The following is a 379,185-nucleotide window of genomic DNA, read 5'->3' on the forward strand; positions in this document are numbered from 1 at the left end:
GGGGAGGCGCGACGCCGCTTCGCCGGGTGGCGCGTCCCCGCGTCCGGGCTCGTCGTGCAGGCACTCATCCCGACCATCATCGAACAGCGAGTGACGGGCAAAGAGGCATTCGCGGCATACCGAACTCTGGTGCGCCGCAACGGAACTCCCGCACCCGGCATCGGCGCGGACCTGCATCTCGTGGTTCCGCCGGCGCCGAAGGCGTGGGCCCTCATCCCGTCATGGGAGTGGCTTCGCGCCGGCGTCGACGGTGCCCGCTCCCGTCCCGCGGTCATGGCGGCCGGCCGAGCCGGCCGACTCGAACAGATCGTGGGTATGCCGTCCCTCGAGGCCCGTCGTCGTCTCGAGTCCGTGCCCGGCGTGGGGCGGTGGACCGCGAACGAGGTGGCGCATCGGGCGCTGGGGGACGCGGACGCGGTGAGCTTCGGGGACTACCACGTGGCCAAGAACATCGGTTGGGCGCTGACCGGGTCGCCGGTCGATGACGACGGGCTCGCGGAGTTGCTCGAGCCGTATGCCGGGCACCGCTACCGCGTCCAGCGCCTCCTCGAACTGGCTGGCGCCATGCGGCCACGACGCGGCCCCAGGTTCACCCTGCCCACGCATCTTCCCGGTCGCTGACGCTCGACTTCGTGCCCGAGACGGACATCCTCGCCGGGGCTCGGCTGTCCGTCTCGGGCACGAAGTCGTCAGCGGGCGGCGGCAGTCACGTCGGCCAGCACGTCGGCGAGCTCGCGCGCACCCGGTGCATCCTGCTCGACGAGGGCCGAGACGCGATCCCGCAGGCTCTCGAGGGTGGTCGACCCAACGCCACGTGGCTCGGTCGCAGTCGCCTCGCTGCCACCCTTGACGAGTTGCGCGAGGTCGGCGACCGCTGCGGCGACTCCGAACGTGCCCGGCGGCAGTTCAGCCTCGCCCAGTTTCAAGGGCAGGGAGTCCTCGCGCTGCTCGTCACCATCGACGGAGTGCCAGCGCACCCGGACCGTGCCCAGGGCGTCACCGACGTCGGCCTGTGCCGTGGGACGCACCTCATAGAGCGCGGTGACCTTGTGCCCCGCGCCGATCTCACCAGCGTCGACAGCCTCGTTGTCGAAGTCCTCGTCGTCCAGGGCGCGGTTCTCGTAGCCGAGGAGTCGGTACGCCGAGACGGTCCTGGGGTCGAACTCGACCTGGATCCTGGCATCCTTCGCGACCGGCGTCAGGGTGGCACGGAGGTCCTCGACGAAGAGCTTCTTGGCTTCCTCGAACGTGTCGACGTACTCGTAGAAGCCGTCGCCCCGATCGGCGAGCTGCTCCATCAGGTGGTCGTTGTAGTTGCCCATCCCATAACCGACGGTGACGAGGTGGATGCCGCGCCGGCCGTTGTCGCGGATCGCAGTCGCGAGGGTCCCGCCGTCGGTGACTCCCACGTTGGCCACCCCGTCGGAGGCCAGCAGCACGACGTTCGTGGCGCCCTCCTTGTAGGCCTCACGAGCCTGGTCGTAGCCGAGCAGGAGCCCGGCCTCGAGGTTCGTGCTGCCGCCGGCCCGGAGTCGTTCGATGGCACCGAGGATCGCGTCGGCATTGCGCACGGGTGTGGGTTCGAGCAGGGGGGTGGCGCTGGTCTGGTAGGTGACGATCGCGATCGTGTCGCTCGGGCGAAGGTGCTGGACGAGCAGCGCCAGTGAGGACTTGACGAGGCCGAGGCGTTCCCGGATGTCCATCGAGCCGGAGGTGTCCACAACCATCGTCAGGGCCACTGGTCGCCACTCGTCCTCGGCGACGTCCCGGCCCTGGAGGCCGATCCGGACCAGCCGGGTGCCGTCGTTGGCCGAGGGCGCCTGCCCCTGGTCGGACCTCAGCTCCAGGTCGTCCTCGCGCGGCGACGGAAACCCGCTGTCGAACGAGTTCACCCACTCCTCGGTGCGCACGGACTCCGGTGGTGGAAGGTGCCCGTCATGGAGGAGCGTGCGGGCGACTCGGAACGAGCCGCCGTCGACGTCGACGGCGAACGTCGATCGCGGCTTCTCGCGCGGGTCGACGAACCCGCTCGTGCCGGCGTCGACGAAGGTGTTGTCCTCAAGGGGTCCAGGTACGTTCGGGGCGGCCGGGAAAGGCTGTGCCGCACCGGAATTCGCTTGCGCTCCGACGGCGGATGAGGACGAGGTCCCGCTGGCTGTGTCGTTCTCCTGCGTGCTGGGGTAGTTCTCGAAGTACTCGCGGGCCGCGGTGGTGTCGCTCTCGCTCGGGGCACTGCATCCCGTGGCGAGGACGACGACTGCGGCGATCAGTGCTGCAGGTAGGGAGTTCATGCGGCTTGGACTGCGGGGAGTCGATGGGGGTTCCGACCGTGACCGAAGCGCAACACTCAGGCGATGAGGCGCGGCTCCTCAGGTCGCCCGGGTCCGTGACGACAGCGACTCCATCGATGACAACAGGGCAGCGAGCGGGGCCGGTGTCGCAGACTCGTCGAGCGCCGCGGCCAGGGCTCCTGCAAGGAGCTCCTTGCGTCCGGACGTCGTGCCGACGAACCGACGCAGCTGGTCGAGCACCGGTCGCCCCTGCCATGCCAGCTGCCTGGTGAACGCCGCGAACGTCGCATCGAGGTCGAGATCAGCCAGCACCGCGAGAGTTCCCTCGACGCCGAGGGCTCGCATGAGCTCGTCCTCGAGATCGCGACGGCACACCTGGAAACCGAAGTCCGGCAGCGTCGACACCGACGGTGCCACGGCCCTCACCGGGCCGGCTGGCGCTCGAACAACATTTCCGTATGCCGTGAGCGCCCGAACGAAGTACGGCGCCTCCTTCTCGTCGCAGAGGCCGATGACCCTCGGCCGAGGGTCCATCTCGGCAGCGGCCGCGAGGTGTCGGCGGATGTTGGTCGCGCCACCCATGTCCACGAGGATGGATGGCTCCGCGTCGGGTTCCACCCCGCTCCGGGCACGCAGCGCGCGGACCGCAGCAACGTCGCTGGCGCCCTCGAGGAGGACCCAGGTCACGGGGGAGTCGACGCCATCAGCCATTGGTACGAGCCTCGCTCATCCACCGTGATGTCGCCACGCATTTGCGTCGACGACTTCCTCTGCAGGTGGTCAGGGCATCGGGGAGAGGGTGGCGGTGACGGAGTGCTCGGCCGTCGGCTCACCCGTCACGGTGACGTGCAGGTCCTCACTCGCGGCGGCGATCTCGAGTCGTTGGGACAGGCGCCCGAGCGCGTAGTCGTCGGCCGCGCCCAGCGTCACAGTCGCCGCGATCTCTTCGTCGACCTCGAGGTCGACACTCGCGTCCTCGTCGGCGAACAGCGTCAGCGACACCACTCGCGCAACGCGATCGCTGAAGGGCTCGTCGCCGACCGAGCGAATCCCCACCGTGACCGAATCGGCCGTCCCGGGGGCCACTCCCAGGACCTGGCGCAGGGCCTCGACATGGCCCAGGGCGAACCAGTCGCCTGACCCAGTGCGCACGAGTTGCCCTGCACCAGAGGCGAATTCGTCCCCAGCAAAGGAGACAGAAGGCGTCAGGAACCAGGACTTGGGCAACCCACGCACCACCGCTGCGGCCACACCATCTGCCTTGCCCTTGACCAGGTCGGCCGCAGCCGCGATCTCGTCCGCCACGGCGCGAGCCGTCACCGACATCAACCGCCCGTCGGCGTCGACCTCACCCCGGTGGTCGAGCAGCACCTCCAGCCCGGCAGCACCCAACGCGAAGTCGGTGAGCCCCGCCCGCCACGGCCGACCCGCCGTGTCGCTGAGGACGACTGCGAGAGGTGCGCTGGGCGGCATACCCGACAAGGAAAGCAAGCCAGAGCGCAAGGTGCGGGCACACGCGTCGGGATCGCGCGGCAAGAGCAACAGCTGCTCCGACGGACCGGTGTTGGACGCGTCGATCCCCGCCGCAGCCATGACCGGCCCAGCCTTGGCCTCGACAACCCGCGTCACCCGACCATCGACGGCACGCTCAGCCACCACGCGCACCGACTCGCCCAGCACCAGCTCGGACTTGTCCGAGCCAACAGCGCTGAGCCCCAACGCTTTTGAGACGATCTTGCTCGCCACGACGACCACGTCGCCGGCTTCCAGGCCGACATCACCGAGCGCCGCCAGCAGCAGCGCAGCCACGTCGTCACCACGGCGGACCTCGGGTACGCCGAGGACGGGGATGATCGCCAGCGGCCGCGTCATCGAGTCACCGCGTCACGTGCGGACGCGCTCGGCGAGCGCGAGCAGAGCCTCAGCCATGTGTGCCGTCGCGGGGACGTCGGTCATGAGCAGCGGTCCGTCGTGCACCGCGGTCTCGACTCCGCGCACCTTCACCGACGCGTCAGCCGGGTCGACGAGCCAGCCGTCGAGGAAGTCGGCATAGAGGCCCGCCACCGCAGCCGACGTCGAGTCGACTCCGATCGCCGACAGGCAGGCGTCGGCGTGACCGCGCACCGGCCGACCGGAGATCAGCGGGGACACCCCCACCACGGGAGCGCGAGAGCCGCGCAGTGCGTCGCGCACGCCCGGCACGCCCAGGATGATCCCGATCGAGACCACGGGGTTCGACGGGGGCAGCACGATGACATCAGCGTCCCGCAGCGCATCCAGCACGCCCGGCGCGGCAGCCGCCCGATCCAGGCCAGCGACGACAAAACGCGACGCCGGCACCTCGGCCCGCAGGCGCACCCACCACTCCTGGAAGTGCACGGCCCGCTGCGTCTCACCCTCGTCGATCACCACGTGCGTCTCGACGGGCGTGTCCGTCATGGGCAGCAGCCGGATCCGAGCCTCCGGCAGTCCCCAGCGCTCCGCGAGCCGACCCGTCACCCTCGACGCGGTCTGCCCCTGGGCCAGCCACTGCGAACGCACGATGTGGGTGCCGAGATCAAGATCACCGAGAGTGAACCACTGAGGCACCGCACCGTAGGCCGCCAACTCGCCCTGGACGCGCGTCGATTCCTCGGCGCGGCCCCACCCCTGCTCCTCGTTGACGCCGCCCCCGAGGGTGTAGAGCAGGGTGTCGATGTCGGGGCAGACGCGCAGTCCGAAGAGGCTGATGTCGTCGCCGGTGTTGGCGATGACGGTGAGCTCGGATTCCGGTGCCACGACGTCGAGATGGGCTCTCAGACCCCTGAGGAACCGGGCTCCACCGACGCCGCCCGCGAGCGCTGTGATTCGCATGGGGGCCAGTCTGGACCACCCGCGCGTCACGCCGACACGCCGGTCTCGTCAAGAAAGTTGGCCCGATATCAGAACTCGGCTTGACGGATGGGGATGACACGCGTGTAATTTCATCATTGTGTTCCAGCAAAAGCGTTCTCCCGGCTCGGGGGAAGGGGTCGGAACACAGTGTTGGGTCGCGAGAGGGTCGAGGAGGCAGCGATGCACGAGTTGACGTTGATCGACGCCATGGTTGAAGAGGAGACGCAACTCTCCTGGCAGGAGCGGAGTCTGTGCGCACAGACGGACCCCGAGGCATTCTTCCCCGAGAAGGGCGGATCCACCCGCGAGGCCAAGAAGGTCTGCGTCGGGTGTGACGTCCGGTCGGAGTGCCTCGAGTACGCCCTGGCCAACGACGAGCGCTTCGGCATCTGGGGTGGACTGTCCGAGCGTGAGCGCCGCAAGCTGAAGAAGCGCGCAGTCTGATCGGGCGCGCGCCCACCCGATGACGCTGACGACTTCCACCGTGCTGCCACCTGCCACCGCCTCGACTGCCGGGCCGGTGGTTCAGGCGGTCGTCCTGACGTCCGGCCGCTCGGGCGCCGACTCGGGCCTGCGAGCCCTCCTCGACGCGATCGCTGCGTCCGCGATCAGCCCTGAGCATGTTGTCGTGCTCGACACCACCGCCGCCACTGCGGGTTCCGGAGCCGCTGACGTGGTCGCCTCCGCACAGTCGCCCACCTTCTCGGTGACGCACGAACGCCTCGATCCGGGTATGCCGGATCGCGCGGCGGTTGCGCTGTGGCTCGCCTCCGCGGACCTCCCCGACGACGAACTCCTGTGGCTGCTCCCGGTCGGATCCATCCCCGAGCCGCAGACCCTCGGCCGGCTGCTCGCGGCCCACCGGCGCAGCCCGTCGGTCGGGCTCGTGGGCCCCAAGCACGTCGATGCGACGAACCCGCGCACACTGCGCTCGGTCGGCATCAACACCACCCGCACCGGTCGCATCGTCGAGGACCCGCCGCTGGGCGAACCCGATCAGGGTCAGTACGACCTGCGACGCGACGTCCTCGCGATCCCGCTCGCCGGGATGCTCGCCTCGGCCACCCTGTTGCGCGAGCTCGAGGGGTGGGAGCCCTCCTTCGGTGACCTCGGCGGCGACCTCGACCTTGGCTGGCGCGCCCAGCTGGCGGGTCAGCGCGTTGTCGTGGCGCCCGATGCCCGGATGCGGTCGGTCGCGTCGGTGGGCCTCGCCACCGCCACGACCGGAGCCCGTCGCCGCGCTGCGCGGCGCGTGGCGCTCACCCGGGCGTCCTGGTGGTTGGCCCCCTTCCTCGCGCTGTGGATCCTGGCCACCTCTCTTGCCGCTGCCGCGGGCCTGCTCCTCCTCAAGCGCCCGCGCCCAGCCGCTGAGGCCTTTGCTGACCTCGGCTCGCTCGACCCGATCCGCGGCATCCGCAGCCGGGTGCGCACCCGGGGGCGCCGCGTCGTGCGACACCGCGACATCGCCACCTTGTTCGTGCCCGGGTCGGCCATCGTGCGGACCGGGCTCGACCGGGCCCACGAGGCGCTCGTCGCCCCGGCCACCCTTGCCGATGAGGACACGACCGAGGCGGAGGACCGTGGCCTCATCTCCCGGGGCGCACTGCATCCCGGGGTGCTCGCCGTGCTGGCCGCGATCGCCGTCGTGGCGGGCGCCGGTCGCGAGATCGGTGGGGGATTCCTGAGCCGCTTCGGCTCGGGTGTCACCGGTGGCGAGCTCATCACGACGAGGGCGACCTCGAGCAGCCTCTGGCACGCAGCGTTCGACGGGTGGCACGGGACGGGTCTCGGCGGCGATGGGCCTGCGAGCCCGTCCCTCGCGGTGCTGGCGATTCCCACGTGGATCGTCGAGCACCTGCCCGGCAGTGGCGATCTCACCTCCCCGGCCGGCGCCGTCGTCGGGGCCCTGCTCGTCCTGGCCCTGCCGCTGGCCGCCCTCTCTGCCTATGTCTCCGCCAAGGTGCTCGGCGCCTCGCGAGGCGTGCGCGCCGTCGCGGCGGTGGCGTGGGCCACGACTGGTGCTGCCGGTGCGGCAGTGGCCCAGGGGCGACTCGGTGCCCTCGTCGCGCTCATCCTCCTGCCTGCTGTCCTCGCCGGAGTCGTCCTCCTGACCCGCCCCAGTGGCACGGCCACGGGTGCGTTCGCCACCGCGCTGGGCGCGGCCGTGCTCGGCGCGTTCGCCCCACCGCTTCTCGTGCTCGTCGTGCTGGTGTGCCACGGCGTCGCGCTCTTCGGGCGCCCCGGCGCGCGCCGTCTTGCCCTTGTCCCAGCCTTCCTCGGACCGCTCCTGCTGGGTCCCTGGCTGGCCGACGTCGCCCACGACTGGACCCTTGCCGCCACCGGACCCGGACTGAGCCAGTGGGGAGGCACGAGCGTCGACCCCCTCGCCCTGGCCCTCCTGCACCCCGGGGGAGCAGGCAGTGTCCCGTGGTGGGTCGGTGCCGTCGTCGTCGCCCTTGGCCTCGCCGGACTGCTCGCACCGACCTCGATCCGATCGGCGTCCACCGGCGCCGCAGCGATCGGGCTGGTCTCCCTCGGAGCGGTCCTCGCCGCACCCCACCTCGACCTCACCGCGGACTCGGCCTCCGCCACGGGCCAGATGGGCCCGGTCACCCCGTGGGCCGGCACGTTCATCCTCCCGCTGACCCTGGCCCTGCTCACGTCCGCAGTCATCGGTGTCGGCACGCTCCGCGACCGCCACCGCGTCAGCGGGGTCGCTGTCCTGGCGCTCAGCCTCGCCGCGCTGGTCGGGGCCGGCGCCCTCGGCTGGTTCGGCTTCGGCGCCACGTTGCGCACCTGGACCGACCCTCGCCCGGCGGTCGCCGTCGAGCAGGCCGCCGGAGAACTGGCCAACCGCACGGTCTTCGTGACCCCGGGACCCAGCGGTGCGGCATACCGGATCGTCGGTCGTGAGACCGGTTCTCTCGCGCGCTCGCTGCCCCAGAGCGTGGCCAACGACGCCGTGATCTCCCGTGACGTCAGCCAGCTCCTCGATGGCACCCGCAACGACTCGGGTCCGAGGCTGGCGCAGCAGGCCATCGGCTTCGTCGCCGTCGCGCAGACCGCTGGTGAGGACGTGGCCCGCCGCCTCGACTCGGCCCAGGGACTGTCTCGCCTCGCGAGTCGCGATGGATACGACATCTGGCGGATCGCCGCCCTCGGCAACGCCGCCAACCGTCCCGTCTCGCCCACCCGGCTTGCTGTCGTCAGCGACGGTGACCCCTCGCTCGTCGCGACGACGGGTGAGCACGGCGCCACCGACACGACCGTGACCGCCCGACGCGGTGACGTGCTCACCGTTGCCGAACCTCCGGCCTGGGCCGCGCACGCCACGGTCGAGATCGACGGTCGCGCGCTGGTCGCCACCTCCGACGCCGACCGGCCGACCTATGCCCTGCCCGCCGGCACGCACTCCCTGACCATCGACGTGACGACCGAATACCCGTGGTGGCGGGCACTGCAGGGCCTCGCGCTCGCGATCGTCGGCTTCCTCGCCGTCCCCTTCGGGACTCGCGCATCGAGGAGACGCCCATGAACCGTTCACGCCTCGTCGGCCCCGGACGTCTGGCCCTCACCGCGCTGGTCGCTGCCGGCCTCGTGACGGGCGCGGCGCTCTCACCGGCCGCCGACCAGATCGGCTCCGAGGGCCCCGCCGCCCGACCCACCACCGCAGCGAGCTTCGAACCCGTGGTCTCGGCGAACCTGTCCTGCCCGGGCCCCGAGTTCAGCGGCATCACGGGCGTCGAGGACATCGATGTGCCGGCCAGCCTCGCTGTCGCCACCGCCCCCGACTCCGTCCTGGGGTCGTCGGTCAAGGTCACGGGCGAAGGCAGGGTCACCGTCCGCTCGGGCACGGACACTGGTGACCCTGTCACCGAGCGCGGCACGACGACCACCGTTCGCGACCTCCGCAGCGGTCGGGCGAACGATGTGGTGGCCGTGGGCGCCATGGCTCCGGGCCTGGCTGCGACCCAGGAATGGCTCGTCGCACGTTCGGAGATCCGCGGCCTCGCCACCGTGTCCTGCGCGAGCCCCGGCTCCGACCTCTGGCTCCTCGCCGGTGGCGGCGCGGCGGGACGCCAGGAGCGGCTCATCCTCACCAACTCCGGCGCCAACGAGGTCACGGTCGACCTCGAGGTGCTCGGCCGCAAGGGCGTCGTGGCCTCGCCGACCGGCAGCACCGTGGTCCCGGCGCGCGGTCGCGTGGCCCTCCTCGTCGACGCGATCACCGGGGCCGAGGAGTCCCCAGCGGTTCGCGTGCGAGCCACGGGTGGTTCCGTGCGCGCCGTGATGAGCGACATCTGGCTCGACGGCTCCGTCCCTGCAGGCGCCGAGACGACGGTTCCGACGGCCGCGCCGTCCACTCGACAGGTCATCCCGGCCGCCATCGTCGGTGTCGGCGGTGCGATCAGAATCGCCGTGCCGGGCCTTCAGCAGGCGGTCGTGAGCGCGCGCATCCTGGGCGAGGACGGTCCCGTGCCCCTGGCCAAGGGTGTGACACGCGTTCCGGGTCGGTCCACCGGCGAGTTGTCCCTCACTGGTCTCAAACAGGGCAAGTATGCCGTCGAGCTGACGTCCGATGTCCCCATCGCCGCTGCGCTGTGGTCGAGTTGGCGCTTGGGCAAGACGCCGGGCGACTTCATCTGGGCACCCTCCACGGAGAGCTCGACGGGGCTGCTCGCAGCCGCGTTCCCGGGTTCAGAGGACGCGCGCGAGCGCAACCTCAGCCTTGCCTCGAGCGCGGGCCCGGCCACGGCCTCGGTGACGTGGCGCGCCGGCGGGAAGTGGACCACGAAGTCCGTCGGACTCGGTCAGGACGCCTCGGTCACCCTCAACCTCGGTGCTGCCGAGTCGGTGTGGGTGCAGAGAATCTCGGGCAGGGGAGAGATCCGGGCCGCAGTGGGCACCGTGGCAGGCAAGGGTGGTGGCGAGCGGCTCGTCTCCGTGTCACCTCTCGTCGAGACTGCCGTCACGTCGACGGTGAGCAGCGCGCACCCGATCTCCTGAGGTCGTCGCGGCCCGAGTTGGGCCGCAGGCTCAGAGTTGGATCTCGGACGGCGGCACGTTGAGCAGCGCGGCGACCTGCTCGGCCACGACCTCCCGCACGATGGCAGCGACCTCGCCGACGTCGCGCGCACGGGTCTCGACGGGGCGGCGATAGACGACGATCCGGTGCCCCACGGTGCCGCCCACGGGGAGGAGTCGTCCGACTGCAGCGGCCTGCTCCTCCCACGGCGCCGGGTCGGTCGGCGGGACCTCTTCGACGGCGAACTCCACGTCCGCGTAGCGCGTTCCCAGATAGGCCCGGGCGCGCTCGGCGACATCGATCACGACGTCATCGAAGGTCTCGCGTCGGGTGCGCATCGCCGGCACCGGCGGCCAGGCCAACGGGCCGCGAACACCACGCCCACGTCGGTCGCGTCGGGGCGCCTGAGCACTGTTCCGGGGGTCGGTGGGGGCCACAGATGGAGACTACGGCGCGCCGACTCAGCGCTGTCGGACCGGTGACCTAGAGTCGTGGCGTGAATGCGTCCCGGAGGTGCTCCAAGACTGCGTGCTCCCAGCTCGCGGTGGCCACCCTGACCTACGCGTATGCCGATCGTGCCGTCGTTCTCGGTCCGCTCGCCACCTATGCCGAGCCGCACTCCTACGACCTGTGTGCCGAGCATGCGACGCGCCTGACGGTGCCGCAGGGCTGGGAGGTCGTCCGCCTCGAGTCCGACGGCTACGAGCCCGCACCGGAGGTCGACGACCTCCTCGCGGTGGTGGACGCGGTGCGTGAGCGCCCGGCGCCGCAGCCCACCGTCGCGAGGGCCGTGGTCAGCGCGATGCCCGCACCCGTCCCTGGCGAACACCGCCGCGGCCACCTCCGCATGCTCCCCGGCAACGGCGAAGGCTGACGCCTCTTCTTCCGCACCTACTTCACCGTAGGTGGGGTAATCACGCGCACCACGGTGCAGTAGCTGCTGGGGTGGGTGGTGCGTAGTGCGCCCTCGTCGTCAGGCCGCGTCGGCCGGCTCAGCCCGCACAGCGGGGCGGGGTCGTTGCAGCGCGGCGGCATACGTCGCCTCGATCCTTGCGAGGACGGTAGCGGGGTCGCGCCGCACCCCGGTCGGCGTGACTGCGAGGACCGCGACTCCCGCCGCAACGAGCTCACCATCACGGTCGACCGTCACCACGAACTCCTCGCCATCCGCGTGGTACTGCTTCGAGTGGACCATCACGGCCATGGCGGCATCGTCGAGCCACAGGTCCGGTGTGATGAGTCTCCGCCCGGCTTCATCCACGAGGGTCGGGTTCGTCATCGGCTCCGGGAGCAACGCGGACGACCCCATGAGGTCAAGGACGTCAGCCTCCGGGACCGACCAGACGCCAAGGGCCGCAGTGTCGAGCGCTGGAAGCACCTTGGCCGCATCGCGCGAGCGCAAGCGGTAGCACCACTCCGCCAGGTCGTCGACCGTGGTCATGTTTCGTTGAACTGCCTCGACGAGCAACGCCGTGCGATTGCGCAGGCTCCGCTCGTCCACCGCCGCGTCGACGCAGGCCCGTGCCAGGGATGACACACGCAATCCTCCGCGCACGACCTGACCAGCGTCTTCGAGGAGGCTGCGCCGGATCGTGGCGTATCCGCGCTGGCGACTGGCCTGGGAGCCCGGCACAACGACGTCGACCCGGCCCCGTGGATTGGCGTTCATGAGGCCGTGCACGGCTGCGGCCGTCATCCCGGCCAATGCGGACGAGGGCCCGGCGTAAAGGAGGGCACCCATACGCCGTTGCTGCTCGCTCGGGTGTCCTGGCGCGAGCAGGTAGGTGTTGGGCAGGATGACGCGCCAGTGCCGTCCGGCATTCCAGCGAATCGCGTCCTTCGAAAGGCCGCGCTGGAGCGACTGTTGGCGAGTGACGACATTGAACTGGGCCGCGGCGAGGGCCCTCAGGGCGTCGGGAAGCTCCTTCATGGCCCAAGCATCTGGCGGGAAGACGCACGAACGCATCCAGCATCGAGACTTCTGTGGACAACGACGACTCACGGGTCCACCTGTGGATGACGCGGCGAGCGTTCTCCCCGACGCTGGCGCACGCGCTACCCCAGCACCCACTGCACCGTGGTGCGCGTGATTACCCCTCTTACGGTGCGGTAGGTGCGGTTTCAGCTGACGTAGGCCGCCAGGTGCTTGCCGGTGAGGGTCGTTCCCTTGGCCTTGGCGCCCTTTGACGAGGATGACTGCGACACCAAGTCGCCGGGGGTGCCTTCGAAGACGACCGTCCCGCCGTCGTGTCCGGCGCCCGGGCCGAGGTCGATGATCCAGTCGGCGTGGGCCATCACGGCCTGGTGGTGCTCGATGACGATGACGGATCGGCCAGAGTCCACGAGCCGGTCGAGCAGTCCCAACAGGTTCTCGACGTCGGCGAGGTGCAGACCCGTGGTCGGCTCGTCGAGGACATAGACGTCGCCCTTCTCGGCCATCTGGCTGGCGAGCTTGATGCGTTGGCGCTCGCCGCCGGAGAGGGTTGTGAGCGGCTGGCCCAGCGTGAGATAGCCCAGGCCCACGTCGACGAGCCGGTCCAGGATCTTGTGCGCGGCGGGGATGCTCGCCTCGCCGTCACCGAAGAAGGTCTCGGCCTCGTCCATCGACATGCTGAGCACCTCCGAGATGTTCTTGCCGCCGAGGGTGTATTCGAGGACGGACGCCTGGAAGCGCCGGCCTTCGCACTCTTCGCAGGGTGACTCGACGGTCGCCATGACACCGAGCTCGGTGAAGATGACGCCAGCGCCGTTGCACGTCTGGCAGGCGCCCTCGGAGTTGGAGCTGAAGAGTGCGGGCTTGACCCCGTTGGCCTTGGCGAACGCCTTGCGGATCGGCTCGAGCAGTCCGGTGTAGGTCGCGGGGTTGCTGCGTCGCGAGCCCTTGATGGCGGCCTGGTCGATGACGACCACACCCTCGCGTCCGTCGACCGAACCGTGGATGAGGGAGCTCTTGCCGGATCCGGCGACACCGGTGACGGCCACCAGCACCCCGAGCGGGACGTCGACGTCCACGTTCTTGAGGTTGTGGGTCGAGGCGCCGCGGATCTCAAGGGTGCCCTTCGACGTGCGCACCTCGTCCTTGAGCTGGGCGCGATCGTCGAGGTGGCGCCCCGTGATGGTGTCGCTCTTGCGGAGGTCCTCGATGGAACCCTCGAAGACGATCTCGCCGCCATACGATCCCGCCTTGGGGCCGAGGTCGACGACGTGGTCGGCGATGGCGATGGTCTCGGGCTTGTGCTCGACGACGAGGACGGTGTTGCCCTTGTCGCGCAGTCGGAGGAGCAGGTCGTTCATCTGCGCGATGTCGTGCGGGTGCAGCCCGATCGTCGGCTCGTCGAAGACATAGGTGACGTCGGTGAGGGAGGACCCGAGGTGGCGGATCATCTTGGTGCGCTGGGCCTCACCACCGGAGAGCGTGCCCGCGGGTCGATCCAACGACAGGTAGCCCAACCCGATCTCGGTGAATGAGTCGAGCAGGTGCTGCAGTCCCGCGAGCAGCGGTGTGACAGAAGGCTCCTTGAGTTCACGCACCCACAGGGCCAGGTCGCTGATCTGCATCTCGGCCAGATCCGCAATCGACTTGCCGCCGATCTTGGACTTGAGCACCTCTGGCGTCAGCCGCGTGCCGCCACACTCGGGGCACCGCTGGAAGGTCACGGCCCGCTCGACGAAGCGGCGCACGTGCGGCTGCATGGCCTCGGGGTCCTTGGACAGCATCGACTTCTGGATCTTGGGGATGATCCCCTCGAAGGTCAGGTTGATGCCCTCGACCTTGATCTTGGTGGGAGGCGCATAGAGCATCGTCTCGAGCTGCTTTGTGGTGAATTTCGCGATGGGCTTGTCCATCGGCAGGCCCATGCCCTCGAAGAGCCGGCCGTACCACCCGTCCATCGAGTAGCCCGGCACCGTGAGCGCACCCTCGTTGAGCGTCTTGGTCTCGTCGTAGAGCGCGGTCCTGTCGATGTCGCTGACGTTGCCCATGCCCTCGCAGCGCGGGCACATGCCGCCGAGGTAGACGGCGTCCTTGACGACGGCCTTCTCGGTGCGGCCGTCCTTGTCGGTCGACATGACCCCGCTCGCCTTCCGCGTGGGCACGTTGAAGCTGTATGCCGTGGGCGGGCCGACGTAGGGCTTGCCGAGGCGGCTGAAGAGGATGCGCAGCATCGCGTTGGCATCGGTCGCGGTCCCCACCGTCGAGCGAGGGTTGGCACCCATGCGCTCCTGGTCGACGATGATCGCCGTCGTCAGGCCCTCGAGGTAGTCGACCTCGGGTCGGGCCAGCGAGGGCATGAAGCCCTGGACGAACGCGCTGTAGGTCTCGTTGATCATCCGCTGCGACTCGGCGGCGATGGTGCCGAAGACGAGCGAGCTCTTGCCCGACCCCGACACTCCCGTGAAGACAGTCAGTCGGCGCTTGGGGATCTCCAGGCTCACGTCCTTGAGATTGTTCTCGCGGGCGCCCTGGACGCGGATGAGGTCGTGGTTGTCGGCAACGTGGGGTTCGGCGGTCACGAATCCCAACCTAGTGCGCTAGTAAGGTCGCTGCGTGCCTCCCCACAACCTCTCTGACTTCGTCAAGGCCTATGACGTCCGGGGCCTCGTGCCAGAGCAGCTCGACGTCGATGTGGCGTGGGCCCTCGGCGCAGCCTTTGCCGAGGTGATCATCAGCCGCGAGAACGGAACTGGCTGCGTCATCGCCCACGACATGCGCGCCACCTCACCCGAGCTCTCCCAGGCCTTCGGTGTCGGTGTGGCGAGCCGCGGGATCGACGTCACCCACGTCGGGTTGGCCAGCACCGACGGTCTCTACTTCGCGAGCGGCCACCTCGACGTCGCCGGCGCGATGTTCACCGCGAGCCACAACCCTGCGGCATACAACGGCATCAAGCTCTGCCGTCCGGGCGCCCGCCCGGTCGGCCAGGACTCGGGCCTCGCCGACGTCCGCGACCTCGCCCAGGAGCTCCTCGACGGCACCGCCGAGCTGCGCCATGAGGACGAGGGCAAGACCGACGAGTGCGAACTCCTCGCCGACTACGCCGCGTTCCTGCGCGGTCTCGTCGACCTGTCCCGCATCCGCCCGCTCAAGGTCGTCGTCGACGCAGGCAACGGCATGGGCGGGCACACCGTCCCTGCGGTCCTGGAAGAAAAGGCGGGTATGCCGTCCCTTCCCCTCGACGTCGTACCGCTCTACTTCGAGCTGGACGGCACCTTCCCCAACCACGAGGCCAACCCGCTCGAGCCCGCGAACCTCGTCGACCTCCAGGCAGCCGTGGTCGAGCACGGTGCCGACCTCGGCCTGGCCTTCGACGGCGACGCCGACCGCTGCTTCGTCATCGACGAGCGGGGCGAGGCCGTCAGCCCAAGCGCCATCACGGCGCTCATCGCCACCCGCGAGGTCGCCCGCGAGGTCGCGGCAGGCACCGCCGCCAGCGACGTCTCGATCGTTCACAACGTCATCACCTCCGCCCAGGTGCCCGAGGTCATCGCCGCCCTTGGCGCCAAGGCCGTGCGCACCCGCGTCGGGCACTCGTTCATCAAGGGCGAGATGGCCCGGGCCAACGCGGTCTTCGGCGGCGAGCACAGCGCCCACTACTACTTCCGTGACTTCTGGTTCGCCGACACCGGAATGCTCGCCGCGATGCACGTCCTCGCCGCCCTCGGTGAGCAGAGCGAGCCTCTCAGCGCAGTCATGGCTGACTACACGGCATACAGCGCATCTGGTGAGATCAACTCGACCGTCGACGACCAGGGCGCCAAGACGGCCCTCGTGCGTGAGTGGGCCGACAACAAGGGCGTCGAGGTCGACGAGCTCGACGGGCTCACCCTGACCCACGGCGGCGGTGACGGCGACCCGATGTGGTGGCTCAACCTGCGTGCCTCCAACACCGAACCCCTGCTCCGACTCAACGTCGAGGCAGCCGATGCGGACACGATGGCCGCGATACGCGACGATGTCCTGAGGCTTGTACGACGCACTGCGAGAGGAATCAGCTGATGTCAACGATGGAGCCCTGGCTGCGCGAGATCCTGCGCTGCCCCCACTGCCGCGCCGAACTGCGTGACGAGACCGGAGAGGCCGGCCCCGAGCTGGTCTGCACGTCCGACACCTGCGGCCTCATCTATCGGATCGACGACGGCGTCCCGGTGCTGCTCGTCGACGAGGCGCGCAAGCCGGCCTGACGGCCGACCGGCTGCGTCGCACCGACATGCCGCACCTTGATGAGGCGTTCCTCGACTCGGCAGAGTCCCTCGAGGCTCTCGACAGTCGTGGCTCACTGCGCGCGCTCGCAACCGCTGGCGCCCAAGTGCGCCGCGCCATCGTTGCAGCACGCGAAGCCGGCATCGACCGGGTCGCCGGCGGTGACCGTCCTCGGTCCGTCCTCGTCGCCTCGCTCGGCGGCTCGTCGGTCGTCTGTGACGTCCTCGACGTGCTTGCTGAGCCGGGTTCGCCGGTCCCGCTGACGACGCGTCGCGAGGCACCGCTGCCCGGGTGGATCGGTCCGCTCGACCTCGTCATCGCGGTATCGCTCTCGGGTCGCGCCCAGGGTCCACTGGCCCTCGCCGCCGAGGCTGCCCGCCGAGGCGCCTCGCTGCTCACGGTCGGTGCCGCCGACTCGCCGCTCGCCGACATCTGCGCTCGCGGGCGTGGGGTCCACGTGGATGTCGCCTCCCCGGCGCCGACCTCTCGAGCTGCCTTGTGGTCGATGCTCACGCCGGTCCTTTTGGCTGCGGACGGGTTGGGACTCGTCGACTGCTCTGAGGCAGTGCTCGAGCGCGTTGCCGACCTGCTCGACGAGCGGGCCGAGGAGTGCCGCCCGTCGTCGGAGTCGTTCGTCAACCCCGCCAAGATCCTCGCCGTTGGCCTCGCCGAGACCGTGCCTGTCGTCCTCGGAGACGGAGCGCTCACGGGAGTGGCTGCCGGTCGCGCTGCGGCCATGCTCGCCCGCACGGCGCGTATGCCGGCCACTCACGGCTCGCTTCCCGATGCAGCTTCGCAGGTGGTCGCCTGCTTCGATGGTCCCTTCAGCGGCATCGGGGCAAATGGAAACGGCAGCGGAGGGGCGCCCGATGGTGGGCGTGACCTCTTCGCCGACCCGTTCCTCGACGGACCGCCCACGCCTCAGCTCGGGCTGCTCATGCTGCGGGATCATCCGCAGGTGGCTGCTCAGCCCGGCTCGCCCGAGCACCTGGCCGGACTTGAGGCGGGGCGCCTTGCCGAAGCGGTCGCCGAGTCGGCGCGTGATGCGGGTGTGCGGGTCTGGGAGGTCGAGGCCCTCGGCGGTCACCCGATCGAGCGGCTCGCGTCGCTCATCGCGATCACCGACTACGCCGCGACCTATCTCGCGCTCGGCCTCGGACTCGACCCGGCCGTGTCCCGCCACGTCACCGATCTGCGCGACCGCACCTCCTGACCTAGCACCTACTGCACCGTAAGCGGGGTGATCACGCCCCTTACGGTGCAGTAGGTGCTGGGTCAGGGCCGCAGCATGACCGCGAGGCGCTCGTCGCGCCGACGGCGCCACCGCCAGCACCGACAGGCTCACCAGCAACCATCCCAATCTGAACACGTTCAAGTTGTGCGCTAGCCTGCCTTCATGGATGTTGAACGTGTTCAAGTCAAGGCGTTGAGTCCGGCCATGCGACCCTCCCGAGGGGAGGCGACGCGCGACGCGATCGCCGTCGCCGCTCAGGAGCTGTTCCTTGAACGGGGATACGACCGCACCACGATGCGGGCCGTCGCAGAACGCGCCGGGGTGAGCGTGGGCAACGCGTACTACTGGTTCGCCTCGAAGGAACACCTCGTGCAGGCGTTCTACGACCAGATCCAGGTCGACCACGCGGCAGCAAGCGCGACCGCGCTGTCAAGACGCCGCACCTTCGCGAGCCGCCACGAAGCGGTGCTGCTCGCGTGGGTGGACGTGGCCGAGCCGTTCCACGAGTTCGCGGGGGCGTTCTTCAAGGCAGCCGCCGAGCCCACGAGTCCGTTGTCGCCCTTCAGTGCCGAGTCGCGCCCCGCACGGGAGACCGCGATCGCCCTGCAGGCGCGAGTCGTCGAGGAGTCCAGCGCCACCGTGCCCCGGGCCTTGCGTGATGACCTGCCCGAGCTGTTGTGGCTGCTGCAGATGGGGGTCGTGCTCTTCTGGGTCCACGACCAGAGCGAGCAGCAACGACGCACCCGCACGCTGATCCGCAGGGTGGTGCCCCTCGTCGACCGAGCCCTGCGGATGAGTCGCCTGCCAGGGATGGGTGCCCTTGTGGGCGACCTCACCAACATCATCAAGGCGGTCCGAGCATGAGGAGAGCCATGTCCTGGAGCCAGAGCAACCGGGCCGTCCTGGCACTCACGCCTGATGCGGTCTTCGCGACGCTGTCCACCGTGGAGCTCTGGTCGCAGTGGTGTCCCGGCGTCTCCGCAGCATCCTTCGACGGACCACTGCGGGTCGGCCAGTCGGGGTCGATGGCGCTCGGCCTGCCCGTCGTCGGGCCCATCCACCGAGTGACCGCTCCTCCCTTGGTGGTCCGTGAGTTCGAACCCGGATCCAGGATCCTGCTGGAGCAGGCCCAACCGGGCGGAGCCCTCACGATCGAGTGGACGGTGACGCCAGACCCGCGATCTCCCGCGTTGACCCTGCTCACCCAACGCCTCGCCGGGTGGGGACCCTTGTCCTTCGGCATGGGTCCGGTCGCGCGCCGCGCGCTCGGGTCTGACTTCGCGATGCAGGCGCTCCGGTTGTGGCGTCTTGCTGGTGGCGTCGTCGACCCTGAGGCGCTCCGCGTCGTTGTCGCTGGAGGATCCGGCACGCTCGGTCGCCGACTCGTGGCCGATCTCGCGTGCCGGGGGCATGACGTCGTCGTCCTCACCCGAAGCAGTCAGCCGGATCTGCCTGTGCGACAGGCGATCTGGGACGGCTCAACCGTGGGGGACTGGGCTGCAGAGCTCGAGCCATCCTCGCGCACCGCGGTGGTCAACCTCGCCGGCCGCCTCGTCGACCTTCGCCCCACTCCCGCCAACATCGCCTCATTGCGCGACAGCAGGGTGGACTCCACTCGAGCACTCGTCGGCGCAAGCGCGAGCCTCACGGCCCCGTTGGCCGCGTGGGTGCAGGCGAGCACCACGGCGATCTACAGCGACGCGGGCGAGGCCGAGATCGACGAGTCCAGCCCTGTACCCGTGGGGCTGCCCCAGATGACCGGCGTTGCTCAGCCGTGGGAGGACTCGGTGCAGGGCGCCGTCGCAGAGCACCTGCACGTCCTGCGGACCTCGCTCGTCCTGGATCGCGGAGCCCCTGTCGTGGCGCGTCTTGTCGGCCTCACCCGGGCCGGCTGGGCGGCTCGATTGGCACCGGACGCCAGTGGATCAGCTGGATCCACATCGACGACTGGCTCACCATCGTGCGCGCCGCCTTGGGCGTCGAGCCCGGCGTGCAGCTGCCCGGGGGAGTCGTCATCGCGTCCGCGCCCTTCCCCGTGCGCAACTCCGAGCTCATGGCGCAGCTCCGTCGGCAACTGCATCGGCCCTGGTCGCCACCGACGCCCGTCCCGCTGATGAAGTTGGGTGCGGTCATGCTGCGGACCGATGCTGCACTGGGACTGACCGGCCGTCGTGCCACCTCGTCCGTCCTGCCCGTGAGCGGCTTCGAGTTCGCCTACCCGCACCTCGAGGATGCCCTCGAGGACGTGCTCGGCGCCGATCAGGCCAAGTAGCCACCGGCCACCCCACCGGCTGAGCACTCAGCCTGCTGAGGGCTGCGACTTCGTGCCCCGCACGAACACGGAGACGCGGCCTTCGGCCGATCACCGTGTCCATGCAGGGCACGAAGTCGGGTTGCGGGTCAGTGCTGGGCGAGGTCGATGACTTCGGCCGTCGGCAGGGCCGCCAGGGCAGCACCGTCGACGAGGATCTTGCTGCGTCGAAGCCCGCTGCCGATGACGACCGCACCGGCGGCCACGACGGCGGCATCGACGAGGACCGGCCACTCCGCAGGCAGTCCGATCGGCGTGATGCCACCGAACTCCATGCCCGTGAGCGACACCGCGTCGTCGTGCGGGGCGAACGAGATCTTGCGAACGCCGAGGTGCTTGCGCACGACGCCGTTGATGTCGGCGCGGTCGGTCGCGAGGATCATCACGGCGGCGTAGGTCGTCGCCCCGGCGCGCTTCCCGGCAACGATGACGCAGTTCGCACTGGCGGCCAAAGCGACGTCGTATGCCGCGCAGAAGGCTTCCGTGTCGGCGAGCGTGGCGTCGATGGGCGCCACCTCCGCTGCCGCGATTCCGTTGTCCCTGACCGGATCTGGCGCCACGGCCGCAGCCGCGGCCGCCGCCACGGCCAGAGCCGCGGCCACCGAAGGCGCGACCAGCTCAGGGTGCAAAGCGGCAGGTGACCAGTCGAGCGTTCCGCGAGCGGACGGCATACGCGTCAGTGCTTTTCGTCGGCGACTGCAGGCTCAGTGGCCTCGTGCTTGCCGTGGCCGCCCTTGCGGGGGATGACGTGCATGATCGCGACGACGACCGCTCCGACGACGAGACCGAGGATGGCCGAACCGACGGTGTTGGTGACCCAGCCGAGGATGCCACCCAGCGGACCGGTGGCATCGTGGACCCACTCCTCGGCGTGGTGCACCCACGAGTACGGCTGGTGGAGGATCGACCAGCCGTACTCCTTGGAGAGGTCATCGAGACCCACGAGCAGGATGTGACCGCCGACCCAGGTCATGGCAGCGATACCGACGACGGACAGGGTCGACAGCAGCTTGGGCATGGCCGCAACGAGGCCGCGGCCGATCGGGGCGCGGACGCCCGACTGCTCGGACAGGTGCAGGCCGACGTCGTCCATCTTGACGATGGCCGCGACTACGCCGTAGACGAGGGTCGTGATGAGCACCGCCACGACGGCGAGGATCGCGAGCCGCGAGACAAACCCTTCGTCAGCGACCTCGTTGAGCGAGATGACCATGATCTCGGCGGAGAGGATGAAGTCGGTGCGGATCGCGCCGCTCGTGATCTCGTCCTCGTCGGCGACCTTGCCCTCCTCGTGTGCCTGGTCGGCGGCGTCCTCGGAGTGACCGCTGACGCGTTCCCAGATCTTCTCGGCACCCTCGAAGCAGAGGTAGGTGCCGCCGATCATGAGCAACGGCGTGAGTGCCTGGGGGAGGAACTGGCTGAGCAGCAGCGCCGCCGGCAGGATGAAGAAGAACTTGTTGCGCAGGGAGCCGATCGCGATCTTCTTGATGATCGGCAGCTCGCGCTTGGGGGAGAGGCCCTCGACATAGCGGGGGGTCACCGCCGTGTCGTCGACGATGACGCCCGTGGCCTTGACGCTGGCGCGCCCGGCTGCGGCGGCGACGTCGTCGGCCGAGGCGGCAGCGGCCTTGGCGAGCACGGCGATGTCATCGAGCAGGGCAAAGAGGCCGCCGGCCATCAGTTCACCTGCAGGTCAGTGAGGTTCTCAGGGTGCTCCACACGCTCAGCCTACCCAGCGCGGGACGGGGTCACTCCTCCTCGTCGCCGGGGGAGCCCTGGTCCTCGTCCTCGGCTTCGTCGTCCTCTTCGTCATCCTCGGATGCAAGGGTGAGGTCGTTCTCATCGTCGTCCTCGCTCTCGGTGAGAGCGGGCCGGGAGACGTCGGCGTCGGTGTCGACCGCGTAGTCGTCGCGGACCGCGTCCCACTTCTCGATGCTCTCCTCGTCGAGGTCGAGACGAACCTCCTCGCGGATCTCACCCTGCCCTTGCGTGCCTGAACCCTCGGGTATGCCGTCCGCTCCCGTGTTCTTTGTCGTGTCACTCATCGTGTGCTCCGTTCGTTGGGTCAAGCCTGGTACAAACGAACCTAGCGTTGCGGCGCCAGCAGGACCCAGTCGCGGTGAGTTTGCACTTGGCGCCAGCCGAGGTCATTCTGCAAGTCGAATGCAATCGCACTGTCCTTGTTCACGATGGCGATCGAACACTGGGACTCCGTTACCACGTCCCTCCACCGGGGACCGGCCTGCTGCCAGTTCACAATCTTCTTGACGTACTCGACCTCGTACAGCTCCGTGCGTCCATCGATGATGGGCTTCACATGTGAATGCCCCCAGAGAAGCCACCCGCCAAGAACGTAGTCATTGCAGACCACCGTGCCGGGGGCCAGATCGTTCAACTTTGCCGAAAAGGCTGTGGGAACGAACTCGGGCTCACGCGCCACACTTGGTGATTGGAATGCGGCGCAGATGACGGCCACTGAGGCCAGCAGCGCGGCGATCGCGCCCTCGCGAACGGTCCGTCTTTCACGAGGCAGCGGGAAGTCGGCGATCGCTCGAGCTGCCAGCGGCACGGCCATGGCTGCGCCAATGGCGACGCTGCGCGAATAGGCCATTGTCACGCCGCAAGCGACCAGGACGAGCATGATTTCAATGCCGCCTGCTGACGATGTGCTCCGTGCCCACGTGATGATCGGCACAGCGAGCAATACGAGTGCGCAGATCGTGGTCACGTCGAAGATGGAAGGTGGCACCCACTCGCTCACAAACTCGGTGTAGCCGCGAACGGTGAGCGGGGACAGCACGGTGTTGATGCCTGTTGGGGTCAGAGCCGCTGCCAAAAGGCTTGCTGTTGGCACCAAGGCTGCTCGTGGGGCCAAAGGGCGAAGGTCTCTCTCAAGCAGCATCCCGACCACTCCCGCGGCCCCGATGGCGACACCAATGAACCACATCCCATGACTGCACGCCCAAACCCACGACAGCGGAATCAACCACCATCGAACGCGGCGATCTGCAGCAGTTCTCAACCACGCGGAGGTCGTCACGGCCGCAAAGGCAAAGGTGACCAGATGTGGTCTGGGGGTGAGGCTGGGGAACATTGCCAGGAAGGCGAGCGCAACCACCAGCGACGACATCAGCAAAGAGGTGAACTGTCGGGCCAGCGTGAGGAGTAAGCCCAAGAGGGTCGCCGCAGCTGCGACCATCAATACCGTGACAGCAGGAAGACCTCCCCAGCCAGCGACCTGGGCCATCAGGAGTTCTGGAAGCCACTCATGAAGTGTCCACGTGCGAGTCGCAAAGGAGTTCCACGGATCTGGTCCTGAGAATTGCCACGTTGTCGGGAGTTCCTGACCGATGCGCAGATGCCAGAAGGTATCGGGGTCTTTCACCGGCCCGAAGGTGAGGTAGGCGAGAAAGGCGACCACGGCGCCAGGAGCAACCTGCCGGATCACGAGAGGGATGCTCCACGTGCGCTTCGTGCCAATTGTTTCGTCTGACGCGGGCAACGCCTGACCCTTGGCGTGGGAGGTTCTCGGCAAGGAGCGCGTCACGGATGGAGCCTAGCGACCCACCTTCGAAGGTATGAGCGGTCCAGCGCAGGCGAGTTGCCTTTCACAAGTGGCAGCGACTCTTGGGCGCAGTGCTTGATGCACGTCCATGTCTACCGCGTGAGTCGGTAGAGTGGAGGCCGCCGGCGCGGGTGATACCCCGCTCTTACGAGATCGCCCAGATGGGCTGCGCCGGGTCGCCACCCCACTCAACGGAAGAGATTTCGCATGTCCTTTGACTACAAGGTTGCCGACCTGGGCCTCGCCGAGGCCGGCCGTCACCAGATCCGTCTTGCCGAGCACGAGATGCCGGGCCTCATGAGCCTGCGGGAGGAGTTCGGTTCCTCCAAGCCGCTCACGGGCGCCCGCATCGCCGGCTCGCTCCACATGACCGTGCAGACCGCGGTCCTCATCGAGACGCTCACCGCACTCGGTGCCGAGGTCCGCTGGGCTTCCTGCAACATCTACTCCACGCAGGACGAGGCCGCCGCGGCCGTCGTCGTCGGGCCCCAGGGCACCGTCGAGGACCCGCAGGGTGTGCCGGTCTACGCGTGGAAGGGCGAGACCCTCCCGGAGTACTGGGACTGCACCGAGCAGATCCTCACCTGGCCCGGTGGTGAGGGCGCCAACATGATCCTCGACGACGGTGGCGACGCCACGATGCTCGTCCACAAGGGTCGCGAGTGGGAGGCCGCCGGTCAGGTGCCCCCCACCGACGAGAAGGACTCCGAGGAGGTCGGCGTCTTCAAGGAGCTCGTCCGTCGCACCCTCGCCGAGGACCCCCAGAAGTGGACCAAGGTCTCGACCGAGATCAAGGGTGTCACCGAGGAGACCACGACCGGCGTGCTGCGCCTCTACGAGCTTGCTCGCGACGGCAACCTCCTCTTCCCGGCGATCAACGTCAACGACTCGGTCACCAAGTCCAAGTTCGACAACAAGTACGGCTGCCGCCACTCCGTGATCGACGGTCTCAACCGCGCCACCGACGTCCTCATCGCCGGCAAGGTCGCGGTCATCTGTGGCTACGGCGACGTGGGCAAGGGCTGCGCGGAGGCTCTTCGTGGCCAGGGCGCTCGCGTCATCGTCACCGAGATCGACCCGATCTGCGCGCTGCAGGCTGCGATGGAGGGCTACCAGGTCGCCAAGCTCGAGAGCGTCATCGACATCGCCGACATCTTCGTCACGACGACCGGCAACTTCAACATCATCACCGCCGAGCACATGCAGCAGATGAAGAACAAGGCGATCGTCGCCAACATCGGCCACTTCGACAACGAGATCGACATCGCCGGTCTGGCCAAGGTCCCCGGCATCGTCAAGACCGAGATCAAGCCCCAGGTCCACGAGTGGACGTTCTCCGGCGGCAGCAGCATCATCGTGCTGTCCGAGGGTCGCCTGTTCAACCTCGGCAACGCCACGGGTCACCCGTCCTTCGTCATGTCGAACTCGTTCGCGAACCAGACGATCGCCCAGATCGAGCTGTTCACCAAGACGACCGACTACGACAAGCAGGTCTACGTCCTCCCCAAGCACCTCGACGAGAAGGTCGCGCGCCTCCACCTCGCCGCCATCGGGGTCGAGCTCACCGAGCTCACCAAGGAGCAGGCCGAGTACATCGGCGTCGACGTGGCCGGTCCCTACAAGTCGGACCACTACCGCTACTGAGTTCTCTCACAACGCCATCCGGTATGCCGTCCGCTCACCTCGAGCGGGCGGCGTTCCGCATTCTTGGCTCAGGTTTGTCGGGCCGGCGTCGGGGGCGTCGGCCATGATGGGGACCATGGCGTCGAAGCTCGACAGGAGCGCAGTTCTCATCCTGCTCATCCCAACGGTGCTCGTGATGATCGGCGTGGTGTTCGCCTTCAGGAGCCGAGACGGCCGAGTCATCGCCGCCATGCTCACCATCGCGGGGGCGCTCCTCATGGGCTTCGTGCAAGCACGCCGCGCTCGCCGCGATGCAACGCGCGGAAGGTGAGTGCGGCGCTATTGACCGCGCCATTCCTTGTGGAAGGCGACGTAGGCGCGATCGGTGCCAGGACCCCAGTTGCCGTCCTGGCTCACCATGAGGATCCGTTGGAAATCGTCGACGGCGATCCTTACGGCTGCACGGGTCCCGGGCCCGAAGCTGCCATCGACTGGGACGTCGACGATCGCCTGCACGATCCGGATCTGCGCGACGCTGTGTTGCACTGACGCAGCGGCCACTGCCCGGAAGGCCGAGCTGCGCACGTCGGTGTCGGGTCCCCAGTGGCCGTCGTCGTCGATCTCCAGAAGGCGCTGCATGACCTTGACATCGTCGCGCTTCCAACGGGTCGTGGCCGGTGCGGGTGGTGCCATGGCGGTGTTGTCCTGCGCGGCGTAGTTGGGGCGGAAGAAACCCCGGACGAACTTGCCCGTGCGCTTCTTGCGATAGACCCCGTCGCCATTGTTCTGCGAGCCGGCGTTGGTGGGGGAGGTGTTGCCCTCGATCGTCTGGACGATGAGATCCGTCGACCCCAGCGCGCCAGCCCGGATGACCTTCTCGACGACACCGATGTGGGACTTCTTGGTCTTGCCCATGATGACCCAGTCGCCGACCTTGGGCGAGGTGTGCCACTGGCCTGCCTCCAGAGCGTCGGCCGCGATCTGGGGGACGTAGAAGGGTCCCCAGCCGAAGTCGTCCGTCATGTTCTTGCCGCCGACGATGGCCCCGGACTGGAGGAAGGCGGCGCACCACGCGTTACCGTTCCACTCGCGCTTGGTGTTCAGCCAGTAGGGGACCTTGTTGGAACCGCGGGGGTTCTCGGTCGTGCCGATCTGGGATGCGGCCCAGAAGAGGAACTCCTGCTTGGTGAGGTGCCTGAGGACCTCTGCGACGGCAGCCATCAGTACTCCTCGTAGATCGAGTCGTCGGGCAAGGGGGTTTGGTCCGGGAGCTCTTCGCCCTCCGGGAAGTCGTCGGAGTCCGTGAAGTCCTCGTCGACGGGTGGTGGTCCGATCTGCTCCTCGATGGGCGGGATCGGTTCGTCGACGGGCGGGATGGCCGGCTCTGTCATGACTGCCTCCTGTGGTCTGGAGTCTCAGGCGTCTGGGGTTTTCGATCGAGTGCGGCACAGGAGGCGTCAAGGTCCGGCCTGTCGGACAAAGGAGGGCCGGGCGGGGCTCACCCGCAGGCAAACCGTAGGCCGACCTCCGTCAAGCGCGCCGCCCGCCGTTTCACTCAGTGGCACACTCGAGACACGTACCGATGGTGATGCCGGAGGGCATCGAAATGCCCGGGAGTCTGAATGGACGACCACACAATGATGGGGCGCGCACTGGCCATCCTCGAGGCCGTCGCGTCGGATGGACCGTGTGTCCCACTGGCCGATCTCACACGCTCGGTCGGGCTCCCCAAATCGACCGTCCTTCGCGTCGCTCGGGACCTCGCACGACGTGGCTTGCTCGACGACGCCCTCGGGTCGTACTCGTTGGGTGGGAAGTTGGACCACCTCACTGAGCTCGCTCACCTTGCCGAGGAGCGACACAGGGTGTTCGAATCCCTTGAGGAGCTGCGCCAACTCATCGGTGGGATCGTCTGGTTCGCGCCCCTCGGTGAGCTGGGGCAACCGGCGGTCCTTGCGGCGGACCCGTATGACCTCCGACTCGCCCAGGCTGAGGGGTGGCCCAGTCACGAGCTGATGCTCACTCGTTCACCCGCCGGACTCCTCACCCTCGCGCACCGGCCGACCGCTTATCAGGGGGTGCTGGAGTCCTACGCGCGACGTGGTGCCGATCCTGCTGAGAGGGTCCACCTGGCACGCGCGGTCGAGCAAACCCGCCAGGTGGGCGTGGCGGTCGAGTCGGGTCAGGTCAGGGCTGGCTGGCGGTGCGTCGCCGCGGCCAACCTTGACGGCCCCTCGCCGCACGTTGTCGGGGTAGTCCTGCGGCAGAACCGAATTCCCACCACGGCAGTGGTCAGACCCATCCGCGAGCTGGCCGCCTCATTGACTGTGTGACATCAGCGAAGCGACCGCTGCGAGAGCGCGGAGGGTCAGCCGTATGACCGCCATTGAGTCTTTCAAATGCATCCGGTATGCCGCCCGCTCCCTCGGACCCGCTGTATCGCCACGGCGGGGCCGTCCGCCCATCCCGTCGTCCTCACCGTGGCGCTGACGGCCGTCAAGGTGCTTGTCCTCCAGGTACCGGCCGCCGGGTGAACCGGTTCGCCTCGGGAGCACTCAGCGAAGCACGGACAGCACGGACGAGTAGTCGTCGGTCCACGTGGTGGAGTCCGTCGTCAGAGGGCCCCAGGCCGTGCTGCGACGCATCTCCGCGACCCGACCGTCGCGCGGGGACAGGGCCACCCACTCACCGACGGTCGAGCGCACACCCTCGGCCTTGGTGCCAAAGGCGGCGTCCCACCCGAGGTCGTCGGCCGCGCCCCTCAGGACCGGTTGGAGGTCGAAGACCCGGTTGCTGATGTGCACCATGAGGAGCCCGTCCGGACGGAGCTTGGACGCGTACGACCGCATCGCGTCCACGGTCAGCAGGTGCACCGGGATGGAGTCCGAGCTGAACGCGTCGAGGATGATCAGGTCCTTCGACGCGTCGGGCATCGCCTCCAGGGCCAGCCGCCCGTCGCCGACCTGCACGTCTACGTCGGCCTTGGCGTCCGCGAGGTAGGTGAACAGGCGTGGGTCACGGGCGATGTCGACCACGGCGGGGTCGATCTCGACGAAGGTGAACCGTTGGCCTGGCTTCCCGTAGGCGGCGATGGTTCCCACTCCCAAGCCGACGACCGCCACGTCGTTGAGTGCTGGCTGCGCGAAGACGCTCCCGAGAGATCCGGATTTGGCGTAGTACGTGGTGGGCTCATAGCGGCGGTCATCCTGCCACTGCAGCCCGTGGAGGGTGGTCCCATGCATCAGCTGGTGTTGCCCGTCCGTGGAGACGACGCGGTAGCTGCCGTAGAAGGTGCGGCGCTGGTCGATCGTGCCCTGACCCTGGAGGACCGCGAACGCGAGCAGGATGACGAGCACGGGCACCGCAGCGAGACCTCGCCGCGCGCTGAGCCACCACGCACCACCGGCGACGACCACCACGGTCGCGAGGGCCGCTCCCGTTCCGGCAAAGGTGGCGGCCGTCAGGGCAGATGCGAAGACGAAGATCGTGCCGCACATGCAGACGATCGCGAAGGCGGCCCAGTTGCGGTCGGCATACCGGCCGATGCGCGAGGGCGCACCCGCACGGCGCAGCAGGAGGACGGGGACCAGGGCGAGCAGGATCCAGTACTCCCACACGCGGTCGAAGACCAAGGGTGCGATGACACCGTTGAGGAGGCCGCCAAGGGCACCACCAGTCGCAACGACGAGGTAGAACGCGGTCAGGTGCTCGACGTCGGGCCGGTCGGCGGCGAGCTGCGCGTGCGCGGCATACGACACGAGAGTCAGCATCGCCATGAGCACGGGGACGATCAGCCAGAGCGGCAGGCCGCCCGCCTCCTGGGGGATGAGGGCGAGGGCGACCACCGCGGCCACGACGGCCAGCCGACGCGAAAGGCGCGGTGCGGTTCGACCGATCCGAGCGAAGGCGACGATGAAGGTCGCGAGATACAGCGCCAGCGGGATGACCCAGAGCAGCGGGATCGCGGCCACGTCCGTGCTGATATGGGAGGTCACGGCGAGCATGAGCGCTGACGGCAGGAAGCTGATGACCAGCCAGGTCAGCAAGTCCCGACGGGTGATCCCAACCTGTCCTCTCTCGGTAGCGGACGGTTCTGACGTCACTGAGGTTGCAGGATCGGGGTCCGACTCGGCTACGCGTGGACTCTCTCCCAGGGCGGCCCGCGCCTTCGACCGCGTGACGATGCCGCACGTCGCCGTGAGCAGGGCGAAGAGGGCGAATCCGACCGACCATGCGACCCGTTGCTGGTCGACTGTCAGCAGGGGCTCGATGACGAAGGGGTAGGCCAGGAGACCCACGAAGCTGCCGACGTTGCTGGCGGCGAAGAGGAAGTACGGGTCCTCGGCTCGCGGGCCGCCCGACCAGGAGTACCACCGCTGGAGGAGCGGCCCCGAGGTGGAGATGACGACGAAGGGGAGGCCGATCATCAGCGTCAGGGTCCGAAGGAGCCAGAGGACCGGTGAGGTCTCTACGCCCGGCACGGCTTCGAGCGGCAGTGCCACAGGGAGCGCGACCACTGGCGCCAGTAGGGCGAGCAGGTGGACGGGTGGCTGCCACCGCGGGCCGAACCGACGCGTCGTGACGTGGGAGTACAGGTAGCCGAGAAGCAGGAGCACCTGGAAGAACAGGCTGCTCGTGCTCCACACCGTGGCCGAGCCGCCGTAGGCGGGAAGCAGGATGCGAGCGATGAGTGGCTGGACGACGAAGAGGAGCGACGCGCCCACGAAGGCGGTGACGGTGAAGAGGGCCACGATGCCGGGCGCGCGGACAGAGGCCGGTGCTGGGTCCACGGGTGAGCCCTCGCGCTCGCGCGCGGACGGGCCTTCTCGAGGCGGGTCGAGCACGGGCACGCTCGGTGGGACGGTGTTGTCGGTCATGGGGCTCCCTTGTCCGGGAAGAGAGTAAGTGGGTGAGGCATCAAGGCGTCGACCAGCGCCTGAACTCGGCGCCGCCTCTGGTCGGGTAGGGCGAGGCCGATCGGATGTCGCTGCTGTGCCTCAGGCAGGGACCCACAGGCTGAGCTCACGAGTCGTCCTCACCTTCTCCCACACTGCACCGGCTGCTCCGTCCGTGGTGACCGACGGGGCCGAAGATGGGACGAGCGCACAGGTTGCTCCCACGGGCAGGACGACCGCGTCAGGGTCCAGCAGGCGTCGCCGGGTGTTGGCGTAGGCATCAGACCCGTGCACCTCGGTGCGCATGTCGATCCACACCAGGACGTCCGGCCGCAGCAGGAGCATGGCGCCCGCGGTGTCGGGGTCGGTGAAGAGCCGGCAACCCCGGGGGAGTGACCCGGCGATCTCCGCCTCAGGCTGAGGCCTGCCGGGATCGGCCGCCTGCCACACGACGAGAGGCGCAAGGACGACGAGGACTCCCGTGAGGATCGGGCGCCAGTACGCTGCCGTGAGCCGGGTGCGGATGGTCGTGCCGGTCCGCGCGCTCGATCGCCAACGGATGGTGGCGCGCGAGAGCTCGGCAGCGAGGACGGGCAGCAGGGTGAGCGTGGCGACCCCGAGGAACCGGATCGCGACGACCCCGGCGAGCGCCGCCGCGAGACTGATGGCGACGAGGGTGACCTCCAGCGCCCAGCGACCGCGCTCTGGCGACCCGGGAGTGCCGCTGCGATGTCGGAGGAGCCTCACTGCGCTGACTGCGCCGAGAGCCAGGACGAGAACGGCGACCCAGAGCCATCGGAGCCGAAGGCTGGCCGTGAATGGGGAGAGCCACTCGACGATCTGGCCCTCCGACGCGGAACTCACGTCGAGGAGGAGCTGCCACACCGACAACCCGTAGGGGCCGAGAGTGCTGCCCACGGCCAGCGCCATGCCGGCCGCTGCGGCGAGGCCGACCCGCCATCGCTCGACGCCGGCCAAGAGGGCGAGGAGAGGGAGCGCGGCGGCGACCACGAGCGAGGTCACCGACCATGACACGTGGAGCCAGGCCCCGAGCCAGCCGAGGGCGGCGGACACCAAGGCGACGCCGACAAACGTCCACCAGGCCCGGGGAAGGGGCCGCGTGACGAGGGCGTGGCCGAGGGCCAGGGAGACGAGGAGCAGGGCCTGGACGACGATCGTCGCCCGGGGCGAGACCATGGGCAGCGCGAGGGCGGCCACGAGGATCGTCGCGGCCAGGGTGGGCAAGGGTCGGGCACCGAGCTGCCGGGCGACGGCCACGGCGATGCCGAAGTAGGCCAGCATGCCTGCGGCACCGACGAGTGCGATGCCCGCGACACCGAGCCAGTCGTGACCGAGGCCGAGTGCGCTGTTCCAGAGCGGGGACGTCGGGCGGAAGAGTCCTTCAGGCTTCGCCCAGCTCCACGAGTCGGGCCTGGACAACGGGGTCCCGGACCATCGCTCGATCCCGTCCTTGGCCTGCCAGTACGGGTCGCGCTCGGTCATCCGCGTCGAGCGGAGCACCACGAGCGCGAGGATCCAGCCAAGGAGAATGGTCCAGTCCCAGCGACCCCTCACGAGAATCCGCGGGTACGTGCGGCGTAGGCCGCGTAACCCTCGACCTGCTCGTGAAGGAGCGCTTCCTCCCACCGGGCCCGAAGGATTTGCAGGACGGCGAGCACGATGACGATGGCCCAGGCCCACCCGCCACCGTGGACCATGGCCAGACCGACCGCGCTGATGTACTCGAAGACGTAGAGGGGGTGGCGGAAGACGCGGTATGGGCCGCTGGAGGCGAGATCGCGGGACTGGGGCACCACGCTGATATTGGTGCGCAGGTGCAGCAGCGCCCAGATCGACAGTGCCACCCCGACGGCGATGAGCGCGGAGCCGACGCCCACCTCGACCTCTCCCGCGTCTCCCGCACCGACGAGCGGCACAAAGTAGCCCGAGAAGGTGGCGAGCCCCGCCACGAGCCACCGGTCGGGACGGCGGTCGGTGCGCGTGGCCACCCCCCGGCCGAGGTACATCACGGTGAGGACGGTGTAGAACGCCAGGGCGGCGATCGTGCTCACGACCTGCAGGACCGATCGGTCCGTGTCCGCGTCGAGCAGGGCGCCCGTGTTGAGGATGATGAGCGCGACGCAGAGGGGCACGAGGATGAGGCGACCCAGGTCGATGCCGCGGAAACTGTCCATGGCGCGAGTATGACCTCGACGGGGGCGGCAGTGGGGAGGTTGGCGGAAAAGGGCTATATGCCATGGCTACCCTCACGGCTGAGCTAATCACCTCTAACCCCTGATAACTATTGACCGACGATCGCCAGTGCTGTAGGACTGCTCCTGCGTGCCGGTCAGTTTCGTGCTCAGAATCCGCTGCTCACGCTTTCCCTACCACATCTGACGGCCCAATGTCGGGATTAGTCGGAGTCATCTGACCATTTCTTCTAGTCATCTGTGCCCAGTAGTTTTTGACTAGCTCGGGCCATGTCCGAAAACTTCATTTTCGGAGGAAGATCAGCGCCGGGTCGGCGTCGTCGGCCTGCTACACGACCACCCAAAAGGGGTATGCAAATGTCCAAGGCTCTCGTCAAGTTCCACCAGCGCCTGGTCGCCGAGAAGGGCGCCACCATGGTGGAGTACGGCCTCATGGTCGCGCTCGTCGCCGTCGTCGTCGCCGTCGCCGCGACCGTGCTCGGCACCAACATCAGCACGATGTTCAACGGCCTCAAGTTCCCCTGATCCGCCCACTGCCACGCAGCTCGAAGAAGGGACGCCCGATGTCTGAGCAGATCCTGCGACTGCGCAAGCGGCTCGCCTCCGATGTTGGCGCGACGATGGTCGAGTACGGCCTCATGGTCGCGCTCGTCGCCGTCGTGGTGGGCGTCGCGGCCGCCGTGCTCGGCACCAACATCAGCACGATGTTCAACACCATCGCCACCTCCATCTGAGGGGTCTGGGCTGCAGGTCGGCGGCCCCACGGGCCGCCGACCTCGCAGTGTCACAACAGTGAGACCTGCACGTTTCGTCTTTTCATGTCATCAGAGGGGGTTTGGCCCATGCGTGGTCCCCGCGAGCGAGGCGCAGCGATGGTCGAATTCGCCCTCCTGCTGCCACTCCTCCTCCTGGTGCTCTTCGGCCTCATCGACATGGGCCGCATGTTCCTCGTCCAGGCCATGGTCACGAATGGGGCTCGTGAAGGCGCTCGGATGGCCGCGCTTGGTTACTCAGCCAGTGAAATCACGGCGCGCGCCGAGGCCTCCATGCCCAACCTCAACGGGGTGTCCGGTGGCACGCACACCGTCGTTCCCACGACGGCCTGTCCGTCCGTGCTGACAGCCACCTCAGAGAGGAGCGTGACCGTCACGGTCAGCGGCTTCAACTGGGTGGCGCTGGGTGCCATCAGCGGACTGTTCCCGGGCGGCGGCATCACGCCCCCCCAACCCACAGCCACGTCATCGATGAGGTGCTCTGGATGACCAATAGGAGCTCCTACCCTCGAACCCCACGTCACGAGCAGGGAGCGGTTGGGGTCCTCGTCGCGATGCTCTTCGGGACCTTCGTCGTCACCGGCCTGCTGGCGTGGTCGGTCGACGCCGGACAGATCATCCTTGAGCGACGCCAGACGCAGAACGCTGCCGATGCCGCGGCCATCGCCTTGGCACAAAGCTGTGCCAAGGCCAACTGCAACTTCGACGCTGACAACCTGCCTGCCCTGGCCACCGCGAACACGATCAACAGTGGTGCACGCACCCACACGATCGAACGACAGTGCAAGTCGACGTCCTCGATCCCCGGCTCTCTGCCGGTGTGCACCTCGACGTCGAGCGTTGATCAGCTCCGCGAGTGCCCACCTCTTCCCCCCGGGCTGGCGGCGGGACTGCCCTACGTGGAGGTGAGAGTCCGGGCCAATGAGACGTCACCCGGGCTCATCCCCAACCCCTTCACGCGCGCAAACGACACCGGTCCGGATGACAGCAACGTGGTCTCGTGCGCACGAGCCGCCTGGGGGAGGCCGACCACGGCGACCTTCACCTCGCCGATCACGATCTCGACCTGCGAGTGGCAGACGTACACCAGCGGTGGCACCACGTACGTCGTGCAGCCTCCCGTGTCCCCGTGGCCCGGCTACGGGGGCGCCGGCCAGCCGGCATACCCCTTGCCCGCGACCACCCCCAACACTTCCGGTCGCGAGGTCATCATCGACCTGCATGATCCTTCCAAGCCGGGCTGCTCGTACAACGGCAAGGACACGGCCGGGGGGTTCGGATATCTCGACACCAGCGGCCCGTGCAGTACGACGCTCAGCACGACCAACGGTGTGAACATCTGGGCCAACATCGACACCGGTAGCTCGACGAGCGGCACTTGCCAGTCCGCTTTGGCGAACATCTGGACCAACGGACCCGTCATTGATCTTCCGGTGTTCGACTGCATGGTGAAGTCCACGACCGGGACTCCGGTGGGCGCTCCGCCGGCGGACTGCGACCCGGGCGATGCCGGCGGAGCCAACACCTATTACCACGTGGCCGGAGTCGCGAAGTTCTACCTCAGCGGCTACCGCATCGGTGGAGGGGAGACCAGGCCCAGCCGGGTGTCAGGGTCCGTTCCGTGCGGCAATCCTCGTCGTTGCATCTCGGGCTGGTTCGTCCAAGGCGTGCTCAACACTCCCACAGCCACGATCGTTCCCCCGACCTCGACCAACGGTTTCGGTCTGACGGCTGTCGTTCCGGCCGGCTGATCACACCCCTCGAAAGGCATTCACTCCATGGGTCGTCGTGTCCTCGCCCTTGCCGCCGCCGTCGTGCTCGCCCTCGCCGGCGCAGTGCTCGTGCTGCTCTACGCCCAGGGGGCCGACGAACGCGCGCTCGAGGGTCAGCAGCCGCAGGCGGTCTACGTCTCGGAGAAGGTCGTCCCCGCCGGCACGACGCTCAAGGACGCCGAGCGCAGCGGTCTCATCACCCGCACCCAGGTGGCAGGCAAGGCCAAGCCCGCGGGGGCGCTCGCCGGAATCAACTCCGACAACAGCTCGTTCGTCGCCCGCGCGGACTTGCCCCCCGGACAGGTCGTGCTCAGTGCGGCCTTCGGCCTGGAACGGCTGGGGCAGAGGGCGATCGGCGTGAGCTCGGGCATGGTCGCGGTCTCGGTGACCCTCGAGGACCCAAACCGCGTGGGTGCATTCGTCACCCCCGGCAGCAAGGTCACGATCTACGACACCTACGACCTCAAGAGGCTCGGAACCGACGAGGCGACCGCCCAGTACAACGAGCTGAGCGTCAAGGGCACGAGCATCCTCCTCACCAAGGTCTCGGTCATCGGCATCGGCACGACCAGCCTGTCCGCCCCCGTGGCGACCGAGCAGGCCGAAAAGGACCAGGAGGCTGCGCCCACGACCTCGACCCCGGTGCAGAGCTACCTCGTCACCGTCGAGCTGACACCCGCGGACTCGGTCAAACTCGTCCATGCGATCCAGCACAGCGCGAACCTCCAGAACAACCCGGCCAAGCACCTCTATTTCGCGCTCGAGGGTCCGGACACGACGGTGCCGCCGAACCTGGCGACCGACGACTTCAGCTACCACGGGATATCGAAATGACGATTCTCTGGGACAACGAGCCGGGGGCACAGGACCGCTACCACTTCGCTCTCGGCGAGGTCCTCCTCCTCGGCTCGGCGCCATTGGTCCACCGGGCGCTCGACGACGACCCGCACGCGGACCTCGTCGTCATCGGCGCCCAGGTCAACATCGACGAGGCGTCGTTGCTCGTGGAGTCGGTGCGTGCCGAGCGGCCAGCGGTGGGCTTCATCCTGCTGCGCCACCGGCTCGACGTCACGACGATGGGCCAGGCCCTGCGCAGCGGCTTCCGCGAGGTGATCGCCTCCGACGACGCACCGGCGCTGTCGGACGCGGTCCGGCGCAGCCGCGACCTCACGGCCAAGCTCGCCGGACACCACGGGGGCACCGCGGTCCCGCAGGGGCGGGTCGTCACCGTCTTCTCGGCCAAGGGCGGTGTCGGCAAGACCACGCTGTCGACCAACCTGGCGACCCACTTGGCCCTCTGCGGCCTACGGACCCTGTTGGTCGACCTCGACCTGTCCTTCGGTGACGTCGCGATCAGCATGCAGCTGATCCCAACGAGTTCGGTGCACGACGCCGTCGCGATGCACAGCCATCTCGACGCCGAGGGTCTCGCGCAGCTCGTGACGCACCACCAAGCGAGCGGTCTCGACGTCGTTGCCGCCCCCACGGACCCCTCACTCGCGGACCGGATCAGCGCGCCGGTCGTCACCGAGCTCCTCAGGGTGGCGGCAGCGGCCTATGACTATGTCATCGTCGACACCCCTCCGTCGTTCACCGAGCACGTGCTCGCCGCCTGCGACGTGAGCAGCCTGCTCGTCCTCATCGCCACCCTCGACATCCCCGCAGTGAAGAACCTCAAACTCGCCCTCGAGACCCTCGACGCGCTCGGCAGCCCTCGCGACTCACGCGTCATCGTCCTCAACCGCGCGGACGTCAAGGTCGGGCTGCGACCCGAGGACGTCGTCCAAGCGATCGGTGCGCCCATCGCCGTGAGCGTCCCGGCGAGCATCTCCGTCCCCGCATCCGTCAACCGGGGCGTGCCGCTCGTCCTCGAGTCGCCACGCGACCCCGTGAGCGTCGCGCTCCGGGAGATCGCCGACGTCCACATCCGAGGCCGCTTCGGCGGCCCGGTAGAAGAACCCCACCGCCGCAGCCTCTTCAGCAGGAGAAGTCGATGAGCCTTGCCGACCGTCTCGACACCGTCCGCCGCGCGCACGAGCCGATCGTGCCCTCACGGGGAGGGGACCAGGCCGAGACCCGTCGGGTCGACCCCTTCACGGAGGTCAAGGAGCGTGTGCACCAGGGCCTCATCGACTCGCTCGGACCGCGGCTCTACGACCCGCACCTCAAGGAGAGCGAGCTCGCCAGCCAGGTGCGGCAGACCCTCCAGGAGGTCATTGACGCCGAGCAGAAGCCGCTGTCCCTCTCGGACCGCACCCGGATCGCGCAGGAGGTCTCGGACGAGATCCTCGGGCACGGTCCCCTCGAGCCGCTACTGCGTGACCCCGAGGTCACCGAGATCATGGTCAACGGCGCGAACAGCATCTTCATCGAGCGCGCGGGCAAGATCTACCCCGCCGCTGCCCGGTTCACCGACGAGACGCACCTCCGCCGGATCATCGACCGGATCGTGGGGCGCATCGGCCGACGCGTCGACGAGGCCAGCCCGCTCGTGGACGCCCGACTGCCCGACGGGTCCCGCGTCAACGTCGTGGTCGCACCGATCGCCCTCGACGGCGCCATCCTCACCATCCGCAAGTTCGCCGCCGACCCGTTCACCGACAAGGACCTCGTGTCCTTCGGCACGTTCACGCCCCCGGTCCGTGACTTCCTGTGGGCATGCGTCCGAGGGCGTCGCAACATCATCATCTCGGGCGGCACGGGCTCCGGGAAGACGACGACCCTCAACGTCATGTCGTCGTTCCTGCCCGAGGACGAGCGCATCATCACCATTGAGGACGCGGCCGAACTCCAGCTGCACCAACAGCACGTCCTGCGCATGGAGTCGCGTCCGGCCAACATCGAGGGCTCGGGCACAGTGACCATCCGCGACCTCGTGCGCAACTCCCTGCGTATGCGGCCCGACCGCATCGTTGTCGGTGAGGTGCGAGATGGAGCAGCGCTCGACATGCTCCAGGCCATGAACACCGGCCACGACGGCTCGATCACGACCGTGCACGCCAACACCTCTCGCGACTCGCTGTCGCGTCTGGAGACGATGGTGCTCATGTCCGGAGTCGACCTGCCGATGCGCGCGATCCGCGAGCAGGTCGCCGGCGCCATCGACCTCATCATCCAGCAGGCCCGCCTCAAGGACGGCACCCGGCGGATCGTGCAGATCACCGAGGTCGTGGGCATGGAGGGCGACATCATCACCCTCCAGGATCTTTTCGCGTTCGACTACGCCGCGGGCCGCGACGAGAACGGCCGCTTTCTGGGCGAGCTGCGCAGCACCGGGATCCGCCCGAAGTTCACCACCGACCTCCACGACCTCGGGGTCGAGTTGCCCATCCAACTCTTCGCCCCGCCGATGCGATGAGCCCGCGCACGCTCCTGCGACCGCTGCTGTTGGCCACGCTGACAGCGATGGCGGTTCTGGGAGTGCCGACCTCGGCGACCGCGGCCGACCCCATCCCGGGCTCCATCGGCGGTATCAAGGTGACGACGGACCGGCTCACGGGGGTGCTCACCCTCCGCCCAGGCGAGGAGATCGTGTCGATCGACCCGGGCATGATCGCCACGCTCGACGGCCGACCGTCGTCGGTGACATCGAAGCCCGCCACACGCGCCCAGCGCACCACGGTGCTCCTCATCGACACGAGTGGCTCCATGGGTCGTTCCGGCATGGCGACCGTGCGAACCGCAGTCAAGGGCTTCCTTGCCTCGGCGCCGAAGGACGTGAGAATCGGCGTCGTCTCGTTCGGCAACACGGCCGGGCCTGAGATCGCGCCGACCACCAACCGCGCGACCGTCCAGGGTGTCGTCGACGACCTCCGTGCCGACGGCAACACGGCATTGTTCAGCGGGGTCGCGGAGGCCGTGAGGATGCTCGGCTCCACCGGAGACCGCAGCATCGTTCTGCTCAGCGACGGCAAGAACACCGTGGGTGACCGCGCCCCGGGCCTGGCGGCTGCGGTCAAGGCGCTCACCGCTGCCCAGACTCGTGTCGAGGTCGTCCGGTTCACCACTGGGGAGAACGACGCCGAGGCGCTCGCCGCGTTCGCGAAGGCCGGCGGTGGCTCCGTGGTGCAGGCCACCGATGCCGCAGCGGTGCGCAACGCGTTCCTGGCGGCAGCCAAGGTCCTCGAGTCGCAGGTCCAGTTCGACATCGTGCGTCCAGCAGGACTCACCGGCTCCGTGCCCGTCACGGTGCAAGGGACCGCCACGGGCCGCCCCTTCTCCATCAAGACCACGGTCGAGTTCGGCGAGGCTGGCGCACCCGCACCGTCACCCAGCAAGTCGGTCGTACTGGTCCCGGAGGCCGGGGTCGGGCCGGCCACGCTCACGCGCGTCGACACCGGGATGAGCAGGTCCCTCATAGTGGCGCTCATCGCCCTCTTCGTTGGCGCCCTCACGCTTGTCATCGCGGTCCTCGACCCCTTCCGGTCCAAGCGGCACGACCGCGTCGCACAGGTCGAGCACTACACGCTCGGTGAAGCGTCCCGGCTTCCGCGCACGGCGGAGACCCACGCCTCCGTGGTGGCGCAGTCCGCTGTGCGGGTGGGGGAGCGGGTCATGGCAGGTCGCGACACCACGAGCCGCACGATGGCGCTCATCCAGCGTGCCGATCTCCCGCTGAGGGCAGGGGAATGGTTCGTCCTGCGCGTGGTGGCCATCGTCGTGGGGGGAACGCTGATCCCGGTCGTGCTCGCCATGCCGTGGTGGTTCACCGTTCCCATTGGCATCGTCCTGGGCTACTTCCTGCCCGCAGCGGTGCTGCGGATGCTCGCCAGCCGCCGCGCCAAGAAGTTCGAGCAGATGCTCCCCGACATCCTCATGCTCGTGGCCACGACACTGGCCAGCGGGTTCAGCCTCACCCAGGCGCTCGACGCGGTCGCCCGCGATTCCGCCCAGCCTGCAGGCAAGGAGTTCTCGCGGACGCTCGCCGAGACCCGCATCGGCGCCGACGTCTCGGACGCCCTGGACAACATGTCGGTCCGGATGGACAGCGAGGCCATGCGTTGGACGACGATGGCCATCCGGATCCAGCGCGACGTCGGTGGCAACCTCGCGGACACGCTGCGCACCACCGCACACACCCTGCGCGAGCGGGAGTCGCTCAAGCGTCAGGTCAACTCGCTGTCGGCCGAGGGTCGCCTGTCGGCCTACATCCTTCTCGGGCTCCCCATCCTGCTCTTCGTCTACATGGCGTGGAGCAACCCGGCATACACGTCCCTGCTCTGGACCCGCACCGTGGGCATCCTCATGCTGCTGGGAAGCGGCGTCAGCATGGTCATCGGCACACTGTGGATGCGCAAAGTCATCCAGATCGAGGTCTGAACAATGCTCATCGTCGCAGCCGTCCTCGTTGCGGTCGCCCTGTGCGTCGCCGTTGTGCTCATCAGCACCATCGGAGTCGGCACGACCGGTGTCGCCCGGTCGCTCGAGTTGGTCAACTACCGTCCGGACAGCAGTACCGTCGCCAAGTCCGAGCTTGCGGCAAAGGACCGTCTCGTCGTGCCGTTCGAACAGGGCCTCAAAGGAGTCGCGAAGCGCCTCTCTCCTGCGGGGACCGCTGACCGGCTCGCCGCAAGCCTCAACCGGGCGGGCAACCCGCCCGCCTGGCCTGTCGAGCGGATCTTCGGCGCCAAGGGCATCGGGCTCGTCGCCGGGGTGCTCTTGGGCCTCTTCTTCGGAGGTCTCGGCTTCAGGGGCCTTCTGTACGGAGTGGCCGGTGGTGCCGCCCTCTTCTACCTCCCCGACCTCCTCGTCTACAACGCGGGAGTCCGGCGCCAGGAGCAGCTCCGCAGGGGCTTCGCCGACGCGCTCGACATGCTCACGGTGTGCGTCGAGTCCGGGCAGGGCTTCGACGCGGCGCTGGGGCAGGTCGCCCGCAACGTGACCGGGCCGATTGCTGGCGAGTTCGCGCGAGTTCTGTCCGAGTTCCAGATCGGCATGACCCGGGGGCAGGCCTTCCAGGGGATGGCCGAGCGCAACACCTCGCCCGAGGTCAAGAACTTCGTGTCCGCCCTGGTGCAGGCCGATCGGTTGGGTGTACCCATCGCGGGCGTTCTGCGCGAGCAGACCAAGGAGATGCGCCTCATTCGGCGGCAGCTCGCCGAGGAGAAGGCCCAGAAGGTGACCGTCAAGGTGGTCTTCCCGGTGCTCCTCTGCATCTTCCCGGTGATTTTCGTCGTCATCCTCGGGCCTGCTGCGATCAACATCTACGACCTGTTCAGCAAACAATGAGATCGACAAGAGCGGGACGAGCTATTGCCCATCGCAGCAAGGGCTCGGGCAACTGACCTGACCACGACGACAAAGGCTGGGTATGCCGGGAACGTGAGTTCCCGGCATACCCAGCCTTTGTCGTTGGGCTGGGTCGTGGTCAGTAACCCAGGCCGTGGCCGAAGGGGAACAGCTCGCCGGAGCCGTCCGCCTTCGGGATCGAGACGGGCAGCTTGCCGACCGGGTTCACCTCGCCGAACATCACGCGCACCAGTGACTCGACCTGGTGGGCGGTGTAGCCGAAGGTGTCCACGACAGTCGCCGCCTCGGGGAACGATGCGACGTCGTACGGGTTGCGCATCGCCGCAACCACGACAGGCTTTCCGGTGGCGAGCAGTGCCTTCACCAGCTTGGTCTGAGCCACCGCGGCCGGAGTCGGCAGTCCGGTGGCCGCGTTGACGGCGTAGGCGTTGTTGGTCGAGACCACCACGAGGTCGGCGGACTGCGCCGCCGCGACAGCGTTGGAGATCGCGGTCGCTGACGGTGTGGTCCCGGACTCGCGGACCTGGGTCGTGGCGCCGCGTGCTGTGAGTGCGGTCGCCATCGTCTGGGTCGTGCCGACACCCCAACCGGCGACGAGGACCTTGCGCGGGCCGGCGTCCAGTGGCAGCAGGTCGGCGTCGTTCTTGACGAGGGTCGTCGTGCGGTTGGTGATTGCCTGCGCGTCGGCCAGGTGCTGCGGGGCGCCCATGATCTGGGGCGCCGCGGCCACGTCGACCATCGGGTCCTGGAAGATGCCGCGCTGGTACTTGTGGAGCAGCACGCGATAGACGGACTCGTCGATGCGCTGCTTGCTGATCACACCGGTGTTCACGGCATTGAGCACCGCGCTCATGGCCGTGTCCATCTGCACGGGCACGAGCAGCTGGTCAGCGCCGGCGAGCAACGCCTGGACCGGGGCCACGTCGGGCGGGTACGTCGCCGCGGCGCCTGCCATGTCGAGCGCGTCCGTGACGATGAGCCCCTTGTAGCCGAGCTCGTTGCGCAGCAGTCCGGTGAGGACCTTGTGCGACATCGTGGCCGGGACACCCGGGTCGATCGCGGGCATGACGACGTGGGCGGTCATGATCGTCTCGACCCCGGCGTCCGCTGCCGCCTTGAAGGGCGGCAGGTCGATCTCGTGGATCTGCTGCAGCGTGTGGGTCACCTCGGGCAGTCCGAAGTGGCTGTCCACGCCGGTGTCGCCGTGGCCCGGGAAGTGCTTGGCAACGGAGGAAACGCCCCCCGCGCGGAAGCCCTTCACCTGAGCCACCGCGAGGTCGGAGACCAGCTTGGCGTCGCCGCCGATGGAGCGGATCCCGATGACAGGGTTGTTCGGGTTGATGTTGACGTCGGAGACCGGCGCATAGTCCTGGGTCACGCCGACGGCGGCGAGCTCGGTGCCGATGACCTCCGCCGAACGCTGGGCGTCCGCAGCGGAGCGGCCGGCGCCGAGCGCCATGTTGCCGGGCATCTGTGTCGCCGGCGCACCGAAGCGGGCGACGAGGGCGCCGCCCTCCTGGTCGACCGAGATCTGCAGCGGGATCTTGGTCGGCTGCGCGAGTGCTGCAGCCTGCAGGCCGTTGGACAAGGTGGCGACCTGGGCGGGGTCTCCGATGTTGTCGTCGTTGTTGCGGGTCGTGTAGTAGATGACGCCGCCCGGCTGATACTTCGCGATCGCCTGGGCGGGGGTGTCGACGCCGAAGAGCCGCTGGTTGGTGGCCTTGGCCGTGGCACTCACTGTGTTGGCGTCGCGACCGGCCACCTCGATGACGAAGAGCTGGCCGACCTTCTGCTCCAGCGTCATGTGGTTCATCTGGCTGATGATCTTGCCGCGGTAGGGCGCGTCGCCGGAGTGGCCCGGATCCCCGCTCGCAGATGGACCGAACGCCGCAGCCATCGCCACGGCAAGGCCGATGGCAGGCACTTGGACCAAGGTCCGGTTGCGACGGGTGGTGGATGCTGGCCGATCAAACATGTGGCACCTCCGGGCTCACGTACCCCCAGGGAGGGGAACGAAAACGACACTAGGCCCGACGGTGCGTGTTGGGAAGCCCCGGCCGTGGCCATCTTTGTGGAGGAAATATGCGGACGGGCGTCGGCACTAGTCTCGGTGGATGAAGATCCAGGAGCTCGACTACGGCGATACACCTTGGGGTGTCATCAGCCTTCGCCGGCGCTGGGACCGCATCACCGAGCGAGACGTGCACGAGGTCAAGTTGGGGGACGACTTCCTCATGTCCAGCCAATTCACTACTGGTGAGCGGGAATTGGCGAGGATCGGTCTTGCGGCCGTGGCCGCGGCGTCCGGCACGTCGCTCACGGTCCTGGTCGGCGGGCTCGGGCTGGGTTACACCGCGCTGACCGCTCTCGAGGACGACCGTGTCTCCGAGCTGACCGTGATCGAAGCCCTGCCGATGGTCATCTCCTGGCACGTGCGCGATCTGTTGCCCGACACCGAGGGGATGGCTGCCGATCCACGGGTACGCCTCGTGCCCGACGACTTCTTCGACGTGGTGCGGGCCGGCCGGGCCGACCGCACCTACGACGCCGTGCTCGTCGACATCGACCACGCACCCGACTGGCTGCTGCGCGACGACCACGGTGACCTCTACACGGTCGAGGGGTTCGCTCGGGTGGGCGCGATGCTCACCGACGACGGGGTCTTCGCGCTGTGGTCCGACGAACCGCCCGAGCCCGAGGTCGTCCGGCGCATGGGCGAGGCCTTCGAGCACGCCGACGCCCACGTGGTCCCGTTCCCCAACCCGATCACCGGCGGCGAGTCCACCAACACCGTCTATCTGGCCGTTCGACCGCGTCGCTGAGAACCGTTGACACCAGACCCCGACAGGACGACGTTGGGATCATCCGTCAACGCACTCCAAGGAGAGGAACGCGTGATGGCAGCATCCATCTTCGCCCGCATCGGCTCGATCAAGGGTGAGTCGCAGGACGCCAGGCACAAGAACGAGATCGACGTCCTGTCGTGGACCTGGGGCGTGTCCCAGACCGCCACCCCGGGCCGAGGAGGGGGTGGGGGAGCAGGCGCAGGCGCGGGCAAAGCGACATTCCACGACTTCACCTTCACCCATCGCGTTGACATGGCGTCGCCGCTTCTGATGAAGGCGTGTGCCACGGGTGAGCACCTCAGGGACGCGACGATCACGGTCCGCAAGGCGGGTGGCATTCAGCAGGTGTACCTCATCGTCACCATGACCGACCTCCTCGTCACGGACGTCTCCATGAGCGTCATTGGCGAAGGGGACGTCACGACGGAGAGTGTCGTGCTCACGTTCGCCAAAGTCGACCTCGAATACAAGCCGCAGAAGCCTGACGGCTCGCTGGACACCGGGGTCCATTTCACCTACGACCTCAAGGCGCGCAAGCAAGTCTAGTTTTCGCTGGGAGGAGATCCGCCGGATGGGCGGGGCCTTCGACCACGCCGACACCCACGTGGTCACCTTCCGCAACCCCGATCACCGGTGGAGAGTCGACCAACACCCTGCACTTGGCGGTCGGTCCTCGCCGTTGAACGCACCTGCGCCCAGCTGCGGCTTCGGCTCGGCTTCGGCTTCGGACTTGTTGCGGCTTGGCGCAAGAAATCGAAACGGCGACAAACTCTGACGGGTTCGCCCAACGCCTTGCCGCGACAATATTGCGCGTACCGTACCCTTCAAAGGTACGATTAGCGTATTTATGCGAGAGGAGGAGTTATGACCCGACAAACTGGCCTGCCAGCGGAGCTGGCTCAGGCGCCGCTCCGCACTGTGCGCGCGCGTGACGTCACTGTGTACAAGCATGTGCGTCCGCAGCTGGCTCGCCTCACTCAGGCGGGGCTACTCCACCGGCTCGCCAACGGCTACTTCACGGTCGTGCCGCAGGATCGCGTGGGAGCCGAGTGGATGCCAACGCTGGAGGCCGCCGCGGCTGGGGTCGCGGCCGCAGACTTTGGCGCACGTGGTTTCGCCCTCATGGGGATCAGCGCCGCGCGAGTGCACCATGCGCTTCCCCGCGCGGTCGGAGTTGCCCTCGTGGCCGCGCCGCGCCGCCGCGGACCTGTCCACATGACCGACCGGAATGCCGTCGTGCGATTCCTGATCCGAGACGTGGCTGCCATGGAGGTCGAGCTCACGGAAACGGAGATGGGTCGCTGTTTGATCACCACCCCGGAGCAGACTCTTCTTGACTTGGCGCATCGCCCGGACCGGGACGCGCTCGACGAGGATGTCGAGGCCGCAATGCGGGCGCTTGCGGCACGATGCGACGCCGCGTTGCTTGCCGAGATCGCCGCGAACCAACGTTTGGGACGCGCACTTGATCGGGTTCGCCGAGCGGGGCTGGCGACGTGACGGGCGCCGACGCCACGGGATTGTCGTTCGATGACCTCCGCCGAGAGACCGAGCGCTTCGGCGTCGCCGAGGAGCAAGTCCGTCGCGACCACGTCATCTCCCACATCCTTGCGACCATCTCCGAAATCTGCGCCGATGGGGTGATCTTCTTTGGCGGTACCGCGCTCAGCAGAACCCATCTTGCGCACGCCCGATTGTCAGAAGACATAGACCTGATCGCGACGAGCACGCGCGCCGATCTCCTGCAGATGCTCGTCCGAGCTCTCGACAGGGCCTTGATGCGCACGCACGGCCGCCCCGTCTGGAGCCCCGGATTCACCGACCGCGACACCGACGCCGCAGTGGTCTCCACGGCTGGGGTTCAAGTGAAGCTGCAGGTCCTGCGTGGAGAGCACTACTCGGCCTGGCCGGTGGAGCGTGTTGCCGTCGAGCAGCGGTACTCCGACGCCTCGCCTGCCGCGCTCACCGTGCCGACGTTGGCGTCCTTCGCGGGCTGGAAGACGGCGGCCTGGAACGACCGCGCGGCGCCGCGCGACCTGTATGACCTGTGGGCTCTGGACGAGATCGGTGCGCTGACCGCCGAGGCCGCCGAACTGTTCGCTCGGTTCGGCACGACCGGGCATGAGCCACGCCCATTCATGTTTGGTTCTGCCCCTTCAGAGCCGAGTTGGCTCGCCTCTTTGGGCGGGCAGACAAGGTTGACCGTCACCGCGGAACAAGCCCTGGACGCAGTGCGTCGCGGATGGTCGCGTGCAGTGGGCGAGAACTGGGACCAGTTGTGATGTCCAGGGGCTGGGCTGTCCGTCGCCAAACGGGACCACAACGAAAGGCTGGCTATGCCGGGAGGTGAGCTCCCGGCATACCCGGCCCTGTCGTTTCGGTCAGGGGACCGAAAGGTCACAGACCCTTGTAGCGCTCCCACCACGTGAACGGCATGCGGTAGGACGTCGGGGTGTTGTCGGCCGCGTGGCTGGCGAGCCCGTTCTTGCCGATGTAGTAGTCACAGACCTGGTCGCGGGCGATGTGGCCGCCGTCCTTCTGCCAGATGTCCGGGTCAGCGATCGCGACGGCGTGGATGTGATAGCTGAAGCCCTGCGAGGGGGTGCGCAGCCAGGCCGCGAAACCGACAGTGCGCAGCGCCTTGACCTGCTGCCAGCGCTGGGTCTCGGACAGGCCCGACACGGAGATGTCGACGACCCCGCCACCGTCGTGGGTGCCCGCCGAGGCGCCGACGCCACCGGGGTTGTAGCTGCCCTGGGAGAGGCTGAAGTTCCAGCGGGGGAGGAGGTTGTCGGCCGCCTGGAGCATGTTCTTGGTGCGGGTGTTGACGCGCTTGCCGCCGTAGGAGTCGGTGGTGCTGCCGGCCGTGACCTTGTGCGTCACGGTGAAGCGGTTGACACCGAGCTTGGTCAGCGACGTGGGGCCCGGGAGGCCGTTGGCGTCGATGCCGCTGTAGCCGAGCCTGCGCTGCCACGTCGTGTAGGAGCTCGTCGTGCCGTTGCCGTACCAACCGTCGGCCGTCGTCGCGATGCCCTTGGCCTTGAGCGCGGACTGGACGCGGATCGTCGACGTGTTGTCCGACAGGCCGGAGCGCTGGCCGCAGCGGGGCTCGACCTGGGCGGCCGCGAGGACACGGGCCATGTCGACGGTCGGCAGCGCAGCGGCTGTGGTGCCGACCGTGCTGACGGTGGGCGTCGCGGCGGTCGACGGGGCGGCAGCTGCAACGCCGAACGCGAAGGCGCTCACGGCGGCGACGGCGAGTGGTGCCGCCAGGGCGGGTCGGCGGCTGATCTTTCGGTGCTTCATGGTTTCCCCTCCATGGATGTGGGGCTGCCCGATGTCTCGAGCCTCACGCCGGGTGGCGTGCCCAGGGCCGAAACTAGGTCCGCCTCGCGGTCCCTGACCATGGGGAGGACTCCCCGCGGACTCTCCGCGGATCCCCGCAGACTCCCCGCGCAGGCCAGGGTGAACGGCCCACGCACCTCGCTGTGGGATCATGAGGAATCGGCGCGGGGACAGCGCCGCATCACTTGTGCCACATGAAGGAGTGACCGTGAAGGGTCGCGTGCTCGTCGTCGACGACGATCTCGCTCTCGCGGAGATGCTGGGCATCGTGCTGCGCAACGAGGGCCTCGAAGTTGACCACGTCGCCGACGGCTCGGGAGCGCTCGCCGCGTTCCGCGAGACCCGCCCCGATGTCGTCCTCCTCGATGTCATGCTTCCGGGGGTTGACGGACTTGAGGTATGCCGTCGCATCCGTGCCGAGTCCGGTGTCCCGATCGTGATGCTCACCGCCCGTACCGACACGATCGACGTCGTCGTGGGTCTCGAGTCCGGCGCAGATGACTACGTCGTCAAGCCGTTCAAGCCGCAGGAGCTCATCGCGCGCGTGCGCGCCCGACTGCGCCGCGGCGACGACGTCGAGCCCGAACGTCTCACCATCGGCGACCTCGTCATCGACGTCGCTGGCCACTCGGTCAAGCGCGAGGGCGAGTCCCTCAGCCTGACGCCGCTCGAGTTCGATCTGTTGGTGGCGCTGGCCCGCAAGCCGTGGCAGGTCTTCACCCGTGAGGTGCTGCTGGAGCAGGTGTGGGGCTACCGCCATGCCGGTGACACGCGCCTCGTCAACGTGCACGTGCAGCGCCTGCGCTCCAAGATCGAGAAGGACCCGGAGCGGCCCGAGATCGTCGTCACGGTGCGTGGCGTGGGCTACCGGGCGGGGCCGGCCTGACCATGGCCGCAACGCCGACCAAGACGTCGGTCGCGTCAGGGGCCACCTCGTCGCCCACGTTGGCTCGGCAGGTTCAGCACGTCGGTGGACAGGCCATGGGCGGTCTGCGCCAGGTGGGTCGGGTCGTGGTCGCGACCACCAGGGCGCTCACGCGCACCTGGCGGCGGTCGCTGCAGTTCCGGGTCGTCACCACCACGGTCATCCTCGGCCTCGTCGTCGTCTCCCTGCTCGGGTCCTACCTCTACAACGAGATCGCGACCGGCCTGGAGAACGACAAGATCCAGACGAGCGAGTACGAAGCCCGAGGTCTCACCGCCACGGCCCAGAAACAGTGGGAGAACACCACGGTGACGACGGCCCAGGATCTCAACCAGGCGGCCCAGGACATCATGGGCTCGAAGCTGACGCCTCCCGGTCCCGAACCGTCGCGCTACGTCGTCATGCTCCGAGGGGTCAAGAACACCGAACCCACCCAGCTCAACGCGCTCGAGTCCAACAAGGTCGGCCTGTCCTCCGTCACCCAGGACATCCGCCAGAAGGTTGCCGCCGACCCGACCCACCAGCAGAAGATGGTGAGCGACGTCATCATCAACGGGAAACAGGTGCCCGCCGTCTTCATCGGGACCGGTGTGGACGTGCCCATCGCTGGCCGCTACGACCTCTACTACATCTATCCGATGACGCAGGAACTCCGGACGATGAGCCTGATCTCCACCGCGTTCGGCATCGCCGGGTTGATCCTCACCTTCCTCGTCGGTGCGGTCGCCTGGGTGGTGACCAAGCAGGTCGTCTCGCCCGTGCGGCGCGCCGCCGAAGTGGCCGAGCGTCTCGCGTCGGGCAAGCTCAACGAACGCATGGCGTCGCGCGGCGAGGACGACCTTGCCCTGCTGGGCACGTCGTTCAACGCGATGGCCGACAGCCTGCAGGCGCAGATCCGCCAGCTCGAAGGGCTGAGCCGCGTGCAACAACGCTTCGTCTCCGACGTCTCGCACGAACTGCGGACCCCGCTGACCACCATCCGAATGGCTGGCGACCTCCTCTATGACTCGCGCACCGACTTCGACCCCATGGTCGGGCGCTCCGCCGAACTCCTCCAGGGCGAGCTCGACCGCTTCGAGCTGCTGCTGTCAGACCTGCTCGAGATCAGCCGGTTCGACGCCGGCGCCGCGGCCCTCGACCTTGCTCCGGCGGACTTGCGCGGCACCGTGGCGGGAGTGGTCGCGGCCGCCCAGCCCCTCGCCGACCGGCGCGGCTCGACGATCGAGATCGTCGCCTCGGGACCGGTGCGGGCCGAGGTGGACGAGCGCCGCGTCGAGCGCATCCTGCGCAACCTCGTCGTCAACGCCATCGAGCACGGCGACGGCAAACCCATCACCGTGCACCTGCGCGATGGAGACGGTGCCGTGGCCGTCGTCGTCGAGGACCACGGCGTCGGGCTCCGCCCCGGTGAGGCCTCGATGGTCTTCACCCGGTTCTGGCGGGCAGACCCTGCCCGGGCGCGCACCACCGGCGGCACGGGTCTTGGCCTTGCCATCGCCCTCGAGGACGCTCGTCTGCACAGCGGCTGGCTCCAGGCGTGGGGCGAACCAGGAGTGGGGGCCCGGTTCCGGCTCACCCTCCCGCAAAGGTCCGGTGTGTCCCTGACGTCGTCACCGCTGGCGCTGTCGCCCGGGGAGCGGTCGTGAGCTCCCTTGCGCGACAGGCCTCTTCGGGACAGGCACCTTCGCGACAGACACCTTCGCAACAGGCCGCTCCAGGTCGCCGGCGTCGCGCACGCGTCGCCCTCGTCATCCTGCTCACAGTCGTGACCACGGTCCTCGCGGGCTGCAGCAGCCTTGGCAGGGCGCGGGAAGCCGAGCCCGGCCTGGAGGTGCGCGGAGGTGACTCCGAGCCGGTGCGCGCGATCTACCCGCCGCCCGTCGATGGGGCGACCCAGCAGCAGATCGTCGCCGGTTTCGTCCGAGCCGGTGCCGCGAGCGACGGCAACTACGAGACCGCACGCAGCTTCCTCACCCCCGAGGCTGCCAAGTCGTGGGTCGCCGAGGGCGAGATCGTCCTCTACTCGACGACCACACCCCTCGTCGTCACACCACAGGCGCCCAACGCCGCCGTGCTCGTGGGCGCGGTCGAGGGAACGATCGGCACCGACGGTCGCTACATCAACGCGGCGCCGACCGCGAGACGGCGCGTCATCTTCGAGTTCGCCCGCATCAAGGGCGAGTGGCGCATCAGCAACCTCCCCAAGGAGTTCGGTCGCTGGATCACCACCTCCGACCTCGGCCGTCTGCTCAAGCCCTACACGCTCCACTACCTGGCCACCGACCGTCGAACCCTTGTCCCCGACCGACGGTGGTTTCCTCGAGACCACCTGGCCACCCGACTGGCACGCGCCCAGCTCGCCGACCCACCGGCATACCTCGGCAACGCCGTCCGCAACGACATCCCGCGCGGCTCGCGCCTCACGGCCGACTCCGTGTCCGTCAATGACGGCATCGCGCGCGTCGAGATCATCGGGCGCGTCCCCACCGCCAGGGTGCAGCGCGAGAACGTCTGGGCCCAACTGGTGTCCACGCTGTTGCAGGACCCCAGCATCCAGGGCGTGACCATCAGGGTTCAGGACGTCACCCTTGAACTGCCCGACGTCGACCTCCCCGTGCGCACGATCGAGCAGGTGGGCTTCCCTGTGACGCCGACGCAGGTTCCGGGACGTCCCGTCGTGCGCCGTGGCGCCTCCCTCTACTTCCTGCCCAACTCGAGCGCCGTCGATCGCGACCCGACCAAGTCCGGGCACCCCGACATCCAGCCCACCTTCCATTCGCTCGCCCTGTCGGGCGACGGCTCCGAACTGACGGCGGTGGACCCCGACGGCTCCGGGATCTCGCGCTTCCACGACAAGACGCAGTACGAGATGCCGTTCTTCGGCACCGCGGTGGGCCACCCGACCTACGACACTCGCGGCTACATCTGGGTCGGCGGCATCGGCCTCGATGAAGAATCCGACCTCAGACTGTGGACCTTCAACACGGCCGGCGACCCGGCCACCCAGCGCCAGCCGACAGCCAAGCCGGTCAACGCCGCGTGGCTCACCAAGCGTCGGGTCATCGAGGCCAAGCCGTCGCCGCAGGGGGACCGAGTCCTCGTGCTCCACACGGCCGCGAACGGGACCGATGCCCGGATCGACGTCGCCGGGGTCATCCGCACGCCCGCCGGGGAACCGCAAGGGCTGTCCGCCCCCTTGCGCCTCGGCAGCAACCTCGTCGAGCCTGCGGGACTGGTGTGGCTCTCCGACGTCACCGTTGCCACGCTCGCTCGCCGAGGGGGAGCCAGGGAGCAGCGACGCCCCTACGTCATCTCGATCGACGGTCAGGAGCAGTCGCTCACGGAGGTGCCCAAGGGTGTAGCGATCACCTCCACGGGAGGAGAGCGCGACATCGTCGTGACCACCACCGACGGCACCGTCCTCGGCCGGGCCGGGCAGCAGTGGCTCTCGCTCGGCCGCGGCACCGACGTCGCCATCGCCGCGCGCTGACCCGTCCACAGGCATGACGTCGGGGACGCTCTGTCCACAGATCGCCGGTTGACGCTGGCGCCCGGTCGTGGCAACGCGACAGTCTCGGAGGATGCTCTCGGACCTCGTCGACCTCGTGCTGCCGGCGTCGTGCGCGCTCTGCCACCTGCCCCTTGGCCCCCTGTGCCCGAAGTGTCGCCGTGCCGTCGACGACTGCCTCCATCCCTCGCCTCGCCTCGCGCTCCCCTCACCCCTCCCACCGGGTATGCCGTCGTGCTGGGTTTCCGGGGAAGCGAGCGGAGCGCTGCGCGCGGTCGTCACGGCATACAAGGATGAAAACCGGCGGGACCTGCGCCGAACGCTCGGGGCACGGCTGGCGCCTGCCTTGCGAGCAGCACTGGGAGACAATGTTTCTGCGCGCCAGGCACTGCGAGGTCGTGGGTTGGTCGTGGTGCCGGTGCCGGGCTCGCCGCGCGCCCGCCGACGACGGGGAGACGTGCCGCTCCTGCCGCTCGTGACATCGGCCGTGGTCGGGCTCGGCGGGCGTGTCGTCGTCGCCAATGTGCTGTCGGCAACGCGCGTGACGCGTGACCAGTCCGCCCTCGACGCGGGGGAGCGGGCGAGCAATCTGGCGGGTGCGATGACGGTGCGAGCACGCCATCGGCTGGTCCTGGAGGGTGCGGTCTGCGTCGTTGTCGATGACCTCGTGACGACGGGAGCGACCCTCGCGGAGGCGGCGCGGGCCCTGCGCGACGCGGGCGCCGGTGAGGTGCTCGCCGCAGCGATCGGGGCCACGCGCAAGCGTGTGGAGCCTGTCAGGACATTCCCATGAGCCTCCCCTTGAAAGGGGGTGCGGACAGGTCTAACGTCGGTGCATGAGACGCATCCTCCCTCGGAGGTGGTGCCGCCGCCCTGAGCCCTCGACAGGCCCCTACTGGTAGAGCTCGCCACGTCAATCCTCAGGAGGACTAGTGGACATCGTCGTCACCGGACGCCATACGACCGTCTCGGACCGATTCAGGGAGCACATCGCGGAGAAGTTGGACAAGGTCCAGCAGTTGGCTCCGCGCACGCGCCGGATCGAAGTCGTCATCAGCCACGAAGCGAACCGCCGCCAGGCCAAGGCCTGTGACCGCGTGGAGATCACCTGTCACATCAAGGGTCCGGTCGTGCGCGCCGAGGCATGCCAGGAGGACAAGTACGCCGCCCTCGACGTCGCCCTCGAGAAACTTCTCGAGCGCCTGCGTCGCAAGCACGACCGGACGGTGCGCCGTGGACGCCACGCCGCCGAGTCGGTTGCCAGCGCGACGGCCTTCGTCCCCGCCGAGACCGGTCCCGACGAAGCAGCAGAGTCCGATGACGTTGGCCCGTTTGGCGATTCGCCGATCGAGGTCCGCGAGAAGGTCCACATGTCCGCGCCGATGAGCCTCGAGCAGGCGCTGCGCGAGATGGAGCTCGTGGGTCACGACTTCTACCTCTTCCACGACACCGAGACCGACAGGGCGAGCGTCGTCTATCGCCGCCGGGGCTGGTCCTACGGCGTCCTTCACCTCGACCTCAATGGGCAGGTGCCCGACAGTTCGGCCGAGGCCGACGCGGCGGGCTACGACGAGCTCGAGGACCCGGGCCCTCCCGTCCAGGGCTCTGTCTCGGAGCGCGCAGAGGCATCGTGATCACCTGCCCCGACGTCACCTCCGTCGCTTCGGCACACGAGGTTTTTCGTTAGGCGCACGGGGACGGACTCGCCGTGGGACTATGACCTAGTGAGTCCGTCCCTTTCCGAACAGGGTTCTCGGGCCTCCGCCTTGGGGGAGGCACGGGAACGAATCCGCATCGTCATCGCTGATGACCATGACCTCTACCGTCGAGGTATGCAGGCCGTCATCGGTCTCGAACCCGACCTCGAAATCGTCGCCGAAGCCTCATCCGGCGGCGAGGCCGTCGAGAAGTGCTTCGAGTTCGATCCCGACGTCGTCCTTCTCGACGTCCGCATGCCCGGCAACAGTGGCATCGAGGCCTGCACGGCGATCAAGGAAAAAGCGCCACGCACCAAGATCCTCATCCTGACCGCGTCCGATGACGAGTCCGATCTCTTCGCTGCCATCAAGGCTGGCGCGAGCGGTTATCTCCTCAAGGACCTGCCGACGGAGCAGATCGCCGAGTCGGTGCGCATGGCGCACAGTGGACAGTCGATGATCCCGCCGCACATGGCCAGCCAGCTCATCGCCGAGTTCTCCCGACTGAGCAACGAGCCGCCCAAGGAGGCGACGGCTGGTCCGCGGCTCACCGAGCGCGAACTCGAGGTGCTCGGTCTCGTGGCACGCGGCAAGGCCAACAAGGAGATCGCGACTCAGCTGTTCATCAGCGAGAACACGGTCAAGAACCACGTGCGCAACATCCTTGAGAAGCTCCAGCTCCACTCGCGGGTCGAGGCGGCGCTCTATGCCATGCGGCGCAACCTGATCGAGCCCGAAGCCTGATCCTCTCCCGGGGTGTGTCGGTGGGTGCCGCCATGATGGGGCCCATGCGACTCAGCACCGTGGTGGCCCGTCGGATCGCGCTTGCGGCACAGGGCTTCGGTGTCTTCAAGCCTGAGCCGTGGAGCGCGACCTCCCGGCACGTCCAGCGGGTCATCGACACGGTGGGCATCGTGCAGATCGACAGCGTCAACGTCGTCTCGCGCAGCCACTACCTGCCGTTCTACTCGCGTCTCGGGCCGCATGACAGCACGCTCGTTGACCGGGCGCGCGATCGGGCGCCGCGGCGCCTGGTTGAGTACTGGGCGCACGAGGCCTCGCTCATCCCGCCGTCGACCTGGCCGCTGCTCGACTTCCGGATGCGTCGTGCCCATGACGAGTCCTGGGGCGGCATGCAGAGCGTCAAGCGCGAACACCCCGAACTCGTCGACGCCGTCCTGGTCGAGATCGCTGCCCGCGGGCCGCTGACCAGTCGTCAGCTCGAGGCTGCGCTGGCCCACGACCTGCCGCGGGACCGCGAGCAGTGGGGCTGGAACTGGTCGTTGGTGAAGTCCGCGCTCGAGCACCTTTTCTGGGCCGGCGAGGTCAGCTCCGCCGGGCGCAACAGCCAGTTCGAACGCCGGTATGCCGTGCCCGCACGCGTGTTCCCCCCGCACCTTCGCGGGGTTGCCGAGTCTCCCGGGGCGCGTCCCTCGGATGAGGAGGCCTTCGTCGAGCTCATCCGCATTGCGGCCCGGGCGCATGGCGTCGGCACCGAGCAGTGCCTGCGCGACTACTTCCGGCTCAAGCCGCACCAGGCCGCACCGGCCATTGCCTCGCTCGTGGAGGCGGGCGAGCTGGAACCGGTGACGATCGAGGGATGGAAGCGGCCGGCATACCTGCATCCGAGCGCACGACGACCACGACGCATCTCGGCGCGCGCGCTGTTGTCTCCGTTCGATTCGCTTGTCTGGCAACGCGAGCGGACCTCGGCGCTGTTCGGGTTCGACTACCGGCTCGAGATCTATGTTCCCGAGGAGAAGCGGGTCCACGGCTACTACGTGCTGCCGTTCCTCCTGGGTGAGGATCTCGTCGCGCGCGTCGACCTCAAGGCAGACCGGGCCGGTGGGCGGTTGCTCGCGCGTCGGGTGACGTGGGAGCCGGGGCGCGGCGGAGTCGACGAGACGCGCGAGCTCCACGAGGAACTCGAGTCCATGGCCAACTGGCTCGGCCTGCGTGAGGTCGAGGTCACCGCGTGAGCTGGGTGCCGCGGCTCGCGACCTGGCGTATGCCGTCCGGTCCCGCCGGTGCCATCACGGACGTTCCGGGTGTGCGCGTGGGACACGCGACGGTCGTGGATGCGACCCGCGGTGTGGCGACCGGAGTGACCGTCGTCGTGCCGGCGGACGTCGAGGCCCGGCCACTGCCTGCCGCGGCTCACGTCATCAACGGCTACGGCAAGTCCACGGGGCTGATGCAGGTGGGTGAACTCGGCACTCTCGAGTCCGTCATTGCGGTCTCGAGTGTGTTCGCTGCGCCCTGCGTCCAGGCGGCCATGTTGCGGCGGCGCCTTGACCTGGAACCTGATGTGGGAGCTGCTTCCGGAGGGCGATCGGTGAACCTCGTTGTCCTCGAATGCAACGACGCCTTCGTCAACGATCCGCGTGAACACACTTGCGGTGAGGGCGAATTCGCTGCAGCGCTCGCTGTGGCCCACGACGGGCCGGTGGCTGAGGGGACGGTTGGCGCCGGGACGGGCATGAGGACGTTCGGGCTGGCCGGCGGATTCGGCACGGCGTCGCGCGTGCTCGAGACGGGGGAGGGCACGCACGTCCTTGGCGTCGCACTCGTGAGCAACTTCGGAGTGTGGGGCGACCTCACCGTGGGTGGGCAGCTGGTTCAGTCGGCCGTCGAGGTCCCGGCTGCGTCCTCGGCCGACGATGAGCCGGCGGGGTCGGTCGTCATCGTCGTTGCGACCGACGCGCCCTTCGACAGCGCGACCCTGCGCAGAGTCGCCGTGCGAGCCCAGAACGGGCTGGCCCGCACCGGCTGCGTGACGACTCACGGCAGCGGGGAACTCGTGCTCGCGTTCAGCACCACGACTGGGCCCGTGGAGGAGCCTGGCGCCGAATTGCTCAACGGTGCCTTCCGGGCCGTCGCCGAAGCCGTCGAGGAAGCCGTCCTCAGTGGACTCGCCCACGCCGAGCCGGTCACCGGCCGCGAAGCCCGCCTCCTCCCCACCCTGCGCGACCTTCCACTAAGGCCCTGCTGACTTTTCGACTTCGTGCCCCACACGGACAACTCGCTGGCGCTCGTTGTCCGTGTGGGGCACGAAGTCGGGTTTGGTCTTGTCCGGGCGGGGCACGAAGTCGCTAGTTGTTGAGGAGTTCCCAGTGGTCGGCCGGGCCTACTGAACCGTCCGGCGCCTGGGCGGCGGCCTCGTGGCCCCACTTGGTGAAACCGGCCGACTCGAGGACCGCGTTGCTGGCTGCGTTGTCGGCAGCGGTCTCGGCGACAAGGCGTCGCAGCCCCACTCCGCCCTCGTCCTTGCTGGCGAAGGCGTGCTGGACCGCGAGACGGGCAGCGGTCTTGGCCGCGCCCCGCCCTCGAGCGCTCGGATAGAGGTAGTAGCCGAGCTCGGCCGTGTCACTGTCGAGGATCGCTCCGCTGTGGACGAACACGAGTGCCTCGCCGAGTGCCGCGTCGGTCTCTGCGTCGGCGATGCACCAGTTGAAGCTCAGCCCGCGGGCCATGACGAGGCGTCGGCGGACGAACCAGTCGTCCCACGTCTCGGCGGTCGGGATGGCCCCGGCCGGGACCCAGTGCGAGGGGTGGTTGGGGGCCTCGGCGTACTTGCCGTCGCTGTCGCGCCACGGGCGCAGCCGGATCCCATCGGCTTCGAGGACCGGGGGAGTGATCCACGCGGCGCGTGGCTCCATCGCGTCGTCGCGCCCCAGGCTGCCGAACCAGGAGTCGACGAGCCCGCCCTCGCCATGGGCGACATGCTCGGGGAGGGTCGTGAGGAACTCGAAGCCGGCGGCGCGTGCCGGGCCCCACGAGGCGAAGTTGCCACGCTCGGCGTACCAGTCGATGCGCTTGCCGCCGCCGTCGAACCAGTACTGGCAGACGAGCTTGAGCGCCCGAGCCATGAGTCCGCGTCCACGGCCCTCGGGGTGCAGCCCGTAGCCGATCTCGGCACGGCCCGCCGCCCGCGGTCGCAAGTCGATCGATCCGAGGAACAAACCGTTGCCGTCCCCCGCAGTGCTCTCTTCGATGGCCCAGACCTGGTCGCCGCCCTCGTCCCAGCCCTTCGCGATGTCTCCGATCCACTCACGACCCATGTCAGCCGTGTAGCCGCGCGGGACCTGGGTCCACCGCACGCTCTCGGGGTCGGTGCACTGCTCGACGATGCGGTCGACGTCGTGCTCGCTGTGGGCGCGAAGGCGCACCACACCATCGGTGAGGATCGGGACGGAGTCTGGGAACGGCATACCCGAATGTCATCACGGAAGGCCGCGAGCCCGGAACCGAATTACCCGACCCCCTCGTTGGAGACCGATGAGCGCCCTATCAGGTGCTGCCCGGCCGCACGGCTCGACTACCCTTGGCAGGTCTCGTGGAGTGCCAGAGGGACAGCCGAGTGACACATTTCATGAACGAGGAGTCCTACCCGTGGTGAAGATCGTCGAGAAGCTGCTGCGCGCCGGTGAAGGCCGGATCGTCAAGAAGCTCGAGAACGTCGCCGGCCAGATCAACGCGATCGAAGAGGACTTCGTCGCGATGAGCGACGACGAGCTGCGCGGCATGACCGACGAGTTCCGTTCTCGCCTGGCCGACGGCGAGACCCTCGACGACATCCTTCCCGAGGCGTTCGCCGCGGTCCGTGAAGCGGGCAAGCGCACCCTCGGCAAGCGGCACTTCGACGTGCAGCTCATGGGTGGCGCCGCCCTGCACATGGGCAACGTCGCCGAGATGAAGACCGGTGAGGGCAAGACCCTCGTCGCGACCCTGCCCTCCTACCTCAACGCCATCGAGGGCAAGGGCGTGCACGTCATCACGGTCAACGACTACCTGGCCGAGTACCAGGCCGAGCTCATGGGCCGCGTCCACCGCGCCCTCGGCCTGGAGACCGGCTGCATCCTGGCCAACATGACGCCCGACCAGCGCCGCGCCGAGTACGCCAAGGACATCACCTACGGCACCAACAACGAGTTCGGCTTCGACTACCTGCGCGACAACATGGCGTGGTCGACCGACGAGCTCGTCCAGCGCGGCCACAACTTCGCGATCGTCGACGAGGTCGACTCGATCCTCATCGACGAGGCCCGCACGCCGCTCATCATCTCCGGTCCGGCCGACCAGCCGACGAAGTGGTACGGCGAGTTCGCCAAGGCCGTCCAGCACCTCGAGCGCGGCGAAGGTGCCGACCAGATGCGTGGCACTCCGAGCCGTGGCGACTACGAGGTCGACGAGAAGAAGAAGACCGTCGGTGTGCTCGAGCCCGGCATCGAGAAGATCGAGGACTACCTCGGCATCGAGAACCTCTACGAGTCCTCGAACACCCCGCTCATCGGCTACCTCAACAACGCGATCAAGGCCAAGGAGCTCTTCACCCGCGACAAGGACTACGTCGTCATGGACGGCGAGGTCCTGATCGTCGACGAGCACACCGGTCGCATCCTCAAGGGCCGCCGCTACAACGAGGGCATGCACCAGGCCATCGAGGCCAAGGAGGGCGTGACGATCCAGAACGAGAACCAGACTCTCGCCACGATCACGCTCCAGAACTACTTCCGCATGTACGACAAGCTCTCGGGCATGACGGGTACGGCCATGACCGAGGCCGCCGAGCTCAACTCGATCTACAAGCTCGGTGTCGTCCCGATCCGCACCAACCGCCCCATGGTCCGAAAGGACCAGGCCGACCTCGTCTACCGCACCGAAGAGGCGAAGTATGCCGCGGTCGTCGACGACATCGCCGAGCGCCACGAACAGGGCCAGCCCGTCCTCGTCGGCACCGTGAGCGTCGAGAAGAGCGAACTCCTCTCGGAGCAGCTGCGTCGCCGCGGCATCAAGCACGAGGTACTCAACGCCAAGCACCACGAGCGCGAGGCCGCGATCGTCGCCGACGCCGGGCGCAAGGGCGCCGTCACCGTCGCCACCAACATGGCCGGTCGAGGCACCGACATCATGCTCGGTGGCAACCCCGAGTTCATGGCGGTCGCTGCCCTCAAGGACAAGGGCCTCGACCCCGTCGAGACCCCGGACGAGTACGAAGCTGCCTGGGACGCCGCCCTCGAAGCCGCCGAGGCGAAGGTCAAGGCCGAGCACGAGGAGGTCGCCGGGACTGGTGGCCTCTACGTCCTGGGCACCGAGCGCCACGAGTCGCGCCGCATCGACAACCAGCTGCGTGGTCGTTCCGGCCGTCAGGGTGACCCGGGCGAGTCCCGCTTCTACCTGTCCCTCCAGGACCACCTCATGCGGCTGTTCAACTCCGGCATGGTCGAGCGGGTCATGAGCACCGCCGGCATGGAGGACGACACCCCCATCGAGTCCAAGATGGTGTCGCGCTCCATCGCATCGGCCCAGAGCCAGGTCGAGGCGCAGAACTTCGAGATCCGCAAGAACGTCCTCAAGTACGACGACGTCCTCAACCGCCAGCGCACCGTCATCTACGACGAGCGTCGCCGCGTCCTCGAGGGCGAGGACCTGCACGAGCAGATGCGCTACTTCGTCAACGACGTCGTCGGTGGCTACGTCGACTCCGAGACCGCTGCGGGCTTCGCCGAGGACTGGGACCTCGACCGGCTGTGGACCGCCACCAAGGCGCTCTACCCGATCTCCCTCACCCAGGAGCAGGTCGTCGAGGCTGCCGGAGGCCGCTCGGGTCTGCGCAACGAGTCCCTCAAGGAAGAACTGCTGTCCGACGCCCACCACGCCTACGACCAGCGCGAGGAGCTCCTCGGCAGCGAGGTCATGCGTGAGGTCGAGCGTCGGGTCATGCTCTCGGTCCTGGACCGCAAGTGGCGCGAGCACCTCTACGAGATGGACTACCTCCAGGAGGGCATCGGCCTTCGGGCGATGGCGCAGCGCGACCCGCTCGTCGAGTACCAGCGCGAGGGCTTCCAGCTCTGGGAGGCCATGAACGAGTCGGTCAAGGAAGAGGCCGTCGGGCTGCTCTTCCATGTCGACGTCCAGGTGGACCAGCCGGCCCCCGAGGTCGCTGCGGCACCGCAGCACGTGTCCGACATGTTCGGTGGACTCGCTGGCTCCGACGGAACCCAGGAACCGGACCACCAGCCACACGTCGAGGTCGCCGGCATCGGTGTCGAGCGTCCCCGCCAGCCCGCGCAGTTGCACTACACGGCACCGTCCGAGACCGGTGAGGTCGAGGAGCGCGACGTCGCGTCACGCGCGGGCAGCAACGGCAACTCGGGTCATGGCAGCAGTGATGGTGCCCTGACCGCGGACCAGCTGGCGAACACGCCCAAGAACGCGTCGTGCCCCTGTGGCTCCGGCAAGAAGTTCAAGATGTGCCACGGAAAGACCGCCTGACCAGCCTTCACCCCATTCTCGACTTCGTGCCCGAAACGGACACGCTGACGGAGGCCTTCGGCCGACGGAGCGTGTCCGTTTCGGGCACGAAGTCGACTGGCTGGTGCGGGTGGTGCTTGCTCAGCCGATCTGGAGGGCTTCGACGCGCCAACGCCCGTCCTGACCTGCGAGGCGCAGCGCCATCGCGCGCACCCGCACGCCCTCGCTGACGACGACGCTGCACTCGGCGACACCATCGGCGGGCTCGCACACGTGCACCGAGCGCACCACCGCGCGCTGGGTGACGGCACGTGACCTGGCTGCGCGTCGCCGAGCGGCGAGGGCACCGCGACGGGCGATCACGGCATACACCTGTGGTGTCGTCCATCGGACGACCTGCGGCGCGGGTCGCAGACCCGACATGACCTCGACGATGGCCTGAGCGATCTGACCCGCCCACGGCTCGGGATCGGGGAGATCGGACCGGGACGTGCTCTGCGGCCCGAAGATCTGCTCGTCGCTCGCGTGGGCGAGGTCCACGGCCAAGGAATCCTGGATGTATGCCGGGTGGCCGAGTTCGTCGCCCGACCTCCGCAGTGCTTCGGCCAAGGGGATGGCCGGCGGGCGCGTCGTCACGGGCGAGTGGACCTTGACGGACCGCAGGTGGGAGGTGGTCGTGGGGCTCATCGGTGCACACTCTCTGTCTGGTCGGCGCCGGGGACGCGCAGGATCTGGCCGGGGAGGATGAGGTCGGGGTCCTCGCCGATGAGGCCACGGTTGAGGTCGAACCAGCGCGGCCACTCGCGAGCGATCTCGGCGTCGGACGCCTGCGGTCCGAGGTGGCGCGCCGCGATCGACCAGAGCGTGTCGCCACGGTGGACGACGACCTCGCGGTCGGTGCTCGGGGCCAGGCGGCTGCCCAGGAGACCCGGGTCGGCCTGTGGGCGCACGCGCGGGGCGGTGGGCGTGAAGCCGGGCGCCGCGGGCTCCGGTGTGAATTCGGGGGTGGCGGGGACGGTGGGCGTGGGGGAGAAGCCGGGACTGAGCGGGGCAGGCGCGAATCCCGGGTCGGGTACGGACACGTCGGCGGCCGACGGGGAGGGCACGAAGCCCGGGTCGGCCACGGAAGCGGCCGTGGTCGAGGGCCGCGGGTTGGCGACGGCCTGGGACGGTCCGCCAGCGACACCAACCCCCACTCCGAGGATGAAAGCCGCAACCCGTCGGGCGAGGGCGGGCGTCAGGCGATCGGCCCACACCTGGGCGGCACGTCCGACGCGACCGGGCACGTGGGCGAGGACCTCGAGGACCGTCCCGAGGACGAGCCAGGCGGCGATGGACAGGGCGAGGGTGGCGGCCGTCAGGGCGAGCAGCTCGTCCGCCGACGCGGGTCCGGGTGCGGTGACGTTGGCCCGGGCCGTGACCCAGGCCATGGCGAGGATCCACGCGGCGGTCGAGCCGACCACGAGGGAGGCCGCGGCGACAGCGATGACGCGCACCACGACATGCGTGGATGGGCCACTTTCATGTCGTTTGGTGTCGTTTGGTGCTGTTTGCATAGGAATGACGATATTTCATGTCGCTTGTGGATGCAACAGGAAGTCGGTGCAGCAGGGACATACGCTCCGACCATGCGGTGGGACCAGCTCTTTGACGACCTCGAGGCACAGCTCGGCGCCGAGGAACGACGCGATCGGGACTCCGAGGTCGCGGATCGGACCCGCCGCGAGCGAGCCACCGTCGAGTTGGGCTCGCGACTGGCGGCAGCAGTTGGCTCGGTGCTCCGGCTGCGTCTGATGTCAGGGGCGCAGGTGAGCGGGGAACTGCTCGATCTCGGCGAGGACTGGCTGCTCGTGCAGCTCGAGAACGCACGGCAGGCGGTCATCCCCCTGCGCGCCGTCGCAGGAGTGGCTGGCCTTCCGGTGCGCGCCTCGTCGGCCCGCACCGCCCGGCGGTTTGCGTTGGGCTATGCCCTGCGGGGGCTCTCGCGCGATCGCGCGGCTGTGGCCCTGACGGACACGAGCGGGCAGGTGCTCACTGGCACGATCGACGTCGTCGGGGCCGACTCACTCGACCTCGCCGAGCACGCGATCGGCGACAGCCGCCGACCCGAGAACCTGCGTGGCCGTCAGACCGTGCCGTTCTGGGCGGTCGTCCTCGTCGAGGCTCGCTGACCCGCGCGGGCCGAGAACTGCGACGTGAGGATTCGGGCGGGAGGACTCAGGCCTCGCCCTGGGTGCGGACGAAGTCGGCCGTCTGGGAGTACATCCGCTGGATGTAGTCCTCGAGCGCTGTCGTCTCGACGCGCCACTGTCCGCGGCCGCCGACCTTGATGGCGGGAAGCTCTCCGGAACGCACGAGCGCGTAGGCCTGCGCCGAGGAGATGTCGAGAATCTCGGACACCTCGGTGAGCGGGATGAACCGCTTGGCCACGGGCTGGCTCCTCTCGTCGTCTGCGACGCACAGTCTGCCACGACAGGCCGGTCGCCCCGCCGGACTTGTCCACAGCGGCGCCGACTGCGCGAAGTTGTCCACAGGGAGCCGGTCTCCCCGCGCGCAACCGGTCGTTGTGGGTGACAATTTCTCCGGGGGACGGGTGCGGCGATCCCTCGACCATGTCCGGCCGCCGAGTACTCACGACACGGAGCACACCCGATGAGTGACCTGCCCCATCCCACTGCCCAACGGCTGCGCAAGCCGTCGTGGCGCGACAGCCGTCTCCTCATCGGGTTGCTGCTCGTCCTCGCCTCCACGGCCATCGGCGCCTACGCCATGAGTCGCGCCGACGACCGTGTTCCGATGTATGCCGCGAAGGCCGGCCTGATGGCCGGCCAGCCGCTCACCTCGGAGGACGTCATCCGGGTCGACGCGCAGCTCGGTGACGCCGGAAGCGACTACCTCAGCGCCGAGGGAGGACTCCCTGCGCAGTTCTTCGTCCTGCGAGAGGTCCGCGCCGGCGAGCTCATCCCGCTGAGTGCCGTCGGGCCGCGCGACAAGGCCACTGCCCAGCCCGTCACCCTGCAGGTCGATGCGACCTCGGCGTCGACGCTGCAGGCCGGGTCGGTCGTCGACGTCTATGTCAATCGACCGGCGGCTCCGGCCAAGGGTTCGGTGGGGTCAGCGGACTTCGCGGGCCCCAACCTCGCCCTCGAAGGCGTCACCGTCGTGGGCCTGTCGCAGGACGACAACGTCATGGGCGGTTCAGGGGACACCCGACCCGTCCAGGTGATGGTGCCCAAGGACAAGGTGCAGACCCTGGTGGGTGACGTCGACCTCGGCGCCAAGATCACCCTCGTGGCGGTGCCGGGCGCGGTGGCGCCCAAGTCGTCATGACGACCGCTGTCATCACGGGGGTCACGCACCACCACGAACAGGAACTCGTCACCGCCGTCGAGGCCGCAGTCGGAGTGAGTGTCGTGCGCCGGTGCGCCGACGTTCCCGAGCTCCTGTCGACCGGTGCCTCGGGCATCGGGGACGTCGCCATCGTGTCCGCTGACTTCCGCGGGCTCGACCGTGATGCGCTGCGCCATCTCGCCGGTCACGGCGTCCGTGTCGCGGCCTTCGTCGCCGCCGGTGACGAGGCCGGCGAGGCCCGACTGCGACAGCTGGGCGTCAACACCCTCATTCGGCCTGGCGCCGATCCGGACGAACTCGCCCGCATCGTCGTCGAGCTGAGCGAGGGTGCCGGCCGTCCGGCCGCTTCGGCTCCCACCTCCCACGGCGCGTCCACGGTCACTGACGCCAAACTCGCACGGTGGCTGGAGGATCCGTCCGCCCCGGCCCCCACGGCCCCGGCGATTTCGACCACGTTCACCGATGGCGACCGAGCCTCGACGTCCGGCGGCGAGGCCGCGTGGAGCGTGGACCCAGCTGACGGCAGCGCAGTCAACTTGGCCGATGGCGCAGGCTCTGGCGGGTTGGGCCGTGCGCGCATCACCGCGGTGTGGGGACCTGCAGGCGCCCCCGGACGCACGACGATCGCCGTCACTCTCGCGGCCGATCTCGCAGCCCGCGGCCTGCGGACCCTGCTCGTCGACCTCGACACCTGGGGCGCCAGCGTCGCGCAGGCCCTGGCTCTCATCGACGAGGCTCCGGGGGTGGCAGCGGCGGCTCGCGCGTCCGAGCAGGGGACGCTCGACAAGGCCTCGCTGTCCCGCGTGGCACCCGAGGTGAGTTCAGGGCTCCGGGTGCTCACCGGCATACCCAAGCCCGAGAGGTGGCCCGAGTTGCGCGCCGCGGCAGTCGAGGACGTCCTCGAGAAGTCGCGCGGCCTCGTCGACCACGTCGTCGTCGACTGCGGGTTCTCCATCGAGGACGACGAGGAGCTGAGCTACGACACGGCAGCGCCGCGACGCAACGCAACGACGCTCACCGCCCTCGAGGTCAGCGACAGCCTCATCGTCGTCGGAGGTGCCGACCCCATCGGCCTTCAGCGCCTCGTGCGCGCCGTCCAGGACGTCGGGGTCGTGCCCTCGCCCGAGCCGATCATCGTCGTCAACAAGGTCCGCGCGTCGGCCACCGGCACCAGGCCCGAGAAGGCGATCGCCGACGTCCTCGGCCGGTTCGCCGGGCTCGAGTCGCCGATCTTCGTGCCGTGGGCGCCCGACGAGTGCGACGCCGCGCTGCTCGCCGGACGCAGCCTCGTCGAGTCCGCACCAGCCGCACCCGTGACCCGGGCCGTCGCCCGGATCGCCGACGCCGTGCGCCCCGATGCCGTCGCCGTGGGAGAGACGAGGGTCGGTCGGGCCCGATCCCGGTCCCGGTTCGGACGAGGATCACGTCGATCGGGATGACGGTCCGACATGGTGGGACGGTTCGATCTGCGAGCATGGGGGCCGTGTCCGACCGCCTGAGCACTCTCGACAGCAGCTTCCTCGCCCTCGAGGAGCCGACCACGCCGATGCACACCGGTTCGGTCATGGTCTTCGACGCGCCGACCGAGGGCTTCGACTACGACCGGCTCGTCGGCATCATCGAGCGCCGCATCGCCTACATCCCGCGCTACCGGCAGCGGGTTCGGTTCGTGCCAGGACGCATCGCCAACCCAGTGTGGATCGACGACGAGCGCTTCGACGTGACCTATCACGTGCGCCGTTCTGCCCTCCCCAGCCCGGGTGGAGACGAGCAGCTCGAGGAGCTCATCGCCCGCATCCAACCGCGCCCGCTCGACCGCAGCCGCCCCCTGTGGGAGGTCTACCTCGTCGAGGGTCTGGCGCAGGACCGTTTCGCGATCATCACCAAGACCCACCAGGCCCTGGTCGACGGTGTCCACGCCGTCGACATCGCCCACCTCATCCTCGAGGACTCCCAGTCGCCGAGCGCCGAGAGCGTCGCCGACACCTGGCGTCCCAGCCGCGAGCCGACCCACACCGAGCTCGTCGTGAGTGCCCTGGCCGACTCCGTGCGCACCCCCAGCCAGGTCGTCGAGACGGTGCAGTCCGGCATCACCGACGTCAAGGCCACGGCTGGCCGCCTGCTCGGAGCGGCCGGTGAGCTGGCCTCGACCCTGGCGCGCGCCTCGACGAGCCCGGCGCCCACGTCACCCCTCAACGCCAAGGTCGGCAGGGCCCGCCGCTACGTCATGGTCGGCACCGATCTCGAGGACTACAAGAAGATCCGGACCCGCCTCACCAAGGGCGCGTTCGCCGACGACGTCTCCATCAACGACGTCATCCTGGCCACTGTCACCGGCGCCTTCCGGACGTGGCTCATGGCGCGCGGTGAGGGCGTTCACGGCGGGACGACCGTGCGCGCGATGGTGCCGGTGAGTGTCCAGAGTGACGACGCCGAGCTGTCGGCCGGTCGTCAGCTCACGGCCTGCTTCGTGGACCTGCCGGTGGGGGAGCCGGGTGCCTCGATGCGACTGCACCAGATCGCCTTCGCCATGCGCCAGCAGATGGAAGCCGGTCGCGCCGTCGGGGCCGAAACCCTCTCCGGGCTCGGTGGCTTCGCGCCGCCGACGATGCACACCCTCGCCGCACGCCTGGGCGGTGCCGTGTCGCGTCGTCTCTACAACGTCGCCGTCACCAACGTCCCCGGCCCGCAGCGCCCACTCTTCGTCGCCGGCGCCCAGATGGCCTCGACCTATCCGGTCATGCCGCTCAGCCAGTCCAAGGCACTGTCGATCGGCCTCACGTCCTATGACGGTGGTGTCTACTACGGGCTCTATGCCGACCGCGACGCGCTGCCCGATGTCGACGTCCTCGGTCAGTCGATCGTCGACGCCCTCCAGGAGCTGCTCGAGGCCCCGCGCTCCCGAGCCCGTTGAAAGGACTTTCCGTGCCGCTCGTTCGCGTCTACCTCCCGCTCGACCCCGCCGCGCTCGCGACCCTGCGCGAGGTCGGTGAGGTCGGACCCGCCCCCGTCGCCGGGCACTCCGCGCTCCCGGCCAGCACCCGTCCCGGCATCGGCAACGACGACGAGGAACGCGAGTATGCCGCGTGGTCGGCCGCCGCTGCCGACGCCGCCGGCCGTGCCACGACCGGTGGCCGGCGGGTCATAGCGTCGGCCGATGTCGACGCGGCCGTGGTGCAACGCACGGCCGATGACGGGAGCGCCGTGGAGCTCGACTCGGTCGTTGCCCTGCCGCGGATCGCGTCCTTCCACATCGACGAGGAACCGGGCGGCGAGATCTCGGATCTGCTCTGGTACGACGTCACCGAACTCGACGACGTCGTCGCCCTCCTCGGCGACTAGCCGCTCCAGGACCTCGGCTTCCTCACAACGTCTGCGGATGTGGTGGCTAGAGCGACCCCATCCGCAGACGCAAGCGGGTAGTGCGACCATGGGATGCCCCCCATCACCCCATGGAATCGAGGAAGCCACCGATGGACTCTGTGACCCAGGTCCCCGCCCCGATCAACGAACCGGTTCGCGACTACGCGCCCGGCAGCCCCGAGCGTGCCGCGCTCGAGATCGCGCTCGCCGAGGTCGGCAGCACCACGTGGGACCTCCCGCACACCATCGGCGGCAAGCGCGTCGAGGGCAACGGCAAGAAGATCAACGTGGTCCAGCCCCACGCCCACAAAAAGGTCCTCGGCACGATCCGCGACGCCACGAAGGCCGACGCGCGCGCAGCCGTCGACGCAGCCCAGGCCGCAGCCCCCGAGTGGCGCGACATGTCCTTCGACGACCGCGCCTCGATCCTGCTCAAGGCCGCTGACCTCCTCGCCGGTCCCTGGCGCGCCAAGGTCAACGCCGCGACAATGCTGGGACAGAGCAAGACGGCATACCAGGCAGAGATCGACGCCTCGTGCGAGCTCATCGACTTCTGGCGCTACAACGTCCACTTCGCTCGGCAGATCCTCGAGGAGCAGCCGCCGGCCAACGCGCCCGGCATCTGGAACCGCACTGACTACCGGTCGCTCGAGGGCTTCGTCTACGCGATCACGCCGTTCAACTTCACCGCCATCGCTGGCAACCTCCCGACGGCACCGGCGCTCATGGGCAACACGGTCGTGTGGAAGGCGTCGCACACGCAGGCGCTCGCGGCCCAGTTCGTCCTCGAGATCCTCGAGGAGGCCGGGATGCCCCCGGGCGTCATCAACCTCGTGACCGGTCACGGCACGGAGGTCTCGGACGTCGTCCTCAAGGATCCGGAGTTCGCCGGCCTGCACTTCACCGGCTCGACCCGCGTCTTCCAGCAGCTGTGGCAGGAGATCGGTTCCAACCTCACGACCTACCGCCACTACCCGCGGATCGTCGGTGAGACCGGTGGCAAGGACTTCATCCTCGCCCACCCGAGCGCCGACCCCGATGTCGTGCGCACCGCCATGATCCGCGGCGCCTTCGAGTACCAGGGCCAGAAGTGCTCCGCCGCGTCACGGGCGTTCATCCCGCGCAGCGTCTGGAAGGTCATCAAAAAGGATCTGGTCGAGCTCACCGAGAGCCTCACCGTCGGCGACGTCACCGACCTGTCCAACTTCATGGGCGCCGTCATCGACGACCGCGCGTTCGCCAAGCACAAGGCAGCGATCGACCGGGCCAGGGCGACGAGCGGCATCGACATCGTCGCGGGCGGGACCTACGACGACTCCGAGGGCTATTTCGTGCGCCCGACGATCATGGTCGGCGAGGACCCGCACGACGAGATCTTCACGACCGAGTACTTCGGCCCGCTGCTGTCCGTCCACGTCTACCCGGACCGGCAGTTCGACAAGGTCATGGACATCATCGACTCGGCCTCTGCCTACGCCCTGACCGGCTCGATCATCGCCCAGGACCGCGCCGCCGTCGCCAAGGCGTCGCACCGACTGCGCTTCGCAGCTGGCAACTTCTACGTCAACGACAAGCCCACGGGCGCTGTCGTCGGCCAGCAGCCGTTCGGTGGCGGGCGCGCGTCCGGCACCAACGACAAGGCCGGCTCGGCGCAGAACCTCCTGCGCTGGACGAGCCCGCGCTCCATCAAGGAGACGTTCGTGCCGCCGAAGAACCACACCTACCCGCACATGGGCTGACGCACCACCTGCGACTTCGTGCCCCAGACGGACACGGTGACGGAGGCCTTCGGCCGACGGAACGTGTCTTTTTGGGGCACGAAGTCGAGTCAGCTGACGCGGTCGCGGAGCAGGTCCGTCTCGGTCCTGGCCGCGAACATCAGCGGGTCCGAGGCGGCCTTCTCGAGCCTGCCGCCGATGAGGGGGACGCTCACCCTGACCTCCCCATCAATCTCCTGAACGCTGCCAGAACCGTTGGGGGACAGGCGAACCTTCCCCTTGAGCGTCATCGGAGCGCCCTTGATCTGCACCTGCAGGTCGCCCGTCCGCGAACCGTCGGCGGCAGGGGGTCCCCACACCTGGACCTCGGCGATCGTCAGAGTCGGGCCGACAAAGGTCTTGGCGATGTCGGGCAGGTCATCGGTCGGGAGCACGCGTTCGCTGACAAACCTCGTCTGGTCGCCCCTCGTGGACACCGTGGAGGACCAGTCGCCGGTCGTGGTCGCCTCACACTTCGCGTTCTGGAATTCCTGGGTGCTCATGACTGCCCAGACCTCGTCAGCGGTGGCGGGGTACTCGGCTCGATGGATGAACTTCACTGCAACTCCTCACGTGGCGGGAACTGATCCTCTCACTGGGGGAACTCACCCGAGGCGCAGGTTGCTCGCCATCTCGCAGAGTTCGCGTGTCGACGCGAGGACCTGCGCCAGGAGCCGATCCCGACGACGCCGGTGCTGGGCGGTGAGTCCGTCGAGCTCGGTCTGCAACGTGCTCACGAGCGCCGCGGTGTCGCGGGTTGCCTCGAGGTCGGCCTCCCCGGTGACGCCCCACGCCAGCTCGACCTGACCGTCCTTGATGACGAGCCCGGCCGTGTCTGCGGCGTCGACCAGCCGACGAGCGCGAGCCTGAAGCTCACTCAGCTCCGCGGCATACGTCTGAAGTGCAGCGCCGACCACGTCGGCCTGCCGTCCGCCCTCGGTGAGGGCCGCCATCGAACGCTGCCCCTCCTTCCGTAGGCGCACGGACGTCGACGTGCCCCATGCGTCCTTGAGAGCGGAGTATGCCGTCCTGCCGCCTTCGCTGGCGCCGGCCAGTTCGCGTGCTGCCCGGCGGGCGGCCGTGCCGGCCGCCGCGAGGGAGCCCGGGTCGCCGGGAAGGTGGCTCCTCATGGGTGCTCCACCGGCAGGATGGCGTCGCCCTGCTCGACCGAGGTCAGGTCCTCGAAGGTGTCGCTTTCGCCGAGCCGGGTCGAGACCCGCGACAGCGTCGAGAGGTGCTGACCGGTGACCTCGTCGACCGCGCGCAGGAGGTCGACAACCTGGTCGACCCACGCGTCGACGGCGCGTTGCGGGTCGGGCTCACCCATGACGACGAGGCAGGCCAGGAGGTCATCCTCGACGCTCCCCAGGGTCCCGGACAGGCCCTCGAGAACCGCCCTCACCTCGGTGAGTGCAGGGGTGTCGACGGGCCTGGTCACCTCGTCACTCTAGTGCTCAGGAGTCACGCGCCCGGCCCCTCATCCACAGCCACCCGAGGGTGAGTAGTCTCGTTGTCGGACACAGCGACGTGTCCCGCCGAGGCCTTCGGCGACGCCGCAACTCAAAGGATCCGCAGCGCACCATGACGGAGTCATCGGTCCAGCCCCGATCGACCACGCTCGACACCATCATCACGGCGTTTGCCGACCTCGACGACCGCCCGGACGGGCCTGTCGTCGTGAGTCGCTACTTCCGTCACGTGCCCGATGAGGAGCTCCGCTCTCGACCAGCGCACACCCTCGCGGGCGCCGTGAAGTCGCACCTCGAGATCGCCGAGACCCGCGCGCCGGGGACCGGGGTCGTGCGCGTGTTCAACCCGACGACCGGGAGTGACGGATGGTCGAGCGCTCGCACGGTGATCCAGGTCGTCACCGACGACATGCCGTTCCTCGTCGACTCCGTCACCTCCGCGCTGGTCCAGCGCGACATCGACATCCACCTGGTCGTCCACCCGCAGCTGCGCGTGCGACGTGACGACACCGGGCAGCTCATCGAGACGTGCGACGAGGACTGCGCCACGGCTTCTGACGGCGGCACCGGTGTCCTCTCCGAGTCGTGGATCCTGCTCACCATCGACCGCGAGAGTGACGAGGCCGGGCGCGAAGAGCTCCAGGCCATCCTGGAGAACGTCCTTGGTGACGTTCGAGAGGCGGTCGAGGACTGGCCCAAGATGCGCACCAAGTGCCTCGTCCTCGCTGCCGAGCTCGAGGGCGCCCCACCGGCAGGGGTGGACCGCGACGAGGTCGGGCAGGCCGTGGCCTTCCTCCGGTGGATGGCCGACAACCACTTCACCTTCCTCGGCTACCGCGAGTACTCCCTCGAAGCGACCGAAGACGGTGATGTCATCCGTCCGATGGGCGGCACCGGACTCGGCATGCTCCAGCAGGACCGCCCGGCCGACAAGCCGCTCGTGCCCCTCTCCCCGCAGTCGAGCAAGAAGGCCCGCGAGCGCGGCGTCCTCGTCCTCACCAAGGCGAACTCGCGATCGACGGTGCACCGACCGGCATACCTCGACTATGTCGGTGTCCGGACGTACTCCCCGGACGGGCAGACCCTGGGTGAGAAGCGTTTCCTCGGCCTCTACGCGTCGACGGCCTACACCGAGTCGGTGCTGCGACTGCCCGTGGTCGCCGAGAAGGTTGCCGCAGTGCTGGAGCGTTCCGGCCTCGCCGCCGACTCGCACACCGGCAAGGATCTCGTCGAGGTGCTCGAGACCTATCCGCGCGACGAGCTCATCCAGGCCAGCCCTGAGCAGCTGTTCGAGACCGCGATGGCGGTCACCCAGCTCCAGGAGCGTCGCCGGACCAAGCTCTTCCTGCGAGAGGACGACTTCGGCCGCTTCGTCTCCTGTCAGGTCTACATTCCACGCGACCGTTACAACACCGGCGTGCGCACGCGCATGGCCGCGATCCTCAAGGATGCCTTCCACGGCGAGAGCGTCGAGTTCACGGCCCGCGTGAGCGAACGCGCTCTGTCCAGACTGCAATTCGTCGTTCGGGTCCCTGCCGGCCAGCGCATCCAGCCATTGGACGAGTCCCAGCGGGCCGAACTCGAACGCAGCCTCGTCGAGGTCAGCCGCAACTGGTCCGACCGCCTCGGCGACGGGCTGCGTGGCCGGCTCGGCGAGGTCGAGGGTGACCGACTGCTCGACAAGTTCGGGCGAGGCTTCCCCACCGGCTACGAAGAGACGTTCTCCGTCGTCCAGGGTGTTGCCGACCTGCACCACCTCGACCGACTCGGCGACGGCCAGCGCACCAGCGTCGCCCTCTACCGCCCGAGCGACTCGGTCGAGAACCTCCGCCGGTTCAAGCTGTTCCGCATCGACCCGTTGTCCCTCACCGACATCCTCCCGATCTTCACGGACATGGGTGTCGAGGTCGTCGACGAGCAGCCCTACGAGGTCACGCGATCCGACGGCTCACCCCTTCACGTCTACGACTTCGGCCTGCGCGTCAACGACCCGCAGATCTGGGCGGGCGTGACGCACGAGGACCTCCGCGACCTCTTCGAGGGCGCTGTCCTCGCCGTCTGGGACCGACGCGCCGAATCCGACGGGTTCAACCAACTCGTCCTGGCCGCTCGCCTCTCGTGGCGTCAGGTCGTCATCCTGCGCACCGTCGCGAAGTATCTCCGACAGACGCAGGCGACCTTCAGCCAGTCCTACTTCGAGGACGCACTCGTCTCCAACCCGACCATCGCCACCGACCTCGTCGCCTACTTCGAGACGCGGTTCGACCCCGACCTCTTCGAGGGTGCTGCCACGGAGGCACGAGAAGCCGCCGCGAAGGAGATCGCTGACCGCATCACCGGCGCGCTCGACGACGTGAGCTCGCTCGACGAGGACCGCATCATCCGTTCCTTCCTCGCAGTGATGCAGGCGACCCTGCGCACCAACTTCTTTCAGTCAGTCGCGTCCACCGCGGCCTCCGCGGCCTCCGCCCCTGCTGGCGAGGAGGCAGACGAGCCGGGGACCAAGCCCTACGTCTCCCTCAAGCTCAACCCCAAGGCGATACCCGACCTCCCGGCTCCGCGGCCGGCATACGAGATCTGGGTCTACAGTCCCCAGGTCGAAGGTGTGCACCTGCGGTTCGGTTCGGTCGCGCGCGGTGGTCTGCGTTGGAGTGACCGGCGCGAGGACTTCCGCACCGAGATCCTCGGTCTGGTCAAGGCGCAGATGGTCAAGAACGCCGTCATCGTGCCCACCGGCTCCAAGGGTGGGTTCTATGCCAAGGACCTCCCGGACCCCGCCGTGTCGCGCGAGAAGTGGCTCGAGGAAGGGCAATCGGCCTACCGCACGTTCATCTCGGGTCTGCTCGACCTGACCGACAACCGGGTCGGCACCGAGATCAAGGCGCCGGAGCGGGTCGTCAGGCACGACGGCGACGATTCCTATCTCGTCGTGGCGGCTGACAAGGGGACGGCGACGTTCTCGGACATCGCCAACGGAGTCGCCCAGTCCTACGGCTTCTGGCTCGACGACGCCTTTGCGTCCGGTGGCTCGGCCGGCTACGACCACAAGGCCATGGGCATCACTGCCCGCGGCGCGTGGGAGTCGGTCAAGCGGCACTTCCGCGAGATGGGCATCGACAGCCAGTCCGAGGACTTCACCGTCGTCGGTGTCGGCGACATGAGCGGTGACGTCTTCGGCAACGGAATGCTGCTGTCCGAGCACATCCGCCTCGTGGCCGCGTTTGACCACCGCCACGTCTTCATCGACCCCGAACCCGTTGCGGCACAGTCGTTCCAGGAGCGTGCGCGACTCTTCGCGCTGCCCCGCTCCTCGTGGGACGACTACGACCGGTCGCTCATCTCGCAGGGCGGTGGCGTCTTCCCCCGAACGCTGAAGTCCATCGCGGTCACGCCGCAGACGCGCGAGGCCCTGGGACTGCCCGACGACACGACGACGATGACTCCGACGGAGCTCATCCACGCGATCGTCCTGGCGCCGGCGGACCTGTTCTGGAACGGCGGAATCGGCACCTACGTCAAGGCGTCCACCGAGAGCCACCTCGAGATCGGCGACCGCGCCAACGACGCCATCCGCGTCAACGGCAACGAGCTCCGGGTCAAGGTCGTCGGCGAGGGCGGCAACCTCGGACTCTCCCAGCTCGGTCGGATCGAGGCGGCCCTCTCGGGGGTGCGCGTCAACACCGACGCCATCGACAACAGTGCTGGCGTCGACACGTCCGACCACGAGGTCAACATCAAGATCCTCCTCGGTGACGTCGTCCGACGTGGTGACCTCACCACCGAGGAGCGCAACACCCTCCTCGCGTCGATGACCGACGACGTGGCCGATCACGTGCTGCGCGACAACTACGAGCAGAACGTCCTCCTCGGCAACGCCCGGGCGCAGGAGGTCTCCATGGTGACCGTGCACCAGCGGCTCATGGGCTGGCTCGAGGAGCGCGGCGAGCTCGACCGCGCCCTGGAGTTCCTGCCGACCGACGCCGAGATCGAGAAGCGTGCCTCCGAAGGCCTTGGCCTGAAGTCTCCGGAGTTCGCGGTGCTCGTGGCCTACGCCAAGCTCGCGCTCAAGAAGGACATTCTCGACAGCGACCTGCCCGACGACCCGTACTTCGAGGCGACCCTCGCCGACTATTTCCCGGCCGCACTGCGGGAGACGTATGCCGCAGAGCTGGGTGAGCACCCCCTGCGCCGAGAGATCGTGACGAACTCCGTCGTGAACTCGATGGTCAACCGGGGCGGGATCACCTTCGCGTTCCGCGCGACCGAGGAGGTTGCGGGCAGGCCGGAGCAGGTGGCCCGGGCCTTCATCGTCTGCCGAGAGGTCTTCGACCTGCGCGGGCATGTCGAAGCCGTCGAGGCGCTCGACAACGTCCTGCCGACGTCGGTGCAGACAGAGCTCTACCTCGAGTTCCGCCGGCTGCTCGACCGTGCCGTCCGCTGGTTGTTGGTCGCGCGCCCGAACCGCCTCGACATCACCACCGAGGTCGAGCGGTTCGCCCCCGTCGTCGCCGCGCTCTCGCCCCGGATCCCCGAGCTGCTGCAGGGGACCGAGCGTGAACGCGTCGTCGCCCAGACGGCGCACTGGGAGGCCGCAGGAGTGCCGGCCGAACTCGCGAAGCGAGCGGCGTCACTCCTCGACTCCTACTCGCTGCTCGACGTCGTCGACATCGCCGCCGATCTCGACCGCACGGCGAGCGATGTCGCGGAGGTCTACTTCCGGATGTCGGAGCGGTTCGGCATCGACGGCATGCTCACCAGGGTGGCCGGCCTGCCCCGCGACGACCGCTGGGATGCCCTCGCCCGTGGGGCCCTGCGCGATGACCTCTATGGCGTCCTCGAGGCCTTCACCCGCAACGCCTTCGAGTTCGAGGAGGACCTCGACGGCGACGGCATCGTCACTGCGGAGGAACGCATCGAGTCGTGGAGCCAGGCCAACGCGGATGGTGTGGCGAGAGCGGCAAGCCAGCTCACCGGCATACGTTCGCTCGAAAAGCCCAACATCGCGGCACTGTCGGTTGCGTTGCGGGCGCTGCGATCCATGGTCCGCTCCGGGAAGTGAGCGGATCACGATCTAGGCTCGGCCCGTGAGCACCCTTGCCGAATCCCTGCGCGCGTCGACCACGTTGGAGGACGCCGACATCGAGTGGGTGCATCTCGTCGTCGGTGACTGGCAGCTCATCGCGGACCTGTCGTTCGCCGATCTCGTCCTGTGGGTTCCGTCGGGTCTCGACGGGTGGCGGGCCGTGGCCCACGTGCGACCCAACACGGGCCCGATGGTCTTCTACGACGACGTCGTCGGCCGGACCTCCGGGCGCTGGCGCGACCCGATTCTCGACGAGGCCTATCGACACCGTCGGATCGTCGCCGCGCGAGAGCCCGAGCGACAGGGGGAGATGGCGGTGCGTGAGCAGGCCATCCCGGTTGTCAAGGAGGGGCGCGCGCTGGCGGTCATCACCCGCCACGCCAACGTCGTCACCGGCCGCACACCGAGTCGCCTCGAGCTGACCTATCGACACCTCGCCGAGGCCCTCACCCGGATGATCTCGGCGGGGGAGTTCCCGAGCACCGCCGCTCCCACGGGGGCTCGACGGGGCGCACCGCGGGTCGGTGACGGTGTCGTCCACCTCGACGTCGACGGGGCGGTGCTCTATGCCAGTCCCAACGCGATCAGCGCCATCCACCGGCTCGGTCACCGCGGCGACGTCATCGGCGAGGTGCTCTCCACTGTCGTCGCCGAACTGTTGCAGTCGTCCGGTTCGGCGGTCGACGAGTCGCTCGCCGTGGTCATCACCGGGCGCGCGCCCTGGTGGACCGAGATCTCGACCACGTCGGCGAGCGTCACCCTGCGGGCCATCCCCCTCACCGCGGCCGGAACTCGAGACGGCGCGCTGCTGCTCCTGCGTGACGTCTCGGAGCTGCGCCGCCGCGAACAGGAGCTCATCACCAAGGACGCGACGATCCGCGAGATCCATCACCGGGTCAAGAACAACCTCCAGACGGTGGCGGCGCTGCTGCGCCTCCAGTCTCGGCGCGTGCCCGACCAGGGTGCCCGCAACGCGCTCGACGAGGCCGTGCGACGGGTCGGAACGATCGCCCTCGTCCACGAGACCCTGAGTCAGGGGATCGACGAGACCGTCGACTTCGACGAGATCGCTGTCCGCGGGCTGCGGGCCGTCGTCGACATCGCGGTCACGGAGCACCGTGTCGACTCCACGGTGATCGGGTCGTTCGGCCGCATGCGCGCCGAGGACGCGACATCACTCGCGATGATCATGTCCGAGCTCGTCCAGAACGCCGTCGAGCACGGCCTCGCCTCGAGGGGCGGGTCGATCTCGATCGAGGTGGAGCGCGTCGAAGTCGAGCAGGGCGTCGACGGACTCACCGTGACGATCACCGACGACGGCACCGGTCTGCCGGCCGGGTTCCGACCTGTGCTCGCCGGGCTCGGCACGCGCATCGTCACGTCGTTGGTCCAGGACCTTCAGGGCAGGATCCGCTGGGAGCCGGCGTCGCCGCAGGGGACTCGGGTCGAGTTCACGGCCCGGCTGCGTCCGCTGACGCGCCACTAGACCACCACCCTGCGGCGTATGCCGCCTGCTCACCGCCCGCTGTCGCTGGCGTCCTCCCGCTGTCGCTGGTGACATCCCGCTGTCGCTGGAGTCCTCCTGGATCAGGGGGCTGTGGCATCTGTTGCTGTGCCTGTTCGGGCTGGTTGGCGACTGGAAAATGCGTTGTCGGCGGTCGTTGTTGGCGTGGGTTGAGTCGGGGTTGCACCTTGGGCCGATGAAGGGTGCCATCGCGCGAATTCGGTTGTGGGAGTGGGGAATTCAGCCCAGAGCGTAGCCGAAAATGCTTGACAATCGAACGTGAGTTCTAGGAGAATGGGGGCATGAACGAAGCACCCGCAACCGACGTCGCGCGACTGCGCGCAGCGTTGGAGGGTGCCCGCGACGCGTTGGCATCGGATGCTTCCGGGGTGGGTCCGTTGGGGGACGTGTTGGCCCGGTTGAGCGGACCGGAGTTGGCCGAGTTCATGCGCCTGGCTGATGACGTCAAGGCCCGTGCGGGGGCCGCGCAGGTGCGCGTCACCGCGGAAGCAGGCGCACCGGGGTGAGTTCACGTCCGCGCGTCGCGGGGTGGGGTCGGTGCACTCCTGGGTGCGTGAGCATGCGCCGTCCCTGCAGCAGGACGGTGCCGGTCAGGTCGCGCAGCTCGCCCGGGACGTGGCGTGTTCGGTGCCGGGCGGGTTGTGGTCCACCGCCGGCCCGGGGGCGGGGGCGTACGCCGACCCGGACAAGCCGCAGGGGGTGGTGTGGGCGCGAGTCCTCACCGGTGAAGTGGCGCCCGCACTGGCTCTGACAGCACTCAAGGAGATGGCCAAGCTCGAGGACCAGCTGCGCCCGGAGGCCGTCCCCACCGTGGCGGGCGCAATCCTGGACCACGGGGTGAAGTGGGGCTGCGCGGACGCCCGACGGTTGCGCCCACACCTGTTGGCGATGTTCGGGGTCGAAGGCGAGCTCGACGATGCGCAGGAGAAGCTGCGCAAGGCCGCGTACCTGAGTTCACCGCGGGTCAACGACGCCGACATCACGGAGTACCGGTTGGGGTTGACCCCCGCGCAGGCCGCGACCTTGGAAGCCGCGATCGGGCCGCTGTCGAAGCCCGCCCCGAACGACGTCACCGGGGAGAAAGGCACCCGCCCGGCCGAGCAGCGTCGCGCCGAAGCACTGACTGCCGTGTGCGGGCGGGTCGCCGGAGAAGACGCGGCCGCGAAGTCGTCACCGGGTGGGGCGTCCACCACGTTGCACGTGGCGATGACCCTCGCGGACCTGATCGACAAGCTCCACCAGAACAGCGACCACCCCGACCACACCGACACCGACACCGACACTTCCACTGTGAGCACGGGGGCGGGCTGCGGGCGGGTCATGGCCTCTCGAGCGCAGGCCACGATCCTTGGGCCGGCGGTCGTGCGCCAGCTCGCCTGTGACGCGGACGTCCTCCGATCGTTCTGGGCTCCGACGGCGAAATCCTTGATGTGGGTCGTGCGGTCCGGTTGTTCACCCGGGGGCAACGCCGCGCCCTGTGGCACCGCGACAGCACCTGCACCTACCCGGGCTGTGACATGCCCGCCGGGTGGGTCCAAGCCCACCACCTCACCCACTGGGTCGACGCAGGACCCTCGGACCTGGCCAACGCGGCCCTGCTGTGCCAACGCCACCACACCCAGGTCCATGACCAGCGCCTGATCGCGACAGTTCACCCACCCGACGAGACCGGGTCCTGCGTGACGTGGGACCTGACGCCGGGCTCGTACGACCGGGAACTCACCGCACGACTGAACCGCATCCGGTGCGAACAGGCGAAGCAGCGTGCCACCGCACAGCAGCGAGCAGCCGAACGCGCCCGCCTCGACACCGGACCACCCGACCCCTGGATCGACGAACCACCCGACGACGTCGTCCAGGCCTGGGTCGACGAGTGGATGGCCGAAGCAGAAGCCCTCGACTACGAATCCGCGCTGCGCGAGGCAGAGCTCGACGACGCCCTTGCCACCCTGCTCGACGAAGAACGCACCAACGCGGCCTTCGACACCTCAGCCTTCGACAACGCAGCCTTCGACAACGCAGAACTCAGCACCACCAACTGAGCCATACCGGGCTGAGCCATTCCGGGCTGGGCAGACGAGGGTTGTGCAGACCAGGGCTGAGCGGGCGCGGAGGCGAGCCGAGACGAGAAGGTGAGCCGGCGGCATGCCGGCGCCGTAGGACGACCCGTGGTGTGGGTATGGAGAGACAAGAACGGCCTCGCCGCAATGGCGAGGCCGTCGAGTGTCGTGCTGTGAGTCAGCCTGCGCGGCGAGCGCGGGCGTTGCGGCGCTTGAGTGCGCGTCGCTCGTCCTCGGAGAGTCCGCCCCAGACGCCAGCGTCCTGTCCGGACTCCAACGCCCACTTGAGGCAGGTGTCAACGACTTCACAGCGGCGGCAGACAGCCTTGGCCTCCTCGATCTGCAGAATCGCCGGGCCGGTGTTCCCAATGGGGAAGAACAGCTCGGGATCTTCATCGAGGCAGGCAGCGCGGTCGCGCCAATCCATGGGTGGTGCTCCTGTTCCGTGGAGTTCATGTGGTGCTGGCCGCTTGCAGGGGTGCACAAGGACCAACCGAAGGGTTGCGTCCTTGCAAACCAAACGGACGTAGACACACAGACGTCCGAACCTTCAGTCTAGACCCCGCGTCCCAATTCTGCACCGGTTCTGAAGGATGAGATTTTCATTCACGAGGCGACCAAGATTTCGAGCCTAGACCCTGAGCGGCCCTACGTCTTCCACGCGCAACGACCCAGCCACCGATTGTGTTCCGTGATGGGTCCTCAGACCACGAGACGGGCAACTGCCAGCACCTGACCGATCTGCACCTCGCTGTGCTCGCGCCCGCTCACCAGAAGTGCTCGCCCGGGTAGCGCGGCGAGGCCTCGTGGAGCCCTGATCGCGAACGCCTCACCATCGCTGGGCACGCGTGGCCCGAGCAGGATCCCCGACTGCTCGCGTGCGACCGTGTGGACGATCCCGCGGAAGGCCAAGGACACGGCGCTGAGGGTCGAGGCGGCCACGACCAGGCCGGCATCGCGGTCGACGAGGGCGAGAATTTCCTGCAGGACGGGCTCGACCGGCGTGCCATCGAGGCGTTCGGCATCGTCGATGAGCACGACGAGATCTGGGTACTGATTCTTGGCATTGATCAGTCCTTGGGCATCCCAGGGGTCGACGACGATCGCTCCGACGGTGCGCCCGACGTCCCCACCGCGCCCTTCGACGACGGCAACCGGATGGCCACCTGCCACTGCAGAGCGCCCGATGCAAGCGAGAGTTTTCGACCGTCCCGATCGTGCGTGTCCCGCGACGAGAATTCGGCGGCCGTGTCGCTCAGGGTCCAGGGTCGCAGTGGAGCCCGTCTCCGCCGAGAGACCAATCGGCAACACCCCAGTGGGAGACGCATCGCCGTTGGCGCCAAGCCGTGCCAGGAGGAGTCCGTGGTCCACGACGTCCGGCAGTTGGGGTAGGGCGAAAGGTGTCGGTGCCCCGACCGGCCGCGCTGCCGCCTCGACCAGCGGATCGCGCAGGGCGAACTGGACCTCCGTCCGGTCACGCAGCCGCAGGCCTCGGCCAGGAGTTCGACTCGAGGGAAGGTCGCTGCGGGACAGACCCGCATAGGTCGCGTCGGAAGGGTCGGCCAGGGGCAGCACGAATGTCTCGGAGATGACCGCGCTCAGCCGACTCGACAGGGCGGACCGGTCTCCGGTGACCACGGCGCGCAGACCACCGTCGCCACCACGCATCAGGTCGAGCAGCTCGTCGCGCAGTCCGCCGATGGCGAGTTCGGCGTCCGAGTCGAGCCTTTCCCAGCCATCGACGAGCAGCAGAACGGGTGGAAGGGCCTGGGCCCCCGTCGCGGGACCTCGATCCGTCCGCGACCGCAGGTACCCGAGGAGCCGGCGAACTCGAGACACGTCGTCGGCACGCACCACAGCTCCGACATGGGGGAGGCCTGCGAGGTCCGCGAGCTCACCGCTGGTGTCGATGACGAAGGCGTGGATGGGACTGTTCTCGAGCGCCACATGCGACGCCAGAAGCGTCCGCAGGGTGGTGGTGCGGCCCGATCGAGGGCCTCCGACCACGAGCCAGTGGCCATGGTCATCCGCGTGCTCGAAGACGTCCTGGCGCTGCCGGACCGGGGAGTCCAGCAGGCCGACGGCCCGCACAGTCAGGTCCGCTCGCTCGAGCACCTCCGGGAGGGGAGGCAGCCAGGGGCGGTGAGGCGCCCGGACCCCGACCAGAGCAGCGGCCTCTTGCGCCGTCGCCGCCAGTGCACCGAGACCAGTCACGTTCTGGGCGCTGTCTTCACCAGCGGTGACCGTCGCACGAGGTTCGCCATCGGGCCGACCCATCGAGTCGAGAACTGTCACCGTCGTCATGGCGGTGGCCGTGCCGGAGCCGACGCGTGCTCCTTGGAACTCCAGGAGGTCACCGTCCCCGCCTCGGCCGAAACCGCGACCCGGCAGGGCCGTGGAGATGTGGGCGGCATCGGGTGACCCGATGACATCGGTCGAGTCGGCAACGTCACGCATCCGCATGGCAATGCGCAGGTTGACGTTGGCCTGGATGTCAGCGGTGATGGCGCCCGCCGGTCGCTGCGTGGCGAGCACGAGGTGCACGCCGAGCGAGCGGCCCACGGCGGCAAGGGAAACCACGCCGTCAACGAAGTCGGGCAACTCGTCCGCGAGCAGGCGGAACTCATCGATGACGATGACGAGCCGGGGGAGGCCCCCGACCCGACGGCGGTGGTCGGCGAAGTCACGCGCGCCGGACGCTGCGAGCAGACCCTCACGGCGGGTGATCTCGGCACCCAGGCTGATGAGGGCACGACGCGCGAGACCCTCGTCGAGGTTGGTCACGAGTCCCACGGTGTGCGGCAGGTCGGCGCACTCGCCGAAGGCCGAGCCGCCCTTGTAGTCCACCAGGACAAAGGTCATGTCCTCCGGTGAGCACTCCAGGGCCAGGGAGGTGACGAGCGTGCGAAGGAGTTCGGACTTGCCCGATCCGGTCGTCCCCCCGACGAGCAGGTGAGGTCCGTCCGTGGCGAGGTCAATCGTCCACACGTCCCCGGCAAGTCGTCCGACACGTGCGAGCGGCGCACCGTCACCCCCACGCCAGTGCTCGGAGAGCGCGGCCGACGTCAAGGACCGGGAGCCATCGAGCCACGGCAGGATGTCGAGCAGATCCACCGAGCCCGGGACGACGTCGGCCTGCCCACCGGCATCCACGAACGCGGCGAGTGATCGGCCGATGCGTTCACCCCACCACCACCCGACCTCGTCCGGGATGAACGCGGCGACGGGTTCGGCGCCGTCGATGTCGAGTCGCGCCACCCGATCGCCCGCACGGCCGCCCCCCTGTGCCCCGACCCCGACCACGGCATGGCACGACGAGGGGAGGGCGGACGCACTCCGCGCGCCGACGAGGCACCACACGCCCAGGTCACGGCCGCGCTCGATGAGGTCGACCAGCTCCCCGATGCCGAGGTCGCTCTCGGACTCGGGCAGGACCAAGAGGACCCGTGGATCACGCGCGCCACCGCCGCGCTCCCGTTCCGCTTCTCGCGAGACGACGATCTGCCTCAGGGCGTCCAGGCAGTTCGCCAGATCCCCATAGGTCGCGGTGTGCGGTGGCCAGCGTGCCCAGGAGAGCGGGGACGCCCCACCGTCGCTGTCGTGGCAGGCAGAGTCGCGGCCGGACTCATCCAATGTGCAGCCGTGGCCGACCGCGCGGACGAGCACCTGCACGTCGCGAGGTGAGTGGAGGGTGACGATCTGCCCGACAACATGTCGGATGATCGCCTCGACCTCTGACGGGGTGCCGGCGATCCCCAGCCCACCGACGTCGTCGAACCCGACCTCGACCGGCAGATCAGGCATCGATGGGTGAACCGCGTCGTGGCTGCCCGGCGGCACCCACGCTGTCCTCGTGGCGAGTTCGCCGACGCCAAGGCGGACCCTCCCGAGATCAGGCGCGCCCCGGCGGCGCTCCCACAAACGGGTGCCCGGCCCGCTCGCGATGTCGAGGACGGTCGCGGGATCCGGCAGGTCGCGCCACCGCTGCTCACGCTCCAGCCGGCGCAACGCGTCGAACTCGCCCTGTCGATCAGCCAACTCCACCTCGTGCGCAGCGAGGTCGCGCGCGTACTCGCGTCGTCCACCCCACCGGTCACTGAGCACGTTGCCGACGAGCATGAGTGGTGAGAGCAACGCGAAGGCCAGCATCTGCGGGCCGAAGAAGACCGCGAGGAGCCCGGCAAACGGCACGGGGAGGGCAGCGGCGATCCAGGGGATGCGCCCACGCCGGGGTGGGACCGGCGGAGTGGGTGCCGTGATCGTCAACGACAGCTCGGGCGGGCGTGTCCGCGGTGACCGGTTGACCACGACCCGTCCCTCACCGCGGGGCAAAGTCGACGCCGTCGTGCCAACGGCCCGCACGAGCCGCAGCAAGGAGTCGCCGATGGCGATGACCTCCGAGCCGTCGACATCGGTGCTCGCCCCGTCTGCGATGAGCTCCGAACCACAGCGAGTCCCATTGGTCGATGACAGGTCGGTGACGCGAAATCCACTGTCGGACAGGCTGATTCGTGCATGCCTGCGGCTCAGCCGCTCGTCGGACAGGCTCAACCCCATGCCCGCCGACCGCCCCACAACAACCCCGTCAGCCGTCAGCGGGACACGACGACCCGCATCCGGCCCGGAGACCACGACGACGTCCATGGGCGCGGACACCGAATCCAACGGGCGTCGAGGTTCGTCGAGGACGAGCGTTGCCCCGTGCACCAGTGGAGGCACCCCCAACTGAGACTCTGGACCGACCGTTTCACCGCGACAGGAGATCCGCGCGGGAGCGCTGCCCAGGACGTCCCAGATGAGGGGCAGGACGTCCTCGAGGGTCGCGCCGTCCGGCGCGGTGAGGCGGACGTCGAGCGCACTCGCGCGACGACTGGGCCACCGCAGGGTGACGTCGAAACTGATCGAGGACGGCATACGAGCACGCTAGAGAAATCCCGAAGATCGGCCGCAGAGTTGTCCACAGGGTTGCAGCAACGACCCCAGAGGTGACGGGACTCAGGTCGGGTCGGTCACGGCATACGCACGCATGCTGAGCGGCGCGAGGGTCACCTCGGCGCCGGCCTCGGATCGCTCACCGTCCACCGGTCGCTCCCAAGTGCTGTCCCAGAGGAGCCGGTATGCCGCGAGGCCCGGTGCCGTGGGCAGCGTCACCTGTTGCTCGTCCTGGCCGCCGTGGAGCACGACGAGGACCGACTCATGGCCGAGCCAGGCGCCATTGACGAGCATCTGCAGGGTCCGGTTCTGCGGGGAGGTCCAGTCGTCCATCGAGGATCCGTCGGCGCCGTACCACGCGAGGTCGATGGACCCGTCCTCATGGACCTCACGGCCGAGCGCCCACGTCCGTTGACGCAGTGCCGGGTGCTCGCGGCGGATCGCGAGAAGGTGGCGGGTCGTCGCGAGGAGGTCGTCCTGCCACGGTGCGAGGTCCCAGTCGAACCACGTCGTCGCGTTGTCCTGGTTGTAGGGGTTGTTGTTGCCGTTCTGGCTGCGTCCGAACTCATCGCCGGCGTTGATCATCGGGATGCCCGAGGACAGGAGCAGCGTGCCCAGCAGGTTGCGCATGGACCGACGACGTTGCGCGAGAACGTGTTCGTCGTCGGTCGGCCCCTCGACCCCGTGGTTCCAGGAGTGGTTGCCGTTGGAGCCGTCGTTGTTGTCCTCGCCGTTGTCCTCGTTGTGTTTTTCGTCGTATGCCGTGAGGTCGGCAAGGGTGAATCCGTCGTGTGCCGAGACGAAGTTCACCGACGCCGTCGGACCGCGATCGCGCGCGCCGAACAGGTCGCGAGAGCCAGCCAGTCGCGTCGCCAGGTCCTGCACGCCGTGCGGTACGTGGCCGGGGACGGAGGGTCGGTGGTCGGCGAGCCAGAAGTCACGCACGGAGTCGCGGAAACGGTCGTTCCATTCCGAGAACGGTGGCGGGAACTGGCCGGTGCGCCACCCGTGCATCCCGACGTCCCACGGCTCGACGATGAGCTTGGTGGCCGACAGGACCGGGTCCGTGCGGAGCCCGACGAGGAAGGGGTGGTCGGGGTCGAACTCGTCGGTGCGCCCACGCCCCAGCGCCACCGCGAGGTCGAAACGGAAACCGTCGACGTGACACTCCTGCACCCAGTAGCGCAGCGAGTCCAGCGCCAGGCGGCACATCACCGGGTGCCGCAGGTCGAGCGTGTTGCCCGTCCCGGTGACGTCGATGTCGCGGCCGCGTTCGTCGAGTCGGTAGTAGGCGCGGTTGTCGAGGCCGCGGAACGACAGGGTCGCGCCCCTGCCGTCCTGCTCCGCCGTGTGGTTGTAGACGACGTCGAGGAGCACCTCGAGTCCGGCGGCGTGGAGGAGCTTGACCATGCCCTTGAACTCGTCGAGAGCGCCCTGCGGGTCTTTCGACGCGGCGTACGCGGCATGGGGAGCAAAGAACCCCAACGTGTTGTAGCCCCAATGGTTGGCCAGGCCCTTCTGGACGAGGGCCGGCTCGGATGCGAACGAGTGCACGGGCAGCAGCTCGACAGCGGTGACGCCGAGCTCGGACAGGTGGGCGATCGTCGCGGGGTGCGCCATGCCGGCATACGTGCCGCGCAGGTCCTCCGGGACGCCCGGCAGCTCCATCGTGAGGTTGCGGACGTGGGTCTCGTAGACCACCGTCTCGCTGCGGGTCACAGCCGGCGGTGAGTCGTCACCCCAGTCGAAGGTTTCGTCGATGACGACCGAGCGCGGCATGTCCGCAGCGGAGTCCGTGTCCGACGGTGCGAAGCCGTCGCCGTTCCACGTGGAGTCGTCGACGACGTGTCCATAGACGCTCGGCCCCCAGCGGACCTCGCCCTCGATGGCGCGGGCGTAGGGGTCCATGAGCAGCTGATGGGGGTTGTGCCGCAGGCCCTGCTCGGGATCCCAGTCGCCGCCGACACGGAAGCCGTAGCGCTGACCCACGCCCACGTCCGGGATGAAGCCGAACCACCAGCCGAAGGCGTGGTCCACGAGGGGTACCCGACGCTCGGTGGCGCCCTGGGCGTCGCCGGCGTCGAAGAGGCACAGGTCCACGGATTCGGCATGCCCCGCGTAGACACTCACCTCGATGCCCCCGTCGACCAGAGTGACGCCCGGAGCGGGCGGCAGGTCGCGGGGGACACGGAACGAGGAGGCTGTGGCGGCGGACGTCAGGGGCGTCATGGCGGCAGCCTATTGACGCGCTGGCGCCAGGGCTGCGCTGCCCACTTCCGCGCGCGTCGCACACGACGCATGACAAGGTGGACTCATGAGTGATCCGACTTCTCTCCCCAACTTCCCGCCGCCCGCCAACGAGCACCCGTTGCGCGGCCGAGTCCTCGACGTGCTGGTCGATGCAGGGGCCCAGCCCAACATCGACACCGACGGCGATGTCGCCTTCCAGGCCAACGACCAGACGGTTTTCGTCCGCGTCACCGAGGGCGATCTGCCCGTCATGCGCATCTTCGGCCAGTGGACCCTGCCCGACGAGGTTGCCGCCGACCAGGACAAGGTCGCGGCCACCTGCAACGAGGTCAACCTGTCGCTGAACTGCGTCAAGACCGGCGTCGCCAACAACACCCTCGTCGTGACCAGTGAGCACCTCGTGACGGAGGGCGCGGATGTCGCGACCCTCGTCCAGGTGAGCACGTCGATCATCCTGTCCGGCGTCCAGCTCTGGCACGAGCGTGCACTTGGCCTCGAGCCGGGATCGACCCAGGGCGTCGAGCAGCAGGAGGTTCCCGGCGACGCACCCGACGCTTCCGGACCACCCGACACCAACGGCTCCGTCCCCGGCCAGGCCAACTGATGTCGGGGGCGTCCGAGTTCGTCCGCCTCGAGGTTGAGGACGGCATCGGCATCATCCGGCTCGACCGGCCGCCGATGAACGCGCTCGACGCCGACGTGCAGCGCGGCATCATCGCCGCGTCGCAGGAGGCGAGCGAGCGCAAGGACGTCTCGGCGGTCATCGTCTACGGCGGCGAGAAGGTCTTCGCGGCCGGCGTCGACATCAAACAGATGGCGGACTGGTCCTACACGGACATGGTCGACAACTCGCACCTCTTCCAGGACTTCACGCGCGCCCTTGCCCGCATCCCCAAGCCGACGGTCGCAGCCATCACCGGCTACGCCCTCGGCGGCGGGTGCGAGGTCACCCTCGCGTGTGACTTCCGGATCGCGGCCAGGGGCGCCAAGCTCGGACAGCCCGAGGTGCTGCTGGGGCTCATCCCCGGAGCCGGCGGCAGCCAGCGGCTGGCCCGCCTCGTCGGTCCGGCCAAGGCCAAGGACCTCATCTTCACGGGCCGGTTCATCGACGCCGACGAGGCGCTCGCCATCGGCCTCGTCGACCAGGTCGTTGAACCGGGCGAGCGGGGCAGTGAAGCCGTCCTGGCTGCCGCGAAAGAGATGATGAAGAAGTATGCCGGTGGGCCGGCATACGCTCTCCGCGCAGCGAAGGAGGCCATCGACTCCGGCCTCGAGACCGATCTGCAGAGTGGCCTCGAGATCGAACGCCTGCTGTTTGCAGGGCTTTTCGCCACGAAGGACCGTGCTGCTGGCATGGCCTCATTCATCGAGAGCGGTCCCGGCAAGGCCACCTTCGAAGGCGCCTGACACACCACCGCGACTTCGTGCCCCATACGGACCCTTCCAGCGCAGGTGCGCCTTCGACGGAACGGTCCGTATGGGGCACGAAGTCGGTTCAGGGGTCAGTCGTGATCAAGCAGTCAGGATCTCGTCGACGAAGGTCTTCAGGCCGCCAGCGCTGGAATAGAGGTGTGAGCGGATCCCGAGGATCTCGGCGGTCGCGACGTTCTCGGACGACCGGTCCACGAAAGCGATCTCGCTGAACATCAGGCCGTGCTGCAGCGCCGTCGCGCTGAACACGTCCGGGTCCGGCTTGGTCAGCCCAAGCTCGGAGCTGCTCATGACGCCGTCGACCTCATCGGCCAGCGCGAGCCGCCGCAAGTCATCGCCGAGCCGGCTCGTGGCGTTGGTGATGAGCACGACGCGCAGCCGCGAGCGGGCCTGCCGCACGATGTCGAGCACCTCAAGGTCGACCGTGCCCGCGGGCACCATCCAGTCGTGGACCGCGGCATGGGCGGCGTCCCCGTGCTCGGCGGCGATCGCCTCGGCCACCGAATCGCGCCACACCTGGTCGTCAACCGCGCCGGTCAGAGCCGGCTCGAGTCGGTGGGGGGCGAATGCGGCAACGGACAGGGTCCCTGCAGGCAGGCCGTGGGCCTGTTCAACGGCTCCGGTCAGGTCCGGGTCCCAGATGCGGAGGACTCCGTCGAGGTCGAGCAACAGCACCTTGAACACTGGCTCGCCTCCTCGTCCTGCGCGTCTCTCACGTCGTCCATCTCGTCGTCCGTCGATCGTCCCGCAATCGCCGCCCGGTGTGGGCGAGGAGGCCTCGTCAAACATTTCTGTGCCCACCATCACGCCCGGAGAATTCTCCGGAGGGCGAGCACCCGGCATACGCTCGGGGGTGAACCTGAAACCCCACCCAGAGATGAGGACGAGGCACGCATGAACATCGTCGTCTGCGTCAAGTACGTGCCTGACGCACAGTCCGACCGCACCTTCAACGAGGCCGACAGCACCACGGACCGCGAGGGCGTCGACGGTCTCCTGTCGGAGATCGACGAGTACGCCGTCGAGGAGGCGCTCAAGCTTGCCGAGGCCGGCGAGGGCGAGGTCACCGTCGTCACTGTCGGTCCCGCGCGGGCCATCGATGCGGTCAAGAAGGCTCTGCAGATGGGCGCCGACAAGGCCGTCCACGTGAGCGACGAGGCCATCCACGGCTCCGACGCCGCAGCCACGTCCCTCATCCTCGCCGAGGCCATCACAAAGGCTTCCGGCGGCAACAACCCCGATCTCGTGCTCATGGGCATGTCCTCGACGGACGGTGTCATGGGTGTCGTGCCGGCGATGGTTGCCGAGCGCCTCGGCCTCCCGGCCGTCACCTACGCCTCCGACCTGACCCTCGACGGTCAGTCGGTCACGATCCGCCGTGACGGTGACGCCGCGTCCGAGTCGATCACGTCGACGCTGCCCGCCCTCGTGTCGGTCACCGACCAGATCAACGAGCCGCGCTACCCCTCCTTCAAGGGGATCATGGCCGCCAAGAAGAAGCCGGTCGACACCTGGTCCCTCGCGGACCTGGGCGTCGACGCAGGCTTGGTCGGCCTGGACGCCGCCTGGACCAAGGTGACGTCGTTCGCCAAGCGTCCGCCGCGTGAGCAGGGCCAGATCGTCACCGACGAGGGTGACGGTGGCACCAAGCTCGCCGAGTTCCTGTCCGCCCAGAAGTTCCTCTGAGGAGAATCCACCCATGGCTGAAGTTCTCGTCCTCGTCGACCACGCCGGCGGCAAGATCCGCAAGGCGACCGCCGAGCTGCTGACCATCGCCCGCCGTCTCGGTGAGCCTTCTGCGGTCTACATCGGCCCCGGTGCCGAGACCGCTCAGGTCACCCTCGCCAAGTACGGCGCCGCCAAGGTCTACGTCTACGACGCCCCCGACGCACTCGAGTACCTCGTGGCCCCCCAGGCCGAGATCCTCGCGTCGGTCGTCGAGAAGACCTCTCCGCTGGCCGTGCTCATCCCGAGCAACTCGGCCGGCAAGGAGATCGCGGCCCGTCTCGCGATCCGCACCGAGTCCGGTGTCATCACCGACGCCGTCGACGTCACCGCCGGTGGCGAGGGCGTCGAGACGACCCAGTCGGTCTTCGCCGGTTCCTACACGGTCAAGTCGACGGTCACCCAGGGCACCGCCATCGTCGCGGTCAAGCCCAACTCGGTCGCCATCGAGCCGGCCCCGGCCGCAGGCACTCTGGAGAAGATCGAGATCACCCTCTCGGACGCCGCCAAGGCCGCGAAGATCACCGAGTCCAAGCCCAAGGAGGCGACGGGTCGCCCGGAGCTCACCGAGGCCAAGATCGTCGTCTCCGGCGGTCGCGGAACCGGTGGCGACTTCGGCCCGGTCGAGCAGTTCGCCGACTCGCTCGGTGCGGCCGTCGGTGCCTCGCGCGCCGCTGTCGACGCCGGCTGGTACCCGCACAGCAACCAGGTCGGTCAGACCGGCAAGCAGGTCTCGCCGCAGCTCTACGTGGCGGCGGGCATCTCCGGTGCGATCCAGCACCGCGCCGGCATGCAGACGTCCAAGACGATCATCGCGATCAACAAGGACGACGAGGCCCCCATTTTCGAGCTCGTCGACTTCGGCGTCGTCGGTGACCTGTTCACCGTCCTGCCGCAGGCGACCGAGGCCGTCAAGAAGGCCAAGGCCTGACCACGCCCCCACTGGCAACACCGCACTCACCCCGCGAACGTAGAATTCGCGGGGTGAGCGCGTATCTGGACCATGCAGCAACGACCCCCCTGCGGGCGTCTGCTCGTGCTGCATGGGTCGAGCAGTCGCAGCGCGGTGGCAACCCGTCGTCGCTGCACACCTCCGGTCGCGCTGCGCGCGCCGTCGTCGAGGAGTCGCGCGAGGAGATCGCCGGTGCGCTCGGCGCGAGGCCGTCCGAGGTCGTCTTCACGTCCGGCGGCACCGAGGCCGACAACCTCGCAATCAAGGGCACGTATGCCGCTCGGCTGGCTTCCGTGGGTGCCCGCCGGCTCGTCGTGGGCGGGACAGAACACCATGCGGTGCTCGACCCGGTCGAGCATCTTGTGCAGAGCCAGGGAGCGGACGTCACCTGGCTCGAGCCGGATCGCTGCGGCCACATCTCGGTCGATGACCTGAAGTCAGCGCTGGTAGCCACTCTCGCTCCCGCAGTCGGAGCGACCGATGCGCTCGACGTGGCGATCATCAGCGTCATGTGGGCCAACAACGAGGTCGGGACGGTGCAGCCCGTGGCCGACCTGGCCGCGGTGGCGCGCGAGGCCGGGGTGCCGTTCCACACCGATGCCGTCCAGGCCGTCGGACAGCTCCCCGTCGACTTCGCAGCGAGCGGCGCGGACCTCATGACCGTCTCCGCGCACAAGGTGGGTGGACCCGTCGGAGTCGGCGCCCTGCTCGCCCGACGCGACGCCCGCCTCGTCCCGCTCGCCCACGGAGGCGGCCAGGAGCGGCAGGTGCGTTCGGGCACTCTCGACGCGGCCGGCATACGCGCGTTCGCCGTTGCCCTGACCGAAGCGGTCGCCGAGCGTGACGTCGAGGCCAAGCGCCTCACGGCGTTGCGTGATCACCTCATTGGCCGCGCCCTGGCGCTGGACCTCGGGATCAGCGTGAGTGGCTGCTGGACGGCGGGGGAGGCGACCGACCGGCTTCCGGGCAACGCCCACCTGCTCGTCCCCGGGTGCGAGGGTGACTCGCTGCTCTACCTCCTCGACGCCGCAGGCGTGGAGTGCTCGACCGGTTCAGCCTGCCAGGCGGGCGTGCCGCAGCCGAGCCACGTGCTGCTCGCCATGGGCTATCCCGAGGCCGAGGCTCGCGGGGCCTTGCGCCTCTCGCTCGGGCACACCTCCACCGATGCGGACGTCGACGCCTTCATCGCGGCCCTGCCCCGGGTCGTCGAGCGCGCCCGCCGCGCGAGTGGGGCCGCCTGATGCGCGTCGTCGCCGCGATGAGCGGGGGAGTGGACTCGGCCGTGGCCGCCGCCCGGATGCTCGATGCCGGACACGAGGTCGTCGGGGTGCACCTCGCCCTGTCGCGTTCGGCCGCCACCCTGCGTGAGTCTGCTCGTGGGTGCTGCACCATCGAGGACGCCGGTGACGCTCGACGGGTTGCTGACCGGTTGGGGATCCCGTTCTACGTGTGGGACATGGCGCAGCGGTTCCAGCGCGATGTCATGGACGACTTCGTCGCGGAGTACCAGGCGGGGCGAACGCCCAACCCCTGCCTGCGCTGCAACGAGTCCATCAAGTTCGCGGCGCTGCTCGATCGGGCCGTCGCGTTGGGGTTCGACGCCGTGGCGACCGGGCACTACGCGCAGATCGTCGAGCGCGTGGATGCCAAGGGTGTGACGCACCGTGAGCTGCACCGGGCAGTCGACCCGAACAAGGACCAGTCCTACGTGTTGGGTGTGCTCGATGACGAGCAGCTGGCGCGCGCGTTCTTCCCGCTCGGCGACACGGCCAAACCGCAGATCCGCGAGGAGGCCGCTGCGCGCGGGTTCTCCGTCGCCAAGAAGCCGGACTCCTATGACATCTGTTTCATCGCCGATGGCGACACCCGCGGCTGGCTGACCAAGCAGCTCGGCGAGCAGCCGGGCGAGATCGTCGATGCCGAGAGTGGGGACGTCGTCGGTGCGCACCAGGGTGCTTATGGGTTCACCGTCGGTCAGCGACGTGGGCTGGGGCTGGATCGGTCCTTGCTCGACGCCGAACCGCGCTACGTCGTGGGTGTGGACGCTCCGTCCAAGCGGGTGCTCATCGGCACCCAGGACCTGTTGGGCGTCGACCTCATCGTGGCCGACCACGCGCGCTGGTGCGGTGATGCGCCCCTCGGCGAGGTTCGGGTGGGTGCACAGGTGCGGGCACACGGCGAAGAGGTCCCTGCGTTGGCGTGGGTCGATGAGTCTGACCCGGAACTCGTGCACGTCCGGCTCGACGAGCGCATCCGCGGTGTCGCGCCGGGGCAGTCGGTCGTCCTCTACGACGGCACGCGCGTCGTGGGTTCGGCGACCATCGCCTCCACCGCGCGGGCGAGCGTCCCTACCAGCTGAGCGCCCCCACCGCTCCCGTTGCGTCTGCGGATGTGGTGGTTCTAGCGACCAGATACGCAGACGTTGCGGCAGGAGCAAAACGTTGCGTCTGCGAATGTGGTGGTTCTAACGACCAGATACGCAGACGCAATGGGAGAGGTCGCTCAGGTGAGGCCGCGGGCGAGGGCGCGGACCGCAGCGTCCGCGTGCGACTCGGACAGACCGGCATACCCGATCACGAGTCCGCGACGCACCGATTCGACGCAGTAGGCCGACAGCGGGTTGACCGACACCCCGTGGGGCAGCAAGGACATCGACACCTCGTGGTCGTCGACGTCATCGGGCAGGAGCAGCACCACGTGCAGTCCGGCATCGACGCCACTGAGTCGGTGGTCGGGCAGGTGACGAGCCAGTGCTGCGACGAGCCGAGCCCGCCGCGCGGCATACGTCCGCGCCGCACGCGCGTGGTGCGCTGCGAGTGAACCGTTTGCGATGAACTCGGCCACCGCCTCGCCTGTCATCTCGTTGACGATGAGGCTGCGGCGTTCGAGCTCGACCCGGATCGCTTCGCGAAGGTGCTTCGGCGGTGCCAGCCACGAGACGCGCAGGGTGGGGACGAGGATCTTCGACGCAGTGCCGATGTAGAGGACGTGGTCATCGGCACCCTCCAGAGAGCGCAGCGCAGGCAGCGGCGAGACGTCGTAGCGGAACTCGCCGTCGTAGTCGTCCTCGATGACGAGACCGTTCGCGGCTCGCGCCCACTCGAGCAGGGCCGTGCGCCGGGCGACGGGCATGCGGGCGCCCAAGGGGTACTGGTGCGACGGGGTCACGTAGACCGCAGCATCATTGCGGCGCAACATCGACGGGTCGAGCCCATCTTCGTCGACCGGCAGAGGAGAGATGCGAGATCCGTTGTCGGAGAACGCTGTCCACGCCTCGACGTAGCCCGGATCCTCCACCGCGACGGTGCGTCCCACGAGCCCGAGCGCCGCCGGCAACGCCTGCAGGGTCGCGCTCACACCCGGGGTGATGAGGAGGTCGTCGGGCTCGAGGGCGATGCCCCGGCTGCGACGGATGTGGTCGGCGAGCACCTGCCGCAGCCTCACGTGCTGGGGTCCGTGGCTCATGTCGGTGGTGGGGACCTGGGAGGCCGCATGCCGCCATGCTCGCCGCCAGGCCGTCTGGTCGAGGAAGCCGATGTCCGGCCGCCCGGGGCGCAGATCGAACCGGGTCTGGGATCGAGCCGGCCGAGGGGGAGTGCTGGGGAACGGCTCCATGGGGTCCACCGATGACAGGGCCCCGGCGCGGGCCGCGCGGTCTGCACCGGGGGCGATCGCCGCACCCGAACCCGGCCGGGTCTCGATGAAGCCAGCTGCCGCCAACTCGTCGTATGCCGCGACGACCGGTCCGCGCGACACCTTGAGCTCCGAGGCGAGGACGCGGGTCGACGGGAGCGGGTCGCCCGGCCGAAGCCGGCCCTCGCGCAGCTCGCCGACGACGGCGTCGGCGATTCGGTGCCGCAGCGGTCGATCCGAGGCGTCGAGCGTGAGCGGCAGGCTGATGGTGCGAGGGACGCGAGGCACAAGGGGATAATACTGGTCCTTGCATTGTGCCGATAGTGGTTCTGGATCGTGGTCCACTTCGCAGCGCAGAATGGGTCCATGCCAGTCATTTCCCTGAACCGCCTCCGTGAACGCGGCAGCACCGAACGACTCGCGCTCGACGCGATCCTCGACGATGTCCTCGCTGGGACGTTGAGCACCGTCGTCGGCGGTGCGCCGTGGGTGGTGCCGATGCTCTTCGCCCGACAGGGGGACCGCATCATCCTGCACGGTTCCACGGGGGCCGGGGCTCTGCGCCACGTGGCAGCAGGAGCGCCGGCCGCACTGGCGGTCATCGCCGTCGACGCGCTGATCGTCGGCCACACCACGTTCGACTCGTCGGCCAACTACCGTTCGGCAGTGGTCTACGGAAACCTCACCCCGCTCGGCGATGAGGATCGGACCACCGCCCTCGACGCGGTGTCGGAGCGACTCATCCCTGGGAGGACCAGTGAGGTGCGGCCGATGACCAAGCAGGAGATCGCCAAGACGCTGGTCATGTCGATGCCGATCTCCGAGGGTCGTTTCATGACCAAGGTCCGGACCGGGACGGCCGGATCGCCCGACGAGGAGACGGGTGCCTGGCACGGCCACGTCGAGCTGCGCACGGTGGCTCTGGAGCCCGTGACGGCACCCACGTCCACGACCTCCGAGGTCCCGCAGTCGGTGCGCAACTTCGCGGGTGCGAGGGTTCTCGTGTGACCCACGTTTCCGGAGTTGGCTCCTGGCCCGGCGAGTCGTCGCGCGAGGCCATCGTCACGGTCCGCGACCTGCTCATCGGGGCGGGCGGTGTGCCCGACGACCACAGCCTGCCGTACCTGCCCGAACTGCCCGCTCGCGGACCCGGAGCCGACATCATCGGACGGTCCGCGGCGCTGCTCGCCGACCTGTCCGTCGACCTGCAACCCTCCGGCTGGCGCTTCACCGACCGACCGGGGCGCGACCTGCTGCGCGCCCGGGCGATGTGGCGCCAGGACCTCGACGAGCTCGCTGAGGCCTACGACGGGTATGCCGGACCGCTCAAGATCCAGGTTGCCGGCCCGTGGACGCTCGGGGCGTCCATCGAGCTCAACCGCGGTGAGCGCTCGATCACCGACGAGGGCGCCCGGCGCGACCTCGTGGCCTCACTGGCCGAGGGCGTCCGCCAGCACGTCGCCGACGTGCAGCGGCTCGTGCCCGGAGCGGTCATCACGGTCCAGCTCGACGAGCCCTCCGTCCTGTCGGTCCTGCGCGGTGAGCTGCCGACAGCGTCCGGCTACGGACGCGTCCGCGCGGTCGACCGCGCAGAGGTGGCACGCGGCATACAGGACGTTCGCAACGCACACGACGGCGACGTCGTCCTGCACTCGTGCCACCCCGGAGCCCCCGTGGAGCTGCTGGCCTCCACGGGAGTCACGGCCCTCTCCCTCGATCTGAGCGACTCCTCGCCTCAGCGGTGGGAGGCCATCGCGGCGGCCGTCGAGTCCGGCACCCGACTCTGGGCCGGGGTCGTGCCGACGAACGCTGTCACCTCGTCGGCCGAGGCAGTCAGGACCGCCACGGCCCTGGTCGTTGACGGCTTCCATCGCGTCGGACTGCCGATGTCCTCGCTCGCCGACACCACCATCACGCCCACCTGCGGACTTCCCTCCCTCACGCCGCGGGGGGCTGTGGACGTTCAACGGGTGGCGATCACTGTCGCCGGTGAGCTGACCGAGAAGGAGCACGACTGATGTCACCCGCACCCAGGGTCCCGTGGCAGGCCAAGTTCATGGCGCTCGTCTTCATCTGGGGCTCGAGCTTCCTGCTCATGAAGGTCGGCCTCGAGTCACTCTCGGCCGTGCAGATCGCGGCGCTGCGGCTCGTCACCGGGGCCGCCACGATCCTCGCGCTGCTGTGGATGCGCGGTGGGTCCCTGCCGCATGAACGCTGGGTCTGGAAGCACCTTGTCGTCACCGGATTGCTGCTCGGCACACTGCCGTTCACGCTCTTCGCCCTCTCCGAAACGCGGGTGAGCTCGGCCCTCGCGGGCATCGGCAACGCGACCACCCCCATCGCCACCGTTCTGGCGACGATGGCGTTCCTGCCCGGCGCGCGCGCGACCCGGCCGAAGGTCATCGCCGTCGTCATCGGCTTCATCGGGGTCGTGACGATCATGCAGCCGTGGGCCTCGGGTCGACCCGACCTCGTCGGCTTCGGCATGGCCCTGGCCGGTGGTGTCTGCTACGGCATCGGGTGGACCTACAACCGACGCTTCCTCGCTCGTGCCGACCTCGGGGGCCTGAGTCAGCCCGCCGCAACCCTGCTCATGGGCTGCGTACTCATGGTGCCCGTGATCCTCGTGTGGGGTGCCCTCCAGTCCGGCGGCATGTCCTCGATCTGGTCCTACGACCAAGATCGCCTCGGCACCTCGCAGATCGAGGCGGGCAGCGCCGGTGGGGGCTGGATGTGGTTGCCGTTGCTCTGCATCCTGGCGCTCGGCATCGTCGGGACTGGCGCGGCATACATCCTGCAGTTCGACGTCGTCCGCGGCGCCGGACCGGTGATCGGTTCGACGATCACGTACCTCATCCCGATCGTCTCGGTCCTGCTCGGAGTTCTTGTCCTGGGCGAGTCGCTCGGGCTGTTCGAAGTCATCGGCTTCGTCATCGTCCTGGCTGCTGCAGCCGTCATCAACGCACCAGCGCGCAGACCGGCCGCCACCCTCGCCATCCCCGAGGTGTCACCCGCAGCCCCGCAGCCCTGAGGCGCGGCAGGTGACACCGGCGGGGCGCCGCGTCACTGCGCCGTGGGTGCCTTGACCTCGCGGCGCAGGATCTTGCCGGTCGGGCCCTTGGGCAGCTCGTCGAGGAGCCACACGCTGCGGGGGTACTTGTAGGCAGCGATGCGTTCCTTGGTGAACGCGATGAGGTCGTCGGTCGTCGCCGTGGAGCCCTCGCGCAGCACCACCCCTGCCCCGACCTGCTCGCCGAGCAGCTCGTCAGGAACCGCCACGACCGCGACCTCGAGGACGTCGGGGTGCTGGTAGATGACCTCCTCGACCTCGCGCGGATAGACGTTCATCCCGCCGCGCAGGATCATGTCCTTCTTGCGGTCCACGATGGTGAAGTAGCCCTCGTCGTCCTGCGTGGCCATGTCACCGGTGCGGAACCATCCGTCGGGGATCGCCTCGGCCGTCGCCTCGGGGTTGGCCCAGTAGCCCTTCATGACGTTGTCGCCGCGGATGGCGATCTCGCCGACATCACCGTTGTCGACGTCGGCGCCGTCGATGTCGATGACGCGCATCTCGCAGCCCGGAATGGCCAAGCCGATCGTGCCGGGCTTGCGCTCGCGCCCGGGAAGGTTGAACGACGCAACCGGGGAGGTCTCGGACAGGCCGTAACCCTCGAGGATGACGCAGCCGAACTTCTCCTCGAAGGCCTTCATGACCTCGAGCGGCATCGCTGAGCCACCCGAGGCGCAGACGCGCAGCGACGAGGCATCGAGGCTGTTGCCGTCCGGGTGGTTGAGGATCGCGGCATACATCGTCGGCACGCCCTGCATCACGGTGACCTTCTCGTCGCCGATGACCTTGATCGCCGCCGCCGGGTCGAACCGAGGGATGAGGGCGAGCGAGGCGCCCACCCGCACGGCCGCGTTGAGGCCGACGACGAGCCCGAAGACGTGGAAGAGGGGCAGACAGCCCATGATCACGTCGTCCTCGGTCAGCTCCTGGATGACCTCGGCGCACCGCATCGCGTTGAGGCTCACGTTGTCGTGGGTGAGTTCGGCGCCCTTGGGGCGACCGGTGGTGCCCGACGTGTAGAGGATGATCGCCGTGTCGTCGCCCTCTCGCTCAGTGGGTTCAGCAATGGGCTCGCCACCCTCAAGGGCGCCTTCGTCCGGACCGAGGGGACCGCACTGCACGATCTTCGTGCCGGAGTTCGTCGCCCCCTTGGTGGCCTCGTCGACGAAGTCCGGCCACACGAAGGCAATCTTGGCCCCCGAGTTGGTGAAGAAGAAGTCGATCTCGCCGGACTTGAGCAGTGGGTTCATCGGGACGACGACACCGCCAGCGAGCAGCGTGGCAAAGAAGGCGACAGGAAAGGCCGGGACATTCGGCAGGATGAGCGCGACCCGGTCACCGGGCTCGATTCCGTTGGCGCGCAACGTTCCTGCGAGCCTGGCCGCCATCTGGTGCAGCTGCTGGTAGCTGATGTCCTGCCCGTTGATCTTCAGGGCGGGCCGGTCGGGCATCGAACTCGCTGTGCGGACGAGTGACGATGCGAGGTTGGAGTCTGTGCTGCCCATGATGTGTGGCTCCTTTGCCGGGACGTGTTGCTCGCCATTGTGGTCCGCGCAGCGATCTCGTGGGGTGAAGACGAGTGTCAGGAGTCATGGCGGACGTCACCTTCGAGGCACTCACCCCGGGCTCCTCGTTGCGGTCCACCATGAAATTCCGGAAGTTGTCCAATGTTTGTCCAAGGTAGCCCTCTACGATGAGATCGTGACTCCCACCGTCTCTGCGCCGACACTCGGGATGCTCGATGCCGTGCGGACCGCACCCTCGCTCCTCGGGGCGATCGAGCTCATCGACCAGCTGGTGGACTCGGTGCGTCATGACGGCGAGGAGTCGATGTCGACCCTGTCCGACGCCATCCAGGACGACACTGACCAGGTCACGGCCATCGCCGCGGTGCACGCGGCCGCAGCCGGCGGACCGGCCATGGCACGCGCACTCGTGGTGCCCTTGCTGACGACATCCGTGCCGTTTCTGCGGGAGCACTCCACGTGGGCACTGCGCTCGTGCTCCCCGCTCCCGGATGCGGTCGCTCCACTGGGCGCGACGATGGAGGCGGGCGGTTTTGTCGGCATGCTCGCCGAGGCGACCCTCGAGGCATGGGGGATCGTCGAGCTCGACGACGAGCTGTTCGCGGACCCTCCTCGCGCGCGTCCCGCCGACCTCGGCCAGTCCGGCCTCACGATCGCGCAGCTGTTCCTCCACGCCGACATCGACGGCAGCCTGATGCACGCTGGCAAGGGAGACACTGGCGGGATCGCCACCCTGCTCGTCCACCTGGGTGACTCACTGGTCACCGACCCGAGGGTCTCGCGGGTGCTGACGCTCTCGCGCAGCCACCACGAGGAGGATCGAGCCCCCGACGACGCCCGGGCCCCCGGTCACCACTACCTCGGAGTGCCCCTGCCCGGACCGGTCCGGGCCACCCCCGACACCTGGCCGCTGCGGATCGCTGCCCGACGCGGACTGCGCCGAGCACTCAGCGCCGCCGCCCCCGTCGACGTCCTGCACCTGCGCATGGCCGACGTCGGGTCGTGGGCCGCAGCCGAGGTCGCGGACCAGCTGGGCATCCCCACCGTGCTCACCCTCGCCCCTGACCCACACGCCCTGATTGCGGCGCGGGAGGCGTCCGGCGCTCTCACCCGTGCCACGTTCGGTGAGGCGGACCACCTTGAACACCTCGTCTTCCGCATCCGACTCCTGCGCGACCTCGCCTCCCGTGCCGCGCACCTGGTCGTCTTCCCGCGGCCACAGCTGGGCCGCGACCTCCGCGACCTCCTGCACCTTGACCCCGATGCCCAAGACCGACCCCCCACGGTTGTCCCCGAGGGCATCGACCTCGCCCCGCTCGACCGCGCCGCCCGGGAGGTGCGGGACGCCGATGACGGCCTCGACGTGCCCGCAGCCGCCGCAAGCGCCCTCGCCGGGCTCGACGCTCTGCTCTCGGCACTGCCCCCGGAACGGCGGGGGCTCCCGCTGGCGATCACCGTCGGACGCCTGCACCGGGTGAAGGGCATGGCGACGCTCGTGGACGCGTGGGCGAACGACCCCACCTGTGCCGAACGCTGCAACCTGCTCGTCGTCGGAGGTGACCTCGGGCACCCTTCGGACGACGAGGCCGAGCAGCTCGCCCGCATCGACGCGTCGGTCTCGCGCAAGGACTCCGCAGGCCGCGGACTGCTGCTCGCGGGTCACCGGCCGAACGGGGTTGTCGCCACGTGGCTGGCGGCCGTCCGGATGGGGAGGCCCGGGCTGAGCGGCCCGGGCGGGGTGTACGTCTCCGCAAGCCTGAAGGAGGAGTTCGGCATCGCCATCCTCGAGGCGATGGCGTCCGGGCTCATCGTGGTCACCCCCCGAGAGGGCGGCCCGGCGACGTACGTCGAGCACGGCGTGACGGGTCTGCTCGTCGACACCACGGCGCCGGACGCCCTGGCAGGAGCCGTGGTGTCGGCGCTGGACCTGGCTGCTGCCCCAGACGCGGCCGCGCGAGCCGAATACGCCCGGACCGTCGTGACCGACAACTTCAGCATCGGCACGATGGCCTCATCTCTCGCCACCATCTACTCGGAGGTCTCACGTGACGCTGCTCGTCATCAGCCCTGACTACGCCTCCCATCTGCTCCCGCTCGTCACGCTCGGAAAGGCCTGGGCCGACGCCGGCGAGCGCGTCGTCGTCGCGACCGGTCCCGCGACGGACGCCATCGTGACGAGGTTCGGCTTCGAGCGCGAAGACCTGCAGCTGGGGCGTGGTTCCAACCCCGGCGTGATCCGTGCCGAGGACCAGCCCCGGGGTGAGGACGAGGCCCTGCGCGGGTTCTTCGCCGCCACGAGGCTCGGGGCCGTGCCGACCCTGATGTTCCAGGCGGCCGCCCGTGGCGACGACCTGCTCTGGGAACCGTTGCGGGTCGCGCGCGAGGTGCAACGCGTCGTCCGGCAGGTGCGGCCCGACCACGTCATCGTCGACCACCTCGCCTTCAGTGCCCGGCTGGCACTGTCGGGGACGGGAGTGCGTCACGCCGATGTCGTCCTGGGACACCCATCGGCGCTGACCGTGGGGCAGGAGGTGTACGGCCTCCCGCCCGCTTGGCCACGCACCCTGCTGCCCGAGCCGAAGGCCCTCGCCGACCTGCGCCGTCGATGCGAGGGCGTGCGTGACGCCTTCACCGAGCAGTGGAACGAGTCGCTGGCCACACTCGACCCGGGGGCGCACGCCAGTGACGACGCCTTCGCCGAGACCGGAGACGTCCTGCTGCTCAACTACCCCGGCGAGCTCCACCCACCCGAGCGGACCGCGCTCCTTCGCCGGCACGCCTTCCTCGGTTCCGCGGTTCGCACCGAGCCGCCGGACCCAGAGGTGGACGCCTGGCTGGGTGCGGAGGAGGGGCCGATCGTCTACGTGAGCTTCGGCAGCTTCCTCTCGGTGCGCTCCGACGTGCTGGCCCGCGTTGCCGAGGCCCTGCGCACCCTGCGCAGCCTGGAGGTCCGCGTCGCACTGGCCGTCGGGTCCACGTCGCCCGACGCGCTGGGCCCGATACCGCCGTCCTGGCTGGTTCGTGCCGAGCTGCCGCAGGTCACCCTGCTGGGTCGCGCCGTTCTCGCGGTCTCGCACGGGGGCAACAACAGCGTGACCGAGGCGTTGGCTGCTGGTGTCCCGCTGCTGCTCCTGCCGTTCTCGACCGACCAGTTCGCCGGCGCCGCATCACTCGAGACGGCCGGACTGGGCGAGGTGCTCGATCCCAACTCGGCCACCCCGGAGGAGCTGCGTGCCGCCGCGGTGCGTCTGCTTTCCCTGGACCCCGCCGTAGCGGGGCGTCTCGCCCGGCTCTCGCAGGACCTCACCCGGAGCCCGGGTGCCCAGAGGGCTCGCGCTGCGGTGCTTGCCACCGACTCATAAACTGTCCCGGGTGACCACCGACGAGTACCTCACCCTGTGCGACCGGTCTCTCGACGGGTATGCCGCGTGCGTGCGTGAGCTGGGCGATGCTCACGTCAACAGTTCGCTCACCGGGGTGGAGGGCTCGAACTCCGCTTTCGCTCTCGTGGCCCACGTCGTCGGTGTCATGGGTCGGTGGGGGCGCACCGTGAACCGCGGGATCGTCGTCCCACGCGATCGCGACGCGGAGTTCACGGCGACCGGGACGGTCGAGGAGGCTCTCGAACTCCTCGAGCTGGGGCGCGCGCGGCTGCACGAGGACGCCCACGCAGCAGACCTTGGGGCAGCGCCGGTGAACCCGCCCACCGGACGGGACCGCGGGTCCCACGCTCTGCGTGGGCCGGCATACCCGACGCAGGGAGCCGTCCTCCTGCACGTCCACGAAGAACTGGCCCAGCACCTCGGCCACCTCGAGGTCACCCGAGACGTCCTTTTGGCGTGACGCTCGCCCTTACTCGTCGCGCATGTCCCGGATGGGGTTGCGTCGGATGTTGCGCATCAGTGGCGGAGTGATGGCGACGAGGGACATCGCGAGGATCCCGCCGAGGATCGCCCAGAACAGCCACGACGGCGTGCCGAAGAAGTGGAACGTCGCATCGCCGTTGAACACCCCGTAGGCCAACTGGGCCGCATCCGTCGCGCGCCGCGAGAACAGCGTCTCGATGACGAGGACGATCACGCCCGCCAGCACCGCCGCGAACAGAGCGATGCGCAGGGCCACCCACAGGGAGTAGAGCAGGTAGATCTTGATGATGTCTCCGCGTTTGGCCCCGATGGCCCGGAAGACCGCAGTCTCGCGTCGGGAGTCGGCGATGACGCGGCCCATCATGGCCCAGATGATGATCGTGGCCACGCCGAAGAGCGCTCCCAGGATGCCGATGAGGAACGGACGCGCTTCCCGGCCGATGTCATCGACGACGAGGTAGCTCGTGCCGTAGGTGCCGACGGAGAAGGGCATCCCGCACTCCGAGTAGTAGTCGCCGCCTCCAAGGAAGCCGCCACCCTCGCCGCACGAGTAGTTGGCGATGAACTTCTTGGCCTGGTCGACGGTGGGGAAGGACGAGATGTAGGCCGCCTCGGGACCCATCGGCCCGAACATCATGATCGATTCTGGGGTCGCGGCAGGCTTGTGACTGAGCACCTGCGAGTGACGCAGAGCCGTCGGCAGCTTCTCCAGAAGTCCTGACGGGATGATCGATCCGTAGCCGTAGGTCGTCCCGACGATCGAGGAGACGAGCGACTCGAGGCCGCCGCTGCCCGACTGTCCCGTGGGGAGCACGCCGACGATCTGGAAGGTGAGCAGCTCGGCCTTCGGGACCTCCTGCGGGGTCGTCTGCGCGGCCACCGTCGACGACGCCATCGCGTCGAACGCCCGCTGGTTCTCGGCCCTCTCCTTCTCTCGCGCGGTCCGGGTGTCGGAGGCAACGGTGACGGGGCCGCAGGCCGTGGTCGGCAGCTCGAGGACGAGCTTGGGCTTGTCGAATCCGCGGGTGTTCTTGTTGGCGGCGATCTCCGCCGCCGTACTCCGTGCCTCTTCGACCCGATCGCGCTCGGCCTGGTTGCGGTAGCAGGCGGTGAAGGTCACACCGTTGGCCTTGGCGCGCACGTTGCGATACCAGGCGACCTGTCCCGAACTGTCCTTCGGCCGTTTGGTCACGCTGAGGCTCTTGCCGAGGGTGGCGACGACGTCGTCGATGGGGACGAGGATCGGGATGCCCTTCGGTGTCGCGCGGGCCGCGTTGGGCTCGGCGATGAAGGCCGCAACGAGGTCATCGTCCATGATCGTGAAGTTCGATGAGGCGATGCTGGAATCGCCCGCCGGACCCTGGGAGCCGTCCTTCGAACCCAGATCCGCCTGCGCGGCACCGGTGAGGTCCTCGCGTCCGTCCTTGAGATAGGTCAGGCCGAGAGCCTGCAGGCTCTGGGGCTGATAGGTGTCGGTGGCACCCGCCGCCCGCGAGTCCGCGGCGTACTTCTCGGGTGTGCTCTTCGAGTTCCGCTGGATCTTCTCAATGGCTGCGGCTTCGCGGCGCTTCCACGCCACCGACTCCGTGTTCACGATCCTGCGTTGGTCTGCGGGGATGCTCGGGTCGCCGTAGGGGTCGTCGACGATCGGCTGCACCTCGGACTTGGGGTCGTAGTCGGGGATGTCGTACCTCTTGGCTGCCGCCTTGCGTTCCGCGATGTATGCCGCGTGCAGCGTTTCGATCTCCTTGTGGACTCCGGGGTCGGTCGGGTTCGGGTAGATCTGCTCGGAGGGCAGCACCGGGGTGCCCTGCACGAGGTAGCGCCCGCCGAGGTTCTGCTCGGCAAAGCGGTCCACGCTGCCGGCCGTGCCGTCGAAGAGCAGCACCCCGCCACCGATGAGCCCGAAGAGCAGGCCGGACACGATGGTGGTGATGAGGAGCCGGATGCGCTTGGAGCGCACCTTGGTGCGGGCGAGCGTGGCGGCGTCGCGCAGGCCGATCATGCGACCACGCCGCTCGGCACGATGAGACCGTCACTGAGGCGGATGGTCCGATCGGCCCGCTGCGCCAGTTCGTCGTCGTGCGTGACGATGACGATGGTCGTCCCGAACTCGTCGCGGATCCGCTCGAACAACTCGATGATCGACGCGCCCGCGGCACTGTCGAGGTTGCCCGTGGGCTCGTCCGCCAGGAGCACTGCCGGCTGGTTGAGCAGGGCGCGTGCGATGGCTGCGCGCTGCATCTGCCCGCCGGACATCTCGCGAGGCAAGTGGCGGGAGCGATCCGACAGGCCGACCTCATCGATGAGCCTGAGGGCCTGAGCCTTGCGCTGCTTGCGTGGGGTCCGCGCGAACATGCCCGGGACCTCGGTGTTCGTGACCAGACGCAGGAAGGGCTGGAGGTAGAAGAACTGGAAGACGAAGCCGATCGTGCGATTGCGGAAGCGGGACAGTTTCGCGTCGCCGAGGCGCCCGATGTCGACACCGTCGATGAGAACCGTTCCGCCGCTCGCCTTGTCGAGGCCACCGATGATCTGCAGCAGGGTGCTCTTGCCGCTGCCACTCGCCCCGGTCAGGGCGACGAACTCTCCGCGGTCGATCTCGAGTGAGACGCCACCAAGGGCAGCGACCCTCTGCCGCCCCATCCTGTAGGTCTTGCGCAGGTCCGTCACCGCGATGATGTGATCGCCGGAGCGCTCGCGACGTGGTCTGCGCGGAGCCGGACTCGCTGTGGGCGTACCGCCGTGGTGGGCACGCAGCGCCGCGATGGCGGCGTCGACATCGCCGCCGAAGGACGCGAGGAAATCGGCGACTGGTCCCGCTCCGTCGCGGTGCAGCACGCCTGTGTCATCCGTCATCTGGGCCCCCTGGCTTGTGTGATCGGTGAGCGAACTCTGGCACAACGGTGCGGCTCGCCTCCGGCAGGGTGCTGCGACACGCAGGCGGCATCGCGGCACCAGGGACCCTGCGGACTGCGCGCCACCGCGCGTCACCTCCTGATGTCCGTGCCGTGCGGCAGGATGAGCGGGTGAGTGAGAACGACGTGGTGATCGAGGTTCCCGACGAGGTCCGGCACGAGTGGACCGATCTTGCCGAGCAGGCGACGACGCACCAGTTCGCCTATCACGTCAAGGATTCGCCGACCGTCAGCGACGGTGAGTACGACAAGATCATGAAGCGGCTCAACGCGCTCGAGGAGGAGTACGCCTCGCTGCGCACCCCCGAGAGCCCGACGCAGTCCGTGGGTGGCGCGGTCTTCTCCACCGACTTCGAGTCGGTCGACCACCTCGAGCGGATGCTCAGCCTCGACAACGCGTTCTCTCCCGAGGAGATGGTGGAGTGGAACGCGCGCGTGACGCGAGACGCGGGCTCGACCTTCCACTACCTGTGCGAGCTGAAGATCGATGGGCTCGCCATCAACCTCCTCTACGAAAAGGGGCGCCTCACCAGGGCGCTCACCCGTGGGGACGGCCGCACGGGCGAGGACGTGACCCTCAACGTCAGGACGATTGACGGCATACCCACTGAGTTCACGGGGACCACAGAGCACCCGGTGCCCGATCTCGTCGAGGTGCGCGGGGAGGTCTACTTCCCGATCGAGGCCTTCGGCGAGCTCAACGCGCAGCTCGTGGAGGTGGGCAAACCGCCCTACGCCAACCCGCGCAACACGGCGGCAGGATCGCTGCGGCAGAAGGACCCTCGCGTCACCGCTGGTCGACAGCTGCGGATGCTCGTCCACGGCATCGGCAGGCGCGAGGGCTTCGCCCTCACCCGACAGAGCGAGGCGTATGCCGCGCTGCAGGCCTGGGGTATGCCGATCTCGACCCATTTCCGGGTCGTCGACACCATCGAGGCGGTCAACGAGTTCATCGTCTCGACGGGGGAGCACCGCCACGACGTCGAGCACGAGATCGATGGCGTCGTCGTCAAGGTCGACGAGATCGTGGTGCAGCGCCAGCTCGGGGCGACCTCGCGCGCACCGCGCTGGGCGATCGCCTACAAGTACCCGCCGGAGGAGGTCAACACCGTCCTCCTCGACATCCAGGTCAACGTCGGGCGCACCGGTCGAGTCACCCCGTTCGGCGTGATGAAGCCCGTCGTCGTCGCCGGGTCGACCGTCGAACGAGCCACGCTGCACAACGCCACCGAGGTCACCCGCAAGGGCGTCCTCATCGGCGACACGATCGTCCTGCGCAAGGCCGGTGACGTCATCCCCGAGATCCTCGGGCCGGTCGTCGACCTGCGCGACGGCACCGAGCGGGCGTTCGTCATGCCGACCGAGTGCCCGGCGTGCGGGACGATGTTGGCGCCGGCCAAGGAGGGCGACAAGGACATCCGCTGCCCCAACTCGCGTTCGTGCGCGTCGCAGCTGCGCGAGCGGTTGTCGGGCCTTGCGGGTCGTGGGGCGTTCGACATCGAGGCGCTCGGCTGGGAGGGATCCGTCGCTCTCCTGGAGTCGGGGGTGCTGACCGACGAGTCGACGCTGTTCGGGCTGACCGACGCCGACATCGCCCGAGTGCCTCTCTACACGCGCGCCGCGAAGAAGACCGACCCGGAGGACGCAGTCATCAACGGTCGCGTGCTCTCGGCGATTGGGGCCAAGCTCGTCGCCAACCTCGAGTCGGCAAAGAGCCAGCCGCTGTGGCGCGTGCTCGTCGGTCTCTCGATCCGCCATGTCGGCCCGACCGCGGCTCGCGCGCTGGCGCAGCACTTCGGCTCGATGGACGGAATCCGCGCCGCCAGCGTTGAGGAACTGTCCGGCGTCGAGGGCGTGGGCGGCATCATCGCCGAGTCGGTGCGCGACTGGTTCGACCGCGACGGCAACGAGTGGCACGTCGCGATCGTCGACCAGTGGGCCGCCGACGGGGTGCGCATGGAGGACGAACGCGACGCCTCGATCGAGCAGACCCTGGAGGGACTCACCGTCGTCGTCACCGGCTCGATGGAGGGCTTCACCCGCGACGAGGCCAAGGAGGCGATCCTGTCCCGCGGTGGCAAGGCGTCGGGGTCGGTCTCCAAGAAGACCGACTACGTCGTCGTCGGCCCCGGCGCGGGCTCCAAGGAGGCCAAGGCGCGTGAGCTCGGACTGACCATCCTCGACGAGGCCGGCTTCGTCACCCTGCTCGAATCCGGTTCTGCCGAGGCCGCGTCGGAGCCAGCCGCGCCATGAGAGTGGCGGTCAGGCAGCGATCGGTTGAACCCACCGGGCGAGACCGGTGAGTTCCGAGCCCGCGTCCGACAGGGACTGGCGCGGCAACGTCTGGATCACGGGGGTTCTGCCGATCGTGATCTGGCTCGTGGTTCTCTGGCTGGTCGGCACGTCCCGCGTCGCGAACCTCAAGGTGTTCGTCGTTCTGTTCATCGGGTTTGTGGCGGGGATGTTCCTGGTCCCCTTCTCGTACCACCTGATGCGGGCGGCGCGGGCCAGGAATCCTTGGCTGCCGTTCGAGCAGCAACCGTGGGGCCGCTACACCTTCATGGCCAACCACCGATGGCAGTCGCTTTTTCGAGCTCCACCGGAGGAACGTCGAACGACCGGTGGGCTGGTGGTCCGCTATGCCACTTGGGGTGGCGTCATGGCGTCCGCGACCTATGCGTTGGCTGGAGCACTCCGCCTCTGAGCCCATGAGGCAGCTGGAGAGCACTTCGGGTCAGCGTCCGATGCTCACGCGGGTGACGGGCACGATCACCCGCGGTCTCGATCCTCCGGCCGCTCGTCGGTGAGGACGGTCGCGCGCGTGAATCGGGAGGCCGTGGAATTCTCGACGGTCCGCGCCTGCGGCGAATCCGCACCAAAGGTCTCGATGGCTGAGCCACGCAGTTGACGCGCCAGGTCCTGCTGTGCCTCCAGAACGGCGTCCAGCACCTGTCCGGCCACAGCGTCGCCGCCGCCTGCACACGCGGCATCCGAGACAGCGACGCTCACGACGCCACCACTCGCACTGACCTCGACGTCCACACCGTCCTTGCTGGCCCGTCCACGCAGGTCGTTGACGCTCGCACGCCACGCCATGGCTGCCTGCGCCTGCTTGACGAGGCGGTCCAGCTCGAGGCCACCGGGGGTCTCTCCGTCAAAGATCGAGGGATCCATCACCAAGTCCCCCCATCGTTGTCCGGTCGGTCCTTCTCATTGCTCGGGAGTGACCGACCATCCGTGGCCAAGGGCTCCACCTCGATGAGGGGAGTCGCGGCCTCGACCTCGCCGCGGAACGCCTCGGATGTCGCTGAGCCCGGGCCCCACGCACGTTCGGACGAGGCCAGCGCCTGCTGACGGACGGACTCCTGCGCCGCACGCACGGCCAGCTGGATGGCCGCGGTGGTCGCTCGGCCGCCTCGAGTGGTCACGGTGTCCTTCACGGACAGACCCGTGAGGAGACCCTGGATGTCCACCATGGCTCGAACGTCACCATGTTCGGCGACTCCGACTCCCTGGATGGTGGCGACCTCAGTGCTCCACGCACGTGCATGCTCGGCCTGCGGCTCGGCCGCGGCGGTCTGGGCGGCGATGGCCGCCAGCGCTTCCTCCGGTCCCGAGTAACCCCTCTGATTGCTCATGTCTCGACCCTAGCCGCACTGCCGCGGTGCCCCTTCGCAGCGGGTCCGATCGCCGCCTGAAGGTCCTTCACACCGACAGGCCCGGGCGCCACACCAGACAGCAATGGGGGAGACTCACGGCATGAACCAGCTGAACCCCGATGGTCCTGTGATCGTGTCGTCGAGCATTGCGTTGGTGCTCTTCGGCGGTGTCTGGCTGCTGTTTGCCGTGCCCTTCGGGCGTGGCCTCGTCGAGGGTCTGCGCGCAGGCGACTGGTGGCAGCCCTTTGCACGAAACGCTCAGGGTCGCCACGGGGTCTTGGCACGATCGCGGTTCCTTGCCTCGTTCAGAGCACCCGAGCCGGAGCGACGCACGCAGGCAGGGCTCATCGGGCGGTGGGCCGTCTGGGCCTTCGTCGTCGTGGTGCTCGGCGGGTACGCGCTCCAGTTCGTGGTGCGGTTGATCGAGATCGCCGCCAGCTGACCCAACTCCTCCGGACTACTCGTCCGGCTTGCCGTTGCCGTCGATCCCGGACTTGACGCCGTCGGTGCCGTTTGTCCCCGCGGTCAGCGGATCGCGCACCCCGCCGCGCACGCCATCCACCAGCACGCTGGGGAGGGTCGGATCCGGCGTGGCGTGTCGCCCCGGTGAGGGGTTGTAGTCGCCCGGTGGTTTCCAGGTCCATGGCGGAATCGCCGGGGCCGGGCCAGGTGGTGCCGCGTGGCGGGGGACGGGGCGGTGAAGGTTGGGGTTGGTCTTGATCTTGTCGAGGAGCTTGAGGACGTTCTGACCCCAGGTGCCGAGCGCCTTGAGGAGCCCGTCGAGCTTGCTCCCGGAGCGCACCAGGCCCGTGACGAACGCGGAGCACTTGGCCGTCAGCGCGGCGACTCGTGTCCCGATCTGACCGCAGATCCACGGAATGAGCGTGCCGAAGGACAGCACCGCCTCAGCGATCCAACTGATGGCTGCTCCGACGAGCTGAGCCAGGACATCACGCAGGAAGCCGTGCACGAATCCCACGATCCCGGCCGCGACCGAGATGGCCTCCTGCATGCCCTTGGTGGCCCCGACGAGTTCCGTGATGGCCGCCGTGTGCGTCTCCTGCCAACCGACGTAGGCCTCGACGGCGGGTCCGGACTGAGGCTTGATCAGGTTGCCCGCAGAGGTGTCCCAGTCGGTGGCCGCGGGCCCGAGGTCGGCGCTGATGAGCCCCCACGTCTGCGCCTGAGCGACCGCCCCACCCGGATTGCCCGCGACCTCCTCGAACCATCCCTTGATGGGGTTGAGGTGGTCGATGACCCAACCGATGCCAGCCGCGAGCGCCGAACCCAGGGGGTCAGCCGCCGTGGCCGCAGCGTCGAGGACCAGGGCCACGCCGCTGAGCGCGGCATCGACCCAGTCTCCGTCGCACAGAGCCGCGATGGTTTGCGAGCCGCTGTCGATGATCCCGGCGCCCGAGGTCCAACCCGAGCCCTCCTGGATGCCGAAGCTCGTGCCATCGGGCGAGCTGGCGTTGTCGGTGACGACGTAGGGGTTGTTGCTCATGGGTAGGTCTTCCTCAGCTGCCATTCAGCATCTTGGTCGTCGGTGTCGTACTGGTCGGCCATGACCCGCAGGCCGTTGACGGCCTCGGTCGCGTTGGTGGCCACGGAGTCGAGCGCCGCCTCGACGTCCCCTCCGGCCGCGTTCATCACACCCGGCAGCCAAGCGAGCAACAAGCCGTAGCTGTCCCCGCTGACGGAGCTCGCATCCTTCATCTTCCCGAGCGTGCCCGCGACGGTCGAAACCGCGGTCGCATGTCGCCGAATGTCGGCCGGAGTGACGGCAAACGTCATGGTGAGTGAACCCCTTCGCACATGGTGTCGATCGGATGCGCCTCTGCTGCGAGACCCCCTGGTGTGACGATACTGGTCTGCGTGACCAGTCCTCAATGGGGAGAGCTCCCCGACCCCGTCGTCGTGCGTGCGCCCTCCTGGGCCCGCTTCGTGAGCATCCCCCTGATGGCCGTCCTGTGGGTCGGCCTGCTCTTCGGCCTCTACGGGCTGGTGACGCAGGGTGCGGGGGACGATGTCCCGTGGCTTGCCGCTGCGGCTGCGTGGATCCTCGCGATCTTCTTCGTCCTGGTCCTTCCCGCGGCGGCCTATGCGCTCCTGGCCTACCGACTCGTCCTCGGACCGGAGCGCATTGAGCGACGCCCGGGTAGGACGAGCGTGGAGGTGAGCGAGCTGCGCGAACTCCGGGCCCTGCCGGCGTCGACCATCAACCGCGCGAACCGGGGTGCTCGGGTCCAGATGATCACCTCGAACGGCGGTGTCGTCGCCCAGATCGAGGAGTCCTCGCGGGAATGGTCCGAGGGCCTCGACATGGCCAGGTACTGGGCGCTCACGAACCCGGATCTCGTCAGGGACGACTACACGAGGGAACGCTTGGTGCCGGGTGAACACTGAGCGCTGGCGATCACTGGCTCTCCTCCCTCCCCGGGAGTGATGCGCGGGTGGGCTGGTCCTGACCGGCCCATAGACTGGGCCCATGGCTGAACTCACCCGCGACGACGTGGCCCACCTCGCCGGTCTCGCTCGCATTGACCTCTCCGATGCCGAGCTCGACAAGATGGTCGGGGAGCTCGGCGTCATCCTCGAGTCCGTGGCAACCGTGCAGCAGTCGCCCATCGAGGGCGTCGAGCCGATGAGCCACCCGATGCCCATCGTCAACGTCACCCGCCCCGATGTCGTCCGCCGCAGCCTCACCGCTGAAGAGGCCCTGTCGGGTGCCCCCGAGGCCGACCAGCAGCGCTTCTCCGTGCCGCGCATCCTCGACGAAGACTGAAGACGCGCGTATGCCGGGTGCTGAGCACCCGGCATACGCCACCGTTGTTTTCCCGCACCTCGCACACCCAGACCGCAAGGACCGACGTGACCACCGACCTGACCCGCGCCAGCGCCTCCGAGCTCGCCGACCTCCTCACCAGGGGTGCGACGAGCTCGGTCGAGGTGACCGAGGCGCTCCTGGCCCGCACGGACGCCGTCGACGGCGACGTCCACGCCTACCTCCACGTCGCTCGTGACAGTGCGCTCGCGACCGCTCGCGACATCGACGAGCGCCGCGGCCGCGGCGAGCAGCTGCACCAGCTCGCCGGTGTGCCGATCGCTGTCAAGGACGTCATGGCGACCAAGGGCCTGCCGACGACGTGCGGCAGCAAGATCCTCGAGGGGTGGATCCCGCCCTACGACGCGACGGTCGTCACCCGACTGCGCGAGGCGGGCATGCCGATCCTCGGCAAGACCAACATGGACGAGTTCGCGATGGGTTCCTCGACGGAGCACTCGGCCTACGGCCCGACGCGCAACCCGTGGGACCTCGACCGTATCCCCGGCGGTTCCGGTGGTGGCTCGAGCGCGGTCGTGGCGTCGTTCCAGGCACCGCTCGCGATCGGCACCGACACCGGTGGCTCGATCCGCCAGCCAGCCGCTGTCACCGGGACCGTCGGAACGAAGCCGACCTATGGCGGGGTGTCGCGCTACGGCCTCGTCGCCCTCGCCTCCTCGCTCGACCAGGCCGGTCCCTGCACCCGCAACGTCCTCGACGCGGCCCTGCTGCACGAGGTCATGGGCGGCCACGACCCGATGGACTCGACCTCGATCAACGCTCCCGTCCCGCCCGTCGTCGAGGCTGCTCGTCGCGCCGACGTCAAGGGGATGAAGATCGGCATCGTCAAGGAGCTCACCGGCGAGGGCTTCCAGACCGGTGTCCAGGCGCGCTTCGACGAGTCGGTCCAGCACCTGGTCGACGCCGGCGCCGAGGTCGTCGAGGTCTCGTGCCCGAGCTTCACCGCTGCGCTTGCGGCCTACTACCTGATCCTCCCGAGCGAGGCGTCGTCCAACCTCGCGAAGTTCGACGCCATGCGCTTCGGTCTGCGGGTCCTGCCCGAGGGCATCGACGCCCCGAGCGCCGAGCAGGTCATGGCGGCCACGCGTGACGCGGGCTTCGGCGACGAGGTCAAGCGCCGCATCATCCTGGGCACCTACGCCCTGTCGTCGGGCTACTACGACGCCTACTACGGCTCGGCGCAGAAGGTCCGTCGCCTCATCGCCGACGACTTCACCCGCGCCTTCGAGTCGGCTGACGTGTTGGTGAGCCCGACCGCACCGACGACGGCGTTCAAGTTCGGCGACAAGCTGGACGACCCGATGGCCATGTACCTCAACGACATCGCCACGATCCCCGCCAACCTGGCGGGCGTGCCCGGCATGTCGCTTCCCAGTGGCCTCGCCGACGAGGACGGTCTGCCCGCCGGCTTCCAGATCCTCGCGCCAGCCGCTGCCGACGAGCGCCTGTATGCCGTGGGGGCTGCTCTCGAGCAGCGTCTCCTCGCGTCGTGGGGCGGTCAGTTGCTCGCCAAGGCTCCCGATCTCTCGACCACCGGTTCGACCACGAAGGGTGCGTGACTGCCGTGAGCGCGATAGACACTGAAGCCACGATCTCCTACGACGAGGTCCTTGCCGCCTTCGACCCGGTCATGGGTCTAGAGGTCCACGTCGAGCTCGGCACGGCGACCAAGATGTTCTGTGGCTGTGCGACCGAGTTCGGTGCCGAGCCCAACACGCAGGTCTGCCCGGTCTGCCTCGGACTGCCCGGCGCGCTGCCGGTCGTCAACGAGAAGGCTGTCGAGTCGGCGATTCGCATCGGGCTCGCTCTCAACTGCGAGATCGCGGAATGGTGCCGCTTCGCCCGCAAGAACTACTTCTACCCGGACATGCCCAAGAACTTCCAGACGTCGCAGTACGACGAGCCGATCGCGTTCGAGGGCTACCTCGACGTCGACCTCGATGACGGCTCGACCTACCGCGTGGAGATCGAGCGCGCGCACATGGAGGAGGACACGGGCAAGTCGCTGCACGTCGGTGGCTCGACCGGTCGCATCCACGGTGCGACGCACTCCCTCGTGGACTACAACCGCGCCGGCATCCCGCTCATCGAGATCGTCACCAAGCCGCTGCGCGGTGCGGGGGAGCGGGCCGGCGAGATCGCCCGGGCCTACGTCGCGACCCTGCGTGACCTGCTCAAGGCCCTCGATGTGTCCGACGTGAAGATGGAGCAGGGCTCCATGCGCTGCGACGTCAACCTCTCCCTCATGCCCAAGGGCGAGACCACGCTGGGCACCCGCACCGAGACCAAGAACGTCAACTCGCTGCGGTCCGTCGAGCGCGCGGTCCGCTACGAGATGTGCCGCCACGGCGCGATCCTGCAGCAGGGCGGTTCGATCCTGCAGGAGACCCGCCACTGGCACGAGGACACGGGTGTCACGACGTCCGGTCGCGTGAAGTCCGACGCCGACGACTACCGCTACTTCCCCGAGCCCGACCTCGTGCCGGTCGCTCCGTCGCGTGAGAGTGTCGAGGCACTGCGCTCCACCCTGCCGGAGCCGCCGGCCGAGCGTCGCAAGCGCCTCCAGTCCGACTGGGGATTCAGCGACCTCGAGATGCGCGACGTCCTCAACGCCGGACTCATCGACCTCATCGGAGAGACCGTCGCGGCCGGCGCGACCCCAACTGGTGCGCGCAAATGGTGGTCCGGCGAGATCGCTCGTCGCGCCAACACCGAGGCCGGTGCCGACGTTGCCTCGTATGCCGTGGAGCGGGGCATCACCCCCTCTCATGTCGTCGAGCTCGAAGGTCTGGTGACCGCAGGCAGGCTCAACGACTCGATGGCTCGTCAGGTCTGGGAGGGCGTGCTCGACGGTGAGGGCACCCCCACCGCGGTGGCCGACGCACGTGGGCTCGAACTCGTCCAGGACGACGGCGCGCTCGAAGCGGCTGTCGACACGGTCATTGCCGCCAACCCCGATGTGGCGCAGAAGGTCCGCGACGGCAAGGTCCAGGCCGCGGGCGCCCTCATCGGTCAGGTCATGAAGGAGATGAAGGGCCAGGCCGACGCCGGCAAGGCCCGCGAGATCATCCTCGCCAAGCTGACCAGCTGACCAGCTGACCAGCTGACTCGACTGGTTCTCGCGGGCAGGGGAGTCCTGCCCATGGCCCGGAGCCCCTGTCGGTGTCAAGGATGAGTGGGTGGGGCGCGCGTCCCACACTCACCAACGGAGGGGATCCAGCATGTCCAAGCACAGGAAGAAGTCGACCCGCACGGGAGGCCGAGGGGCACTCACCGGCGTCGTGGCACTCGGCGTCATCGCCGCCGGACTTCCCGCAGCGATGCAGGCGACCGCCGCGCCCCTTGAGGACGGGGCAGCAGCGGCTGCGGGCAACACGATCAAGGTCGTTCAGCACAACACCGACCAGATCGAGGCGCGGTGGACCCGCGTGCTCGGCAAGGGAGACTCCAACGACCTCCTCCTGGCTGAAGAGGTCTGCCAGAAGTGGGTCGAGGACGCCAGGGCCAACCCGGCATACGCCGGCTGGAAGTTCTCCTTCCACAGGCAGAAGCGCACCACGACGGACAACGCCCTCAACGTGTGTCCGGCGTCGGCCGACGGCTCGACGTGGAAGGGCCCGGTGGCTGTCTACACGGGAACCGGCGCGTCAACCACGCAGGACAAGTTGCTCGACAAGAGCGATGGTCAGAGGTTTGGCATGGCCTGCGTCACCTTCACGCACGCCGGGCGCAAGGTGCATGGCTGCGCGACCCACTTGCAGGTCTACCACGACAAGGATCTCGCGGATCGAACCCGGCAGACGGCCGCCATCAAGCGGATCACCACGCCGTGGATTCAGGAGAAGGGCCACTCCGTCATCGTGGGCGGAGACTTCAACATGACGCCCTCGAGGAGTCCGATGTCGAACGTCTACCAGACGCGGGGATCTGGCCGGTTCATCGAGGCGAACCAGCTCAGGACGGGCAGTGATGCGCGGGCGGGAGAACCCACGGTCTTCGACGAGGATGGGACCGGTCAGCGCAAGATCGACTACGTGTTCTTCTCGTCCAACCGCACCCCGTTGGGTTCCGGAGGCACGCTGACGGTGACCCCGATCAACGAGGCCCACGGCATCCTGGCCGCCACGGCGCACATCCGCTGAAGCAGGCCGGACAGCGAAGGACACGCCGCCCCGGTCGAACCGGTGCGGCGTGTCCTGTGTTCGCGGGCGATGGCGCCGTCAGCGGCGGCCGCCGCCGAGGAGTCCACCGAGGACGTCAAGGATGCCGCCACCGGTCGACTCCTGCGGTGCCGGCGCCTGCTGCGTCGTCGTCGTGCCGCCACCGAGGGCCCCACCGAGCACGTCCTGGAGCATCGACTCGAGTGAGCCGGGCCCACCCTGAGCGCTCGAGTCGGCCGGAGCCGTCTGCTGCGTCGCGGTGCCGCCACCGCCACCACCCTTGAGGACCTTGTTGGCGAGGTAGGACAGCACGATCGGGGCGAGGATCGGGATGAGCTTCTTGATGAGGCCGCTGCTCGCGCCGGTGCCACCGAGGGCGGAGTAGACCTGCTCCTCGTTGGATCCGAAGATGTGTGACGCGATCTGCTGACCGTCGGCCTCGTTGACCTGGCCGGGGTCGACGACGTCGGTGTGCTGGCCGAGCGCCTCGAGGAGCGAGCTCGCGCCGCCACCCTGCGCGTTGGCCTGGAGTCCGCCGAAAAGGGCGGGAAGTGCAGCCTGCGCGGCCTGCTGGACTTCCTGGGGGTCGGCGCCGACCTGCTGGGCCAGCTGGTCGATCGGCAGGTTCGAAAGGATGTCGTCAACTGCGGCCATCGTGGTGCCACCTCTCCTCGGTCTGGCGGGCTTCGGCGCCCCCTCTGGCTTCAACGTACCCACCGCGTGCGCCCGAAGGGGGTTTTGTTGCAGACGGGTCCCCGCATCAGCCGATCGGGACCCGGATGATGCGGTCGTCGCCAGCTCGTGGCTGGCCGCGGAAGGTGTTGTTGCTCAGCACCCAGAGCGTTCCATCGGAAGCCGCGACCGCGTCACGAATCCGCCCATACCTGTTCTCCAGCAACCGTATTGGGTCACCCCGCCGTTCGCCGCCCGCGACGTTGACCTTCCACAACGACGCTCCTCGCAGGGCCGCCATGTAGACCGCGCCGTCGGCTCCGACCGCGATGCCGCTCGGAGACGCGTCCGACGTCGCCCACTGTGCAATGGGCACCACGAATCCACCGTCGTCCCGATCGATGCCCTCGGCCTCGGGCCACCCGTAGTTCTTGCCACCCTCGATGACGTTGAGCTCGTCCCACGTGTTCTGACCGAACTCGCTGGCAAACATCGTCCCGTCCTTGCCCCACGCCAGTCCCTGGACGTTGCGGTGCCCCATGCTCCACACGGGACTGCCGCCGAACGGGTTGCCGGGGGCGGCCTTGCCATCAGCCGTGATTCGAAGGATCTTGCCGCCGAGACTGTCGCGCTCCTGGGCTCGATTCGGTTGCCCTGCGTCGCCCGTCCCGACATAGAGGAAGCCGTCGGGTCCCCACTTGATGCGCCCTCCGTTGTGGTTGCCAGCCTTGGGTATGCCGGTGAGCACCGGTGTCATGGAACCGAATCCGCCTGCCCCCAGGGTCGTCCGCACGATGCGGTTGTCGTTCTCGGCGGTGAAGTAGAAGTGGACCGCCTGGTCGGTGGCGAAGGTGGGGGAGACCGCGACTCCGAGGAGGCCGCCCTCTCCGTCGGCGTTCACGCCGTCGATGGTTCCGAGGCTGGACTTCTGACCGGTCGGGGTGACGCGCAGGACCTCTCCCTTGTCCCGAAGTGTCACGAGCGCGTCACCATTGGGCAGGAAGTCCATGGCCCATGGCACCTCGAGCCCCGTGGCCACGTCCGACGGCGCACCGGCTGGGATCGCGCCGCTCGACGACGGTGTGGGAGTCGCGGACCCGCCTGCACTCGCGGACCCTGGGGTGGAGGTGGAGGCGGTTGGCGTGGGTGTTGGGTCTCCCGCACTGCCGCTGCAACCCGCGAGGCCGAGTGCAACGACGGACGCGAGGACGAGAGGTCGGTGGGAAAGGCGAGAGGACGGCATACCCCATCGTCGCCGCAAACCCTGTCGAAAACCACGGCGGAGGGCCACACTCACAAGTATGTCCCTCACGTCGAAACTCTCCCGGGCTGCCACCGGCCTGCACGCCGCCCTCTACCGCCGGATCGACTCGCCCAGGGTTCGCCGCATCGCGGGGCTGCCCGTCCTGCTGCTCACGGTGAGGGGTCGACGCAGTGGCAAGGAGATCATGACGCCGGTCTGCTACATCGAGATCGACGGTGGCTATGCCGTGGCCGGAAGCGCGAATGGCGCGGACGGTGACCCGCAGTGGTTCCGCAACCTGCGGGCCGCGACCGAGGCCAGTGTCGAGGTGGGCGCAGCGACCCACCGTGTTCGTGTTCGGGTGCTTCCTGCAGCCGAGCGCGACGCGATCTGGGCCCGATTCCTCACCGAGGGAACGACCTTCGCGGGGTACGAGGCCAAGACCGAGCGCACGATCCCGGTCGCAGAACTCATCCGGATCTGAGTTCGCCTAGGGTCTCGACCATGGTTGTCGTCTCCTTCCCTGACCCGCTCCTGCGTGACGCTGTTGGCGAGATCCCGGGCGTGCAGGCGGTCGTGTGGGACCCCACTGCCGGTCGTGCCACGGACGCGCGGATCGAGGTCGTCGTCGCGCCCTATCTCGGTGCGGCCAAGGCACTCGGTGCGGTGGCCGACCTGCCTTCGTGCCGGCTCGTGCAGTTGCAGTCGGCCGGCTTCGACGGGGTCTTCGAGGCCGTCCCGGAGCCGATCGCGATCGCCAACGCCGCCGGGGTCTATGACGCTCCCACTGCAGAGCTGGCGCTCGGTCTCACCCTCGCGTCACTGCGCGGCATCCCCGAGGCGGTGCGATCGGGTGACCGGGCTCGATGGGCCCCGCTGGGTCAGCGCACCTCACTCGCCGATCGACGCGTGCTCATCGTCGGCTACGGCTCCGTAGGCACGGCGATCGCGCGTCGTTTCAACGCTTTTGACGTCTCGATCACGGCCGTGGCCTCCCGGGCGCGCGCTGGTGACGACCTTGTCGACACGGTCCACGGCATCGACGAGCTCCCGGCGCTGCTGCCCGCACATGACGTCGTGGTCGTGATCGTCCCGCTCAACGACTCCACCCACCAACTCGTCGACGACGGGTTCCTCGCGGCCATGCCCGACGGTGCTCTGCTCGTCAACGTGGCGCGTGGCCCCGTCGCGGACACGGATGCCCTCGTGCGTCACGCGGGACGGCTGCGCATCGCGCTCGACGTCACGGATCCGGAGCCGCTGCCCGACGGTCACCCGCTGTGGACTGCCCCCGATGTTCTCATCACGCCCCATGCCGGAGGCAACACCACCGCCCTCCTGCCGCGGATGGCCGAGCTCCTTCGCGAGCAGCTGACCCGGGTCGCTGCGGGCGACGCGCCACACCACCTGGTCAGGCAGATTGTCAAGACCTGACAACCCCGCCGGAGAGGGGCAAGATCGGAGCATGACCACCGCTGCTGAGGACCGGACGCTCGTGCTCGTGCGCCATGCCAAGGCCGTGCAGGGTGGCTACGACGCGGACCACGAACGCGAGCTCACGCCCCGCGGACACCGTGACGCCGCCGAGGCCGGGAGGTGGCTCCACGAGCATGGCATCGGGGTGGACGAGGTCCTGTGCTCCAGCGCAACTCGGACCCAGCAGACCTGCGAAGGCATCTGGAGCGCCGGGTGCTCGGAAGCCGACGTCCACCACGATCACCGCATCTACAACGCGTCAGCGGATCGACTGCTCGAGGTGATTCGTGAGGCCGACTCCGACGCCAACGTCGTCATGATGGTCGGCCACGCACCCGGCATACCCGTCCTGGCTTCTCTTCTGGCAGACGGGGAGGGCAGCGACCGCGCCCACGAGCTCATGAGCCAGGGCTTCCCCACTGCGGGGGTGGCGGTGCTGCGGTTCTCGGGTCATTGGAGCGACCTTGTCGCTGGCCTGGCGCACCTCGACCGGTTCCACGTTGCCCGCGCCAAGGACCGCGCGCACGCCGAGAACTGAGGATCTCGCTCGCGGAGCGAGATCGGCATCCCACCCCGTGGACACGGGTTCTAGAGTTGCCCCATGAGCACGCCCGAGATCGACATCAAGCCCCGTAGCCGTGACGTCACCGACGGTCTCGAGAAGACCGCGGCCCGAGGAATGCTTCGTGCAGTAGGCATGGGTGACGACGACTGGGTCAAGCCGCAGATCGGTGTCGCAAGCTCCTGGAACGAGATCACCCCCTGCAACCTGTCCCTCGACCGCTTGGCCAAGGCGGTCAAGGACGGCGTCCACGCGGCCGGTGGCTACCCGCTCGAGTTCGGCACCATCTCCGTGTCCGACGGCATCTCCATGGGTCACGAGGGCATGCACTTCTCGCTCGTCTCGCGCGAGATCATCGCCGACTCGGTCGAGACCGTCATGAGCGCCGAGCGCCTCGACGGGTCCGTCCTGCTTGCGGGCTGCGACAAGTCCCTCCCGGGCATGCTCATGGCCGCCGCTCGCCTCGACCTCGCCTCGGTCTTCCTGTATGCCGGGTCGATCCTTCCCGGGGTCGCGAAGCTCTCGGACGGGACCGAGAAGGAGGTCACGATCATCGACGCCTTCGAGGCCGTCGGTGCGTGCAACGCGGGCAAGATGTCCCTCGAGGACGTCGACGCCATCGAGCGCGCGATCTGTCCGGGCGAAGGTGCCTGTGGCGGTTTCTACACCGCCAACACCATGGCTGCTGTCGCCGAGTCGATCGGCATGTCCATCCCCGGCTCTGCCGCCCCGCCGGCCACCGACCGACGCCGCGACGTGCACGCCCGCCGCTCCGGCGAGGCCGTCGTCGAGCTCCTGCGTCGTGGCATCACCGCCCGCCAGATCATGACCAAGCCCGCGTTCGAGAACGCCATCGCCGTCGTCATGGCCTTCGGTGGCTCGACCAATGCCGTCCTGCACCTCCTCGCCATGGCGCACGAGGCCGAGGTCGACCTCACCATCGGCGACTTCCAGCGCATCGGCAAAAAGGTCCCGCACCTCGCCGACGTCAAGCCGTTCGGTGCCTTCGTCATGAAGGACATCGACCACATCGGTGGCATCCCCGTCGTCATGAAGTCGCTCCTCGAAGCGGACCTGCTCGACGGCGACTGCCTCACCGTGACCGGCAAGACGGTCTCGGAGAACCTCGACGAGATCAAGCCGCCGCACATCGACGGCCGCGTCATCCGCGAGTTCACCAACCCGATCCACAAGACCGGTGGCCTCACCATCCTCACCGGCTCGCTCGCGCCCGATGGTGCGGTCGTGAAGTCGGCCGGTTTCGACACCGAGGTCTTCGAGGGCACGGCGCGGGTCTTCAACGGCGAGCGTGCCGCCATGGACGCCGTCGAGCAGGGTTCGCTCAAGCCCCAGGACGTCGTCGTCATTCGCTACGAAGGACCCAAGGGTGGCCCGGGCATGCGCGAGATGCTCGCCGTCACCGGCGCCATCAAGGGTGCAGGCCTTGGCAAGGACGTCCTCCTCCTCACCGACGGTCGTTTCTCGGGAGGCACCACCGGCCTCTGCGTCGGACACGTCGCCCCCGAGGCCGTCGACGAGGGCCCGATTGCCTTCGTTCGTGACGGTGACGGCATCCGCCTCGACGTCGCGAACGGCACCCTCGACCTCCTCGTCGACGACGCCGAGCTCGACCGCCGTCGCGCCGAGGGCGTCACCCACCCGGAGCCCAAGTACACCCGCGGTGTCCTCGCCAAGTACCGCAAGCTCGTCGGCTCGGCCAGCAAGGGCGCCGTCTGCGACTGACCACAGCGCGACCGGGCGCAGCCCGCGAACGCGAGCACGCGGCATACCGAATGCTTCTCGGTATGCCGCGTGCTCGCGTTCTGCGTGCCTGGCTCAGCGAACGACCGGGAGGCCGTTCACCCAGTCGAGCTTGGCCGTCCTGAGGATGCGCTTGCCCGGCGTGCTCGGGGTGGGCTTGCTGTTCTGCCAGACGTGGTACGCGATCCAGGTGGATCCGTCAGCTGCCGTCTCGACCTCGGCGCCACCGGGGCCGTAGCCGTAGCCCTGCCCGGTCTTCATGAGGTTCTTGCGGAAGGTGAAGGTGCCGTGGATCGTGTCTGCCGAGTAGACAGCCGTGTAGTAGGCGTTGGTGTCGTAGCGGTTGCGTGAGACGAACAGCCACACCTTGCCGCCGTGGCGCACCAGGCTCGGAGCCTCATAGACGTAGTCGGACGTCCGGTGCAGCAGGTTGTCCGCAGCCTGGCCGCTCGTGAAACCGACCGTTCCGGTGGTCCCGTTGAAGGTCAGCATTCGGGCGATGATGTCGTAGTCGCCGCGGGGGAACCCGAGACGGTGCACTCCACTGCGCCACGTGAGATAGGTGTTGTTCTCGCTCGTGACGTAGGTCGTCGCGTCGATCGCCTCACGACCACCGCCACCACCACAGGTGAGGAGCCGCGGGCCGGAGTAGCCGCCCACGATCGTCCTCGAGGAGGCGTAGTAGACGCAGGGGGCTGCGCCGTTGTGGCTGGCGCTGAAGAAGGCGAAGAAGTAGCTGCCGCGCTGCACGAGGTGCGGCGCCCAGAACTTCGAGTAGCCGGCGCGAGCCGCGTTGATGTTGCCGATCTTGGTGTACCCCCCGGTGGGCGCAGCACGGCGGAAGACCGGCATGGTCCCCGTCTCGCCACTCCCCGTGGCCGCGAGGTAGTAGTTGGCGCCGATCCGGGTGAAGCCCGGGTCAGCAGCCCCCAACGGACTTGCAAGGGTCGATGCACTCGCGGACCCTGCCGACACGGCGAGCAGGCCCACCACTGCGACCGCGCTCACCACCAGTTGTCGAATTCTCATGGTCGTGTCCCTCCTGTCTCGGGCTCCCGCCCTCGAGGTGCCACCCCTCCGGAAGGCACCGTCGGCCGGAAGCCGACGAGTTGAAAGGTAGGGACGTGCGGGCGTTTTGCCCATGGGGAGCACTCCCCGAGGTGGTCGGGGTCAGGTGTCGAACAAGGTCGGTGGATCGGGCTCACGCGCGCCCTCGATCACGAGCATCCTCAACTTCGTCTGTGCCCCACCGGGTGCCGAGAAACCGCCCGGCTTGCCACCCGCGGCAAGAACCCGATGACAGGGCACGACGATCGGGAAAGGGTTGCGGCCCAGCGCCTGTCCCACGGCCTGCGCCGCGCCAGGCTCGCCCAGGCGGCGCGCGACCTCGCCATAGGTGAGGGTCGTGCCCGGCTCGATCGCCCTTGCGATCTCATAGACGCGGCGGTGGAAGTCCGAGACACCGCTCCAGTCGAGGTGCAGGTCGGCAAGGTCGTCCTGAGCGCCGTCCATGAGGGCAGACATCCGGGCGACCGCCTCGGCCACGGCCGTCGGTGGCGCCTGCTCGTGGGCGGTTGGCCGGTCGCGCGACATCTGTGCCCGGACCGCGTCATCGCTCTCGCCGGGCAGCAGGACCCGCACGATGCCGCTGTCGCTGTCGCTGTCGCGCCAGGCCACCGCACACGTACCGATCGCGGTCGGGAACAGCGCATATCCCTCGGACATGTCGCCATGATCGCCCCGACCACCGACAGACCGACTCACGGCAGAGCGCTGCCAGCCGCCGAGCGTTCACCGGGACGTCGCCGAACCCGCCGGTGGTGGTCACTCTGCCTCGCTTGGGTGGAGGTGCGATCCCCCCGCGAGAGGACTTCTGATGGGCCACACGCACGATCACGGACACGGCGACACACACAGGCACTCCCACGAGGGCGCGATCGGGCCTGCCGTCGACCTCTCCATCGAGGACGTGGACCTTCCACAGGGGGACCTCGGTCGCCGGAACTTCCTGCGCGCGGCTGGCGTGCTGGGTGCCGGCGCCGCGACGGCCAGCCTCGTCACCTCGACCGGTGTCGCGGCCGCAGCAGACGGGCCCGACACGGCTCCCCAGAACTCGCGCAAGCCGCGCGCCTGGCTCGCGGGTGACCACCACATCCACACGCAGTACTCCTCGGACGGGCTCTACACCGTTGAGGACCAGGTCAAGCACGCCGACGCCTTCGGTCTCGACTGGGTCGTCATCACCGACCACGGCGGCGCCACGCATTCCAAGATCGGCGTCGACAAGGTCAACCCCGACATTCGTCGCTCCCGCGACCTCCACCCCGAGATGCTCGTCTTCCAAGGGCTCGAGTGGAACATCCCGGCCGCCGAGCACGGCACGGTCTTCGTCCACCCCGGAGCCAACGAGGTGGCGGTCCTGAAGGCCTTCGAGACGGCATACGACGGGTCGGCGTCGAACACGAGCGGCAACACTCCCGAAAACGAGCTCCATGCAGTCAAGGGGCTGCAGTTCCTCAAGTCCGCCGTGTCCGATCGCAAGGTTCAGGACGCGCTCATGCTCGCCAACCACCCGGCGCGCAACGGGATCGACAGCCCCCACGAGGTGCGGGCGTGGCGTGACGCGGCTGACGGCATCGCCGTGGGCTGGGAGGGTGCGCCCGGTCACCAGGCGGCGGGCCTCAAGGCCACGACCCCCGGCCCCGGCAACGCCCGCGGCTACTACGGCAACGCGCCCAGTGCGGGCCGGTCGTTCATGCCCTATCCGCTCGAGTCGTACCGGACGTGGGGCGGGTTTGACTTCTACTCTGCGACTGTCGGCGGCCTGTGGGACTCCCTGCTCGCCGAGGGCAAGCCATGGTGGATCACGGCGAACTCCGACAGCCACAGCAACTACCTCGACACGGCGGTGCGCGGGGCCGGCAGTGCCTTCGACGCCAACGGTCGCTACAACGACCCGGACTACTCCGGTGCCCCGAACTTCTCCGCGGGCGACTACTTCCCCGGCTTCTACAGCCGGACGCACGTCGGTGCGACCCACGACTCGTATGCCGGTCTCATGGCCGGGCTGCGCGCGGGCAACGTCTGGGTCGACCATGGTCGACTCATCGAGGAGGTCGACGTGGCCGTGCGCGTCGGCGGGCGCGAGGTCGGTCTCGGTGGTGCCGTGACCGGGCGTCGGGGCGCGTCGGCCGAACTGCGCATCCGCATCACGCCGGCGCAGCGCTCCAACTGGGCGCAGTTCCTGCCGCGCCTGCGCAAGCTCGACCTCATCAAGGGTCGGGTCACGGGACCTGCCGAGGACCGAGACGTCTTCCACACCCCCCACACATCGGTGGTGAGGACGTGGGAGGTCAAGGACGGCGAGACCGTCGAACTCGTCGTGCCCCTGGGCGCGATCGACGAGACCGGCTTCTACATCCGACTGCGTGGGTCGGACGGCAAGCGCACCCAGGCGGGCTACTACGGCGCGGCCGTCGACCCGGCTGGTCCTGCCATGGATGTTGTCGGCGACGCCGATCCGTGGAAGGACCTGTGGTTCTACACCAACCCGATCTTCGTCCTGCCCCGGGCGTGACGGCGCCCCACCTCGTCGGAGTCGACGTCGGTATCGGGGACGAGCTCGACCTCGAGCCCGTCATCGACGTCGTCGCACATCGCCTCGAGGGCTTGGGTGTTGGGGGCGACATGCGCATCACGACGCACGCCGTCGTCACGACGACCGGGGCGCGTGGAGCCATTGCCATCTCCCTCCCGCAGGCCGTGACTTCGGCGGTCGAGCTGGACGAGCTCGTCGCGGTCCTGTCCACACCGTTCGGGTCCGGAGCCCACGTCCATGCGGCGCGAGGTCCCGGGGTGTGGTCCGAGCGAGGCGGCGCGGCTGGCCCGGCAGACCTCATCGAGGGGGCCCGGGCTGCCTGCCGCGCTCTGCGCGAGGGACGCCAGGGGAGATCTGTCAGGTATGCCGGCGGCGCGGGTCTCGTCGGTGACGTCACGATCGCGCAGCTCTCGCTCGTCGCGCCCGTCGTCGTCATCGGGGGAGTCGAGGAGCCGTGCCCCTCGGCGATCGTGTCGACGAGCGACTTCGTGCGCCCGCGTCTGATGATGGGGGACTGGGTCATTCACGTGCAGTCCGCCGCCGACGGAAGGTTCGTCCCGTTCGAAACACCCACGCCCAAGCGTTGCTGCCAGGACAAGTGAGTCCCAGCAGCCGCCGACTTCGTGTCCCAAAAGGGGGAAGTCGAGCGCGGGAGCATCCGGATGGTGGGATGTGTCGTCTCACACGTTGACACAGCTTGAGACGCGCGGGAGAGTCGTCCTGTGACTCGCTTCCTCGTACTTCTCTCGGCGCCCGGCCCCTCCTGACAGGTCCGGCCAGGCGCCTCCCTCCATCGTCCCCCAGCACGTGGGACGGGAGGGTTTTTTTGTGTCACGCACAGCACGACCAGCACGACCAGCAGCACGGCAGAGCAGCAACACGACCCCGACTCAAAGATGGTGACGACGTGAGCGAGACCCAGGCAGCGCCCACCCCGGCGCGGCTCGCCAAACAGGCCCGAGCCAAGGCGCCCCTCGAGGTGACCGGAGCCCAGAGCCTCGTACTCTCCCTCGAGTCCCTCGATGTCGACACCGTCTTCGGCATCCCCGGCGGCGCGATCCTGCCGGCCTACGACCCGCTCCTCGACTCGGTCAAGGTGCGTCACATCCTCGTCCGCCACGAGCAGGGCGCCGGTCACGCGGCGGAGGGCTACGCCTCGGCCACCGGCAAGGTCGGCGTCTGCATGGCCACGTCCGGTCCGGGCGCGACCAACCTCGTCACGGCTCTGGCCGATGCGCACATGGACTCGGTCCCGATCGTGGCCATCACCGGTCAGGTCGCGAGTGCGTCCATCGGCACGGATGCGTTCCAGGAAGCCGATATTCGCGGCATCACCATGCCGATCACGAAGCACAACTACCTCGTCACCAACGCGGCCGACATCCCGCGCGTCCTCGCTGAGGCCTTCCACATCGCCCTGACGGGTCGCCCCGGTCCGGTGCTCGTCGACATCAGCAAGGACGCGCTCCAGGCCAGGACGACCTTCGCGTGGCCGCCGCGGTTCGACCTGCCCGGCTACCACCCGGTGACGCGCCCGCACGCCAAGCAGATCCGTGAGGCGTCCAGGCTCATCGCCGCGGCGCAGCGTCCCGTCCTCTACGTCGGTGGCGGCGTCATCCGCGCCGACGCGTGCGAGCAGCTGCGTCAGTTCGTCGAGCTCACCAGGATCCCCGTCGTCACGACGCTCATGGCTCGCGGCGCGTTTCCGGACAGTCACGAGCTCCACCTCGGTATGCCGGGCATGCATGGTTCCGTGGCCGCCGTGACCGCCCTGCAGAAGTCCGACCTGCTCATCACCCTGGGTGCTCGTTTCGACGACCGGGTCACCGGCCAGTTGTCGTCGTTCGCCCCTGAGGCCAAGGTGATTCACGCCGACATCGACCCGGCGGAGATCTCCAAGAACCGTCAGGCCGACGTTCCGATCGTCGGCTCGTGCATGGACGTCCTCGTCGACCTCATCGCCTCGGTCGACGCCGACATCGATGCCGGTCGCGGCGGCGACTACGCCGCGTGGCGTGAACGGACCCAGGGGTGGAAGCGCGACTTCCCGCTGGGCTACGCGGAGTCCGAGGCCGGGACGCTCGCCCCGCAGTACGTCATCGAGCGCCTCAGCGCGATCGCCGGACCGGAGTCCATCTATGTCGCCGGCGTCGGCCAGCACCAGATGTGGGCCGCCCAGTTCGTGCAGTACGAACGTCCGCGTGCGTGGCTCAACTCCGGGGGTCTCGGAACCATGGGGTATGCCGTGCCGGCCGCCATGGGTGCCCAGGTCGGCGAACCCGAGCGCACCGTGTGGGCCATCGATGGTGACGGCTGTTTCCAGATGACCAACCAGGAGCTCGCGACCTGCGTCATCAACAACATTCCGATCAAGGTGGCTGTCATCAACAACAGCAGCCTGGGCATGGTGCGCCAGTGGCAGTCGCTCTTCTACGACAAGCGCTACTCGAACACCGACCTGCACACGTCTGCCGACGGCCAGCGGATCCCCGACTTCGTCAAGCTCGCCGACGCCTACGGCTGCGTGGGACTGCGGTGCGAGCGCCCCGAGGACGTCGACGAGACCATTCGTCAGGCCATGGCGATCAACGACCGCCCCGTGGTCGTCGACTTCGTCGTCCACCGCGACGCGATGGTGTGGCCGATGGTCGCCGCCGGCGTGAGCAACGACATGATCCAGGTGGCCAAGGACACTGCGCCGCAATGGGATCGCGAGGAGTCGGAGGCTGTCTCACAGCCGCTCGACGCCGACCACAGCGGTGACGATGGCGCCCTGACCGAAGGTGAGGACAAGTGATGTCGCAGCACACCCTGTCGGTGCTCGTCGAGAACAAGCCCGGCGTCCTGGCCCGCATCGCCGGCCTCTTCGCCCGACGCGGCTTCAACATCCACTCCCTGGCTGTGGGCGAGACCGAGCACAACGACATCTCGCGCATCACCGTCGTCGTTGACGTCGACGAGCTCCCGCTCGAGCAGGTGACCAAGCAGCTCAACAAGCTCGTCGAGGTGCTCAAGGTCGTCGAGCTCGACGCCAACTCCGCAGTCCAGCGGCAGGTGATGCTCATCAAGGTCCGAGCCGACGCGGCGACGCGCAGCCAGGTCCTCGAGCTCGTCCACCTGTTCCGCGCCAAGGTCGTCGACGTTGCCACCGAGTCCGTGACGATCGAGGCGACCGGCCACGGTGAGAAGCTCACCGCCCTGCTGGGCGTCCTCGAGCCCTATGGCGTGCGCGAGCTCGTCCAGTCCGGCATCGTCGCCATCGGACGCGGCCCCCGTTCCATCACCGACCGCGCCCTGCGCGGAGCCTGAACCAAGACACGTTGCACCCGGCATACCCACAAGGAGAAGTGCGAAATCATGGCTGAAATGTTCTACGACGACGACGCCGACCTGTCGATCATCCAGGGGCGCAAGGTCGCTGTCATCGGCTACGGCAGCCAGGGCCACGCCCACGCGCTGAGCCTGCGCGACAGCGGAGTTGACGTGCGCGTCGGCCTCGCCGAGGGCTCCAAGAGCCGCGCCAAGGCCGAGGCCGAGGGCCTGCCCGTCTCGAGCGTGGCAGACGCTGTGAAGGACGCCGACCTCGTCGTCATCCTCACGCCCGACCAGGTGCAGCGCACGGTCTACGCCAACGAGATCAAGCCCAACCTCAAGGACGGCGCCGCCCTCCTCTTCGGTCACGGCTTCAACATCCGCTTCGACTACATCCAGCCCGAGCCCGGCTCCGACGTCATCATGGTCGCGCCCAAGGGCCCCGGTCACCTCGTGCGTCGTGAGTACGTCGACGGTCGCGGTGTCCCCGTGCTCCTCGCCGTCGAGCAGGATGCGTCCGGCACCGCCTGGGACCTTGCGAAGTCCTACGCCAAGGCCATCGGTGGACTGCGCGCCGGCGGCATCGGGACGACCTTCACGGAGGAGTGCGAGACCGACCTCTTCGGTGAGCAGGCCGTCCTGTGTGGTGGCGCGTCGCAGCTCGTGATGTACGGCTTCGAGACCCTCACCGAGGCCGGTTACCAGCCCGAGATCGCCTACTTCGAGGTCCTCCACGAGCTCAAGCTCATCGTCGACCTCATGGTCGAGGGCGGCATCGCCAAGCAGCGCTGGTCGGTCTCCGACACGGCTGAGTACGGCGACTACGTCTCGGGTCCGCGCGTCATCGACCCGTCGGTCAAGGAGAACATGCAGGCCGTCCTCGCCGACATCAAGAACGGTGCGTTCGCCAAGCGCTTCATCGAGGACCAGGACAACGGTGGCCCCGAGTTCAAGGCCCTGCGCGAGAAGGGTGCCCAGCACCCGATCGAGACCACGGGCAAGGAGCTGCGCAAGCTCATGTCCTGGGTGAAGTCCGACACCGACAGCGACTACGTCGAGGGTTCAGCAGCCCGCTGACCCGCAATAAGTTTTGCTCCCCATGAGGGAATGTGAAGGGTCCGGAGGGGTATTCGCCCTCCGGACCCTTCACATTCCCTCCGGTCGCTCGCCAGCGACCGTCCGCAGCGAGACGGCGCACGCTCCCTAGAGTGTGCGCGTGAGTGATCTCGTCGACGGCTGGCCCGTGTGGGCGGTGTTCGGCGCGTTCTTCGTCATCGCGATGCTGCGCTCCAACGGGACCTATTGGGCCGGGCGCGGGCTGCGGGCCGGGGGAGCGCGCACCGGCCTGGCACGGCACCTCGACCGCCCCGCGGTGATCCGCACGGAGGCGTTCGTCGATCGGTGGGGCGCCCCGCTCGTGGCCCTGAGCTTCCTCACCGTGGGCGTGCAGACCCTCATCAACGCGGCCGCCGGAGCCCTGCGCATGCCTTTGTCACGCTACGTTCCCGCCACGATCGTGGGCTCGATCCTGTGGGCCACGCTCTACACCTCTGTCGGGGTCGCGCTGTGGGAGGCGATCACCGGGGGAGCGTGGTGGTGGCTGCTCGTCATCGTGGTTGCCGGGGGAGTCGTCGTGGGCATCACGATGTGGTTCGGCAGGGCTTCCCGCACCTGACGCGTCACGTGGGGGAGTGGAACCGTCGCGGCATCGGTGTCGGCTGTTCGTCGAGCCAGTCCTCGAACGGCCGACCACCCGTCTCGGCCTCCGGACCGGGCAGGATCCCGCCGTCGGAGAATCCGCGCATCACCGGCAGGAGCGGCGGGATGCGCACGACCCGTGGGGGCTTGCGTCCGTCGTGCGCCGCCAGGGTCGCGGCCATCTGATCGGCCGTGTATGCCGTGGGGCCGGCGATGTCGACCGCGCGGCGGTAGCCGCTCGGCGCAGGTCCCGTGGCATAGTCCGCGAGCCGGCGCGCCACCCAGTCGATGTCGACCGGCTGGATCCGCATGCTGCCGATGGAGAAGGTCAGTGGACCGACGCGCCCGGCCGTGGCGAAGAAGGCGGCCAGCGAGTGGAACTGCGTGGCCCGCAGCACCGTCGCCGGGATGCCGGCCTCCTCCAGCTCGCGCTCGGAGTCGACCTTGGCGCGGTAGTAGGCATAGGGACCCGGTCCGACCCGACGATCGAGATGGATACGACCTGCGCGGGCGATCCGATGCGTCGCAGGGACTCACCGATACGACGGGCACCCGCGACATCCACGGTCTGCGGCTTGGTCTGGGAACTGGCGGAGTGGATGACGGCATCGGCACCGTCGAGCACCGCGTCCAGTCCATCGCCCGTGGCGAGGTCGACGCCCGAGCGCCGACTCGCGGCCACCACCTCGTGCCCGCGAGCCCTCAGTTCGTGGACGACGCGACCTCCGAGGTCGCCGGAACCACCCGTCACGATGATGCGCATGCACCCATCCTGCCCGCCTCTGTGTGGTTTCACATACCGGGCGGGACCATCCACATACTGAACGCCGTCCTAGACTCGGGCTTGCGCACAGCGTCGTGCGGACCCCCATCCCGTGAACCCCTAAGGACTGCACGTGAGCAAGCCGATCGTCCTGATCGCCGAGGAACTCAGCCCCGCCACCATCGACGCCCTCGGGCCGGACTTCGAGATCCGTCAGATCGACGGATCCGACCGCTCCCAGCTCCTCCCGGCCCTGGCCGACGTCGACGCCGTGCTCATCCGCTCGGCGACCAAGATGGACTCCGAGGCCATCGCGGCCGCGAAGAACCTCAAGGTCATCGCTCGCGCCGGAGTGGGACTCGACAACGTCGACGTCCCCGCCGCGACGCAGGCTGGCGTGATGGTTGTCAACGCCCCGACGTCCAACATCACCAGTGCCGCCGAACTCGCCGTCGGTCTGCTGCTCTCGACCGCGCGCAACATCGCGCCCGCCAACCACGCCCTCAAGAACGGCGCCTGGAAGCGCAGCAAGTACGGCGGTGTCGAGCTGCTCGACAAGAAGGTCGGCGTCGTCGGCTTCGGTCGCATCGGTCAGCTCGTCGCCGAGCGCCTCAAGGGCTTCGGCATGGAGATCCTCGCCTACGACCCCTACGTCTCCGCGGCCAAGGTCGGCCAGCTGGGCGCCCGCCTCGTCTCCCTCGACGAGCTCCTCGCCGAGTCCGACTTCATCACCGTGCACCTGCCCAAGTCGCCCGAGACCCTCGGACTGCTCGGCAAGGACGCCTTCAGCAAGGTCAAGCCTTCGGTGCGCATCATCAACGCCGCTCGCGGTGGCATCGTCGACGAGCAGGCACTCGCCGACGCCCTGCGCGACGGACTCGTGGCCGGTGCTGGCATCGACGTCTTCGCGACCGAGCCGACCACCGAGAGCCCGCTCTTCGAGTTCGAGTCCGTCGTCGTGACGCCCCACCTCGGCGCCTCCACCGATGAGGCCCAGGAGAAGGCCGGCGTCGCCGTCGCCAAGTCCGTGCGCCTCGCCCTCGGCGGCGACCTCGTCCCCGACGCGGTCAACGTCGCCGGTGGCATCGTCGCCGAAGAGGTCCGCCCCGGCATCGACCTCGTCGAGAAGCTCGGCCGCATCTTCACCGGTGTTGCCGGCTCCGTTCCGGTCCAGCTCGACGTCGACGTGCGCGGTGAGATCACCGAGCACGACGTCTCCGTCTGGGAGCTCGCAGCCCTCAAGGGCGTCTTCACCGACGTCACCGAGGACGCCGTCACCTACGTCAACGCGCCGCTGCTCGCCAAGGAGCGTGGCTGCGAGGTGCGTCTGCTCACGGATGCCGTCTCCGAGGAGTTCCGAAACGTCACGATCCTGCGTGGCACGCTCGCGGACGGCACGATGGTCTCTGTCGCTGGCACCCTCACCGGACCCAAGATGGTCCAGAAGCTCACCGGCATCAACGGCTTCGACCTCGAGGTGCCGATCAGCGACCACATGGCGTTCTTCTCCTACAAGGACCGCCCCGGTGTCGTCGGTGTGATCGGCCGCCTCCTCGGCGACGCCGACGTCAACATCGGCGGAATGCAGGTCGCCCGCGACGATGCTGCCGGCGCGGCACTCGTGGCCCTCACTGTCGACAACAAGATCCCCACCGAGGTCGTCAGCGCCATTGCTTCCGAGCTCTCGGCGGACGTGCACGTCGTCGACCTGGTGGAGTGATCAGGACCTGAGTTCCCTTGTGGCACAGCGCCGCTGACACACATTGCGTATGCCGTGTGGTCGCCTCCCAGGGTGACCACACGGCATACGTGCGTCTGGCCGATGTCAGAGATGTCCGGTGGGTGTGCTTATCGTGGCCCCTCAATGACCACGTTTACCCAGGAGGGTTTGTGAACCGTACGGAGCTCAAGAACAAGGTTGTCGACACGGCAGAGGTCAGCGGCGCTGACGCTGACCGCGCCATCGACGCCGTCCTCGGCGCCATCACCGACGCGCTCGTCGCCGGTGAGAAGGTGTCGCTGCCGGGCTTCGGCATCTTCGAGACGCGCGAGCGCGCTGCCCGCACCGGTCGCAACCCGCAGACCGGCGAGGCCCTCGAGATCAAGGCCAGCACCGCTGCCGCGTTCAAGCCGGCCGCCGAGCTGAAGCGCAAGCTCGCCAAGAGCTGACCAACGCCCATCACGTATGCCGTGTGCCCACCTTGGTGGGCACACGGCATACGTGCGTTTCGGGGGAGCAGGCTCGGCGACGCAGGGCGCCACGCTGAGACGGCGTCTCAGTGCGTGAGCAGCCTCTTCCCGATAGTTGGACGTCCTCATAACCTCGAAACATGCAACGGCAGGTAGGTCTTCTCATCGCCAGCCGCGGCGAGGTTCGGTAGTCAGCTCCCTCGTCGCGGAGACCCCGTGACGCCCGCTGACCGGTTCGCCCACACCACGGGCTCGAGCCGACCGACACAACTCCCACCCTGAACCTTGAAGGACTGAATCACATGAGCGAAGAAGCCAAGGCAGCACAGCAGGCACTGCAGGAGTCGTTGGACCTGCGCGACCAGGACCACACAGACGCCTGACCAAGCAACCCCGACTTCGTGCCCCGTACGGACACAGCAGAGAGGCCTTCGGCCGACAGGCTGCGTCCGTACGGGGCACAAAGTCGTTCTGGGCCGTCCGGATGGTGGGCCAGCGATCCCGCATTCCGAGATCAATTCCTAAGGTGTAGGCATGACGCAGAGCAGCGAAGCGGCAGGGGACACCGCCACTCAGGACACGGCGACACGGGACATCGACCTCGCGGTCATTGCTGGCGACGGCATCGGACCCGAGGTCGTCGCCGAGGGCCTGAAGGTCCTCGAGGCCGTGACCGCAGGCAGCGGCACCAAGGTGACCAGCACGGCATACGACCTCGGCGCGCAGCGCTGGAATGCCACCGGCGAGACGCTCCCGGACAGTGTCCTCGACGAGCTCCGCGGCCACGATGTCATCCTGCTCGGCGCCATTGGTGACCCGAGCGTCCCGAGCGGCGTCCTCGAGCGCGGCATCCTGCTGCCGCTGAGGTTCGCCCTCGACCACTTCGTCAACCTCCGCCCGGCCAAGCTCTTCCCGGGCGTCGAGAGCCCCCTCGCCGTGGACCGCGTCGCCCCCAACGGCATCGACTTCGTCGTCGTGCGCGAGGGCACCGAAGGGCCGTATGTCGGCAACGGCGGTGCCCTGCGCACCGGCACGCCCCACGAGATCGCGACCGAGGTCAGCGTCAACACCCGCTTCGGCGTCGAGCGCGTCGTGCGCGAGGCCTTCACCCGCGCCCAGGCGCGACCGCGCAAGCACCTCACGCTCGTCCACAAGCACAACGTCCTCACGCATGCCGGCCACCTGTGGCGACGCACGGTGGACGAGGTCGGCGCGGAGTTCCCCGACGTCGAGATCGCCTACCAGCATGTCGACGCGGCGACGATCTTCCTCGTGAGCGACCCGGGTCGTTTCGATGTCATCGTCACCGACAACCTCTTCGGCGACATCATCACCGACATTGCCGCGGCCATCGCCGGAGGCATCGGTCTGGCCGCAAGCGGAAACATCAACCCGACCGGGTCGGCGCCAAGCATGTTCGAGCCGGTCCACGGGTCCGCACCGGACATCGCCGGGCAGGGCAAAGCCGACCCGACCGCAACGATTCTCTCGGTGGCCATGCTCCTGGAGCATCTGGGTCGCACGGACGAAGCGGGTCGGGTCGAGGCCGCCGTCGCGGCAGATCTTGCTGCGCGCGGTCGCGAGGTACGCACGACGAGCGCCATCGGTGACGCCGTCACCGCGCGCCTGTCATAGGCTCAGCAGCGAAGAGCAGCGAGCCCCGCACCGAAGCACACCCTTGCGTGGAAGGACCCCCTGAGATGACCGACCTCTCGTTCAGCGTCGAGCGACGTCCGGACCCCGCGAGCGACGAGCGTCGCGCGCAGATCCACGCCAAGCCCGGCTTCGGCGTCCACTTCACCGACCACATGGCCACGGCCACGTGGACCCAGGACGGCGGCTGGCACGACGGTCGGGTCGTGCCCTACGGACCGATCCAGCTCATGCCGAGTGCGGCGGTGCTGCACTATGCGCAGGAGATCTTCGAGGGCATGAAGGCCTACCGCCACGAGGACGGCTCGGTGTGGACCTTCCGTCCCGAGGCCAACGCGGCGCGCATGGCGCGCAGTGCTCGTCGCCTCGCCCTCCCCGAGATCTCCGAGGCCGACTTCATCGGCTCCCTCAAGGCGCTCCTCGCGGTCGACGAGGCCTGGGTTCCGCCGGCCGATGGCAGCGAGGCCAGCCTCTACCTGCGCCCGTTCATGTATGCGTCCGAGGCGTTCCTCGGCGTCCGCCCGGCCAACGAGGTCACCTACACGGTCATCGCGTCCCCGGCCGGTCCCTACTTCCCGGGTGGCCTCAAGCCGGTGACCCTGTGGATCTCGCAGGACTACGCCCGCGCCGGTGCTGGTGGCACGGGCAACGCGAAGTGCGGTGGCAACTACGCTTCGTCCCTCGCCGGCCAGCTCGAGGGCATCGAGAACGGTTGCGACCAGGCGGTGTTCCTCGACTCGGGGACGCAGCAGAACATCGAAGAGCTCGGTGGGATGAATCTCTTCATCCTCACCAAGGACGGTGAGCTCATCACGCCCGAGCTCACCGGCTCGATCCTCGAGGGCATCACCCGCAGCTCCATCCTCGAGCTCGCCAAGGACCTCGACCTCACGCCTGTCGAGCGCACCGTGCCGATCCAGGAGTGGAAGGACGGCGTGGCTTCCGGCGACATCGTCGAGATCTTCGCCTGCGGCACCGCTGCGGTCATCACGCCCGTCGGCGAGCTCCGCTGGGAGGGCGGGTCGGCCCCGGCCGTCGGTGGCCCCGAGGGCGGTGAGGTGACGCGCACGATCCGCTCGCGCCTCCTCGACATCCAGTACGGCCGCGCCGAGGACACCCGAGGCTGGCTCACCCGGCTCGCCTGAGGCCACCTGCAAGATTTCCCAAAAGGTCCATGGACAAACCATTGACGGCGTATGCCGGATGGGTGTTTCCTGTCCTTCATTGAAGTTTCGGGACCAAAGGGTTCTGAAACAGACCTTTGATGGAGTGTCAGATGGCATCTCAGGCAGACAGCGTGACCGGCTCGGCAGGCCAACCCGGTGAACACCATGACGACGAGGCCATGCTGGCCGAGCTCGGCTACAAGCAAGAGCTCCACCGTGGGATGAGCGGCTTCAGCAACTTCGCCGTGTCCTTCTCGATCATCTCCATCCTCTCCGGCTGCGTCACGACCTTCTACCTCGCGATGGACGCCGGGGGCCCGTCGGCGATCAACCTCGGCTGGCCGCTCGTGGGTGTCATGGTCCTCTGCGTCGCCCTCGCCATGGCCGAGGTCTGCTCGGTCTACCCGACAGCCGGGGGCCTCTACTACTGGGCCGGGAAGCTCGCTCGCCGCAACAAGCGGGTCTGGGCCTGGTATGTCGGCTGGTTCAACTTTCTCGGCGAGGTCGCCGTCACCGCCGCCATCGACTACGGCGCCGCCATCACGTGGATGGCCCTGCTGAACCTCGTCTTCGGGCTGGAGGTGACCCTCGTGTCGACCTTTGTCGCCTTCGTCATCATCATCGCGCTCCACGGGTTGCTCAACACCTTCGGCGTCAACCTCGTCAAGCTGCTGTCCGACGTCAGCGCCTGGTGGCACCTCGCCGGTGTCGCCGTCATCGTGGCTGTGCTGTGGCTGGTCCCCGACCGGCACCAGACGATGGACTTCACCTTCACCGGTTTCGTCAACGAGACCGGCTGGAGCAGCGGCATCTACGTCTTCCTCATCGGTCTGCTGCTGGCGCAGTACACCTTCACCGGCTACGACGCCTCGGCCCACATCGCCGAGGAGACCAAGAGCGCGTCGACCGAGGCACCCAAGGGCATCGTGAGGTCGGTCTGGGTCTCGCTCCTCGCGGGGTGGATCCTGCTCATCTCGATCACGGCGGCGATCCAGGACTACGCGGCGACCCGGGCGTCCGACACGGGACTGCCCGTCGCCCAGGTCTTCATCGACGCAGCCGGTCGCAATCTCGGTATCACCCTGCTCTTCATCTGCGCCATCGCGCAGTTCTTCTGCGGCATGGCCTCGGTGACGGCGAACTCGCGCATGACGTACGCCTTCTCGCGCGACAACGCCCTCCCAGGGTCGCGACTGTGGGCAAAGGTGAACCCCCGCACCGGCACGCCGACAAACTCGATCTGGCTCTGTGTCGGCCTGGCCATCCTTGTCACCCTGCCCGCGATCCAGAACCTCACAGCCTTCTTCGCAGTCACATCCATCGCGGTCATCGGCCTCTACATCGCTTACGTCGTCCCGGTCTACCTGCGTCGAACCAACCCGGAGTTCCGGCCGGGGCGCTGGAACCTTGGCAGGTGGTCGGCCCCTCTCGGATGGATCGCGATCGTCTGGGTGGCCTTCATCGTGGTCCTCTTCATGCTGCCGGCCTACGCGCCCGGAACCTTCGGTGACGCCTCCTTCAACTATGCGCCGCTCGCAGTGCTCTTCGTCCTCATCTTCTCGACGGTGTCGTGGTTCGTCCGGGGCCGCCAGCACTTCATGGTGGACGTGCCGCAGGGGCACGACACGGTCGAGCCAGCCGAGATCTTCCGATGAGGTATGCCGTGCGGCGGGCCAGGTGACCGCACACGTTCCCGACGTCGGGCGCCTCTCCGAAGCTGTCCTCCGTCCGGCGACCGCCAACGTCTTCGAGACGACGGTCGAGCAGCTGGCGACGGCGATCCGGTTGGGGGTGTTCGTCGACGGTGAGCAGCTCCCTCCGGAACGCGACCTCGCCGAGCGGCTCGGGGTCGCGCGCAACACCTTGCGTGACGCCATTGCAGCGCTGCGGGAGAGTGGCCTGGTCGCCACGCGACGGGGGCGTGGCGGTGGCACGGTCGTCACCTATGTCACGCCCGAGCCCGGTTCGGGGCCGGTGCCGGTGCGGCGAGGTGCGGCGCTCGCCGACGCGCTCGACTTCCGACGGATCGTCGAGCCCGGTGGTGCCTGGCTGGCGGCGCGGCAGAACCTCGCCGGCGACCAGCGTTCGTGGCTCGTCGACTCGGCTGCGGCCGTCTGGGCCGCCCCGGACTCGGGGGCCCACCGGATCGCCGACAGCCGCTTCCACCTCGCGGTCGCCACGCTCTCGGCCTCGCCGATGCTCATCGAGTCCGTGACCCGGGCGCAGGCGGCCCTGGGCGAGATGCTCGGCGCAATCCCCGTGCTGCCACGCAACATCACGCACTCGTGCGAGCAGCACGACGCCGTCGTCGCCGCCATCCTGGGTGGCGACGCCGACACAGCTCGTGCTGCCATGGAGGAGCACTGCGACGCCACCTCCGCCCTGCTCAGAGGACTCATCGGATGACGAAGGAGATCAAGGCATGAGCGGTTCCATCCACACCGGCGGCCCCAAACAGCTGACCCTCGACGACCTGCGCAGCGGCGCCGAGACCGGCGAGTTCGACACAGTCATCGTCGCCTTCACCGACATGCAGGGCCGGCTGACCGGCAAACGGTTGCACGCGGCATACTTCCTCGATCATGTCCTCGACGGGGGAGCGGAGGGGTGCAACTACCTCCTCGCGGTCGACGTCGACATGAACACCGTCGACGGCTACGCGATGTCCTCGTGGGAGAAGGGCTACGGCGACTTCGAGTTCGTCCTCGACCTCGACACCCTGCGGCGCACCCCGGGGCAGCCCCACTCCGTGACGATCCAGTGCGACCTCTCCTGGCTCGACGGCTCCGGGGCGGTGCGGCAGTCGCCCCGTGGAATCCTCAAGACACAGGTCGAGCGGGCCGCCGAGAAGGGTTGGATGGCCATCGCCGGAACCGAGCTCGAGTTCATCGTCTTCGAGGACACCTTCGACTCCGCCTGGGACCGGCGCTACGTCGGCCTCACCGCAGCCAACCGCTACAACGTCGACTACTCGATCACCGGCGGGACCGTCGTCGAACCGCTCTTGCGCGAGATCCGCAACGAGATGTATGCCGCGGGCGTCACTGTCGAGGGGGCCAAGGGTGAGTGCAACTACGGTCAGCACGAGATCGGCTTCCTCTACGACGAGGTCGTCCGCACGTGCGACAACCACGTCATCTACAAGACGGCGGCCAAGGAGCTCGCGGCCAAGCACGGCATGTCGCTGACCTTCATGGCGAAGTACGACGAGCGCGAGGGCAACTCGTGCCACATCCATCTGTCGCTGCGCGGACTCGACGGCAAGGCCGTCTTCGCGGACAAGGACCGTGAGGGTGGGCAGGGCATCCTGCACGACCAGTTCCTCGCCGGAGTCCTCGCGACGATGAGTGACTTCACCTACTTCTATGCGCCGAACATCAACTCCTACAAGCGTTTTGCGCCAGGGTCGTTCGCGCCGACGGCCATCGCCTGGGGTCGTGACAACCGGACCTGCGCACTTCGCGTGGTCGGACACGGCGCCGGGTTGCGGATGGAGAACCGTGTGCCCGGGGGTGACGTCAACCCCTACCTCGCGGTCGCCGCCATGCTCGCCGGTGGCCTCTACGGCATCGAGCACGAGCTCGAGCTGGAGCCGGCCTTCGAGGGCAACGCCTACAACTCCGACGTTCCGACTGTGCCGGCGACGCTGCGCGAGGCGCGTGACTTGCTCGCCGCATCGTCCATCGCGCGTGAGGTCTTCGGCGACGACGTCGTCGACCACTACGTCAACGCTGCGGACGTCGAGCTCAAGGCGTTCGACGCCGCAGTGACCGACTGGGAACGCATCCGAGGCTTCGAGAGACTGTGAGTGCAGGCATGAGCACGACGCATGACGTGATCAACCCGGCGACCGAAAAGTCGGTGCGCACCATCGACCTCGTCGGGGTCGAGGAGACCGACGAGGCCGTGGCTCGCGCCGTCGAGGTCGGACCGACCTGGCGCGCCATGGCGCCCGCCGACCGGGGCCGGCTGCTGCGCCGCTTCAGTGAGGTCGTCGACGACCACCTCGACGAGCTGGCCGCCCTCGAGGTCGAGAACGCCGGCCACACCATCGGCAACGCGCGCTGGGAGGCGGGCAACGTCCGCGATGTCCTTGCCTACTACTCCGCAGCCCCGGAGCGCCTCTTCGGGCAACAGATTCCCGTCGCTGGCGGGATCGACCTGACCTTCAAGGAGCCCCTCGGGGTCGTGTCGATCATCGTGCCGTGGAACTTCCCCATGCCCATCGCGGGCTGGGGCTTCGGGCCCGCTCTCGCTGCCGGCAACACGGTCGTCCTCAAGCCGGCCGAGCTCACCCCGCTGACCGCAATGCGTCTCGGCGAGCTCGCCCTCGAGTCAGGTGTACCCGAAGGCGTCTTCACCGTGCTGCCCGGCAAGGGCTCGGTCGTGGGGGAGCGGTTCGTCACCCACCCCGACGTCCGCAAGGTCTGCTTCACGGGATCGACGGCGGTCGGGCAGGGCATCATGCGCAAGGCCGCCGACCAGCTCAAGCGGGTCACGCTCGAGCTCGGTGGCAAGTCGGCCAACATCGTCTTCGACGACGCGGACCTCGACATCGCAGCCGCCGCCGCACCGATGTCCTTCCTCGACAACGCTGGACAGGACTGCTGCGCGAGGACGCGAATCCTCGTGCAGCGCAGCGTCTTTGACGCGTTCATGGAGCGGTTCGAGGCAGGCATGCGCGCCGTGCGCGTCGGCGACCCGAACGACGAAGCAACTCAGATGGGCCCGCTCATCAGCGCGGGTCAGCGCGACACCGTGCGCGGGTTCATCGAGGACTCCGACGAGACCGTCGACGTCGCCTTCCGCGGCACCGCACCCGAGGGTGTCGGCTACTGGTACCCACCGACGGTCGTCCTCCCGGGCAGCACGAACGACCGGGTCTGGCGCGACGAGATCTTCGGCCCTGTGGTGGCCGTTCTGCCGTTCGACGACGAAGCCGACGCGATCCGCCTCGCCAACGACACGGCATACGGGCTGTCGGGTTCCATCTGGACGCGCGACGTGGGTCGAGCGATCCGCGTCTCACGCGCCGTCGAGGCAGGCAACCTCTCGGTCAACAGCCACAGCAGCGTGCGCTACTCGACGCCGTTCGGCGGCTACAAGGCCAGTGGCATCGGGCGCGAGCTCGGCCCCGACGCGCTCGACGCGTTCACCGAGGTCAAGAACATCTTCATTTCCACTTAAGAACTAGACCGCTCCATCACTGAAAGGACCCAGCACATCATGGGAGATCGGCTCGCAGGCAAGGTCGCAGTCGTCACGGGGGGATGTTCGGGCATCGGCCTGGCGACGGTGCGTCGCTTCGCCGAAGAGGGCGCCAAGGTCGTCATAGGAGACCTCGACGACATCAACGGCGAGCGCATCGCGGGGGAGGTGGGCGGCACCTACGTCCACTGCGACGTCACCGACAAGGACCAGGTCGACGCGCTCTTCGCCACGGCCAAGAACACCTGGGGCAGCGTCGACATCGCCTTCAACAACGCTGGCATCAGTCCGCCAGAGGACGATTCGATCCTCAACACCGACCTCGACGCCTGGCGCAAGGTGCAGGAGGTCAACCTGACCTCGGTCTATCTGTGCTGCAAGGCGGCGCTGCCCTACATGATCGAGCAAGGGAAGGGCTCGATCATCAACACGGCGTCCTTCGTCGCGGTCATGGGCGCGGCGACGTCGCAGATCTCCTACAGCGCGTCCAAGGGTGGCGTCCTGTCGATGTCGCGCGAGCTCGGCGTCGAGTTCGCCCGCCAGGGAGTGCGCGTCAACGCCCTGTGCCCGGGCCCGGTCAACACCCCGTTGCTGCGCGAACTCTTCGCCAAGGACGAAGAGCGGGCCGCCCGCCGTCTCGTTCACGTCCCCATGGGTCGCTTCGGTGAGCCGGAGGAGATGGCCAACGCGGTCCTCTTCCTCGCCTCCGATGAGTCGAGCTTCATCACGGCCAACACGTTCCTCGTCGACGGCGGCATCTCCGGTGCCTATGTCACGCCCCTCTGAGGCGTCGTGGGAGAGCGGCCGGTCATCGGCATCACGAGCTATGTCGAGCAGGTAACCCGAGGTGATTGGGCGGGGCAGGACAGCACCGTCCTGCCCCACGCCTACGTCGAGCACGTCGAGCGAGCGGGCGCCATTGCGGTGGTCCTCCCGCCGCGCCTGGATGCCGACGACGCCCTCGTGGCAGGCCTGCTCGCGCGTCTCGACGGTGTCATCATCGCCGGCGGTGCCGACGTCGAACCCAGCAGGTATGCCGCCGTGCCCGACTCCCGCGTCCAGTCACCTCGGCCGGACCGGGACACCTTCGAGCTCGCGGTGGCCCGGGTCACCGCGCAGACTCGGCAGCCGTTGCTCGGCATCTGTCGCGGCATGCAGGTCATGGCCGTCGCGGCCGGCGGAACCCTCGAGCAGCACGTCCCGGACCGCGTCGGCCACGACGCGCACAGCCCGACACCGGGTGTCCATGCCTCGCACCACGTGGCGCCGGTCGATGGCACGAGGCTTGCCTCGATCCTCGGCACGGCGGTCCTCGATGTCCCGACCTACCACCACCAGGCGGTGCGCACCCACCCCGGCTATGCGGCTGCCGCGTGGCACGAGGACGGGACGCTGGAAGCAATGGAGGACACGGCATACCCATTCCGTCTTGCCGTCCAGTGGCACCCGGAGGCGGGGACGGACACCCGGCTCTTCGACGCTTTGGTGCAGGCGTGCAGCGTCATCCAGCAGCGTGGGTGACACTGGACGGGTGAGAATCCCAGGACTGGCGATCGCTGCAGGTGGTGTCGGACTCGCTGCGTGGCTCGTGCGCGCAGGACGTCCGATTCCCGAGGCCATGGGCGGACGGGCCACCGGCGCCCGCGCTGCCCGGATGGCGGAGTCGCCCGAGTGGTCCAACGGCAAGTTCCACAACCAGCAGCTGCGATTCGAGCCGTCCTCGCGCTCCATCGCTGGCAGCGTCAAGGAACTCATCGCCGGCCGTCAGGAGCGACACCCGGTCGGAGACGTGCCGCTCGTGCGCGAACCTCTGGGACCCCTCGCGGAGGGCACCCATGTCACGTGGCTGGGGCACTCGACCGCGCTCGTCCAGGTCGACGGCACCGTCGTGCTGCTCGACCCCGTGTGGAGCGATCGCTGCTCGCCGTCGCAGCAGGTCGGGCCGCGCCGGCTCCACGAGGTGCCGGTCGCGCTCAAGGACCTGCCGCCGGTGGATGCCGTCGTCATCTCGCACGACCACTACGACCATCTCGACATGGAGTCGATCAAGGAGCTCGCGGCCCTGCGTCCCGAGACCCGCTTCGTCGTCCCGCTCGGCGTCGGCGCCCACCTCGAGAAGTGGGGCGTCCCCCTCGACCGCATCGACGAGCTGGACTGGCACGAGGACACCAAGGTCGAGGGTGTGCGACTCGTCGCCACCCCGGCGCAGCACTTCTCCGGTCGCGGGCTGTCGCGCGACGGCACCCTCTGGGCCTCGTGGGTCATTGAGGGGGAGTCGCACAAGGTCTTCTACTCGGGTGACACGGGCTACTTCGTCGGGTTCGCCCAGATCGGGGAGCGCTATGGCCCCTTCGACGTGTCGCTCGTGCAGGTCGGTGCCTATGACGATGGATGGCCCACGATCCACATGACACCCGAGCACGGTGTCGAGGCCCACCTCGATGTGAAGGCCGGTGTCATGGTGCCGGTGCACTGGGGCACGTTCAATCTCGCGTTCCACCCGTGGAGCGAGCCGATCGAGCGCGTCCTCGTCGAGGCGCAGCGTCGTGGAGCGAAGGTCGTCGTGCCGCGCCCCGGTGAGCGCATCGACGTGGCGGACCTGCCTGAGGCCTTGAGTTTCTGGTGGCGTTCGATCACCTGAGTCAGCTCGTCGTGAAACCCGGTCGCTCGCGGAGCGCAGCACTGGTTGACTCGCCGGGTGACTGACGCCCCGGGTTTCTATGAGCACCTGACCTTCAACGCCCCCCTGTCCGACGCGCGGGCCGACGCCCTCGCAGGGCGATTGGCAGCGGCCGAACCCTCCACCGTCCTCGACGTCGGGTGCGGCTGGGGTGAGCTGTTGATCCGAGTGGCCGCTCGCGCAGCCGGAGCGACTGCTCTCGGCGTCGACACCGAGGAGCGCCACCTGGCCCGAGGACGCGCGCGGGCTCGCGAGCTCGACGTGTCGACGCGGGTGACGTTCGAGAACCTTCCCGGTGACCAGCTGACCGAACCTGCGGACATCGTCATCTGCATCGGCTCCTCGCACGCCTTCGGTGACACGCCGGCCGAGGCGCTTGCTGCCCTCAAGCCGCTCGTGCGACCCGGCGGTCGACTGGTCCTGGGTGAGGGGACGTGGGAGGTGCGAGGACCGGCCCAACCCGATCTCGTGTGGGATGACGTGGTGGCTCTGCCCTCAGTGGGCGCGCTCACTGACCTGGCCGTCGAGGCGGGATTTCGGCCGCTGTGGATCGAGACCGCCAACGAGGACGAGCTGTTTGCCTTCGAGTCCGGCTACCTCGCCGATCTCGAGGAGTGGCTGCTCCACCACGACGACGCCGAGGTGCGCGCCCGTGCGGACGAGCACCGGAAGCGTTGGCTGCACGGCTATCGCAACGCGTTCGGTTTCGCCTACCTCACGCTCGGCGTGCCCACGTACGTCTGAGTGCTGAATCGCTCAGGACTCGGCGGGCCGACCGGTGTCGCGCACGAGATAGACCCAAGGAAAAGCCCGGCAGCCCAAGACCCACCCGTCCTTCTCGTGACGCGCGAGCGACCCGGTCCAGACGACACGCTTGTGCTCCCACTGCGTGGGGGTGCGGACCACGAGGTGGCGCAGTATCCCGGCCCGGACCGTGTGCCAGCCCAGTCGACCGGCGATCTCCAGTTCGGCCATCTCGTCGAATGCCGTGACCGGCCCCAGCCATCGCTGCTCCGGGGTGAGCGTGTCGTCGCTGCGGTCGCCGAACCGTTGCTGGACCGCCTGGCGGGTCATGCCGAGCTCGGCTCCGATCGCGGCCCAACTGTGGCCGGAGGCGCGAGCCGCACCGACCGACTGGTGCAGCAGGTGGCGCACCGAGCCCTCGGCGTCGGCGACGCGTCGGACCAGTCCCAGAGGGTCGTCCTCAGGGGCGCCGTCGAGGATCGCGGAGCCGATCGCGTCGACCAGTTGGGTATGCCCCTCGCTCTCCTCCGTCGTCTGCCTCGCCTTGGTCGTCTCGCTCACCGGGGCCTCGCGGCCGGGATCAGCGTTCGTCACGACTGGGCAGCCAGGCGTCGCCCGACCCCTCGTCGGTGGGTTTGCGGAACGTCCCGGATCCCAGGAGGTAGGCGCCGAGAACCATGAACGCGACGCAGGCGCCGGTGAACAGACCCCTGTCGAAACCGTCACGGCCTCGCGACAACGTCAGCGAGACGAATCCCAGGAGGACGAGCAGCATGCCGGTCGAGAGCGAAGTGCGCTTCTTCGGACGGAGAGTGAGTCGAGTTGCCATGCGTCAACGGTAGGTTGACATCGGCGATCATGTCAACCGTGAGTTGACGCCGCCGGCGCAGGCGCGCGATCCGACCGCCGGTTGCTCCTTGTCCACAGCCCCGACGCCGGGATCCTCGTCGTCCACAGATGGTGGCTGGGGGGACAGAGCGGTCGGGGTTCGGTGCCATGCTGGGCGCTCACACCACGACGGGGGAGGCCCGATGAGTCAGGACAGCCGGGCACGGCAGCAGCGCAGTGACTGGGGGGACGGGAGCGCCAGGTCGACCGAGGCACTCATCGCGCTCGCTCTCTCTGCGCTCGCATCACGGCGTGGCCGGGCCTTCGACGATGCGGCAGTCTCGCTGGCGCAGCGGTGCAGTGATGCGCACGGACGTCGGTCAGTGGTGTCCACGCTCGTCGAGAACGTTGCGGCTGCGACGACCCAGGCGTGGGAGCGCGGGTGGCAGCCGGCCGATGTGCATCGGGTCGCCGCTCGCACCGTGGGCGGCGAGGAACAGTCGCTCGTCGTCGACGCCATGAGTGAAGAGCTCGGACGCTATGCCGCCTCGACGGTGGACCATCGATGGCTGGCCCAGGTCGACGAGCTCGACGGGGGAGTCTGGTGGGCGCGATCGCAGACCTGGCTCGACGCTCGCCGCGACCGTGGCGTCGACTGGCTGACCCTGCTCTCCCAGACCTTGACGGTCCTCCATCTGCTGTGGACCCTGCCGACCATCGAGCGGCTCTCCCCACTCCCCGGGTCCGTCCGACCTCCCGAGCCGGGAGCGTCCAGCGAATCGGACGCATCGCACGCGGCTGCGCCACCGGCCGACGCTCGGATCCTCGCCCGGGTCCGGATGCTGCTTGCCAAGGCCGAGTCGACGACGTTCGAGGCCGAGGCCGAGACCTTCACCGCGGGCGCCCAGGCACTCATGGCCCGACACAGCATCGACGCGGCTCTGCTCGCCGCCGATGAGAGTCGCGAAGGTCGGAGCAACGACGGGCCGCACGGTCGGCGCATCGGCATCGACACCCCCTATGACGGGCCCAAGGCCGTGCTGCTCGACGCGGTGGCGACCGCCAACCGGTGTCGGATGGTGTGGAGCCGCGAGCTCGGGTTCGGGACGGTCATGGGTTTCGAGGCCGATCTCGACAGCGTCGAGCTGCTCTTCACCTCGCTCCTCGTGCAGGCCAACGCGAGGTTGATGGCAGAGGGCAAACGCGCCGACCACCGTGGCCGGAGCCGCACCCGTTCCTTCCGCCAGTCCTTCCTCACCGCCTACGCCCATCGGATCGGTGAGCGGCTGCGCGAGGTGATGGATGCCGAGGTCGAGTCGGCCAGGGCCACCGCCAGCTCGCGGGGACAGGAGCTCGTGCCGCTCCTCGCCGCCCGCGCGGAGGAAGTCGACGAGGTCGTGGGCGAGTGGTTCCCGGTCGTCAAGAAGAGTTCGGTCGGATCCGTCCGCGACGCGGAGGGGTGGAACGTGGGCCGGGCGGCCGCCGACCAGGCGTCGCTCGACGGAACCGCGTCCCGAGGACGAGTGGGCAAGGGCCGACGCTGAGGGTGCTGGGCTCGGCGGGTCAGCGAGTGAGCAGGTCAGCGGGTCTGGCCCGCGCGCACCATGTCGACGGCCTTGGCCACGCGATCAATCCGGGTCCGTTCGCGCTTGGCCTCGGTGATCCAGCGGACGAACTCCTTGCGGTGCGAGTAGGCCATGGCGGTGAAGGCCTTCTCGACGGGCGGGTCCGCCGCCAACGCCGCGGCCAGGTCGTCGGGGACCTCGACGGTGCGCGGCGTGAGATCGGCGGCGATGTCGAAGGTCACCTCATCACCGAGTTCCACACCCGCCTCGGCGCGTGCCGCCTTGCTGAAACCGACGAGGTTCTCGTCGCCCATACGGGCCAGGCGCAACGGGATGGCCTTGCCCTTGATGGTCACGATGACGGGGAAGACCTTGGCGCCATCGCCCATCGCAGCAACCTGCTCGTCGGTGAAGGCGAACCCTCCGGCCGGGCCACGCGGCTCGAGGATGGCGGTCAGGTGCAACGTCTCTCCCATGGAAGGTGAGCGTAGCGACGCAGGCGAGCGGGCGGCATACTCGCGAAGAATTCGTGATTGACCGCGATGTGGACAGGCCTTCCCGGATGCTGGCCGGCCATGTCAGTCTCTCCCCGTGACTCTCATGTCCGTGGCCACCGCCACCGTCATTATCGACTAGCGCGACGAACTTCACCGTTCGTCGCGCAGACCTCCCACACCTGGGGGGTCTTTTTGTTTGGTCGACGACGGTGAGCCTGAGTCGGCCGGGCAGAAGGCTCGGCCGCCACACCCACGGCCGCTCGAGCAGCAGCGCACGTCGACAGCGACACTTGAGACACACGTTTTGGCGAAGCCCATGCACGAGACCAGATCGAGGCGACACGAATGAGCGACTTGCACGTCTACGACACCACCTTGCGTGATGGTGCCCAGCAGGAGGGCCTCAACCTCTCCGTGGCGGACAAGCTCGCGATTGCGTCGCACCTCGACGACCTCGGAGTCGGCTTCATCGAAGGTGGCTGGCCCGGTGCGAACCCCAAGGACACGGAGTTCTTCGCCCGGGCCGCCACCGAACTCACGCTCAAGAACGCCACGCTCGCGGCGTTCGGGGCGACTCGCCGAGTCGGGGGCAAGGCCGCGACGGACCCACTCGTGCGCGCGCTCATCGACAGCCAGGCGCCCGTCGTCACCCTTGTCGCGAAGTCACACATCGGCCACGTCGAACGCGCGCTGCGCACCACGGGCGCCGAGAACCTCGAGATGATCCGCGACACGGTGTCGTTCCTGCGTGGGGAGGGGCGGCGCGTCTTCCTGGACGCGGAGCACTTCTTCGACGGGTATGCCGTGGACCGCGCCTACGCGATCGAGGCGCTGCAGGCGGCCCTCGAGTCGGGTGCGGAGGTGGCGGCCCTGTGCGACACCAACGGCGGCATGCTCCCTGGGCAGGTCTGGGACGTCGTCAAGGACGTCGTCGCTGCTCTCGGGCTCGACCCGACGACTGGGGCTGCGCGCCTGGGGATCCACTGCCACAACGACACCGGCTGCGCCGTCGCGAACTCGATGGCGGCCGTCGACGCCGGGGTCACCCACGTGCAGGGCACGATCAACGGCTACGGCGAACGGACCGGCAACGCCAACCTCGTCACGGTCGTGGCCAACCTCCAGCTCAAGGAGGGGCTCGAGGTCATGGACCCGCACCTGCTCCAGGAGTCGACGCGGATCAGCCATGCCATCAGTGAGATCACCAACGTGCCGGCCTACTCGCGTCAGCCCTACACGGGGGCGAGTGCGTTCGCGCACAAGGCTGGCCTGCACGCGAGCGCGATCAAGGTTGACCCGGATCTCTATCAGCACCTCGACCCCAAGGCCGTCGGCAACGACATGCGCATGCTCATCTCCGACATGGCCGGGCGCGCGTCGATCGAGCTCAAGTCGCGGGAGCTCGGCCTCGAGCTCGACCCCACGGACACGCAGGACAGCGCGCTCGTGGCCAAGGTGCTCGCCCGGGTCAAGGACCTCGAGCTGCGTGGCTACACGTTCGATGCCGCCGACGCGAGCTTCGAGCTCCTGCTGCGACGAGAGATCGCCGGGGCGCTTCCGGCCTTCTTCGAGATCGAGTCGTGGCGGGTCATCACCGACTCGCAGGCGGAGGGCAACGCGCTCTCGGAGGCGACGGTCAAGCTCACCGCCGGCGGCAAACGTGTCCTGCGCACCGGTGAGGGCAACGGTCCGGTCAACGCACTCGACCACGCGTTGCGGCTCGCACTCGCCACGGCATACCCGGAGGTGGAGCATCTCGAGCTCATCGACTACCGGGTGCGCATCCTCGACGCCGCCCACGGCACCGACGCCGTGACGCGCGTCCTCATCGAGACCAGTGACGGTGAGACCACCTGGGAGACGATCGGGGTTGCACCCAACATCCTCGAGGCGAGCTGGATGGCGCTCGTCGAGAGCGTCACCTATGGGCTGCTCCGGGCGGGGGTCCCGGCCCGCTGACGACTGGGTGGATCGCTTGGTGGCGACCGGGCGGGGACGGTCCCGACTCTCCGGGTGCGGTCTCCGGAGCAGCGGCCTAGGCTCGGTGGGGGCCATTCGGTCCCTGCGCATCTCGGGGAGGGTTCAGATCGATGACATCGTCACGCACACACCGCACATACCGCACAGGCCTTCGGGCAGCGTTGGCCGTCGCCATCACGGCGGTGGCCGTCGGGGTCACTGGCGCCACAGTCGCGCATGCTGCGGAGCCGATACCGCCGGGAACGTTCACCTTGGAGCGATCGAGCTCGGATGGCGCCGTCGTCGACGCCCTTGATGCCGCGCTCACGACCGTCACCATCGATGGCGTCGCCGCCGATGCCAACCGAGAGGGGCGGACGGGAGAGGACTGCAAGTCGGTCCTGCCCGAGGTCACGACGAAATACTGCTGGCAGAGCGACGACAACAACACGAACCAGTGGTGGGCACAGGGAGTGACGAGCACCTACGACGCCTACGGCAGCACGGGTGTCACCCCGGATGGGCGCAAGCTCCTCGTGGCGTCCTGGTACGACAAGGACCAAGACACAGAAGAGCCCGACGACGGCATCAACAAGGGAGCCCGGATCTCGGTCCTCGACCGGGCGAACGCCAAGTACCGTCACGTTCTCCTCGCGGTGCCTGACGGCACAGCCACCTCGCCGACGTTCCGCATCGCCAACACCCACGCAGGTGGCCTCGCCTGGTATGGCCGCTATCTCTACGTAGCCGACACCGACGGGATCCGGGTCTTCGACATGGGACGGATCTGGCGGGCCAACACGAACATCGAGGAGTCCATCGGCAAGACGGCTGCCGGCTACGGCGCCTATGGTTACAAGTACGTCGTGCCGCAGGTCCACCGCTACGCCGGCCAGGACACGTTCCGGTACTCGTCGGTGGCGGTGGACCGCACCACGTCGCCGGACACCCTCGTCGCGACGGAGTACCGCACGCCGGGTGACACCTCGCAGGCTTCGCCTCGCACCATCCGCTACGACCTCAACGAGACCACGAAGCTCGTCGCCGAGGACTCCTCCGGGGTGGCGGGCGCCGACGGTGCCTGGACGATTGGTGTCGACAGCCTGCAAGGTGGCGTCTTCGTCAACGGCAGGCTCTACCTGAGCCAGAGCGACGGCGAAAGCCGGATATTCGATGGCGACCGGGGCGACGTCTACCGCTACACACCGTCGTCGGGTTCGCTCGTGAGGTGGGGCAACCACCTGCCGGTCGGGACCGAGGACTTCAGCTACTGGAGCGGCCTCGACGAGCTGTGGACCACGGCCGAGTACCCCGGGTTGCGCGGCCTTTACGCCTTGGACTACGGCTACTACAGCCGCTGAGCGTCAGCGTCCGCCCGTGCCACGATGGTGGCATGGGCGGACCCGGCAGTGACCTCGTGGTGCGGCCGGGACCGGGTATGCCGGGTGGTCTCGTCATCGACGCCGCCGACCTCGTGGAGCGGTTCAGTCGGTCGTCGGGCCCGGGCGGGCAGGGGGTCAACACCACGGACAGCCGGGTGGAGCTCCTCTTCGACCCGGCCGCCTCGACGTCGCTGACGCCGACCCAGATCGAGCGCGTCCTGGAGGTCCTCGCATCGAGCCTCGTGCAGGGGAAGCTCGTGATCGCCGCGTCCGAGTACCGCTCCCAGCTGCGCAACCGCACCGCAGCCCGGGAGCGCCTCGGGAACCTGTTGCGTGACGCCCTGGCGCCAGCGCCGCCGTCCCGTCGGCCCACTCGACCGACCCGCGGCTCGCAACGTCGACGCCTCGACGCCAAGAAGCGGCGCGGCAACGTGAAGTCCGGTCGGGGTCGCGTTCCGCCCGAGTGACCTCACGATCGTGCTGTCGGCACTGTGGTGCAGGCTGCTGACATGAGCCATGACGCGACGGAGCCCTCGGCGGGCGCCCTCCTGGTCACCTTTGCCGCCTGCATCGACGCGGCGGACTGGGAGGGCCTCGCGACCCTTCTCGCTGAGGACTTCGAGTGCCGCTATGCCACCACGGGCGAGGTCTTCGACAAGGACGCCTTCATCGCGGTCAACCGCGACTATCCCGGACGCTGGCGCTTCGAACGCGAGGACATCGTGGACGCAGGGGAGCGCGGCGTCCTTCGAGCCCGGGTCAGCGACGCCACGGGCCAGTCCGACGAGACCCACTTCGTGGCGACGTTCGCGACGGCCCGCGCTGGCCTGCTGGTCGAGATCGTCGAGGTGTGGGCCGAGGTCACGCCCGTCCCGCTCGATCGCCGACCCTCCTAGGCCAGAGGAGCGGGGAGGCTCTCCACCACGTCGAGGAGGCGTTGGCGCAGGTCGTTGGAGCGCTCCGCAAACGCGCGCTGACGCTCCAGGTATGCCGCCTTGCCGGCTGCCGTCTCGATCCTCACCGGCTCGACGTCGTAGTCCGAAAGGTCGTAGGGCGACGCCTGCATGTCGAGCAGGCGGATCTCCTTCGCGAGATCGAAGCAATCCATCGTCAGGTCACTGGGGACGATCGGCGTCAGCTTGGTCGCCCACTTGTAGACGTCCATGCCCGCGTGCAGACAGCCAGGCTGTTCCAACTCCACCTGCGACTCACGCGTTGGTTGGATCGCGTTGCGCGACAACGCTTCTGGCGTGAAGAAGCGGAACGCATCGAAATGGCTGCAGGTGATCTGGTGCCGCTCGACCACCTCGTCCGTCTCGATCTGGCTCAGCCGTAGTGGTACCTGCTCGTGGCGCACGTCCCCCTCATGAGCGCGGTAGACCATGGCCCACTCGTGGAGCCCGAAACACCCGAGCCGGGCAGGTCGCGCCGCTGTGGCTGCCAGCAGGCGGCCGATGAACTCCACAGCCCGACCGCGCGCAGCGACGAAGGCGTCGACATCGACTTCAACCGCGTCACCGACCACGCCGTAGTGTTTCCACGATGCTCGATCCAGCACCGACGCTCCCTCGAGGCGCACGCCCGCCCCGGGGTGCCAGCGCCGCAGTTGTGACGGCTTCGTGGAGTAGTAGCTGAACAGGAAGTCCTCGATCGGATGAGGCACACCCTGGCCCCGCCGCGAACGGTGGTCTGCCGTGGCCGCATCGACCCGTTCCTGGTGCGCTGCCTCCAGTGCAGACCATGCCTCGAGACCCATGAGCGTGGGCATCTTTGAGGGGCGGATGGCAGCGTTCATGACCTGACCAGCGTAGGTGAGCGACTTCGCTCGACCTCCCGCCGAGTGTCGGATCCCTGTGCAACGATCCGATGAGCCCGCAGAGCCGTGGGCCGTGACTGACCTGGAGCTGATCTCGTGCGTCGAATTCTCACCCTTGTGATTGCGTCGTTCATCGCCCTCGTGGCCCCGTCCGCGGCCTACGCGGGTCCGAGTCAGGGGGCTGAAAGGGCGACGAGTTGGTACCTCGCCCTCGGTGACTCTCTCGCTGCGGGATATCAACCGGGCGTGGGCGATGACCGGGCCGGTGGCTACGTCGGGGGAGTGCTGGATGCCTTGCAGGACACCGCACCCAAGGCAAGGCTCCGCAACATCTCCTGCTCCGGCGCGACGACCACGTCCCTCATGGGCACCGACCGCTGCACCTACGACGCGGGCAGCCAGCTCGCTGAGGGTGTCGAGTTCCTCAAGGCCCACAAGGGCAAGGTCGACCTCGTGACGATCGACATCGGCGCCAACGACGTGACCCCCTGCGCCCGCCCCACCGTCGACGTGAACTGCGCCCTCGCTGCCCTCGGCACGGTCGAGCGCAACCTCACCGCAACCCTCGGTCAGCTGCGGGCAGCCACTGGCCCGGACACCCAGATCGTCGTCCTCAACTACTACAACCCGTTCCTCGCCGCGTGGCTCACCGGGCCGACGGGCCAGCAGGTGGCCGGCCTCTCGAGCTTCCTGCAGACCCTCCTCAACGGAGCAGTCGCCCGCTCGGCCGCCACCGTCGGAGCAGACGTCGCCGACGTGGCCACGGCGTTCAAGTCCGCTGACACGACACCTGTTGCGACGGCATACGGGACCATCCCGACAAACGTCGCGACGATCTGCGCGTGGACCTGGATGTGCACGAAGAGCGACATCCACGCCAACGACGCCGGGTATGCCGTCCTCGCCGACACCGTTGCGGGTCGCCTCGGGTGACGTTCCCGGGACAGTCATGACTGAATCGATCTTTGAGGCCGCAGGCGGCGCGGAGGGAATGCTGCGCCTCGCCGACGCGTGGCACCAGAGGGTTCTCGCGGATCCCGTTGTCTCGCATGCTTTCTCTCATGGTTTCAGGGAGGACCACGTCGAGCGCCTCGCCGCCTACCTGGGCGAGGCGTTGGGCGGGCCACCGACCTTCACCGATTCAATGAGCACCGAGTCCGACGTGGTGCGCCTGCACTCGGGGGAGGGCCTCCACGAGGAGATGGACCAGCTGGCCCTCGTGGCGTGGGACCGGGCGCTCGCAGACTGCGGACTCCACCATGACCCGGCACTCGCTGCAACGTTGCACGACTACTTCGCGGACGGCATACGCCGGATGAGCGAGCACCCTCACGGACCGGACACCGTTGCGGAAGGCATGCCCCTGGAGGTGTGGACCTGGGACTCGTCGTGCCTCGACGAGCGCGGGTCCTAGAGTGAGCGCGTGCGCATCGCGAGATTTACGACAGGTGAAGACCCCGTCTATGGCTTGGTCGACGGAGCAGGCGAGAAGATCGCCGAGATCACCGGGGACCCGCTCTACACGAAGATCGAGCTGACGGGCGCGACCCACCTCGTCGCGGATGTGCGGCTCCTCGCGCCGGTCATCCCGCGCAGCAAGGTCATCGGCATCGGCAGGAACTACGCCGACCACGCCAAGGAGATGGGTGGCGAGGCGCCGTCCACGCCCCTCATGTTCCTCATCCCCAACACCGCCGTCGTCGGTCCGGGAGACCCCGTCGTCATCCCCGGCTTCACCCAGGAGGTGAGCTACGAGGGGGAGCTGGCCGTCATCATCGGCCGCCTTGCCAAGGACGTGCCGGTGGACCAGGCGCTCTCGGTCGTCTTCGGCTACACCGTTGCCAACGACGTCACCGCACGTGACCTCCAGCGTGGCGACGGGCAGTGGGCGCGAGCCAAGGGCCTCGACACGTTCTGCCCGCTCGGGCCGTGGATCGAGACCAGCCTCGACCCGTCGGCCTGCCGGATCCGGACGACTCTCGACGGTGACGTCGTCCAGGACGGCCCGACCTCCGACATGGTCCACGGTGTGGCGCAGCTCATCGCGCACGCCTCGCAGGCGTTCACCCTGCTGCCGGGCGACGTCATCCTCACGGGCACCCCGGCCGGCGTGGGTCAGGTCGTGGCGGGGCAGCGCGTCGACATCGAGATCGACCAGATCGGCACCTTGAGCAACCCCTTCGTCGACGCTGAGTAGCGCGCCCCCGGGCCAACGGACATGCAGTGTTCTTTTCCTGCGGCCGATGCCACGTTCAGCGGCGCATTCAGACCGAGTGAAGCGGGCTCATTGCATGTCCGTTGGCACCGCCGAGAACAAAGTTGAGAGAACTTTGTCGGAGGTGTCGTATCCACGAAGTCCCGTTCGTGGAGAGGATGAACGACATCGCAGGACGCCACTGACGGCGGCCGGTCGCTCACCAGAGGAGAACCACCATGACGCAATACATGCTTTCCGTTGTTGGCAATGTCGACGACGCGGTGCCTGCGGATGACGTGATGCAGGAGATGTTCGCGACGGTGGGGCGCTTCAACGACAAGGTGCAGGAGGCCGGGAAGTGGGTCTTCGCCGGCGGACTTGAGCCGATCACGACGGCAACGACGGTGGACGCCACGGGCGACACTCCCACTGTCACCGACGGACCCTTCTCGGAGTCCAAGGAGTTCCTCGGGGGCTTCTGGATCATCGACGTCGCGGACCTCGACGAGGCCCTCCAATGGGCCAAGGAGGGTTCCGCTGCCTGTGGTGCTGCGGTCGAGGTCCGTCCGTTCGACTCGGCTTCCCAGTGATCGCTTCCAGGTGAGCACTCCCGACCCCGCTGCCGCCCTCGGTGCGAACGCCGTCGCTGACGTCGTACGCGCCGAGTACGGCCGCGTGGTTGCCGGGCTCATTCGTCGCTACGGCGACATCGGGCTCGCCGAGGACGCCCTCGGAGAAGCCATCGTCATCGCGCTCGAGCGGTGGCCCCGGGACGGCGTCCCACCCAATCCCGCCGGGTGGCTCACGACGACGGCGAGCCGCAAGGCGCTGGACCACCTGCGCCGCGAGAAGGTCCGCGACGAGAAGTATGCGGAGGCCGCCATGATCACCGACGACATGCTCCCGGAGCCGACCGGTCCGATCTCCGACGACCGGCTCCGCCTCATCTTCACCTGCTGCCACCCTGCGCTCGCCGAGCCCTCCCGCGTGGCCCTGACGCTCCGCCTTCTGGGGGGTCTCACGGTCGCTGAGATCGCCAACGCCTTCCTCGTCCCCGAGACGACGATGGCGCAGCGCATCACCCGGGCCAAGACCAAGATCGCCAGGGCCGGCATTCCCTACCGCATCCCCGAGCACCACGACCTCGCCGAGCGCCTCGACGGGGTCCTCGCTGTCCTCTACCTCGTCTACAACGAGGGCTACCTCAGCTCGACGGCCGACAACGCCGACCGTCAGGACCTCGCCGACGAGGCGATCCGACTCACCCGGGCGGTGCGGTCGATCGCCGACGGCATCGGGTCACCACCTGAGGTCGACGGTCTGCTCGCCCTCATGCTGCTCAGCCAGGCCCGCCGTCCCGCGCGCATTGCCCCCGACGGACGCCTCGTCACCCTCGACGACCAGGACCGCACCCTCTGGGACACCGATCTCATCGACGAGGGACATGCTCTCGTCCGAGAATGCCTGCGCCGCAACGCTCCTGGCGCCTATCAGATCCAGGCCGCGATCCAAGCAGTGCACACGGACGCGCTCGACCCCTCACTCACGGACTGGAGTCAGGTGGCCGCGCTGTACGACCAGCTCATGCACGTCCGCCCTTCCCCGATCGTCGCGCTCAACCGAGCCGTCGCCGTGGCTGAGCTCGACGGGCCACAGGTGGCTCTGGCGATCGTCGACGGACTGGAGCTCACGGCATACGCACCATGGCACGCAACCAGAGCGGATCTGTTGCGCCGTCTGGGACAAACGGACGACGCAACCCGCGCGTATGCCGCCGCGATCGCGACCACAGAGAATCCGGCAGAGCGTGCGTGGCTGGCTTCGCGACGCGAGACCCTGCCCGAGCCGTAGGTCTCGCGCGCTACTTCTCGACGGTCCCTTTCTCCACGCGGAAGCCGAGCTTGATGCCGACCTGCCAGTCGGAGATCTGACCGCCGTCGCCGAGGTGGCCGCGGATCTCGGTCACCTCGAACCAGTCGAGGTTGCGGACACTGGAACTGGCGGAGGTGATCGCGTTCTGCACCGCGGCCTCGACACTCTCGGGTGAGCTGCCGACGAGCTCTGAGATGGCGTACACATGATTGGCCATGAGGTTCCTCCGGACGTCGTGCCGGACGCCGGTCGCCCGGTCCTGCCCTCAACGTAGACCCTAGAATCGGGGGATCATGAGCGAAAAGCCCACCCCCGCAGCCAGCAGCCCTCGACTTCGCGTCGCCCCGTCACCCACGGGAGACCCGCACGTCGGCACGGCCTACATGTCCTTGTTCAACCTCGCGTTCGCGCGACAGCAGGGTGGGCGCTTCCTCCTGCGCATCGAGGACACCGACCGTGCGCGCTTCCAGGCGGACAGTGAGCAACAGGTCTACGACACCCTCCACTGGCTCGGACTGACCTGGGACGAGGGCCCCGACGTCGGAGGGCCGTTCGCGCCCTACCGCCAGAGTGAGCGGCTCGACACCTACAAGCCCTACGTCGAGCAGCTGCTCGCCGACGGCCACGCCTACCACTGCTACTGCTCGGGGGAGCGGCTCACGCAGATGCGCGAGGTGCAGCAGAAGACCAAGCAGCCGACCGGCTACGACCGCCTCTGCTACGGCAAGACGCGCGAGGAGCGGGCCGAACTGCCCGGCTTCAGCGAGAAGGACCCGGTCGTCCGGATGCTCATCCCGGAGGACCCGCCGCTCACCTTCGACGACCTCATCCGTGGCACCGTCTCGGCTCCGCGCCCCGATGACCAGGTGATCCTCAAGGCCGACGGCTTTCCGACCTATCACCTCGCCGTCGTCGTCGACGACCACGAGATGGGCATCACCCACGTCGTGCGTGGTGAGGAGTGGATCAGCTCGACGCCCAAGCACGTCCTGCTCTACCAGTGGCTCGGACTGGAGCCGCCGAAGTTCGCGCACATGCCTTTGCTGCGCAACACCGACAAGTCCAAGATCTCCAAGCGCAAGAACCCGGCAGCGCGGCTCACGTGGTTCCGCGAGGAGGGCTACCTGCCCGAGGCGCTCGTGAACTTCCTGGCGCTGCTGGCCTATCCGCCGATCCTCGAGGAGGACGGGACCGAGCGCGAGGTCTTCACGTTCCGCGAGTTCAGCGACGGCTTCGACTGGAAGAAGGTCAACCCGGTCGGTCCGATCTTCGACCTCAAGAAGCTCGACTGGCTCAACGGTGTCTACATCCGCGAGCTCGGGCTGGGGGACTTCACGTCGCGCCTGCTGCCGTTCCTCGAGCGCGACGAGGTCATCTCGAGCAACCCGTCGCTCGGTGAGCTGGGTCGCCTCAAGGCGGTGGCCGAGCTCATCCAGACGCGCATCGCCCACCTCTCCGAGGCCTCGGTCCTCGTGCGCCCGTTCTTCGTCGCCGACGATGCCCTCGAGATCGCTGAAGACGCCCGTGGCCAGCTCAAGGACGACGCGGGCCAGGTGCTCGACGCAGCGCTGGCCGCCCTGGGTGACATCGACGACCACGGCGCCGGGGTCCTCGGGACCGACAGCGGGTGGAACGCAGCGGCCATCGAGGCAACGCTGCGAGACGCGATCGTCGAGGGCCTCGGGATCAAGCCGAAGTTCGCCTTCGGGCCGCTGCGCACCGCCGTCTCGGGTGCCCGGATCAGCCCGCCGCTGTTCGAGTCCATGGAGATCCTCGGCAAGACCTCGACGCTCACCCGCCTGCAGGCCCTGCGCGACTCCCTGTGACGGAGCCGGACTGGTCGCAGGTCGCCGGTGTCCTGTTCGACGCCGATGACACGCTCTACGACACCCGCTCGGCGATGCACATCGCGGGTGCCGTGGCTGCGGGTCAGCTCTGGCCGAAGGCGGATCCCGAGCGCATTGCCGTTGCCGGCGTGCGTTTTCGTGACGACCCCGAAGGTTGGTTCGCGGCCTATACCCGCGGTGAGCTGGAGTTCGACGAGATGCGTGAGCGTCGGGTGGCCGAGATCGGCCGCTGGCTCGAGGGGGGCGAAGAGGTCTCTCCCGAAGCGTTCTTCTCCCTCTACGAACCGGCTTTCCACGAGGCCCTGGACGGCTTTGCCGACGTCCGTCCGACCGTGGCGACGTTGCGTGACGCGGGCCTTGCCGTTGGCGTGCTGACGAACTCGTCGGGCGACTACACGACCACCAAGCTGAGCGCTGCCGGTCTCGACGGGGTCTTCGACGTCATCTGCAGCCGCGACACCCTCGGCTTCGGCAAGCCAGACCCCAGAGCCTTCCACGAGGCCTGCCGTCGGCTCGGGACGGATCCGGCGGCAACTCTCTATGTCGGCGACGAGCTCCACACGGACCCGCTGGGCGCGGCAGGTGCCGGTATGCCGGCCGCTTGGCTCGTGCGCGACGGTCACGTCGCGAAGGAGGGCCGGTCCGCCGTGGCGGCACACGGCATACCCATCATTCGCGGCCTCGCAGAGGTCGCGGATCGGCTCTCTCAGGCCGACGTCGTCCCCGTGCGTGCGACCGATTTGGGAGTGGGGGGAGCCGCCCGGTAGTATCACTCCTCGGTTCACCGGCGCATGAGGTCTTCGGGCCAAGGCGGCAGTGATACCCCCTTGGGGTATGGTGTAATTGGCAACACTACGGTTTCTGGTACCGTCATTCTAGGTTCGAGTCCTGGTACCCCAGCCAGTCAATGTCCTTGTGGCATAGGCTAATTCGAAGGAATTTCCGTTCTGCGGTATTCTTTCACCCGCTGTCCGGAGCTTGCTCTGACAGCAACAGCTAGGGCCCCGTTGTGTAGCGGCCTAGCACGGCGCCCTCTCACGGCGTTAGCGCGGGTTCGAATCCCGTCGGGGCTACAACACGAAGTCCCCGTCACCTTCAGGTGGCGGGGACTTTCGCGTTGCTGGGCGGCACGAAGCCGGGTGAAGGGCTCGCGCTCAGGCGGAGTGCTGCTCCTCCGCAGTCTTCGCGTGGCGGGCGAGCACCTCGGTGAGCTTGTTGGCGCCGGCGATCACGGTCGCTGCGTGGAGTCGTCCGGGCTGACGCGAGAGGCGCTCGATCGGTCCGGAGATCGACACGGCGGCGATGACGCGACCGGAGGGGGAGCGGACCGGTGCCGAGACCGATGCGACTCCGGCCTCGCGCTCGCCGACGCTCTGGGCCCAGCCGCGTCGCCGCACTCCGGAGAGGGTCGTCGCGTTGAAGGCTGCACCCTGCAGCCCGCGGTGGAGCCGGTCAGGCTCCTCCCAGGCGAGCAGGATCTGTGCGGCCGAGCCGGCGAGCATGGTCAGGCTGGCGCCGATCGGGATCGAGTCGCGCAGCCCGACGGGGCGCTCGGCGGCCGAGACACAGATGCGGTGCTCGCCCTGGCGGCGGAAGAGCTGCGCGCTCTCGTTGGTGTGGTCCCGCAGTGCGCCGAGCACCGGTCCGGCGGCCGCCAGGAGGCGGTCCTCCCCGGCGGCAGCGGCGAGTTCGCCGAGGCGCGGGCCGAGCACGAAGCGTCCCTGCATGTCACGACCGACGAGGCGGTGGTGCTCAAGGGCCACCGCGAGACGGTGCGCCGTCGGGCGTGCGAGCCCGGTGGCAGTGACGAGCTGGGCGAGGGTCGAGGGGCCTGCTTCGAGTGCGCTCAAGACGATGGCTGCCTTGTCGAGAACGCCCACCCCACTGGTGTTGTCCATGACTTGATACTGCCGTCCCAAGCCGTGAGACGCAAGTCCCGGGTTCGAGACCGCGTGACAATCTCGATGAGAGCGATGGTGCCGACCCTGTGCGAGGCGGCGCCCCGAAACTGTTTTCGTGGAGGTGTTGGCCGTGGGCAAGACCCTGGCAGAGAAGGTGTGGGAGTCGCACGTCGTGCGTCGTGGCGAAGGCGAGCCGGATCTCCTCTACATCGATCTCCACCTGCTTCATGAGGTGACGAGCCCGCAGGCCTTTGACGGGTTGCGTCTGACCGAGCGATCTGTCCGCCGACCCGATCTCACTCTGGCGACCGAGGACCACAACGTCCCGACCACGCCGGGCCCGATCACCGACCCGATCAGCCTCACCCAGGTGCAGACGCTTCGCACCAACTGCGACGAGTTCGGCATCAAGCTCTATCCGATGGGTGATGCCGAGCAAGGCATCGTGCACGTCGTCGGCCCGCAGTTGGGGCTCACGCAGCCGGGCATGACCGTCGTCTGCGGTGACAGCCACACGTCGACCCACGGCGCCTTCGGTGCCCTCGCGTTCGGGATCGGCACCTCCGAGGTCGAGCACGTCCTCGCGACCCAGACCCTGCCACTCAAGCCTTTCCGCACCATGGCCATCACCGTCGAAGGTGACCTGCAGCCCGGCGTCTCGTCCAAGGACATCGTCCTCGCTGTCATCGCCAAGATCGGCACAGGCGGTGGCCAGGGCCACGTCCTCGAGTTCCGTGGCAGCGCCATCCGCGCCCTGTCCATGGAGGCGCGAATGACGGTGTGCAACATGTCGATCGAGGCCGGTGCCCGCGCCGGAATGATCGCGCCCGACGAGACCACGTTCGACTACCTCAAGGGCCGTGACCACGCACCCCAGGGTGCCGACTGGGACGCTGCGGTCGCCAACTGGCGCGAGCTGCGCACCGACGACGACGCCGAGTTCGACAACGAGGTCATCCTCGACGCGGCCACCCTCACACCGTTCGTCACGTGGGGCACCAACCCTGGACAGGGAGCGCCTCTCGGCGAGAGCGTCCCGGACCCGTCGATGATGGAGGACACCGAGCGTCAGTCTGCCGAGCGTGCGCTCGAATACATGGGCCTCGTGGCCGGCACTCCTTTGCGGAACATCCCGATCGACACCGTCTTCGTCGGCTCGTGCACCAATGGCCGGATCGAGGACCTGCGTGCTGTCGCGTCGGTCGTGCAGGGCCGCAAGGTCGCCGACGGAACGCGCATGCTCGTCGTCCCCGGCTCGGCGCGCGTGCGCCTCCAGGCCGAGGCTGAGGGGCTCGATGCGATCTTCACCGAGGCTGGTGCCGAGTGGCGCCTGCCCGGCTGCTCGATGTGTCTGGCCATGAACCCCGACAAGCTCGCTCCGGGGGAGCGCAGCGCGTCGACGTCCAACCGCAACTTCGAGGGGCGTCAGGGCAAGGGTGGTCGCACCCACCTGGTCAGCCCCCAGGTCGCCGCCGCCACGGCGGTGCGCGGAACCCTCTCCAGCCCGTCCGACCTCGAGCCGCTCGCGGCTCCCGCCGCCGACCTCGCCACGCAGGAGGCCTGACATGGACGCCTTCACGACCCACACGGGCACCGGAGTCCCGCTGCGCCGCAGCAACGTCGACACCGACCAGATCATCCCGGCCGAGTACCTCAAGCGCGTGACGAAGTCCGGCTTCGAGGACGGCCTCTTCGCCGCGTGGCGCAAGGACGAGACCTTCGTCCTCAACGACCCGACGTATGCCGCGGGCTCGGTTCTCGTCGCGGGTCCCGATTTCGGGACGGGAAGTTCTCGAGAGCACGCGGTCTGGGCTCTCATGAACTACGGCTTCCGGGTGGTCATCTCGTCGCGCTTTGCCGACATCTTCCGTGGCAACAGTGGCAAGTCCGGGCTGCTCACTGCACAGTGCAGCCAGGACGACGTCGAGCTGCTCTGGAAGCTCCTCGAGAACGAGCCCGGGACCCCTGTCGTCGTCGACCTCGTCTCACGCACGATCACTGCGGGTGAGCTCGTCGCGGCCTTCGAGGTCGACGAATACACCCGGTGGCGACTGCTCGAGGGCCTCGACGACATCTCCCTCACGCTGCGCCATGAAGGTGACGTCACGGCATACGAGAGAACTCGTCCGGCATGGAAACCCGTCACGATCTGAGGCATTGAGCGCGCGACACGCCGTGTGGGAGTGGGCAGTTCGCGCCGACCTCCGACGCGGGGATGTTGGGGCTGATGTGACTCATGTGACTAGCCACTCGTAGTGATGCACGTGCTCTGACCTGACCACGAATGCCCGGGAGGCGGTCAAAAGCGTTGTGCTGCAACGCAATTGGCCTCGATTCGACATCTGCGGGTTGGATTCGTCGAGCGCGCTGTGGTCAAGCAAGGGAACCAGGGATGCGCCCGAATGTCCTTGTGGGACAACGGAAACCGTTCCAGAGGTGATGGACTCCGCTCTGCGTCGGGCCTAACGTCGTGACTGAACAGGCGATCGCCTGGTCACACACATCGTCGGTTAGCCCCGGCGGCACACTCGATGGAGAGACAGTGAACAAGGGAGAACTCGTCCGGGAGCTCGAGAAGCGTCTCGGCAGCCGCAAGGCAGCGACGGAGGCCCTCGATGCGGTCCTCGACACGATCGTCCGTGAGGTCACCAAGGGTGGCAAGGTCGGCATCACCGGCTTCGGTACCTTCGACCGCGTCGAGCGCGCCGCGCGCACCGGCCGCAATCCGCACTCCGGTGCCAGCGTCCGCATTCCGAAGTCCAAGGCTCCGCGCTTCCGCGCTGGCGCCGCATTCAAGACCTACGTGAAGAAGCCGTCCGCGCTGCCCAAGGCTGCCCCGGCTGCCCAGCGTGCGAGTGCAGGTACGGCTTCTGTCGTCGCCAAGGCGGCACCGGCCAAGAAGGCGGCCACCAAGGCGGCACCGGCCAAGAAGGCGGCCACCAAGGCAGCTCCGGCCAAGAAGGCCGCACCTGTCAAGGCTGCTGCCAAGAAGACGGCCACCAAGGCCGCCCCCGCCAAGGCTGCTGCCAAGAAGGCCGCACCTGTCAAGGCTGCTGCCAAGAAGACGGCCACCAAGGCCGCCCCCGCCAAGGCTGCTGCCAAGAAGGTCGTGGCCAAGGCTGCGCCCGCCAAGAAGGCGGCTCCGGTCAAGGCCGCTGCCAAGAAGTCTGTCGCGAAGGCAGCTCCCGCCAAGAAGGCGCCCGCCAAGAAGGCCCCGGCCAAGAAGGCATCAGCCAAGAAGAAGTGAATCCCTGCCGCGATCTCGCGGCATGCACGTCCGACAGGGTCGGCGCCTCGGTGCCGGCCCTGTCGTCGTGCCAGATCCAAGGGCGAACCCGAGTCAGGATGGTGCCGAGCCCCAGGCCGGGTCGTCACCGAACGGGTTGTCACAGAACAGGACTGACCAGTGCAGGCACCCGATGACGTCGTCGACGAGCTCATCGGTCTGCATGACCACGAGCCATCCCTGCGAGTCGTCCAGGGTGGGCGCGTCGCCCACGACCCCTCGTCGCTGTTGGTAGGTGGTGTCCGTGGGGGCGCAGTAGCGGCTGCCTTCGGCGGCCGGGCCGACGTAGAGGAAGAGGAGTTGGCTGTCGGCAAAGACGTCCTGCTTCCCGAGCGCCTCTGACACCTCGTACTTGTGGCAGGCACCGTTCACCGAGGATTCCGGTCCCGCCTGCACCTGCGCTCCAAGCAGGGCCCGGGCCTGCGACTCGCTGGACACCTTCCAGGCGCGCACGGACTCGAGGATGCAGACCTCTCGATAGTCCTGGACGATCCATCCGGCGTCGTTTGTGGAGAAGCCGCACTGTTGGGCCACCCACGCGTGGGTCGGCTCGGACTCCACCCGACTGGCGACTGCGTCTGCGCGTTGCTGCGACTGCGTGAGCTCTGCCGCGATGCGCTGGCTGATCTGGTCGCCGAGCGCGTTGCGTTTGCCGTGGGCGGACACCACTCCGGCGATGTTGATCACGAGATAGAGCACAACCACGAGGGCCACGAGGGCTGCCATCGCCTTGAGGGCGATGCCGAGGGCGCGCTGGAGAGTGGGCATGGCAGCCAACGTAGAGAGGATCGCCCGTCGCGCGCCTGAGTACGGCTACGCGACTGCGGCCTCAGCGAATGACTTCGCCCTCACCGATGCCGACGATCCACAGTCGGGTCACGGCCGTCCCGTCGAGTTCGATGCTGACGCGTTGACCCACGCGCACGTGACGCAGGGCACTGTCCGCGAAGACCGTGCTGGGCCAGCCGACCACCTGCCCGTCATCGAGCAGGGCAGAGCCGGAGCCGTCCTCGGCGAAGGTGTGAATGCTCGCTTGCACCCTCTGACGCTATCGCCCGAGGGCGTGGCGTGTGCGCGGGCCCAGCGTCAGATGGGTGGCGGCATGGTGCAGCGAGGCCTCGTCGTCGACGTCGTGGCGAAGTCCTGGGAGATCGAGGTCCAGCCGGGCGTGCCCCAGGGCGTGGTGCAGGGTCGCGCTTCCCGGGCCGAACGCGAGCGCGGGCACGTCGGAACCGGTCGTTCCCACGAGGGCGGTCCCGAGCCCGTCGGCGTCCGGCACGAAGAACGTCTGGTGGTCGGCACCCGCCTTCAGGCCTGAGCGGAGCTCGTCCGGGGTGAGGGCAGGGTGATCGCCGAGAAGGATGGCCACGGCAGTCGCGCCACCGGCCTGTGCCCACCGCACACCGGACAGGCAGGCTTCGTTGAGGCCGTTTCCGGGATCCGCGACCACGGTGAAGCCAGCTGCGCGTGCGTGTGCGCTCTCGTCCGCGTCCAGGGTCACGACGACGACGCGGGAGGGCGTCACCACGTCGGAGACGACGTCGAGGGTGTCGTGGATGATCGCCGCCACGAGGACCTCGTCGTCGAGTGAGCGGCGCAACCGGGACTTGGCGGCTCGGCCACCCTTGACGGGGACCACGACGTGCCAGTCGGTCTCGCGGGGCGACTCCATGCCTTGATCCTCCAACGCGGCCCGAACCTGCTCGACATCGCCCCCGACGCGGACAAGGATGTCCGCAACCGCACGCGAGCACCGTGGAGGCGGTGACCGAGACGGAAGGCCTGCATGAGGTTCGGACCACGCCAGTCCCCACCGGCATACCGGTTCGCGGCCTCCGTCCTACGGCCCTTGCTCATGTCGCTCACGCGACGGGAATGGTCGGGAGCGCACAACCTGCCGCGGGATCGAGGATGGGTCGCGGTGTCGAACCACGTCTCGCACGTCGACCCGTTCATCTTCGCCCACTTCCTCAACGACGCCGGGGTCGTGCCGCACTTCCTGGGCAAGGTCGAGGTCTTCCGGATTCCCGTCATCGGCGCGATCCTGCGACGTGCCAAACAGATTCCCGTCTATCGCGAGACGGGCAAGGCGTCGGACGCCTACCGGGCCGCCGTCGACGCCATCGGTGAGGGCAAGTGCGTCGCCATCTATCCCGAGGGCACCGTCACGCGCGAGCCGAACCTCTGGCCGATGCGGGGCAAGACGGGGGCGGCGAGGATCGCACTCGAGACCCGCTGCCCGATCATCCCGATCGCCCAGTGGAGAGCGCAGGAGATCCTCGCTCCCTACGGCCGCCGACCGAGCGTCCTGCCACGGCACACGATGAAGGTGCGGGCGGGCGCGCCTGTCGCCCTCTCCGACCTCTACGAGCTGCCCGTGACCGCCGAGGTGCTTGCCGACGCCACGGAGCGAATCATGGTGGCCCTGACCCGCGAGCTCGAGGAACTCCGAGGAGAGCAGGCGCCGCCGGGTCGCTTCGATCCCCGCGAGCAGGGCATCACCGTCATCGGACGGCCCCGCGCCGCCAAGCCAACGGAACGTTCGGGCCCACCGGAGCGTGAACTGCCACCACAATGGGCCGACGACCACCCTGACGATGTGGAGGACGACGCGTGACGAAAGCAGCCGTGTTTGGCACCGGTAGCTGGGGGACGGCCTTTGCGGCCGTCCTCGCCGATGCGGGCACCGACGTGATGATGTGGGGCCGACGGAGCGAGGTGGTCGACGCCATCAACGCCGGCTGCAACGACGAGTACCTCCCCGAACTGCCCCTGCCGCAGCGGATCTCGGCTTCGATCGACCCCGAGGAAACCGCGTCCGGAGCCGACATCGTCGTCCTGGCCGTCCCGTCCCAGACCTTGCGCGCCAACCTGGGCTCCTGGGGCTCTGCCCTGCCCAGCACTGCTGCCGTGGTCTCGCTGATGAAGGGTGTGGAACTCGGCACGACCCAGCGGATGAGCGAGGTCATCGCCGACGCTGGCGGGGTCGACATCGGTCGCATCGTCGTCGTCTCAGGCCCCAACCTCGCGCGTGAGATCGCCGTGAAGCAGCCCGCTGCCAGCGTGGTCGCGGCGGCCGACGAGCAGGTGGCGCAGCAGGTCGCGGACGCGTGCGCAGCGGCATACTTCCGCCCCTACACCGGCACGGACGTCGTCGGGACCGAGATCGCCGGGGCGACCAAGAACGTCATCGCGCTCGCCGTGGGCATGGCCGAGGGTCTCGGGATGGGAGACAACTCCAAGTCGTCGATCATCACGCGCGGACTCGCTGAGACGACACGACTCGGGATGGCACTGGGCGGTGACTCGCGCACGTTCGCCGGGCTCGCCGGTGTGGGCGACCTCATCGCGACGTGCATGTCGCCGTTGTCTCGCAACCACAGCTTCGGGGTGCGCCTCGGTCAGGGCATGACGGTCGACGAGGTCGTCGCCGTGACCAACCAGACCGCCGAGGGCGTGAAGTCGTGCACCTCGATCCTCGACCTCGCCCGTCATCACGGTGTCGACGTGCCGATCATCGAACAGGTCAACGCGATGATCACGGAGGGCAAGTCGGCGCAGGAAGTCGTCGAGGCACTGCTCTCGCGTCCTCGCAAGGCCGAAACCGGCTAGATCGCGCCCAGCGCTGCGTCGAGGTCCCGCCAGAGGTCCTCGACGTCCTCGATGCCGACCGAGAGCCGCAGCAGGTTCTCGGGCACGACCTCGGGCTCACCGGGCTGACGTCGGCGTCGCTCGAGCTGGCTCTCGACGCCTCCGAGGCTCGTCGAGTGCACCCACAACTGTGTGGCCGCGGCCACGCGTTCGGCGGCGTCCGCATCACCGGCGACGTCGATGGAAACCATTGCCCCGAAGCCGGGGTAGCGCACGCGCTCCACCCCGGCGTGCCCCGCAAGGCGCGACGCGAGCACGGCTGCGTTGGCGCTGGCCCGTTCGAGCCGAACCGACAGGGTGCGCAGCCCGCGCAGGGCCAGCCACGTCTCCATCGGTCCGGCAATGGCCCCCTGGAGCTGCCGGTGCCGGCGGAGGCGTTCGTGGAGCGCGCGGCCCTCGTCGGTCGTGGCCGTCACCGTTGCGCCGAGCAGGAGGTCACTGTGGCCGGACAGGTACTTCGTCGCCGAATGCACGACGACATCGGCGCCCAGGGCGAGCGGCTGCTGCAGCAGGGGAGTCGCGAACGTGTTGTCGACGACGACGAGGACGTCGCGGTCCCGGGCAGCGTGGGCGAGTGCCTCCACCTCGGCGACGTCGAGCAACGGGTTGGTGGGAGACTCGATCCAGAGCATGGCGGCGCCGTCGAGCGCCGACACCACGGCCGCTGTGTCGGTGATGTCGACGGCGGTGACCTCCAGCTCTCCGGCCTCTGCCCGGTCGGCCAGCGTCACAAGAGTCCCGTTGTAGGCCGCAGTCGGGACGACGACGCGACCGCCGTGCGGGACGAGGGAGAGTGCAGCGGCCACAGCGGCCATCCCTGACGCGAAGACGAGTGACTCGCCTCCCTCGAGCGACCCGAGGGCCTCCTCGAAGGCCGTCCACGTCGGATTGCCGGCGCGGGCATAGTTGACCGGCCCGTCCGCGTGGTACGTCGACGTGAAGGTCAGCGGGGCCCCGACCTGCTCACCTGGGTGGCGCGCAACGCGCCCCAGGGAGACAACACGGGTGGCAGGGCTCAACTCTTCGGAATCCACGCCAATGAGCGTATGCCGTGTGCCCACCGCTGCGGGATAGGGTCCAGAGCGATGAACTCCGATCCCACGCCGACAGCTGCCCCCACCGACGCGCCGCGCCGCCTGCGCGTCGCTCTCGTCTTCGGGGGCCGCTCCTCCGAGCACGCCGTGTCCTGCGCCACGGCCGCGAGCGTGATGTCGGCGCTCGACCCCGAACGCTACGACGTCATCCCCATCGGCATCGCCAAGGACGGCAGCTGGGTGCTCGCACCCAACGACCCGGAGCCGTTGCGCCTCGCGCCCGGTCACATCCCCGAGGTCGACGCGTCCGGCCCGAGCGTGCTCGTCCCCACGAGTGCGACCGCCCGCCACCTGATCGTCCACGAGCCGGGCGCGGCACCGCGCGAGCTCAATGAGGTCGATGTCGTCTTCCCACTGCTCCATGGCCCCTTCGGTGAGGACGGAACCATTCAGGGGATGCTCGACCTCGCCGACGTCCGCTACGTCGGCTCCGGCGTCACCGCTTCCGCGGTGATGATGGACAAGCACATGATGAAGGTCGTCTTTGCGGCCGCGGGACTGCCGGTTGGTCCCTACACGGTCATCACCGATCGGGAGTGGCTGCGCGACCCCGAAGCCGCACTGGACGCCGTCGGAGCCCTGGACTTTCCCGTCTTCGTCAAACCCGCGCGCGCGGGCTCAAGCATGGGCATCAGCAAGGTCGACTCTCCCGACGGCCTGCGCGCCGCCGTCGAAGCCGCCCGCGAGCACGACCCCAAGGTCGTCATCGAGCAGGGCGTCGTCGGTCGCGAGATCGAGTGCGGTGTCCTCGACGGCCACGGCACCGACGAGCCGCGCACGAGTTCGTTGGGGGAGTGCATCGTCGTCAAGGGTCACGCCTTCTACGACTTCGAAGCGAAGTACCTCGCCGACGACGACATTCGGCTCGAGTCACCGGCCGACGTCGCGCCGGACATCGCCGAGCAGATTGCTCGGATGGCCGTCACCGCCTTCACCGCGGCAGGGTGCGAGGGCCTCGCGCGTTGCGACTTCTTCCTCACCGAGACCGGCGACGTCCTCATCAACGAGATCAACACGATGCCCGGCTTCACACCGAGTTCGATGTACCCGCGGATGTGGGCGGCAGCCGGGCTGTCCTATCCCGAGCTCATCGACGAGCTCATCGGCCTCGCGATGGAGCGCCGCGTCGGCCTGCGCTGAAACCGCTGCTGCGTCTTCGTGCCCCGCACGGACACTCGTCGCTGCGCTCCTCCTGTCCGTGCGGGGCACGAAGACGGGAAAGTGGCTGGCTAGCTGCAGGTGAGGGAGTTCTTCGGGAGTTTTTCGGCGGCCCTGGTGAAGGCTGGGAGCAACAGGGGTTCGGGTGCGTAGTCGCTCGGCACGAGAACCTCGAGCGCAGGGTCGCGCCCGAATGTCGTGAAGCGGGTCCCGTCGCTGAGCTTCTCGGCGACCCATCCCATGCCGTCGACCTCGATGCAGTCGTCGGTTGTCGGGGCCAGAGCGGGGACTCCGCACCTGGCGATGATCGCCGGATCCCCGTATGCCGCACCGGCGCTCGCGTCCGAGACCTCCCGTCGCGCGTTGTCGCCGACCTTCGCCGGCCACGCGGAGGTGACCTCACGGCATACGCCGCTGGTGGCCTTGGACGTCGGCTCGATCTCGACGGACGACGAACAGCCGGACAGCATGACGACGGCGGTGGCGCCGAGCGCCACCGCCGTCATCGAACGCTTCCGTGATGTCACGGTCAGACGTGAACCACCGTGCAGGTGAGGGTGCGGGTGATGCCCTCGACCTCTTGGATCTTGGCGATGACGAGCTTGCCGAGTTCGTCGACCGTCTCGGCCTCGACGCGCGCGATGCAGTCATAGGGACCGGTGACATCCTCGGCGAGGGCCACTCCCGGGATCGCTGCGATCGCGGTCGCCACGGCTGCTGCGCGACCAACTTCGGTCTGAATCAGGATGTAGGCCTGGACCACTGGGTGTCACCTCACTGTCAGGGAGAGGCTCTGTACGCCGCTCCGCCTGAGTCTTTCTGAGTCTGGGTCGACCGTCGCCGAGGCGATGGTGTCTGCACGGTACCGTGCCGATGGTCCGCAAGTCTCGGGTGGTTCAGGAGGTGGCCGTGTGGTCGCGCACACGACGATCGGTTCGGTGAGCGAGTCCGATCTCCTCGCCCGCATCATCCCGATGTTCGGGGAGAGCCCGTTTGCCGGCTCCGGGGTGCTCGTGGCGCCCGGTGACGACGCCGCCGTGATCACGGCGCGCGAGTCCGTCGTCGTCACCACCGACTCGATGGTGCGGGGCCGGGACTGGCGCGACGACTGGTCCAGCGGCCACGACGTCGGCCTCAAGGTCGTCGCCCAGAACGTTGCCGATGTCGCCGCGATGGGCGCGGTCGCAACCGGTCTGCTCGTGTCCGTCGCCGCCGATCCCGAGACCGAGCTCGACTGGGTCATCGACCTCACCCGCGGGATCGCCGACGCAGCCGAGGACGCCGGCTGTCCTGTCGTGGGTGGAGACCTGTCCTCGGCGCCGGCCGGGGTCATCATGGTGGCCGTCACCGCGTTCGGCGACCTCCAGGGGCGTATGCCGGTCCTGCGCTCCGGTGCCCGGCCCGGAGACGTCGTGGCGGTCGCGGGTTCGCTCGGCTGGTCCGGAGCAGGGCTGGCTCTGTACGAAGCGGGGACTACGGACCCCATCGCGCCGAACGCAGGCGCGGGTCACCTCACGGCCATGGAGCGGGCGACGTCGGTGCTGATGTGGTTCCACCGCTCGCCTCGGCCCCCCTGGGAGTCCGGGCCCGTGGCTGCCGATGCCGGTGCGACGTCGATGATCGACCTCTCCGACGGGCTCGTGCGTGACGGGGGACGGATCGCCGTCGCCAGCGGTGTGGAGCTCGCGCTCGACGAGGCCCAGCTGCGGGAGCACTTCCTCGCCGGACCCATCGAGTTGGCCGTCGGGACGGACGTCGGCTGGCGTCAGGTGCTGTCCGGGGGAGAGGAGCACTCGCTGCTCGCGACCTTCCCCGCAGATGCGGTGCCGGACGACCCGCACGCGCCCTGGACCGTCATCGGGCAGGTCGTGGAGGCGGGACCTCAGGGGCCTCGGCTCACCGTCGGTGGGGCTGTGCCGAGCGTGACTGGTTGGGACCACTTCGCCGGCTGACCGGCATACCCACGGTCTTTTCTTCCCGTCTTCGTGCCCCGTACGGACCTCGTCGCTTCGCTCCTCATGTCCGTACGGGGCACGAAGACGGGGTTGGGCATGCGAAAAGGGGCGGTGTCCGCGCTCGGACACCGCCCCTTTCGGGTTACAGCTGAGGGGTCAGCGCTTGACCTTGCCGGCCTTGAGGCAGGAGGTGCAGACGTTGAGGCGCTTCGGGGTCACACCCTTGTCACCGACAAGAGCCTTCACGCGCTGGATGTTGGGGTTCCAGCGACGCTTGGTGCGGCGGTGCGAGTGCGAAATGCTGTGGCCGAAGCCGGGTCCCTTGCCGCAGACATCGCAGTTGGCAGCCACGGTGGATCTCCTTGAGTCAGTGTCATACGAGACGGCTGGAATGCCAGCCGTCTCAGGTCAGTGGATTCCGGTGCCCGCCCCTGATGGGGCTCACGCGGAACCGTCAAAGAGTATCCGAGTTCGGGTGTGGCTCCAAAACGAGTCCGAGGGGCCCGATAGCCTGCCATCGTGCCAGCCGTTCTCGATGCCGATGGAGCCCGCCTCTGGGCGGCTCTCACCCGCGCCGCCTTCGCGCTGCGCCGCACCGAGATGGATGCGCTCAACGTCTTCCCGGTGCCTGATGGCGACACGGGCACCAACCTCTATCTCACGATGGACACCGCCATCGACGAGCTCAACCGCCTCCACGGCGCGCAGGGCACGATCGGTACGGCGACCCTGGTCGACGAGGCCCGCGACCTCGCGCGCGCCATGCTCATGTCGGCGCGGGGCAACTCCGGGGTCATCGTCAGCCAGCTCGTGGCCGGCATCAGCCAGGTCATCGTCGAGGAGGATCTCGTCGAGGTCGACGGGGCCGCTCTGGCCCGAGCCGTCACACGGGGCGCCGAGCTCGCCCGCGCCAGCGTCGCCCATCCACAGGAGGGCACGATCCTCAGCGTCGCGGACGCGATCGCCGAGGCTGCTCGCGAGAGTGCCGAAGCCGGTGGAGATGCTGCCGAGGTCGCTGGAGCTGCCGTCGCCGCGGCCGAGACCGCCCTGGCCCGCACTCCCGAACAGCTGCCAGCGCTCGCCCAGGCCGGGGTCGTCGATGCGGGGGGCGCCGGCTGCCTGTTGATGATCGAGGCCCTGCACCGCGCACTGACCGGCGACTGGACCAGCGAGTCGGGCACCCTGAACCACGCGTCGCAGGACCTGGTGCCGCGGGCGTCCTGGCATGCCGAGCCGTCCGCCGACGGCACCCAGCCCACGGTCAGCGGAGGCGTGCCTCGTTCGCTCGACGCCCACGACCCGCTCGACGCCCCGGCGGCGGGGCTCGGCGGGCCGGCCTTCGAGGTCATGTTCCTGCTCGACGACAGTGATGTCGGCCGGGTCGCGATGATGCGGACCGCCCTCGACGGCCTCGGCGACTCGCTGCTCGTCGTCGGGGGACCGGACCTCTGGAACGTCCACGTCCACGTCGATGACGTCGGTGCCGCCGTCGAGGCCGGCATCCTGGCCGGTCGTCCGCACCGCATCAAGGTGACGCACTTCGCCACGCAGATCTCCGCCCGGGAGCCCCAGCAGTTCGCGGTCGTGGCCTGCGCAGCAGGTCCGGGCATGGCCTCGATCCTCACGGAGGCCGGGGCGACCGTGGTGTCGAGCGCGCCCGGAGCGAGGGCGTCGGCCGGGCAGCTCCTCGACGCCATCCGGCGCACGGGTGCGGCCTCGGTCGTGGTGCTGCCCAACGACAAGGACACGCTCATGGCCGCCGAGGTGGCCTGCCGTGCCGCGACCGACGATGGCATCGTCACCGCGATCATCCCGGCGCGCACCGCTGTCCAGGGCCTCGCGGCACTGGCCGTCGTCGACTTCGACAAGGGACTGCGCGAGAACGCCATCGGCATGACCGGGGCTGCGGTGGCGACGCGTCACGGCGCCGTGTCGATCGCGTCGCGGGAGGTGCTCACCTGGGCCGGATCGGTGTCCGTCGGCGACATCCTCGGCATCGTGAGCGGCGACGTGGCCCTCATCGGCGACGACCTCACCGCCACGGCGGTCGAGGTCCTCGACCGACTCCTGTCGGGAGGCGGTGAACTCGTCACCCTGGTCTCGGGCGCCGATGCCGACCCGGCCTTCATCGATGCCGTCGAGGAGAGCCTGGGCAGGAACCACGCCGAGGTCGAGGTCGTCCGCATCGACGGCGGCCAGCAGGTCTACCCGCTTCTCGTGGGGGTGGAGTAGCCCGGTGTACGACGAGTCGACTCCGCTCACCAAGGTTCTGGACAAGCGCGAGGCGAAGAAGTTCAAGGACTCTCGCGGGATCGAGACCGTCGGCGACCTCCTGGCCTACTGGCCACGGCGCTACCAGTCGCCCGCGAGCAACCTTGCGGCCGCCCGCATCGGCTCCTACATCGTCGCCGTCGCAGAGGTGAAGTCGGCGACCACGCGCTCGATGAAGAACCGTCGTGGACGCATGCTCCAGGCCGTCATCACCGACGGCTCCAAGGACCTCGAGATCACCTTCTTCTCCTCCCACGGGCACGAGGGAAAACTCGTCCCCGGCGCGCGAGCGTTGTTCGCTGGCAAGGTGTCCTCGTTCAACAATCGACTCCAGCTCGCCCACCCGGGGTATTCACTGCTCAGCGACTTCGACCGGGGCGAGCGACGCAACCTCATCCCGATCTACAAGGCCGTCGGCAACCTCCACACCTGGACGGTGACCGAGTGCGTCCGGATGGTCCTCGACCTCCTGGACGAGATGCCCGAGGCGATCCCCGAGGAAGTCCTCGACCGTCGGGATCTCGTGGACCGGATGGCCGCACTGCGGGGGATCCACACACCGGACTCGCACGCCGAGGTCGACGCGGCGACGAAGCGCATGTCCTACGAGGAGGCCCTGATCCTCCAAGTCGCCCTGGCGCAGCGTCGGGCGCGTCAGGCGCAGGAGTCGACGCTGGCGCGGGTGCCCCGCCCCGGTGGTCTGCTCGACGCATTCGACCAGCGGCTGCCCTTCACCCTGACGGCCGGCCAGGTCGACATCGGCGAGACGCTCGCGGCCGAGATGGCCCGCGACGTTCCCATGCACCGACTCCTCCAGGGTGAGGTCGGCTCGGGCAAGACCGTCATCGCTGTGCGCGCGATGTTGGCGGCGGTCGACGCCGGAGGACAGGCCGCCCTCCTCGCCCCCACCGAGGTTCTCGCGTCGCAACACCACCGCTCGATCACGACGATGCTCGGCGACCTCGCCGAGGGCGGCATGCTCGGCGGCAGTGACATCGGCACCAGGGTCACCCTCCTCACCGGCAGCATGTCGACCCAGTCCCGCCGCAAGGCGATGCTCGACATCGCCAGTGGTGACGCCGGGATCGTCATCGGCACCCACGCCCTCATCCAGGAGCACGTGAGCTTCCAGGATCTCGCTCTGGTCGTCGTCGACGAGCAGCACCGCTTCGGAGTCGAGCAGCGAGATGCGTTGCGGGGCAAGGCTGCCCAGCCCCCGCACGTCCTCGTCATGACCGCCACACCGATCCCGCGCACGGTCGCGATGACCGTCTTCGGTGACATGGAGACCTCGACCCTGAGTGAGCTGCCGGCGGGACGCGCGCCGATCACCACTCACGTCGTCCCCGAGGCCAAGCCCGGATGGCTCCAGCGCACGTGGGTGCGCATCGCCGAGGAGGTGGCCCTGGGACGGCAGGCCTACGTCGTGTGTCCGCGGATCGGCGACGACGACGAACCGGACGAGGACACCGAGATCTTCGCGCCCGACGCGGCTCCCGATCCCGACTCCGACGGCGATGGGGACGAGGAGGGCACAGAGGGCGATGCTCCGCCGCCTCGTCCGCTCGCCTCGGTCCACCGCGTCCACGCCGACCTCGTGGCCAACCCGGCGCTCGAGGGCCTGCGCATCGAGATCCTCCATGGCCGCCTGCCCGCCGACGAGAAGGACGCGATCATGCGTGACTTCGCGTCGGGCGACATCGACGTCCTCGTCTCCACGACCGTCATCGAGGTCGGTGTCGACGTCCCCAACGCCAGCGTCATGGTCGTCATGGACGCCGATCGCTTCGGCGTCTCCCAGCTGCACCAGCTCCGAGGTCGCGTCGGCCGTGGTGGGCTGCCGGGCCTCTGCCTGCTCGTGCACTCCGGTGACGCCGACGCCCCGCACGAGCGCCTCGACGCCGTCGCCGGCACGACCGACGGGTTCGAGCTGGCCCGCATCGACCTGCGGCAACGACGGGAGGGTGACATCCTCGGGTCCTCCCAGCACGGCAAACGCACCCAGCTGCAGTTCCTCCATGTCCTCGAGGACGAAGACCTCATCGAGGCAGCGCGCGAGGATGCGTTTGCCATCGTCGCCGACCACCCGGACCTGGTGGCGCATCCCCGACTCGCCGAGCTGGTCCACGCGCGCGTGGACGCCGAGCAAGCGGCATACCTGGAACGAGGCTGAGGTGACCCGAATCATCGCCGGCACCGCCGGCGGACGTGAGCTGAAGACCCCTCCCGGTCGCGGGACGCGCCCGACGAGCGACCGCGTGCGCGAGGCACTCTTCTCCGCCCTCCAGGCTCGTGACGCGCTCACCGGTGCGCGGGTCATCGACCTGTATGCCGGGTCGGGCGCCCTTGGGCTGGAATCCGCCAGTCGTGGTGCCGCCGAGGTGACCCTCGTCGAGTCCGACCGGACTGCCGCGGCCGTGATCCGCGACAACGCCGGACGGCTCGGGCTCAAGGCGACGGTGCTCCCCGTGACGGTGGCGTCGGCGCTCACGGGCACCGCCCGCGAGCTCGACCTCGTCTTCCTCGACCCGCCCTACGACCTCACGGAGGAGGCGCTCGCGGCTGACCTCGAGGCGTTGGCCTCGCGCGGCTGGCTGGCAGAGGGCGCCCTCGTCGTCATCGAGCGTTCGAAGCGCTCCGCCGAACCGACGTGGCCAAAGGGGCTGGAGCCGGAGCGGGTCAAGAAGTACGGCGAAACCGTCATCTGGTATGCCAGTCACTGACCGACAGGGCATCGCGCTCGTCCCGTCACAGGCCACCTGACCTGCAAGGATGGGGTCATGAGCGACTACGAGATTCCCCGTCCGACCAGTGGTGATGTCCTCGAGCTCATCCTCGACGACCACCGCCTCTTCGAAGACCTGCTTCGTCAGGCCCGACGCAACGACGTCGACCGCGAGGCAGCGCGCAAGGCACTGACCGAGCTGCTCGTCGCCCACGCGGAGGCCGAGGAGGAGAAGGTCTACCCGACGCTGCGCAAGAAGCGCGCGATCGGAGTGCACGAGGAGGAGCACGGCGAGGAGGAGCACGCCGAGATCACCGAGGCGATCGTCGGCTTCCTCGAGGCCAAGGGCACCGACACCGAGAAGTACGACGCTGCCCTCGAGGAGCTGGCCACGGCGGTCAACCACCACACCAACGAGGAGGAGCAGACGATCCTCAACCCCGCCCGCGACGACGTGGCCCTCGCGACCCGCGAGGAGCTCGGCGTTGCGTGGGCCACCCGACGCAACGAGCTCCTCGAGCAGGGGTGCGCGAGCCTCGACCAGGTCAAGGCGCTGCTTCACCGGGCCGAGGACGAAGGCGTCCTCGCCGCCCCCGCAGCCCGCGACGAGGCCGACGAGATCAAGGAGAAGGCCAAGGAAGAGGCCAAGAAGGTCGAGGAGGCCTCCAAGGAGAAGGAGAAGAGCGACGACTGAGGTCGGCCTCCGACAGAACGTAGGGTGGCGCGAGTGAGCGACGAGCAGATCAGGCGAGCAGTCTGTCCCGGGTCCTACGACCCGATCACCCTCGGCCACGTGGACGTGCTCGTGCGCGCCGCCGCCCTCTATGACGAGGTCGTCGTCGCGGTGCTGCACAACCCGGCCAAGAGCGGCACCTTCACGGTGGACGAGCGCATCGGTTTCATCGAGCGCTCCCTTCCCGATGCGGTCGCCGCCCGCGTGCGGGTCGAGGCGTTCGCGGGTCGACTCCTTGTCGACGTATGCCGTGACGTGGGTGCCGATGTCGTCGTCAAGGGCCTGCGTGGTGGCACCGACTTCGCCTACGAGCTGCCCATGGCCCTCATGAACCGCCACCTCACCGGTGTCGAGACCGTGTTCCTGCCCGGCGCCCCGGAGTTCGAGCACGTGTCGAGCTCGCTGGTCAAGGAGGTCGCGAAATTCGGTGGCGACGTCGCTGGGCTCGTCCCGGACGAGGTCCTCGCAGCCCTGACAGAGCGTCTGGTACGGAACTGAAACCCGTCTTCGTGCCCCGCACGGACACGGGCGAGCGCAGCGAGGCGTGTCTGTGCGGGGCACGAAGACGGAAGGTTCGCACGCGGCATACGCCGGGTTCAGAATGGGCGCATTTGGGGAGGTGGCACCACCTCCGGTACCTTTGATCTTCGGTCTGCGTCAGCCGTGACGACGGACCGAACCACTCGACCAAGGCATAAGGCAATGACTCGTCTCGATCCTCGGTCTCCTCTGGTGCTCGACACCAAGGAGGTCGGCCGGCGACCCGGCTCGATGGCGGAGCTCTCTCGCGAGGTCGGGGCACCAGTTGAGTTCGGCACGGAGGTTCTGCGCGTTGCTGAGGGGGAACCCTTGGCGGTCAACGTGCGGCTCGAGTCCGTTGTCGAAGGCGTGCTGGTCACTGGTTCGGTGCGAGGCACGGCGACCGGCGCCTGCGTGCGGTGCCTGGATCCCATCAGCCACAATGTGGCTGGGAACTTCCAGGAATTGTTCGCCTACGCCGATCGCAACGCTCACCACCAAGAGGTGGGCGACGAAGAAGCAGCCGAGGAGTACCTCGTCGAGGACGGTCTGATCGACCTCGAAGCGGTGCTCCGGGACTCGGTGGTGCCTGCACTGCCGTTCCAGCCCGTGTGTCGCCCGGATTGCCCGGGGTTGTGTTCCGAATGTGGAATGCACCTTGCGGAGGATCCGGACCACGCACATGACGTGATCGACCCCAGGTGGGCGGCTCTCACGGACCTTGCGTCCGAGTCGTCCACGACACAGACTTCAGATAGGACCTGACGTGGCTGTTCCGAAGCGGAAGACTTCGCGTTCCAACACGCGCCACCGCCGTGCCAACTGGAAGGCCACGCCGGTCACCCTGACCTCGTGCCCCCAGTGCAAGGCCCCGACGCAGCCGCACGTTGCGTGCCCGTCGTGCGGGACCTACAACGGCCGCCACTACGGCGTGGCCGAGCGCACCGAGCACCAGAGCTGACCCCACTCCTCATGGGGAGGGGCTCGCACGGCCCGGTGGCCAAGACGCCACAGCGCCCTGTCGTTGAGCTTCACCAGCACCTCAAAGAGGTGACCGGTGAAGACATCGACGTGGCGCTGCTCGGGCGTGCCCTGACGCACCGCTCGTACGCGTACGAGGCCGGCGGGATTCCCCACAACGAGCGCCTGGAGTTCCTTGGCGACTCGGTGCTCGGGCTCGTCGTCACCGACTCGCTCTACGTGACCCACCCCGACCTCACGGAGGGGCAGCTCGCCAAGCTGCGGGCCGCCGTGGTCAACATGCGTGCCCTCGCGGCCGTCGGGCGCACACTCGGGCTGGGGGACTACCTCCACCTCGGCCGCGGTGAGGAGTCCACCGGTGGGCGCGACAAGGACTCGATCCTGGCCGACACGGTTGAGGCCGTGATCGGTGCGACCTACTGCAGTGCTGGACTCGTGGCTGCGGGCGCCCTCGTGCACCACCTCCTGGACCCACTGATGGCGAGCTCAGCCACCTTGGGTGCGGGGCTCGACTGGAAGACGAGCCTGCAGGAGATCTGCGCCCTGCACGCCGCCGGCCCGGTCGAGTACGTCCTTGAGGAGGACGGCCCCGAGCACGCCAAGATGTTCAGTGCCCGTGTCCTCGTCGGCGGCGTGGAGCACGGCTCCGGCGTCGGCCGCACCAAGAAGGATGCCGAGCAGCAGGCCGCCGCCCAGGCATGGCAGACCCTGCGTGACCGGCACGGCGATGGGCTGTCGACTGCGCCCCTGCCCGACCTGTCCTGAGCCCCTCAACAACTGAGCGATTGAGCGACTGACGCGTGCCAGAGCTTCCCGAGGTCGAAGTCGTCCGTCGCGGGCTCGCCGACCACGTCGTCGGGCGCCGCATCGTTGCTGCCTCATTCACCGGTGTGAGAGTGGCCCGGCGCCATGTCCCGGGACCCGTCGACCTCGCGGAGCGGATCGTCGGGCTCAAGGTCTCGCAGGCCCGCCGACGCGGCAAGTACCTCTGGCTCGTTCTCAGCCATGATCGGGAGCCGGTCCACGGTCTCATCGCGCACCTCGGGATGAGTGGTCAGCTGCTCGTCGAGGCTGCCGACGCCCCGGACGAGAAGCACCTGCATGCGCGGTTCACCTTCGCTGACGGCGATCCCGAGTTGCGGTTTGTCGACCAGCGGACCTTTGGCGGCTTCGCCCTCGATGACCTCGCTGACGATGGCGTGCCGCACCAGATCCGGCACATCGCGCCCGACCCCTTCGAGCCGGTCTACGACCAGGCGGCAGTGGTTCGCCGGATCAAGGCCAGCGACAGCGCGATCAAGCGGATGATCCTGCATCAGGGAGTGGTCTCGGGCATCGGCAACATCTATGCCGACGAGGCTCTGTGGCGCGCGCAGGTCCACGGTGAGCGGCCCTCCAGCAGCCTCACCAAGCCGGTGATCGCACGGGTCCTCGACCACGCCCGCGAGGTCATGGCGGCCGCGCTCATCCAGGGCGGCACGAGTTTCGACGCGCTCTATGTCAACGTCAACGGGGCCTCGGGCTACTTCGACCGTTCGCTGCATGCCTACGGCCAGGAGGGTGAGCCCTGTGCTCGCTGCGGCACCCCCATCCGGCGCGAACACTTCATGAACCGATCGTCCTTCTCGTGCCCGACCTGCCAACCTCGACCCCGGACGCGTCGCAGCGCCTGACGACCCTCAACGCTGTCAGAAGGGGATGGGTTGGGGTGGTCGGGGTGGCCGGGGTGGGAAGTCGACGCGGTAGCGGTTCCAGCTGGGGTTGAAGTCGAGGTCGATGCGTGGTGGTGGGCCGCCGATGGTGTTGCCGTTGATGTCGAACGCGATCGGGTAGGCGCGGGGTTGGGCGTTGTCGGGTCCGCCGAGGAGTTCGATGAGTTCTTCTTCGAAGGTGGTGGGGATGTCGGTGGGGTCGTTTGCGATGCGGCCAGCCGTGGTGGGGTCGCGGTGGGTGGCTCCGGCGGTGATGAGGTGCAGGTGGTCCACGGGCCACGTGGTGCGTTGCAGCCCGGTGGGGTCACACCAGGTGACGGTGCCGTTGGGGTGGAGCTTGATGGTCCAGCCGTCGCGTTGCTTGATCCGGTGGTGGCGCCGACACAACGCCATGAGGTTGGTCGGGGACGTGGGACCCGAGGGCCAGGGGCGAACATGATCCAGGTCGCACTGGCGTGCGGGCACAGGGCACCCGGGGAAGCGACAGGATCCGTCGCGCAACCGGATGAGTCTGGCCATACCGTCCGGGACCCGGTAGGACTGGCTGAAGTCGACGAGGTCCTGACCGGAGCGTTCGGCTTTGCGGTGAGCACGTCGGGCGCGAGCCTGACCACGAGCCAAGGCGGCGGGTACGTCACCGTGCAGGAGGGCACCAGTGTCGCGGTCGCAGGTCAGGTCACGGTCGGAGGTACCAGCAGCGTCGAGCCATTCGCGCCGCACGAACGTCGTGCCACCCAGGCCCAACCCACCGACCTCGACGAGATCCTCCGTCGCACAGGTCGCCGCAGCGTCAGCGGCAGTGGCAGTGGTGGTGTCGTCGGCGGCTGGTGTGTCGTGGGCGGCGCGGGTGGTGTGGACGACGACTGTGACATCACTGTGTTCGAGGATCAGTTCCATCATCGCGTCAGCCCGAGCCAACTCCAGGCTGTCGGCCTTCTTCTCCCGCACGAGTTGGCGGGCGCGTTCGGTGACAGCGGCCCACGCTCCCCGCGCGTCTTCGACACGGAAGTCACCGCGCCAGTGATCGGTGCCGTTGACGCCGGTGCGACGCGTCAATCCGCGCCGGGCGCGCTCGTCCTCGACGTGCGCGGTGACCGCGTCCGGGTCCACCAGCGCTGCGGTGCGGGCCAGGAGTTGACGCAACGGTCCGACGGTCAGCTGCCCCCACACGTCCTTGACCCGGTCCACCACCTCCGCGGCGGACTGCGCCGAGAGGAACTCCGTCTCCTCGGTCACGACTCGCGCACGGTACTCATCCAGGTCACCACTGGCCATGGCATCGACCACGGCCGGGGTGCGGGTCATCTGCCGGATCGCGTCCAGGATCCGGTTCGTCGCCACGAACACCGAACACCCCAACCTGGGTGCCGCCAGCTCGGGCCCGTCCAGGCGTTGGTAGCCCAACCCGTGGTGCACCTCGGCAGGCATGCCGTCCTCCTGCCGGTGCGCATCGCGCGCGGACAGGTGCGCCAACGCGACCGCCTGCCGGGCCGACGCCGCGTCCTTCTCGCGCTGCGCAAGCTCGATGACGTCCAGGAGTTCCTCGGAACTCAACTGGTCAGCGCAAGCACGCAACGCGGCATACCGGCCCTCAAGGGCGGCGGTCGCGGCGGTGCTTTCCATGACCCCAGAATACTCGAACGTGAGTTCTAGAGTCAAGCATTTCGGGCTACGCTCTGGGCTGAATTGCGAACTGGCACAACCCAATTCACCAAAGTGGCATGACAAGTCGGGTCCTCGTCAACCACGCTACAACCGGCCTCTGACAGTCCTCGGGCCACCCTCCCGTTGAGCAGGTCAGGCTGGCTTGTGGTTGTCGGCGGCCCAGGCCTTCGCGATCAGTTCTCGCAGTACGGTGGCGTCGACGTCGCTGAGCTCCTTGACGTAGAGGCAGCCCTTGCCGGTCGTGCTTCCAGAGCAGGTCGGTGTTGGAGCCGTAGTAGGTCAGGCCGCAGAGCGTCAGCGCGGCTTTGCGTGGCGCGAGCCCGAGCGCGAACCATTCGCGCTGCTTGCCAGCGGTCGGAGGCGTCGGCGTCGGCGTCGGCGTCGGCCGGGCCCGGCTGGGTCAGGCGATCTCCGTGCTCGGCGGGCGTGGCGCCGTCACGGGATCGGGAGTTCCTTGAGAGTGACGGGCTTGCCGGTATGCCGTGTGCTCAGGTCCGCGAACGCCTGACGGATCGTCTTGGCGTAGAGGTGTGCGCCCACGCGGGAGGGGTGCATCCCGTCGGACTGGAGCTGACCGGTCGTGCCCTTGAGGGCGGAGTCCCAGTCGGCCAGCGCGACGTTGTCACGGCCCGCGACGAGCTCCTTGAGAGCGTTGTTGTCGGAGGCGATGCGGTTGATGCGACCGTGAAGGGTGACGAGGACGACCATGCGGTCGGGGCCGAGCGCGTCGAGGGTTTGGCGAGCCCGGTCGAGGTCGGTGCCGGCGTTGGTCCCGAGTGCTAGGACGACGGCGCGACGGTTCGCGGTGCCGCGGGCACTGGCGAGCTTGAGGCCCTCGGCCCACTGACGGTTGGAGCGGGCGTCAATGCGAATGCCGGGGAAGTAGTAGCGCAGGGCGTGGACGCTGCCCACCATCATCGAGTCGCCGTATCCGTCGATCTCGTTGCCGGTCGGCATCGCCCACGACTGCGCGATGGGTGCGGCGGGCTTGGCCGATGAGGCCGGGGCGGGAGCCGAGGACCCTGACGCAGGAGAGGTCGACGGGGTGGGCTTCGAGGTGGGGAGGGGTGCGGAAACCGTTGCGGCAGCGGCGTTTGCGTCGAGGAGCTGCTCCACTCGGGTCCGCGTGGGAGCCGTCACCAGGACCACGGTCAGCACGATGGCGAGGACGGCCACCCCGGCCCACACCGCCCGGGCGGTGCGGGTGCCGGCGTAGCGGATCGAGTGGAGGAGGTGAGCGGCAGCACCACGGAAGCCGCGCTGACGCACCGGCGTCTCGATGAGGCGGTAGGACAGGTCGGCGATCGCCGCGGTGACGACGATGCACCAGAGCCGCGACCAGAGGTAGTCATCGGCGCCGCGGGAGGCCCACGGGAGGTCGGCCTCGACGATGAGGATCACCGGCCAGTGCCAGAGGTAGAGACCGTAGGACCGCTCGCCGATCCACCGCAGGACGGGCAGGTCGAGGACTGAACGCAGAGGGGTGGGACGCTCCACGACGCCCAGGACAAGGACGGTGGTCGCGAGCGACGCCGCGAGGATGCCGCCGCGGAAGGTCAGGGGGGTCGACTCGTCGAGCAGGGCCACGAGCGCGACGAGCACCAGACCGGCGACGGCCACGGCGGGGACGCGAATGCGTTGCCACGTGGAGGTCGAGGTCCAGGCGCGGTGAGGTGCCGCCCAGGCGAAGGCGAGGGCAGCGCCGAGCATGAGGCCCGTCAGGTGGGTGTCGGTGCCGTAATAGACCCGGGTCGCGCCCATCGCCGGGTCGTAGCTGCTCGCCATCAGGACGGCCGAACCCAGGGCGAGTGCGACGGCGACGCCTGCGCGAACCCGTGAGGACGGCGCGAGCCGGAGCAACACGAGGGCGACCACGGGCCACACGAGGTAGAACTGCTCCTCGACCGCGAGGGACCAGAGGTTCATGAGCAGCTGCGGTGCGGTGCTGTGGAAGTAGTCGGAGCCGGCGGCGATCTCGAGCCAGTTGCTCGTGAAGGTGAGGGCGCCCACGGCCTGGCGTCGGATGCCCACGAGGAGGTCGGTCTCGACGAGCCGGGCCAGGAGGATCGTGCTCGGGACGAGGACCAGCAGAGCGGGCAGGAGGCGCCGGGCGCGACGCGTCCAGAAGCCGCGGAGGTCGACCCGCCCGTCGCGTTCGTGCTCGCGCACGAGGAGCGTGGTGATGAGGAATCCGGAGATGACGAAGAAGACGTCGACGCCGAGGAACCCACCGGGCAGCCAGCGCGGGTCGAGGTGGAACGCGAGGACGGCGAGGATCGCCATGGCGCGCAGCCCATCGAGCCCGGGCAGGCGGCCTGCCGGGCGCATCGGTGCGCTGCGGGACGAAGTCGACGTGCTCGTCGCCCCGGGTCCCGCGTGCGAGCTCTCCACGCTCATGTCCTCAGGCTAAGGAGGGGCACTGACAGGGTCAGGGAGGCGCGCTGGGGAGTGGCGGACCTAGCATCGCGCCATGGAAACCAGCCAGGACCCCGGCGGCGACGGGCTGCAGTCCGTCCGCGTGACCGTCAACGTGCGGGGGAGGGTGCAGGGCGTGGGCTTCCGGTGGTGGACTCGGGCCCGGGCGCTGGAGCTGGGCCTGGTCGGGCACGCCCGCAACACCTCTGACGGTCGGGTCGAGGTCGTGGCGCAGGGGCCGCGCGGTGCGATCGCGCGCTTCCTCGACGTCCTCGCCGAGCAGCCCTCGACGAAGCACCGCCCTGGCCAGGTCCTCTCGGTCTCGACTCCCCTCGAGAGCGCACCGCGACCCGACGCCACTGGCTTCCTGGAGCGCTGATCCTGAGGTTCGTCCGCGACCACACTCACAGGGTTGCCGGCCGGGACGTTGTTCAGGATGTGACTGTCACTCAGCTGCCCACCACCCCTGTCCTTCATGAAGGCATCGATCCCGCAATCCTGTATTTCGGGACTCCCGTCGTTCTCGTCAGTACGACGAACAGCGATGGGACCTCCAACCTCGCTCCGGTCTCCTCAGTGTTCTGGCTGGGGCGAACGGCGGTGTTGGGCTTCGGGCTGGCCTCTCACACGGTCGCCAACCTTCGCCGCGAACGGGAATGCGTCCTCAACCTCCCTAGCGCTTCCCTCGTGGGCGCGGTCGACCGACTGGCACTCACCACCGGGGCGCCGGTCGTCAACCAGGCCAAAGCGGGGCGCGGCTACGTCCATGTCAAGGACAAGTTCGCCCACGCCGGTCTCGCGCCCCGTCCGAGCGAGACGGTGGCACCTCCGGGCGTGATGGAGTGCCCGGTCGTCCTCGAGAGCACGCTTCTGGCGATCCACACGACGGATTTCCATCTTGTACAGGTCGAGGTGGGGCGGACGTTCATCCATCCGGGCCTGCGACTCGAAGGGCATGACAACCGGATCGACCCGGAGCGTTGGCGCCCGCTCATCATGAGCTTCCAGAGGTTCTTCGGTCTCGGCGACGAGGTGCACCCGTCGAGACTCGCCTCGATCGACGAGGAGATGTACCGCTGAGTGGAGTGGACGGCATACCGGGTCGTGGGACGCACGGACCACGCGAGGGGATCGTTTCTACGATGGACGGATGAGTGACGTCCCTCCGGAGCTGGCCCGCCTGCGTTCGAGCATCGACAACATCGACGCGGCTCTCGTGCACCTGCTCGCAGAGCGCTTCAAGTGCACCCAGCAGGTTGGCGAGCTCAAGGCGGACGAGGGTATGCCGCCCGCGGATCCCGCGCGCGAGGAGCGTCAGATCTTGCGGTTGCGCGGCTTGGCGGACGAGAGTGGCCTCGACCCAGAGTTCGCCGAGAAGTTCATCAACTTCGTCATCGCCGAGGTCATCCACCACCACGAGTCGATCGCCAAGGGCTGACCCCAGAAGTCACTTGCGTCACACGCGTCACAGGCGACGCAGGCAACACAGAGGTGCTGCTGGTTCCACGGTGGCGCTGCGACCCGCCGGTACAGTGAGCGGTCAACCAGCAGCCCCCGAGGAACCGAGAGTCATCGCGTGTACGTCAAGAGCCTGACCCTCAAGGGGTTCAAGTCCTTCGCCTCGGCCACGACCATGCGCCTCGAGCCCGGCATCACCTGCATCGTCGGCCCCAACGGCTCCGGGAAGTCCAACGTCGTCGACGCCCTCGCCTGGGTCATGGGTGAGCAGGGTGCCAAGACGTTGCGCGGCGGCAAGATGGAGGACGTCATCTTCGCCGGCACCGCCGGGCGCCCGCCCCTGGGTCGCGCCGAGGTCAGCCTGACGATCGACAACACCGACGGCGCGCTCCCGATCGACTACGCCGAGGTGACCATCACCCGGACGATGTTCCGCAATGGTGGCTCCGAATACGCCATCAATGGCACCCCCAGCCGGTTGCTCGATATTCAGGAACTGTTGTCCGACAGCGGAATTGGCCGCGAGATGCACGTCATCGTCGGCCAGGGGCAGCTCGACGCCGTCCTGCGCGCGACCCCCGAGGAGCGCCGCGGCTTCATCGAGGAGGCGGCCGGTGTCCTCAAGCACCGCAAGCGCAAGGAACGCGCCCTCCGCAAGCTCGATGCGATGGAGGCAAACCTCACGCGCGTCCACGACCTCACCGGTGAGATCCGCCGCCAGCTCGGCCCGCTCGGACGCCAGGCCGAGGCCGCCCGCAAGGCCGCCGTCATCCAGGCCGAAGCCCGTGACGCACGCCAGCGACTGCTCGCCGACGACCTCGTCCAGCTCACGTCGACCCTCGAGCAGGAGGTCGCCGACGAGACCGCCCTCATCGAGCGCCGCACCACCGTCGAGAACGCCCTCGAGTCCTACCGCTCGCGGATCACCGAGATCGAGCGTCAGGCCTCCGATGCCGCCCCCGAGCTCGGGCGCTCACAGGACCGTTTCGTCAAGCTCCAGTCGTTGCGTGACCGCCTCGAGTCCACGGCGTCCGTCGCACGCGAGCGCGTCCGGCTCCTCAGCCAGGACGACGTCGACGAGACGACGACCGGCCGCGACCCCGAGGAGCTGCGAGCCCAGGCGGCGCAGGCCCGCGAGGCCGAGCAGAAACTTCTTGCCGAGGTCGCGACGGCCGCCGAGCAGCTCGCCGCGTCCGTCACCGCCCGTGAAGATGCAGAGAAGGCGTATGCCGCGGAGCAGGATCGCTTGTCCCGTCTCGCCCGCGCCGCGGCCGACCGGCGCGAGGGCCTGGCCAAGCTCGCCGGACAGGTGGGCGCACGCCGCAGCCGCATCGAGGCGGGAGAGGCCGAGATCGGTCGCCTGCGTGGAGTGATCGAGGCCTCGCAGGCCCGAGCCACCGAGGCCGAGCAGTCGTTCGCGCGCCTCGAAGGCACCGTCGCCAACGACGAAGAGGGTGAAGAGGGCCTCGACAGTGCCTACGAGACCGCCGCCGAGGAACTCGCCGAGATCGAGGGACGCATCGTCGCCCTCGAGAACTCCGAGCGCGAGGCCGAGCGTGATCGTTCGTCCGCCGCCGCGCGCGTCGAGGCTCTTGGCCTCAGCCTGCGCCGCAAGGACGGCGCCGCAGCCCTGCTCGCCGCCTCGGACGCCGACCACGGCATCGTCGGCACCGTCGCCTCCCTGCTCCAGGTCACCGGCGGCCACGAGGGCGCGGTTGCTGCGGCCCTCGGCTGGGCCTCCGAAGCCCTCGCGGTCGGTTCTGCCAAGCAGGCGGCCAGCGCCGTCGACCGCCTCCGCCAGGAGGACCAGGGTCAGGCCACGCTTCTCGTCGGCGACACCGCGAAGTCGTCGAACCCCAGCACCTGGCCCGATCTCGACGGCTCCGGCGTGTGGGCTCGTGATGTGGTCTCCGCTCCGGCCGATGTGCTGCCGGCCGTCGAACAGCTCCTCGACCGCGTCGCTCTCGTCTCCACCGTCGAGCACGCCCTCGCCCTCGTTGCGCGCGGCGACGGGATCACTGCCGTCACCGACGACGGCGACGTCTTCGCACCGGGTTGGGTCCGCGGTGGATCCAGCGCAGGCGAATCCCTCCTCGAGATCCAGTCGGCCCTCGAGGAGGCACAGGCAGCCGTTGCCGCCGCCACGACCAAGAGCGAGCAGACCCGGTTCGGTCTCGCCACCGAGCGTGAGAAGGCCGCAGCAGTCACCGAGCGGGTCGAAGCCGCCCTCGAAGCGCTCCACGACAGCGACGCCCGCATGGCCGCGGTCGCCGAACAGCTCGGTGGGCTGCAGTCCACGATCCGCACGAGCCGCGCCGAGGTCGAGCGCACCGAGCGGACCGTCGCCGACGCCGAGGCCGCGCTCGAGAACGATCGGCTCGAATTCACTGCCCTGACGGGCCGATTGGACGAGGCGAGCGCCGAGCCGACCGAGTCCGAAGAGCCCTCGACCGACGAGCGCGACGACCTCGAGCTGGCCGCCAGCCGGGCCCGCACCGCCGAGACCGAGCTGCGCCTCACCCTGCGCACCCGTGAGGAGCGCGCCCGCTCCCTCAAGGGTCGGGCCGACTCGCTCGAAGGCGCCGCTCGCAACGAGATCCAGGCCCGCGAGAAGCTGCGCCAGCGCCAGGAACGACGCCGTCGGGAGGTGACGATCGCCGACGCAGTGAGCCGCGCGGCGGCATACGCCACCGATCGCATGGCGAGCGCGCTGGAACGCGCCGCGCGACTGCGCGAGGACGCCGAACGGCAGCGCACCGAACGCGACACGGCGGTCCACGCGCTGCGCGCCGAGATGGGCACCCACCAGGACGAGCTGCGAGAGCTCACCGACTCGGCCCACCGCGACGAGGTGGCCCGGGCCCGACAGCTGGCCCGCATCGAGCAGCTGCAGGCCAAGGCCGTGGAGGAGCTCGGCGTCGACCCCGACGTCCTCATGGAGGACTTCGGGCCGCACCAGCTCATCCCGTTCATCGCCGGCCCCGACCATGAGGGCGACCTGCCCATGCCGTCGGCGTTCGTGCGTGACGAGCAGGAGAAGCGCCTGCGCCGGGCCGAGCGGGGACTGTCTGCCCTGGGTCGGGTCAACCCGCTCGCGCTCGAGGAGTTCGCGGCGCTCGAGGAGCGCCACAAGTTCCTGACCGAGCAGCTCGAGGACCTCAAGAACTCCAAGCGCGACCTCCTCGACATCGTCAAGTCCGTCGACGAGCGCGTCGAGCAGGTCTTCACCGAGGCCTTCCACGACACGGCCGCGCAGTTCGAGCAGGTCTTCCAGCGGCTGTTCCCCGGCGGTGCCGGTCAGCTCATCCTCACCGACCCGAGCAACATGCTCACCACGGGCATCGAGGTCGAGGCCCGCCCGCCCGGCAAGAAGGTCAAGCGCCTCTCACTGCTCTCCGGTGGCGAGCGCTCCCTCGTGGCCGTGGCCATCCTCGTGTCGATCTTCAAGGCGCGGCCCAGCCCGTTCTACATCATGGATGAGGTGGAGGCGGCCCTCGACGACACCAACCTCGGCCGGCTCATCACGCTCTTCGAAGAGCTGCGGGACAGCAGCCAGCTCATCGTCATCACCCACCAGAAGAAGACGATGGAGATCGCCGACGCGCTCTACGGCGTGAGCATGCGCGGCGACGGCATCACCACGGTCGTGTCGCAGCGCATCCGCGACGTCGCCGCCTCTGCCTGAAACCCCAGTCGGGAAAGAATCAGTTGTTGACGCGACCGAAGGTCTCGAGCGGCCAGATCCGGAACACGACGGGCCCCACGACGCGGTTGAGCGGCACGAAGCGCGCACACCCCTGCGCCACGGTGCCGCCTCGGCAGTTGACGACCGAGTCGGCCGACTGCGAACGGTGATCGCCGAGCACGAGGAGCCGATCGGTGGGGACCCGGATCTCCGGGAAGCACCGTGAGGACCGGGGCGTCGTGTCGCACGTGAGCTCCGTGGCGCGGAACGTGTGGTCCTGATAGACGTAGGGCTCCACGAGCGGCTCGCCGTTGACGACGACCCGCCCGTCCTCGTCGCAGCACATCACCTGGTCGTCGGGGAGGCCGATGACCCTCTTGACCGTGTATGCCGTGTTCGACGGGCCGATCCCGGTGAGGTCACCGACCTTGCGGGCCGCCTTGACGAACGGATTGGGGGACTCGGGGAGCTCCGCGTCCTGCCACGTCGCGCCGTGTGAGAAGACGACGATGTCGCCGCGATCCACGGTGGAGTTCGTGCGATTGACGATGATGCGGTCACCGATGCGCAGGGTCTGCTCCATCGACTGCGACGGCACGCCGAACGGTTTGGCGACGAACGTCTGGATGAGCGCGACCGCGAGGACGGCAATCAGGATCTCGAACCCCACCGGTAGCCTTCGGCGGGTCCGTCGAGGGGCCCCTGCCGAAGTCGTCGCCGTCACGCGGCAGAGCCTACGCGGCGCCTTGCCGTGTAGGCGCGTCAACTCACTGCGGGGTGTCGTTTTGCAGGTTGGGGCCCTGCTGGGAGACCCTTGGCACATGGTTGCGCTCATCATCGGCATGCTCGTCTGCGTCGGACTCGCCCTGGCTGTGGTCGCGCTCGTCGCGGTGCCTGCTCGGCGCGATGGTCGTGACCTCCTCACGCCCAAGGGTGAAGAGGTCGTGACCGCGCTCAAGGAGCGTCAGCAGTCGGCCCGCCAGCGCCTGGAGCGCGGCGACCCCGATGACGACGAGGCGGCGACCGACACAGACATGTCGCCGACCGCTCCCGTCGACCCCGCCCGCTCCTGATGCGCTCCGGGATCGACCACTCCGCCAGCGACCCCGAAATCCGTCCCCAGGACGACCTCTTCGGGCACGTCAACGGCGGCTGGGTCGCTCGCACCGAGATCCCCGCTGATCGCGGTCGCTACGGCTCCTTCGACATGCTGCGCGAGAGCGCTGAGCAGCAGGTCCGCGACATCATCACCGCCGTCGCCGAGGGCGAGCCGGAGGCCGGCACGGTCGCACGCAAGGTTGGCGATCTCTACAGCTCCTTCATGGACCAGGCGCGCATCGAGCAGCTCGGCGTCGAGCCCCTCGCGCCCTTCCTGACCGCCATCGACAAGGTCACGAGCACGCGTGACGTCCTCGCCCTCCTCGGCCGCTTCCTGCGGGCCGGGGTCGACGGACTCGTCCACCCCATCGTCAACACCGACGACCGCGACTCGACTCGCTACGTCGTCTACCTCGAGCAGGCCGGCATCGGTCTGCCCGACGAGGCCTACTACCGCGAGCCGCGGCACGAGGTGATCCGGTCCGCGTATCCGCCGCACGTCGCACGCATGCTGACTCTTTCCGGCGTGTATGCCGGTGACTCGGCGACCGCTGCCGCCGACCGTGTCATGGCTCTCGAGACCCGTCTCGCGGCTTCGCACTGGGACACCGTCGCCAACCGTGACGCGGTCAAGACCTACACGCTCGTCGACCGGGCCGGGCTCGACGAGCTGACGCCCGGCGTCGACTGGGACGCCTTCCTCGAGGGCGCGCAGGCGCCCGAGGGAGCGTTCGACCAGGTCATCGCCCGCCAACCCGACTTCCTGCAGGCGATCAGCGCGGCCCTGGCCGAGGTTGACCTCGCGGACTGGCAGGACTGGCTGCGCTGGCGCGTCGTCCACGCGCTCGCGCCCTATCTCGCAGACGCGATCGTCGCCGAGAACTTCGACTTCTTCGGCCGCACGCTCTCGGGCGTCCCGGAGATCCGGGAGCGGTGGAAGCGCGGAGTGGGACTGGTCGAGGAAGCCCTCGGCGAGGCCGTCGGTCAGCTCTATGTCGACCAGCACTTCCCGCCGCGGGCCAAGGACCGCATGGTCGAGCTCGTCGCCAACCTCGTCGAGGCGTTCCGACGCAACTTCGACACCCTCGAGTGGATGGGCACCGACACCCGGCGCGAGGCCCTGGCCAAGCTCGAGGCCTTCACTCCCAAGATCGGCTACCCCGACCAGTGGCGCGACTACTCCGCGCTCGCCGTCGACGCCGAGGACCTCATCGGCAACGTCGCGCGGGCCTCGGCCTTCGAGGTCGACCGCAACCTCGCGAAGCTCGGCCGCCCCGTCGACCGCGACGAGTGGTTCATGACGCCGCAGACGGTCAACGCCTACTACAACCCCGGCCTCAACGAGATCGTCTTCCCGGCCGCCATCCTGCAGCCGCCGTTCTTCGACGTCGATGCCGAGGACGCCGTCAACTACGGCGGTATCGGTGCCGTCATCGGGCACGAGCTCGGGCACGGCTTCGACGACCAGGGCTCGCAGTTCGATGGCCTGGGCAACCTGCGCAACTGGTGGACCGAGGCCGACCGCGAGAACTTCGACGGTCGCGCCCAGCAGCTCATCGCCCAGTTCAACGACCTGGAGTCGCGCGACGCACCCGGCCACAAGGTCAACGGCGCGCTCACGGTCGGCGAGAACATCGGTGACCTCGGCGGGCTCACGATCGGGCACGCGGCATACCGGATCTCCACGGAGGGCGCCGAAGCGCCCGTCCTCGACGAGCTCACGGGTGACCAGCGATTCTTCGTCGGCTGGGCCCGTGTGTGGTGCGGTCTGGCCCGCGAGGCCGAGGCCGTGCGCCTGCTCGCCATCGACCCGCACGCGCCGATGGACCTGCGCGCCAACGCCGTACGCAACCTCAGTGAGTTCCACGAGGCGTTCGACGTCACCGAGGGTGACGCCATGTGGGTGCCCGAGAAGGACCGCGTTCGGATCTTCTGACGGCGCTGTCCTGGTGTGATGCGAGGATGGCGCGGTGAGCGCCATCGACACCCTCTGGGAATTCATTGCCGTCGGCTTCGGCCTGCTCGTCGTCCTCGGCGGGCTTGCTGCGACCCTCCTTCGAGGGCGAGGTGGAGCCACCAAGGAGCTGCCGCGTGAGCGGCCAGCCGATGCGCCGACGACGCCATCCGGGACGGGCTCCGACGGTGGTGACGATCTGCCGGCTGGTGGGTCGTCCGTCGACACCCTTCCGGCGCCGGGCGACGACACGGCAGTCGACGACACGGCAGTCGACGAGACCCTCCCGACGACCACCACCACCGATCTCGAGCGGCCGGAGTCCCCGCAGACCCGGCTCCAGCGCCTGCGCGCCCGCCTCGCCCGTTCCAACACCGCCCTGGGCAAGGGCCTGCTCGCCCTGCTCTCGCGCGGCGACCTCGACGAGCAGGCCTGGGAGGACGTCGAGGACACCCTCCTCACGGCCGACCTCGGCGTCGAGGCAACCACCGAGCTCGTCGACGCCCTGCGCACCAAGGTCAAGGTCCATGGCACTGCCGACGAAGCGACCGTGCGTGGCTGGCTGCGTGAGGAGCTCATCGCCCTCGTCGACCCGTCCATGGACCGCTCGATCACGTCGTCCCGAGTGGACGGACGGCCAGCCGTGATTGTCGTCGTCGGGGTCAACGGCACCGGCAAGACCACCACCGTCGGCAAGCTCGCCCGCGTTCTCGTCGCCGAGGACAAGGACGTCGTCCTCGGAGCGGCCGACACCTTCCGTGCCGCTGCCGCCGACCAGCTCCAGACCTGGGGTGAGCGTGTGGGCGTGCCCACGATCCGCTCCGACCGTGACGGTGCCGACCCCGCGGCCGTCGCCTTCGACGCCGTCAGGGGCGCTGCGGAGCTGGAGGCCGACGTCGTCATCATCGACACCGCCGGTCGGCTCCACAACAAGGTCGGCCTCATGGACGAGCTCGGCAAGGTCAAGCGCGTCATCGAGAAGCAGAGCCCCATCGACGAGGTCCTCCTCGTCCTCGACGCCACGACTGGGCAGAACGGCCTGCGTCAGGCCGAGGTCTTCAGCGAGGTCGTCGGCATCACCGGCATCGTGCTCACCAAGCTCGACGGCACCGCCAAGGGTGGCATCGTCATCGCCGTGCAGCGCAAGCTCGGCGTCCCCGTGAAGCTCATCGGGCTGGGCGAAGGTCCCGACGACCTCGCGCCCTTCGACCCCGAGGGCTTCGTCGATGCCATCATCGACTGATGAGCACTCCCATCAATCCAGCCCGGCTGGGGCCGGTCCTCGATCGCGACGCCGCGGTGGCTGCGTTCCTCGCGTGCGCCTCGGTGTCGCTGGAGCTCGCGTCCCGTGACCAGGTCGCGGCAGCGTGGGGCGACGACAGCTCCTGCGAGGGCATGTCCGTCGGCGGACTGACCCATCACCTCCTCCAGCAGCTCGTGAACTGCGGCAAGGGGCTGAGCGGACCGGCGCCGGCAGATGCCGCCGTCATCGGCTTGCTCGACCACTACGCGCAGGCACCCTGGGTCGCCGCCTCGCGTGAAGGTGAGATCGAGCCCGACCAGAACGCCAAGGACAACGGTGCGGCGCAGGCAGGGCCCGATGCCGTCCTCGACCTCGCTCGCCGCGCCCTCGCCGACCTCCCCTCGCTCTTCGCACAGCCGCGTGAGCCCGACGTCATCCACATCCCGTGGCAGGGCTGGTCCCTCGCCACGCCGGACTACCTCACCACCCGGATGATGGAACTCGTCGTCCACGGCGACGACCTGGCGTCGAGCGTCGACCTGCCCACCCCCGAGCACGAGCCCACCGTCGTGGCTGCAGTCCTCGGCCTGCTGGCCGAGGTGTCGCTGGCCCGGCACGGGCAGGTCGCCCTGGTTCGGGCGCTGAGCCGTCCCCAGCGACTGACCGGGAGCATCTCCGCCTTCTGAGTGTTCGTTTCTCCGGGTCGGCGCGGGCCGCGTAACCTCGGGCCCATGAACGTGGGGGAGAGTGCGGGGTTTGCGACTGCTGAGCCGTTGCGGCTGGGCCGTGTCGCGAAGGCGTGGCGGGCCGTCCTGACGGTCGTGCTCGTCGCTCTCTTCTGCGCCGGTTCTCTCGTGGGCAACGACCACTGGTGGCCGTTCAGCCCGTGGCGGATGTTCTCGACCTCGCAGGCCGCGACCGGATCGGTGTGGTCGACCGGCATCGAGGTCCGCACGGCCGACGCCCCCGCCGAGTGGATCCCCGCGCCCCTCAGCCCGGCCAATGTCGGGGTCAACCGGGCCGAGATCGAGGGCCGGATCCCTCAGATCAAGGCCGACCCCGCTCGCCTCGGCACCCTGGCCGAGAGCCACGCCAGGCTGCGACCGCACTCGGCGCCCTGGTTGGGACTGCGCGTCGTCGTGCACAAGATCGTCGTGGTCGATCGCAAGCCCACGGGCGAGGTCGAGACCGACGTCCTCGCCGAATGGTCGGCGTCATGAGGCGCCTGTCCGGGTGGCTGTTCGCCCCGATGCCGGTGGCCCGCGTCGCGGTGCTGCGCTGGCTCGTCTTCGCCTTCGTCATCATCGACGTCCTGCTGCTCCACACGTCCGGCTGGTACCACGGTTACGCCGACCCGGTCTGGTACGAACCGTTGGTCATGGGCAAGGTGCTCCACCTGCCCGCGGCCTCGGTGCTGCTCGTGCAGGGCCTCAAATGGGGCTGCGTCCTGGCGGCCCTCGCGGCCATGACCGGACGGGCGCCACGGCTGCTCGGCTGGACCGTCGCCGTGGGCTGGATCTGGTACCAGTACGTCGCCTTCAGCTACGGCAAGGTCGACCACGACCGGGCGGACTTCGTCGTCGCACTGGCCCTGCTGCCGACCGTGGGTCTCGCGCACCTGTCGGACCGTCGCCGGTCCGAGGCCGCCGGCTTCGCCCTGCGCGCCGTGCAGATGGCGGCCGTCGCGACCTACTTCCTCTCGGCCTGGGCCAAGCTCCGCTTCGGCGGAGTCGAGTGGGTCAACTCGGCCACCATGGTGCGCGCCGTGGTCCGCCGCGGAACCCCATGGGCCGAATGGCTGCTCGAGGTCCCGTGGACCCTGCACGCGGCCCAGTGGGGCCTGATGATCGCCGAGATCACGGCTCCGGTGATCTTCCTGCTGTCCGAGAGGTGGCGCCGCCGTGCCGTCGCGGGGTGGTTCGTCTTCCATGCCATGACGTATGCCGCGATCACGATCGCGTTCTGGCCGCACCTCGTGATGATGCTCGCGTTCCTCCCGCTGGAGGAGTACGCGGATCGGCTGCGGGTGCGCTGGGGGAGGAGTCGACCCGGCCGGTGGTGGGTCGAGCGAAGAGTCAGCTCGGGCGCTGGGCAGCGGGAAGCGAGCACGCCGGTGTCCCACCGGGCAGCCGGTGCCGGTTGAGCGCGACCCAGCGGTAGACCACACCGGCGAAGGCGTTGATGCCCGGGACGAGGATGACGGCACCGAGCGGCTTGAACGGCAGCCGGCCAGCGAGGAGCACGCGAGCGACAGCGTCCTGGGCCGAGCTGATTGTTCCCTTGGCCGAGACCCATTGCAGGGCCTCGTCGCACTGCTCGGCAGAGAGGCCCAGCCCGTCGAGGTCGGCGTCCTGGTAGGCGCTCACCGCGAAGTCGCCAGAACTCTTGCGCACCCCCGTGGTGACGAACCGGGACAACTTCGTGCAGACGCCGCAGTCGCCGTCATAGATGAGTACCGAGGTGGCCATGTCTCCAGTGTCGCACCGGTGAGATGGCCCTCGAAACGGGGGCGCGGGTCCCACGCTCTGGGTGGGCCGGCATACCCATTTGGTCGTGAAACACAGTTCTTACGCGAACCGGGAACGTGCAACATGGCTGTAACACAAGGCGGCGCGACGTGAAACGGGCCGATCGCAGACTGCTTCCCCATGAGCCCAACACTCCTCCCTCTCGCGGACACTCCCGCGATCGACGCATCGGCGACAGCCTTCGTCCTCCTCTGCTCCTCCCTGGTGCTGCTGATGACGCCGGGCCTCGCCCTCTTCTACGGCGGCATGACGCGCGCCAAATCCGTCCTCAACATGATGATGATGTCGTTCGGCGCCATGGGCGTCGTCGGTGTCATCTACGTGTTGTGGGGCTACTCCATGTCCTTCGGTGGCGCCAACATCGGCGGGATCATCGGCAACCCGTTCGAGAACTTCGGCCTCAAGGGCGTCGTGGGTGACGCCACCGGCGCCACGCTGGACGCCAACGGCACGGCCGTCATCGACGTCTTCGGTTCCGGTGCCTGGATCCCCGAGGTCCTCTTCGTCGGGTTCCAGCTGACCTTCGCGATCATCACCGTGGCGCTCATCAGCGGTGCCATCGCTGACCGCGTGAAGTTCTCGACCTGGCTGGTCTTCAGCGCCTTCTGGGTCACCCTGGCCTACTTCCCGATCGCGCACATGGTGTGGGGCGGCGGACTGCTCAGCGGGTCCGCTGACGGCATCTCGGCCATGATCTTCGGTGCGACCGACGGTGCGGCGAACATCCTGCCCATCGACTTCGCGGGTGGAACCGTGGTCCACATCAATGCCGGTATGGCGGGCCTCGTCCTCGCCCTCATCGTCGGCAAGCGCCTCGGCTTCGGCAAGACCGCCATGCGTCCGCACAACGTGCCGCTCGTCATGCTCGGTGCCGGCCTGCTGTGGTTCGGTTGGTTCGGCTTCAACGCCGGCTCCGAGCTCGCCGCCGACGGTGTCGCCAGCCTTGTCTGGGTCAACACCACCGTCGCGACCTGTGCCGCGATCCTCGGCTGGCTCGTCGTCGAGAAGCTGCGTGACGGTCACGCGACCTCGGTCGGTGCCGCCTCCGGTGTCGTCGCGGGTCTCGTCGCCATCACCCCCGCCTGTGGCGCCCTCTCGCCGTTGGGCTCGATCGTCCTCGGCGCCGTCGCCGGTGTCCTCGCGGCCCTCGCGGTCGGCCTGAAGTTCCGCTTCGGCTACGACGACTCGCTGGACGTTGTCGGCGTCCACCTGGTCGCCGGCATCTGGGGCACTGTCGGTGCCGGACTCCTCGCGACCTCCGGTGGACTGTTCTACGGTGACGGCCCGAAGCAGCTCGTCGTGCAGATCGTCATCGCGCTCGCCTCGATCGTCGTCTCCGGGATCGTCACGGCCATCATCGGTCTGGCCCTCAAGGCCACGATGGGCTGGCGCATCACCGACGACGACGAGGTCGCGGGCATCGACCAGGGCGAGCACGCCGAGTCCGGCTACGACCTGGTGTCCCGTGGTGGACGCTTGGGTACGACGTCGTCCGGCGCGCTGTCCCACGACGCTCGTCACCACGACGAACTCACCTCCGAAGGAGTCAAGGCATGAAGCTCATCACCGCCATCATCAAGCCCCACCAGCTCGACGCGGTGAAGGAAGCCCTCGAGGCCTACGGCATCTCCGGCATGACGGTCAGCGAGGCGTCCGGCTACGGCCGGCAGCGCGGACACAGCGAGGTCTACCGCGGCGCCGAGTACAACGTCGACTTCGTGCCGAAGATCCGCGTCGAGGTCCTCGTGGACGACATGGACTCCTCCAGCGTCGCCGACGTCATCCTCAAGGCGGCCCAGACGGGTCGCATCGGCGACGGGAAGATCTGGACCGTGCCCGTCGAGGACGTCGTCCGCGTCCGCACCGGCGAACGCGGCCCCGAAGCGATCTGAGGCTGAACCCGCGCAGCTACTGCACCGGAAGTGGGGCATTCACCCCGCTTACGGTGCAGTAGGTCCGGGGAAAGCCGGGACAGCGCATCGACCCAACGGCAGATCCAGGGGAGTGAACGCATGACTGACGTCACGGACGTTGCGGCTCGACGGCTCGACCTCGCGGGAACTCGGGCCTTCGAGACTGCTGGTTCCGGCGTGCAGCGCCGGCTCCGGCTCGCGGAGTTCAATCGCGAGTGGTTGGACGGCGTCTGGCAGGAGGCCACGAAGGGGCAGCGGATCGAGGGAGTCGCCCTCGCCGCGGTCGGCAGCGTCGGGCGCGGAGACGCCGGTCCGCTCTCGGACTACGACCTGGTCCTCCTGCACTACGGCAGGAACCTCTCGACCGACGAGATCACCCGCCTGGCCGACCGCATCTGGTACCCGATCTGGGACGCCGGGGTGCGGCTCGACCACAGCGTGCGGACGGTGAGCCAGTGCCGGACCGTCGCGGCCGAGGACCTGACCGCGGCGGTGGGCCTGCTCGACATCTCGGCTGTCGCAGGGGACGCCGAGGTCGTCGCGGCAGCGCGCGCCACGGTGAGCCACGACTGGCGGGCCAACGCTCGCAAGCGGCTGCCACAGCTCACCGAGGCCATGGCCGTGCGCCACCACCGCCACGGAGATCTCGCGCAGTCGATCGAACCCGAGCTCAAGGAGGCGCACGGCGGACTGCGCGACATGACCGTCCTTGCCGCCCTTGCCGAGGCCTGGCTCGCCGACCGACCGCGAGGTGAGGTGGACACGGCATACGGGCTCCTCCTCGACGTGCGCGATGCCGTGCACGTCACCACCGGTCGCGGGCGTGACCGCCTCGGACGCGAGGACCACGACGCCGTCGCCGCCCTGCTCGGCTACGACGACCCCGACGACCTGCTCGCCGACGTGTCGAACGCTGGCCGAGCCATCGCCTACGCCCTCGACGGGACCGTGCGCCGAGCCAGCCAGTCGCAACGCGCCCGCGTCCTGCGAGTCGGCCCGCGTCGTCCCCAGATGACGCCACTGGGCTACGGGCTGTTCGAGAGCGACGGCGAGGTGGTCCTCGGGACGGGTCGGCTCATCGACAGCGACCCGCACCTGCCACTGCGCGCCGCGGTGCTCGCCGCCCGGGCCAACCTGCCCATTGCGCCGACGACCCTCGAGAACCTCGCCAGCAAGTGCGCCGACCTGCCGACGCCGTGGTCGCCCCTGGCCCGGGGACTCTTCAGCGACCTCCTGGCGGCGGGCCCGGGTCTCGTCACCGTCTGGGAAGGACTCGACCAGCAGGGCATCATCGAGCGCTGGTTGCCCGAGTGGGCCTCGGTCCGTTCGCGCCCCCAGCGCAACGCCGTCCACCGTCACACGGTCGATCGCCATCTCATCGAGACCGTCGTTCACGCGACCGGGCTGCTGCGCGGCGTCAGCCGCGCCGACCTCCTTCTGCTCGCGGCCCTGCTCCACGACATCGGCAAGATCCCGGGCGCTCGCGACCACTCCGTGACGGGCGCGCCCATCGCCGAGGCGGTCATGCGACGGCTCGGGCACCCCGAGGACGATGTCGCTGTCGTCGCCTCGCTCGTGCGGGAGCACCTCACCCTCATCGAGCTCGCGACCCGCCGCGACCACTCGGACCCGCGCACCATCGACGCCGCGCTGGTCGCAGTTGACGGAGAGGCCGACAAGTTCGAGCTGCTCCTGGCCCTCACAGAGGCCGATGCGGTCGCTGCTGGCCCCAAGGCCTGGACCGACTGGCGGGCCGCGCTCCTGGGCCAGTTCGCCACGGCCGTGCGGGCGCGTCTCAGCCCCCCGACGCCTGCGGTCGGGCACGCCGAGCCGTCCCTCGTGCCCGACGACCTCATCAGCACCCTCGCCACGGGGGAGCCGTATGTCGAGGTCGTGTCAAATGGCGGCTCCTACCGGATCGACATCGCCGACCGTGACCGTCTGGGGCTCTTCGCCGACACGGCCGGGCTGCTCGCCGCCGAGGGTCTCGTGGTCCGCACCGCCGTGCTGCGGACCGTCGACGGGATCGCCGTCAACGAGTGGCACGTCGAGAGCCCCGGCGACACCGAGCCGGAGAAGGCCCGACTCGTGCGTGGGCTCATGCGGCTCGCCACCGGCGATCGTGGGCCGCTCAGCCTGCTCGACCGGCGCCGCCAGTTCGCCACACGACCAAGCGGGACGTCGACGATCGGGACGCCGGGGCAACCGCGTGCCCTCGTCGTGCCGGGTGCGAGCACCGACGCCACGGTCATCGAGGTTCGCGCCCACGATCGACCCGGGCTGCTCCACGAGCTGGGCATGTCGTTCGCCAAGGCGGGGGTGTCGGTCCGGTCGGCGCACATCGCGACGTATGCCGGCCAGACCCTGGACACGTTCTATGTCTCGGACTTCTCCGGCCGTCCACTCGAGCCGGCGAAGGTCGCGCAGGTCGTCGCCGCCGTCATCGACACCTGCGACGGCACCGCCTGACCGCACCGCTAGGTTGCCGCCATGGCACCTGACGTCGAGATCGAGGTGACGGCCGACCTGGTTCGGGCCCTGCTCGCGGATCAGGCGCCTCATTTCACCCAGTTCGCGATCACACCGGTCGCGAGCGGCTGGGACAACGCGGTCTTCCGACTGGGCGATGCGTATGCCGTCCGCCTACCGGTGCGGGCCGCTGCGGCTCAGCTCGTGGTCCACGAGCAGTTGTGGCTGCCCGTGGTGGCCGCTCGCCTTGACCTCCCAGTGCCTGTGCCGGTGGTCAATGGCGTTGCGGGACAGGGTTATCCGTGGTCGTGGAGCGTAGTGCGGTGGCTCGAAGGGGAGACTGTCGCCACCGTGCCCGTTGCTGGACGGCACGACATTGCGGGCGATCTCGGCGCCGTCCTTGCCGAACTGCACCGCGAGGCACCGGCCGACGCACCGCCCAACGACTTTCGCGGCATACCCCTTGCGCAGCGCGAAGCGCTGGACCGCGGGCGGCTTGAGATGCTGGCCACGAGCGAGCCCGACACTGCCGCCGTGCTGAGGACGTCGCTTGAGGAGGGGCTGTCGGCGCCGCGCTGGAACGGACCGGACCTGTGGGTCCACGGCGACCCGCACCCACTCAACCTGCTCACCGACGGGCGGCGCCTGACCGGCCTCATCGACTTCGGTGACATCGGTGCGGGCGATCCGGCGAGTGATCTTGCGACGGCGTGGCTGTCGTTCGACAGCGACGGACGGCGACGGTTCCTGGAGGCGTATGCCGGGTCCGGTCACCTCGACGACGCGCTCTGGACGCGCGGCAGGGGGTGGGCGGCCGCCCTCTCACTGGCGTTTCTCACCGTCGGAGGACCTGACGGAGCACTCCACGACGTCGCCAGACATGCAGTGCGTCAGCTGGCCTGACCGACTCCGGTTAACCTTGGGCGGTGTTCACGAGCCTCTCCGACCGCCTGACAGCGACCTTCAAGAACCTCCGCACCAAGGGGCGACTTTCCGAGTCCGACGTCAACAAGACCGTCCGCGACATCCGGATGGCGCTGCTCGATGCCGACGTCGCCCTGCCGGTCGTCAAGGAGTTCACGTCGGCCGTCCGTGAGCGGGCGCTCGGCGCCGAGGTGTCGCAGTCGCTCAACCCGGCCCAGCAGATCGTCAAGATCGTCAACGAGGAGCTCGTCGACATCCTCGGCGGGCAGACGCGCACGATCCGCTTCGCCAAGACCGGCCCGACCGTCATCATGCTCGCGGGCCTCCAGGGTGCCGGCAAGACGACCCTCGCCGGCAAGCTCGCCCGTTGGCTCAAGGACCAGGGCCACACCCCGATCCTCGTCGCCGCCGACCTCCAGCGACCCAACGCCGTGACCCAGCTCCAGGTCGTCGGTGAGCGTGCTGGCGTGCCGGTCTTCGCTCCCGAGCAGGGCAACGTCGGCGGCCACGACGCCGTCGGAGGTACGGGCGAAGGCACCCGCAGCTTCGGTGACCCGGTCACGGTGTCTCGCGACGGCATACGCGAAGCCGTGAACAAGCACCACGACGTCGTCATCGTTGACACCGCAGGACGCCTCGCGGTCGACGCCGACCTCATGAAGCAGGCCGGAGACATCCGCGCCGCCATCAACCCCCACGAAGTCCTCTTCGTCATCGACGCGATGATCGGTCAGGCGGCGGTCGAGACCGCCGAGGCATTCCTCGAGGGTGTCGACTTCACCGGTGTCGTCCTGTCCAAGCTCGACGGTGACGCCCGCGGTGGTGCGGCGCTGTCCGTCGCCAAGGTCACCGGCCGGCCGATCATGTTTGCCTCGACGGGTGAGCAGGTGAAGGACTTCGAGGTCTTTCACCCCGACCGCATGGCCTCGCGCATCCTCGACATGGGTGACGTCCTCACCCTCATCGAGCAGGCCGAGAAGGCGTTCGACCGTGGTCAGGCCGCCGAGATGGAGCGCAAGTTCCTCGCGGCCGAGGACTTCACGTTCGACGACTTCCTCCAGCAGATGTCGGCGATCAAGAAGATGGGCTCGCTCAAGTCGATGCTCAAGATGATGCCGGGCATGGGGCAGATGTCGGCCCAGCTCGACAACCTCGACGAGCGCGAGTTCGACCGGGTCGAGGCCATGGTCCGCTCCATGACGCCGTTCGAGCGCAACCACCCCAAGCAGATCAACGGCTCGCGTCGCGCCCGCATCGCCGGCGGTTCGGGCGTCACCGTCTCCGAGGTCAACCAGCTGCTCGAGCGCTTCGGTGAGGCGCAGAAGATGATGAAGCAGCTCGCCCGCGGTGGTGGCATCCCGGGGATGCCGGGCATGGGCGGCGGTGGGGGCGGCAAGAAGGCACGTCAACAGCAGCAACAGATCCGCGGCAAGAAGTCCAAGTCCGGCAACCCCGCCAAGCGGGCGGCCGACGCGCAGGCCGACGCCCAGCGCGCTGTGGCCAAGCCGGCCGGAGGCGCGTTCGGTGGTGGCGCTGGTGCGGGTGCCGGTGGCATCGACCCGGCCGCCATGGACCCGTCGCAGCTCCCGAAGGGCTTCGAGAAGTTCCTGGGCAAGTGAGCGCCGCGGCCGCGGACACCGGGCCGCTGCACACGCTGTCGGTCGGCACTGCCGGTCCTCGCGTCGCCTTCCTCCACGGCCTGTTCGGTCAGGGGCGCAACTGGTCCTCGATCGCCAAGGCCCTCGCAGGGCCCGCTGGCGACCTCGCCCGGTGCACGCTCGTCGACCTTCCCGATCATGGTCGCAGTCCGTGGACGGAGTCGTTTTCTTTTGAGGGGTATGCCGCGTCCGTCGCCTCCACGTTGCACGCCATCGACCCGGGGCCGTGGATCGTCGTCGGCCACTCGCTCGGCGGCAAGACCGCGATGGTGCTCGCCCTGACCGAGCCGTCGCTCGTGGCCCGGCTCGTCGTCGTCGACATCGCTCCCAAGGGGTATGGGGACCTCGAACGCTTCAGCGGCTACATCGCGGAGATGCAGGCATTGCCCCTGGGGGAGTTGTCGGACCGGGCTCAGGCCGAGGCCCGTTTTGCTGAGCCGGACCCGGGAATCAAGGCGTTCCTGCTCCAGAATCTGCGGCGCGAAGGCGCGTCGTGGCGCTGGCAGGCGAATGTCAAGCTCTTCGCTGCCGACGCCGCGCGGGGGAGTGGATCGGTCATTGCCGACTGGCCGCTGGCGGTGGGCTCCGTCGAGCCGTATGGCGGACCCGTCCTGTGGATCGCCGGCTCCGAGTCGAGCTACATCAGGGACGAGGACGGCGAGACGATGCGGGCTTTCTTCCCGCGCGTGCGTCAAGTGACCGTCAAGGGAGCGTCGCACTGGGTGCACACGGACGCGCCTGCCGTGGTCATCGAGGCCCTGCGCCGCGTCATCGTTGCGCCTTCCTGAGTTCGCACCCACTCGTGCACCTTGTGCAAAACCGGTCCATGTCGACGTGTTCGGGCGGACACTGGCGAGATGGCGGAAACGGACTCGGGGGCACGGACCGGGATGGGCGCACTGTTCAACGCAGTCGCCGACGAATACGACCAGAGCGGTGTGGACTTCTTCACGCCCATTGCTCAGGGGCTGGTCGACGAGCTCGCGCCAGCCCCCGGAGAGCGGGCTGTCGACCTGGGCTGTGGTCGCGGCGCGGCGACGGTCCTGCTCGCCAGGGGTGTGGGTGCGACCGGAACCGTCGTGGGGCTGGATCTGAGCGAAGGAATGCTCGCCCATGCAAGGACGGCAATGACCCAGGAGGGTCTGGCCGTCGATCTGCGAGTCGGGGACGCCTCGGAGCCCGAACTCCCCGAGGGTGAATTGGACATCGTGGCCTCCTCCCTCGTCCTCTTCTTCCTGCCGAATCCCACTGCGGCACTTGCCCGCTGGGTCCAACTGCTCGCGCCAGGTGGCCGGATTGGTCTGGCGACCTTCGGTGGCCAGGATCCGGTCTGGTCATCCGTCGACCGGGAGTTCGGTCCGTGGCTGCCGCCTGCGATGCGCGACCCCCGGGTGATGGGGCCGCAGAGTCCGTTCGGTTCCGATGAGGGCATGGAGCAGCTCATGGCAGGTGCGGGCGCGACCGATGTTGGGACAACCACCCTCCGGCTGCCCGTGACCTTCGGTTCCCTGGAGCGGTGGGAGGCGTTCTCGCGGGGTACTGGCCAGCGGGCCATGTGGGCCAGCCTGCCGTCCCATGAGGTGGAGGGCGTGCGGACCCGCGCCGCGGCACACTTCGAGGGCGCCCGCAACGCGAACGGTGAGATCGAGGTGTGGCAGGACATCCGCTACACGGTGGGAAGAGCCGCCGTTTAGGGTCGAGGCCATGACGGCACCGGTGCTGCACCTTGTGGGCGAAGTTCTCGTTGGACACCAGGACGTGAGGCCCGAGGCCTGGGTGGTTGGTGGCCGCCTCACCTTTGAACGGCCGACGAGCGCCGGGTCCGACGTCGAGACGATGCGGGGCTGGTTCGTGCCCGGCATGGTCGACGCGCACTGCCACGTGGGTCTCGACCGGCACGGTGGTGTGGACGACGCGACGGCGGAGGTGCAGGCCACGACCAACCGCGACAAGGGCACGCTCCTCATCCGTGATGCCGGGTCACCGGTCGACACCCGCTGGATCGACGAGCGCGACGATCTGCCCAAGGTCATCCGTGCGGGTCGCCACATCGCGCGGACCAAGCGTTACATCCGCAACTACGCGCACGAGGTCGAGCCCGAGCAGCTCGTCGAACGAGTCCGTATCGAGGCCCGAGTCGGCGACGGCTGGGTCAAGCTCGTCGGCGACTGGATCGACCGGGACACCGGTGACCTCGAACCGTGCTGGCCCCGTGACGTCCTGATCGAGGCGATCGCCGCCGCCCACGCGGAGGGCGCGCGCACGACAGCCCACTGCTTCGGCCCCGAGTCCCTGCGCGACTTCGCGGCGGCCGACACCGACTGCATCGAGCACGCCACCGGGCTCGAGCCCGACACCATCGATTCCTTTGCAGCACAGGGGATTGCGATCGTTCCCACCCTCGTCAACATCGCCACGTTCCCGGCGATTGCCGAACCCGCCCAGGAGAAGTTTCCCGACTACCACCGGCGCATGCTCGACCTGCACGCACGACGTTACGAGACGTTCGGCGCGGCGCGAGAGGCCGGCATACCCATCTATCTCGGAACCGACGCGGGAGGTTCGATCTCCCACGGACTCGCGGCGCTGGAAGCCGTGGAACTGAGCCGGATCGGCTTCACCAACACCGAGGTCCTGGGCGCGGCCACGTGGGGTGCCCGCGAATGGCTCGGCCGACCCGGTCTCGAGGAGGGCGCGGACGCGGATTTCCTGGCGCTCGACCGCGACCCACGGGTGGACATCGCGGCGCTGGGGGAGCCGAGCGCGATCGTCCTGCGAGGCGTGACGTACTGAGCCGCATCCACGATGCGAGACATAATGCGATGTTATTTGACGGATAACGTCTGACTATCAAAACTCCTAGGTGTCCGGTAGGAATTGCGGCCACCCTGGGTCCGCTCTGCCAGACCTTGAATGAAGGAGTTCTGTCATGAGTCGTCATCCCCGTCTCGCCCTGGCCGCCGTCGCGACCGCTGGTGCGCTGGTGATGTCGGCCTGTGCCGGCGGAGGCGCGAGCGACACGGCTGGTGCGGCCAAGGCCGAGGGAGCAGCGCCCGCCTCGACGAGCACGCTCAACCTCTTTGCGTATGCCGTGCCCAAGGTCGGGTTCGACAAGCTCATCCCGGCGTTCAACGCCACCGATGACGGCAAGGGCGTGACGTTCCAGCAGTCCTACGGCGCGTCGGGTGACCAGTCGCGCAAGGTCGCCGCCGGAGCGGCAGCCGACTTCGTCAACTTCTCGGTCGAGCCCGACATCACCCGTCTCGTGGACGCAGGACTGGTCGCCGCGGACTGGAACGCCGGTGAGCACAAGGGCATCCCGTTCGGCTCGGTCGTGACGATCGTGACCCGCAAGGGCAACCCCAAGGGCATCGAGGACTGGGACGACCTGCTCGAGCCGGGCGTCGAGGTCGTCACGCCCAACCCGTTCAGCTCGGGTTCGGCGAAGTGGAACCTCCTCGCTCCGTATGCCGCGAAGAGCGACGGTGGCAAGAACCCCGCCGCCGGTCTGGCCTACATCGAGAAGCTCGTGACCGGCCACGTCAAGGTCCAGCCGAAGTCGGGTCGCGAGGCCACCGAGACCTTCCTCCAGGGCACGGGCGACGTGCTCCTGTCCTATGAGAACGAGGCGCTCTTCGCCGAGCGCAAGGGCGACCCGGTCGAGCACGTCACGCCGCCCACGACGTTCAAGATCGAGAACCCCGTCGCGGTCCTGACCAAGGGCGAGAACGTCGAGAAGGCCACGAAGTTCCGTGACTACCTCTTCACGCCCGCAGCCCAGAAGCTGTGGGCGGAGGCCGGGTTCCGTCCGGTCGACACCGCCGTCGCGGCGGAGTTCACCAAGGACTTCCCGGCGCCGACGAAGCTGTGGACGATCGACGACCTCGGTGGTTGGAAGACCGTCGACGGCACGCTCTTCAAGAAGGACACCGGCTCCATTGCCGTCATCTACGACAAGGCGACGTCCTGACATGACGGCAACCGTGACCGGCGGCAGGGACGACACCGACGTGTCGGCTCTGCCGCCGAGCGCGCAGCCACCGGAGTCAGAACCGGGTGCTGCCGAGAGTGAACCGTCCCGCCCCGTGGGGCGCTCGCGGTTCGGTGTGGTCGGGCGCCCGCTCGGCGTCGGCGTCGTGGGCCTGTGGCTCAGCGTCATGGTGCTGCTGCCGCTGGCCGCGCTCACGGTCACCTCCTTCGAGGAGGGCTGGGGCGGCTTCTGGGAGGCCGTCACCGCACCCGTTGCCCTCGCGTCCCTGCGCGTGACCATCGTCGCGGCCCTCGTGGTGGCCCTGATCAACGCCGTCATGGGCACGCTCATCGCCTGGGTCCTCGTGCGCGACGACTTCCCGGGCAAGCGCATCGTCAACGCGCTCATCGACCTGCCGTTCGCGTTGCCGACGATCGTCGCGAGCATCGTGCTGCTCTCGCTCTATGGGCCCAACAGCCCCGTCGGGATCCACCTCAACGCCACCCAGCCGGGGTTGGTTGTGGCGCTCGCGTTCGTGACGCTCCCGTTTGTCGTGCGGTCCGTGCAGCCGGTGCTCATCGAGGCCGACCGCGAGGTCGAGGAGGCGTCCGCGTCCCTCGGGGCCTCGAACTGGGTCACCTTCCGCCGCGTCGTCCTGCCGACCCTGCTGCCCGCGATCATCAGCGGCACGGGTCTGGCGTTCGCGCGCGCCATCGGTGAGTACGGCTCCGTCGTCCTCATCGGGGGCAACATCCCGCGTGAGACCCAGGTGGCCTCGCAATACATCCAGCAGCAGATCGAGATCGACCGGCCGGTCAACGCGGCAGCGGTCTCGGTGGCGTTGTTGGCGATCGCGTTCCTCACGCTGGCGGTGCTGCGCTGGTTCGCCGGGCGTTCGCTGCGCCGTGAGGAGGGTGCGTCATGAGCACCGCAACCCGCACCGGACCGTCGGCCCGGACGCCAGCGCGCCTGGCTCTGCGCACCGTCGCCCTGGGCTACCTCACCCTCCTCGTGGCGGTCCCGATCGTCCTCATCCTCTGGCGCACCTTCCAACCCGGCATCGGTGAGTTCATCGACTCGATCCGGACGCCTGCGGCCATCTCGGCCCTCAACCTCTCGGTGCTCATCGTCGCCATCGTCGTGCCGCTCAACGTGATCTTCGGTGTCAGCACCGCGCTCGCCCTCGTGCGGGGACGCTTCCCCGGCAAGGGTCTGCTGCAGGCGGTCGTCGACCTGCCGTTCGCGGTCTCACCGATCGTGGTTGGTGTCGCCCTCATCCTGCTGTGGGGTTCCGGCGGCTGGTTCGGTGGCGTCGAGAGCCTCGGCTTCCAGGTGATCTTCGGCCTGCCCGGCATGGTCATCGCGACCCTGTTCGTGACCCTGCCGTTCGTCGTGCGCGAAGTCGAACCAGTGCTGCACGAGATCGGCACGGAGCAGGAGCAGGCGGCCTCGACCCTGGGTGCCAGCTCGTGGCAGACGTTCTGGCGCATCACCCTGCCGGCGATCCGGTGGGGCCTCACCTACGGCGTGGTGCTGACGATTGCCCGCGCCCTCGGCGAGTTCGGCGCCGTCATCATGGTCAGCTCCGGCTTCCCCGGCGTCTCGCAGACCCTCACCCTGCTCGTGCACTCCCGATACATCGACGACCACAACACCTACGGCGCGTATGCCGCCGCCACCCTTCTCATGGGCCTTGCCGTTGCGACGTTGCTCGGTATGACCCTGCTCGACCGCAAGAGGAGCACACGATGATCAGCGTGACCGGCGCCCGCAAGAACTATGGCGACTTCACCGCCCTCGACGACGTCTCGCTCGAGATCCCCTCCGGCAGCCTCACGGCCCTCCTGGGCCCGAGTGGCTCCGGCAAGTCCACCCTGCTGCGTGCGATCGCCGGACTGGAGAGTCTCGACGGCGGACGGATCGTCATCAACGGAACGGACGTCACCGGCATACCCCCTCAGAAGCGCGGCATCGGGTTCGTCTTCCAGCACTACGCCGCGTTCAAGCACATGACGGTGCGCGACAACGTCGCCTTCGGGCTGACGATTCGCAAGCGCCCCAAGGCCGAGATCAAGCGCAAGGTGGATGACCTGCTCGAGATCGTCGGGCTGGACGGGTTCCAGCACCGCTACCCGGCCCAGCTCTCGGGCGGTCAGCGTCAGCGCATGGCCCTGGCCCGTGCCCTCGCCGTCGACCCCGAGGTGCTGCTCCTCGACGAGCCGTTCGGTGCGCTCGACGCCAAGGTGCGCGCCGACCTGCGCCAGTGGCTGCGGCGCCTGCACGACGAGGTCCACGTGACGACGGTCCTCGTCACCCATGACCAGGAGGAGGCGCTCGACGTCGCCGACCGCATCGCCGTCCTCAACAAGGGGCAGATCGAGCAGGTCGGTGACCCCGTCTCGCTCTACGACCGCCCGGCCAACGACTTCGTCATGTCCTTCCTCGGGTCCGTGGCTCGCCTCGGTGGGCAGCTCGTGCGCCCCCACGACATCGCGCTGCACCGCAGTCGTGAGCGGGCGCAGCAGCTCGACGCCCGGGTGGGTGGATCGCCCGGCGTCATCGAAGCAGTCGTCGAGCGCGTGGTCCGGCTCGGCTTCGAGGTTCGCGTGGACCTGCGCGCCACCAGCGGCGAGCGGTTCGCGGCCCAGCTCACGCGGGCCGAGGCCGACGCTCTCGGGCTCGCTGCCGGGGACACCGTCTTCGCCCACACCGTGCAGGTCGTCAACCCCGCAGAAGCCGAGCCCGCCCTCGCCATCTGAGGCTGCGATTCGGGGTCGGGGCGCGCGTGGGGGCAGAATGCGGGCGTGGACATCTCGGCGCGCACGGACTACGCAGTGCGCGCCATGCTCATCCTCGCCGAGGCCCAGCTTGCGTCTTCGGGGCCGGTGAGCGTCGAGACGCTGGCGCAACGGCAGAGCCTGCCGCGCAAGTTCCTCGAGGAGATCGTGGCCGACCTGCGCACGGCCGGGCTCGTCACGAGCACCCGCGGCGCCCGCGGCGGCTACTCGCTCGCCCACCCTGCGACCGAGACGGTGCTCGGTGACGTGTTCCGCGCCGTCGACGGACCTCTTGCGGAGGTGAGGGGACTGCGGCCCCACGAGACGGCCTACGAGGGTGTCGCCACCCATCTGCCAACGGTCTGGGTCGCGGTCCGGGCCGCCCTGCGAGCCGTCCTCGACACGACCTCGCTCGCCGACGTCCTCACCGGCGATTTGCCCGACACCGTCCGCGAACTCACCGCGGACCCCGACGCCTGGACCAATCGCGCATGACTGACCGTCCCGCCAAGAACGACCCGACAGACCCGAGCCTGCGCGTTCACGACCTCGGTCCGGGCGTCGACCCCGACGACCTCGCCACGCTGCTCCGGGTCCTCGACGAGCTGCCGCGCCTCGACGGAGACCACCCCGACATCCAGGTGGTCAAGCGCGCGACCGGCCGCATGTACAAGCAGGTCCGCAAGGCTCGTCGCCGGGAGGCCAAGCAACCCCAGATCGACCACGACGAGGCGATCCTGGCGCAGACGGCGACCGGTTCGCCGATGCGCATCGATGACGAGACCAAGGGCGTCCTGCTCGAGGTTCCGGCCGTCGGGACGACCGTGGGCGAGCTCATCGAGCCCCGCGGCTGCTACATCTGCAAGGACGACTACACGCTCGTCGACGCGTTCTATCACTGGCTCTGCCCGCCCTGCGCCGCGAAGAGCCACCTCAAACGAGTGCAGCGCGCCGACCTCACCGGCAAGCGTGCCCTCCTCACAGGGGGCCGCGCCAAGATCGGTATGTACATCGCGCTCATGCTCCTGCGCGACGGTGCCCACCTCACGATCACGACGCGCTTCCCCCACGATGCCGCGAGAAGGTTTGCGGCACAGAAGGATTCGCACGAGTGGATCGACCGGCTCAAGGTCGTCGGCATCGACCTGCGTGACCCGACCCAGGTCGTCGCACTCGCCGATGAGGTCGCTGCAGCGGGTTCGCTCGACATCCTCATCAACAACGCCGCGCAGACCGTCCGGCGTTCGCCCGGGTCCTACTCACACCTCGTTGACGGTGAGCAGGTGCCGCTCGAGAGCAACGTGCGCTATCCCGAGCTCGTGACCTTCGACCGGATCAGCGAGGCCCACCCGGCCAACCTGCTCGGCACCCTCACCGGGCAGAAGGTCGCCCACCACGAGGGGGAGTCCGAGGAGGACGCCGCCCGCTCGCTCGCGCAGCGCACGGCCGCCTCGATGACCGAGATGGCCCTGACCGCAGGCCATGCGAGCCTCGAGGCCCACCTCGCCGGGACAGCCGTCGACGCGGGTGGTCTCCTGCCCGACACCCAACGCAACAACAGCTGGACCCAGGTCGTCGACGAGGTCGACCCGCTCGAGCTCCTCGAGGTCCAGCTCTGCAACTCCACGGCCCCCTTCATCCTCATCTCGCGGCTGCGCCCGTCGATGCGCGCGGCGGTGCAGGCAGGCGCCCGGCGCGCCTACGTCGTCAACGTGTCGGCGATGGAGGGCCAGTTCTCCCGCAAGTACAAGGGGCCGGGCCACCCGCACACCAACATGGCCAAGGCCGCGCTCAACATGCTGACCCGCACGAGCTCGGGGGAGATGTTCCAGACCGACCGCATCCTCATGACCGCCGTCGACACCGGCTGGATCACTGATGAGCGGCCGCACCACGAGAAGCTGCGCATCGCAGCCGAGGGTTGGCACGCGCCGCTCGACCTCGTCGACGGGGCGGCCCGTGTCTATGACCCGATCGTGCGCGGTGAGGCCGGCGAGGACGTCTTCGGTTGCTTCGTCAAGGACTTCGAACCCAGTCCCTGGTGAGGGAACGGGGTATGCCGCGGGGACGACTTCGCTGAATGGGTCCGCGCCGACCACTGCGCAGTCGCCCCGGGCGTGGACGCGCTTGCGGTCACGCGACCCGGTTGACGAGTCTGCGCGCCGCCGCGTAGCTCACGAAGGTCAGCAGGGCCACCGCGAACGCGGCCGCGAACCACGGAGTCGCCTTGACCCACTCGATGGCATTCGGGTCGATCGGGACGCCGTTCGAAGTGCACGTCGTCGGCCCATCCGACGAGCCTGAGCAGGAGAGCTCGGAGGGCCCACTCGTGGCGAGAACCCAGCCGAGCCAGATCAGCCCCACCGCGAGAGCGAGCCCCAGACCGGCGACGGCGGGCCAGCTGTCCGGGGCGCGGGTGGTCAGCACGACCGAGAGGACGAGCAACGCGATCGCGACCGGGAGCACGTAGATCCCGATCGAGAACATCCCCATCACGGTCAGGACCCCCGCGAGACCCGTGAGCGTCCACAGGGCGAACAGCCCCATGGGGGCAAAGGTCGGACGCGCAAGGACGGTCACCCCAACCACGATAGGACCGGAACGCGCCCACGGACAGGCGCGGACGGCATACCCGAAGGAGGTGGGTATGCCGTGTGCCCACGGCGCGCGGTTCGGACCACGGCGCGTGGTCTGGCAGAATGGGCGGCTGTACACCTTCTGGCCGCACCGATGTCGGCCGGATGCCTACCCCGGGCATCGGTACCCCGCGTGAAATCTCACCGCGGTCTCGCCGTGCCCACAACAGGAAACGGAGTCACTCACGTGGCCGTCAAGATTCGTCTCAAGCGGATGGGCAAGATCCGCACCGCCATCTACCGCGTCGTCGTCATGGACTCGCGCACCAAGCGCGATGGCCGGGCCATCGAGGAGATCGGCAAGTACGACCCCAACCAGGAGCCGTCGCTCATCGAGATCGACATGGAGCGCGCGAACCACTGGCGTTCGCTCGGCGCCCAGCCGACCGAGGCTGTCGCCGCTCTGCTGAAGATCATGGACGAGGGCACCCTCAAGGTGGCCGAGCCCAAGCCGAAGAAGAAGGACCTCTACGAGGCCGCTCTCGCCGCCGCTGGCAAGTCCGAGGGCGACGACGCCTCGGGCGCCACCACCGCCAAGAAGAAGGCCGCGGCCAAGAAGGCCGACGCACCCAAGGCTGAGGAGAAGGCTGACGAGGCACCCAAGGCTGACGAGGCACCCAAGGCTGACGAGAAGGTCGAGGAGGCCCCCAAGGCCGACGAGGCAGCTGCCGAGGCTGCTGACTCGCCCAAGGCTGGGTCCTGACAATGCTCGAGGAGGCGCTGGAGCACCTCGTCACCGGGATCGTCGACCACAAGGACGACGTCGCGGTGCAGCGCAAGGAGCTCCGTCGCGGCGAGATCATCGAGGTCCGGGTTCACCCGGATGACCTTGGTCGCGTCATCGGCCGCTCCGGCCGCACCGCCAGCGCGCTGCGCACGGTGTTGACCGCGCTCGCCGGTGGTCGCCCCGTCCGGATCGACATCGTCGACACCGACCGGGTGCGCTGAAACCCTGAACAACCCGAACGCGCCGTGTCCCCCAAGGGGCGCGGCGCGTTCGTGCTGTGCACCGCCTGAGAGGATCTGACCCATGGCCAGCAGCACCGACCCCCTTCTCATCGCCCGCATCGGCAAGCCCCATGGGCTGCGTGGTGAGGTGACCGTCCAGACGCACACCGATGATCCGGAGACCCGCTACGTGCCGGGCGCTGTGTTCGACACAGAGGCGAAGCCGGGCACGGGCGTGCCGCGCTCCTTGACGCTGACCACGGCGCGCCTGCACCGCCAGATCTGGTTGCTCGGTTTCGCCGAGATCCCTGACCGCACCGGGGCCGAGTCCCTGCGCGGAACGCAGCTGTTCCTCGATCTCGACACGGTCGAGCAACCCGAGAACGACGAGGACGACGGCTGGTACGAACACGACCTCGTGGGACTGACGGTCCACGACCCCGCGGGTGCGGTCCTCGGCGAGGTGACTGGGCTCGTCATCGGCGCGGTCCAGGACCTGCTCGAGGTGCGCCTCACCAATCGTCGTGAGGTGCTGGTGCCGTTCGTCGAGGCCATCGTCACCGAGGTCGACATCGAGGCCGGGCACGTCGTGGTCGATGCGCCGGCGGGCCTCTTCGACCTCGACGAGAGCTGAGGAGTGGGCACCGCCATGCGCTTGGACGTCGTCTCGATCTTCCCGGAGTACCTCGCGCCGCTCGACCTGTCGCTCATCGGCAAGGCCAGGCGTGACGGGCTGATCGACCTGCAGGTGCACGACCTTCGGGACTTCGCTCACGACAAGCACCGGACGGTTGACGACTCGCCCTACGGCGGGGGAGCGGGCATGGTCATGAAGCCTGGTCCGTGGAGCGAGGCGCTGGAACACGTTCTGGCACAGGGGAATACGCGTCCCGACGACGAAGAGCGCAGGGTCCCGACCCTCATCATCCCCGGACCGGGTGGTGAGCCCTTCACGCAGCAGATCGCCCGCGAGCTGGCCGAGGAGCCGTGGCTGGCGTTCGCCTGTGGTCGCTACGAAGGCATCGACGAGCGGGTCTATGAGTGGGCTGGGGAGCGGATGCCCGTACGCGTGCTCTCACTCGGCGACTACGTGCTCAACGGCGGTGAGGTCGCAGTCCTTGCCATGGTCGAAGCCGTCGCCCGCCTGCTGCCCGGTGTCATCGGCAACGCCGAATCACTCGTCGAGGAGTCGCACGAGGACGGCCTGCTCGAGTACCCCGTCTACACCAAGCCCGCCGAATGGGACGGGCGCGCCGTGCCCGACGTGCTCCTCGGCGGCAACCACAAGGCCATCGCGGCCTGGCGCCACGAGCAGCGGGTCCAACGGACCGCCGAACGCCGCCCCGACCTGTTGCCTCCGACGGCCGCAGCGTCCGCCCTGAGCGAGCTGGAAGAACGCATCGCCACTCCCGCCGACGCCCCCGACCTCCAGGTCCTCACCCGCGCCTGCTGGGCGCCGGAGTTCGCCCGCTACGGCATGTTCAGCGCAGGCGAGGAAGACCTCGAAACGGTGCGGGACGGCATACAGGAATGGGACACACGGGTCTGGCGCAAGGACGGACAGCTGCTCGCATCCGTCCGGGTGCGGCCGCACCCGACGCAGGACAGGACGTGGCAGATCGGCCGGCTCATGGTCGCGCCCTACCTCCAGGGTCGAGGTCTGGGCCGAGAACTTCTCGGGTATGCCGAGTCGCTGGCTTCGCAGGACGTCCACACCTTCTGGCTCAACACCGGTGCCAAGAGCACCGAGAACCTGCGGATGTACAAGAAGGCTGGCTACAAGGTGCGTCCCGGCGAGGGCGAGTTCCCCGGAACCGTTGACCTGACCAAGCGCCACGTGAGCACTAACCTGCCGGAGTGACTTCTCAGCCGCCGCCCGCGACCCAGCCGTACTTCGTCGATCTCCGACTCGAGCACGAACGGGTCCAGAAACAGTTCCGCCTGGGAAGAATCGCGGCACTGTCGATCCTGGGGGTATTCGGTTTGCTCATGGGTGCCGCGGTCGCACTGGCCAATCCGAGTGTCGGAGGGGTCGCGGCCGGAGTCCTCATCCTCCTCGGTGTCGGGGCGCTCTTCCTGGGCCTCATCGCCCTGTCCGCCGCCAAGGAGCGGCGTCAGGCCGGTCCGGCCAGCAACGGCCCGTCGAGCTTTGGGCAGGTCGTCACGAGTGCTCCGGGTCCACAGGTCTGGGAGGCGGTGAACTCCGCGCTGCGGGCGCAGAAGTTCATGGCGCCCGGTCGGCCCATCGACCCGCAGACGGTGGTCTCCAACCGGTCGCTCACCATGGCGAGCTGGGCCGAGACCCTGACCATCCGGATCGTGGCCACCGCGGATGGTCGCGGGCTCGTGACGGCGTGGTCGCGGCCGGCATACCCGTTGCAGTGGCTCGACTACGGACGCAACCGCGGGTACGCGAACGCCGTCCTCAACGCCATTCCGGACGCGACCCCGATCGCCTGACGTTTGGCCAGAAACGCCCTGGTTCGCTGGTGCGTGGCTAGATTCAGGTCATGACGACCCATGCCGTGCGCCCGGCGGGCCCTTGGCTGGCTGATCTTCATCGTGCGAGGGCAGAAGCGGCGCTCACGATGGCGAAGCATCGACGCTGGAACCGGTGGGGGTGGGCGACCGTCTCCCTCCTCCAGGGCCTCAACTGGTTCTTGATCAACCACGGCGGCTGGTCCGGTGTGCTGTGGGGTTCCGTCGCCCTCGTGAGCTTTGTGCTGCTCGGATTCGCGGTCGAGGCACTGGATGCCCATCTCGACCGACGCTCGGTTGGACCGGCAGGTCCTGGACCCTCCAGTCTCGGGCAGGTGGCCACCCGGGTGAATGGTCACGACATCTGGGTCGCGGTGAATGCGGCCCTGGCGGCGCAAGGATCGTCGATTCCTCTGCTGGTCGATCCGAACACCGTGGAGGGCTGCGTCACCGGGCGAGGGGGACTCCGTCGATTCGTCACCGTGAGGGTGGAGAGAGCGGGAGAGTCCGTCGCCTTGGTGACGGTGTGGTCGCGCCCTGATCCCGCCTTCGGGGCAGGGTGGGGTCTGAACGACAGAGGGCGCAGCCGTTCGACCGCGAACGCCGTGCTTCGGGCGATTCCCGGAGGCACTGCAGTCGGCTGATCGCCGAATGCAGTTCCGCCATTTGCCGGACCGGCAGCGGCCTGCGGTTCTAGACTGCTCGTCGCCACATGACGCCTTTGTGGTGGTCGAAGGTCGGGTGAAGGCGCGCTCGCGCGAGGGCTCAGGTCTCGTCGCGCGGCGCCTGCATGGCCCCGTCAGCGCGGCCTCGTGCCCGCTCTTCCCGCCCTTCGCACTTCTCGCCCACTCGTCGGCCTTCGGTCAGGTCCGGGTGACTCCACTGCCGTGGCCGTCCGCGCCCGCAGGCAGCGTTCCCGTGCCCTTCTCGGCGATGCGTCACGAGCCATCGCTCACCAACTGCGTGCACACATTCCATTCCAATCAAGGGGATCTCCATGTCCATCACTCGCACACCGCTCGGGCGCGTAGCGCTCGCCGCCGGTGTCATCGCCCTCGCCACGACAGGAGCCGCTCCCACGTTCGCGGCGCCCGTGGCCCAATCGGCGTCTGCCGCACCGTCCACGGCGGCCGGCAAGACCGCGTCCAAGGTGCCGTCCATTGTCAGCCAGCGGATCGCCAAGGTCACGGCAGCAGCAGGGAATCGGCACGCCCTCGACGCCAAGGCGCAACGCTCCCTGAGCGACTCCACCCTCAGGGTCGATGGCCAGGCGCGGCTCGACCTCGAGCTCCACGCCCTCACGACCCTCAAGGGCCGTGAGCGCGCCGACCTCAACAAGCTCGGCGCATCGGTCCTGGGCGGCTCCGACCAGTGGGTCAAGCCCTCCAAGGTCAAGGCCCTGCCCAACGCCGGGATCCTGCGTGCGCTCGTCCCCTACGACAAGGTCGAGACTGTCGCGGCGCTCCCTTGGGTGGCCGCGGTCCGACCGACCGAGATCTCGCCGCCGGATGCCGGTTCGTTCCTCAGCGAGGGAGTCCCACTCCACCGGGCTGACGACACCCAGGCGATCGGGGTCGACGGCTCGGGCGTCGACGTGGGTGTGATCTCGGACGGGGTCACCAGCATTGCTGCGGCGCAGGCGCTCGGCGATCTGCCGGCAGGTGTCAACGTCCTCAATGCCGGTGGTGGCGACGAGGGCACGTCGATGCTCGAGATCGTCCACGACATGGCCCCTGGTGCTGGTCTGCTCTTCCACGGCACAGGTGGCGGTGTGGGCGCGCACGTAACGGCCCAGAACGCCCTGGCCGCAGCTGGCGTCGAGATCATCACGGAGGACATCCCCTTCGACTCGGAGCCTGCCTTCCAGAAGGGTTTGGCGGCCACGAACGGCGAGACGCTCGCGGCCTCGGGTGTGTGGATGACGTCGTCTTCCGGCAACCTCAACGGCAGTCACGCACCGCGCGTGGCGGCGACCAGCTCGGGGACCTTCCCTGACGGTGCTGCGGCCGCACCTGCTGGATGTCCCGGCATCAATGCGAACGCTGTCGCCCTCAACGGGGCGGACACGACGTTCGACGTCAGTGTCGCCGCGGGCGCCTCGATCGGCGCGAACCTCCAGTGGAGTGAACCGCGCGCGATCTTCCCCACGGCCGGTGCTGGTGGTTTCACCAACCTCGACCTCTACATCCTCGATGCGGCCGGCGCCAACTGCGTCGCGTCCAGCACGGGGGCGCAGGGCGGTGGCAGTGGTGACACGATCGAGCAGGCCTCCTGGACCAACGGTGGTGCAGCCGCGGTCACGGTCAAGCTCGTCGTGAACCGCACCGGCGCGACCGGCGCCAAGGCTGTGCCGACCCTCGACCTCCGCTGGCGCGGCAACGTCAACGCCGTGGACGCCCTCGGCAGTGCGGGTTCGCTCAACCCGGACAGCAACTACACCGACTTCGCGACGTCCGCGGGAGCCGTCAACGCCGGGACCAGCCAGGACCCCACGACCGTCGGCCTCGAGAACTTCAGTGGACAGGGTCCGGTGACCCTCCTCGGGACGACGGTGTGCTCGACGAGCTATCCGTGCCCGGCCTCGGCGCCAGCCGGACAGAACCAGAGTGTCGCCGGTGCGGCGGGCCGCACAGCCATCGCACCGACCTACACAGCGGCTGACGGTGTCTCGGTCAGTGGCGTGGGCGACTTCGGTTCCGGGACCTGTCCCGCTGTCGCGCAGGGCGACTGCCGATTCTTCGGGACGTCGGCGGCGACACCGTCGTCGGCCGGAGTGGCAGCACTCGTGCTTGACGCGTCGGGAGGACCCGGCTCGATCACGACCAGCGCCCTGACCTCGGTCCTCAACGCCAACGCCACGGACCGTGGCCCCGCAGGGGCGGACAACGCCTGGGGAGCTGGAGTGCTCGACGCCTTCTCCTCGGCGACCAACCGTGCCGACCTGCGGGTGGCCAAGAACTGCCTGCCGAACGGTGATGCCGCAGCGGGCACCCCCTACCCGTGCATCATGACGGTGACGAACGACGGTCCGGCGATTGCTCGGGCGGTCACACTCAGTGACCAGGTCCTCGGCAGCGGCAGCTTCACCCTCGCGACCACCTCGCCGGGATGCACGGCCCCAGCCGGTGTCCAGACCGGATCCGCCACGGCGACCTGTGCCCTCGGCGACCTCGCCTCGGGTGCCTCCGTCGCGGTGGTCATCAGCGAAGCATCGGATGAGCCGCAGGATCTCGCGGACACCGCAACGGTGAGCAGCGGGACGATCGACCCGAACCTTGGCAACAACGTCGCCTCCGACACGCTCCACTTCGTCGGTTCGGCCGACGTCAGCATCACCAAGAGCGCGCCGCCGACGGCGACGAGCGGAGGGCAGATCACCTGGACGAGCACGGTGAACAATGCCGGTCCGTCGACGGCGACCAACGTGGTCGTGCGCGACGTCCTGCCGGCGGCGGTCAGCGTCAGCTCCGTGACCGGCTCGGGTGGTGCCTCGTGTACCGCTGGTGTGCCGGGCTCGTCGACCCAGCCGGCAACGTGCTCCTTCGGGAACCTCGCGTCCGGTGTGTCACGGACGATGACGGTCGTCGCGACCATCGACCCCGGCTTCAGTGGGTTGATGCACAACGACGCCGTCGTCACGTCGTCCACGCCCGACCCCGACACGTCGGACAACACTGCGACGGTCTCCACGTCGGTCTCGGCCGCAGCGGACCTGTCGGTCACCAAGGTCGACACTCCTGACCCGATCCTGGCCGGTCGCACCGTGACCTGGACCGTCGACGTGCGCAACAACGGCCCGTCGACCGCCACCCAGGTCAAACTCGTCGACGCGCTCCCGGACGAGGTCACCTTCGTCTCGGCATCGGCGACGGCAGGCACGGCCACGTGTTCCTACGTCGCGGTTCCCGTCGACCCACCAGCTCACCGGGTCGACTGCAACCTCGGCACGATCGCGCCGACGGCCGGACCCACCACCGTGGTCATCCGCGGCCTGGTCAAGTCGGGAACGCCCGGCGGGACCATCGCCAACACGGCGACGGTGTCTTCCGCGACGAGTGATCCCGTCCCCGGGAACAACTCGGCCACCGCCCAGACGACGGTGAACCGTGCCGCCGACCTGGGCCTGGCGTTCGTCGCCGACAAGGACGTCTACAAGCCGTCGTCGACGATCGTCTACACGGCGACGGTGACCAACATCGGTCCCTCCGACGCCCAGAACCCGGTCGTCACCGTGGCGCTGCCGCCGATCAAGGCGGCGGTGTACGTCTTCGACACGGCGGCCTGCACGAAGTCCGGGCAGACGTTGACCTGCACGCGACCCACCTCGCTGGTCGCGGGTGGGACGTGGTCGTTCAACGTCCACCTGCTCGTCAAGGGCAGCAAGGGAGTCGTCGACACGACGGCCACCGTTGCCTCCGCGACGAGCGATCCCGCGGCGGGCAACAACTCGGTGTCCCGGTCCGTGAAGATCGGCAGGTGATCACCTCCTCGGAGCTCGCCTGATCTGGCCCTGAGGAAGGAGTGGCCCGCACCTCCGGGTGCGGGCCACTGCTGCCCACGCACAGGCGCGAGCCCTCGACCGGCGAGAACGTTGCGTGACGACTAGCCTCTTCGAATGACCTCTTCATCGACGGCCCAGAAGCCGTTCCGACTCGGCAAGCGGGCGGCTCTCTCGCTGGTCCTCGTCCTCGCGCTCGCCGGTGCGTGCGTGCCCCTGTTCCTCCAGCCCGGGCCGGACGGACTCATTGGCGGCGCGGCCGTCTTCCTCGTTCTGCTGGTCCTCGGCTCCTACCTGGTGCTCTCGCGCCACAAATTGCGAGCTGCGGGAACGGGCTGACGACAAGGTCCCACGGAATGCGGTCCCTTGCTCGCGAGGTGTGGGACCTTCCTTGATGCAGGGCACTCGTGCGGCTCAGGGGCGGAGGCGGGCGCGCAGGTCCTCGGGCAGGAGTCGCGCCGAGGAGATGAGCCGGCCGGCCACCACCGTGGTCGTCGTCTGGGCCGCCATGATCCCGAGCAGGACGAGCACCTGCGCGGAAGCAGCCTGCGCGGGCGTGCCGCCACCGAGCAGCACGCCGATGAAGGCACCGGGCAACGTCACGACACCAGCGGTCTTCACCTGGTCGAGGCCCGGGATGAGCGCCTCGGGCAGTCGCCGATGGACGATCTCGTCGATGGACTGCGCGCGGGTCATCCCGATCGAGAGCCCGGCGTCGTACTGCCCTGTCTCCTCGCGCAGCGCCGCGAACGAGCGTCGGCCCACGAGGGTGTGCCCGTTCATCGTGTTGCCGAGGATGATCCCGACGACGGGGATGAGGGCGATGCCCTCGAGCGGCACGGTCCGGGTCAGCAAGATGATCGCGACGACCGGCAGGAGTCCGCAGAGCATGGCGACCGTCGTCCACGGCCAGGCGGGCACCGCCTCAACCCGTCGAGTCGTCGTGAACACCGCGACGCCAAACATCGCGCACAGCAACAGCACCGACAGCAGCAGGTTCTGCGCCACTGCCGTGATGACCAGTGCCGCCACACCGAGCTGGACCACGGCGCGTCCGGCCGCAACGAGAGTGGCAGCGGGCTGCGGAAGCTGCCCCACGGCATACATGGCAAGCGTCAGCACGAGAAGCGCGACGCACGCCAGGGCGACCGGCCAACCGGGATCGATGCTCACGTGCCTCACCGTAGGCCGCGCGTCGACCGCGCGGCTGTCGGCGCGCCTTGGCATGCTTGGGCCATGACAGGGGAGTGGTGGCCGGCGATCCTCGCCTTCGTCGGCGCAGCGGTCGGCTCCGGTGCGAGCTTCTATGCCGCGCGCCGCGACACGCAGGCGCAGACCGCGGCTGCTGCCGACGACCTGGTCCAACGTGAGCGCGCGAGCGCCCGTGAGGAGTGGGGGCGTCGTTTCACCGCGGCGCTCGCCGACATCACCGCCGAGGACTCGTTCCGCCGGCGCGAGCTCGGCCGCATCGTCCTCGTCGAGTTGGCATCCAGTGACCTCGCCGCCCCCGAGGAACGTGAGCTCGCCGAGTCGGTGCTCACGGCCGACGCACGACTCGACGTCGAGGGGGACGAGGTCGCGCTCGGGCGCCCCGGAATGATCGTGGACGAGGTGGACGTTGTGGAGGATGATGGAGACGAAGCGCCCGAGAGGAGCCGGTCATGAGCAAGCGCATCGTCAAGGTCACGCGTGACCAGGTGCAGTCAGCCAAGGCGCTCATCCGTTTGCGTGGCGGCGAGGACAAGGTGGATCCCGACATCGTTCTCATTGCGAATGCCCGTCGGCTCACCCGCGACGAACCGACCGGGGCTGCGGCGAGCTGATCGCTCGATTTCTCGGTATGCCGTGTGCTCTGGCAAACTTGCTCCTTGCGTCCGTCGACAAACGCCCCTGCCACAGGGGGAGTGCCGATTCACCTCGCGTGATTCATGAGGCACGAGGCACGACGCCGCACCACCATTCATTGCACCATCACATGTGGGTGACCTGTGGCACCGCACGAGAAAGCGAAACCAGCCATGCAGCTTTTCGACGAGATCGACAAGGCGTCCCTGCGCGACGACATCCCGGCCTTCCGCGCCGGCGACACCGTCAACGTGCACGTCAAGGTCATTGAAGGCACGCGCTCGCGTGTCCAGGTCTTCAAGGGCATCGTCATCCGTCGCCACGGTGGCGGCCTCGGCGAGACCTTCACGGTCCGCAAGGTCTCCTTCGGCGTCGGTGTCGAGCGCACCTTCCCGCTCCACACGCCGGTCATCGACCACATCGAGCTGGTCACCCGCGGTGACGTCCGTCGCGCGAAGCTCTACTACCTCCGCGACCTGCGCGGCAAGGCTGCCAAGATCAAGGAGAAGCGCGAGACCCCGGCGAGCTGACGCTCTGCCGGAACGACGCCCGCTGAATCATTCAGGTCCGGCGGATAGCATCTTCTCGATGACTTCCGCGGCCACCCCAGACACCGACCCGGTTCCCGCCACCACGGCGGGGGCCGGGTCGAGTCATGCCCACCGGGTGCCGGTGCTGCTCGCAGCCGGTGTCCTCGCCGTGATGCTCGTTCGGGCCTTTCTCATGCAGCCGTATGCCGTGGCGAGCGACTCGATGTCGCCCACCCTCGACCAGGGCCAGCGGGTTCTCGTCGCGAAGGTCGGCTCGCCGTCCGTGGGTGACGTCGTCGTCGCGGACGTCACCCAGGCGTGGCCCGGTCCGGATCGCTCGACCCACATCGATGACGGGTTGCTCGGTCGGGCGCTCGGATCGGCCTCGGGTGCGCTGGGCATCGACCTCGGTGAGCGCTCGGTCCTCGGCCGCGTCGTCGCGACCGGCGGAGACGAGGTGGTCTGCTGCACTGAGGGACACCTCACCGTGGACGGCCGTCCGGTCGGCCCACGGCTCGCCGAGAACGCCGCTCCGTTCCGGATCACGGTCCCGCAGGGTCGATACTTCCTTCTCAGTGACACGGCAGCCGATGCCATGGACTCGCGCACGCACGTCGGTGCCGGCTCCGACACCACGGACGGGACCATTGCCGCGGACGCCGTCATCGGTACCGTCGTCACGCGCATCTGGCCGCTGAGCCAGTTGGGCTCACCATCCACACCGACCACCACACAGCCCTGAGAGCGCGGACACCAGTGATGACGAGCAACGAGGCCCGGTTCGAGTCGGGCCAGTTCGAACCTGACGCGCCTCAGGGGACCCCGGCCGATCCGGCCGCTCAGCCGAGGGAGCCCGGCGATCCGCGCGACCCGGATCGCGATGGGCCCAACCGCGCCCGCTCCGCAGCGGGTGCTGCCGGTGCTGCGATCCGCGAGTTCGTCGTCGTCGTGGCCATGGCGCTGGCCCTGTCGTTCGTCGTCAAGACCTGGCTCATCCAGGCCTTCTACATCCCCTCCGGGTCGATGGAGGACACGCTGATCCTCAACGACCGCGTCGTCGTCAACAAGCTCGTGCCCGGCGTCGTCGACCTTCAGCGCGGCGACATCGTCGTCTTCGAGGACCCGGGGGAGTGGCTCTCGTCGGTCCCCGACGTGAGCCACGGCCCGGTGCGCGACGGTGTCGAGCAGGTGCTGTCCTTCGTCGGCCTGTTGCCCAACACCTCCGACAACCACCTCATCAAGCGGGTCATCGGCCTGCCCGGCGACAAGATCGTCTGTTGTGACGCCCAGGGACACCTCACGGTCAACGGTGCCCCGATCACCGAGCCCTACATCAAGCCCGGCGACGTCCCGAGCTCGATCACCTTCAGCATCACCGTGCCCGCAGGCAAGGTGTGGGTCATGGGTGACCACCGCAGCGACTCCGAGGACTCCCGCTTCCACGACCCCGACGGCACCGGCGCGCAGGGCTCCGTGCCCATCGACCACATCACCGGTCGCGCCGTCGCCATCGTCTGGCCCTTCGACCGGGGCGGCTGGCTGAGCCGGCCCGAAACGACCTTCGACAAGGTGCCCGCACCGGCCGTGGTGTCGAAGCAGCCTGCGCCGTCCACCGGCCCCTGACCCGTCGCTGACCCCACCTCAGCCGCCCCTTCGAAAGAGACCGCACCACCCGTCATGCCCCCAGCAAGCCGTTCCCGCAAACCGAGTCTGCGCGTCGAGCGCGGCCTCCAACGCGACGGCTACCGGCTGCTCGCGGGCATGGACGAGGTCGGTCGGGGGGCGCTCGCGGGGCCGGTGTCGGTCGGTGTCGTCGTCATCGACGAGACCTGTCGCTCGGCGCCGCAGGGCGTGCGCGACTCCAAGCTGCTCCAGCCGAGCGCACGTGAGGTCATGGTGCCGCGGATCCGGCGGTGGGCGTTCGCGTATGCCGTGGGCCACGCGTCGCCGGCCGAGATCGACGAGGTCGGGATCATCGCGGCACTGCGCCTCGCCGGGCGCCGCGCCCTCGCCTCACTCGACGTCGTGCCCGACCTCGTCATCCTCGATGGCAACCACGACTGGCTCACCGCTCCGGACGAAGTGGGGCTCCTCGCCTTCACCGCCGACGACGTCCACACGCCACCGGTCACGACGATGATCAAGGCGGACATGAAGTGCTCGTCGGTGGCTTCGGCCAGCGTGCTCGCCAAGGTCGAGCGCGACCGCATGATGGTCGACCTCGCACCGGACCATGCGGCATACCGGTGGGAACTCAACAAGGGATACGCGGCGCCGGAGCACATGGACGCGCTCCGAGAGCACGGCCCGACGGAGCTTCACCGACGCTCGTGGAGACTGCCGGGGACGATGGACGATGATGGAGTCCTCGCCGAGCCGGATGCCGTCACGGTGATCGCACCACCCCTGGTGTCGGCGACCGCCGGCCCACACGAAGACGGAGCTGGGACGTATGAGCGCTGAGGACCTCGAGAAGTACGAGAGCGAGATGGAGCTGTCGCTCTATCGCGAGTACCGCGACGTCGTCGGCCTCTTCTCACACGTGGTCGAGACCGAGCGACGTTTCTACCTGTGCAACTCCGTCGACGTGAAGGTTCGCAGCGACGGTGGCGAAGTCTTCTTCGACGTGACCATGCAGGATGCCTGGGTCTGGGACATCTACCGACCCGCTCGCTTCGCCAAGCAGGTGCGTGTCGTGACGTTCAAGGACGTCAACGTCGAGGAGCTCGCGAAGTCCGAGCTCGAGCTCCCCAAGGGCGATTTCTGAGCCACTGAGCACGCCCGCTCATCCACAGGCGGTCGATCCCCGCCTCGTCGTCCACAGATCGCCCTGAGGCCATGGCGCCGAGCCTGCCGTCACACGGACGCTGCTCGGCATGGACGGACACGTGGACCTGGGCAAGTACGGCGAGGATCTCGCTGCGCGCTATCTGCGCGAGCGCGGCATGCAGATCCTCGAGCGCAACTGGCGGTGTGCCGAGGGTGAGATCGACCTCGTGGCGCTCGATGGTGACTGCCTCGTCGTCTGCGAGGTGAAGACCCGGCGCGGCACGGGAGCGGGCGACCCGCTCGAGGCCGTGACCTGGGAGAAGGCGCGTCGGCTGCGGCGTCTCGCTGCGGCATACCTGCGTTCTCGGCCCGGCGCCGTGCCGCAGGTGCGCATCGACGTCATCGGCATCCTCGCCGAGCGCGGACGACGACCGGTCGTGCGGCACGTCGTGGCGGTGGGTGCATGAGCGCCAAGCTGGGTCGGACCCTCTGCGTGGCTCTCAGCGGGCTCGACGGTCGCCTGGTCGATGTCGAGGCGCACATCTCGTCGCAGCTCCCGAACTTCAGCGTCACCGGGCTGCCCGACAAGGCCTGTGGGCAGGCGCCTGACCGGGTGCGTTCGGCGGCGGCCACGAGCGGCTTCCCGTTGCCACCGCAGCGCATCACCGTCAACCTCTCACCGGCCTCGATTCCCAAGCAGGGCACCGGTTTTGATGTCGCGATCGCCCTGGCCGTGCTGGCCGCCGCGGGTGTGGTGGATGCGCGGCGCATCTCCCGGGTGGTCCACCTCGGAGAGCTTGGCCTCGATGGTCGCGTGCGTGGTGTCCGCGGAATCCTGCCGGCTGTGCTCGCCGCCGCGCGCGCCGGAGTCACGCAGGTCGTCGTGCCTCCCGAGAACGTCGCCGAGGCGCAGCTCGTCGACGGGGTCACCGTGCACTGCGCGCCCACCTTGGCCACGTTGGTTCATTGGTATGCCGTGCGCGGCGGTGTCGATCCGCTCCCGGTTGCCGGGCCGGTCGAGGAAGAGGTCGAGGACGTGCGCCATCACGGCGACCTCGCAGATGTCCTTGGTCAGCCCGAGGCCCGCTTGGCTGTGGAGCTCGCCGCTGTCGGCGACCACCACCTCCTGATGAACGGTCCGCCCGGGGTGGGCAAGACGATGCTCGCCGAGCGGCTCGTCACAATCTTGCCGCCGCTGTCGCGGGAGCAGGCGCTGCAGACCCACGCGATCCGCTCGCTCACGGGCGACGAGATCCGGGCCAGCGAACTGGACCTCACGCCTCCCTTCGTGGCGCCGCACCACAGCGCCTCCATGGCCTCGATCACCGGCGGCGGCTCGGGTGTTGTGCTGCCCGGTGCGATCTCGCGGGCGCACTGCGGTGTCCTGTTCCTGGACGAGGCGGGGGAGTTCAAGACCTCGGTGCTGCAACAGCTTCGGCAGCCTCTGGAGTCGGGCGAGGTGACGATTGCCCGGGCCAAGCAGCTGGTGAGCTATCCGGCCCGGTTCCAGCTCGTCCTGGCGACGAACCCCTGCCCGTGCGGGCGCGCATGGGGCAAGGCGTCGACTGCGCGTGCAGCTCCCTCGAGCTGCGCAGCTATCAGGCCAAGCTCTCGGGGCCGCTCATCGACCGCGTCGACATCCAGGTCGTCGTGCCGCCGGTGTCCCGAGCCGCGTTCGGCGACGAGGAGGGCGAGTCCAGCGCCGTCGTCCTCGAGCGTGTCCTGCGGGCCAGAGGAGCCCAGCAGGAACGCTGGGCCCGCCTTGGCTGGGCCACCAATGCCCGCGTGCCCGGGCACGTCCTGCGACGTCAACCGTGGCGACTGCCGGGTCGGGCCACAGCACCGATCGACCGCGCACTCGACCTGGGTCAGCTCACCCTTCGCGGCTACGACCGCACGGTGCGCCTTGCCTGGTCCGTGGCCGACCTGTTCGGGCGGACCTCACCGACGGTGGAGGACGTCGGTCTGGCCTTCACCCTGCGCAGCCCCGGAAGGGTGGCGGCATGAGTGGGGCCAGTCCGGCAGGCAATCCCGGCGGCGTTCCGGGTGGTGCTGCTTTGGTCAGCGAGCGATGGGCCCGGATGGCCTGGAGCCGCATCGCCGAGCCCGAGACGGTCTCGGTGCACAACTGGATCACCGAGCACGGCGCCGTGGAGTCGATGCAGCGACTGCTCTCCGGATCGCTGGTGCGGGATGGCCGCTATGACCAGCGCATCGCTGCTCTGGACGTCGATCAGGCGCGACGCGCCCTCGACCGACTGCAGGTGAGGGTCCTCATACCGGGTGATGAGGAATGGCCGCTCGGCCTCGATCAACTCGACTCACCACCGATCTGCATCTACGCACGGGGGAGCTGCGAACTGTCCGTCGCCGAGGGCAGCGTGGCCATCGTCGGGTCCCGGGCAGCAACGCACTACGGACTCAATGTCGCCGCAGACCTCGGCGAGGGCCTGACGCAGCGTGGAGTGACGGTGGTGTCCGGAGCCGCGTTCGGGATCGACGCGGCCGCTCACCGAGGCGCGCTGGCTGGTGGAGGGCCGACGATCGCCGTGTTGGCGCGTGGGTTGGACCGGGCGTATCCGCAGGCCCACGAGGGCCTGCTGCGCGAGATCGCCGAGAGCGGGGTCGTGGTCAGCGAGCTCCCGTTGGGCTGGGCGCCCTATCGTGCGCGGTTCATCGCCCGGAACCGGATCATCGCGGCCATGAGTGTCGGCACGGTGGTCGTCGAGGCCGGGCTGCGCTCGGGCTCGCTCAACACCGCGAAGCACGCCCGATCCCTCGTGCGTCACGTTGCCGCCGTCCCGGGGCCCGTGACGTCCGTCCAGTCGGCCGGGTGTCACAAGCTCCTGCGTGAGACCGAAGCGACCCTCGTGACGGATGCCGCGGAGGTGCTCGACGTCATGGGGCGGCTCAGCCTTGATGCCGTTGGCCTCGCCCGGGCGCCGGTGACGCCCGAGTCCGAGCTGGACCCGGTGGCCCTCAGTGTCTGGTCGGCGGTGCCGGTCCGGACCCCGGCGGACCTGGCCAAGCTGCAGCGGCTCACCGCTCTCGACACGCCGACCCTGCTCAGCGCCCTCGGCCGGCTCACCCTGCTAGGGCTGGTCGTGCGGGTCGGGGAGCGGTGGCGCAAGGTCCCGGTGTCACGCGGGTAGGCAGACCCGCCGCCGAGGTGGTTGATCGTTCAGCGTCGTGATGAGAGCGTGCAGGGTGTGAGTGCCTCTCGGCCAGCAGTGATCGACGCCTTCGAGCGTCATCTGCGGCTGGAGCGGAGCAGGTCGCCGCACACCATCCGCGCCTATCTCGCGGATCTGCGGGACTTCCTCGCCCACGTGGACGGTGACCCCATCTCAGGTGACCCGGGGAGCGCCTCGGTCGCGGACGTCAGCGGGGGTGGCGCGTCGTCCGCTCCGCAGACGCCATTGCAGGACATTCGCTTGGCCGACCTGCGGGCCTGGTTGGGGGTTCTGGCGGCGTCGGGTGCGGCGCGATCGAGTGTGGCCCGGCGTTCGGCCTCCCTGCGGACGTTCTTCGGTTGGGCGACGCGTCAGGGCCACGTGACGGTCGATCCGTCGCTGCGACTTGTCGCACCCAAGCGACACCGCACCCTCCCGCCCGTGCTCGCCAAGGATGACGCGGCCGGCCTGCTCGATGTCGCCGCTGTGGCGGCCGATGACGACGATCCGGTCCACCTCCGCAATCGAGCGGTCCTCGAACTGCTCTATGCAACCGGGGTCCGGGTCGGCGAGCTGACCGGCCTCGACATCGACGATGTCGACTTCCACTCGAACGTCGTGCGCGTCATCGGCAAGGGGGATAAGGAGCGGCGCGTGCCCTTCGGCGGCCCGGCCCGAACGGCGCTCGGTGAGTGGCTCGAACGGGGTCGACCGCGTCTCGTCGTGGAGGGAAGTGGCGCAGGTCTCTTCCTCGGACAGCGGGGACGGCGCATCGACCCCCGACAGGTGCGTACCCTCGTCCACGACATGTTGACCCACGTGCCCGATGCGCCAGATCTTGGTCCCCACGGACTTCGCCACAGTGCAGCGACGCACCTCCTCGAGGGAGGCGCAGACCTGCGCATGGTCCAGGAGCTTCTTGGACACGCGTCACTCGCCACGACCCAGATCTATACGCACGTATCCATCGAACGACTTGCTGCCTCCTACGCCCAGGCCCATCCCCGTGCCTGACGACCTCGGACTCCCCGACTGGGTGAGCGAGCCCCGCTCGTCCCTCACCGACGAGGACGCGAGCCCGCCCGCGCGCCGGGCCGACCGTCGGCGTACCGAGCGTGACCAGCACCGGGGTCACGAGCGCGCCCCCCGCCACGAAGCCTCTCAGGAGCGCTCGCGCCGCGAACGGCGGGATCACCGTCGCGCGGACCCACCCCGAGGTCGCGGTGAGCGGCGAGTGGACCCCGAGCTCGAGACCCCCGCGCTGGTTGTCATCGAGGACTCCGCCTGGCTGACTCGTGCAGAACGCCGACGACGTCTGGAGGCTGAGAACGCGCGGCGCCAATCAACCGCCCGCGGCGGCGTCGGCCCGGTCGAGATGGTTCCCCCCACTCAGGAGGCCGAGCTCGAGACCAGGTCACGACGACGCGCGCCGAGCCCTCCCACCCGGACGAGCCCCGCGACGTTTGCGCGTCGCCGGGCCCTCGCTGCTCTGGTCCTCACGACGGCCCTCGCGGTTTTCCTGTGGTCCTTGTGGCCGAGCACCACCTCGCCGCAGCGTCAGGCGGGAGATCTCTCCGCGGCCGCCCTTCAACAACAGTCCGATCCGACGCCGGCCGCCGAGGAGTTGGAGTCGGCCCCGGCCACCACCCCTGACCGTGGCGCGAAGCCCGTGCCCGAATCGGGAACGGGCAAACTCGACTCGGTGGCGCTGCCAACGATCGCTGCACCGCAGATCAACCCCATGCGCACCGTGCGGGTCGGGCTCGAGGTGGAGCGTGGTGCCGGCGTCAACGCAGCCGAGGCGGCGGCGATCATCTCCACGACGCTGGGCGACAGGCGTGGCTGGCAGACCCGTGACCAAGTGCGCTTCCGGGCCGTCTCACCAGCCGCTCTCGAGGCCGGCGACGTCGACATCACGATCGTGCTGGCCAGCCCCGACCTCACCGACAAGCTCTGTGCGCCCCTCAAGACCCGAGGAGAGGTGTCCTGCTTCAACATGAAGAAGGTGGTGCTCAACGCCCGCCGCTGGACCGAAGCAGTGCCCGGCTACGGCACGAACCTCGTGGCGTACCGGCAGTACATGGTCAACCACGAGACCGGCCACGGGCTCTACCACGGCCACGTCGAGTGCCCCCGCAAGGGCGCCCTGGCTCCGGTCATGCTCCAGCAGAGCAAGGGCCTGGACGGGTGCCTTCAGAACCCGTGGCCCACCGCGGGCTGAGTGGGATCACGCAGGGGCAGCAGGATCACCGGTCCTCCGCCGAGCAGGGGTCGTGGGTCGAGATAGGCCGAGCCCACGAGCGCACCAAGGTGCAGGCACGCGCCGCCGCAGTGCGACCGCCCCACAACGGTGCCGATGACCTGGCCTTCGGGCACGTGCGCGCCCACGGCGACGGCGCCCCGAACAGGTTCGTAGGTGCTGCGCAGCCCTGACTCATGCGTGACGCTGATCGTGCCGCGACCAGCGATGACGCCGACGTGCGTCACGACTCCGGCATCGACCGCACGGACGTCCTGTCCCTGCACCGCGGTCAGGTCGATGCCGCGATGGCCCCGTCCGTAGGTCGACGCCGGAGCAACGAAGGGCGCCAGCACTGCGGGCCGAGGGGTGAGCGGCCAGGACCATGTCCGCCGGAGGTCGCCCGGGTCCACCAACCCCGCGGGAGCACGCGCCGAGGTCACGGCAGTCGGTGCAGCCCGTGGCGCCATCGATGGGCCGAGGCTCGCACCGGGCACGAGGCTGCCCGCAACACTCAGGACGAGGAGCAGGCGGCGGAGGGCTGAGGTGGTCGACATTCCTCGACCCTGCGACGTCAACCGGAGACGCCGCCATCCCCAAGCCGACGTTCTGTGGACAGCGGATGCCAGTGCGGTCGCCTGTGGACAGTCAGGCTCGCAGGGCCGACAAGCGTTGCGCTGCCTCGCGCAGGACGTCGTCCCGCTTGCAGAAGGCGAACCTCACGAGCGTGCGCGCTGCCTCGACGTCGTCGTGGAAGACCGACACCGGGACACCGGCGACACCGGCGCGCACCGGCAGCTCCCGGCAGAACGTCAGCGCGTCGGTTGCCCCCAGCGGTGCCGCGTCGGCGATGACGAAGTACGTCCCGCCCGGGACGGACACGTCGAGGCCGATGCCACGCAGTGCCGAGACCAACAGATCACGCTTGGCCTCCATGGAACGCGAGAGACCGGCATACACCTCGTCTGCCAGACCCAGGCCGAGCGCAACCGCAGGCTGGAACGGTCCCGACCCCACATAGGTGAGGAACTGCTTGACCGTCCGCACCGCCGCGATGGCCTCCGCCGGGCCACTCACCCAGCCGACTTTCCAGCCCGTGACCGAGAAGGTCTTGCCTGCCGACGAGATGGTGAGCGTGCGGTCGGCCATCCCCGGCAACGTCGCCACAGGGACATGCTCCAGCCCGTCGAAGACGAGGTGCTCGTAGACCTCGTCGGTGACGACCCAGGCATCGAACTCGCGAGCGAGCGCGCAGATCAGCTCGAGCTCGGCGCGGGTGAAGACCTTGCCCGTCGGGTTGTGTGGGGTGTTGAGGAGGACCAATCGGGTGCGCGACGAGAAGGCAGCCCGCAGAGACTGCTCGTCGACGGCGAAGTCGGGGAAGCGCAACACGGACGTCCGCCGCACGGCTCCCGCCAAGGCGATCGACGCGGCATACGAGTCATAGAAAGGTTCAAAGGTGACGACCTCGTCGCCCTGCTCGCAGAGCGCAAGGATGGTCGCGGCGATGGCTTCGGTGGCCCCGACGGTGACGAGGACCTCGGAGCGCGCGTCGACGTCCAGACCGTAGAAACGCTTCTGGTGAGCGGCGATTGCGTCCAGGAGCTCAGGCACGCCAGGGCCCGGTGGGTATTGGTTGCGCCCACGGTCGATGGCCGCCTTCGCCGCGTCGAGGATCTCCTGCGGCCCGTCCGTGTCGGGGAAACCCTGGCCGAGGTTGAGGGCGCCGTGCTCGTTGGCCAGCCCTGTCATCTCCGCGAAGATCGTCGACCCGAAGCCCTGCATCCGGTGCACGAGAGGGGAATCCATGTTCGCAGGCTACGCGTCAGTGGCCACGCCTAGGCTCGGCATCATGTCCGACGGTTCCGAGCTCCTCGACGCGATCCGCGGCGCCCTGCGTTCTGGCGCCAACGCGGATCGGGCGGTCGGGCAGCAGCGCTACATGAAGAGCGAGATGCCGTTCCTCGGCCTCACCTCCCCGCAGCGCCATGGGTTGCTGCGGCCCCTGCTCGCCGATCCCGCCTTGCGGATCGAGACCCGCTCGGATTGGGAAAGTGCGATCCGTGAGCTCTGGGACGGGGCAGAGTTCCGTGAGGACAGGTATGCCGCCCTCGCCCTGATCCGCCACCGCACCTACCGCTCGTGGCGGGACCCGGACGTCATGCCGCTCGTCCGGCACATCATCGTGAGGGGCGCGTGGTGGGACTACGTCGACGAGGTCGGAAACGTCGTCGGTGACGTGCTGCTGCTCGACCCCGAGGGCGAGGGGCTGCGGATGCGTGCGTGGGCCGAGGACGAGGACATGTGGCTGCGTCGATCAGCGATCATCAGCCAGCTCCGTCACAAGGACCGCACCGACACCACGCTCCTCGAGGACGTCATCGAGCCGAACCTCGACGATCGGGAGTTCTTCGTCCGCAAGGCGATCGGGTGGGCGCTGCGGCAGTACGCCAGGACCGACCCGGCGTGGGTGAGGGCTTTCGTCGACGCCCACGGGCAGCGGCTCTCGGGTCTCAGCCGACGTGAGGCGCTCAAGCACCTCTGAGCCCGACGAGGGTCGTTGACGGTCGGGCGCTCACAGGAGGACTGTGGAGTCACACGTCGGGGAAAGGGGCGGGTGATGGGAACGTGGGACGAGAGGCCACTGCAGAATTGTGGCGCTCGCACGAGGACGTTCGGCCTGTTCGCCTGCGCGATGGTCGCCACGCTCGCAGTGTCTGGCGCCGAGGCCGCAACGAACTCCGAGGAAACAACGAGTCAGTCTGCCGCGGTTTCGCTCGCGCAACTGGAGGGCATCCCCGCCGAGGAGCTGGCGGACCTGCGGCAATTCGCCGCAGACTCAGGCACACCGCTCGATGAGGTGCTGAAGAAATATGGGGGGCAGGGCGAGTTTGTGAGGGGGGTTACCGACTTCGCCACTCGGTTCCCCGATGCCTTTGCCGGATCGGCCATCGGTGATGGCGGCGTTCACTCGTTGTTCCTCACCCAGCGGGCCGATGCGCAGGCGCGCGACGCGGCCGCCACGGTGGCAGATGCCACAGGCGCCAGAGTGGTCGCGGATCGAGTGCTGAGCCACGAAGAGTCCGTCCAGGTGATGGAGCACATCGGTTCCGTGCTCCGAGCGCGCCTGGGCACCAAGTTCCTCGGATCCGCCTACCGCGAGAGCACCGGACGCATCGAAGTGTCCGTGGCCAACGGCGCAGCCGATGAGGCTCGCGGTGGCATCGACGAGCTGCGACTGTCTCCGGAGGTGCGAGGCCTTGTCGTCCTGTTCGCGCAGGCCCAGGGGCGCTGACCGGCAGCGCGAGGCGCTCAAGCACCTCTGAGTGCGGTGGCGGCGATGCCGACGAGTTCGCGGGCAGGGCCTGCGGGTGGGTTGCGGCCACCGACCCAGACCGCGCGGAAGACCCGGTCCAGTTCGAGCGATGGCGTCGGTACGACCGCGAGGTGGCCGGACGCGAGTTCGCGCGCCATCGCCCGACGGCTGAGAAAGGCAGGCGAGCCACCGGCGAGCACTGCCTCGCGCACCGCCGTCGCGGTCGTGTGCTCCACGACCGAGTCCGCCATCGTCAGGCCGTGAGCGGCCAGGGCGTGCTCGATGACGTCGCGCGTGCCCGACCCTCGCTCGCGGCTCGTGAGTGGCAACAACGACACGTCGGCCGGTGTGAGCGGGGTGCGCCTTCGGGACAGCCGCGAGCCCGCCGCGGTGACGAGGACGAGCTCGTCCCGGGCGAGGTCGACGCGGCGCAGGCCAGCCGGTGGCTCGACCCCCTCGACGAAACCGAGGTGCGCGGCTCCGGAACGCACCGCTTCGATGACATGACCACTGTTGTCGGCCGTGAGGCTCACGGTCGTGGCCTGTTCGCCAGCCGCGAGCTGGCGCTCCCGCAGCAGGACGAGCCAGCGGGGGAGGAGGTTCTCGGCGATCGTCATGCTCGACCAGACGGTGAGGTCACGCCCGCGATCACCGCGCAGGCCGTCGATCGCCCCGTCGATCTCGTCGGTGAGGTCGAGCAGGCGGACGGCCCACTGAGCGACGACCTCACCGGCCGGGGTGAGCCGGGACCCGCGCGAGCCTCGGTGCACCAGGGTCAGGCCCATCTGCCCCTCGATGCCGCGCAGTCGTTCCGACGCCGCCTGCTGGCTGATGTCCGCGTCGCGAGCCGCGCCGGCGATGCTGCCGTGGCGGGCGATGCCCACGATGAGGCGCAGGCCGGTGACGTCAGGGACTCGGGAAGACACAAGCCATACCGTATGCCAGACACAAGGTCATCTTGTGGATGGACAGGGTTGCGGCTTCTGGTGGGCCCCAGGCCAGGCCCCCAGAGTGGAAGCCATGACGACCACCCTGACCCGGCTCCCCTCTCACACGGAGGGCGCCACCGGGACTGGATTCCTGTCCGCTCTCGGCAACCAGTCGCCCTTCGCTTTCATCGGCCCGAACTGGTTCGCCGCCGTCATGGGTACGGGCATCGTGGCGAACGCCGCCGCGACCCTGCCCGTGCCCGTCCCGGGGCTGCTCGGCGTCGCGCGCATCGTGTGGGCTCTCGACGTCCTCCTGCTCGCCCTGGTGCTCGCCGCCACCGCAGTCCACTGGGTACAGCATCGCGACACCGCCCGCAGCCACCTGGACAACCCGGTGATGTCCCACTTCTACGGAGCCCCGGCGATGGCGCTCATGACAGTGGGGTCAGGGGCTCTTCTCGTCGGTGAGCCCGTCGTCGGCCGCTCGGCCGCCATCGCCATGGCCTCGGTGCTGTGGCTGAGCGGGACGCTCCTCGGCCTCTGGACCGCCGTCGCCGTCCCCGTCAGGGCGTTCACCACGCACGAGGTGGCGCCCGACTCGGCCTTCGGCGGCTGGCTCATGCCCGTCGTTCCGCCCATGGTCAGCGCTGCGACCGGACCACTGCTGCTGCCGCACCTGCCGGCCGGTCAATGGCAGCTCGCGATGCAGCTCGCCTGCACGATGATGTTCGGCCTCACCCTCGTGGCGAGCCTCATCGTCATCACCCTCATCTGGGGGAAGCTCGTCCACCACAAGATCGGCGCCGCAGCAGCTGTCCCGACGCTCTGGATCGTCCTCGGCCCACTCGGCCAGTCCGTCACCGCCGCCCACACGCTGGGCGTCGCGGCGGCGACCGTTCTGCCCGAGCCGTACGGATCCGCCTTCAACGCCATGGGACTCGTCTTCGGACTGCCGATGTGGGGCTTCGCCATGATGTGGCTCGCCATTGCCGCGACAGTGACGATCCGCACGGCGCGTTGCGGTCTGCCGTTCTCCCTGACCTGGTGGTCGTTCACCTTCCCGGTCGGCACGGTCGTGACGGGGACGTCGGGACTCGCTGCCGCGACCGGCGCGACCTTCCTCGTGGTCACCGCTCTTGCCCTGTATGCCGGCCTCGTCCTTGCGTGGGCCACCGTCGCCTTCCGCACGGCTCGAGGCGCATGGACCGGTCGGCTCCTCCGCCTCCCCGCCTGAGCCGGCCCGTCGCCGCGCTCTGTGAGGATGGCCGACATGGTCCTTCGCGCACCCCGATCCCTCGTCGCCGGCGACCGGGTCGCCGTCATCGCGCCTTCGAGCGCCGTGGCCGGTGACGTGAACCGACCGCGTGTGGAAGCGGGCATTGCGCGCCTGCGTGGCTGGGGCCTCGAGGTCGTCGAGAGTGCGCACCTCTGGGACACGGACCCAGGCAACGAACTGGCCGGACGCGACATCGACCGTGCCGCGGACCTCGCGGCAGCCTGGATGGACCCATCTATCGCGGCGATCATCTGCGCGCGTGGTGGATACGGCCTGCAGCGGCTGCTCGCGGTCCTGCCGCGCGAGACCTTGGCGACAGGGAAGGGCAAGTGGCTCGTGGGCTTCTCGGACGTCACCCCGTTGCTGCACCGGATCGCCGTCGAAGCCGGACTCCAGAGCATCCACGGACCCATGGTCGCGGGACTGTCCGACGGCGAGGAACCCGGGATCGAGTCGCTGCGCGCCCTGCTGTTCGGGGAGGCGGACGATGCTCCGCTTCTCACGGGATTGACGCCCTGGCATGACGGTGAGGTGACCGGTCCGCTCGTGGGAGGCAATGTCGCGCTCCTCGCCGCATCGGTCGGCACGGGTGACCTGGTCCCCGCTCGCGGTGGGATCGCCTTCTTCGAGGACGTCGGGCAGCACGGCTTCGTCCTCGACCGCAGCCTCACCCAGCTCCTGCGCGCGGGGTGGTTCGACGGCGTGCGTGGGGTACTCGTCGGCGACTTCACCATGGACGCGACCCCCGCCGAGATCGAGTTGGTCCTGCGTGACCGCCTGCTTCCGCTGGGCGTTCCAGTGTGGGCGGGAGGGACGTTTGGACACGCGCTCCTCAACTGCGCCTTGCCCCACGGCGCCGACGTCAAGCTCGGTGGTGGGGAGCTCCGACTCAGCTGAGATCGCTGCTGCGCTTACGACGGCTGAAGTCGACCCCCGAGTCGAGGAGGGCCCGGCGCGCTCGCGCGACTCGCAGGGCGAACAGCACCGCCACCCCCACGACGCCGGCATCGTCCAGTAGACCCACCGGCCCGAGCAGTGCTTCGGGGATGACGTCGACGGGGACGACCAGGTAGAAGCCTGCCGTGGCCAGGGCCACCAGCCCACGCGGCGGAATCCGGTAGCGCCACATCAGCAGTCCGACCCCCAGCAGGAACAGGCCGAGAAGCACGGCGATCGCGATGAGAACCGCCCGGATGACGTCGTCCATGCCCTGAGTGTCCCGTGTCGAGGCTCAGATGGCGTCTGGGTCGTCGTCGCCAGCGTGGGCGATGGAGTCGAGCTGGCGCCAGACCAGCGCGAGGATCACAGCGGTGCCGACGAACGCGAACCAGAACGGCGCCGTGAGCCCCCACTGCTCGGCGATCGGCCCGCCGATGGCCTGCCCGATGACGAGCCCGAGGAACAGTCCGGTCATGTAGACGCTGCCGACCCGACCTTGGTATGCCGTGGGGACGGATCGCTGTCGGATCGTGTTGCTCACCGTCCCCCAGGTGAAGGCGTAGGCGCCGAAGATCGTCATGATGCCGATCGCGACCCAACCGTTGGTCGTCAACGCCAGGGCGAGGTGGGTGACGACCTCGGCGAGGAGGCAGACCTTCATGAGCGTCGCCAGCGAGAACCGCCGCGAGAGCCGGTCGAAGTTCGTCGTCGCCAGGACTCCACCGACGGCGCTCGCGGTCGTGAGCAGGCCGAAGCCGATGGCGCCCATGTGCAGGTGGTCGAGTGAATAGAGCACGAGGATCGACCAGGCCGCACCCCACGTGATGTTGAAGGTGAGGATGACGAGGGCAAGCGTGCGCATCGCCGCGTTGTGGCGGACCCAGCGCAGGCCATCGACGATGTCGGCCCGAATGTGGGTGTCGACGGTTCCGCGCACTCCACCTCGGGGGAGCTCCATGCGGTCGACGAGCCCAATGGCGAGGACGACGAGCAGGACCTGGGTGACGAACGGCCACACCATGCCTGCCGCGAAGAGGAAGGCACCCACCGGCGGACCGACGAGCTGGTTGGCGGTGAGGAACCCTGCCTGCAGCCGCACCTGACCGGTCCGCAGATCGTCGCGCTCCACGACCATCGGCAGCAATGTGCCTGTCGTCGAGTCGGCGAAGACCTCGCACACCCCGTAGACGAACATCGTCGCCAGGACGACGCCGATCGAGATGTGGTCCGTGGCGATGAAGGTGCACAGGGCGATGACGACGAGCACGCGCAGGCAGTTCGCCGTGATGATGATGCGTTTGCGATCGAGCCGGTCGGCGACGGCCCCGGCCCAGAGTCCCAACAGCAGCCAGGGCAGGCGTTGGAGCAGCGCGGCCATGGCCACGAGGGTCGGGTTGCGGGTCTGTGACGCCACCAGCAGAGGGCCGGCCGCCAAGGCGATCCCATCCCCGATATTGCTCGACCACGACGCCGACATGAGCCACCGGAACGGCGTCCCGAGACGCGACGGCGCGAGTGCTTCCCCCAGACGTGACACGAGAGGTGACGCTACGCGGGAGGCGAGCGGGCGGCATACCTCTTTCCTCCGCAGGAGCGGATTTCTCGGCACGGCCGTTCACGCGTACGATTGAGGGCGGTCTTCGTGTGCCTGCATGCGTGCATGCCCACGGTGACCTAATTCGCGCGTCTCTCGCCGCTGACTGGACCACCACGAAGCGGGGCGCACCACGACAGTCCATGGGCCTGCTCCACCGGAGCACACGGCATACGGCGTGGTGCGTTTCAGACGCCAGGCAGGCAGTGCACGACCCGTGCGCAGCCGACGTAACTGAAACACCAGCACAAGGAGAACACCGGCATGGCCGTTGTCACCATGCGCCAGCTCCTCGAGAGCGGCGTCCACTTCGGGCACCAGACCCGTCGTTGGAACCCGAAGATGAAGCGCTTCATCATGACCGAGCGCAACGGGATCTACATCATCGACCTGCAGCAGTCGGTGACCTACATCAACAACGCGTACGAGTTCGTGCGCGAGACCGTTGCCCACGGCGGAAGCATCCTCTTCGTCGGTACCAAGAAGCAGGCCCAGGAGCCCATCGCCGAGCAGGCGACGCGCGTCGGCATGCCCTACGTGAACCACCGTTGGCTCGGTGGCATGCTCACCAACTTCCAGACGATCTCCAAGCGTCTGACCCGCCTCGTCGAGCTCGACGAGATCGACTTCGACGACGTTGCCGGCTCCGGCCGCACCAAGAAGGAGCTCCTGCTCCTCAAGCGTGAGCGCGACAAGCTCGACAAGAGCCTCGGTGGCATCCGCGGCATGTCCAAGGTCCCGTCCGCAGTGTGGGTCGTGGACACCAAGAAGGAGCACCTCGCGGTCAACGAGGCGCGCAAGCTCGGGCTCCCCGTCATCGCGATCCTCGACACCAACTGCGACCCCGACGAGGTCGACTACAAGATCCCCGGCAACGACGACGCGATCCGCTCCGTCACCCTGCTGACGCGAGTCATCGCCGACGCCGTGGCCGAGGGCCTCATCGCGCGTTCGGGTGGCAACAACGCCGCTGCTGACGCCGAGGGCACAGCCGACGAGCCCCTGCCCGAGTGGGAGCGCGAGCTCCTCGGTGGCGACGCTGACGCTGCTGCCGAGACCGCCGAGGCCGTTGCCCCGGAGGCTGGCGCCACTGCTGCAGCCGACGCTGTCGAGGCCGCTCCGGCCGAGGCTGAGGTTGCTGTCGAGGCCCCCGCCGAGGCTGCCCCGGTCGAGGCCGAGGTTGCTGTCGAGGCTCCCGTCGAGGCTGAGGCCGCTCCGGCCGAGAAGGCCTGACCCAACCTCTGTTCCACCACTTCTCTGTTCGACTTTCAACGCAAAGGAAGCGCACACACACATGGCGAACTACACCGCCGCTGACATCAAGGCGCTCCGTGCCTCCACGGGTGCCGGCATGCTCGACGTCAAGAAGGCACTCGATGAGGCCGACGGCGACCAGGCCAAGGCCACCGAGATCCTGCGGGTCAAGGGCCAGAAGGGCGTGACCAAGCGCGAGGGTCGTTCCACCTCCAACGGTCTCGTCATCGCCAAGGCCGAGGGTGGCGTCGGCACGCTCGTCGAGGTCCTCTGCGAGACCGACTTCGTCGCCAAGGGTGAGAACTTCATCGCCCTCGCCGACCAGGTCTTCACGCAGGCCGTCGACACCAAGTCGGCTTCGGCCGACGAGCTCCTCGCGAGCACCCTGCCCGACGGACAGTCGGTCAAGGATCTCCTCGACGGCGCCAACGCGACGATCGGCGAGAAGATCGAGGTCAAGCGCGTTGCCCGCATCGAGGCTCCGGTTGTGGCGGCCTACCTCCACAAGACGAGCCCCGACCTGCCCGCGCAGATCGGCGTCCTCGTGGCGACCGATGGTGGCGACGAGCAGGTTGCTCGTGACGTCGCGATGCACGTCGCCGCGTTCAGCCCGACGGTCCTCACGCGTGACGAGGTCGACCCCGAAACGGTCGAGAACGAGCGTCGCGTCGCCGAGGCCACGGCCAAGGAGGAGGGCAAGCCCGAGGCTGCTCTCACCAAGATCGTCGAGGGTCGCGTCAACGGCTACTTCAAGGAGAACGTCCTGCTCGAGCAGCCGTTCGCCAAGGAGCCCAAGAAGACCGTTGCCAAGGTCCTCGAGGAGGCCGGCGCCACGGCGACGTCCTTCGCACGCTTCCGCGTCGGTGGCTGACCTTTCGGTCTGAACCACACGCATTGCGTATGCCGTCCGCTCACTGAGCGGGCGGCATACGTGCGTCTGGGGCACTTCGCGGGAGCTACCGCACCGTAGGTGGGATGATCACGCCGCCTACGGTGCGGTAGCTCGAGTGTTCAGCCCGGGGCATCGCGGGTGCGGGTGAGCCAGGGGTGGAAGAGCTTGGTCACCCTCGGCAGGATCACGTACGTCATGAGGGGTGTGGCGACGAGTGTCGTGAGCAGCACGCGGAACACCGGCAGCCAGTCCCTGGTGAAGCCGGCCGAGGCATAGGTCAGGGCGAGGCTCGTCGGAAAGAAGGCCAGCCAGATGATGCACATCTGCTTCCAGCGTGGCGGGGCCGGGGGAGCGACGGCAGGCTCGGCATCCGTGCGCATGTCGTCGACGGCGCGCTCCTCGGGGTCGTCGAACCAGCCCTCGATGCCGGTGCGGTGCTCGATGCGGGTGTCCTGCACGAGGTTGGTGCCGGCGGCGAGCCAGCGCGTGCGTTCGGATGACTCCTCCCAGAATCTGAGGGAGTCACGGCTGTCGAAGCGATAGAGCATGTGCCAGTCGTGCGAGCCGGTCGAGGGGCGCACCCACCCGGACCCGAGGAAGCCGGGGAAGTGGTTGGCCATCTGGGTGCCCGCGTCAGCCCAGGCGCGCATGAGGAGTTCGTCCTCGGGGCTCACCCGGCGGGTGATCGCCACGGTGACGGGGCCGGAGGTGTTCGGGGCCGGTGCGGCGGTGTCGGTCACGGGTGACAGTGTGCCAACCCCGGGGGCCTTCGACACCGCCGCTGTGTGCGAGGATTCGGGGCACCGCCAGAAGACACTGCCGAGGAGGCACGGTGACCACTGACGTCCAGACTGGGCTCGCTCCCACCACCACTGGTGAGCGCGCTCGACGGGTGCTTCTCAAGCTCAGCGGAGAGGTGTTCGGCGGGGGCAGCATCGGCGTCGACCCCGAGGTCGTGCGCGGCATCGCCAAGCAGATCGCCGCAGCCATCAACGGCGGCACTCAGGTCGCCATCGTCGTCGGTGGTGGCAACTTCTTCCGCGGAGCCGAGCTCCAGCAGAAGGGCATGGATCGCTCGCGCGCCGACTACATCGGCATGCTCGGCACCGTGATGAACTGCCTCGCGCTGCAGGACTTCCTGGAAAAGGAAGGCATCGACACTCGCGTGCAGACCGCCATCACGATGGGTCAGGTCGCCGAGCCCTACATCCCGCGTCGCGCGATCCGTCACCTCGAGAAGGGGCGTGCGGTGATCTTTGGTGCAGGAGCCGGTATGCCGTACTTCTCCACCGACACCGTGAGCGCCCAGCGCGCCCTGGAGTGCCACTGCGACATGGTGCTCATGTCCAAGAGCGGCGTGGACGGGGTCTACGACTCGGACCCGCGGACCAACCCGGATGCACGCAAGCTCGACACCCTGACCTACCGGGAGGCGCTGCAGAAGGGCCTCCAGGTTGTCGACGCAGCCGCGTTCAGCCTCTGCATGGAGAACGACCTGCCGATGATGGTCTTCGGCATGGAGGGCGAGGGCAACATCACCCGCGCCATCCAGGGCGAGCGCATCGGAACCCTCGTCACCGCCTGAGCACCTGAGCTGACGAGTCGCTGACGCGCTCACTCGATTGTTTGACAGACTGGACCCTGCCGCCTGACTTCAGCGGCGCGGCATACCGAAGGAGACTTGACCCGCATGATCGACGACACCCTGCTCGAGGCCGAGGAAAAGATGGAGAAGGCCGTCGAGGTGGCCAAGGAGAACTTCGCCGGCATCCGCACCGGTCGGGCCCACCCCAGCATGTTCAACAAGGTGATCGTCGACTACTACGGTGCGCCAACCCCGCTGCAGCAGCTTGCGTCGTTCCAGACGCCCGAAGCGCGCACGATCCTCATCTCCCCGTTCGACAAGGGGTCGATGGCGGGCATCGAGAAGGCCCTGCGTGACGCCGACCTCGGGGTGAACCCGTCCAACGACGGCAACATCATCCGGTGCATCCTGCCGCAGCTCACCGAGGAGCGCCGCAAGGAGTACATCAAGATGGCGCGCACCCAGGCCGAGGACGCGAAGGTCGCGATCCGTAACATCCGCCGCACCGCCAAGGAGTCCATCGAGAAGTTCGTCAAGGACGGCGACGTCGGCGAGGACGAGGGCTCACGCGCCGAGAAGGACCTCGAGTCCACGACGAAGAAGTACGTCGACACCATCGACGAGGTGCTCAAGGGCAAGGAGACCGAGCTGCTCGAGGTCTGACCTCGAGCGGACGGCTCAGCGATGAGCGACTCACCCACGACTGACGGCTCAGCGGCCCCCGAGTCCCCGCAGGTCGCGCAGTCTGCGCAGTCCATGCAGTCTGCGCAGGCGACCAGATCGGCCCCGAAGACCCCGAAGGCCGGTCGCAACCTGCCTGCCGCCATTGGCGTCGGTGTCGGGCTGGCAGTCGTCGTGCTCGCCTCGCTGCTCGTCCGGCGCGAGGCCTTCCTCGTCGTCCTCGTGATCGCGATGGCGATCGGCGCGTGGGAGATGCGTCGGGCCGTGCGCCAGGCCGGCATCGAGGTGCCACTGGTGCCGGTGGTCATCGGCTCCGCGTCGATGGTGCTCTCCGCCTTCTTCCGTGGCCCCGAGGCGCTCTTCCTCACCCTTGGCCTCACCTGCGTCGGGATCCTGGTCTGGAGGGTCGCCGACGGCCTCGACGGTGCCATCCGGGACATCGGTGGGGCCCTGTTCGTGGCGCTCTACCCGTGCTTCCTCGGCGGGTTCGCGGCTCTGCTGCTCTCGGCCGACGACGGCCATCTGCGGATCATCTACTTCGTCCTTGTCACGGTTGCCTCGGACATCGGTGGTTATGCGTTCGGTGTCGTCCTCGGCAAGCACCCCATGGCGCCGTCGCTGTCGCCCAAGAAGTCCTGGGAGGGCTTCGCCGGGTCGGCCTTCACCTGCGCCGTCGTGGGCGCCGTGGGCATCGCCACCCTGCTCGACGGACCCTGGTGGAAGGGCGCCGTCATCGGTGGCGTGGTCGCTGCGACCGCGACCGTCGGTGACCTCATCGAGTCGAGCATCAAGCGCGACCTCGGCGTCAAGGACATGGGCACGCTGCTCCCGGGCCACGGCGGCCTCATGGACCGGCTCGACTCGCTCGTGGTCTGCATCCCCGTCGTCTGGGCGCTGCTCCTCTGGGCTACTCCCTGAGCTCTGGCATTTCCGCGCTACCGAGTCGGGCGACGTAGTGCCACACCCGTTTGAGTGACTGCTCGTCGTAGCGGCCGGTGCGTGACGCGTCGCCGATGATCGCCGGGTCGAGCAGACCATCGCTGGCGATCTCCTCGCCGAGCGACACGAACTCGGGGCCTCGGTAGTCCGGATGGCGACGCATCCCGTCGAGGGGCAGTCGGAAGCCGCTGTGCCACTCGACTGAGCAGCCCAACCGGTCGGCCGTCTCCTCGATCGAGGTGCCCCGATAGCAGGGGTCCAGGACCAACGCCTCCACATCGCGATCGAGGAGGAGCTCGCCGTGCACGTGAGCCTCGACGTAGTCATCGAGCACTTCGTCCCTGCTGGAATCGTCGGCCTCGGCCATCGCCACCAACGTCGACACCCGTGACTCGACACCGAAGTGCTCCGGCTCCTCGTAGCTGTCGGGGTAGCAGAACGTCGTGCGGCCCAGGGATTCCGCAGAGAGGCGGAAATGGGCCGAACCGAAGCGGGGCGAGCCACCGATCGCACGACCACGGAAGTTGAGCGAGCCGTACTTGGGCCGGTGGGCCGCATCGGCGTCGTCGTACGCGCCCGCGAAAATGCGGCTCTCCCACCGCCACCGGTCGCCGCCGGGGTGTGCCGTCAGACCACCGTTGCTGGTGCCGGTCTCGAACTGGGAACGGTAGCGCCCGTCCCGCGCCATCATCTCGAGGATCGGCATGCCGCCGGGTCCACCCACGAGCCGGTCGGGGTGGAAGTTCAGGGTCACGCGATGGGACGGCTCGACTGGACCACCGGTCGCGAGGGACGTGACGTGCTCGAGCGCGCGAGTGTGGGGCGGCACCATGGCGCCCACCTTCTCAAACCTGCTCCTGAGCGTGCGAGTTGGGCTCCCAACAGTGGGACACTTGATCTGATGACTTCCCTTCCTGAACCCACCGTCGGCCCTCCGGTGCCGGGGCAGTTGACCTTCAACGCGCCCCGCCGCGGCAAGCCGCCGCGCCACCTCGCGGACCTCTCTCCGGCTGAGCGCAAGGCCGCCGTCGAGGAGTTGGGCCACAAGGGTTTCCGGGCCAAGCAGTTGTCCACTCACTACTTCGAGCGGCTCGTCGAGTCGCCCGAGGAGATGACCGACCTGCCCAAGGCTGTGCGCGACCAGCTCGTCGCCGACCTCCTCCCAACACTGCTCACGCCGGTGCGGACCCTCGAGGCCGACCGCGGCGCGACGCTCAAGTCGGTGTGGCGGCTCCACGACGGCGCCCTCGTCGAGTCGGTGCTCATGCGCTACCCCAAGCGCGTCACGATCTGCATCTCCAGCCAGGCGGGCTGCGGCATGAACTGCCCGTTCTGCGCCACCGGCCAGGCCGGGCTCACCCGCAACATGTCGGCCGCCGAGATCGTTGAGCAAGTCGTCGACGCCAACCGCAAGCTCCGCCACGGCGCCCTCCCCGCGATCGGCGCGACCCACCCGGCCGAGGCCGGCCTGGGCGACGAGGCCGATGAGGACACAGCTGAGGGGTCGACAGGCTCCGCAGGACCGGAGCGCGTGAGCAACGTCGTCTTCATGGGCATGGGCGAGGCCCTGGCCAACTACAAGGCAGCGATCGGCGCGATCCGTCGCCTCACCGACCCGACCCCCGACGGCCTCGGCATGTCGGCTCGTGGCATCACGATGTCAACCGTGGGTCTCGTGCCGGCCATCGACAAGCTTGCTGCCGAAGGCATCCCGGTGACTCTCGCGCTGTCCCTTCACGCCCCCGACGACGAGTTGCGCGACGAACTCGTCCCGATCAACACCCGGTGGAAGGTCGACGAAGCGATCGACGCGGCATACCGCTATTTCGAGGCAACCGGCCGACGCGTGTCCATCGAGTACGCCCTGATCAAGGACATCAACGACCAGGCGTGGCGCGCCGACCTCCTCGGCAAGAAACTCACAGCGCGCGGCAAGGGCTGGGTGCACGTCAACCCGATCCCGCTCAACCCGACGCCCGGTTCCAAGTGGACGGCGTCGCGACGTGGGGTCGAGCAGCAGTTCGTCGAGCGCCTGCGCGCCTACGGCATCCCCACCACGGTCCGCGACACCCGCGGCTCCGACATCGATGGCGCCTGCGGCCAGCTCGCTGCCGCGACTCCCTGACGCTCGTCATGTTCCACGGCGGCGAGTATGCCGCCCGCTCAGCCTGCGCTTTTGGAAAAGCGCCGCGCCGAGTGCCTGTCATCTGGTGAGGCCCTGACCAGTTGACCTTTGTCGGCTCGGCCAAACTGGCTCTCCGAAGTCAACCGGTCAGCACGGTTTTCGTGTCTGACAGCGGCCTGTGTGGCGGGTGAAGGTCCAGTATCTGGGTGGGTGGTCGGGTCGCGGAAGCCGAAAGCGATGCGTCCGACGTGTTTGGCGAGGCGGGTGGAGCTCTCGGCGCGGGCGTCGCTGTATCCGATGGTGAGGGCTGCTTCGACCGCGAGCCGTCAGGCTTCGACGTCTCCGTGCAGGTCATCGATGGCGAGATGTGCGGCCGCCCCACCACAGTTGCCGGCATCCATAAGCGCTCCGACAAGGAGAGGCGACCGGGCCCTGAGCGGAGTCCTCCGAGCTACAAGGGGACCAAGGGGCCTTGGATGGGGCACCGCGACCGGCGAAGGTCACGCCATTCGAGGAGGTCGTGATGTCGCGTACCCGGCTGCGTCTCCGTCGCTCTTCAGCAGATCAGATTTCGGATCCGGCGCTCGAGACACTTGGAACATTCGAGGGGGCGATCACACCCGGCTGTTGATCTGGTTCAAGTCATGAGAGTCGAGTTGCTGGACAGACACCCTGCCCTCCCGCATGCACGAGTTTGTGTCGGTGTCGTCCGCGGAGGTGCGATGGCCAAGGCCACCTGTGTGGCCGAACTCGTGACAACCGACCTTGCGCCACCAGTAGTCGTCCGCAGGCAGCGTGCGCTCGTTGAACGACACGGTCCACAGGTCGCATCGCAGGAGATTGTTCGTGCGCTGTGAGCACTGCGCGTATCCCCACCAGGTAGCGTCGTAGAAGTTGTCGGCGACATAGATGTCACCAGAGCCGAAGGCGGTATTGATGTCACTTCGGTTGAGTTGGGCCATGCCCTGGTTCCGGGCAACGACGCCGCGTGGCGTCAAACTGGGTGACGTGACGTACTGGGCAGTGTTGTCGGGCGGAAGTAAGTCTCCGTGGTCCGTCGGCAGCGAGGCCAGTGCGCCCAGTAGGACGATCGCGGTGAATTTTGTCCCTGGCATGTTTCCTCTTGGTCGGCAGGATGTCGCTATTGGGGGTCGCCCATGGGGTGGGCCGTTAGTTCCCCTCGCCGAACGCGGTCACCGGCCTGCGTGACGGCCTTCTCCAGCCCCGTCGCACTCAGGCCCGACGTGCTCTCGGTGAGACTGTTCTTGGGCCCAGAAACGCGAGCCACCGCGCCACCGGAGTCGCTGTCGATTCGGCCTTGCGAACCGACGAAGATGAATGCTCCGGGTTGCGATGCGCTCGACCGCAAGAAAAAATACGCGGACTGCTGCAGCGCTGTCCAAGGGCGACCCTGGATGGATATCGCCTCGTCCCCAGCCCACGCCTCTTCAAGCATGATGACCTGCTTCCCCGTCCACCCCGTCGACGAATAGACCACCTTCTCGACGTTCGCCGTCACCTCTCGAAACCGAAGGTCGTCGCCCGGTGAGACTTCATCGCCCTGACGTGCCGAAACTGGAGTTGCCAGCACTACTAGGTGGGACGCGGCCGTCAGTGTGTCGAGCGTGTTGTAGAGGGGGCCGTCCACCTCAAGGGTTCGGACATCGTCTGGCGGGGCTTCGGCGGACGGAACGTCCGAGCACCCAGCAACCCCAAGAAGTGCGAGCAGGGCGATGACCACACTCACCGATGACGACCTCAACAGCATGGCCCCTCCCAACCCATGGCACCCTTAAGCCCAAGGTAGGGGACTGGGTAGCCTCGTGCAAGACCCTTAACGAATCACGAACACTGCGGGCGGAACGCGCACTCGGCCTGCCACGGAAGCCACAAACTCTCGACGCTCTCATGGTGCTGCAGAAGCTGACGGCGTCGCGCCGCGGGGTTGAGCAGCAGTTCGTCGAGCGGCTGCGCGCCCACGGCATCCCACGACCGTGCGCGACACCCGTGGTTCCGACATCGACGGCGCCTGCGGTCAGCTCGCTGCCGCGACTCCCTGCATCGTCTCACCACGCCGACGGTGGCGTATGCCGCCTGCGCCCCCTGCTCGTCATGTCCCGTCCCGGGACCCGGGACCCGGGTCCCGGGTCCCGGGTCCGCGGTTCCTTGGGCGAGTGTGTCCAGCGGGGCTACTGTGGGGTAATGCGCCTGCGCCTGCGAACTGCTGCGGTCGGCATCGTCGCCGCCCTGACCCTGTCTGCTTGTGGCAGCACGCTGCCCGACAACCTTCGCGGTGAGGACTCGCACAGCACCACCCACGCGGCGTCCCCGGCAGCGGCGAAGGCCAAGAGCAAGCCGGAGCCCGCGGATGTCGCTTTGCGTCCGGGCGAGACGTTCGAAGAGCTGTCCATGGCGGCGAAGTACACCCCCAAGGCCCCGTTCGGCACGGGCACCGACGACTACCGCTGCTTCCTCGTGGACCCGAAGTTCGCGCAGGACATGATCGTCAGCGGCGTCAAGATCGAGCCCGACAACCCGGCGGCCGTGCACCACGTCATCCTCTACAAGGTCGACCCGGCCAACGTCGCCGCGGCCAAGGCCAGGGACGCGAGGGACGCCGAGCAGGGCTGGACCTGCTTCGGTGGATCGGGTGTCGACAGCGGTCCCGCCGCGCAGCTCAACAACGCCGAATGGGTCGGCGCGTGGGCTCCCGGTGGTGGCGAGCGGGTCATGGCCGACGACATCGGCATCCCGCTGGCCAAGGGCTCGCGCATCGTCATCCAGATGCACTACAACCTCCTCGCCGGTGGTGGCGCCGACCAGAGCAAGGCTCGGTTGCGTCTCACGCCCGCCAGCGCCGGCAAGAAGACCCCCCTCGAGACGATGCTCCTCCCGGCCCCGGTCGAACTCCCGTGCCGCAAGGGCACCCCCGGCGAACTCTGTGCCCGCACGCCCGCCGTCGCCGACATCCGCAAGCGCTTCGGCGAGGAGGTCGCGACCGCAGACCTGCTGCACCTGCTCTGCGGTGAACTCAAGCCCGGGCCAACGCAGTCGTGCACCCGCCCGGTCACCGAGGCCGGCTTCATCCGCGCCGTCTCGGGTCACATGCACCTGCTCGGCAAGTCGATCACCGTCGACGTCAACAAGGGCACGCCTCAGGCCAAACGGGTTCTCGACCTCCCGGTGTGGAACTTCGACGACCAGGGTGCGATCCCGCTCACGACGCCGTACGCGGTCAAGAAGGGTGACAAGGTCACCGTGACCTGCACCCACGACCAGGCGCTGCGCGACGTCCTCCCGGCCTACAAGGGGACCAAGGAGCGCTACGTCGCGTGGGGCGAGGGCACGACCGACGAGATGTGCCTCGGTATCGTCCTGTTCACGCGCGCGAGCTGAGCACCAGCTCGGCGGCTTCGTCGATGGTGTCGACGAGGTGCACGACCCGACCCATGCCGCGCTCGCGCCCGAGTGCCTCGATGGCGTTCCACACCGGCACTTCGCGTGACCAGTGGTCGACACCGACGAGGACCAGCGGCGCGAGAGTGCGCGCGGCGTCGGCGTAGTACAGCGGCGTGATCGACTGGAAGATCTCCTGCACCGTGCCCGCGGCACCATGGAGAACGACGAGGCCAGCGGTCGAACGCGCAAGAAGCCCGTCCTCACGGATGGCGTTGCTGAAGTACTTCGCGATGCCGTTGCAGAAGACGTTGGGCGGTTCGTGCCCGTAGAACCACGTGGGGATGCCGATCGAGCGAACTGCCGTGTCCGGCAGGGGGATTCGCACGATGTCGTCGTAGACGTCCAGAGCCAGCCTGGCCCAGTTCGCGATCGAGGGACGGAACGTGGGTATGCCGGCCAGTCGCCCGAGTGCCTCGCTCACCACAGCATCCGACGGGCACAGCGCGCCGAGGTTGGCCGCCTCCATGGCGCCGGGCCCACCGCCGGTGGCGACGACCAGACCCGCGGAGGCGAGCTGATGTCCAAGACGTGCGGCACCGGCATACGCCTCGCTGTCGCGCATCAGCGCGTGTCCGCCCATGACGCCGACGACGGGTGCGTCGCCGACGAACTCGGTGAGGGCGTCACTCACGGAGTCGTCGTGGATGGCGCGCAGGAGGGTGACGAAGACGTCACGATGGAGGTCGGCTTCGTGTGACCAGGAATGGGCGCGCGCATCGGGGGTCTGCTCGTAGCCGTACTTCGTCAGGCCCGCATAGAGCTCGTGGGGTTGGTAGAGGCTCGAGCGGTAGGGGTTGACGGGGGCGTGCGGGTCCGTGGGGAAGACGAGCGCTCCGTGGAGTCGCAGGTGCTCGTCGAGCTCGGGGGAGAGGCGGCCGCCGAGGACGACGACGCCGTCGAGGTCGGTCCGGGCGAGGAGCCGGTCCTCGTGGCGGGTGAGATCGAGGTCCTGCAGCCGCAGACCCGACAGCGGAGCTCCACTCGCGACGGCGACATCGAGGTCGCGCAGGCTCTCGATCTCGTCCATGACGGCATCCTGCCATGGCCTCTTGACCGGTACAGAGATCGCCACTACTGTAGCGGTACAGAATCCATGAAGGAGCACCCGATGGACCTCTTGCCATTCGCCTCGATCACGGCCGACAGGGCCATGCGGCGCCACTTCGACACAGCGCGCGTCGACTCCATGTCGGAGCCACGCGAGCCCGCTGTCGCGACAGCCGTCCCGACCTATCGCGGAGCCACGGCCCTGCGGGCGCGCTTTGCCGGCCTGCTCTACCGCGGCGCGCGCGCCGTGGAGCCGTGCGGCTACCGGCAGTCGGCGACACGCTGACCCGCCGCGTGCCCGCGACTCAGGGGGACGCGCTAGCGTCGCCCGTGCGAGCCGACCGGCTCGACGAGAGCGAGGCGGGCGTGGGCAGGGTGACGCTCCAGACCGTCGCCGACAAGGTCGGCGTGAGTCGGATGACGGTGTCCAACGCGTTCTCGCGCCCGGACCAGCTCTCCGCCGCCCTGCGCGACAAGGTCCTCAAGGCGGCCGACGACCTCGGCTACACCGGGCCCGATCCGGCGGCTCGCGCTCTGGCTCGCGGCTCGACCGGGTCCATCGGGGTGTTGTTGTCCAACAGCCCAGCGGACGCGTTCACGGACGAGATCGCGGCAACCTTCTTCAGCTCGATCGCTGCGACCCTGTCGCCCCAGGGCATCGCCCTCACCCTGCTGTCGAGCGAGCCGTCCGGTGACGTCATGCCCGCTCGGGACGTGGCCATGGACGGCGTCATCGTCTACAACTGTGACCCCCAGACCGGGGCTCGCGAACAGGTCGAACGCCGCCAGCTGCCGCTGGTCCTCGTCGACCAGCCCAACGCCAAGGGCTTCTCCAGCGTCAACGTCGAGGACCGCGCTGGCGCCCGGGCAGCGGCCCAACACCTCGTCGACCTGGGCCACACCAGGATCGCCCTCATCGTGAAGGCCGGGGACCCGCCCTTCGGGATCGTTCCGGCGGCCATGGCCCAGGGGCAGGGCTACGCCTCCATCGAACGCCTCGCCGGCTGGACCGACGTGCTCACCGCTGCCGGCATCGAGCCGGTCGTCCTGCTGCTGCCCCTCGACTCGCGTGACGGCGGTCGCGGTGCCCTGGACGAGATCCTTGCTGCCCAGCCCGGCACCACAGCCATCCTGGCCTTCTCCGACGCCATCGCCGCGGGTGTCCTGCTCGACGCCCAGGACTCAGGGATCGCGGTCCCCGATCAGCTGTCCATCGTCGGCTTCGACGACAACCCGCTCGCAACCCGCCTGCGCCCCCAGCTCACGACGGTCCGGCAGGACGTCACCGAGAAGGGCCGACTCGCCGCCTCCATGCTCATCGACGCGATGCAGGATCGTCGGGCCGGTCGCACGACGAAGCGCCGGGCCGTGACTCTTCCGACCGAGCTCGTCGTCCGCGGCTCGACCGGAGCCCCCGCCCACTCCTGACGACTGCGTTTCCGCGTGACCTCTTGCTCGACAACCCGTTCGCAACCTGCCGTCGGGCTGTCTGCATTGCGCTCGGTGGATAGGGTCGGGGTATGCCTGCCGTGACCCAGAAGTCCGTGCTCTCCTCCGCCCCGACCCAGCTGTTCATCGCGGGGGAGTGGCGTGACTCGCTCAGTGCCACGACATTCCCGGTCCAGGATCCGGCGACCGGGTCCGTGTTGGTCGAGGTCGCCAACGGGACGGTGCCCGATGGGGCTGCTGCGCTCGACGCAGCCGTTGCCGCACAGGCGGATTGGGCTGCGACGGCACCTCGGGTGCGCGCCGAGATCCTGCGTCGCGCCTTCGACCTGTTGACTGCGCGCGTCGAAGAGTTCGCCATGTTGATGACGTTGGAGATGGGCAAGCCACTGGCCGAGGCCCGCGGTGAGGTCGCCTACGGCGCCGAGTTCTTCCGGTGGTTCAGCGAGGAGGCCGTGCGGATCCATGGGCGGTATGCCGTCAATCCCGCTGGCGGGTCACGTCTCCTGACGCTCCAGCGGCCGGTGGGTCCGACCTTCATGATCACGCCGTGGAACTTCCCTCTGGCGATGGGGACCCGCAAGATCGGGCCGGCCATCGCGGCGGGATGCACGATGGTCGTCAAGCCGGCCCACGAGACGCCGCTGTCGATGCTCGCGCTCGCTGCGCTGCTCGAGGAGGCTGGACTACCGGCCGGTGTGCTCAACGTGGTGACGACGGCGGACACGGCAGTGGTGTCGGAGCCGATCATCCGCGACCCGCGACTGCGCAAGCTGACTTTCACCGGGTCCACGGCCGTCGGACGGCGTCTGGTGGAACAGTCGGCGGAGCAGCTGCTTCGGGTGTCGATGGAGCTGGGTGGCAACGCTCCCTTCCTCGTCTTCGAGGATGCGGATGTCGATGCAGCCGTGGATGGGGCGATGCTTGCCAAGATGCGCAACATCGGCGAGGCGTGCACCTCGGCCAACCGGTTCCTCGTGCACGAATCCGTGGCTGACGAGTTCTCTGCCGCCCTGGCTCGTCGAATGGGCGGGCTCACCGTCGGCAAGGGCACGAAGTCCGGTGTCGACGTCGGCCCGCTCATCACCGACAAGGCCCGGGAGGGTGTCCACGAACTGGTTCGCGACGCCGTTGACCGTGGCGCCACGGTGCTGACCGGTGGCGAGAAGATTGCGGGCCGCGGCCACTTCTATGCGCCGACCGTGCTGACGGGAGTGCCCGCTGGGGCGCGAGTCCTCACCGAGGAGATCTTCGGGCCGGTCGCACCTATTACGACCTTCGCCGACGAGGCGGAGGCGATCCGGGCGGCGAACTCCACCGAGTACGGCCTCGTGGCCTATGCCTACACGCGCGACCACGGCCGGGTGCTGCGCATCAGCGAGGCGCTGGAGTTCGGGATGGTCGGCATCAACACCGGCATCGTCTCCAACGCCGCGGCCCCGTTCGGTGGCGTCAAGCACTCCGGCTTCGGTCGAGAGGGTGGCTTCGAGGGCATCCACGAGTACCTCGAAACCACCTACGTCTCCCTCAACCCCTGACCCCCACCACGTTCGACTTCGTGCCCCGCACGGACATGCCCGATCGGCCGAAGGCCTCCTGCGCATGTCCGTGCGGGGCACGAAGTCGGGTTGCTCAGGCGTCGATGCGGAGGGCTTCGACGGGGGCCACGGCGACGGCTCGGCGGGCCGGACCCTGGGAGGCCACGAGGACGAGCGCAGCGCCCGCGGCGGCGATGACGAGAAGGACAGTGAGCGGCATACCCCACACGAAACCCTCGGTCGGTCCTCCGATGAGGGCCTGAGCGCCTGCGGACCCGTAGACGAGGCCCAACACGATCCCGAAGAGTACGGCCGATGCTGACAGCGCGACGGACTCCTTCGTGATCATCGTGCGCACCTGGCGGCGAGTGAAGCCGAGCGAGCGGAGAAGCCCGATCTCGCGGTGACGCTGGATGACGGTGAGCGACATCGTGCTGACGAACCCGACGGCCGCGATGATCGCCGAGATGACGATGATGCAGATGAGGATCGTCGACGTCACGGCAAGGGCCTGATCGGCCTGAGCCGCCTGAGCGGGATCCATCTCCCACGACGTCACCGACGACCGCAACGCCGACATCCCGGACGCGAACGTCGTGACGAGCGTGACGCCGATGACGAGCCCCATCGTGGACCGCGTGGTACGCAGCGGATCGAGCAGCGCGTTGCGTCGGGCGACGACGCTGGCTGGGTCGTTGCCGAGCAGCCGGCTGAAGGTGGCGACGACGCGCGGGATGACGAAGCGGGCACCTATGAGCAGGCCCGTGCCTGACCCAGCGGCCCCGAAGAAGGCGAGGACGAATCCGACCCCGGGCTCGGACTCACCGAGCAGGGCACCAAGGGTCAGGACGAGCAGCCCGCCGACGATTCCCAAGGTGGCCAGAATGACTCGGATGACCGAGGACTTGCGTGGAGCGGGGGAGTACGCCGCGGCTCCCGCCAGAGCGGCTGCCGGCGTCACCTGCAGGACCCGCCGAGAACCCAGCCAGCCGGCGACCGTGGCCGAGATCGTGATGGCCCCGAACGCTGCGAGCAGCTGCGGATCAACCCATCGGTATGCCGCTTCCGGCAGCGTCTCGCGTGCCACCAGGATCGCTCGGGCCAGGTGGGTCAGGAGGGTTCCGCCGACGACACCTGTCAGGGCGCCGACAGCTCCCACCGTGGCCGTGCCGCGCATGACCGACGTGCGCAGCTGTCGCCCGCGTGCACCGAGGAGGCGGAGCAGGGCGATGTGGCGCAGCCGACCGGAGATCACCGTGTCGACGGCGTTCACGATGACGACCGCGCCGACATAGAGGGCGATCAGGATGAAGACTCCCGCGACGATGCCGAGCATCAGCGACATCGCGCCGCCCGACTCGGTGCTCAGCGTCGTGAGGATCGACGACGTCATGATGAGGATCGCGGCATACGCTCCGCACAACCCGGCCACGAGACCTACGGTCCCGAGCTCGCGAAGGCTGCCAAGCGTGAGGTTGCGTCTCATGCGGCACCGACCTCGAAGCCGATGAGCAGGTCCGAGATCTGCTGCGGGGTGAGGGCGCCGTGGTCGCCGACGAGTCGGCCGTCGGCAATGACGAGGATGCGGTCGGCGTAGGAGGCAGCGACCGGGTCGTGGCTCACCATGGCGATGGTCTGGCCGTACTCGCGAGCAGCGGTGCGCAGCAACGTGAGCACCTCGCGCGAGCTTCGGGAGTCGAGGTTGCCCGTCGGCTCGTCGGCAAAGATGACCGAGGGGCGCGAGGCAAGGGCGCGGGCGATGGCGACGCGCTGCTGCTGGCCACCGGAGAGCTCGCTCGGCCGGTGGGTGATGCGGTCGGCGAGACCGAGCGTGCCAACGAGGTGGTCGATCCACGCCTGCTGATCGGCGTCGATGCGACGACCGGCGAGCTCGAAGGGCAGGAGAATGTTCTCGTGGGCCGACAGCGTCGGGACGAGGTTGAATGCCTGGAAGATGAAGCCGACCTCGCTACGACGCAGTGTGGTTCGGGCATCGTCGCCGAGGTGGGTCAGGGCGGAGCCCGCGAGCATGACCTCCCCGCTCGTGGCGTCGTCGAGACCGGCCGCGACGTTCATGAAGGTCGACTTCCCCGAGCCCGACGGTCCCATGATCGCGGTGAACCCACCGCGGTGGATGTCGACGGTGACCTCGTCGAGGGCGGCCACCCTGCCGGTGCCCTCGCCATAGATCTTGGAGACCCGACGAAGTGAGACGACGGGCTGAGCAGTGCTGTGCTGCAACGATTCTGAGTTCATGCCTGCAACGCTAGGGACGCTGGGACCGCAGCACATCCGGCCATGGGACCAACCGGCATACATCGTGGGGTGTATGCCGTTGGGCAGAACGTAGGCTCGACGTATGAGCCAGACACCGGACACCAACCCGATCGACGCCCTCTCCGACGCGGCTCGTGCTGCCGGCAGCGACGTCGATGCCCAGACGACCCTGTGGCAGGCGATGTTCGAGCTGGAGCAGTGGTATTTCGTCGCTCGCGGCACCATGCCGGACGTGGCGCCGCTCGTCGGGGTGGTCGACGGTGTGCCGTCACTCCTCGCGTTCACCACGGGTGCTCGGGCGCGGGAGTTCGCGCTCGCCAGCGGGTTCAGCGAGGAGGAGGCGAGCCAGGTGCTCGGCGTCCCGACGACCGGCGTGCTCGACCTGTGCGACCAGTTCACGACGCAGGGGGTCGAGCGGCTCGTCATCGACCAGGGCGTGCTCGGCTTCTTTGCGCCGCTGGGGCAGCTGCGCCCGATCCACGGCTTCATCAACCGCCCGCGACGGATGCCTCGCAGCTAGAGCAGGCCGTGTTCGTAGGCATAGACGACGAGCTGGACCCGGTCGCGCAGGGCGAGCTTGCCCAGGATGCGTGAGACGTGGGTCTTGACGGTCGCCTCGGAGAGGAACTCGGCGGCCGCGATCTCGGCGTTCGACAGGCCCTGGGCGGCGCGCAGCAGGATCTCGCGTTCGCGTGGGGTGAGCCGCTTGTAGTCGGCACCCGGTGTGGCCGTGGCCCGCTCCCGGAAGCGTTCGAAGACGGCCCGGGTCGCGCCGGCTGCAACCACCTGCGTCCCGTCGGCGACGGCCCGGATCGCGGCCAACAGGAACTCGGGACGCGCCTCCTTGAGGATGAAGCCGGACGCACCAGCCTCGATGGCGTCGGCGGCGAGCTCGTCGAGGTCGAAGGTCGTGAGGACGAGTACGCGCGGGCCGTCCTCGCCGAAGCGCGCAACGATCCGGCGGGTCGCCTCGACACCGTCGACACGCGGCATACGCACGTCCATGAGGACCACGTCGGGACGAGAGGTCTCGATGAGCGCGACCGCTTCGCCGCCGTCGCCCGCCTCACCGACGACGGTCAGGTCGTCCTGGCTGCCGACGACCATCGCGATCCCGGCCCGGAAGAGGGCCTGATCGTCGATGAGGGCGACGCGGATCGTCATGAGGGGCTGCCCGGGACGTGCGCAGAGACGATCCACTGGTCGCCCTCGCGTCCGGCGCAGAACGTTCCGCCCGCCACCGTGGTCCGCTCGGCCATGCCGATGAGACCGTGCCCGCCCGATGGCTCGCCGGTCGCCGACCCGTTCACCTGGTTGGTCACGTTGAGACGGTAGCCGTCGGTCCAGTCGACGGCGACGCGAACCGGAGCCGAGAGGTCGCCGTGCTTGAGGGCGTTGGTGAGGGACTCGCCGAGGAGCCGATGTGCGGTGAGAGCGATGAGGGGCGACTCGTCCCGCGCGCCGGTCTCGATGACCTCGAGGTCCATCCCGGAGGCACGCATCCGATCGATCAGCTCGGCCTGCTGCGCGTAGCCAGGAGTGCTCGGCTGGAGCGCCGGATCGCGCAGCTGCGCGACGATGGTGCGCAGGTCGGTGATCGCGGTGCGAGCCGTCTCGCCGATGACCTCGAGAGCGCGTTCGGCGCCAGCAGGGTTGTCCTGCAACGCATATCGCGCGCCATCGCTCTGCGCGGCGACGACAGCCCAGGAGTGCGCGACGACGTCGTGCATGTCGGCGGCGATCCGGCGGCGCTCCTGCTCGATGTCATAGAGCTCGGTCACACGCCGCCGCTCGACCACCTCGAGCTGGGCGTCGACACGCGCTTGCACGGTTTGACGGCGCTGCCAGCGCAGGTAGCCCGCGACCCATCCGCCGAACACGAAGACCGCTGCGATCGAGCCGAGACCGATGGCCGTGGCCCACCCCGTGAACCCACCCACATCGCCTGCGCCGCGCAGGAGCCCGTAGGTCGCCGCGCCCGCCACGGCGACCCCCGCCGCGGCCAGTCCGAACCGGCGAACCCGCGCGTCGCGGTGCGACCCGAGAGCGAAGAAGGACACGGCGTATGCCGCGTTGGCCAGGTAGGCGATGTCCGAACCGAGCACCTGCGAGACGGCGCCGGCGAAGGCGAAGAGCGACATGACCTGCCACGACACCCGCCGCACGCCCAACGCAAAGGCCAAGAGCACGGTGGCGACCGCGGCGCCGACGCCGAGGCTCACGTGGATCGCCAGCATCACGAGCCCGAAGAGGACGGCACCGATGATGTCCAGGGTCAGCTGCCGACGCGTCGCTCGCTGGTCACCCCACACATCGGTCATGGCGCAAGGTTAGGTCGCGCGCAAGGCGCACGTCGTCCGTCAGGCGACGGACCGGCATACCTCTGAAGTTGTATGGCCCTGGGCCAGGGCGCGCCTACGCGTAGGCGTTGTAGACCTGCTGGGCGTAGCGCACGCGGGTGGAGTGGGCGCAGGTGCCGCACCGCTCGTACTTGGACTCGAATGCAGTGACGGCGGCGTCGATGGTCGTGGCCGCCCTCAACTGTGCCTTGCCGAAGCCGGAGAAGGTATTCAGCTCGTAGGTGATGAACTTCAGCTGCAGGTTCAGGGACCACACCGACTGGCCCTGCGTGCCGGCGTACCAGACAGCGTTGTCGTTGGCGTCGCGGTCCCAGCGCCCGCCGACACTCCACTGGGCGATGCCGCGACCGGCGCCGCCGGGCTGTGCGGCCCGCGGGTCGATGCTGCTGCCGGACTCCTGCATCAGGTTGCCGACGATGCCGGCGGACTGCACCTTGGTGTAGCCCGCGCCGACGAAGTAGTTGAACGCCGCCTGCTGGTTGTTGAGCGAGAAGCTGTGCGAAGCGTTGTTGTTCTTCAGGGCGGTGATCAGGTTGGCCCTGGCCCCTGCGGCGATGGTCTGCGAGGTGCCCTGGTAGTCGCTGTTGTAGTAGACGGTGACGGGCTTGGTGCTGCGGTTGTACACGGACGCGGCGTTGTTCTTGACGCAGATTCCCTGCCCGGCGCCGGGACCCCGAAACTCGTAGCAGGCCGGCTGCGTTGCGCCGTAGTCGCCGATCGATCCGGTGAAGTCGGAGACGGAGCCAGCCTGATTGCTGTTGTAGTAGTAGCAGAACTCGCCGTCGTTGCAGACGCCATCGCGGTCAGCGGCCTGGGCGCTCGACGGGAGGGCGATTCCCGCCAGGATCATGACGAACGTGGCAAGAGGGGTGAGTAGGAACGCGGTACGACGCGCGGAACGACGGGTGGTCATCGATTCTCTCCTTGGGCTGCATGCGGACGGGAAGTCTGGTCGCGGAGTGGGGTCAGGGCTGGTTGCGGAGGTACTGCTCCCAGGTGACCTTGGTGACCTGGGGCCCGTCGTCGGGGGCGTTGCCCGACAGTCCGTTGCGGCCTTCGTAATACGCGCCGATCTGCTTCTGCGCGGACAGCGAGAGGTCGGTGTCGTTGGTGGCGACGGCGTGGATGTGCCAGGGCCAGTCGTCCTGGCTCGGGTTGCGCAGCCAGGCTGCGAAGCCAACGCGACGCAGCGCCGTCACAGCTGCGGTGCGCTGCGTGGGGGTCAGCGCCTCGGCGTCGAGGTCGACTGTTCCTCCGCCGTCGTGAGTCCCGGCAGAGGTCGGGTCGACGTCGGGCGAGTAGGACCCCTGCTCGACGACGAACGCCTTGCCGGCCAGGAGCCGTGCCTCAGCCAGCATCGCAACCGTGCGCGTGTTGAAGGGAAAGCCCTGGAACGTCGTCCGGCCACCGGGCGTGACCGGCCGAGTGATCGAGAACCGCTGCGCGCCAAGGGAAGTCAGCGATGCCTTGCCTGGTAGGCCGGTGGCACCCAGTCCGGTGTAGCCCAGCGAACGCTGCCACGCGGCGTAGGCCGTGCGGGTCACGCTTCCGAAGTGACCGCCGACGTACTGACTGTCCAGGAGGCCGCGGGCGACGAGCGCCTGCTCGACCAGGGTCACGCTCGGTCCGGCGCCCGGCGTGATGCCTGTGCCGGCCTTGACCGGGTCCCACTGAGCAGCCAGCAGGACCTTCTCCATGTCGACCGCGGGGAGCGCCGCCATGGCGGGCCGAGCGCCGATGGTCGCGAGCACTGCGGCACCTGAGCCGGCGAGGAACACCCTCCGACCGAGTGCGACTCGTGCGCTGTCAGACCTCTTCATGTCCCCCATGCGGTCATCCTGCCCCGCGGACTGCGATACCGCCTGTTGAGGAATCTGGGAGGGGCGCAGCGCCCGCAGTGCGCACGTTGGGCGATGCAGAACCGGGATCGCCGGAATCCGTATGGTCCACTTCCCCTGTGGAACGTGTGAGGTGGGGGACTGCATCGGTGGTGCTGCTCGTGGCGGCGCTGATGCTCGGCGGATGCTCCGAGGTCAACAAGGGCTCGGCCAAGGGTGCCGACTTCGAGCGAGCGCTCAGGGCACGGGTGGGTCCGTCGATCGAGAGCGTCTCCATCGCGGCCGAGAACGTCCTGCCCTTTGCGGGGACCTTCCACGCCAAGGTCACCCTGTCGCCCAAGACGTCGACAGCCGACCTCGCGACCGCAGAAGCCGCCGTTGCCGAACTCGTCGGCACGGCCACGGCAGAGGTGTGGGCCAACGGGATTGAGATCTGCTCGGCCTCGGACGCGAAGCGCACCCCACACCTCGCGTTGCGCGGGCAGCTGCTGGCGTCGTCGACGTCCCTCCTTGGTGCGCTCGCCTGCGAGGACGGGTATGCCGGTGAGCTCGTTGATCTCACTGCGGACATTCCTGCGGTCCAGTCGGCGGTGGCCAAGGACGACTCCCTCAGGGACCTGCGGGTCGAGGGTCACGTCACGTACCCCTTCGGTGACGTCGACGGCCTGTGGCGAGAGCTGGCACCCCACGTGGCGCAGGCCGTGGGTGCGGTGGACGAGTTGGACCTCAACACGTTCGAACTCACGGGTTCCGGGCTCACCATCGACGTCCAACCGGGGGTGGACGGAGCCAAGGTGCGTGCGGCCGTGGCGGCTGTCGCCCCCGAGGTCGTGCTCACGTTGACGGAGGGCGCAGGAAACGGCGGTGACGATCTGCTTGCCGGCGCCGCGGCACTGCGAACTCGGCTGGGGGCACTGCCCGGCGTCTACTCGGTGCGCTTTGCCTCGCCGCGACAGCTCGTTGTCTGTGTCGACCACGCCACAGACGTCTCACCCACGGTCGCCGCCGGACTGCCGCTGGTGGTCGCGGCAGGGCCTCTCAATCTTCACGTCACCACCCAGGGGTCGGACAATCCGAGCTGGACGGTCGACTCCGGGGCGGACTTCGAGGTCAGCGCGGGCCAAGCCGTGGAGCACCTGGACAACTACTCGGCCCTGCTGGCCAGCGGCGAGCTGAGCGCGATCGGTTGGCGTGAGGGCGAAGGTCGTGATGGTGCACCGATGGTGACGATCTCGGCACCACCGGGTGGAGACCTGCGCACGGTGCTGCCCTTGGTCAAGGAGAACGTACCCGTCGGGACCACGCTCAACCTGCATCTGGGCGATGAGGACTACTCCTTCGACGTCGCACGCCGTCTTGAGTCCGGGGGCAAGGGGTCGCGCGCCCTGCCGGAGAACTTCGTCGAGACCTGGAACGCCCTGCCCTGACAAACCTTGCGCACCGGGCACAATGGCGCACGTGTCGAAACCCCTGACCGGAGCGCGCTCTTCCCTCAGCTGGCTGGCCCCGCTGCTCGTCATCGCGCTCGTCGCGGGGGTCTGGTGGCTGGCATCTCGCGATGACTCGACGGCCTCCACGGGCTCCCCGGGCGCGCAGGCCTCGGCGACCTCCGGACCCAGCGGGACGGCATACCCGACGAACACTCCCGACTCGGGCTTGGACAAGATCGCCGAGTCGGAGCTGCCCACGCAGGCCAAGGAGACCCTTGTGCTGATCCGCGCGGGCGGACCGTACAAGTACGACCAGGACGACAAGACCTTCCAGAACCGTGAGGGGATCCTGCCCAGCAAGACGAAGGACTACTACCGCGAATACACCGTGGAGACACCCGGATCCGGCGATCGCGGTGCCCGGCGAATCATCGGTGGCGCCGATGGTGACAGGTACTGGACCGACGACCACTACGACAGCTTCCGGCAGATCCAGGAGGGGCAGTGATGCGCGTTCTCAATGACAAGGTCGACCTCGAGGGGCTCATCGCCGATGCCGTCGAGGAAGGGCGGCAAGTGCAGGTCGTGCGTGGCGGCGCGACCAAGGCGGCGACGCTTGAGGCGTTCTCGCAGGAGCTGAACTTCCCCGAGTGGTTCGGCATGAACCTCGACGCGCTCGCCGACTGCCTCGACACACTGGCCAGGGAGAGCGAGGGGGAGTGGGAGATCGTCTGGGACGACGCGGCCGCTCTGCGGCGCTCGGACCCCCACGCCGCTACGGGGATCGAGTCCGTGCTGGCCGAGCTTGACGAGACGCACAAGAGCGTCCACGTCACGATCATCGACCGCTGAGTCAGAGCACGTTCGCGACGACGGTTGGGTCAATGTTTGGCCCGGGAAAGGTAAAGACTCGGCAAAATTGGTCGTTGGGGCATCCGTGGGTCTGTCATGGTTCTCGCTGATCGGCACACAGCCGGCCAGTGTCGCGGTCCTGAGTGGGCCGCCAGTGTGATGGGGCGTAGGGAAGTGAAGGCTTTTGGCTGGCGCGCGTGCGTGTCCATAACTGGCGCGGTTGCCGTCTTTGGATTAGCCGCTCCGACGGCCCCCGCAGAATCGCGCACGGCAGCTCGTGTTGGATCGTCCACGGCTGTGAGTTCTGAGTTCTCGTTGGTCGAGGCCAAGCTGGCTGCTGCGCGTCAGGAGTCGCGGGTTGAGGTCGAGTCGATGCGTTCGGAGACCGAGAATAAAGGCGTTCCTTGTGAATTGTGGTGAGTGGGAGTGATTCTTACCTATTCAGACCTTGCAACGGACGACGTTCGGGGCCAAACTGTAGCTGATTACCTGGTAGGCGTTGATGCGTTCCTTCGCCTTGTTGACGATGGTGTGCTTCTCTTCGAGGAGCCGTCATTCCCTATTTGCGAATTGGCCCGGTCGTTGCATCGCTGGTTGCAGGGCGAGGAGGGGCGTGATTTCGTGTTCGACTCGATGTCTTTCGAGGAAAAAGGCGTGGTGAGCGTCCTGCAAAGTGAGGGCGGGTGGATATTCACGTCTTCGTTCGCTCCGGAGATCCACAGCTCCGTACTTGATCGTTCCGAAATGGTCGGCGTCGTCAATCTATTCATGGCCAAGTTGCGACTCGATTTGCGAAGCTGTGACATCAATCTCGAATGGCTATTGAACTCCTAATGGCTGAGCGACTTGCTCGACGTGTTCAGTCCAGTCGCTAAGAAACTGGACATGTCCGGGATTGATTTACCCGCGTACGCGACATTAGGGATTGCTGCACCGTGGAACGAAAGCAGGGGCGAGCGAGTAGGCTTTGCGGCTCGAACATTGCGCTAATGGGCTCCGCACCGCGGCCTGAGACGCATTCGATTGCTGCGCATTCGCCCAGTGTGGGACGGTGAAGGGCATGACGAACCCACCTGATCTGAGTCCTGCAGCCCAGCGGCTCCGCGACGTCGTGCGCCACGTCGATGATGCGCAGCTCGACCACCCGACTCCGTGCGAGGGGCGGACGGTCTCCCAGTTGCTGGCCCACATCAGCGGGCTCACCATGGCGTTTCGCGCGGCTGCCGACAAGGAGCTCGGCCCGCTCACGGACACCAACCCCGACGAGAACGGGTGGCCCGAGGCCTCGTCACACTGGCGCGACGAGATCCTCGAACGGACCAGCCGCCTCGCTGACGCGTGGCAGCAGCCCGAGGCCTGGACCGGGATGACGCGGGCCGGCGGCGTCGACCTCCCGGCCGAGGTGATGGGCCTCGTGGCCCTCGGCGAGATCACCTTCCACGCTTGGGACCTCGCGGCCGCGACCGGGCAGAGCCTCGACGTCGACGACGCCACGGTCGAGGCGCTCAAGGGCTACGCCGAGGGGTTCGACCCGGCAGGCACGCCGGGCATGTTCCTCGCCGCAGTGGATCCCTCGCACACCCCGACGGACTTCGAACGCGTCATCGCCCGCACCGGCCGCGACCCACGGTGGCAGGCGCGGAAGAAGGGCTGAGCGCCGCTGGCAGGATGTGGGGCGTGACGACACCGAGCGAGACCAACGTCCAGCTGTCCGAGATCATGCGCGCCTACGACGCCAACCTCCTCGGCACCGTCCACGGCGGCAACCTCATGAAGGCCGTCGACAGCACCGCCGGTGTCGTCGCCAACCGCTATGCCGGAGGGCCCGCGGTCACGGCGGCGCTCGACGAGATGAGCTTCCTGACGCCCGTCCGGGTCGGGGACGTCCTCCACACGAGCGCCCAGCTCAACTGGGCCGGCCGCTCGTCCATGGAGGTCGGCGTCCGCGTCGAGGTCGACCGCTGGGATGCCGTCACCGAGCGGGTCCACGTCGCCAGCGCCTACCTCGTGTTCGTCGCCGTGGATGCCGACGGCAAGCCCAAGTCCGTCCCGGCCCTGGACCTCCAGACCACCGAGGAGCGCCGCCGCTTCCGGGAGGCCGAGATCCGCCGCGAACACCGCCTCGCCATGCGCGCCGCCATCGCCGCCTCGCGTGAGAACGGAGACAACGCGTGACCCAGCGCTCCGTCTCCCTCCTCGGCTCGACCGGCTCGATCGGCACGCAGGCCCTCGACGTCATCGGCCGCAACCCCGACCGCTTCACCCTCATCGCGATCAGCGCAGGCAGCAACATCGACCTCATCGCCCGTCAGGCGGTCGACTTCGACGTACCCCTCGTCGCCGTCGCGTCCGGCGCGCCTGACGACGTTCGCTCCGCGATCGGTGCGTATGCCGCAGAGCTGGGCAAGACGGCATACTCACCGGAGATTGTGGTCGGGGACAAAGCAGCGATGACGGCTGCCGCGGTCGGCGCCGATGTCGTCCTCAATGGCATCACCGGGTCGATCGGCCTGCGCCCCACCCTCGCCGCCCTCAAGGCAGGCTCGACCCTGGCGCTCGCCAACAAGGAGTCGCTCATCATCGGCGGCGACCTCGTGCGGCGCGCAGCCAAGCCCGACCAGATCGTCCCCGTCGACTCCGAGCACAGCGCCATCGCCCAGTCGCTGCGCGGCGGTCGCGCCGAAGAGGTGCGCCGTCTCGTCGTCACCGCGAGCGGCGGTCCCTTCCGGGGCAAGACGCGCGCCAAGCTCAAGGACGTCACTCCCGAGCAAGCCCTGGCCCACCCGAACTTCTCGATGGGCCGGGTCATCACGACGAACTCCGCGACCCTCGTCAACAAGGGTCTCGAGGTCATCGAGGCGCACCTGCTCTTCGACATCCCCTACGACCGGATCGACGTCGTCGTGCACCCGCAGCAGCAGATCCACTCCATGGTCGAGTTCCGCGACGGGTCGACGATCGCCCAGCTCGGGCCGCCCCGGATGCTCGTGCCGATCGCGCTCGGGCTGTCCTGGCCGGAGCGGCTCGACGACATCGACGAACCCTGCGACTGGACCAAAGCGCAGTCGTGGGAGTTCGCGCCCCTGGACGATGAGGCCTTCCCGGCCGTGCGGCTCGCCCGACGTGTCGGCGAGGCGGGCGGGACCTTCCCCGCCGTCTACAACGCCGCAAACGAGGTCGCCGTCGACGCCTTCCACGAGGGGCGGATCGGCTTCGTCGACATCGTGGACTGCGTGGAGCGGGTCGTGGATGAGCACGCGGGAGCGCATACTGGGAGTGAATTCGACGCGTCGACCGTTGAAGGAGTGCTCCACGCCGACGCGTGGGCCCGGGGGCAGGCTCGTTCCGAACTTGGCCTCTGATCAGACCGGAAGGCGCTGAGGTTCCACACATGACCGTTCTCGCGTACATCGTGGGCGTGCTCGTCCTCGCCTTCGGCGTGGCTGCGTCCATCGCGCTGCACGAGGTGGGTCACCTCGTGCCGGCCAAGCGGTTCGGCGTGCGTGTCACCCAATACATGGTCGGCTTCGGCCCGACCGTGTGGTCACGCAAGCGCGGGGAGACCGAGTACGGCATCAAGGCGATCCCGCTCGGCGGCTACATCCGGATGATCGGCATGTTCCCGCCCCGCGCCGGCGAGGACCCCACCAAGGTCCGGGTCTCGTCCACCGGCCGCTTCAGCCAGCTCGCCGACGAGGCCCGCAAGGCCTCGCTCGAGGAGATGCGCCCCGGCGATGAGAACCGCGTCTTCTACAAGCTGCCGGTGCTGCGCAAGGTCATCATCATGCTCGGCGGCCCGTTCATGAACTTCGTCATCGGGACCGTGCTCCTCACCGTCCTCGTCACCGCCCACGGGATGCTCGCGTTGCAGGACGGCGCCCGCGTCGCCAGCGTCGCCCAGTGCGTCAAGACGGTCGACGAGGCCAAGACCAACCCAAGCTGTGCGGGCGCGCCCGCCACCCCGGCCAACGCCGCCGGCGTCCTCCCCGGTGACGAGATCACGTCGATCAACGGTGTGGCCGTCAAGTCGTCGGCCGACGTCGGTCGCCTCGTGCGTCCCCGGGTCGACCAGCCCACCTCGATCGTCGTCCTGCGCGACGGCACCGAGAAGACCCTCACTGTCACCCCGATCCTCAACACCCTGCCCGCCTATGACGACGCGGGTCAGCCGATCCTTGATGCCGACGGCACGCAGAAGGTCGTCGAGACCGGCTACCTCGGGATCTCCTCGGCGGGTGTCCTCGACTACGAGACGCAGCCGATCACCGCCGTACCCGGCATCATCGGCGACAACCTCTGGCGCACTGCCGGGGCCATCGTCAAGATTCCGCAGAAGATGGTCGGCGTCTGGAACGCCGCCTTCTCCGGTCAGGAGCGCGACGTCGAGAGCCCCATGTCGGTGGTCGGCGTCGGTCGCGTCGCGGGCGATGTCTCGGCCGGCAAGCTCGACGAGTTCGTGGGGGAGTCGTGGAGCGACAAGGCGTGGTTCCTCGTCATGCTCATCGCCTCGCTGAACTTCATGCTCTTCATCTTCAACCTGATCCCGCTGCTGCCGCTCGACGGCGGTCACGTCGCGGGCGCCCTGTGGGAGGGCGTCAAGAAGAGCTGGGCGAAGGCACGCGGCAACCCCGACCCCGGTCACGTCGACGTCGCCAAGGCACTACCCGTTGCGTATGCCGTGTCGCTGGGTCTGTTGGTCATGTCGGCCCTGCTGATCTATGCCGACCTGGTCAACCCGATCAACCTCGGCGGCTGAGGGTGCGCGGACAGGCGAGCGGACGGCATACCGGATAATGGGTGACATGACTGTTGGTCTCGGTATGCCGTCCCTGCCCGCCCCCGTGCTGGCGCCGCGTCGCAAGACCCGCAAGATCAAGGTCGGCAAGGTCGAGGTCGGCGGCGACGCACCCATCTCGGTGCAGTCGATGACGACCACCCCGACGACCGACATCAACGCGACCCTGCAGCAGATCGCCGAGCTCACGGCCTCCGGCTGCGACATCGTGCGGGTGGCCTGCCCGACCCAGGATGACGCCGAGGCCCTGCCAGCCATCGCGCGCAAGTCGCAGATCCCCGTCATCGCGGACATCCACTTCCAGCCGAAGTACGTCTACGCCGCGATCGACGCCGGCTGCGCGGCCGTGCGTGTCAACCCGGGCAACATCCGCCAGTTCGACGACCAGGTCAAGCAGATCGCGGCCGCGGCCAAGGATGCGGGCGTCTCCATCCGCATCGGTGTCAACGCCGGTTCACTCGACCCGCGTCTGCTGAAGAAGTACGGCAAGGCCACGGCCGAGGCGCTCGTCGAGTCGGCGGTCTGGGAGGCGTCGCTCTTCGAGGAGCACGACTTCCACGACTTCAAGATCTCGGTGAAGCACAACGACCCGGTCGTCATGGTCAAGGCCTACGAGCTGCTGTCCGAGCGCGGCGACTGGCCCCTGCACCTCGGTGTCACCGAGGCCGGTCCGGCGTTCCAGGGCACCATCAAGTCGGCCACGGCCTTTGGCGCGCTGCTCTCCAAGGGCATCGGTGACACGATCCGGGTCTCCCTGTCGGCCCCTCCCGTCGAGGAGGTCAAGGTCGGCAACCAGATCCTGCAGTCGCTCAACCTCAAGCCGCGCAAGCTCGAGATCGTGTCGTGCCCGTCGTGTGGCCGCGCCCAGGTCGACGTCTACACGTTGGCCGAGCAGGTCACTGCCGGGCTCGAGGGCATGACCGTGCCGCTGCGTGTCGCCGTCATGGGCTGCGTCGTCAACGGTCCCGGTGAAGCCCGTGAGGCCGACCTCGGGGTCGCGTCCGGCAACGGCAAGGGCCAGATCTTCGTCAAGGGCGAGGTCATCAAGACCGTCCCCGAGTCGATGATCGTCGAGACCCTCATCGAAGAGGCCATGCGCATCGCCGAGGAAATGGGCGAGCCCATGGACGAGGCCTCCGCAGGTGCGCCGAGCGTCACCGTCAGCTGAGTGGGTTTGGCGAGCGGACGGCATACGCCTCGTTCGTGAATTGATGCACGACCGCACGTGAGACGGCGTCTCGCCGCTTAGGCTGAACCCGTGCTTCGCACCCGCACCCCGGTGAGGTCGCTCACCAGATCCGACGTCGACGACGCCCTCGAGCTCTGCTCGCGCAATGTCCCGGCGCACGTCTTCGTGGCCGCGCGCATCCTCGAGTCGGTGCCGACGGGGACGCTGTCGGCGGCGATGGGGGTGCGCGAGGACGGGCGGCTGACCTCTGTGTGCTGGGCGAGCGCGAACGTCGTGCCTGTCGAGACATCGGCGGAGGCGCGAATCCTGTATGCCGAGCGCATCCGTCGTTGGCGGGGTCGCGTTGCGTCGTTGCTCGGTCCGCGCGACGAGGTCGTCGACCTGTGGAACGCGGTGGAGCCGCACTGGGGCGCGCCCCGGGCCGTGCGAGCCCACCAACCGTTGCTCGCGACGTCGACGCCACCGTCGGCGCTGGGAATCGAGTTGGATCCGCGCGTGCGGGTGGCTCGGGCCGATGAGGTCGACCTGATCCTGCCTGCCGCGGTCCACATGTTCACGGCCGAGATCGGGTATGCGCCCTTCACGGGCAACTCGCGTGGCTATCGCGGGTCGCTTGCGGCGCTGGTCGCGCAGGGGCACACGTATGTGGTCGTCGAGAACGGCGAGGTGATCTTCAAGACCGACATCGGGTCCTTGGCGCTCGGGTGCGCGCAGTTGCAAGGGGTGTGGCTGGCGCCGCGGCTGCGCGGTCAGGGCCTGGCCGGACCGATGCTGGCGTCGGTGATGGAGCAGGTCATGGCCGGGCCCGCGCCGATGGTGTCGCTCTATGTCAACGACTTCAACGCGGCTGCGCTCGCGACCTATGAGCGGCTGGGCTTCTCGCCCGTGGGCGACTTCACCACCGTCCTGCTCTGAGTTGGGGCCTGGGCGGCCACCAGGAAAACTCGGTCGCGTTTGTCGAATCACCCGCTCTTGGCTCGTCATCCCAGTTACCAGGGCACGACCGGTGCACGACCCGTGTGCACCACGACGAAAGGCCACACCATGCAGTTCCTCATGCTCGTCTGCCGCGACCGCGCGGACTCGCCACAGCCGCCCTCGCAGGCCGACCGCGACGGAGCACCCGACGTCGAGCAGTGGTGGCAGGGCGCCAACGACGCCGGGAAGTACATCATGGGCGAGCGGCTGCGGCCCGTGGAGGAGGCGCGCAGCGTGCGGGTGCGCGGCGGTGAAGTGCTTGCCACGCAGGGGCCGTTCACCGAGACGAGCGAGCTCATCGCCGGGTTCGACGTGCTCGAGTGCGACTCGATGGAGGAGGCCGTGCAGATCGCCTCCGGCCACTCGATGGCACACGGTGGTGTCATCGAGGTGCGCCAGATGTGGCCTTTCGAAGGCTGACGCTTTGACTCGCTGGCGGGTTCGAGGAGGAGATCGTGGAGGGGATCGTGGAGGATGAGGGGGAACGTTGCGGACCGCTCGCGAGTTCACCTGAGCAGATCACCCCACCATCGAGGAGGACCACATGGCACGTGGCGCCATCAAGCTCGCTGCCTTGGCTGGACTGGCCAAGCAGGCCCGCGACTACGCCCAGAAGCACCCCGACTCCGTGTCATCGAAGATCGGCAAGGTCGAGGCCGCCGTGAGTCGGCGGGTCGGCCCCAAGTACGCCGCGCACGTCGGCAAGGGTGGCAAGGCCGTGCGCTCCGGGCTCGGCATTACTCCCACCCCGCCCGCTCCTGCCGTGACCCCGCCGCCCACGACCCCGCAGGGCTAAGAGGGCGCCGCAGCAAGGTCATGCCAAACGGGGCAGATGCGCCACGTTTGGCATGACATAGAGGTCGACGGCGCGTCTGATCTGGTGCATGAAGGCGTCCGGTTCGAGCCTCAGGCCCAGCACAGGGAGTCTGAGGACGCGAGAACCTTCGAGGACGACCTCGTTGGCTCTCAGCGCATCATCGACGGGGTTGAGCCCGAGCATGTGGTGGCCACCGTCGATCTCCACGACGAGTCCGTCCCACTCGGCGTCGAGGTAGATCCGCCCGGAAGGCAGAACACGCACGGACTGCCGCCGCGGCAGTGGAATGGCGTAGCGCCGACACCAGGCCGTGAAGTCGAGCTCTCCGAGGGAGTGCGCACCATCGCACACATCGTGGATGACGGAACCGATGAGGTCGCGCCGGGGACTGCGAGTGACCCCGCGCCAGGCCTCAAGCACCGAGCTCGGGCGCACCAGCCTCTGTTGGACCGGCATGCAGATGAGGAGCGCTGCCTGACGGTCGGACCGAGCCCACTGTGCCGCGTGGATCAGGGCAACCTGGGGGCGGACCCTGGGGATCCCGGCCTGGACGACGGGCGGAGGGTGGCGGCGAACGTGAGGGCGCACTCCCTCGACGTCATGTCGCGTGGACTCCCTCGGGATGGACACGTCGATGCGATCGAGGGTGAACCCGGTCATGCCCTGCGCGACCAGGGCCGATGCCCCGTCGAGCACGGCACCTGACCCTGTCTCCCACACGGCCTCCCACCACTTGGCCTCAGGGCTCTCGGGTACCGAGAGGATCCTCACCGTGTGCTTCCCAATGGCCACCCACCGCCTGGAGCGCGTCTCCGTCCGCACCTCCTGTCGGCCGATGCCCACCTCGCGAAGCATTGCCCGGTGAACCACCCCACCTTGGGCACTCGCCAGCTGCTGCGCCAGTGCGGTGCGTTGCTGCGGTGAGAGGGACGCCATCCCCTGAGGCTCGACAACGCAGAGATCGAGGGCAAGGTGGCCCTGACGATCTGTGGATGAATGCTCGCGCGTGGGTAGCCCTGTGGACAACGAAGGTCATGCCAAACGGGGCAGATCTGACGCGTTTGGCATGACCTTGTTGGCGCTGGCGGAGGGTCAGCAGCCGCCGCAGTTGTAGTAGAGGATGTCCCAGTGGTTGCTCTCGCGGGCGTAGATGTTGCCGGCGCCTGACTTGTACATCGTCGCGCCGTCGCCGCGGACCCCGGCGTAGGCGAACGTGCCCGTGATGTAGTTGCTGATGCAGGTGTAGGGCGTGATGTCGACCTTGTAGCCGTTCCAGTGGCTGTAGGTCCCCGACGCGTGACCGACCTCGGTCCCACCCGTGATGTTGATGGTGCACCCACTGGACTGCTTCAGCGTCACGATGCCGCTGATGGTGCTCGAGTTGATCTGGTCGAAGGACGTGCAGGTCGACACGTTGCGGTTGCTGCAGCCTCCGCTCGATGACCACATGATGCCCGCGGCCGAGAGCTGGGCCGTGGCCTGGGCGTGGGTGAGCTTGGTGACTGCCGAGGCGGATGGTGCGGCGCTGAGGACGGCCGCGACGGACACGGCGGCGACCGCGACCGTGCGGGCGCCGCGAGTGGCGAGCATGTTCATGATGAAAACCTCCTGCATCGATGAATGAAGCCAACGTCTCGACGCTATGAGGGCTCAGGCCAAGGCCCGGTCAACAACGGCTCTGGACTTGGTCAAGGCCCATCGCTCCCACCGGCTCTGACACGATGACGGGTATGCCGCACACGACCCCGCCGCTCGACAAGGCCACCATCGGTCTCGCCACCGCCTTCCTGGCTTCAGGTGCCACCCATCTGGTGCGGCCGCGGACGTTCGAAGGGATGGTGCCCAAGGCGCTGCCGCGTCGTCGTGAGCTCGTCTACGTAAGTGGCGTCGCCGAGATCGTGTGCGCCCTCGGACTGCTCCACCCGCGCACTCGCAAGGTTGCCGGCCTGGCCAGTGCCGCCCTGCTCGTCGGGGTGTTTCCGGCCAATGTGCAGATGAGCGCTGACCAGGCAAAGCGGGCCCAGCGCAAGGGCGACACCGGCTCCAAGGCGTTCTTCGCGGGGACAGTGGCGCGTCTGCCGTTGCAGTGGCCGCTCATCCGCACCGCCCTGCGCGCCAGCGGTCGGCTCCGCTGACCAGAAGGCGACGCGAGCCGGCAGCGTTCGGCGAGCGGACGGCATACCCGCCGAATTGCCGGACCCAACCAGCGTCAGTAGAGGCCGGTCGAGTAGGTCTCGCCGTAGTACTTCTCCAGCTCCACCACACTGTCCAGCGGACGCTCGGTGAGGTGAGCAATGTTGGCCCGTGACGGCACTGCCCCCGGCTGCCACGTGTCGGGGTGCCACAGCTTGCTGCGCATGAACGCCTTGGCGCAGTGCCCGAAGATCTCGTCGATCTCGACGACCAGCGCAAGCACGGGCCGGTGCCCCTTGACGACCATCTCGTCGAACCACGGCGCGTCCGCCACGAAGGTGCGCGCGGCCGTTGATCCGCAAGGTGTCGCCGCGACCGGGGATGACGAAGAGCAGCCCGACGTGCGGGTTCACGAGCACGTTGCGGTAGCCGTCGGCGCGACGGTTGCCCTTGCGCTCCGGGATGGCGATGGTCGTGTCGTCGATGACGTGGACGAACCCGGCCGGGTCGCCCTTGGGCGAGGCGTCGCACGAACCGTCCGGCGCCGACGTCGACACGACGCAGAACGGCGATGCGGCCAGCCACTGCCGGTCGATCTCCAACAGCGAGGTCCGCACCTTGTCGCGGGCAGCGTCGGTGGGCTCGCCGAGCAGGTTGGTGAGTTCGGCGTCCGACGAGATGCGATGGTCGGTCCTGTGGTCGGTGCGTTCGTCGATGCTCATGGTGTCCACTCCAGGTCGGCTTCGGTCAGGGCGTCGTCGAGCATCCGGAGAGCCTTGGGCCCCATGCCGTGCAGCTCCCCGACATCAGCCCGCCGCCACTCGCTCAACTCTTCGAGGGTCGTGATCGACGCACCGGTCAGCGCCCGCGATGCCGGATTGCTCGTGTGCGGGATCGCTGTACCCATGGTGGCGAGGGTATCGGCCATGCGCTTCCGGTAGGCCGCCTCCAACGCCTCGAGGTCCGCGCGGTAGTCCGCGATCCGACAGCCCAAACCGTTGCGCTTGACGAGGATTCCTTCGTCGGCCCAGTGCGGGCGGGCCTGCGCGAGCAGGGGCGCTGGCAGGTCGCCCGCCGCGTTGGTGATCCGCCACCACGTCAGCCCCTCGCTGTGGTGGCGCATGAACGACCCCACCTGGCGCGGCCCGATCCCCACCATCTTGCCCAGGTCGCCATAGCTGACCACCCGACCCCGTGGCACCAGCTCCACGAGGGTGAGCACCCGCTCGATGGTCAGTTCGCTCGCCACGACGCCCAGCCTAGGGTGGAGTCATGACGCAGACTGCCGCGCCGACGCTGGGGAAGCACCCCGACTTCCTGCGCTACTGGGCCTCGCGTGCGGTCACGATGATCGGGTCATCGGTCACGGCTGTGGCTCTCCCGGTCCTCATCTACCAGCTCACCGGATCGCCGGCCCTGACCTCGGCCCTCATGGCGACGAGCACCCTGTCGATGGCGTTCTTCGGACTCGTGGGTGGCGTGCTCGGCGATCGCTTCGACCGCCGCCGCATCATGATCGGCGCCGACCTCATGTGCGCCTTCGCCATCGGTTCACTGGTCGTGGCTCACCTTGCCGGTGTCCTCACCCTTCCTCACGTGTATGCCGCCGCCTTCGCCTCTGCGTCTGCGGCCGTCCTCTTCGACGGGTCCAGTGCCGGTGCCTTGCCTTCGCTCGTCGGTCGGGAACGCCTGCCGGACGCCAACGCGCGGATCTGGGGAACGCAGGGCGTCCTCGACGTCGCCACTCCGGCCGTCGTGGGCCTGGCGCTCGCGATCTGGTCGCCCGCGACGTTGCTGGTTGTCGACGTTCTCTCGTTCCTGGGGAGCGTGCTGCTGGTGCGGGCGATCCGTACCGCCATGAACGGTCAGCGCGACCGGTCCGCCCCAGTCACCGCTCGTGTCCTGTGGGCCGACCTCGTCGAGGGGGTCTCCTTCCTGCGTCGCCACCCGACCCTGTGGCCGCTCGCGATGGTCGCTGTCTTCGGCGCCGGGTCGGCCGCCGCGCTCCTCGGTCTGGTCGTGCCCTGGGCCGACCGGGTGCTCGGGGTCGGCACGAGCGGGTGGCGGTTCGGGCTCCTCTTCGGCAGTTGGGCGGCCGGGGCGTTCGTGGCCTCTTTCCTCATGCCGCGACTCAGCCGACGGTTCGGCGCCATTCGCCTGGGGCAGTTCCTCTTCCCGGCCATGACCGTGCTCCTGGTCGTGCTGAGCCGGTTGGACCGCTACGGCTTCGCGCTCGGCGTCTATCTTGTCTACGCGGTGCTGCACGTCCTCGTCATCTCGGCCACCGTCACCTATCGGATGCAGGTCATCCCCGAACGCCTGCTGTCCCGGGTCAGCACCGCATCACGCACGATCTCGTGGGGCGGGGGAGCGACCATCGGTGTGCTCGTGTCGGGGCAGGTGGCCTCACACCTCGGGGTTCCTGATGCCCTCGTCGTCGTGGCCCTGGCCAACGGCTGCGCGGCCGCCCTCATGTGGGTTCCCGCCCTGCGCCGCGCGGCCCCCACGGCGAGGTACGCCGAGGCCGACTGAAGCCGAGTTCCAGCGGGGTTGTGCCCCGGGACGCAGCGGAGGACAGTGGGCAGTGACGACGCGCCGGACAGGCCTTCGTCGCCAGGCCCGTCCACTGCGCCGCCCCGGAAAGTCACTCCACCGAGGAGGTCAGAATGACGACAGCCCGAGACATCATGCACGCAGGCACGCAGTGCATCACCGAGGACCAGACACTCAACGAAGCGGCCATGATGATGCGCGACATGGGAGTCGGTTCCCTGCCGATCTGCGGCAAGGACCAGAAGCTCCACGGCATCATCACCGACCGCGACATCGTCATCAAGTGTGTCGCCGAGGGCAAGGACCCGACCACGTGCACCGCAGGTGAGCTCGCCCAAGGGAGAGTCACCTGGGTCGACGCCGACACCGACATGATGACGGTCGTGGACACGATGGGCCAGCAGCAGATCAAGCGCATGCCCGTCATGTCCGACCACAAGCTCGTCGGCATGATCAGCGAGTCCGACCTCGCGAAGCACCTGGACGAGAAGCAGCTCAGCACCTTCGTCGAGGAGGTGTTCGCCAGGTCGTGACCAGCGAGTGGTCACACAGCGGGTTCGGAAGGCGCGGATGGTTCCGCGCCTTCTGGACGGGCACCCACGGCGAGCTACGCGGAATCCGAGTGAACGGCATACCCAACCGTCGTTATCCTTGGCGAGTTCCCACCCCCTGAACTTATGGAGTCTCCCCGTGGCCATGCGCATGTCGTCGCTGTTCCTGCGAACCCTGCGCGAGGACCCGGCCGACGCCGAGCTGCCGGGCCACCGTCTCCTCGTGCGCGCCGGGTATGTCCGTCGCGCCGCCCCCGGCATCTACACGTGGCTGCCGCTCGGGCTTCGGGTCCTGCGCAAGGTCGAGGCGATCGTGCGCGAGGAGATGGACGCCATCGGGGCGCAGGAGCTGACCTTCCCGGCGCTGCTGCCGCGCGAGCCCTACGAGGCGACGAACCGCTGGACGGAGTACGGCGACAACATCTTCCGGCTCAAGGACCGCAAGGGCGTCGACTACCTGCTCGGGCCGACGCACGAGGAGATGTTCACCCTCGCCGTCAAGGACATGTACAGCTCCTACAAGGACCTGCCGCTCAGCCTCTACCAGATCCAGAACAAGTACCGCGACGAGGCGCGTCCGCGTGCAGGGCTCCTGCGCGGGCGCGAGTTCGTCATGAAGGACTCCTACTCCTTCGACGTGAGCGACGCTGGACTGGAGGCGTCCTACCAGGCGCACCGCGCGGCCTACATCAAGATCTTCGACCGGCTCGGGTTCGAGTACGTCATTGTCAAGGCGCAGTCCGGTGCCATGGGCGGCTCGGCGAGCGAGGAGTTCCTCGCCGTGAGCGCGATCGGCGAGGACACGTTCGTGCGCAACGACGCCGGCACGTATGCCGCGAATGTCGAGGCCGTCGTCGTGCCCAATGCAGACGCAGTGGCGCCCGACGTTGTGGCTTCGACGTCAGCCGCGCACGTCGAGGACACCCCCGACACCCCGACGATCGAGACGCTCGTGGCCTCGCTCAACGCGAACCACCCGCGCCAGGACGGCCGCGCGTGGACGCCCGCCGACACCCTCAAGAACGTCCTCGTCGTGCTCGTCCACCCGGACGGCAGCCGGGAGCCGCTCGCCATCGGCGTGCCCGGTGACCGCGAGGTCGACCCCAAGCGGCTCGAGGCCCAGGTCTCGCCCGCAGAGGTGGAAGCCTTTGACGAGAAGGACTTTGCCGCCCACCCCGAGCTGGCCAAGGGATACATCGGGCCGGGGGTGCTCGGTGAGGAGCGCGCGTCGGGCATCCGCTACGTCCTCGACCCGTCGATCGCGCAGGGGTCCGCGTGGGTCACCGGCGCCGACGAGCACGGCAAGCACGTCCTCGACCTCGTCCACGGCCGTGACTTCACCGCAGACGGCACGATCCAGGCCGCCGAGGTGCGCGAGGGCGACCCGAGCCCCGACGGGCAGGGCGTCCTGCACACCGCCCGAGGCATCGAGATGGGCCACATCTTCCAGCTCGGCCGCAAGTTCGCCGAAGCGCTCGACCTCAAGGTGCTCGACGAGAACGGCAAGCTCGTCACCGTGACGATGGGGTCCTATGGGGTAGGTGTGTCCCGTGCAGTGGCCGCCATCGCCGAGGACACCCTCGACGAGATCGGGTTGTGCTGGCCGCGCGCCGTCACGCCCGCCGACGTCCACGTCGTCGCCACGGGCAAGAACCGGGACCGCGACGCTGACGTCTTCGCCAAGGCCGACGAGATCACTGCTTCGCTCGAGGCACAGGGACTTTCGGTGCTCTATGACGACCGCGAGAAGGTCAGCCCCGGGGTGAAGTTCAAGGACTCCGAGCTCATTGGCATCCCCACGATCGTCGTCGTCGGCAAGTCCCTCGAGAACGGTGTCATCGAGATCAAGGACCGTCGCTCAGGCGAGCGTCGCGAGGTCGCTGTCGACTCCGTCATCGACGAGGTGCTGGCCGAGGTGCGCGGGGACCAGGCGTGAACCGCCCGCTCGAGGCTGTCATCTTCGACTGGGGCGGCACGCTCACCCCGTGGCACGACGTCGACCTGCCCGAGCAGTGGCGCGTCTTTGCCCGTGAGGTGCACGGCATCCCCGTGGACTCTCCAGAGGTGAGCGAGGCCGACCTCGAGCAGGCCCAGGAGCTCGCCGACAAGATCCTCGCGGCCGAGGACAAAGCCTGGAAGCGCGGGCGTGAGGACCACTCGAGCGCCAGTCTCGAGCAGATCCTCGACGCTGCCGGCGTCGATGCCGAGCACGACCGACACCATCTGGCCCTCGCGGCATACCAAGGGTTCTGGGAGCCGCACACGCTCACCGACCCGCAGGTCCGGCCGCTCTGGGAGGGCCTGCACGAACGCGGGCTGCGCGTTGGCGTGCTCTCCAACACGATCTGGTCGCGGGAGTACCACCGCGAGATCTTCGAGCGCGATGGCGTCCTCGACCTCATCGACGCCGATGTCTACTCGTCCGAGCTCGACCATGTGAAGCCGCATCCGGAGGCGTTCCGGGCGGCCTGCGCGGCTGTGGGTGTCGAGCCCGAAGCCGCGGCCTATGTCGGAGACCGCATCTTTGAGGACGTCCACGGACCCCAGCGGATCGGTATGCGCGCCATCTGGATCCCGCACAGCGACATCCCTGCCGCTCAGCGCGTGGACGTCACCGCGGTGCCCGATGCCCGCGCCCACGAACTGCTCGACATCCTCGACATCGTCGACGGCTGGCGCGGGTGAACGATCCGGAACTGACGACCCTGGCCCTCATGGGCCTCGCGGGGTTCGTCGCCGGATGGATTGACGCGGTGGTGGGTGGGGGTGGCCTCATCCAGATCCCTGCCCTGCTCCTGGGCTTCCCGGGGGCCACGCCCGCGCAGGTGCTCGCCACCAACAAGATCGGCTCGATCGCGGGCACAGTGGCGAGCGCGACGACGTACTGGCGGCGGGTGAAACCTGACCTACGGACCGCCATCCCGATGGCCGTCATCGCCTACTTCGGGGCCATCGGCGGAGCGCTCATCGGCCTGCACATCCCCAAGTCGGCGTTCAACCCGATCATCCTCGTGATGCTGGTCGCGGTGGGCGCCTACACCCTCTTCAAGCCAACCCTCGGCACACAGACGGCGCTGCGGTGGGACGGCACTCGGCACACGCTGACGGCGATGCTCGTGGGGTTCACCATCGGCATGTATGACGGCGCGCTCGGACCGGGCACGGGCTCGTTCCTCGTGTTCGCGCTCGTCGGCCTCATGGGCTACGCGTTCCTCGAGGCGAGCGCCAAGGCCAAGATCGCGAACTTCGCCACCAACCTGGGAGCCTTGACGGTCTTCGTGCCGGGCGGTCACGTCATGTGGAAGGTGGGTGCGGTCATGGCCATGGCCAACCTCCTGGGCGGCTATGTTGGCGCTCGTACTGCAGTCGCTCGGGGAAGTGGATTCGTCCGCGTCATCTTCGTCCTCGTGGTCGCTGCCTTCACGATCCGCATTGGAGGGCAGGTACTCGGTGTCTGGTGAACAGCGTTGCGTCGAGGACCTTTTGGGCCGTCTGGAGGCCCTTGTGGCCAGCGTGGCACCGCGCCGCGCGGTCCTGGGGATTGCGGGCCCCCCGGGATCCGGCAAAACGACCTTGGTGACGCGGTTGCTCACTGCTGTGGCGGCATACCCGGCGTTGGCCGGTCGTGTCGCGCACGTGCCGATGGACGGTTTCCACCTCACCAACCTCGAGCTGGACTCCTTGGGTCGCCGAGACCGCAAGGGAGCGCCGGACACCTTCAATGCGATGGCGTATGCCGGTGTGCTGGCTTCCGTGCGCTCGTTGCCTCGCGCTGTGGTCACGGCACCGAGCTTCGACCACGTGGTGGGGGAGCCGGTTGCTGACTCTGTCGTGGTGCCGGTCGCGGCGGATCTCGTGGTGACAGAGGGGAACTACCTGGTGCTGGGGTCGGGTGACTGGGTGGGCCTGCCCGCGATGCTCGACGAGGTGTGGTGGTGCGCACTCGACGGTGACGTGCGGGTGGAGCGGCTCGTCACGCGCCACGTCGAGACCGGCCGCGAGGTGGCCGATGCCACCGAGTGGGTGTTGCGTTCCGACGAGGACAACGCGCAGGCGGTCGAGGGCGGAGCCGAGCGGGCGGACGTCGTGCTGCTCGATGGCGTGGTTGTGAGCGAGAGCGACCGATGACACGAGTGCTCCTGCTCGGTGGGACGGCGGAGGCGCGGGCACTGGCTGCGGCGCTGGCCGAGGCTGGTGTCGACGTGGTGTCGTCGCTGGCGGGTCGGGTGTCGAAACCGCGGATGCCCGTCGGTGCCGTGCGCGTCGGTGGGTTCGGTGGCGTGGATGGTCTTGCGGCTGCGCTGGTCGAGGGCGGCTACACGCACCTCGTGGACGCAACGCATCCCTTTGCCGTCCGGATGACGGCGAACGCCGGTGCTGCCTCGGCGGTTGCGCGCGTGCCATGCCTGCGTCTGGCGCGGCCCGGGTGGAGTGAGCAGCCCGACGCGGGTGCGTGGCATTGGGTCGATGACTACGACGCTGGGCGTGCTCTGGCCGAGCAACTCGGGGCGGAGCGGCCGTTCATCACGACCGGTCGCCAGACGCTGGAGCACTACGCGTCGTGGACCGATCGGGACGTCCTGCTGCGCGTGGTCGAGCCGCTGGATGAGGACCCGCCGGAGCGCTGGACCGTGCTGCTGGACCGTGGCCCGTTCGATGTGGCTGACGAGCGGGCACTCATGAGCCAGCACCAGGTCGATGCGCTGCTCACCAAGGATTCCGGTGGCACCTACACGGCGGGCAAGCTCGCCGCTGCGGCCGAGCTCGGCGTGACTGTCATCATCGTCCGGCGGCCGCAGGTGCCCGCTGGAGTCACCGCGGTCAGCTCCATCGACGAAGTCCTCACCTGGCTCACCTGACGACTTCGTGCCCCGCACGGACACGATCGTCGGCCGAAGGCCTCTGTCTTGTGTCCGTGCGGGGCACGAAGTCGGTTCAGCGCCGGTGGGCGATGCCTCGCGCGCTGACCACCGCCACGAGCGCCGCGGTCGAGAGTCGGCGCAGGTGTTCGGTGGCGCGGGGGATGTCGGCGACGGTGACTGCAGGTCCATCGCCCAGGTGGCCGCGGTTCTCGTCGACGCCGTCGTAGTGGTTCGTGCCCCCGAGCCGGACACCCAGGGCCGTCGCCCATGAGGCCTCGACCGGACCGGCGTTGGGGCTGGGGTGGGCGGGGGCGTCACGGCGTACGACCCGGATGACCTCTGCGGCACGACCAGGACCCACGAGGGCGGCGTTCATGGCGACGGTGGCGCGGGCGGGAAGCCAGTTGGCCACGTCATCGAGGCGGGCTGCGGCCCAACCGAACTCGCGATAGCGCTCGTTGCGGTGACCCCACATTGCGTCGAGCGTGTTGATCGCGCGATAGCCGAGGAGGCCCGGCACTCCCGCGACGGCGCCCCAGAACAGCGGAGCCACGACGGCATCGGCGGAGTTCTCGGCGATGCTCTCGACGCAGGCTCGGGCGATGCCGACACCGTCGAGGCCGCTCGGATCACGGCCCACGAGGTTGCGGATGCGGGTGCGGGCTCCGGCGAGGTCGTCGGCGGCGAGCAGGGTGGTGATCGCCTCGCCCTCGCGATCCAGGGACCTGACACCGAGAACGGCCCACGTGGCGATCGTCGCGACGGCGACGCGCGCGACAGGCGGGAGCCTTCGCTCGAGCAGTCCGAGGCCGACCGTCGTCGTGACGAGGGCGCCCACGGCCAGGGCGCCCCTCGAGCGGCTCGGCGCGTGCAGCGTCCTCTCAACGCGGGCTGCGACCTGCCCGAAACCGGCGACGGGGTGGAATCGGCGCGGATCACCCAGCGCGCGATCGGCCAGGAATCCGAGGACGAGACCCACGGTCACCGGGTCCGGGTGCCGCTTCACGGCTTGCGGAGGGGGAGGAGGTGGCCAGCGGCCACAAGGAAAACCCGCTCACTGGCCCGGGCGATGTCCTGGTTGAGCCGTCCGAGCTCGTCCGCGAAGATCCGGCCGGACCGGTGCTCGGACACGACGCCCCAACCGACTTCGTTCGTCACAGCGACGACGTCATGTGGGCACCGTGACCACGCCAGGACGACGGAGGCGGTTCGCTCGTGGAGCGCGTCCTGCCACTCCTCACGCGGTGCCTCCCAGGCCTCGAGTTCGTCCAGGACTGCCGTGAGCCAGGTGCCGAGGCAGTCCACGAGGGCCGGACCGGTCAGTGCATCGAGCGCAGTGGCGAGGTCCCGAGTCTCCACGGTGTGCCACGAGGGCGGGCGACGGCTGCGGTGCGTGGCGATGCGATCGGCCCAGTCCGCATCGTCGGCGCAGGGGCCGGTGGCGACGTAGGTGATCGGCACGCCCGGCGAGTGCAGAGCAGCGGCGTCGGCCACGAACTTCTCGGCGATGACGGACTTGCCGGACCGGACCCCACCTGTGACGAGGGTTCGCACCGTCACCACCTCCCTGAGCTGAGGACGACCAGAATCACAGCGAGAGCCACCTCGATGGCGGCCCCCATGATGTCGCCAGTCACTCCACCGAAGACGCGGCGACACGTCCGGAGGAGTAGTCCCACTGCAACGGCGGCCAGGACGACCGCGACGACTCCCGCTGCAGGTCTCAGGCCAGTGGCAGCGGCGGTCGCCGACAACAGCCCCATGACGACGAGACCGCCGAGGCCCGACACCCACGTCGGGACGGAACCCGCGACGACGGCACCGAGCCCGCTCGGGCGAGCGGACGGCATACCCGCTCGGCAGGTCAACAACACCGATGTGCGCGAGGCGACCACGGCGGCACCGGCGACCAGCCACCCCTGCGGGCGGTCGACGATGGCGGTGAGCGCGGCCACCTGGACGAGGAGAACGAAGATCAGGGCAGCCACACCCATCGGGCCGACGTCACCGCGACGCATGACTTCGAGCGCCCGCTCACGGGTCCAGCCGGCGCCGAGCCCGTCAACCGTGTCGGCCAGCCCGTCGAGGTGCATGCCGCGCGTTCCTGCCGCGACGGCAGCGATCGCGAGAGTGGCCGTGAGCAGGGCCGGAAGCGATGCCAGATGTCCGAGCACGGCGACCCCACTGACCGCGACCGCGATGGGCAGCGCGGCGACTGGCGCCAGGGCCATCGCCCACCGGGCGTGCCCGCGCGTGGGGTCTGCGATCTCGCCGACGGGTACGACGGTGAGCGTTCCGACGGCAAGCCTGAGTCCAGCAACGCTGTCCTGCACGGTAATTCAGGCTTCCAGGGCGGACACGACGCGTCCGATGACGGTGATGGCCGGGGGAGTGAGGTCCTGCGCGTCGGCGATGGCGGCGATGTCCTCGAGGGTTCCACGCGCGGATCGCTGGCTCGGCATGGCGCCGTCGGCGATGCAGGCCGCAGGCGTTGAGGGGTCCATGCCGTGTTCGATGAGCGTCTCGGAGATCTCGGCCAGCGCGGCCACGCCCATGAGGATCACGATGGTGAGGCCGCATCGGGCGAGGGCAGCCCAGTCGGCTTCGTTGCGTTCGTCCTTGGGGCCGACGTGCCCAGAGACGACGACGAATCCCTGGGTCAGCCCGCGGTGGGTGAGCGGGATGCCGGCGAGGGCCGGGACGGCGATGGCCGACGAGACACCCGGAACGACATCGACGGGTATGCCGCGCGCGGCGCAGGCGTTCCATTCCTCACCTCCGCGCCCGAAGACATAGTTGTCGCCGCCCTTGAGGCGGACGACGTACTTGCCGGCGAGGGCGTGCTCGACGAGGAGCGCGTTGATCGACTCCTGCGGGGTGAAGGCGCCGCGTGGGATCTTGCCGACGTGGATGACCTCGACGTCCGAGCGTGCCTCCGAGAGGACCGACAGGGGCGCAAGGCGATCGCAGACGAGCACGTCGGCCTCACGGACCGCCCGAAGTCCGCCGACGGTGAGCAGGTCCACCGATCCGGGGCCGCCGCCGACGAGGGTGACCCGCCCCGTGCCCGGCGAACCGTCATTTTCGGGGGAGCCGGGTGAGCCTGCCACGGGGACTGTGAGCGGGTCGCGCAGGACGACGTCGAAGTCCTGTGGCAAGGCGTGGGCATCGACGGTGACGAGCCGACGGCCGCTGAGGTCGTCGAGCGCTGCCCGGGTGGTGGCTTCGATGAGGTCGGTCGCCGCCACGGTGACGACCGCGCCCTGGTCGGTGAGTGCGTGCACGGTCTCGGCGATGCGAGGTCCTGGCGTGGTGATGAGCACCGAGGGGGATGCGCCTGTGGGAATGGTGAGGTTCATGCAGTGCGCCCCTCGGAGGTGAGCAGGATGGCCAGCTCGCGGAGCATGCCGTCGATGGTCTGGGGGTCGCGCACGGCGATGCGTACCCACTGGGGGCCGAGACCCGGGAAGGTGTCACCCCGCCGCAGGGCATAGCCGCGCGCCCGCATCTCTTCACGGACTCCCTCGCCGACGTCGACGAGGACGAACGATGTCTGCGACTCGATCGGGCTCAGGCCGAGGTCGCGGAGGCCGGCGAGCAGGTGCTCCCGCCAGCGGGTCGTGTCAGCGGCGGCGGCTGCGGCCTCGGTGAGGGCTGGTGCCGTGGTGGTCGCCTCCATGACGGTGGCGGCCAGGGTGCTCACCGACCAGTGCGGTTGCTGGAGCGCCAGGGCGGCGATGACGGACGGTGAGCCGACGGCATACCCGGCTCGTAGGCCTGCCAGGCCCCAGGTCTTGGTGAGCGACCGGAGAACGAGGACACCCTCCATCTCACCCGAAATGAGTGAATCAGCCTCTCCCGCAATGGTGTCCATGAAGGCTTCGTCGATGACGAGGAGTCGCCCGGGCCGACGCAGAGGCTCGAGCGCGCCTCGTGGGTGAAGGACTCCGGTGGGGTTGGTGGGGTTGCCGATGACGACGAGATCGGCGTCCTCGGGCACGAGTTCGGGCAGGAGGGCGAAGCCGTTGGCAGCGTCGAGGACGACCCGATCAGGGGAGATCCCTGCGCGTCGTAGCGCTGCCTCGGGTTCGGTGAACTGGGGGTGCACGATCGCCGGGCGGGTGGCGCGAGTCATGCGCGCCAGCAGGACGAAGGCCTCCGCTGCCCCGCTCGTCGGGAGAACCATGTCCTCGTCGACTCCGTGCCGGCGCGCGATGGCGCGCCGTGCGTTGCGGACATCCGGGTATGCCGCGAGCTCACCAACGCTGTCGCGGAGGCTCTGTGCCAACCACGGAGGAGGGGTCGAGAGGCGTACGTTGACCGCGAGATCGACCAGCGCAGGGTCGGTCTCGGAGTCGCCGTGGTGCTCGAGAGGGTCGACGATCTCGGGCTCGGCCTGTTGGGAGGGGATGGTCGTGACGTTGGGGAGGCTTGTGCGGGAGAGAGATTCGCCTCGGTGGACGGCCTTGGCGAAGCTCACGGCCAGTTCCGGGTGTCCGGCCCAGTGGGTGTGCAGATAGGACGCGTGCACGGTCGGCGAACCCGTCCCGGCAGGGTCGAGCGACCACCCTTCGGGGGCGCCGTCGAGCAGCCAGGCGGCGTTGTCGCCACGGCTCGGCGTCGTCTGCGTGCGGTGGAACTCGTGGCCGCGAACGCGGGTGCCCGCAGGACCGAGCAGGGTGTCATCGGGCGCGATGGCGGTGACGTAGCGGAGCGTGAGCTGTGGGTGCATCGCTGCGGTCGTCGGGACCGCACCAACAAGACCGTGCCCGTCGACGGCCTGCGAGAGGTAGAGCAGACCGGCGCACTCGGCCACGGTCGGGACTCCGGAGAGGACCGCGTCACGCACCTCGGCGAGAAGGCGTCGGTTGGTCGACAGCGCGGCGGCGTGCATCTCGGGGAAGCCACCACCGAGATAGATGCCCTGAGTGCCCGCCGGGAGCGCTGTGTCCAGAGCCGGGTCGAACGTCACCGGCTCGCAGCCGAGGGCACGCAACTGTTCCTCGGTCTCGGCGTAGCGGAACGTGAACGCCCGACCTCCCGCGATGGCCACGCGCCGGGGTGCGTGCTTCGAGAGTGCTTCGCACGTGACCGGAGTCCAGGCCGGAGTGTCGAAATCCGGTGCGGCAGAGGCGATCTCGACGAGCGCATCGAGGTCGATGTATTCGGAGGTCTGCTCCGCGAGTCGGTCGAGTGCGGCCGCGGCCTCTGGCCGCTCGGCGGCCGGGACCAGTCCGAGGTGCCGCGACGGCGCACTGACGCCCGCATCCCGCGGCAGCACTCCCAACACCGGTGTGCCCAGCTGCTCGACGCTGCGTCGCACCTCGTCGGCGTGCCGGGTGGAACCGGCCTTGTTGAGGATGACGCCAGCGACGTGGACCTGAGGATCGAAGCCGCGCAGGCCGTGCACGACGGCCGCGACCGTCCGGGCCGCCGACGAGATGTCGATGACGACGACAACGGGGCTGCTGGTCAGCGTCGCGAGGTGCGCGGTCGACGCCCATCCATCGCTTCCGAGGCGCCCGTCGAAGAGCCCCATGACGCCCTCGATGACGGTGACGTCGGAGGGTGCCGGGTTCTGGGCGCCGTGGACCAGCAGCGGCAGGATGCGGTCCTCGCCCTGCAACCAGGGGTCCAGGTTGCGGCCGGGACGTCCGGTCGCCAGCGCGTGGTAGCCGGGGTCGATGAAGTCCGGGCCCACCTTGGCACCGGCCACGACCCGTCCGGCGCGCGTGAGGGCGGCCATGACACCGACAGCAACCGTCGTCTTGCCCTGACCCGATGCGGCGGCCGCGATGACGAGCCGCGGGAGCTTCACCACTCGATGCCCTTCTGTCCCTTCTGTCCCTGCTCGAAGGGGTGCTTGACCTGGGTCATCTCGGTGACGACGTCGGCGATCTCGACGAGGCTCGGGTGGGGGTCGCGTCCGGTGATGACGACGTGCTGGAAGCCCGTCCGGGACGAAAGCACCGACACGACCTCGTCGACGTCGACCCAGCCCCACTTGAGGACATAGGTGAACTCGTCGAGGACATAGAGCCCGTGCGTCTGTGCCTCGATGCGCCGACGGATCTCGGCCCAGCCCTCCTGCGCGGCGGCCGCGTGGTCTTCCTCGGACCCAGCCTTGCGCGACCAGGACCAGCCCGAGCCCATCTTGTGCCACTCGATCGGGCCACCCTCGCCGGTCTCCTCGTGGAGCCGGTTCAGCGCCTCGAGGGCGGTCTGCTCACCGATGCGCCACTTCGCCGACTTCACGAACTGGAAGACGCCGATCGACCAGCCCTGGCTCCACCCGCGGAGCGCCAGCCCGAACGCGGCCGTCGACTTCCCCTTGCCCTTGCCGCCGTGGATGAGGAGGAGCGGGCGGTTGCGGCGCTGCCGCGTCGTGAGTCCGTCGGCCGCCTCGACCGGAACCTGTCCCTGCACCATCAGGCAGCCCGCCCGCCGCGACCAGCTCGCCACTCGTCACGTGCCGACGTCACCGACTCGACAATCGCTCCTGCGGCGACCTCGCCGAGGGGGACGTGGGTCGCACCCATGCGCGTGGCGAGGTCAGCGGCCAGCCCGAGCCTGAATCGCCCTGTCTCGCAGTCGATCACGACTGATTGGTGTCCCGTGCGTCCCCACGCGTCGGCGATGGTCCACGACCGCTCCAGCGCGTCTGGTCCGGCAGTCGCACGGCCGTCCGTGACGACGACGAGCAGGGGACGACGCTTGGGGTCGCGCAACTTCTCTCGCGCCAGCACCTTGGTCGCCATGAGCAGGCCCTCGGCCAGAGGCGTGCGACCGCCGTGGGCCAGGTTGGTGAGGGACCGGGCGGCCGCATCGACCGACGACGTCGGATGGAGAGCCACCTCAGCACCGTGTCCACGGAACGTCACGAGCCCCACCCGGTCCCGCCGCTGGTAGGCATCGAGCAGCAGTGACAGCACCGCCGTCTTGACCTCCTCCATGCGGCGACGCGCGCCCATGGATCCGGACGCATCGACCGCGAGGAGGACGAGATTCGACTCCTGGCCCTGGGTGACCGCCGTGCGGAGGTCTCCGGGCAGCAGGACAAGCCGTCCGTATGCCGTCCCGCGCGTTCCGCGGTGGCGCGCGGCCTCGGTGATGGTCGCCGGGAGATGAAGCCGGCCGGATCTGCTCGTCGTCGAACCGATGGTGTGGCCGGTGGCGGTGAGGGCGCGGCTGCGGCGACCTGACTCGCCCGTGCCGACCCCGGTGAGGGTGAAGGCCCGAGCCCGGAACGGCGTCCCTGCCGCCGCGACACCGGCCGGAACCACGGCCGGTGTCTCCCTGTCGGGGGTGGGGTTCGCGGAGTCGTCACGGGACTCGGGTGTCTGTGGGGTGTCGTCCGCCGCGCGCGACGGCTCAGGCTCGCGGGACCCTGCGTCCTGCTGCTGGTCCTGCGTGGTTTTCGGGGGAACTCCCGGGTTGGTCACGGGGTCAGAGTCAGAGGCAGGCGCAGTGTCATCCGCGTCGTCGGGTCGGCTGTCGGGGTCATGGTCGTCGTCGGGGCCGGGATCGTTGGGTTCGTCACCGAGGAGGCGGTCGAGGAGGTCCTCGTCGAGGCCGGGCGCATCGAACGGGTTGCGCCGGCGGCGGTGCGGCAGAGCGAAGATCGCTGCCGCCCGGATGTCCTCACGCGTCACCGATACGCGGCCGTGCCACGCCGCGTGCGCGATCGCGGCCCGGGCGGTGACGATGTCGGCGCGCATTCCGTCGACCTCGAATCCGGCGCACACCCGGGCGATCGTCGCCAGCGACCGGTCGCTCAGCTCCACGCGGTCGACAGCGATCCGCGCGGCGGTGACATGGTCGGCCAAGTCGCGCTGCGCGGCGGCATACCCGGCAGCGAAGCCGACCGGATCGGCATCGAAGGCGAGCCGACGGCGAACGACCTCGGCACGCAACAGCGGGTCGCGCGAAGCCGCAACCTCCACGGTCAGGCCGAAGCGGTCGAGGAGCTGCGGGCGGAGTTCGCCCTCCTCGGGGTTCATCGTGCCGACGAGGACGAGCCGCGCGGCATGGCTCACGGAGACGCCGTCGCGCTCGACCGTGTTGCGCCCCATGGCGGCGGCGTCGAGCAGGAGATCGACGAGGTGGTCGTGAAGGAGGTTGACCTCGTCGACGTAGAGGATTCCGCGGTGCGCATCCGCCAAGAGTCCCGGCTGGAAGGCCGCCTCACCCGAGCCGAGCGCCTTGCCGAGGTCGAGCGATCCGATGACGCGGTCCTCGGTCGCGCCCACCGGCAGCTCGACGAGGCGGGCCGGCCGAGAAGTCGTCGCAGTGGCAGCGGTGTGAGGACCATCCGGGCACGTGGGATCCGGCCGCACGGGATCGCAGGCGAAACGGCAGCCTTCAAGGACGTCGTGCGGCGGAAGGAGGTCGACCAGTCCGCGGACGATCGTCGACTTCGCGGTCCCCTTCTCGCCGCGCACGAGCACGCCGCCGATGGCGGGGGAGACGGTGGTGAGGATGAGGGCGAGGGAGAGGTCGTCGGCGCCGACGACCGCGGTGAAGGGGTAGTGCGTCACGCGAGGTATCTCCTTGAGGCGAGTGACCACGCTCGCCTGAGTGCCGGCACGCGTCGGGTGCCCGACACGAGAGTCCCCGGCGACGTCCTGGCTTTCCCGACGGGTCGGGATCACAGTGGCGGGACCGCTCCGGAGTTGCACCGGTATTCCTCGCGGGGGACCGGCGCCATCATGGCACGGCGGCGCGGGCGGGCGCCCGGTGTGTCTACAGTGAGCGCCGTGATCGACGTCGTCGGGGTGCCCGCCGAGGGGCTCGAGGCCCTTCCGCCCGCCCATCAGCAGCGCATTGCCGCTGCTCGCACTCTCGTCGGGTCGCCTCGCCTGCTCGATCTGGCGCCGGTGGTGGACGGGCAGCTCCGCCGCTCGTGGCCCTCGCCGATGCTGCCTTCGATGGAGAGCTTCCTGGGGGAAATTGGTGTGGACGGCGTGGTGGTGCTGGCCACGGGTGACCCGCTTGTGTCCGGTGTGGGGTCAACCCTCATCCGCGTCCTGGGGGCTGACCGGGTGCGTGTCCACCCGGCTGTGTCGTCGGTCGCGCTGGCGCGTGCCCGCATGGGTTGGCCGAGCGAGTCAACTGAAGTTGTCTCTCTCGTTTCACGCAGTGTGTATGCCGTCCGCCGGCACCTTGCGCCGGGCGCTCGGGTCGTGGCTCTTTCGGCGAGTGGAGACACTCCGGTGGGGCTCGCCCGGGCCCTTGTCGAGTTGGGTCTGGGGGACACGGCCATGAGCGTGCTCGGCGATCTCGGCGCCGTTGAGGAGAGCCGGTTCGACTGTGCGGCAGCGGAACTCGCGGATGGAAGGGCTCCGGGTCCGGACGGCATACCGGCTCTCAACGTCGTGGCCCTCGAGGTGCCCGCGACTGCGATCCTGTGGGGGTCTTCGCCGGGACTGCCCGAGGAGGCATTCGCCCATGACGGCCAGATCAGCAAGCGCGAGGTTCGCGCCCTGGTCATTGCTGCTCTTCGACCGATGGCCGGCCAGCGGCTGTGGGACCTCGGCGCGGGCTCGGGATCCGTGTCGGTCGAATGGTGCCTGGCCGCCCCGCGCACGACCGCAGTCGCCGTGGAGCGTGACGCGGTGCGTTCTGCACGCGTGGGGAAGAACGCCGAGACGTTCGGAGTGCCCATCTCCGTGACCACTGGTGACTCGATCGATGTTGTCGACCAACTGCCCTCTCCTGATGCGGTGTTCATCGGTGGAGGGGCGACTGCTGACCTGATCGGTGCTGCTTGGGAGGCACTTCGCCCGGGTGGCCGACTCGTCGTCCACTGCGTCACGCTCGACACCGAGGCACTGGTCGTCGCGGCGCAGGGTCGGCTCGGCGGGGACCTGCGGCGCGTGAGCATCGAACGCGCGGAAGCGCTCGGGCGACACCTCTCGTGGACTCCGGCGCGACCGATCGTCCAGTGGTCCGCCACCAAGCCGCATGCCGCCACCCGACAGCAGGGAACCTCGTGACCGTTCACTTCATCGGTGCAGGCCCCGGGGCTGCCGACTTGCTCACACTGCGCGCTGTCCGGCTGCTCAATGAGGCGCCCGTGTGCCTCTACGCCGGGACCTACCTCGACGCTGAGGTGCTGTCGCACTGCCCCGAGAATGCCGAGCTCATCGACACCCAGCGAATCGATCTCGACACCATCACCGCCCACCTCGTGGCGGCACATGAAGCGGGCAAGGACGTGGCTCGGCTCTGCTCCGGCGATCCGTCGATCTATTCAGCAATCGCCGAGCAGACCCGCCGGCTCGATCGCGCGGGTGTCCCGTGGGATGTGACTCCGGGCGTGCCCGCCTATGCCGCCACGGCCGCAGCCATCGGACGTGAGCTCACCGTCCCCGAGGTCGCGCAGACCGTGGTCCTGACCCGGGCGCAGCGCGATTCGACGTCCCTGCCGCCCGGGGAACAGCTCGCAACCTACGCCGCGACGAAGGCGACCCTGGTCCTGCACCTGGCCATCCGGCACACCCGTCGTCTGGCAGCGGAGCTGGCGGAGCACTATGGCGCGAACTGCCCTGTCGTCGTGGGCTCCCAGGTCACCCAGCCCGACGAACTCATCCTGCGCGGCACCCTCGCCGACATCGCCGACCAGGTGGAGGCGGCTGGGTTGCGGCAGGCTGCGGTGATCATCGTCGGGTGGGCGCTGGAGGCGGAGGACTTCGTCGAGAGCCATCTCTACGGCACCCGCATCCGCAACCGACCCTGACCCCGGGGCATTTCGACTTCGTGCCCCATACGGGCAACTCGCTGGCGCTCGTTGTCCGTTTGGGGCACGAAGTCGGGGGTGGGTCGTTGTCCGTTTGGGGCACGAAGTCGGGGGTGGGTCGCGTCCGTTGGGGGCACGAAGTCGAGGCTCAGTCGACCCAGCGCGGTGTCCACACCCGTCCGGTCGAAGTGACCTTGGTGCTCGAGGCGCCGATGACGACCAGGCAGCTCATGTCGACCGACTCGGGATCCAGCTCACCGAGGGTGGTGACGTGCAGGTCCTCACCGGCGCGCCCGACGTTGCGGGCGACGACGACGACACGCTCGGGCGGCGCCACCTGGCGCACCGCATCGAGTGCCTCACCGAGCTGGTGGGGGCGACTGCGAGAGCGCGGGTTGTAGAGCGCGACCGCGAGGTCCGACCGCACGGCCGAGGTCAGCCGCTCGAGCAGCACATCCCACGGCTTCAGCCGGTCCGAGAGCGAGATGAGCGCGTGGTCAGCACCCAGCAGGGCGCCAGCGAGTGCACTCGCCGCGTGGGCGGCCGTGATGCCGGGGATGACGCGGATCGGGACGTCGGCGAATCGCGCGTCGTCCACCTGGGCCGCCTCACTCGCCTCGAACACTGCAGCAGCCATGCCGAACACGCCGGCGTCACCACCGGAGACGACCGCGACGTCGTCGCCCTTGAGGGCGAGCTCGAGGGCGTGGCGGCCACGATCCACCTCAACGGTGTTGCCCGTCGCATGTCGGGTGAGACCGGGACGTTGCGGCACGCGGGCCACGTAGGGTGCATAGCCGATGACGTGCTGGACCCGGCTCACAACATCGCTCGCCTCAGGGCTGAGCCACTTGTCGGGTCCCGGTCCGAGGCCCACCACGTGGACCGTGCCGACGTTGAGTTCCGTTGTGGCAGAGCCACTTTCGCGTATGCCGTGTGCCGCGGCACGTCCGGCCGCGTCGGCTCGCAGGTCCTCACCGGGCACGATGACAATCGACATGTAGGGCACCGTCTGCGGGTCGACCTCGCTCACGGGGACGACTCGCTGCCCGGCGCGGCTCGCGTGCTCGACATAGACGGCTCGGTCGAGGAGCCCGGCCTGGTGGAGGGCCTCGCGGACGCCTTCGAAGGTGCGGCCGAGCTTCATGATCACGGCTGCGTCGGTGTCGGCGAGGCGACGGGCGAGTTCCGGCACGGGCAGGGTGCCGGGGAGCACGGTGACGGTGTCCTCGTGACGGGACAGACCGGAACCCACGGCTGCTGTGGCTGCCGCCATCGCCGTGATGCCCGGGACGACCTCGGTCGGGAACTCGTCGCGCAGGAGATCGTGGACGTACATGAACGACCCGTAGAAGAGCGGGTCGCCCTCGGCCAGGCAGACGATGCTGCGACCTGCCGCGAGGTGCGCGCGGAAGCGCTCGGCGCACTCGTCGTAGAAGTCGGCAAGGGCGCCGTAGTAGCCACCCGGGTGGTCGGTGGTGCCAGTCGTCACGGGGTAGACGAGGGGTTCCTCGATGACGCCGTCCCGGAGGTGGTCTGCAGCAATGCTGCGCGCGGTCGACTCGCGATGGGCCGCCCGGTGGTAGGCGACGACGTCAGCGGAGGCGATGAGTGAGGCGGCGCGCAGGGTGATGAGGCCGGGGTCGCCGGGGCCGACGCCGACGCCGTAGAGGTGGCCGGGTTGTGCGGTGGAGACGTTGGCGGTCACGCGAGCTCGTCCTCAGTGGCGAGGGCGTTGAGGGCGGCTGCGGCCATGGCCGACCCGCCGCGTCGACCGTGGACGACGAGCCATGGGACCTGGGTGCCGTCGTCCAGCAGGTGCTCGGCGAGGGCCATCTTGGACTCGGCGGACCCGACGAAGCCGACGGGCAGCCCGACGATCGCGGCCGGTCGCGGACCGCCATCGAGAATGATTTCGAGCAGGTGGAACAGGGCGGTCGGGGCGTTGCCGATGGCCACGACGGCGCCTTCGAGGCGATCACCCCAGAGGGAGACGGCGGTGGCGGCCCGGGTCGTGTCCCAGGCGGCAGCGAGGGCGGGCACGCGCTCGTCACGCAGGGTGCAGATGACCTCGTTGTCGGCGGGGAGACGCCGACGGGTGACTCCGGACGCGAGCATCTGCGAGTCGGTGATGATCGCCGCGCCCTCAGCGAGTGCCGTGCGAGCGGCGCGAACGACGTCGGGGTGAGCGGCAATGTGAGCGGTGATGTCGACGTCACCGGACGCGTGGATGATCCGGGTTGCCACGGTGTGCAGGTCGCTCGGCAGGGACGACAGGTCGCTCTCAGCGCGGATCATCGCGAAGGAGCGGCGATAGATCTCCTGACCGTCGGTGACGTAGTCGTAGCGACGGGTGGGCGCTGCGTGCTCGCTCACTGTTCTCCTCGAATGGCTGCGGTGGCTGGGGTGGTCAAAGCCGAAACCACGTCGTCGACGGTTGGCGGTGCGACGAGGACTCTGTTGGATATCCCTGTGCCACACCGCCGTTCGCACCCAACGACGTGGACGTCCTGTGTGGCCGTCAGCCGTTGGGACACCACCGTCTCGGCCGCGGATCGCGCGAGGTCGAGGGTGGGGACCGTCGTGCGTCGGCACGACGGGGCGCCGACACAGGCAGAGAGTCTGGCCCACGGCCCTTCGGGCTCTGTCACCAGCCCCGCAGAACGCAACGACTCGACGCGAGGGGCTCCGCCCCGGACCACGACCGAACGCCACGGCGTGATGACGACCTCGTCGGCCACGTGGGCCAACGCCTCCACGTGCTCGAGGGTGAGCATCCCGAGAGGAACCCCAGCCACCACGGCGTCGCCAACCACTCCCGGCGCGAGAGGCCGAGCAACCACGGGCCGACGTGTTGCCCCATCGCGCGGGTCCCGGCGCGGCGCGCCTTCATCGTGAGGCGCGCGATGGGGCAATAGGTCGGAGGGGTTGGGCAGGTCGCGGACGTTCCACGCACCCTCCGGGGCGAACTCGACGAAGCGCAGCGCCACCTCGATCATCGCGGTCACGGCGTCCTCGGGCTTCACCGGTGCTCCGCCGTCACCCACGAGCAGCGTGCCGGACTTCCGCGAGTGCCGTTGGTAGGCCACGTCCCAACGCTCGGAGAGCACCGAGCCCGAGGCGTCAGAGAAGGCGAAGAGGAATCGACCCGGCAGTGAGGCCAACCGGGGCTCAGCCATCAGAGCGGCGTCGAACGAGTCCACGAGGTCGTCCAGGTCGCGTGCCAGGGGCGCCGCGAGGATGTTGCGCACCCGCTCGTGCGATGCCGAGGGCAACAGCCCGGTGGCCTCCACCGCCTCGATCAACGCCAGCGACAGTGGATCGGGCAGGGCCCTGACCTGCAGGTTTCCCCGCGAGGTCAGCTGGACCACCGGCGCTCCGTTCGCGCCGGCGATCTCGACCACCTCGCGCAGGACGGACGTCGCAAGGCGACCACCCGGCATACGCAATCGCACGAGCGCACCGTCCTCCGCGATGAACGGGCGCAGCAGGCCCGGGCAGCGGTCGAGGGCTGGGCGTTCGGACACGGCGGTCACAGTAGCCGCATGGCCGGTTAGGCTGCCCACGGCTGCGAATTGACGGAACCCGGTGAAACTCCGGGACGGTCCCGCCACTGTGAGTCCCGCCGCGAGGTGTGGGTGAGTCAGGAACGTCGTCGCAGCTGGCTCGACGGAACCGTCGGGTCCAGCCGTCACGGGGCGAGGAAACCCCGGAAGGAGCCTCACGGCCCATGCCCCGCATTGCTCTCCTGTCGACGTCCGACACCGACCTCCTGTGCGCCCGTGCGAGTGGAGCCGACTACGTCTGGGCGAACCCCTCGCGGCCGGGCCACACCGACATGGCCGGCGCGATCGAGGGCGCCGACATCGTCGTGGCCCGCATCCTCGGCTCGCCCCAGGACCTCTGCTCGGGCTTTGCGCGCATCCGTGAGACGGGCGTCCCGCTCGTCGTCCTCGGCGGCGAGCAGGCCCCGAACGCCTCGCTCATGGCCGAGTCGACCGCGCCCGCCGGTGTGGTCCATGAGGCGCATCGCTATCTCGCGCAGGGTGGCGCCGACAACCTGCGCGAGCTCCACGCCTTCCTCTCGGACACGTTGCTGCTCAGCGGTGACCCCTTCGAGCCGCCGATCGAGCTGCCGCGATGGGGAGCCCTCGAACGCCCGGGCGCGACCGAGGCCACCGACGCCGCCGACGCCGACCGCCCGCGCGTTGCCGTCCTGTTCTACCGCGCCCAACAGGCCGCCGGGAACACCGACTTCGCCCATGCGCTGGCCGACGCCATCGACAACGCCGGGGGAGTGGGCGTACCCGTCTACGCCACCTCGTTGCGCGATGCCCCCGAGGACCTCCTCGAGCACCTCGGCACCTATGACGCGATCGTCACCACTGTTCTCGCCGCGGGTGGCACCCGCCCCGCGACCGCGTCCGCCGGTGAGGACGACGACTCCTGGAACGTCGCCGCTCTCGCCGCTCTCGACGTCCCGATCCTCCAGGGGCTCTGCCTCACCTGGAGCCGCGAGGAGTGGGCACAGTCCGACGACGGCATGTCCCCGCTCGACGTCGCGACCCAGGTCGCCGTCCCCGAGTTCGACGGCCGCATCATCACGGTCGCGTTCTCGTTCAAGGAGACCGACTCCGATGGCCTGCCGCACTATGTCGCCGATCCAGAGCGCTGCGCCCGCGTCGCCGGTATCGCCGTTGGCCACGCCCGGCTGCGCCACACGCCCCCGGCTGAACGCAAGATCGCGATCCTCCTGTCGGCCTATCCGACGAAACACTCCCGTATCGGCAACGCCGTCGGCCTCGACACCCCGGTGTCGACGATCCGCCTGCTGCGCGCGATGCGCGAGGCGGGCTACGACCTCGGCGAGCGCGGCGGCATACCCGGCCTTGACGATGTGGAACCGCGCGACGGCGAAGCCCTCGACACCACGGCCGGCAACGCCCTCGTCCACGCCCTCATCGCCGCCGGCGGCCAGGACCCCGAGTGGCTGACCGATGGTCAGCTCACCGAGCACCACGTGCGCATTCCAAGCAGCCGGTATGCCGGGTGGTTCGCTTCCCTTCCGGCTGACCTTCGCGAGGGGATGACGGAGGCGTGGGGCGAGGCTCCAGGCGAGTTGTTCGTCGACTCCTCGGGCGTGAGCGAGGGTGGCGAACCCGAAATCGTCTCTGCCGCACTGCAATCCGGCAACATCGTGCTGCTCGTGCAGCCGCCGCGCGGGTTCGGTGAGAACCCCATCGCGATCTATCACGACCCCGATCTGGCGCCGACCCACCACTACATCGCGACCTATCGGTGGATCGAGGAGGAGTTCGGCGCGCACGCCGTCGTGCACATGGGCAAGCACGGCAACCTCGAATGGCTGCCGGGCAAGAACTTGGCCCTGTCCGCCGGCTGCGGCAGCGACGCGGCACTGGGTTCGGTGCCGCTCATCTACCCGTTCCTCGTCAACGACCCTGGCGAGGGCACGCAGGCCAAGCGCCGCGCGCACGCGACGATCGTCGACCACCTCGTGCCGCCGATGGCGCGGGCCGAGTCCTATGGCGACATCGCCCGGCTCGAGCAGCTGCTCGACGAGTACGGCAACGTCGCAGCGATGGATCCGGCCAAGGCGCCGGCGCTCCAGGGTGAGATCTGGACGCTGCTCCAGGCCGCCAAGCTCGACCAGGACCTCGGTCTGATCGAGCGGCCCGACGAGGCAGGCTTCGACAAGCTCGTCGGCGAGATCGACTACTGGCTCTGCGCGGTCAAGGACGTCCAGATCCGCGATGGGCTCCACGTCCTCGGCGAGGCGCCCAGTGGCGAGGGGCTCGACAACCTCGTCCTCGCGATCCTGCGTGCCGGACAGGTCTTCGGTGGCCAGCAGGACGGCATACCGGGTCTGCGAACGGCACTGGGGCTCGAGGCCACGGGTGCGTCGACGAGCGAGACGGATGCTGCCGAGGAGACCGCACGCAACCTCGTGACCGCACTCTCCCAGCGCCATTGGGACGTGTCGGCTGTCCCCGAGATCGTCGTCGCCGAACTCGGTGCGGCACACGCCGGCGTCGAGGCTTCCTTGCGATTCGCGTGCGAGGAGGTCGTGCCGCGACTGGCCGGAACCACGGGGGAGATCCCGATGGTGCTCCACGCCCTCGACGGCGGCTACGTCCCGGCGGGTCCCTCGGGCTCGCCGCTGCGTGGACTCGTCAACGTGCTGCCCACGGGCCGCAACTTCTACTCGGTCGACCCCAAGGCGATCCCGTCACGCCTCGCCTACGAGACGGGCGTCGCGATGGCCGACTCGCTGCTGCAGCGCTACCTCGACGACGAGGGTGAGCTGCCGCGCTCGGTCGGTCTCTCGGCGTGGGGCACGTCGGCGATGCGCACCTCCGGTGACGACATCGGCGAGATCCTCGCCTTCCTCGGCGTGATGCCGGTGTGGGACGAACAGTCCCGTCGCGTCATCGGGCTCGAGGCGATCTCGTTGACCGAGCTCGGCCGTCCTCGCATCGACGTCACCGTGCGCATCTCCGGCTTCTTCCGCGACGCGTTCCCGCACGTCATCAACCTCATCGACGACGCGGTGGCACTCGTCGTGGGCCTCGACGAGCCGCTCGACCAGAACTTCCCCAAGGCACACGCCACCGCTGACACGCGCGAGCACGGTGACGAGCGCCGTTCTCGCACACGCGTTTTCGGTTCCAAGCCCGGGTCCTACGGCGCCGGCATACTCCAGGTCGTCGAGTCGGGCACCTGGCGGGACGACAAGGACCTCGCCGAGGTCTACACAGCCTGGGGCGGCTTCGCCTACGGTCGTGACCTCGACGGTGCACCTGCCCGCGACGACATGGAGCGCAACTACACCCGTATCCAGGTCGCGGCCAAGAACATCGACAACACCGAGTCCGACATCCTCGACTCGGACGACTACTTCCAGTACCACGGCGGCATGGTCGCGACGGTGCGTGCGCTGACGGGCACCGACCCGAAGGCCTACGTCGGTGACTCCACCACCCCGTCGAGCGTCCGCACGCGCACCCTCCAGGAGGAGACGAACCGCATCTTCCGCGCCCGCGTCGTCAACCCGCGATGGATGGCGGCGATGCAGCGCCACGGCTACAAGGGTGCGTTCGAACTCGCGGCAACTGTCGACTATCTCTTCGGGTTCGATGCGACCGCGGGTGTCGTCCCTGACTGGATGTATGACCGGATCGCGCACGACTACGTCCTCGACAAGACCAACCAGGACTTCATGCGCCATGCCAACCCGTGGGCGCTGCGAGGCATCGTCGAGAAGCTGTCCGAGGCGGCCGATCGCGGCCTGTGGGAGGAGCCGGACCCCGAGGTGATGGACCAGATGCGTCAGGTCTACCTCGACGTCGAAGGCGACCTCGAGGAGTGAGCGAGCCCCAGCAGGGCCGGGCGGCGACGTCGTGGCCGCGCCCCACCCCGGTGATCGGTGACGCGACGAGCGCCCGGGAGCGCGCCGCCGACCCGTCGGGCTGGGCGTTCGAGCCCGACGTCATCGCGAACCTCGACGAAGTCATCGCTGGTCGTCGCGACATTCGCCGATTCCGCCCCGACGCCGTCCCGCAGGCCCTGCTCACCGAAGTGCTCACCGCCGGCCACCAGGCGCCCTCTGTTGGCCACTCCCAGCCGTGGCGGTTCATCGTCGTGAGCGATCCCGCGATCCGCGACCGGGCCGCCCACCTCGCCGACCGAGCGCGCCTCGACCAGGCCGCGCTTCTCACCAACGACCGCGCGGCCCGCATGCTCGACCTCAAGCTCGAAGGCTTGCGCGAGGCGCCCGTCGGCATCGTCGTGGTCTGTGACCGACGCACCCCGGCGAGCGGCGTCCTCGGACGAGCGACCTTCCCCGACGCCGACCTCTGGTCGTGTGCCTGCGCCATCGAGAACATGTGGCTCGCCGCGCGGGCACGCGGACTCGGCATGGGCTGGGTGACCCTCTTCGATCCCGCCGAACTGGCCGCCCTCCTCGCGTTGCCCGAGGGCGTTGTCCCCATGGGCTGGATGTGCCTCGGCTGGCCCGACGAACGCCCGCCCTCACCAGGCCTGGAGCGAGCCGCCTGGTCGAAGCGGATGCCCTTGGACGACATCGTCATGCACGACCGCTGGACCAATGAGGACGCCGAGGCACCGGTCTCGCACCTCGACCGCCTGCCCCAGCAGTCGCTCGTCTCAGCCACCGACGACGCCGACGGACTCCTCGCGCCGCCCGAGTCGCTCGGCGTCCTCGACCGCGTCGTGAGCCGCGTCGAAGCATTGGGACGAGGGCGTATGCCGCTCGGCGGCACCTTGGTTCTCGCTGGCGCCAGCCACCCGGTCGCGGCGCATGGCGTGAGCGCCTATCCCGAGACAGTCACCCGTGACGTCCTCGAGGCCGCAGTCTCGGGAGTGGCTGCGGGTGCGGTGAGCGCCCGCTCGGCGGGACTCGGCCTCGTCGTGGTCGACGCCGGCGCCACCGCTGGAACTCCCGTCCCGGGCGCCGTCGACGCCCACCCGCTCGACCCTCTGGGTGACCTCGTCAACGCGGATGCGTTGTCTCGTGCTGATGCCGACCGTCTCGTGCTCTTGGGTGTGCAGATCGGCGAACGTGCCGCAGCGACAGGGCTCGTCGCGCTCGGCGAGGTCGGCATCGGGAACACGACCGTGGCTGCTGCCCTCGCCTGTGTCGTGACCGGGCTGGGGCCTCGCGAAGCGGTTGGTGTCGGTGCAGGGGCCGACACCGACATCGTCGAGCGCAAGCGTGCCGCCGTGGAGCAGGCCCTCGCCAGGGTTGGTTCCCGTGCGGACGACTGGCGCAAGAACCCTGCCGACCTCATCGCGGCTCTGGGCGGCGCAGAGATCGCGGTCCTCACTGGTGTGGTGCTCGGTGCCGCGGGCGCTGGTGCCCCGGTGATCCTCGACGGCCTCGCCGGTTCGTTGCCGGGAATTCTCGCCGTGGCGTTCGACCGGGGCGTGCAGGCGCACCTCATCGCCGGGCAGCAGAGCCGCGAACGCGCTCACGGCGACGTCCTCAGGCTCCTCGGCCTCGAACCCCTCGTCGTCCTGCGTCTGCGCTCCGGTGAAGGCGTCGGCGCCACGCTCGCGGCCGCCCTCATCCTCCAAGGGCTGCGCATCAGGCGAGAAGTGGCCCGCACCCACCCGTGAGTCCGACTTCGTGCCCCAAACGGACATGAGGACGGCGGGGCGCGGCAGCGCGGAGTTGTCCGTGCGGGGCACGAAGTCGCGCTGGAGTTGCCTCGCACTTCGTGCCCCAAACGGACATGAGGACGGCGGGGCGCGGCAGCGCGGAGTTGTCCGTGCGGGGCCCGAAGTCGACCAATGGCGGTGAATCATCGCTAGGGTCCTGAACATGGACATGCTCAGGGGCGAGCAGATCGCCGAGGCCAAACTGACCGATTGGCGCAAACTGGCACAGGGACTGCATGCGCGCTACCTCATCGACGACTTTGCTGCCGGTGCGAGGTTCGTCGCTGCGGTGGGCGAGGTGGGCGACTCAGCCGGACACCACCCCAGCGTGTCGATCGGCCATGGCCACGTCGATCTCAAGCTCATCACCGACGACGCCATCTACCGCGACGAAGACGGCACCGAATACGTCGTCGCCTGGCCGACCCAGCAGGACGTCGACCTCGCTCGACGGATCACCGAGGTCGCCGCCGAGCACCAGCTCAGGGCCGACCCAACCTCGGTCAGCGTCGTCGAGCTCGGCCTCGACACAGCCCAGTCCGGGACCATCGCCCCGGTGTGGGCCGCCCTGATGACAGGGAACGCCGAGTCCCAGGGCCACGGGTCTCCCGGCGACGAGATCCGGGACGCCACGGGACGGGTTCCCAATCTGTGGTTCGGGGACGCGGACGAGCAGGACCCTGCGCGCCAGAAGTTTCACGTCGAGGTCTATGTGCCGGCCCAAGTGGCCGAGCAACGCATCGCCGCCGCCGTCGCTGCGGGTGGGACGATCGTGGACGACAGCAACGCGCCCGGACTCACCGTGATCGCCGATCAGGACGGCAACAGGGGCGTCCTGTGCGTCGCGGAGTCTCCTGCGACCTAGGCCAGCGACGGGGGAGTGAGTGCGTAGGTGTCCATCACCCAACCGTGCTCGTCACGCAGCTGAGTGCGCAACTCAACCAGCTCGTCGATGACGTCGGCCAACGGCCCAACGCGCAGAACCTGTTGTGGCAGACCGAGATACGCGCCCCAGTGGATCGTGAGCTCCGGACCGCGCTCCACCAGCTCACGACACCGCAGTGCCCCATCGAGCATCACGACGACAGTCCCCAACTCGGGTGACCACTCGCCGAGCAGCCGCCGTCCGGTCGTGATGTGCACGGGCTGTCCGATCCCGTTGAGGACGATGCCGTGCTCGGCCGCGAGGACCTGGATCGCCGACAGCCCGGCGATGACCTGGGTCCGCAGCGGCAGCCGCCGCGCCACCGCGTCGACGATGCGAATGGTGCTGTCGTAGAAGGCCGGATCGCCCCACACGAGGAAGCCCACAGTCTCGCCCGTGGGCAGACTTTCGATGATCTCGGCATAGCGGTCCGCGCGGGCTGCGTGCCACGCGTCGACACCCGTCCGGTATGCCGTCCTGTCCCGTTCCGCGTCCGGCCCGCGTTCCGGGTCAGTCACCGTGACGATGCGATAGGTCCCGTCGTCGAGGAACTCCTCGCAGATGAGGCGACGGACGGCGACGAGCTCGTCCTTGACCTCGCCCTTGTCCGCCACGAGGAAGACATCACACTCACGGAGCGCCGCGATGGCCTGCCCGGTGACATGGGCGGGGGAGCCGGTGCCGATACCGATGACACGGACTTCACGCGGGTTGCTCTCTGCTGCAGCGGTGCTCATCGGGTCATCTCCAAAAGCAGCTGGTGGTCGAGGTGCTCGTCGACGGCGTCGGCGAGGGCATCGATCATGGCCTCGCGCCGTTCCGCGAACCCGAGGGCGGCCACGTCCGGTCGCCAGGCTGAATCAGCCGCCGCCGCAACCTCGGTGAGCCACGCGCGCCGGAAGTCGTCGCACTCGAGGGTGCCGTGCCAGATCGTGCCCCACACCGAGCCTTCGACAGTGCCGCCGGGGAACGCTCGGTCGTCCGACACGACCCCGTGGTGGATCTCGTAGCCCTCAACGGCATGGCCGCGCCACTCGCCACTCGGCCGCGCCAGCACCTTCTCGGGCCGGAACGTCACCGTCGTGGGCAGCAGAGCCAAACCGGCTACGCGCCCACCGTGCTCACTCTCCACCGGGTCGTCGATCCACTGAGCCAACATCTCGTAGCCACCACAGATCCCGAGCACCGGTCGTCCGCGCGACGCACGCCACCCGACGACGTCGGCCAACCCGCTCGACCGCAACCACTCCAGGTCGCTCACCGTGGCGCGCGACCCCGGCAGCACGAGAAGGTCCGCCTCACGGCATACATCAGGGTCTGTCGTCACGCGCACATCGACGCCCGGTTCGGCGGCCAGAGCGTCAACGTCAGTGGCGTTGGAGGTCCGCGGAAGGCGCACCACGGCCACCGACAGCCGGTTGCCCGACGTGTCCGTCGAGGGCCGCCAGCGGCCGATCGACAGGGCGTCCTCGGAGTCCAGCCACACGTCCTCGAGCCACGGGAGGACGCCGGCACACGGCATACCCGTTCGCTCGGTCACCACGTCGAGACCGGGAGTCAGCACCGACTGGTCGCCGCGGAACTTGTTGATGACATAGGCGCGCAGCAACGGTCGGTCGGCGTCATCCACCAGAGCCCACGTGCCGAACAACGCTGCCAAGGCACCGCCGCGGTCGATGTCGGCCACGATGAGAGCAGGCAACGAAAAGCGCTGTGCCAGACCCAGATTCACATAGTCGCCGGACCGGAGGTTGACCTCGGCCGGCGACCCTGCCCCTTCGGCCACCACGAGGTCGACCGAGCCTGACAGTTCCTGAAAGGCCTCAAAGGCCGCCTCGGCCAGGTGTCGTCGACCGGTCGCGTACTCGCCAGCCACCAACTGCCCTGCGGGCTTCCCGCGCACGACCACGAACGCGCGACGGTCACTCCCCGGTTTGAGCAGCACGGGATTGTGGACCGACGTGGGCTCAACCCGAGCAGCCCGGGCCTGGAGGTACTGCGCCCGCCCGATCTCGGACCCGTCGCGGCAGACCATCGAGTTGTTCGACATGTTCTGCGCCTTGAACGGCGCGACCCGGATGCCCTGACGGGCCCACAGGCGGCACAGGGCCGTGACGACGAGAGACTTCCCCGCATCGGAGCTCGTCCCCGTCACCAACAGTCCCGACACCTGGCGGATTCTACGCAGCCCTAGAGTTGCGGCGTGCCTCCGTTCCACGTCCGCCACCTCCACCTCGTCCGCCACGGACAGTCCACCTGGAACGTCGAGGGCCGCCTCCAGGGGCAGACCGCCCACCCCGAGCTCACGGACCTCGGTCGCGCGCAGGCCCAGTCCGCCGCAGACCTGCTTGCCGAGCGCGTCACCGGCACGGTCGCGGTCGTGTCGAGCGACCTCGTGCGGGCCCGGCAGACGGCGGACGTCATCGCGAGGACCCTCGGCGTGCGGGTCGTGGACGACCCGGACCTGCGGGAGCAGTCCGTCGGCGACCTCGAGGGGCTGCTCACCAGCGCTCTCGAGGCGACGCCCGACACCGATGATGGCCGTCACGTCAGCGAGGTGAAGTGGGGCGGTGGAGAGAGCCTCGAGGACGTCCACCGACGGCTGGCCGCCCCGATCGCCCGAGCCCTCACCGCTTCACACGACCACGTCGTCTGGGTCACCCACGGCATCACGGCGTGCGTGGCGCTCGCCCGACTCGCTGGCCGCTCGCACCGGGACGTCGAGTGGGACCCGATCGTCAACGGCGCCGTCGTCTCGACGAGTCTCAGCCGACCCTGACTGCGGCCAACCTCACCGGCTCCTCAGGACCGCTCCACAGCCAGCGCACAGGAGTGACCTCGACAGTCATCTCATGACGATGACCACACCGCGCATCCACCGGGCCGCGCCGAACGACCCGGCCCCGGCGGCCCGCCGGATGCCCGCTCCCGTGCCCCGCTGGTGGCGCGACGCGTCGGGGGTGGCGCTGTGGGCACTGCTCGTCGCGGTGACCGCCCTCTGGGTCGCCCACGGCGGCATCCAGGACCTCGGCTCTCTCGGCGACGGACTCATCTCGCTCGGCCGCCTCACCGGGCTCATCGCCTCGGCCCTGCTCCTCGTCCAGGTGCTCCTCATGGCCCGCATCCCGTGGTTCGAACAGGCCTGGGGCCAGGACGAGCTCGCGCGCACCCACCGCCTCGTCGGCTTCACGTCGTTCAACCTCATGCTCGGGCACATCGGCCTCATCGTGCTCGGCTATGCGGCCTCCTCGTCGCTCGGTCTCTGGGGCACGACCTGGGACCTCGTCGTCAACTACCCGGGAGTGCTGCTCTCCGTGGCGGGGACCGCGGCCCTGGTCATGGTCGTCGTCACGTCGATCAAGAAGGCGCGCGCCCGCCTGCGTTACGAGTCGTGGCACCTCATCCACCTCTACGGCTACCTCGGGGCCGGTCTCGCCCTGCCGCACCAGCTCTGGACGGGACAGGACTTCACGGCGTCAACCGTCGCGACGTGGTTCTGGTGGACCCTGTATGCCGTCGCCGCAGCTTCCGTCCTCGTCTTCCGGTTCGCAGTCCCGCTCGAGCGTTCGTGGCGAGCACCATTGCGCGTCACCGAGGTTCGTCGCGACTCAGTCGATGTCACAACGGTGACGGTCGCGGGTCCGGGGGCCTCGCGACTCGCCGCCCACGGAGGGCAGTTCTTCCAGTGGCGTTTCCTCGATGGGCCGGGTTGGACCCGAGCCCACCCCTACTCCCTGTCGGCCGCACCGGACGGGACGACTTTGCGCTTCACGGCTGCCCACGTGGGCGACGGCACCCACCGGCTCGCCAGCCTGAGACCGGGGACACGCGTCCTCGTGGAGGGTCCCTACGGACGGCTGCACCAAGGTGTGCGCACGCGCCGCAAGGTCCTGCTCATGGCCTCCGGGATCGGCATCACCCCGATGCGGGCGCTGCTCGAGGATCTCCAGCAGACCCCGGGCGATGTCACCCTCCTTCACCGCGTCCACGACGTCGACTCGGCGGTGCTCTCCGACGAGGTGGCCGGTCTTGCGGCCGCACGGGGAGCGCGCTACCTCGTCATCGACGGGGCGCGGATCCCCGACCGGGCCACCTGGCTTCCGATGTCGGCTTCCCACCTCACCGACGCCGACGCCCTGCGCCACCTCGTGCCGGACGTCCACGACCACGACGTCTACGTCTGCGGTGGAGCCGGCTGGATGGACGCCGCCCACAGCGCCCTCACCTCCGCCGGTGTGCCCGCCGAGAACATCCACCTCGAACGCTTCACGTACTGACACCCTCCTCCCGACCCACCCGCACGGAGTTCCAATGCGCCGCATCACCCTCTGGCTCGCCAGCACGGCGACGATGCTCGTCCTGCTCTTCAGCTATCACACGTCCACCTCGTCCGGCACGACGACGAGCCTCAGTGCACCAGCGAACGACGGCACCGTCGCTGCGGCCGGCTCGTCCTCGTCGGGCACGACGTCCTCGAGTTCGAAGACCTGGACCGGTGACGCCGCGTCGACCCGCTTCGGCGACGTCCAGGTCCAGATCACCGTCGCGGACGGCAAGATCACGGCCGCGACGGTCACCGAGGTTCCCTGGCAGGACCACCGCGACCAGGAGATCAACTCGCGCGCCGTCCCGATCCTCACCGACGAGACCGTCTCGGCGCAGAGCGCCGGCATCGACATGGTGTCCGGCGCGACCTTCACCTCGCAGGGCTACGTCGAATCCCTCCAGTCCGCGCTCGACCAGGCGGGCCTGTGAACACCGCCGAGATCTCGGTTCGCACGGCGAGCCGTCGACGGGTCTTCGTCCGCCAGATCATGGGTATGCCGGTGAGCATCCACGTGCGTGCCTTCGACCCGGGACGCCCGGAGATCGAAACCGCTGCGGGCCGCGTCTTTGCCCACCTCGATCGCGTTGACCGCGTGCTGAGCACCTGGCGAGCGGACAGCGACCTCCTTCGTCTCCAGCACGGCGAGCTCGATGTCGACAGCGCCCACCCATGGCTGGCCGAGGTCACGGAGCTCTGCCTCGAGGCCGAGGACCGCACCGCTGGCCTCTTCCGGGCCTGGCGTTCACGTGACGGTGGTCGTCCCACGTTCGATCCCACGGGACTGGTCAAGGGCTGGGCGGTGTCCAACGCGGCAGCCCACCTCGAGACCGTTCCCGAGATCGGTTTCAGCATCGGGGCAGGAGGCGACATCGTCGTCGGCACCGGCCGCGGCATGCTGCACTCAGAACCCGTGTGGCGGATCGGCATCGAGAACCCGCGTGACCGCAGCGAGGTGGCTGAGATCGTGACCCTCACTCGGGGAGCCATCGCCACCTCCGGGTCCGCGGCCAGGGGAGCGCACATCGTCGATCCGCTCACGGGACAGGGCATCTCGCGATCCGGTTCAGCCACAGTTAGTGGCCCCGAACTCCTGTGGGCCGATGTCTGGGCCACCGCCGCCTTCGTCGACTCGACGACAACGGAACGTCTGCTGGAAGCCCGCGACCCGGCATACCGGCTGCTCGTTCTCTGACGCACAGTGTGTTGGGATGGGCGCATGCTGCCCTTCCGTCAGGTCGATGTCTTCAGCTCCGAGCCGTGGCTCGGCAACCCGCTCGCCGTGGTCCATGACGCCGACGGGTTGAGCGACTCGCAGATGGCGGACTTCGCCCGGTGGACCAACCTGTCCGAGACGACGTTCCTCAGCGCGCCGACGGATCCTGGCGCCGACTACAAGGTGCGCATCTGGACCGTCGGCGGTGAGCTGCCCTTCGCCGGGCACCCCACGATCGGCAGCGCCCACGCCTGGCTCGAGGCCGGGGGAGCGCCGCGCGGCGACGCCGTCATCCAGGAGTGCGGCGCAGGGCTCGTCACCGTGCGTCGCGCACCACGACTCGGATTCGCCGCACCGCCCATGACTCGCTCGGGTGCGGTCGACGCGGAGTTGAGGGCCCGCATCGTCCGTGCGCTGGCCATCGACGAGTCCGCCGTCGTCGACATGGCCTGGGCCGACAACGGACCCGGCTGGGTCGGCGTCGACCTCGGTTCGGCTCAAGCCGTCATCGACGTGGTCCCCGACATCGCCGCCTTCGCCGACCTCAAGGTCACTGTCATCGGCCGCCACGACAACGCCCGCGCGACCGAGTTCGGCGCCGATGTGGAGGTTCGCGCCTTCTATGCCGATGGCCGTGACTTCGGGGAGGACCCGGTCACCGGCAGCGCGAATGCCGCTCTCGCCCAGTGGCTCATCGGTACGGGCGCCGTGCCTGACAGCTACGTCGCGCGCCAGGGGTCGGTCATCGGCCGCGACGGGCGTGTCCACATCGAGGCGGCCGACGGCGAGGTCTGGGTCTCCGGCGATGCCGTGACCCGCATCGAGGGCAGCGTCGACCTCTAGACCAGGGCGCTGTCGTGGCGCGCTGCCAAGGCCGACTCGGCGGCCAGCTCCACCCCGCTGGCCGGGTCACGACCCAGGAGTCCGGCCAGGTCTGGTCCGTGCTCGGCCAGGAAGCCGTGCCGGATGGACGTGGCGATGCTGGCAAGCATGGGCGCCTGGAAGGGCAGGAGCCCGGATGACGCGAGCAGCCGCTCACGATAGACGCCCAGGGACAGGTCCTTGACGGGTGCCTCGAGGCGGCGAGCGACATCCTCGACCGTGAACGGAGGACCGGTCAGCTCATAGGTGAGGGCGTCGTGGCGGGTCGGGTCGAGGGCGACCCGGGCGGTGGCGCGGGCGAGGTCGTCCCGCGTGGGTGCGGCGACAAAGCCCTGTGCGAAGGGCGACTCGAGAACACCTCCCTGCCAGGACAGCAGCGCGCCGACGAGCTCCGCATACAGGCCGTTGCGCATCACGGTCCGGCCCAGTCCGCTGCTCCGCAGCAGCTCCTCGGTGGCGCGGTGCGCCAGGGCGAATCCAAGGTGGTCGCCGGCACCGACCAGGCTCGTGTAGACCACGTGCCCGACGCCATCACGGTGAGCCGCATCGAGGACGGCCGCGTGCCGACGAAGGACCACGTCGTCCTCGGCATACCCGGCAGAGACGAGGACCAGCGTGCCGACACCGCTCAGGTTGATGGTCGCCGGCGCGTCAAAGTCCATGACGCGGCCACCGCCTGTCGAGCTTCGACTGGCCTCGGCGACGTCGGCCCCCGCGGTGCGCAGGTGGGTGACGATCCGACTCGCGAGTTGGCCGCTGGCGCCGGTGACAAGGATCATGAGTTCTCCAGACGTGGTTCTCTTCGGTGACCGCTCTGGTCACCGACCCGATCCTCAGCCCTACGCGTGGACGCCACAAGGAGGCACTTTCATGTCAGCGACGAACACCGATGTGACCCTGCAGGTCACAGACGGGGCCGCCCTGTTGGACCCGTGCGGGCGCGGCGAGCACCCGGACTGCGGGATCCGCGACGTCCTGGATCGTGTTGGGGACAAGTGGTCGGTTCTCGTCGTCGTCGAGCTCGCCTCCGGACCGAGGCGCTTCAGGGAGCTGCAGCGTGCGATCGACGGGATCTCTCAGCGCATGCTCACGCTCACCGTGCGGCGGCTCGAACGAGACGGGCTTGTCCTACGGACCGTGTATCCCACCGTTCCGGCCCAGGTGGACTACCGCCTCACCGCGACCGGAACGAGCCTGACCCACCTCGTGAAGGCCTTGGCCGACTGGTCCCTGGCGCATCGCAGCAGCATCGCATCGGCTCGCGCCGAGTACGACGCCCGCCCCCCGGCTCAGGGCTGAGACTCGCGTCCCAGCGCTTCTGCGAGCTCTTCGACGTCGGTCACGGGTGCGTCGCAGACGAACCCACGGCACACGTATGCCGTCGGCTTCCCTGCCCTGAGCGGGCGCGCCTCGAGCAGGGGCTGGCCGGGGGCGCCCGGGGCGCCGCGGGCGATGACCAGCCCGGGTGATGCACTGGCCCGGGCCGTCGCGAGCAAGGCCTCGGCAGTGGGTCCGTCGCCGACGATGGCCACCTGCAGCGGCCCGACCACGGACGCCTCGGCCACGGCGAGGGCCCAGCCAGCGAAGCGCGGATCACGGGCGGCCAGAGTGCCGACGTTCGACAACGCGTCGTCAGACGCCTCGCGGTGACGGGTGGAACCGGTGAGCGCCGAATACGCCAGCCAGGCACCGGCGAGGGACGAGACGCCTGAGGGTTCGGCGTTGTCGGCCTGGCTGCGCGGGCGGGTGAAGAGCTGCTCGGCGTCGTCCGCGGTGTCGTGGACCACGCCGTCGGTGTCACGGAAGTGGGTGAGCGCGACGTCGAGGACCGTGCCGGCCTGCGCCAGCCAGCGGGGGTCTCCCGTTGCCTGGTGCAGGGCGAGCAGCCCCTCGGCGAGGTTGCCGTGGTCATCGGCGACACCTGCGGCAGCGCCCACGACGCCGTCTCGTGAGGCCCTGCGCAGCCGTCCGTCGACCACGTGGGTGGCGACGACGAACTCCGCACACCGCACAGCGGCCTCGACGAAGTCAGGTCGTTCGAGGAGGACGCCGGCGTCCGCGAGACCTGCGATGGCCAGGCCGTTCCAGGAGGTGACGACCTTGTCGTCGCGGGTCGGTTGCGCGCGCCCGCGACGGGCGTCGAGCAGACGGGTTCGGACTCCCGACCACCACACCGCGTCCTTCGGGTCGGCCCGCAGCTGGAGCGTCGAGGCGCCGTGCTCGAAGGTGCCCTCGGTGGTCACGGACAGGAGCTCGGCCGCACGAGCTCCATCCTCGAACCCGAGCACCTCGACCAGCTGCATCGGCGTCCACGCGTAGGTGGCGCCCTCGATACTTACACCGTCGATGACCGTGTCGGCGTCAAGGGCCGACGCGAACCCGCCCTCCGAAGTGCCGAGGTCGCGGATGATGAACTCCGCTGTCTCACAGGCGATCCGTTGGGCCAGCGGATCGCCGGTGGAGCGCCACAGGTGCGTGTAGACCCGCAGGAGCTGGGTGTTGTCGTAGAGCATCTTCTCGAAGTGAGGAACAACCCAGTCGGCGTCCACGGCATACCGCGCGAAGCCGCCAGCGAGCTGGTCGCAGATGCCACCGCGGGCCATCGCGTCGCAGGTTCGTCGCGCCATCGCCAGGGCGTCGGCGTCGCCCGTGCGGGCATGGTGACGGATCAGGAACTCGAGCACCATCGACGGTGGGAACTTCGGTGCCCCGCCGAACCCGCCACGCGCCGGGTCGTAGGTCTGCCGCAGGTTCGTCACCGCGCCTGCGAGCGCTTCGGGCGTGATCGACGTCGTCGCTGCGGGTGCCGTCAGCTCGCGCAGCTGCCCCGCGATGTGCGCCCCGGAAGCGAGCACGTCGGAGCGTTGCTCGGTCCACACCTTCGTCACGTTGGCGAGCAGGGCGAGGAACTGCTGACGGGGAAAGTAGGTCCCGGCGAAGAACGGGTCTCCGTCGGGGGTGAGGACGCAGGTCATGGGCCAACCGCCGTGGCCTGTCAGCGCGGTCGTGGCATTCATGTAGACCGCGTCGACGTCGGGACGTTCCTCGCGATCCACCTTCACCGCAACGAAATTCGCGTTGACCACGTCGGCGACACCGACGTCCTCGAACGACTCGTGAGCCATGACGTGGCACCAGTGGCACGCGGCATACCCGACGGACAACAGGACGGGCACGTCACGGCGACGGGCCTCCGCGAACGCGTCGGGACCCCACTCCCGCCAGTCGACCGGGTTGTCGGCGTGCTGGAGGAGGTAGGGCGAGGTGGACTGCGCGAGCCGATTGGCCATTCCCATGACTCCTGACGATCGGAACGTGCAGCCCAGCCTAGGAGGGACGTCGAGACAGGGCCCCTGTGAGGTCAGACCTGCGGGTTCGAGAGCTGGGGATAGAGCGACTCGATGGGTCCGGCCAGACCAGCCTTCACCTGCACCGAGAGATCGTCGGCGAGCACTTCGAACACACACGCGGCGACACCGTCGTAGGCCTTCCGCACGATGTCGGCTGGGTCGTTCTTCGTGACGTCCAGCCCTGCCGTCATGGGGGTGTCGGTGTAGCCGACATGGAGGGCTGTCACGAGAGTGCCCTGCTTGGCGAGGGCCAGTCGTTGCGTGTTGGTGGCCGACCAGAGCGCCGCCTTGGTGGAGCTGTAGCCGTCACCGACGCCGATCCAGGAAAGGACCGACAGGACGTTGAGCAGGGCACCACCGCCGTTGGCGGCGAGGGCCGGGGCAAAGGCATGGGCGACGGCGAGTGGCCCGAAGAAGTTCACCTCGAACAGGTCCCGCAATGCGGGGGAGTCATGCAGGACGCTCGCGCCGTTGGCGCCGCCGGCGTTGTTGATGACCAACGTGACGTCCGAGGCGGTGGCCGCTGCTGCTGCGACGGATGCGGGGTCAGTGACATCGAGGGTGAGCGGGATGACGCGCGGGTCGTCCCACTTCCGTGGTGTGCGGGCAGTCGCGTAGACGGTTCGGGCGCCGCGGGCCAGGGCCTGCTCCACGAAGTGTGTGCCGAGCCCTCCGTTCGCACCGGTCACAAGGACGACATCGAAGATTGTGGCAGGGGTCATGGGTAGGGGCTCCTTGAGCGCGGTGGGCGAGATGCTCACGTGGGACGGTCGGATGGGTTTCAGCCAGCGAGGAACTCGGCGGCAACCGGGGCGAACCGGTCGTGGAACTGGAAGATCGCGCCGTGGCCGGAGTCGGGATAGATGATCAGCTCGCTTCCCTTGATGCGAGTGTGCAGGTCCTCGGAGAGCACCGAGGGCACCATGCGGTCGTTGTCGCCGTTGGCGATCAGCGTCGCCTGGGTGAAGGCCGACAGGTCCGAGGGGGCGGACCGGCCGAACTTCTGGATCGCCTTGAGCTGGGTCCGCAAGGCCTTGATATCGATCGGCTGGTCTCGGTCGAGGGTGCGTTCCTGGAGTCGCTCGATGAACGCCTTCGCGGCGGGCTTGCCGGTCGCGTTGCGGTTGAAGAAGAGGAACTCCTTGGGGTCCGACCGGGTCAGGGTCGCGCGGAGGATGTCCCAGTAGGTGGTGCCCACGACCTTGTCCATGTCCTTGCCGCCACGGGGACCGGTGCCCGTGAGGACGAGCCTGCGGACCAGGTCAGGGTGCTTGACGATCAGGTCCTGCGCGATCATTCCGCCCATGGAGAAGGCGAAGATGTCGATCTTCTCGAAACCGAGCGCGCTGATGAGCTCGTAGGCGTGGTCGGCGGCTTCCTCGAGCGTGTCGGGGACCTTGCCGGTCGAGGCACCGACGCCGCGCTGGTCGAAGGCGAGGACGTGTCGGTTCTTCGCGATCGGGTCGACGATGCGCGGGTCCCAGTTGTCCAACGTCGCCGCGAGGTGCACGAAGAAGACGACGGGGATGCCGCCCCTGGGGCCCAGCTCGCGGTACGCGTACGTCGTGCCGCCGACGGCGATGGCCCGACTCGGGGCCAGGGCGTATGACGTGATGACCGGCTCATTGCCGTCGAGCCCAGTCATGCGGCGTTCCCCCGCGTGACGACGACCTTGCCGTTGGCCTGGCCCTGTTCGACAAAGGCCATCGCCTCGATGGTGTCGGCGAACGGGAAGGAGCGATCCAGCACGGGTCGGAGCGTTCCGTCGTCGTAGAGCCGGGCCAACGTCTTCAGCTGCGGGCCGCTGGCCCTCATGAAGAGGAACGAGTAGCGCACGCCCAGCTTCTTGGCCCGACTGCGAACCTTGTGGCTCATGAAGGCGAGGACCGGCTTGAGGAGGGGCTGGCCGAGCTGGGTCGCGAAGGCCAGGTCGGGCGGGCCGACCACGCTGATGGCCAGTCCTCCTGGCTTGAGCACGGTCAACGACTTCTCCAGGCTGCTCAGACCCAGAGAGTCCAGCACGACGTCGTAGCCGGAGAGGACGTCGGCGAAGTCGGTGGTGGTGTAGTCGATGGCCTCGTCGGCGCCGAGGGCGCGAACCTTGTCGATGTCCTTGGTGTGCGCGGTGGTGGCGACATGTGCCCCGAGGTGTCTGGCCACCTGGATGACGGTGGAGCCGAGGCCGCCGGCGCCGGCGTGGACCAGTACCTTCTGACCTGCCTGGACACCGGCAACGTCCACGAGGGCCTGCCAGGCCGCAAGTGCGACGAGCGGGACGGCGGCCGCTTCCTCGAAGGACAGTGAGGTCGGTTTGAGGGCGACATCGTCTGCGTCGATCGCGATCGTCTCGGCGAAGGCGCCGATCCGCAGGTCGCGTGGGCGGGAGTACACCTCGTCGCCGATCGTGAAGTTCGCGACGTCGGCCCCGACCCGGGTCACGACGCCGGCGAGGTCGTGGCCGAGGACGAAGGGGGGCTTGTACCTGAGGAGCTGCTTGAACTCACCGTTGCGGACCATCTTGTCGAGCGGGTTGATGCTTGCTGCCCGCACGTCGACCAGCACGTCATGGGGACCGACATCGGGTGCGGATATCTCGGCCGCCTCCAGACCGGTGGGGCCGTACCTCGTGACAGTGAATGCCTTCATGCCGAGTCCTGATCGATGGGGGTAGCGGGCTGGAGTGGGGCGGTGGCGAGGGTCATGGCACTGGCCCGCGACGCCAACAGGATGTGCTCGGACAGCTCGCGGTCGGTCACGGCGCGGGCGGCCTGCAACGAGGCGACCAGCAGAGACAACAGGCCGACCGCGCGTGCGTTCGCTTCCTGTTCGTCGCCCGAGTCCAAGAGGCGACCAACGGCCGCCATGAGCGTGCGGACGCCGTCCGTGTAGGCGCGGCGGATGGTCTCGTCACACCGCGAGATCTCATCCAGGAGGGCCGCTGACGGACACCCGCTGGCGACGTCGTCCCGATGGGCTGGTGAGAGGTACTCGTTCACGAAGTCCCGAACCGACTCCCTTCCGGGAGGCAGAGCCGCGATCCGCGCGGTCTGCGCTGCGAGCTGAGCACCCACGACGTGGGCGATCAGGTCGTCCTTCGAAGAGAAGTGCCCGTAGAAGGCGCCATTCGTCAGACCTGCATCGGCGACCAGTGCGGAGATCCCCGAACCATCGAGGCCGTCGCTCTTGAAACGTCGTCCAGCAGTCTCGATCATCCGGCGCCGGGTCGCCTCCTTGTGGTCCGTGCCGTATCTCGCCATGTTGCGCATCTCCTCTGGGGGCCTTGCATCGAAGATAGCAGTATGGTCGTAATTCAATCAAGCCCAAGCGAAAGTGTGTGAGCCCGGGGGGCGTCAGGCTCACCCTGGCGTGGGGGCGTAAGGGCCTTCGCGCACCATGGCCCGCACATCGGCGAGGCGCAGGGTCGTCGGGTCGAGATCGGTGAGGACCCAGGTTGCGCCCGCGGCCAGCCACGGCGCAGGGTCCGTGCCGGGCGCCAGGTCGATGGCGACGTCGAAGGGGCGCGACGGGTCCTCCCGCAGACCTTTGACGCGGTCCACGGCCTCGGCCAGCTGGTCCGCGGCGGTGAGGTTGACCGGGAAGAAGCCGTCGTGAGCGGCAGCCCTGCGCAGCGGTCGCAGGTTCCCCGGGAAGCCGGCGACCCAGACGGGGATCGTGCCGCGCACCGGCCTGGGCTCGAACGTCAGGTTGTCGACGAGGTGGTGGGCGCCGCTGTGGTGGACGGGTTCGCCGGTCCACGCGGCCCGCAGGATCTCGAGGCTCTCGTCGAGCAGTTCGGCGCGGGTCCGGTCCTCGACGGGTTCGCCAGTGCGCGAGTACTCCTGCGCGAACCGGTCGCTGCCGAGACCGACCCCGAGGATGAGGCGGCCGTTGCTCAACCGGTCGAGCGACACCGTCTCGCGCGCGAGCTTCGTCGGGCGGCGCCGGGCCAGCGGACTGACCATCGGCCCGAGGGCGATCCGAGAGGTCACGGTGGCCGCGGCCGCGAGACACACCAAGGGGTCAGCCACCGCCACCACCGGTGCGCGCCAAGCGATCTGGTCCCACACGAAGAACCCATCCCACCCGGCAGCCTCAGCCTCGACTGCGAGATCTGCGATCACCCGCGGGTCGGCGAGCTCGTCGAACAGCGGTAGCCAGACGCCGGCTTTCATCGCCGCGTCCGATCCGTGTGGGCGACGAGGCCTTCGATGAACTCCGGCCAGCGCTCGGCGGGGAGGTCGTGCCCCGCGTCCTCGAGGACCAGGAGTGATGCGTGGGGGAGCGCCTCCCGAAAGGCGAGGGCATGGGGGAGGGGGAAGACCGGGTCGAGCTCGCCGTGGACGACGAGGGCCGGTGCAGCCACGTCGGCGATTCCGCCGCGGGTCGGCCCGGGGGTCTCGATGGCGAAGTGGTTGCTGGTGCTGGACACGTCACGGGTCCGGACCACGTCGAGCTGGGCCAGAGCGCGCACGTGCTCCTCGTCGAAGAGGGGCGACGTGCCCGCGTAGGTGCGGATGGCCCTGACGATGTAGTCGACCCACGCGTCATGGTCCGCGGGATCGGGGGTCTCATTGTCGATCATCTCCATGAACTCGGGCGTCGGCGGCGGGAGGCCCGGATCGCCAGGAGTCGTCGACATGAAGGTCACCGTCTCGATCCGCTCCGGGTGGTCGACAGCGAGGACGAGCGCCGTCCCACCGGACATCGACCGCCCGACGACGTGCGCCGGCTCAAGCCCCAGCGCGTCGAGGATGCCGGTCGCGTCCAGGGCCAGGTCGTTCATGTCGTATGCCGGGTGGCCGGCCGGGTCGTTCGTCGAACGTCCCGTGTCGCGCTGGTCGTAACGGATGACGAAGCGACCGGGGCTGCTGAGGCACTCACACAGCTCGGTCTCCCACCAGATCATCGATGCGGACGCACCGTGGATGAGCAGGATGGCGGGGTCACTGGGGGCGCCGAACGTCTGGACGCAGAGCTCGACGTCGCCGACCGGGATCATCGTTTCGGGGTTCATGCCCATGACGTTAGGACGGCACCGCTGTCGTGAAAAGCGATGGTTCTTGATGGCCATGATCGTCTGGGGCGATACTGGCGCGATGTTGGACCTTCGGCTCCTTGCCGCCCTCGACGCCGTCGCCCGCCTCGGGACGTTCGGCCGGGCCGCTGCCGAGCTCGGCTACACCCAGTCGTCGTTGAGCCAGCAGATCGCCACGCTGGAGCGTCGGGTCGGTGGCGCCGTCTTCGACCGACCCGGCGGAGCCCGACGACCACTCATCACCCCACTCGGTCGGCTGGTGCTGTCACAGGGGCAGCCCTTGCTGGCAGGGGAGAGGGCCGCCCGCGACAGCATCGACCGCTTCCACGCGGGCGGTGGACGGGTCGACGTCGGAACCTTCCAGACCGTGACCAACGTGCTCCTGCCCGAGGTCGTGGAGCGGCTGCGAGCCGAGCACCCCGACGCCGAGATCCGGCTGTTCGAGGACGAGACGGACGAGCCGCCCCTCGACTCCCTCGACCTCGTCTTCCTTGACAGCGCTGGACCCGACGACGCCGACAGGGTCGAGGTCTTCAGGGACGAGCACGTGGTGCTGGCTCCCCGAGGCGTCCTCGCCCCCGGGCCCGTCCACCTCGCCGACCTCGATGCCCGAGCCATGGTCGCGCTCCCACCGATCTGCGACCAGGCCGTGGTCGAAGGTGCCTTCGCTGCCGCCGGGGTGGTCCCGGACATCGTCTTCCGCACGGCCGACAACCAGGGGGTCACCTCGATGGTCCGGGCGGGCCTCGGTGTCGCCGTCATGCCGGTGCTCGCGGTCTGGGGCCAGCGCGCGGATGATGCCCTGACGTTCCACCGGCTGGAGCCCGCAGTGCCCGACCGGGTCGTGCACCTGCTGTCGCGAGGGACGCTCTCGCCGCTGGCTCTGCGGCTGCGCGAGCTCTCGGTCGACGTGGGTGAGCAGCTCGTGGCAGAGCTCAGGCTCGCCCTGCCCGCTTCTCGGCCTCGACCTTGAGTGCCGACAGGTGGTCGTCCCAGGTGTCTGCCCGGCTCGCCAGCCACGTCGCCGTGTGACGCAACGGCTCCGGTCGGACGTGGAAGCGCACCTCACGGCCGGTGCGGGCGGACTCGACCAGTCCTGCGTCGGCGAGCACGGTGAGGTGCTTGAGGACCGCCTGGCGGGTGATCGTCAGACCCTGCGCGAGAGCGGTGGCCGTGGCGACCTCGCGGCTCGCCAGCGAGTCGAGGACGGAGCGACGGGTGCCGTCGGCCAGCGCCGCGAACACCTTCGTCGCGGCGTCCTCGAGTGGCGGGGTCCGACTCATGGCGCCTCGAGGTGCGTCTTGAGGGCACCCAGCTCGGTCTCCCAGCCGGACTCGTTGTCGCGGTAGTTCTCGGCGACCTTCCCGGCGGCGAGGTCGATCGAGGCGAACCCACTCTCGACGACGCTCACCGTGACGGGTCCGTCCTCGAGGCCCTCGAGAAAGAACTCGACGAGGGTGTTCCCCGCCTCGACAGCGCGCTCATCCCACGGCGCCCAACGGAACGCGACGTGGCTCGGTTCGTTGGAGCCCTCGATGAGGAGGGGGAAGGTGCCGTGTGTGTCGTTGGTGACGTGCCAGACGCCGTCCTTCTCCTGAATGGCGTTGTCGACGATCGAGCCGTCATTGATCCACCAGCCCGGCTGGGAGACGAGCTCCCACACGATGGCGAGCGGTGCGTCGATCTCGATCTCGCGGGTGATGGTGTCCTGTGCCTGGTCGGTGCTCATGGTTCCTCCGGTCGGTCTTGATGTGCAACAACAGAGTTGCACAAGACAAGCGCAAAGTGCAACTGTCAGGTTGCACGCGCACAGCGAGCTGCCCGCCGCCCGTCCCGAGGGACGCAGCGGCGGGCAGTCGTGTGCTCAGTGACCGACGGTGCGTGAGTCCGGGTCGCCGACGAGGTCGCCGTCCTCGCGGTCCTCGTGGTCGTCGACCATCGTGGCCTCGTCGAACGGATCCTGTCCGGACAGGACCCGGTCGAGCTGGGGTCGGTCAAGCTCCCCGACCCAGTGGCCGATGAGAATGGTGGCGATCGAGTTCCCGGCGAAGTTCGTCAGGGCCCGTGCTTCGCTCATCATCCGGTCGATGCCGACGATGAAGCCGACACCGTCGACGAGGTCCGGGCGGTGCGACTGCAGTCCGCCGGCGAGCGTCGCCAGCCCGGCGCCGGTCACGCCAGCAGCGCCCTTGGACGCGATGATCATGAAGACGAGCAGGGAGATCTGCTCACCCAGGCCGAAGGGCTTGTCGAGGGCCTCGGCGATGAAGAGCGAAGCCATCGTGAGATAGATCGCCGTGCCGTCGAGGTTGAACGAATACCCCGTCGGGACAGTGATGCCCACCACCGGACGCGAAACACCGATGTGCTCCATCTTGGCGATGAGGCGGGGGAGCGCGGACTCGGAAGAGGACGTCGAGAGGATGAGCAGGAACTCGCGAGACAAGTAGCGCAGCAACTTGAAGACGTTGATGCCTGTCACGGCCTTGAGCAGCGAGCCGAGGATGACGAAGACGAAGATCGCGCAGGTGATGTAGAAGGCGATCATGATGAGCGCCAGCGACTTCAGCGCCTCCCAACCGGTGGCTCCCACGACGGCAGCCATCGCTCCGAACGCACCGATCGGGGCGGCATACATGATCATCGACATGAGCCGGAAGACGAGCCGTTCGAGGTGCTTGACCCCGTTGAGGATCGGCTCACCGGCGCGTCCCATCTTCTGCAGGGCGAAGCCCGCGAGCAGTGCCACGAGCAGCGCCTGGAGCACCGATCCGGACGTCAGCGCCGAGACGAGGGTGTCGGGGATGAGTCCGAGGATGAAGTCAACGGTCGACGTGTGCTCCTCGCCGACGGCCTTCTGGCCGCTGGAGGCGAGCTCGTCGGTGAGGTGCAGACCGGCGCCGGGCTTGACGATGTTGCCGACCACGAGGCCGATCGCGAGGGCCACGGTCGACATGGTGAGGAAGTAGCCGAGGGCGAGGCCACCGACCTTGCCGACCTGGGCGGCCTTTCGCACCGAGCCGATACCGAGGACGATGGTGCAGAAGATGATCGGGCTGATCATCATCTTGATGAGGTTGACGAAGGCCGTGCCCATCCACTTGAGCTTGACCCCGAATTCCGGGGCGATGATCCCGACGGCGATGCCGGCGATCATGGCGATGATGACGGCGATGTAGAGCCAATGGGTTCGGTCCCGGCGTGCGGGCCGTACGACGACGTTGTCGGTCACGGGTGTCTCCTGGGTCGGGACCCGGTGGTTCCGGATCTGGTGAGCGACCCTGAGTCTGCTGGCGGGAGTGACTAGGGTCACGCTTGTGTTCATTGAGTGCCGGGATTCCCTCATGCGGGTGCCCCGCCGACCGATTTCCTGGGTATGCCGGTGAGGTCGCCTCGCGCGGGCACCTCACCTTCGCGGTGGAGCGTGGCCACGCAGACGTTCGTGCTGCAGGTGGGCGTGGCGCTGCTGGTCGTCGCGGTCGGGTTGGTCGCGGCCTACGTCCAGGCACGGCGGGCCCAGACGCAGGAGGCGACGTCGCGCGCGATGTCCGTGGCGCGCACGGTGGCGTCGACCCCAGAGGTGGTCGATGCGCTGACGGTGACGGCTCCCGTCGCTCCGGCTCCGACGTCACCCGTGCAGGAGTTTGCCGAAGAGGTCCGCCGCGCGACCCAGACCGACTTCGTCGTCGTCATGACGACGAGTGCCGTGCGACTGTCCCACCCCGACCCTCGACAAGTCGGCCAGCGCTTCCTCGGTCACATCGATGGGGCCCTGCGTGGGGGTGAGGTCGTCGAGGACTACACCGGCACCCTGGGGCCCTCGCGTCGGGTCGTCGTCCCGGTCCACTCCGATGCCGGCACCGTCGTCGGCCTCGTCTCCGTCGGGATCAGGCGCACCGAACTGTCCAAGGCGGTCCAGGCGCAGCTCCCCGCCCTGCTCGTCGCCGGAGCCGCCGCGGCGCTGCTCTCCGGAATCGGCACCGGACTCGTCTCCCGGCGCACCCGACGCCAGACCCTCGGGCTGGGCGAGGCCCAGCTGCGCGAGATGTACGAGTACTACGACGCCGTCCTCCACGCCGTCACCGAGGGTCTGCTGCTCGTCGACGACAAGGGTCGGCTACAGCTCGCCAACGACGAGGCGGTCCGGTTGCTCGGCCTCCCAGACGGCGCGACCGGTCGTCCGCTCGCCGAGCTCGGGCTCGCTCCCGCACTCACAGCGGCCCTCTCCGACGGGGAGCGCCGCGAGGACGAGCTCCACGTCACGGAAGCCCGGGTCCTCGTGCTCGGCACGGCTCCGGCGATGTGGGAGGGCCGGCGCCTCGGAACCGTGGCGACCTTGCGCGACCGCACCGACCTCGAGCACCTCACCGGCGAGCTCGACTCGGCCCGCGGCATCACGGAGGCGCTGCGGTCGCAGGCCCACGAGTCGGCCAACCGGATCCACACGATCGTCTCGCTCATTGAGCTCGGGCACACCGAGCGCGCCCTCGAGTTCGCGACCGACGAGCTCGCGGTCACCCAGCAGCTCGCCGACGACGTCGTCGCCGCCGTCACGGAGCCCGCGCTCGCGGCGCTGCTCGTCGGCAAGAGCGCGCAGGCGAGTGAGCGCGGCATCGACCTGCGCATTGCACCGGGTGCCGAGTGGCCCTCCGGTGCCGTGCCCGTTCGCGACGTCGTCACCATCGTCGGCAACCTCATCGACAACGCCTTCGACGCGGTGACCACCGGCAACCCCGGCGCCGAGCGGCGGGTCGACGTCGACGCCCGGGTCGAGCGGAATGCCGACACCGCTGCCGATGCCGATGTCGGCACCCACACGCTCATCCTCGAGGTCGCCGACTCGGGTCCGGGTCTGCCCGAGGACACGGTCGAGCTGGTCTTCCGTCGCGGCTTCAGCACGAAGGGTGAGGGCAGCGCGGGTCGCCGGGGGATCGGGCTCGCACTCGTCGCCCAGACGATCGAGCGATTGGGTGGTTCCCTCGAGGTCACGGGCCCTCCCGGTGCGCGATTCGCCGTCCGCCTCCCGCTTGCCGCAGCGCGTTCCGATCTGGGGAGCGCTGATGCCTGAGCCCCTGCGTGTCCTCGTCGTGGAGGACGAACCCGTGGCCGCCGAAGCTCACGCGACCTGCGTCAACGCGGTGCCCGGCTTCGTCGTCGCGGCCATGGCTGCGACTGGTCAGGAAGCGCTGAGAGCGTTGCAGGAGAACGCGATCGACGTCGTCCTCCTCGACATGAACCTGCCCGATCGTCACGGTCTCGAGATCGTTCGGGCCATGAGGGCTGCGGGCCACAAAGCCGACGTCATCGCGGTGAGCTCGGCGCGTGATCTCGACATCATGCGTTCGGCGGTCTCTCTCGGCGTGGTCCAGTACGTCCTCAAGCCGTTCGCCTTCGCCACCCTGCGTGATCGGCTGCAGGCCTACCTCGACTACCGCGCGACCCATCTGGCCACAGCTGAGGTCGGCACACAGGCCGAGGTCGATGAGGTCTTTGCCGCGGTCCGGCCGTCGCGCGCGGCCACGCTGCCCAAGGGCATGTCCGAGGAGCTCTTCGGCCGGGTCGTCTCAGCGCTGCGCAACGCGCCGGAGGCCTGTTCGGCCAGTGAACTCGCAGCCGAGCTGGGTGTGAGCAGGGTGACGGCGCGCCGCTACCTCGAACACCTCCATGACAGCGGTCTCGCGACTCGACGCTCGCGTTACGCCGGTGCGGGTCGTCCCGAGGTCGAGTACGCCTGGCGCACCTGACGCCACCAGACAGTCAGCCGGCGAGCCCAGCGGCCAGCCAGTCAGTCGTCGAGGGCCTTGAGCAGGGTGAGGTTCTTGGACAACTCGGCCTCGTCGCCGTCGACCGCAGCCCAGAGGACCTCGACGCCACAGCGCACGATGCACCACAGGCGCCCGACCTCCTCGTCGAGGCCCGCGGCGTCACACGTCACCTCGAGTCGATGACGCACCGACCAGCGCATCGCGGCCCCAGTGCCGAGCTCGTCAAACCTGTTGCGCAACAACGGATGCAGCTCGTAGCCAGCGGCGCCCGCCAGCGGCTTGGGGTCGATGGACAGCCACGGCGCACGATCGGCGGCGAGCACGTTCTGGAAGTGCAGGTCGGTGTGGAGGAGCACTCTTGGCCCCGGTTCCGCGAGAAGTTCCCGAGCCAGGCCCGTGACCCGACTGACCACCCGTCGGGGGATGTCCGTGCGCTGGCGCAGCCGGGTGAGATAGGGATCCAGGTACGCCGCAACCGTGCGGATCGTGGGTGGTGCCGACTCGTGCAACTCGCGATACAGGCCGCCGATGGCCGCGCACGCCTCGTCGATGTCAACGATCTGGAGGTCTCGCGTCGAGTCGAGCCGTTCCAGCAGCAAGGCCCCACGGGATGGGTCCGCAGCGACGAGCCTCACGGCACCATGTCCATCCCACGCCCGCAGGGCAAGGTGCTCCTGCGCCGACTCCACGTGCGGCCAACCGATCTTGAGGACGAGCTGCTCGCCGTCCGGGTCGTCACGACGAACCACGGGGTGCACGACCGCAGTCCACCCGGTCATCGGCTCGCCCGCAAGGGAGAGGCCCCACTCGTCGAGGCACTCGCGGGCGAGGCGATCGACGTCGCGGACCCAGTCTGCGCCCGTCGGTCCGCCTTCCGAGGGGAGACGGCTCATCCAGGTGAGCCACTCCGACGGGGCGTGGGGACCGGACCGGCGACCTTCGCTCACGCGAGCCCGGGAAAGGCCGAGAGGGGTATGCCGTGTCGCTGGGCCAGCGCTGCCACGGTGCCGAGCCAATGGGGAACCGTCGCAAACACGGTGCCGGCATCTGCGTCCGGGGCGCTGAGCGTCGGGAGCGCCTCGCCGAACGCGCCGAGCAACGTCGTCAGGGCCTCAGTGGCCAAGGTGGCGGCCTGAGCGGGTGTCGTCACGGGGTGGGGGAGCACCCGACCGAGTTCTGGCGCCGGTGCAGCCTCGCCGGCCCCGTCGACCAGCTCGGCGGTGAGGGAGTGGAGTTCGGCCAGGTGCGCGACCCAGACCTTGCGGGTGGCGAGGTCCGAGCGGGCGGCCGCAACCTCGAGGAAGTAGCTCGCCGTGCGCACCGCCGTGATGAGGGGCACGAGAACCGAGGGAGTCGACCATCCCTGTGTGGCGGAGGGTGATGCAGAGGGAGTCGGCGTTGCCGCGGCGCGGGTGGGTCCGGCGAGGTCGAGGGCCGCGTGGGCCTGGGCCAGCACGGCGAGGAGGGTTGGACGCAGCTCGGCTTCGGCCCCTTGGCAACCCCGGCCCGCCGTGACGATCGAGCCTTCGACCGTGGCCAGCGTTGCGGGCGCCACGGGGACGGACGGTGAGGCTGAGGCTGAGGGCGTTGCCGGCGGGGTGACAGACGGTGGGGTGACAGACACTGACACGCTGGCCGACGGTGTCGGTGAAGGGGTGGCCGAGGGCAGCTCACCCTCCGGGACGCCCCTTTGGCGCAGGGCGTCGTGGAGGACCGTGGCCTGACGCTGGTGCAGGGGAGCCAGCCGGGACGAGATCGCCACCTTGGGATCGACGGGTGCCAGGGCGGCATACTCCAGCGCCGCGAGAAGGCCCAGGAGTGCCTCCTCGCCGTCGATCCGGGACCGGGTCGGCACGAGGGGAACGCGCGGAGCATCGTCCTCGAGCCGGATACCGCACCCCGAGAGGACGGCAACGACCGTTCCGAGGGCCCCCGCCGTCACGAGGCGCCGGGACGGGGTCGGGCCCGTCGAGGTGACGTCACGCATGGCGGCATCCTCGCACGCGTGGAAGCGCACGGCCCTGCCCGGCTAGAGTGGGCGTCGCTGCAGCGGCTACGACAACGGCCACCGCGGCTCGAGAACTATAGAGAGGGAGACCGATGACCCGGGACACCGGAGTGCAAGAGCTGATTGACGGTGCACTGCACGGTTCGGGAGTCGTCCTCGAAGAGGTCGTCGTGACTCCCGCCGGCCGCCGCCGCGTCGTCAGGGTCGTCGTGGACCGGGCCCTTGAGGTCACGGGCGACGTCACGCAGACTCTCCCTTCCCTCTCGCTCGACGAGATCGCCAGTGCCACGCGCACCGTGAGCGACGCCCTCGACGAGTCCGACGTGCTCGGTGAGCAGCCCTACACGCTCGAGGTCACCTCGCCCGGTGTCTCACGCCCGCTGACCGCGGCCTCGCACTTCCGTCGCAACGTCGGCCGCCTCGTGGTGCTGACCCCGCGTGACGGCGAGCCCGTCACCGGCCGCATCGTCCGCGCCGGCGACGACGACCTCACGTTGCAGATCCCCGCCGTCAAGAAGACGCCCGAGCGCGACGAGATCTTCACGTATGCCGCGATCGACCGCGCCGATGTGCAGGTCGAGTTCTCGCGCAAGGACGACGCCGGCACCTCGGACGACGCGGACCTCTCGGACGACGCGGACCTTTCAGACGACACCGACCCTGCATCCGATCCCGATGCCCACGATGTGGGCACCGGCGCCGACACCGTTGACCTGACCTCGCACAAGGAGAACTGACCATGGACATCGATCTCGCCGTCCTGCGGGGAGTCGAGCGCGAGCGCGACATCTCGCTCGACGTGCTCATCCCCGCGATCGAGCAGGCCCTCCTCCTCGCCTACCAGCGCACCGACGGGGCCTACCGCAACTCGCGCGCCGAGCTCGACCGCAAGACCGGGCACGTGACGATCTGGGCCCGCGAGGAGTTCGAGGTTCCCGTCGAGGAGGAGCCCACAGCCCCCGCCGAGCCCACTGCTGACGCAGTGTCTGCGGAGGTGGCTGCCCCAGCCACCGATTCCGCAGACGCAACGGAACCGGAAGGTGACGCGGAAGGTGACGACGCCGACGCCGAGGCACCCGTCGTGGAGTCTCCCGTCGAGCGTCCGGCCCCGCGCATGCGCCGCGAGTACGGCCCTGAGTTCGACGACACCCCGACCGACTTCGGTCGTGTCGCGGCCGCGACCGCCCGCCAGGTCATCGTCCAGCGCCTGCGTGACATCGAGGACGACGCGATCATGGGCGACTTCAAGGGTCGCGAGGGCGACATCGTCGCCGGCGTCATCCAGCAGAGCCCGGACCCGCGCCACGTCACGGTCGACTTCGGCACGGTCGAGGGCATCCTGCCGCTGGCCGAGCAGGTCCCCGGCGAGAAGTACGTCCACGGCCAGCGCCTGCGCGTCTACGTCGTGAGCGTCAAGCGTGGCCTGCGCGGACCGCAGATCGGCCTGTCACGCACCCACCCCAACCTCGTGCGCAAGCTCTTCGCCCTCGAGGTCCCCGAGATCGCCGACGGCAGCGTCGAGATCGCCGCCCTGGCCCGTGAGTCCGGTCACCGCACCAAGATCGCGGTGCACACCAAGGTCGCGGGCCTCAACGCCAAGGGCGCCTGCATCGGCCCGATGGGTGCTCGCGTGCGCGCCGTCATGGCCGAGCTGCACGGCGAGAAGATCGACATCGTCGACTTCAGCGAGGATCCGGCGTCCTTCATCGCCTCTGCGCTCAGCCCCTCACGGGTGCAGTCGGTCGAGATCGTCGACTGGCAGCTGCGTGCGGCCCGGGTCATCGTCCCCGACTACCAGCTCTCCCTCGCGATCGGTCGCGAGGGGCAGAACGCCCGCCTTGCCGCCAAACTCACCGGCTGGCGCATCGACATCCGCTCCGACAACCCCTCCGCCGGGGCCACTCAGGGTGCGGCTGAGCCGTCCGGTGACGCGCCGGACGCTCGCTAGGCGCTAGAGTGGACGGGACCGACCGGACTGGACTCCGGGCTCGGGCGTCTCACGCTGAGGCGAGCACACGGCATACATCGTCAAAGATGGAGCCAGTGCGCACCTGCGTGGGATGTCGAGTCTCGGATAGCCGGTCGGCACTCCTGCGAGTGGTCGTCGGAGGTCCAGGGGCTCTCGTTCCTGATCTTCGACGGTGTCTTCCGGGGCGCGGCGCATGGCTGCATCCCACCGGAGACTGTTTCGACCTCGCCGTCCGACGACGGGCGTTCGGGCGTGCGCTGCGAGTCAGCGCGCCTCTGGACACCGAAGCCGTGGCGGAGTGGATCGCGACCCACGAGCAAACAACCAACCAACCATCCCCAGGGAACCGACCGTAACTCTGAACTAGAGAGTGGTTTGACGCTGATGAGCATCCGATGAGAACTCAGTAATGAGCTCCCCCCCAAGTTAGCGGTCCGCGATTTCTGCTTCGTCAGGTCGCAGGGACCAGAAGAAGGAGAAACGTGGCAAAGGTTCGAGTCAGTGCACTCGCCAAAGAAGCAGGAGTGACCAGCAAGGTCCTCCTCGAACGCCTCAATGAGATGGGCGAGTACGTCAAGTCGGCGTCCTCGACCGTCGAGGCACCCGTCGTGCGTCGCTACACGGAGAAGTTCCCGTATGCCGCGCCCGCCGCAGCCCCCGACGCGGCCAAGCCGGCCGCGCAGAAGGCACCCGCCCCGGCCGCACCGGCCCCGCCGGCAGCACCTGCGCAGGCTGCATCCCCCGAGTCCGGCTCCGCGCCGGCCTCCCCGGGCCCGAAGGCCCCGTCGGCGGCTCCCGCCCCGGCAGCCAGCCGGCCCGCTCCAGGTCCGGCGGCTCCCGCCCCGACCGCCCCCGCTCCCGCTGCTGCGGCGACCCCGGCTCCGGCCGCACCCGCCCCCGCAGCACCTGCTCCTGCAGCACCTGCTCCTGCAGCACCTGCCCCGGCAGCGCCTGCTCCCGCAGCACCCGCCCCGTCGGCTCCGGCCGCGAGGGCAACTCCCGAGTCCGGCGCACGCCCGGCTCCTCGCCCCGGTGCGGGTTCCCCGCGCCCCGGCAACAACCCGTTCGCGCCCAGCCAGGGCATGCGTCAGGGCCGCGATGGCGGTCGTGACTCCGGCCGCGAGGCTCCCCGTGAGGGCGCCCGCGAGGGTGGTCGTGAGTCTGGCCGCGAGGGCGGTCGCGAAGGCGGCGGCTCCGCTCGTCCCGGGAACAACCCGTTCGCACCGAGCCAGGGCATGCCGCGTCCGCGCAGCGCACCCCGTCCCGGTGGCGCCGCAGGTGCAGGAGCCGGCACAGCCGGTCCCCGTCCCGGTGGTGCACGACCCAGCCCCGGCATGATGCCGTCCTCCAGTGCGGTCGCCCGTCCGGGCGAGCGTCCCGGCGGCGCTGCTCGCGGTGGCCGACCGGGCGCCGGTGGCGCTGGTCGCCCCGGCGGCGGCGGCCCCGGTGCAGGTGGCGGCGGCTTCGCCGGTCGTCCCGGTGGCGGTGGCTTCCGTGGTGGAGCCGGTCGCGGCTCGACTGCTGGTGCCTTCGGTCGCGGGGGTGGCCGTCCCGGTCGCGCGCGCAAGTCCAAGCGCGCCAAGCGCGCTGAGTTCGAGGAGATGCAGGGACCGTCGATCGGTGGCGTGAGCGTTCCCCGTGGTGATGGCAAGACCATCATCCAGGTGCGCCAGGGTGCATCCCTCACGGACTTCGCCGACAGGATCAACGCCAGCCCGGGCTCGCTCGTCACCGTCATGTTCCACCTCGGTGAGATGGCGACCGCGACCCAGAGCCTCGACGAGGACACCTTCCGTCTGCTCGGTGCCGAGCTCGGCTACGACATCCGCATGGTCTCCCCGGAGGAGGAGGAGAAGGAGTTGTTCGACGCCTTCTCCATCAACCTCGAGATCGGTGTCGACTCCGAGGACGAGGACGACCTCGCGGCTCGCCCGCCGGTCGTGACCGTCATGGGTCACGTCGACCACGGCAAGACGCGACTTCTGGACGCGATCCGCAACGAGAACGTCGCGGGTGGCGAGTCCGGTGGCATCACCCAGCACATCGGTGCCTACCAGATCCACAAGGAGCACGAGGGCGTCGACCGTCCGATCACCTTCATCGACACCCCGGGTCACGAGGCGTTCACCGCCATGCGTGCTCGTGGTGCGAAGGTCACGGACATCGCGATCCTCGTCGTCGCAGCCGACGACGGCGTCATGCCGCAGACCATCGAGGCGCTCAACCACGCCCAGGCGGCCGACGTCCCGATCGTCGTCGCGGTCAACAAGATCGACGTCGAGGGCGCCAACCCGTCCAAGATCCGTCAGCAGCTCACCGAGTACAACCTCGTTGCCGAGGAGTACGGCGGCGAGACGATGTTCGTCGACGTCTCGGCCAAGCAGGGCGAGAACATCGACGCACTGCTCGAGGCCGTCCTGCTCACCGCGGACGCCGCTCTCGACCTGCGGGCCAACCCCGACCGTGACGCCCGTGGTGTCGCGATCGAGGCCAACCTCGACAAGGGTCGTGGTGCAACCGCGACGGTCCTCATCCAGTCCGGAACGCTCCACGTCGGTGACGCCATCGTCACGGGCAGCTCCTACGGTCGCGTTCGCGCCATGCTCGACGAGCACGGCAACAACCTCACCGAGGCGGGCCCGTCCCGTCCGGTCCAGGTCCTTGGTCTGTCCTCGGTCCCGCGTGCAGGCGACACGTTCGTCGTGGCGCCCGATGACCGCACCGCACGCCAGATCGCGGAGCGTCGCGAGTCGGCCGATCGTCAGGCCAGCCTGGCCAAGGCCCGCAAGCGCATCTCGCTCGAGGACCTCAACGAGGCGATCGCGCAGGGCAAGGTCGACACCCTCAACCTCATCCTCAAGGGTGACGTGTCGGGTTCTGTCGAAGCCCTCGAGGACGCTCTCCTCCAGATCGATGTGGGTGAAGACGTCGACCTGCGGATCATCGACCGCGGCGTCGGTGCCATCACGATGAACAACATCAACCTGGCTGTGGCCTCCAACGCCATCATCATCGGCTTCAACGTCCGGGCCGAGGGCCTGAACGCTGACTACGCCGAGCGTGAAGGCGTCGAGATCCGCTACTACTCGGTGATCTACCAGGCCATCGAGGAGATCGAGCAGTCCCTCAAGGGCATGCTCAAGCCCGAGTACGAAGAGGTCGAGCTCGGCACCGCCGAGATCCGCGAGATCTTCCGCTCGAGCAAGTTCGGCAACATCGCCGGATCGATCGTGCGCAGCGGCGAGATCAAGCGCGGCACCAGGTCACGCATCACGCGTGCCGGTGTCGTGGTGTCCGAGAACGTCGAGATCGCCGGCCTGCGCCGGTTCAAGGATGACGTCACCGAGGTCCGCGACGGCTTCGAGTGCGGTATCAACCTGGGGTCCTACAACGACCTGCAGATCGGCGACCTCATCGCCACGTACGAAATGCGAGAGAAGCCCCGGGCCTGAGACGACTTATTGCGCCTTCTTGTCATGAGGAGCCCAGCGACGAGTGACAAGAAAGCGCAATAGGTCGTGAAGAAGGACGTGACCGGCCGGCATACCGACTTTCTCGGTATGCCGGCCGCTCGCCTTTCTGGGCCGTCTCGCCGAGCGCTGTCGGCCGGTCGATCTACAGTGATCGTGCGCTGCTCGTCGTGGCGCAGGCCGAGCAACGAGGGGGAGCCATGACCGACCGCGGGACTTCGGAGTGGATGGGTCCGGTGCCGGCAGCTGACGGCTGCGACTGCCAGGTGTGTCGTCCGGATCCGGCCTACGACGAGGATGAGCGCCGGACCATCGATACGGTCCTGCAGCACGGCTGGCAGGTGAGTCTGGTCTCGGATGACGTACGTTGCGAACACACCGATCACGACCACGTGGCTCACGGGGACGAGGGTCACGACGCCGACGGCTCGCCCTCATTCGCCTACACCGTCGGTCTCGGCCACCGGTGCGGACACCCCGAGCTCCTCATCTCCGGGCTGGACCCGGAGGTGATGCATCGTGCTCTCAACGACCTGACCCGCAGGGTGATGCAGGGCCGACGACTTGCGCCTGGCGACGTCCTTGAAGACGTGCTGGCGGGTGTTCCTGTCGTCGTCGAACAGGTGACGGACGACGCGCTGCGAGAGACCGTGACGTGGTCGGGATGGTTCCACCGACGCAGGCCCGAAGCCCTGGCCATCGTGTGGCCCAGCGTGGCGGGCCTGTTTGCCTGGCAGCCGGGGGCACCGAGCGTGCTCAACGAGCGCCAGCCACCCGAGTGGCGCGCCCCCATCCGGCACACCGGCGGAGTGGACGTTGATCCATCATGGGATTTTCCCGTTCCACCGGAGCGCATGGCGTTCTCCTGCGTGCACGTGGTGGAGGACGGCGAAGCCATCCTGTGGGTGGCGCGCGAGCTCGAAGAGACGCGCGGCGAGGACTGGAGCATCCACTGCGGCGCCGACGGCCACGACACCTCAGAGATGCGCATGGTGCACCTCGCGCACCTGGTCCGCTCGGCGCCAAGTCTGCGGGCGCTCAGCAGCCTGGGGCTCGACGAAGAGGCATTTCGCATCTCGACCGACAGCGAGTGGACAATCGAGCCGCTGGCCTGACCGGAGCCATGCGGCCGACACCCCATCGGGCGCATAGTGTGTGCGGGCACCACCAAACATCTAGAAGGAGTTGTCGTGGCTGACGCCGCTCGCGCCCGCAAGGTCGCCGACCGCATCAAGACCCTCATCGCCGCAGGACTGGGCTCGATCATCAAGGACCCCGACCTCGGTTTCGTGACGATCACCGATGTCCGGGTGACCAACGACCTCCAGCACGCGTCGGTCTTCTACACCGTCTTCGGTGACGACGCCCAGAGGGCGAAGACCACGTACCTGCTCGAGGAGAACCGCGGCAAGCTGCGCAGCCACGTCGGCAAGAACCTCGGCATCCGGCTCACCCCGTCGCTCGAGTTCATCGCCGACGCGATCCCCGAGACGGCGGCCCACCTCGAGGACCTCCTGCGTGAGGCGCGCGAGCGCGACGCCGCCGTGGCGGCTGCTGCGGCCGGGGCCACCCACGCCGGCGACGCCGACCCCTATCGTCACGACGACGAGCCGGCCGACGACGAAGATGATGACGAGGACGACGTCGCCCCCGTGAGCGCGGACGCGGACGCCCAGATCCGGGACACGCAGACCAGCGACACCGACCGCGCGTGAGCGAGACGGTCGACGGGCTCCTCGTCGTCGACAAGCCGAGCGAGTGGACGAGCCACGACGTCGTGGCGCGCGCCAGGCGGTTGTGCAACACCCGCAAGGTGGGGCACGCCGGGACGCTCGACCCGATGGCTACGGGCGTGCTCGTCCTCGGTGTCGGTCGAGCCACCAAGCTGCTGACCTTCCTCGTCGGCGTCGACAAGGACTACACCGCGACGATCCGTCTCGGGCAGGCCACGCTCACCGATGACGCGGAGGGTGAGGTGACCAGCGCCCCCGGTGCTGCGGACCTGGCCGACGACAGCATCGCCGCAGCCGTCGCGACCCTCACCGGTGCCATCCAGCAGGTTCCCAGCTCGGTGAGCGCGATCAAGGTCAAGGGCCAGCGGTCCTACCACCGAGCCCGGGCGGGGGAGTCCGTCGATCTACCCGCGCGGCCAGTGACGGTGTCCCGCTTCGAGATTGGTGAGGTTCGCCGCTCGACGCTCACCGGCGATGACGGGAACGAACTCGCGATCATCGACGTGGACGTTGAGGTCACCGTGTCCTCCGGAACCTACGTCCGCGCCCTCGCCCGCGACCTCGGAACGGCCCTGGGTTCGGCTGGCCACCTCACCGCCCTGCGACGCACGCGCGTCGGAGGATTCAGTCTCGACACGGCATACGCCCTGTCTGACCTGGAGGCACGTCAAGGGGAGCCGATGCCGGTCATCCCGCTCGCCGACGCGGCGCGGGCCGGGTTCGTGGCACGCGAGCTCAGCGACGACGAGGCCCGCACCATCGGCTACGGACAGAAGCTCCCCTCCGCCGAGCCCGGGCGTCTCGAGGCCGTGGCCGCGTTCGCTCCCGACGGCTCACTTGTCGCGATGCTCGACGAGTCGAAGGCCACAGCGCGGAGCCACGTCGTCTTCGCTCCGGCGAGTTCGTAGAGTGTCCACCGTGCACCGCTTCACCGATCCCGCCGAGACGCCCGACGAGCTGGCGCCCTGTGTCGTCACGCTCGGCAACTTCGACGGCGTCCACCGCGGGCACAAGGCGGTGCTGTCGCGCCTCGTCGAGATCGGTGGTGAGCGCGGGCTGCCTGCCGTCGCGGTGACCTTCGACCCTCACCCCCTCGCCGTGCTGCACCCCGACCGTGCCCCCGAGGTCATCACGCCGAGCGCGGTTCGCGATGACCTGCTCGAGGCGACCGGCCTCGACGGTCTGCTTGTCCTGGAGTTCACCAAGGAATTCGCGCAGCAGTCGCCGCAGGAGTTCGTCCAGGGCACCTTCGTCGACGGTCTCCGGGCCAAGGTGGTCGTCGTGGGCGTCGACACTCGCTTCGGCCACAAGAACTCCGGTGACGTCGCGACGCTGCGTGAGCTCGGTGAGACCTACGGCTTCGAGGTCATCGCGCTCGAGGATGTCGGCGACGGTGAGCGCTGGTCCTCGACGTCGGTGCGTACTGCGTTGGCCGACGGCGACGTCGCTGCCGCAGCCCGTGTGCTGGGTCGCCCCCACCGTGTCGTCGGCACTGTCGTGCACGGCCACCACCGGGGCCGCGAACTCGGCTTCCCCACGGCCAACCTGTCGCCCGACTCCGCTGGCCTCGTCCCCGCCGAAGGTGTCTATGCCGGTTGGCTGACCCGCCTCGATCTCGACCCCGGGGAGCCCGACCGCACGATGCCGGCCGCGATCTCCATCGGCACCAACCCGACCTTCGACACCAAGGACCGCCGCACGGTGGAGGCCTACGTCCTCGACCGCGACGACCTCGACCTCTATGACGAGCGCGTTGTCGTCGAGTTCGTCGAGCACATCCGCCCGACCCTGCGGTTCGACAGCATCGACGACCTCCTCGTCGCCATGGCCAAGGACGTCGAGCAGTGCCGCGCGGTGCTCACCCAGATCGTCCACTGAGCCTTCGAGGCCGGTGGCTCCGCCAGGACCTCGGCCTCCTCGTCGGGGCCGCCGGCACATCGGTCGTCGGCGCGCTGCTCGTGTGGTCCGCCACCCACGAATCTGCCGGCACGGCATACCTGTTCCGTCATCTGCTCAACACGGTCATCGGCGTCGGGCTCGCCGTCGGCGTGACCCGTCTGGGGCACCAAGGTTTGCGCCTCATCGCACCGTGGCTCTACGGCCTCTCGCTCCTGGGACTCATCGCGGTCCTCACGCCGCTCGGGGTGACGATCAACGGGTCCCGCTCGTGGATCCCGGTCGTCGCCGGCTTCACCGTGCAGCCGTCCGAGTTCGCCAAGATCGGGTTGGCGCTCGTGCTCGCGTTCGTCTTCGCCGACCGGTGGGAGCGGCAGGTCGCTCCGAGCAGCCGTGATGTCGTGCTCGGTTGGGTGCTCGCTGCGGTGCCGGTCGCGCTCATCATGCTGCAGCCCGACCTCGGCTCGGCCATCGTCCTCGGGGCGCTGGCCTTCGTCGTCATCGCGATCGCGGGTGCGCCGCGTCGTTGGATCGCCGGGGTGGGGTTGGTGGCCGTGGGCCTCGTCGTGGCGGCCCTGACAACGCCCCTGCTCAGCGACTACCAGCGTGATCGCCTGCTGTCCTTTGCCAACCCGAGCGCCGACCCACAGGGCATCGGCTACCAGACCCGTCAGGTGCGGCTCGCGATCGGCTCCGGCGGTTGGAACGGGCAGGGCTTCATGGAGGGTCGTCAGACCCAGGGCGGCTTCATCCCCTATCAGCTCAACGACTTCATCTTCTCGGTTGCGGGGGAGGAGCTCGGCTTCATCGGGGCCGCTGGGCTGCTCATCCTGTTGTCCTTCATCGTGATCCGCGTCTTCGTCGTCGCCGGGCGTGCGGGTGACGCGTTCGGGCGGTTCGTGGGCGTGGGCGTGGGCACGTGGCTCGCCTTCCAGGTCTTCCAGAACGTCGGGATGAACCTCGGCGTCATGCCCGTGACCGGACTGCCTCTGCCCTTCGTCTCCTACGGCGGGTCGTCGATGTTCGCATCCTGGCTCGCCATCGGTGTCGTCAATGCGGCGTATGCCGCGGGGCACCGCGACCGCGTCTAGCTCGCCTTGTCGCTGTCGTGGGAGAGGAGGGCGTCCACGACAGCCAGGAACGAGGCCTCGGCGCGTTCGGGGGAGCCGAGCAGTCCGGCGAGCTCGAGACTGACGAAGCCGTGGGCCACCGCCCACATGCGGCGGGCGTGTTCCCACGGGTGACTCGGTTCGGGCAGGAAACCGGCGGCCACGGCTCGCTGGGTGGCGGCTTGGAGCTTGGTGAGCGAGTTCTCCCCGACTCGGCGGTCTTCGGGGGTCAGGGGTGAGCTGTCACCAGCGATCCCGCCGAACATCACGGCATACAGCTGCGGGTTCTCGAGTCCGTTCGCGCGGTAGGCGCGGGCGACGGCCACGAGGTCGGCGCGCGGGTCGTCCGTGACGGGGAGATCGTCGAGGTGGAGGTCGAGCTGGCGGAAGCCTTCCGCGACGACGGCCCGCACGAGGTCGGTCATGCTGCCGAAGTGGGTGTAGACGGTCATCGTCGACGTGCCGAGCTCCCTCGCGAGGCGACGTGCGCTGAGGGCAGAGGGGCCCTGCGTGGCAAGAAGCGTGGCGGCGGCGCGCACCACCTCGTCGGAGGTTGTCCGGGGAGTGCGCATGGGCTTCCTCCTCCTTCATCACGGTGTTATGCTCATTTTGTATAACAGTGTGATGTTAACTCAGGTGGAAGGTCTTGTCATGGTTGCGCTCCCCAGCTGGAAGTCGATCGGCGGGAGCTCTGCGCTCCTGCGCCACGGCCTCAACGTCTGGCCGCCGTTTGCCTTCGCCAGGATCCGCGTGACCGATCTGAGTCCGGACTTTCGTCGGGCCCGCGTCGAGCTCGCGAGCAATCCGCTCACGCGCAACTACGTCGGGACCCAGTTCGGCGGCTCGATCTTCGCGATGACCGACCCGTTCTGGATGTTCCTCACGCTGCGCTCGTTGGGCGAGGACTACATCGTCTGGGACCAGGCCGCCGAGGTGCGATTTGTCAGGCCGGGTCGAGGGCGGCTGCACGCGGACTTCGAGGTCACCGACGAGCTGATCGACGAGTTGCGCGAAGCGGCCAGCGGCGGCGACAAGGTGTTGCGCTGGTGCGAGACGGACGTCCTCGACGACTCCGGCGAGATCGTGGCCCAGGTGCGCAAGCAGCTCTACGTCCGCCTCAAGCGCAGGGCCACGAGCCGGTTGGCGATGTCCGGCTGACGGGCGGGTGAGGCGTGCCTGAGGTGCGGCGTATTACCCGCGGGTCACATTTGTTGTGAGTGAGCGCGGGCGATGGGGGATTTGTGGGAGTATCCGGCCACGACTTCCCCAATGACGAGGATGCCCGCGATGCCCAGTGCCACCCCCCAGATCCACACGGCCTCCGACGAGGCGATCGATGAGCACATCTTCAATGAGCGTTCGCAGAGCGTTGCGCATCTCTTCCGCGAACGTGTCGCACTCAGTCCCGACAAGGCCGCCTTCATGTACGCGAAGGTCGGCGCGGGAGCGGACGGTGCGGACGAGTGGGTCAACGTCGCGTGGGCCGAGCTGCAGACCAGGGTCAACGCCATCGGCGCCGGGCTCGTCGCCCTCGGCGTCGGACCCGAGGAGCGCGTGGGAATCGCGTCCGGCACCTGCTACGAGTGGGCCGTCGCCGACCTCGCGATCATGGTGTGCGGTGGCGTCACCACGACGATCTACCCCACCACGATCGATGATGACGTCGCCTTCATCCTCAGTGACTCCCTGAGCAAGGTCGTCTTTGCCGAGAACGCCGAGCAGGTCGCCAAGCTGCGCCGCATCCAGAGCCAGATCCCCGGAGTCAGCAAGGTCGTGACCTTCGATCCCGAGGCCGCCAGCGGTGAGGATGACTGGGTCATCTCCCTCGACAGCCTCGAGGGTCTGGGACGTTCCGGCCTCCAGCGCGACCCCGGCCTCATCGACGAGCGCATCGACGCCATCACCCCTGACCGTCTTGCCACGATCATCTACACGTCGGGCACGACAGGTCGACCCAAGGGAGTCCGGCTCAAGCACAAGAGCTTCGTCTACGAGGCTGCCGCGATGCATGCGGCAGGACTGCTGAGGGAGGACGACCTGCAGTACCTCTGGCTGCCCCTGGCCCACATCTTCGGCAAGGTGCTGCTCACCGTTCCCCTCCAGACGGGTCTGACGACGGCCATCGACGGCCGGATCGACAAGATCGTGGACAACCTCGCCGTCGTGCACCCGACCCTCATGGGTGCTGCCCCGCGCATCTTCGAGAAGGCCTACGGTCGGATCAGCCTGATGATGGAGCAGGAGGGTGGGGCCAAGCTCAAGCTCTTCAACTGGGCCGGTGGCGTCGGCCGCGAGGTCAGCGAGCTGCGCGAGCAGGGCAAGGAGCCGAGCGGCCTGCTCGCCGTCAAGCACGGTCTCGCCGACAAGATCATCATGAGCAAGATCCGCGAGCGCTTCGGCGGCAAGATCCGCTACTTCATCTCAGGTTCGGCGGCTCTGAACCAGGACATCGCTCGCTGGTTCGACTCGATGGGCCTGCCGATCCTCGAGGGCTACGGCCTGACCGAGTCCACCGCTGGCGCGTTCATCGTGCGACCGGGCGCCCTGAAGTATGGGTCGGTCGGATGGCCCTTCCCGGGGTCCGAGGCTCGTATCGCTGAGGACGGTGAGCTGCTGCTCCGTGGCGAGCACATCATGGACGGCTATCACAACAACCCCGAGGCCACGGCCGAGGTTCTCACGGCCGACGGGTGGTTCCACACGGGCGACATCGGTGAGATCGACGATCGCGGCTTCCTCAGGATCACCGACCGCAAGAAGGACCTCTTCAAGACCTCCGGGGGCAAGTACGTCGCGCCGTCGGTCATCGAGTCGTCCTTCAAGGGACTGTGCCCCTACGTGAGCCAGTTCCTCGTCTATGGCGCGGACCGCAACTTCGTCTCCGCGCTCGTCACCCTCGACCCGGACGCCATCCAGGGCTGGGCGGCGTCCAACGGGCTGGGCGAGCGCACCTACGCCGAGATCGCGACCTCCGACAAGGCCCACGAGATGGTCCAGGGCTACGTCGACGAGCTCAACGCCGGGCTCAACCGGTGGGAGACGATCAAGAAGTTCTCGATCCTCGACTCCGACCTCACGGTCGACAGCGGCGAGCTCACCCCGAGCCTGAAGCTCAAGCGCAAGGTCGTGACGGAGCGCTACCAGGACACGCTCGACGCCCACTACGCCGGCAGCTGAGACACAGCCGCCCCTTGGGTCACCACCTTCGTCCCCCTCATCGGTCCTCGATGAGGGGGACGAAGCGGTAGGCCCCGTGAATCTCCACCCGGGCGTCGCCGGTGGCGGTGCCGTCCCGGTCGAATCCCGGGTCGCGCGTGACCTTGTGCATCCACCCGAGCACGGGGATGACCATGACGCCACCGGGCACGAGCTGGTCGACGAGCGCCCGGGGGAGGGTTCGCGCCTCCGCCGACACGAGGATCCGGTCGAAGGGCCCGTCGCCCGGTGACCCCAGGACTCCCGGAGTCGCGAGCGTGAGGTGAGCCCACGGCATACCCGCTCGGTCGAGGTTGGCCGCGCCGACCTTGCGGAGTTCGGGCAGCCGCTCGACGCCGATCACCGAACCGTTCGGGCCGGTGAGGTGCGCGAGCAACGCGGTCGTCCATCCCGAGCCAGCACCGACGTCGAGGACCCGATCACCGGGGCGGACGTGCAGGAGTTCGAGCATGGCGGCGACGGTGCGGGGCTGGGAGTTCGTCTGGCCGTACCCGATCGGTAACGGCCCGTCACGACCCGCGTGCCGGCGTTCACGCAGGGGCAGGAAGTCCCGGCGCGGCCTCGCGGCCATCGCCTCCGCCACCTGTTCCCGGACGTCCACCACCCCAGTGTGCACGCGACTTTGGGCACTGCCGCGCTGCGAACGTACCCTTGGTCCATGCACACCCGTACTGCTGGCGACTCCCTGTTCCCCGCGCTCGAGCCCCTGCTCGAGCAGGTGAGCAAGCCGATCCAGTACGTCGGTGGCGAGCTCAACTCGACCGTCAAGGACTGGGACTGCGGCGGCGAGAACACCGTCCGCTGGGCGCTCATGTACCCCGACGCCTACGAGGTCGGTGTCCCCAACCAGGGCTCGATGATCCTGTACGAAGTCCTCAACGAGCGTGACGGTGTCCTCTGCGAGCGCACGTATGCCGTGTGGCCCGACATGGAGGCCCTCATGCGTTCCGAGGGGGTCCCGCAGTTCACCGTCGACGCGCACCGCGCGATTGGTGACTTCGACGTCCTCGGGGTGTCGTTCTCGACCGAGCTGGGCTACACCAACCTCCTCACGGCGCTCGACCTCGGCGGCATCCCGCTGCACGCGCGCGACCGCGTCGACGGAGACCCCATCGTCATCGCTGGCGGGCACGCGGCGTTCAACCCGGAGACGATCGCCGACTTCATCGACGCCGCGATCATCGGTGACGGCGAGGAGGCCGTCCTCATGGTCACCGGCCTCGTCAATGCGTGGAAACGCGAGGGTATGCCGGGAGGCCGGCGTGAGCTGCTCCTGCGCCTGGCGAAGACGGGCGGGGTCTATGTGCCCGGGTTCTATGACGTGTCCTATTTGGCGGACGGACGGATCCAGCGCATCGCGCCAACCGAGCCGGGTGTGCCATGGCGCGTCTCGAAGCACACCGTCATGGACCTCGACGCGTGGCCGTACCCGAAGCAGCCGCTCGTGCCGCTCGCCGAGTCGGTGCACGAGCGCATGTCGGTCGAGATCTTCCGTGGCTGCACCCGTGGCTGCCGCTTCTGCCAGGCCGGCATGATCACCCGCCCGGTGCGCGAGCGCTCCATCACCGGCATCGGCGAGATGGTCGAAAAGGGCCTCGCCGCAACGGGATTCGAAGAGGTTGGTCTCCTGTCGCTGAGCAGCGCCGACCACTCCGAGATCGCCGAGCTCACCAAGGGGCTGGCCGATCGCTACGAAGGCACCCAGACCGGACTGTCCCTGCCCTCGACGCGCGTCGACGCCTTCAACATCGACCTTGCCAACGAGCTCACCCGCAACGGTCGCCGCTCCGGGCTGACCTTCGCGCCCGAGGGTGGCAGCGAGCGCATCCGCAAGGTCATCAACAAGATGGTCACCGAAGAGGACCTCATCAAGACCGTGTCGGCGGCCTACGGCGCGGGCTGGCGCAACGTCAAGCTCTACTTCATGTGCGGCCTGCCGACCGAGACCGACGAGGACGTGCTCCAGATCGCCGAGCTCGCCAAGAGGGTCATCGAGACCGGGCGTCAGGTCAGCGGCCGCAAGGACATCCGCTGCACCGTGTCGATCGGTGGGTTCGTGCCCAAGCCGCACACGCCGTTCCAGTGGGTCGCGCAGCTGTCGGCCGACGAGACCGACGCCCGACTCACCAAGCTGCGCGATGCCATCCGCGCCGACCGCCGCTTCGGCTCGTCCATCGGTTTCCGCTACCACGACGGCAAGCCCGGCATCGTCGAAGGACTGCTTTCGCGCGGTGACCGTCGGGTCGGTGCCGTCATCGAGCAGGTGTGGCGTGACGGTGGGCGCTTCGACGGCTGGAGCGAGCACTTCTCCTACGAGAAGTGGATGACCGCCGCCGACAAGGCCTTTGCCGCGAGCGAGTGGCCGATCGACGTCGACTGGTACACGACGCGCGAGCGCGAGGAGTCCGAGGTCCTGCCCTGGGACGTCGTCGACTCCGGCCTCGACAAGGAATGGCTCTGGCAGGACTGGCTCGACTCGCTCGACGAGACCGAGGTCGACGACTGCCGTTGGACTCCCTGCTTCGACTGCGGCGTGTGCCCGCAGCTGGGCACCGAGATCGAGGTCGGCCCGACCGGCAAGGTCCTCCTGCCCCTCACGATCCTCGGCGCCGGCAAGGCCGCCATGGCCGAGCACACCCACGCCTGACCGATGTCGGGGCGACCAGTCGGGGCTTCTGTGACGAGTCGGGCGTTGGGTCCACCCCGACAGGTCACAGAACCCCCGACCCGTCACGTCATTGACGACCGCCCTGCTGTCGCTGACCTCATCGCGCTGCGCCTCGCCTGGAAGCCGGCCTCCTCTGACGCCGAGGCCGCCGGTCTCCCCGAGGAGTTCCGCACCTGGTGGGAACGCAACGGTGCCTCAAGGCGAGCATGGATCGTGAGGGGAGGGGACGGCATACCCATCGGCATGGCGAACGCCGCCATCTTCGAACGCATGCCGGTCCCGGGAACGGGATCGGCGCGGTGGCTCTACGTCGCCAACGTCTTCGTTCTCCCGGAAAACCGTCGGCGGGGCATCGCGGCGGACCTCATGAACGCGATCGTCCAATGGGCTCGCGCCGAGGGGATGGTCCGGATCGTGCTGGCGCCGAGCGAGGTGTCGATCCCGTTCTACGCCTCGCTCGGATTCCGCGCTGCCGACGACCTCATGCGCCTCGACCTGTGACGTGCCCTTGTCGGTGGGCGGTGCCACGCTGAAGTCATGAGCCGCACGATCCAGGTCACGTTTGATGCCCATGACCCAGCCGCACTGTCGCGGTTCTGGGCCGAAGCGCTCGGTTACCTCATTCCTGGCCCGCCCGGTGTGGAGCTGCCCGAGGGCGCCGACCCGTTCGAGGCGTGGGAAGAGTTCCTCACCAAGCTCGGCGTGCCCGAGTCACAGCACAACTCCCGGTCCGCCATCGAGGACCCCGACGGCAATGGGCCGCGCGTCTTCTTCCAGCAGGTGCCGGAGGACAAGGCGGCCAAGAACCGGGTGCACCTCGACGTCCGGGCCGCGCCCGGTCTCGACGGCGACGCACGCATGGCGGCACTGGAGGCCGAGTGCGCGCGGCTCATCGGCCTGGGTGCGCAGCGAATCCGCCGGTTCGAGCCTCAGCCGCCCATGGAGGCCGGCTTCATCGTCATGGTCGATCCCGAGGGCAACGAGTTCTGCCTCGACTGAGCGCGCGCCTGAGGGACTGGTCAGGGACCACTCGGGGTTGCTCCCGATTCCCCTGACGAGCACCAGTCGCGAGGCTGGCTCCATGATCTGGTTCGCCGTCCTCACGCTCGTGTGGCTCGTCGTCGCGGTGTTCGGCCTGCAGGCGCGACAACGGGGGAGCGCCCGGGTCGCGCGACGGTGGACGACCCGCCTGTATGCCGTCACTTGCGTCCCGCTCACGGCTCTCGTCGTCGGGGGAGCGCTGGTCGCCGTACAGCTCACGTTCTCCCAGGCGGGCACGGGTGAGGCCATCACTGCGGCCACTCCGTACGCCCAGTGGCTCGCCATCGCCATCAACCTCGTCATCGTCGACATCGTCATCCGGCGACGCGATGTCACGCCACGGGCGAGCGGCCGACTCGGCGCACAGGTTCACGAGTCATTCACCTTCGGATCGGCATCCAGCCCTCGCCCGTGACTAGGTTGAGGGGCACTCTGGATCCCTGACGAAGGAACACCCCATGCACTTTGCTCGAGCCGTCATCATCGGCGCCGCAGCCCTGCTCACCCTGGCGCCACTAACCGCGGCCACCTCCGCGTCCGGCGCTCCGGCCCGGCCCGGCAACGGTCAGGACCTGCGCGTCGCGACCTACAACCTCTCGCTCAACCGCGGCACCGCGGGCCAGCTCGTGCGCGACCTGTCGACGCCCGACAACGCCCAGGCCAAGGCCGTCGCCGAGGTCATCCAGCGCGCCAACCCTGACGTCGTCCTCCTCAACGAGTTCGACTACGTCGAGGGCGGCACCGCGGTCGACCTCTTCCGCGACAACTACCTCGAGGTCGCCCACAACGGCGCGGCTGCGGTCGACTACCCCTACGCCTACACGGCCCCGGTCAACACCGGTGTCCCGAGCGGCTTCGACCTCAACAACGACGGCACCATCGGCGGCGGCGACGACGCGTTCGGCTTCGGGCTCTTCCCCGGTCAGTACGGCATGGTCGTCCTGTCCAAGTACCCGATCCAGACCGACGGCATCCGCACGTTCCAGCACTTCCTCTGGAAGGACATGCCCGGCAATGTCCTTCCCACGAACTGGTACTCGCCGCAGGAGCAGGACATCTTCCGCCTCTCGAGCAAGTCGCACTGGGACATCCCCGTGACGGTCGGCAAGCGCACCGTCCACGTCCTCGCTGCCCACCCCACACCGCCGAGCTTCGACGGCCCCGAGGACCGCAACGGTCGTCGCAACCACGACGAGATCCGCTTCTGGGCCGACTACGTCACCCCCGGCCAGGGTGGCTACATCTACGACGACCAGGGCGCTCGCGGCGGGCTCAACCCGAGCTCGAGCTTCGTCATCCTCGGCGACTACAACGCCGACCCGCTCGACGGTGACTCCTTTGGCGGGGCCATCCACCAGCTGCTCGAGAACAAGCGGATCACCGACCCGCAGGCCACGTCCGAAGGCGCCGTCGAGGCGTCGCAGCTCCAGCGAGGCGCGAACCTCACCCACAAGGGCGACCCCAAGTACGACACGGCCGACTTCTCGGACAGTGCGCCCGGCAACCTTCGCGTCGACTACACGCTCCTGTCCAAGAGCTTCTCGGTGAACGACGCCGGGGTGTTCTGGCCGGTCCAGGCCGACCCGCTCTTCCGTCTCACAGGTGTCTTCCCGTTCCCGACGAGCGACCACCGTCTCGTCTGGGCGGACGTCACCTTGCGCTGATCGTCCCGGACGACAAGCCTTTCGGTATGCCGTGGCACCCGTCGGGTGCCACGGCATACCTGCGTCTGTGGCTCTGGGACGGGGAGTGCTCCCCATGGCACAGCGCGCTGCTGCGCGCCTAATCTCAGTGAAGAGGTTCGGCGGGGGACGCTGAATCCGGGCGAGAGGACGGGGTTGTCGTGGGAGATGTGAAGTTCCATGTGGTTCCCGATCACATGGACGCAGATGCCAGCCTGTGGTCGGGGGCCTCGGACTCGCTCGGGAAAGCCGTGGCAGCAGTTCCGGCCCTGAGCATCAAGTTTGGTCGTTTCGAGGACTCGGTCGGTGAGAACTACGCGATCGCGGACAAGGCTGTTCGGGCGTCGATCGTCACCGGTGAACAGCGGCTCGGAGCGATGGCGACCAATGTCAACGCCAACAACACGCGCACCAAGGGGAACGACGAGGACGCGGGCAAGCGTGTGACCGGCGCCGGACGCGAGAGTGCGGGAGGCAGCGGCTCCGACCACGACGCGGGGGGAAAGGGCAAGGACCACTACGCCGAACTCATGAGTCAGCAGGCGATGCCCACCGACCCCAAGGACCGCGAGATCACGTTCGACCGTCACGTCGACCCGCAGACAGGCGAAGTGACGTGGTCGCCGCGCGCGATGGAGCCCGGGGAGTCCACGAGGGTGGACGGCCGCGACGTCGAACGGATCCCACAGCGCGCCGATCGCATCGTCGTGACGATGGTGAACGGTGAACCCCAGATCACCTATGTCGACACTGACGCGAATGCAGGTCCCGGGGGCAAGGGCAGCAGTTGGCAGAGCGACGTCGCCACCCAGCCCGAGGCTCGGGTCGTCGCCGGAAGCGGCGCGCAGGAACCGCTGCCGCAGGTCCCGCAGACCGAGTGGAGCCGCCCGCTCCCCGCCGGGGCTGACTACGCGGTCGTCGAGATGCGTGATGGCCAGCCCCACGTGGTCTTCCTGGACGTCCAGGGTGGCGACGTGTCCGAGTTGCGTGACGTGACGCTGGCCGACGGTGTCGCAGATCGGCCCGTCCCGACCGCCGTGCCCGAGAGGGCGCCCGCATCCCAGCCCGTCCAGACGGAGGCACGCCCATGACCCAGTCCCTGGCGACATCCGTGGCCCAGCTCAAGCAGTACCGCACGACCTTGACCACCTATGTGGACCACATCCAGGGTGAGTACCTCGCCTACGTCAACGGCCACCCGAAGTGCATGGGTGACCAGTACGTCGACGGACAGGATGGCGGCCGGTCCTGGCACGAGTACGCCGACCGTGTCGGGGTCGTCAAGGGCTACATCGACGAGTACATCGATGACACGGAGTGGATCGGTCAACTGCGTACGCGCTCGGGCCAGTGGAAGACGGCGACCGGGCACGCCCTCGATGCGTCCCTCGACACGGACGAGGGCAAGTTCCCTGCCGTCTCATCCTGGGAAGGTCCGGCGGGTAACGCCTACCGCAAGGTGGTCCCCACGATGTGCTCCGCGGCCGACTACGCCGTCACCGGCTGCAGCACGATGCAGAGTGCAGCTCACGCCATCGCGGAGGCAGGCCAGAAGTTCTTCGCCGATCTTGAGGCGGCCATGGGGACGCTCGCAGGCAGCCTCACCCACTACAAGGCGCCGCCGCTGAGCCTCAACTCGGGCGGGTACTCGCTGTCGCCCCAGGGCGCCTACCCGTGTGGTCAGCTGACCCACCTCCACTCGGCCGGGGAACACCCGTGGACCGCCTACGACTCATATGTCGACGCCAAGGATGCGCTGCGGCTGGCGGTGACGCAGTCCGTCCGGGTGACGAATGCCGGTGGCCCCGCCAACGGCTTCACCAACGTGGACGAGTTCCTCAAGCCGTGGCCTGCAGCACCGGTGGGCGGCTGAGCAACCGGACCGCGCGGCATACACGGTCTGGCGTGGACGGGGCTTGCCCAGCCTTGAAATAGGCTGGGCGGACCATGGCACGTCGCATCCCCGAAGGCCCTCCGCCGCCGCTCGCGGTCCAGAAGCTCCGCATCCGCTACGCCAAGCGCGGTCGGCTGCGCTTTTCGTCGACCCGCGACTTCGCGCGGGCGCTCGAGCGGGCGCTGCGCCGCTCCGGCGTGCCGATGGCGTTCTCGGCCGGCTTCCACCCGCACCCCAAGATCAGCTACGCCAACGCGGCGCCGACGGGCACGGCGAGCGAGGCCGAGTACTTCGAGATCTCGGTGACCGAGCGCGTCGATGCCGAGGCCGTGCGCCTCGCGCTCGACGAGGCCCTGCCGCACGATCTCGACATCATCGAGGTCGTCGAAGCCGGCCCCGGCGGGCTCGCCGAACGCCTCGAGGCGAGCGTCTGGCGTCTCGAGATGCGTGGGGTCACCCACGAGTCCCTGGCGTATGCCGTGCAGCAGTTTCTCGCTGTCGAGGTCGCCGAGGTGACCCGCATGTTCAAGACCGGGGCCAAGACCTTCGACGTCCGCTCGGCCGTCGTGTCCATGGTCGCCACCGAGAGCGATGACGCCTCGTGTGCGATACTTCAGATGGTCGTTCGGCACACCACACCGTCCGTTCGCCCCGATGACATCCTGACCGCACTGCGCGCAGTGACCGAGCTCAGGCCACCGGTCCCACCTCTGGTGACCCGACTGGCCCAGGGCCCACTGCTCACCGAAGTTGCCGGGGTGGCCGATCCACTGGCCGCCGACAAGGACGCCGTCGGTTCCTGATCGGTTGCCGCAGCGGAGATCCAGGCCGCGCGAAACCGTTGGGGAACAGCACACGACTTCCGTGTCGGGAAATTTCACCCGGCACGATCGCGACACGAGCCCCACGGGGTCGACAGGTCCGGGTTCTCGCCCAGACGGTGTGGCTGACGGCCACGTGGCGCCGAGAGGGTCACAGCCCATGGCTACCCAGGACGAACCCACCACCCAGAACGATGCCGGCAGCAGCGACGCCAGCACGACCGACGCTGCCGAGGCGGGGCCCGTGAAGGCACCTCGTCGTCGCCGCGCGACCAAGAAGGCTGCTGCCCCTGTGACGGCCGAGGCCACGACCGACGCGGCTGAGGCTCCGGCCGAGCCCGCCGGCGAGCCGGCAGCAGAGCCCGCAACGGATGAGGCCCCTGAGGTCGCGCCGAAGAAGCGGGCGGCCAAGAAGACCGTCAAGAAGGCTGCGAAGAAGGCGCCCCGCGCCAAGAAGGCCGTCGCCGCCGAGCCCGAGGTTCTGTTCGAGGACGTCACTCCCGTGGTCGACGAGGACGAGGCCCTCATCGAGGAGCCCGTCGTCGAAGCCGAGCCCGAGGAGGACGTGGCCCCCAAGGCTGTTCCGTCGTTCGGCCTGCTCTTCCAGGCCCCGGACATCACCGCCGCGCCGCGTCGTCGTCGAGCGACCTCCCCCGCTCAGGCACCCAGCGAGGGCACCATCGACCGTGCGCCCGAGGTCGAGGCGCCGGCGCAGGACAAGGCAGCTGTCACCGAGGTGGACGCCAAGGCCGACAAGCCGGTCCGTGCTCGCCGCGGGAGCAAGGCGGCCAAGGCTGCCGAAGCCGCGGAGTCGACTGACGCCGAGCAGGCGACCGACGACGAAGCCATCGCCGACAACCGCGACGACTCCGGCGAAGAGCCCCAGGAGGGTGCCCGTCGCCGTCGTCGTGGTGGCCGAGGTCGTCGTGGCCGCGGAGGCAACGACCGCTCCGAGGACAACGGCTCCGACGACGCCGGGTCCGCCGATGGCTCTCCCGCCGCTGACCGTGACGACTCCTCTGACGACTCCGACGAGTCGGACGACCAAGACGACACGCGCACCGATGACAGCGCCGACAACGAGAACGGTGAGGGCGGCACCAACCGTCGTCGCCGTCGTCGCCGCCGCTCCGGTTCCTCTGCCGAGGGCGATGACCCGCCCGGCACCGTCACCAAGGTCCGCGAACCCCGCAAGGCGCGCGAAGTCAGCGACGAGCCGACCGCAGTCAAGGGTTCAACGCGTCTCGAGGCCAAGAAGCAGCGTCGCCGTGAGGGCCGTGAAGCCGGTCGTCGCCGCACGATCATCACCGAGGCCGAGTTCCTGGCCCGCCGCGAATCGGTCGAGCGAGTCATGACCGTGCGCGGCAAGGGCGACAAGACCCAGATCGCGGTCCTCGAGGACGGCGTCCTCGTCGAGCACTATGTCTCGCGCGAGACCAACGCCTCGATGGCCGGCAACGTCTACCTCGGCCGCGTCCAGAACGTGCTGCCCTCCATGGAGGCCGCGTTCGTCGACATCGGCAAGGGTCGCAACGCCGTCCTCTATGCCGGTGAGGTCAACTGGGACGCCGCCGGTCTCGAGCAGAACCGCGCCAAGCGCATCGAGAACGCCATGGGCTCCGGTGACACGGTCCTCGTCCAGGTGACGAAGGACCCGATCGGCCACAAGGGTGCGCGCCTCACGAGCCAGATCTCGTTGCCGGGGCGCTACCTCGTCTACGTCCCCGAAGGGTCGATGACGGGCATCTCGCGCAAGCTTCCCGACACCGAGCGCGCCCGCCTCAAGGCCATCCTCAAGGAGGTTGTGCCCGAGCACGCGGGAGTCATTGTCCGCACCGCGGCTGAGGGTGCCTCCGAGGAGGAGCTGCGCGCCGACGTCGAGCGCCTCACCAAGGCCTGGGAGAAGATCCAGCAGAAGGTCGCGTCGGCGACCTCCAAGAAGGCCGGCAGTGGCGGCGCCCCGGTCCTGCTCCACGGTGAAGCCGACCTCACGGTCCGCGTCATCCGCGACGTCTTCACGGAGGACTTCAGCGAACTCATCGTCTCGGGCGACCAGGCGTGGTCCGAGGTCAGCGGCTACGTCGAGGACGTCGCTCCCGACCTCGCCAAGCGCCTCACCCACTGGACCTCGGAGGAGGACCTGTTCACCGCCCACCGGGTGGACGAGCAGATCTCCAAGGCCATGGACCGCAAGGTCTGGCTGCCCTCGGGTGGCTCCCTGGTCATCGACCGCACCGAGGCCATGACCGTGGTCGACGTCAACACCGGCAAGTTCGTGGGCTCCGGCGGAAACCTCGAAGAGACGGTCACCAAGAACAACATCGAGGCCGCAGAGGAGATCGTGCGCCAGCTCCGTCTGCGCGACATCGGCGGCATCATCGTCATCGACTTCATCGACATGGTGCTCGAGTCCAACCGCGACCTCGTGGTCCGCAGGCTCCTCGAGTGCCTCGGACGCGACCGCACGAAGCACCAGGTCGCCGAGGTCACCTCGCTCGGCCTCGTGCAGATGACGCGCAAGCGGGTCGGCTCGGGCCTCATCGAGGTCTTCTCCGAGCAGTGCCAGCACTGCGACGGGCGCGGCATCATCGTGCAGAGCGAACCGGTGGACCGCACCGGCACCCAGAACGAGCACGGGCACTCCAACGGCGCTGTCGGCGGACCGGGTGGCCAGGGCAACGGCAAGAGTGGTGGCGCCTCCGGCCGTGGCCGTGGCCGTCGTGGCAAGGGCGACTCCGGTCAGGCACCCGCACCCAAGGACGTCCCGGCCGAAGAGGCTCCGCCGGTCCGCAGCGGACCCACCGCTGCCCAGATCGCCGCAGCGGCCCACGCCGCAGCGATCAAGTCCGTGTCCGGTGAGCCCACCGACGACGACGTCGCTGAGCTCGCCGCCCCGTCAACCGAGTCAACCGAGTCCGCTGAGGCGACCGAGTCAACCGAGTCCGCAGATGCCACACCAGTTGAGTCCACCGAGCCCAGCCACGTGGCTGAGCCCGCCCAGACCGTGCCCGCCACGGTCATCGCCGAGGTCGGTCGACCCGACTCCGCGCACGACACCGAACCGGTTCGTCCCATCGTGGCCGAACCCGCCCCGATCGACGAGCCCGTCGTCCGTCCGCGCCGCAAGCGTGGCCGGGTCGTCGCCCCCGCAGGTCCGCCGAAGTCGCCGGATTTGGAACAGGGCGAGAACGACCGCTAATCTTGTCCGTCGGTGCGCCCACCGAGCCGATGTCCTGCGTCATGAGTGTTTTCACGAACACTTCGCGTCACGGGGTAGCTATCAGCCGGTCATCCAGAGCGAGTGCATCCTGATTCGAAAGTGAGCTCCACTGTGTACGCGATTGTTCGCGCAGGTGGTCGGCAGGAAAAGGTCTCCGTCGGAGACGTCCTGCTGATCGACAAGGTCGGCCGTGCCGGCGACAGCATCGACCTGACCCCGCTTCTCGTCGTGGACGGCTCGACCGTCACCTCCGACGCCTCGAAGCTGGCCAAGGTTTCCGTGAAGGCCGAGGTCGTCAAGGCGGCCAAGGGTCCCAAGATCGTGATCATGAAGTACAAGAACAAGACCGGCTACCGCAAGCGCCAGGGTCACCGTCAGCACCTGACCCAGATCAAGATCACCTCGATCGACGCCTGAGCGTCCGTCCACAGACTCACGAAGGTAGAGACACATGGCACACAAGAAGGGTGCAGCCTCGACCCGTAACGGTCGCGACTCCAACTCCCAGCGACTCGGCGTCAAGCGCTTCGGCGGCCAGCTCGTCAACGCGGGCGAGATCATCGTCCGCCAGCGCGGCACGCACTTCCACCCCGGTGAAGGCGTCGGCCGTGGCGGCGACGACACCCTGTTCGCGCTCGTCGCGGGCAACGTGGAGTTCGGCACGAAGCGTCGTCGCAAGGTCATCAACATCGTTCCGACGGAGAAGGTCGCTGCAGAGTGACCCTCCCGGTGAGAGCCGGTGTGCCGTGAGCTGAGCTCGGGCGCACCACCTCACCACCGCGAAAGGCGGGCTGGATTCCGATCCGGCCCGCCTTCTCGTTTCCCCGCCAGTGGGCCCCACCTTGCGTCTGCGCCTCTGGCTGCTAGAGCAGCCACATCCGCAGACGTTGCGGGTATGCCGCCCGCTCACCTCCCACTGCGTCTGCGCCTCTGGCTGCTAGAGCAGCCACATCCACAGACGCAAGGGGCATGCGGGAGCGCCCGTAGACTGGGCACCCGGACCAGCCCCACCAGATCACGCATCTCGTACCCCCCTTGGAAGCAGGAACCATTCATGGCCGTCAACTTCGTGGACCGCGTCGTCCTCAACGTCGCGGCCGGTGACGGCGGGCACGGCGTGGCCTCGGTCAAGCGCGAGAAGTTCAAGCCCCTCGGTGGACCCGACGGTGGCAACGGTGGCAAGGGTGGCTCTGTCATCCTGCGGGTCGACCCGCAGTCGACGACGCTGCTGGACTACCACCACACCCCGCACCGTCGCGCCCCCAACGGCAAGCCCGGTGGCGGCGACGAGCGCAACGGTGGTGACGGCGCCGACCTCGTCCTGCCCGTGCCCGAGGGCACGGTCGTCAAGAACGCTGCCGGCGACATCCTCGCTGACCTCGTGGGTCACGACGCCGAGTTCGTCGTCGCCGCGGGTGGTCGCGGGGGTCTGGGCAACAAGCAGCTCGCGTCCGCGCGGCGCGTGGCCCCGGGCTTCGCCCTTCTCGGCGAGCCCGGCGAATCCCTCGAGATCGTCCTCGAGCTCAAGTCCCTCGCCGACGTGGCGCTCATCGGCTTCCCGAGCGCCGGCAAGTCCTCGCTCGTGTCGGTCGTGAGCGCGGCCAAGCCCAAGATCGCGGACTACCCGTTCACGACGCTCATCCCCAACCTCGGTGTCGTCACCGCAGGCAGCGCGCGCTACACGATCGCCGACGTCCCCGGCCTCATCCCGGGGGCCAGCGAGGGCAAGGGCCTCGGCCTCGAGTTCCTCCGCCACGTCGAGCGCTGCTCGGTCCTCGTGCACGTCGTCGACTGCGCCACCCTGGAGTCCAACCGCGACCCGATGAGCGACCTCGACGTCATCGAGGCCGAGCTCGCGGCCTACGTCCCCGACGACAGCCTCGGCGGTCGCCCGTTGTCCGAGCGCACCCGCATCGTCGTCCTCAACAAGGCCGACGTCCCCGACGCCCGGGACCTGGCCGAGATGGTCAAGCCCGACCTCGAGGCACGTGGGCTCGAGGTCCACGTCGTCAGTGCCGTCGCCCACACCGGGCTCAAGGAGCTGACCTTCTCGCTCGCCAAGCACGTCGCTGCTGCCCGCGCCGAGATGGAGGCCCTGGTGGTCGAGCGGCCGCGCGCCATCGTCCGGCCCAAGGCCGTCGACGACACCGGCTTCACGGTCCGCAAGGAGAACACGTCCGACGGTGAGGTCTTCCGGGTCCAGGGCGATCGCCCGACCCGCTGGATCCACCAGACCGACTTCTCCAACGACGAGGCCGTCGGCTACCTCGCCGACCGGCTCAGCCGACTCGGTGTCGAGGAGCAGCTCTACAAGGCCGGTGCCGTTGCCGGCTCGACCGTCGTCATCGGACCCGAGGACAACTCGGTCGTCTTCGACTGGGAGCCCACGATGGCTGCTGGCGCCGAACTTCTCACCGGCCCTCGCGGGACCGACCTGCGCCTCGGCGAGAACGACCGCAAGAGCCGCGGCGAGAAGCGCCAGGAGTTCCACGGTCGCAAGGACGCGCAGACGGCGGCTCGCGAGACGCTCGCCGCCGAGCGCAAGGCGGGCCACTGGGCCACCGCGCGCGACGACGACAACGACGAGTGAGCGCGGGTCGTGGGCACTGAGGCGGTCCTGCGCGCCGCCATCGGCAACGCGCGCCGCGTCGTCGTCAAGGTCGGCTCGTCCTCTCTCACGGGTCCCGGTGGGGGCGCCATCGACGAGGCGCGTCTCGTCGCGCTCGTGGGACACCTCGCGGCTGTCCGGGCGCGTGGGGGAGAGGTCGTCCTCGTCTCGTCCGGTGCCATCGCTGCGGGCCTCGGGCCGCTGGGGCTGACCTCACGTCCGCGCGATCTCGCCACGCAGCAGGCGGCAGCCAGCGTGGGGCAGGGAGCCCTCGTGGCGGCATACGCCCGCGCCTTTGCCCACCACCACCTCACCGTCGGCCAGGTGCTGCTCACCGCCGACGACGTCACGCGACGCACGCACTACACCAACGCCCGGCGCACCCTGACCCGACTCCTCTCCTTAAGCATCGTCCCGGTCGTCAACGAGAACGACACCGTCGCCACCCACGAGATCCGCTTCGGTGACAACGACCGGCTCGCAGCCCTCGTCTCCCACCTCGTCGGCGCCGACGCCCTGGTGCTGCTCACCGACGTCGACGCGCTCTACGACGGCCCTCCTTCACGAGCCGGCTCGCAGCGGATCTCTGCAGTCCTGTCGGGCGAGGACCTCGCCGGCGTCGAGATCGGTGGCACGGGGAGCTCGGTCGGCAGCGGTGGCATGGCCACCAAGGTGGAGTCGGCCGGCATCGCTGGTGCGGCCGGCATACCCACCGTCCTGTCGCGTCTCGCAGATGCCGGGCACGCGCTGGCAGGTGACGACGTCGGCACCGTCTTTGCGCCGCAGGCGCGCTCACGGGCCTCGCGTCAGCTCTGGATCGCCCACGCCACGACGCCCCGCGGGCGCCTCATCGTTGACGAGGGTGCGGTCACTGCGCTGACCAAGCGGCGCACGTCGCTCCTACCCGCCGGCATCGTCGAGGTGCAGGGCACCTTCACCGGGGGAGACCCGGTCGACGTGTGCGCGCCCGACGGGCGGGCCATCGCTCGTGGTCTCGTCAATTACTCCTCGGGCGAGCTTCCACACATGCTCGGACGCAGCACGCACGACCTGGCCCGCGATCTCGGTGCGGCCTACGAGCGCGAGGTCATCCACCGCGACGACCTCGTCATGCTCTGAGCCGCGTTCTCCCGGACAGGTTCTCGCTGAGGCCTACTCGCCACACGCGGGGACACGGTCGACGCCCGCCACGACCTTTGTGGCAGGATGCAAATGCCGCAGTGCACGGGAAGTCGGTGTGATTCCGACGTGGTCCTCGCCACTGTGACCAGGGAGTGGCTCTTCGTCGTTCGCCACTGACAGCCGCAGGTTCACGCCGGGCTGTTGGGAAGGCCGAGGAGTCGTGGTGATCTGGAAGCCAGGAGACCGGCTGCGGCGCAGATCAGTCCACGAGGCATGGAACGAAAGGGTCCCGAAATGACCAATTCCTCAGTTGTTGCTGTCCCCGCACGCCCGGCATCGCTCGCGAGCATCCGCGTCCCCCTGTGGGCGTGGGCGCTGCTCGCCTTCGCGGTGTTCGCGCTCTACTTCGTCTCGCAGGAGAACGGCGCGCTGCTCAGTGCGTCCAATGCGCAGATGCTGCACGAGCTCACCCACGATGCGCGCCACGCCCTCGGCGTGCCGTGCCACTGATCCACGGCTGATCTCCCAAGAGCACTTCACGTGATCAGTTTTGGATCCGTGCTGCGCAAAGGCGTGGCAGCGGGTGCTGCTGCCGGTCTGGCCGCAGCACTCGTCATCTGGCTCTTCGTCGAGCCCGTCATCCGCAAGGCCCTCGTCATCGAGGACCAACGCGGTGCATCCGGTGGACACGCAGGCCACTCGGCCCTGTTCACCTTGCCGAACCACCTCCCGGCACACGGCGACGAGCTCGTCTCCCGGGCCCAGCAGGTCGTGGGTGGCGCGGTCACCTCGCTCCTCGTCGGGATCGCCTTCGGCGTGATCTTCGCGGTCGTTTATGCGAAGGCTCGTCACCACCTCGTCGGGAGCAGCGACTTCTGGCGTTCGATCGGTCTCGCGGCCATCGGCTTCGGAGCGATCACGCTCCTGCCGGCGATCGTGATCCCGGCCAACCCGCCGGCCGTCGGCGATCCGGCGACGGTCACCCAGCGCACCTGGCTCTATGTCCTGTCGCTGCTCCTCGGTGTCGCCATCGCTCTTGCTGTGCCCTTCCTCGACCGGGCCCTGGCTCGGCGTGGGCTCGCGGACTCGACCCGGTGGTCGCTCGACGTGCTCGCCACGGTCGTGGCTGTGGTCGCCGTCGTCGCACTGCTGCCGGGTTCTCCCGACGCGGTGCCGGGCGACGTCCCGGCCGCCCTCCTGTGGGAGTTCCGGATCGCGTCACTCGCACAGCTTGCTGCCATGTGGGTGACGCTCGGGACGGTCTTCGGACTGCTCATGGAGCGGGCGACGGTCGCCGAGCGTGAGGCAGCCCCAGTGGCCGAGCGTGAACTCGCCGCTGCTGGCTCCTCACCCGTGGACGCGTGAGTCGGCGCAACGACACGACCTGCACCATCCGCGTCTGCCGTGACTGCTGCTGCGGCACGGAGCGCAAGCACCCCGGCGTCGACCACGACGGGCTTCTCGCCCGACTCGAGGACGGCGCCCCGGGTGCTGCGCAGGTGTCGGTGAGCAACTGCCTGTTGGCCTGCGACCAGTCCAACGTGGTGGTCGTGGTGCCGTCACCGTCTGGCCGGCGCGCAGGTGGTCGGCCCGTGTGGGTTCGTGGCGTTCTCGATGACGCGACGGTCGATGCTCTCGTCGCGTGGGTGCGTGAAGGTGGACCGGGCTGGACAGACCCGCCGGACCAGGTGGCGCGCCGGGCGTTCCCGCCGAGCGGACTGTCCCGCGATTACGTCACCCTCTGAACCCGGACCTACCGCATCGTAGGTGGGGTGATCACCCCACCTACGATGCGGTAGCCGCGGCGTTCAGTGGAGCTGCTGGACCTCGAACTGCATCCGCGGGTGGGCGATCGTCTCTTGGGCCTGCACGAGCTGGAGCTCGCGCTGGCCTGAGTCGAGGGTGAGCTGCAGCAGGTCGAAGACGCTCGACACGGTGCGACCCAGGGCCACGCCGGCGTCACCCGTCTCGAGCAGGTGAGCGGTGAACAGGGCCGCGGTCACGTCGCCGGACCCGTTGGCCTTCATCGGGAGCTGGGGCGTCTGGACGATCCATGCGTGATCCCCATCGACGGCCAACATCTCGATCGTGCCCTCGGGGCGGTCCGGGCGCAGCACCGACGTTACGAGCACCGTCGACGGACCCATCTCCCGCGCCTTCTCCACGGACGTGAACGTGTCCTCGAGCGACTCCGGTTCGGTCTCGGTGAGGTAGCCCAGCTCGAACTGGTTGGGCGTGATGAGGTCGGCCTGGGGCACGACGCGCTCACGCAACAGCACCGGGATTGCGGGGTGGACGAAGCAGCCCGACTTCGCATTGCCCATGACCGGGTCGCAGGCATAGATCGCCCTGGGGCTGGCCGCCTTGACCCGGGCGACGGCGTCGAGGATGACGTCGCCGATCTCCTCGCCGCCCTGATATCCCGAGAGCACCGCGTCGATCTCGGGCATCGCCTCGCGCTCCTCGATGCCGGTGATGACCTCGCGCACGTCGTCGGCGGCGAGCAGAGGGCCGCGCCAGGCGCCATAGCCGGTGTGGTTGCTGAAGTGCACCGTGTTGACCGGCCACACCTCGACACCGAGACGCTGCAGCGGGAAGACGGCGGCGCTGTTGCCGACGTGGCCGTAGGCGACCGAGGACTGGATGGAGAGGATCGTCGTCACGCGCGCCATCCTTCCACCTCGCCTTCACGTCCCTGAGATGCGTGTATGCCACCAGCTGCCGCGATTTACGCTGTCGGGTATGGCTCAAGCCTCAGCATCCACCGTCTCCGCGCTCGACCCCGCAGACATCGCCCGGGTCAGCGACCTCGCAGGCAGGGCCCGTGACGCGTCACGACGGCTCGCCCTGCTCAGCCGGGCCGACAAGGACGAGGCCCTGCGAGCCCTCGCCGATGCCCTCGACACGGCCACCGAGCAGATCGTCGAGGCCAACGCCGAGGACGTCGAACGCGGACGCGCTGGCGGAATGGTCGACGGGCTCATCGACCGGCTGACCCTCACACCCGAGCGGGTCGCCGCCGTGGCCGAGGCCGTGCGCGACATCGCTGCCCTGCCCGACCCGGTCGGTGAGATCGTGCGCGGCTCGACCCTGGCCAACGGCCTCCAGATCCGTCAGGTCCGCGTGCCCATGGGCGTCATCGGCATGATCTACGAGGCTCGGCCGAACGTCACCGTCGACGCGGCGGGCCTCGGGCTCAAGTCCGGCAACGCCGTGATCTTGCGCGGCGGATCGGCGGCGGAGTCGACCAACAAGGCACTCGTGGCCGTGATGCGGGGCGCCCTCGAAGCACAGGGCCTGCCGGCCGACGCCATCGGCCTCCTCGACGGAGGTCGCGACGCGGTGCGTGCGCTCCTCACGGCCCGCGGCCAGGTCGACCTCATCATCCCGCGCGGGGGAGCGGGGCTCATCCAGACCGTCGTCACCGAGTCGACCGTGCCCGTCATCGAGACCGGCGTCGGCAACTGCCACGTCTACGTCGATGCGGCCGCTGACCTCGACAAGGCGCTCGCGATCACGATCAACGCCAAGACCCATCGCCCGAGCGTGTGCAACGCCGCTGAGAAGCTTCTCGTCCACGCGTCGCTGGTCGAGGAGTTCCTGCCCAAGGTCCTCGCCGAGCTGTCGGGGGCAGGCGTCGTGCTCCACACGGATCCGGCGGCCGCAAGCACAGCGGACGCGGCCGGCATACCCCACGTCCCGGCGACGGACGAGGACTGGGACACGGAATACCTCGCCCTCGAGATGGCTGTCGCCGTCGTCCCGGATCTCGACGGGGCGCTGGCCCACATTCGCACGCACTCGAGCGGGCACACCGAGGCGATCGTCACCGAGGACCGAGCGGCGGCGCGGCGATTCACCACCGAGATCGACGCGGCCGCGGTCATGGTCAACGCGTCGACGCGGTTCACCGACGGCGGCGAGTTCGGGTTCGGCGCCGAGATCGGCATCTCGACCCAGAAGCTGCACGCCCGCGGCCCGATGGCGCTGCCCGAGCTGACGACGACGAAGTGGATCGTCGAGGGCGACGGCCAGATCCGCTGACGCCGATCGCTCAGCGCAACCCGAGTCGCTGGACGGCGTCGCTGGCGACGAGGAAACCGACGATGCCGAGCACCCAGCCGAGCATCTCGTCCTTGTTGCGCTGCAGCCAGCCGTGCACGCGCTCCAGGAGCGGCCCCACCCGGCGGTGGGCGACCAGGCGCAGTCCGAGCAGTACCAGTGCCGGAACCACCATCACGACGACGTATGCCGCCAGCAGGCCTGCGTTCCCGGCGAATCCCACTCCCGCGGTCGTGAGCAGACCGATGGCGGCGAGGTAGGGAAGCATGGAGGCCGCTTCGACGACTCCGGCTCCGATGGCGACCGTGGTCACGGTGCCCAGTGAGGCATCGGGGCCCGCTGCCCGCGAGGTCCAGCGCTCCATCCGGGTGGGCTGACCCATCCGTCGGGCCCGGCGAGCCTCACCACGCTTGCGGGTGAAGGCAAAACTCCCGGCAAACAGGGCTACCCCGACGACGAGCTGAACCCAGAGGAACGGGCGGGACGCGGTCACGTCGGCGACCGAGTCCGAGACGCCCTTGAGCACCTCGGCGCCGCCGAGCAGGACCAGGCCGAGCAGCCAGTAGAACCCGGCGATGACGCCGAGATACGTGAGGACGGCCGCCGTTCGAACCTTGGGCTGGACCAGCATCCACACCGGCACCCCAAGAGTGCCGAAACTCGTGCCGTCGATGAGCGCGAGCACGGCGAGACCGCCGAGCGCGGTGAGCTCCATGAATCCCCCTCCTGCTTTCCGCACAACTGCATCAGAACGTGTCCGCTCCAGTGAACCACAATCTGACACAGTCGTGCGAAAATAACCCCGTGCCCAAGATCGTCGACCACGACCAGCGTCGCGCCGAGCTCGGCGCCGCGGTCCGACGCGTCGTCGCGCGGGCCGGCGTCGCAGGCGCCACGGTGCGTGCCGTTGCGGCCGAGGCGGGTTGGTCGATGGGAGCTCTCCGCTACTACTTCAGGACCCAGGACGAGCTGCTCGACTTTGCCGTCGACGCCAGCCTCTCCGACATCCCGGTTCGCCTGCAGCGCATCCTCGACACGCAGGAGCCCGGTCCGGCCAGGGCGCAGGCCCTCATCGAGGAGATGCTGCCGCTCGACGAGGACCGACTCGCCGAGGTGCGGGTCTACCTCGCGTTCATGGCCCGGGTCCGCACCGAGGACGGGCGGCCCGGCCTGGCCGAGACTGCCTGGCACGGCGAACGTCACGTGTGTGCACTCGCGGTCGCCGACGCCACCGGTCTTGAGCGCCCGACCGAGGTCGGCGTCGTCCCCCCGCACCTCGTCGAGCTCGTGGATGACCTCCACGTGTTCGTCGACGGCCTGACGTTCCTCGGGGCGACGATCCCTGCGCAGCTCACGCCGGCGAGGGCACGAACCCTCCTGCGAGCCCGGCTCGACTCGCTCGCCGCATCCTGACGGCGGTCAGGAGTGGGTGGCGCGCGAGGCGCTCACCATCCCGTCCATGACGGCTTCGAGCCCGATGGCGAAGTCCTCTTCGGTCGGGGTGAAGTCGGGTCGTATGTCCCGGGCCGCAGCATCCATTCGGTGCAGTGACATCCCTTGGACGAAGCTCCACAGAGTGAGGGTCAACGAGCGCGCGAGGGTCGCGTCGGTCGTGATCGGCCTGAGTGCCGCCACCATCCAGTCCAGGCAGCGCGTGTCCGAGTAGTACCTCGGTGAGCTCACCGTGAGGATCATCCACGGATGGTCGCGATAGATGGCCCAGTCGAGGGTGGCCGCCAGGCGCACGGCTTCCCGCCACTCGGTCGGGGCAGGCTCCGGATAGGGGGCCGTCTCGACGATCGCGGCCGTCATCTGGGCGAGGAGCTCGTCCTTGTCCTTGACGTGTCGGTAGAGCGACATGACCCCGGCGTCGAGGTCGCTGGCCACACGTCGCATCGAGACGCCCTCAAGACCTTCGGCGTCGGCGATCCGCACGCCGGCCGCCACGATCTGGTCGCGCGACAGGGTGCGCGCAGGGCTCGGGGTTGACGTTCGCGATGACATGCGTACAGTGTACTCGTCACCATGCGTACGGCGTACGCATCACCGAACGAGAGAAGGCTGATGATGTCTGCAGATGTGGTGCCCGGTCGGGCGACGTGGCGCGAGTGGGCCGGACTCGCGCTGATGATCGGCCCGATCCTCATGGTGTCGATGGACGGGTCGATCCTCTTCCTCGCGATGCCACGCATCACCGAAGCCCTCGGGCCGTCGGCGAGTCAGCAGCTGTGGATCCTCGACATCTACGGCTTCCTCGTGGCGGGCCTGCTCATCACCATGGGTGCGATCGGTGATCGTCGGGGGCGCATCGCGCTGATGTGGATCGGTGCCTTGGTGTTCGGGCTGGCCTCCGTCATCGGCGCCATCTCGACCAGTCCCGAGATGCTGATCGCGGCTCGGGCACTCATGGGCATCGGCGGATCGACGCTGCTGCCTGCCTCTCTGGCGATCATCGGCACACTCTTCACGGACCCGCGTCAACGGAGCACGGCCATCGGGTTGTGGGCAGCGATGTTCGGCGCCGGTTTCGCCGCCGGACCGCTGGCCGGCGCCCTGCTCCTCGATCATTTCTGGTGGGGCTCGGTCTTCCTGGTCAACGTCCCCATCGTCCTGGCGTTCCTGGCACTGGCTCCGTTTCTCCTGCGTGAGCCCGCCCCCACGGCCGGTGCCGCAATCGACCCGATCAGTGTCGCCACATCGTTCGTGGGGATCCTGCTCGCCGTCCATGCCCTGAAGGGGGTCGCGACGCACGGCCTGCAGCCCAGCGCGATCCTCACGGGCATCGTCGGGGTCACGCTGCTCGTCGTGTTCGTCCGTCGACAGCGGGTGCTGAGCACCCCGCTGGTGAACTTCGCACTGTTCCGGGACCCGCACTTCTCGCTGGCGATCCTCGCCGCAGCCATGTCGGTGGCCTCGTATGCCGTGGCGTCCTATCTCGGAGGTGTCTACCTCCAGACGGTCCTGGGGCTGGGGATCGTGGCAGCTGGCCTCCTTGCCGTGCCGGTCGCTGTGACGACATTCGCCTTCTCCACCGGGACCGGTGCACTGGTGGCTCGCCTCAGTCCGCGAACTGTTCTGGCCAGTGCCTACGGCGCCATGGGTCTCGGGCTCCTCGTCCTGCTCCTCACCCGCGCCGACGGCAACGAGATCCCGTTCGTCGTGGGCACGGCGATCTCGGGCATCGGCTACGGGCTGGTCTTCGCGGTGGCCTCCGAGACCGCCGTGACCGCGGCACCACCGGAAGAGGCAGGGTCCGCAGCCGCGATCTCCGAGACGAGCTTCGAACTGGGACAGGCCTTGGGGCTGGCGTTGCTCGGATCCTTGGCGGCGCTGGTGTTCCGGTCGCTCGGCCCGGGTGTGGCCCCGACCCTCGACGGGACGCTCCTGCTGGTGGGGAGCACGGGTGAACGTGCGACCTCAGCCGTCTCGGCCTACATGACCGGGTTCCATGGAGCGGCGATCGTCGGAGGAGTCGTGAACCTCGTCCTGGCAGTCATCACGCTGCGCTGGCTGCCCCGAGCGCACTCGTCGTCCCGCATGTCCGAGAGGATCCTGCCGGTGTCCGAGGACGCACCGGGTCGATGACGCTGGCCGCCCCTGCCACCGGCGGTACCCGTGTCAGGGTTGGGGCTGCCCCGGGACATTCGACGACTCGAGCGAGTCGTGGGCGATGAAGTAGGTCGGCCGCGCCTGCATCGCGGCATACATCCGTCCGACGTACTCGCCGAGGATGCCCAGCGCCAAGAGCTGCACGGCACCGACCGCGGCCACGATGACCACGGTCGAGGTCCAACCGGGCAGGGCATGGCCAAGGACGCGAGCGAACACGGCATACACAAGAACGCCGACGGCGGCGACGCCGCCGAGCAGTCCGAGCCAGGTCGCGAAGCGCAGCGGCGCCAGCGAGAACCCGGTCACGGAGTCGACCGACAACCGGATCATCTTGGCGAGGGGGTACTTCGAGGTCCCGGCCGCACGCACTTCACGGGTGTAGCCCACGGAGGCAGACGGGAATCCCAGCGCGGGCACGACGAAACGCAGCACGCGGTTGTGCTCGGGCAGCGAGTTCACGGCGTCGACCGTCGCGCGCGACATGAGGCGGTAGTCGCCCGCGTCCACGGGAGCTTCGGTGCTGGCGAGCCGGCGGATGGTCTTGTAGAACAGCCGCGCCGAGCCACGCTTGAAGGCCGTGTCCGTCGACCGGTCCTCGCGCACGCCGTAGACCACGTCGACGTCATCCTCCTGAGCGATCCGCAGCATCTCGGGGATCACCTCGGGCGGGTCCTGCAGGTCGGCGTCAAGCGTGACGACGTAGTCGCCGCGGGCGCGCTGCAGCCCTGCCGAGATCGCGGCCTGGTGGCCGGCGTTGGCGCGCAACCGGACGATCCGCAGCTGAGGCCACTCGCGGCGCAGGCGCTCGAGAAGCACCGGGGTGGAGTCGCTGCTTCCGTCGTCGACGGCCACCACCTCGTAGGTCGACCCCATCCCGTCGGCGAGCGGGCGGAGGCGGTCGACCAACAGGGGGAGGACGGCCTCCTCGTTGAACATCGGGATGACGATGCTCACGGTGAGGGCTGGATCAGGCGCAGGCATGGGGTTCAGCGTAAGGGGCTCGTGCCTTCGCCACGTCCCGAGCGCGGCCAAGGCGCCGCCGAGCGCGGCCAAGACGCCGCCGAGGGCGGCCCAGACGCACCGAAGGCCCCCGATGTATGAGATCGGGGGCCTTCAGCGCCGGGGCTAGCCCTTATTCATGTGAGTCGGTCGTTCCCGACGGGCAGGGGCCCGACGAGGGGGCCACACGACAGTGGCGTCGTCCCGGCTGGACCGGGGCGAACTTCGACTCTGGCCGTCGGCCGCGGTGTGCCCCGCGATGTCGCTCGCGGTAAGGGTTACCCCCCACCCAGTCCCGGTTTCACCGGGGCCAGTGGCACAGCCGTTCTCCTTCGACCCGACTTCCACCCGTGCCCGAGGGCCAGGGCGGTTGTTCGTGGGTCCTTGTTTATCGCTGAAACCCCTTGTGGCGCAAGCGGATCAGCGACTTTCTCGCCAAGCGGCGACGCCCGCGCGTGTCGTCCACAGGCTGGGGGCCCTCGCCACGCTCCCATGCACAGCCCTGTGGACGACACCGGTGGACAACGAGGACGGTAGGCTGCGACCCATGACATCGCACGCTGCCCGTGTCCTCGCCGAGGAAGCCGCTCACCACGCCCTTCCTGCGCCTGCGTGGGCCTTCGCGGTCACCGCACTGGCGGCCTTTGCCCTGCTGCTCGCCCTGACCTGGGCCTTCCGTGGCAACGCGCAGAAGCACACGCCCGACAGTGAGCGCAACGATCACCACTCGACCGACCTGGCGCACGCGCACGGCGGCACGATGCACGACGAGGGTCACCACTGAGCGCTCCCCGTCGCCGTCTGGGCGTGATGGGTGGGACCTTTGATCCCATCCACCACGGCCACCTCGTGGCTGCCTCGGAGGTCCAGTCCCAACTCGGGCTCGACGAGGTCATCTTCGTGCCGACGGGGCAGCCGTGGCAGAAGGCCGAGCGCGTTGTCAGCGAGCCCGAGCACCGCTACCTCATGACCGTCGTCGCGACTGCGTCGAACCCGCGCTTCCAGGTGAGCCGCGTGGACGTCGACCGTGAAGGCCCCACCTACACGATCGACACGCTGCGGGACCTGCGCGCCCAGCACCCCGACGACGAGCTGTTCTTCATCACCGGCGCCGACGCTCTCGCCCAGATCCTGTCGTGGAAGGACATCGACGAGCTCTGGGACCTGGCGCACTTCATCGGGGTCACCCGCCCCGGCTACGAGCTGTCCGAGTCCGGGCTGCCGCAGGACCGTGTCACCCTTCAGGAGGTGCCGGCCATGGCCATCAGCTCCACCGACTGCCGGGAGCGGGTCGCCGACGGCGAGCCGGTCTGGTACCTCGTGCCGGACGGCGTCGTCCAGTACATCAACAAACACCATCTGTATGCCGCGGCGCAGGATGCGTCGACCGACGCACCTTCCGCAGCACCCAAGGAGTCTCGTGCCCGCCACTGACCGTTCCCTCGAGCTCGCTCGCGCCGCCGCCCACGCTGCGTCCGAGAAGCTTGCCACCACCATCGTCGGCATCGACGTGAGCGAGCAGCTCGCGATCACCGACATCTTCGTCATCGCCTCGGCCGAGTCAGAGCGACAGGTCGGCGCCATCGTCGACGAGGTCGAGGACTCGTTGCGCGCCATGGGGTCCAAGCCCGTGCGTCGCGAGGGCCAGCGCGACGGCCGATGGGTGCTCATCGACTTCGGCGACATCGTCGTCCACGTCCAGCACGACGACGAGCGCGAGTTCTATGAGCTCGAGCGTCTCTGGAAGGACTGCCCGGAGGTCGACCTCGGCGCGGTGGGCACGGAGCAGCGGGCCTGAGGGTGACCCTCGGCCCCAACGCCCGAATCATGGCTGTCGACCGCCCTCGCCGACTCATCGTGCTCAGGCACGGCGAGACCAGCCACAACGCTGCCGGCGTCTGGCAGGGGCAGCTCGACTCGCCCCTGTCCGAGCGTGGGCTGGCCCAAGCCGCTGCTGCGGCCGAGGCGCTCGCGGCCTTCACGCCCGTGCGCGTCGTCGCCTCCGACCTGTCCCGAGCGGCAGTGACGGGCGAGACGGTCGCGCGCGTGGACGGCATACCCTTCTGCACCGACGAACGCTTCCGCGAGATCCACGCGGGTGCCTGGCAGGGGCTCACGGGTGATGAGGTCCGCGAGGGCTACCCCGAGGACATGGACAAGCTCCTGCGCGGCGAGGACTTCAAGCGCGGCGGCCACGGTGAGTCGGTCGCCGACGTCGCCGTGCGGTGCCGGGCCGGGGTCGACGCCCTGCTCGACGATCTCGAGTCGGGGGAGTGCGCCGTCATCGCCACCCACGGCGTTGCGGGTCGCGCGCTCGCGGCGGACCTCGTCGGCATCGACCAGCGCACGTCGTGGATCGCCCTCGCTGGCCTCGGCAACTGCCACTGGGTCGAGCTCCTCGAAGGTCGGGCCGGATGGCGGATCCAGACCTGGAACCATTCGGCCAGCACTGCAACGGCGCGGGATTTCGGCGTTGCGTGACCCCGATTTGGTTGCACGGTAGGGCTCGTCGTAAACTTCCGCAGTCGCCTTCGGGGGACGTCCCACCGGGGCAACTCGGGGCATTGGCGCAGTTGGTAGCGCGCTTCCATGGCATGGAAGAGGTCAGGAGTTCGAATCTCCTATGCTCCACCGAAGATGAAGGGCCAGGCGCAGGTCGCCTGGCCCTTCTCGCATTTCAGGTGCGTCTGCCCGCTGACGGAGGACACTCGAGCCATGGGCGCAGAACCTGGACCCGCAGAGTCGCCGCGACCCCGTCCGGAGCTGTCGACGATGCTCGCCACCGAGCACTGGAGCCTGCTCGGCACCCGGTCGATGACGTGGAGCGAGATCATGAGCAGGATCTCGATCCTGCTCACCGTGATGTCGGCGTTCCTCGTCGTCCTCGCGCTGTTTGCCCAGGGTGTCGGCTTCGACCGGTCGCTGCTGCCGCTCGCGATCGGGTTCGCATCCGCCACGCTCGTCATGGGCAGCCTCACCGCGCTCCGGGTGACGCTGGCCAGCCAGGAGGACGCACAGCTGATCCGGGGGATGAACCGGTTGCGGGCGGCCTACGTCGACCTGGCCCCGGAGATCGCGCCCTACCTCACCGCGTCGACGCGCGACGACCGGGCGGGCCTCATGGCGACCTACACGTTGGGCAGTCGGAGGTCCTTGGTCGTGCACATCGTCGGGTCCACGACGTTCTTCGTCATCGTCATCAACACCCTGGTGGCCGGCGCGTTGGGTGCGCTGGTCGGAGCGGCCAGCGTGGAGTCGACCTGGGTGACGCTGCTGAGTGGCGTCGGCGCGGGGTTGGCGTGGTTCGGCCTGCAGCTCAAGGTCACGAGGCGCCTGTTCGGGCAACCGCTGCGCGACGTGCGCTTCCCCTCGGAGGACTGACCAGAGGCCGGGCACCAAGGGCGGCAAAGGGGTGGTCCGTCGAACCGCGCACGCGCAGCAGGGCGTTGCCAGACGTCGTTTGCCGCCTTCCGTGCCCGGTCCGACGGCACCCATGGCATGGGTCGCGCGCGAATCATTCACGCCTTGTCGCCGGGACCGCCCTTGGCGAGGAACTTCGGGCCCTACGACCCTGCTCGAAGACGGATGGCGAGAGCTTGGTGCCGGTCGGAAACGTGCTCGATGCGATCACCGGGTTGGTCCTGACGGTCCTCGTGCCCTGACCGGATCAGACCGGCCAGACGCCCGACGTGCCTCGACGGTGCGAGTCGAGCAGGTGTGTGTCGACGATGCCGAGCGCCTCCATGAGCGCAAACATCGTCGTGGGGCCGACGAAGGCAAAACCCTTGCGCTTCAGCCCCTTCGAGAGTGCGATCGACTCGGGCGAGGTGGTCGGCACGTCGGCGTACGTCTTCGGCCGTGGTGTGTCCGTTGGCTGGAAGGACCACACGTAGGCCGCGAGGTCACCGTCGGGCTCGTCGCGCAGTGCCAGCGTGGCCCGCGCATTCTGGATCGTCGCGAGGACCTTCGCCCGGTTGCGGACGATGCCGGCGTCGGCCATGAGACGTTCGATGTCGTCGTCCCCGAACTCGGCGACTGCTTCGGGGGAGAAGTCCGCGAACGCCTCGCGGAAGTTCGGGCGCTTGCGCAGGATCGTCGCCCAGGACAGCCCCGACTGGAAGGCCTCGAGCGAGAGGCGCTCGAAGACACCGCGCTCGTCTCGCACCGGCATACCCCACTCGGTGTCGTAGTAGTCCCGCAGCATCGGGTCGACGGACGCCCACACGGGACGCGGCAGGCCGTCGTCACCGACGACGATCTCGCTCACGCGATGTCCTGCCGAGCGGCCACGACGGCCTCGACGAACTCGTGCGCGTCGTCGACCGAGACCCCGAGGCGGCCGCGGCGGTGCACGACCGTCGCCATGGGTCCGCCGACGCGATAGGCCCACTTGCCGCGACCCTCCCAGCGCACGCCCCAGCCGTGGCCGAAACCGTTGACGTGGTCGCCGGCTCCCACGTCGGTGATGTCCGACATGGAGATCCGGCGTGAGAGGACGGGATAGCCGACCGTGACGGCACGATCCGTGACGGTGACCGTGACCGGCCCCTTGGCGACGAGCCAGCCGAGGCCGACGAGGGCGAGGATGACGACGAGTCCAAGGGCGATGGACCATCCGCCCATGGCGGCGACGACGAGTCCGACGAGGACACCGACGGCGGCAACGATCGCACCGACGACGACCAGCGGCTTGGCGGGACGGGCGACGGACCGGTACCTGGGGGCCCCCAGCGCGGTCGGGTCGGACATGTCAGGCCTTCCTCAAGGTGATGAGCGGAATCTCGGGCGCTGCGGCGACGCGCACGGGCGGCCCCCACGTGCCGGCACCGCGGCTCGTGAAGACGGGGACGCCGTCGATCACGGCGAACCCCTCCACCATGGGCTGTTGCAGCGGGACGAACCACTCGAAGGGCCAGACCTGACCGCCGTGGGTGTGTCCGGAGAGTTGCAGGTCGACGCCGAGGTTCTGTGAGTCCTGCGCCACTCGGGGCTGGTGTGCGACATAGAGCGTGAACGCGTCAGACGTGCCCGCGAGTGCCCGCTGCGGGTCCGGAGCGAACTCGCCGGTGCCCTCGTGGTCGTGCACGCCGGCGATCGTGATGGTCTCGCCGTCACGGGTGATGAGCTCGGACGTGTTGGTGAGCACGGTGATGCTGAGGCGCTTCCACTCGGCCACCCATTGCGCGGTCGACCCCGTGTAGATCTCGTGGTTGCCGGTCACGGCGAAGACGCCGAGCGGGGCCTCGAGGTCGGCCAGCGGCGCGATCTCGGTGCGGTGCCGGTCGTAGGGCGCGTCCACGACGTCGCCGCTGAGGACGATGATGTCGGGCTTGGCCGCGTTGACCCGGTCGACGACCTTCTGGGTGAAGTCGGCGCCGTGAACGACACCGGCATGCAGATCGGTGAGGAGGGCAACGGTTGTGCCGTCGAAGGCCTGCGGGAGGGACGCCGACATGTGCGTCGTCCTGGTGATCGTGGGTGTGGCTGCCGCCACGACGCCGTATGCCGTCGTGCCGAGTGCCGCTGCCGTCACCAGGACCGCCGTGGCCCGGTTGACACGCCGGAGCACCGTGCCGCGCTGCTCGCGAGCGGCGACGAGCCACGTGATGAGCGCCAACAGCTGCCCCGCAGCCAGGCCGAGGACGAGGTACAGGGCGACGACGAGCCACGTGAGCCCCAGCCATGCCACGAGCCGGGTGTCATCGGCCGTGCCCCAGCGCAGTCCGCCCGCAAGGGCGACCACAGCGAGAGCCGTCAGGGCCACGAGAACAGCCGTCACGGCATACCTCCACGGCGTCGCCCATCCCGGCGCGACGACAAGGCGACGGTGCAACCAGAGGGTCAGCAGACCGACGACTGTCACGGCGACGAGGGCAAAGAGGGCCACGCAGAAGTCCTGAACATTGGCGGGGTCGTGATGGAGGCCTCATGCTGCCACGGTGCGAGGACAGCCCCATCCGTGGTCTCATGGTGGCTCCGTTTCGCTGCCCACACGGGAGTTCCCTCGATGAAGAGCCTCCACGTCGACGTCCTCATCGTCGGCGCCGGCCTCTCCGGCGTGGGCGCAGCCTGCCGGCTCACCCAACTCAATCCGGACCGGTCGTTCGCGGTCCTGGAGTCGCGTGAGGAGAGCGGTGGCACGTGGGATCTGTTCCGCTATCCCGGGGTCCGCTCCGACTCGGACGTCTACACGTTCAGCTACCCGTTCCGCCCGTGGACGGGCTCGGACGTGCTCGCCTCGGGGGAGTCGATCCGGGACTACATCCGTGACACCGCCAGTGAGTTCGGCGTCGAGGAGCGGATCCACTACGAGCAGCGCGTCATCGCGGCGGGATGGTCCTCGGGAAGCGGGCGCTGGACGGTCAAGGCCGAGACCGTCGAGGGTCTCGTCGAGCACACCGCGTCGTTCCTCTACATCTGCACCGGCTACTTCTCCTACGACACCGGTCACGTCGTCGACTTCCCGGGACGGACAGCGTTCGACGGGCCGATCATCCACCCGCAGTTCTGGCCGACGGCGTTCAATGCCCACGGCAAGCGCATCGTCGTCATCGGCTCCGGTGCCACGGCTGTCACGCTGGTTCCGGCGCTCGTGGAGGAGGGCGCGGCCCACGTGACGATGCTCCAGCGCAGCCCCACCTACATCCTGCCGCTGCCGGGCAAGGACGCCGTCGGCAACGGGTTGCGTCGGGTCCTTCCGGCGCGGGCCGCGCATCGAGCCATCCGCGCCAAGAACATCGTCCAGAACGTCGGCCTGTTCGAGGCGAGCCAGCGCTTCCCGGGTGCTGTCCGCAAGGGGATCGCCCGGCTCAACGCGCGCTTCGTCGGCTCGGACGCGGTGCGGGAGCACTTCACCCCGACCTATGACCCGTGGGACCAGCGCATGTGCGTCGTCCCCGACGGTGACTTCCTCGCGGCGGTCCGTGACGGCTCGGCCTCGGTCGTGACGGACAGGGTGGACGAGTTCACCCGCACCGGCATCCGGCTCTCGAGCGGTGAGGAGCTCGAGGCCGACGTGGTGATCACGGCGACCGGTCTGCGGATCGAGGTGGCCGGCGGCATCACCTTCACCATGGACGGGGAGACCTTCGCTCCGAACGAGCGCTTCTTCTACAAGGGTGCGATGTTCGGAGGAGTGCCCAACCTCGCCGTGTGCCTGGGCTACACCAACAACTCGTGGACGCTCCGGGCCGATCTGACCTCCCGCTTCGTGTGCGCCGTGCTCGCGCGCATGACGCAGACGGCTTCGGCCACGGCGACGCCCCTGCTGGAGGAGGGAGTCGAGGCGGGCGTGCCGCCGTTCCAGCTGTCGTCGGGCTACCTCCGCCGTTCGCGGCACCTCTTCCCCAAGCAGGGCATGACGAAGCCGTGGACCGTGCGTCAGAACTACTTCCACGACCTGCGGCTGATGTCAGCGCGCCGGGTTGACGACGGCTCGCTCGAGCTGGAGCCCCTCACGGTGCGGCCTCCCGTCGAGGTGGGTCGCTGAGGCGGAGGGACACTGACACCAGTCGTTCCTAGACTGGTGGCATGAGCCTCACCATCGGTGCCCACGTCGACCAGACCGACCCCCTCGCCGAAGCCGCCGCGCGCGGCACGACGCTGGTCCAGTTCTTCCTCGGTGATCCTCAGGGATACAAGGGACCAGAGATCCGGTATGCCGGGGGAGCGGCCGGTCTGCGCGCGGACGCCGAGTCCGCTGGGGTCGCGCTGTACGTCCACGCGCCCTACATCATCAACGTGGCGACGACGAACAACCGGATCCGCATCCCGTCCCGCAAGCTCCTCCAGCAGCACGTCGACGCCGCCGCCGAGATCGGAGCCAAGGGGCTCATCGTCCACGGTGGTCACGTCGGCAAGACCGACGACCCGGAGGTCGGTTTCGACAACTGGCGCAAGGCGATCGAGGCCACCGACCTCAAGTTGCCGCTGTTGTTGGAGAACACGGCAGGTGGCGACAACGCCATGGCGCGCTACCTCGAGCGCATCGCCAAGGTGTGGGATGCCATCGGCTCGGCCTCGCAGGCGGACCAGGTCGGCTTCTGCCTCGACACCTGCCACGCCCACGCCGGCGGCAACAAGCTCGACACGGTCGTCGATGACATCCTCGCCATCACCGGCCGCATCGACCTCGTCCACTGCAACGACAGCCGTGATGCGTTCGACTCGGGTGCTGACCGGCACGCCAACTTCGGCGCGGGTCAGATCGATGCCGACCTGCTGGCGGGCGTTGTTCGCTCGGCTGGAGCGCCGGTCGTGTGCGAGACACCAGGTGGTGCCGAGGAGCACCAGGCCGACTTCGCCTGGCTGCGCGAGCGCCTCTGAGCACGCTGCTCGGCGAGCGGTCTCACAGCCAGCGGCGGACCCGCCGGGCGTAGTCGTCGTACTCACTGCCGAACTCCCGCGACAGGAACTTCTCCTCCGGGAGGATGGCGCCCCAGAGCACGAGGCCGGCCGCGATTGGGGTCGCCAGGAGGGCCCACGCAGACGGGATGAGGAGAGCCAGCCCGACGTACAGCGCGAGCATGCCGACGTAGAGGGGGTTGCGCGACACGGCGAACGGGCCAGAGCTCATGATCGTTCGGGTCGCCTGGCCCGGCAGGAGACCGGTGCGGTGACGCTGGAAGAGCACGAGCGCCCAGCCATTCCACAAGGCGAAGACCGCGACGAGCCCCCAGCCGAGCGGAACCCGCCAGCCACCCAGCGTGAAGGGATCGCCGGCCAGCCACGTGAGCAGTGCACCCGCCACCAGGGGGATGCCCATGGCGACGGGAGGCCACAGGTGAAAGGGAACAACTCCGGCTGAGTCAGGACTGACTCCGTCTGGCGCCGCCATGGAGCGAGCATAGGACGGCTGGGATACTTGCCACAGACCCCGCAAGAGGAGACCTGGTGACACTCAGTGCCGCATCTGTCCGGCCGACGACCCCTGCGCCCCCTCGAGAGTTGACCCGTCCACCCCGGCTCATGGCCGGTGACCGCGTCGTCGTCGTGTCGCCGAGTGGTCCGTCAGCGGCGGACCGGCTCGCCACAGGTGTCGCGATGCTTCGGGACTGGGGCCTCGAGGTGGAGGTCGCGCCGAGCGCGGGGGAGCGCTCTGACCGGTTCTCCTACCTGGCCGGCGATGACGAGGCACGGGCACGGGACCTGCAGGGGGCATGGTGCGACCCGTCGGTGGCCGCGGTGCTCTGCGCCCGTGGCGGTTACGGCGTGCAGCGGATGCTCGAGCACCTCGACTGGGATGAGATGCGCGCCGCCGGGCCGAAGGTGCTGGCGGGCTACAGCGACATCACCGCCCTGCACTCGGCGATCGCGACCCAGCTCGGCCTGGTCAGCCTGCACGCGCCGATGGTGGCTACGGAGGTGTTCGTCAACGACGAGAGCAGTGCCGAGCACCTGCGGCGCACACTCTTCGAGCCCGAGGAGACGCAGACGCTGACCTCGGAAATTGCGCGTCCACTGGTCACCGGCCAAGCACGCGGTGTGACCGTCGGTGGGTGCCTCAGCCTGCTCGCAGCGGAGATGGGGACACCCACGGGTCACCCCTCGGCAGCCGGGGCGATCCTCCTGCTCGAGGACGTCGACGAGAAGGCGTACCGGCTCGATGGCTATCTGACCCACCTGCTCCGTTCTGGGTGGCTCGAAGGCGTCGCCGGGGTGGCGGTCGGTTCTTGGCAGGGCTGCGAACCGGTCGAGGAGCTGGTGCGTGATCGCCTGGGCGGACTCGGGGTGCCGATCCTGTGGGACCTGGGGTTCGGCCACTGCGGGAGCACCCTCACCGTGCCGTTGGGCGTCACGGTGACGCTTGACGCCGACGCGGGCACGCTGGTGCTGGACGACCCCGCCCTCGTCTGACCCGCACCTGCGTCTTCGTGCCCTTCCCGGACAGGCCACGCTGCGGTCTGGTGGATCCTGATCTGCGGGGTCACAATGGCTCATGGCCCTGCAGCGCCCGACTCGAACCGGGATGGTCTTCCCCGACCTCCGCGGTGATGGCCGCTCGCTTCGTGCAACCTGGCACCAGGAGCAGCAGGTCGTCGTCCTCTCGCTCTGGCGCAACAACGTCTGCGTCAGCACCTTCCGGCTCGCAGCCGACGAGGTGCCCGACCTCATCGCCCTGCTCCGCCTCGGGCTCGACGAGGCGTACGACGCCGCCCGCGAGCGGATCGAGCGCATCGAACGGCCCTCCCAAGCGGGCTGATGCCGGCGTCGGAATCACCGAGGGGCCGAACGTCGGGTTCTCAGGTGAGGTCTGACGCCAGGTCCGCACCACGTCGCTGCAGGGCGACGTGGCAGGCGACCTGTGAGCCGGTCCCGCCCGCCAGCACTGCGACGTCCTGGGTTCGGCACTGCCTGGAAAGGCCCAACGACTCCGCCTCGCCCGAGGCGAGCACCTGGCAGCGGACGTGGAATCGGCAGCCGCCTGGGATGCGCGTCGGGTCCGGGGGCTCGCCGGTGAGGACGACCGGGTCCCCACCCTCGGGCAGCACGGACAGCAGCGCCTGCGTGTAGGGATGCTCCGGCGCGGTGAGGATCTTCTCGACCGGACCGGTCTCGACGATGCGGCCGAGATACATGACGGCGACGCGGTCGGCAATGTTCCAGGCGAGGCCCAGGTCGTGCGTCACCACGAGTGCCGCGAGTCCCAGGTCGTCACGCAAGCCCAGCAGCAGAGACAGGATCTCGCCCCGCACCGACGCGTCCAGCGAGGCCACCGGCTCGTCCGCAATGATCACCGCGGGATCGAGCACGAGCGCGCCAGCAATGACGACCCGTTGCCGTTGGCCACCCGACAACTCGTGCGGGTAGCGCAGGAAGAAGCGCTCGGGAGGTCGCAAACCCGCCCGCGAGAGCGCATCCGCCACGCGCTCGGGCTCGTTGACCGCCTCGCCGTGGATGCGAAGCCCTTCGGCGACCGCCTCGTAGACGGTGTGGCGCGGGTTGAGTGAGCCGCTCGGGTCCTGCAGCACGAGCTGCGCCTCGCGCCGGTAGGCCTTGAGCGCCTTGCCCGAGTAGCTCAGCGGCATCCCGCGATAGGCCACCTCGCCCGACGTGGGTCGCTGCAGGCCGAGGAGGGTGCGCGCCAGCGTGGTCTTGCCGCACCCCGACTCCCCGACGAGGGCGACGATCTCGCCCGCATGGACGTCGAGGTTCACGCCGTCGACGGCGCGAGCGGGTCGCCCGCCCCGACGCCCCGGGAACTCCACATGGAGATCCCTGGCCGACAGGAGCGGCTCGCGATCGCTGGTCATCGCGCCACCTTGTCTTGGGTCTGTATGCCGTGTGCCTGGCCTTGGGTGAGCGACTCGCCTTCGTCCGGGAGGACGAGAATGCACGCCGCGTCGTGGGCTTGGTCGCTCTCTCCGGCGGGCCACAGCTGCGGGTCGACCACGTCGCACGCGTCACGACGCAACTCACAGCGTGGATGGAACGAGCACCCCCTGGGGAGGGACTCCGGGTCGGGCGGGTCACCGGCGAGGCCGCGGGGCCGCAGCCGCGAGGCCGGGTCGCCGACGGTCGGGAAAGCATCCGCCAGCGCCGCGCTGTAAGGGTGCTTGGCTCGTTTGTGCACCTCGTCCGCAGGGCCCACCTCGACGACGCGGCCGGCATACATGATGGCCAACCGATCGCAGACGTCGGCGAGCACCGACAGGTCGTGGCTGATCATGAGCAGGCTGATGCCCGACCGGGCCACGAGGTCGTCGATCAGTCCCAGGATCTGGGCCTGGATCATCACGTCGAGAGCGGTTGTCGGCTCGTCGGCGATGATCAGGTCGGGGCGACAGGCGAGGGCCATGGCGATCATGACCCGCTGGCGCTGCCCACCCGAGAGCTCGTGCGGATAGGCACGTGCGCGAGCGGGCGGCATACCCACTTCGTCGAGCAATTGGGCCACCCGGCGGGTGGCCTCGGCCTCGCCGACCTTCTCGTGGAGCAGGATCGGCTCGGCGATCTGGTCACCGATCGTGTGGACCGGGTTGAGGGAGTGCATCGCGCCCTGGAAGACGATCGAGGCGTCGGCCCATCGCACGGCGCGCAACCGTCCCCAGTTCATGCCGAGGAGGTCCTCACCGTCGAGGAGGACCCGCCCGCTGACGGTGGCCGTGGGTGGCAGCAGGCGCAGCAGCGCCAGCGCGAGCGTCGACTTGCCCGATCCGGACTCGCCGGCAACGCCGAGCTTCTCGCCGCGGGCCAGCTCGAGGTCGACGCCGCGCACGGCCGGCACCTCACCACCTTGGGTGCGGTAGGTGACGCTCAGTCCCTCCAGGGACAGCAGGGGAGCACTCATTTGCCAGTCCTCAGTCGGGGGTTGAGCACGCCTTCGATCGCGCGACCACAGAGCGTGAAGGCCAGTGCCACCAGAGCGATCGCGATGCCGGGCGGGAGGATGTACCACCACATGCCCGAGCTCACGGCGCCCACGTCGCGGGCGGCCTGGATGGTGCTGCCCCACGACGGGATCGTCGGGTCGCCCAGGCCGAGGAACGCGACGGTCGACTCGGTGAGGATCGCGCCGGCGACCATCAGGGTGGTCTGCGCCAGGACGATCGGCATGACGTTGGGCAGGACGTGTCGGGTCATGACGTGCCAGTGCCCGCCGCCCAGCGCGCGAGCCCGTTCGATGTAGGGGCGCGCCTCGACGGCCAGGGTCTGCGCCCGGACCAGTCGTGCGGTCGTCGGCCACGAGGTGACGCCGATGGCGATGATGATCGTCGACATGCTGCGACCCAGGACGGCGGCCAGAGCGACCGCCAGCACCAGGGTGGGCATGACGAGGAACCAGTCCGTGATCCGCAACAGCACTGCCGACGGCCAGCCGTGGAAGTGGCCGGCGAGGATGCCGATGAGACCACCCAACGCGATGGAGATGAACGTCGCGGCGAAGCCCACGGTGAGTGACACCCGTGACCCCCACAACACGAGGTCGAGCACCGAGCGACCCGACCGGTCCGTGCCGAGCAGGAACTCGCCGCTCGGTGGTTGGAGCGGCTCGCCGGGGGGACGGGTGACGCTCAGTGCATCCTCACCCACCAGCAACGGGACCAGCAGCGCCGACAGGACGAAGAGCGCCAGGACCGCCAACCCGAAGAGCCCGGCCCGGTTGCGGCGGTACTCCTTCCAGAAGGAGGTGACTGCCCGGTGCCGGCGGGCCCAGGCGAGTTGGCGCGGACTGGCCGTCGCTGTACCCGCACTCACGGTCGCACCCGCGGGTCGATGACGGGGTAGAGCAGGTCGGAGATGAGGTTCATGAGGATTACCGTCGCGGAGAAGATGACGAACAGGCCCTGCACCAGCGGGAGGTCCGGCACGCTGAGCCCTTCGTAGAACAGCTTGCCCAGCCCGGGCCACGAGAAGACCGTCTCGACGAGCACGGCCCCGAAGAGCACGAACCCGACATTGATGAACACGAGCGTCATGGTCGGCAGCAGCGCGTTCGGGACCGCATGTCGGCGCTTGACCTCGCTGTCGCGCAGGCCCTTGGCGCGGGCGGTCACGAGGTAGTCCGACCCCATCTCGTCGAGGAGCGAGGACCGCATCACCATGAGGTATTGCGCATAGACGACGGCGACGAGCGTCACGAGGGGGAGCACCATGTGGTGCGCGACGTCGAGGACGGCCGCAAACCCCTCCACACCGGGAGTCTTCATCCCCGCCGTCGGGAACCACCCGAGCCCGGAGCCGAAGACCACGATGAGGATGAGGCCGAGCCAGAAGCTCGGCACCGACCACAGAGTCAGCGCGACCCCGGTGTTGACCCGGTCGGCCGTGCTGCCGTGCTTCCACGCCCCCTGCACGCCCAGCCAGAAGCCGAGCAGGGTGGACACGAGGAGACTGGCGCCGACGAGCAACACAGTCGGCCCGAGCCGTTCTCCCACCATGCTCAGCACCGGCCGGTTGTACTGGAACGACTCGCCGAAGTCGAAGCGCAGCACCCCCAGCAGGTAGCTCACGAACTGCTCGAGCAGCGGCTTGTCGAGCCCGAACTCGCGCGCGAGCGCCACCTTCTGCTCGATGGTCACCGGCCGCCCGTGGGTCATGACGCGCACCGGGTCGCCCGGCACGATCCGGAACAGGAAGAAGCTGGTGAAGATCACCGCGAGTAGCGAGACCGCCGCTCCGAGGAGCCTTTCTCCGATGTATGCCGCGGTGCGGCGTATGCCGTCACGGTCGCGTTTGTCGAGGTCACCCGGCACACCGGCGGGCTGGTCCCGCACCTCATCCTCGAGGTGCGGGACCAGGCCGCCTGGGACGATCTCCGCCATTCGGGCTATTCCCGCTCGTCCGCAGCGGCGCCACCGCGGCGTCGGATGAGGAAGAACCCTCCGGCCAGTGCGGCGAGGACACCGGCACCGACACCGAGGACCATGCCGTTGCCGCCACCACTGGATTCGGCGGTCGGCGTGGCACCGGCGGGGGTCGCCGACCACCAACTCCAGTAGCCGTCCTGGCTGTCGTAGTTGCCGCCCGGATCCGGCTGCGGCGTCATCTTCGCGATGACGTCGCTGCGGAACGCCTCGAGCTGGTCGGCGTAGCCCCAGACCACGAAGACGTTGTCCTTGTAGAGGACCTTCTGCATCTCCTTGACGATTCCGGCCCGCTTGGTCGGGTCGAGCTCGGCGAGCTGCTGGTCGTAGAGCTTGTCGTACTCCGGGTTGCAGTAGTACGCGTCAGAGAGGTAGGGCCCGCCCATCTTCGCCGGCAAGCCGGAGCACTTGTTGATCCCGAGGATGTAGTCGGGGTCAGGGTTGACGCTCCAGCCGGTGGTGAGGATGTCGTAGGTCCCGGCATCGAGCAGGGCACCGACCTCGGAGACGGGCTCGACCTTGAGCTCCATCCCCGCTTCCTTGGCCCACTCGCGCATCATCTCGGCGGCCTGGACGTACTGAGGCGTGTCGTTGTGCACGTTGAAGCGGAAGGACAGCTTCTGGCCGCCCTTGGCGCGTATGCCGTCGGACCCCTTCACGTATCCGGCGCCGTCGAGCAGCTGGTTGGCCTTCGCGATGTCGAAGTCGATGCGCTCGGCGTCGGTGGGCTCCCAGTGGTAGTCCTTGTAGCGGGACGGGATCTCACCACCGTTGGCCTCACCGAAGCCGCCATAGGCCGTCTTGTAGATGGCCTCGCGGTCGATCGTGCGCACGAGGGCTTCGCGGACGACCGGGTCCTTGAGCGCCTTGTTGCCGTCGCCGAACTCGGTGCCGTCCTGGAGCTTGGCTCCCGGGTTGATCGTGATGGCCTGGAAGCGCTTGCCCTTGGCCTTGTTGACTGTGATGTTGTCGACGGACTCCAGGGATGTCGCCTGGGCCGAGGTCAGACCCGCAACGAAGGAGACCTCGCCGGCCTTGAGTGCCTCGACCTGCGCGTCAGGGTCGTCGATGTGGCGGAAGACGAGCTTGTCGAACTTGGGAGCGCCCCGCCAGAACTTCTTGTTCGGGACGAGGGTGATCGCGTTGTTGACCTCGTACTTGCTGAGGATCCAGGGCCCGTCCCCGACGATGGGGAACTTCTTGTCGTTGTTGAACTTGGAGAAGTCGCCGGCGTTCTCCCACTCGTGCTTCGGAAGGATCGGCACGTCGAGGGCGAGCATCGTCGCCTGAGGGGCCTTGAGCTTGATGACCAGGGTGTGCGGGTCGGGCGCCGCGACGCTCTCGAAGTTCTCGACGAAGTTGCCGTTCGCGGTGGCGGCGGCCTCGTCCTTCATCATGGTGTCGAAGGTCCAGCGCGCATCTTCCGCTGTGACGGGCTTGCCGTCGGTCCAGTTGGTCTCACGGATCTTGTAGGTCCACGTGAGTCCATCGGTGGACGTGTCCCACGACTCGGCAAGTCCCGGAACGGTCTTGCCGGTCTTCGGGTCGTAGTTGGTGAGGAAGTCGTACATGAGGCGGCCCAGGGCAGTCGTGATGCGACGCACGGCCAGGAACGGGCTCAGCGAGTCGACTTCCTGGGAGACGGCCACGGTGAGGGTCGTCTCCTTGTCCGGTGTGTCCGCCTGGGCCCCGGCGCCTCCGAAGAAGAGGGCAACGAGCAACCCGAGGGTGCCCAGGACCCCCACCACGGCTCGGTGCCTGTGGCGTCCGGCTCGCGGGTACGGGCTCGTGCCCACCTGACTGTGCCTCGATGTCTCCATCGCTGTTCCCTCATTCTTTTGGACGACGCTGTCTCTGGCGATAGCCGGGCTACCCCCCGGGCCCACGCTAAGGCAATAAGTTGCTGACTGTGCGGTACCAACGTGACTTTTCTCCCGACTCGGGCGGAATATACCCCCGCGGGGTACCGTTCGAACAGTTGTGACAGACCACAGCGCCCTCGGCGACCACGGCGACCACTCCGGGTACCTGAGTCAGGCCCCCGGCGGCCCTGGTCTCTGGTCCCAGGCGATCAGCGCCACCCTGCACTGCCTCACGGGGTGCGCCATCGGGGAGGTCTTGGGGCTCGCGATCGGGGCAGCTCTCGGACTGTCGAATCTCGCGACCATCGTCCTGGCCGTCCTGCTTGCCTTCGTCTTCGGTTACGCCCTGACGATCGCGCCGGTCCTGCGCGCCGGGTTGCCTCTGGGGGCAGCCCTGGGAGTGGCCTTCGCAGCCGACACCGTCTCGATCTCGGTCATGGAGATCATCGACAACGCGATCGTGCTCGTGGTGCCGGGAGCAATGGATGCAGGGCTGGCTTCCTGGCTGTTCTGGGGGTCCCTGGTCTTCGCGCTCGCGGTGGCCTTCGTCGTGACCGTGCCAGTGAACCGGTGGCTCATCGCGCGAGGCAAGGGCCATGCCGTCGTCCACCAGTTCCACCATTGAACGAGAACCGCTGTCCTGCAACGTGTTTCGCAGTCGACCACCCAAGGAACCGTCGAAGACGGGACCCGATTTGGCGTTGGGCTGAACGTCATCTAATGTTCTCGATGTCAGCCCGACAGGGAGGAACGGACACCACGGTGTGAGGCCTTGTGCCAAGCACGACGTAGGCCGGTCCCGGGGCAGACCCCAACAGCTCGAAGCGGCGGAACCGTCGTGAGCAGTGCGACGCCCTCGGGGGTCGTGGTTGGGAGGTTTCATCCAGTCCAGGTCGCCGAAACGGCGGGTTTGGGAAGCGGCCGAGAGGCTGCTAGGATGAACACCCCGCGAAGATCCAAGCGTGATCAGATCCGGGCCGTTCGATGAACGGCTCACCGGATTTGACTCCCAAGTGTGGCCGTGGGTAAGTTTGGAGAGTTGCCCTGGAGTCTGGCCCGGATGGGTTGGGTGATGG

Annotated in this window: 369 protein-coding genes, 3 tRNA genes, 3 pseudogenes and 3 riboswitches (1 of these 378 only partly in view); of the genes and pseudogenes, 252 read left to right on the forward strand and 123 right to left on the reverse strand. The window is 68.8% G+C overall.

All coding sequences use genetic code 11. The features are described from left to right. Nucleotides 1-621 carry the 3' portion of a DNA-3-methyladenine glycosylase family protein gene (locus ACFQRE_RS07905; RefSeq protein ID WP_380120833.1) on the forward strand. 309 nt of this gene lie to the left of the window's left edge, so only the last 621 of its 930 coding nucleotides appear in the window; its start codon lies off the left edge, out of view; its stop codon occupies nt 619-621. A 68-nt stretch (nt 622-689) separates the two neighbouring features. Here ACFQRE_RS07905 and ACFQRE_RS07910 read toward each other — a convergent pair whose 3' ends face one another. From ACFQRE_RS07910 to cofD, 4 genes are all read right to left on the reverse strand, one after another. Beyond that, the gene (locus ACFQRE_RS07910) at nt 690-2,291 is read right to left on the reverse strand and encodes a vWA domain-containing protein (protein ID WP_380120836.1); all 1,602 of its coding nucleotides are present in this window, start codon (nt 2,289-2,291) and stop codon (nt 690-692) included. A 78-nt stretch (nt 2,292-2,369) separates the two neighbouring features. Further along, nucleotides 2,370-3,002: a hypothetical protein gene (locus ACFQRE_RS07915; protein ID WP_380120838.1), complete on the reverse strand. Its 633-nt coding sequence runs from the start codon at nt 3,000-3,002 to the stop codon at nt 2,370-2,372. 69 nt (nt 3,003-3,071) lie between these two features. After that, complete coding sequence (locus ACFQRE_RS07920) at nt 3,072-4,163, reverse strand: coenzyme F420-0:L-glutamate ligase (protein WP_380120840.1); 1,092 nt, start codon at nt 4,161-4,163, stop codon at nt 3,072-3,074. 12 nt (nt 4,164-4,175) lie between these two features. Then, nucleotides 4,176-5,144, reverse strand: coding sequence for a 2-phospho-L-lactate transferase (cofD, locus tag ACFQRE_RS07925; protein ID WP_380120842.1), 969 nt, complete (start codon nt 5,142-5,144; stop codon nt 4,176-4,178). A 201-nt stretch (nt 5,145-5,345) separates the two neighbouring features. Here cofD and ACFQRE_RS07930 point away from each other — a divergent pair, with 201 nt between their 5' ends. The 3 genes from ACFQRE_RS07930 to ACFQRE_RS07940 are packed head-to-tail and all read left to right on the forward strand — an operon-like array spanning nt 5,346 to nt 10,172. Next, nucleotides 5,346-5,609: a WhiB family transcriptional regulator gene (locus tag ACFQRE_RS07930; protein ID WP_353950824.1), complete on the forward strand. Its 264-nt coding sequence runs from the start codon at nt 5,346-5,348 to the stop codon at nt 5,607-5,609. 40 nt (nt 5,610-5,649) lie between these two features. Then, the gene (locus tag ACFQRE_RS07935) at nt 5,650-8,700 is read left to right on the forward strand and encodes a glycosyltransferase (protein ID WP_380120845.1); all 3,051 of its coding nucleotides are present in this window, start codon (nt 5,650-5,652) and stop codon (nt 8,698-8,700) included. Continuing rightward, nucleotides 8,697-10,172: a DUF5719 family protein gene (locus ACFQRE_RS07940; protein ID WP_380120847.1), complete on the forward strand. Its 1,476-nt coding sequence runs from the start codon at nt 8,697-8,699 to the stop codon at nt 10,170-10,172. The genes ACFQRE_RS07935 and ACFQRE_RS07940 overlap by 4 nt, the downstream gene beginning before the upstream one ends. Nucleotides 10,173-10,202: 30 nt before the next feature. Here ACFQRE_RS07940 and ACFQRE_RS07945 read toward each other — a convergent pair whose 3' ends face one another. After that, complete coding sequence (locus tag ACFQRE_RS07945) at nt 10,203-10,529, reverse strand: metallopeptidase family protein (protein ID WP_380120849.1); 327 nt, start codon at nt 10,527-10,529, stop codon at nt 10,203-10,205. Between the two features lie 158 nt (nt 10,530-10,687). On the opposite strand from ACFQRE_RS07945, the gene ACFQRE_RS07950 reads away from it, so the two are divergent. After that, nucleotides 10,688-11,065, forward strand: coding sequence for a DUF3499 domain-containing protein (locus tag ACFQRE_RS07950; RefSeq protein WP_380120851.1), 378 nt, complete (start codon nt 10,688-10,690; stop codon nt 11,063-11,065). Between the two features lie 99 nt (nt 11,066-11,164). Here ACFQRE_RS07950 and ACFQRE_RS07955 read toward each other — a convergent pair whose 3' ends face one another. Continuing rightward, complete coding sequence (locus ACFQRE_RS07955) at nt 11,165-12,121, reverse strand: hypothetical protein (RefSeq protein ID WP_380120854.1); 957 nt, start codon at nt 12,119-12,121, stop codon at nt 11,165-11,167. A gap of 191 nt (nt 12,122-12,312) precedes the next feature. Next, entirely contained in the window at nt 12,313-14,703 is a 2,391-nt protein-coding gene (locus ACFQRE_RS07960; protein WP_380120856.1) for an ATP-binding cassette domain-containing protein, read from the reverse strand. Between the two features lie 34 nt (nt 14,704-14,737). Between ACFQRE_RS07960 and ACFQRE_RS07965 the strand changes: the two genes are divergently transcribed. The 6 genes from ACFQRE_RS07965 (at nt 14,738) to ACFQRE_RS07990 (ending at nt 19,896) form a co-directional block, all read left to right on the forward strand. Then, nucleotides 14,738-16,186, forward strand: coding sequence for a phosphomannomutase/phosphoglucomutase (locus ACFQRE_RS07965; RefSeq protein WP_380120859.1), 1,449 nt, complete (start codon nt 14,738-14,740; stop codon nt 16,184-16,186). Beyond that, nucleotides 16,186-16,371, forward strand: a complete 186-nt coding sequence (locus ACFQRE_RS07970) for a Trm112 family protein (protein WP_380120861.1) — start codon at nt 16,186-16,188, stop codon at nt 16,369-16,371. Before ACFQRE_RS07965 ends, ACFQRE_RS07970 begins: the two co-directional genes overlap by 1 nt. Before the next feature lie 26 nt (nt 16,372-16,397). Beyond that, nucleotides 16,398-17,603, forward strand: a complete 1,206-nt coding sequence (locus ACFQRE_RS07975; protein WP_380120863.1) for an SIS domain-containing protein — start codon at nt 16,398-16,400, stop codon at nt 17,601-17,603. 225 nt (nt 17,604-17,828) lie between these two features. Beyond that, on the forward strand, nt 17,829-18,488 hold the full coding sequence (locus tag ACFQRE_RS07980; protein WP_380120866.1) for a TetR/AcrR family transcriptional regulator: 660 nt from the start codon (nt 17,829-17,831) through the stop codon (nt 18,486-18,488). Nucleotides 18,489-18,496: 8 nt separating this feature from the next. Then, complete coding sequence (locus tag ACFQRE_RS07985) at nt 18,497-19,738, forward strand: NAD-dependent epimerase/dehydratase family protein (protein WP_380120868.1); 1,242 nt, start codon at nt 18,497-18,499, stop codon at nt 19,736-19,738. A 17-nt stretch (nt 19,739-19,755) separates the two neighbouring features. Further along, entirely contained in the window at nt 19,756-19,896 is a 141-nt protein-coding gene (locus tag ACFQRE_RS07990) for a DUF1731 domain-containing protein (protein ID WP_380120870.1), read from the forward strand. Between the two features lie 128 nt (nt 19,897-20,024). On the opposite strand, the gene ACFQRE_RS07995 is transcribed toward ACFQRE_RS07990, so the two are convergent. The 4 genes from ACFQRE_RS07995 to ACFQRE_RS08010 form a co-directional block, all read right to left on the reverse strand. After that, nucleotides 20,025-20,606, reverse strand: a complete 582-nt coding sequence (locus tag ACFQRE_RS07995; protein ID WP_380120873.1) for a YbaK/EbsC family protein — start codon at nt 20,604-20,606, stop codon at nt 20,025-20,027. 5 nt (nt 20,607-20,611) lie between these two features. Continuing rightward, nucleotides 20,612-21,613, reverse strand: a complete 1,002-nt coding sequence (locus ACFQRE_RS08000; protein ID WP_380120875.1) for a DUF808 domain-containing protein — start codon at nt 21,611-21,613, stop codon at nt 20,612-20,614. A gap of 70 nt (nt 21,614-21,683) precedes the next feature. Further along, nucleotides 21,684-21,980 (reverse strand): hypothetical protein, encoded by a 297-nt coding sequence (locus ACFQRE_RS08005; RefSeq protein WP_380120877.1) that lies wholly within the window; start codon nt 21,978-21,980, stop codon nt 21,684-21,686. Between the two features lie 41 nt (nt 21,981-22,021). Continuing rightward, entirely contained in the window at nt 22,022-23,482 is a 1,461-nt protein-coding gene (locus tag ACFQRE_RS08010) for a hypothetical protein (RefSeq protein ID WP_380120880.1), read from the reverse strand. Nucleotides 23,483-23,707: 225 nt separating this feature from the next. On the opposite strand from ACFQRE_RS08010, the gene ahcY reads away from it, so the two are divergent. Both ahcY and ACFQRE_RS08020 read left to right on the forward strand, forming a co-directional pair. Then, nucleotides 23,708-25,144: an adenosylhomocysteinase gene (gene ahcY, locus ACFQRE_RS08015; RefSeq protein WP_380120882.1), complete on the forward strand. Its 1,437-nt coding sequence runs from the start codon at nt 23,708-23,710 to the stop codon at nt 25,142-25,144. 115 nt (nt 25,145-25,259) lie between these two features. After that, nucleotides 25,260-25,454: a hypothetical protein gene (locus ACFQRE_RS08020; RefSeq protein ID WP_380120885.1), complete on the forward strand. Its 195-nt coding sequence runs from the start codon at nt 25,260-25,262 to the stop codon at nt 25,452-25,454. 8 nt (nt 25,455-25,462) lie between these two features. Here the strand turns inward: ACFQRE_RS08020 and ACFQRE_RS08025 are convergent, their stop codons facing one another. Both ACFQRE_RS08025 and ACFQRE_RS08030 read right to left on the reverse strand, forming a co-directional pair. Beyond that, nucleotides 25,463-26,344 carry a peptidoglycan-binding domain-containing protein gene (locus tag ACFQRE_RS08025; protein WP_380120887.1) on the reverse strand — a complete coding sequence of 294 codons (882 nt, stop codon included), beginning with the start codon at nt 26,342-26,344 and terminating at the stop codon, nt 25,463-25,465. Beyond that, nucleotides 26,344-26,514: a hypothetical protein gene (locus ACFQRE_RS08030; RefSeq protein ID WP_380120889.1), complete on the reverse strand. Its 171-nt coding sequence runs from the start codon at nt 26,512-26,514 to the stop codon at nt 26,344-26,346. The genes ACFQRE_RS08025 and ACFQRE_RS08030 overlap by 1 nt, the downstream gene beginning before the upstream one ends. A 231-nt stretch (nt 26,515-26,745) precedes the next feature. Here ACFQRE_RS08030 and ACFQRE_RS08035 point away from each other — a divergent pair, with 231 nt between their 5' ends. Then, nucleotides 26,746-27,456, forward strand: a complete 711-nt coding sequence (locus ACFQRE_RS08035) for a helix-turn-helix domain-containing protein (protein ID WP_380120892.1) — start codon at nt 26,746-26,748, stop codon at nt 27,454-27,456. A 222-nt stretch (nt 27,457-27,678) separates the two neighbouring features. Here ACFQRE_RS08035 and ACFQRE_RS08040 read toward each other — a convergent pair whose 3' ends face one another. The 3 genes from ACFQRE_RS08040 to ACFQRE_RS08050 form a co-directional block, all read right to left on the reverse strand. Beyond that, entirely contained in the window at nt 27,679-30,000 is a 2,322-nt protein-coding gene (locus ACFQRE_RS08040) for a spermidine synthase (RefSeq protein ID WP_380120894.1), read from the reverse strand. A gap of 120 nt (nt 30,001-30,120) precedes the next feature. After that, nucleotides 30,121-31,593 carry a hypothetical protein gene (locus tag ACFQRE_RS08045; RefSeq protein ID WP_380120896.1) on the reverse strand — a complete coding sequence of 491 codons (1,473 nt, stop codon included), beginning with the start codon at nt 31,591-31,593 and terminating at the stop codon, nt 30,121-30,123. Continuing rightward, nucleotides 31,590-32,213 carry a methyltransferase family protein gene (locus ACFQRE_RS08050; RefSeq protein ID WP_380120899.1) on the reverse strand — a complete coding sequence of 208 codons (624 nt, stop codon included), beginning with the start codon at nt 32,211-32,213 and terminating at the stop codon, nt 31,590-31,592. The genes ACFQRE_RS08045 and ACFQRE_RS08050 overlap by 4 nt, the downstream gene beginning before the upstream one ends. A gap of 375 nt (nt 32,214-32,588) precedes the next feature. Between ACFQRE_RS08050 and ACFQRE_RS08055 the strand changes: the two genes are divergently transcribed. From ACFQRE_RS08055 to ACFQRE_RS08095, 9 genes are all read left to right on the forward strand, one after another. Next, nucleotides 32,589-32,756, forward strand: a complete 168-nt coding sequence (locus tag ACFQRE_RS08055; RefSeq protein WP_380120901.1) for a Flp family type IVb pilin — start codon at nt 32,589-32,591, stop codon at nt 32,754-32,756. 38 nt (nt 32,757-32,794) lie between these two features. Beyond that, nucleotides 32,795-32,965, forward strand: a complete 171-nt coding sequence (locus tag ACFQRE_RS08060; RefSeq protein WP_380120905.1) for a Flp family type IVb pilin — start codon at nt 32,795-32,797, stop codon at nt 32,963-32,965. A 138-nt stretch (nt 32,966-33,103) separates the two neighbouring features. Beyond that, nucleotides 33,104-33,493, forward strand: coding sequence for a TadE/TadG family type IV pilus assembly protein (locus ACFQRE_RS08065; protein ID WP_380120907.1), 390 nt, complete (start codon nt 33,104-33,106; stop codon nt 33,491-33,493). Next, complete coding sequence (locus ACFQRE_RS08070) at nt 33,490-34,755, forward strand: pilus assembly protein TadG-related protein (RefSeq protein WP_380120909.1); 1,266 nt, start codon at nt 33,490-33,492, stop codon at nt 34,753-34,755. Before ACFQRE_RS08065 ends, ACFQRE_RS08070 begins: the two co-directional genes overlap by 4 nt. Before the next feature lie 27 nt (nt 34,756-34,782). After that, nucleotides 34,783-35,610 carry an RcpC/CpaB family pilus assembly protein gene (locus ACFQRE_RS08075; RefSeq protein WP_380120911.1) on the forward strand — a complete coding sequence of 276 codons (828 nt, stop codon included), beginning with the start codon at nt 34,783-34,785 and terminating at the stop codon, nt 35,608-35,610. Continuing rightward, nucleotides 35,607-36,773, forward strand: a complete 1,167-nt coding sequence (locus ACFQRE_RS08080; RefSeq protein ID WP_380120914.1) for an AAA family ATPase — start codon at nt 35,607-35,609, stop codon at nt 36,771-36,773. Before ACFQRE_RS08075 ends, ACFQRE_RS08080 begins: the two co-directional genes overlap by 4 nt. Then, nucleotides 36,770-38,134 carry a CpaF family protein gene (locus ACFQRE_RS08085; RefSeq protein WP_380120917.1) on the forward strand — a complete coding sequence of 455 codons (1,365 nt, stop codon included), beginning with the start codon at nt 36,770-36,772 and terminating at the stop codon, nt 38,132-38,134. Before ACFQRE_RS08080 ends, ACFQRE_RS08085 begins: the two co-directional genes overlap by 4 nt. 47 nt (nt 38,135-38,181) lie before the next feature. Beyond that, a complete protein-coding gene (locus ACFQRE_RS08090; RefSeq protein WP_380120919.1) occupies nt 38,182-40,095 on the forward strand; it encodes a type II secretion system F family protein in 1,914 nt (637 codons plus the stop codon). 3 nt (nt 40,096-40,098) lie between these two features. After that, on the forward strand, nt 40,099-41,004 hold the full coding sequence (locus tag ACFQRE_RS08095) for a type II secretion system F family protein (protein WP_380120921.1): 906 nt from the start codon (nt 40,099-40,101) through the stop codon (nt 41,002-41,004). 139 nt (nt 41,005-41,143) lie between these two features. Here the strand turns inward: ACFQRE_RS08095 and ACFQRE_RS08100 are convergent, their stop codons facing one another. Continuing rightward, a complete protein-coding gene (locus ACFQRE_RS08100; RefSeq protein WP_380120924.1) occupies nt 41,144-42,949 on the reverse strand; it encodes a glycoside hydrolase family 3 protein in 1,806 nt (601 codons plus the stop codon). Nucleotides 42,950-43,139: 190 nt separating this feature from the next. Here ACFQRE_RS08100 and ACFQRE_RS08105 point away from each other — a divergent pair, with 190 nt between their 5' ends. From ACFQRE_RS08105 to ACFQRE_RS08120, 4 genes are all read left to right on the forward strand, one after another. After that, nucleotides 43,140-43,847: a spermidine synthase gene (locus ACFQRE_RS08105; RefSeq protein ID WP_380120926.1), complete on the forward strand. Its 708-nt coding sequence runs from the start codon at nt 43,140-43,142 to the stop codon at nt 43,845-43,847. A 75-nt stretch (nt 43,848-43,922) separates the two neighbouring features. Next, nucleotides 43,923-44,417 (forward strand): Hcp family type VI secretion system effector, encoded by a 495-nt coding sequence (locus tag ACFQRE_RS08110; protein WP_380120929.1) that lies wholly within the window; start codon nt 43,923-43,925, stop codon nt 44,415-44,417. A gap of 318 nt (nt 44,418-44,735) precedes the next feature. After that, nucleotides 44,736-45,371 carry a type IV toxin-antitoxin system AbiEi family antitoxin gene (locus tag ACFQRE_RS08115; RefSeq protein WP_380120931.1) on the forward strand — a complete coding sequence of 212 codons (636 nt, stop codon included), beginning with the start codon at nt 44,736-44,738 and terminating at the stop codon, nt 45,369-45,371. After that, nucleotides 45,368-46,153 (forward strand): nucleotidyl transferase AbiEii/AbiGii toxin family protein, encoded by a 786-nt coding sequence (locus ACFQRE_RS08120; RefSeq protein ID WP_380120933.1) that lies wholly within the window; start codon nt 45,368-45,370, stop codon nt 46,151-46,153. Before ACFQRE_RS08115 ends, ACFQRE_RS08120 begins: the two co-directional genes overlap by 4 nt. 115 nt (nt 46,154-46,268) lie before the next feature. On the opposite strand, the gene ACFQRE_RS08125 is transcribed toward ACFQRE_RS08120, so the two are convergent. Next, nucleotides 46,269-47,177, reverse strand: coding sequence for a peptidoglycan-binding protein (locus ACFQRE_RS08125; RefSeq protein ID WP_380120936.1), 909 nt, complete (start codon nt 47,175-47,177; stop codon nt 46,269-46,271). 247 nt (nt 47,178-47,424) lie between these two features. Here ACFQRE_RS08125 and mtrA point away from each other — a divergent pair, with 247 nt between their 5' ends. The 8 genes from mtrA (at nt 47,425) to ACFQRE_RS08165 (ending at nt 56,338) form a co-directional block, all read left to right on the forward strand. After that, the gene (mtrA, locus tag ACFQRE_RS08130; RefSeq protein ID WP_380120938.1) at nt 47,425-48,102 is read left to right on the forward strand and encodes an MtrAB system response regulator MtrA; all 678 of its coding nucleotides are present in this window, start codon (nt 47,425-47,427) and stop codon (nt 48,100-48,102) included. A 2-nt stretch (nt 48,103-48,104) separates the two neighbouring features. Beyond that, nucleotides 48,105-49,787: an MtrAB system histidine kinase MtrB gene (mtrB, locus tag ACFQRE_RS08135; protein ID WP_380120941.1), complete on the forward strand. Its 1,683-nt coding sequence runs from the start codon at nt 48,105-48,107 to the stop codon at nt 49,785-49,787. Nucleotides 49,788-49,906: 119 nt separating this feature from the next. Further along, nucleotides 49,907-51,631, forward strand: a complete 1,725-nt coding sequence (locus ACFQRE_RS08140; RefSeq protein WP_380120943.1) for a GerMN domain-containing protein — start codon at nt 49,907-49,909, stop codon at nt 51,629-51,631. Between the two features lie 91 nt (nt 51,632-51,722). After that, nucleotides 51,723-52,442: a ComF family protein gene (locus ACFQRE_RS08145; protein ID WP_380120945.1), complete on the forward strand. Its 720-nt coding sequence runs from the start codon at nt 51,723-51,725 to the stop codon at nt 52,440-52,442. A 139-nt stretch (nt 52,443-52,581) separates the two neighbouring features. Next, a complete protein-coding gene (hpf, locus tag ACFQRE_RS08150; protein ID WP_380120947.1) occupies nt 52,582-53,283 on the forward strand; it encodes a ribosome hibernation-promoting factor, HPF/YfiA family in 702 nt (233 codons plus the stop codon). A 90-nt stretch (nt 53,284-53,373) separates the two neighbouring features. Then, on the forward strand, nt 53,374-54,090 hold the full coding sequence (locus tag ACFQRE_RS08155; protein ID WP_380120949.1) for a response regulator: 717 nt from the start codon (nt 53,374-53,376) through the stop codon (nt 54,088-54,090). A 44-nt stretch (nt 54,091-54,134) separates the two neighbouring features. Further along, nucleotides 54,135-55,325: a winged helix-turn-helix domain-containing protein gene (locus ACFQRE_RS08160; RefSeq protein WP_380120952.1), complete on the forward strand. Its 1,191-nt coding sequence runs from the start codon at nt 54,135-54,137 to the stop codon at nt 55,323-55,325. After that, nucleotides 55,322-56,338, forward strand: coding sequence for a P1 family peptidase (locus tag ACFQRE_RS08165; RefSeq protein WP_380120955.1), 1,017 nt, complete (start codon nt 55,322-55,324; stop codon nt 56,336-56,338). The genes ACFQRE_RS08160 and ACFQRE_RS08165 overlap by 4 nt, the downstream gene beginning before the upstream one ends. A 100-nt stretch (nt 56,339-56,438) precedes the next feature. Here the strand turns inward: ACFQRE_RS08165 and ACFQRE_RS08170 are convergent, their stop codons facing one another. Continuing rightward, the gene (locus tag ACFQRE_RS08170) at nt 56,439-57,557 is read right to left on the reverse strand and encodes a GNAT family N-acetyltransferase (protein ID WP_380120956.1); all 1,119 of its coding nucleotides are present in this window, start codon (nt 57,555-57,557) and stop codon (nt 56,439-56,441) included. A gap of 181 nt (nt 57,558-57,738) precedes the next feature. Here ACFQRE_RS08170 and secA point away from each other — a divergent pair, with 181 nt between their 5' ends. Next, nucleotides 57,739-60,621, forward strand: a complete 2,883-nt coding sequence (gene secA / locus ACFQRE_RS08175; RefSeq protein ID WP_380120957.1) for a preprotein translocase subunit SecA — start codon at nt 57,739-57,741, stop codon at nt 60,619-60,621. A 120-nt stretch (nt 60,622-60,741) separates the two neighbouring features. On the opposite strand, the gene ACFQRE_RS08180 is transcribed toward secA, so the two are convergent. Together ACFQRE_RS08180 and ACFQRE_RS08185 are read right to left on the reverse strand one after the other, a co-directional pair. Continuing rightward, a complete protein-coding gene (locus ACFQRE_RS08180) occupies nt 60,742-61,287 on the reverse strand; it encodes an Rv3235 family protein (protein ID WP_380120958.1) in 546 nt (181 codons plus the stop codon). After that, complete coding sequence (locus ACFQRE_RS08185) at nt 61,284-62,156, reverse strand: LysM peptidoglycan-binding domain-containing protein (protein WP_380120960.1); 873 nt, start codon at nt 62,154-62,156, stop codon at nt 61,284-61,286. The genes ACFQRE_RS08180 and ACFQRE_RS08185 overlap by 4 nt, the downstream gene beginning before the upstream one ends. A gap of 72 nt (nt 62,157-62,228) precedes the next feature. Here ACFQRE_RS08185 and ACFQRE_RS08190 point away from each other — a divergent pair, with 72 nt between their 5' ends. Further along, on the forward strand, nt 62,229-62,771 hold the full coding sequence (locus ACFQRE_RS08190; protein WP_380120962.1) for a hypothetical protein: 543 nt from the start codon (nt 62,229-62,231) through the stop codon (nt 62,769-62,771). A 46-nt stretch (nt 62,772-62,817) separates the two neighbouring features. Here the strand turns inward: ACFQRE_RS08190 and ACFQRE_RS08195 are convergent, their stop codons facing one another. Next, entirely contained in the window at nt 62,818-63,030 is a 213-nt protein-coding gene (locus tag ACFQRE_RS08195; RefSeq protein WP_380120964.1) for a helix-turn-helix domain-containing protein, read from the reverse strand. Nucleotides 63,031-63,252: 222 nt separating this feature from the next. On the opposite strand from ACFQRE_RS08195, the gene ACFQRE_RS08200 reads away from it, so the two are divergent. The 5 genes from ACFQRE_RS08200 (at nt 63,253) to pruA (ending at nt 69,053) form a co-directional block, all read left to right on the forward strand. After that, nucleotides 63,253-63,930 (forward strand): hypothetical protein, encoded by a 678-nt coding sequence (locus tag ACFQRE_RS08200; RefSeq protein ID WP_380120966.1) that lies wholly within the window; start codon nt 63,253-63,255, stop codon nt 63,928-63,930. Beyond that, entirely contained in the window at nt 63,927-65,390 is a 1,464-nt protein-coding gene (locus ACFQRE_RS08205) for an AAA family ATPase (RefSeq protein ID WP_380120968.1), read from the forward strand. The genes ACFQRE_RS08200 and ACFQRE_RS08205 overlap by 4 nt, the downstream gene beginning before the upstream one ends. Before the next feature lie 44 nt (nt 65,391-65,434). After that, complete coding sequence (locus ACFQRE_RS08210; protein WP_380120970.1) at nt 65,435-66,865, forward strand: WS/DGAT/MGAT family O-acyltransferase; 1,431 nt, start codon at nt 65,435-65,437, stop codon at nt 66,863-66,865. A gap of 11 nt (nt 66,866-66,876) precedes the next feature. After that, entirely contained in the window at nt 66,877-67,293 is a 417-nt protein-coding gene (locus ACFQRE_RS08215; RefSeq protein ID WP_380120973.1) for a DUF6912 family protein, read from the forward strand. Nucleotides 67,294-67,424: 131 nt separating this feature from the next. Then, nucleotides 67,425-69,053, forward strand: coding sequence for an L-glutamate gamma-semialdehyde dehydrogenase (gene pruA / locus ACFQRE_RS08220; RefSeq protein ID WP_380120975.1), 1,629 nt, complete (start codon nt 67,425-67,427; stop codon nt 69,051-69,053). 89 nt (nt 69,054-69,142) lie between these two features. On the opposite strand, the gene ACFQRE_RS08225 is transcribed toward pruA, so the two are convergent. Genes ACFQRE_RS08225 through ACFQRE_RS08235 form a run of 3 tightly spaced genes read right to left on the reverse strand, consistent with a single transcriptional unit; the run spans nt 69,143 to nt 70,509 of the window. Further along, entirely contained in the window at nt 69,143-69,631 is a 489-nt protein-coding gene (locus ACFQRE_RS08225) for a DUF2505 domain-containing protein (protein ID WP_380120977.1), read from the reverse strand. A 45-nt stretch (nt 69,632-69,676) separates the two neighbouring features. Continuing rightward, on the reverse strand, nt 69,677-70,201 hold the full coding sequence (locus tag ACFQRE_RS08230; RefSeq protein ID WP_380120980.1) for a hypothetical protein: 525 nt from the start codon (nt 70,199-70,201) through the stop codon (nt 69,677-69,679). Further along, nucleotides 70,198-70,509 (reverse strand): hypothetical protein, encoded by a 312-nt coding sequence (locus ACFQRE_RS08235; protein WP_380120982.1) that lies wholly within the window; start codon nt 70,507-70,509, stop codon nt 70,198-70,200. Before ACFQRE_RS08235 ends, ACFQRE_RS08230 begins: the two co-directional genes overlap by 4 nt. Nucleotides 70,510-70,652: 143 nt before the next feature. Between ACFQRE_RS08235 and ACFQRE_RS08240 the strand changes: the two genes are divergently transcribed. From ACFQRE_RS08240 to ACFQRE_RS08260, 5 genes are all read left to right on the forward strand, one after another. Further along, nucleotides 70,653-75,599, forward strand: a complete 4,947-nt coding sequence (locus tag ACFQRE_RS08240) for an NAD-glutamate dehydrogenase (protein ID WP_380120985.1) — start codon at nt 70,653-70,655, stop codon at nt 75,597-75,599. Nucleotides 75,600-75,624: 25 nt separating this feature from the next. Further along, nucleotides 75,625-77,109 (forward strand): sensor histidine kinase, encoded by a 1,485-nt coding sequence (locus ACFQRE_RS08245; protein WP_380120987.1) that lies wholly within the window; start codon nt 75,625-75,627, stop codon nt 77,107-77,109. A gap of 320 nt (nt 77,110-77,429) precedes the next feature. Then, nucleotides 77,430-77,654 carry a hypothetical protein gene (locus ACFQRE_RS08250; protein WP_380120989.1) on the forward strand — a complete coding sequence of 75 codons (225 nt, stop codon included), beginning with the start codon at nt 77,430-77,432 and terminating at the stop codon, nt 77,652-77,654. Between the two features lie 43 nt (nt 77,655-77,697). Then, on the forward strand, nt 77,698-78,789 hold the full coding sequence (locus tag ACFQRE_RS08255; protein WP_380120991.1) for a DUF222 domain-containing protein: 1,092 nt from the start codon (nt 77,698-77,700) through the stop codon (nt 78,787-78,789). After that, entirely contained in the window at nt 78,729-79,190 is a 462-nt protein-coding gene (locus tag ACFQRE_RS08260; protein WP_380121638.1) for a hypothetical protein, read from the forward strand. Before ACFQRE_RS08255 ends, ACFQRE_RS08260 begins: the two co-directional genes overlap by 61 nt. Nucleotides 79,191-79,386: 196 nt before the next feature. Here ACFQRE_RS08260 and ACFQRE_RS08265 read toward each other — a convergent pair whose 3' ends face one another. The 3 genes from ACFQRE_RS08265 to glgX form a co-directional block, all read right to left on the reverse strand. Continuing rightward, nucleotides 79,387-79,635 carry a WhiB family transcriptional regulator gene (locus tag ACFQRE_RS08265; protein ID WP_009778087.1) on the reverse strand — a complete coding sequence of 83 codons (249 nt, stop codon included), beginning with the start codon at nt 79,633-79,635 and terminating at the stop codon, nt 79,387-79,389. 275 nt (nt 79,636-79,910) lie between these two features. Next, nucleotides 79,911-84,122, reverse strand: coding sequence for an FtsK/SpoIIIE domain-containing protein (locus ACFQRE_RS08270; protein ID WP_380120994.1), 4,212 nt, complete (start codon nt 84,120-84,122; stop codon nt 79,911-79,913). Nucleotides 84,123-84,203: 81 nt separating this feature from the next. Beyond that, nucleotides 84,204-86,369 carry a glycogen debranching protein GlgX gene (gene glgX / locus ACFQRE_RS08275; RefSeq protein ID WP_380120997.1) on the reverse strand — a complete coding sequence of 722 codons (2,166 nt, stop codon included), beginning with the start codon at nt 86,367-86,369 and terminating at the stop codon, nt 84,204-84,206. Nucleotides 86,370-86,454: 85 nt separating this feature from the next. Here glgX and ACFQRE_RS08280 point away from each other — a divergent pair, with 85 nt between their 5' ends. Continuing rightward, nucleotides 86,455-86,994: a T3SS (YopN, CesT) and YbjN peptide-binding chaperone 1 gene (locus tag ACFQRE_RS08280; protein WP_380120999.1), complete on the forward strand. Its 540-nt coding sequence runs from the start codon at nt 86,455-86,457 to the stop codon at nt 86,992-86,994. Then, nucleotides 86,994-87,797, forward strand: coding sequence for an enoyl-CoA hydratase/isomerase family protein (locus tag ACFQRE_RS08285; protein ID WP_380121001.1), 804 nt, complete (start codon nt 86,994-86,996; stop codon nt 87,795-87,797). Before ACFQRE_RS08280 ends, ACFQRE_RS08285 begins: the two co-directional genes overlap by 1 nt. Before the next feature lie 105 nt (nt 87,798-87,902). On the opposite strand, the gene ACFQRE_RS08290 is transcribed toward ACFQRE_RS08285, so the two are convergent. Then, the gene (locus ACFQRE_RS08290; protein ID WP_380121003.1) at nt 87,903-88,505 is read right to left on the reverse strand and encodes an HAD family hydrolase; all 603 of its coding nucleotides are present in this window, start codon (nt 88,503-88,505) and stop codon (nt 87,903-87,905) included. Nucleotides 88,506-88,715: 210 nt separating this feature from the next. Here ACFQRE_RS08290 and ACFQRE_RS08295 point away from each other — a divergent pair, with 210 nt between their 5' ends. The 4 genes from ACFQRE_RS08295 to mnmA are packed head-to-tail and all read left to right on the forward strand — an operon-like array spanning nt 88,716 to nt 92,857. Next, a complete protein-coding gene (locus tag ACFQRE_RS08295; RefSeq protein ID WP_380121005.1) occupies nt 88,716-89,507 on the forward strand; it encodes an electron transfer flavoprotein subunit beta/FixA family protein in 792 nt (263 codons plus the stop codon). Nucleotides 89,508-89,520: 13 nt separating this feature from the next. Then, complete coding sequence (locus ACFQRE_RS08300) at nt 89,521-90,477, forward strand: electron transfer flavoprotein subunit alpha/FixB family protein (RefSeq protein WP_380121007.1); 957 nt, start codon at nt 89,521-89,523, stop codon at nt 90,475-90,477. Nucleotides 90,478-90,530: 53 nt separating this feature from the next. Continuing rightward, complete coding sequence (locus tag ACFQRE_RS08305) at nt 90,531-91,739, forward strand: cysteine desulfurase family protein (RefSeq protein WP_380121009.1); 1,209 nt, start codon at nt 90,531-90,533, stop codon at nt 91,737-91,739. Further along, entirely contained in the window at nt 91,739-92,857 is a 1,119-nt protein-coding gene (mnmA, locus tag ACFQRE_RS08310) for a tRNA 2-thiouridine(34) synthase MnmA (protein WP_380121012.1), read from the forward strand. The genes ACFQRE_RS08305 and mnmA overlap by 1 nt, the downstream gene beginning before the upstream one ends. 143 nt (nt 92,858-93,000) lie before the next feature. On the opposite strand, the gene pdxR is transcribed toward mnmA, so the two are convergent. After that, nucleotides 93,001-94,419, reverse strand: coding sequence for a MocR-like pyridoxine biosynthesis transcription factor PdxR (gene pdxR / locus ACFQRE_RS08315; protein WP_380121014.1), 1,419 nt, complete (start codon nt 94,417-94,419; stop codon nt 93,001-93,003). Nucleotides 94,420-94,497: 78 nt separating this feature from the next. Here pdxR and ACFQRE_RS08320 point away from each other — a divergent pair, with 78 nt between their 5' ends. Genes ACFQRE_RS08320 through ACFQRE_RS08330 form a run of 3 tightly spaced genes read left to right on the forward strand, consistent with a single transcriptional unit; the run spans nt 94,498 to nt 97,162 of the window. Beyond that, nucleotides 94,498-95,139 (forward strand): pyridoxamine 5'-phosphate oxidase family protein, encoded by a 642-nt coding sequence (locus ACFQRE_RS08320; RefSeq protein ID WP_380121016.1) that lies wholly within the window; start codon nt 94,498-94,500, stop codon nt 95,137-95,139. Continuing rightward, entirely contained in the window at nt 95,136-96,149 is a 1,014-nt protein-coding gene (locus ACFQRE_RS08325) for a methionine synthase (protein WP_380121018.1), read from the forward strand. The genes ACFQRE_RS08320 and ACFQRE_RS08325 overlap by 4 nt, the downstream gene beginning before the upstream one ends. Next, nucleotides 96,149-97,162 (forward strand): DMT family transporter, encoded by a 1,014-nt coding sequence (locus ACFQRE_RS08330; protein WP_380121020.1) that lies wholly within the window; start codon nt 96,149-96,151, stop codon nt 97,160-97,162. Before ACFQRE_RS08325 ends, ACFQRE_RS08330 begins: the two co-directional genes overlap by 1 nt. A 32-nt stretch (nt 97,163-97,194) precedes the next feature. On the opposite strand, the gene ACFQRE_RS08335 is transcribed toward ACFQRE_RS08330, so the two are convergent. Then, entirely contained in the window at nt 97,195-98,706 is a 1,512-nt protein-coding gene (locus tag ACFQRE_RS08335) for a long-chain-fatty-acid--CoA ligase (protein ID WP_380121022.1), read from the reverse strand. Between the two features lie 196 nt (nt 98,707-98,902). Here ACFQRE_RS08335 and ACFQRE_RS08340 point away from each other — a divergent pair, with 196 nt between their 5' ends. The 3 genes from ACFQRE_RS08340 to ACFQRE_RS08350 are packed head-to-tail and all read left to right on the forward strand — an operon-like array spanning nt 98,903 to nt 102,570. Beyond that, nucleotides 98,903-100,798, forward strand: a complete 1,896-nt coding sequence (locus tag ACFQRE_RS08340; protein WP_380121025.1) for a glycosyltransferase — start codon at nt 98,903-98,905, stop codon at nt 100,796-100,798. Then, nucleotides 100,773-102,089, forward strand: coding sequence for a nucleotide disphospho-sugar-binding domain-containing protein (locus ACFQRE_RS08345; protein WP_380121028.1), 1,317 nt, complete (start codon nt 100,773-100,775; stop codon nt 102,087-102,089). The genes ACFQRE_RS08340 and ACFQRE_RS08345 overlap by 26 nt, the downstream gene beginning before the upstream one ends. Nucleotides 102,090-102,099: 10 nt before the next feature. Further along, entirely contained in the window at nt 102,100-102,570 is a 471-nt protein-coding gene (locus ACFQRE_RS08350; protein WP_380121030.1) for a mycothiol transferase, read from the forward strand. A gap of 9 nt (nt 102,571-102,579) precedes the next feature. Here ACFQRE_RS08350 and ACFQRE_RS08355 read toward each other — a convergent pair whose 3' ends face one another. Both ACFQRE_RS08355 and ACFQRE_RS08360 read right to left on the reverse strand, forming a co-directional pair. Further along, nucleotides 102,580-104,598, reverse strand: coding sequence for an ABC transporter permease (locus ACFQRE_RS08355; protein ID WP_380121032.1), 2,019 nt, complete (start codon nt 104,596-104,598; stop codon nt 102,580-102,582). After that, the gene (locus tag ACFQRE_RS08360; protein ID WP_380121034.1) at nt 104,595-105,452 is read right to left on the reverse strand and encodes an ABC transporter ATP-binding protein; all 858 of its coding nucleotides are present in this window, start codon (nt 105,450-105,452) and stop codon (nt 104,595-104,597) included. Before ACFQRE_RS08360 ends, ACFQRE_RS08355 begins: the two co-directional genes overlap by 4 nt. Before the next feature lie 170 nt (nt 105,453-105,622). Between ACFQRE_RS08360 and ligA the strand changes: the two genes are divergently transcribed. Together ligA and ACFQRE_RS08370 are read left to right on the forward strand one after the other, a co-directional pair. Next, nucleotides 105,623-107,764, forward strand: coding sequence for an NAD-dependent DNA ligase LigA (ligA, locus tag ACFQRE_RS08365; protein ID WP_380121036.1), 2,142 nt, complete (start codon nt 105,623-105,625; stop codon nt 107,762-107,764). Between the two features lie 46 nt (nt 107,765-107,810). Then, nucleotides 107,811-108,215: a hypothetical protein gene (locus ACFQRE_RS08370; RefSeq protein ID WP_380121038.1), complete on the forward strand. Its 405-nt coding sequence runs from the start codon at nt 107,811-107,813 to the stop codon at nt 108,213-108,215. 65 nt (nt 108,216-108,280) lie between these two features. Here ACFQRE_RS08370 and ACFQRE_RS08375 read toward each other — a convergent pair whose 3' ends face one another. Together ACFQRE_RS08375 and ACFQRE_RS08380 are read right to left on the reverse strand one after the other, a co-directional pair. Continuing rightward, on the reverse strand, nt 108,281-108,685 hold the full coding sequence (locus ACFQRE_RS08375) for a hypothetical protein (RefSeq protein ID WP_380121040.1): 405 nt from the start codon (nt 108,683-108,685) through the stop codon (nt 108,281-108,283). Further along, entirely contained in the window at nt 108,685-109,149 is a 465-nt protein-coding gene (locus ACFQRE_RS08380; RefSeq protein ID WP_380121042.1) for a hypothetical protein, read from the reverse strand. The genes ACFQRE_RS08375 and ACFQRE_RS08380 overlap by 1 nt, the downstream gene beginning before the upstream one ends. Before the next feature lie 121 nt (nt 109,150-109,270). On the opposite strand from ACFQRE_RS08380, the gene ACFQRE_RS08385 reads away from it, so the two are divergent. Then, nucleotides 109,271-109,612: a hypothetical protein gene (locus ACFQRE_RS08385; RefSeq protein WP_380121044.1), complete on the forward strand. Its 342-nt coding sequence runs from the start codon at nt 109,271-109,273 to the stop codon at nt 109,610-109,612. A 15-nt stretch (nt 109,613-109,627) separates the two neighbouring features. On the opposite strand, the gene ACFQRE_RS08390 is transcribed toward ACFQRE_RS08385, so the two are convergent. Next, the gene (locus ACFQRE_RS08390; RefSeq protein ID WP_380121046.1) at nt 109,628-110,674 is read right to left on the reverse strand and encodes a hypothetical protein; all 1,047 of its coding nucleotides are present in this window, start codon (nt 110,672-110,674) and stop codon (nt 109,628-109,630) included. Further along, nucleotides 110,671-110,964, reverse strand: a complete 294-nt coding sequence (locus ACFQRE_RS08395; RefSeq protein WP_380121048.1) for a type VII secretion target — start codon at nt 110,962-110,964, stop codon at nt 110,671-110,673. The genes ACFQRE_RS08390 and ACFQRE_RS08395 overlap by 4 nt, the downstream gene beginning before the upstream one ends. Before the next feature lie 81 nt (nt 110,965-111,045). On the opposite strand from ACFQRE_RS08395, the gene ACFQRE_RS08400 reads away from it, so the two are divergent. From ACFQRE_RS08400 to ACFQRE_RS08420, 5 genes are all read left to right on the forward strand, one after another. Continuing rightward, nucleotides 111,046-111,576: a hypothetical protein gene (locus ACFQRE_RS08400; RefSeq protein ID WP_380121050.1), complete on the forward strand. Its 531-nt coding sequence runs from the start codon at nt 111,046-111,048 to the stop codon at nt 111,574-111,576. Between the two features lie 82 nt (nt 111,577-111,658). Further along, on the forward strand, nt 111,659-111,955 hold the full coding sequence (gatC, locus tag ACFQRE_RS08405) for an Asp-tRNA(Asn)/Glu-tRNA(Gln) amidotransferase subunit GatC (RefSeq protein ID WP_380121052.1): 297 nt from the start codon (nt 111,659-111,661) through the stop codon (nt 111,953-111,955). 86 nt (nt 111,956-112,041) lie between these two features. Next, nucleotides 112,042-113,574, forward strand: a complete 1,533-nt coding sequence (gatA, locus tag ACFQRE_RS08410; protein ID WP_380121054.1) for an Asp-tRNA(Asn)/Glu-tRNA(Gln) amidotransferase subunit GatA — start codon at nt 112,042-112,044, stop codon at nt 113,572-113,574. Between the two features lie 71 nt (nt 113,575-113,645). After that, nucleotides 113,646-115,106 carry an Asp-tRNA(Asn)/Glu-tRNA(Gln) amidotransferase subunit GatB gene (gatB, locus tag ACFQRE_RS08415; protein WP_380121641.1) on the forward strand — a complete coding sequence of 487 codons (1,461 nt, stop codon included), beginning with the start codon at nt 113,646-113,648 and terminating at the stop codon, nt 115,104-115,106. Between the two features lie 130 nt (nt 115,107-115,236). Further along, on the forward strand, nt 115,237-116,157 hold the full coding sequence (locus ACFQRE_RS08420; RefSeq protein WP_380121058.1) for an endonuclease/exonuclease/phosphatase family protein: 921 nt from the start codon (nt 115,237-115,239) through the stop codon (nt 116,155-116,157). Between the two features lie 78 nt (nt 116,158-116,235). Here ACFQRE_RS08420 and ACFQRE_RS08425 read toward each other — a convergent pair whose 3' ends face one another. Beyond that, nucleotides 116,236-116,829 (reverse strand): DUF937 domain-containing protein, encoded by a 594-nt coding sequence (locus ACFQRE_RS08425; RefSeq protein WP_380121060.1) that lies wholly within the window; start codon nt 116,827-116,829, stop codon nt 116,236-116,238. Nucleotides 116,830-116,935: 106 nt separating this feature from the next. Beyond that, entirely contained in the window at nt 116,936-118,090 is a 1,155-nt protein-coding gene (locus ACFQRE_RS08430; RefSeq protein ID WP_380121062.1) for a PQQ-dependent sugar dehydrogenase, read from the reverse strand. A 58-nt stretch (nt 118,091-118,148) separates the two neighbouring features. On the opposite strand from ACFQRE_RS08430, the gene ACFQRE_RS08435 reads away from it, so the two are divergent. The 4 genes from ACFQRE_RS08435 (at nt 118,149) to ilvD (ending at nt 121,871) form a co-directional block, all read left to right on the forward strand. After that, nucleotides 118,149-118,574: a nitroreductase/quinone reductase family protein gene (locus ACFQRE_RS08435; RefSeq protein ID WP_380121065.1), complete on the forward strand. Its 426-nt coding sequence runs from the start codon at nt 118,149-118,151 to the stop codon at nt 118,572-118,574. A 20-nt stretch (nt 118,575-118,594) separates the two neighbouring features. Next, nucleotides 118,595-119,524: a 2-hydroxyacid dehydrogenase gene (locus ACFQRE_RS08440; protein WP_380121067.1), complete on the forward strand. Its 930-nt coding sequence runs from the start codon at nt 118,595-118,597 to the stop codon at nt 119,522-119,524. A gap of 31 nt (nt 119,525-119,555) precedes the next feature. Then, the gene (locus ACFQRE_RS08445) at nt 119,556-120,104 is read left to right on the forward strand and encodes a SixA phosphatase family protein (RefSeq protein ID WP_380121069.1); all 549 of its coding nucleotides are present in this window, start codon (nt 119,556-119,558) and stop codon (nt 120,102-120,104) included. 63 nt (nt 120,105-120,167) lie between these two features. Then, the gene (gene ilvD / locus ACFQRE_RS08450; protein ID WP_380121071.1) at nt 120,168-121,871 is read left to right on the forward strand and encodes a dihydroxy-acid dehydratase; all 1,704 of its coding nucleotides are present in this window, start codon (nt 120,168-120,170) and stop codon (nt 121,869-121,871) included. A gap of 93 nt (nt 121,872-121,964) precedes the next feature. Here ilvD and ACFQRE_RS08455 read toward each other — a convergent pair whose 3' ends face one another. Both ACFQRE_RS08455 and ACFQRE_RS08460 read right to left on the reverse strand, forming a co-directional pair. Further along, on the reverse strand, nt 121,965-122,918 hold the full coding sequence (locus ACFQRE_RS08455; RefSeq protein WP_380121074.1) for a family 43 glycosylhydrolase: 954 nt from the start codon (nt 122,916-122,918) through the stop codon (nt 121,965-121,967). A 141-nt stretch (nt 122,919-123,059) separates the two neighbouring features. Further along, nucleotides 123,060-123,614 carry a methylated-DNA--[protein]-cysteine S-methyltransferase gene (locus tag ACFQRE_RS08460; protein ID WP_380121076.1) on the reverse strand — a complete coding sequence of 185 codons (555 nt, stop codon included), beginning with the start codon at nt 123,612-123,614 and terminating at the stop codon, nt 123,060-123,062. 151 nt (nt 123,615-123,765) lie between these two features. Here ACFQRE_RS08460 and ACFQRE_RS08465 point away from each other — a divergent pair, with 151 nt between their 5' ends. The 6 genes and pseudogenes from ACFQRE_RS08465 (at nt 123,766) to ACFQRE_RS08490 (ending at nt 130,474) form a co-directional block, all read left to right on the forward strand. After that, the gene (locus ACFQRE_RS08465) at nt 123,766-125,466 is read left to right on the forward strand and encodes a PHP domain-containing protein (RefSeq protein ID WP_380121078.1); all 1,701 of its coding nucleotides are present in this window, start codon (nt 123,766-123,768) and stop codon (nt 125,464-125,466) included. Further along, nucleotides 125,463-126,089, forward strand: a complete 627-nt coding sequence (locus tag ACFQRE_RS08470) for a hypothetical protein (protein WP_380121080.1) — start codon at nt 125,463-125,465, stop codon at nt 126,087-126,089. The genes ACFQRE_RS08465 and ACFQRE_RS08470 overlap by 4 nt, the downstream gene beginning before the upstream one ends. Nucleotides 126,090-126,394: 305 nt before the next feature. Next, complete coding sequence (locus ACFQRE_RS08475) at nt 126,395-128,284, forward strand: acetolactate synthase large subunit (protein WP_380121084.1); 1,890 nt, start codon at nt 126,395-126,397, stop codon at nt 128,282-128,284. Continuing rightward, the gene (gene ilvN / locus ACFQRE_RS08480; protein WP_009778132.1) at nt 128,284-128,796 is read left to right on the forward strand and encodes an acetolactate synthase small subunit; all 513 of its coding nucleotides are present in this window, start codon (nt 128,284-128,286) and stop codon (nt 128,794-128,796) included. The genes ACFQRE_RS08475 and ilvN overlap by 1 nt, the downstream gene beginning before the upstream one ends. 24 nt (nt 128,797-128,820) lie before the next feature. Further along, nucleotides 128,821-129,876 (forward strand): annotated as a pseudogene (ilvC, locus tag ACFQRE_RS08485) (ketol-acid reductoisomerase); the annotation flags it as partial. A 139-nt stretch (nt 129,877-130,015) separates the two neighbouring features. Continuing rightward, nucleotides 130,016-130,474 carry a DedA family protein gene (locus ACFQRE_RS08490; RefSeq protein WP_380121087.1) on the forward strand — a complete coding sequence of 153 codons (459 nt, stop codon included), beginning with the start codon at nt 130,016-130,018 and terminating at the stop codon, nt 130,472-130,474. Nucleotides 130,475-130,478: 4 nt separating this feature from the next. Here the strand turns inward: ACFQRE_RS08490 and ACFQRE_RS08495 are convergent, their stop codons facing one another. Both ACFQRE_RS08495 and ACFQRE_RS08500 read right to left on the reverse strand, forming a co-directional pair. Continuing rightward, on the reverse strand, nt 130,479-130,895 hold the full coding sequence (locus ACFQRE_RS08495; RefSeq protein WP_380121653.1) for a hypothetical protein: 417 nt from the start codon (nt 130,893-130,895) through the stop codon (nt 130,479-130,481). After that, nucleotides 130,826-131,260, reverse strand: coding sequence for an SDR family oxidoreductase (locus ACFQRE_RS08500; RefSeq protein WP_380121089.1), 435 nt, complete (start codon nt 131,258-131,260; stop codon nt 130,826-130,828). Before ACFQRE_RS08500 ends, ACFQRE_RS08495 begins: the two co-directional genes overlap by 70 nt. Before the next feature lie 133 nt (nt 131,261-131,393). On the opposite strand from ACFQRE_RS08500, the gene serA reads away from it, so the two are divergent. From serA to ACFQRE_RS08560, 12 genes are all read left to right on the forward strand, one after another. Next, nucleotides 131,394-132,980, forward strand: coding sequence for a phosphoglycerate dehydrogenase (gene serA / locus ACFQRE_RS08505; RefSeq protein ID WP_380121092.1), 1,587 nt, complete (start codon nt 131,394-131,396; stop codon nt 132,978-132,980). A gap of 170 nt (nt 132,981-133,150) precedes the next feature. Then, on the forward strand, nt 133,151-133,429 hold the full coding sequence (locus ACFQRE_RS08510) for an HU family DNA-binding protein (protein ID WP_380121094.1): 279 nt from the start codon (nt 133,151-133,153) through the stop codon (nt 133,427-133,429). A gap of 555 nt (nt 133,430-133,984) precedes the next feature. Then, complete coding sequence (locus ACFQRE_RS08515) at nt 133,985-135,085, forward strand: 3-isopropylmalate dehydrogenase (RefSeq protein ID WP_380121097.1); 1,101 nt, start codon at nt 133,985-133,987, stop codon at nt 135,083-135,085. 65 nt (nt 135,086-135,150) lie between these two features. Further along, on the forward strand, nt 135,151-136,248 hold the full coding sequence (locus ACFQRE_RS08520; protein WP_380121099.1) for a branched-chain amino acid aminotransferase: 1,098 nt from the start codon (nt 135,151-135,153) through the stop codon (nt 136,246-136,248). 131 nt (nt 136,249-136,379) lie between these two features. Continuing rightward, nucleotides 136,380-137,924, forward strand: coding sequence for an amino acid permease (locus ACFQRE_RS08525; RefSeq protein WP_380121102.1), 1,545 nt, complete (start codon nt 136,380-136,382; stop codon nt 137,922-137,924). 22 nt (nt 137,925-137,946) lie between these two features. Further along, nucleotides 137,947-138,675 (forward strand): FadR/GntR family transcriptional regulator, encoded by a 729-nt coding sequence (locus ACFQRE_RS08530; protein WP_380121104.1) that lies wholly within the window; start codon nt 137,947-137,949, stop codon nt 138,673-138,675. Between the two features lie 16 nt (nt 138,676-138,691). Beyond that, on the forward strand, nt 138,692-140,077 hold the full coding sequence (locus ACFQRE_RS08535) for a glutamine synthetase family protein (protein ID WP_380121106.1): 1,386 nt from the start codon (nt 138,692-138,694) through the stop codon (nt 140,075-140,077). Nucleotides 140,078-140,085: 8 nt separating this feature from the next. Further along, on the forward strand, nt 140,086-141,456 hold the full coding sequence (locus tag ACFQRE_RS08540; RefSeq protein ID WP_380121108.1) for an aldehyde dehydrogenase family protein: 1,371 nt from the start codon (nt 140,086-140,088) through the stop codon (nt 141,454-141,456). Nucleotides 141,457-141,495: 39 nt separating this feature from the next. Continuing rightward, on the forward strand, nt 141,496-142,263 hold the full coding sequence (locus ACFQRE_RS08545; RefSeq protein ID WP_380121111.1) for a 3-oxoacyl-ACP reductase: 768 nt from the start codon (nt 141,496-141,498) through the stop codon (nt 142,261-142,263). A 6-nt stretch (nt 142,264-142,269) separates the two neighbouring features. Continuing rightward, a complete protein-coding gene (locus tag ACFQRE_RS08550; protein ID WP_380121113.1) occupies nt 142,270-142,998 on the forward strand; it encodes a gamma-glutamyl-gamma-aminobutyrate hydrolase family protein in 729 nt (242 codons plus the stop codon). Nucleotides 142,999-143,008: 10 nt separating this feature from the next. Further along, entirely contained in the window at nt 143,009-144,118 is a 1,110-nt protein-coding gene (locus ACFQRE_RS08555) for an MBL fold metallo-hydrolase (RefSeq protein ID WP_380121115.1), read from the forward strand. A gap of 57 nt (nt 144,119-144,175) precedes the next feature. Continuing rightward, the gene (locus tag ACFQRE_RS08560) at nt 144,176-144,901 is read left to right on the forward strand and encodes an SAM-dependent methyltransferase (protein ID WP_380121117.1); all 726 of its coding nucleotides are present in this window, start codon (nt 144,176-144,178) and stop codon (nt 144,899-144,901) included. Between the two features lie 12 nt (nt 144,902-144,913). Here the strand turns inward: ACFQRE_RS08560 and ACFQRE_RS08565 are convergent, their stop codons facing one another. Together ACFQRE_RS08565 and ACFQRE_RS08570 are read right to left on the reverse strand one after the other, a co-directional pair. Then, nucleotides 144,914-145,495, reverse strand: coding sequence for a hypothetical protein (locus ACFQRE_RS08565; protein ID WP_380121119.1), 582 nt, complete (start codon nt 145,493-145,495; stop codon nt 144,914-144,916). After that, the gene (locus ACFQRE_RS08570) at nt 145,482-145,730 is read right to left on the reverse strand and encodes a hypothetical protein (RefSeq protein WP_380121121.1); all 249 of its coding nucleotides are present in this window, start codon (nt 145,728-145,730) and stop codon (nt 145,482-145,484) included. Before ACFQRE_RS08570 ends, ACFQRE_RS08565 begins: the two co-directional genes overlap by 14 nt. A gap of 202 nt (nt 145,731-145,932) precedes the next feature. Between ACFQRE_RS08570 and ACFQRE_RS08575 the strand changes: the two genes are divergently transcribed. Then, nucleotides 145,933-147,273 carry a DUF2786 domain-containing protein gene (locus ACFQRE_RS08575; protein ID WP_380121123.1) on the forward strand — a complete coding sequence of 447 codons (1,341 nt, stop codon included), beginning with the start codon at nt 145,933-145,935 and terminating at the stop codon, nt 147,271-147,273. Nucleotides 147,274-147,308: 35 nt separating this feature from the next. Here ACFQRE_RS08575 and ACFQRE_RS08580 read toward each other — a convergent pair whose 3' ends face one another. Continuing rightward, nucleotides 147,309-147,770: a YdeI/OmpD-associated family protein gene (locus ACFQRE_RS08580; RefSeq protein ID WP_380121125.1), complete on the reverse strand. Its 462-nt coding sequence runs from the start codon at nt 147,768-147,770 to the stop codon at nt 147,309-147,311. 366 nt (nt 147,771-148,136) lie between these two features. Between ACFQRE_RS08580 and cimA the strand changes: the two genes are divergently transcribed. The 4 genes from cimA (at nt 148,137) to ACFQRE_RS08600 (ending at nt 152,028) form a co-directional block, all read left to right on the forward strand. Next, nucleotides 148,137-149,750: a citramalate synthase gene (cimA, locus tag ACFQRE_RS08585; protein WP_380121127.1), complete on the forward strand. Its 1,614-nt coding sequence runs from the start codon at nt 148,137-148,139 to the stop codon at nt 149,748-149,750. A gap of 131 nt (nt 149,751-149,881) precedes the next feature. Further along, nucleotides 149,882-151,111: a hypothetical protein gene (locus ACFQRE_RS08590; protein ID WP_380121129.1), complete on the forward strand. Its 1,230-nt coding sequence runs from the start codon at nt 149,882-149,884 to the stop codon at nt 151,109-151,111. 32 nt (nt 151,112-151,143) lie between these two features. Then, nucleotides 151,144-151,599: an alternative ribosome rescue aminoacyl-tRNA hydrolase ArfB gene (gene arfB, locus ACFQRE_RS08595; RefSeq protein WP_380121131.1), complete on the forward strand. Its 456-nt coding sequence runs from the start codon at nt 151,144-151,146 to the stop codon at nt 151,597-151,599. Nucleotides 151,600-151,641: 42 nt separating this feature from the next. Then, nucleotides 151,642-152,028, forward strand: a complete 387-nt coding sequence (locus ACFQRE_RS08600) for a nuclear transport factor 2 family protein (RefSeq protein WP_380121134.1) — start codon at nt 151,642-151,644, stop codon at nt 152,026-152,028. On the opposite strand, the gene ACFQRE_RS08605 is transcribed toward ACFQRE_RS08600, so the two are convergent. After that, the gene (locus ACFQRE_RS08605; RefSeq protein WP_380121136.1) at nt 152,025-152,927 is read right to left on the reverse strand and encodes a 3-methyladenine DNA glycosylase; all 903 of its coding nucleotides are present in this window, start codon (nt 152,925-152,927) and stop codon (nt 152,025-152,027) included. The genes ACFQRE_RS08600 and ACFQRE_RS08605 overlap by 4 nt on opposite strands. Nucleotides 152,928-153,044: 117 nt before the next feature. Between ACFQRE_RS08605 and ACFQRE_RS08610 the strand changes: the two genes are divergently transcribed. From ACFQRE_RS08610 to ACFQRE_RS08630, 5 genes are all read left to right on the forward strand, one after another. Beyond that, complete coding sequence (locus ACFQRE_RS08610; RefSeq protein ID WP_380121139.1) at nt 153,045-153,881, forward strand: SGNH/GDSL hydrolase family protein; 837 nt, start codon at nt 153,045-153,047, stop codon at nt 153,879-153,881. A gap of 16 nt (nt 153,882-153,897) precedes the next feature. Next, nucleotides 153,898-154,362 (forward strand): group II truncated hemoglobin, encoded by a 465-nt coding sequence (locus tag ACFQRE_RS08615; protein ID WP_380121141.1) that lies wholly within the window; start codon nt 153,898-153,900, stop codon nt 154,360-154,362. A 9-nt stretch (nt 154,363-154,371) separates the two neighbouring features. Continuing rightward, a complete protein-coding gene (locus tag ACFQRE_RS08620; RefSeq protein WP_380121143.1) occupies nt 154,372-155,145 on the forward strand; it encodes a fumarylacetoacetate hydrolase family protein in 774 nt (257 codons plus the stop codon). 236 nt (nt 155,146-155,381) lie between these two features. Beyond that, entirely contained in the window at nt 155,382-155,735 is a 354-nt protein-coding gene (locus ACFQRE_RS08625) for a YciI family protein (RefSeq protein WP_380121146.1), read from the forward strand. A gap of 10 nt (nt 155,736-155,745) precedes the next feature. Beyond that, a complete protein-coding gene (locus tag ACFQRE_RS08630) occupies nt 155,746-156,996 on the forward strand; it encodes an RNA polymerase sigma factor (protein ID WP_380121148.1) in 1,251 nt (416 codons plus the stop codon). 10 nt (nt 156,997-157,006) lie between these two features. On the opposite strand, the gene ACFQRE_RS08635 is transcribed toward ACFQRE_RS08630, so the two are convergent. Beyond that, complete coding sequence (locus ACFQRE_RS08635) at nt 157,007-157,234, reverse strand: dodecin (RefSeq protein ID WP_380121150.1); 228 nt, start codon at nt 157,232-157,234, stop codon at nt 157,007-157,009. Nucleotides 157,235-157,310: 76 nt separating this feature from the next. Between ACFQRE_RS08635 and gltX the strand changes: the two genes are divergently transcribed. The 4 genes from gltX to ACFQRE_RS08655 all read left to right on the forward strand — a co-directional run bounded on the left by gltX (nt 157,311) and on the right by ACFQRE_RS08655 (nt 159,937). Then, nucleotides 157,311-158,843 carry a glutamate--tRNA ligase gene (gene gltX, locus ACFQRE_RS08640; protein ID WP_380121153.1) on the forward strand — a complete coding sequence of 511 codons (1,533 nt, stop codon included), beginning with the start codon at nt 157,311-157,313 and terminating at the stop codon, nt 158,841-158,843. Continuing rightward, the gene (locus ACFQRE_RS08645; protein ID WP_380121155.1) at nt 158,840-159,631 is read left to right on the forward strand and encodes an HAD family hydrolase; all 792 of its coding nucleotides are present in this window, start codon (nt 158,840-158,842) and stop codon (nt 159,629-159,631) included. The genes gltX and ACFQRE_RS08645 overlap by 4 nt, the downstream gene beginning before the upstream one ends. 61 nt (nt 159,632-159,692) lie before the next feature. Then, nucleotides 159,693-159,767 (forward strand) — tRNA-Gln (locus tag ACFQRE_RS08650). Between the two features lie 97 nt (nt 159,768-159,864). Next, nucleotides 159,865-159,937: transfer RNA gene (locus ACFQRE_RS08655), tRNA-Glu, on the forward strand. Between the two features lie 81 nt (nt 159,938-160,018). Here the strand turns inward: ACFQRE_RS08655 and ACFQRE_RS08660 are convergent. Continuing rightward, on the reverse strand, nt 160,019-160,762 hold the full coding sequence (locus ACFQRE_RS08660) for an IclR family transcriptional regulator (RefSeq protein ID WP_009778172.1): 744 nt from the start codon (nt 160,760-160,762) through the stop codon (nt 160,019-160,021). 133 nt (nt 160,763-160,895) lie between these two features. Here ACFQRE_RS08660 and leuC point away from each other — a divergent pair, with 133 nt between their 5' ends. From leuC to ACFQRE_RS08675, 3 genes are all read left to right on the forward strand, one after another. Further along, nucleotides 160,896-162,329: a 3-isopropylmalate dehydratase large subunit gene (gene leuC, locus ACFQRE_RS08665; RefSeq protein WP_380121643.1), complete on the forward strand. Its 1,434-nt coding sequence runs from the start codon at nt 160,896-160,898 to the stop codon at nt 162,327-162,329. 1 nt (nt 162,330) lies between these two features. Further along, entirely contained in the window at nt 162,331-162,918 is a 588-nt protein-coding gene (gene leuD, locus ACFQRE_RS08670) for a 3-isopropylmalate dehydratase small subunit (protein ID WP_380121157.1), read from the forward strand. A 389-nt stretch (nt 162,919-163,307) separates the two neighbouring features. Beyond that, nucleotides 163,308-164,012 carry an HU family DNA-binding protein gene (locus tag ACFQRE_RS08675; protein WP_380121159.1) on the forward strand — a complete coding sequence of 235 codons (705 nt, stop codon included), beginning with the start codon at nt 163,308-163,310 and terminating at the stop codon, nt 164,010-164,012. A 93-nt stretch (nt 164,013-164,105) separates the two neighbouring features. Here ACFQRE_RS08675 and ACFQRE_RS08680 read toward each other — a convergent pair whose 3' ends face one another. The 3 genes from ACFQRE_RS08680 to cofC all read right to left on the reverse strand — a co-directional run bounded on the left by ACFQRE_RS08680 (nt 164,106) and on the right by cofC (nt 165,723). Beyond that, nucleotides 164,106-164,819 (reverse strand): hypothetical protein, encoded by a 714-nt coding sequence (locus tag ACFQRE_RS08680; RefSeq protein ID WP_380121161.1) that lies wholly within the window; start codon nt 164,817-164,819, stop codon nt 164,106-164,108. A 61-nt stretch (nt 164,820-164,880) separates the two neighbouring features. Next, nucleotides 164,881-165,090: a hypothetical protein gene (locus tag ACFQRE_RS08685; RefSeq protein ID WP_380121163.1), complete on the reverse strand. Its 210-nt coding sequence runs from the start codon at nt 165,088-165,090 to the stop codon at nt 164,881-164,883. A gap of 9 nt (nt 165,091-165,099) precedes the next feature. After that, on the reverse strand, nt 165,100-165,723 hold the full coding sequence (gene cofC / locus ACFQRE_RS08690; protein ID WP_380121165.1) for a 2-phospho-L-lactate guanylyltransferase: 624 nt from the start codon (nt 165,721-165,723) through the stop codon (nt 165,100-165,102). Nucleotides 165,724-165,837: 114 nt separating this feature from the next. Between cofC and ACFQRE_RS08695 the strand changes: the two genes are divergently transcribed. Continuing rightward, on the forward strand, nt 165,838-166,668 hold the full coding sequence (locus tag ACFQRE_RS08695) for a lysophospholipid acyltransferase family protein (RefSeq protein ID WP_380121167.1): 831 nt from the start codon (nt 165,838-165,840) through the stop codon (nt 166,666-166,668). Further along, nucleotides 166,665-167,663, forward strand: coding sequence for an NAD(P)H-dependent glycerol-3-phosphate dehydrogenase (locus tag ACFQRE_RS08700; protein WP_380121169.1), 999 nt, complete (start codon nt 166,665-166,667; stop codon nt 167,661-167,663). The genes ACFQRE_RS08695 and ACFQRE_RS08700 overlap by 4 nt, the downstream gene beginning before the upstream one ends. Here ACFQRE_RS08700 and ACFQRE_RS08705 read toward each other — a convergent pair. Then, nucleotides 167,660-168,736, reverse strand: coding sequence for a trans-sulfuration enzyme family protein (locus ACFQRE_RS08705; RefSeq protein ID WP_380121171.1), 1,077 nt, complete (start codon nt 168,734-168,736; stop codon nt 167,660-167,662). The two genes, ACFQRE_RS08700 and ACFQRE_RS08705, sit on opposite strands and share 4 nt — an antisense overlap. A 51-nt stretch (nt 168,737-168,787) precedes the next feature. On the opposite strand from ACFQRE_RS08705, the gene ACFQRE_RS08710 reads away from it, so the two are divergent. Beyond that, a complete protein-coding gene (locus ACFQRE_RS08710; RefSeq protein ID WP_380121173.1) occupies nt 168,788-169,936 on the forward strand; it encodes a D-alanine--D-alanine ligase family protein in 1,149 nt (382 codons plus the stop codon). An 89-nt stretch (nt 169,937-170,025) separates the two neighbouring features. Here the strand turns inward: ACFQRE_RS08710 and ACFQRE_RS08715 are convergent, their stop codons facing one another. Both ACFQRE_RS08715 and ACFQRE_RS08720 read right to left on the reverse strand, forming a co-directional pair. Then, a complete protein-coding gene (locus tag ACFQRE_RS08715) occupies nt 170,026-170,481 on the reverse strand; it encodes a DUF3515 family protein (RefSeq protein ID WP_380121175.1) in 456 nt (151 codons plus the stop codon). Between the two features lie 2 nt (nt 170,482-170,483). Beyond that, nucleotides 170,484-170,717, reverse strand: coding sequence for an Lrp/AsnC ligand binding domain-containing protein (locus tag ACFQRE_RS08720; protein ID WP_009778184.1), 234 nt, complete (start codon nt 170,715-170,717; stop codon nt 170,484-170,486). Between the two features lie 175 nt (nt 170,718-170,892). Between ACFQRE_RS08720 and thiL the strand changes: the two genes are divergently transcribed. Next, nucleotides 170,893-171,906 (forward strand): thiamine-phosphate kinase, encoded by a 1,014-nt coding sequence (thiL, locus tag ACFQRE_RS08725; RefSeq protein ID WP_380121177.1) that lies wholly within the window; start codon nt 170,893-170,895, stop codon nt 171,904-171,906. 159 nt (nt 171,907-172,065) lie between these two features. Here the strand turns inward: thiL and rpmB are convergent, their stop codons facing one another. Continuing rightward, nucleotides 172,066-172,260, reverse strand: coding sequence for a 50S ribosomal protein L28 (rpmB, locus tag ACFQRE_RS08730; RefSeq protein WP_009778186.1), 195 nt, complete (start codon nt 172,258-172,260; stop codon nt 172,066-172,068). A 168-nt stretch (nt 172,261-172,428) separates the two neighbouring features. On the opposite strand from rpmB, the gene ACFQRE_RS08735 reads away from it, so the two are divergent. From ACFQRE_RS08735 to mutM, 9 genes are all read left to right on the forward strand, one after another. Beyond that, the gene (locus ACFQRE_RS08735; protein WP_380121179.1) at nt 172,429-174,141 is read left to right on the forward strand and encodes a DAK2 domain-containing protein; all 1,713 of its coding nucleotides are present in this window, start codon (nt 172,429-172,431) and stop codon (nt 174,139-174,141) included. Between the two features lie 4 nt (nt 174,142-174,145). Further along, nucleotides 174,146-176,353 (forward strand): ATP-dependent DNA helicase RecG, encoded by a 2,208-nt coding sequence (locus ACFQRE_RS08740; protein ID WP_380121182.1) that lies wholly within the window; start codon nt 174,146-174,148, stop codon nt 176,351-176,353. 1 nt (nt 176,354) lies between these two features. Next, nucleotides 176,355-176,903 (forward strand): 16S rRNA (guanine(966)-N(2))-methyltransferase RsmD, encoded by a 549-nt coding sequence (gene rsmD / locus ACFQRE_RS08745; protein ID WP_380121184.1) that lies wholly within the window; start codon nt 176,355-176,357, stop codon nt 176,901-176,903. A gap of 57 nt (nt 176,904-176,960) precedes the next feature. Further along, the gene (locus tag ACFQRE_RS08750; RefSeq protein WP_380121186.1) at nt 176,961-177,599 is read left to right on the forward strand and encodes a hemerythrin domain-containing protein; all 639 of its coding nucleotides are present in this window, start codon (nt 176,961-176,963) and stop codon (nt 177,597-177,599) included. A 33-nt stretch (nt 177,600-177,632) separates the two neighbouring features. Next, nucleotides 177,633-178,136 carry a pantetheine-phosphate adenylyltransferase gene (coaD, locus tag ACFQRE_RS08755; protein WP_380121188.1) on the forward strand — a complete coding sequence of 168 codons (504 nt, stop codon included), beginning with the start codon at nt 177,633-177,635 and terminating at the stop codon, nt 178,134-178,136. Between the two features lie 204 nt (nt 178,137-178,340). Continuing rightward, nucleotides 178,341-178,922: a YceD family protein gene (locus ACFQRE_RS08760; RefSeq protein WP_380121190.1), complete on the forward strand. Its 582-nt coding sequence runs from the start codon at nt 178,341-178,343 to the stop codon at nt 178,920-178,922. Between the two features lies 1 nt (nt 178,923). Then, entirely contained in the window at nt 178,924-179,118 is a 195-nt protein-coding gene (gene rpmF / locus ACFQRE_RS08765; protein WP_009778193.1) for a 50S ribosomal protein L32, read from the forward strand. 11 nt (nt 179,119-179,129) lie between these two features. Further along, a complete protein-coding gene (gene rnc / locus ACFQRE_RS08770; protein ID WP_380121193.1) occupies nt 179,130-179,903 on the forward strand; it encodes a ribonuclease III in 774 nt (257 codons plus the stop codon). Nucleotides 179,904-179,938: 35 nt separating this feature from the next. Continuing rightward, nucleotides 179,939-180,811, forward strand: a complete 873-nt coding sequence (gene mutM / locus ACFQRE_RS08775) for a bifunctional DNA-formamidopyrimidine glycosylase/DNA-(apurinic or apyrimidinic site) lyase (RefSeq protein ID WP_380121195.1) — start codon at nt 179,939-179,941, stop codon at nt 180,809-180,811. A 15-nt stretch (nt 180,812-180,826) separates the two neighbouring features. Here mutM and ACFQRE_RS08780 read toward each other — a convergent pair whose 3' ends face one another. Together ACFQRE_RS08780 and ACFQRE_RS08785 are read right to left on the reverse strand one after the other, a co-directional pair. Continuing rightward, the gene (locus ACFQRE_RS08780; protein ID WP_380121197.1) at nt 180,827-182,473 is read right to left on the reverse strand and encodes an HNH endonuclease signature motif containing protein; all 1,647 of its coding nucleotides are present in this window, start codon (nt 182,471-182,473) and stop codon (nt 180,827-180,829) included. A gap of 477 nt (nt 182,474-182,950) precedes the next feature. Beyond that, nucleotides 182,951-184,912, reverse strand: a complete 1,962-nt coding sequence (locus tag ACFQRE_RS08785) for an acyltransferase family protein (RefSeq protein ID WP_380121199.1) — start codon at nt 184,910-184,912, stop codon at nt 182,951-182,953. Between the two features lie 73 nt (nt 184,913-184,985). Between ACFQRE_RS08785 and ACFQRE_RS08790 the strand changes: the two genes are divergently transcribed. The 4 genes from ACFQRE_RS08790 to smc all read left to right on the forward strand — a co-directional run bounded on the left by ACFQRE_RS08790 (nt 184,986) and on the right by smc (nt 190,073). Continuing rightward, nucleotides 184,986-185,309 carry an acylphosphatase gene (locus tag ACFQRE_RS08790; RefSeq protein WP_380121201.1) on the forward strand — a complete coding sequence of 108 codons (324 nt, stop codon included), beginning with the start codon at nt 184,986-184,988 and terminating at the stop codon, nt 185,307-185,309. A 59-nt stretch (nt 185,310-185,368) separates the two neighbouring features. After that, nucleotides 185,369-186,010 (forward strand): flavin reductase family protein, encoded by a 642-nt coding sequence (locus ACFQRE_RS08795; protein WP_380121203.1) that lies wholly within the window; start codon nt 185,369-185,371, stop codon nt 186,008-186,010. Between the two features lie 70 nt (nt 186,011-186,080). Further along, nucleotides 186,081-186,368 (forward strand): chorismate mutase, encoded by a 288-nt coding sequence (locus ACFQRE_RS08800; RefSeq protein ID WP_380121206.1) that lies wholly within the window; start codon nt 186,081-186,083, stop codon nt 186,366-186,368. Nucleotides 186,369-186,506: 138 nt separating this feature from the next. Further along, the gene (gene smc, locus ACFQRE_RS08805) at nt 186,507-190,073 is read left to right on the forward strand and encodes a chromosome segregation protein SMC (RefSeq protein ID WP_380121208.1); all 3,567 of its coding nucleotides are present in this window, start codon (nt 186,507-186,509) and stop codon (nt 190,071-190,073) included. A gap of 19 nt (nt 190,074-190,092) precedes the next feature. On the opposite strand, the gene lepB (ACFQRE_RS08810) is transcribed toward smc, so the two are convergent. Then, entirely contained in the window at nt 190,093-190,743 is a 651-nt protein-coding gene (gene lepB / locus ACFQRE_RS08810) for a signal peptidase I (protein ID WP_380121211.1), read from the reverse strand. A gap of 151 nt (nt 190,744-190,894) precedes the next feature. On the opposite strand from lepB (ACFQRE_RS08810), the gene ACFQRE_RS08815 reads away from it, so the two are divergent. Genes ACFQRE_RS08815 through ACFQRE_RS08840 form a run of 6 tightly spaced genes read left to right on the forward strand, consistent with a single transcriptional unit; the run spans nt 190,895 to nt 196,511 of the window. Beyond that, a complete protein-coding gene (locus ACFQRE_RS08815; RefSeq protein ID WP_380121214.1) occupies nt 190,895-191,146 on the forward strand; it encodes a hypothetical protein in 252 nt (83 codons plus the stop codon). Then, a complete protein-coding gene (locus tag ACFQRE_RS08820) occupies nt 191,146-193,107 on the forward strand; it encodes a M13 family metallopeptidase (protein WP_380121216.1) in 1,962 nt (653 codons plus the stop codon). The genes ACFQRE_RS08815 and ACFQRE_RS08820 overlap by 1 nt, the downstream gene beginning before the upstream one ends. A gap of 34 nt (nt 193,108-193,141) precedes the next feature. Continuing rightward, nucleotides 193,142-194,368: a signal recognition particle-docking protein FtsY gene (ftsY, locus tag ACFQRE_RS08825; protein ID WP_380121219.1), complete on the forward strand. Its 1,227-nt coding sequence runs from the start codon at nt 193,142-193,144 to the stop codon at nt 194,366-194,368. Next, a complete protein-coding gene (locus ACFQRE_RS08830) occupies nt 194,368-195,054 on the forward strand; it encodes a maleylpyruvate isomerase N-terminal domain-containing protein (RefSeq protein ID WP_380121221.1) in 687 nt (228 codons plus the stop codon). Before ftsY ends, ACFQRE_RS08830 begins: the two co-directional genes overlap by 1 nt. 45 nt (nt 195,055-195,099) lie before the next feature. Then, on the forward strand, nt 195,100-195,588 hold the full coding sequence (locus tag ACFQRE_RS08835; protein ID WP_380121223.1) for a hypothetical protein: 489 nt from the start codon (nt 195,100-195,102) through the stop codon (nt 195,586-195,588). Beyond that, nucleotides 195,585-196,511: a hypothetical protein gene (locus ACFQRE_RS08840; RefSeq protein ID WP_380121225.1), complete on the forward strand. Its 927-nt coding sequence runs from the start codon at nt 195,585-195,587 to the stop codon at nt 196,509-196,511. The genes ACFQRE_RS08835 and ACFQRE_RS08840 overlap by 4 nt, the downstream gene beginning before the upstream one ends. Here the strand turns inward: ACFQRE_RS08840 and ACFQRE_RS08845 are convergent. Continuing rightward, nucleotides 196,444-196,836 carry a thiol-disulfide oxidoreductase DCC family protein gene (locus ACFQRE_RS08845; RefSeq protein WP_380121227.1) on the reverse strand — a complete coding sequence of 131 codons (393 nt, stop codon included), beginning with the start codon at nt 196,834-196,836 and terminating at the stop codon, nt 196,444-196,446. The genes ACFQRE_RS08840 and ACFQRE_RS08845 overlap by 68 nt on opposite strands. 180 nt (nt 196,837-197,016) lie before the next feature. On the opposite strand from ACFQRE_RS08845, the gene ACFQRE_RS08850 reads away from it, so the two are divergent. The 14 genes from ACFQRE_RS08850 to ACFQRE_RS08915 all read left to right on the forward strand — a co-directional run bounded on the left by ACFQRE_RS08850 (nt 197,017) and on the right by ACFQRE_RS08915 (nt 212,652). Further along, the gene (locus ACFQRE_RS08850) at nt 197,017-198,453 is read left to right on the forward strand and encodes an ammonium transporter (protein WP_380121229.1); all 1,437 of its coding nucleotides are present in this window, start codon (nt 197,017-197,019) and stop codon (nt 198,451-198,453) included. Further along, nucleotides 198,450-198,788: a P-II family nitrogen regulator gene (locus ACFQRE_RS08855; RefSeq protein WP_380121231.1), complete on the forward strand. Its 339-nt coding sequence runs from the start codon at nt 198,450-198,452 to the stop codon at nt 198,786-198,788. Before ACFQRE_RS08850 ends, ACFQRE_RS08855 begins: the two co-directional genes overlap by 4 nt. 120 nt (nt 198,789-198,908) lie before the next feature. Next, nucleotides 198,909-201,278 (forward strand): [protein-PII] uridylyltransferase, encoded by a 2,370-nt coding sequence (locus tag ACFQRE_RS08860; RefSeq protein WP_380121234.1) that lies wholly within the window; start codon nt 198,909-198,911, stop codon nt 201,276-201,278. 21 nt (nt 201,279-201,299) lie between these two features. After that, a complete protein-coding gene (locus ACFQRE_RS08865; protein ID WP_380121237.1) occupies nt 201,300-202,181 on the forward strand; it encodes an aminoglycoside phosphotransferase family protein in 882 nt (293 codons plus the stop codon). A gap of 23 nt (nt 202,182-202,204) precedes the next feature. Then, entirely contained in the window at nt 202,205-203,821 is a 1,617-nt protein-coding gene (ffh, locus tag ACFQRE_RS08870; protein WP_380121240.1) for a signal recognition particle protein, read from the forward strand. Next, nucleotides 203,818-204,648, forward strand: a complete 831-nt coding sequence (locus tag ACFQRE_RS08875) for an alpha/beta fold hydrolase (protein ID WP_380121243.1) — start codon at nt 203,818-203,820, stop codon at nt 204,646-204,648. The genes ffh and ACFQRE_RS08875 overlap by 4 nt, the downstream gene beginning before the upstream one ends. A 69-nt stretch (nt 204,649-204,717) precedes the next feature. Next, nucleotides 204,718-205,554: a class I SAM-dependent methyltransferase gene (locus tag ACFQRE_RS08880; protein ID WP_380121245.1), complete on the forward strand. Its 837-nt coding sequence runs from the start codon at nt 204,718-204,720 to the stop codon at nt 205,552-205,554. Between the two features lie 10 nt (nt 205,555-205,564). Further along, nucleotides 205,565-206,653 carry an amidohydrolase family protein gene (locus ACFQRE_RS08885; RefSeq protein WP_380121248.1) on the forward strand — a complete coding sequence of 363 codons (1,089 nt, stop codon included), beginning with the start codon at nt 205,565-205,567 and terminating at the stop codon, nt 206,651-206,653. Between the two features lie 136 nt (nt 206,654-206,789). Continuing rightward, nucleotides 206,790-207,830: a sulfate ABC transporter substrate-binding protein gene (locus tag ACFQRE_RS08890; protein WP_380121250.1), complete on the forward strand. Its 1,041-nt coding sequence runs from the start codon at nt 206,790-206,792 to the stop codon at nt 207,828-207,830. 1 nt (nt 207,831) lies between these two features. Then, the gene (gene cysT / locus ACFQRE_RS08895; RefSeq protein ID WP_380121252.1) at nt 207,832-208,755 is read left to right on the forward strand and encodes a sulfate ABC transporter permease subunit CysT; all 924 of its coding nucleotides are present in this window, start codon (nt 207,832-207,834) and stop codon (nt 208,753-208,755) included. Next, entirely contained in the window at nt 208,752-209,582 is an 831-nt protein-coding gene (gene cysW / locus ACFQRE_RS08900; RefSeq protein ID WP_380121255.1) for a sulfate ABC transporter permease subunit CysW, read from the forward strand. Before cysT ends, cysW begins: the two co-directional genes overlap by 4 nt. Next, on the forward strand, nt 209,579-210,589 hold the full coding sequence (locus ACFQRE_RS08905) for a sulfate/molybdate ABC transporter ATP-binding protein (RefSeq protein WP_380121257.1): 1,011 nt from the start codon (nt 209,579-209,581) through the stop codon (nt 210,587-210,589). The genes cysW and ACFQRE_RS08905 overlap by 4 nt, the downstream gene beginning before the upstream one ends. 45 nt (nt 210,590-210,634) lie before the next feature. Next, nucleotides 210,635-211,102 carry an RrF2 family transcriptional regulator gene (locus tag ACFQRE_RS08910; RefSeq protein ID WP_380121260.1) on the forward strand — a complete coding sequence of 156 codons (468 nt, stop codon included), beginning with the start codon at nt 210,635-210,637 and terminating at the stop codon, nt 211,100-211,102. Further along, nucleotides 211,099-212,652 (forward strand): SDR family NAD(P)-dependent oxidoreductase, encoded by a 1,554-nt coding sequence (locus ACFQRE_RS08915; protein WP_380121262.1) that lies wholly within the window; start codon nt 211,099-211,101, stop codon nt 212,650-212,652. Before ACFQRE_RS08910 ends, ACFQRE_RS08915 begins: the two co-directional genes overlap by 4 nt. 88 nt (nt 212,653-212,740) lie before the next feature. Here ACFQRE_RS08915 and ACFQRE_RS08920 read toward each other — a convergent pair whose 3' ends face one another. Then, nucleotides 212,741-213,187 carry a hypothetical protein gene (locus ACFQRE_RS08920; RefSeq protein WP_380121264.1) on the reverse strand — a complete coding sequence of 149 codons (447 nt, stop codon included), beginning with the start codon at nt 213,185-213,187 and terminating at the stop codon, nt 212,741-212,743. Between the two features lie 243 nt (nt 213,188-213,430). Here ACFQRE_RS08920 and rpsP point away from each other — a divergent pair, with 243 nt between their 5' ends. The 7 genes from rpsP (at nt 213,431) to ACFQRE_RS08955 (ending at nt 221,506) form a co-directional block, all read left to right on the forward strand. Beyond that, a complete protein-coding gene (gene rpsP / locus ACFQRE_RS08925) occupies nt 213,431-213,946 on the forward strand; it encodes a 30S ribosomal protein S16 (protein ID WP_380121266.1) in 516 nt (171 codons plus the stop codon). Between the two features lie 2 nt (nt 213,947-213,948). Then, entirely contained in the window at nt 213,949-214,191 is a 243-nt protein-coding gene (locus ACFQRE_RS08930; protein ID WP_009778228.1) for an RNA-binding protein, read from the forward strand. Nucleotides 214,192-214,273: 82 nt separating this feature from the next. After that, nucleotides 214,274-214,825: a ribosome maturation factor RimM gene (gene rimM, locus ACFQRE_RS08935; protein ID WP_380121269.1), complete on the forward strand. Its 552-nt coding sequence runs from the start codon at nt 214,274-214,276 to the stop codon at nt 214,823-214,825. A 15-nt stretch (nt 214,826-214,840) separates the two neighbouring features. Then, nucleotides 214,841-216,052 carry a tRNA (guanosine(37)-N1)-methyltransferase TrmD gene (trmD, locus tag ACFQRE_RS08940; RefSeq protein ID WP_380121271.1) on the forward strand — a complete coding sequence of 404 codons (1,212 nt, stop codon included), beginning with the start codon at nt 214,841-214,843 and terminating at the stop codon, nt 216,050-216,052. Then, the gene (locus tag ACFQRE_RS08945; protein ID WP_380121273.1) at nt 216,049-216,651 is read left to right on the forward strand and encodes a hypothetical protein; all 603 of its coding nucleotides are present in this window, start codon (nt 216,049-216,051) and stop codon (nt 216,649-216,651) included. The genes trmD and ACFQRE_RS08945 overlap by 4 nt, the downstream gene beginning before the upstream one ends. 1,015 nt (nt 216,652-217,666) lie before the next feature. After that, nucleotides 217,667-221,149 (forward strand): hypothetical protein, encoded by a 3,483-nt coding sequence (locus ACFQRE_RS08950; RefSeq protein ID WP_380121275.1) that lies wholly within the window; start codon nt 217,667-217,669, stop codon nt 221,147-221,149. Nucleotides 221,150-221,284: 135 nt separating this feature from the next. Then, complete coding sequence (locus ACFQRE_RS08955) at nt 221,285-221,506, forward strand: hypothetical protein (RefSeq protein ID WP_380121277.1); 222 nt, start codon at nt 221,285-221,287, stop codon at nt 221,504-221,506. 75 nt (nt 221,507-221,581) lie between these two features. Here the strand turns inward: ACFQRE_RS08955 and ACFQRE_RS08960 are convergent, their stop codons facing one another. Next, nucleotides 221,582-222,340, reverse strand: coding sequence for an ABC transporter permease (locus ACFQRE_RS08960; protein ID WP_380121279.1), 759 nt, complete (start codon nt 222,338-222,340; stop codon nt 221,582-221,584). Nucleotides 222,341-222,403: 63 nt separating this feature from the next. On the opposite strand from ACFQRE_RS08960, the gene ACFQRE_RS08965 reads away from it, so the two are divergent. The 12 genes and pseudogenes from ACFQRE_RS08965 (at nt 222,404) to ACFQRE_RS09020 (ending at nt 231,705) form a co-directional block, all read left to right on the forward strand. Beyond that, entirely contained in the window at nt 222,404-222,832 is a 429-nt protein-coding gene (locus ACFQRE_RS08965; protein ID WP_380121281.1) for a hypothetical protein, read from the forward strand. Then, complete coding sequence (locus tag ACFQRE_RS08970) at nt 222,829-222,990, forward strand: hypothetical protein (RefSeq protein WP_380121283.1); 162 nt, start codon at nt 222,829-222,831, stop codon at nt 222,988-222,990. The genes ACFQRE_RS08965 and ACFQRE_RS08970 overlap by 4 nt, the downstream gene beginning before the upstream one ends. Before the next feature lie 195 nt (nt 222,991-223,185). Beyond that, nucleotides 223,186-223,542 carry a 50S ribosomal protein L19 gene (rplS, locus tag ACFQRE_RS08975; RefSeq protein WP_380121285.1) on the forward strand — a complete coding sequence of 119 codons (357 nt, stop codon included), beginning with the start codon at nt 223,186-223,188 and terminating at the stop codon, nt 223,540-223,542. A gap of 58 nt (nt 223,543-223,600) precedes the next feature. After that, entirely contained in the window at nt 223,601-224,284 is a 684-nt protein-coding gene (gene lepB / locus ACFQRE_RS08980) for a signal peptidase I (protein WP_380121288.1), read from the forward strand. A 17-nt stretch (nt 224,285-224,301) separates the two neighbouring features. Next, entirely contained in the window at nt 224,302-225,165 is an 864-nt protein-coding gene (gene lepB / locus ACFQRE_RS08985) for a signal peptidase I (protein ID WP_380121290.1), read from the forward strand. A 54-nt stretch (nt 225,166-225,219) separates the two neighbouring features. Next, a complete protein-coding gene (locus tag ACFQRE_RS08990; protein WP_380121292.1) occupies nt 225,220-226,005 on the forward strand; it encodes a ribonuclease HII in 786 nt (261 codons plus the stop codon). Further along, nucleotides 225,995-226,309, forward strand: coding sequence for a DUF2469 domain-containing protein (locus ACFQRE_RS08995; RefSeq protein ID WP_009778240.1), 315 nt, complete (start codon nt 225,995-225,997; stop codon nt 226,307-226,309). The genes ACFQRE_RS08990 and ACFQRE_RS08995 overlap by 11 nt, the downstream gene beginning before the upstream one ends. Before the next feature lie 109 nt (nt 226,310-226,418). Further along, the gene (locus ACFQRE_RS09000) at nt 226,419-226,778 is read left to right on the forward strand and encodes a YraN family protein (RefSeq protein WP_380121294.1); all 360 of its coding nucleotides are present in this window, start codon (nt 226,419-226,421) and stop codon (nt 226,776-226,778) included. Continuing rightward, nucleotides 226,775-228,318 (forward strand): annotated as a pseudogene (locus ACFQRE_RS09005) (YifB family Mg chelatase-like AAA ATPase). The gene ACFQRE_RS09000 and the pseudogene ACFQRE_RS09005 overlap by 4 nt, the downstream one beginning before the upstream one ends. Continuing rightward, nucleotides 228,315-229,463 (forward strand): DNA-processing protein DprA, encoded by a 1,149-nt coding sequence (gene dprA / locus ACFQRE_RS09010; RefSeq protein ID WP_380121297.1) that lies wholly within the window; start codon nt 228,315-228,317, stop codon nt 229,461-229,463. Before ACFQRE_RS09005 ends, dprA begins: the two are co-directional and overlap by 4 nt. Before the next feature lie 57 nt (nt 229,464-229,520). After that, nucleotides 229,521-230,498, forward strand: coding sequence for a tyrosine recombinase XerC (locus ACFQRE_RS09015; protein WP_380121299.1), 978 nt, complete (start codon nt 229,521-229,523; stop codon nt 230,496-230,498). After that, the gene (locus ACFQRE_RS09020; RefSeq protein ID WP_380121301.1) at nt 230,491-231,705 is read left to right on the forward strand and encodes a DUF3152 domain-containing protein; all 1,215 of its coding nucleotides are present in this window, start codon (nt 230,491-230,493) and stop codon (nt 231,703-231,705) included. The genes ACFQRE_RS09015 and ACFQRE_RS09020 overlap by 8 nt, the downstream gene beginning before the upstream one ends. Here ACFQRE_RS09020 and ACFQRE_RS09025 read toward each other — a convergent pair. Both ACFQRE_RS09025 and ACFQRE_RS09030 read right to left on the reverse strand, forming a co-directional pair. Beyond that, nucleotides 231,678-232,280 (reverse strand): M23 family metallopeptidase, encoded by a 603-nt coding sequence (locus ACFQRE_RS09025; protein WP_380121304.1) that lies wholly within the window; start codon nt 232,278-232,280, stop codon nt 231,678-231,680. The two genes, ACFQRE_RS09020 and ACFQRE_RS09025, sit on opposite strands and share 28 nt — an antisense overlap. 91 nt (nt 232,281-232,371) lie before the next feature. Then, nucleotides 232,372-233,532 (reverse strand): pyridoxal phosphate-dependent aminotransferase, encoded by a 1,161-nt coding sequence (locus ACFQRE_RS09030; protein ID WP_380121306.1) that lies wholly within the window; start codon nt 233,530-233,532, stop codon nt 232,372-232,374. Between the two features lie 43 nt (nt 233,533-233,575). Here ACFQRE_RS09030 and ACFQRE_RS09035 point away from each other — a divergent pair, with 43 nt between their 5' ends. Then, nucleotides 233,576-234,268, forward strand: coding sequence for a DNA alkylation repair protein (locus ACFQRE_RS09035; protein ID WP_380121308.1), 693 nt, complete (start codon nt 233,576-233,578; stop codon nt 234,266-234,268). A gap of 75 nt (nt 234,269-234,343) precedes the next feature. Further along, a complete protein-coding gene (locus tag ACFQRE_RS09040; RefSeq protein ID WP_380121310.1) occupies nt 234,344-235,018 on the forward strand; it encodes a hypothetical protein in 675 nt (224 codons plus the stop codon). 17 nt (nt 235,019-235,035) lie between these two features. Here the strand turns inward: ACFQRE_RS09040 and ACFQRE_RS09045 are convergent, their stop codons facing one another. Then, the gene (locus ACFQRE_RS09045) at nt 235,036-235,965 is read right to left on the reverse strand and encodes a LysR family transcriptional regulator (RefSeq protein ID WP_380121313.1); all 930 of its coding nucleotides are present in this window, start codon (nt 235,963-235,965) and stop codon (nt 235,036-235,038) included. Between the two features lie 94 nt (nt 235,966-236,059). Between ACFQRE_RS09045 and ACFQRE_RS09050 the strand changes: the two genes are divergently transcribed. Together ACFQRE_RS09050 and ACFQRE_RS09055 are read left to right on the forward strand one after the other, a co-directional pair. After that, a complete protein-coding gene (locus ACFQRE_RS09050; RefSeq protein WP_380121315.1) occupies nt 236,060-237,202 on the forward strand; it encodes a TDT family transporter in 1,143 nt (380 codons plus the stop codon). Between the two features lie 36 nt (nt 237,203-237,238). Next, nucleotides 237,239-238,141, forward strand: a complete 903-nt coding sequence (locus ACFQRE_RS09055; RefSeq protein ID WP_380121318.1) for a S66 peptidase family protein — start codon at nt 237,239-237,241, stop codon at nt 238,139-238,141. Here the strand turns inward: ACFQRE_RS09055 and ACFQRE_RS09060 are convergent. Both ACFQRE_RS09060 and ACFQRE_RS09065 read right to left on the reverse strand, forming a co-directional pair. Further along, the gene (locus tag ACFQRE_RS09060) at nt 238,134-238,451 is read right to left on the reverse strand and encodes a DUF1232 domain-containing protein (protein ID WP_380121320.1); all 318 of its coding nucleotides are present in this window, start codon (nt 238,449-238,451) and stop codon (nt 238,134-238,136) included. The two genes, ACFQRE_RS09055 and ACFQRE_RS09060, sit on opposite strands and share 8 nt — an antisense overlap. Before the next feature lie 24 nt (nt 238,452-238,475). Then, nucleotides 238,476-239,720, reverse strand: a complete 1,245-nt coding sequence (locus ACFQRE_RS09065) for an MFS transporter (RefSeq protein ID WP_380121322.1) — start codon at nt 239,718-239,720, stop codon at nt 238,476-238,478. A 321-nt stretch (nt 239,721-240,041) separates the two neighbouring features. Between ACFQRE_RS09065 and rpsB the strand changes: the two genes are divergently transcribed. Both rpsB and tsf read left to right on the forward strand, forming a co-directional pair. Beyond that, a complete protein-coding gene (rpsB, locus tag ACFQRE_RS09070) occupies nt 240,042-241,010 on the forward strand; it encodes a 30S ribosomal protein S2 (RefSeq protein WP_380121325.1) in 969 nt (322 codons plus the stop codon). Nucleotides 241,011-241,071: 61 nt separating this feature from the next. Next, nucleotides 241,072-241,902 carry a translation elongation factor Ts gene (tsf, locus tag ACFQRE_RS09075; RefSeq protein WP_380121327.1) on the forward strand — a complete coding sequence of 277 codons (831 nt, stop codon included), beginning with the start codon at nt 241,072-241,074 and terminating at the stop codon, nt 241,900-241,902. Between the two features lie 140 nt (nt 241,903-242,042). Here tsf and ACFQRE_RS09080 read toward each other — a convergent pair whose 3' ends face one another. Continuing rightward, complete coding sequence (locus ACFQRE_RS09080) at nt 242,043-242,663, reverse strand: antibiotic biosynthesis monooxygenase (RefSeq protein WP_380121330.1); 621 nt, start codon at nt 242,661-242,663, stop codon at nt 242,043-242,045. A 92-nt stretch (nt 242,664-242,755) separates the two neighbouring features. On the opposite strand from ACFQRE_RS09080, the gene pyrH reads away from it, so the two are divergent. The 3 genes from pyrH to ACFQRE_RS09095 all read left to right on the forward strand — a co-directional run bounded on the left by pyrH (nt 242,756) and on the right by ACFQRE_RS09095 (nt 245,107). Next, a complete protein-coding gene (gene pyrH, locus ACFQRE_RS09085) occupies nt 242,756-243,508 on the forward strand; it encodes a UMP kinase (RefSeq protein WP_009778257.1) in 753 nt (250 codons plus the stop codon). A 105-nt stretch (nt 243,509-243,613) separates the two neighbouring features. Continuing rightward, nucleotides 243,614-244,171 (forward strand): ribosome recycling factor, encoded by a 558-nt coding sequence (gene frr / locus ACFQRE_RS09090; protein ID WP_380121333.1) that lies wholly within the window; start codon nt 243,614-243,616, stop codon nt 244,169-244,171. Nucleotides 244,172-244,192: 21 nt separating this feature from the next. Beyond that, on the forward strand, nt 244,193-245,107 hold the full coding sequence (locus ACFQRE_RS09095) for a phosphatidate cytidylyltransferase (RefSeq protein WP_380121337.1): 915 nt from the start codon (nt 244,193-244,195) through the stop codon (nt 245,105-245,107). Here ACFQRE_RS09095 and ACFQRE_RS09100 read toward each other — a convergent pair. Further along, nucleotides 245,097-245,960, reverse strand: coding sequence for a DUF3626 domain-containing protein (locus tag ACFQRE_RS09100; RefSeq protein ID WP_380121339.1), 864 nt, complete (start codon nt 245,958-245,960; stop codon nt 245,097-245,099). The two genes, ACFQRE_RS09095 and ACFQRE_RS09100, sit on opposite strands and share 11 nt — an antisense overlap. A 69-nt stretch (nt 245,961-246,029) precedes the next feature. Here ACFQRE_RS09100 and rlmN point away from each other — a divergent pair, with 69 nt between their 5' ends. Further along, nucleotides 246,030-247,253 (forward strand): 23S rRNA (adenine(2503)-C(2))-methyltransferase RlmN, encoded by a 1,224-nt coding sequence (gene rlmN, locus ACFQRE_RS09105; protein ID WP_380121341.1) that lies wholly within the window; start codon nt 246,030-246,032, stop codon nt 247,251-247,253. 614 nt (nt 247,254-247,867) lie between these two features. Here rlmN and ACFQRE_RS09110 read toward each other — a convergent pair. Beyond that, on the reverse strand, nt 247,868-248,215 hold the full coding sequence (locus tag ACFQRE_RS09110) for a hypothetical protein (RefSeq protein ID WP_380121343.1): 348 nt from the start codon (nt 248,213-248,215) through the stop codon (nt 247,868-247,870). 179 nt (nt 248,216-248,394) lie between these two features. Further along, nucleotides 248,395-249,000: a hypothetical protein gene (locus tag ACFQRE_RS09115; RefSeq protein ID WP_380121346.1), complete on the reverse strand. Its 606-nt coding sequence runs from the start codon at nt 248,998-249,000 to the stop codon at nt 248,395-248,397. A 455-nt stretch (nt 249,001-249,455) separates the two neighbouring features. Here ACFQRE_RS09115 and ACFQRE_RS09120 point away from each other — a divergent pair, with 455 nt between their 5' ends. Then, nucleotides 249,456-250,649 (forward strand): monooxygenase, encoded by a 1,194-nt coding sequence (locus ACFQRE_RS09120; protein WP_380121348.1) that lies wholly within the window; start codon nt 249,456-249,458, stop codon nt 250,647-250,649. Here ACFQRE_RS09120 and ACFQRE_RS09125 read toward each other — a convergent pair. Further along, nucleotides 250,633-251,739, reverse strand: coding sequence for an LOG family protein (locus tag ACFQRE_RS09125; protein ID WP_380121350.1), 1,107 nt, complete (start codon nt 251,737-251,739; stop codon nt 250,633-250,635). The genes ACFQRE_RS09120 and ACFQRE_RS09125 overlap by 17 nt on opposite strands. Before the next feature lie 81 nt (nt 251,740-251,820). Between ACFQRE_RS09125 and ACFQRE_RS09130 the strand changes: the two genes are divergently transcribed. From ACFQRE_RS09130 to ACFQRE_RS09140, 3 genes are all read left to right on the forward strand, one after another. Further along, nucleotides 251,821-252,045, forward strand: a complete 225-nt coding sequence (locus tag ACFQRE_RS09130) for a hypothetical protein (protein ID WP_380121352.1) — start codon at nt 251,821-251,823, stop codon at nt 252,043-252,045. A gap of 44 nt (nt 252,046-252,089) precedes the next feature. Continuing rightward, complete coding sequence (locus ACFQRE_RS09135; RefSeq protein ID WP_380121354.1) at nt 252,090-253,187, forward strand: LacI family DNA-binding transcriptional regulator; 1,098 nt, start codon at nt 252,090-252,092, stop codon at nt 253,185-253,187. Between the two features lie 92 nt (nt 253,188-253,279). Beyond that, a complete protein-coding gene (locus tag ACFQRE_RS09140) occupies nt 253,280-254,743 on the forward strand; it encodes an NAD-dependent succinate-semialdehyde dehydrogenase (RefSeq protein ID WP_380121356.1) in 1,464 nt (487 codons plus the stop codon). 94 nt (nt 254,744-254,837) lie between these two features. Here ACFQRE_RS09140 and ACFQRE_RS09145 read toward each other — a convergent pair whose 3' ends face one another. Together ACFQRE_RS09145 and ACFQRE_RS09150 are read right to left on the reverse strand one after the other, a co-directional pair. Further along, nucleotides 254,838-256,229, reverse strand: a complete 1,392-nt coding sequence (locus tag ACFQRE_RS09145; protein WP_380121358.1) for an FtsX-like permease family protein — start codon at nt 256,227-256,229, stop codon at nt 254,838-254,840. Continuing rightward, complete coding sequence (locus ACFQRE_RS09150) at nt 256,226-256,999, reverse strand: ABC transporter ATP-binding protein (RefSeq protein WP_380121360.1); 774 nt, start codon at nt 256,997-256,999, stop codon at nt 256,226-256,228. Before ACFQRE_RS09150 ends, ACFQRE_RS09145 begins: the two co-directional genes overlap by 4 nt. A 103-nt stretch (nt 257,000-257,102) precedes the next feature. On the opposite strand from ACFQRE_RS09150, the gene ACFQRE_RS09155 reads away from it, so the two are divergent. Continuing rightward, nucleotides 257,103-257,540 carry a hypothetical protein gene (locus ACFQRE_RS09155; protein WP_380121363.1) on the forward strand — a complete coding sequence of 146 codons (438 nt, stop codon included), beginning with the start codon at nt 257,103-257,105 and terminating at the stop codon, nt 257,538-257,540. On the opposite strand, the gene ACFQRE_RS09160 is transcribed toward ACFQRE_RS09155, so the two are convergent. From ACFQRE_RS09160 to ACFQRE_RS09175, 4 genes are all read right to left on the reverse strand, one after another. Next, nucleotides 257,537-258,184, reverse strand: coding sequence for a response regulator (locus tag ACFQRE_RS09160; RefSeq protein ID WP_380121365.1), 648 nt, complete (start codon nt 258,182-258,184; stop codon nt 257,537-257,539). The two genes, ACFQRE_RS09155 and ACFQRE_RS09160, sit on opposite strands and share 4 nt — an antisense overlap. Next, nucleotides 258,181-259,341, reverse strand: coding sequence for a sensor histidine kinase (locus ACFQRE_RS09165; RefSeq protein ID WP_380121367.1), 1,161 nt, complete (start codon nt 259,339-259,341; stop codon nt 258,181-258,183). The genes ACFQRE_RS09160 and ACFQRE_RS09165 overlap by 4 nt, the downstream gene beginning before the upstream one ends. A 94-nt stretch (nt 259,342-259,435) precedes the next feature. After that, nucleotides 259,436-260,293 (reverse strand): phage tail tip lysozyme, encoded by an 858-nt coding sequence (locus ACFQRE_RS09170; RefSeq protein ID WP_380121369.1) that lies wholly within the window; start codon nt 260,291-260,293, stop codon nt 259,436-259,438. 52 nt (nt 260,294-260,345) lie between these two features. Further along, nucleotides 260,346-261,209 (reverse strand): peptidoglycan-binding protein, encoded by an 864-nt coding sequence (locus ACFQRE_RS09175; RefSeq protein ID WP_380121371.1) that lies wholly within the window; start codon nt 261,207-261,209, stop codon nt 260,346-260,348. A gap of 158 nt (nt 261,210-261,367) precedes the next feature. Here ACFQRE_RS09175 and ACFQRE_RS09180 point away from each other — a divergent pair, with 158 nt between their 5' ends. The 12 genes from ACFQRE_RS09180 to ACFQRE_RS09235 all read left to right on the forward strand — a co-directional run bounded on the left by ACFQRE_RS09180 (nt 261,368) and on the right by ACFQRE_RS09235 (nt 271,258). Next, nucleotides 261,368-262,645 (forward strand): hypothetical protein, encoded by a 1,278-nt coding sequence (locus tag ACFQRE_RS09180; protein WP_380121373.1) that lies wholly within the window; start codon nt 261,368-261,370, stop codon nt 262,643-262,645. Between the two features lie 22 nt (nt 262,646-262,667). Beyond that, nucleotides 262,668-263,156 carry a ribonuclease domain-containing protein gene (locus ACFQRE_RS09185; protein ID WP_380121376.1) on the forward strand — a complete coding sequence of 163 codons (489 nt, stop codon included), beginning with the start codon at nt 262,668-262,670 and terminating at the stop codon, nt 263,154-263,156. Further along, complete coding sequence (locus tag ACFQRE_RS09190; RefSeq protein WP_380121378.1) at nt 263,156-263,500, forward strand: barstar family protein; 345 nt, start codon at nt 263,156-263,158, stop codon at nt 263,498-263,500. Before ACFQRE_RS09185 ends, ACFQRE_RS09190 begins: the two co-directional genes overlap by 1 nt. 426 nt (nt 263,501-263,926) lie before the next feature. Then, complete coding sequence (locus ACFQRE_RS09195; protein WP_380121380.1) at nt 263,927-264,334, forward strand: DUF7878 domain-containing protein; 408 nt, start codon at nt 263,927-263,929, stop codon at nt 264,332-264,334. Nucleotides 264,335-264,560: 226 nt separating this feature from the next. Next, a complete protein-coding gene (locus tag ACFQRE_RS09200) occupies nt 264,561-265,154 on the forward strand; it encodes a TIGR03086 family metal-binding protein (RefSeq protein WP_380121382.1) in 594 nt (197 codons plus the stop codon). A 14-nt stretch (nt 265,155-265,168) separates the two neighbouring features. Then, a complete protein-coding gene (locus ACFQRE_RS09205) occupies nt 265,169-265,675 on the forward strand; it encodes an acyl-CoA thioesterase (RefSeq protein ID WP_380121385.1) in 507 nt (168 codons plus the stop codon). After that, nucleotides 265,672-266,862, forward strand: a complete 1,191-nt coding sequence (gene dxr, locus ACFQRE_RS09210; RefSeq protein ID WP_380121387.1) for a 1-deoxy-D-xylulose-5-phosphate reductoisomerase — start codon at nt 265,672-265,674, stop codon at nt 266,860-266,862. Before ACFQRE_RS09205 ends, dxr begins: the two co-directional genes overlap by 4 nt. 29 nt (nt 266,863-266,891) lie before the next feature. After that, a complete protein-coding gene (locus ACFQRE_RS09215) occupies nt 266,892-268,256 on the forward strand; it encodes a M50 family metallopeptidase (protein ID WP_380121389.1) in 1,365 nt (454 codons plus the stop codon). Between the two features lie 46 nt (nt 268,257-268,302). Next, entirely contained in the window at nt 268,303-269,463 is a 1,161-nt protein-coding gene (ispG, locus tag ACFQRE_RS09220) for a flavodoxin-dependent (E)-4-hydroxy-3-methylbut-2-enyl-diphosphate synthase (protein WP_380121392.1), read from the forward strand. Between the two features lie 90 nt (nt 269,464-269,553). Beyond that, the gene (locus ACFQRE_RS09225) at nt 269,554-270,399 is read left to right on the forward strand and encodes a GNAT family N-acetyltransferase (protein WP_380121394.1); all 846 of its coding nucleotides are present in this window, start codon (nt 269,554-269,556) and stop codon (nt 270,397-270,399) included. A 129-nt stretch (nt 270,400-270,528) separates the two neighbouring features. Then, on the forward strand, nt 270,529-270,882 hold the full coding sequence (locus ACFQRE_RS09230; protein WP_380121396.1) for a YciI family protein: 354 nt from the start codon (nt 270,529-270,531) through the stop codon (nt 270,880-270,882). Between the two features lie 124 nt (nt 270,883-271,006). Next, nucleotides 271,007-271,258 carry an antitoxin gene (locus tag ACFQRE_RS09235; RefSeq protein WP_380121398.1) on the forward strand — a complete coding sequence of 84 codons (252 nt, stop codon included), beginning with the start codon at nt 271,007-271,009 and terminating at the stop codon, nt 271,256-271,258. A gap of 18 nt (nt 271,259-271,276) precedes the next feature. Here the strand turns inward: ACFQRE_RS09235 and ACFQRE_RS09240 are convergent, their stop codons facing one another. Both ACFQRE_RS09240 and ACFQRE_RS09245 read right to left on the reverse strand, forming a co-directional pair. Beyond that, nucleotides 271,277-272,215, reverse strand: coding sequence for a hypothetical protein (locus tag ACFQRE_RS09240; RefSeq protein ID WP_380121400.1), 939 nt, complete (start codon nt 272,213-272,215; stop codon nt 271,277-271,279). Nucleotides 272,216-272,371: 156 nt separating this feature from the next. Further along, entirely contained in the window at nt 272,372-272,875 is a 504-nt protein-coding gene (locus tag ACFQRE_RS09245; protein WP_380121402.1) for a hypothetical protein, read from the reverse strand. A 134-nt stretch (nt 272,876-273,009) separates the two neighbouring features. Between ACFQRE_RS09245 and ACFQRE_RS09250 the strand changes: the two genes are divergently transcribed. Next, on the forward strand, nt 273,010-273,414 hold the full coding sequence (locus ACFQRE_RS09250; RefSeq protein ID WP_380121404.1) for a DoxX family protein: 405 nt from the start codon (nt 273,010-273,012) through the stop codon (nt 273,412-273,414). Between the two features lie 74 nt (nt 273,415-273,488). On the opposite strand, the gene ACFQRE_RS09255 is transcribed toward ACFQRE_RS09250, so the two are convergent. From ACFQRE_RS09255 to ACFQRE_RS09265, 3 genes and pseudogenes are all read right to left on the reverse strand, one after another. After that, entirely contained in the window at nt 273,489-273,746 is a 258-nt protein-coding gene (locus ACFQRE_RS09255; protein WP_380121406.1) for a hypothetical protein, read from the reverse strand. 58 nt (nt 273,747-273,804) lie between these two features. Beyond that, nucleotides 273,805-274,134, reverse strand: a pseudogene (locus ACFQRE_RS09260) (pyridoxamine 5'-phosphate oxidase family protein); the annotation flags it as partial. Beyond that, on the reverse strand, nt 274,131-274,661 hold the full coding sequence (locus tag ACFQRE_RS09265; RefSeq protein ID WP_380121408.1) for an MGMT family protein: 531 nt from the start codon (nt 274,659-274,661) through the stop codon (nt 274,131-274,133). The pseudogene ACFQRE_RS09260 and the gene ACFQRE_RS09265, both read right to left, overlap by 4 nt. 23 nt (nt 274,662-274,684) lie before the next feature. Here ACFQRE_RS09265 and ACFQRE_RS09270 point away from each other — a divergent pair, with 23 nt between their 5' ends. From ACFQRE_RS09270 to ACFQRE_RS09300, 7 genes are all read left to right on the forward strand, one after another. After that, nucleotides 274,685-275,944 carry an MFS transporter gene (locus tag ACFQRE_RS09270; RefSeq protein ID WP_380121410.1) on the forward strand — a complete coding sequence of 420 codons (1,260 nt, stop codon included), beginning with the start codon at nt 274,685-274,687 and terminating at the stop codon, nt 275,942-275,944. A gap of 134 nt (nt 275,945-276,078) precedes the next feature. Beyond that, nucleotides 276,079-276,498, forward strand: coding sequence for a CBS domain-containing protein (locus ACFQRE_RS09275; RefSeq protein ID WP_380121413.1), 420 nt, complete (start codon nt 276,079-276,081; stop codon nt 276,496-276,498). A 163-nt stretch (nt 276,499-276,661) separates the two neighbouring features. Next, on the forward strand, nt 276,662-278,452 hold the full coding sequence (locus ACFQRE_RS09280; RefSeq protein ID WP_380121645.1) for a proline--tRNA ligase: 1,791 nt from the start codon (nt 276,662-276,664) through the stop codon (nt 278,450-278,452). Next, complete coding sequence (locus tag ACFQRE_RS09285; protein ID WP_380121416.1) at nt 278,449-279,201, forward strand: HAD family hydrolase; 753 nt, start codon at nt 278,449-278,451, stop codon at nt 279,199-279,201. The genes ACFQRE_RS09280 and ACFQRE_RS09285 overlap by 4 nt, the downstream gene beginning before the upstream one ends. Beyond that, a complete protein-coding gene (locus tag ACFQRE_RS09290; protein ID WP_380121418.1) occupies nt 279,198-279,977 on the forward strand; it encodes a TSUP family transporter in 780 nt (259 codons plus the stop codon). Before ACFQRE_RS09285 ends, ACFQRE_RS09290 begins: the two co-directional genes overlap by 4 nt. After that, on the forward strand, nt 279,862-280,644 hold the full coding sequence (locus tag ACFQRE_RS09295; protein ID WP_380121420.1) for a nucleoside/nucleotide kinase family protein: 783 nt from the start codon (nt 279,862-279,864) through the stop codon (nt 280,642-280,644). Before ACFQRE_RS09290 ends, ACFQRE_RS09295 begins: the two co-directional genes overlap by 116 nt. After that, nucleotides 280,641-281,375, forward strand: coding sequence for a cobalt-precorrin-6A reductase (locus ACFQRE_RS09300; RefSeq protein WP_380121422.1), 735 nt, complete (start codon nt 280,641-280,643; stop codon nt 281,373-281,375). The genes ACFQRE_RS09295 and ACFQRE_RS09300 overlap by 4 nt, the downstream gene beginning before the upstream one ends. Before the next feature lie 76 nt (nt 281,376-281,451). Here the strand turns inward: ACFQRE_RS09300 and cbiB are convergent, their stop codons facing one another. Genes cbiB through ACFQRE_RS09335 form a run of 7 tightly spaced genes read right to left on the reverse strand, consistent with a single transcriptional unit; the run spans nt 281,452 to nt 289,915 of the window. Then, on the reverse strand, nt 281,452-282,384 hold the full coding sequence (gene cbiB, locus ACFQRE_RS09305; RefSeq protein ID WP_380121425.1) for an adenosylcobinamide-phosphate synthase CbiB: 933 nt from the start codon (nt 282,382-282,384) through the stop codon (nt 281,452-281,454). Continuing rightward, the gene (gene cobU / locus ACFQRE_RS09310) at nt 282,381-282,932 is read right to left on the reverse strand and encodes a bifunctional adenosylcobinamide kinase/adenosylcobinamide-phosphate guanylyltransferase (protein ID WP_380121427.1); all 552 of its coding nucleotides are present in this window, start codon (nt 282,930-282,932) and stop codon (nt 282,381-282,383) included. The genes cbiB and cobU overlap by 4 nt, the downstream gene beginning before the upstream one ends. Before the next feature lie 2 nt (nt 282,933-282,934). Then, a complete protein-coding gene (locus tag ACFQRE_RS09315) occupies nt 282,935-283,711 on the reverse strand; it encodes an adenosylcobinamide-GDP ribazoletransferase (protein ID WP_380121429.1) in 777 nt (258 codons plus the stop codon). Nucleotides 283,712-283,717: 6 nt separating this feature from the next. Beyond that, nucleotides 283,718-284,737: a uroporphyrinogen-III C-methyltransferase gene (cobA, locus tag ACFQRE_RS09320; RefSeq protein WP_380121433.1), complete on the reverse strand. Its 1,020-nt coding sequence runs from the start codon at nt 284,735-284,737 to the stop codon at nt 283,718-283,720. Then, nucleotides 284,734-287,199: a cobyrinate a,c-diamide synthase gene (locus ACFQRE_RS09325; RefSeq protein ID WP_380121436.1), complete on the reverse strand. Its 2,466-nt coding sequence runs from the start codon at nt 287,197-287,199 to the stop codon at nt 284,734-284,736. The genes cobA and ACFQRE_RS09325 overlap by 4 nt, the downstream gene beginning before the upstream one ends. Beyond that, entirely contained in the window at nt 287,193-287,807 is a 615-nt protein-coding gene (cobO, locus tag ACFQRE_RS09330) for a cob(I)yrinic acid a,c-diamide adenosyltransferase (protein ID WP_380121438.1), read from the reverse strand. The genes ACFQRE_RS09325 and cobO overlap by 7 nt, the downstream gene beginning before the upstream one ends. After that, nucleotides 287,807-289,915 (reverse strand): VWA domain-containing protein, encoded by a 2,109-nt coding sequence (locus ACFQRE_RS09335; RefSeq protein ID WP_380121440.1) that lies wholly within the window; start codon nt 289,913-289,915, stop codon nt 287,807-287,809. Before ACFQRE_RS09335 ends, cobO begins: the two co-directional genes overlap by 1 nt. A 72-nt stretch (nt 289,916-289,987) precedes the next feature. Continuing rightward, a riboswitch (adenosylcobalamin (AdoCbl) riboswitch) is annotated at nt 289,988-290,076 on the reverse strand. A gap of 58 nt (nt 290,077-290,134) precedes the next feature. On the opposite strand from ACFQRE_RS09335, the gene cbiE reads away from it, so the two are divergent. Beyond that, nucleotides 290,135-291,373: a precorrin-6y C5,15-methyltransferase (decarboxylating) subunit CbiE gene (gene cbiE, locus ACFQRE_RS09340; RefSeq protein WP_380121442.1), complete on the forward strand. Its 1,239-nt coding sequence runs from the start codon at nt 290,135-290,137 to the stop codon at nt 291,371-291,373. Further along, nucleotides 291,370-292,116 (forward strand): precorrin-4 C(11)-methyltransferase, encoded by a 747-nt coding sequence (gene cobM / locus ACFQRE_RS09345; protein ID WP_380121444.1) that lies wholly within the window; start codon nt 291,370-291,372, stop codon nt 292,114-292,116. The genes cbiE and cobM overlap by 4 nt, the downstream gene beginning before the upstream one ends. Nucleotides 292,117-292,264: 148 nt before the next feature. Here cobM and ACFQRE_RS09350 read toward each other — a convergent pair whose 3' ends face one another. From ACFQRE_RS09350 to ACFQRE_RS09360, 3 genes are read right to left on the reverse strand one after another with little or no spacing between them, the layout of a single operon-like run. After that, nucleotides 292,265-293,824 (reverse strand): precorrin-2 C(20)-methyltransferase, encoded by a 1,560-nt coding sequence (locus ACFQRE_RS09350; protein WP_380121447.1) that lies wholly within the window; start codon nt 293,822-293,824, stop codon nt 292,265-292,267. Then, on the reverse strand, nt 293,821-294,492 hold the full coding sequence (locus tag ACFQRE_RS09355; protein WP_380121450.1) for a precorrin-8X methylmutase: 672 nt from the start codon (nt 294,490-294,492) through the stop codon (nt 293,821-293,823). The genes ACFQRE_RS09350 and ACFQRE_RS09355 overlap by 4 nt, the downstream gene beginning before the upstream one ends. Continuing rightward, entirely contained in the window at nt 294,489-295,643 is a 1,155-nt protein-coding gene (locus ACFQRE_RS09360) for a cobalamin biosynthesis protein CobG (RefSeq protein ID WP_380121452.1), read from the reverse strand. Before ACFQRE_RS09360 ends, ACFQRE_RS09355 begins: the two co-directional genes overlap by 4 nt. A gap of 6 nt (nt 295,644-295,649) precedes the next feature. Then, nucleotides 295,650-295,787: riboswitch (cobalamin riboswitch) on the forward strand. Nucleotides 295,788-295,846: 59 nt separating this feature from the next. Here ACFQRE_RS09360 and cobN point away from each other — a divergent pair. The 3 genes from cobN to ACFQRE_RS09375 all read left to right on the forward strand — a co-directional run bounded on the left by cobN (nt 295,847) and on the right by ACFQRE_RS09375 (nt 302,179). After that, the gene (gene cobN, locus ACFQRE_RS09365) at nt 295,847-299,503 is read left to right on the forward strand and encodes a cobaltochelatase subunit CobN (RefSeq protein WP_380121454.1); all 3,657 of its coding nucleotides are present in this window, start codon (nt 295,847-295,849) and stop codon (nt 299,501-299,503) included. Next, nucleotides 299,500-301,272 (forward strand): 5,6-dimethylbenzimidazole synthase, encoded by a 1,773-nt coding sequence (gene bluB / locus ACFQRE_RS09370; protein WP_380121456.1) that lies wholly within the window; start codon nt 299,500-299,502, stop codon nt 301,270-301,272. The genes cobN and bluB overlap by 4 nt, the downstream gene beginning before the upstream one ends. A gap of 205 nt (nt 301,273-301,477) precedes the next feature. Continuing rightward, complete coding sequence (locus ACFQRE_RS09375) at nt 301,478-302,179, forward strand: 4a-hydroxytetrahydrobiopterin dehydratase (RefSeq protein WP_380121458.1); 702 nt, start codon at nt 301,478-301,480, stop codon at nt 302,177-302,179. Here ACFQRE_RS09375 and cobF read toward each other — a convergent pair. Both cobF and ACFQRE_RS09385 read right to left on the reverse strand, forming a co-directional pair. Next, nucleotides 302,176-302,976: a precorrin-6A synthase (deacetylating) gene (gene cobF, locus ACFQRE_RS09380; RefSeq protein ID WP_380121460.1), complete on the reverse strand. Its 801-nt coding sequence runs from the start codon at nt 302,974-302,976 to the stop codon at nt 302,176-302,178. The two genes, ACFQRE_RS09375 and cobF, sit on opposite strands and share 4 nt — an antisense overlap. Then, nucleotides 302,973-304,409, reverse strand: a complete 1,437-nt coding sequence (locus tag ACFQRE_RS09385) for a cobyric acid synthase (protein WP_380121462.1) — start codon at nt 304,407-304,409, stop codon at nt 302,973-302,975. The genes cobF and ACFQRE_RS09385 overlap by 4 nt, the downstream gene beginning before the upstream one ends. Before the next feature lie 33 nt (nt 304,410-304,442). On the opposite strand from ACFQRE_RS09385, the gene ACFQRE_RS09390 reads away from it, so the two are divergent. The 5 genes from ACFQRE_RS09390 to ACFQRE_RS09410 all read left to right on the forward strand — a co-directional run bounded on the left by ACFQRE_RS09390 (nt 304,443) and on the right by ACFQRE_RS09410 (nt 308,622). Then, the gene (locus ACFQRE_RS09390) at nt 304,443-305,018 is read left to right on the forward strand and encodes a histidine phosphatase family protein (RefSeq protein ID WP_380121466.1); all 576 of its coding nucleotides are present in this window, start codon (nt 304,443-304,445) and stop codon (nt 305,016-305,018) included. 73 nt (nt 305,019-305,091) lie between these two features. Next, nucleotides 305,092-306,516 carry a ferredoxin reductase family protein gene (locus tag ACFQRE_RS09395; RefSeq protein ID WP_380121468.1) on the forward strand — a complete coding sequence of 475 codons (1,425 nt, stop codon included), beginning with the start codon at nt 305,092-305,094 and terminating at the stop codon, nt 306,514-306,516. A gap of 34 nt (nt 306,517-306,550) precedes the next feature. After that, nucleotides 306,551-306,994: an FMN-binding protein gene (locus tag ACFQRE_RS09400; protein WP_380121470.1), complete on the forward strand. Its 444-nt coding sequence runs from the start codon at nt 306,551-306,553 to the stop codon at nt 306,992-306,994. Further along, nucleotides 306,991-307,758 (forward strand): FAD:protein FMN transferase, encoded by a 768-nt coding sequence (locus ACFQRE_RS09405; RefSeq protein ID WP_380121473.1) that lies wholly within the window; start codon nt 306,991-306,993, stop codon nt 307,756-307,758. The genes ACFQRE_RS09400 and ACFQRE_RS09405 overlap by 4 nt, the downstream gene beginning before the upstream one ends. A 24-nt stretch (nt 307,759-307,782) precedes the next feature. Continuing rightward, on the forward strand, nt 307,783-308,622 hold the full coding sequence (locus tag ACFQRE_RS09410) for a PhzF family phenazine biosynthesis protein (protein ID WP_380121475.1): 840 nt from the start codon (nt 307,783-307,785) through the stop codon (nt 308,620-308,622). Here ACFQRE_RS09410 and ACFQRE_RS09415 read toward each other — a convergent pair. Then, entirely contained in the window at nt 308,619-309,440 is an 822-nt protein-coding gene (locus tag ACFQRE_RS09415; protein ID WP_380121477.1) for an NmrA family transcriptional regulator, read from the reverse strand. The genes ACFQRE_RS09410 and ACFQRE_RS09415 overlap by 4 nt on opposite strands. A 91-nt stretch (nt 309,441-309,531) precedes the next feature. Here ACFQRE_RS09415 and ACFQRE_RS09420 point away from each other — a divergent pair, with 91 nt between their 5' ends. Then, the gene (locus ACFQRE_RS09420; protein ID WP_380121480.1) at nt 309,532-309,960 is read left to right on the forward strand and encodes a winged helix-turn-helix transcriptional regulator; all 429 of its coding nucleotides are present in this window, start codon (nt 309,532-309,534) and stop codon (nt 309,958-309,960) included. Here the strand turns inward: ACFQRE_RS09420 and ACFQRE_RS09425 are convergent. The 7 genes from ACFQRE_RS09425 to ACFQRE_RS09455 all read right to left on the reverse strand — a co-directional run bounded on the left by ACFQRE_RS09425 (nt 309,951) and on the right by ACFQRE_RS09455 (nt 317,025). Further along, a complete protein-coding gene (locus ACFQRE_RS09425; protein ID WP_380121482.1) occupies nt 309,951-311,951 on the reverse strand; it encodes a thioredoxin domain-containing protein in 2,001 nt (666 codons plus the stop codon). The two genes, ACFQRE_RS09420 and ACFQRE_RS09425, sit on opposite strands and share 10 nt — an antisense overlap. A 71-nt stretch (nt 311,952-312,022) precedes the next feature. Further along, nucleotides 312,023-312,733 carry an SDR family oxidoreductase gene (locus tag ACFQRE_RS09430; RefSeq protein ID WP_380121484.1) on the reverse strand — a complete coding sequence of 237 codons (711 nt, stop codon included), beginning with the start codon at nt 312,731-312,733 and terminating at the stop codon, nt 312,023-312,025. A gap of 59 nt (nt 312,734-312,792) precedes the next feature. Then, on the reverse strand, nt 312,793-313,656 hold the full coding sequence (locus ACFQRE_RS09435; RefSeq protein ID WP_380121486.1) for an alpha/beta fold hydrolase: 864 nt from the start codon (nt 313,654-313,656) through the stop codon (nt 312,793-312,795). Next, nucleotides 313,653-314,657, reverse strand: coding sequence for an NADP-dependent oxidoreductase (locus ACFQRE_RS09440; RefSeq protein WP_380121489.1), 1,005 nt, complete (start codon nt 314,655-314,657; stop codon nt 313,653-313,655). Before ACFQRE_RS09440 ends, ACFQRE_RS09435 begins: the two co-directional genes overlap by 4 nt. Then, nucleotides 314,654-315,268: a TetR/AcrR family transcriptional regulator gene (locus ACFQRE_RS09445; protein ID WP_380121491.1), complete on the reverse strand. Its 615-nt coding sequence runs from the start codon at nt 315,266-315,268 to the stop codon at nt 314,654-314,656. Before ACFQRE_RS09445 ends, ACFQRE_RS09440 begins: the two co-directional genes overlap by 4 nt. Nucleotides 315,269-315,367: 99 nt before the next feature. Beyond that, nucleotides 315,368-316,183, reverse strand: coding sequence for an LLM class flavin-dependent oxidoreductase (locus ACFQRE_RS09450; RefSeq protein WP_380121493.1), 816 nt, complete (start codon nt 316,181-316,183; stop codon nt 315,368-315,370). After that, nucleotides 316,180-317,025: an alpha/beta fold hydrolase gene (locus tag ACFQRE_RS09455; protein WP_380121495.1), complete on the reverse strand. Its 846-nt coding sequence runs from the start codon at nt 317,023-317,025 to the stop codon at nt 316,180-316,182. Before ACFQRE_RS09455 ends, ACFQRE_RS09450 begins: the two co-directional genes overlap by 4 nt. A gap of 49 nt (nt 317,026-317,074) precedes the next feature. Between ACFQRE_RS09455 and ACFQRE_RS09460 the strand changes: the two genes are divergently transcribed. Next, on the forward strand, nt 317,075-318,019 hold the full coding sequence (locus ACFQRE_RS09460; RefSeq protein WP_380121499.1) for a LysR family transcriptional regulator: 945 nt from the start codon (nt 317,075-317,077) through the stop codon (nt 318,017-318,019). Here the strand turns inward: ACFQRE_RS09460 and ACFQRE_RS09465 are convergent. The 3 genes from ACFQRE_RS09465 to ACFQRE_RS09475 all read right to left on the reverse strand — a co-directional run bounded on the left by ACFQRE_RS09465 (nt 317,982) and on the right by ACFQRE_RS09475 (nt 320,278). Beyond that, nucleotides 317,982-318,329 (reverse strand): ArsR/SmtB family transcription factor, encoded by a 348-nt coding sequence (locus ACFQRE_RS09465; protein ID WP_380121501.1) that lies wholly within the window; start codon nt 318,327-318,329, stop codon nt 317,982-317,984. The genes ACFQRE_RS09460 and ACFQRE_RS09465 overlap by 38 nt on opposite strands. Next, nucleotides 318,326-318,775 (reverse strand): hypothetical protein, encoded by a 450-nt coding sequence (locus tag ACFQRE_RS09470; protein WP_380121503.1) that lies wholly within the window; start codon nt 318,773-318,775, stop codon nt 318,326-318,328. Before ACFQRE_RS09470 ends, ACFQRE_RS09465 begins: the two co-directional genes overlap by 4 nt. 135 nt (nt 318,776-318,910) lie before the next feature. Further along, nucleotides 318,911-320,278: a cation:dicarboxylate symporter family transporter gene (locus ACFQRE_RS09475; RefSeq protein WP_380121505.1), complete on the reverse strand. Its 1,368-nt coding sequence runs from the start codon at nt 320,276-320,278 to the stop codon at nt 318,911-318,913. Between the two features lie 192 nt (nt 320,279-320,470). On the opposite strand from ACFQRE_RS09475, the gene ACFQRE_RS09480 reads away from it, so the two are divergent. After that, nucleotides 320,471-322,114, forward strand: coding sequence for a sensor histidine kinase (locus tag ACFQRE_RS09480; RefSeq protein ID WP_380121507.1), 1,644 nt, complete (start codon nt 320,471-320,473; stop codon nt 322,112-322,114). Next, nucleotides 322,107-322,790 (forward strand): response regulator, encoded by a 684-nt coding sequence (locus tag ACFQRE_RS09485; protein WP_380121509.1) that lies wholly within the window; start codon nt 322,107-322,109, stop codon nt 322,788-322,790. Before ACFQRE_RS09480 ends, ACFQRE_RS09485 begins: the two co-directional genes overlap by 8 nt. A 41-nt stretch (nt 322,791-322,831) precedes the next feature. Here the strand turns inward: ACFQRE_RS09485 and ACFQRE_RS09490 are convergent, their stop codons facing one another. Then, nucleotides 322,832-323,704, reverse strand: a complete 873-nt coding sequence (locus ACFQRE_RS09490; protein ID WP_380121511.1) for an aminoglycoside phosphotransferase family protein — start codon at nt 323,702-323,704, stop codon at nt 322,832-322,834. Between the two features lie 50 nt (nt 323,705-323,754). Further along, the gene (locus ACFQRE_RS09495; protein ID WP_380121513.1) at nt 323,755-324,798 is read right to left on the reverse strand and encodes a hypothetical protein; all 1,044 of its coding nucleotides are present in this window, start codon (nt 324,796-324,798) and stop codon (nt 323,755-323,757) included. 113 nt (nt 324,799-324,911) lie between these two features. Between ACFQRE_RS09495 and rimP the strand changes: the two genes are divergently transcribed. The 9 genes from rimP (at nt 324,912) to ACFQRE_RS09540 (ending at nt 334,978) form a co-directional block, all read left to right on the forward strand. Then, the gene (gene rimP / locus ACFQRE_RS09500; protein ID WP_380121515.1) at nt 324,912-325,556 is read left to right on the forward strand and encodes a ribosome maturation factor RimP; all 645 of its coding nucleotides are present in this window, start codon (nt 324,912-324,914) and stop codon (nt 325,554-325,556) included. A gap of 2 nt (nt 325,557-325,558) precedes the next feature. After that, nucleotides 325,559-326,767 carry a transcription termination factor NusA gene (gene nusA / locus ACFQRE_RS09505; protein WP_380121517.1) on the forward strand — a complete coding sequence of 403 codons (1,209 nt, stop codon included), beginning with the start codon at nt 325,559-325,561 and terminating at the stop codon, nt 326,765-326,767. A gap of 86 nt (nt 326,768-326,853) precedes the next feature. Continuing rightward, nucleotides 326,854-327,144 carry a YlxR family protein gene (locus tag ACFQRE_RS09510; RefSeq protein ID WP_380121647.1) on the forward strand — a complete coding sequence of 97 codons (291 nt, stop codon included), beginning with the start codon at nt 326,854-326,856 and terminating at the stop codon, nt 327,142-327,144. Nucleotides 327,145-327,270: 126 nt separating this feature from the next. Continuing rightward, nucleotides 327,271-330,240: a translation initiation factor IF-2 gene (infB, locus tag ACFQRE_RS09515; protein ID WP_380121519.1), complete on the forward strand. Its 2,970-nt coding sequence runs from the start codon at nt 327,271-327,273 to the stop codon at nt 330,238-330,240. Nucleotides 330,241-330,458: 218 nt separating this feature from the next. Then, a complete protein-coding gene (locus ACFQRE_RS09520) occupies nt 330,459-331,373 on the forward strand; it encodes a DUF4262 domain-containing protein (RefSeq protein ID WP_380121522.1) in 915 nt (304 codons plus the stop codon). A 75-nt stretch (nt 331,374-331,448) separates the two neighbouring features. Beyond that, a complete protein-coding gene (gene rbfA, locus ACFQRE_RS09525) occupies nt 331,449-331,973 on the forward strand; it encodes a 30S ribosome-binding factor RbfA (RefSeq protein ID WP_380121524.1) in 525 nt (174 codons plus the stop codon). Continuing rightward, nucleotides 331,970-332,899, forward strand: coding sequence for a tRNA pseudouridine(55) synthase TruB (truB, locus tag ACFQRE_RS09530; protein WP_380121526.1), 930 nt, complete (start codon nt 331,970-331,972; stop codon nt 332,897-332,899). The genes rbfA and truB overlap by 4 nt, the downstream gene beginning before the upstream one ends. Before the next feature lie 10 nt (nt 332,900-332,909). Continuing rightward, nucleotides 332,910-333,869, forward strand: coding sequence for a bifunctional riboflavin kinase/FAD synthetase (locus ACFQRE_RS09535; RefSeq protein WP_380121528.1), 960 nt, complete (start codon nt 332,910-332,912; stop codon nt 333,867-333,869). Beyond that, on the forward strand, nt 333,836-334,978 hold the full coding sequence (locus ACFQRE_RS09540; protein WP_380121530.1) for an FtsW/RodA/SpoVE family cell cycle protein: 1,143 nt from the start codon (nt 333,836-333,838) through the stop codon (nt 334,976-334,978). The genes ACFQRE_RS09535 and ACFQRE_RS09540 overlap by 34 nt, the downstream gene beginning before the upstream one ends. Here the strand turns inward: ACFQRE_RS09540 and ACFQRE_RS09545 are convergent. Beyond that, nucleotides 334,975-335,568, reverse strand: coding sequence for a TetR/AcrR family transcriptional regulator (locus ACFQRE_RS09545; RefSeq protein WP_380121533.1), 594 nt, complete (start codon nt 335,566-335,568; stop codon nt 334,975-334,977). The two genes, ACFQRE_RS09540 and ACFQRE_RS09545, sit on opposite strands and share 4 nt — an antisense overlap. 79 nt (nt 335,569-335,647) lie before the next feature. Here ACFQRE_RS09545 and ACFQRE_RS09550 point away from each other — a divergent pair, with 79 nt between their 5' ends. Continuing rightward, nucleotides 335,648-336,154 (forward strand): DUF4442 domain-containing protein, encoded by a 507-nt coding sequence (locus tag ACFQRE_RS09550; protein WP_380121535.1) that lies wholly within the window; start codon nt 335,648-335,650, stop codon nt 336,152-336,154. A 129-nt stretch (nt 336,155-336,283) separates the two neighbouring features. After that, nucleotides 336,284-338,173, forward strand: coding sequence for an AMP-dependent synthetase/ligase (locus ACFQRE_RS09555; protein WP_380121537.1), 1,890 nt, complete (start codon nt 336,284-336,286; stop codon nt 338,171-338,173). A gap of 37 nt (nt 338,174-338,210) precedes the next feature. On the opposite strand, the gene ACFQRE_RS09560 is transcribed toward ACFQRE_RS09555, so the two are convergent. Next, entirely contained in the window at nt 338,211-338,813 is a 603-nt protein-coding gene (locus ACFQRE_RS09560; RefSeq protein ID WP_380121539.1) for a protein-L-isoaspartate O-methyltransferase family protein, read from the reverse strand. A gap of 57 nt (nt 338,814-338,870) precedes the next feature. On the opposite strand from ACFQRE_RS09560, the gene ACFQRE_RS09565 reads away from it, so the two are divergent. From ACFQRE_RS09565 to ACFQRE_RS09640, 16 genes are all read left to right on the forward strand, one after another. Continuing rightward, a complete protein-coding gene (locus ACFQRE_RS09565; RefSeq protein ID WP_380121542.1) occupies nt 338,871-340,859 on the forward strand; it encodes a TIGR03960 family B12-binding radical SAM protein in 1,989 nt (662 codons plus the stop codon). A 45-nt stretch (nt 340,860-340,904) separates the two neighbouring features. Next, entirely contained in the window at nt 340,905-341,381 is a 477-nt protein-coding gene (locus ACFQRE_RS09570) for a GNAT family N-acetyltransferase (RefSeq protein ID WP_380121544.1), read from the forward strand. Between the two features lie 36 nt (nt 341,382-341,417). After that, the gene (locus ACFQRE_RS09575) at nt 341,418-341,879 is read left to right on the forward strand and encodes a VOC family protein (RefSeq protein ID WP_380121547.1); all 462 of its coding nucleotides are present in this window, start codon (nt 341,418-341,420) and stop codon (nt 341,877-341,879) included. A gap of 82 nt (nt 341,880-341,961) precedes the next feature. After that, nucleotides 341,962-342,336, forward strand: a complete 375-nt coding sequence (locus ACFQRE_RS09580; protein WP_380121550.1) for a hypothetical protein — start codon at nt 341,962-341,964, stop codon at nt 342,334-342,336. Between the two features lie 43 nt (nt 342,337-342,379). Continuing rightward, on the forward strand, nt 342,380-343,585 hold the full coding sequence (locus tag ACFQRE_RS09585) for an endonuclease/exonuclease/phosphatase family protein (protein ID WP_380121552.1): 1,206 nt from the start codon (nt 342,380-342,382) through the stop codon (nt 343,583-343,585). A 179-nt stretch (nt 343,586-343,764) separates the two neighbouring features. Beyond that, entirely contained in the window at nt 343,765-344,694 is a 930-nt protein-coding gene (locus tag ACFQRE_RS09590; RefSeq protein WP_380121554.1) for a hypothetical protein, read from the forward strand. Beyond that, a complete protein-coding gene (locus ACFQRE_RS09595) occupies nt 344,691-345,476 on the forward strand; it encodes a hypothetical protein (RefSeq protein WP_380121556.1) in 786 nt (261 codons plus the stop codon). The genes ACFQRE_RS09590 and ACFQRE_RS09595 overlap by 4 nt, the downstream gene beginning before the upstream one ends. 74 nt (nt 345,477-345,550) lie before the next feature. Next, nucleotides 345,551-346,300, forward strand: coding sequence for a TIGR03936 family radical SAM-associated protein (locus tag ACFQRE_RS09600; protein WP_380121559.1), 750 nt, complete (start codon nt 345,551-345,553; stop codon nt 346,298-346,300). A gap of 178 nt (nt 346,301-346,478) precedes the next feature. After that, nucleotides 346,479-349,517, forward strand: coding sequence for an Rne/Rng family ribonuclease (locus ACFQRE_RS09605; protein WP_380121562.1), 3,039 nt, complete (start codon nt 346,479-346,481; stop codon nt 349,515-349,517). Nucleotides 349,518-349,649: 132 nt separating this feature from the next. Next, the gene (gene rplU, locus ACFQRE_RS09610) at nt 349,650-349,955 is read left to right on the forward strand and encodes a 50S ribosomal protein L21 (RefSeq protein ID WP_009778363.1); all 306 of its coding nucleotides are present in this window, start codon (nt 349,650-349,652) and stop codon (nt 349,953-349,955) included. A gap of 34 nt (nt 349,956-349,989) precedes the next feature. Next, on the forward strand, nt 349,990-350,259 hold the full coding sequence (gene rpmA, locus ACFQRE_RS09615) for a 50S ribosomal protein L27 (protein WP_380121564.1): 270 nt from the start codon (nt 349,990-349,992) through the stop codon (nt 350,257-350,259). A gap of 333 nt (nt 350,260-350,592) precedes the next feature. Then, entirely contained in the window at nt 350,593-352,128 is a 1,536-nt protein-coding gene (gene obgE, locus ACFQRE_RS09620; RefSeq protein ID WP_380121567.1) for a GTPase ObgE, read from the forward strand. A 9-nt stretch (nt 352,129-352,137) separates the two neighbouring features. Next, nucleotides 352,138-353,265, forward strand: coding sequence for a glutamate 5-kinase (proB, locus tag ACFQRE_RS09625; RefSeq protein ID WP_380121569.1), 1,128 nt, complete (start codon nt 352,138-352,140; stop codon nt 353,263-353,265). 82 nt (nt 353,266-353,347) lie between these two features. Continuing rightward, a riboswitch (cobalamin riboswitch) is annotated at nt 353,348-353,534 on the forward strand. A gap of 28 nt (nt 353,535-353,562) precedes the next feature. Beyond that, a complete protein-coding gene (locus ACFQRE_RS09630) occupies nt 353,563-353,778 on the forward strand; it encodes a CbtB domain-containing protein (protein WP_380121571.1) in 216 nt (71 codons plus the stop codon). Nucleotides 353,779-353,826: 48 nt separating this feature from the next. After that, complete coding sequence (locus ACFQRE_RS09635; RefSeq protein WP_380121573.1) at nt 353,827-354,633, forward strand: CbtA family protein; 807 nt, start codon at nt 353,827-353,829, stop codon at nt 354,631-354,633. Further along, a complete protein-coding gene (locus tag ACFQRE_RS09640) occupies nt 354,630-355,013 on the forward strand; it encodes a hypothetical protein (protein WP_380121575.1) in 384 nt (127 codons plus the stop codon). The genes ACFQRE_RS09635 and ACFQRE_RS09640 overlap by 4 nt, the downstream gene beginning before the upstream one ends. A gap of 63 nt (nt 355,014-355,076) precedes the next feature. Here the strand turns inward: ACFQRE_RS09640 and pdxY are convergent, their stop codons facing one another. Further along, nucleotides 355,077-355,931, reverse strand: a complete 855-nt coding sequence (gene pdxY / locus ACFQRE_RS09645; RefSeq protein ID WP_380121577.1) for a pyridoxal kinase PdxY — start codon at nt 355,929-355,931, stop codon at nt 355,077-355,079. Between the two features lie 79 nt (nt 355,932-356,010). On the opposite strand from pdxY, the gene ACFQRE_RS09650 reads away from it, so the two are divergent. Then, nucleotides 356,011-357,312, forward strand: a complete 1,302-nt coding sequence (locus ACFQRE_RS09650) for a glutamate-5-semialdehyde dehydrogenase (RefSeq protein ID WP_380121579.1) — start codon at nt 356,011-356,013, stop codon at nt 357,310-357,312. A gap of 10 nt (nt 357,313-357,322) precedes the next feature. Here the strand turns inward: ACFQRE_RS09650 and ACFQRE_RS09655 are convergent, their stop codons facing one another. Next, complete coding sequence (locus ACFQRE_RS09655) at nt 357,323-358,045, reverse strand: GAP family protein (protein WP_380121581.1); 723 nt, start codon at nt 358,043-358,045, stop codon at nt 357,323-357,325. An 89-nt stretch (nt 358,046-358,134) separates the two neighbouring features. On the opposite strand from ACFQRE_RS09655, the gene ACFQRE_RS09660 reads away from it, so the two are divergent. After that, the gene (locus ACFQRE_RS09660) at nt 358,135-358,743 is read left to right on the forward strand and encodes a TetR/AcrR family transcriptional regulator (protein ID WP_380121583.1); all 609 of its coding nucleotides are present in this window, start codon (nt 358,135-358,137) and stop codon (nt 358,741-358,743) included. A 6-nt stretch (nt 358,744-358,749) separates the two neighbouring features. On the opposite strand, the gene ACFQRE_RS09665 is transcribed toward ACFQRE_RS09660, so the two are convergent. Next, the gene (locus ACFQRE_RS09665; protein ID WP_380121585.1) at nt 358,750-359,334 is read right to left on the reverse strand and encodes a TetR/AcrR family transcriptional regulator; all 585 of its coding nucleotides are present in this window, start codon (nt 359,332-359,334) and stop codon (nt 358,750-358,752) included. A 63-nt stretch (nt 359,335-359,397) separates the two neighbouring features. On the opposite strand from ACFQRE_RS09665, the gene ACFQRE_RS09670 reads away from it, so the two are divergent. Then, entirely contained in the window at nt 359,398-360,915 is a 1,518-nt protein-coding gene (locus ACFQRE_RS09670; RefSeq protein WP_380121587.1) for an MFS transporter, read from the forward strand. A gap of 33 nt (nt 360,916-360,948) precedes the next feature. Here the strand turns inward: ACFQRE_RS09670 and ACFQRE_RS09675 are convergent, their stop codons facing one another. Then, nucleotides 360,949-361,923: a glycosyltransferase family 2 protein gene (locus ACFQRE_RS09675; protein ID WP_380121589.1), complete on the reverse strand. Its 975-nt coding sequence runs from the start codon at nt 361,921-361,923 to the stop codon at nt 360,949-360,951. Nucleotides 361,924-362,488: 565 nt separating this feature from the next. Between ACFQRE_RS09675 and ACFQRE_RS09680 the strand changes: the two genes are divergently transcribed. From ACFQRE_RS09680 to ACFQRE_RS09705, 6 genes are all read left to right on the forward strand, one after another. After that, nucleotides 362,489-362,725 carry a hypothetical protein gene (locus ACFQRE_RS09680; RefSeq protein ID WP_009778376.1) on the forward strand — a complete coding sequence of 79 codons (237 nt, stop codon included), beginning with the start codon at nt 362,489-362,491 and terminating at the stop codon, nt 362,723-362,725. Continuing rightward, the gene (nadD, locus tag ACFQRE_RS09685; protein WP_380121650.1) at nt 362,722-363,375 is read left to right on the forward strand and encodes a nicotinate-nucleotide adenylyltransferase; all 654 of its coding nucleotides are present in this window, start codon (nt 362,722-362,724) and stop codon (nt 363,373-363,375) included. Before ACFQRE_RS09680 ends, nadD begins: the two co-directional genes overlap by 4 nt. Beyond that, complete coding sequence (gene rsfS / locus ACFQRE_RS09690; protein ID WP_380121592.1) at nt 363,362-363,739, forward strand: ribosome silencing factor; 378 nt, start codon at nt 363,362-363,364, stop codon at nt 363,737-363,739. The genes nadD and rsfS overlap by 14 nt, the downstream gene beginning before the upstream one ends. Nucleotides 363,740-363,768: 29 nt before the next feature. After that, nucleotides 363,769-364,422, forward strand: coding sequence for a histidine phosphatase family protein (locus ACFQRE_RS09695; protein ID WP_380121594.1), 654 nt, complete (start codon nt 363,769-363,771; stop codon nt 364,420-364,422). Nucleotides 364,423-364,499: 77 nt separating this feature from the next. Next, nucleotides 364,500-364,572 (forward strand) — tRNA-Ala (locus ACFQRE_RS09700). Nucleotides 364,573-364,656: 84 nt separating this feature from the next. Beyond that, entirely contained in the window at nt 364,657-365,322 is a 666-nt protein-coding gene (locus tag ACFQRE_RS09705) for a hypothetical protein (RefSeq protein ID WP_380121597.1), read from the forward strand. Nucleotides 365,323-365,608: 286 nt separating this feature from the next. Here the strand turns inward: ACFQRE_RS09705 and ACFQRE_RS09710 are convergent, their stop codons facing one another. From ACFQRE_RS09710 to ACFQRE_RS09720, 3 genes are read right to left on the reverse strand one after another with little or no spacing between them, the layout of a single operon-like run. After that, complete coding sequence (locus ACFQRE_RS09710) at nt 365,609-366,208, reverse strand: DNA-3-methyladenine glycosylase I (protein WP_380121599.1); 600 nt, start codon at nt 366,206-366,208, stop codon at nt 365,609-365,611. After that, nucleotides 366,205-366,690 carry a hypothetical protein gene (locus tag ACFQRE_RS09715; RefSeq protein WP_380121601.1) on the reverse strand — a complete coding sequence of 162 codons (486 nt, stop codon included), beginning with the start codon at nt 366,688-366,690 and terminating at the stop codon, nt 366,205-366,207. Before ACFQRE_RS09715 ends, ACFQRE_RS09710 begins: the two co-directional genes overlap by 4 nt. Nucleotide 366,691: 1 nt before the next feature. Further along, nucleotides 366,692-367,828 carry a metallophosphoesterase gene (locus ACFQRE_RS09720; RefSeq protein WP_380121604.1) on the reverse strand — a complete coding sequence of 379 codons (1,137 nt, stop codon included), beginning with the start codon at nt 367,826-367,828 and terminating at the stop codon, nt 366,692-366,694. Nucleotides 367,829-367,948: 120 nt separating this feature from the next. On the opposite strand from ACFQRE_RS09720, the gene ACFQRE_RS09725 reads away from it, so the two are divergent. Beyond that, a complete protein-coding gene (locus ACFQRE_RS09725) occupies nt 367,949-369,430 on the forward strand; it encodes a flavin-containing monooxygenase (RefSeq protein ID WP_380121606.1) in 1,482 nt (493 codons plus the stop codon). A gap of 41 nt (nt 369,431-369,471) precedes the next feature. Then, complete coding sequence (locus tag ACFQRE_RS09730) at nt 369,472-370,266, forward strand: deoxyribonuclease IV (protein WP_380121608.1); 795 nt, start codon at nt 369,472-369,474, stop codon at nt 370,264-370,266. Between the two features lie 22 nt (nt 370,267-370,288). Here the strand turns inward: ACFQRE_RS09730 and ACFQRE_RS09735 are convergent, their stop codons facing one another. After that, nucleotides 370,289-370,777, reverse strand: a complete 489-nt coding sequence (locus tag ACFQRE_RS09735) for a methyltransferase family protein (protein ID WP_380121610.1) — start codon at nt 370,775-370,777, stop codon at nt 370,289-370,291. A 110-nt stretch (nt 370,778-370,887) separates the two neighbouring features. Here ACFQRE_RS09735 and ACFQRE_RS09740 point away from each other — a divergent pair, with 110 nt between their 5' ends. Further along, the gene (locus ACFQRE_RS09740; RefSeq protein WP_380121612.1) at nt 370,888-371,796 is read left to right on the forward strand and encodes a S66 peptidase family protein; all 909 of its coding nucleotides are present in this window, start codon (nt 370,888-370,890) and stop codon (nt 371,794-371,796) included. A gap of 82 nt (nt 371,797-371,878) precedes the next feature. After that, nucleotides 371,879-372,142 carry a hypothetical protein gene (locus tag ACFQRE_RS09745; protein ID WP_380121615.1) on the forward strand — a complete coding sequence of 88 codons (264 nt, stop codon included), beginning with the start codon at nt 371,879-371,881 and terminating at the stop codon, nt 372,140-372,142. Nucleotides 372,143-372,182: 40 nt separating this feature from the next. On the opposite strand, the gene ACFQRE_RS09750 is transcribed toward ACFQRE_RS09745, so the two are convergent. From ACFQRE_RS09750 to ACFQRE_RS09770, 5 genes are read right to left on the reverse strand one after another with little or no spacing between them, the layout of a single operon-like run. Continuing rightward, complete coding sequence (locus ACFQRE_RS09750; RefSeq protein ID WP_380121617.1) at nt 372,183-373,193, reverse strand: ABC transporter ATP-binding protein; 1,011 nt, start codon at nt 373,191-373,193, stop codon at nt 372,183-372,185. Further along, nucleotides 373,190-374,230, reverse strand: a complete 1,041-nt coding sequence (locus ACFQRE_RS09755; protein WP_380121620.1) for an ABC transporter ATP-binding protein — start codon at nt 374,228-374,230, stop codon at nt 373,190-373,192. Before ACFQRE_RS09755 ends, ACFQRE_RS09750 begins: the two co-directional genes overlap by 4 nt. After that, nucleotides 374,227-375,138 (reverse strand): ABC transporter permease, encoded by a 912-nt coding sequence (locus ACFQRE_RS09760; RefSeq protein WP_380121622.1) that lies wholly within the window; start codon nt 375,136-375,138, stop codon nt 374,227-374,229. The genes ACFQRE_RS09755 and ACFQRE_RS09760 overlap by 4 nt, the downstream gene beginning before the upstream one ends. Then, the gene (locus ACFQRE_RS09765) at nt 375,135-376,205 is read right to left on the reverse strand and encodes an ABC transporter permease (RefSeq protein ID WP_380121624.1); all 1,071 of its coding nucleotides are present in this window, start codon (nt 376,203-376,205) and stop codon (nt 375,135-375,137) included. The genes ACFQRE_RS09760 and ACFQRE_RS09765 overlap by 4 nt, the downstream gene beginning before the upstream one ends. A 5-nt stretch (nt 376,206-376,210) precedes the next feature. After that, nucleotides 376,211-377,995: an ABC transporter substrate-binding protein gene (locus ACFQRE_RS09770; RefSeq protein WP_380121626.1), complete on the reverse strand. Its 1,785-nt coding sequence runs from the start codon at nt 377,993-377,995 to the stop codon at nt 376,211-376,213. 232 nt (nt 377,996-378,227) lie between these two features. Here ACFQRE_RS09770 and ACFQRE_RS09775 point away from each other — a divergent pair, with 232 nt between their 5' ends. Then, entirely contained in the window at nt 378,228-378,734 is a 507-nt protein-coding gene (locus ACFQRE_RS09775; RefSeq protein ID WP_380121629.1) for a DUF4396 domain-containing protein, read from the forward strand. Nucleotides 378,735-379,185 lie beyond the last annotated feature (451 nt).

The sequence above is a fragment of the Knoellia pratensis genome (genome assembly GCF_042666395.1).
Lineage (GTDB): Bacteria > Actinomycetota > Actinomycetes > Actinomycetales > Dermatophilaceae > Knoellia > Knoellia pratensis.

What these genes read in the sequence shown, in the direction of transcription:
- ACFQRE_RS07910 (WP_380120836.1), bottom strand. Translation starts at nt 2,291, where the DNA reads ATGAACTCCCTACCTGCAGCACTGATCGCCGCAGTCGTCGTCCTCGCC.
- ACFQRE_RS07915 (WP_380120838.1), bottom strand. Translation starts at nt 3,002, where the DNA reads ATGGCTGATGGCGTCGACTCCCCCGTGACCTGGGTCCTCCTCGAGGGC.
- ACFQRE_RS07920 (WP_380120840.1), bottom strand. Translation starts at nt 4,163, where the DNA reads ATGACGCGGCCGCTGGCGATCATCCCCGTCCTCGGCGTACCCGAGGTC.
- cofD (WP_380120842.1), bottom strand. Translation starts at nt 5,144, where the DNA reads ATGCGAATCACAGCGCTCGCGGGCGGCGTCGGTGGAGCCCGGTTCCTC.
- ACFQRE_RS07930 (WP_353950824.1), top strand. Translation starts at nt 5,346, where the DNA reads ATGCACGAGTTGACGTTGATCGACGCCATGGTTGAAGAGGAGACGCAA.
- ACFQRE_RS07940 (WP_380120847.1), top strand. Translation starts at nt 8,697, where the DNA reads ATGAACCGTTCACGCCTCGTCGGCCCCGGACGTCTGGCCCTCACCGCG.
- ACFQRE_RS07945 (WP_380120849.1), bottom strand. Translation starts at nt 10,529, where the DNA reads ATGCGCACCCGACGCGAGACCTTCGATGACGTCGTGATCGATGTCGCC.
- ACFQRE_RS07955 (WP_380120854.1), bottom strand. Translation starts at nt 12,121, where the DNA reads ATGAAGGAGCTTCCCGACGCCCTGAGGGCCCTCGCCGCGGCCCAGTTC.
- ACFQRE_RS07970 (WP_380120861.1), top strand. Translation starts at nt 16,186, where the DNA reads ATGTCAACGATGGAGCCCTGGCTGCGCGAGATCCTGCGCTGCCCCCAC.
- ACFQRE_RS07975 (WP_380120863.1), top strand. Translation starts at nt 16,398, where the DNA reads ATGCCGCACCTTGATGAGGCGTTCCTCGACTCGGCAGAGTCCCTCGAG.
- ACFQRE_RS07980 (WP_380120866.1), top strand. Translation starts at nt 17,829, where the DNA reads ATGCGACCCTCCCGAGGGGAGGCGACGCGCGACGCGATCGCCGTCGCC.
- ACFQRE_RS07985 (WP_380120868.1), top strand. Translation starts at nt 18,497, where the DNA reads ATGTCCTGGAGCCAGAGCAACCGGGCCGTCCTGGCACTCACGCCTGAT.
- ACFQRE_RS07990 (WP_380120870.1), top strand. Translation starts at nt 19,756, where the DNA reads ATGCTGCGGACCGATGCTGCACTGGGACTGACCGGCCGTCGTGCCACC.
- ACFQRE_RS07995 (WP_380120873.1), bottom strand. Translation starts at nt 20,606, where the DNA reads ATGCCGTCCGCTCGCGGAACGCTCGACTGGTCACCTGCCGCTTTGCAC.
- ACFQRE_RS08000 (WP_380120875.1), bottom strand. Translation starts at nt 21,613, where the DNA reads ATGGCCGGCGGCCTCTTTGCCCTGCTCGATGACATCGCCGTGCTCGCC.
- ACFQRE_RS08005 (WP_380120877.1), bottom strand. Translation starts at nt 21,980, where the DNA reads ATGAGTGACACGACAAAGAACACGGGAGCGGACGGCATACCCGAGGGT.
- ahcY (WP_380120882.1), top strand. Translation starts at nt 23,708, where the DNA reads ATGTCCTTTGACTACAAGGTTGCCGACCTGGGCCTCGCCGAGGCCGGC.
- ACFQRE_RS08020 (WP_380120885.1), top strand. Translation starts at nt 25,260, where the DNA reads ATGGCGTCGAAGCTCGACAGGAGCGCAGTTCTCATCCTGCTCATCCCA.
- ACFQRE_RS08025 (WP_380120887.1), bottom strand. Translation starts at nt 26,344, where the DNA reads ATGGCTGCCGTCGCAGAGGTCCTCAGGCACCTCACCAAGCAGGAGTTC.
- ACFQRE_RS08030 (WP_380120889.1), bottom strand. Translation starts at nt 26,514, where the DNA reads ATGACAGAGCCGGCCATCCCGCCCGTCGACGAACCGATCCCGCCCATC.
- ACFQRE_RS08035 (WP_380120892.1), top strand. Translation starts at nt 26,746, where the DNA reads ATGGACGACCACACAATGATGGGGCGCGCACTGGCCATCCTCGAGGCC.
- ACFQRE_RS08040 (WP_380120894.1), bottom strand. Translation starts at nt 30,000, where the DNA reads ATGACCGACAACACCGTCCCACCGAGCGTGCCCGTGCTCGACCCGCCT.
- ACFQRE_RS08050 (WP_380120899.1), bottom strand. Translation starts at nt 32,213, where the DNA reads ATGGACAGTTTCCGCGGCATCGACCTGGGTCGCCTCATCCTCGTGCCC.
- ACFQRE_RS08055 (WP_380120901.1), top strand. Translation starts at nt 32,589, where the DNA reads ATGTCCAAGGCTCTCGTCAAGTTCCACCAGCGCCTGGTCGCCGAGAAG.
- ACFQRE_RS08060 (WP_380120905.1), top strand. Translation starts at nt 32,795, where the DNA reads ATGTCTGAGCAGATCCTGCGACTGCGCAAGCGGCTCGCCTCCGATGTT.
- ACFQRE_RS08065 (WP_380120907.1), top strand. Translation starts at nt 33,104, where the DNA reads ATGGTCGAATTCGCCCTCCTGCTGCCACTCCTCCTCCTGGTGCTCTTC.
- ACFQRE_RS08070 (WP_380120909.1), top strand. Translation starts at nt 33,490, where the DNA reads ATGACCAATAGGAGCTCCTACCCTCGAACCCCACGTCACGAGCAGGGA.
- ACFQRE_RS08075 (WP_380120911.1), top strand. Translation starts at nt 34,783, where the DNA reads ATGGGTCGTCGTGTCCTCGCCCTTGCCGCCGCCGTCGTGCTCGCCCTC.
- ACFQRE_RS08080 (WP_380120914.1), top strand. Translation starts at nt 35,607, where the DNA reads ATGACGATTCTCTGGGACAACGAGCCGGGGGCACAGGACCGCTACCAC.
- ACFQRE_RS08085 (WP_380120917.1), top strand. Translation starts at nt 36,770, where the DNA reads ATGAGCCTTGCCGACCGTCTCGACACCGTCCGCCGCGCGCACGAGCCG.
- ACFQRE_RS08090 (WP_380120919.1), top strand. Translation starts at nt 38,182, where the DNA reads ATGGCGGTTCTGGGAGTGCCGACCTCGGCGACCGCGGCCGACCCCATC.
- ACFQRE_RS08095 (WP_380120921.1), top strand. Translation starts at nt 40,099, where the DNA reads ATGCTCATCGTCGCAGCCGTCCTCGTTGCGGTCGCCCTGTGCGTCGCC.
- ACFQRE_RS08105 (WP_380120926.1), top strand. Translation starts at nt 43,140, where the DNA reads ATGAAGATCCAGGAGCTCGACTACGGCGATACACCTTGGGGTGTCATC.
- ACFQRE_RS08110 (WP_380120929.1), top strand. Translation starts at nt 43,923, where the DNA reads ATGGCAGCATCCATCTTCGCCCGCATCGGCTCGATCAAGGGTGAGTCG.
- ACFQRE_RS08115 (WP_380120931.1), top strand. Translation starts at nt 44,736, where the DNA reads ATGACCCGACAAACTGGCCTGCCAGCGGAGCTGGCTCAGGCGCCGCTC.
- ACFQRE_RS08125 (WP_380120936.1), bottom strand. Translation starts at nt 47,177, where the DNA reads ATGAAGCACCGAAAGATCAGCCGCCGACCCGCCCTGGCGGCACCACTC.
- mtrB (WP_380120941.1), top strand. Translation starts at nt 48,105, where the DNA reads ATGGCCGCAACGCCGACCAAGACGTCGGTCGCGTCAGGGGCCACCTCG.
- ACFQRE_RS08145 (WP_380120945.1), top strand. Translation starts at nt 51,723, where the DNA reads ATGCTCTCGGACCTCGTCGACCTCGTGCTGCCGGCGTCGTGCGCGCTC.
- ACFQRE_RS08160 (WP_380120952.1), top strand. Translation starts at nt 54,135, where the DNA reads ATGCGACTCAGCACCGTGGTGGCCCGTCGGATCGCGCTTGCGGCACAG.
- ACFQRE_RS08170 (WP_380120956.1), bottom strand. Translation starts at nt 57,557, where the DNA reads ATGCCGTTCCCAGACTCCGTCCCGATCCTCACCGATGGTGTGGTGCGC.
- ACFQRE_RS08180 (WP_380120958.1), bottom strand. Translation starts at nt 61,287, where the DNA reads ATGAGCCCCACGACCACCTCCCACCTGCGGTCCGTCAAGGTCCACTCG.
- ACFQRE_RS08185 (WP_380120960.1), bottom strand. Translation starts at nt 62,156, where the DNA reads ATGCAAACAGCACCAAACGACACCAAACGACATGAAAGTGGCCCATCC.
- ACFQRE_RS08190 (WP_380120962.1), top strand. Translation starts at nt 62,229, where the DNA reads ATGCGGTGGGACCAGCTCTTTGACGACCTCGAGGCACAGCTCGGCGCC.
- ACFQRE_RS08200 (WP_380120966.1), top strand. Translation starts at nt 63,253, where the DNA reads ATGAGTGACCTGCCCCATCCCACTGCCCAACGGCTGCGCAAGCCGTCG.
- ACFQRE_RS08205 (WP_380120968.1), top strand. Translation starts at nt 63,927, where the DNA reads ATGACGACCGCTGTCATCACGGGGGTCACGCACCACCACGAACAGGAA.
- pruA (WP_380120975.1), top strand. Translation starts at nt 67,425, where the DNA reads ATGGACTCTGTGACCCAGGTCCCCGCCCCGATCAACGAACCGGTTCGC.
- ACFQRE_RS08230 (WP_380120980.1), bottom strand. Translation starts at nt 70,201, where the DNA reads ATGAGGAGCCACCTTCCCGGCGACCCGGGCTCCCTCGCGGCGGCCGGC.
- ACFQRE_RS08240 (WP_380120985.1), top strand. Translation starts at nt 70,653, where the DNA reads ATGACGGAGTCATCGGTCCAGCCCCGATCGACCACGCTCGACACCATC.
- ACFQRE_RS08250 (WP_380120989.1), top strand. Translation starts at nt 77,430, where the DNA reads ATGAACGAAGCACCCGCAACCGACGTCGCGCGACTGCGCGCAGCGTTG.
- ACFQRE_RS08265 (WP_009778087.1), bottom strand. Translation starts at nt 79,635, where the DNA reads ATGGATTGGCGCGACCGCGCTGCCTGCCTCGATGAAGATCCCGAGCTG.
- ACFQRE_RS08270 (WP_380120994.1), bottom strand. Translation starts at nt 84,122, where the DNA reads ATGCCGTCCTCGATCAGTTTCGACGTCACCCTGCGGTGGCCCAGTCGT.
- glgX (WP_380120997.1), bottom strand. Translation starts at nt 86,369, where the DNA reads ATGACGCCCCTGACGTCCGCCGCCACAGCCTCCTCGTTCCGTGTCCCC.
- ACFQRE_RS08280 (WP_380120999.1), top strand. Translation starts at nt 86,455, where the DNA reads ATGAGTGATCCGACTTCTCTCCCCAACTTCCCGCCGCCCGCCAACGAG.
- ACFQRE_RS08285 (WP_380121001.1), top strand. Translation starts at nt 86,994, where the DNA reads ATGTCGGGGGCGTCCGAGTTCGTCCGCCTCGAGGTTGAGGACGGCATC.
- ACFQRE_RS08295 (WP_380121005.1), top strand. Translation starts at nt 88,716, where the DNA reads ATGAACATCGTCGTCTGCGTCAAGTACGTGCCTGACGCACAGTCCGAC.
- ACFQRE_RS08300 (WP_380121007.1), top strand. Translation starts at nt 89,521, where the DNA reads ATGGCTGAAGTTCTCGTCCTCGTCGACCACGCCGGCGGCAAGATCCGC.
- mnmA (WP_380121012.1), top strand. Translation starts at nt 91,739, where the DNA reads ATGCGCGTCGTCGCCGCGATGAGCGGGGGAGTGGACTCGGCCGTGGCC.
- ACFQRE_RS08320 (WP_380121016.1), top strand. Translation starts at nt 94,498, where the DNA reads ATGCCAGTCATTTCCCTGAACCGCCTCCGTGAACGCGGCAGCACCGAA.
- ACFQRE_RS08330 (WP_380121020.1), top strand. Translation starts at nt 96,149, where the DNA reads ATGTCACCCGCACCCAGGGTCCCGTGGCAGGCCAAGTTCATGGCGCTC.
- ACFQRE_RS08335 (WP_380121022.1), bottom strand. Translation starts at nt 98,706, where the DNA reads ATGGGCAGCACAGACTCCAACCTCGCATCGTCACTCGTCCGCACAGCG.
- ACFQRE_RS08355 (WP_380121032.1), bottom strand. Translation starts at nt 104,598, where the DNA reads ATGATCGGCCTGCGCGACGCCGCCACGCTCGCCCGCACCAAGGTGCGC.
- ACFQRE_RS08360 (WP_380121034.1), bottom strand. Translation starts at nt 105,452, where the DNA reads ATGACGGATGACACAGGCGTGCTGCACCGCGACGGAGCGGGACCAGTC.
- ACFQRE_RS08375 (WP_380121040.1), bottom strand. Translation starts at nt 108,685, where the DNA reads ATGGATCCCTCGATCTTTGACGGAGAGACCCCCGGTGGCCTCGAGCTG.
- ACFQRE_RS08380 (WP_380121042.1), bottom strand. Translation starts at nt 109,149, where the DNA reads ATGAGCAATCAGAGGGGTTACTCGGGACCGGAGGAAGCGCTGGCGGCC.
- ACFQRE_RS08385 (WP_380121044.1), top strand. Translation starts at nt 109,271, where the DNA reads ATGAACCAGCTGAACCCCGATGGTCCTGTGATCGTGTCGTCGAGCATT.
- ACFQRE_RS08390 (WP_380121046.1), bottom strand. Translation starts at nt 110,674, where the DNA reads ATGAGCAACAACCCCTACGTCGTCACCGACAACGCCAGCTCGCCCGAT.
- ACFQRE_RS08395 (WP_380121048.1), bottom strand. Translation starts at nt 110,964, where the DNA reads ATGACGTTTGCCGTCACTCCGGCCGACATTCGGCGACATGCGACCGCG.
- gatC (WP_380121052.1), top strand. Translation starts at nt 111,659, where the DNA reads ATGGCTGAACTCACCCGCGACGACGTGGCCCACCTCGCCGGTCTCGCT.
- gatB (WP_380121641.1), top strand. Translation starts at nt 113,646, where the DNA reads ATGGGTCTAGAGGTCCACGTCGAGCTCGGCACGGCGACCAAGATGTTC.
- ACFQRE_RS08420 (WP_380121058.1), top strand. Translation starts at nt 115,237, where the DNA reads ATGTCCAAGCACAGGAAGAAGTCGACCCGCACGGGAGGCCGAGGGGCA.
- ACFQRE_RS08425 (WP_380121060.1), bottom strand. Translation starts at nt 116,829, where the DNA reads ATGGCCGCAGTTGACGACATCCTTTCGAACCTGCCGATCGACCAGCTG.
- ACFQRE_RS08430 (WP_380121062.1), bottom strand. Translation starts at nt 118,090, where the DNA reads ATGCCGTCCTCTCGCCTTTCCCACCGACCTCTCGTCCTCGCGTCCGTC.
- ACFQRE_RS08435 (WP_380121065.1), top strand. Translation starts at nt 118,149, where the DNA reads ATGTCCCTCACGTCGAAACTCTCCCGGGCTGCCACCGGCCTGCACGCC.
- ACFQRE_RS08440 (WP_380121067.1), top strand. Translation starts at nt 118,595, where the DNA reads ATGGTTGTCGTCTCCTTCCCTGACCCGCTCCTGCGTGACGCTGTTGGC.
- ACFQRE_RS08445 (WP_380121069.1), top strand. Translation starts at nt 119,556, where the DNA reads ATGACCACCGCTGCTGAGGACCGGACGCTCGTGCTCGTGCGCCATGCC.
- ilvD (WP_380121071.1), top strand. Translation starts at nt 120,168, where the DNA reads ATGAGCACGCCCGAGATCGACATCAAGCCCCGTAGCCGTGACGTCACC.
- ACFQRE_RS08455 (WP_380121074.1), bottom strand. Translation starts at nt 122,918, where the DNA reads ATGAGAATTCGACAACTGGTGGTGAGCGCGGTCGCAGTGGTGGGCCTG.
- ACFQRE_RS08460 (WP_380121076.1), bottom strand. Translation starts at nt 123,614, where the DNA reads ATGTCCGAGGGATATGCGCTGTTCCCGACCGCGATCGGTACGTGTGCG.
- ACFQRE_RS08465 (WP_380121078.1), top strand. Translation starts at nt 123,766, where the DNA reads ATGGGCCACACGCACGATCACGGACACGGCGACACACACAGGCACTCC.
- ilvN (WP_009778132.1), top strand. Translation starts at nt 128,284, where the DNA reads ATGTCGCAGCACACCCTGTCGGTGCTCGTCGAGAACAAGCCCGGCGTC.
- ACFQRE_RS08500 (WP_380121089.1), bottom strand. Translation starts at nt 131,260, where the DNA reads ATGCGCATCATCGTGACGGGTGGTTCCGGCGACCTCGGAGGTCGCGTC.
- ACFQRE_RS08515 (WP_380121097.1), top strand. Translation starts at nt 133,985, where the DNA reads ATGACGCAGAGCAGCGAAGCGGCAGGGGACACCGCCACTCAGGACACG.
- ACFQRE_RS08520 (WP_380121099.1), top strand. Translation starts at nt 135,151, where the DNA reads ATGACCGACCTCTCGTTCAGCGTCGAGCGACGTCCGGACCCCGCGAGC.
- ACFQRE_RS08525 (WP_380121102.1), top strand. Translation starts at nt 136,380, where the DNA reads ATGGCATCTCAGGCAGACAGCGTGACCGGCTCGGCAGGCCAACCCGGT.
- ACFQRE_RS08535 (WP_380121106.1), top strand. Translation starts at nt 138,692, where the DNA reads ATGAGCGGTTCCATCCACACCGGCGGCCCCAAACAGCTGACCCTCGAC.
- ACFQRE_RS08540 (WP_380121108.1), top strand. Translation starts at nt 140,086, where the DNA reads ATGAGCACGACGCATGACGTGATCAACCCGGCGACCGAAAAGTCGGTG.
- ACFQRE_RS08545 (WP_380121111.1), top strand. Translation starts at nt 141,496, where the DNA reads ATGGGAGATCGGCTCGCAGGCAAGGTCGCAGTCGTCACGGGGGGATGT.
- ACFQRE_RS08570 (WP_380121121.1), bottom strand. Translation starts at nt 145,730, where the DNA reads ATGGCAACTCGACTCACTCTCCGTCCGAAGAAGCGCACTTCGCTCTCG.
- ACFQRE_RS08575 (WP_380121123.1), top strand. Translation starts at nt 145,933, where the DNA reads ATGAGTCAGGACAGCCGGGCACGGCAGCAGCGCAGTGACTGGGGGGAC.
- ACFQRE_RS08580 (WP_380121125.1), bottom strand. Translation starts at nt 147,770, where the DNA reads ATGGGAGAGACGTTGCACCTGACCGCCATCCTCGAGCCGCGTGGCCCG.
- cimA (WP_380121127.1), top strand. Translation starts at nt 148,137, where the DNA reads ATGAGCGACTTGCACGTCTACGACACCACCTTGCGTGATGGTGCCCAG.
- ACFQRE_RS08590 (WP_380121129.1), top strand. Translation starts at nt 149,882, where the DNA reads ATGACATCGTCACGCACACACCGCACATACCGCACAGGCCTTCGGGCA.
- arfB (WP_380121131.1), top strand. Translation starts at nt 151,144, where the DNA reads ATGGGCGGACCCGGCAGTGACCTCGTGGTGCGGCCGGGACCGGGTATG.
- ACFQRE_RS08600 (WP_380121134.1), top strand. Translation starts at nt 151,642, where the DNA reads ATGAGCCATGACGCGACGGAGCCCTCGGCGGGCGCCCTCCTGGTCACC.
- ACFQRE_RS08605 (WP_380121136.1), bottom strand. Translation starts at nt 152,927, where the DNA reads ATGAACGCTGCCATCCGCCCCTCAAAGATGCCCACGCTCATGGGTCTC.
- ACFQRE_RS08615 (WP_380121141.1), top strand. Translation starts at nt 153,898, where the DNA reads ATGACTGAATCGATCTTTGAGGCCGCAGGCGGCGCGGAGGGAATGCTG.
- ACFQRE_RS08625 (WP_380121146.1), top strand. Translation starts at nt 155,382, where the DNA reads ATGACGCAATACATGCTTTCCGTTGTTGGCAATGTCGACGACGCGGTG.
- ACFQRE_RS08635 (WP_380121150.1), bottom strand. Translation starts at nt 157,234, where the DNA reads ATGGCCAATCATGTGTACGCCATCTCAGAGCTCGTCGGCAGCTCACCC.
- gltX (WP_380121153.1), top strand. Translation starts at nt 157,311, where the DNA reads ATGAGCGAAAAGCCCACCCCCGCAGCCAGCAGCCCTCGACTTCGCGTC.
- ACFQRE_RS08660 (WP_009778172.1), bottom strand. Translation starts at nt 160,762, where the DNA reads ATGGACAACACCAGTGGGGTGGGCGTTCTCGACAAGGCAGCCATCGTC.
- leuD (WP_380121157.1), top strand. Translation starts at nt 162,331, where the DNA reads ATGGACGCCTTCACGACCCACACGGGCACCGGAGTCCCGCTGCGCCGC.
- ACFQRE_RS08680 (WP_380121161.1), bottom strand. Translation starts at nt 164,819, where the DNA reads ATGCCCACTCTCCAGCGCGCCCTCGGCATCGCCCTCAAGGCGATGGCA.
- cofC (WP_380121165.1), bottom strand. Translation starts at nt 165,723, where the DNA reads ATGGAGTCGCCCCGCGAGACCGACTGGCACGTCGTGGTCCCCGTCAAG.
- ACFQRE_RS08695 (WP_380121167.1), top strand. Translation starts at nt 165,838, where the DNA reads ATGAGGTTCGGACCACGCCAGTCCCCACCGGCATACCGGTTCGCGGCC.
- ACFQRE_RS08710 (WP_380121173.1), top strand. Translation starts at nt 168,788, where the DNA reads ATGAACTCCGATCCCACGCCGACAGCTGCCCCCACCGACGCGCCGCGC.
- ACFQRE_RS08750 (WP_380121186.1), top strand. Translation starts at nt 176,961, where the DNA reads ATGAGCGACTACGAGATTCCCCGTCCGACCAGTGGTGATGTCCTCGAG.
- ACFQRE_RS08760 (WP_380121190.1), top strand. Translation starts at nt 178,341, where the DNA reads ATGACTCGTCTCGATCCTCGGTCTCCTCTGGTGCTCGACACCAAGGAG.
- rnc (WP_380121193.1), top strand. Translation starts at nt 179,130, where the DNA reads ATGGGGAGGGGCTCGCACGGCCCGGTGGCCAAGACGCCACAGCGCCCT.
- ACFQRE_RS08780 (WP_380121197.1), bottom strand. Translation starts at nt 182,473, where the DNA reads ATGGAAAGCACCGCCGCGACCGCCGCCCTTGAGGGCCGGTATGCCGCG.
- ACFQRE_RS08785 (WP_380121199.1), bottom strand. Translation starts at nt 184,912, where the DNA reads ATGAGCGTGGAGAGCTCGCACGCGGGACCCGGGGCGACGAGCACGTCG.
- ACFQRE_RS08790 (WP_380121201.1), top strand. Translation starts at nt 184,986, where the DNA reads ATGGAAACCAGCCAGGACCCCGGCGGCGACGGGCTGCAGTCCGTCCGC.
- ACFQRE_RS08800 (WP_380121206.1), top strand. Translation starts at nt 186,081, where the DNA reads ATGAGTGACGTCCCTCCGGAGCTGGCCCGCCTGCGTTCGAGCATCGAC.
- ACFQRE_RS08815 (WP_380121214.1), top strand. Translation starts at nt 190,895, where the DNA reads ATGGTTGCGCTCATCATCGGCATGCTCGTCTGCGTCGGACTCGCCCTG.
- ACFQRE_RS08820 (WP_380121216.1), top strand. Translation starts at nt 191,146, where the DNA reads ATGCGCTCCGGGATCGACCACTCCGCCAGCGACCCCGAAATCCGTCCC.
- ACFQRE_RS08830 (WP_380121221.1), top strand. Translation starts at nt 194,368, where the DNA reads ATGAGCACTCCCATCAATCCAGCCCGGCTGGGGCCGGTCCTCGATCGC.
- ACFQRE_RS08835 (WP_380121223.1), top strand. Translation starts at nt 195,100, where the DNA reads ATGAACGTGGGGGAGAGTGCGGGGTTTGCGACTGCTGAGCCGTTGCGG.
- ACFQRE_RS08840 (WP_380121225.1), top strand. Translation starts at nt 195,585, where the DNA reads ATGAGGCGCCTGTCCGGGTGGCTGTTCGCCCCGATGCCGGTGGCCCGC.
- ACFQRE_RS08845 (WP_380121227.1), bottom strand. Translation starts at nt 196,836, where the DNA reads ATGGCCACCTCGGTACTCATCTATGACGGCGACTGCGGCGTCTGCACG.
- ACFQRE_RS08850 (WP_380121229.1), top strand. Translation starts at nt 197,017, where the DNA reads ATGAGCCCAACACTCCTCCCTCTCGCGGACACTCCCGCGATCGACGCA.
- ACFQRE_RS08855 (WP_380121231.1), top strand. Translation starts at nt 198,450, where the DNA reads ATGAAGCTCATCACCGCCATCATCAAGCCCCACCAGCTCGACGCGGTG.
- ACFQRE_RS08860 (WP_380121234.1), top strand. Translation starts at nt 198,909, where the DNA reads ATGACTGACGTCACGGACGTTGCGGCTCGACGGCTCGACCTCGCGGGA.
- ACFQRE_RS08865 (WP_380121237.1), top strand. Translation starts at nt 201,300, where the DNA reads ATGGCACCTGACGTCGAGATCGAGGTGACGGCCGACCTGGTTCGGGCC.
- ACFQRE_RS08880 (WP_380121245.1), top strand. Translation starts at nt 204,718, where the DNA reads ATGGCGGAAACGGACTCGGGGGCACGGACCGGGATGGGCGCACTGTTC.
- ACFQRE_RS08885 (WP_380121248.1), top strand. Translation starts at nt 205,565, where the DNA reads ATGACGGCACCGGTGCTGCACCTTGTGGGCGAAGTTCTCGTTGGACAC.
- ACFQRE_RS08890 (WP_380121250.1), top strand. Translation starts at nt 206,790, where the DNA reads ATGAGTCGTCATCCCCGTCTCGCCCTGGCCGCCGTCGCGACCGCTGGT.
- cysT (WP_380121252.1), top strand. Translation starts at nt 207,832, where the DNA reads ATGACGGCAACCGTGACCGGCGGCAGGGACGACACCGACGTGTCGGCT.
- cysW (WP_380121255.1), top strand. Translation starts at nt 208,752, where the DNA reads ATGAGCACCGCAACCCGCACCGGACCGTCGGCCCGGACGCCAGCGCGC.
- ACFQRE_RS08905 (WP_380121257.1), top strand. Translation starts at nt 209,579, where the DNA reads ATGATCAGCGTGACCGGCGCCCGCAAGAACTATGGCGACTTCACCGCC.
- ACFQRE_RS08915 (WP_380121262.1), top strand. Translation starts at nt 211,099, where the DNA reads ATGACTGACCGTCCCGCCAAGAACGACCCGACAGACCCGAGCCTGCGC.
- ACFQRE_RS08930 (WP_009778228.1), top strand. Translation starts at nt 213,949, where the DNA reads ATGCTCGAGGAGGCGCTGGAGCACCTCGTCACCGGGATCGTCGACCAC.
- rimM (WP_380121269.1), top strand. Translation starts at nt 214,274, where the DNA reads ATGGCCAGCAGCACCGACCCCCTTCTCATCGCCCGCATCGGCAAGCCC.
- trmD (WP_380121271.1), top strand. Translation starts at nt 214,841, where the DNA reads ATGCGCTTGGACGTCGTCTCGATCTTCCCGGAGTACCTCGCGCCGCTC.
- ACFQRE_RS08950 (WP_380121275.1), top strand. Translation starts at nt 217,667, where the DNA reads ATGTCCATCACTCGCACACCGCTCGGGCGCGTAGCGCTCGCCGCCGGT.
- ACFQRE_RS08955 (WP_380121277.1), top strand. Translation starts at nt 221,285, where the DNA reads ATGACCTCTTCATCGACGGCCCAGAAGCCGTTCCGACTCGGCAAGCGG.
- ACFQRE_RS08965 (WP_380121281.1), top strand. Translation starts at nt 222,404, where the DNA reads ATGACAGGGGAGTGGTGGCCGGCGATCCTCGCCTTCGTCGGCGCAGCG.
- ACFQRE_RS08970 (WP_380121283.1), top strand. Translation starts at nt 222,829, where the DNA reads ATGAGCAAGCGCATCGTCAAGGTCACGCGTGACCAGGTGCAGTCAGCC.
- rplS (WP_380121285.1), top strand. Translation starts at nt 223,186, where the DNA reads ATGCAGCTTTTCGACGAGATCGACAAGGCGTCCCTGCGCGACGACATC.
- lepB (WP_380121288.1), top strand. Translation starts at nt 223,601, where the DNA reads ATGACTTCCGCGGCCACCCCAGACACCGACCCGGTTCCCGCCACCACG.
- lepB (WP_380121290.1), top strand. Translation starts at nt 224,302, where the DNA reads ATGACGAGCAACGAGGCCCGGTTCGAGTCGGGCCAGTTCGAACCTGAC.
- ACFQRE_RS08990 (WP_380121292.1), top strand. Translation starts at nt 225,220, where the DNA reads ATGCCCCCAGCAAGCCGTTCCCGCAAACCGAGTCTGCGCGTCGAGCGC.
- ACFQRE_RS08995 (WP_009778240.1), top strand. Translation starts at nt 225,995, where the DNA reads ATGAGCGCTGAGGACCTCGAGAAGTACGAGAGCGAGATGGAGCTGTCG.
- ACFQRE_RS09000 (WP_380121294.1), top strand. Translation starts at nt 226,419, where the DNA reads ATGGACGGACACGTGGACCTGGGCAAGTACGGCGAGGATCTCGCTGCG.
- dprA (WP_380121297.1), top strand. Translation starts at nt 228,315, where the DNA reads ATGAGTGGGGCCAGTCCGGCAGGCAATCCCGGCGGCGTTCCGGGTGGT.
- ACFQRE_RS09025 (WP_380121304.1), bottom strand. Translation starts at nt 232,280, where the DNA reads ATGTCGACCACCTCAGCCCTCCGCCGCCTGCTCCTCGTCCTGAGTGTT.
- ACFQRE_RS09030 (WP_380121306.1), bottom strand. Translation starts at nt 233,532, where the DNA reads ATGGATTCCCCTCTCGTGCACCGGATGCAGGGCTTCGGGTCGACGATC.
- ACFQRE_RS09035 (WP_380121308.1), top strand. Translation starts at nt 233,576, where the DNA reads ATGTCCGACGGTTCCGAGCTCCTCGACGCGATCCGCGGCGCCCTGCGT.
- ACFQRE_RS09040 (WP_380121310.1), top strand. Translation starts at nt 234,344, where the DNA reads ATGGGAACGTGGGACGAGAGGCCACTGCAGAATTGTGGCGCTCGCACG.
- ACFQRE_RS09050 (WP_380121315.1), top strand. Translation starts at nt 236,060, where the DNA reads ATGACGACCACCCTGACCCGGCTCCCCTCTCACACGGAGGGCGCCACC.
- ACFQRE_RS09055 (WP_380121318.1), top strand. Translation starts at nt 237,239, where the DNA reads ATGGTCCTTCGCGCACCCCGATCCCTCGTCGCCGGCGACCGGGTCGCC.
- ACFQRE_RS09060 (WP_380121320.1), bottom strand. Translation starts at nt 238,451, where the DNA reads ATGGACGACGTCATCCGGGCGGTTCTCATCGCGATCGCCGTGCTTCTC.
- rpsB (WP_380121325.1), top strand. Translation starts at nt 240,042, where the DNA reads ATGGCCGTTGTCACCATGCGCCAGCTCCTCGAGAGCGGCGTCCACTTC.
- tsf (WP_380121327.1), top strand. Translation starts at nt 241,072, where the DNA reads ATGGCGAACTACACCGCCGCTGACATCAAGGCGCTCCGTGCCTCCACG.
- frr (WP_380121333.1), top strand. Translation starts at nt 243,614, where the DNA reads ATGATCGACGACACCCTGCTCGAGGCCGAGGAAAAGATGGAGAAGGCC.
- ACFQRE_RS09095 (WP_380121337.1), top strand. Translation starts at nt 244,193, where the DNA reads ATGAGCGACTCACCCACGACTGACGGCTCAGCGGCCCCCGAGTCCCCG.
- ACFQRE_RS09100 (WP_380121339.1), bottom strand. Translation starts at nt 245,960, where the DNA reads ATGGTGCCGCCCCACACTCGCGCGCTCGAGCACGTCACGTCCCTCGCG.
- rlmN (WP_380121341.1), top strand. Translation starts at nt 246,030, where the DNA reads ATGACTTCCCTTCCTGAACCCACCGTCGGCCCTCCGGTGCCGGGGCAG.
- ACFQRE_RS09110 (WP_380121343.1), bottom strand. Translation starts at nt 248,215, where the DNA reads ATGGCCCAACTCAACCGAAGTGACATCAATACCGCCTTCGGCTCTGGT.
- ACFQRE_RS09120 (WP_380121348.1), top strand. Translation starts at nt 249,456, where the DNA reads ATGCGCCTGCGCCTGCGAACTGCTGCGGTCGGCATCGTCGCCGCCCTG.
- ACFQRE_RS09125 (WP_380121350.1), bottom strand. Translation starts at nt 251,739, where the DNA reads ATGGACGAGATCGAGAGCCTGCGCGACCTCGATGTCGCCGTCGCGAGT.
- ACFQRE_RS09130 (WP_380121352.1), top strand. Translation starts at nt 251,821, where the DNA reads ATGGACCTCTTGCCATTCGCCTCGATCACGGCCGACAGGGCCATGCGG.
- ACFQRE_RS09140 (WP_380121356.1), top strand. Translation starts at nt 253,280, where the DNA reads ATGCCTGCCGTGACCCAGAAGTCCGTGCTCTCCTCCGCCCCGACCCAG.
- ACFQRE_RS09145 (WP_380121358.1), bottom strand. Translation starts at nt 256,229, where the DNA reads ATGAGACGCAACCTCACGCTTGGCAGCCTTCGCGAGCTCGGGACCGTA.
- ACFQRE_RS09150 (WP_380121360.1), bottom strand. Translation starts at nt 256,999, where the DNA reads ATGAACTCAGAATCGTTGCAGCACAGCACTGCTCAGCCCGTCGTCTCA.
- ACFQRE_RS09155 (WP_380121363.1), top strand. Translation starts at nt 257,103, where the DNA reads ATGAGCCAGACACCGGACACCAACCCGATCGACGCCCTCTCCGACGCG.
- ACFQRE_RS09160 (WP_380121365.1), bottom strand. Translation starts at nt 258,184, where the DNA reads ATGACGATCCGCGTCGCCCTCATCGACGATCAGGCCCTCTTCCGGGCC.
- ACFQRE_RS09165 (WP_380121367.1), bottom strand. Translation starts at nt 259,341, where the DNA reads ATGACCGATGTGTGGGGTGACCAGCGAGCGACGCGTCGGCAGCTGACC.
- ACFQRE_RS09170 (WP_380121369.1), bottom strand. Translation starts at nt 260,293, where the DNA reads ATGACCACCCGTCGTTCCGCGCGTCGTACCGCGTTCCTACTCACCCCT.
- ACFQRE_RS09175 (WP_380121371.1), bottom strand. Translation starts at nt 261,209, where the DNA reads ATGGGGGACATGAAGAGGTCTGACAGCGCACGAGTCGCACTCGGTCGG.
- ACFQRE_RS09185 (WP_380121376.1), top strand. Translation starts at nt 262,668, where the DNA reads ATGGCGCACGTGTCGAAACCCCTGACCGGAGCGCGCTCTTCCCTCAGC.
- ACFQRE_RS09190 (WP_380121378.1), top strand. Translation starts at nt 263,156, where the DNA reads ATGCGCGTTCTCAATGACAAGGTCGACCTCGAGGGGCTCATCGCCGAT.
- ACFQRE_RS09200 (WP_380121382.1), top strand. Translation starts at nt 264,561, where the DNA reads ATGACGAACCCACCTGATCTGAGTCCTGCAGCCCAGCGGCTCCGCGAC.
- ACFQRE_RS09205 (WP_380121385.1), top strand. Translation starts at nt 265,169, where the DNA reads ATGTGGGGCGTGACGACACCGAGCGAGACCAACGTCCAGCTGTCCGAG.
- ACFQRE_RS09215 (WP_380121389.1), top strand. Translation starts at nt 266,892, where the DNA reads ATGACCGTTCTCGCGTACATCGTGGGCGTGCTCGTCCTCGCCTTCGGC.
- ispG (WP_380121392.1), top strand. Translation starts at nt 268,303, where the DNA reads ATGACTGTTGGTCTCGGTATGCCGTCCCTGCCCGCCCCCGTGCTGGCG.
- ACFQRE_RS09230 (WP_380121396.1), top strand. Translation starts at nt 270,529, where the DNA reads ATGCAGTTCCTCATGCTCGTCTGCCGCGACCGCGCGGACTCGCCACAG.
- ACFQRE_RS09235 (WP_380121398.1), top strand. Translation starts at nt 271,007, where the DNA reads ATGGCACGTGGCGCCATCAAGCTCGCTGCCTTGGCTGGACTGGCCAAG.
- ACFQRE_RS09240 (WP_380121400.1), bottom strand. Translation starts at nt 272,215, where the DNA reads ATGGCGTCCCTCTCACCGCAGCAACGCACCGCACTGGCGCAGCAGCTG.
- ACFQRE_RS09245 (WP_380121402.1), bottom strand. Translation starts at nt 272,875, where the DNA reads ATGAACATGCTCGCCACTCGCGGCGCCCGCACGGTCGCGGTCGCCGCC.
- ACFQRE_RS09250 (WP_380121404.1), top strand. Translation starts at nt 273,010, where the DNA reads ATGCCGCACACGACCCCGCCGCTCGACAAGGCCACCATCGGTCTCGCC.
- ACFQRE_RS09270 (WP_380121410.1), top strand. Translation starts at nt 274,685, where the DNA reads ATGACGCAGACTGCCGCGCCGACGCTGGGGAAGCACCCCGACTTCCTG.
- ACFQRE_RS09275 (WP_380121413.1), top strand. Translation starts at nt 276,079, where the DNA reads ATGACGACAGCCCGAGACATCATGCACGCAGGCACGCAGTGCATCACC.
- ACFQRE_RS09280 (WP_380121645.1), top strand. Translation starts at nt 276,662, where the DNA reads ATGCGCATGTCGTCGCTGTTCCTGCGAACCCTGCGCGAGGACCCGGCC.
- ACFQRE_RS09295 (WP_380121420.1), top strand. Translation starts at nt 279,862, where the DNA reads ATGTTGGCGCTCGTACTGCAGTCGCTCGGGGAAGTGGATTCGTCCGCG.
- ACFQRE_RS09300 (WP_380121422.1), top strand. Translation starts at nt 280,641, where the DNA reads ATGACACGAGTGCTCCTGCTCGGTGGGACGGCGGAGGCGCGGGCACTG.
- cobA (WP_380121433.1), bottom strand. Translation starts at nt 284,737, where the DNA reads ATGAACCTCACCATTCCCACAGGCGCATCCCCCTCGGTGCTCATCACC.
- cobO (WP_380121438.1), bottom strand. Translation starts at nt 287,807, where the DNA reads ATGGTGCAGGGACAGGTTCCGGTCGAGGCGGCCGACGGACTCACGACG.
- cobN (WP_380121454.1), top strand. Translation starts at nt 295,847, where the DNA reads ATGCCCCGCATTGCTCTCCTGTCGACGTCCGACACCGACCTCCTGTGC.
- ACFQRE_RS09375 (WP_380121458.1), top strand. Translation starts at nt 301,478, where the DNA reads ATGGACATGCTCAGGGGCGAGCAGATCGCCGAGGCCAAACTGACCGAT.
- cobF (WP_380121460.1), bottom strand. Translation starts at nt 302,976, where the DNA reads ATGAGCACCGCTGCAGCAGAGAGCAACCCGCGTGAAGTCCGTGTCATC.
- ACFQRE_RS09395 (WP_380121468.1), top strand. Translation starts at nt 305,092, where the DNA reads ATGACGATGACCACACCGCGCATCCACCGGGCCGCGCCGAACGACCCG.
- ACFQRE_RS09400 (WP_380121470.1), top strand. Translation starts at nt 306,551, where the DNA reads ATGCGCCGCATCACCCTCTGGCTCGCCAGCACGGCGACGATGCTCGTC.
- ACFQRE_RS09410 (WP_380121475.1), top strand. Translation starts at nt 307,783, where the DNA reads ATGCTGCCCTTCCGTCAGGTCGATGTCTTCAGCTCCGAGCCGTGGCTC.
- ACFQRE_RS09415 (WP_380121477.1), bottom strand. Translation starts at nt 309,440, where the DNA reads ATGATCCTTGTCACCGGCGCCAGCGGCCAACTCGCGAGTCGGATCGTC.
- ACFQRE_RS09420 (WP_380121480.1), top strand. Translation starts at nt 309,532, where the DNA reads ATGTCAGCGACGAACACCGATGTGACCCTGCAGGTCACAGACGGGGCC.
- ACFQRE_RS09425 (WP_380121482.1), bottom strand. Translation starts at nt 311,951, where the DNA reads ATGGCCAATCGGCTCGCGCAGTCCACCTCGCCCTACCTCCTCCAGCAC.
- ACFQRE_RS09430 (WP_380121484.1), bottom strand. Translation starts at nt 312,733, where the DNA reads ATGACCCCTGCCACAATCTTCGATGTCGTCCTTGTGACCGGTGCGAAC.
- ACFQRE_RS09435 (WP_380121486.1), bottom strand. Translation starts at nt 313,656, where the DNA reads ATGACTGGGCTCGACGGCAATGAGCCGGTCATCACGTCATACGCCCTG.
- ACFQRE_RS09440 (WP_380121489.1), bottom strand. Translation starts at nt 314,657, where the DNA reads ATGAAGGCATTCACTGTCACGAGGTACGGCCCCACCGGTCTGGAGGCG.
- ACFQRE_RS09445 (WP_380121491.1), bottom strand. Translation starts at nt 315,268, where the DNA reads ATGGCGAGATACGGCACGGACCACAAGGAGGCGACCCGGCGCCGGATG.
- ACFQRE_RS09450 (WP_380121493.1), bottom strand. Translation starts at nt 316,183, where the DNA reads ATGAAAGCCGGCGTCTGGCTACCGCTGTTCGACGAGCTCGCCGACCCG.
- ACFQRE_RS09455 (WP_380121495.1), bottom strand. Translation starts at nt 317,025, where the DNA reads ATGAACCCCGAAACGATGATCCCGGTCGGCGACGTCGAGCTCTGCGTC.
- ACFQRE_RS09460 (WP_380121499.1), top strand. Translation starts at nt 317,075, where the DNA reads ATGGCCATGATCGTCTGGGGCGATACTGGCGCGATGTTGGACCTTCGG.
- ACFQRE_RS09465 (WP_380121501.1), bottom strand. Translation starts at nt 318,329, where the DNA reads ATGAGTCGGACCCCGCCACTCGAGGACGCCGCGACGAAGGTGTTCGCG.
- ACFQRE_RS09470 (WP_380121503.1), bottom strand. Translation starts at nt 318,775, where the DNA reads ATGAGCACCGACCAGGCACAGGACACCATCACCCGCGAGATCGAGATC.
- ACFQRE_RS09485 (WP_380121509.1), top strand. Translation starts at nt 322,107, where the DNA reads ATGCCTGAGCCCCTGCGTGTCCTCGTCGTGGAGGACGAACCCGTGGCC.
- ACFQRE_RS09490 (WP_380121511.1), bottom strand. Translation starts at nt 323,704, where the DNA reads ATGAGCCGTCTCCCCTCGGAAGGCGGACCGACGGGCGCAGACTGGGTC.
- ACFQRE_RS09495 (WP_380121513.1), bottom strand. Translation starts at nt 324,798, where the DNA reads ATGCGTGACGTCACCTCGACGGGCCCGACCCCGTCCCGGCGCCTCGTG.
- rimP (WP_380121515.1), top strand. Translation starts at nt 324,912, where the DNA reads ATGACCCGGGACACCGGAGTGCAAGAGCTGATTGACGGTGCACTGCAC.
- nusA (WP_380121517.1), top strand. Translation starts at nt 325,559, where the DNA reads ATGGACATCGATCTCGCCGTCCTGCGGGGAGTCGAGCGCGAGCGCGAC.
- ACFQRE_RS09510 (WP_380121647.1), top strand. Translation starts at nt 326,854, where the DNA reads ATGGAGCCAGTGCGCACCTGCGTGGGATGTCGAGTCTCGGATAGCCGG.
- ACFQRE_RS09520 (WP_380121522.1), top strand. Translation starts at nt 330,459, where the DNA reads ATGACCGACCGCGGGACTTCGGAGTGGATGGGTCCGGTGCCGGCAGCT.
- ACFQRE_RS09545 (WP_380121533.1), bottom strand. Translation starts at nt 335,568, where the DNA reads ATGCGCACTCCCCGGACAACCTCCGACGAGGTGGTGCGCGCCGCCGCC.
- ACFQRE_RS09550 (WP_380121535.1), top strand. Translation starts at nt 335,648, where the DNA reads ATGGTTGCGCTCCCCAGCTGGAAGTCGATCGGCGGGAGCTCTGCGCTC.
- ACFQRE_RS09555 (WP_380121537.1), top strand. Translation starts at nt 336,284, where the DNA reads ATGCCCAGTGCCACCCCCCAGATCCACACGGCCTCCGACGAGGCGATC.
- ACFQRE_RS09565 (WP_380121542.1), top strand. Translation starts at nt 338,871, where the DNA reads ATGCACACCCGTACTGCTGGCGACTCCCTGTTCCCCGCGCTCGAGCCC.
- ACFQRE_RS09575 (WP_380121547.1), top strand. Translation starts at nt 341,418, where the DNA reads ATGAGCCGCACGATCCAGGTCACGTTTGATGCCCATGACCCAGCCGCA.
- ACFQRE_RS09580 (WP_380121550.1), top strand. Translation starts at nt 341,962, where the DNA reads ATGATCTGGTTCGCCGTCCTCACGCTCGTGTGGCTCGTCGTCGCGGTG.
- ACFQRE_RS09585 (WP_380121552.1), top strand. Translation starts at nt 342,380, where the DNA reads ATGCACTTTGCTCGAGCCGTCATCATCGGCGCCGCAGCCCTGCTCACC.
- ACFQRE_RS09595 (WP_380121556.1), top strand. Translation starts at nt 344,691, where the DNA reads ATGACCCAGTCCCTGGCGACATCCGTGGCCCAGCTCAAGCAGTACCGC.
- ACFQRE_RS09600 (WP_380121559.1), top strand. Translation starts at nt 345,551, where the DNA reads ATGGCACGTCGCATCCCCGAAGGCCCTCCGCCGCCGCTCGCGGTCCAG.
- ACFQRE_RS09605 (WP_380121562.1), top strand. Translation starts at nt 346,479, where the DNA reads ATGGCTACCCAGGACGAACCCACCACCCAGAACGATGCCGGCAGCAGC.
- rpmA (WP_380121564.1), top strand. Translation starts at nt 349,990, where the DNA reads ATGGCACACAAGAAGGGTGCAGCCTCGACCCGTAACGGTCGCGACTCC.
- obgE (WP_380121567.1), top strand. Translation starts at nt 350,593, where the DNA reads ATGGCCGTCAACTTCGTGGACCGCGTCGTCCTCAACGTCGCGGCCGGT.
- ACFQRE_RS09630 (WP_380121571.1), top strand. Translation starts at nt 353,563, where the DNA reads ATGACCAATTCCTCAGTTGTTGCTGTCCCCGCACGCCCGGCATCGCTC.
- ACFQRE_RS09650 (WP_380121579.1), top strand. Translation starts at nt 356,011, where the DNA reads ATGGCTCAAGCCTCAGCATCCACCGTCTCCGCGCTCGACCCCGCAGAC.
- ACFQRE_RS09655 (WP_380121581.1), bottom strand. Translation starts at nt 358,045, where the DNA reads ATGGAGCTCACCGCGCTCGGCGGTCTCGCCGTGCTCGCGCTCATCGAC.
- ACFQRE_RS09665 (WP_380121585.1), bottom strand. Translation starts at nt 359,334, where the DNA reads ATGTCATCGCGAACGTCAACCCCGAGCCCTGCGCGCACCCTGTCGCGC.
- ACFQRE_RS09670 (WP_380121587.1), top strand. Translation starts at nt 359,398, where the DNA reads ATGTCTGCAGATGTGGTGCCCGGTCGGGCGACGTGGCGCGAGTGGGCC.
- ACFQRE_RS09675 (WP_380121589.1), bottom strand. Translation starts at nt 361,923, where the DNA reads ATGCCTGCGCCTGATCCAGCCCTCACCGTGAGCATCGTCATCCCGATG.
- ACFQRE_RS09680 (WP_009778376.1), top strand. Translation starts at nt 362,489, where the DNA reads ATGACATCGCACGCTGCCCGTGTCCTCGCCGAGGAAGCCGCTCACCAC.
- ACFQRE_RS09695 (WP_380121594.1), top strand. Translation starts at nt 363,769, where the DNA reads ATGGCTGTCGACCGCCCTCGCCGACTCATCGTGCTCAGGCACGGCGAG.
- ACFQRE_RS09705 (WP_380121597.1), top strand. Translation starts at nt 364,657, where the DNA reads ATGGGCGCAGAACCTGGACCCGCAGAGTCGCCGCGACCCCGTCCGGAG.
- ACFQRE_RS09715 (WP_380121601.1), bottom strand. Translation starts at nt 366,690, where the DNA reads ATGTCCGACCCGACCGCGCTGGGGGCCCCCAGGTACCGGTCCGTCGCC.
- ACFQRE_RS09725 (WP_380121606.1), top strand. Translation starts at nt 367,949, where the DNA reads ATGAAGAGCCTCCACGTCGACGTCCTCATCGTCGGCGCCGGCCTCTCC.
- ACFQRE_RS09730 (WP_380121608.1), top strand. Translation starts at nt 369,472, where the DNA reads ATGAGCCTCACCATCGGTGCCCACGTCGACCAGACCGACCCCCTCGCC.
- ACFQRE_RS09735 (WP_380121610.1), bottom strand. Translation starts at nt 370,777, where the DNA reads ATGGCGGCGCCAGACGGAGTCAGTCCTGACTCAGCCGGAGTTGTTCCC.
- ACFQRE_RS09745 (WP_380121615.1), top strand. Translation starts at nt 371,879, where the DNA reads ATGGCCCTGCAGCGCCCGACTCGAACCGGGATGGTCTTCCCCGACCTC.
- ACFQRE_RS09750 (WP_380121617.1), bottom strand. Translation starts at nt 373,193, where the DNA reads ATGACCAGCGATCGCGAGCCGCTCCTGTCGGCCAGGGATCTCCATGTG.
- ACFQRE_RS09755 (WP_380121620.1), bottom strand. Translation starts at nt 374,230, where the DNA reads ATGAGTGCTCCCCTGCTGTCCCTGGAGGGACTGAGCGTCACCTACCGC.
- ACFQRE_RS09765 (WP_380121624.1), bottom strand. Translation starts at nt 376,205, where the DNA reads ATGGCGGAGATCGTCCCAGGCGGCCTGGTCCCGCACCTCGAGGATGAG.